Consider the following 456,238-nt stretch of genomic DNA (forward strand, 5'->3'; position numbering starts at 1 on the left):
TGCCATTTGCCCCTGAGATTAGAGTGCTGTAAGCTATCTTTGATACTTTATAATTCTGCAAACCTTGAATAATCGATCGGGCTGTATCAAGATTTGCAGTTTGTTTTGGAATAATGTTGTTAAGAACCAATACACGGTGACTAGCAGATATAGTTGAAGAACTAAGGTGAATTAAAATGGGGTTATTTTCAACAGAGCGAGTTCTCGTTCCATTTGATTTTTCCGACGAAGCATCCAAGGCACTGACCAACGCAGTAGAGTTTGTCGGCGATGCATCTCGTCTCTACGTTTTGCATGTTTTGCATCGGTTGGAGTCAACTGAACCCAGTATTGTCTGGCAAACCATCGATGACAATACTCGTCGCCAAAATGTAGAAAAGGCATTCAGTGAGAAGTTTGATCCGGCCCTCGGCATTCACTTCAACGTTGCGATTGGAGATCCCGGTTCAGAGATTTTGGACTTCGCCGAGAAGAATGACATTACTTTAATTGTGATTCCCTCCCACGGTCGGACGGGTCTGGGCCGATTTTTCCTGGGTTCCGTTGCCGAACGAGTGATGCGGTATGCCCATTGCCCCGTTCTGGTTCTCCGGCGATAAATTTCCGGTGATCAAATCCGCAAGATCGGTCAGGTTGCATTGGGTGGGGTTGCTCCCACCCTTCTTTTTGGGAATTCTATCCAGGAGATGGGCAGGCGCAAAGGAGCAATTTCTAGACGATGATGCAGCCATCCAATACAGTTTGCTGCGATCGCCACCATAACAGTTTTACATAATCCAACTGTACCCATAACAATTGAGCGGAATTGCCTCTGTTCTGTCCGGGAAATGGGTAGGAAAATTGTAGGTAGATCAAACAAGCGTAGATGCATCCCTGTCGGCCCATAGTCGTAGAACCGGGTAGGAAGACCCCCCAGTTCTATGAATCTTTTTCATGGATGACATCTAGCCAAATTTTTGAATCGCCAGACAGGCATCCCTAAACTAAACCTATTCAGTTCGCTGTGGAGGAAACCATGATTTGGTCAACTGTTCGCACTAACACCGAAAACTTTAGCCATCTAGAACCGATCGCCCACTTAAGCAATGCAGCAAAGTGGCTCTGGCGATTTAGCAATTTCTATGGTGAATATACATCCCTCCCCCCTCAAGACAGGCGAAGAATGGTGAACGAACGCATTACAGAGTCCAGGAGGCAAAGAATTTCCAGATACTAACTCGACCGATCGCCCCTGACGCTATAAACCTTCTGTTGATATTAAAGGAAATCTGAGCGGGAAATCAATTCCTTTCAGATTACCTTAATAATTTGAAAAATTTAAAGGCTGCGGGATGATCCTGTGGCCATTTTTCCGTGGGAAATGACGGGTTGAGAAGGGTTTGACCCATACCCGACAAAAAAAGTCGGATATGTTTGACGACGTTTTGTTAACCGTGTTACTATCCGATCCATTGTTTGGAAATAGGCAATCCAACCTACTTCTGACTTGATTTTGCTGTGTTGTGCATGCTGTAGAGACTAAAGGTATTTAAATTCACCCATGACCCAGGCGACTCAAACCCTCACCCAATCCTCATCGAGTGCTACCTTTACTGGCTTGAAATGTAAAGAATGTGGTGCTGAGTACGAAGCAAAGGCGATTCATGTTTGCGAATTTTGTTTCGGGCCCCTGGAAGTCATGTACGACTACAGTGCCTTAGCTCGCACCGTCACCCGCGAAACCATTCAGGCTGGCCCCAACTCCATCTGGCGGTATCGGCCTTTCCTACCCGTCACCACCGATACACCGATCGATGTTGGTACGGGCATGACTCCCCTGTTGAAAGCCAATCGTCTGGCTCGTCGTCTGGGGCTAAAGCGGCTGTACATCAAGAATGATGCCGTGAATATGCCGACCCTCAGCTTTAAGGATCGGGTGGTATCTGTGGCACTCACTCGCGCCCGTGAGTTAGGTTTCACCACCGTCTCCTGCGCCAGCACTGGCAACCTGGCCAACTCAACCGCTGCGATCGCGGCCCATGCCGGGTTAGATTGTTGCGTATTTATCCCCTCTGACCTGGAGGCGGGTAAGGTGTTGGGTACTTTAATCTACGGCCCAACGGTGATGGCAGTTCAGGGCAATTACGATCAGGTGAATCGGCTCTGCTCCGAAGTTGCCAACACCCACGGCTGGGGCTTTGTCAACATCAACCTGCGGCCCTATTACTCCGAAGGCTCAAAAACCCTGGGCTATGAAGTGGCAGAACAACTCGGCTGGGAATTGCCCGATCATATTGTGGCTCCCCTGGCTTCTGGTTCTTTGTTCACCAAGATCTATAAAGGCTTCCAGGAATTTGCTAAGGTTGGGCTGATTGAAGAAAAAGCAGTTCGGTTCAGCGGTGCCCAGGCAGAGGGCTGTTCTCCCATCGCTCAAGCCTTCCGGGAAGGACGGGACTTCATTACACCTGTCAAACCCAGCACGGTTGCCAAGTCGATCGCCATCGGAAATCCAGCAGACGGTGTCTATGCCGTTGACATCGCTCGCAAGACCAACGGCAACATTGAATCTGTCACTGATCAAGAAATCATTGAAGGCATGAAGCTACTGGCCGAGACCGAAGGCATCTTCACGGAAACGGCCGGGGGAACGACGATCGCTACCCTGAAGAAATTAGTAGAAGCCGGTAAGATTGATCCAGAGGAAACCACCGTTGCATACATCACCGGAAACGGACTGAAGACCCAGGAAGCTGTGCAAGGCTGCATTGGGCAACCTCTGACGATCGAACCCAAACTCGACAGCTTCGAGCGGGCCCTGGAACGCTCCAGAACCCTCGATCGCCTGGAATGGCAGGAAGTTTTGGTGTAAAACAGTTTCATCAAGGGTGAAGAAAAACCGTAGGGCAGTTGAAACGACCAACCATGCAGGCAAGATGCCTGCGCTACAGTAGGTTAAACCTGCTCCACCAAGTTTCTTCTCTTCATCCTTTACGAAATAGCATCACCAAAGAAGAGACTGCCTCGTCCCCACTTCCCATTCCCCACTCCCCACTTTTTTCTTATTCAATCCAGACCTATGTCCGTCAAAGTTCTAATCCCTACACCACTGCAAAAATTTACCCGCGATCAGGCCACCATTGAATGTGAAGGTGGGTCGATCGCAGAATTGTTGGACTCTTTAGAAAGCAGTTTCCCTGGCATCAAGGCGCGGCTATGTGATGAACAGGGAGAACTGCGACGGTTTATCAATTTCTACGTCAATAGTGAAGACATCCGGTTCTTGGATGGCAAAAATACATCGCTGAACGCAGGCGATGAGGTGAGTATTGTCCCAGCCGTTGCCGGCGGCTAATAGGATCCTGAGCTACCGTAGCTCGTAGCTTTCCTGATATTCCACTAACTCAATCTCATTACCATCCGGATCATTCACATAAATCCGAAACTTGGTTTCCGGAGCATTCATCGTGTAATACTCAATGCCGTTCCCATCCAGGACGGCTTTCATTTTTTCACCATCATCAATCACAAATCCAACGTGATTAATGCCGATCCCCTCATAGGGCTGATTGATCCGTTCAGCATCAGGAGCTTCATTCAACGCCAAGTAAAACTGCTGATTCCCAAAGTGCATCCAGCGTTCACCCTGCCATTCTCCCTCCGCCCGAACAAACCAATCTGAAAACAAGGTTTGATAAAACCGTTTGGCTGCCTCAAGGTTCTGGCAGGACAGATTAATATGCTCAAATCGTAAAAGTTTCATGACGGCATCCTCAATCTGAGTGCGATCGTTTTAATAACTAAATCATACTCGTTATGAGTTCGTCTTACCATGAGTAGTTGTGCTCAGGATCGTGAATTGAATAACTTGCCAGTCCTTCTGCCTTGCTGACTGGGCGGGCAAGATGCCCACCCCACAAGAAGTTCAGGTTATTTAATTTGCATTCCTCAGTGAGTTCTCCAGTATTGGCTGGGCAAGCAATTCTCCAGCATTGGCTGGGCAGACAAGATGCTTGCCCTACAAGAGCTTCACCTAATGCGCTTGCGACTCTCCTCACCCCTCACTCCTCACCCCTCACTCCTCACTGCTGATCCTCACTCCTCACTCCCTCAAACTGAATTGGCTTTTCCCAAATGATCAACACAATGCAACCTTCAGGACTGGTGACTTGGTGGCAAGTGTCAGGTGGATTGATCACCAGTGTTCCTGTGGTATAGGTGCCCCGATCGTCTGATTGAGAACCCGCCAGCACCCAGATATGCTCATAGCCCAGATGCCGATGCCAGGGGACGATCGCCCCCGGTTCGTAACGCAGGAGGGCCGCTGCCGAACCGGGGGGAGTAGAGGAATATAGTCGGTGAATCGCAATGCCTGGGCGGAAGGGTTCCCAGGGGAGGGCATCGGGATGAGTCAGGAGTTGGGGTAAGTTGGGTAAAACGATGGGTAGTGCAGCTTGAGTTTGATTCATCTTAGATTCCTAATGCCCTGCCATCCGCTGTCCGATCGTCGTTAGATCAGCCGTTTCCACAGGACTTTCGTAAACCAGTTCGCCTTCACTCATGACAAAAATCCGATCGGAGAGTTTCAGCAATTCATCCAGATCTTCGCTAACCAGCAGAACTGCAACCCCCCGGTTCCGAGCCGCAACAATTTGGCTGTGAATATAGTCAACGGCAGCAAAGTCCAGTCCAAAACAGGGGTTCGCTGCAATTAAAAGCTGAATTCGATCGGAGGATAGCTCCCTTGCCAGAACCGTACGCTGCACATTCCCCCCAGAAAGATTACCAACGGGGGTTTCCACCGAAGGCGTTTTAACGGCAAAGGTTTGTACCAGCCTTTGAGCCATTTCCCGAATCGCACGAGGAATCAGTAACCAGCGAGCTTTCGCCTGGGGCGGTTCATCAAACGTTCGCAGGGCCATATTTTCTGCCACGCTCATGTGAGGCACGCAGGCATTACGCAGCGGTTCTTCGGGCAGGGTGTAAACGCCGTGTTCTGCCATTTGACTCCGTCGAGCCTGGTAGGGAGTTTCATTCACCTGTACCTCTCCTGCTGTGGGCGATCGCTGGCCTGAGAGCACTTCCACCAATTCTCGCTGCCCATTCCCTGAAACACCCGCAATTCCCACAATCTCGCCTGCATGAACCGTCAGGTTAACCGTTTTAACCGCAGGCAGCCCATTGTCCTTATTGGCGCAAAGATTTTGTAAATGCAGCACCGACCGCGGCTCAGGCACGATCGCCTTTTCCACTGGAGTCGAAACTTGCCGCTCCCCCAGCATCATCTGCGCCATGTCTTCAATCGTCAGATCCTGAACCAGCCCTGAGCCAGCCAACTGACCCCGACGCAGCACCGTTACCTCATCGGCAAAGGCCATCACCTCCCGAAACTTGTGGGAAATCATCAGCACACTCAAGCGACCAGCCGTTACCTCCTGCCGCAGCAACCCCAGGACTTCATCGGCTTCCACGGGAGTCAGTACTGAAGTCGGCTCATCCAGAATCAACACTCGACTTTTCAGGTAAAGCTGTTTCAGAATTTCTAGCTTCTGCTTTTGTCCGGCTGCCAGTTGGGCGATCGGCGTGTGTAAATCAACCTGAAAAGGCGATTGGCTCATAAAGGCTTCCAGGGACTCCAGTTCTGCCTTCCAGTTAATCAACTGGGGACTGTCATAGCGGGAAAGCACCAGATTTTCCGCCACCGTCATTGCTGGAACTGAAGTAAAGTGCTGATAAACCATCCCAATCCCAAAATGATGAGCATCTTTCGGGTTGGCGATCGTCCGCGATTGTTTACCGATCAGCACATCCCCGGAAGTCGGCGTATAGAAACCCATAATGCACTTGACCAGGGTACTTTTTCCGGCTCCATTTTCCCCCAACAGGGCATGGAACCGACCCGGAGCCACCTTCATCGAAACGCGATCGAGGGCAGTAAACGTTCCAAACCGCTTCGTCAGGTTGATGACTTCTAGTTCCGGGGGAGCGATCAGGGTTTCGGCAGTAGAGATGGGTGTTGTAGTTGTCATGGGAGTGAGGGAGTGGGGAGTAGGGAGTAGGGAGTGGGGAGTAGTAGGGTGGGCACTGCCCACCAGAGTAGGGACTGCTCATCAGGTAGGAGCAAAACCCAAAATCAGATCGGTGAATTGATTACTTGCCGCTCCAGTGAATGAATCGTTTCTCGAACGTTAGAAATAACATATTTAACACATACCCAAGAATGCCTGTAATCAGGATAGAGGCATACATATCCTTCACATTCAACACCTGCTGGGCATCAATGATTCGTTTGCCGAGTCCATGCTGGGTGCCGATGAACATTTCTGCCACAATAACGATCACCAGGGCAATGCTAATCCCACTGCGTAAACCAATAAAGGTCTGGGGCATACTTTCCCACAGCAAAACATCTTTAAAGGTTTGCCATTGATTCGCCCCCATCACCCTGGCAGCTAAAATCCGCGATCGCTTTGCGTTAATCACGCCGTAAGCACTATTAAACAAAATCAGGAGCAGGGCACTGAAAGCAGCAATGATCACTTTAGAGATATCTGAAATGCCAAAAAACAGAATGAACATCGGAATCAAAGCACTGGCAGGAGTCGATCGAAAAAAGTCAATTAAAAACTCAACGCTGCGATAGACCCGTTCTGAACTGCCCAACGCCACACCCAACGGTACTCCGATCAATGCTGCCAGCAAAAAGGATTGAAATGTGCGGAGAACAGTCGCATTAAAATCCACCATCATGGTTCCAGCAAAGATTGCTGAAAAGAGATGTCCGATCGTAGCAAAGGGAGTCGGTAAAAGCACTGGATTCACCCAGCCCGAAACCGAAATCAACCACCAGGCGAGGAACAGTAAGAGCACACCAAATAGGGGAAGCAGGCGATCGATCCAGACTCCCATTGCAGCTGTACGAGGCACTGAAGATACTCTGGTTTGTGTGATCATTTCCGCATTTCCTCCTGAAAAATATCGAGACAATGACGGCTCACCTGAACGAACTCTGGGGATGATAGAGTGTCTGGCGTACGGGGACGCGGGGCGTTAAACGGCACCTTTGCCACCAGATGAGTCGGACGCTTACTGAGCAGCAGTACGGTATCCGCCAGATACACCGCTTCCTCCAGGTTGTGAACCACCATCAGCATCGGTAACTGAGCGGTCATGAAAATTTCCTGCAGCTTGTCCCGCACAAACAGCGTCGTTTCAAAATCCAGAGCAGAAAAAGGTTCATCGAGAAACAGCACTTCCGGATCGGCAACCAACGCCCGCAAGATCGAGATCAACTGCTGTTGTCCCCCGGAAAAACTGTAGGGATACCGCTTTAGATCCAGCCGAATGTTGAAAGTAGCGATCAGTTGCTCCACCCGATCGCGGCATTCTCGCTCCTTCATGCCTTTCACCTTCAGTGGGTAAGCAATATTATCAAAGGCACTCATCCAGGGGAACAGAGAATCTCGATAATTTTGGAACACATAGCCAATCCGCGATCGACGAATCGGTTTACCGTTAATGGAAATCCGACCTGAATCGATCGGGATCAATCCGCTAATCATGTTGATTAACGTAGACTTACCACAGCCATTTGGCCCAAAGATAGAAATAAACTGTCCACTGGGTAATGATAGATCAAAGTTATCGTACAGGGTTTGTCCAGCAAATGACTTAGATAAACCCTGAATTTCGATGCAGGTTTCAGGGGGAGCAATACTGGGTTGGGAATCTAGTTGAAACATAAGTCTTCTGAACGACGGATAGTGATTTGAACAATTGAACGATGAGTCTCATCACACTGGGCTGTAAATCAATGGTGCAACGTCTACCCGTTTTGAAAACACATCCGACTCCGTCATAAAGTCGAAAAATGCCTGGAAATACTCTATGTCTTCAGGCGTAAACTCATCAAACATGGTGTAACCCACCAGCGGCACCCGTTCCACCAGTTCCCCTTCAATGGCGGTGTACCCCACTAGATATTGCCGAACATCATCAGGATTGGTGCGAATCTCTTCGATCGCCCGTCGATAGGCTTCTGCATAGGTTGCGGCGGCTTCTGGATACTCTTCAATAAACTGAGTCGATAGGGTTGCCGAGCCACCAAACCAGGGGGCTTTGGGATTGCCCAGAATATAGGTTGACACCACTCCGTTCTCTAAAATGCGAGTCAAGCCATTCATTTCGCCGACTGTGCCCGTTGGTTCCAGGGTGTAAGCGGCATCAATTTGCCCAGACTCCAGAGCAGCAACGTGCTGCCGAATTTCCAGTTGCAGGACTTCAGTGTCTTCAATGCCATTTGCCTTGAGTACCGCCTCTGCAATCACTTTATTTTGAGCCCCAGGGCCACTGGCAACTCGCTTGCCTGCCAGATCGGCGATCGACTGAACCGGGCTATCTTTAGCCACAATAAACTGTTCTAGCTTCAAATCTTCATTACTGGGATTAGATGCCAGAATCTTGAACAGACCAGGGGAAGCAATCTCCGCCAGACCTAATGCCCCCGATGCCGTCCCATTTCCCGATCCCTGTAAACGTCCCGCAATAATCCCCTCCGCCACCTGCTGCGCTGAGGCAAACTGCACCGCTTCCACATCCAGCCCCACTTCTCTGAAATACCCCTTCTCTACCGCCAGAAACAACGGCAATCCCGCCGCCACAGGCCAAAAGCCGATCGAAATTTTGCCTGGATCTGCACCACCGGAACCGGAGTCTGGGCTGGCAGCCACTTCTGCTTGCGTTGTAGACTGTCCCGAATTGGCACAGGCGTGCAAGGCCGTTGAAAGGGCTGCTCCGGCACCGAGTTGTAAAAAGAAGCGACGACGAATGTTCATGGTAAAGTTCCTAGGGTAGATTGAGTATAGATAAAGGAGAAAAATCAGAACAATAAATAGAAGTAGGGTGGGCAGTGCCCACCAATCGAAATCGCAGCAGGATGGAGTAAGCACTGCCCCGCAAAACGATCGCCTATCCCGTGATCAGAGCCTCAATCAAAGCATGGGAATCTGCCACCGCGCCAAAGACTCCACCCTGCATTTTGATCATTTTCAGAGCCGCGAGATAATTCCCATAATCCGTAGCTCCGGTACAGTCTGACAACAACAAACATTCATAACCGCGATCATTAGCATCCCGCATGGTAGTATGAACACAAACATCAGTTGTGATGCCAGTCAGGATAATATTTTGAATGTTTTTGCGCTTCAAAATCAGATCCAGATCGGTGGCGTAGAAAGAACCTTTACCTGGTTTGTCGATCACCACTTCACCAGGGAGTGGCTGAAGCTCAGGAATGATTTCCCAACCCGGTTCACCCCGCACCAGAATCCGACCACAGGGGCCCAAATCACCAATCCCTGCGCCAATTTGTTGCGATCGCCACTGCTTGTTTTCCGGGAGATCAGACAAATCGGGGCGATGGCCTTCACGGGTATGGATGATGTGAAACCCGCGATCGCGCATTAAACTCAGCACTTTCTGAATCGGGTCGATCGGGGCCCGGGTCAGGCTCAGGTCATAGCCCATTTTGTCCACATAGCCACCCATGCCGCAGAAATCGGTTTGCATATCAATAATGATCAGGGCCGTGTTGGCTGGACGCAGATCGCCGTTGTAGGGATAGGGATAGGGGTCGGCTTCAATAAAACATCCCATAGGTTACCTCCATGAGGGGATAGGGGGACTGGGCGGGCAAGATGCCCACCCCACAAGAAGTACAGACTAGGATTGTTTGGTTGTTTGGGAAGAGGGTAAGATGGGTAATTCTTCGCCGCGATAAAGGCGAGTAGGAGAGGGAAACCCGCAGGAGGTGCCATCAGTGTGGATGACTTCTGCTTCCCAGGGCAGGTGATAGTGACCGTTGACCAGATCTTGCATATAGGTGTAGGGACAATCCTGCGCGCCCCCTTTTACCGCGACATAGCCCCGATGCCCAAACTGGTAAGGATTATTTTCAACGCCCCAGTGACGACGGGCTTCCCGGACTAAATCAGGACGCAATTCAGCCGTAATAATTTCATCAGGACGGTGACTGCCCATCGCTATTGGTGTACCATCAAATCGAACAAACATCCCTTCACCCATCGAATCAAACGTGCCATCACTGCCGCAGAGACAGACGGAAGCGGTGTCCATTAAATTACAGAAAGCATTCGCTTGATTGGTAATCTGCCAGGCATGACGAATCGGTGCGGTATAGCCTGCGGTACGAATCATGATTTCCGCTCCTTTGTAGGCGCATTCCCTCGCCATTTCAGGAAACATTCCATCGTGGCAAATAATCAGGGCGATCGTGCTGCCATTGGGCCCTTCACAGACAGGGATACCCAAATTACCCGGCTCCCAAGGTTCGACCGGAACCCAGGGATGGAGTTTGCGATAGTAAAGCTTCAACTCACCGTGATCATCGATAATCAGCCCACTGTTGTAAGGATTGCCGTGGAAGTTGTACTCCATGATCGAAAAGCAACCCCAGATTTGATTATCCCGACAGGCAGTTTGAAAAGCAATCACCTCCGGCCCATCTAACCGACACATAATTTCGGGATTGGTATCCATCGACAACCCATGCAGGGCATATTCAGGAAACACCACCAGATCCATAGTGGGTAAATTGCGCCGCGCCTTACCAACCAACTCAACAACCCGTCGAGTCTGAGCTGCAAGGTCATCAGGTGTCACAACAATCGGATTTTGCAATTGCACCAATCCGAGGACAACACCCTGAGGAGATTTATTTAATCCACCAAGTCCTGACATAGGAATTTTTTAAGTAAACGACAGAGATTGACAATAGGCCCGCCATCCCCCCCACTGGGTAATTTCCTGCCCGCTTTCACAGCAGTAAGGCTCGCCGAGCACACCGAGCACCTGCTCACCATTTTCTAATTCAACTTTGCCAATACACAGACCAGGCGGTTCCTGGAGCAATAAAGCCCCTAACCCGATCGCGGGAACCGCCCAAATTTCTAAATCGATCGCAGCTCCCCCTTCCGCCACTCGTAGCATTGCTGGATAGCAGTCTTGAATAGACCAGAGCCGATATTCAGGAGCCGTTTTCGCCTCCCGCAGATAGGTGGCTCCGATCGCTTGCAGATTGCCATTCAGGGCAAGGCCGCGCATCAGGGTGCCATTCACAGCTAAATGTAAATGGGTGGGCAAACTTTGGGCCGATCGGGTTTGAGAGGATGGGGTTTGAGAAGATAGATTTTGAGAGGAAATAGGTTGAATCACCGTCTTTGCTTGGCTCACAGCTTAGGATGATGGAATTCGATCGTCTGAACAGGATGAAGCTGGATGGACTGGGCGGGCAAGACTTCGGCTTGAGCCCTTCGGCTTGAGCTCAGGTCGAAAGCTCAGTCGAAACGCTGCCCACCCCACAAGAGTGGTTTGCCCTACAAGTCCCGGACTGGGCGGGCAAGATGCCTACTCTACAAGAGTGGTTTGCTCTACAAGTCTCGGACTGGGCGGGCAAGACTTCGGCTTGAGCCCTTCGGCTTGAGCTCAGGAGTTCGGCGAGGCTCACTCGAGCCGTCGAAAGCTTAGTCGAAACGCTGCCCACCCTACAAGAGTTTTGGAATGTTCTGATGAATCACTACTCCTGGGTTTGCCCCAAGGCACCAGGCACTCCGGTTAGGGTGCGTTTGGGTGAGCAGGTGATAATCATGATCAGCAGGGTCAGGATGTAGGGTGAAGCATTGAACAGGTAGTAGTAAGCATCTACCCCAACAGATTGCAACGCAGGGCCGATCGCCTGGGCACCACCAAACAGCAGGGAAGCATAAAGACACTGCATCGGATTCCATCGGGCGAAAATCACCAGGGCTACCGCCATCAAACCCTGTCCGCTAGAAATCCGCTCTGTCCAACTGCCGGGATAATACAGCGACAGAAACGCTCCACCCACTCCCGCTAGCGCACTGCCGACCATAATGCTGAACAGTCGCACCTTGAAGATGGAAATGCCCATTGCTCTGGCCGCATCCGGACTATCTCCCACAGCCCGAATAAGCAAACCCCAGCGAGTGGAACGGAAAAACCACTGCATTAAGGGCGCAATCAGGACTCCCAGAATGAACAATGGCGACACGCGCAAAGCCGCCTCAAGCTGGGGACTGCTGCTCCAACTGCCAAAGGCGATCGAGGAAAGTTGGGGAGCTACAGGTTGAATGAACGGTTTACCCAGGAAAAAGGCGAGGCCGCTGCCAAAAATGATCATGGCAATGCCAACCGCCACATCGTTGACGCGAGGTTGTTGAGCCAACCAGCCGTGGATGCCCCCCAAGGCCATTCCAGCCATTCCCGCAACAATTACCCCTGTCCAGGGAGAACCCGTCAAATAGGAAATGGCATAGGCACTCATGGCTCCCATTAGCAGCGAGCCTTCTAAGCCCAGGTTGATTTTGCCGCTCTTTTCCGTCAAACATTCGCCCAAACTGACAAATAGAAACGGAGCACTGCCGCGTAAGGTTCCGGCCAGAATGGCGAGGGGAACGCCCCACCAACCCAAATCTGCACTCATCGCAATTCTCCATGAAAACTTTTTAATGCGGTGAACGACACTCAGTTAACACTGACTGAATTTTGGTGGGCAGTGCCCACCCGACTGGCTACTAGAACTCTTGTGGGATGGGCAGCGTTTCGACTGAGCTTTCGACGGCTCGAGTGAGCCTCGCCGAACTCCTGAGCTCAAGCCGAAGTCTTGCCTGTCCTTCTGGCTCTTGGAGGTTTGGTGGGCAGTGTCCACCCTACTGGCTACTTGTGGGATGGGCATCTTGCCCGTCCTTCTCTTGTGGGATGGGTATCTTGCCCGTCCTGTCCTAAACGCTGGAAGTAGCAGCAGCAGGAGGCAAAGCAACCGATCGCGCTTGAAAAATGGATAGCTTGCCGTAGAGAGAATCGCTAAACAGCACCACCAAAAAGACAATGCCTTGAAACACCAGAACCGTTGCATCCGGTAAGTTATGCGATCGCTGGAGAATGCCGCCACTGGCCAGAATGCCACCCAACAGCAACGAGACGAAGATGGCTGCCAGCGGATTTTGCCGCGCAATAAAGGCAACCAGAACCCCACCATAGCCATAGTTCGCATTCAGGGACTCATTAGCCCGGCCGTGAACCGCCGCCACTTCCACCATACCCGCTAACCCCGCACAGGAACCCGCCAGGAAGCAAATCGCCATAGTTAACTTGCCGACGGGTAATCCCGCCAACCGGGCAGCCCGAATATTGCCTCCCGCTGTACGAGCTGCAAAGCCAAAGGTAGTGCGCTGAATCAAGAAATAGGCGATCGCGCAGGCAATGATGCCATAGAGCAATCCATAATGGACTCGCGTACCGGGTAAATTCCCCAACATATGTACATCGGGAATCGGGAAACTGGACGGTTTATTCAGTGAACTGGGATCGCGCATTGGCCCATTCACCAGATGATTCATCAAGGCGATCGCAATATAGTTCAGCAACAAACTGCTAATCGTTTCGTTTACCGCTCGATAATGGCGTAATGCCCCAACAGCGCCAATCCACAATCCACCGATCACCATTCCAGCCAGGGCCATACCCAGTTGAATCATCAGAGTGGGCAAACCAAAATCGGTCAGGGTTAATCCCGCCGCCACAGCCGCCACACCGCCAATCACGATCGCCCCTTCATTGCCAATAATCACCAGTCCCAACCGGGCAGGCAGCAGGGTACAGAGGGAACTTAACATCAGCGGAGCCGCTCGAATCAGCGTATTTTGAAACGACCCCCAAGTGCCAAAAGCCGCCCGGTAGATTGAATGGTACACCCCAAACGGATTGGCTCCCGCAAAGGCACAAAACACTCCGAAGATGATCAGCGACACCAGAAGCGCGCCGATCGGGATACAAACTTTTTCTAATTGACTGCGCCAGGAAATTGTCATTGTAATTTATCCAGTAATTGACCCAGTATTTCACCCGCGTTTTACTCCAGTCACTTACCCGACATTCCCCGAAACCCCTTCCACCAGCCAATTCATCTGCTCCAGTTCCATGGCCGTCTGCTCCAGTTTTTTCCCGGTTTCAATCACCACATTGCCCCGGTTGTCTTTGATCTCACCGTTGTAGATCACCAATTCACCCGACACAATCTGCGCCTTTGCTGTATCTGCTGCTTTTTTCGCCTCTTCACTCACCGCAGGGCCATAGGGCGACAGCTTGAGAAACTCTTCCTGGAGTCCGCCCCGCACCAGATGGGGAATGCCTCCATTCATCAGGGTCTTGCCCTCCTGAATCATCTGGACATACTGCTCGTACACCCCAGCCCAGTTCCACTCTGCTCCAGTCAGGTATCCAGTCGGAGCCAGATCCACCTGATTCGCGTGGTATCCCGATGAGAAAATGCCTCGACGTTCTGCGGTTTCAACGATTACCTTGGGACTGTCCACATGGCAGGTCAAAACATCCACTCCTTGATCCGCCATACTGTTGGCAGCTTCTGCTTCCCGCACGGGCAACGACCAGTCGCCTGTGAAAATTACCTGAGTTGTGACGCTGGGATCAATGCTGCGGGCCCCCAACGTGAAGCTATTAATATTGCGGAGTACCTGGGGAATCGGTTTAGCGGCAATAAAACCCAGTCGCTTGCTATTAGAAGCATGGGCCGCCACAACGCCAGCCACGTATTGCGCTTCGTCAATGTAGCCAAAGTAGCTGCCCACATTTTCAGGATGAACTCCCTCCTGATACAGTCCGCCACAGTGGAAGAACTGCACATCGGGGTATTCCGCAGCCAGTGCCAGCACGTGGGGGTCAAAGTAGCCAAAGGAGGTGGCAAAAATGACCGACGCTCCATCCAGGTCAATCATGCTGCGAATCGATTCCTGAACGGCAGTCGTTTCCGGTACGTTCGCTTCTTCAACGGTGGTGACTCCCGCCAGGGTCGAGGCATGATCATGACCTTCAGCATGGGCCTGGTTATACCCATAATCATCACGGGGGCCAACGTAGACAAAACCCATAACTAAATTATCGGCACTGCCTCCTCCGCCAGCCGAGGAATCAGCACAGGCTCCGAGTTTCACGGTCAACCCAAAGGCACTGGTGGCCAGCAGACCGCGTAAGACTTGACGACGAGAAAGCGAAAATGGTTGGCGTGTCCTCACAGGAACAACCTCCTTGGCAACGGATAGATAAGTGATGACGGTTCAAGGTTGATGCGTTCGATCGAACGGATGGGGCTGGAGATCCGGCACCCGATTTAAGCGGCAGGATGGGCATTGCCCACCTGTCAATGCTTTGAGTTTGATTAATGTTCAGAGTAATGGGATTGCCCCTGCCCCAAGGTGCGATCGAGGTGCGATCGAGGTGCGAAATTCGGTGTTACTCTTCGAGAAATTGTTGTGTTGGCTACAAAGTTGCGTTGCATCGATCGCTAGAATCCACGCAATGAGTTACTTTGTTCAACCCCTCACCGAACAGTTTTCCTTGGATGCCCAGGCTGCTTTGCGCTTTGTGGAGCAAATTCTTGCGAGTCGCCTCAGCTCGCTTCAGATCCTTGTGTTTGAGCAGTCCTGGAGCGATCGTTCCTACCAGGAGATTGCCAAAACGGCCGGGTATGAGGTGAGCTATGTGAAGCAAACGGGGTCGGGGCTGTGGCAGCAGCTTTCGGAGGCATTGGGGCAAAAGGTCACAAAACGCAATTTGCACACCGTCCTGGAACAGCACTATCAACAGCATTATCAGCAGCGAGTTCGTTCGTCCCCTGCCAGTCCGAATGACCCGCCTGCCATCGTGCCAGTACCGTTTAGCAATCCGGTTGATTGGGGGGAAGCACCCGACGTTTCAGTGTTCTATGGTCGCAGCGAAGAGTTGCAAGTTTTGAATCATTGGGTTTTGATCGATCGCTGTCGGCTGGTCGGCATCTTTGCGATGGGGGGAATGGGGAAAACGACGCTGGCGGTGAAGCTGGCCCAGCAGTTACAACCTCAGTTTGAGGGGGTGATCTGGCGATCGGTTCGTCATGCCCCACCCCCAGATGCTTTTTTGGCGGAAGTTCTTCAGGTGTTACAGCCCCAATCCCATCAACGGTTGACCTTTACAGAACAACTGCGCTGCCTCCTGAAGCACCTGCGGCAACGACGGTTATTGCTAATCTGGGACAACCTGGAATCCATTCTGCAAGCAGGCGATCGGGCGGGACAGTACCTGGCCGGTTATGAAGCCTATGGGCAATTATTCCAACACCTGGGTGCAACCTCCCATCAAAGCACAATTATTCTGACCAGCCGCGAGAAGCCCAGGGAGTTCGTTGCCCAGGAAGGGGTTTTGTTACCCGTGCGATCGCTGCGGTTAAGTGGGTTAGACCCTGATGCCGGACAAGCCCTCTGCCATGCTAAAGGCACTTTCACGGGGTTGCATGATGACTGGGCAGAACTAGTGGCTCACTATGCCGGCAATCCTCTGGCCTTAAAACTGGTAGCTCCTGTGATTCAGGATTGCTTTGAAGGACATATTGCCCCCTTCCTGGAGGTTTTGCAGCAGGGAAACTCAATTTTTGGTGATATTCAAGATCTGCTAGCAGTCCAGTTCGATCGCCTCTCGCCCCTGGAACAGCAGGTCATGACCTGGTTAGCCATCCATCGAGAGCCGATTTCGCTGAATCAACTGCGGGCTGCCCTACTGCCACCTTTACCCCTGGGACATTTGCTGGAAGCCCTCTCCTCGCTGGAACGCCGATCGCTGATCGAAAAACATCGGGGCCGGTTTACGCTTCAGCCTGCGGTGATGGAGTATGTCACCGATCGGCTGGTGGCTCAGGTTAGCCAGGAATTGAGCCAGTGGATTCACCAGACCGTCGCTTCTACCCATCAACTGGTCTGGCCGCCTGCCGTTTCTGCCCCAGCCTTCACGCCCGAACCCTCCCTGACCTTACCTTCTAGCCTGCACCACTATGGGCTAATTCAAACCCAAACGAAAGACTACCTCTGCCACAGCCAGAAACGGCTGATCCTGCAACCGATCGCCCAACGACTTTTGCAACAGCATCGTCCCGCAGCGATTGCCTCTGGATGCCGACACCTGCTCACCGCCTGGCAACAGCAGCCCCTCAACGAACAGGGTTACGGAGGTGGCAATGTCATTAACCTTTTGCAGCAGATCCCGACTGACCTTCAGGGCTGGGACTTTTCAGAACTCCGCATTTGGCAGGCAGATCTTCGTCATGCTTCATTTCAGGGGGTGAACTTTAGCGGTTCTGACCTTAATCGATCGGTCTTTAAGCAAACCTTCAGCCAAATTCTCTCAGTTGCCTTTAGTCCAGATGGGGAATATCTAGCTGCGAGTGATATCAGTTACGACATCCATGTCTGGCGTGGAGCCGAAACCCAACCGTTCCGCACATTTAATGCAGAAGATGGCTGGTGTTGGGCGATCGCCATTAGCCCCAACAATCGTACCTTGGCGGGCAGTGCCAACGGGGTGATTCACCTGTGGGATCTGGTGACGGGCGAACCAGAGGCAGAACTGCGGGGTTCAGAAGGACGGGTGTTTTCCCTATCCTTCAGTCCAGATGGTCGTTACTTAGCCAGCGGCAGCGAAGATCATCAGGTGCGCGTTTGGGATGTTCGCACGGGAACCCTGGTCTGGCAACTGGCAGGGCATACGGATGCCGTCCGCACGATCGCCTTTGCCCCCCAGCATTATCAAACCCCCCGACTGTTTCCGCCATCCTTCCCCCCGGCTCCCAGCGATGGTCATCAACTGGTGAGCGGCAGCCAGGATGGCAGTCTCAAACTCTGGGATCTCAATACGGGAACTTGTCTGGATACCTGGACGGCCGGCCCATCTCCTGTGTTGTCGATCGCCTTTAGCCCCGATGGACAAACCCTGGCCAGCGGCAGCCGCGATCGGACAGTTCGCCTCTGGGAGATGACAACCCGCAAATGTCGCCACGTTCTGACCGGACATCAGCAGCAAGTTCGCACCGTTGCCTTTAGCCCCAATGGCCGTACCCTGGCCAGCGGCAGCGATGATCCAATGATTTGCCTCTGGGATGCAGCGTCTGGTCAACTCATCAGTACCCTCACCGGACACAGCAGTTGGATTTCCAGTTTGGCCTTCAGTCCCGATGGTCAAACTCTGGCTAGCGGCAGCGAAGATCAGTCTGTCCGCCTCTGGGATAGCCAAACCCAGCAAGTGTTGAAGGTCTTACAGGGACACAATAATGGTGTGTGGTCGGTGGCACTCAGTCCCGATGGTCGAACTCTGGTCAGCGGTGGGCAAGATCGCTGTTTGCGGTTTTGGGATTTGTCAACCGGGAGTTTGCAAAACGCGCTACCAGGGCACGACGGCTGGGTGTTATCGGTGGCATACAGTGCCGACGGTCGCTGGTTGGTGAGCGGCAGTGAAGACCGCACCGTGCGACTGTGGGATGGCCAAACGGGAAGCCTGCAACGAATTTGGGATGAGCATCAGCATGAAGTCTGGTCGGTGGCGATCGATCCCCAGGGAGAATGGGTGGCGAGTGGCAGCCTGGATGGCACCGTTAAGTTTTGGGATTTTACAACCGATCACAGTTTCCGATCACTAACGGGACACACTCGCGGCATCTGGGCGATCGCCGTTAGTCCCGATGGCAGTCTCCTCGCCAGCGGTAGCCAGGATCGCACCATTCGCCTCTGGGATGTAGCAACGGGAGAATGTCAACAAGTGCTAACCGGGCATAACTGCTGGATTCGTAGCCTAGCCTTCAGCCCCAATGGACGCTATCTGGCCAGCGGTGGCTCCAATGGACAGGTTAAACTCTGGAATCTGCAACAGCAAACCCATCAATCCTGGGAAGCACACAATAGCTTACTACTGGCTGTATCCTTTAGCCCCGATGGACAAACCCTGGCCACCTGCGGCGGCGATCGCACAGTCAAGCTCTGGGACTTCAAAACATTCACCTGCCGTCAGACCCTGATGGGCCATCAAAAGTGGGTGCGGGCCCTGGTCTTTCATCCTCAAGCCCAACCTTTGATTAGCTGTAGCCAGGATGCCACCATTCGCCTCTGGAACCTGGAGTCCGATACAATCCATTCCCAATGCCAAACCCTGAGAATTCCTCGCCCCTACGAGGGAATGTGCATTGCCAATACGATCGGGCTATCTGAGGCGCAAACCCTAGCCCTTCAGTCCCTTGGAGCGCACACAGAAGTCGGTCGCAGGAGATAGTCGGACTTCTGACTCCCTTTAAAGGGTTACTGAACAGACACCAGGAACTATTAGTTGAGAGAACCGTGGGGTTGTTGCCATTCCGCTTCAGCCGATAGTTCAACGTTCCCTTCAGTGATTTCAGGAGGAGCAGCATAGTCTCGGGCTGAAGAATGATAGCCGCGCTGCCCGTTAGCAATGACCCCTAAAACTGGAACCTGGAATGACTTTAAGTCATCAAGAACCTTTTGCAGCACAGAGCGATCGGTTTTATCCAGCCCCACCACCAGAACTAACCCATCCGCATGGCGGGCTAACAGGCTGGCATCTGCCAACCCCAAAAGCGGTGGCGTGTCGTAAATAATCAAATCAAACCGTTCGCTGGCTTTTTCGATTAATAACCGGGTGCGATGGGCAGATAGCAAACTGGCTGGATCGGGGGGAATCCGTCCGGAGGTCATGACGTACAGTTCTTCGCCCGGTTTCACCCGTCGGATCACACTACGGGAATCCATGTTTTTGACAATCAGATTACTCAAGCCATAATCATTATTCAGGTTGAGCTGGGCATGGATCTGAGGCCGACGCAAATCCGCATCCACCACTAACACCCGCTGTCCCATCGCCACTGCTGCCCTGGCCCAGTGCAACGCCACCGTTGATTTGCCATCTCCCGCCATTGCCGAACTGATCACGATCGATCGCAACGGTCGATCGGCACTGCTCAACATCTGAAAGTTGGCATTCAGAACCCGCAGGGCTTCCATGAAGAGGGAGTGACTATCGTAATCATCGATCGGCAGGGACAGAAAATTCATCGATCGAGAAGCTTTGGCCATCGATCGCATCATTCTCCGCGTCGTGCGTCTGAAAGTTCCTTTCCGTCGCTTCCGGCGGACTGAACCCTGCCCATTCTCTTCATACACAGCCGCCGCAAGCTGGGAATCGTAGGGCAACACACCCAGAATTGGCAGCCGCATTTTTTCGCGGAGTTCATCTGCGGTGTGGAACGTACTATCCAGTTTTTCCAATAGAAAAGCCGCTCCCACCCCCAAAGCCAGACTGCCCAGAATTCCCACCATCAAATCTCGATTGGAGGTGTTGGGTAAAGGAGCAGGTTGAGAGACTTCCTGAATCACCTGCCAGGGAATTTCCCGTTGGGCCGCTTCTACCTGCAAGTTTTGTCGAGTTGCCAGAAAGCGAGTTAAGCTTTCCGTCGCAATTTGCAGTTCTCGTTGTAGGTTGGCATATTCTCGAATCAAAACTGGCAGCGTTTGTACTTGCTGCTGTAATTGTGTTTGCGCTTCAAGAATTGCCTGCCGCTGAATTTCCAACGTTTGAATCTGGGTTACGGCATCAGCAACACTAGCATCTAATACTCTTGAAGCTTCTCTTAGTAAAAGGGGCATAAGGTTATCTTGCTGACGACGGAGCACCTGAATATTGACGTTACCTTCCCGAAATCGGGTACGCTCAATCGCGATTTTAGTTTCAATTTGTTGAATTTGACTCAATAGCTGTTGATAGGTAGGTGATTGACTAAGAGTTGCCAATGCACCATCATCTCGTTGCAATGTTTCCAAATATGATCGAGCCTGCGATAGTTTTTGTTCAACTTCCGCTTGCTGTTGATCCAGCGTAGAGCCTTGGCTAGAAATTCTTGTGGTTTGGGAATCTGGATCGATGAAACCATTACTCTGCCGAAAGGTCTGTAGCTGATCTTGTAGCGAATCAACCTGCTCCTGCAACGCAGGCAACTGATTATCAACAAACTGAATGCCCTGCCGCAAATAGGTCTGTCGCTCATTCAAACTATATTGCAAATAGGCTTGAGATAATTGTTCTAGAATTGCCTGGATTTGAGCTGGATCTTCCCCTTGGTAGCGAACATCTAAAATTTTAGTTTCACGAATTCGCATAACAGACAGGTCGTTGATGATAGAAGCGTAACTAATGTTAGGATAAACAGGCTGCAATTCTGTAACGACCTCTCCCAGCAGTTCTGGACTTTTTAAGACTGAAATTTGCGTGTCATAATCTAGACCGGATTGACTTGCAGCCCCACCAGAGGTCAGATTTGTCAAATCGTTCTCTGCATTGACTGGCTCCACCAAAATTTGGAACCCTCCCTGATAAAGAGTTTCTTGGTTGAGAGCAGACCATATGGAGTAAGAAATTCCGATCGCTGCCAAGCTAATAACGATCAAAGCTCGCCGTTGCAGAACGCCTAAAAAGCGACGAACATCCCACTCCTCAGATGGGGGAGTAGACATAGGAACTGGCATCGGTGGCATTGATGCAATCGGCATCGACACGATCTTCCCATTAGGTGAATAAGTCGAGGGTTGGCTAGGCGGCTGATACATGGCGGTAGTCCTGAGAGATGAATAAGTTGGGAAGAGAGAATACCGTAGAACCGCATCAGAACGGCAACGCTCGCAAGGGAGAGAGCAACTGGAATACTCCCAGGATGGTAGATAGGGTATCGGTAATGCGTGCCCCCGTCGATCGCCCGACCAGAATCACATCGTTATTGCGGAGGAGCGGATTGTTTTCTGGATTCAGATCATTAGAAAAATCGAGTTCCAGTTCTTGTTCGGTAATCGTGCCGTTGGGATTAAATCGAATCAGGGTAATATCCTTGCGGTTTGCCCGGCCATTGAATCCGCCCGCCGCCAGCACCGCTTGATTGAGGGTGGAATTCGCCCGGAGTTCTAGCTGCCCTGCGGATCGCACCTCACCAATAATATTGACCTGAATTCCCCCGGTGGATAAGGTCGAGGAAGCCAGAGCAAAGGCCTCTTCAGAAGCCAGTTCGGATGCCTCTGGAACAGTAATGCGATCGCCCTGTTGCAACACAACATCCTGATTCAGATCGCCAGATTGTAGCACATCCCAAAGGTTGACCGTCAGCAGTTGTTCTGCTCCCTGGCGAGTTTGCCGACGCACCTCAATCTGGCGCAGATCAGCCGTTGGAGAAAATCCACCTGCCTGTTGAATGGTCTGAATCAGAGTGGGCTGTCCTCCTTCACCACCCAGGCGATAGGGCCCGGTTGCGCGACTTCCCCGACGATCGCAACGGTGACAGGTTGATTCGTGCTGGTTCGCAAGTTGGATGCAGCTAGTTGGCTACTATCCGCTAAGTTAATTTCGGCGGTTGCTGGAATAAAGACCGTATCACCATCGCGGAGGGAGGTATTTTGCAAGACATCCCCCGACTGGAGCAACTCCTGTAGATTGACATCGAAGGTGCGGACTATACCTGATGGATCGCGTCTACGCACCTGAACCTGACGGAGATCAGCAGCCTGAGTCGTACCCCCCGCAGTCTGAATCGCCTGAACAACGCTAGGAAACTGTCCCCCTTCACTGGAGGGGAGGGTATAGAGTCCGGGTTGGGCAATTTCACCCGCCAAGGCCACCCGCAGGGCCCGAGGTTGCAGCAAACTGACCGTGGCGATCGAATATTCTAGTTCAGAAGCATACCGGGCACTGATCGTTTCTTCCGCCTGACTGATGGTTAATCCTGCCAGGGGCAACCGACCAACCAAAGGCAAGTTCACGGTGCCATCCACCAGGATTTGCTGCTGTCCGCTATATTCCGGCACATTAAATAGATTAATTTGAATACTGTCCCCCGGCCCCAGCACATAGGTTTCACCAATATTCTCAAATCCGGCAGGGGCAATTGGTGCAGTTGGCGCGGGAGGAGAAGCTTGGGCGATCGCAAACTCAGGGGTTGGATTGCTTTCTGGAGCAATAAAGCTTACAGGTTGTGCCGAGAAGTTTGAGTTTTGTACTTCTGGGTTCTGTACTTCTGGATTCTGTACTTCTGGATTCTGTACTTCTGGGTTCTGTACTTCTGGATTCTGTACTTCTGGATTCTGTACTTCTGTATTTTGTCCGGTTGGCGTTAGATCATCCCCATTAAAAATGAATACATCTGATCCAATCTCGTTTCCTTCGATCGGAACTTCTGGGTTCACTAATTCCGGGTTTACTGCTTCTACAGTTGCAGTTTCTACAGTTGCAGTTTCTATGATTTCAGGTGTGGCAGCGATCGTTGGTTCAGCTTGATTGGATTCAGTTTGATTGGATTCAGTTTGACTGACCTCATGGGCGGCATCCGCAGATTCACGATCGCCTGAAGGGGAGAAAAAATTCGCATCAATGAAGGGAATTAGCCCATCTGGATCGGCGGTCGCAACTTGGACAGTCGCTTGAGAGGGAGCTTCAGATTCAGCCCCATCAGCCACGTTAGCCACATTTGAATCGACTGGCTCAACCGCACCGACTGGCTCAACTGTATCAGCGATATCAGCAACATTGGCGGCAGCTAAATTCAGGTTGGGGAGTCCGCTTGGCTGAAGGGACTGGGTGGTTTCCATTTCCGGTGTGTTCGCCGCAGCTTGAACCGTATCACCTGCAAAGTTCTGAGCCACAGGAAAGACGGCGGGCTGGACGGCAATTTGTTCGGCTGGGGCGATCTGCGATGCCTGGGACGGATCAATCAGGGGATTTGCCGAGGATTGAGCTGGCTCAATGGTTTCACCCGCTCTAGAAATCGATCGATTCACAATCCGATTAATTAGATCTGTACTGACCTCTGGGGGACTGGTGGGCGGGCTGGTGGGCGGGCTGGTGGGCGTACTGGGGGATGTTGCGGGGGAAACGGGGAGCCTGGAAACAGGGAGCCTGGCAAATAGATTGAGGGAAAACTCTGGGGCTGGCGCAATTTCTACTGGGCCAGGAGCAGGAGGATCCTCGGCAATCACCTGGTCGATCGCATCCAGCCTGGGATCAGATTCCGCCACAGGCAGGGTCGGTTCTGCCGGACTAGCCGAACCAGGTTGTTCTCCGCTGCTGAATCCTTGTGCAGCCAGAAGTCCTAAGGGCCCTAGGGAGAGAGTAATAATCGGTATCACGCGCATTAGAAACCACCTTCAGACCAGGAAAAACTGAATAGGATAGAAAACTCTGTGAGCCGGAGATAGCATCACTTTTCGCTTGGACGATACGCTGAGACGATCGGAATGTTCAATCAAACCGGCAGGACAGGAGCAGGACGGGGTAGGGTTAAAGCGGGGTGGGGTTAAAGCAGGTGAATTGCCAGCGATAAAAAGACTCAATCTCCATTTAGGATTACATCCCTCTGGCAGGGTCATCAGGAAAACTGTCTGGTCAAATTCAGGGATCCACCCATTGGGATGAGTTGTCGCAGGTTGAGTGCTAGTTGCCTGACGCTGGTTTGGGTAAAAAGTTCTGGCTAGGATTGGGGATTTAATTACCTGTTCACCGTTCTGCTGCTTTGACTGGGCGGGCAAGATGCCCACCCCACAAGAGTTTCAGGTTATTAAGCTTACGTTTCTCAGGTTGAAAAATAGCCTCTGGGCGGGCAAGATGCCCACCCCACAAGAATTGCAGGTTATTAAGTTTGCATTCCTTCGGTTGCAAAATAGCCTCTGTAACAGAAGGTTTTCGTCAGTTAAATAAAGGCTTCATGAACAGAAAGGGCGAGATTTCCGGATTATCGGCGTGATTTTAAAGTTTCCGTTAGGCTCAAGAACTATCTCCGGGTACATACAGAGGAGCGGAGTAGAGGGTGGAGTACCTTGGCAGCTTCGCAGGGTTACGGTGTTGTGGGTGGGTGCGTCTGAATATCTTGAAGTGTTTCCAGGCTAGAGCATGGAGAACCTAAAACGATGTCCTATGCATCCGATTTTGTTACTGAAATTCCGGTTTGGGGCTATGGGTTAGTATTCCTGATTGCCCTCTCGATCGTGTTAATCAGCATTCCGATCGTCAAACGGTTTGCGCTGCAATGGGGATTCATTGATCAACCGTCTGCCCGCAAGGTTCATCAACAACCGATTCCCCGTGTGGGCGGAATTTCTATCTTTTTGGGCACAACGATCGCGTTGTGCGCTATCTTCCTGTTAAATCTATTCAATGTATTATCAATCGAATTACACTCTGCAATCTGGAGTGTTGTCCTTGGTAGTATTTGTTTTTTTCTGATTGGATTTGTTGATGATTCAGTCGGACTATCGCCCATATCACGCTTGCTGGTGCAACTTTCGGTATCCAGCTATGTGTGGCTTGCGGATGTGCGGATTGAATTTGTGACTATTCCAGGATTAGGACTAACCCACTTAGGCTGGCTCAGTCTTCCGGTGACGGTGATCTGGTTAGTTGGTGTCGTCAACGCCATTAACTGGATTGATGGATTGGATGGGTTAGCATCAGGGGTATCGGGAATTGCAGCTACGGCCAGTTTCATCATTTGTGTCTATACGGGGCAATATACAGCCGCTTTGCTCGTGGTCGCGTTATCGGGCAGTTTGTTGGGGTTCCTGTACTACAACTTCAACCCTGCTCAGATTTTTATGGGCGATGGTGGGTCATACTTTATTGGCTTTCTCCTGGCAGGTGTGGCAGTCATTGGGTTAGTCAAGGGAGCCACTGTCACCGCGATCTTTCTACCCTTTCTGATTTTGGCTGTGCCCATTTTTGATATGTCAGCCGTCATTGTGGCCCGGCTCAGGCAGGGCTGCTCACCGTTCCTGGCAGATAAACGCCATTTGCATCATCGCCTTTTACAGGCAGGACTATCCCATCGATCGACGGTACTGGTGATCTACGCGATCGCCCTGTGGGTGGGAAGTTTGGCAATTACTTTTGTCGGAATGCCCAATAGCCTGGTCATTTTGGGGGGCGCAACGGGGCTATTGGGATATATGTCCTGGAAAGCCTGGCAGTCGGCTCGCTGATTTTTTATCCCTGTTTTTAGCTTGGTTGTGACTTTGGCTTTATTAGTTGAGACCGCTACAGGTGCATAGCGGCAACGGTACATCTACCAACCTTAAGGACTCTTGTGGCTAACAAAAGCAAGAGATCCGTGTTCCTCAAGTCAGATAAAAGGTTGGAGAGGATTGTGAAATCACCAAAACACTTACCTAATTTCAATGAATCGAGTCGTGTTGTTTCCCAGAAAAACTCAGCTGTTGAAATTCCATCTTCGCTACTTAAATTATCAGTTGTTACTCAGTTTTATCCGCCAGATTTTGCAGCAACCGGGCAACTGATTGAGGAATTAGTCCATCAATTAGGACGGCAAGGGGTGGATATTAAAGTTTTTACAGGTCAACCCGCCTATGCCTTTCAGTCTGCTAAAGCACCGGGATACGAACGGGCTGGACTCGTGCAGGTGAAGCGATCGCGCTCTACCCAGGTTGGAACCAAACGGATTCGCGGTAAGGCAGTCAGTGGCGTTCTGTTTATGGTGCGAACTGCTCTCCACTTAATTAAAAATTGCCGTCGTCGTGATTTACTTTTAGTCACAACGGCTCCTCCGTTTCTACCAGTTTTGGGCTACCTGGCTAGCTGGTTATTGGGCTTTCCCTACGTTTGTTTGTTGTATGATTTGTATCCCGATATTGCTGTTGAACTCGGTGTGGTTGCTCAGGAACACTGGATGGCCCGATTCTGGCGATCGGTCAATCGATTGGTATGGCGTAAGGCGGAAGCCGTGATTGTTCTGAGTCCTGATATGCGGCAGCGGGTGCTTGAGCATTGTCCGGATCTGACGGAGAAAGTGTTTGTGATTCATAGTTGGGCTGATCCCAAACGAATTACACCTCGTTCTAAGCAGGACAATTGGTTTGCTCAACAGAACGATCTGGTTGATCAGTTTACGGTGCTCTATTCCGGCAATCTGGGTCGGTGTCACGACATGGATACGATTCTGGATGCAGCCATTCAATTACAAAATGCACCCATTCAGTTTGTCTTTATTGGCAACGGAGCCAAACGCGAAATTTTGCAGCGAGAAATTCAGCGGTTAGGATTAACCAATATCCGATTCTTGCCGTACCAGGATAAGGACGTGCTGCCCTATTCCCTCACGGCTGGCGATCTGTCGCTGGTGAGTGTGATTCCAGGCATGGAAAATTTAGTTGCCCCCAGCAAACTCTATTCCGCTCTGGCCAGCGGTAAACCGATCGCAGTGGTTTGCCCTCAGCAATGCTATTTGCGTTCACTGATTCAGAAAGCTGGTTGTGGTAAAGTTTTCCAGAATGGGGACAGCAACGGGTTAGCTGCATTCATTCGACAGTTGAGCCAGGATCAGCAGCGCACTGAGCAACTGGGGCAGGCGGGACGGCAATACATGGAAACCCATTTCACGCCAGAAATCATTGCCCGGCAATACTACAATGTGCTGCACTGGGCGTTGGAACCGGAGCGATCGGTTGTGCCGGATGAGGAGCTGGAGGTGGTTCCAGAGATTGTGTCCGCTCGGCGGATTTAAGGGTCACAACATTTCAATTTTGCGGGATAGGGGAACAGTGATGCTGTTCTCCTTTTTTATGCGTCAACCCACATCTTGCACCTTGTCCAATCCCTGCCCTCGAATCAATTCGGGGCTAAGAACTGAAGTTCGTTGAAACGGACTATAACCTTTGATACAGACAGGTTTCAACCCATTTCAATGGGTTTGAGCCATTAGCCCGCAATTAATTGCAGAGCGGGTTGAATAATCTGCTGCAAGATGTGAGTCAACCCGCTTCCATACCCGATCGATCGCTAAGTTTTGTAAACAATTTACGGGGCGATGACTAAACCTGAGGATTAGGTGAAATCACGCGATCGAGCTAATCTTGAAATATCTGTAGAACATATAGGAGCAAACGGAATTGATGAAATTCCGATTAACTCTAAGGTTAAACATTGCCGCTACTCAGTAGTCTTACATAAGATAGGAGCATGAAGGCAAGGAACTCTATAGCTCAAGTCTTCGATCGAGCGTATCAGGGTTTTGCCGCTCTACCAAGGTGCAACTGCCAGGTTATCGAAATCGGAATTCGATCGGTTTTGATAACTTTTTGGTTTTGGACAATCTGGAAACTTTTGCATTACACCGAGGTAGATTCTGATTATGAAATTAAAAACAGTTGGTCTTAGCATTGCTGCTACTGCTGCAATGGGAGTAGGAACCTTCATGGGTGCCTCACCAGCAAATGCTTTGTCCTTTGGAGAAACATTGACTTTCTTTGGTGGAACCGCACAACTTTCAAATGTCAATGTTGGACAAAATGCAACTCTTACGTTTGCCGGTACACCTATCAACTTTTCAACCTCCTCTTCTTTTGTAGGTCGCACCATCGATTTCACTGACAGTCTTCTTCTGAGAAGAGATACTTTGACAACTTGGAGCTTAGTTAATCCTGAATCTGTTCTACTATCACTTAGTGGCTCACCTGAAAGGAATTTTAAGCTAACGTCGTTCAACCTGAGAAAAACGGATGACTTTGCTGCTGATTTCACAGGTTTCTTCGATCCTCCGGGTACTCCTGGTATCGGGCAGGTTTCTAGTCCAATACTTGGTGGTATTGCTTGGGACACCACCACAGGTAATGTGTTCACAGGTAATATCCAAGTTGTCCCAACTCCCGCACTCCTCCCCGGACTTCTCGGCATGGGTGTAGCCGCCGCTCGCAAGAAGCGCAAGGGTGAAGCTTCCGAAGCAACGCCTGAAACGGTTGAAGCCAACGTATAGTGCAAGCGGTGTTCCTGTACGATGACGCATCTCCACGATCGGTTAAGGTTGAGAGTCAGAGCATTTATACAAACTCCTAAATAAAGTTTGGATTTGTTGGGTTCCCCAGGTTCTCACCCTGACTCATCAATCGATTGCCTCATGAGTAGTTACGCTGGTTTGCATGAGTGAGCGGAAATGGACGATCGATGATTGCTAAAAACAATGGTGCGATCGTCCGTTATCTGCTTGCTGGCGTGATGAAATTCGATTTTCGTTTCTCCACTATTCACTTAATTTTCTTAAATTTGGTTTCCTGATTATGGCATCTATTTCCTCTTCCACTCCCATTCCCAACTCTGGCTCCTACGGGGGAAAGGGAATTTGTCAGATTGTGGGCTATGTTTGTTTGTTTGGTTTTATCATTGATATGCTAATCCTGGCATTGCCTCCCCAACTGGGCAGCAGCGAATGGCGGCTAGGGTTCGTGCAGCAATTTTCCGATCGTAGTATCATTCTGCTGTTTGGTTCTGCCCTGATTCTGGTTGGTAGCTTAGAGAAGCGAAAATTATTGCGGCAGTTTTCCACCTTTTGTTTATTAGCTGGTGTACTATTCTTCCTGTTATGTATCCTGGCGGTTGCTGATAGTGTTGCGCTTCAACGTCAAGCCGTGACCACCATCAGCACTCAAGAATCGGAACTCCAAACTCAGATTCGGGATGCCCAAAGTAATCCCAGTGCCATCCGGGAAGATCTGACCGCAGAAGACCTAACTAGGGCCTCCCAACTGCTGACCCAGCAAGCAGACACCCTGAAGCAGAATGCCAAAACGACCGTATTCAAAACGGCGGCTTCCAGCGTGGGTAATCTCCTGGTGATGGGTGTTGGTCTGGTTGGAATTGGACGGTATGGATTAGCATCTCGGAGAAGATAGAGGATGCTGAATCAGCAGAAAGTAAAGCAACTCTCAACCCATTTGCTGCGTAAAAGATTGAAAACTCCTCATGACTGGATTATTGCTTCTGGTTTCTTAGTCGGATTTATTTATTCCCCCTTTTGGATCTACAGAATTCTTGTTCAAACCTTCAATGGTTCTGTTTCCTCAGTTATGCTTGCTGTGGGTGCTTTAGGGGTTTACTTTATCTGGCAAGATAGGCGGCAGTTAGCCAAACTGAAAGCATCTGAAGAAGATCGCTTGCTTGGGCACATAATTGTCATCAGTGGAATCATGTTGTCTCCCTTGTGTACTTTTGCAGAGTGGTCACAACGACTCATCTGGATATATATTCTGATAGGGATTGCATTCAGTTCTTGGGGGTTCAGATTTTTCAAACTACACCCAATTTCCATCTTTTTGATAGTAATGGGATTATTTCCTAACCTAGGAATATTTGCAGGAACTCTGTGGCGTATCTTTACGCCTTATGAAATCCTAGAACGGTTTATGGCATGGGCAGGTTCAGTTGGATTAAGAGCGATCGGACAACCAGCTGTTGTAGAAGGTAAAGTAATCGCATTACCAGGCGGCGCAGTCGAAATTGATTGGGGTTGTAGCGGGTTTAGTATGGCAACCATTATTGCTGCGGTAAGCGTCTTATTAGGACTGTTCTACAGACAGCGACTCTCAAAAGTGGCAGGCTTAGTTATAATCGGCATCATCCTAGCTTTGCTTGGGAATGTTCCTCGAATCATGTTGATGGCAGTAGCAGTAGCCTACTGGGGTGATGAATCTTTTAGATTCTGGCATGGTTTCTGGGGTGGACAGATCTTTACCAGTATTCTGATAACAATTTACTACTACATCGCTATGGCGATCGTCAAAGGGCGATCGACGAAGGTGAAGGCTTGAAGTCAGGCGTTGGAATGGGCAGGCAGGATACCCACCCCACAAAAAGGATCAATAGTTGAATGGGCGGGCAAGATGCCCACCCCACAAGAGTAGGGGCGATTCGTGAATCGCCCTTGTTTTGTTGGAATAGAGATGATCGCAGGAAATTACCGCACCAAAACCGTCATGTATTTCCCAGCCGCAAAGGGAGCCGGAATAATCGGGGTGAATTGGACTCGATCGGTTGCCAGCTTTCTGACATAGCACTCGTTCATGGTGAAGATCACCTGATCCCTTGTACCAATAATCCAAATTTGCACCCGATCGTCTTGCGCTACGGGCAGCAGTTCATTGAACTCTGAAGACATATTCTGTTCCTCGCTGATGTTTTTAGGAAGAAAGGCTCAAGGTGTGGGAAAGCATTTACGAGAAACCATCCCCAAGCTCCGTCATGCATCAGCGAGACTGTCGATCGCAGACCCATCACAAACAGGAATGATCTACAATCAAACAGCCTTGCACTCTGGTGGATTCAGAGAGCTAGGTTAGCTGGTTAGGGTTGCTGGATACTTCCCTAATCAGCGTCACACCTCACCTTAAGCGCGGTTTAGCAGACTGGCTCGTTCTGGGAGAAAAAACCAGCATCGCAACAGCATAAGGGATACGCCTGGGAAAGATCAAGCGTATGCCATCACTTTTTATGGGATTGCCCAAAGGTTTCCCATTTGATACTCAATTCTCTATGTAGAATTCTTGTGGGGTGGGCATCTTGCCCGCCCAGTCAACGAAGTGGAATGCAGATTAACTAGATAGAATTCTTGTGGGGTGGGCATCTTGCCCGCCCAGTCAACAAAGTGGAACCAATGCATTAAGCACTTCCGATCGCCTTCTCCCTACCCATCAAACTCAATCAATGACCGATCGCCAAACACTTGATCAATGGTTGGATCTAGCAGTCGATCGCCTGGAACAGGCAATTGCGCCAGAGCAAATCTTGCTATTTGGTTCCTGGGCACGGGGAACCGCCAGCCGCCATTCTGATATTGATCTCTTTATTGTTTGGAATACCGCCATTCCCCCCCTAGAAAGAATCGGTCAGGTTTTGTCGCTTTTACAAGATTCACCCCTGCCGATCGAAGTTATCGTTTATACCCTTGATGAGTTAGAGCAACGGTGCTATTCTCCATTCATTCGGCGGGTGCTGTCTGAAGGCAAGGTGTTATATGAGCGAGGACAAACTTAGGCTAGAAGCAGAGCGATGGTATCGTCAGGCAGTCGATGATCTGGATGCAGCAGAGGCACTGCGACTGGCCAAAAAGTATGCCCAGGCTTGTTTTTATGCCCAACAAGCTGCCGAAAAAGGGCTGAAAGCGGTATGGATTCAGCTTGATCTTGACCCGTGGGGACATTCTGTAGCACGGCTGGTGAGAGAATTGCCAGACACCATCAAACCAAACTTCATCTCGCTGTTGGATGATGCCCTGGCTCTAGATAAGCTGTACATTCCAACCCGCTATCCCGATGCTCTGCCCGATTTGACTCCAGCCGAAGCCTATACCCAACGAGAAGCAGAAGCGGCAACTCAGATAGCCCAGACTTTTTTAGAAGCAGTTCAAACCTGGCGATCGTCCTGATGTCCTGATCGTCCTGATGTCCTGATCTGCAAGGCTGATCCTTTAGAATTGTAGAAACATCTGTTCTACTAATTCTTCCTGCCTACCGGAGGAGCCAACGATGACCAATCCTGCAACGTCGAACCCGGCGATCGGTGAACCAGAGGCGATCGAGGAACAAGAGATTCTGGAAGAGATTGTGGCTCCAACCCAGGACGATCTCCCCTCTGATGATGGCATCCCGATGGAAACGCAACGTCACAAGCTGCAAATGGATCTGCTGGTTTACCCGTTGAATACCTGGCTCACTCAGGAACAGCGCAGTGGCTTTGTCAATGGCAATATGTTTGTCTACTTCAGCCCATCGCAAGTTCGCAACCAGGATTACCGAGGGCCGGATGTATTTGTCGTGTTAGACGTGCCTCCCGGTGAGCGTAAAAGCTGGGTCGTCTGGCAGGAGGGCAAAGGGCCAGATGTGGTGATTGAACTGCTCTCAGATAGCACGCGGGAGCGAGACAAAACGGAGAAAAAACGGGTTTATCAACAGCAATTGCGAGTACCGGAATACTTCTGGTATGACCCCTTCAACCCCGATGATTTCGCTGGATTCAGTCTACAGCGCGGCCTGTATGAACCATTAACACTGAACGAACAAAACGGATTGGTCAGTCAGTCCCTTGGGTTATCCCTGGTGCGCTGGCAGGGCGAGTATGCCGGGGTAGAAGCGGTATGGTTGCGGTGGGCTAGCCTGGATGGAACGGTGTTGCCTACGGTTCAGGAGATTGCTCTGGCTGAACATCAGAGGGCTGAAGAGGAACGCCAGAGGGCTGAAGAGGAACGCCAGAGGGCTGAAGCAGCATCCCAACGGGCAGAGCAAGAACGCCAACGAGCCGATCGCCTGGCCGCCCGACTACGAGAATTAGGGATCGATCCAGAGCAACTGACTTGAACCCAAACCCCGTAGCGCAGGCATCTTGCCTGCCCGTGAAACAACCTGTAACAGTAAAATTGGGACGTACCCTGATCCCGAAAATCGTTCGATCGTTTGTATTCAGGCGGGTTGGACTGGGCAGGCAAGATGCCCACCCCACAAGAGTGGGGGTTGGACTGGGCGGGCAAGATGCCCACCCCACAAGAGTGGGGAGAGTTTTATCCTGACTCCCAATGGAGCATAGGCGGAAGATAGCGATGGAAGTGGAAGACAAATACCTGCAATATTGGCGCGATCGACGGCGACGACAGCAGGAGATGAATCATCAGTGTGCTCAGAAGTCCCGGCAGGAAGCCCAGCAAATGGCGGAGGTTTTGGTGCAGCAGTTTGGCGCAACTCAGGTAATTCTGTTTGGCTCGCTGGCAAGGGGACGATTTACCGCAGAATCAGATATCGATCTGGCAGTAGCAGGGATTGCCCCATCTGAATTTTTTACGGCTCTGGCAGCAGCCAATCGGTTAACGAACCGTTGGGTAGACTTGAAACCGCTGGAGGCGTTGGAACCGCATTTTTACCAGCGGGTAATGGAAACGGGGGAGGTGCTTTATGCGCGAAATGTCCCCCATTGAAATGCAAACCCTGGTATCTGATCTGGAAATAGAACTCGATTTGCCCCCGATGCTACATTAAAGAAAACTGCGACCAATTAACCCCGTCATGGGAACACCAACCCAATTTCCGACCCCACTAATGGATGCAAAGCTAGCTCAACTGCGCCAGCATAATGAAGCAGCGCGACAACGGCTGTTACAGGAAGCCCTGGAGTGGTTATCGCACCATGCGGCTACGTTTGATATTCAGCAAGGTTATTTGTTTGGTTCGGTGACTCAATCGGGGAAGTTTTCCCAGGATTCCGATCTCGATCTGGCGGTTGATAGCCTGGGGAATGGCGATCCGTTTGGATTGGTTAGCGACTTGTCCATCCACCTTAACCGGGATGTGGATTTGGTTCCTCTCGATCAATGCCATTTTGCCGATAAGATTTGCCGAACTGGGGTAGTATGGAACGCGAACAAATCGCTGGATTGACGGCTGAACTGAATGCCCAGCTGCGATTGGTTGAACGGGTGCATCAACGGTTGAGCGATCGCGTTAGTTTGGGATTGGATACTCCACCCCAGTTGGACAGCGTGGCTTATCAAATCCACAATTTGTATTGTGCGGCTGAGGACTTGCTTAAGCTGATAGCTCACGCTTTTGAGAATCGGATCGGCGCAGGAAGTGAGTGGCATCGGACGTTATTGCTGAGGTTAAGCCAACCGATTCTGGGGGTTCGTCCAGCTCTTTTAACTGAGGAAACCTTTGATTTGATGAAACGCTTAAGAAGCTTTCGTCACTTTATCCGGCATGGGTACGGAGCCGAGATTCAATTCACTCAACTCAAACCCAATCTTGATTTAGCAATGTCTCTACCCGATCGGTTGAGTCAGGATGTTCAGCACTTTCTTGCTCAACTTGGCGCAGAGAGTGATCCTTTGTAGGAATAGAGCCTTTTGGATGGGCTCAACCGTTCGAGGATGGTGAATTGAATCGTTGTGCGGTGTTCTGCTTGGTGGACTGGGCGGGCAAGATGCCCACCCCACAAGAGGAGGAGTTGGACTGAGTGGACAAGATGCCCAGCCCACAAGAGTTGGGTTGATTGCATCTTTATTCCTTAATACTGATGGCAACTGTATGAAGACGTTGTTAAGAGCCAAGCCCCCAACCGAGTTTTTCCGGGTCAGTGATTAAGCCATCTGTAACAGGTAATGAAAGTCAATCAACAATCAAGCAGTACGCTGCTGGAGTGGGCTTCGATGGTCGTTTGATCTCAGTCCCTCCCCCGTAACCTTCATGGATGTTTGGTGTCTACCAATGGGAGGTCGAATTGCAGAGAAGGTGTGACCGAAATCGGAAACGTTCCAGGCGACGGGCGATCGTTTGCCCAGATCACGGCTGCTATCTCGATAGCGTCAGTCAAAAGTATCCCTTGTTTGCCGATCGGGCGGGACAGCTCCAGCAGCGCGGCGTGAACCGGAAAAATGCCTTGATGTTAATGGCGCATCAAACAGCGGTTCCTTTGGAAGGGGAATGGTTAGAAGCCTTTTGGTGTAAAGAATGCCAGGAGACGAAGTGGTATCACGTCTGCAAAACGGGAGAACGAACCTATGAGGTGCGGCTGGCTCCGGTGGAGTTGTGGCAGCAGGTGCATGGGGTGATTCAGCCGAAGGGGAATCCCTCGGTGGGTGAGTTTACCCGACGGCATTCTCGGATGGTGGGTTTTAATGGCGTGAAAGACTTCCGGTTTATGGGTTGATCGAGCCTATTGGACTGGGCGGGCAAGATGCCCACCCCACAAGAGTTTCTGGCAGGTTGAATTGAGGGGCTGCTATTTGTGAGTGGGATCTGGTACTTCCGCAGGATGGAGCGGACGTTTGCGGATGATTTAGACAGGCTTGCTACAATGGCAATCAACCCCTAGAGAGAGATTGGTGATGGCTGCCGCAAATCAAAGGAGGTCGGACGTATTGCTACTGGAAAACGGCGATCGCCTGACGCGCAGTGAGTTTGAGCGGCGCTATGCAGCGATGCCGGAGCTAAAAAAGGCGGAGTTGATTGAGGGGGTGGTTTACGTGCCAGCGGCGTTGAGATATCGACAACATGGCAAACCCCATAGCAATATTATGACTTGGCTAGGAGTGTATGAAGCGGCAACACCAGGAGTCGAGGCTGCTGACAACACGACTGTTCGCTTGGATTTGGACAATGAGCCGCAACCGGACGCGCTCCTGCGAATTGACGAAGCCTGTGGGGGACAATCTTGTATTAGTGAAGATGATTATGTGGAAGGCGCACCAGAGCTGATTGTGGAGATTGCGGCGAGTAGTGCTTCGTATGATCTGTATGACAAGAAGAGAGCCTATCGACGCAATGGAGTGCAGGAATATTTAGTTTGGTTAGTGGCAGAACAGACGATTCGTTGGTTCCATTTGCAGGGCAGTGAGTATGTCAGCTTAGAACCGAACCAGGACGGAGTAATTGAGAGCCAGCAGTTTCCAGGGTTGAATCTCTCCGTTGAGGCCCTACTGGTAGGGGATCTGGCAAGGGTTTTAGCAGTGGTGCAGGCTGGAGTTGCAACTGAGAAGCATCAAGTGTTTGTGGCACAGTTAGCAGAGCGATCGTGATCCAATAAGGGATGTTGGCGATAGGGCGAAAGGCAGAGGCGATCGGCTTCGGAGTATGATAAAGGCGTGATGTAGTATGTCGGCGGTTGATTAAAAATGAGTCGTACTGACCAACCAGATCTCGCGCTTTATCGAGAAACGCTGAAGCAGCGGCAGTTGTCAGAACAGCACCAATTGGCTCAGCGGTTTGAGCGGGCCGAGCGGGTAGCAGAGCAGGCAGCCCGTTGGCTGAAACAGGAGTTTGGGGCTGAGCGAGTGATGGTGTTTGGCTCTTTGGCACACCGTGAATGGTTTTCAAACACGTCAGATATTGATTTGGCAGTTTGGGGGTTGTCGCCTGAGGTTTATTTAGTGGCAGTGGCTCAATTGCAAGATCTTGCCCCAGAGTTTAAGGTGGACTTAATTCAAATGGAACGATGTTGTCCGGAGTTGAGACAAACTGTTCTCAATGAGGGCAAGGAACTGTGAAAGCGGTTTACCTGGCTGTAGCCGGTCGAATTCGCCGTGTATTCCCAGTGTGAGGCCGGCTGTGCTAAGTTTCGAGACGCGCGATCGATTAGACCGATATCGTGGTTTCCGCCATGTTGTGAGAAATGTTTATACCTTTAATCTTGACCCTGAACAAATTGGGTTATTGATCTAACAGTTGCAGCCAACGTTAGTTCAGGTATCTCAGGAGCTGTTGGATTTTGCAGATTGTTTAGAACAGGTTGCGAACGCCAAGGATTAGGCGAGAGATGAGTTGTGTAGATAAAGTTTGTTCTTTAAGCGATCGATTCCTACAGGGCGATCGCTTCTCGGTTTAACGTTCTGTAGGGGCGCACGGCTGTACGTTCGTTTATGGAAATGGTGGGCGAGATCGTTCTCTGAGGAGGGCGATCGCTCAGTTTAAGAGTACACAGGTCATGCCATTGACCTCCTTTTGCTGTGGTTTTTTTGATAAAACATATGTCTGATATGGTAATTCGGGTTGAGAATCTGGGTAAGAAGTTGCATGGCAATTGCAGCTACTGCAATTTTGAGCTAGTGTAGGGAACCTGGGAATGGGAAAATCAAGAAGTCAACAATTAAAACGATCGCAAACAGAAAACCGGGAGCTAACTAAATTTATTTATACGCCTACGAGTCCGGTTCGGCATCCGCTTCAATTGTTAAAGCACATGGGGCGAGATTTGTTAGCTGCTCGAGAGTTAGCTTGGCGATTGCTGGTGCGGGATATTAATGCGCAGTATCGCCAATCGATGATGGGAATTATCTGGGCACTGATTCCACCAATCTTCACAGCAGCAAGCTTGGTATTTGCAAAGAATGCCAATATTCTCAATATTGGAGAAACTGATTTACCTTATCCGGCTTATGTAATGTTTAGCATGACGTTATGGCAAACGTTTACAGAAGCGATGAATGGACAGATTCAAGCCGTAGACTCTGCTAGAGCCATGGTGGTAAGAATCAATTTCCCCAGAGAGGCGTTGATTTTAGCAAAGTTGGGTGAAGTATTTTTCAACTTTGGGATTAAGTTGATTCTAATTGTAGCTTTGTTCCTTTGGTTTCGGATGCCAGTGACTTGGAGCGTTTTTCTAGCACCCGTTGCACTCATTCATCTAGTAATGCTGGGAACAGGCATCGGTATGCTGTTAGCTCCAATGAATGCACTTTATTCAGATGTTGGAAGGGCATTGAGTATTGTCACTAGTTTTTGGCTACTGTTAACCCCAGTTATCTATCCACCACCTCAAAGCGGGGTATTTGCAACACTAGTGCGATGGAATCCAGTTACTCCTTTGTTGGTAACTACGCGAGAATTAGCCACAACCGGAGTAATTTCTAATCCTGAAGGATTCTGGGTCGCTAGTTCAATTGCTCTGCTAGGGCTCCTAATCGCTTGGATAGTTTATCGGCTAGCCCTACCTTTTGTAGTTGAAAGAATCAGTTCTTAATTATGACCAAACTCAGTGGGCAAGAAGCGTTGACAAAAAGAGAAGAGGGAAAAGGCGAAGTTGTTCTCTCAGTCAATGGAGTCTCTAAAAAGTTTTGCCGCAGCCTAAAACGATCTTTGTTTTATGGTGTTCAAGATATTACGAGTGAATTGGTGGGTCAGCAGAGGCAGAGCCAGGGCTTACGCCCTGGAGAGTTCTGGGCGCTGAAAGATGTCAGCTTTGAGCTACGGCGTGGAGAAGCTCTTGGTTTGGTGGGAGCCAATGGTGCTGGTAAATCTACGTTGCTCAGGATTATTAGTGGTTTGATTAAGCCTGATACAGGCTTTGTAGAGGGTAAGGGACGATTGGCACCACTGATTGCTTTAGGAGCAGGATTCAATCCAATCTTGACAGGACGAGAAAACATCTATGCTAATATGTCCATTTTGGGGTTATCGAAGAAAGAAATTGATCAGCGATTTGATGAAGTTGTAGAGTTTGCAGAAATTGGGGATGCGATCGATGCACCAGTCCAGACATACAGTTCTGGTATGGCTGCTCGATTGGGTTTTGCTAGTGCAATTTATACAGAACCAGATATTCTGCTGATTGATGAAGTGTTGGCTGTAGGTGATATGAGATTTAGGGTTAAATGCTTTCACCGTTTAGCTAAACTACGTAAGAATGGCACAACTTTACTACTAGTTTCTCATGATCCAAATGTGATTTTAACGGCATGTAATTCGGCAGTTTACTTTTCAAAGGGTAATGTCATGGCGACCGGAGAACCTCATGCGATTATGAGTCAATACGAAGCAGAGCTCTTTTTAAAGGAACAAGCGAAGTATTCTACAGGAATACTATTTTTGCCGGAGAAATGCCAAAATGAAAGCTTGGGCCTTGATATTACTTACTTATGCTTTCGAGATCACGAGGAAGAAATTGTTCAATCTCCTGCATGCGGTAAACCTACTATTTTCTGTATTGGATATAAAGCACGCAAAGGAATTGAAAATGTAGGAGTAATTATTCAAATTGGAGAGAAATTTGGAGAAGAGGGGCTCATCTTACGTTTGAGCAGCTTCAGCGATAAGACAACGTTTAATCTCATCCCAGAACAACAAGAAATTCAAATCTCTATGCCATTTCTATGCCTAAAACCTAATATTTATGTCATGAAAGTTTTGATAGGTCAGCCTGGGCACAATTACTTGGATGCTGTCGAAACTTTTGAATTTAGAGTTGATGAATCTGTCAACATGAGTCAGTGTTTATTCTATCAACCCCGTTCGTGGCAGAAAGTAAAAAGTGCAGCAATAAAGTAGAAGAGTTGATCGAATCGGAAATAATCTTCTAGCGTGCTATTGTAATAATTTTTTATTTTGGAATGCCTAAGCTTTTATTTTTTATTCAAGGCCCCTTTTACCCTGACGTATCAGGAGGTAGCGAGCTTTCACATCTATACCTATTCAACAGTTTGTGCAAGCTAGGTTGGCAAGTGGAAGTAATATGTGCACGTGATTTCTCCCTATCTCGTACCCAAAAGCTGGGATCGATGGAAATATGGCAATCATATTTGCAATCTTTGGCTTCTCTACGTATGCCATTCCCTGTGTCTATGGATAAAGCACTCGGGTATCCATGTTGGCGAGTGATTCGACCGAGTCGATTTATAAATGAGCATACATGGCTTAAGTTTTTTGATAAGCGTTTAAACACTTATCAACCAGATGTTATCTTTAGTCATGATTGGATTGGATGCCCGTTGCTTAAATATGCTGCCAGTCACGGTTACCTAACTATTTTTTTTGCAAGACATCTAGGTGATTTTGAGAATGGAAATAATCCAGCTATCCCAGAGGGATTGCAATTTCTCGCGAATTCCCCATATACAGCCTCAATTATTGCTAAATCTACTGGCTATGAACCTGAGGTCATTCTACCCTTTTTTGAATTAGAGAACTATCGTACCAGTAATCGGCAACGTAAATACATCACATTTATTAATCTTGTTCGTGAGAAGGGGGCCAGTATAGCTATCGAAGTAGCTCGTCAACTGCCTCAAGAAAAATTTCTATTTATTAAAGGCAAATGGATTTATTCTGATGCCATACAAAACTCATTTCTAAAACAAGCTGCTGAACTTCCTAATGTAACTATTTGGGAACATCAGAATGATATGCGTAAGGTATATGCAGTAACTGATATCCTGCTTGTTCCTTCTCAATATGAGGAAACATTTGGTCGTGTCATTGTTGAGGCTCAAGTCAATGAAATTCCTGTTATTGCTGCTAACGTTGCTGGCATTCCCTATACTATTGGGAAGGGTGGAATTTTGATTGAGCCTATTGATAAACCTCAATTTTATGTGGATGCCATAAAATCATTACGCTCTAGCGAAGCATTTTACTCGGAAATATCAGAATTAGCTTTTAGGAATAGTCAAAGACAAGAGTTTAATCCTCAATATCAAGTAGAAAAATTTGTTCATTTTGCTGAAAACTATATGCCCAAATATCTTGGGTAACTAAAATTATCAAGACAAGATGTGCTAAAAAATATCTTTGCCAGAGCTGAGAAATAAACTGCCTTGGAATTCAAGAATGAATATTGAATCTAATAATTCTTCTAAGCTTAATTCAGTAGAGCCTTCTGTCAAATCTACTATCGCTTTATTAATTTGGGGTGAGGTGATTGAAGACTTTCTAGATAGCCTTGAAATGTCATTGGAAATTTTTTGCAAAGAGCTTCCATTCGGATGGCTCATTGGTTACATTCAATCTTTAAAATTAGTAGGAGTACAAACAGTATTATTCGTAACTTCGGATCGAATAACTGCCCCTCTACGCTTCACTCATACATCAACTGGTACGATAATTTCTGTATTGCCTGTTCCAAGAAGTTATCGAAGTATTCGTAGCCAAATGGTTCATCCTTATCCTACCCTTGCTAACTTTGGTAGTTTAGAGGAATTGTTTGGTAGCGTTCGCGGTACGCACCGCTTCCTGTTCAAAGCACTAAAACATCTAGCTCCTTATCTATCTATTCCAGTGAGACTATTAGCGAAAGAAGTTCAGCGGGAGGGTTGTAGTGCAATCCTTTGTGCAGAATATGAGTATTCTCGCTTTGATACCTGCATCATATTAGGAAAATTCTTGAGAATACCAGTATTCGCGACTTTTCAAGGAGGGAACTACGACTGGAATAGTATTGGTCATTTTCTGCGGCCCATGACTATACAAGCCTGTTCTGGTTTAGTGATTGGATCTCAAACAGAAATCCAACGGGTATATGATTGCTATCATATACCATCAAATAAGATTGCTAAAATTTTTAATCCTATTGATCTGAGATTTTGGAATGCTATTGACCGATGCCAAGCACGAACAACGTTAAATCTCCCTACTAATGCTCAGATAGTTGTGTGGCATGGTCGAGTTAATATTTATAATAAAGGATTAGACATACTACTAAATGCTTGGTCAAAAATTTGCAATGAGCGACCGGATAGACAGTTGTATCTGCTACTGATAGGAACGGGCCTAGATAACGAAAAACTACGCCAGCAAATTGCGGTTCTATCTATCCAAAATCTGCTGTGGATAGATAAATATGTCAGTGACCGTGCCGAGATTCAGTGCTTTCTTTCTGCTAGTGATATTTATGCCTTTCCATCACGCCATGAAGGCTTTGCTGTAGCACCAGTTGAGGCAATGGCTTGTGGTTTACCTGTAGTGGCAGCAAGAGCATCAGGAGTACCTGATGTTTTTGAAGATGGTGAAGAGTCTGGTGGCTTAGTAGTGCCGTGTGGTGATCCAACCGCTTTTGCCATGGCACTTGGTCGCCTTCTTGATAATGAGCAATTGCGACAGGAATTAGGAAGGAATGCTAGATGTAGAGTTGAGAAAGCATTCTCACTGGACGCAGTTGGCAAACAGTTACAAGGTTTTCTATTCCAACCCTAATGTAGCAAGCAGCAAAACAAAACTGATTGGTAATCAAAAATGACAGATCACAATTACTATAACAAGTCGTTCTATACAGCAATTCAGAATGATTCTCGGAAATCCGCAGAAGTTATTGTTCCTATAATCTTAGAGCTAATTTCTTGCAGCCGAGTGATTGATGTTGGGTGTGGCAATGGAACATGGTTAAAAGTTTTTCAAGAATGCGGCGTTGAGGAAATATTTGGAATCGATGGTAGCTATGCAAAAAACAGTTTGGTAATTTCTCAGCAGGAATTCATGGCTTATGATCTGAAAAATAGATTAAGCATTGGCAAAAAATACGATTTATCGCTTTCGTTAGAGGTTGCAGAACATTTACCCGCCAATTGTGCCGAATCATTTGTTGACTCTTTAACAAGTCTTAGCTCTGTTGTTTTATTCTCGGCTGCAATTCCTTATCAAGGCGGGGAAAATCATGTTAATGAGCAATGGCAGGAATATTGGGCAGAAAAATTTCATCAGAGAAATTATCTGGTTGTTGACTATATTAGACCAAAGATTTGGGGAAATCCTCAAGTAGCTTATTGGTATAGACAAAATATGTTACTTTTTGTCGATAAGAATTACCTGGACAAAAATCATTTACTACAGGAGAAAATCAAAGATTATGTTAAGACAGATTTTTCTTTGCTTTCTATTGTTCATCCAATTCTATTCTTGGTTCAAATAGGTGCAGTAGAAGAGCTGGACGAGAACCTGAACTTATTCAGGCTAGGCATTCCCACTTGGGAAGATATTTCTTTCTTAAAGAAGAAATCAATTCAAAGGTATGAACCCACGGGGCAAGCCCCGGCAGATATTTCGCCCCAAGGGGCGGGGAATGAACCCAAAGAGATTCAAAATCAGAGCGGAACAGAAATTACTTGCGTCCTCAAATTTAGGAGAGTCAGTCAGACTATTTCATGGATACAAAAGCAAATCAGGAAGATCAAAACCCATTAGTTTCTTGCATCATCATCTTCTTTGATGCTGAAGAGTTCTTTGAGGAGGCAATTGAGAGCGTATTTGCTCAAACTTATACTAATTGGGAGTTAATATTAGTGGATGACGGTTCCACTGATGGAAGCACAGCCATTGCTCAAAAATATGCTTGGAATTACCCGAACAAAGTACGTTATTTAGAGCATAAAGGTCACCAGAATTGTGGCATGAGTGCGACCCGTAACTTGGGTATCCGCCATGCGAGAGGGGAATATATTGCTTTACTAGATGCAGATGATGTTTGGTTGCCACATAAGCTAAAAGAGCAAGTAGCAATACTAAACTGCCATTCCGATGCTGTTATGGTTTATGGCCCTGCTTTGAATTGGTTCAGTTGGTCGGGAATCGAAAATGCACACAAAGACTTTCTTGACTCCGTGAGATACCCTAACCAGTTAATGCAACCACCAAATTTAATTGCTCTATTTTTAACAGGCGGGGATTTTATACCTGAACCTTCCTGTATATTAGTGAGGCATAGTTTTGCAGAGAAAATAGGAGGATTTGAAGAAATTTTTCGAGGTATGTATGAAGACCAAGCATTCTATGCCAAGCTATGTCTCACAGCTCCCGTTTTTGTAGCTAGTGAATGCTGGTTTAAGTATCGGCAGCATGAAAATTCCTGCTGTAGCATTGCATTGAGGAAAGGACAGGAGCATCAAGCCAGAAAGTTTTTTTTGCGTTGGCTAGATAGTTTTCTATATGAGAAAAATGTTACTGATGCCGAACTTTTATATATTCTTAAGTCCGAGCTGTGGCGTTGTCAATATCCGATTCTACATGAAACACAAAGCCACATCCAAAGTTTTATGAGAAATGCAAAAGTAAACATGAGATCAATTTATAAAACCACATTTTTTAAATATTGGTTGAACCCACTAAAAAAATCTCATAAAAATTCCCCTCCATTAGGCAGAGTAAACCTAGGTGACATGAAACGCCTAACACCAATCTGCAAAGATTTTGGTTTAGAGCGGGGTTTACCAATTGACCGCTATTATATCGAAAAATTTCTTGCCGGTCATATTCCAGATATTCAAGGCCATGTACTAGAGATTCAAGAGCCTTTGTATACCTACAAGTTTGGTGGAAATCGCATTACTAAAAGTGATGTACTTCATATAGAAACAGGCAATCCAAGAGCTACTATCGTGGCAGATTTAACAAGAGCTCATCATCTGCCGTCGAATACTTTTGACTGTATTATCCTAACTCAAACTTTGCAATTTCTTTATGATATATCTGCTGCAACAAAAACCCTCTATCGTATTCTTAAACCAGGTGGGATTTTACTAGTTACGGTTTCAGGCATTAGTCAAATTAGCAGAGGAGACATGGAACGTTCTGGGCACTACTGGAGTTTCACCACTCTCTCAGTTCAACGACTATTCGAAGAGTGTTTTGATCACACCAAAATAGAAGTTACAGCCTATGGAAACGTACTGAGTGCGATCGCATTGTTACATGGTATTGTCACCGAAGAAATTGAGCAATCAAAGTTAGATTATCATGACCCTGATTACCAGGTCTTAATTACAGCTAGATGTGTAAAGCAATAAATCAATAGAATTACGTTCAGAGATGAAACACCTAGGACTTAATGATATAAAGAACGCGTCCCAATTTTATGATAATCGCTATGAAGGCGATTACATGGATGAATGGCCGCTTCGAAAAAAGCAACGTGTTTATAAACTACTTCAGGAACTGGATCTGCCTGAAGTGGGAGTAGCTCTTGACTTTGGTTGTGGAACTGGGGTTTTTACATCCGTCATTAAACAGGCTTTACCAAAGTGGCAGATATACGGGATGGATTTGAGCGCCATTGCGTTAAAAAAGGCTAAGGCAAGAAATCCAAATTGTGATTTCTTCAGTCTTGATTACCTCACTTCAACTTCCCGTAAGTTTGACTTCATTTTCAGCCATCATGTTCTTGAACATGTATCTGATATTGATGAGATCTGGATACAGTTTTCTCAACTAAGTAAGCCAGGAACAAGAATGCTTCACATTTGCCCATGCGGTAATCAAGGCAGCTTTGAATATAATCTTTGTCAATTGAGAAAAGGAGGGTTGAGGCAGCATCCTAAAAACACCTTTTTTTATGAAGAACCAGGGCATTTAAGAAAACTCGATAGTCAGCAAATGCGATCCCTTGCTGGAAAATATGGTTTTGAGGTGTCCTTAGAATATTATGCATGGCATCACTACGAGGCGATCGAAGGAATCACAGCAGAGGGGCGCAATCATGTTCGCTACCTAGCCGATCCGACTAAAGCTGTCAATGATTTAGCGTCAAACAAATTAGAGCGCCTAAGGAAGCAACTCCAAATAATCGCGATACTTCGCGCACCTGTAATCATTATTAAACAGCGACAGCAGAAACAGAAAAAGACTTGGAAAGACCGCGCTATAATCACCACTTTAAAGCCTCTAACGCCAATTTCATGGCTGACAAATCGCATCCTGGAACAGTTGGCAGATAATGAGTGGCACCAGAGACGCAAGGATCCTAAAGGTGCAGAGATGTATTTTCTCTTCAAACTCCTTGAACACTGAGCGACACTGCACTATTAGGCAATCCTAGGAACATGAGTAAAACGAAACAATGAGTATGATTGTTAATAAAGTGCACCAAGCTGTCTCGCATTTGAAAAATCGAATGTTTCCTGGTGCGCTTATCCTCATGTATCACCGCATCGCTGAAGCAAATTCAGATCCTTGGTCATTGTGTGTAACGCCAAAACACTTCGCTGAGCACTTAGAAATTTTACGAGACTATGGTAGTCTACTGCACTTAAAGGAATTGACTAGAAAACTCGACGATCGTAAGTCAATACATCGATCGATTGTAGTCACATTTGATGATGGTTATGCTGACAATTTCTATTATGCCAAACCCTTACTAGAAAAGTATGATGTCCCAGCAACAGTTTTTGTGACTACTGGCAGTATCGATCAAAAACATGAATTTTGGTGGGATGAGTTAGACAGACTACTATTGCAGCCCGGTACATTACCAGAATCACTTCAGTTGGATACTGGTGACAGAACCTACCAATGGGAATTAGGAGAAGCAGTAAATTACAGTCAAGCAGATTCTCAACGCGATCGCCATTGGAGAATGGAAGCGGGAAAAGATCCTACTCCACGCCATGCTCTATATCGATCGCTTTATCATTTATTTCAATTCTTGCCCGCACATGAACAAAGGCAACTGTTAGATGAAGTACGTAGTTGGGCAAATATTGAGCCAGTAAGTCGATCAACCCATCGCTCCCTTTCTAGTGAGGAACTGGTTGCATTAGGAGGGGAATTAGTTGAAATTGGTGCTCATACGGTATCACATCCATTTCTCGCCAAACTTCCAATAGCTTCGCAACTGAATGAAATTCAGCAAAGCAAAAATCATTTGGAAGAAATTCTAGGATATTCTGTTACAAGTTTTTCCTACCCCAATGGTAGTTATGTTTCTGAAACGATACCAATTGTCCAAGAAGCTGGATTTGAGTGTGCCTGCTGCAGTATAGCTGACCGAGTTCAGCCAAATGGCAATCACTTTTTGCTGCCTCGTGTTGTGGTTGAAGATTGGGACAGCGAGGCCTTTTCACGTTGGTTATCAAAATGTTTTAGCGTATGACTAGCAAACCACTGATTTCCTGCATCATTATCTTCTTTAATGCTGGCACTGAATTCTTTACAGAAGCTATAGAAAGCGTATTTAGCCAAACTTATAACAATTGGGAGATATTGCTAGTAGATGATGGCTCTACTGATAGCAGTACAGAAGTAGCCTTGCGTTATGCACAAAAGTATCCTGATAAAGTTCACTATTTGGAACATGAAAACCATCAGAATCGTGGCATGAGTGCTGCTCGAAATTTAGGTATTCGTCATGCCCGAGGTGAATATATTACTTTTTTAGATGCTGATGATATCTGGTTACCAAATACCTTAACGAAACAAGCAGCTATTTTAGATTCCTATCCTGACGCTGCTATGGTTTACGGACCAATTCAATGGTGGTACAGCTGGACAGGAGAGCCTGACGATATAGGGCGCGACTTTGTAGATACTCCTGGTGTGTTTCTGGAAAACTCTAGAACCTATCTCGATACTTTAGTTCCACCGCCAACGCTATTTCTACTTCTATTACAACGTCGAATCTCCATAGCAGGCATGTTAGTACGGCATCAAATAATAGAAAGAGTTGGCGGCTTTGAAGATAAGTTTCGAGGTCTTTATGAAGACCAAGTCTTTTGTTCAAAAGTTTGTCTGCAATTTCCTGTATTCGTGACTAGTCAGTGGTTATACAAGTATCGGCAGCATCCAGCCAGCTGTTGTGCGATCGCAGAAAAGACCCAAAAAGAATACTGGCACTTGCAACGTACGGTTTTTCTAAATTGGTTAGAACAGTATCTATCCGAGCAGGGATTCATAAAAACGGAAGCTTGGGAAGTACTCCAAAAGGAGCTGTGGCCATATCGGCATCCAATCCTAAACTCATTACTAAATCGTACTCACAATACGACGAGTTGGATTAAGCGATCAGTAAAGTTAACAATAAAGCGAGTGTTACCTTTTAGAGTAAGAAAGGTCAAAATATAGGAATTTTTTCAATGAGTAAACAAGCCTTGATCTCTTGCGTCATCATCTTTTTTAATGCTAATGAAGCATTCTTTATAGAAGCGATAGAAAGTATCTTTGCCCAGACCTATGATAACTGGGAGCTTCTGCTAGCAGATGACGGCTCAACTAACGAAAGCACATCTATTGCGTTGCAGTATGCCCAACGGTATTCAGAAAAAGTACGCTATATCGAGCATGAAGGTCACGAAAATCGTGGGATGAGTGCAACGCGCAATTTGGGTATTCGTCACGCTAAAGGAGACTATATTGCATTCCTAGATGCTGATGATGTTTGGTTACCTCAAAAACTAGAACAGCAAGTTGCTATCTTAGACCGCCATCCAGAAGCAGCAATGCTATATGGAAGAACCCAATATTGGTTCTCTTGGACGGACAATAACCCTTGCATGTGGACATTTAATTCTGAAGATCCTCCAGGTGATTTTCTGACTATAACTAGTACTGAATTTGATACTCTTATTAAGCCTTCAACACAATTGTGTTTGTTTTTAGAAAACAAACACATTTATCCATGTACATGTAGCATATTAATACGACGACAGGTATTTGAGGATATAGGGGGATTTGAAGAAAGTTTTCGCAACGCTCATGAAGATATGGTTTTCCATTCAAAGGTGTTCCTTAAAAGCCCTGTATATGTATCCAGCCAATGCTGGGATCGTTACCGGATGCACCCAGATAGTTATTGGCGAACAGCCGATAGACAAGGAAAAGGGGAGGAAGTCCGTTATATTGGACGGTTCAAATATTTAATTTGGCTAGAACAGTATTTATCTGAACAAAAAATTAAAGACCCTGAAGTTTGGAAAGCACTCAAAAAGGCTATTTGGCCCTATCGGCATCCAAGGATAGTTCGCCTATTAGCAACGTTGAAGCATCTGACAGAAAGGCTTCAGCGGCCTATCAAATCGACCAAAAATCTCCTGCGTAAGATTGAAAAGAGATTATGGTCTTCAGCTTCTACTTCCATCTGAGAACTCAAAGACAAAATTGTTAATTTGAAGAGTTAGAGCTTATGCACTTCATTGTCACTGGAGGGGCAGGTTTTATCGGCTCCCATCTTGTCGAGCAGCTTTTACTGGAGGATCACAGCGTCACTGTTGTGGATAATCTTACAACAGGTAAGCATCAAAACTTGCCTGATCATCCTAATATCAACTTCATTCAGAAAGACATCATAGCTTGCCAACCAGAAGATTTTATTCAACCGATCGATGGCATTGCTCATCTTGCCGCAACCCCATCCGTTGGAGAATCCTGGTCAAATCCCCTGGAAGCACATCATAATAATCTCTCTGCTATGATTGCTGTGCTCCTACTCTGTGAAGCCCTCAAAATTCCTAAACTTGTATTTGCCAGTTCCGCAGCCGTGTATGGCAACACAAGTCAGTTACCTGTTCTAGAAGAACACCCCACGCTCCCCATCTCTCCCTATGGGCTACAAAAGCTTGTGAGTGAGCAGTATGCTAACTTGTTTGCTCCGCAGCTAAGGTTAGCATTTGTTGCACTACGGATGTTCAATGTTTTTGGTCCCCGGCAGCGCCCTGACTCACCCTACTCAGGTGTGATTTCTATTTTCACGAACGCAATGCAGCAAGGGCTACCCATCACCATTTATGGAGACGGTACACAAACTCGGGATTTTGTTTATGTCAAAGATGTTGCCGTTGCTTTTACAAAAGCTCTGACAACGCCTCTTCCTGCTGGATCATGTTTAACTTGCAATGTAGGCACGGGCAAAGGAACTTCACTGCTACAAGTTGTAAATATTTTCAAAACCTACTTTCCCCAATGGAATTCAAAAATTAACTTTACTGCTGCCCGACTGGGAGACATTCAACATTCCTACGCAGATATATCAAAAGCATCCTCTTCTCTAGATTTTGCCCCTCAATGGTTAGTTGCTTCTGGCATTGGGCGATTGGTTGAATCATTAACGAACTGCATGAGCGCGTTATGACAAATAATTCGCATCCCTATCGAGCAACAATTTTGCCTGTAGCAGATAGCACTATCCGGCCCCTCTGGTCAGTAATGATTCCAACCTACAATTGTGCTCACTATCTGCGCGAGACTCTAGCTAGTGTGTTAGCCCAAGACCCAGGCTCTGACGTGATGCAGATTGAAGTGGTTGATGATCACTCCACTAAAGACGATCCCCAAGCAGTAGTTGAAGAACTGGGGCGTGGTCGGGTTGGATTTTACCGTCAGCCCCAAAACATGGGTTATATCAAAAATTTTGAGACTTGTTTGCAGCGTTCTTGTGGAAGACTAGTCCATTTATTGCACGGTGACGACTGTGTCAGGCATGGGTTTTACCAGAAGTTACAGCAAGCTTTTGAGAAAAACCCTGAGGTTGGTGCTGCCTTCTGTCGCTACATATTGATGGATGAGTATGACCATTGGCAAGTCATTTCTCCATTAGAGCAGCCAGAAAGCGGTATTTTGAATAATTGGTTGGAGCGAATGGCCATCCGGCAAATTATTCAAACACCTTCAATTGTAGTACGAAGAGAAATCTATGAAAAACTGGGTGGATTCGATCGTCGGATTAGCTGCAACGGCGAGGATTGGGAAATGTGGGTGCGCATTGCTTCTCGGCACCCTATCTGGTATGAAGTAGAACCCTTAGCATTGTATCGTTTGAGTTCAACTTCATTAAGCGGTAAAGCAAGACGAACTGGTGAAAATATTCGTGATCTTCGCACGGTAATTCGCTTAAATAAACAACACCTACCAGAAGAACAGGCAAATCACATTTCAGCTAAAGCTCTCAGGTTTTACGCCTTTGAAGCCATTGATGACGCAAAACGGTTTATTGCCAGAGGCGAAGTAAGCGCAACGATTGCACAAATTCTAGAAGCAATACGTTGCCACCCTTCACTGGAAGTTATTCGACCCTCTACAAAGCTATTTCTGCAATTAATGCTTAAAGCTTTAGTATCGAAAATCAACTTAGGCTTTCTCTCGCTCTAATAAAGCATAATGTTTATGCAACCTTACTTGAGTGTTATCATTTGTTCTCACAATCCCAGAGTTCATTACTACGAAAGGGTTCTCAAAGCACTTGAATTCCAAACATTAACTGATGAACGGTGGGAACTTCTACTAGTTGACAATGCCAGCGATAAAGTTTTGGCCTCAGAGATTGATTTAAACTGGCATCCCTATGCTCGTCATATTCGAGAAGAGCAATTAGGACTAACGCATGCCCGATTAAGAGGAATCAAAGAAGCGCAATCAGATATCTTGGTCTTTGTAGACGATGATAATGTTCTTGATCCCGATTATTTAGAAATTGTTTTTAAAATTGCTAAGAATTGGCCAATTATAGGAGCTTGGGGTGGACAGCTTCGTCCTAAATTTGAAATACCTCCACCAGCCTGGACAGAAGAATATCTGGATATGCTAGCTATCCGAGAGTTTGGCAGGAATAAATGGTCAAACCTGACCTCAATTCTTCAAAATGGAGCAATTCCTGTTGGTGCTGGTCTTTGCGTTCGTAAAGTCGTAGCTGAGAAATATGCAGATTTAATTCTAAAAGATCCTAAACGAAGCACCTTAGATCGGAAAGGACAGCGATTAACCTCCTGTGGAGATCTAGATCTGGCTCTTACTGCCTGCGACTTGGGTTTGGGTACAGGTCAGTTTACAGAACTCGGTTTAACCCATCTCATTCCAGCGTTCAGACTTCAGGAAGATTACCTGCTGAAACTTGTTAAAAGTACCGCGTATTCTTTCACAGTTTTACGGGCATTGCGTGGAGAGGCTCCAACACTACCCTGCTATAGTGCAAGGCTCTATCAAAAGTATGCATATTGGCGCATGAATTCCAGACAACGACGATTTGAAAAAGCTCGTCAAGATGGTTTTACCTTAGCCTATCAGGAAATCTCAACTTGGTAAGTCAGGCATGAAAATTGCGTTCATCAGTTACGAGTTCCCTCCAGACACAGCCTATGGTGGCATAGCCACTTATGTGGATCAATCTTCTAGACTGCTCCGCCAGAGAGGACATCATGTAGAAGTGTTCACTAGCAGCCCCTACCAGGATGGAACTCAAACTCAGGATGGGATCATTATTCATCGGGCTCAGGAAAAAAGTCGCGAAGCTTTTCCAAAACTGATTGGGCCAATTTTTGCAGAACGACATCAGACTGTGAAGTTTGATGTTGTTGAAGGTCCAGATTACTGCGCTGATGCGATGGAAGCTGTTCGTTTATGCCCTGATATTCCACTTGCCATCAGATTTCATAGCCCCCGGTTCTTAATTGATGAGTTGAATAACGCTGAACCATCGTTTCTGCAGAAGCTGCGAGTATATCTTGGTGCCTTGCGGAGAGGGCAAAAGCCAATACGGCACTGGCAGTACAATCTAAACGAAGATATTGAGCGGATTCATGCCCTGGATGCAGATGAACTGGTTGTGCCTTCAAGCGCAATGGCTGAAAAAGTAATTGTGCCTTGGGGTTTAGATCCTGAGAAGGTATCACAGATTGCAAATCCATGTATTCCATCAGAGGCATTACTCAAAATTCCGGTTGATACCTGTACCCAGGTTGTGACATTCGTCGGTAGATTGGAGGTTAGAAAAGGGGTTATTGATTTAGCAAGAGCCATTCCACAAATATTAAAAGTATACCCGCAGGCTAAATTTCGTTTTGTTGGCCGCTCCTGGAATTCACCCCGACCACAACTGAATATGCAACAATACTTGGAGCAAATGCTCAAGCCCTACCTAAACTCCGTTGAATTCACTGGCCACATCGCTTCGGACAAACTTCCTGAAATATTTACTGAGACAGATATTTGCGTCTTCCCAAGCTTGTGGGAGCCTTTTGGGCTAGTTTGTACAGAGGCAATGGCAGCAGCGCGTGGGGTAGTAGCTAGTAACGCTGGTGGCATGGCTGAGTTGCTTGCCCAGGGTGAAGTAGGCCGATTGGTTCCTCCTCAAGCTCCGCAGGCGATTGCCGAGTCCATCATTGAACTATTAAAATATCCAACACTGCGCATGCATCTTGGGAAAAGCGCCCGCGCCCGCGTGTTGGCAGAATATAGCGCTGAGCGAATTGGTCAGCTACAAGAAGACAGCTACATACGTGCAATTCAAAGAAGAAAATCTCTTGGATTAAGGTATTAATTTCCTTATGTCATTTCTTTCATCTCTTAAAAACCTAACCTCAGAATCGGTAATTTGGCCATCGATAGATTATGAACTAAAAGAGTTTAGGGAAAAGGGACTTTTGAACGGTATAATTTTAAATGCTGGTGCAGGATGGAGAAATATAACCCACCTAATCGATGGCACATTGATCAATCAAGATATAAGTTGGGAAGGAGATACCCGAACTCATATTGATATTTACTCTCCTATCCATCAGATCCCTAAGCCTGACAATTTTTTTGATTGCATTCTATGTATTGCAGTTCTTGAACACGTTATCAACCCAGAAGAAATTATTCCTGAATTTTTTAGAGTCTGCAAACCCGGTGGGCATCTCATTGCGTCCGTTCCATTTCTCCAACCCGAACACAAAGTACCTACCGACTATCAGAGATATACTCAAGATGGATTAAGCGAACTAATGTCTCGTCATGGGTTTGAAGTAATTGAGGTAAAACCGATTTTCAGTATTTATCACACTCTGTATTGGATAGTATATGAGTGGCTGAATATAAAGCAAACAATTATATATAAAATACTGAAATTTGCTTTACTGCCTTCCCTGGCTCTTTTAGCAAAAAACTCAACTTTGCAATCACCTAAAATTGCAACTGCATTTCAGGTATTAGCTAAAAAGCCAGTAAAATAAGTTAAGTAAGTTTTTAGAATAATAAACTTTGAAGGAACATTAATAAAATAGACAAAAATATTATTTCTATGAATGTAGAAGAATCTAAATTCAAGCCAGTCATGAGTGTACTTATTTGCACTCATAATCCACGAGAAGATTATATTGCCAGAGTCCTACAGGCATTAGCCGAACAGACGTTATCTAAAAGTGTGTGGGAACTGATACTCATTGATAATGCCAGTCATCAACCCCTTTCCTCCATCATTAATTTGGGTTGGCATCCCCTAGCCCGTTACGTGCGCGAAGAAAAATTGGGTTTAACACCGGCTCGTTTAAGAGGAATTGAGGAAGCACGCAGTGATCTTTTAGTTTTTGTTGATGACGACAATGTTTTAAAAACAGGCTACCTAGAAATCACTTTAGAAATCAGCAAAGAATTTTCGATGCTTGGGGCGTGGGGTGGACAGATTATCCCTGAATTTGAAGCAAGCCCACCAGATTGGCTGAAGACTAACCAAGAGATTCTCGGCTATCTAGCTTGCAGAATTTTTGATGAAAACAAGTGGTCAAATTTAGTTCATGAATACCGAACCACACCTTGCGGAGCTGGACTTTGTGTTCGTCGAGCTGTTGCCAGAAAATATGCTGAGCTTGTTTTGCAAGATTCTCAACGCAGCAGTTTGGATCGTAAAGGTAAGGATTTAAGCTCTTGTGGAGATTACGATTTAGCATTTACAGCCTGTGATGTAGGTTTGGGTGTAGGCAAATTCGCTTCCCTAAAACTAACCCACTTAATACCACCAGAACGTCTTCAAGAAAACTATTTATTACAATTAGTCGAGCGAGTAGATTACTCAATTATTATGCTGGAGTTTTTACGAGAGAGAAAAATACCCAGGCTTAATTGGAGATCTTCAAAAATCTATTCTTTTTACATAGGTTTACGGTATGGCTTTAGAGAATCTCGCTTCTACGAAGCCTCCCAAAGGGGCAAAAAGCTCGCAATCAAGGAACTTAGCCGACTATTATCATAAGTAATACTTCATCTTCCCCTAGAACGTTGAAGTTCTATACAAAAGAGACAAAGAAAAAGTTCATAATTGAAGTTATGTCAGAAAAGTCGGAATATCTTGAATCTCATCCAAAAATCTCCATTATTATTCCCTGTTACAATGCTGAGTCTTTTTTAAGAGAAACGCTTGAAAGTATCTTCGTTCAAACATTTAGGGATTACGAAGTCATTTTAATTGATGATGGGTCTACGGATAATACGGCAAAAATTATTCAATCTTTTGGCTCTCAGGTGAGGGCAAAATTTGGTCTTAATCAGGGAGCAAGTAGTGCTCGAAATCAAGGAACCCAACTTGCATCTGGTCAATATATTCAGTATCTTGATGCCGATGATGTGCTGCATCCTGATGCTTTAGAGAAACGTTTTCTTGCACTTGAAACTGGCTTAGCAGATGTTGCCTACTCGAATTGGCAGTATTTAGAAGAAAATGAGGCAGGTGACTTCTGCCCTGGTAAAATTATTTCCCGGAAGATTGAGGACTTTCATGTTGATCCTCAGATCGCTTTATTTACAAATTTTTGGGCTCCTCCCGCAGCTATTTTATATCGCCGGGAAATTGTTGATGCTATTGGTGGTTGGAGTGGCTCATTGCCAGTCATTCAGGATGCACGGTTTCTAATGGATGCAGCCTTCGTAGGAGCCAGGTTTGTCCATGTCTCTAAAGTTGGAGCTAGTTATCGAGTTCACCGGGGCAGTTTATCGCGTCGTAATCATCAGACTTTCATGCAAGATTGCCTTCAGAATGCTATTGAAGTGGAAGAGAAATGGCATAGACAGGGCAAGTTATCTCAAGAGCAGCAAGCAGCTCTTGAGAATGTTTATGGTTATGTTACCCGGTACTTCTTCGAGCACGATCGCCTCAAATTCTACGAAGTGCTCGATAGGATTCACAGCTTGAATCCAAACTATCTCCCTTCCGGCCCAGCATCCTTACGCCAGCTTTCAAAATGGTTTGGCTATGAAAGGGCAGAAGCGATCGCTCTTAATTATCGTCGCTTCAAAAAATTGTTCAGAGCCTAACTTTACCACCTACGCTCGCCTCTCCCTAACGTGAAAGTTATCCAGGTTCCCTTCGGTTTTTACCCCGATCCGGTTGGTGGCACCGAAGTTTATGTTAAAGCCCTATCTCGCCATTTGCAAGAACAAGGCATTGAAGTTCTCATTGCAGCACCTGCAGAAACCAATCAAACCTACCACTACAATCAACTGCCCGTTCAACGGTTTGCAACTAGCCAGACGACCAATATACGAGAACTTTACGGGTTGGGCGACGAGTTAGCCGCTTTGGAGTTCGATCGCATCCTGGAGCAGGAGCAGCCCGATATCGTTCATCTTCATGCCTTTACCCGCGCTGTTTCCCTCCGTTTAGTGCAAGCTGCCAAACAACGGCACATCCCTGTCGTGTTTACCTATCACACCCCAACCGTGAGCTGCCAACGAGGGACATTATTGCAATGGGGAACCCAAGTTTGTGATGGCAAGATAAATGTAAACACCTGCGCTCGCTGTACTTTGCAGGGGCTTGGCATGAAGCCTATTGCTGCTAACGTGATGGGTAGCTTGCCGCTCTGGGTCGGGCAAACCTTGGGAGCCCTCAATCTTCAGGGAGGAATTTGGACAGCCGCCCAAATGACCGAGTTAATGAGCGATCGCCAAACGACTTTTCATACCCTGATGGAAACAGTCAATCACATTGTAGCGGTGTGCAACTGGGTGAAAGATGTTTTAGTTCGTAACCAGGTTCCTCCAGAGAAAATCACCGTTATTCGCCAGGGACTATGCCATGATTCATCACCCCAAGCTCTCAACTTAACCCCAAAGCAGCCAGACACAAACCTGAAACTTGTTTTCTTAGGCCGTCTTGATCCAACTAAAGGCATTCATATTCTGATTCAGGCTATCCGGTCTGATCCTCAATTAGCCGTCAGTCTAGATATTTATGGTGTTTCTCAAGGAGGAAACGCTTATCAAAACGAATTGCTGGCACTGGTCAATGACGACCCTCGCATTACATTCAAATCTCCCTTACCCTCTGAGCAGGTGATTTCAACCTTAGCAGAATACGATCTTCTAGCGGTGCCTTCTCAATGGTTAGAAACGGGACCAATGGTGATTCTGGAAGCGTTTGCGGCTGGAATACCGGTGATTGGTTCCAATTTAGGGGGTATTGCAGAATTAGTTCAGCATAAGATAAATGGTATTTTGGTAGAACCTGAATCAGTTGCAGCTTGGTATCAAGAACTTAATAAGCTAAGCCAAAAGGTTCAATTAGCACAATTGCAAATAGGCATTAATTCACCTTTGAGTATGCATGCCATCGCCACTCAGATGCTACTCATTTACTCTTCTATCAGGAATGCGAAAACATTGGATTCAGCTAATTCTTCAACTTCTCTAAAAGGCTATTTATGAGCAAATCCACTCAACAATCATATTACAATCAGCACTACAGTATCTCTGATAGCACAGCCTGGAAGACATGGGTTCCTAAAGCAAATTTTGTAGAAAAGCAGAACCTTTCTGAATTCAAGAATAGTTTTTGGCAAGCAGATGCTCAAGAAAGTGTTTTGGCTGCACTCGCTGAATTTGCGCCCTTTGACGCTGTTTTAGATATTGGTTGTAGTGCTGGAGATTTTTTGATTCCCCTTAGTAGAGCATCTACTCGCGTCTATGGAGTCGATATTGTTGATTTTTCGGTTGCTTGGAAATTGTTGAGACATGAATATGGAATTTGTTGCCAGCAACTCAATCTAGATTACGCTAATTTACCATTTGATAATTCAAGTTTCGATGTTGTAACCATGTTAATGGTGCTAGAACATGTCTTTGATGTGCATCATGCCGTTCGAGAAATTGCCCGGGTCTTAAAGAAAGGCGGAGTCGTAGCCATTCAAGTTCCTAATATTGCTTATTTAAAGCACAGAATAGATTTGCTGAAGGGCAAACTGCCATGTACATCTGATACTACGAAAAGCGACAATCAAACAGAATGGGATGGTCAACATCTGCATTACTTTACTCTTGCCTCCCTAGATAGTTTGCTGAAGCAGTATGGTCTGCACAGGCAAAAAGTGCAGTGCTCAGGCAAACTAGTTGGACTGCGCCAGCTACGCCCATCTTTTCTAGGGGCAGATTTGACAGTATTTGCAAGAAAACTAGCAGAATAGTCTTGATATGACTCTAAAAGATACGACTAATTTCATAAAAGATATGTGCGGAAAGCAAGTATGAGACGGATTTTGTACATTCAATACACTAATCCAGCAGCATACCCACCTTTAGAGCACAGCTCTCGCATCCTAGCACAAGAAGGTTGGCAGGTATTATTTCTGGGCACGGATGCATTAGGAGTCAATATTTTAAGCTTTCCTCCACGTCCAAAAATTACTGTCTGGCAAATGCCCTTTTGTCTTCCAGGATGGCGGCAAAAACTACACTACATCCAGTACTGTCTTTGGATTTTAGTCTGGACATTACGATGGAAACCAAACTGGATATACGCCTCTGATCTTTTCGCTTGCCCGATCGCCCTTGTTTTGAGCTTCCTACCTGGTGTTAAAGTGCTCTATCATGAGCACGATTCACCCAATGCCACTCCTGAAAGTGCTTTTCTAAGATTCTGTCTTACGACTCGTAGGCAGCTAGCTCAAAGAGCAAATCATTGTATTTTCCCGAATCAGCAAAGAGCAGATCATTTTGATAAAGCTGTTACTGCTCGCAAGCACTCGCTTTGCGTTTGGAATTGCCCTGCTCAAGAAGAGGTTGTCTCTCAGCGATCGCCCTGGAATCATCAGACTCTTTGGGTTCTCTATCACGGGTCAATTGTACCCGATCGGCTTCCTCTGGCTGTGCTTCAAGCGCTAGCTACCTTACCAGACACGGTGAAGTTAAGAGTGATTGGTTATGAAACTACAGGGCATGCTACCTATGTACAAACTCTAAGCAATGTTGCAGCTAAGTTAGGGCTGAGTCAACGAATTGAATTTTTGGGTGCGATGCCCAGGAAGGAGCTTTTGAAGTGGTGTCAGCAGAGCGATGTTGGTCTTGCCTTCATGCCGATAACTACCCAAGATGTTAATTTATCCTGGATGACAGGCGCATCGAATAAGCCTTTTGACTACCTGTCCTGTGGTTTGCCGCTTGTTGTTTCCAACCTTCCTGATTGGCAGGATCTGTATGTTAAACCGGGATATGGATTGGCTTGCAATCCTGATGATCCTGACAGCATTGCTGAAGTATTGCGCTGGTATTTAGAGCATCCGGTTGAGATGAGAGAGATGGGCGATCGGGGGAGAAGGCGGATTTTAAATGAATGGAATTATGAAATTCAGTTTTCCCCTGTATTAAAAAGGCTATCAGAGGTACAGTAATGTCTCTTGTATATCACCGAAGCTTTTCTAATGGTTTAGAAGGCAAATATGCCAAAGTTGCTGAGAAATTGTCACCTGGAAGCCGCATATTAGAAATTGGCTGTCATACTGGATACTTTAGCCGTTATTTACTCAGCCAAGGCTATCAAGTAGTAGGTATAGAAACGTATCCGTACACAGGGTAAAGCAGAAAGAGTGAGCGATGTGAGGGTAAGTCTGCTAGGCTAAAACGCATGGAATCCCCGAATGCCTTTTTAAGCGAAATTTCAGCAGAGGACTGGGCCAACACACCGGAGAGTGTCAAGCAGTTGGTGCAGCGTCTATTGGAGCGTATTGAGGCATTAGAGGCAGGCCAGCAAGCGTTACAAGAGCAAATTCAGCGCAATTCCAAAAACTCCTCGCAACCGCCTTCGCAAGACCCTCCGAAGGGATTCAAGGCTACCCCGAAAAGAAAAGTGGGAAAGCGCGAGGCGGACAACCGGGACATCCGGGACATTCGCAGGAACTTTACCCGCCGGAACAATGTACGCGCATTGAGGATCACTACCCTGAGGTGTGTTGCGAATGTGGACATCGCTTGAGAGGGAAAGATGCCAATCCGCAACGGTGTCAGATCGTAGATTTGCCACCGTTACAACCGATTGTTTTGGAACATCGCTTTCATGCGTTGGAGTGCCCCCAGTGTGGGGTAAGCAGCCGTGCCTATGATGGCGAGATTGTGGATGGTTGTCGCTATGGGGAAAGGCTGTGTGCATTAGTCGCACTGTTGAGTGGAGAGTATCGTCAAAGTCACCGGATGGTGGTGCGGCTGTTGAGTGAATTGTTTGAGATTCCCATCTCCGTGGGCAGTGTCGGACGCTTGCGGCAACAGATGAGTGAAGCGATTGAGCAACCCGTCGAAGCGGTTCATCGCTATGTGCAGCAGCAACCCGTTGTTGGGATAGATGAAACGAGTTTGCCTCAGGGTAACGCCGATGGGAACAATGGCAAGGGGAAGCGAGGCTGGTTGTGGGTGATGGTAACCCCGTTGGTGTGCTATTTCCAGGTGGCGTTAAGCCGCTCTCAAGCCACCGCTCAAAGCATCTTAGGAACTGATTTTGCTGGGATTGTCAACAGCGACCGCTACAGTGCTTACAACTGGTTAAACTTGCAATGGCGACAATTGTGTTGGGCGCATCTGAAACGCGATTTCACCAAAATTGCCGAACGGGGTGGGGTGAGCCAGACCTTGGGAGAGCAACTTCTCCAACAGCAAGAGAAATTATTTGAGTTATGGCATCGGGTGCGAGATGGAACCTTAGCACGCCCCCAATGGATAGAAGCCGTAGCACCCATTCGACAACGGGTGAAAGCACTGTTGGAAGAAGGAGCGGCTTACCCAATTGGAACCAAAGAAAAGACACCTTTGGCAAAGACGGTGCGAACCTGTCAGCAGTTACTCAAAGTAGAACCTGCTTTATGGTTATTCGTCACAACCGTTGGAGTAGAGCCAACCAATAATGCAGCAGAACAGGCGATTCGTCCAGCAGTGTTGTGGCGACGCTGTAGCTATGGCTCCCAAAGTGAGGCAGGCAGTTTGTTTGTCGGACGAATGATGACGGTTGTAGCAACGCTGCGGCGGCAAAATCGCCATGTCCTCGATTATCTCACCGATGCTTGCTATGCCAAGCGTCGGGGCTTGCCTGCCCCTTCTTTACTTCCGCTTCCCGACCTACAGCGATCCTCCTGACTACCTTGCTAACCCTGTGTACGGATACATAGAAACTAATCCTAAAGCTGCTCAAGTGGCAACCGAGGAAGGCGTGAATGTAATTTGTGGTGATATTGAAGAACCCTTACTCCTATTTTCTATTCATGAGAAGTTTGATGTAATTTTGCTCATGGATGTTGTTGAACATTTAACGAAACCTGTAAATACGCTTATCCAGTTGAAACAACGCGTTAACCCTGGCGGCAAAATTATAACTACTGATCCTAATGTGGCTTATTGGGCGATCCGTAAAAATTTGTTGTTTGGACAATGGAACTATGCGGATAGTGGGATTATGGATAAAACACATCTTCACTTCTACACAGCATCTACTTGGAAAGCTCTAATGGAGGAAGCTGGTTATAGAGTAACCTCGTTAAAACCAGTTGAAGGAATGGTTCCTTTCGAAAATTTTCTGTTTAAGTCTGAACTCTTAAAAGAATCAGTAGGCTGGCTACGTCACTTAGCAATTACAGCAGCACCCGAACTTTTCACAATTGTCTATCTATTAGAAGCCATCCCTACATAAAATGAAATTGGAAAGAAATATCACCATTGTCATGCCCGTTTACAATGGGGAGGATTATCTGAGTGAAGCCATCCAGAGCGTTATTAACCAAACCTATAGCGAATGGAAGTTACTATTGATTGATGATTGCAGTACAGACAGATCGAGAGACATTATAGAGCAGTTTTCAGGAGATTCTAGAATCTCGAAACTCTATCATGCTAACAATTGCGGTTTGTATGGAAGTTTGGTAAAAGCAGTATCCCATATTAACTCTGAATGGATTGTTATCCTGATGCAGGATGACCGCTTGAAACCTGGATATTTAGAAGAAATGTTCTCTATTGTAAAGCATTATCCTGAGTCAAAAGCATTTTGGGCTACTGAAGATTTAATTGATCGCGACGGTCAGATGTTAAGAAAAGGCTCAGAAACATCAAGAATTGAAGTTATTAACCCTGGTATATCTCCCTGGCTTAGCATTTTGAGACGAGGCTGTATCTGGACAATCAGTGGCTCTCTAACACATCGAAGCTTATTTTTATCTGATCCATTTAGAATAGATTTGCCACACTGCGGTGATTACGATTGGTTGCTTCGTACAATTCGAAGAGAAATCTTTGTATATTATGAAAAGGCCCTGACTGAGATTCGCATTCACGAAAAGCAAGCCAGTACGTCAAATCTCAAGTCCGGTCAAGATATCAAAGAGTATCACAGCATTATAAACAACAATTTGTGTAACTACTCACAAGAAATATCTCAGCTGAAAACACTTCATATTAGCCTTCAATGGGCTAAAGCCATGAGTCTTAGAATGATAAGTTCTTTTCTAAAAGGAAATCTTTACTACGCAGCTTTTTTGGGTTGGTACACTTTAAAGTTCTTATCCTTGCCTTTTACCTACAAGAGAATGAATAATGCCACGAATACTTAATCAACATTCTTGTAGATTTTATTTGTAGATTTTATGTTAGCTATTATTGAGACCCATCCGGTTCAATATCGTGCCCCAGTTTACCGAATGCTGCAACAGCAATTTGGTATCCCGCTAACCGTTATCTACGGCTCAGATTATAGTGTAGCTGGGTATAGAGATCAAGAATTTAATTCAGCATTTGCCTGGGATATTGATTTGGTATCAGGCTATTCATCAAAATTTCTATCTCAAGTTCAAACAGGCGGTGCGCGATCGTTTGAGGCGATTTCATCTCAAGGATTAGGAAAAGCCTTACAGGAAGTAGCTCCAGACGTTGTGCTAATTACAGGATATCAGCACCGCCTCTATCAAGCTGCTTTCTATCAAGCACTGAAACAAAACTATCCAATCCTATTCCGAGCTGAAACCACAGATCACGCTCTAGCAAGAAACCCACTTAAAATCTGGCTACGAGACACGACACTGCACTGGGCTTATCAACGATGTGCTAAATTGCTATACATTGGTCAGCATTCCAAAAAACACCATCAGAGATTGGGTGGTACAGAGCAACAGCTCATTTCATCCCCCTATTGTGTAGATACATCTCCATTTCAGCTTGATGAAGCTGCTCGAATAGAGTTTCGTGAACTGACTCGTCAGAGCCTGGGGATTGCCAACACTCAGATAGTATTAATTTTTTCTGGAAAGCTCAGTCCCCGAAAACGGCCTGATCTAATTTTGCAGGCTATTAAGCAACTTCCCTCAGCTCTCCGTGAGCAAATTACCGTCCTCTTTATGGGAAACGGAGAATTGAAATTAGACCTGCAAAGCCAAGCTGCCAGTGCACCATCTGTAACGACCCATTTTGTGGGTTTTCAAAATCAAACCCAGCTCAGCCGTTATTATCACGCTGCCGATTTACTCATCCTCCCCAGCCAATATTCTGAAACCTGGGGGCTAGTTGTGAATGAAGGACTACATCATGGATTGCCTGCTATTGTCTCTCAGGCAGTTGGCTGTGCCCCAGATTTAGTGAGCCCTGGTATAACAGGGGAGGTGTTTGAAACAGGTTCCGCCCAAAGTTTAGCCCAGGCCATTGAACGATCTGTCAGCTTAATAAATCGTCCTGAAACTCGGCAACAATGCCACGATCGTGTCAGCCACTATACCGTTGAGCAAGCGGCTCAAGGCATCGCTGCCGCCTACAGCCACGTAGCGGTAGAGGAGAGAAAAAACAATGTTCGGACTGTATTGTCGAAGGATAACAAAAGGTGAGTATCCTGATTGCCGGTATCCCCGGAGGAACCCATGTCGGACATGCTTTTTTTCAAGCAGCTCAAGAGATTGAGCTATCTCCTCATTTCTTCAACTGTGAGCTTGCCTATGAAGCTCCTTACTGGCTCAGACAACTCAATTGGCGATTGCGAGGCAAATATCCATCTAAACTAAGAGACTTCAGTGAGGAAATTGTCCAAACCTGTCTCTGCACTTCCCCTAAATGGCTACTGACTACAGGAATTGCACCGGTAAGCCACAGAGCTTTGCAGCAAATTGGCGCGATGGGAATTCAACGAATTAACTTTTCAACCGATGATCCCTGGAATGCGGCTCATTATGCACCCTGGTTTTTCCAAGCTCTGCCTCATTACGACATTGTATTTTCTCCCCGCCGTGCGACCGTAGATGATTTATTGAAATTGGGGTGCAGCCGGGTAGAATATTTACCCTTTGGTTATGATCCAGAGCTATTTTACCCAGAGCCAGACCCTACCCAGAAAAATGGCAATATCCCCGATGTGATATTTGCCGGAGGAGCCGATCGCAACCGAGTTCCTTATATGCACGCCCTGATTCAGGCTGGAATGAGTGTAGATTTATATGGTGGCTATTGGGAACGATATTCCGAAACCAGATTCAATAGTCGGGGTAAAGCCAATATTCAAACCTTGCGCTCTGTGCTTCGTCAAGCCAAAATAGCGCTTTGCCTAGTCCGCCGAGCCAATCGAGATGGTCACTGTATGCGTACCTTTGAGGTTCCCGCCGTTGGTGGCTGTATGTTAACCGAAGATACTCAGGAACATCGAGAAATTTTTGGAGCAGAAGGCGAAGCCGTTATCTACTTTTCAACCATTCCAGAAATGATCGAAAAAGCTCGATGGCTTCTAGTCCATGATGCAGAACGCCAGCGTTTATCACATAATGCCCATCAGCTGATTACTCAGGGGGCAAATACTTATCGCGATCGCCTCAAGACTATGATTTTTTAACTGGCAAAGCTTGACAAGTAGGGTTACAGCAATCCTATAAAGGATTGCTGTATTTGTAACCATGTTAAGTTGATTTATCAAAAACCTCAGAATTACCATCTAAATACTCTAGATCTAAATCATGAAGACAAATATTCTTGTTGGTGGCTCATTCCATGCTTCATTTTTAGCTCAAGCATTGCTTAATATTCATGAGGACTTCGTTATTTATACGTCAGCCCCTAGAAATAAATTTGGTAAAAATTCAAATCAATACGAAATAAAATTTGTACCACTCGTTGCCTCTATCATTCAGAGAATTACCAAATTTAACCTTGTCAAACTATCTGAGCAAGAAACTATCCTTTTCGATAAAATGGCATCTATATTAATGAGAAATTGTGATGTTTTATATGGCTGGGCTGGTTTTTCTCTAATTTCAGCGGAGAAAGTTAAGAAGAATGGCGGAAAGTTTATATTGGAACGTTCTTGTCCCCATGTTTTATTTCAAGAAGAACTTCTGTCTATTGAGGCGGAGAAGTTAAAAATTGGATGTACTCTAAGAAGTAGATCTTGGGTGCAACGGAGTATTGATGAGTATACATTGGCAGACTTTATTGTTGTGCCCTCCTCATATACCTACAACTCATTCATTGAAAGGGGGATCCCCTCGAAGAAACTATGTTTAGTTGAACTTGATAGAAAAGTAACTCTTCCGCCCCAAAAGTACTGGCAACCTGAAAAAAAAGAATTTGTAGTTGGAATGCTAGGTGGTTCTCTGTTGAGAAAAGGATTTGTCTATCTATTGGAAGCATGGAACCAGTTAAACTTGCCTAATTCTAGGCTTATTCTAAAAGCTTCTGAGAAAGAGTTAAGAGCTTCCCCTATTGTCTCTAACTATCTCAACAAAATTAAAAACCTAGAAATAATTTCATATATCAAAAATATTAATGAGTTTTACCAGAGGTGCGATGTATTTTGTCTGCCCTCCGTTGACGAAGGCTTCGGTATGGCAGCTATGGAGGCTTTAGCAAATTCGCTACCTGTTATTATTACAAAGAACGTAGGAGCTAGGGATCTAATAGAAAGCCAGGATGTAGGATTTATTGTTGAACCATTTAATAGTGAGGAAATCGCAGAAAAAATCAATTTATTTTATGAAAACAGAGAAATCATAGAGATTATGGGAAGAAAAGCATATCAATTTACATTAGATAGAGAAGCTCAAAAACTTAAAGATGGAGGAACCTACAACAGAAAGATTGCAAAACTTTATTCCTCCATAATCTAAGATTGATAGCAAGCTCTTTGGATAAGAGCAGTAATTTTGATTGCATTCCGGATTCCTCTATATAGCTATTGAATAGCTTTATGGGCATTGTCAAGTTAGCTGAGCTAGCAAGGCAAATCTATGCTAGCTTTCGAGCTAGGTAGACATTGTTAGAGGTTTCGCAGTTATGTGTACAAAGATACTAACCAAACCTAACGGAAAGGAGTATGGAAGATCGGTCAGAATTGATTAAGTGGGTGGTGATCTGGGTTGTGGTTTGTGCTGTTGTAATTCGCAACCAATGGAACCCAAAAACTCCTAGTGCTGGTTTACCATTTGCCTACTTACTTAACTTGACAATGATTCATTGGGCTGGAGGGTTAATCTATACGTTTCCCTGGTATAACCCAGAAAGTGCTTATTTAATTCACTCAGGCGTTTCCTACGCTAACGTCGCTGCTGGGTTTAAACAAAGCGTGTATGGCGTAATTGGGTTTGGCTTAGGTAGTGCAATTCTTGCTCCCTGGCTATTAAGAAGTTTACAACCTTCCTGGTTACAAGATATACCACGGCAACCCGATCTCAAGGTTCCTAAAACTTATCTTTCAGTTGGTTTATTTTTCTTTTCTGTACTTACACCTATTTTATCTAAAATTCCTGGACTAACTGCCGTCTCAACCTCTGGTGTTGCTCTTGTCATGGTGGGGCTATGTCTTACCTGCTGGAAGGCATGGTTGCTGAGAGATACAAAAACATTTCTCCTCTGGATAGGGTTTACCTGCATTATTCCACTTATTACAGTTGTCACAATGGGCTTCATTGGTTACGGTGCAGCCGCAACAACCGTTGTTCTGATTTTCGTGTTTAGCTTTTATCGTCCCCGCTGGAAAGTGATAGTAATAGGGCTGTTAGTATTTATTCTGGGTCTTTCTGTGTTTGTCACCTATTTTCGCGATCGTAATGATATTCGAGATAGCGTTTGGGGTGGAGATGAATTTGACTCAAAAATTGAGCAGGCGTTGGGAACGTTTCGCAGTTTTGAGATTATTGATCCCTTCAAACAGGAGCATTTAGAAGCTATTGATATCCGGCTGAACCAAAACACACTGGTGGGTCAAGCAGTCCATTACATGCAAGACAACAAGGTAAACTATGCCATGGGTGAAACGTTGTGGTTTGCAGCAGCAGCGGTCATACCACGAGTTTTATGGCCTGGTAAACCCGCAGTTGCCGGTAGTGGAAATCTAGTTTCCCAGTACACAGGGGTTAAGTTTGCTCAGGGCACAAGTGTTGGGATTGGGCAAGTCATGGAGTTCTATATTAATTTCGGGGCAATGGGAGTAATTTTGGGGTTTTTAGTATTTGGTATGGCCGTCCGCATCTTCGATATGACAGCAGGATACAAACTGCTGTGCGGTAATTGGACTGGGTTTGCAACCTGGTTTTTACCTGGTTTGGGAATGCTGCAACCCGGAGGGGCATTATCTGAGGTTGCGGCTTCCGTTGCGGCCTCAATTGTGTTTGTCAATTTCATCAACAGAGTACTTTTCAAAGAAAAGTCCCAACAATCGCCCTCCTATCCTGACAACGCCTTCGACTCCTAACCTAAGTCACCTAGTTTAATGCAACATTCTTGCCACCATCACCTCCAGATATGGATGCCGAGTCTCTTTCAAGAAAAAGGAGGGATTCAGCAGTACTCTTCAGCTCTTCTGCAAGCCCTGCTCACCCTCCAACCTGAATGGAGCTACAACATTTTTCTGAAGCACGATCGACATTCAGACTATCAGAATTCTTCAACCTTACATTTCTTTGGAGCAGGGCACTATCCTTTACGGTTCCGCACGCTTGCCTTTGCCACTCAGCTTTTTAGCTACGGGCTATGGCAATCTCCAGAGTTAGTGATTTCCACCCACTTAAATTTCACAACTGTTGCCCATCAACTCAAGCAAATCAAAGGGATTCCGTACTGGATCGTTGCGCATGGAATTGAAGCCTGGAATGTGCAACGTCCTTCCCTTCAATGGTCCTTGCACAACGCCGATCGCATCTTAGCCGTCAGCGAATATACCCGCGATCGTCTACTCAAGGAACAAAATCTTGACGCCAACAAAATTCATATCCTGCCCAATACCTTTGATGCCGAGCGGTTCCGCATTACCGCCAAACCAGCTCATTTACTTAAAAAGTACAACTTAAAACCTGATCAACCCATCATCCTAACCATTGCCCGTCTTTCCAGATCAGAGCAATACAAAGGTTATGATCAACTGCTAGCGGCCTTACCCCAAATCCGCCAAGTGCTGCCAAATATCCATTATGTTTTGGCTGGTAAAGGCGACGATCGCCACCGAATAGAGCAGATGATCACCCAACTCAACCTACAAGATTGTGTAACGTTAGTGGGCTACGTGCCAGACGAAGAACTGGTAGATCACTACAACCTTTGCAATGTGTTTGCCATGCCCAGTAAAGGCGAAGGCTTCGGTATTGTTTATTTAGAGGCAATGGCTTGTGGTAAACCTGTCCTGGCTGGAAACCGCGATGGAGCACTTGATGCACTGCGCCACGGCGAATTAGGAGTCCTGGTTGATCCAGATAACGAAAAGGCGATCGCCCAAACCTTAATTCAAATTCTTCAAAAACACCATCCTAACCCGCTACTCTACCAGCCCGAAGCTCTGCGCCAGAAAACGATCGAACACTTTGGCTTTGAACGCTTTCAAGATACGTTAAGTCATTATCTTAAACACTATTTTCTATCAACCCAATGTGTGGCATAGCAGGAATTTTAACGACTCACCCCTATCCAGATCGTCTAAACGTTTTGGCAGATCGGATGCAGCTCGCCTTACAGCATCGAGGACCAGATGATCAAGGAATTTATATCTCTAGTACGTGCGAAAGTGTCCTGGTTCATACACGTCTATCAATTCTGGATCTGAGCGCGGCTGGACATCAACCTATGTCTACTGCCAATCAGCGCTACTGGATCACCTTTAATGGTGAGATCTACAACTTTCAAGAGTTGCGATCGCAATTAGAAGCGCAGGGTGAGCAATTTGCTTCCCGTACTGATACCGAAGTTATCCTAAAGCTATATCAACGCATGGGGACAAGCTGCGTTGAGCAGCTAAGGGGGATGTTTGCCTTTGCCATTTGGGATGATTGGGAAAAAACCTGCTTTATTGCCCGTGATCCATTAGGAATTAAACCCCTGTATTACTGGCAGTCTGGTGCAATGTTCGTGTTTGCCTCCGAGCTTCGAGCCGTTTTAGCTTCAGGACTGCCTGAAAAGCGTTTATCCTCTAGCGGCTTCTATGGATATTTGACGACGGGTTCTGTGCCTGAACCACAAACCTTAATTGAGGGAGTACGCACACTAGAAGCAGGGCATTGGCTACGCTGGCAGGCTGGTGAGGTGAAACAGTCCCAATATTGGCAGATTGAGTTTAAACCTCAGCCAATGGATGCATCTGAGGCAGTTGCAATAGTACGGCAGGCTCTGCTCGACTCAATTCAACATCATTTCGTTAGTGATGTACCCGTTGGCATATTTCTGAGCGGAGGGGTTGACTCTAGTGCTGTCGTTGCCTTGTCGCGTCAAATTCAATCTGGTTTATTAAATACCTACTCTATTGCCTTTGAAGAGGAAGAGTGGAACGAAGGCGATTTGGCGCAGAAAGTCGCTAACCATTTCGGGACGAATCATACTGAATACAAGATTACAGCCGATCTGGGACGATCGCTCCTACCCAAGTTTTTAACAGCCATCGATCAACCCAGTATTGATGGGTTCAATACCTTTTGCGTCTCTCAACTTGCCCGTGAATCAGGTAGTAAAGTGGTGTTATCTGGGTTGGGTGGCGATGAGTTGTTTAGTGGTTATCAGTCCTTTCAAAAGGTGCCTCGAATGGTCAGTTGGGGGCACTCCTTGAAATATTTTCAACCGTTACCAGCTTTAGTAGGCAAAGGGCTAGAAGCCTGGAGCGAATCCAGCCAGATACGACGTTTAGGCGATTTTCTGCAGCAAACCCCTACCACCATGACAGCCTATCGCAGTTTCCGGGGCATATTCTCTCACCAGGAAGCCTGTCAGCTTCTTCACACCTATTTTCCAGACCAGGATCAACCTCGACGTCAGGTTGATGATAGTTGCCGCTATCCGTTCCCCTCACTTGCCGATGAAATCAGCTTTTTAGAAATCAGTCGCTATATGCGCAATCAACTCCTGCGCGACAGTGATGTCATGAGCATGATTTGGGGACTTGAGCTACGGGTACCGCTAGTGGATCGCGCATTGCTGGAAGCGATCGCCAGCATCCCAAGCCAGTTACGGCTTGCTCCTGGAAAACAACTGCTGACTCAAGCTGTTCCAGAACTACCCACCTGGATTATGAATCGCCCAAAGCGGGGCTTCTTCTTTCCCTACGAACAATGGTTACAAAACGAATGGCGAGACTATTTCCAGGAAATAGTTTGTCCCAATAATATTCCCCTCAAGCCCTGGTATCGTCGCTGGAGCCTTGCAATTTTCCAACAATGGTGGAGACAGATTGCTGAATGAAAGTCTTGCATGTTATTCCCTCTGTTGGACCTGTGCGGGGAGGCCCAAGCCAGGCCATTGTGGAAATGGTAAAAGCACTACGTGAGTCTGGTGTTTCTGCAGAAATTGCTGCTACAAATGACAACGGATCAGAATTACTTGATGTCCCCTTGAACCAACTGTCTATTTATCAAGATGTCCCGATTTGGTTCTTTCCGCGTTTTTCACCGACCATTGCATCACTCCGAGAATTTGCCTTTTCTAGCGCCTTCACCGCATGGTTGTGGAACCACATTCAAGACTATGACTTGGTGCATGTCCATGCGATCTTTTCATATCCTTCTACTGTGGCAATGGTTATTGCTCGCCTAAAACAAGTTCCCTATATTGTGCGTCCCATTGGACAGCTCTGTGAATGGTCGCTTCAGCAAGGTGCTTGCAAAAAGCAAATTTATCTCACTCTTATTGAAAGAGCCAATCTGAATCATTGTCAGTTTCTGCATTGCACCTCAGAGCAAGAGCAGCAAGAAATTGCCAACCTGCGGCTGTATGCTTCTAGCTTTGTTTTACCGCTAGGCTTTTCCTTTCCGCCCCCTATCTCAGATGCTCATCAGCGTCTGCGTCGGCATTTCAATCTTCCGATTGATGAACCGATCATTCTTTTTTTGTCGCGCTTTCATCCTAAAAAAGGGCTTGATTATCTCATTCCTGCCCTAGGCAAACTGGTCGATCATCGGTTCACTTTTATATTGGCTGGAAGTGGTGATCCTGACTATGAAGCTCAAGTTGAATCATTGTTAATTTCTAATAGAATTTACGATCGCACCCTCCGTGCAGGTTTTGTAGAAGGGGAATTAAAAAGCTTACTGTTGCAAGGCTCGGATTTGTTTGCTTTAACATCTCACTCAGAGAACTTTGGTATTGCAGTACTTGAAGCACTAGCATCAGGTTTACCTGTTGTGGTTACTCCTGGTGTGGCTTTGTCATCAACCGTACAAAAACACCAACTTGGAACTGTTGCCGATTTGGAAGCATCATCTGTCGCAATTGCTCTTAAACAGTATTTAGCAAACTCTCAAGAAATTAGACAAATTGGCGATCGAGCACGTCAGTTCACACTTGAGTACTACAACTGGAACCGGATTGCCTCTAATCTCGTTCAGGTCTATCAAGCTACCCTTAGTAAAAAGCCCCTCCCAAATTATGCTTGATCAGATTACTCCTCTCATTCTTACCTATAATGAAGCCCCCAACCTCGATCGCACCCTTCAAAAACTCACCTGGGCAAAGCAGATCGTGGTGATCGACAGCTTCAGCACCGATGCTACGCTGGAAATTCTCAAAGCCTATCCTCAGGTTCAACTATTTCAGCACCAGTTTGTTTCCTTTGCCAGCCAATGCAACTACGGATTATCCAAAATTGCAACAGAGTGGGTACTTTCATTAGATGCAGACTATGTGCTGAGTGAAGAACTGATCGCAGAAATCAAAACGCTGCCAGAAAATTCTCAAATCAACGGATACTTTGCACCATTCAAATACTGCGTCTTCGGCAAACCCTTGAGAGGCACCCTACTTCCATCTCGGCAAGTCCTCTATCGACGGGAAAAAGCAACCTATCAAGATGATGGACACGCCCATCGAGTGACTGTCGAAGGAGGCTCCCAGCAGCTATCTGCCTGGATCTACCACGACGATCGCAAACCACTCAGTCGGTGGCTCTGGGCGCAGGATCGGTATATGGTGATTGAGGTGAAGAAGCTACTGGAAACTCCTAACGAGGAGTTAAGTTGGGGCGATCGCATTCGGCGGCAGAAAATTCTGGCTCCGTTTGCAATTTTGTTCTATTGTTTGATTTTAAAAGCTGGTATTTTGGATGGTTGGATTGGCTGGTACTATGCCTTTCAGCGAATGCTGGCAGAGCTGCTTTTGGCGATTCGGTTAATTGAGGCAGAACAGAAGCAGGAAAAAGCGAAAAATGTGCGGATCGATCGATCGTTGGTGGAATACCGGAAATAGATGCAGCAATCGATCGTCGCGGAAACCTCAAGGAGCCTATGGCGAATTCTCAAGCCTTACCAAAGAATAGACACCAGTATGCTGAGCGAATTTATCAAAGATTACTTACGGTCAAAGATCAATTAAGCCAAGAATTTCACTTACCCGATCGGATCAATTGCTGTTATGTAGACAATCTTTTGGATGAATCCGATGCCAGGGCAATCTATGCAGCATTTCCCGCAAAAGCAGAGATGTTGCTCCTGAAAGATTTGCGAGAATACAAGCACGTCACGATGCAAATGAACCAGGTGAATCCCATCCTGGAAGAAATCATTTATGCATTTCAAGATCCCAAAGTTGTTGCGATCGTTTCAGAAATTACAGGGCTACAGGCACTGTTACCCGATGAATACCTGTATGCGGGTGGGATTAGTCTCATGGATGAAGGGTGCTATCTGAATCCCCATCTCGACAACTCCCACAACAAAGATCGAACTCTGTACCGTGCATTAAATTTGTTGTATTATGTGACACCTGACTGGCAAGAATGGTATGGTGGAAACCTGGAGCTTTGGGATCAGGGATTGCAGCATACCTGTCGAACCATCCATAGTCGGTTTAATCGGTTGGTGATTATGATTACAAACCGATCATCCTGGCATTCGGTGAGTCCAATTCAATATCAGGGACAGCGTTGCTGCATTAATAACTATTATTTCTCTTCTATCCCTCCAGACGCGCAGCACTACTCTCACGTCACGTCCTTCCGGGGGAGACCCAATGAACGCTTCAATGATTTAGTCCTGCAAGCAGATACTTTCTTGCGGAATCGTGTTCCTCGATCGTTCAAGAACTTCATTCGGAAGCCCCAATACTATAAAAAGTAAACACTGTCGTATCTAAATCAATTGCTATAGTTCCCAATGGTGAGCGGCTAGAGGATTAGGAAAAGTGGGTGGTTCACCACCAATCCAGCGATTAAGGTAATACTCTGATGCTGACTCAAATGACAGATGTTCTGTCTCAATATGTTTCGCCTGAATCTACACAATTCAGCCATTGGAATGGCACAATTCTCACGTTTCAATACTCACGACAAACACAATTTTTGCAAGCCAATCGTTACTACTTTGGACATCCAGAGTGGAGCCGCAATTACCTGTCCGCCTGTCATCAAGATGAAGCCTTTCAGGATCGATGGCAAGCGGTGATTGGCAGTTGGCAAGACAAAATTGTAGTAGACATTGGATGCGGGCCAGGTAATGTCTATCGAGCTTTGCACGATCGCTGTGGGGTTCCCTATTCCCTGATCGGGGTGGACGTATCCCAGGGTGGATTGCAGATCGCTCAGGAATTAGGTTACACGGCTGTTTTAGCGGATGCTCAACAGCTACCCTTTATCGATGGGTTTGCCGATATTGTGACATTGAATGCAACCCTGCATCACTGTGATGATATGGAAGCGGCATTGCGTGAAGGGGCGCGGCTGGTTCGTCCGGGTGGACTGTTGGTGATCGATCATGATCCGCAGCGTACGATGTGGGGAGATAATCCGATCGCCGATCTGATCTGGAAGGTTCGCTTACCCCTCTATCGCATGTTAAAACGGGGCGGACATTCCACCACTGAGGAGCAGTTTTGGAGCACGGCAACGGAAGCCCATCACAGACCAGGAGATGGCGTAACGCCGGAGCTGTTTCAGCGTGTCCTGACTCCCCTGGGTTTTACAGTGCATCTTTATCCCCACAACCGCACAGTTGGTCGAGAAACCTTACTGGGGGAACGAGGGCAAGCGGAGTGGAAGATTCGGTTTGCTCAGCGTCTCAGTGGTGTTGATCCCGATTCAGCAGAGGGCGCACTGGTTTTAATGTGTGTAGCACGGCGATCGAATTAGACTTGAGGAAGCGAAAGGCAAAAGGATGAAGGCTCGATAAAGGATGTGAGAATTTTGATTCTGTCTTCCGCCTTTTGCCTGCGTGTTCCGTCAGGTTCGGGCTAGGCTAGTCATTGAGTCGGTCAGGTAATCAATGACGATTGAGTGTTGATCCTATGAAGCTGAAGCGGTTCTGGCGAGTTGGGACGATCGGTGTCATTAGCATTCTGCTGATCGGGCTGAGTGTGATTCCGTTGCGGTTATCCATTGCCGTGCGGCAGGCTCCTCAACCGGAGGCGATCCTGGTGCTGGGGGGAGATGCCCACCGGGAGGAAATTGGGGCGCATTTGGCCCAACACAATCCAGATTTACAGGTTTGGGTGTCTACAGGTGAGGCACCCAAAATTTCGCGTGCCATTTTTCGATCGGCGGGAATCGCGGACGATCGCGTGCATTTGGATTATCGCGCCAGTGATACGGTGACAAATTTTACGTCTCTGGTGGCGGATTTCAGGCGGCAGGGAATTCAGCATTTGTATGTGGTGACTTCTGATTTCCATATGCCCCGTGCCAGGGTGATTGGAACGATCGTCCTGGGTTCCAATGGGATTGCGTTTACTCCAGTTACTGTTCCCACAGGCTCACCAAGGGAATCCTGGATACGAATTGTGCGGGATGGAGGGCGATCGGTGCTGTGGTTGGCGACGGGGCGGACAGGGGCGAGTTTCCGAGAGGTGATTGAGGCTCACTCGGCAATGCAGTAGAGGCGAAGTATTTGCGTAGAAAACTTTTGTTTCAAGCAATGCATCTTGCCGCAAATGCTTCGCCCCTACCCGTCGAACCACCATTCCTGGATTAGAGGCATTATAGATTCGTCGATTCAATGTCCTGAGCGATCGGTTTACCTGGTTGACTGGGCGGGCAAGATGCCCACCCCACAAGAATTTGGCTGGCTGGGCGGGCAAGATGCCCACCCCACAGGAATTTGAGAAATTTGTCCTACAGGAGTTTTAGGGTTGCCAATCCTGGCTGGTGTCGCACAGGAATGGGTCGGTGAGTAGATTCTCGATGGGGTAGGGACACCGATCGGGGAAGGTTCGTAGGGGAAGGTTGGTTTCTCGGAGGGCCAAATCGACTCCTGCTTCGTATCCGTCGGTGGTGGCTGCGATGAGTCGAGCAGTTAAACTGGGATTTTGCTGGAGATGTCGCCGGATCGCTCGTCGTTGTTCTCGAATGGTTAAAAACCAACTGCGCGATCGCTGTTCGGGTTGATATTCCCATTTCAGGAGATGGCCAATTAATACGGCCAGGCGGCTGACGAGTTCTCGATATTCCTGCCGTCCCAATGCTTGAATTTCCTCTTCTAGATGTTGCCAATCCAGGAGTGAGAGTTGACGTTGGTGGAGTGCCTGGGACTGTTGCTGGGTCCAGGCGTAGAAGTCTTGCTCGTAGAGGGAGGGGTTTGGGTTTGGCTCTGGCATGGGCAGTGGAGGAAGCTGGAGGGCGATCGTCTGTTCCTGGGGTAGATGATGTCTGAATGGCTACCATTGGTTCCGATCGGGGGCATGATCTTGCACCAAGTTTGTGGTGTTTTAGTGTAACAAAACAAGAACGGTAGGACAATGGATAATCTGGTAGGGGCGATTCACGAATCGCCCTTATTTTTCGTGAATCGCCCTTGCTGTTTGAAGATTTTCCAGTGAGAATTTTCCAGGAATAGAGATTATCGCAGCAGGACGGTCATGTATTTCCCAGCCGCAAAGGGAGCGGGAATGATTGGGGTGAATTGAACTCGATCGGTTGCTATCCGCCGCACATAGAATTCGTTCATGGTGAAAATCACCTGATCGCGTGTACCGATAATCCAAATTTGCACCCGCTCATCTTGCGCCACGGGCAGTAGTTCGTTGAACTCTGAAGACATATTCTGTTCCTCGCTGATCAATGTAGGAAGAAAGGCTTAAGGTGTGGGAAAGCGTTTACAAGAAACTATCCCCAAGCTCCGTCATGCATCAGCGAGACTGCCGATCGCAGACCCATCACAAACAGGAATGATCTACAATCAAACAGCCTTGCACTCTGGTGGATTCAGAGAGTTAGGTTAGCTGGTTAGGGTTGCTTGCTACTTCCCTAATCAGCGTCACACCTCACCTTAAGCGGGGTTTGGCAAACTGGCTCGTTCTGGGAGAAAAAACCAGCATCGCAACAGCATAAGGGATACGCCTGGGAAAGATCAAGCGTATTCAGCCACTTTTTATGGAGATTGCCGAAAGGTTCCCCATTCGTTAGATCAATTCGATGCGTAATCGTTTGCCGAGAACCAGGGCAGCGCGTTCCAGGGTTTGCAGGGTAGCTGAGTTGTTGTCTGGATCAAGCAGGCGATCGAGGGCGATATTTCCATGGGTAGTAGGGGCGAAGCATTTGCATAAAAATTATTATCTTGAGCAATACATCTCAGTGCAAATGCTTCGCCCTTACAAACGGTTGCCGTCGCTACCAATATTTAAGTTTCGGTGAATTCCCGTATCACCCTATACCCGATCGCCGATCCTGTGGATTATACTCAGGTGAAGTCTCGGAAATAGGGATTAAAACAGCTAGACGGTTCACTATCGACTATTTCTATTAGATTCTCTTAAGAAATCGCATAGGAACGGCTAGAGGCAACGGGGCCGCATCACCACTTCAATTCCCTGATACTCGATCGAACCCTCAAATCCGAGACGATACACGATTGATTTGACCGTGTAAGGTGCATTACCTGACTTTGATTTCAATGAAATTAAACAACATCACGTGATCTGTTCCCTAACCTCGCTTGTCTTCCTCACACTCAACGGGAAGGACGGCACGGAATGTTGTGTGTTCACTTTGTTGAGGCATAGTTGAAGCAGATGTGGCAACGGATGGATTAATCAGGATAATCAAGGTTGCTGAGTCCGAAGAACGGATGAGGTTGAAGGCTGATTATTCTGGTTTGGACGTTCGTTGCTATGGCTCAAACCATCCGCTCTCAGATTGCCCCTCTGCTGAAGGATGTTTGCAAAGTGGTCTATGGTGATTCTAAGCACCTGTTGATCCCCCCTAGCCCCCTTCAAAAGCAGGGTTGTTTCATTGTCAAAGAAGAAAATCTGAAAGTACCAAAACCTCGTTTGTCACTCACAAAGCGTTAATCAAATGGAAGCGAAGGAATCAGCCTTTCAGAATTGCTCTGATGAAAATGAAACAACCCTGCCTAGCCCCCCTTCAAAAGGGTAGGGTTGATTTGTTAGATAGAGAAAAAACTCAAGACCCGCATTTTTACGTTGCGCCTACTCTGATGCCTAACGGTGTTACAGGATTCAAGCAGTTTTTCTCTTCTTAAAGAATCTTCCCTACCCTTCAAAGGGGGGAACTAAACTCAAAGTCCCTCTTTTGGGGATGCGAATTCAAAGTCCCCCTTTTGAAGGACGTTCGGCGACGCTCAGTCGAGCCGGGGATTTAGGGGGATCTATACTGTTTTGTTACTCACCACAAGGCTTTTAAAACACTCTCTCAGAACGATCGGGTTGATTTGTTTCGATCAAACCTTTGCCTGAGATATTCGATCGCATGGAAGAGATTCTGTGCGATCTTTTTTAGTGAGGAGAGAGGGGTGAGGAGTGAGGAGGAGCCAGGAGTCAGGAGTCAGGAGAAGAGAAGTGAACGGGGGTTGCTGGTTGTTGGGATGTGGGTAACTTTTGAGGGGATGAGGCGATCAGATTTTGCATGGAGGTGGGAATGGGTGGGGGCGATCGATTGTTTGGATTTTGGAATGAGTTTGGAGGGGCGATCGATTGAGTTTGGGATATGGGATGAGATTGTAAATTTCACTGGTTTGGTTTGCCCGATGCATCACTGACCCACCCCTAACCCCTCCCAAGAGGGGAACATCGGTTCAACCACTCATGATGCCAAAGCAGTTCCTCTTCAAATCCCCTCCTGGGAGGGGCTGGGGTGGGTAGAATTCGCCATTGTAAGCAACTGTGTATCCCTTTCTGAGCGGTCTAACCCGGAGATGACCGATCATTGCGGCTAATTGGATCAGCAAAAACACGGCGATCGCAGTATTTTCCCCCGACTCCGGCGGCGTATCCGTACACAGGGTAAAGCAGAAAGAGTGAGCGATGTGAGGGTAAGTCTGCTAGGCTAAAACGCATGGAATCCCCGAATGCCTTTTTAAGCGAAATTTCAGCAGAGGACTGGGCCAACACACCGGAGAGTGTCAAGCAGTTGGTGCAGCGTCTATTGGAGCGTATTGAGGCATTAGAGGCAGGCCAGCAAGCGTTACAAGAGCAAATTCAGCGCAATTCCAAAAACTCCTCGCAACCGCCTTCGCAAGACCCTCCGAAGGGATTCAAGGCTACCCCGAAAAGAAAAGTGGGAAAGCGCGAGGCGGACAACCGGGACATCCGGGACATTCGCAGGAACTTTACCCGCCGGAACAATGTACGCGCATTGAGGATCACTACCCTGAGGTGTGTTGCGAATGTGGACATCGCTTGAGAGGGAAAGATGCCAATCCGCAACGGTGTCAGATCGTAGATTTGCCACCGTTACAACCGATTGTTTTGGAACATCGCTTTCATGCGTTGGAGTGCCCCCAGTGTGGGGTAAGCAGCCGTGCCTATGATGGCGAGATTGTGGATGGTTGTCGCTATGGGGAAAGGCTGTGTGCATTAGTCGCACTGTTGAGTGGAGAGTATCGTCAAAGTCACCGGATGGTGGTGCGGCTGTTGAGTGAATTGTTTGAGATTCCCATCTCCGTGGGCAGTGTCGGACGCTTGCGGCAACAGATGAGTGAAGCGATTGAGCAACCCGTCGAAGCGGTTCATCGCTATGTGCAGCAGCAACCCGTTGTTGGGATAGATGAAACGAGTTTGCCTCAGGGTAACGCCGATGGGAACAATGGCAAGGGGAAGCGAGGCTGGTTGTGGGTGATGGTAACCCCGTTGGTGTGCTATTTCCAGGTGGCGTTAAGCCGCTCTCAAGCCACCGCTCAAAGCATCTTAGGAACTGATTTTGCTGGGATTGTCAACAGCGACCGCTACAGTGCTTACAACTGGTTAAACTTGCAATGGCGACAATTGTGTTGGGCGCATCTGAAACGCGATTTCACCAAAATTGCCGAACGGGGTGGGGTGAGCCAGACCTTGGGAGAGCAACTTCTCCAACAGCAAGAGAAATTATTTGAGTTATGGCATCGGGTGCGAGATGGAACCTTAGCACGCCCCCAATGGATAGAAGCCGTAGCACCCATTCGACAACGGGTGAAAGCACTGTTGGAAGAAGGAGCGGCTTACCCAATTGGGACCAGAGAAAAGACACCTTTGGCAAAGACGGTGCGAACCTGTCAGCAGTTACTCAAAGTAGAACCTGCTTTATGGTTATTCGTCACAACCGTTGGAGTAGAGCCAACCAATAATGCAGCAGAACAGGCGATTCGTCCAGCAGTGTTGTGGCGACGCTGTAGCTATGGCTCCCAAAGTGAGGCAGGCAGTTTGTTTGTCGGACGAATGATGACGGTTGTAGCAACGCTGCGGCGGCAAAATCGCCATGTCCTCGATTATCTCACCGATGCTTGCTATGCCAAGCGTCGGGGCTTGCCTGCCCCTTCTTTACTTCCGCTTCCCGACCTACAGCGATCCTCCTGACTACCTTGCTAACCCTGTGTACGGATACCCGGCGGCACTTCAATCAATTCTCCATTAAATAATTCATAGCGTTTTTCAGTACCATCGTCATAGACCAGGTACTCCTCAAAGCTGTTGAATCTTGGCTTTGTTTGAGTCATCGCCCGGACTAAAATCCCTTGACTGTACGTTTATTTTATCGCTTAATTCCCCATGCAACTCGATCGCTATACGCCTACCAACTACACCCCCAGCGCACCCTACTGGAAGCAACTACTGTGGTATTTTATCGGCTCTCCCCTGGTGCAGAGCTATGGGTTGCCGATGTCGGGCTTCAAGGTGTGGGTGTTGCGATCCTTTGGAGCCACGATCGGCCAGAGTGTGCGAATTAAGCCAGGGGTGCGAGTGAAGTTTCCCTGGCGGTTAATCATTGGGGATTACGTCTGGCTGGGAGAAGATGCCTGGATTGATAATCTCGCTACCGTGACGATCGAGAGTCATGTTTGCATCTCTCAGGGAGTCTATCTATGTACTGGAAACCATGACTGGAGCGATCCGAATTTTAGTCTGATCATCGCTCCGATTCATATTGAAACTGGCAGTTGGTTAGCCGCCCGATCGGTAGTCGGGCAGGAGTTACGATCGGTTCAGGTGCTGTGTTAGGCTTGGGTAGCGTCACTGGGCGATCGCTCCAGCCCATGATGATCTACGCTGGAAATCCAGCCCAACCCCTTAAACCGCGATCGGTGAAATCTAATCCAATCCAATCCCAAACCAATTAACCTACACCTCTTGTGGGGTGGGCATCTTGCCCTCCGCCTTCCCTCTTCTCCTGTGGGGTGGGCATCTTGCCCGCCCAGTCCTAAAAAATTATTGCGGCCAATTCACTGGTTCCTCGAAGATCGCTGGCTCAGAAAAAGGACAAGATGAAGGCAGTTGCTTCGGATCGAGGGGCGTTTCTCGGTTGACTAAATCCAGCCCATCTTCATACCCTATATCGATCGCCTCATGTAGATAGGGCTTGAAGCTGGGATTTTCCTTCAGGTGACGTTGAATTTTTCGACGTTGCTCTTGAATGGTTGCCGCCCAACTTTTAGAGCGGGCTTCGGGTTGATAGTGCCACTTGAGCAGATGTCCCAGTAATACCCCCAAGCGATGGCAAAGCTCCCGTCGTTCTTGCCGCCCCAAAGACTCAATCTCCTCGACCAGGTTTTCGATATCCAGTTCCCGAAACCGACCAGTACGCAGCAACTCAACCTGATGCTGAGTCCAGGCGTAAAAATCTTGATCGTAGAGAGTGGTCGTTTGCATGGGAAACGCTATCCTGGTTCCACTTCCTTAATCCTACAATTCCTCTAAACCGATCGGCAATTCCAGGGGAATCGCTCCCAGCAAGCCCTTACGAAAATCATTCAAAAGCTGACGGGCCGATCGCTCCTTGTCGCCCTGATGTTTTTGTTCTGCCAGTGCTTCCACATAACTTTCCCCAGTCAGGGACATCGGATCCAGTTCATAGCGATGCTGTAGGGGAGAGTCTGGCAGCATTTCGGGTGCGGTGGATTGAATGTGTTTCAGGCGATCGACTAGGGCAGCGGCCACTCGCTGATTATCGTAGGCGGCTTCTCCAATGTCATCGCAGATGGCTAACAGTAAGGCAGCCTCTTGATCTTCCAGTCGAGACGGCAAAACACCGGGTGCATCCAGCAATTCAATCTGATCCGAAATCCGAATCCATCGCAGTTGCCGGGTCACCCCCGGACGACGGGCACTCTCCACCACCCGCCGTTTCACCAGACGATTAATCAACGCCGACTTCCCCACATTGGGAAAACCAATCACCACTGCCCGCACCGGCCGGGGTAGCATCCCTCGATCGCGGCGACGCTGGTTCATTTTATTGCCTGCATCTTTCGTTGCTTGGGAAACGATCGAGACTCCTTTTCCCTGGTTGGCATCGGTGAAGTAGGGCTGTTCTCCCTGGGTTCTGAACCAGTCCACCCAGGCTTGCTGGGCGGCAGGCGGGATCATGTCCACTCGATTCAATACCAGCACTCGTCCCTTTGAGCCAATCCACTGCTCCACCTGGGGATGGCAGGTCGCCAGGGGAATCCGGGCATCCCGCACTTCCAGCACCACATCCACCTTTTTAAGTTGTTCCAGCAGTTGCTTTTCGGCTTTAGCGATGTGTCCGGGATACCACTGAATCGGAGGAGAAGTCATAGGTTCTAAGGCGTTGGGGCAACATACAGCGACGGTAGATCTCGCCAAGCTTCGATCGCTTCCTGAGCCTCTGGATAAACCGGCGCATCGGAAGGAATCAGTTCAGCCACATAAACCGCTACATCATATTTTCCCTCGATCGCCCGATCATTGGCCAACTCAAATAAACGCTGACTCCATTGGGCAATGGCCGCCTGCCCTTGATTATAGACGGGAGCATCTGGCGGAATCAGCCGAACGGTGCGAATGGCAGTCCGGTAATTATCGGCAGCCACCGTAGAAGAAGAGTCATTGCGGCGATCGGCTCTGCCCTGGGCCATGTCAAATATCACCCGACTCCAGCGATCGACATATTCTTGCGCCTCGTCATAGTGGGGTTCGCCCGGTTGAATCAGCCGCGCCATCTCCAGTGCCGCCACAAAATCACTGGCCTGGTTTTCATCGGTTAACTCACGGGTTTGGGTTAAAGTCACCTTGGCATCACTCAGCAATCCTTTATTGGTTTCATCCAGAACTTTCTGATAGTCCCCCCGCCGCTGGAGTCGAGGGACTTGCTCCAGGTATTGCTTGGCATCCTGAAATCGCCGCGATCGGGTCGCAATGTAAGCCGTTTCCAGGGGGGAACCGGGTTCCGCTTGAATGGCAGGTTGAGACGGTGCAGCAGATGGGGCTTCGGATTCTGTAGAACCTGCATCCTGACGGGCGGGGTTCAGCAGCAAAGCCGTATTAGCAGCAGGATCGGATTGATTGGCATTGCGAATGATGACCCCGATCAGCAACACCGCTGCGATTATTCCACCCCAGGTCAGCAACCGTCGCCAAAATAGCCGATCGGAGATTTCCGGCTGTTCCTCTGGCGGGATGGGTTCAATACTGGGGGTCTGTACCGTCTCCTCTGGAAAAGGGTCTGCAAAAGAACTCAGCCTATTCCAGTCCGGCGATCGCTGGGGAGAAGGCAGGGATTCCCCTGGCTCAGGTCGATCGGGGGCAAGCAGACTGTCTGAAGGGAAATCATCGAACTGGGTCGTGCGATCGGCAGAGAAAGATGGCATTGAGGGCAGCGGATCGGCTTCGGCAACCGACCGACGATCGGCCCGAGGATAGCCATACACCGGAATGAAGCGATCGGGGGTTTCGGCAAAGGTTTCTTCCCGTTCAACCGGGGGATTCATCTGACCCGCCGCAACAGGCAACGGTTCGGGCAGCATCAGTTGATGCTTTTTCTGGACAGGGAGAATCGCCACGGGATTCTGCGGAGGCCGCCAGTGGTGTTCACTCAGTTGGGGCAGGCGATCGTCCAGATATTGGGCGATTTGTTCCAGCGTACGGCACTGCTCATAGCGCAACCCTTCCAGCAGGGCAGTGGTAAACAACCCTTGCCGCAGGGCCAGCGTTTCATGGGAAAACTGATCCGATCGACAGGATAGGATTACGGGAACCCGGTGTTCTCTGGCTAACTGAGCCGTTTGGTTGCCCATGCCTGCCCCTGCCATTCCCTGACTGCGATTCACATCCAGCAGCAGCACAACATTATCTGTTTTGGCCAAGCTCAAGGTGCTGAGAAGCCATTCCATCGAAATGCCAGAGGTCTCCACCGAGTTGGGATCGCCATCGATCGGCATCAGGTAATCCTTCCCATCCACGCAGACCCCATAGCCGCTAAAGAAACACCACAGCACATCCCCCGGATGCAGCCTTTGACGGCAGGTGTGGGCAATACAAGCCTGAATACTATTGCGTTGGGGCAGGGTTTCAGTGCGGTTCATGCCAGCCCCAGAATCGGTCAGCAAAAAGCACTGTTGCGCTGGAAAGTCCGCATTTTTGATCAGCGTGTCTCGGAACACCTGGGCATCCCGTTGGGCATACATGAGCGGTTGAAAATGTTGATATTGATTTACGCCAATGGCGATCGCCCAGTAGTTTGCCATGACAAGTACCGTTTGAGAAACTGATAGGGGTCTATTAACAATAACGTAGAACCAGAAGGGGACAACTCATTTTTTCGTGAAAACATAAAATTCATCATTCAATTCAAATCTACTCGACTTGAAGGTCGATCCCCACGATAGAATTGCTGTATTCTTCTCCTCAGTAATCTGGCCTAAATTTGGCCTCAATATTTTGGCTGCTCTTAAGTTTGCAAGGTAGGTTTGATGATGAATCGATCGATCGTCCCCTGGAAAATGGCTCTCTCTCAGATTTTGCCAATTCTGGGAATCACCTTCAGCATTGTGGCGATCGATGCAGTCACGTCGAATTCGATCGGGCAAGCCCATACCGATGAGCAAACGGTTTCCGTTCAGTGGGATGCAGATGAAACCTACGAAGGGCTAACTCGGCGGGCTGAAATGGCGGCCCGTACCGCAGCCCAGCAAAGCTTTGAACGCGATATTTTGATCACGAATGTGGCGATTCTGGTTCTGGGTGAAAATGGTTCGTCCGTCGTACCGATTTTAAGATTGCAGGTCAACCGCACCGACTGGCGGAGCCGTCCCGATCCCCAGATCTGGTCTACTTACTTTGGCAGTTCCAGAATGTTACTGGAGCTAGGTGGAATGCAGGAATAGGGCTGGTTTCGCCTGCTTTCTGCTGGAATTCCCGATTTCTGAATTGATCGATTTCCGTAACGCAGGCATCTTGCCTGCCAGTGAACAAGCCGTCATGCAAATGCAAAAGTGGGATACACTTTCTGGTTGAGCCACCCGCTTGCTGGTCTGTAATGGCGACTGCTCAGGGATGGTTGTGGGTAACGATGGGCAGAAAAGGAATTAATCACGCAGGTGTCAGCAATTTATGCAAGCCCTCAATACGCCCCCGATCGCCGGATGAGAATCATCAGCGTTTTCCAGAGAATCACCAGATCATAGAACGGAGTCCAGCGATGCTGATAGCGCAGATCCAGATTCACGATCTCCTCAAAGTCTTTAACAGACGATCGCCCATTCACCTGCCATTCTCCGGTCATTCCAGGTTTAACGTTCAGCCGCTTCCAGTGGTGTTGCTGATACTGACAAACCTCATCGTGAGTCGGCGGGCGCGTTCCCACCAGGCTCATATCTCCCCGCAGCACATTCCAGAATTGGGGAAATTCATCCAGGCTGGTCTTCCGCAGGAATCGCCCGATCTGCGTCACCCTCGGATCATTTTGGTTTTTAAACACCAACCCCTTTGATTCATTGGGAATTAAAGCCTTCAGTTCATCAGCATTCTGTACCATTGAGCGAAACTTTCGCATGGTGAACTGCCGTCCGCGCAAGCCGTAGCGTTCCTGGGCATAGAGAATCGGCCCAGGACTATCTAACCGAATCAAAATGGCGATCGGGATGAAAATAATTGAGAGTATCAGCAGCCCCACAATAGCTCCCAAAATATCAATGCACCGTTTGAACACGGACATCGTAGATGGGTGCGGAGCTTCGGCAATTGCAGGAGAGGAGGTAGTCTCTGAACTCATTGGCTCAGTAATAAAATAATTAAGCATTGTACTGAAAGCTACACGATATGACAGGGATACACTTAAGTGGTAATACTGAAGCTCTCTCTTGAGACTATAAACCGTCCCAGTCAAAGAGCACTAAGGGGATCAGATAAGGTTTGCAAAAACTTCGCAATTCAGGCGAAACCGCCCTGCAACTTCATCATTTCTTTAACAAAACGGTGAATGCGTAGTTCAATGATCCGGGATAGGCAGAAGGGAATACATCTACCTTCCGTAAGCTTTTGGTTAGATGCTAACGAATATCAGGCAGAATCATGGTTCCAATAGAGACAGTGAAGGTTCTATTGGGTACAGATCTGAATCAGAATCGGATGCCCTAAACAGGGGAACGTGGCGAGAAATGGGTTGTTTCGCAGCGATGCAACAAACTCACTACAGCAAACTCACTACAGATGCAGCATACTTCCATATTGTTAAATTCGCTCCTTCGCTCCGGAAAAATTTGCACGCCAATCTTTAAAATTTCCTTTAGTGTGGATTGAATTAGATCAGCCATTTAACCGGACTCCCTTAACCCCAAACCTAGAGAGGCAGACCGATCGCAGTCCCTAGAGCTGGAAAATACCAGTTCCAGCTACGCAATTTCTGGAGTAACCCAGCTAACATACAGGAGTTTTTCCCTAAATCCCTCTCAAGGAGGAGGCATTCAAAACCCTTTGGCTATCCTTTATACCAGCCATACCGATCGCAGGAAAAGCAGATGGGCGGATTGTAGCGATCGATTCGGATCATGCCAGAGCAGCGTTGAGATGCCAGAAAGCATGGCAGGATAGAAAAGCTGAAAGCCCCTGTCCAGCAGGTTCACTATGCATCGATTAGCCACTCTTCCCGGCGGATGGACTCCGGACACCGAAGGCGTAATTTTCATCCAGCAGCGTCCAGCTCCTCTAGTATTTCTGACTGCTGCCGATACAGATATTCAACTGCTTGCTGCCGCTACTTCCCGCCTGCCGACTGGATTTCCAGCCCTGCGAGGAGTCAATTTGCTTCAGCTTCAGCAGCACCTCACGATCGACACCTACGCTGAAGAGGTTTTGTCCCAGGCTCAGGGGATTGTGCTACGGCTGCTGGGCGGGCGGGCTTACTGGGCCTACGGCTTGGAAGTCCTGAAGGAAACGGTGCAGCGTACCGGAGCCACCCTATTCGTTTTGCCAGGAGACGATCGCCCCGATCCTGATTTAATCAGCCACTCAACGGTTCCCCTAGCTCAGGTCGATCGGCTGTGGCGGTATCTCACCGAGGGAGGGATAGATAATACAGTCAATGCCCTGAAACTGCTTGCCAATTGCAGCTTGAAAACAGACTATCCCCTGATCCCGCCTCAAGCGATCCCCAGGGTGGGGCAGTATGAATGGCCAGTCCAACGCTGTGAGGAGCAAATCCTGCCAGGGAAACCAGTCCAGAACTCTGCGAAAGTTGGCATTAAAGTCGGCATCTTATTCTACCGGGCCCATTATCTAGCAGGCAATACCGCCCCGATCGATGCCCTCTGTCAGGCGTTAGTCGATCGCCAGCTCCATCCCGTACCGATCTACGCTTCATCCCTGCGAGATGCCGATGTTCAGGCAGAAGTTCTGCAATGGTTTCAGGGGGATTCAACTCCAGGTGATCTAGATCAGGGTGATCCAACTCAGGAAGATACCGCGATCCAGGTTTTACTCAACACCACCAGCTTTTCCCTGGCCAAGCTGGACACTGAAACCCCCAATGTCGATCTCTGGAAGCAGCTAGATGTTCCCGTAATCCAGGTGATTTTGAGTGGAGGCACGATCGAACAGTGGCAAAACCAAACTCAGGGACTCACTCCCCGCGATGTGGCGATGAATGTGGCCCTGCCGGAGGTGGATGGCCGAATTATTAGCCGTGCGGTGTCCTTCAAATCTGTTCAAACCCGCCATGAAGCCCTGGAAGTAGAGGTGGTTGGCTATGAACCAGTTGCCGATCGCATTCAGTTGGTTACTGATCTGGCCGCCCATTGGGTACGCCTGCGCCAGACTCCGCCCGCCGATCGCAAAATTGCCCTGATTCTGGCTAACTATCCCACCCGCGACGGTCGCCTGGCCAATGGTGTGGGACTGGATACCCCCGCAAGCTGTGTGGAGATCCTGAAAGCCCTTCAGCAGCAAGGGTATCAACTGTCTAACATTCCCCTAACCGGAGATGACCTGATCCAGCAACTCACGGCTGGCATGACTAACGATCCCGAAGGACAGGGGCGATCGATCCACCAATCCCTGGATGCAGAGGACTACAGCACCTACTTCACCTCCCTGCCGCAATCTGTCCAGGATGGTATTCAATCCCGTTGGGGAACACCTGCCTCCGCCAAGGGCGAATCACGATTCGCCCCTACGTCATTTCCCATTCCTGGTATTCAACTCGGCAATATCTTTATCGGTATCCAGCCCGCACGGGGATACGATCGAGATCCCAGTCTGAATTACCATGCACCGGATTTAGAACCCACCCACGAATACCTGGCGTTTTACTACTGGGTGCGGGAACGATTTGGGGCCCAGGCAATCGTCCATTTGGGCAAACACGGCAACTTAGAATGGCTTCCCGGCAAAGGTGTGGCTCTGGCTGCATCCTGCTATCCCGAAGTGGCGATCGGTGCATTGCCCCATCTCTATCCCTTTATCGTCAATGATCCCGGCGAAGGTTCCCAGGCAAAACGGCGATCGCAGGCAGTCATCATCGATCATCTGACTCCCCCCATGACCCGCGCCGAACTCTATGGGCCCTTGCAGCAGCTTGAAGGATTGATTGATGAATACTACGAAGCCCAAAGCCTTGATCCCTCTCGGTTGTCCGTGATCCGCGATCGGATTTTGGAGTTGGTGCAGCGGGAAGGGTTGGAGGGGGAGGTGGGGAGAGGAAGTGAGGGGAGAGGGGAGAGGAGAGAGGAGAGAGGAGAGAGGAGAGAGGAGTGGGAAGTCGGGAGTCAGGAGTCGGGAGTCGGAAGTCGGAAGTCGGGAGATGGAAAGGATGAGAGGGCGATCGAGTCGGCGGTTGCAATCCAAAAGCCAAAAGCCAAAAGCCAAAATCTTGAGTCTCGCTGGACAGAATTTCTGGCTCGTACTGATGGTTATTTATGTGAACTAAAGGAGTCACAAATTCGGGATGGACTCCATATTTTTGGGCAATGTCCCCAGGGACGGCAGTTGCGGGATTTGATTGTGGCGATCGCTCGGCATCCAGGGGCAGGTCGATTGGGACTGACGCGGGCTATTGCCAGGGATTGGGGCTGGATATTGATCCATTAACGGCTGATCTGGCTGCTCCCTTTACAGCAGGCGATCGTTTTGACCATCAACCGCAAGATCAAACGCCATTCCCCCTACCCGACGCAATACAATCCTGTCGGACGACTGGAGATGTGGTTGAACTGCTTGAACAAACTGCGAATAGCCTTGTGGACTCTATCGTTGCCAACTCCCTGACGCTGCAACGGGCAGGCAAGATGCCTGAGCTACCGATTTCTCCTCACTCCTCACTCCTCACTCCTCACTCCTCACCCCAAGGGCTACGCCCACGCTCCGCGAACACTCCTCACTCTCCTGCCGAACTGAACTGGATTCACGATCGCCTCCTTCCGGCCCTGCACCAAACCCAACAGGAAATCACCTATCTCCTTCACGGTTTAGACGGTCGCTATGTCCCCAGCGGTGCATCCGGCGCACCCACGCGAGGTCGCCCAGAGGTGTTGCCGACTGGACGAAATTTTTACTCGGTCGATATTCGGGCAATTCCCACCGAAAGTGCCTGGGATGTGGGGCGTAAAGCGGCTGAAACCGTGATTGAACAATATGCTCAGGAACAGGGGGAGTATCCCAAAACCCTGGCTCTCTCCATCTGGGGCACTTCTACGATGCGAACGGGGGGAGATGATCTGGCTGAGGCTCTGGCTCTGTTGGGAGTCCGGCCCGTGTGGGATGGGTCTTCCCGTCGGGTGGTTGACTTTGAAATTTTGCCGCTTTCCATCCTGGGCCGACCGCGAGTGGATGTCACCCTGCGAATTTCGGGATTTTTCCGAGATGCTTTTCCCAATCTGATTGATTTATTCCATCAGGCCGTGGAGGCAGTGGCCGCCCTCAATGAACCCCCTGAGCAAAATCCGCTTGCGGCTCAGGTGAACCAGGAAATCTATACCTGGCAGACAGCAGGCTTGACGATCGAACAGGCCGCACAACGATCGAACTATCGGATTTTTGGCTCGAAGCCCGGAGCTTATGGGGCTGGACTGCAAGGGTTAATTGAATCCCAAAACTGGACGGACGATCAAGACCTGGCGCGGGCCTACATGAACTGGAGCAGCTACGCCTACACCGGACAGGGAGAAGCGCACTCTGCCCCTGATGCCTTTGCCGATCGCCTGCGCCAACTGCAAATTGTTTTGCATAATCAGGATAACCGGGAACATGACTTACTCGATTCCGATGATTATTATCAGTTTCAGGGCGGCTTAACGGCTTCTGTACGATCGCTAACCGGAAAGAATCCTGAAACCTATTTTGGTGATCATTCCCGTCCCGAAAATCCGCGAGTCCGAACGCTGAAAGCCGAAATTGCTAAGGTCTATCGTTCCCGTGTGGTGAATCCTAAGTGGATTGCTGGAGTGATGCGCCACGGATATAAAGGAGCCTTTGAAATGGCCGCCACCGTAGACTATCTTTTCGCCTACGATGCCACGACTCACTGCGTCGAAGATTATATGTACCAGGGGATTGCCCAGGCCTACCTTTTCGACTCCACTGTGCAGGTATTTATCCAACAGAAAAACCCCTGGGCCCTGCGCGACATGGCAGAACGATTACTGGAAGCCCATCAGCGTCAACTCTGGAAAACTGTAGATCTTAAAACCCTGGATCAACTACGGGCGATCGTCCATCAGGCAGAGGGGATAATTGAAGGTCAAGCCAATGGATAAGAGGGATGTGGCAAAGTAACATACCCGATAGGGGCGCACTGCTGTGCGCCCTTACAGTGGGCAGTACCCGCCCTTAGGAGAAGGATTTGGAATCAGAACGCCCGGATTGGGCCAGCCATTCGTCAATGCTGATCGCACCTGCACCGTATGCCAAAACCATGAGCAATCCACCCATCAAAGTCAGATTTCTGACAAACGAGCTGAGTTCATCCGGATTAGCGATCGGATTATGGAAAACAATCGTGGCAGGAATGAGGAATGCGAGCAGTAGGATAGAACCAATGCGGGCTTTAAACCCAAAAATGACCATCAAAGAACCAACAATTAAGAAGGCGATCGTAAATACCAGAGTGACAGAGGCTAGCGGAATTCCAGCTCCTGCCATAAATTGACGAGTCCCCTCAAAATCCAGTACTTTGCTGATACCCGATTGCAGAAACATTAATGTCACCAGGGTACGGGCAACGACCGGAACATATCGTTGAACAAACATTTTAAAGAACTCCTTGGCTTCAGGTAGACCAATCAACAGCTAGACCAATAAACCACTAGACTAATAAACCACAAATGCAACAGGATAGTTTGCGTTGCTGAGTGCATTTGACAAACTCATCAGGTGAATCAATGCAGTAAAGCTTGAGTTGAACCGTTCAGGTGGTGCGGCAATGTAGAACTTAGGCGGCTTCCAGGGTTTTCAATCTTTATATTTCCCAGCCTGGCAACTTAATGCTCTTCTGAGTGGTACCGGGAAGATGAACTCGCCTGTAGTATGGCCGGCTTAGTAGACGATCGCACCCTGGACTGAGTGCTATGTCTGTAAAGCTTTGGAGCCGAAATCCGCCGACTGATTCGATCGCCGAGTAAATAACTATGTAACCAGGTTAACAGTACGAGCAGTCGATTACGAAATCCGGGCAAATACACCAGATGAACGCCTAACCACATCAACCAGGGTAAAAATCCGGTCAGCGCAAACTTGCCAATCTGACCCACGCCAGAGTAGCAGCCAATGATGGCTAGCCGCCCCTTATTGAAATAGCTGAAGGACTGAGGGGCTTTACCCTGAAGCTGACGGGCGATATTCTTTGCCACTGCCACCCCCTGCTGTAAGGCCTCCGGAGCCACACCTGCTAACGGCTTACCGTTTTGCTCCACATACGCCATATCACCGATCGCATAGACCTCTGGATAGTCTACGGTCTGAAGGGTCGATCGCACAGCTAACTTACCCTTAGCTTTAGCTGGCAAATCAGTTGAAGTGTCGGGTACGGTGGCTTCCAGCCCGGCGGTCCAAATCACGGTCGCTGCCAGAAGCGTTGTTCCATCCTCCAGGTGAACGGTTCCCTCCGTCACCTGGCTCACCTTTGTGTCCAGATAAATTTCTATCCCCACCTGCCACAGCCGCTTGTAGGTGTAATGTCCCAACTTCGGCGGTAGCTCCGGCAGCAATCGATCGCCCGACTGCACCAGTAAAATGCGGATTTCCTGAGGATCAATGGTGGGATAGTCCCGAACGATCGCCGTTTTGACCAGTTCTGTGATTGCCCCAGCGACTTCCACCCCCGTTGCGCCACCCCCCACAATGGCAAAGGTCAACAGTTGCCGACGAAGCTCCGTATCAGAGGTGTGGGCAGCCTGTTCAAAACAGGCAAGGATTTGATTTCGCAGGGCAATGGCTTCCTCCAGGGTTCGCAGAGGCAAAGCATATTCAGATGCACCCTCAACCCCTAGATACTTCGTCTGACTGCCTGTTGCCAGTACCAGATAATCGTAGGGAATCACATCACCATCTGCCCGGAGCCATTTCTGATCCAGGTTGATCTCCTCAACCTCCGCCATCAAGAACCGCAGGCGGTAGGGCGATCGCCGCAGTAAGTTGCGGATGGGAAAAGTAACCTGCTCCGGTTCCAGTTGGGCGGCCGCCACCTGATACAGCAATGGCACAAACGTATGATAGTTGTTGCGATCGATCAGCAACACTTCAACTCCATGCTGGGCAAGCGACTGAGCCGCCTGCATGCCACCAAATCCAGCCCCGACGACAACAACGCGAGGGTATCTTTGCACCGTTGTCCTCCAAAATGCTACGTGAAACTTAAGGGGTATTTTACGAAATGTAAACGTTATTCACTATTGAGGGGTTTTTAAATCAGTTTTGTCTCTCTCCTAAGATAGAGTTTTGCGATTTGTTACGCTGTAATTCCGGGAGTCATTACAAAATTTTTACAAGTTGATGAAGTAAATATACTGCTGCCGATCGGACTCGACTCAGGAGGGGTATGGTTTTGAGCGATCGTTTACGATAGATTCAGGGCTGAGTTGAGGCGATCGGCCTGTCCGGCGTAGACTAAAGGGACAGGATGGGTGTTCCTAATCGGAGGCGTTCAAGTATGGTGGCAACCAATGACATTAGTGGACTGCTGAGTGAGCGGTTTGTTAAGAACCTGTTTCCGATCCCACCCACCAATCAGTTTCCGATGGCAATGCTTGCCCCTCCCTTTGAGTTAGTTAATGTCCAGACTGGGCAATTCGTGAAGCTATCAGACTATGTTGGCCCACTGTCTGCTGGGATTGCCAGTGCTGGGATTGCCATCGATCGCCGCCCGGTGGTGCTGGCTTTCACCCGGATTTTTACCGATCGCCATTACTGTCCGCTCTGCCATCCGCATATTGTGGCCATGAATCAGTCCTACGAAAAGTTTGTGCAGCGTGGCGCGGAAGTGTTGATGATCACCAGCACAGATAAGTCCCAGAGCGAAATCGTTGCCCGTGATTTGGGGCTGAAAATGCCCTTACTCAGCGATCCAACCTGTCAGGTGTTTCGAATGTATCGCCTCGGACAGGCTCTCGGTGCACCTCTACCCGCCCAATTTATCCTCGATCGCACGGGACAAATTCGCTTCCGCCATCTGTTCTCTTTTCTGGAACCCAATGCCAGTGTCGATCGGTTGTTGTCTGTCCTGGATGCAATTTAGCTGCTTGATAGGGAAACGTTTGAAATCCTTGAAATCACAGCATTGTGACTCTGCAAACCTGGGCAACGAATCGCTAACCAAACTGTAACAATTTTAACTTGATTTGCTCGATCGATTAATGCTACGCTCATCAGCTATAGCTATCTTTTGGGTTGCATAGACCTGGGGGTAGCTGGACGACCTGGAGACGAACTTCTCTAGCGGAGGTCAAGCGCGCCTGGCAAGCAAAACGCTTAACCTCCTGACCCAGACTACTCAAGCTAGTCCAGGCTAGGGTGTATGATACCACCCGATGCCTGTCGCTTGCCCTGTCTGATATTGAGGGCTAGTCTCTGGGGTTTCTTCAAACCCTGGAACACAAGGAGATTCATGAACTATGTCTGACAAACTGTTCGATCAGCCCCCCTCTGGCGATCGGCTGATTTCCCCTGCCCGGCGATCGGTCAAAATTCTGATGATCGGTCAACCCAATGATGTGGAAATCACGATTGCTCGTCTGTACCAGTGCGATTTCTGTCGCGCCGAGGATTGGTCAAGACCTTTACCCTTCTCGCAAATCCAGCAGGCGACAACAAAAGAACCCGGAGAAATTATGCGGATCTATGTTCGTTCAATGACCCTCTAACTTCATCTTCTTTTTCTTGTGGGGTGGGCATCTTGCCCGCCCAATCTATGAAGTCGGCGATCGCACCAATGATTCAATCTACAATCCTGAAGTTATCCTGTTTGTGTTCTTAGGGGCGATCGGATTTTGGGTAATTGGTAATGGGTGATAGGGAATGGAGGGAAGGGGACGATCGGGTTTAGACATCGAGGGGACTGCGAACACCCTTGCCACCTCGATTCAACACGTGGGTATAAATCATCGTGGTTTCCACATCCTTGTGGCCCAGCAACTCTTGCACCGTGCGGATGTCGTAGCCGTTCTGGAGTAAATGCGTCGCAAAGCTGTGGCGAAAGGTGTGACAGGTGACTCGTTTCTCTATCCCTGTTCGTTTCACTGCTTCCCTTACTGCCCGTTGGATTCCCGTTTCATGCAGATGATGTCGTCGGGTTACACCACTGCGCGGATCTTGCGACAGACGATCGGCAGGAAACACATACTGCCATATCCAACTGCGATCGGCATGGGGATATTTGCGCTCCAGGGCGAAGGGTAAGTAGACCGAGCCATAACCGCGCTCCAGGTCTTGATGGTGCAACTGTCGCACCGTTTGCAGATGCGCTTGCAGGGGTTCAACCACACAAGCAGGCAACATCGTGACTCGGCTCTCTTTGCCTTTGGCCTCTCGAATCACCAATTGCTGTTGAGCAAAATCCACATCTTTCACCCGCAATGCCAATCCCTCACTCAAGCGTAGTCCGCTACCATGTAGCAATTGAATCACCAACTTGTACATGCCATACAAGTGAGAAATGACTTGCTGCACTTCCTCTGGCGTTAAGACAGTGGGGAGGTAGCGCGATTTCTTTGCCCGCACGGCATTAATGCCAACTAGCTCTTGTTGCAAGACGACACGATAAAGGAAAATAATGGCATTAAGTGCCTGATTCTGAGTGCTGGCTGCGACCTGTTCGGTTACAGCTAAATGGGTGAGAAACTGCGTGACCTCTGGTGCGCCCATCTCGTTAGGATGGCGTTTGTTGTGAAACAGGATGAAGCGACGAATCCAGGAGACGTAAGTTTTCTCCGTGCTATATGAATAATGCTTGACCCGTATAGCATCACGCACTTGGTCAAGTAGCTTTCGAGGACGAGGTTCCAGCATCGGATCGTGCAACACTCTTGTATAAAATACATCTTGTAGTATAGGTATTTTACTGAGATTGTCTGGTCGGATCTACGGAATTTCGCTGTAGATCCACCCTAATTCAAGTAGATGTACAGTAGGATTGTTGTAAATCCAGCTATTTGAGGCAGATATACAGCAGGGAGTTTGTTCATTCACCTCGGATGAAAGGATATGTAGAGCTACTCTGTACAATAAATAGTTGGGCTGCTTTATATCTTGGTAAGGGCGGTACTCCAGTTTCACTGTTGGGGCAGTGAGGCTTTAAAATCAAGCAAGTATTCTATACGGTGTCATTAGCTGAGAGGCGCAGTAGTGAGCCGAATTGTTTTAACCACCATGGGGTCTTTTGGTGATTTGCACCCTAAAATTGCGATCGCGCTTGAGTTACGAAAGCGTGGTCATGATGTCGTGTTTGCAACTCACAAGGAATATCAGGATAAAGTTGAGGCTCTCGGTTTCGCGTTTCGTCGAATGCGTCCTGACAACACTGCGCTTCATGATCCTCAAGAAATGGCGCGGATGATGGATCTGAAAACGGGCACTGAGTACGTCATCAAAAATTGGGTTTGTGCGAATTTACGTGAAACCTACACCGATTTAATGGCTAGTGCTGAAGATGCAGACTTCATCATTACAGGTGAAGGAGTTGTAGCGGCTCGATTGGTCGCAGAAAAGTTAGGAATTCCGTGGGCGTTCGCTGTCCTACAGCCTGCCTCATTTCTTTCGGTTTATGATCCATCCGTCTTGCCTATACTGCCGTTTCTTGCCAAGTTACGGGGGCTAGGTTCGCTTGCTAACCGAGGCATCATTCAATTATCAAAAGTGTTGTCTAAATCCTGGGCAGAGCCGATCCATGAATTACGACGCGAGCTTGGCTTGCCACCTTTGAAGGGAAATCCATTCATTGATGATAAATATTCACCTTACCTTGTACTAGCATTATTCTCTTCAGTATTCGCAAAGCCTCAACCTGATTGGGCAAGAAATACGGTACTCACTGGGTTTGCATTTTATGATGGCAACGAAGGTGAGACAGAACTTGCACCGGAACTTCAACAGTTTTTGGATAAGGGCGATCCCCCAATTGTTTTTACTTTAGGTTCAGCCGCAGTGATGGCTCCTGGTCGTTTTTACCAGGAAAGTATTGAAGCTGCAATGCAACTGAATTGCCGTGCTGTTTTGCTAATGGGTAAAAATGCTCCTCCAAAGGATCTGCCAGAGAACATTTTTTCCATAACTTATGTTCCCTACTCTCAAGTTTTTCCGCGTGCTTGTGCGATCGTGCATCAAGGTGGCATTGGCACAACAGCTCAGGCATTACGGGCAGGTCGCCCAACTCTTGTCATGCCTTATAGCCATGATCAACCGGATAATGCAGCCAGAGTTGAACGCTTGGGAACATCACGGACAATTCTTCGAAATCAGTACACAGCCGACCGAGTAGTCAAGCAATTACGTCAGTTGTTAGAAAATCCAAGTTATGCAACTAAAGCTTCAGAAGTTAGCGGTATCATCCAATCAGAAAATGGGGTTGGTGTAGCCTGTGATGCGATTGAAAAACAACTTCAAACTGCTTCAACTAGGTCATAAGCACCAGCACCCCAACACTTCAAGGCAGCGGACAGATGAAAGCCGCTTGTGGGGTTGCCGAGGTTATTTGCCGCCGCTGCTTTTTGCCGTTAGCCTTCTAGTTGGTGCTGGTGGCGGTACTTGAAGCGTATCTGTTGATTAACTTAACCTGTCGAAAACGCAAGTCAATCTTCACAATCCGCGTGATTCAATTTATGTCGAATTTTAAATATGCCGAAAAAATTCTTTGCATTGGTGGCTCAACGCTAAATTCAGGGACGCTTGAAAATCTTAGAAATAGTTTAATCCAAACAAATTTTTTAGAAGATTGGGCAATCATTTTTGCAAATCATTGCTATTTCAATCTGCAATCCGCAGAGAGATATATAGAGAAAATAAATTCGGATTTTGAAGGACTGGAACTTGTTTTTGTGTAAGGATTCAGGTGCTTGACCAGGGAATGAGAGTAGGCATCGGATGAGCGGCATCGATTTGAGTTGCCGCAATCAAGACCTGTCGTAAGAATTGCAAAGCAGAACGCCCTTGTGCGCGACAAGTCTGAATCACAGACGGATATGTCAAACAGATTGTGTCAGGGAGCAAAGTTAAAGCGGAAACCTATCTTCAAACTCGATGGCAAAACGGTTGAGTGCCGCCTTCCAATCTTTGATAGGCATCGTCCACTTTTTAGCAATGTTAGCAATTGCCAGGTAAACGACTTTGAGCGCAGAATCATCGGTTGGGAAAGCTCGATGATTTTTGAGGACTTTCCTGAGGGTCATGTTGAGGGATTCGATGGCGTTGGTGGTGTAGATAGCTTTGCGAATTTCAGCTGGAAAGGCAAAGAATGGGATGATGCGTCCCCAGTGATTCATCCAGGACTTGCTGATGGTCGGGTATTGTTTATCCCAAGCCTCTGCAAACTCAACTAGCCGCTGTTCTGCCTGGTTTTCAGTGCTAGAGGTGTAGATCAATCGCAGGTCAGCAGCAACTGCTTTGCAATCTTTGTAGGAGACATAGCTTAGGGAATTCCTCACCATATGGACAATGCACAACTGCACCGTCGTTTTGGGAAAGACCGTCTCAATGGCATCGGCAAAGCCTGTCAGTCCATCGACACAAGCGATGAAGATGTCCTTGAGTCCTCGATTCTGTAACTCTGTCAGAATCGCTAACCAGAATTTGGCAGATTCATTCTGAGTCATCCACATCCCCAGTAATTCCTTGGTACCGGACAAGGTCACCCCCAGAGCCAGGTGGATCGCTTTGTTGACCACTCGTCCGTCTTGGCGAACTTTGACCACAATCGCATCAAAGTAGACAATCGGGTAGAGCGCATCAAGCGGTCGATTTTGCCAGAGTTTGCGTTCCGCTTCGACCGCATCAGTGATGTTGGAAATCAGTCCAGCCGATACCTCCACTCCATAGAGGTCTTGCAATTGAGCTTGAATATCACGAGGACTCATGCCTCGGGCATACAGGCTGAGAATCTTGTCATCAAACCCGTTAAAGCGAGTTTGTCCCTTCTTGACGATGATGGGCTCAAATTCACTGTGACGGTCACGGGGAACCGCGATCTCAGCTTGTCCAAACTCGCCCTTGATTGTCTTCTTGCTGTGCCCGTTGCGACGATTGCGAGCCGTTTTGCCCTCACTGGCTGGTTCAGAGGATTGTTCCTCCAGATGCGTTTTCATCTCTGCATTCAAACACCGCTCTACCAAGGCTGCCGTCAATTGTTTGACAATGCCCTCGTTGCCTAGGAGGTCTTCCGGGTTCTCGTAGCCTTGGAGCAGTTCATCGAGTAATTCAGGTCGAAAAGTCATAGGGTTGTGTCTCAAGTTCTATAGTTCATTAGATCTTGTTTTATTCTCTGACACAATCTAATTTACAATCCCTCAAGCGGTTTTATCTTCTATCTTCTCCTGTTCATACACCTGATCAGGAGTACGGTAATTTAATGCTTGATGCGGACGCTCTTGATTAGTATCCGTACACAGGGTAAAGCAGAAAGAGTGAGCGATGTGAGGGTAAGTCTGCTAGGCTAAAACGCATGGAATCCCCGAATGCCTTTTTAAGCGAAATTTCAGCAGAGGACTGGGCCAACACACCGGAGAGTGTCAAGCAGTTGGTGCAGCGTCTATTGGAGCGTATTGAGGCATTAGAGGCAGGCCAGCAAGCGTTACAAGAGCAAATTCAGCGCAATTCCAAAAACTCCTCGCAACCGCCTTCGCAAGACCCTCCGAAGGGATTCAAGGCTACCCCGAAAAAGAAAAGTGGGAAAGCGCGAGGCGGACAACCGGGACATCCGGGACATTCGCAGGAACTTTACCCGCCGGAACAATGTACGCGCATTGAGGATCACTACCCTGAGGTGTGTTGCGAATGTGGACATCGCTTGAGAGGGAAAGATGCCAATCCGCAACGGTGTCAGATCGTAGATTTGCCACCGTTACAACCGATTGTTTTGGAACATCGCTTTCATGCGTTGGAGTGCCCCCAGTGTGGGGTAAGCAGCCGTGCCTATGATGGCGAGATTGTGGATGGTTGTCGCTATGGGGAAAGGCTGTGTGCATTAGTCGCACTGTTGAGTGGAGAGTATCGTCAAAGTCACCGGATGGTGGTGCGGCTGTTGAGTGAATTGTTTGAGATTCCCATCTCCGTGGGCAGTGTCGGACGCTTGCGGCAACAGATGAGTGAAGCGATTGAGCAACCCGTCGAAGCGGTTCATCGCTATGTGCAGCAGCAACCCGTTGTTGGGATAGATGAAACGAGTTTGCCTCAGGGTAACGCCGATGGGAACAATGGCAAGGGGAAGCGAGGCTGGTTGTGGGTGATGGTAACCCCGTTGGTGTGCTATTTCCAGGTGGCGTTAAGCCGCTCTCAAGCCACCGCTCAAAGCATCTTAGGAACTGATTTTGCTGGGATTGTCAACAGCGACCGCTACAGTGCTTACAACTGGTTAAACTTGCAATGGCGACAATTGTGTTGGGCGCATCTGAAACGCGATTTCACCAAAATTGCCGAACGGGGTGGGGTGAGCCAGACCTTGGGAGAGCAACTTCTCCAACAGCAAGAGAAATTATTTGAGTTATGGCATCGGGTGCGAGATGGAACCTTAGCACGCCCCCAATGGATAGAAGCCGTAGCACCCATTCGACAACGGGTGAAAGCACTGTTGGAAGAAGGAGCGGCTTACCCAATTGGGACCAGAGAAAAGACACCTTTGGCAAAGACGGTGCGAACCTGTCAGCAGTTACTCAAAGTAGAACCTGCTTTATGGTTATTCGTCACAACCGTTGGAGTAGAGCCAACCAATAATGCAGCAGAACAGGCGATTCGTCCAGCAGTGTTGTGGCGACGCTGTAGCTATGGCTCCCAAAGTGAGGCAGGCAGTTTGTTTGTCGGACGAATGATGACGGTTGTAGCAACGCTGCGGCGGCAAAATCGCCATGTCCTCGATTATCTCACCGATGCTTGCTATGCCAAGCGTCGGGGCTTGCCTGCCCCTTCTTTACTTCCGCTTCCCGACCTACAGCGATCCTCCTGACTACCTTGCTAACCCTGTGTACGGATACAGAAAATTGACTATGCTCAGTTAGGCATTCTCTACTACGCGATTTATGTTCCCACTCGTCGCAACCGCTGCAAGCGTCAACCATTGGAAGTCTACCGACTGGAAAATCGTGAATACGTTCTGCAATCGGATATGCCTCTGGGCGATCGGGTTTGGCTGCCGGAGGTTGGGCTGGCCCTGGGACGAGAGCGGGGAATTCACCTGGGACGAGAGCGGGAATGGCTGTACTGGTACACTCAGGAGGGACAACGCTTGCCAACTCCTGAAGAATTGGCCCAGCGAGAACAGCAGCGGGCCGATCGCCTGGCTGCACGACTGCGGGAGTTGGGGATTGATCCGGCGGAGCTGGAATAGCTGAAAGTGAAGGTTTGAATAAAGGAGAGCAAATGGCTGAATTTAATTGGATTACTGCCCTGGTGGGCGGAATGTTGATTGGCACCAGTGCGACTCTGTTACTTGCCTTTAACGGGCGGATTGCGGGGATTAGTGGCATGGTGAATGGGGCGATCACCTTTGCTGCCAGTGAAGCCTGGCGTTGGCTGTTTATTGTCGGCATGATAGGGGGAGCAGCCCTGTATGAGTATGGCTTTGCACCTGAACCCACTCCCACGTCTACCTTTGCCCCGGTTGCCATGATTGTAGGTGGATTTTTAGTCGGATTTGGCACACGGATGGGCAATGGTTGTACCAGTGGTCACGGGGTCTGTGGGCTGGGGCGATTGTCCGGTCGATCGCTGGTGGCTGTGCTGACTTTCTTAGCAACTGCCTTTATTACAGTCTTTCTAACTCGCCATGTTTTTGTGATTTAGTTCCCGTTTACATCTACTCTTAAGTATTCGCGCATTTCACCATGAAACAAAATATTATTGTTCTAATCTCCGGCATCCTGTTCGGTTTTGGTCTTGGTTTATCGCAAATGATCGATCGCGATCGGGTTCTTGGATTCTTAGACGCGGCAGGAACCTGGGATCCCACATTACTATTCGTATTGGGTGGAGCCGTAGGAGTCACGGCCATTACCTTTCGGTTTGTCTTAAACCGTCCTCATCCCCTGTTTGGCGATCGATTTTATTTACCCACCGTACAGTCGATCGATCCAATTTTAGTGGGGGGAGCGGCGATCTTTGGGATTGGTTGGGGGGTTTCAGGCTATTGTCCTGGGCCAGGTATTACCGCGTTGATTTTAGGCATCTGGAATCCGGTCTTGTTCTTAATCGCAATGGTATTGGGTTCCCTGGCATACAAGTGGTTTTCCACCGCATCTCAGCCCCGGCGAGAAGTCCAACAGTAGGTCTTGCGATCCAAAATCAGAATACGTAGGGTGGGCGGTGCCCACCATCAGGTAGGTTTGTGGCTCAAACAACCTGCACCACCGTTCTGCTTCTCCAACTGGACTACTGTTCTGCCTTTTTGACTGGGCGGGCAAGACTTCGGCTTGAGCTCAGTCGAAACGCTGCCCACCCCACAAGAGTTTTGGTGATTAAGTTTATATTCCTCAGATCAGCAGGGGGCTGGAACTAACGACTGCGGCGAACGGGATAGGTGACGAAGATACTGCGCTGCGATCGCACCTCGGCAGGAGCCAATGAATCGTAGTAGGACGGGCTGGGGAAGGAAGTACCAAAAATGGAACCGCTGGCGGTTTCAGCATCACAGTAGGAGGTTGTACCACCAAAGAACCCAGCCGCGCTGCCAAAGATTCCCGATAGGGATAAGGCGGAATCGGCCACGGAGGGCACGTCGCCAATTTCTACTCCCAGGGCTTCTGCTACAACAGCCGCTCGACTGCGGGCATTGGCTACGGCATCCCGGTAGGCATCCCGTTCCAGAGCCTGACAGCCTGCGGTGCTGAGGGTGTATTGCACGTATCGATCCTGGAGATAAAGGGATTCGTGATTTGCCACCGAGTTCTCCACTGCGGTGACTAATTCCTGCACTTGCTGCCGGGTTGGATTGGCTACTGTCAGAGACAAGCTCGCACTGTTGGGATAGTAGAGGGTAGCGAAGTCATTGTCTGGTGCTGGATCAGAGGGCAATCGCAACCGAATGTCGTTACGCACAATGCCACCGTTGACCAGGGCATCGATCGCAGGCTGGAGGCTGGTTCGACCGAGGGAGAGGGGTTCGGGTGGAGCGGGGCAAGGCTCAATTCGGGAGAGATCGATCGTTTCTGGTAATAATCCCGACTCGTCATAGTAGCAGGCGTAGGGATCGTAGTAAGGGTCGTAGTTGACGAACACGAGTTCAATCTCAGCGGTTTCAGCCGCCGCACTGGCAACGCCCTGCCCCTGTACCATCACCGTTTGCTCGTCAATATTGGCGTAGGGAAAAAATTGGGCGATTTGCTCGGATTCAGTGGGTGAGGGGAGCACCTGAGCATCAGCCGGACTGGGATCGATCGCCTCCTCATCGGGAAGGGCTGCTAGGGCGATCGTGCGTCCTCCAATTCCAGCCAGTGCTGCAACGATTCCGATACTTACCTGAATAACAGTTTTTCTAATCAGCACACAATAACTCCTCAAAATAATATCCTCCTAAGTTAACCCGCAGGAGATGAAAATCTAGCGTTTGCAACTAAAACTTAAAACTCTTGAAAGGGTTGTGAGTCGGTCAATCGCGGCGATCGAGTTCAGCAGAATTCAACTGGGCTGTTTACTGTTCAACGTAGTTTTGTAAGATCAGGATGACTTGCCGATCCAAAGTCCGATTCTTGAGTCCGATTCTTGATGAGGTGAACCCATGCAAAAGTACGAATGCACGGTCTGTGGCTATGTTTACGATCCAGAGATCGGCGATCCGGATTCTGGGATTGAACCGGGTACGCCCTTTGAAGAGATTCCGGAGGATTGGGTTTGTCCAACCTGCGGAGCAATGAAGGATCAGTTTGAGGCGATCGATTGATTGAGTTGATCACCAAAGGATGAAACCTATGCTGCGTGCAAAGGATTGTATCGAGGTTGTTCATAGGTCAGTGATAATCCACAATCTCTACGTTGTAAGCATCTCCGTCTTGCCATTGGTGCGATCGGTGAGTTTCTGAGACAGATAGAATTGGAAGTGGCTGAATTCTGGAATGACGGGAATGTTGAGCAAATATATTCAGGCTGCCATGTATTGCGCGACCTATGAAATTCTGGAGGACGATCGGAGTTTCTATGGTGAAATTCCAGAATTGCCAGGGGTGTATGCCACGGCTGAAACGTTGAGGCAGTGCCGCGATCGGCTTCAAGAGGTGTTGGAAGGTTGGATATTGCTGGGCTTGCATTTGCAGCATCCAGAGGCAGCGTAATGTCAAACTTTGGAGCCACCAAGCGTTCATCTCGCTCGAAAGGGAACTGCAAATTTTATTGTGTCAGCTTACTGATAAATCGCTCACAATGAATTGCGGACTATGAGATCAAGTTCAGAAGAATCAGGGTTCTAGCACTCATCTCGTACTTTTCAAACAGGTTTTGAGAAACGAAGCTCAATCTACTAACCTACTTTGTCAGACATTGTTCATTTCAATAATCCGGACAATTTTAAGACGCCAACGGTAGAATACGGGTTTTAACCTCTACTGCGAAAACTGTCTGGATTATTACCATTATAAAATGGACTTTATAAGTCATTCTAAATCTTGAATTCTCACTCGGTGCCAGAAAAATAGTCATTTTCAGCCTTCTTCGTAAGCTTATAAACTCTTCGTGTTCCCTCACCTTCTCGGATAAGCAAACCTAAGTTTTCATCCAATCTCTTTGCTCTCCGACCTATTAGCTGATGTGAGCAGTCAAGTTCTTCAGCAATTTCCTTTGGTTTAAGGGATTTCTCTGCTTTATGAATTTCATAAATCATTCCACGTTCTATATCTGGCAAAAGCTTGTTTCTGTCTATTCTTTTGAGCTCTGCCTCTATAGTTTCAGAATTAGAGATAACATTCAAAGGGCTTTGGCAAAGCGGACACTTCATATTAGTAACTTCCTCAAGAAATTGAAGTTGCTCGAAAGGAAAGTTCTTATTGCAGTCCAGGTTACAACAAATAATTCGCTTCGAGTTCCTCAAGAATTCCTCGATTTTATTGTTGAAATTAAAAGGCCTTGCAACAAAATACGCTCTGTATTCACGCCCTTTTGGTTTCCCCCAGCGTAAATTTTGCCTAACACATAAACCATAGTTCAAACAATACACAGATTGTTTGCCACCGTCACGGCTACTTAGTTCACTATATTTGCTGACAAAGAAATTTAGTTCAAGTGTTTTCAAGAACTGCTCATGAATCGGATTAAAATGAAAATGACTAGTTTGCGGATTGTATCCGTACACAGGGTTAGCAAGGTAGTCAGGAGGATCGCTGTAGGTCGGGAAGCGGAAGTAAAGAAGGGGCAGGCAAGCCCCGACGCTTGGCATAGCAAGCATCGGTGAGATAATCGAGGACATGGCGATTTTGCCGCCGCAGCGTTGCTACAACCGTCATCATTCGTCCGACAAACAAACTGCCTGCCTCACTTTGGGAGCCATAGCTACAGCGTCGCCACAACACTGCTGGACGAATCGCCTGTTCTGCTGCATTATTGGTTGGCTCTACTCCAACGGTTGTGACGAATAACCATAAAGCAGGTTCTACTTTGAGTAACTGCTGACAGGTTCGCACCGTCTTTGCCAAAGGTGTCTTTTCTCTGGTCCCAATTGGGTAAGCCGCTCCTTCTTCCAACAGTGCTTTCACCCGTTGTCGAATGGGTGCTACGGCTTCTATCCATTGGGGGCGTGCTAAGGTTCCATCTCGCACCCGATGCCATAACTCAAATAATTTCTCTTGCTGTTGGAGAAGTTGCTCTCCCAAGGTCTGGCTCACCCCACCCCGTTCGGCAATTTTGGTGAAATCGCGTTTCAGATGCGCCCAACACAATTGTCGCCATTGCAAGTTTAACCAGTTGTAAGCACTGTAGCGGTCGCTGTTGACAATCCCAGCAAAATCAGTTCCTAAGATGCTTTGAGCGGTGGCTTGAGAGCGGCTTAACGCCACCTGGAAATAGCACACCAACGGGGTTACCATCACCCACAACCAGCCTCGCTTCCCCTTGCCATTGTTCCCATCGGCGTTACCCTGAGGCAAACTCGTTTCATCTATCCCAACAACGGGTTGCTGCTGCACATAGCGATGAACCGCTTCGACGGGTTGCTCAATCGCTTCACTCATCTGTTGCCGCAAGCGTCCGACACTGCCCACGGAGATGGGAATCTCAAACAATTCACTCAACAGCCGCACCACCATCCGGTGACTTTGACGATACTCTCCACTCAACAGTGCGACTAATGCACACAGCCTTTCCCCATAGCGACAACCATCCACAATCTCGCCATCATAGGCACGGCTGCTTACCCCACACTGGGGGCACTCCAACGCATGAAAGCGATGTTCCAAAACAATCGGTTGTAACGGTGGCAAATCTACGATCTGACACCGTTGCGGATTGGCATCTTTCCCTCTCAAGCGATGTCCACATTCGCAACACACCTCAGGGTAGTGATCCTCAATGCGCGTACATTGTTCCGGCGGGTAAAGTTCCTGCGAATGTCCCGGATGTCCCGGTTGTCCGCCTCGCGCTTTCCCACTTTTCTTTTTCGGGGTAGCCTTGAATCCCTTCGGAGGGTCTTGCGAAGGCGGTTGCGAGGAGTTTTTGGAATTGCGCTGAATTTGCTCTTGTAACGCTTGCTGGCCTGCCTCTAATGCCTCAATACGCTCCAATAGACGCTGCACCAACTGCTTGACACTCTCCGGTGTGTTGGCCCAGTCCTCTGCTGAAATTTCGCTTAAAAAGGCATTCGGGGATTCCATGCGTTTTAGCCTAGCAGACTTACCCTCACATCGCTCACTCTTTCTGCTTTACCCTGTGTACGGATACTGCGGATTTGACTTGATATCGGCATAGATGCTTCCGGATAGATCTCCAGTTATAATCCTTTTTCTAATGCTGATCATTTCATCGACGAAAACATTAGGGAACCTCGATTAATTCATTTTGAGGTAAGATTGGGTCTCAAATGAGACAAAGAACAACGTTGTGCTGATAGTCATGCAATCAATTCTTCATTCCATGCAGCCAACAGAACACTCCAATGCACCCCTACGCTTCAATTTTCTGCCTCAGCAAGGACATTGAGTCTGTAAAAACGTGTAGCGTACAAAGTTGTAGGTCAAGTTTTTCAACCCTAGCGTTGCCTTCGCTCTCACTAGACCAATCGAACGGATGAGCTTGCCTCCCATCTGCATCGTCCACCGACCAAACACATGCTCGACTCTGGCACGAGTTTTGGATTTGTCACGATTGGATTGCTTTTGCGCCTCACTGAGGGGACGATTGCGATAAGCCCGTTCATGAATTTGGCTCTCAAAGCCCATTAGTTCTAAAGTCTCCTCAATGGCAGCACTGCGATAAGCACTGTCTGCCCAAATTTCATCACTCTGGTTGTCTTCATCGAGTAATGCTCCTAACACTTGAGAGTCATGCACTGAGGCATCTGTAACCGCATAACGACGAATCAAACCGTACGCTGCATCGATGCCAATGTGGTCTTTATAGCCGAAGTAACTCTTATCCCCCTTTTCGTCCAGCGCGCATCGGTGTCTTTTTGAGCGCGGCGATGCGGTTGATCTTGCCACTGTTGGGGGGTCTTGCCCTGCTTGATCTGCTCGTTTTCTTTGTCGCTGTTGTGTTGTTTGGGGACGGGAATCAGCGTCGCATCGACGATTTGTCCACCTTTAGCTGCATAGCCTTGCTCAACGAGATAGCCATCAAACTGCTCAAACACTGCTTCAATCAATCCTTGTTCACTCAGTTGTTTGCGAAACAGCCATACCGTTGTGGCATCGGGAACTTCATCGGCTAAGCCAAAGCCCATGAATTGCATGAACGATAGTCGGTCGCTCACCTGATACTCTAATTCTTCGTCGCTAATGTTGTACAACTGTTGCAGCACCAACAACTTAAACATGACGACGACATCCATTGCTTTACGACCCGCGTTGCTCTTGCGAGGTTTATTATGAATTTTCTCTAGAGTCGGGCGGAACTCCTGCCAGGGAATAATTTGATCGAGCCTCATCAGTAAATCTTTTTTCTGGTTCAATTTGCTCTGACGTTTTTCCCACTCCCAAACTCCAGTTTGGCTCATTGTTCCCTGCTCCGTTCTAACCTAATGTTATGATCTCATAGTAGTCTCAATTTAAGACGCTCCTGAAACAATTTTTCGAGGTTCCCATTAAGAAGTTCCCTCATTTGAAGAATAGATATTTTTTCATCAATTGATTTAAGGGAATAAGTTGTGCTTTGAAAAAAAGGTTCAATCGCAAGTTCGTAGTATTTCTCAGCAGCGTCGGTTAGAGCAGCTCTATTGATGGAATTTCCGTAAGCAATTTTACTCTCATAGCAGTAGTAGAGAATGTAACCAATGATGCGAGGTACATTCATTGATATTTGAAATATTAGTTCATAGTATTCTTCGATGGATTCTTTCCTAATATCGAAGAACAGCTCAACTGGTTGATTCGTGAAATATTTTACCCGCTTCTCAATCAACCTTTTTGTGAAATTGAGTGCCTTATCTTCCATGACACTTCTATCAACCCTAGTAGAGTAAAGATTGTAAAAGTCAAGATTAATTTTGTCAATTTTCCCCTGGTCAATTTTCCCATAATAAATTCTATTTGGATATGCGGCAACCTTGAATTTAATAAAGTCTTGCGACCAGTTGTTTAAGGGGGATAAGATTACATCAACAAAGATCCTCATTGAGTGATCAGGTATCTCTGAGAAATCATCAAGTAAAACCACTAAGCTTCTAATTCTAAGAGTTGACAATACTTCCCTTAGCTGAGAAATAAAGTTTTTTATTTGAAAAACCTTTAAAAATACATTAGAGAACTGCTCTTCTAATTCAGATATATTTTTTCTAGAAGATTTGTTCATTTTATTAGAAGATAAAGAAGCTTCCATTTCTACTTCTGCTCTTTGTACTTTTCCTCCAATACTATCATTTTCATTTAGAGCAGTTTCGTTGCTTCTCTCCGTAAAGGACTTTCTAGCAACAGTAATTTGCTGAAGAGAAGGGATTTCAATCTTCTTTAAAAGCTCATTATTATTTATGCTACTAGTTAATTCCCGCAGCTTTTCCTTCACAATTTGCGCTTCACCTATTCCTAGAAAATTCTTTATTTTTCCAAGTAAGCCCTCAGATCTTTCTTGAATCTCCTCAGTTAACGAGCGCAAAATACTCTGTAAAAAGCTTCTTTCAAGAATATACTGCTTTAAAGCTTCATTAGGCATCACTTCACCAAAATGTTCAATGCCAAGAAATTCTGTTTGTGAAGACTCAAATATTGTTTTTGTATCTATGTAGCAAGATAGTACGTCATTTCGCTTTCTGTACTCCCGTTGAAGTTTTAGAAAGATTGTCGATTTACCAGTCCCTTTGCGTCCAATCAAGAATGTCGTGTTGTCAGTCAGACATGTTTTCAGAATTTGCTCGTTAGGTAGCAAATCAGTATATAAAGCATCAACGAGATCCTTCCCTGATTCGTCAACTATCTCAGCTCTACGATACTTCTTTAATGAGTCTACCGCTTCAAAAAACTTATCTTTTTCGTTTTGAGAATAAGACATGTCTATCTAAATTAATTGACTTCTAATAAACCTTATAGCATTTGAATTCCAGTTTCGCTACTTACGAGAAATGTAGATCTAGCACCAGTAGGTTGGGTTTCGTGCCTCAACCCAACAATTCCCTATGTTCATTTCCAAGCTGCACAACCCACTCTAGAACAAAAGAATGGGATTCAACCAATGCAGTACCGCCGTGTCATAACACCAGGAGCCACCTACTTCTTTACCCTTGTCACCCATCAACGACAAAGCATCTTTCATCAGCCAGAGCCGATCGCCCTACTCCGCCAAGCGTTTCATCATGTCAAACAATCCCATCCCTTCACCATTGAGGCGATCGTGATCTTGCCCGATCATCTTCACTGTATCTGGACATTACCTGCTGAAGATGCCGATTTTTCCCTGCGCTGGCGATTGATCAAAAGTTACTTCAGCCGTTGTTGTCCCACTCAATACAAACAGCAGCGATCGAATTCGCGCCTTCGGAAAGGGGAGCAAGCGGTGTGGCAGCGACGATTTTGGGAACACCAAATTCGGGATGAAGCGGATTTTGCCCATCATGTGGATTATATTCACTACAATCCTGTGAAACATCAGTTAGTCGAAGCTCCAAAAGACTGGGCATATTCTAGCTTTCATCGATATGTCATGGCTGGAGCTTATGCTGAGGGGTGGGGGATGGAGGGTGGAATCAAGTTTGCTGACAGTGTGGGTCAGGAGTGAGGCATTAAGTGTTGGGTTTCGTGCCTCAACCCAACCTACTACTTTAATCCATCTCATCTAGATTGTGCTTATCTCTGAGGCGCAGGTTTTCAGCCTCATTAACCCACTTTTCTAAACTTTCCTCTACAACTGACGACAAGGTTTCATCCCTGAGCATTGCCAGCGATCGAACTAGCTTGTCTAGCTCTTTAGGGATGTAAGCCCTCATTTCAACCTTGTTCCGTTTTTTCTGTGCCATAGATTTGATCTTGTCATACTCGCAAGTTTAAGGACGCAAATACTTGCGAGTTTGCGCGTCACTATGGCATGATTTGAATCAAGTTTTTTGTGGAGACCCAACTTATGATCACCCTTACCGATGACGAGGTGGCTTTACTGCGAGCCATCCTCACTGCTCTGCGATCGATCAAAGTCCGAGACATTGATAAAGCCCTGGTCATTCTCTCCAAAGGAGAACGCCAACCATGATTGTGTTAACCGACCAACAAGCCCTTACCCTGCATCATCTGCTCACCGCCATCCTGCTCAACGAAACCTACCGCATCTCTGAACTCGAAGATGCCATTGTCTGGACAGCTCCCGAAAACCGACAGATTCTCTGCCCCTTCGACTCCCTCTGGTCAAAAAACCTGGCACAAGAAATTGTCAGACTGATGAACCAGCCAGGCTAGGAAGGCAAATTGAATCATCTGTAACTCTTGTGGGGTGGGCATCTTGCCCGCCCAGTCCTCTAAAACTCTTGTGGGGTGGGCATCTTGCCCGCCCAGTCCTCTAAAACTCTTGTGGGGTGGGCATCTTGCCTGCCCAGGCATCACAGCAAGGCTACTCTTTTGAGATCATTTTATAGCGATCGAAAGAGTAGCTTTTCTGTTAGCCATTGATTTCATCGACCACTCCTGATACTGAAACCTATCACGGTACTTTTTGAAATCCTGCTTGAACAAAATGGCGATCGAGCGTCAAGGCAGTTTGAATTCTTTCCTGTTCTATTACCAAAAATGAAATGCAGTCTGTCAATGAGTAGGACTTGTCTGTGTGAGTTTTGAAGAACTGCCAACCTCTCAAAAACAGAAATTCATCTACCTGAATTAACCTTACAAGGGTGCTTTCTATTAATCGGTTTCCAACTGAAACAGCTCTATCATGGCGGTGGCGGCTGTTGAAAAAGGTGACAATTTCATCGAATACATAGGAAGTTGTAACAAACTGAGGTTGCATTTGGCTTAACGTCTGCCAATAGCGAAATGTCGCAGGGTGATCCTGTTCATCTGCCAGTTCCAAAGCAACGATAAAGCTAGTATCTAAGAAAAGAAGCGTCATGAATCTAAACCATAAAGGTAGGCATCATGATTTTGAGCGGCATCTGTAATGCCTAAACGGATGGGATCAGAGCCTAAACCCCAAATCGGATCACGTTCTTCTTCTGAAGTCGGGATTAAAACAATACGATCGGCTTCTTTATAAACTTCAACTGTGCTAATCCCTTCTAAGAATTCTTTTGGGATGACAATCCCCTGTTCAGTTACTTTTACTTTCATCGGTTTTGCTCAATCAGGAGTAAGTATACCTATCCTAATTCCTAAAAATAAATTCCGAGAAGAAGTGCGCTGCCTTTTTCCCTACCACCCCCACGTCCCCGTGCCACCCTTAAACGGGCCAATAATATCCTTAGTAATCCAACCCCCATAAAAATCGCCCGGTTGGGCTGTCACCTTCTCACCATCTACATAGCAGGCATCCATGCGGCTGGGGTAGAGGGCAATGTAGTCTTTCAGTCCAGCAAAAGCAGGAACCGGATTCGGGTAAAACCAGGCCACGTTGGATTCCGTGCGATCGCCCACCGTCAGGGTGTAATAAGCCGCCTGTCCTTTCCACTCACAGAAAGTCGATCGACTGGTGCGGGTGAAGTACTGCATTTGCACATCCTCTGGGGGAATGTAATAAACCGGGGGATGGCTGGTTTCTAATACACGCTTGGCTTGATGGGTATCGGCAATCACCACATCATTAAAAATGATCTGAATGTGCCTGAGGGAATCCTCCAACCGGGGCGGGCGGGGATAATCCCACACTGATTCTTGTCCTGGGCCGGGTTCAATCCGTTGACGATTCATATATTTCTCCCTTTTGCTGATTCTTTGTTGGGTGGGGGTCTGAGTGGGTGGGGATCTGAGTTGGACTGGCAGGCAAGACTTCGGCTTGAGCTCAGTCGAAACGCTGCCTGCGCTACGAAAGATTAACCTCTGCCGTATTTTCTGAGTCCCGATCGCCGATCGGTTCGCTTCTCCGAGATAGCTTTTCCGAGCATCACCCCCCGCTCACTCTCCTGAAGGAGATTACTCTTCTGGTTTAGCTCCCGAATTCGTCGAGACATCAAGCGAATGATATTGACTGCAATACCCGGAGTTTCCTCGATCGCCTCGTATAGCTGCTGTTGGGTCAGCATCAAGCATTCGCAGGCTTCCAGGGTAGTGACCGAAGCCGATCGCGGTTCCGCATCAAAAACAGCCATTTCACCAAAGCAAGTGCCCTGTTCGAGCTGAGCGAGTTCCTGGTTGCCAATGTGAACCCGAACCCGTCCTGATACCAGAATATAGAGTGATTGACCTTCTTCCCCCTGGGTAAAGATCGTATGCTTGCTGGGAAAGCTCAACTCCTCCATGATGGAGGCTAACCGCACCAAAAAATCGTCCCGCAACTCCGCAAAGACGGGAACCTTCCGAACAAACAGCAGGCGATCGACGGTGAACATAATTTAACCCAGCTAGCTTTTTAATTCTGCCATCATCTGCTCCACTTGCAGGGCTACCAGGCGATCGGGATCATGGCGGAGACGGGGCAACACCTCGCGCAGGGTTTTGGGAGAGGCCACCCGCAGGTAGGCAAGGACAGCTTCTCGAACAAAGCCCGTCGGGTAGCGGAGGCACACCAGAATTTGTTCAGCCGTCAGACTCCAGCGCATGCTCCGGGCCAGGTGGAAACAGCAGGCCAATGTCCAGGCAGGCAGAAAATGCCGCAAATCCAGCAAATAGCGTAACCGCTGATTGGGGGACATGGGATGATACTCAACCAGATCGGACAAATTCTGCACCTTTTCAGCGATCGGCTGGCGATCGAGAATATTCAAAATCACTGCCTTGCTGGACAAATCGATCGTATTATCCAGAATTTCCAGCCCCCTGGCCACGCTGTCCCGCGATTCAGCCTGAAGGCTAAACACAGCCGCCTGAATTTTGTTGGAATCATACAAAAAGCGCATTAGCAGAAACAGCCGTTCGATCGCATCTGCTTCAGCATCGTGCAGGGAACGGCGCAGCAAATCCGCCTCTTCATTAGGTTCATTCCTGCCATCATCCATCCGCAAATCCAGCAAACTGGCGTAGAGATGAGCCAAAAACTGAAGTTCCTGAGCAATCAACGACTCAATGCCTCGCCGCCCCAACGTTTCTAAAACCGCTTCAATCCCCGCTTCCCTGGGTACGCGCAACAGCACCCGCAGTAACGTTCGACGGGTTGTGCCCCAGGCAGTTAACAGACGAGACACCAGCAGATCCACTGCATCCGGAGAGGCAATTTGCCCGATCGTCAACCAGGCCTGCGCCCGAATTCCATCAGGCTTGTAGGGATCTTCAGCAAATTCAATCAGCAACGGAATTGCTTCACTACCCAACCGCACCAGCGCCTGACCTGCCGCCTCCCGCGTAGATTTGTAGTGCAACCCCCGCAGCAAGGCAGAATAGTACTCTTCTAAATGGGTCGCTGCAATCACATCCAGCATGGCACACCGCACCCGCAGGGACTCATCCTGTAAGAGGGGGTGAATGTACAGCCGCAGAGACTGTAAGTACACTGCATCGCTCAGGGCCCGACAGCCCATCAACCGCTCCCGTTCCTGCTTGCTCGTCAACATTCGCCGCAATAGATCCGTTGCTTCTGCCTTCTGACGCGGATTACCCCGCCGGAGCATCAGAGCCGCCGCTGTACCCCGCACCTCTGGATCAACCTCTGGCAGTAAATAGGGGGTGAGTTGGTGATGATCCGGTTCAGCCGCCGTCAGCCAGACATAGCGCAGCACCTTGGCCAGCAGATCGGGAGGCAGCGAGGAATCCAGTAACGATCGCACCTGATCGAGATAGGCTGGATCAGGATAGTTCAGCATTGCTTCCAGGCTTTGACGCTGCAAGGGGGTGGACATCGTGGACAACAGGGGAGATAGGATCTCGCTGGTGCGGGTCGGATCCACTTCCGTCAGTAGTTCAATGCAGGAAGACTTTTCCTCATCGGTCGCAGCTCGGCTCAATGCTTCAACTAAATTGCGCCGCAGCACCGTCAAATCCACCTGGGAAAGGCTCAACTGCCCGCGATCGCTACCGAGTACCAGCACCTCCAGGTATTTCGATCGCAGTTTCAGCACCGTCAGGAGCCAGAGCAGGGAAAAGATCGCTGTGTATAGCAAAAAGATCAATCCCTGGATGCGGACAAAGGTAGGGTCTGGGCCAGTCAGATCAGGACTGGTAAACCGTTGAAACAGCCAGATGGTTCCCAGCAAAGCGGCTCCCGTCAATCCCGCCGAGAGGGGTTCTGCAATCCCACGCACCATCGATTGAATCCGGTTGCGGCTGGTTTCCGGGATCGGTTGAAACAGTACGGGCGCAGTACTGGCCACCAGGGTATACCGCAACAGTTCATCGACAAACTTCAGTCCAATCACGCCTACAAACAGGCTCAACACCCCCGTCAGGGTTAAGGCACTTAAGCCCGCCAGCAGCAGGGGAGGCAGGGCAGTAATCACAAACACGCCCAGTCGTTCGATCGCCCGTCCAGAGACAAACCATTGAGTGATTAACTCAAACACGCCCAAAATTGCGCTAAACAGAGCCAGAAAATCAGCAATATTTTCAACGCTCAACCCCTGCTCCAACTGACTTAAATACTGAAAATCCAGCAGCAGCGACAGGATTTGCACCATGCAGAAGAAGGCAAACACCAGGATGACATACTGCTGATGGGTGCCCCTGAGGCGACGAGTGGAAAAATCCTTTTCCCCTTCTCCAGCCGTCGTCGAGAAAAATCTGGAAAAAATGGACGGTAGGTTTTGGTCAAATACAGCAGAATCGCTGCTCCCAGCAGCAGCATGACGCAGGCCAGCAGGATGACATTGGGCAAACCCACCAGTCCCCGCAGGAAGGGGAGGGACAGACCACTCAACACATCGGCAGCCAGAATCCCACTACTGATCAGGGGATAGGTGCGCTTAATTTCCCGAATCGTGAACAGTTGATTGGCCGTGATGGAGGTATTTAGCTCATTGATGACGTAAATCGCTTCCATCCACAATCGCATCAGAAAGACGGTGTAGCCGCCCATCAATGCCGGATGCATTCCCACCCGAAAGAGCAGCAACGGAACTGCCATCAAAATAGCAGTCAAGACCAGAACGCGATGTAAGGGCAATACACGCTGCATCCAGGAATAGACCACGCCAATCCCGGTACCAATTCCAGCACTGGCCATATAGATCCAGGGAAGCGATCGCGCCCCATACTCTCCCAGGAATAGGGCTGCAACGCTCACTTCCAACCACAAAATCCCGACTGAGGACAGTGTGTAGAAAGCAAACATCAGAAACGTTCGCTCACTTTCCTCAGGCCGCAGATTCAACCATCGCAGCCATTGCCGTCCTGCCGGATCGATCGGACTCTGGCTTTCAGGCGTTCTTTTACTCTCAGATACTCCAGTCGTAGTCGTAAATATCTCCCTATCCGTCATGCACTCTGCTTGCTTTGTAGCCGTTTTGACTGCCTACCATCTAAACATGCCCGCAGCATTTCAGAACTCATCGCTTGCTACATTTCGTTACTAAAATTGCGTCCTATCAGATATCCAGTCCAGTGTTGTTACGCACACTACAAATCCAGTACAAAAGTTCGGTTTTTTTCAAAGATCATCAGAACTTCACACTTTGGGGGTTAGCTATCTCACAAATTCTTTGCCAGATTAGAAACGCCCCCGATATAAACAGTGCAAAGAGGATATGAACATAAAAATCTCTGCCCGAGTTTTGGCGTTAAAGTACTTACCCTTACTCCCAAAGGTACGAAAAACTTATCAAGTGAACCATATTAAAAAATGCTACGAACTGAACGAGCCGTCTCACCTCAAATTCTAGAGCGGTGTGATACTCCAGGTTTTGATTTCCTAATTCATATATTTCACCTTCGATCGTCTCTCCTGTTTGGGCAGAGGCGATTTTTTTGAGGGTTGTTACAGCATAAGGGCGGGCAAGACTTCGGCTTGAGCTCAGTCGAAACGCTGCCCACCCCACAAGATCAGGAAGATGCGGCAAAATCCCATATCCCATATCCCATATCCCATATCCGGTAGGGGCGCACATATCCGGTAGGGGCGCACATATCCGGTAGGGGCGCACATATCCGGTAGGGGCGCACAGCAGTGCGCCCCTACTGAGATTAAACCAGAGCCGGCACCGGAATTACCAGATGGGGATAGAGGGGGAAACTTGAACAGAGTTTTGCCACCCGCTGACGGCAATCCTGCGCCACTGCCTCATCTTCCGGACTGAGCAGGCGATCGGCGATGATGTTGGCGATCTCCGTAAACTCTTCTGTGCCCATGCCGCGAGTGGTCATGGCAGGAGAGCCTAACCGTAATCCGCTGGTCACGAAGGGGGATTCTGGGTCGAAGGGAACGGTGTTCTTGTTCGCCGTGATATTCACCCCACTCACCAGTTGATCCGCCACCTTACCCGTCATGCTGACCGATCGCAAATCCACCAGCATCAGGTGGTTCTCAGTACCGTTAGAAACAATCTTCAAACCACGATTTTGCAATTGAGCGGCCATGGCCTGGGCGTTGGCGATCACCTGTCCAGAATAGGTCTTGAATTCCGGTTGCAGCGCTTCACCGAAGGCCACCGCCTTTGCCGCAATCACGTGTTCCAGGGGGCCCCTTGAGTGCCAGGGAAGACGGACTTGTCGAACTTCTTGCCCAACTCAGCATCACGGGTCAGGATCAGACCCCCACGAGGGCCGCGCAGGGTTTTGTGGGTGGTTGTCGTCACCACATCACAGTAGGGAATCGGGTTCGGGTGATGCCCGGATGCCACCAATCCAGCGATATGGGCGATATCCGCCATCAGGTATGCACCGACCTCATCGGCAATTTCGCGGAACTTGTCGAATTGAATGATGCGAGGATAGGCAGAGTAACCACAAATAATCAACTTCGGGCGATGCTGTTTTGCCAGCTCTCGGATTTCGTCGTAGTCGAGCTGTTCCGTCTCTTTGTTCACGCCATAGTGGCAGGCTTTGAACCATTTTCCAGACACGTTGACCGGGGAACCGTGGGTCAGGTGTCCACCGTGGGACAAGTCCATTCCCATGAAAGTGTCCCCTGGCTCCAGCAAAGTCAGAAATACAGCAAAGTTTGCCTGGGCTCCAGAGTGGGGTTGCACATTGGCATGGGCCGCGCCGAACAGCTCCTTCGCCCGATCGATCGCCACTTGCTCTGCCTGATCGATGAATTCACACCCGCCGTAATACCGCTTCTTGGGGAGTCCTTCGGCATACTTGTTGGTTAAGACGGAACCCTGGGCCGCCAGTACCGCCGCCGAGGTAAAGTTTTCACTGGCAATCAGCTCCAGGTGATCGCGCTGACGCTGAAGCTCTTTTTGAATAATGCCTGCGATGAGCGGGTCTGTTTTTGCCAAAAAATCCAAGTTTGTTTGAGTCACGAGACAACTCCGATGTTAGGGACGAGGCGAGAGATGAGGGGAGTCTCCCAAGTAATTTATGATAACGCCGATGCCCCCTGATCCCGAAGGTTCAATTTGGATCTTCAGCGTGTTCTCACCACACGATTGCTAAATCCAGGCAAAATCCTGGCAGAACTGCTTCTCCAGAAAGGCGGCTGGGTGAGTTTAGAACCTCAACGGGAGAACTGGCTCGATAAATTTCCACCCGTCGAGTTTTGCGATTGCCGATGGCAGGTCGTAGACCATCGATTAACCATCCCAACTGCACCCCACTTTGCCGATACTCCTGCATCTTGGACTGGGTATCTGGGAGGCGATCGGATGGGGACATCAGTTCCAACACAAAATCCGGTGCGATCGGTGGGAATGATTCCTTTTCGGCTGGAGTGAGGGTATCCCAGCGGTCTTGCCGAATCCAGGCAACATCAGGAGAGCGATCGCCGCCGTTGGGGAGCCGAAAGCAAGTTGATGAATCAAACAGTTTGCCAAGCTGGTGTTGCCGATTCCAGAAGACAAATTCTCCAGCGATTTCAATATTGCGATTGCCCGTTTCGCCCCCCGTTGGCGACATAATAATCAGCTCCCCCTGAGGACTGCGTTCAAACTTCAGCTCTGGATTGGTCTGACAGAGTTGATAGAACTGCTGATCTGTCATGTCAATCACCGGTTTGAGGTTGATCGTGTAGGCAGTCATAGAAAGTACTGAAACGGGATACTTCCTATTTTAGGCAGGAATCATCGCTACCTTCACCACCTTACGATCGCGCATATCAAAAAACACCTGCTCCAGATTCTTCAAGGGCTGATGATCGCTGATCAGCAACTCAAACGGGAGCGACCGACTGGCCAACAACTCAAGCGCCGATCGCACGTAATGGGGCGTACTGTGGAACACGCCTTTCAGGGTCAGTTCGCAGTAGTGAAGCTGTTCCGTACTCACTGTAATCGTGGTATCGCGGGGACAGCCCCCAAACAAATTGACCGTCGCCCCTGGTCGGGCAGATGCGATCGCCATTTCCCATACAGCCGGAGATCCCGTCGCTTCCACCACCACATCCGCGCCCCAGCCCTCGGTGAAGGATTTGACCGTCCCCGGAATATCGGTCTGCTGGTGATGGTTAAAGGTTTTCGCCACGCCAAACTGTTCGCCAATCTGCAACCGCTGCTCATTACCGCCAAATAAAAATACCTCCGCCCCCAGCCGCACCAACTCACCCGCAAACATCAGACCGATCGCCCCATCCCCTAAGACCACCACCCGATCGCCCGGTTTGACATTCGAGCGAGCTGCACCATGCAGGACACAGGCCAGGGGTTCCGTCATGGCGGCAATGGCATCCGGTAATCCCTCCGGAATGGGGTACAGATTATGTTTGACAATTTGGGCAGGAATTTTCAGGTATTCAGCGAACGTACCGTTATTGAAGCTGAGATCGGTACAGAGGGAATATTCCTGTTTCTGGCAGAAAAAACAGGTCATGCAGGGAGCCGAATTATTCGCCACCACCCGATCGCCCACCTGCCAACCCGTCACCCCAGCACCGATCGCCACAATTTGCCCAGCGGCCTCATGCCCAAACAACGTTGGCGGTTTCAACATTCGGGCATGACCACCCCTACGCCATACTTTGAGATCTGTACCGCAGGTCGTCGCCGCGCCTACCCGGATCACCACCTCGCCTGGCTCCGGCGTTGGATCAGCTACCTCTTCAAGCTGTAAATGTTCCTGACCATACAAAACTGCTGCTAACACGGCGATCGTTCTCTTACTTCTGGATTTTTTGATTTTACGATGTTGCAAATACGAGTCAGAGATTGATCATTACCAAATTTTGCCCAAATCTAATACAAAACCGGGAAGCACAGGATCATCGCTAAGGGTTAAAGGAGCATTGAGTTGTTGCACAGAACCATCAGACGGGTACACATAAACCTGCTTTTCGAGCGGATCAATTAACCAGCCCAAAGCTGCCCCATTGTTAATATATTCCTGCATCTTCACCTGCAACATTGCCAAGTCATCCGTTTCAGACCGCAACTCCACGACAAAATCAGGACAAATTGGGGCAAATTTCTTACGCTGTTCCGGTGGAATCGCATCCCAGCGCGATTTCCGAATCCATGCCAGATCAGGCGATCGTACTGCCCCATTTGGCAACGTAAATCCAGTGCTAGAGTCAAAAATCAACCCTGTTCCATCGCGCTCCGCCCAGATTCCTACCTGCACAGTTAAATTAGCATTCCGATTTCCAGACTCTGAACCTGTTGGTGACAAGATAACAATCTCCCCATGAGCTGTACGCTCAAACCGATAGTCAGCGTTCGCCTGACAAAATTCAAAAAACTGCTGATCGCTCATTGGAGTGGCTGGATGCAGTTTGATAATCGTTGGACGTGTTCTGGGCGTGTAAACAATTTGCGCCTTCATACAACCTCTCCATTCTTCCCTTCCACTGTTCTCGAATTTCTCTCGAATTTCTGAACTCAGACTCCAGTTTTATACTGGAACTGAGCAGCTTGGCAAAGTCTTAACTTAAAAGTCTTAACTTAAAGATGAGATGCATCAGACGCTCCGCATTATCAGCCAACGGTTTTCTTGGAGGATGTTAGATGACGGCTCTTACCCCAGCAAACCAGACAACTGAGCCTTTCTACCCCAGCGGGGACGGTGAACCAGTGGCAGAAACGTTTGACCATTTGTACGCATTACTGATCACGCTGGAAGTCCTGCGGCAATACCTGGCTGGACAGCGAGCCACCGTTTTAGGAAACCAATTTTTATACTACGCCCAGGGCTTTCCCCGCCTGCGGTTAGCTCCCGATATCATGGTGATTTTTAACGTTGAACCAGGGGGACGGGATAACTACAAAATTTGGGAAGAAGGACAAGTTCCCAGCGTTATTTTTGAAATCACCTCCGAAAGTACCCGCGAGAAGGACGAAACGTTTAAAAAGACCCTGTATGCCCAGTTAGGTGTCCAGGAATACTGGCAATTTGATCCCAAGGGAGAGTGGATTCCTGGTCAACTGCGCGGCCATACCCTGCATGAGTTCATTAACTCCGATGGGGAACCGGAATTTGTCTATGAGTCCATCGAAGACGGGAAAAGTCAGGTGTTGCAACTGCAACTGGTGGTAGAAGGACGCTTAATCGGATTCTATCGACTTGATACGGGGGAGAAACTGCTAGTTCCCGATGAGTTAGCAGAAGCCTTACAGCAGGAAACCCAGGCAAGGCAGCAAGAAGCTCAGGCAAGGCAGCAAGCTGAAACACGCGCCGCAGAGTTGGAAGCAAGACTGGCGCAATATCGGGAACAGTTTGGAGAGCTTCCCGAAGGGTAACTCACAGCCACTCCCCACGCCCCATTCCCTACTCCCCACTCCTCACCCCTCACTCTTCCCCCGACACAACCCCTCAAACGAGCTAAAGCAACTCAGTAGTAAATCTTGATTCAGAGAATTAAACTTTGTCTGACCATCGCGGCGAATTTGCAGGAGTCCAGCTTCCGCCAGGGTTTTGGAGTGGTGACAGAACAGGGCAAGGCTGATGCCGAGTTGAGTAGAAATTTCAGAACCGCTGAGTTCTCCCTGAGTGGCGAGTAGCTCCACAATCCGAAGCCGCGTCGGATCGGAGAGGGCGGCAAATAGTTTGGCCCGTTGCTCAGTATTGGTTTCAGGAACAGGGGCGATCGTTTCAGTCAGGGGAGTAGAGGAGTCTGCCATGATGCTTTTTAAGTTGAGTGTTTAAAAACGAAAGTTTGAAATAAATTAGCTTACCTATTTTCTCCAGCTTACGCCGATCGGCAGCAAACTGAAATAGTTAAACAACTACTTGACTATTTTAGAAACTCTGATTACTATTTTAGTTAAATGGTTGTTTAACTACTAAACCAGATTGATCCGCGATCGAGTCAGTCTGGTCAAGCGGCAACCGATCGATTGTTTGACTTCACCCTAAACCCTCTACAGCGCAAATCTTTATCCTTCTTTATCCTTCAAGGAGTTGGCTATGACGACTCATCCTGTCATTACATTGACCGATCAAACGTTTGAGCAGGAAGTTCTCAACAGCGAAGTTCCGGTGCTGGTGGACTTCTGGGCAGCTTGGTGTGGCCCCTGTCGCCTGATGAGTCCGATCGTGGAGTCCCTGGGAACCCAGTTTGCAGGGCAGGCTAAGGTCGCCAAGCTGAATGTGGATCAGTACGATGAATTTGCCTCGCAGTATGGCATCAGTGCCATTCCGACCCTCCTGATTTTTCAGAATGGCCAGGTGGTGGATCAGTTGGTCGGTATCGTATCGCAGCGGGAACTGGACGCTCGATTAAATGCAGTTTTGACCATGCAACAATCGGGCGATCGGAACTTAACGCAAGCGGCTTAATGATGGAATCATCGTAACGACTTGCTGACTGGGCGGGCAAGATGCCCAGCCCACAAGAATTCCACAAGAATTGGGAATTGATTGGGACTTGTTTTTTCAAAAATTTTGTAGCGATTTGAGGAATTTTATGACACCGAACGCTTTGCTTTCATCTGTTCAAGTGGGCCGTTACACCTTACCCAATCGTTTAGTTATGGCTCCTTTAACCCGGAATCGGGCTGGAGCAGGCAATACGCCCAGAGAACTGAATGCCACTTATTACGCGCAACGGGCATCCGCAGGATTAATTATTACGGAAGCAACTCAGATTTCCCCCCAGGGTGTCGGATATCCCGCTACACCAGGGATTCACTCTGCTGAACAGGTGGAAGGCTGGAAGTTAGTCACGCAAGCCGTTCACGATCGCGGTGGCCATATTTTCCTGCAATTGTGGCACGTCGGACGGATTTCCCATCCCGATCTCCAGCCAGATGGCGCGTTACCTGTAGCTCCCAGTGCGATCGCCCCTCAGGGAGAAGCGTCTACCTATGAAGGACAAAAACCGTTCGTTACGCCTCGTGCATTAGAGACAGAAGAAATTCCTGGAATTGTTGAACAGTATCGCCAAGCCGCAAAGAACGCACTGGAAGCTGGATTTGATGGCGTAGAAGTTCATGGGGCAAATGGGTATTTGCTGGATCAATTCCTGCGGGATGGTTCCAATCAGCGTACCGATCAATACGGTGGTTCGATCGAAAATCGGGCCCGGCTGCTGCTAGAAGTCATTGATGCCGTCGTAGCAGTATGGGGTTCCGATCGCGTCGGTCTGCGCCTCTCTCCTAGCGGAACGTTCAACAGTATGTCTGATTCCAACCCTCAAGCATTGTTTACCTACGTCGCTAAAGAACTGAATCAACGTAACCTGGCATACCTACATTTGATTGAACCCAGGGAAGACAACGGCGCACCGGAAGGACAGGATCTTTCCTCTCACTTTTTCCGATCGATTTACAATGGCACGATTATTGGTGCGGGAGGATACGATCGGGAACTCGCAGAAGAAACGATCGCCCAGGGAGATGCGGATCTGATTGCCTTTGGTCGCTGGTATATTTCTAATCCCGACTTAGCTGAACGCTTTGCTAAGAATGCACCCCTGAATGAATACGATCGATCGACTTTCTATGGTGGAGATGAAACAGGATATACCGACTATCCCACCTTAGAACTACAGTCTGCCTAGAAGAAGGAATGATGAATGCGGAAGGAGGAACATAGAGAACGACCAAGATCCTAATTTCTCCCTTTCCCTTGTGGGGTAAGCATCTTGCTTGCCCAATCCTTCTCTTGTGGGGTGGGCATCTTGCCCGCCCAGTCCTTTACTCGCAGGCAAGATGCCTGCGCTACGTTTTTTATTTCAAGCTTTGAACAGCAGAACCATACCAACCGCGATCATGATGCAACCTGCAATTTGATTGATTGTAGTTTTAAGGTTGAAATTAAGGCATGTGCGGACTCGATCTGCCAACAATGCATAAACAAGCTTGACTCCGCCCACAGCCGCTACAGCCGTTGCAATCACAATTCCCGTATCTCCATAGGAGATTTCAGAAACATCTATAAAAGCAGGAAAGAACCCCAGATAAAACAGGGTTGCTTTTTGGTCAGCGATGGTGATTAAAAAACCCGTTAACAAACTCGACAGCAGCGAAGTCTGAACCCCATTTTCGATTTCCTTAATCTGCGATTTCGATCGCCACAGACTCATCCCCAGCCCGATCAAATAAGCACCGCTCAAGTATTTGATCAAGAAAAACCATTCCCCCATCGTTTCCGACAGGAACGCCAGACCCCAGAGGGCAATCAGGATAAAAATAATGTCACCCAACACAATCCCGATCGCGGTGAACACACCATGCAGAAACCCAGAGGTGGCTGCGTTCATTGCCACGGTGAGGACGCTAATGCTGGGAATGGCAGCTAAGACCACCATTGCACCGAATAATGCTAGAACGCTGCTAAACGTCATATTGTGCGATTAGTCCAGTCCGATGATGCAGTAGAGGGACAGTTCCCATCGTACCCTAGCCCTGCTGTGACGGATTACCCACTTCCTCCATTCACTTCCTATACTGGAAAAGAAGCTCTCACAGTCAACTGGAGCGAGGTATGATACCCAACCCCTCCGTGATGAAAGCGGTGGAAAAATTGAATTATCGAGTCACGATCGGCGATGTCGCAGCTCAGGCAGGGCTGGATATCCAGGTGGCCGAACGTGATTTGCTGGCACTGGCATCAGAGGCTGGCGGCCATCTGCAAGTAGCGGAATCCGGCGATATTGCCTACTTATTTCCCCGCAACTTTCGAGGTGTTTTACAAAGTAAATATTTTCGGCTACGGCTTCAGAACTGGTGGAATAAAGTCTGGGAAACCCTGTTTTATATTATTCGGGTGTCCTTCGGCATCTTGCTGATTGTCTCGATCGTCCTGATTTTTGTGACGATCCTGGTGATTATCATGTCGATGAACTCCCGCAACGACAGCGGCCGTGGTTATGGCGGTGGACGATCCCGGGGGGGCGGTGGAGCCTTCATCCCCTATTTCTGGATTAGCCCCAACTGGTTCTACGTCTTTCGCCCAGACTATTACCGCCGCAGGAGCTACTATCGCCAACAAAGCCGTCGTTCCTACAACACGCGCAACACTTCATCCTCCGGCAGCGAGTCGGACATGAACTTTCTGGAAGCGGTTTTCTCCTTCCTGTTTGGTGATGGCAATCCCAATGCCAACCTGGAGGAAACTCGGTGGCAGACGATCGGCACCGTCATCCGCAACAGCAATGGAGCTATCATTGCCGAGCAGGTCGCCCCCTATTTGGACAACGTAGGTAGGGACTGGCGTGAGAATGAAGACTATATGCTGCCCGTGCTGACCCGCTTCAATGGGCGACCAGAAGTGAGTCCCGATGGACAAATCATCTACCATTTTCCAGAATTGCAGGTGACTGCCAAAAATCAGCGCAGTCCCCAACCGGCCTCGGCCTATCTGCGAGAACTTCCCTGGAAATTCAGTCAAGCCAGCAGTGGGCAAATCATCGGCGCGGCTGGATTAGGGGGATTGAACCTGGTGGGCGCACTGGTGCTGGGCAATTTGCTTCAGCAAGGACTGGAGTTGGGGGGGTTGGTGGCCTTCGTCGGCAGCATTTACTGGTTGCTCCTTGCCTACGGCATTGGCTTTTTGACCATTCCCCTGCTCCGCTACTTCTGGATTCAGTGGCGCAATCGAAAAGTGGAAGCCCGCAATGAAGCACGACAGGAGCGAGCAGTGGCTTTAATCCATGCGGATGATGAAGTTCGACAAAAACTCACCTTTGCTGAACAATTTGCGACCCGAACTATAGTGAATGAGTCCGATTTGGCCTACACGACAGAGCAAGATCTGACGGAACAGGAATACCTGCGATCGGACAAAATTGACGAGGAGTGGAACCGGCGGCTGGGACAATCAGAAACCTGAGCTGTTTAGAATATTCATCTATCCTTTGGCGTAGATTTTCTGCGCCATTTTTTGTCAATTCTTGCTTAATCTAAAATCTACAATCCAAAGATTGCAGAAGTGGGATCAGCCCTACCAAATCGTGGGTAATCCACACCAGATATTTTGATGGGAATCTGTCACCATAATCGTAGATGAGCAGGGGATAAAGACCACAACCTGCAACCTACTAAGGACAACGCCATGAAGTTTCTTGCCAAGCTACTGATTAAACCACTCTACAGACCACTGCAAAACCTGTTCCGCTTCACGTTGCGCCATCCCAAATATCGCTGGTTGATTATCCTGGGCAGTCTGCTTTATGTCGTCAGCCCGATCGACATTGCACCCGATGCAATTCCAGTTTTAGGATGGTTGGACGATGGACTGGTGACTACACTTCTGGTGACGGAAGTTTCTCAAATATTAATGACTCACCTGAAGTCTAAGCGGAAAGATGATGACACAGAAGTAGAACTAGCTTCAGAAGCCACTGTGGAAGCTAAAGTTGCATAGATCAACTACTTCAAAACACACAAACAAAATACAAGTTTTTTACAACTAAATATTTTTACAACTGAATATTTTGTTTGTTGAACGAAAACTGTTCATTGAATCACAATTCAATCCAGAATAATGGGCTATGCCCATCCTACACACACTTTTTTCAGGAGAAAGATAATGTCTACCAGCGTCAAGGATCGCATTTCTGAGGATCTTCAGAAAGCAAAAGTAGAAGGCGGCTTGAGAGCGGGTCGAATTCGAGAAATCGTTAGAGTGGCTGTTGCTCAAACCATTCAGGAACTCAAGAGCGGGTCGGGTGAAATCGGTACCATCGTTAAAGATGCGATCGGCACAATCGCCGAGCAAACCGACACTAGCACAACTGAAGCTCAAGAAAATATTGCGGCATCGGTCGAAGGTGCGATCGATGGCGTGCGGCAGTCTCAGCAAGAAGCCATTAATGTGGCCCATGAAACCGTCGATCATTTGCAGGCTGAAATTGCCGTTGGGGAACAGCAACTAGAGGCAGAGGTCGATCGGGCACTGGTTGAGCTAGAAACCAGCAAGGATGAGACCACAGCTCAGTTTAAGTCCATCATTGATGCAGCGATTCGTGCCATCCGCGATCGAGAAGGCTTTTCCTTCCTGGAGCAGCAGTATGTTCGTCTCAAGGAGCAACTGGCTGTTTTGGATTCTAAGCTTGCCGATCGCTACGGTGAGAACTACGATCAGGTCAAGCAGCGGTTGGAGAATGCCAGGGTTTGGTATGAAGAAACCCGCGTCAGGGCTGAAGCCAGCAACGAACCCCTCCCAGTGGATCAGAAGCAAATAGAATTAGAGGCAAGAGCCAGCCAAGCTGGAGCTGCGATCGCTCAGAAAGAACAGCAGATTAAGCAGCGGGTGAAAGCTTACCTGCAATCTGTCCTGAATCGACTGTGAGGATCCGGTTAGCGCAGTCCCTAACCCTAAGTGGTAGAAACAAAATCAAAAAGACTAGATCAACCCTTCGATCTAGTCTTTTATTTGTGCTGTGTTCCTTAACATTGCATACGCTTATGCTGTTCTCTGACGCGATTAGCAGCAGACCTGTGGATTCAACTAGCTTCAGCATTCCTCCATTTACCCGTTGCCCGGTTTCTAGATTTCAGTCAGCTTACACTGTTTTAATCTTTTCATCTGCTGCTATCAGAAGCTTCCAACTCGATTAGTTTACAGTTGACGATTCGCAGCTGTTTTTTCTGCTTGCTTTGTAATTGCCCAAACTGCATGGATACTTCCTGGAAGCCAACCCAAAACAGTTAACAGAATGTTAATCAGTAACGTTGTACCTACCCCATAGGATAGAAATACGCCTACAGGAGGTAGCAGAATTGCCAAAAGAATCTTAAGTAGCATATGGTTGTATCCTCTTTAGTTTGTAATCCCTCAATTGCATTAAGGCAAAGGGTGATTAACCCTGGAAATGCTTTTAGTATATCGTCTGGTTAAAGCGTCGTGGCAAGATGCAATCAAAAATCTGACAAGAGATAGGGAACAAGATAATTGGTAATACGATATTCTATGGACATAGGCTCAGAAACTTAGTCATTAGATTCTTCTTAAGATAGGGGTAAATACATGATTGGATATCTTCTCACAACACTAATTACAGCACTGTCCTTGCTGATCGTTGACATCATTTTTCCAGGTGTTAACATCGCATCCTTCCCTGTGGCAATCCTTGCTGGGGTTGCGATCGGCTTAGTCAACTCCGTCATTAGACCTGTTTTGTCGTTTGTTTCTATACCTGTCAATTTCCTGACCTTGGGTCTGTTTTCGTTCGTGCTAAATGGTGTGTGTTTCTGGCTCGCTTCTGCCCTGGTTCCAGGATTTGCAGTTCGCGGTTTGCTAGCATTCTTCCTCGCACCCGTAGTTCTGTCTTTAGGTACAACTTTACTCAATAACTACTTTGTATCGAAAGGCACACTTCCTGGACGAACCACATCTAATCCTGCGATTGGCAGCGATGCGAATTCGTAGTTTCCAGGTAGATTGGGCATGATCCTGGACAACATAAGCTGTTTGATCTGGGGTCAATACTTGTATCAATCATTCAATAAAGATAGGAGTCAGGGTTACTGGTGTGAGTTCCTGGCTCCTATTTTTGTTTATGAATTTAATGAAGAGCGAACGATGAATTTACCTCTTTCGATAGATGCCATCTGGAAACTTTTTGTTCTCCTACGATCGAATCTGTACCGGCATCACCAGATACGTCATCTTCACTCCGCCCAACGGTGTCAAAATCGAGGGACTGGTAGACGTATTAAACTGCATCTGAATTTCCGCTGTTGTTAGCACCTTTAGCCCTTCCAGCAAGTATTTCACATTGAAGGCAATATCCAGATCCTCTCCAGAAATTTGTGCCTGTACCGCCTCTCTGGCACTACCCACATCCTGCGCATCCACCGAGACCACCACTTCCTGCTCAACGCTATTCATACTCAACTTCACAATGCTGTTGCGCTGATCCGCTAACACCGCAACCCGTTCCAGCGCACTGATGAACAGCCGCCGATCGATCGTCATCTGGCGAGAAAATTGGCGCGGGATCAACTGTCGATAGTTGGGATACTGTCCTTCTAGCAACCGACTGGTTAAACGCTGATTTTCCCATTCAAACACCAACTGTCCCTGGTCAAACCGAACTGCAACCGCATCCGCCGCATTCATTTGCAGCATTCGCTCCAGCTCCCGGAGGGCTTTTGCCGGAATTGTGACATCAAACTCGGCAATCCTCGCCCCGTTTTCCGACTCAGCTTCCGCACTCAATGCCTGCACCACAGACAACCGATGTCCATCCGTTGCAGCAAACTCCAGACTATCTGTGTCAGAAACAATGTGTACTCCGGTCAGAACCTGCTTGGACTCATCCGAGCTGGTGGCAAACAACGACCCTCGCAGTCCCTCACTCAGCAATTCGATCGGCAAATGAGTGATATCACTTTCATCCACCGTTGGCAATTCGGGGAATTCATCGGCTCCCATCCCCCGCACCTGATACCGTCCAGAGGCGCAAGTTAGCGTCACGAGTAGCGCACCCGACTCTTCATCCAGGGTTACTTCACCATCGGGCAAGCGCGACACAATATCACTAAACAGCTTCGCAGGCAGGGTTAACGTGCCACCTTCCTCCACCTGAGCTGGGAAACTGGTCTGAACCCCCAGGCTCAGATCAAAGCCGGTTAGCTTGACCTGTTGGGTTTCTGCATCAGCAATCACCAGCACGTTCGCCAGAATAGGATGACTGGGACGGGACGAAACGGCACGGCTAACCAGGGACAAATGGGTATTAAGTTCGTTCTGAGAGCAAATCAGTTTCATAGGAATGGGCAGTGAGATGAAGCTGGAAGACCAGTTTAGAACAGGATTGTGCAGTTCGTTTAGAAGATTAACTATTGGTTAGAAAGGGGGCAGCGCAAGGAGGGACAGCGATCGCAAAGGCAGCATAAGTTGATTCAATTCAGCAGTCTTTTGGGGGTAGAACGTTTGATCTTAACGGTTGTTAGCGGGCAGCATGGACAAGATCATAGGGCATTTGTAAAAAAACGATCCGTTGAAATGCTTAAAACTGATCGCTTTCCCATCAATTCATTGATCCTGAATTCGATCGGACTCGGAGCGTGATCGTAACACCGTTGCTGAAAAGCTTCAATTCTCTGGTTACTATTTATTCAGGTTTATTTTTGATCCTCTGCTTTCTATATCTAAATGACTTTAAAGAGATCGATCGGTAGTAGTAGGGCCTGTGGAAAAAGTGGAAAACTTGTGAAATGTTTGCTGAATAAGGCGATCGAACCTCAAAGCCTGTGGAAAACCTGTGGGAAAAAGTTTGAGTTTTCCACAACTGGAAAAGGATCCTGATGTTTTCCTCCGAAGAAAGAAAGTTTCTCCAGGGTTTTCCCCAGAGATTTCCACAGAAAGGGATGAGTTTTCCACAGGGGGCGATCGGTTTTACAAAAGTTAATATTTGGTGGATATGGAAGGTTGGAATCAAAATAGAACGCGGACTGATGAACCATGAAGTTTTTTATCTCTGCCCTTGCTCTGAGAGTGATTGCAGATAAGGTCGAGCATGGAGAATTGACCTCAGTGCTATCCAGCTTGACGTTTGTTGCTGCATAGGGTGAAGCGATGCCTCAATGGTCAGCAACGAAAGCGCGAAAAGTTTTGGCAGCATTGGAGCGCGTTGATGCTGTCTTGGTTTAGCCTCTCCAACTCTAGAAAAGCTACCCTTTCGATCGCCTCGATTACCTTCAAAAGAGTAGCCTTTGTCATATTTGAACGCGACCATCGTTTCTAACTTTGCTGGCTCATCAGTCTGACTATTTCCTCCGCCAGGTTTTTCGACCAGAGGGAGTCGAAGGGGCAAAGAATCTGTCGGTTTTCGGGAGCTGTCCAGACGATCGCATCTTCGAGTTCAGAGATGCGGTAGGTTTCGTTGAGCAGGATGGCGGTGAGCAGATGATGCAGGGTGAGGGCTTGTTGATCGGTTAACACGATCATGGTTGGCGTTCTCCTTTGGAGAGGATGACCAGGGCTTTATCAATGTCTCGGACTTTGATCGATCGCAGGCGGGTGAGGATGGCTCGCAGTAAAGCCACCTCGTCATCGGTGAGGGTGATCATGGATTTAACCTTAATGACGTTGAAAGCAACTATAGCTGATTTTGGATATATCCTCAATAGCGTACTCGTATCTCTCCATACGAGACAATGAAGTCATGGCTAAAAAACGTGACAAAAGAGAAATTAGAGCCTATGCGGACATTGAACTAGCAAAATTGCTAGCGACGATCGCCTCTTTGCAAGATATCTCCCTCTCGCAGTTAATCAATGATGCCTTAGAGCTTTATTTGCAGCAGGACAAGATTCAGGCGTTGATTCAGAAACATAGCCTGGATGAAATTAACGGGTATGATGAGGAAAAGTAGATTGGGTTTGTGTCTCAACCCGGTCTAGTCCTGATTTCATATCATGGGTTGAGAGTTAGGTTCTGATTGTCAAGACGCTTGTGATGAGTGTATTTCTTTGTGCAGATGGGGGGCGATCGCCCGATAAAAGCGAGGCATCATCCTTATTGCCCAATCTTGCAGTTCCGTCAGTTCTTCTGGCGAATTTGTAATTGATGCTTCCTCATGATACAAAGCAACACGAGAAGCTTGCTTGTGATCCATCCGTTCCCAACTTAAGGATTCTCCAAGTGCTGCCTCAATTTCTGTTTTGCGGGCATAGAGACTGTCGAATATACGTTTGTTCTGACTTTGATCACCAGTGTAGATATAGCACTCGACCCGGAATCGAGACTTGCGAGCGAATGAAAAGGACAGCCACGTTGTGTCAGGAATTTCTGATGATGTGATTTGAACAACCAACCAAGACCGTCCTTGGAGATTCATCGCTGGTTTAATCGTTAATTCCTCAATGCTATTTAGCTTAGGCTGTAAATCGTTGAAAAATTTAATGTATGCACTTTGTCGATCGCTCATCAGTGAAAACACAACCCTTTCTTGAGCCATGTTGACGTTTGATACGCGCCAACCTACATCAAGCCACTGCTGCGATTGGGCATGGCTGACCGTATCATTTGCCCACCAGTTTCGATGTTGTCTGGCAGAAGCAGGGAGTTTGTCATCAATGATTTTTTCAATTTGCTCAAAAGTGAGTGAAATTTTTTCGTTTCCTTCTCCGATTTGACCTTGAAGCCAGATTGCTAGAGGAGCGTATCGGCTTTCATTTAAGCCAAGTTCTTCATCAATCGGATCAAACTCTCCCCCACTCCGTTCAGCAGGTTCAAGAGGAACATCAAATTTATCAGAGAAGATTTGATTGTCTTCGATAACAGCTGTGATGGGTTCGTTCGGTGATTTTACTTCTTCAGGTGCGGGACGGTGTCGATCGAGTAGGCTGGCGCAAAACTTGAGTTGCTTACGCTGGTTGGGCATGACTTCACGAAAATGAGCGATTGCATTCCGCGTCTGACGAACTTCGCTTAATAATGTGTCAATCGAACCCCAGTCAAGATATTTGAAATCTGCTTCATATTTGTTCCAAAGGTTCTTAAAGAGTTGAATATATTCAAATAGGGTTAAATCTTCAAAAGACTTAATCTCAATTGGCTGGTGCAGATACTGCATGAACATTTCATCGATCAATTTCTGATCCGGCTGTGGAGGAATTTGCTTTGAACGCCCAAGATAGCTGCATAAAGCTTGCTTGAATTTGTTTTTGAAGTCTTTTCCAGATGGAGTAATGCCCTCAATTGCTTTCCGTAGGGCATCGCTATCGATATTCCCGTCGTTGCTTTTATAGGCAGTCTCAATGTAGTCTCGCAGGGTTGTTTCGATATCTTCAGCGAGCATAATGTCTTCAGCACGCTGTCGATAGTATTCAGCCGTATCGTAGTTTGTGACAATTGCGATCAATTTTCCGGTTTTATCAACAATGGGAATGGCACTTGCATCCCTCAGCCCATTGAGCAGTTCTGAGATGTCATCATCTGGACGACAGGTTTTCACATCAAGGCTCGCATGAGAAACCTTGATTTTATCAAGTGGGCTTCTAAAGTATCTGACTGCCCTAAGAATTGAATCACTGGTGATTAAACCTTTCAACTTACGATCGTGGTCGTTATCGACAATAGGCAGTTGGCTGAAGTCGTGTTCAATCATTCGTTCAACTGCGTCTTGAATAGTCATTTCCTCTGTAGCAATAACGAGGGTGACGGGAGTCTGAGAGTCTGGAATAAGGTGTTGAACAATGTAAGCCATTGAACTGTATGTTGATAAAGGATGATCAGGTTTGTTTTAACTGTTATCAATAGATATCTCAGGCGTTGCATACCATCACTTAGAATTTAAAAACCATTTTTTATCTTTGCCTACTTTTTCAATTCTCGTTTGATATTAATGGCTCAATATAGTTAAGTAATTGGGGTAAATTCTCATTAATTACTGTCCATACTTCGTCTAGATCAACTTCGTCATAATCATGGGTAAGAACATCGCGCATCCCTGCAATTTGTTTCCAAGGAATGGATGGATGTTTTTCTCTAAAGTCCAGCGATAGTCTTTTCGTTGCTTCACCGATAATTGTGATACGACGTAGGATTGCATCTTGTTTCTCGGTATTTGCTGCTAAGGCATTTATATCAACCCCTTCAGCATATTGGAGAATTAATTTGATCGCTTCTATGATGTCAACCAAGGCTTCTTGATTACGCGACATAGATGATCTCTGCTGAATTAAGAATATTGTCACGTCGAATCCGGTTTCGGCTCTGCTCGATCGCCTTTTTGCTCACCAGATCGACTTGACGATGCAATAGTTGTTGTAATTCTTCTTGCATTGCCATTTTTTCAAACAAACCTCGCTTTGAGGCTGGCTGATACGCAATTAATACATCAACATCGCTGTCAGGGCGAAAGTCATCACGGAGGATAGAGCCAAAGAGAGCCAGTTCAGCAACGTGCCAACGCTGGCAAAATTCAGCTAATTGGGTAGGGGTAATCCCCAGGCGATCGTAGAGTCGAGACAGGGAGATTTGTTGGTTCATGATATACGTTGGTACAGCTTTTGCCTCAGGGCTGCCGAGGAAGATTCCCAGACAAAGCCTCTAGCAATCGAGCCTGATCGGGCAAAGAGAGGCGTTTTCTAAATCTAAAACTTCTTTATAGGTGGGCATCATTCTGACCCAAATCATTAACTCTGTACCCAGTATAAAAACAAACTTTTGTAATTGGTAGCCTGCTGCGCTCAACAATGGTGTCGTAGGTACTGAATCCTTGTTGGAACCCAAAAACTCAACGATCGCCCCAATTACACCGATTGAGATGACCCGATCGCCTACTCACCTCATTGGCTGGCTATAGTAAATCTAACCCTCATCGCTTCCCATCCCATGCCCAAAAAACTCCCGATCGCCCAGGCACAACAACTTCGCCAGTTAAAGCGATACGATTTCTTGGGAAAATACCAAAGCAACCTTTAACGCTGGATGAGGCAGACCAATGACAGAAATCATTTTCCTCGTCGAAGAAGATCCCGAAGGGGGATATACAGCCAAGGCGATCGGAGAATCCATTTTTACCCAAGGAGAAACGATCGAAGAACTCCGCGAGATGGTGCGAGATGCTGTGCAATGCCACTTCGAAGAGGATCAACGTCCCAAGCTGATTCGACTGCACATTGTTCGAGATGAGGTCATCGCCTCATGAAGCTGCCGCGAGATTTGACCGGGCAGAACCTCGCAAAATCTCTGGAAAGGTTTGGTTACAGCATCGATCGCCAAACAGGTAGCCATATTCGATTAACGACCCAGGAAAATGGAGAACATCACGTCACCGTTCCCAATCACAGCCCAATTAAGCTGGGGACGCTAAATGCAATTTTGAAAGACATTGCCCAGCATTTTGGCATCGATCGGGATGAACTCATCAGAAAGCTGTTTTGAAACCCGTGAGATCACCCGATCGCCCACTCACCTCAATCGCCGCTTATAGTGAACCTAACCCTGATTGCTGCCCATCTCAAAACACTCACTCCTACGGGCTTACTGCCTTCGGCAACGTTAAACGAACGCTCACGCTCCGCGAACACTCCTCACTCCTCACTTCAAAGCCCTTGCATAAGCTTGATACAGCCGTTGGGTGTAGTTATCCAAACTAAAATTCTCTGCGGTTTGGTGTCCAGTTTTAATCATTTGCTCCCGTAAGGTGGTATCACCCATGACCATCTCCAGTTTCTCCTGGATATCTTTGAAATCGTAGGGGTCAACGTAGAGGGCCGCATCGCCACAGATTTCGGGGAGACAAGACACATTGGAGGTGATCACCGGGCAACCATAGTGCATCGCTTCTACCGGGGGCAGACCAAAGCCTTCGTAAAGGGAGGGGAAGGCGAGGCAGAAGGCTCCTTTGTAGAGGTAGCGCAGTAAGTCCATCGAGACATACTCAAACAGCTTCACCTTCTTTTTGGAGTCTTTATTGTCAAAAAACAGGGAGGCTTTACCTAATTCTTCTTCCCAGAGCCAGCCCTTTTTACCCACAATCACCAGCGGCATATCAGTATCGATGCTGGAGTAGGCATCCAGTAAGCGACCGAGGTTCTTCTTCGGTTCGATCGCCCCCACAAACATCAGGTAGTTCTGGGGTTTGAGTCCGTACCGTCCCAGAACCGTGGCGATCCCCTCTTCGGTGTCTTCCAGGGGTTTGAGGGCGATCGGTTGGTAGGTGACGAAGATTTTATCGGGATCGACATCAAAATAGCGGAGGATGTCCTGCTTGGAGTTTTCGGAAACCGTGATGATCACCTCAGAATCCTTTAGGGCATCGCGGATTTTCAGGTAGAACACCTTTTTGTCGTCCAGGGTGGCGTAGGGCAGCCGCAGGGGGATTAAATCGTGAATCGTAGTGATCTTCCTGGCTCCGCGTACCTGCATCGGTAGGGGATAGGTGGCGTGCCAGAGGTCTATTTTTTCAGAAACATTAATTTTGGTGGTGAGTTGGAATTTTTGATACAGTCCGTTTGCCAGGTCGTAGCACTGGGGCAGGTTGAATGACTCGGCATAGCGGAGAAAATCATCGCTGTACTTGCCGCGCTTCACCACCAATCCAGCAAACGGCTTGCGGCGTTTGGCCCGATAAAACGGTGAGAGGGATTTGATCACCCATTTGCTCAGGTTAATCCAGTTCTGGTTGCCAGACTGGTTATCAAAAAAGATGATTTCATCCAATACTTCGTTGGCTTTGTAGCCATTCCGGCTGAGGAGGACATCCACCTTTGCCCCCATGCGATCGAGGGCCTGAATCAAGCTCAGCCCATAGGTTTTGATCCCCGTCCCCTTTGTCAATTGCAGGTTATAGCCATCCACCAGGACTTTCACCCCTTCTAGACTGAGGGATTCTGCCTCATCCGTACTGCTGGCAAAGCCGCTAATATTGCCCCAGGTAGACTCATCGGCGGCAGGCTGAAAAGTACGAACAAGGTTGGGAATACAAACTACATAACGTCCCTGTTTGGCGATCGACTGGGGTGCCCAGGCGGTGATCCACCAATCCTCATCGGCTCCCTGTCCGGGTTTGCCCTTGTCCTGTTTGGGTGCGCCCAGGTAGGGGGTGGGGATGGGCAGAATCGCTCTCCAATAATCCCGGTGGGCATGGAGGTGCTGACCGGGCATGGAGCGTTTCAGCAGAACGGAGTATCCGGCAATTTCAGTGGTCTCAACGATCGGGTGTTCCGGGGCTTCCTGTCCGGCTAAGATTGGACGTTCCTGGGGATGCTGAATTGCAGTCAGGACTCGCAGCGTGTTGGAGCTGACATCGACATCATCCTGGAAGTAGGAAATCCATTGAATGTTGGGATCGGCTAACCAATACTCGACCCCGACGTTGATCGCATTCGGCAAGCCGCGATTGGTGGGAATCCGAATCAGCGGCACGTTGTATTCATTGGCAATGCTCTGGTTCGCCCGATGCAGTCCCGGTGCAGACCCGTCATCAATAATCACGATCGGCAGTCCCAGCTTCACAATTTGCGGCAGCGATCGCCTCAGGGCATTGGGGCGGTTGTAGGTGGTGATGACGGCAGCGCAGGCAGGTGGTTTGGGGGAGGAAGTGGTATCAGCCTGGGCTTCTAGTTCGGGCTGAAGCTGGTTGATCAGGGGTTGGATGTGGATTGCTTCAGGGCTGGGAAGATCGGCGATCGGCTCTTTGGCGTAGACCACAAAAACATCGTTCGCCAGCACGGGATGAAAGTGTTCGATCGCATTTAAAAGCAATGGCGTTTTAATGTCTGCCACCATGCCTTTATGGACAACAATGAAGTCAAATTGCTCCACTGGAAACAGGTAGGAAACGTTGTAGTGATAGGTTCCGGGGAGGAATTCCAGGAATTCGTTGGGCGCGAGGATGTTCGCAGCAGGGGCGTACTGCTGAAGAAAGTCGCGGGTTCCTGTCCAGTGGGGGTCTTGGGTGGGGAAGGGCATGGTTTGAGGACTGAGTGCTGAGGGTGAAGGAAACTTCTCTAGGTTAGGATGCCATAAAGTTGGATCGCTATCTTGAGGTGAATGATTTTAACTTTGCCGAGTTTGCCGATGTTTGACGATTGCAGCGGTTTTGTTGAGTGGCTCGATCGAAAAAAAGCCCACCGGGGGTGGACTGGGGTGGGGTGATTTCTCACCAATGGATTGCTGTAACGCATCCTTATAGGGCACTGCCCACCAAATCTAGCATTTTGAGCTTGCTGCACTAGTGGTGGGGACATTCTGACCTGCAAGGGTTGCTTGCACCCCTAGTTCCGGGTTAAAAGACCGATCGGCGGCATGACAACCCGTTTGGCTAATCCCAAAGTTTTTAAGGCTTGGATTGCCCACCAGGTCATATCAAGTTCCCACCATTGCCAACCCGCTTTTGCCACATTGGGATGCGCATGATGGTTATTGTGCCAGCCTTCGCCATAGGTGAGGAGGGCGGCCCACCAGAGGTTGCGAGAGCCGTCGGCCACGTGGAAAGAGCGATAGCCAACGAGGTGAGTGGCGGAGTTGATTAACCAGGTACTATGCCAGAGCAGGACGGTTCGCAGGAACAAACCGTAGACGACGAATGACCAGCCGCCCAGGGCATACAGCAATAATCCCAGGGGAATTTGTAGCAGCAGGAAGTATTGATTCAGCCAGCGGTAGTAGGGGTCACGAGCCAGATCGGGGGCATAGGACTGGTAGCGGGTGCGGTCAAAAAATTCAGGGCGATAGTAGAACAACCAGAGCATATGGCTCCACCAAAAGCCGCGACGGGCAGAGTAGGGGTCTTTCTCTTCGTCTTCGGTGTAAAGATGGTGGGCCCGGTGTCCAGCAACCCAGAAGATAGGCCCCCCTTGCAGGGCAAGCGCGCCGATCGTGGCGATGATGTACTCCAGGAATTTAGGAACCTGGAAGCTGCGGTGGGTCAGGAGGCGATGATAGCCCATACAGATGCCGATGCTGCCCAACAGCCAGTGCAAACCCAGGGTGACGCCGATCGCCGACCAGGAAAAAGTCCAGAAGGCAAGGAGGGCGAGGAGGTGAATAGTGGCGAAAAAAATGATGCTGACCCAATTGGGTTGTAGCTCATTAGGCTGTGGATGATCCGGCTGTAGAGAATTGGGCTGCAAAAACTGACTGCCCTTTGAGGCAGCTTGAGCCGATTGAGATGTCATAAATACTTCCTTGGGAGAATGGGTTGTGCAGGGGGTGTGCCTGCGATCGCCTACCGGATAGCCTGATGCCAGTTAAGGGGATGCGGCAAATATCGTACCCGGTAGGGGGCGCACTGCTGTGCGCCCTTACAGCAGATTTCTTCTGCTACAGTAGAAAATGCAAGTATTACTTACATTGCAATTTTAACAGCAGTTGCCGAAAATGTGCAAGTGCTACTTACATTTTGTGCTTGATCTATGAGTCCTCAGCAAAATTCCACCCGCCAGCGTTTGATCCAGGCAGCTCTGCAACTCTTTGCCGCTCAGGGGATCACCGAAACTACTACTCGGCAGATTGCGGATCTGGCAGAGGTGAATGAAGTAACGCTGTTTCGGAAGTTTGGGAACAAGCACAATTTGCTGTTAGCCACGATCGAAGATGCTGAGGTGTTTAATCGCTTGGGGGAATCCCTGGGACAGCAGGCGAATCATTTGGATAACGTCCCTGAAGCCTTGAGGGAGTATGCCGCCACCTGTCTGCAACTGCTGGATCAATCGCCAGAATTTGTTCGATCGCTGATTGGTGAAGCGGGAAAGTACCCCCCAGAGAGCCGTCAAGCGATCGGTCGGGGTATTTATCAGGTGAATCAGGGAACGGCGCAGTACTTCGCTACCGTGTTTAACCGTCCTGGGTTAAAGGGTGAAGATGATGCAGTCCGCATTTCCCCGACTACGTTAGCCAGCTTGCTCAATGTCCTGCTGTTGGGCTATGCGGTACTGGAACTGACGAGTGAAGCGGCGGATCTTTGGCGCGATCGAGATGAGTTTTTGCATGATTTAGTTGAACTGCTGCTTTGGGGGATGGCTTTGCCCACACCAGAATCTTCAGACTCTCCTCAACATCGATCGCCTGGAGTTGGTCGGGTTGAATTAACCGAGCGTTCTGCTCCCTCTGAAGTCATTGCCGATTTGCCTGCTACCCTGGTGCATCAAATCTTACGCCGCGCCCGAAAACTAGGCTTACAGGAGTATGCCCTGGTCTACGTGCTGTTTGCATCGGGATTAAACCCAGCAGAAATCGTTGGATTACAACGATCGCACCTGATCAGCGATGGACAGCAAAACCTGTTGCAGGTGAACCGGGGCACCATCCAGCAGGTTCCCTTAAACCAGTGGATTCTGGGAAAACGCTATGGTTCTCGGAATCAACATCCCCTACTGCAATGGCTCAAAAGCCGGAAAGATGATCAATCTGCGCTATTCCTTAACGATGCGGGGCATCCCCGTTCAGAAGTCGAAATTCGCTTACAGTGGCAGACGATCGCCGATGAGTTTCTTACTGCCGCTGGACATCCCCCGACGATCGAGCAGGCCCAGCAAACCTGGTGTATTGAAATGCTGATGCGGGGAGTCACCGCTGAAAACTTGAGTCTCCTAACGGGCTGGGATCTGCCCCGGTTGCAACCCTATCTGCAACGAGCCAGGGAAAAGGCTGCCCTGGAGCAGTTCCATCGGTTGGATCAAAAGTCCAATCAACAATTTGCCAACCCAACTACCCCCTCAGAGTAGCTGAATTCAGATCTGCTGACTGGGCGGGCAAGATGCCCACCCCACAAGAGTTTAAGAATCAAATTTGCATTTCTGAATCAGACTAACTAAATCAGAATGTCGATGAAATTGCTGTGTCCTGGAGATTCTACCCTGACCGTCCAGCGTCCTCGCTTCGAGAGATCCGGCGTGAACCGATAGTTGCCCTGGGCATCACACTGTCCGGTTCTCCAGGGGGCAGAGCGATCGTCTGGAGCAAAGACCTGTACCTGGCAGTCGGACATGGGTTCCCCGGTGCTGTAGTAGGCGACGATCTCAACGGCAGTCACCTGGGCACCCGTCGGTAGGTTGTCGGATGAGTAGGTGACGGTTTCTCCGCTGGAGGACTGCACCCGCACATTGCCCGGAGTCCAACATCATGGGCGAATCCGGCACTGGCAAAACCGATCGCCATCAGCGATGCTAGAAAGATTTGCTGCAAACGACTCATCAATCTGCCCTCTTAAATTCACCAATCTATTCCTTTCGATGGATTTAACCGATCGCAAATGGGTATGTCCATCGATCTGTCTGAACTTCAAACCCTAGTCGCAAGCCGTGACTCCCTCCGCACAGTATAAACTCCACCAGGGGTTCAGTTCGATCTCGCCAGACGCTTCTTCTAGACTCATGGCCAGGAGAGATTCAAAGCTGGCATCCTGCCCTCCGTAGCGAAAATGCATATGAATTGGGTCGCCGTGGGGAGCGCGGAGAATCACGTATTGGAAGCCGCTACAGGCATCGTTGCCAGGATTTAGCTCAAACAAATCCCAGATGGAGGACTGGAATTCAGGATAGTAAAACGGGTCAGGAGCCGATCCCTGATAAGTGTATTCACAGTTTTCAGCGATCGGTTGCTGTCCCTCGAAGTCACGATAGAAGGAGAATCGCTCCATTTCTTCAAATTCAATCCGAGCCGGATTCCGGGGATCGTGTAGCGATGCTGGCTCACTGATATCTAGCGTAAAGACCCCATCGACTCCCAAAAAAGGGACATCTGCATTCGGTGATGTGAATTCAGTTTGGGCGTTGGCGATCCCGATTCCGCCTGCAAACAGAAGGCTGACTGCAATCCCTGAGACTAAAACTTTCATGATTTATCGCTCCTCAAACACATTAAAAATCACCGATCGACTGAATCAGCGATCGATTCATGACTGACACAAACTGAGCTTACAAGAGTGCTTTTAGACTGGCTATGCCCCCCTCCAGGATAATAATTCACGGCACTGAAGTGGCTGAGATCAAAGCTGGATGCCATCTTCCCTGTAAACTCGATCGCGCCTGTAGGGTTTTAATCGATTCAAATCTATCTTGAGATTTGCAGTTGTCTATCCTTTGGTAGAACCGATTGATTGTCAGGAAAAATACATTGGATGAAGTCGCATCTACTGAAGTTGCAATTGCTAGTTGGGTCTAAATGGAGACAGTTTTGACATTGCAATGTTGAAGCGTGCAATGTTGAAGCGTGCAATGTTGAAGCGTGCAATGTTGAAGCGATCGAGCTGATCGGGGATTGAAAAGTAACTTTTAGATGAGGTTTAGCCAGAACAATGGATAGAAGAACTGAACGAGAACTGTATGAACGTGAACTGCGCCGTGATGCTGAAATTTCCCGGAATACGGCCAGTACCAACACAGCATTGATAATTGTGTTATTTCTTGCCGCAATTACTGCGATCGGTGCAGTCTTTTTCGTTACAAACCGCCAGAGCGAACCGCAAGCTCCCCAACCCCAATCGCCCAACATCAACATTGAAGTGCCCGAACCGCAAGCTCCTCAGGTTCAGCCTCCCGAAGTGAATATTAATGTCCCCGAAGTGAATATTCCCGAAGTGAATGCACCCGGCTCAGGTGCTTCCTCAGAAGCAGAGAATTCTCAGCCCGCTCCCACCTCAGAATCGCCTCAGCAGTAGAACGTGATTGTTTCTGGATCGCATCCTGGGTAGATCCCGATTGAATCCGATCGGTTCTTGATCGAGTCCTGATTGAGTCCTGATCGCATCCTGGATGAATCCTGATTGTTTCTGTACGACTCCTAATCGATGTTCATCGATTCCGAACGCCTGACTCAGGGTAAATCTACGGGTTTGCCCTGAGATTTCTGTTTTAAACCTGTGCTTTAAACTTGTTTTCTGGCAAAGTGTTCCATGAGCAACCGATGTACAAAAATGTAGCCACCCCCCACTTTTTGTAAAAACGTGAGTTGGGTTGCATGATCTAGGAACCTGGCATCATTCCAGGGCATCCGGCGATCGAGCCAGAAGGTGAGCCGCAGGGACGCATGAACCACACAGGCAGACCCACCCAGGTTCAGGCTAATTAACACGCCATAGATAATTGCAATATAAAGCGGGACAGACAGGACAATAGCGGACAGCATCAGGGCAGGAGTTGTCATACAAGCAATCAACAGGCAATTTTTAGCGGATTGCCGAATCCCTTGATTGGGTCTGGTTTTGGTTTCAATTTCCGAACTGGCATCCAGTCCAGTGGCCACCCCTGCAACCGCTCCAGTGACGGCTCCGCTGATCAAACTAATGATCCAATTCTGATTCAAGAGTCCCAGCCCGTGAAACGCCAGTCCGGTTGTAATGCCGATCGGTAGCCAAAACACTAGATTCCTCCTGATCCGCGGCCACGACCATTTCAGAGTTTCAGTCAATCCCAGGGCATTCCGGGTAAACCTGCTGCCTGTAAACCAATCGGCAACTCCTCCAATCACACCACTCACCCAACCAACGGCAATTCCCAGGAGAACCCCTCGATCGATCACCACAATCATGCCCGTACTGATGCCCAGGATAATGCCCGCTCCAACGCTGTAGGCAAACCTTTGCAGGACACTTTGCCTGGCACTCACTGGCATCCGCTCGACCTCCACCACAAACCAGACTACGATCGCCTGGAGGATATTGCTGGCAGCCCAGGTTAGCAGTCCGATCGCCATACCCCGCTGGATGCCAAAGGAAACCGCTGTTGCAATTCCGTAGATTAATCCCAGGATGAGGCTAATGATTGATGTGCTGATCAGGGTATAGAACAATCGCTGTCTGAAGGTTTGTAACCAACTGCGTTGTAGCCGTTCAATCAAAACGATCGTTTGGGAATGGCAAATCATCTGTCGGGCCAGCCAGTTTAGCCAGTGAAGGGTCTGCGGCCGCGAATAGGGATGGGCGTTGCCCCGCCGTTGAAACATGCGATCGATGTAGGCATCAAATACCTGGCTGCGGCGTTCGGCTAATACCTCAGTTTGGGGTAAATCCTCTACAGCAATGCCCTGATAGGCTAACACCATCAGGTTCAATAAAAGGGGTGACTGGGCAAGTTCCAGCAGAATTTGATCCTGAAGTAATTGCTTCAGTCCCGATAGATTGGTACTGAGGCTGTCCAGATAATAGTGAATTTGCTCGGAGGTGAGCGATCGCAGACAAACCGCAACCTGCACCTTCAGACGATGGGATAAAGCCTCATAGTCTCGGCTCCGGCTGCATACGACCAGCTCGGTGCTGTATTCTTGCTGAAACTGATTGATGGCGACGACACAAGCCTCTCGATAGTCCGATCGCACTTCATCTAACCCATCCAGCAGCAATAGCAACTGTTGCTGTTCCACCCATGCCTGACCCACGCGCCTGGGAACTTGATATTTGATATTTAATTCTTCCACCACCCAATGGGCGATGGGTTGATGGGAACCTATCCAGGATGAGAGGTTTAGAACTACTGGAATCAGGTGAGTCACATCCTGCTCCGCCCGCGCAATCAAATCTCGCGCCAGTTGCAAAAGAGTTGTGGTCTTACCTGCACCGGGTTCTCCCAAAATCAGGAGCGATCGCCCCGTTCCCATCTGGTCAAAAATTGAGCTGATGCGTGTTCCCGGAGATAGCTCATTCAGGGGAGGATTCGCTGCAATTGCTACATTCCAGGGGGGAGAAATGGCATTCGATTGCGCTTCCAGTCCCAATACAATCAACACCTGATCCTGCAAGGAGGCTTCCAGAACTCCCTTCACCCAAAAATTTTTTACCTTGTTCAGCAAAGCCTGACGGTTGCGATATTCCTGGCTGGAGAGGTCGGAGCGAGACGTTGCAGGAAAGTAAGGTCTGCGGGAGTCGGAGGAGAGGGGAGATTGGGATAACCGCTGGATCAAAGTGGGATGGGCAACAGGAGGCAGAGTTTCAGCTTGAAGAGTTTTGGGAACGGTGGGCGTTGGGGCTAAATCAACCAACCGATCGAGACTCTCAGATCCAGCGATCGGATAGAGGGATTGGCAGTCTGCCAGGGCATGGGCCGCGGTGGGATAGCGATGGCGGTAGTCATAACGCACCAGGGTATCCAGAAAGGTAGCCAGATCCGGGGAAATCGATAACCGATCGCCCAAGGCCGCACAGCAAATTTCCCCTGTTTCTAAATCTCTGGGCAATTCGATCGCCGGAATGCCACTCAAGGACTGGAGAGCAACTATTCCCAGAGCGTACAAATCACTGCTAAAGTGTGGCCGCGAAGCAAGCTGTTCGGGAGGGATATATCCTGGAGAACCGACCACCACAGTCAGGGATGTTTGTCCAACCGCTCCCGTATGGGCAGTGACTTGTTTAACGGCTCCAAAATCAATCAGCACAAAGCGGCGATCGGACTGGCGATGGATGATGTTGGAGGGTTTGATATCCCGATGAATCACGTTCTGCTGATGCACAAAAGTCAGAACTTCCAGTAGATCCCGCACCAGGGAGACGACTTCTGGTTCCTTCAAATGCCCCCGTCGTGCCAGTTCCTCCTGCAAAGACGCACCTTCAACATGATCCTGAACTAAATAAAACTCCCCTGCTTGCTCAAAATGGGCTAACAGTCGCGGAATCTGGTCATGATTTCCCAATCGATAGAGCGTGGCTGCTTCCTGGTCAAACAGCCGTTTCGCAATTTTTAGAGTATCTCCAGCCTTCGATCGCGGTTTCAATTGTTTCACAACGCAAATGGGCTGTCCCGGCAAGTGGCGATCGGTTGCCAGGAACGTTTGCCCAAACCCCCCACCGCCCAGTGGCCTGATGAAGGAATATCGACCAGCCAGTACAGTTTCCATGTCTATCAAGCTACCAAATCACTGGGGTTTGAAGTGGGGATGTTAGTAAAGTTTCATCAGCCCCGCTTGCCAAGAAGTTAATTGATCCGGCGTGGTTCGGTGAATTCGCTTCTGGGTACGATCGAATTACTACGGTCGTCTCATGATGGTCGTTCAGCAACACCGGACTGGCGGAACTCCTATGGATATTGAGCAAATACTGAGTCATCGGCTCTTGCAGCAACTCATGAATTCGGTGACAGCCCCCATTCAAGACTGGCTGTTCGCGCATCCAATCTGGAACTGGCTATTGACCCATCCAGTTGTACTGTTGGGACTGGTGATATTGTCGCTCCTGTTGTTCCTGGGACTGATTTCAGCCGTCGCGCATCTGACGGAGGCAATTTGGCTAACCATTCTGCGGCTGCCGCTGAAGTTTGTGCAATGGACGTTCATGGGTTTAGTGGCCCTATTCAAGCTACCCTTTAATCCCAAATTTACGATCGCCCCTATCCCCCAACCGGACAGTTCAGCGGAACGGCTTGCCATCATCCTGAGTCGGATTGAATCTATTCACCAGGAGGAAAATAGTTTATTAGAAGAAGCGCGATCGATTTTGGCGACGCAATCAATCTCAGCAGCGCAATCAATCTCAGCAGCGCAATCGGACTCTAAGCTCAACCCACCTCAACCCTAGTTCATCCGAATTTGAGATGCTAAATCCTGCAAGAAAGGGGAGGATTGAATCCTTGACGGCTTAATCGAAGGATCAAAATATGGACTGGTTCACACGACTTGTGGGAACAGTACTGGTACTTCTCAGCATTAGCGACATTTACTTAACCGTATTGTTTCTCAGAGGAGATCAAAGGAACTTACTGAGTGTTCCTCTGAGCCGGGGGTTGTGGTGGTTCTTTAAGACGATCGTTCGCTACCTTCCTCCTGGACGGAAGTTATACGCTTTTATGGGCCCTACGTTGCTTGTAGCGATCGTTGCCACCTGGATCATCTTAATGCTGACGGGCTTCGCGCTCATCTATTGGCCCGCTTTGGGGCCGGAATCCAAATGGAAACCGGAGCAACGCCCACCGATTTTATTACAGCCCTTTACTACAGCGGGTTTTCCCTATCTACCTTAGGCACAGGAGACATTGTTCCCCAAACGGGTGTTTACCGGCTGTTGATGATTCTACAGGCAATTCTAGGTTTTTCCGTTGTCACCATGACGCTGACCTTCTTTATGTCTGTCTATAGCCAACTGATTCAGCGCAACAGTTTTGCTTCGAGCTTACACTATCGGACTGCCGCAACAGCGGATGCAACGGAACTCTTGATTGGATTAAGTTCAGGAGGTCAGTTTGGGAGCAGTGCCGAACAAACGATTAGCAATACGGCTCAACAAGTCTTAACCCTGATCGAGGCACAGCATAATTACGCGGCTTTGGGCTATTTCCGGTTTCAAGAATCCCATTATGCTCTGGGTCGAATCCTGTTTCTAGTCATGGACACGGCGACGCTGATTCACTCTGCTTTGGCCAGAAAGCTACGCTTCCTTCGTCCATTCTGCATCCGTCAGGGAACTAGCAATGGGCGGAAAACAATGTATTTCAGATCTGGAGTCCTCGTTCGTACCTGAGTGTTTTTCGACTGTTTTTCAACCTTCAAAACAGATGTGGCGGAAACGTTTTTATCAAGCTATGGAAAAGCTGAAAGCGGCAGGCATTGAGACAAGTTCCGATATCGAGCAGGCGGCGGATCAATATGTTTTGCAACGAGAAACCTGGAACTCTGCGGTGTTGAGATTAGCTGAGTATCTGGATTATCGATGGAGCGAAATTGCTCCTGTGGATGGGGCTGAGGATTGGGGCTAGCGGGGTTTTACCGGGAGCATGTCACTTTTGCAAGTCTAACCCTCATCCCCTAACCCCTTCTCCCAAGCGGGGAGAAGGGGAACCGGATCGAAGTCCCTCGCCCTTTGGGAGAGGGATTTAGGGTGAGGGCGACAAAAGTGATATGCTCCCGATTTTGCCTCTGTCCTTATCGCGCTTCCAAAATTTTTCTGATGTTGGGCAGGGCTGCCTGAATCTGTTTTGGAGTGGGTGCGGTTTGTTGAAAACTATCCCGCTGCGACAGGCGTTCCAGCCAGGGATTCAGCCTCGGATAAGCATCCAGTGCGATGCCAAACATTGCCACTGAAGGAACGAGGGTTCCCGCTACGATATCCGCCAGGGAAAATGCGCCTGCGAAATAGGGGCGATCGACCAGTAACGTTTCAAAAAATTGCAACACGGTGATGATGCGTTGCTCCGCCTTTTCCAGGGTTTCAGCAGCGACGGTTAATCCGACCAGTTGTTTGATCAGGGGCAGGGTGGCAGGCTGCAACTCTGTTAGCGAAATCATGGCAACCATCCGGGCGATCGCCAGTGCTTCGAGGTCTTGGGGCAACAGGGCAGGTAGTGGATATTTGGCTTCCAGGTAATCCAGGATAGCGAACGACTCTACGATCCGCAGTCCATCGTCAACGATCGCAGGAACCCGTTGCAGTGGATTAATGGCAGTAAATTCAGCCGAGAATTGATCCCCGTCTAAGTTGAGCTGGATCGGTTCAAATGGAATTTGTTTTTCCAAGAGTGCCATCCAAACTCGCCGGGCATTGACCGACAGCGGCGCATAGTAAAACTGCAACATGGGTTGATGACTCCTCTGATTTGACTGGGACGGATGCTCTCCTATTTTCCGCCATCCCGCCTGCGCCAACCCTGAGGAGATTATTTATACTCAATCAGTTGATTGGTTTTGCCACGCCAGCGGTTCCAGTAAAACTTGATTTGTCCCAAAACATTCGGAAATTTGCCGATCACGCAGGAAAGGGCATAAAGTCCGGCATCTTTGGGTTTCAAGCCGCGTTGGGAACCATACTGATAGACCCGGTAAGTAGTCAGGGGATAAGCCGCCAGGATCAGTAAACTCCAGCCGTGAGTGAATCCACTTAAGCCGATCGCCCCCAAAGGAATCAACAACCCCCAGAGCCAGATGCTACGACTTTCCTTAACCCAGTGCTGTTCTGGACTGCGGCCGTGCAAATAAGCCCCCTCTGCATAGGCATGACCCGCCCGTAGAAATCGTTTCCACCACTGGCTAAAGTGCATCATCTGGGCATCATGCAGGGTCATCTCCGCATCAATCCGCCAAATTTTCCATCCCTGCTGCCGAATTCGCACACAGAGTTCGGGTTCTTCGCCCGCAATCAGCGTTGGGTTAAAGCCCCCTACTTGCTGCACTACCGCCACCCGCATCAGGGCATCCCCCCCGCAAGCCTTGGCTGCTCCGATCGGTGTATCCCATTCCAGATCGCAGAGTCGGTTGTAGATGGATTGCTCAGGATACCGTTCCCGTCGCCGACCGCAAACGACCGCCACTTCTGGGTGGGCATCTAACTCTTGCTGAGCGCGATCGAGCCATCCTGCCACCAGTTCACAGTCTCCATCGACAAACTGCACGAATTCCAGCGTGGGATTCAGCTCCATCAACCGGGCGAATCCAGCATTGCGGGCCCGAGCAGCCGTAAAGGGAATCGTCAGATCCAGTTCTATGACCTCTACCCCCAGGGAGCGAGCCATTACGCCACTGCCATCCGTGGAACCGGAGTCCACATACACCACCTGAGCCGCCTGCTGGGCGATCGCAGAGGTCAGGCATTGACGTAACCGCTCTCCCTCATTCCGTCCGATGGCAACCACACCGACTCGACTCATGGTTAACCTCCCAGCCCATTGCGTTCAATAAAGTCAGTGATTGCATCGAATTTTGGCGAACGTTCCTGCTCGACGTATTCCAAAGCGCCCCAACTGCCCCAACGGCTTGGCTGGGAAATGTCCGAAAAATGCATAAACAGCGTTCCCTCTTCCTGCTTCCAACGTTCCAGCATATCCATGTAAACGTCGTACATGGCGGGTTGTCGATTCAGTTCGATGAAGAATTCGGTGATCCGATCATCGTCTGACTGTACCAGGTGTTGTCCGCCTTCGTAGGCCACTAATTTTAAGCCCTTGTCTTGAGCTACTTTTTGATGATACTGGAAGGAGGTGCTCAATCCCAGCAGCGTATCGTCATGGGGATCGGTATCCAGGACACTCCCCTGCTTAATTTGGGTGATGGCCTGATTAAACCCACCATCGCTGTTAGCCATCCAGGATTCGATCGCACTCTTCGATTCACTGGATGAGAGTCTTCCTGAAAAATAGCCCGTAATCGCGTAGGCATCAATGCCGTGTTGATAGCAGGGTCGATTGCCTTCTGCCACCCACAGGGAGCAATCCAGAGCACTGGTTTCTAACCCCAGCCATCCCGTTTGTGTAGAGATGATGGAAACCACGCGATCGGGTTGATCTGCGAAGACCTGCTTCCAGATATCCGACATTTGGGCTGTCCGCATCCCATACCACTGCATATACGCATCCCCTTTATCCTCTCCCCAGCGGGCTTTTCCTTGTTCCAGGGCGTAGTGGGCTTGCTGGAATTGCCAGTTCCAAACTTCGTTGGAAAACTCGACGTAGGCTTTGAGCTGAGGGTTGAGACAGGTCTTCACCTGATGGGCAAAGTTGGCCATGTATTCATCGGTTGCCTGGTGGGGCATGGTAAACCAGGGGTTGGCTCCCAGGCGATTGGCCAGGGCCACCATGACTTCAACGGGAACACCTTTACCACGGGCATAGCTGGCATCATCCACCCTGGCGCGATTGGCCCACTCCCCTTGTTCAGAATTATTGGTACTCATCCAGTCCATAAACCGGAGGGCAGTGAATTGCCGGGTGCGATCGAGGAAAACGGGATTGAAGATTTCCGTCTGGAAAGTCGTTTCGTATTCCACTGGGACGACGTGGATATTCCGAATGTAATTCCCTGTACGATTTGGATCAGTTGCCGTGATTTGGAGCAGAATCCCATTGTCGGAGGGAGAGACATTGATAATATCCCGACCCGGACGGGAAGCGGCTGAGTCCTTCTGGGCATCAAGACTATACTCGATCGTGCCCTCACCGTCGTACAGTACCACATACTGTCCGCCGGGATACTGTCCCTGAATTTCCCGGAACATCAACGTCCCGACGCGGGTGTATTCCACTGGATCACTCGCCGCTGGCAAAGACTTCACCCATCCCCGTTCATCCAGATCCAGCCGATCGTATTCATCCGTTGACCAGCCGCTGTTACAACCTGGCTCACCGGCAACGCACTGGGGAATCCAGGAGCGGGATGACTTAAAGGCATCCAGAAAGGGCTGCTGGGTAGACCAATCAGCAATGCCGGACAGGTTCGTTCCCAGGGCTAAGGCATCCAGAGAGAGGGGGCGCGCTGGGGCATTGGTGGAACTTTCTAAACAGTCAACGGGCACATTGGAAGCAATTAGCTCGGTGGGATTTTGCCCACTGGAAGAGGTAGAGGGTTCCATCGCATTTTGCGGCTCAGATGGTCTAGACAAACCGATCGCCAGTAGTAAAGCCACTCCAAAGAGGGCAATAAAGCCAATGATACGGCGTGTACCTTGTAGTCGGAGCATTTGCAAACTCATATCTCTCTCCCAGTATCGTGCTTACGTCAGTCCCTCAGGCATAAACCTTGCGGTAGTAGTCCTGATATTCTTGAGACAATAAAGGCTGCCACCAGTCTTGATGGGAAAGGAACCATTCCACCGTAAGGCGCAGACCCTCTTCCACGGTGACAGAAGGAGTCCAGCCCAACTCTGTGCGAATTTTAGTTGCATCGATCGCATAGCGGCGATCGTGTCCAGGACGATCTTTGACAAAGGTGATCAAACTTTCCGCTGGACGCACGGGTAATTCAGGAGCCAGTTCATCCATCAACGTACACAGTTGATGCACCAGATCGATGTTTTTGACCTCGTTATTCCCGCCAATATTATAGGTTTCGCCAGGCGTACCCCGATGAATCACGACATCCAGCGCACTACAGTGATCGCCCACATACAGCCAATCCCGAACATTCTGGCCATCGCCATATACCGGCAAGGGTTTGCCCAGCAGAATGTTGATGCACATCAAGGGAATCAGCTTTTCGGGGAAGTGGTACGGCCCGTAGTTGTTGGAGCAGTTAGTGATCAGCGTTGGTAAGCCGTAGGTGTGATGGTAGGCTCGCACCAGATGATCACTGCCTGCTTTAGATGCGGAGTAGGGACTGTTGGGGGCGTAGGGTGTCGTTTCTGAAAAACCGGGATCCGTTTCATCCAGACTGCCATAGACCTCATCGGTGGAAACATGGTGGAAGCGATAATCCATCGGCTGTCCATTGTTTAACCAGTGCTGCCGAAATGCTTCCAACAGCGTAAATGTACCAACCACGTTAGTTCGGACAAACTCACCAGGGCCCAAAATCGATCGATCGACATGGGACTCAGCTGCAAAGTGGGCGATCGTGTCAATCTGCTCTTCCTGAAGCAACCGATCAATCAGGGGACGATCGCAGATATCCCCCTGGACAAAGCGTAAGTTGGCCCGTCCTTCCAGGTCAGCTAAATTATTGCGATTGCCCGCATAGGTCAGTGCATCTAAAACGACCACGCGATCGCCAGGGTAGGTGGCACACCAATGATGGACAAAGTTTGAGCCAATAAATCCAGCTCCCCCAGTAATGATAATTTTTCGGGGTGTTCTTGATAGAGAGGTTTGTTCGACGGTCATAGGTGATGTACTGGTTTTAGTATTTGGGATTGATGATTTTGGGTTGAGCAAGCCTATGTTTCAGGGATCAGAGTCCTGTAGCCGCCTCCGATTTGGCACTCAGCACTGCTTCTAAGCCAATTCAATCTGACAATCATCCCCCACCATAAAGCGGAGGGCTTTCGGTCGTTTGGGAGCTTCCTTTAACTGGGCGCGTTGACCAATCAAACTATCGACAATCCGGTGATGGATGCCCTCGACCGTTGCCCCTTGCAGCAGGACACTGTGTTCCAGATCGACATCGACCATCTTCACCTGATCGGCAATACTGGTGTACGGCCCAATGAAGCAGTTTTCGATGTGGCAATTATCACCAATCACCACCGGGCCACGAATGGTTGAATTCACCACCTTTGTTCCCGCGCCGAGCTGAACTCGCCCAATGATTTTGCTATCGGCATCCATCTCACCCTGGTTTTTAGGTTCCATACAGCAGGTGTCCAGAATCACCCGGTTGGCTTCCAACAGGTCGTCCTTCTTCCCGGTATCCAGCCACCAGCCGCGAATCTGCTTTGCTTCGACCGCCTTTTGCTGTTCAATTAAGGTCTGAATGGCATCGGTAATTTCCAGTTCACCTCTCGCAGAAGGCTGAATCGCGGCGATCGCCCCATGAATGGCATTGGAGAAAATGTAGATCCCAACCAGAGCCAGATTAGAAGGGGGAACTTTGGGTTTTTCCACCAGCCGCAGCAAACGTCCCTTTTCATCGACTTCCGCCACCCCAAAGGCACTGGGGTTTTCCACCGGACAGAGCATGGTCAGGGCATCCAGTTGATGGCTGTGGAAGTGTTCCAGAAACAGACCCAGTTCACTTTGCACCAGGTTATCTCCCAGGTACATGACGAAGGGCGAATCTCCTAAGAACGGTTGGGCGATCTTAACTGCGTGGGCCAGTCCGGCGGGCTGATCTTGCAGGATGTAGGTAATTTTTGCCCCAAACCGATCGCCATTTCCGGTTTTCGCCTTCACCTCTTCCCCTGTTTCCGGGCTGATGATGATGCCAATTTCCGTAATGCCTGCCTCCACGATCGACTCAATGCCATACCAGAGGATCGGTTTATTGGCGACGGGAACCAGTTGTTTAGCCCCGGTATAGGTGAGAGGACGCAGGCGAGTCCCTTTACCGCCGGAGAGAATAATTGCTTTCATAGGTTAGTTTGTAAAGTTCAGTGAGCATTTGGCGTAAGCCCTGCCGCCAGTGGGGCGGATAGGATGGGAGCAGCGCAGCAATCTTCTGCCAGGCCAGGGCAGAATAGGCCGCCGCTTGGTGGGGGTGGGATACTCTGGAGTGGTGATGGGAACAACTCGCTGAAGCTGAATCGGAAATCCGATCGCCTGAGCCTCTTCAAAAATGGCGACCGCGAAATCGTACCAGCTTGTGATACCACTGTTGGTAAAGTGGTAAATGCCGTTGGGAGAGTCTGAGGAATTGGATAAGAAGTGCGTTGATAGCGTCGTGAGGGTTGTTGCAATATCCCCTGCCCAGGTGGGGGTTCCAACCTGATCGGTGACAACCCTAACCTCGTCTCGCTCTGCCCCTAACCGCAGCATGGTTTTAACGAAGTTCCCTTTACCCAACGCGCCATAGACCCAGGCGGTTCTGATAATGGCATAGCGAAACTCTGGAGAATTTTCATAAACCTGCTGAATCCCCTGTTCACCCAGGAGCTTCGATCGGCCATAGGCTCCGATCGGATTAGGGGTATCTGTTTCGGTATAGGGCGTGTTCAGATTGCCGTCAAACACATAGTCTGTAGAAATATGAATTAGGGTGGCTCCGATCGCCTGGGATGCTTCCGCCATCACCGTTGGCGCAGATCCATTGATCAGATTAGCTAATTCTGGTTCTGCTTCTGCTTTATCAACCGCAGTATAAGCCGCTGCATTCACAACTAAATCAGGTTTAGTTTCCTGAATCAGTTCACGAAGCTGTTCTAGTTGAGTCAGATCAAGTTCTTGACGACTGATGCAAGTGATTGTTCCGATCGCAGGTAAGGTTTTCTGTAATTCTTGTCCAACTTGACCACCACTGCCAATCAGTAAGATATGTGTCATGGATACACCTCAGCCGTTCTCAAGGTCTGTCCGATTTGATCCTTGGCGGAGAGAATTGGGTCTTCGGTCAGTCCCCAGTCGATTGCCAGGTCGGGATCATTCCACAAAATACAGCGTTCATGGGCTGGCGCGTAATAATCAGTGGTCTTATACAAAACCTCCGTTCCCTCCTCCAGGGCAACAAAGCCGTGAGCAAAGCCAGCCGGAACCCAAAGCTGCCGCTTGTTGGCTGCACTTAACTCGCAACTAACCCAAAGCCCAAAGGTCGGTGAGCTTTTGCGAATATCGACTGCAATATCGAAAATCGCTCCAGCAACTACCCGCACTAACTTTCCCTGCACCTGCTCAATCTGGTAGTGCAACCCTCGCAGCACGTTTTTGGCAGAACGAGAATGATTGTCTTGAACAAACCGGACATTGGCTCCAGTTTTTTCGTTAAAGGTTTTTTCATTAAAACTCTCGAAGAAAAATCCTCGATCGTCTCCAAAGACACGGGGTTCAATAACTAGAACGTCTGGAATTTCAGTCGGAATTACGTGCATGAAATCTCTCTGCTATCACCAACAACAACTGAGACTCAGATGGTTGAAAAAACAATTAGAACTGTAGCCATCTGTTGATTAACTCGCCCACTGAATTTATAAATTAGTGGATTTACACACACGATTAACTGGGATTGCAATGCAAGTCTCAAACATCGTAGCGAATTCCCCTAGTCGAATCGTAGCGATCGCCATCCTCCTTTACTTTCTCTTTATGAATGCTTTTGAGTTGTTGTAGAGGGGATAAAGAAGGGGGAATGGGGAGTGGGGAATAGGGAATAGGGACAAATTGTAGGGTGGGCACTGCCCACCGCAGGCGAGTTTCGGAAATTGTAGGGTAGGAGCGATCGTTTTCTGGCAGAGGCGATCGTTTTCTGGCAGGCAAGATGCCTGCGCTATGGATGATGGGTAGAAGTTTCCTATCCTACTCCCCACTCCCTACTCCCCACTCCCTACTCAACCGCATCTCGATCGGTGCGAACCCACTCGGTTTGTGGCTTAAACAGAAATGCCAGGTAGAGAGGAATTTTCCAGAGGAGATACAAGGGGATGGATAGTAAGGTTTGAGCGGGTAAGACAGTTCGCCCAAAGCGGAACCAGCCTGCTAACACCGCTACAATCATCATGCCCCCGGCAAGGCTGAGGAGGAGGGTTGGGAGCCAGGAGGCTCCGAGGAGTCCGGCAATCACCGCTAAGCCAGTGAGCGCGATCCAGCCCATGACCAGGAGGGATAGGGGAGGCACCGAGAGTTCCAGGGCGAGGGCCAGCAAATCCAATCGACGTTGGATCAGGGCAGCTTTGAGTAGTTTGGGAACTTGAGTGACGATCGTTTGTAAATGACCATGTTCCCAACGAGTCCGCTGGCTTTTGGCGGCGTGTTGCTGCTGAGGCAGAAGTCCGGTCACTCTGGCCGTACCGCAGAACTGAGCTGGGTAGCCGTCGATCGCCAGATCAACACCCAACTGCATATCCTCTACAATATTTCCACTGGCCAAAGCTGCCTTCTGGAGTACGGGCCAGGGAAAGGCCATGCCGGTTCCAGTCAGCAAACAGGGTAAATTAAGCTGGGTCAACCCTGTCGGGCGCACCTGATTTTTCACCAGAAAGGCCAGGGCTGAGACGGCATCCTTGGGTTTGGGGTCAGCCGGTTGCTCCATCAAGTACAGAGCTTGTACAGGACGGTTTGTGGCGATTGCCTGCTGGGCGATCTGCGCGAGTGCTCCGGGCTGTGCGAGGCAGTCTGCATCCATGAGGATGACCACATCGGGCGGGTTAGCAGAGAGAAACTGCATCCCATAATCCAGGGCATAGCCTTTGCCGCGACGGGTTTCATCCTGCCGTTCAATCACCGTTGCGCCAGTCGATCGCGCCACTTCTGCGGTTTCATCTGTGCAGTTATCCGCAATTACCACTAGCTGATCGTCGTTGCTTAACTGAGCCAACAAACCCTGGAGGACAGGACGGATCCCCGTGGCTTCGTTATGGGCTGGAACCAGTACAGCAATCCTGGGTTTATCTGCGGAGGAGACCCGGTCAGGTTTTGTCCGGGAAAAAACGGATACACCGCATTCTATCCATAGAACTGCGATCGGAATGAGCAAAATCAGGGCGGCGATGAGGAGACCCGCTTCAGCGACCACCACCAGCATAGGAAAAACTGACAAGGTTATAGCCCCCTTTGCAACTCAAACGACTCAAACAGACTGTTCAAACAGACTGTTTCAATCTACCATTCCCAACTGAGGGTCTCCAGTCAAACGAAGGATGAATCCTGTGAAGACTTACCGAATCTTGCATGAAGTTTTGCTGAATAGTTTCCCTGATGACTGTAAAGTTCCCTCTGGGTCTATATCCTTGTGTTAAAGCACCCGTTGAAGCCCTTTGATCCGGAGACTTGATACCGGACAAACAGCTTTTAAAGAGAAAAACCCAGCAGCCCCCCTGCCGGGTTAATTCCATGAACGTCACTTATCTTTTATTACTGTAATGGGCAGCAATGGCGATCGCCTTCATCTGGCTGGATCGCCTGACTGGGTGATTGCTTAAGTAAGTCATTTGCGGGAGGCTGAGGGACTAGTAGAAGCGAGCGTGAATTGAGCAACCGTAGAGCGGGCAAAATGCCCGCGCAGGCTGGAAGCCTGCACTACGAAAGGTGGGTATATTGCTGCCGAGGTCTACTAGCTGATTTCAGAGGAATCACTCCCACTTAAGTTGAAAATCTGATCTGGCGTAGATGGGCGATTGCTGGAGGGCAGGTGGCGGGGCAACTCTACCCGAAACGTGGTTCCCTGATGCAGTTGGCTTTCAACCGCAATCTTACCTTGCATCATCTGCACGAGTGAATCCGTGATCGCTAACCCCAATCCCGTACCTGCATGCTTGCGGGTGGTAGTTTGATCAATTTGGCGGAACGGTTCAAAAATTTGCTTGAGTTGGTCTTGGGCAATGCCGATTCCTGTGTCTCTCACTGCAATAATGATTCGATCGGACTGGCTCTTTGAAAGATGGCTGACGTTCACCCAAACTCCCCCGGATTCCGTAAATTTGATTGCGTTGGAGAGGAGGTTCACCAAAACCTGGCGCAGTCGGCTGGGATCGGTAAAAATCTCTGCTTCTGGGAGGTCAATATTAACCTGAAGTGATAAGTGCTTTTCTTCAGCCAGCGATCGCAATTCTTCAACTGTAGTATTCACGACCTGGAGCAAATTAAAGCATTCTGGCTTCAACTCCAGGCGACCCGCTTCAATTTTGGATAAATCTAAAATATCGTTGAGCAGTTCTAATAAGTGTTTGCCATTATTGAGAATTCGTTCCACCATATCAGTCTGGCTGGCAGTCAGGCTTCCTTTACTGCGGCGGAGTAATAGCTGGGAGAAGCCAATGATGGCATTGAGCGGTGTGCGCAACTCGTGGGACATGGTAGCCAAAAACTGAGATTTGAGCTGGGATGCCTCAATCAGCTTCAAGTTTTGCAGTTGAATTTGCTGCCGTTGTAACTCCAGCTCCTGATTCTGGCGTTTCAATAATTCGTTACTTTCGCGCAGTTGCTGGTTGGCGATCGCAGCCTTCATCTCAGCCCGGTAGACCCGAATCGCATTTCGCAACACCTGCTCCAACCGCTCTGGTGTGATCCTGGATTTGGAAAGGTAATCCGTCGCGCCTGCCTTCATCAGTTCTACGGCAATTTGTTCATCCCCTTGTCCAGTCAGCACCACCAGCGGCACGATTAGCCCCAATTGTCGAGCATTCCGTACCAGGGTCAATCCATCCTGGTCGGGCAGTTGATAGTCCAAAAAAACACAGTCGAACGGCGTGTCCTTCAGGAGGTCGATCGACTCTGCATAGTTTACTGATTCAAATAATTCCATCGACAAACTTGCCTTTTTCAAGGCCCGACGCACCGCCATGCGATCGACTTCATCATCATCAACAATCAGAACCCTTAAAGTGTCTTCCATAAAATTAGGTTCAACCCAATTAGGGGCGACTTCATCCTATCGTTAATTTCAACCGCTTCAAATCGCCCCTCCGAACTCATGGTATGTCGGCTCTTATGAGAGAGAATAAGCGGGATACAGAATTCAACCCTATATCTAACGTTAGATCTTTTTATAACGATTATTAATTTATTATTAACTCGAAAGAGGGTTGCCCGATCGCCTTATCGGTCTATCTCCAGGGATGGACTTTGTATGGAGACAAAAATACACCGTTGGAGGAATGTCCTCAAAGCCTGCCAACCGCTAGCTTTAGACAGTGTACAACTCAAACGAATTGATTCATTTGAGGAATGCACCGCTGTTACCAACCTGAGCGTATGCTGACTCAGTCCGTCGTTAACCCCTACAGCCTGGCAGCTTGGGGTGTATCCAGTCAGCTGGATCCAGTTCGTCAAGTTCATCGAGGGGAACCTCAATTTGAGCGGCAATACTTCAGCTTGTTAAGGGCGGTCTGTTTTTCATGGAGGATTTAAAGATATGACGGCATCCCTGCCCACGCGAGGACAGTTAGAACGAGCCCTTTCTCAACGCATTCAAGCTCTCTATCGAGAGCAGCTCGGTCACCGCACTGGAAAAGTGACCTGCCAGATTTTTGGCGAGCAACTGGCGATCGTCATTGAGAACTCAATTACCCAACCGGAGCAAATGCTGGCTCAGGCAGAACAAAACGACCTGGCGAGCGAAGTTCGATCGGGTTTGGATAATGCCATTCAGCCCCAGCTCATCCGCTTGATTGAGGAAATTGCTGGAGTCACCGTTGTAGACTTGTTGAGCGATGCCACGCTGGAAAGTGGACGAACGGGAATTATCGCCATACTGGACAATATGCCAACGGTTCGCTGCTCCAATTCCAGGAAATCCCAGGATTCCTCGCTAGATCCAGATAGTGATGGCGCAAATCCTGACAGTGATGGAGCGCAAAACGCTGAAATGCAGAACGCTGGACAGCAATAGTTTGATACGCCAAGTTTCATGAACCACTCAATCGATGCCCATCAGCAGCTACTCCATCTGATAGAAGCGGACTTTCAAACCTTCTATCAAATTCAGCTTGGTCACCACCCCAATAAAATTGTTTGCCAGTTTTTTCAGAACACCCTGGCGATCGTTGTCAAAGGTTCAGTGACAAAACCTGAGAAATTACTGCTGAAGCATGGTCAGCAAAACTTGGCGCAACGAGTTCGTCTCAACCTGGAACAGTTGATGCGACCGCAACTTAAATCGCTCATCGAAGGCTTAACCCAGGCAGACGTAGAGGATCTACTGATTGATACCCATCTGCGGACTGATCAGACCAGTGTGATTGCGATTCTGTCCCATCCCCCCTCCCTGGCTTGCCAAACAGCTTCACACGCTTCCTCCGGCATGGAGCCCTGACCCCTCCATCCGAACCATCCGCCCTTACATCCAGCTAAATATCTAATATCTAACGAAGATGGCGACGAATCGCAGCTTCCAAATCCTCTAGCATATAGGGTTTGCTGATGTAGTCTGCAAAACCAGCAAGTAGTAGACTTTCTCGGTCTTCCGTTTTTGCAAGTGCGGTCACTGCAATCACCGGAATTTGCTCTGTTATTTCGTCTTGCTTGAGATGTTTCACCAGTTGGATGCCGTCAACATCCGGTAGAAGCACATCCATAAGAATCAGGTCAGGTTGGTACTCTTTAACCGTAGCCAAGGCTTTACGGCTATCTTTTTGCCCAACAAAGCGGTACCCAAAAGACTCCAGCACATAGCGAATGAGCAGCAAATTGTCGTCATCGTCTTCTACAACCAGGATCAAGGGATAAGTAGAGCTAGAGACTGACTGGCTGACGCAACAAGAATCAGACTGATGTACGTAGTATGGCAATGGGAGTGCCGAGTCCATATGTCCCAGAGACTCCGTATTACAAGTTGTTGGCAATTTACGAGAGACGCGAGGCATTCTTGAAGCGGTATAAGCGCTAGGAGCAGACTGGCTCGATCCTACTGCATCCAGGTGGTTTAGCTCTGTCCGCGCAGCAGCCGGAGAGAGGCTAAATCAAGTTGGAAGGGGCAAATTCAGTTAACTGATTATACAAAAAAAGGAAAGAAATTAATATTGGCTTAATATTTCCGAACACTTCCAGTTTACTGAATTTCACACAAAGTGCAAGTTCAACGGAAATGTTTCTGGCAATACAGCTCGATTTGCTCTGGTTTGATCGCTTCATAGAAGCAATTGTGTTTCACCCTCATTGTATAGGATTTACATCGGTCTGTACTGAGGACAACACCCTGATTCTTCGCCTTGCAGGGAATGCCTCTTTGTGCTCGATCGCGTACGGGAACGCAATCCGCAGGGAGTAATACACAACTTAACGCTTTAACCAGATCCGATCGCTTCACCCGCAATCCCCAATTCCCTACAATAAACACAAGCGTTTGTTGATTTTTATTCAATTCTTAGCGACTTCCTATACCTATGCCCTCAACAGTTGCCGATATTATGACCCCCGATCCAGTCGTGGTGTCTCCCGAAACTTCCCTCAATGAAGCAATAAAAATTTTGGCAGAGCGACGCATTAGCGGTTTGCCTGTAGTGGATGCTGACGGTAAACTAACCGGAGTCATTTCTGAGACAGACTTAATGTGGCAGGAAACTGGAGTCACTCCACCCGCGCATTTCATGATTCTGGACAGCGTGATTTATCTAGAAAATCCTGCCCGGTACGAACGTGAGTTGCATAAGGCTCTGGGTCAAACCGTCGGTGAAGTGATGACGAAAAAGAACATTATCACCGTTACCCCTGATCAGCCGATTCGGAGTGCTGCCCAACTCATGAACGATCGCAAAGTGCACCGCTTGATCGTGGTGGACGAATCCAAACAGGTGGTGGGGGTATTGACTCGGGGCGATGTGGTGCGCTTCATGGCGACCCATCAGGAATGAGTTGATTTTCTTGATTCAAAACACTTTTCAAAATCACAGTCTAAACCTTTGTAGAAGACGAGATACTTAGAATGAGCATTACGCCTGAATCAGTGCAAGAATTATTGAGTTCAGATGATTTTGGTCAACGATTGAGTGCAGTCAACCAACTGCGGCAGCTTGATCCCCAAGTTGCATTTGAGATGATTCAATCTGCGATCGTTGATTCGAGTGTTCGAGTCCGGTATGCGGCGGTTAGCCAAATGTCAACCCTGGGGCATCAGAATCCAGCATTGTCCCTGGAGGTGCTACGGCGATGTTTGCTAGAAGATCCAGAAACCGATGTTCAGGCCGCAGCCGCAGATTCTTTGGGGGCACTCAAACTGACCGAAGCCTACGATGATCTGGCCATGCTTTATCATCAAACTTCTGAATGGTTGGTCAAGTTCAGTATTGTCGCTGCGTTAGGCGAGATGGGTGATCCGCGATCGTTTGATCTGTTATCGACTGCCCTACAATCCGATAATGAACTGGTTCAAACTGCTGCGATCGGTTCCCTGGGAGAACTCGGTGATCACCGTGCCCTACCCCTACTGTTGCCGTTTGTAGATAATCCAGATTGGCAAATTCGCCACCGAGTTGCCCAGGCTCTCAGTCATTTTGACAGCCCAGATGCCCGGTCTGCCCTGGAGCGGATGGCGCAGGATGAGGTCGATCTGGTTGCCCACGGGGCAAAAGCTTATTTGAATTCTTGATCACCCATTAGAACCAATTAGACATTAGAACCCATTAGATATTGGGATTGTATCTATCGCCTGATCTGGATAGAGCTTGAATCAAGATAAAAGGAAGGGGCTTCGCACTGCAAAGCCCCTTTTTGTCATCCGTTTAGAGGACGCAAATGAATGCTGCGATGGATAGCCCTATTCAGCCGCACTGCTCCGTTTCCGACCCCGTCCAGACGGGCGTGAAGTCGTCGTTTTCGATCGAGAGGTTGGCTTGGCTTTAGCCGCCGTTTTTGTTTTCGCAGCCGATCGAGTTCTAGATGCTGTCGTCGATGAGCTTTTAGCACGACTTGTGGTTCTGCGCTTTTTCGTCGGTTCCGCTACTTCAGAAGCGGCTTCCGCTGCATCAGGGGATGGGGGTGCTTCATCGGGAGATGCAGCATCGGAAAGATCGGCGGACTGTTTCGCTAGCTGTGTTTTGCGAGAGCGATTGGAGGTTCGACGAGTCCGTTTGGGTTTGTCAGAGACTTCCTTTCTAGCTGCTGCCAGGTAGCGTTTTAAGGATGCAACGGTGATGGTTACCCCTTGAGTCGCCAAAATCTCAACGACTTCCTCATAGCTGTATCCCCGATTCAGTGCATCTGTGATCGATTCATGTAGCTCCCCAATCGCTTCCCGCAACGAGAGATTTTCCTTGGGTTTCGTTTCTAGTTCGTTCAAAGTTGAACGAGTGGTTTCGATCGCAGATTGTGAAACGGATGCAGAAGCAGACGAACGCTTTCTCGTTCTAGCCATATTAGATGTTCCTACAAGTACAAGATATCCTGAGTTTCTGAATGAACAGACAGGGTGTGCTTAGTGTGCATTTGACATTCAGAACACAGCGTTCGGCATCTTTATAGTCATGTGTACTCTCAGTCATTTTTGAGAGCTAACCCATCATGTTGCTGCGGCTGATATCTGTTAGAAAAATGCATACTTTCTATTACATTACCAATTTATCTTTCCCATGTAGCAATTCATTTAACCAGTTAGGACAAAAATACAAAATTGCTGTGGAAATATAGCAATCAATGATACAAAATAGTGTTCATTCTTCCCTGGCAGGGTTGCCTCGTTTGGTTCAGAATGTTCATCACTGGGTATCTTGGCTCGTTTCAAATTCTTCTGGAATGGACAAAGCAAGTTGATATACCTGTCGGCGTGAGAGAGAAGTCTTTTGAGCCAGGTGACGGCTGGCCTGCGAGCGAGATAACCCCTGTTGAAGAAGTTGCTGAAGTTCTGCTTTCAGGGCGGCCTCAGAAAGGACGGGTTCGCTTAACTCAGCTCCGGCTAACACTAATGTAAATTCACCCTGAGGATCGCTGGTTTGGTAATGTTCGATCGCCGCTTGAATGGAACCTCGCCAAAATTCCTCGTGCAGTTTGGTAAGTTCACGCCCCAGGACGATCGCCCTTTCTCCACCTAAAATTTCACTCAACTCCTGTAGAGTTTGTCGCAACCGATGGGGGGATTCATAGAGGATGAGAGTGCGCGTTTCGGCCCGGAGTGCTTCCAGTCGATCGGTACGTTCCTGTCCTTTCGCAGGTAAAAAACCTTCAAATGAAAAGCGATCGGTGGGCAATCCGGATGCACTGATTGCTGTAATCACTGCGCTCACGCCTGGGATGGGAACCACTAAAATATTCTGTTCGACGCAGGCTTTGACTAATTCATAACCGGGATCAGAAATGCCTGGCATTCCTGCATCTGTCACCAGGGCGATCGCATCTCCCCGCTGTAACCGCTGGAGTAATTCCGGATGCCGACTGCGGCGGTTATGGTCGTGGTAGCTGACCTGGGGCGTAGTGATTTGAAAATGCTGGAGCAGTTTGCCGGTGTGGCGCGTGTCTTCCGCTGCGATAACCTGTACTTTTTGCAAGGTGTCGATAGCTCGGAAGGTCATGTCTTCCAAGTTTCCGATTGGGGTTCCAACAATATAAAGTGTCCCAGCTTGTATTTCCATATAGGCATATTACCTGGAGTGGTAGCAGTTAGTGAATTTTCTGATGGAGGGAGGAGTGTTACCTGTATTATTTCTGCCTTGCTAAGCCGTGATATTGCGGATGATAAATTTACAGAGAGCGTACTGAGTAAAGACTTTATAAAGCCCTAATAATACTGTGGGTTTGTCTGATTGGGTTGTTCATACTGCTCGATAGGGAAACCCAGTCATTCGTAACCGCGTCCTTCCTATGAGTTCAATTCTTCAGATGCGTCTATCTTATTCTGCTACCGCATCCCAACCTGGGGAAAACCAGGATCATGGTATTTCAAATGGGCATTCTTCCAAAAATCATTCCCAAGTCCACCCTTCTGTCGCCAGTTGGATGAAACGATCGGTTGATATTACTGGGGCGATCGTGGGCTTGTTTCTGACTGCCCTGGTATTGATTCCTATTGCTTTCGCCATTTACTGGGATAATCCTGGCCCCATTCTTTATAGTCAAACTCGCTGTGGCTTTCGGGGAAAACCTTTCCGCATCTGGAAGTTTCGATCCATGGTGAGGAATGCGGAACAACTGAAACATACCGTGACTAATCAGGCGAAAGGGAATATATTTAAGAATGATAATGATCCCCGTATTACTCGTGTGGGACGCTTTCTCCGCCGAACTAGCCTGGATGAATTACCACAGTTCTGGAATGTATTGCGGGGTGATATGAGTTTGGTTGGTACTCGTCCTCCCACGCCAGATGAAGTAAAAAGCTACACCGATTACCATTGGAAACGGCTAGAAGTGAAGCCTGGCATGACGGGTGAATGGCAGGTGAATGGTCGCTCCACCGTATCAAACTTTGAACAAATTGTGAAACTCGATCTCCGCTATATGCGTCGCTGGTCGATCGCCTACGATTGGCACTTGATTCTCAAAACTCTCCTGGTTGTCGTGAAGCGTAAGGGAGCCTGCTAGCAGTTGTAGAATGCAGATTGCACATCTAGATTGAGGACTGGGGTAAATCTAGATTGCACTGAAGTATCAGGAGTTTGCAATGAATCTGGCAGCAGAACTGTGGCAAGACAATCAGGATTTGGCCATTGCCTGTTTAGAAAATGCCTTTGTTCAGGGAATTGGGAATGGCACACTGCCTGAATCTCGGTTTTCCTACTACGTGGGGCAGGATGCCTTTTTTCTGGAAGCCTTTGCCCGAGCCTATAGTATTGCAGCCGCTAAAGCTCCAGACTGGCAAGGATTTAGCGTGTTTCATCATCTGGCAGATGGGGTGTTGCAAGAGCTGAAACTGCATCAGAGTTATGCAGCGCAATGGGGCGTCGATCTTCAGGCAGTCCAACCGGGAACTGCAACCCGTCGCTATACGGATTTTCTACTGGCAACCGCCTGGAGTCAGGAAGCAGGCGTAACGACAGCCGCGATGCTGCCCTGCATGAAGCTATATGCCTTTCTAGGGCAAGCACTGGCTCAACCTGAAATTCCCCAGCATACTTATACAGACTGGATTCGCACCTACAGCAGCGATGACTTTCAACCCCTGGCCGATCAGCTAGCTGAATTAGCCAATCAGTACGCAACCCTAACGCCGATCGTCCGATCGACTTACCGCTATGCGATGCAGTGTGAACTCGATTTCTTTGAAGCAGCCTGGAGTGAAGGGAGGGGCGATCGGGCTCAGTAGCGTCGGCGACTGCCAATCAGGGCGCGGTTAATCAGACCCAGGATGGCAGAAAAAACGGCTGAACCAATGACTGACCAGACCAATGGAAAGGTTGTATCCCCAATTGCAATGGGGAGAAAGATGGGTAAGCCAAACTGACGAGCGACCCATACTCCAATATAGGCACCAACAATTCCGACAAAGATAGAAACCAGACAACCGCCAGCCGTGTAACCGACCAGAGCTTGTCCAATCCCGCCGCAGAGGGCTGCGACCAGTAGTAGAAGCAAAAGTTCAATCAGCGACATTTGGGGGGGAGAAGATTTCAGATAGTGTGGGTTAGAGAGTCATTCAGAAAACAGCAAAGTTATGATGGATCCGATCGACGGGGTCAAGAGGTGGGTTATAGACCGAATGGGAATGGCAAGCAAAGCGGGCTAAATGGGTTTTACAACGCTTAAATTGCCGTAGTATAGCCATAGAGCATAACAGATTTAATTTGGTTCTGTCTCTAATGAAAGAGGTAATCTGATCGAACAGCGGAGAGAATGGAGATAAAGCTGTTTCCCCAGTCATAAATGCCTACTTTAGAGATGAATGCCCTGTTTTTAAACCCAGATTCTATGATGGATCGGATTTTGGTCGTCGATGACATTCCTGATAATTCTTTCCTCCTTCAAACCATTTTGGAGTCTGAGGGTTACGAAGTCGATGTCGTGGATAGCGAACCAGCCGCCCTGGAAAAAATGGAAGCGGAACCTCCCGATTTAGTCCTATTAGATGTGATGATGCCGGATATGAATGGCTATGAAGTCATTCAGCGGATGCGCCGTAACCCCCGACTCCCTTTTATTCCGGTGGTATTGGTGACAGGGCATGATCAACCAACTGCAGCCGAGGGATTTGATGTTGGTGCAGATGGATTTATTCGTAAACCTGTTGATTTTAATCAATTACTGGATCGGGTGCGATCGATTTTGCCGAATAAAGACTAGAGGCTTGAGGCTTGAGTCCTGAGCTTGATTTAGCCTAGATTGGCTAACCCAACTTCATTGGTTGTGAAATCCCTGCCTGCTCCTCGGCTTTAGTAGAAGTGAGTCTGTTGATAATGGGAATGTATGCCCAACGGAGAGCTTTCCTTTTGACGACTGCAATCCCAACTGCCCAACCATTCCTTCCCTCTCTCTCATCTTCCTCAACCCATTCATCCAGCTCGAAGCTTTGGATGCCCGATCGGGTTCTCTTCACCCCTGCGGCATTCGATGAATCCTGGGGACAGCAAATCTATTCTCGTGTTCAGGCACTAGACTTGCCAATTGAAGTGTTGCCCCACAACCGCTTGACGGGTTTGCGGGGAGAGGATGAGCGAGAAACCTATAGACTTGCAAAACGGACTCTGGCAGTGGTGACGGCTCCCCCCAGCCGCCTGAAGCTCAGTCCGATTCCCCCCTCTGCGGACTGGCAATTTCATCTGGCGGAGGGTTGCCCTGCCCATTGTCAATACTGCTACTTAGCGGGAAGTTTGCCAGGGCCGCCCGTGATTCGGGTGTTCGCTAACCTGCCGGAAATTCTGTCCCAGTTGCCATCCTATGAAAAACCGGGCACGCAAACCAGTTTTGAGGTAAGTTGCTATACCGATCCGCTGGGCATTGAGCATTTAACCGGCAGCCTGGCAGAATGCATTCGCTATTTTGGTTCGCGGGAGCAGGGTTATCTCCGCTGGGTATCCAAGTTTGATGAAGTGGATCACTTACTGGATTTGCCCCATAAGGGTCATACCCGCTGCCGGGTTAGTGTCAATGCAGCTCCCATTGCTACCCGAATGGAAGGGGGAACTGCCTCTGTGCCAGCCCGCTTGCAAGCGTTACGACGATTGGCTCTGCCCAAGCAGGAGGGGGGCGGCAACTATCCGATCGGCTTAGTCATTGCTCCGATCATGGCGATCGAAGACTGGCAGCACCATTACACGAAACTATTTGAATCTATCAGTAAGGCGATCGACTTTGACTGTGATCTGACCTTTGAGTTGATTTCCCACCGCTTTACGCCTAAATCAAAGCAAGTCCTGGCGAATTGGTATCCTCGTAGTCCGCTTGAGATGGATGAAGCCACGCGACAGGTGAAGCGCAATAAGTTTGGCGGTACGAAGTACGTTTATGAGCCTGCGACCATGAAAGCTTTGCGCCAGTGGTTTGAGCAGGAAATTGCGAAACGATTTCCCAAGGCTCAGGTTTTGTACTGGACTTAGGATTAGGGTTAAATAACCTCAGTAGATCACAAACCTTGTTTAGATCCCCCCTAGCCCCCTTGAAAAAGGGGGAACCGAGCCGAAAAAGGTTTGAAGTTCCCCTTTTTAAGGGGGATTTAGGGGGATCAACAGCAGGCGTTGCCGTGAATGCAATCCATTTTCGATCTACTGAACCTGTAAAGCGTTTTACTTTGCTGACTGGGCGGGCAAGACTTCAGCTTGAGCTCAGACGTTCGGCGAAGCTCAGTCGAGCCGTCGCAACGCTGCCCACCCCACAAGAAGTCTAGATTGTTCGGTTTTTGCTGACTGAGCGGGCAAGATGCCCACCCCACAAGAGATCCAGATTATTCAGTTCGCATTACTTGGATGCGGACTGGACTGAAATTTGCCGTGAACTAATGCAGTTCAGAGCCGGAAATTCGCTCCAGGTTGGTTTTATCCACAGGTGATAGGGATTCTCCATCCGATCGCTTGGCTTCGCGGGTTTTTTCTGCAAGGGACAGCCATTTCTCGCTGGCGTGTTCTCTCGCTTCTTCAATCACCTGATTGCGTGGCTCGGTCTTACCTACGACCGCTTTCGTCCGATCGAGTCCTTCATAGATGCGATCGGAGGCTTCTTCTGCTTTGTTGGCCGCATGGTCTAGATCCGGGATATCAGGAGCCTGCGCCACAGTTACGGTCGATACTGGGAGAGGAGTTGCTGCCGCTGTAGGGGTTAGAAGCCCGAATCCGCCTGCCCCTCCCCCAATTAGCAGTAGAATCGCCAAACTCAGTGCAGCCGATCGAACTACTAAACGGACGGTTCTGAGCTGAATTGATTTGAATATCAGGATCGGTTGAAACTTTGCCATGATTTGAGCCACTGATGCTGGCATAACGAGTGCTTGCGTACTTAGTACAATAGTGGCTGTCCGGCTTCACCGTATCTATCACTCGAACGATATCCGCTGGCTGGCTGGGATTCTAAGGTTCAATAAGGCTGGGAGGAGTCAAAAATTTGAATTCACTGAAGGATTCCTCGGCTCCGGTCGCCTTACGCTCACTATAGCGATCGGTTAAGTAATCTGAGTATCCCCGCAGGAGCAGCGTGAATTTGTAGAGTTCTTCCATAACATCAACCACCCGATCGCGGTAGGGAGACTGCTTCATCGTGCCGTCTTCGTTAAATTCCTGATAGGCCTTTGCCACAGAGGATTGGTTGGGAATCGTGAACATCCGCATCCAGCGTCCGAGTAATCGCATGGTGTTGACTGCATTGAAGGATTGCGAACCACCGCTGACCTGCATCACAGCCAATGTTCTTCCCTGAGTGGGTCTGACCGCACCGATACTTAACGGAATCCAATCAATCTGGTTCTTCAAAATGCCCGTAATTTGACCATGCATCTCCGGGCTAGACCAGACCTGCCCTTCCGACCACAGGCTTAACGATCGCAATTCCTGGACTTTGGGATGGGTGTCGGGTACGCTGCCGTAGATGGGAAGCTCCCTGGGATCAAAAAACTTTACCTCTGCGCCAAATGCCTCAATGATTCGGGCTGCTTCTTCGGCCAGCAACCGACTGTAGGAACGTTCTCGCAAAGAGCCATACAGAAACAAAATTCGCGGCGGATGATTCCAGCCATTCATCGATTCATTCATGCTCGTGTTGTCCTGCACTATGGTTCTGTTCTGCTGCCAGGTTCTGAAGAAAAGTGGTTTGGGCTTCCCGCAGTTCCACCTGTGGATTGGCACTCAAGATTTGCTGAACCGCATCCTCGTAGGATGACCCGGTCGCGATCAGATAGGAGGCGATCAGCGTTCCTGTTCGACGACGACCACTGGTACAATGCACCGCGATCGCATGACCGGAACCTATCTGCTGTTCGGCAAACACTCGAAAGTCCCGAACTTGTTCTGACGTTGGGGCAGTGCCGCCCTGAGTGGGCAACCAGCGGTAGGGGAAATTTGCGGCTTGATAAAGATCTAAATTACCGGGATCATCCATCACAGAGACGATCGCCCCGATTCCCATGGCCCGAAGTTGGGAGAGTTCTGCCTCAGTGGGTTTGCGAACTCCGGCCAGTTTGCCAGGAATCACCCACCAGAGATTTTCGGCGATCGGTTGGAGGGGGTTAGATTGAGTTTGTGGCTGTTTCATTCACCTAATTTGTTACTGTTCGGATCAATCCAATTCAGCGTATGGTTGAGCTACGATCATTGCTCAATTATCATAACAAAAAAAATTGATGCATTTTTCCTATCCATTTCCTATTATTCCGAGCTAGCGTGTACACACAAGCCTGACTGTATCTGGACAGAAAACTGGGCAATGCAAAATGTAGCGATCAAAATGTAGCGATCGGGGTTTCGCCTACCCCAATTCCCTCCCAGAAGTTTTACCTATCCCTATCCCCTCCCAGGAAGGGAAAATGGAGCTGTGGATTGACAAAATTCTCTGGGGCGTTTGTCCTGCTTTGACTCAAGCAGCCTTAGTCCATCACAAATCATACTAAGAACCCCCTTTCTTTCCTTAAGAAAAGGGGAACCGAGCTGAAAAAGGTTTGAAGTTCCCTGACAAGGGAGATTTATTCTGCCTTTGGTTTTACTGGTTATGTTCGCCAGCCATTGACTTCCACATTGCTTGCCCTGATTCACGTCCGACCTGAATCAGTTTTGCAGCGTATGCACTCCGGCCAAATTGAACCAATAGATAGATACCAGTGCATCCCATCACTACAGGAGAAAGCCACTCCAACCAGGAAATGTGGCAGCCCAGCCGGGAGAGCAGCACGACCAACAGGTCATCCAGGAGGCTAAAGCAGAACACAGCCGATTGACGCACGATGTTTGGGAAGGGATCCTCTATGTCGATTGCTAAAGGTTTCATACGGTTAAATTCAAGTTCTGCACTTTAGAGACCGGAAAAGTTATGAATCTTAGTGGAGTCATATACTTGCGTCTCGTTTCAACGTGAGGATCTCGATATACTGGCGATATATTGGCGATCGCTACACTTTGACCAAGCAATTCCACCGTAACAATTACAGCCCTGATCCTAGAAGATGCTTGAGGCAGACCTGCTCCCATCCCAATGACCGAACTTGTGCCAGAACACCCTCTATCTACAGCCATACCCCCTTCCTGGAGTTCAGCCCCAGAGTTAGCCCCAGAGTTTAGCCCCAGAGTTAGCCCCAGAGTTTAGCCCTCAAAGTTCAGCTTCAAAGGCAAATCGGGAATTCTTATGAGTAGGATGTCTTAAGTGACTTTGATCATTTCACTCAAGCCCGATTGGTATCAAACTATAGAGTTTTTCCTGAACGCACTTCCCGTATGAATCCTACTGAGTCTCTAGTTGCAACACCATACGCAGCGTTTGATCTTTTACACACGTCAATTTGGATTTGTGATCTGCAAACCTTACAGATTCAGTGGGTCAACCAGGCTGTTTTAGAGCTTTGGCAAACCCAGAGTTTAGACCAATTATGCAGTCGGGATCTGAGTGTGATTACTAATTTTGATCCGCTGCGCTTATCTGAATATATGGCTCAGTTTCAGCAGGGCAAAACAGTGCAGGAACGCTGGCGATTTTATCCTCCTGAACAGCCGATCGATCTGGAGTGCTACTGTTCGAGCATTCCGTCTGCAGAAGGTCAGAGCGTCATGCTGATCGAAGGCAGAATCATTGACCGGGTTCAGGAAGATCTGCTGCGGCTGCAAAGTGCAACCCTGGAAGCCTGTGCCAATAGCATTGTGATTACCAATCGGCAGGGAATTATTCAATGGGTGAATCCTGCCTATGAAAAGCTGACTGGGTATACCTATGCAGAGTCGATCGGCAAAACGCCCGGTGAACTGGTTCAGTCTGGCGCGCACCCCCAGGAATTCTATCGAGACCTATGGCGTACCATTCTGGCGGGTCAGGTCTGGCACGGTGAGGTGATTAATCGTCGTCGAGATAATAGCCTCTACATCGAAGAGATGACGATTACGCCCGTTTACGATCGCCATCACGAAATCAGTCACTTCATTGCCATCAAGCAAGATATTAGTGAACGAAAGCTGATGGAGGAGAGGCGGGCCCAGGCAGAAGCAGCCCTGCGCCAAAGTGAGGTTCGCTTTCGAGGCATATTTGAGACTGCGGCGATCGGCATTGGGCTAACCACTCTGGAGGGAGACTTACTGGATTGCAACAGTGCCACCCTCCAAATGCTGGGCTATTCCAGGGAGGAATTGCAGCATCTCAACTTTAGACAGTACTCCCATCCAGATGATTTAGAGGAAGATCTGAGGCTTTATGAAGAATTGCTGGCTGGCAGATGCGATTCTTACCAGATGGAAAAACGCTACATTCGCAAAAATGGGCAAGTGTTTTGGGCCGGCTCACGGTGGCAGTCATCCGGGATGAACAGGGAGAACCGCTCTACACCTTTGGAATGTTAGAGGATATTAACAACCACAAGCTGGTTGAACAGACGTTGCTAGAAGAACGCCAACTGTTTATGGCTGGCCCAACCGTGGTCTTCCAGTGGCGTGCCGTGGATGGATGGATGGTGGAGTACGTCTCGCAAAATGTTTACGAACAACTAGGGTATACCGCAGAGTCCTTTATTGAGCAAATTTCCTACGGGAGTTTGATCCATCCAGATGATGTGGAACGAGTTGTGCAAGAAGTTCAGGCTCATACCCAGGCAGGGCTTGCTTTTTTTGAACAGGAATATCGCTTGCGCCACGCGAATGGAGACTATCGCTGGTTCTACGACTTCACTACGGTTGTGCGCGGAGTGGAGGGTGAAGTGGTGCGCTACTTGGGGTATGTCCAGGATATTACTGAGCGCAAGCAAACGGAAGCGGCTCTGCGAGAAAGTCAGGCTCTATGGCAATACGCTTTGGAAGGCAGTGGTGATGGGGTTTGGGATTGGAATCTGCAGACTGATCAAATTTTCTTCTCTCCGCGCTGGCAGGAAATGTTGGGATTTGAACAGGACGAGGTTGAACCGTCCCTGAATCAATGGCTCCAACTACTTCACCCAGACGATCGCGCCAGCGCCCAGGAAGCGATCGATCGGTATCTGCGGGGGGAAACTATGCAATATGCGATGGAGTACCGCATTCAGTCTAAGAATGGAACCTATCGGTGGCATTTCGATCGAGGGCGGGTGGTGCAATGGACAGAGGATCATCGTCCGCTGCGCATGATCGGAACCAACGTGGATATTACGAAACAGAAGCAAACTGAAGAAACCCTGCGATCGGTGAGCGATCGGCTGCAAATGGTTCTCTCCACCAGTCCTGCGGTGATCTATACCCTACGCCCCGGCAATATTGCCCACATCATGTTTATCAGTGAGAATCTCATGGCCATTACGGGGCATCACCCTGACAGGGCGGTGAATAATCCAGATTGGTTTATTAATGGGGTTCATCCTGACGATTGGGAGCACCTGATCAGCCAATCCGATCAATGGTTTGCTGAGGGATCTAACGATCGGTTAAGTCTTCAGTATCGCTTCAGAAAGGCAGATGGTGCCTGGGTTTGGTTGGATGACCAACTAACCGCCGTTCGAGATCCGGATGGAACGGTCGTGGAATTAGTAGGAGCCTTCGTAGACATCACCGCTCAGATTGAATCCGATCGCCGTCTGGAAAGAATTTCGCGTCATGTCCCTGGCGTGATTTACCAGTATCGCCTCAGACCGGATGGCAGTTCCCATTTTCCCTATGCCAGTCAGGGGATTCAGGATTTTGCTGGCGTGTCCCCGGAAGGGGTGCGAGTTGATGCAGCTCCAGCCCTGGCAGCCGTGCATCCAGACGATCGAGAACGGGTCAGCCAGTCCATGCAGGAGTCTGCTCAAACCTTAACCCTGTGGCAGTGTGAGTACCGGGTGCGTCATCCCAATGGGCAGGTGATCTGGCTATCGGGACAGGCAACGCCGGAACGAGAACTGGATGGCAGCACTCTCTGGCACGGCTACATCATGGATGTCACCGATCGCAAACAGGCGGAGGAGAGGCTGCGTCAAAGTGAAGCGACCAAGCAGGCGATGCTGGAGGCCATTCCAGATTTACTGATTCGGATTAATCGAGATGGAATTCGGCTTGACTTTATTTCAGGTGGAGAAATCCAGATTCTTCCAACAGTGGATCCAACTCTGCAGCAATCTATCTATGAAACGCTCCCTCAAACGGTGGCTGACTTGAGAATGCATTTCATTCATCGGGCCTTGGAAACCCAGAAACGACAGATTTATCAACACGAAATCGACATTAATGGTGAACTGCATCACGAAGAAATTCGGATTGTACCGATCAATGCAGATGAAGTATTGGTGATGGTGCGAGATATCACCGATCGCGTCATGGCTGAAACTGCCCTGCGGGAAAGTGAAGCCCGGTGGCAGTTTGCCCTGGAAGGATCGGGAGATGGGGTTTGGGATTGGAATGTGCAAACCAGTGAGGTCTTTATCTCGCGGCAGTGGAAAAGGATTCTAGGCTATGACGAACAGGATGCAGTGGGTTATTCATTGGATGAGTGGGAGACACGACTTCACCCAGAAGATAAGGCGAAATGTTATGAAGCCCTCGACCAACACTTTAACGGTGAAACACCCGTTTACCAGCATGAATATCGGCTGCGCTGCAAAGATGGTACCTATAAATGGATTCTCGATCGCGGTAAGGTGATTCAATGGACGGAAGATGGCAAACCGTTGCGGGTGATTGGGACTCACTCCGATATTTCCGATCGCCGAAACATGGAGGAAGCCTTACGCGAGAGCGAGTCTCGTTTTCGCAGTGCGTTTGACCATGTGGCAGTCGGGATGGCACTGGTCGCTCCTTCGGGACAGTGGTTGCAAGTGAATCCGGCTGTATGTCAGATGCTGGGCTATTCGCAAGCGGAAATGCTGTCCTTAAACTTTCAGAGCCTCACCCACCCTGATGATCTGGCAGTTGATCTCGTCCATGTGGAGCAGATGCTGCGGGGTAAAATTCAGGTCTGCCAGCTCGAAAAACGCTACATTCACAAGCAAGGGTATGTCGTTTGGACGATTTTGAGCGTCTCTTTAGTGCGGGATGGTACTGGGCAGCCCCTATATTTTGTCAGCCAGATTCAAAATATTAGTGATCGCAAACAGGCAGAACTGGCTCTAAAAAAGCAGAAGGAATTTCTACAGGCCATGTTCGATTACATTCCAATTCTGCTGGTCTTTTTTAATCCGCAGGGACAAGTTGAACTAATCAACCGAGAAATGGAGCAGGTTTTAGGATGGAATTTGGCTGACTGGCAACAGCGGGACATTCTAGCTGAATGCTATCCTGATAAGTCCGATTATGATGCGGTCACGTCCGCTATGAAGCTAGCAACGAAACAGTGGAATGATTTTAAAACGCATACGGCTGACGGAAGGATCTTAGTCATTGCCTGGACAACGGTGCGATTGTCTGGTGGTAGTCAGATTAGCATTGGGCAAGACATTACAAGCCGCAAATATATTGAGGAACGATTACGGGAACGGGCGAAACGCGATCGCTTGATGTCGATCATTATCCAGCGCATTCGTCAGTCCCTTAACCTGAATGAAATCCTGAACACAACGGTTTCGGAAATTCGCCAAATCTTACAAACCGATCGTGTTTTGGTCTATCGGTTTGAAGATTGCAGTGGTGTAGTTATTGCTGAATCGGTGGGTGAAAAGTGTATTGCATTGCTGGGAGAAAGAATATGTGATGAGGTGTTAACTACATCTACTCGGTTTCAGGCCTACCAGCAGGGACAAATTCAGAACACCACCGACATTTATGATTCGGAATTACCAGAATGCTATATTGAAATGCTGGCTCGGTTTCAAGTGCGGGCAACGCTGGTTTTACCCATTCTCCACAGCAGAACGGTGTGGGGCTTGTTGGCAGTACAACATTGTTCAGAGCCACGAGTCTGGCAGTCCACGGAAATTGAACTGCTCACCCAACTGTCCAATCAAGTGGCGATCGGCATTCAGCAATCGGAACTTTACCAGCAATTGCAGCAGGCGAATCAGGAACTCCAGCATCTAGCCACCCATGATCAGCTGACCCAACTGGCGAATCGGCGCTACTTCGATGACTATTTCTATCAAGAATGGCACCGTGCTTTCAGGGAGAAAATCCCCCTAACGGTTATCCTCTGCGATATTGATCACTTCAAAATCTACAACGATACCTATGGACATCTGGCGGGCGATCAGTGTTTAGCAAGGGTCGCAGAGACGATCAGGAAAACAATCAAGCGTCCCTCTGATCTGGCGGCTCGGTACGGTGGAGAAGAATTTGCAGTTATTCTGCCGAATACCGATAGGCATGGAGCGGTTCAAGTGGCTGAGGCCATTCTTCAGGAAATTGAACAGCTAAAAATCCCCCATTCTGCGATCGTGGATCATCCCTGGCTGACGATGAGTGTGGGAATTGCCTGCAAAGTGCCCACAGTCGATACCACCCCGCAGCAGTTGCTCAATCAGGCTGATCAATCGCTCTATAAAGCGAAAGAAGCCGGGCGCGATCGATATTGCATCACTTGACTCCTGCCAGAATCAGGTGTTGCCAGGTTGAGACAATTCATTCCCGTTCAAAATTCGGGTTGCGTTCAGCATCCCGGTTCAGCTTATACATTTCCCAGGTCGTGTAAGTGCCGATCGGACTCCAAATTAAATAGGGAAGCAGCAATGCTGCCGCCCAGCCCGAAATGGGCAACACCACGATCGCCAGAATCAACCCTAACACTGTACCCATTCCGCCAACCAACGTGCCAAGCTTCAGACTCCGCGACCAGAGCATCACAGGAGAATAGGCAACAATAGCGATTTCTACCAGCAAATAGAACACCATCAGTCCCCAACTTTGAGTGCGTTCCCAAACAATGTAGGCAGACCAAGCTCCACAAACAAAAACTACTGTCCAAATCAGTGGGATCAACTTTTCAAAGGTCAGCCAGCGAGGACGACGCAACCGAAAGAACCACTTCACATCCTTCGGCCTGAGGATGTTGGCTGCCAGTGCTACCAACAGCGTGACACCCCCAATCACCATCCAAGACCTGATCATACTTCCTGCCTCATTCTGAAAAGCCGACTATCCCTCATGGCGATCGAGATAGTCCCAAAGATTTATTGTGATCGATGCTGACCCCGGTGCAATCACTCCTAAGAGCGATCGTTAACGCCTCCAGGGTTAGGGGTTGGGTGAGTGCAGTCATGGCATTTCCTCAGCAAATTTTTTTGCAATAAGTTTGAAGGAATTCCTGAAAGCCCTATTCTTTTGATTTTCAAGCCATAAGCGGATGATGGGACTCGAACCCACGACATTCAGCTTGGGAAGCTAAAACTAAGCATTGATTTACAAGGCTTTCAGGCTTTGAGATCAGTTTTTACCCCAAACTTACCCCAATCCTGAGCAGTTCATAAGAGCTTCACATTACGATCGCCCTACTCCTCATCCTTCAAAACGAATAAATCGCCTACTTCGATACTAAAGTAGTCGCAAAGCTTCTCAATCGTTTCTCGGTCAACGCGATCAAACCGATTGTTATACAACTTCGATATGGTGTGGCTACCCAGACCAAGGGACTCCCTCAACTGAGTCTGGGTAATCTCTCTTTCAGCCATTAGAACTCGTAATCGACATCTCATCCGCTTCATGCTCCTAAAGATACGCCCCTAGCGGCATTCTAGCAATTCCAATGCTTTTAGCTGCATTCTGATTGCCGCATACTTGATAAATATTGTCGCTTCCGACATAATCAAATCAGCCTAAAACCCAGTCCTTAGATGTGGAAGTCGAGGGGACTGGGTTCAACCCCTATTAGGAGTTAAATCTTATGATGCCAGAAGCAAATCAGATTGCGATACGTCGCCAGATTGCTAAAGATGCCGCAAGCGAAGCGATCAAGGCTCTGTTTTCCAAATACTGGGCAGACAGCTTTGAATTGAATCGACTTGAGGAACGTCTTACTGAGGATATTTTCTTCTTTACTCGTAATGCCCTACTGCTTGAGGAATGCTCCGCTAACCTTAACCCGTTGAGCCAGGGGGAGGACGCTTCGATCGCTCCTTCTCAGGAGATTTCTGACCATCCCAACCATGAAGCTTAATGCTCATGTCGCTGATGTCCTGATAATTCTGAATTAATAAGGAGCTTGAAGTGTCATTTAGAGAACCTGATCAACCGTTTATCGATTTGCGCGATCGTCCTTCTCCTGATGTGTTGCGAGTGTTGGCGATCGGGAGTCCTCAAGTGGTGGATTCGTTTGTAATGACCCTATTCCACTGGGGTTATGCCAGACCAGAGGATTGGTCTAGACCACTTCCAACCATTAACCCTGGTGAAGTGATGCGAATTTTGACCAAACGAATCAGCTCGATATAAAGCTGATTAGGCTTATGTGGAACGAACCCGGTAGGTTCTACCGGGTTTTCTGTTGAAGAGGGTAAATCGCCTTAGCCCTTATCAAACTCTTTCATCGTGTAATAATCAGCTTTCCTTGTGCGGTGGCTTGCTGTATCACCAAGCCGTTGTTGGTAAAGACTTGAATGCCTGGAACAACTGCGTAATCCATATCATCGGTAATTACTTTGATTTGACCTGCTCCAGCTAGACCGATAGCTTCAAGAATTAGGAGATCGTAACCATCGAGTGCTTGGGTCTTGAATCGGGCTAGAGAGGCATTGGTAATCTTCTCGTTGACAGTCAAATCAACTGTCACAGCCAATCCTTCCACTTGCTTCCAAGCTGATTCAACCTCTGCAACAACATTTGCCCGTTCCGCTAAGTTGTTGTGACGATATTCTTTGGCATTTAGAGAATTGCCTGTTCGCTTATTGTAGATCTCACGTTCCGTCTTCTCAATAACGTGGGCAAGTTCAGCTAGAATCAAGCCTGAGTAGGCTAGGGTCGCTCCGGCTACACGAGCTTTTTTAAGATAGGAAGTATAAGTGCTAATTTTTGCCCGAACTCTTGGATCAGAAGGAATAGAGCTATTGTACGTTTGCCAAAGCCAGACATTAGTATCGACAAGAAAAATATCATCTTGACGTGGAACATCATTGCAAATGTCAATGACTTCCGCTTGAATAGTGAGACGAATAGGCATGGTCTAGAAGCTGGCAGCATACTCTTCCAGAACTATGTCTACTGCCTTCTGGTATTGAACATCGGAGTAGTAGTGCTTAGCGTTATCAACAACACGCTTGAGAATACTGTAGCCGTTCGGGGTCAGATTTGTAATCTTGAGAAGTTCGTTGAGCCTATCGGAAGGCAGATCTTTCAGGAGTTGACCGATTGCAAAGTTGAAAAAGGCAGAAGCAAACACACTGACTCCACTGAAGTCTAACTCTACAGACTGATCAGATAGGAGTTGAGAATGAATAAGGTCATAGACCTGCTGACCACTGTCGGCATCAGTAGCATATTCTCCGGTGATTTCATGAATTTTATAAATCATGCTTGATTCTCCCTCGACTAAAACAACGGTTCCTCGCTCATTGGAACCTCAGATGCTAGGCAGTAATAACGCTCATCACATCGAAGTGCAATGTTGACCAATGTTCCAGAGAAATTCGTATATATGCTTTCATATCTGACTCCATTATCGTCCACCATGACACAGCCGTCATGAGTATAAAGTGAAAGATTTCCACGATTGGTTACTACCTGGAGTTTAGACTAATCACAGCAGAAATAGCCCAACCCCTTATCTGGATTGAGCGAGACTGAAGATTGGGAAAAATTTAGTGGTTAAGCGGTCTTGTTCGCCACCTTCTTGGGTCTGGTGAAGCGCTTTTTGACCGTTGGATAGCGAATACGGCGGGAACGGGGTTGCCCTGGAGTCCACCCCGGTGACTTTCCGCGTGGTTTGGGCGGGGGGGCAGGTGTGCCAATCAACGCTAAAACAGAGGCAAAGGCATTTGCGGTTCGTCCCGGAGATAGCTTAGCAGATGACTTTTGCCAGGGCAGGGGGGAGTCCTGGACGTGGCAACGAGCCAACCACAACTGCCAGGTGAGCAAGGGCATCAGATCGCTCCAGCGTTCGGATTGTTCGGGCGTTGCCAACTGGGGTAACGTCCAGTGCAATCGTTGCTTAGCGAAGCGATACCAGTGGTCAATGGCAAAGCGACGGAAATACTGTTGCCACACCGTCTCTAAGTCGGGTGGTGCTTGTCCCACCCAAATTAGCCACAAAGGTTTGGCGGGGTGGAGGGCAGAGTCATGGAGGCGTTGCAGTTGAATTAACCAGATCGTCTGGTTGGCAACGCGTCGCAGTCGCATTGATGACCACATCCGCACGTGTAATCGTCCCCACCGGGACTCTTCTACCTGGAGTTCGGCATCAGATGACCACCAGGTGGTGGCATCGTTAAGTTTGAACTTCTCCCCATACTGCCGAGGACGACCCGTTCCGCTATAAACAGGCGGTGGTCCATACAGTACTCGATTGGAACGCAACCGAATCAACTTGTCACAAGCAATATCCGCCGTACCATTGAGGAATGGGGCACAGCCATATTCGGCATCCCACAAAGATAAGGGACGAACCTGGAACTGCTCACACACCTGACGCAATTGCACTATTGCCTTGCTAATGGGGCTCTCTGCGCTAGTGATGCGTTCATGCAGCAACGGTAATGCCCAACTGCCCTGCTCCTCTGGAATCCACGCAATCGTACTATATCCTTGTCCCAACGTCACCGGTTTGGCTCCACTCATCGGAGTTGCTTGATGTTCATACGTCCGTTCTCGCAGGGTTTGTGCCTGTAACCTTGACCATGCCGTGTGGTCTCCCGCTAAGACAACCCGTTCGTCCTGGGGCATTTGCTCCAGGTACAACCCCATCCACTCCAGTCGAGGCGGGTTGCTATCCTGTAGGGCTTCATACAAACTCGGCCATTGGCGTCGAAAGACAGGGGCAACCGACAGTTCGGCAAAGGAGTACACACTGCGGCTCACTAGCACGGCATCCATCAGGTCGAAGAGAGCATCCTTGCCGTTGCCAATCAGCATGTAGGATTTATGTCGAAACGCCCTCAAGCGGTCAAAATTAGTCATGGTCAATCATTATTGATGCAACATGACCATTAAGCAGCCAAACCGTCGGGTTTGGCTGCTTTTCTTTCCCAATTAGTCTAAACTCCAGTTACTACAAAATCTTCCAGAAGGCTTAACCCCATTCCGCTACAAATCCCTTGTTTACTGCTATTCCCTAAGGTGAATGCCCATTGCAAGGCTTCACAGGTCGATAATTCTGAGTTTTGAGGTAATGCACGAACTGTAGTAGGGATGCCAAGCCCAAAGTCTATAACGGTTAGCTGAAGTAAGCCTGTCTCACTGTAATGTTGACCACAACTGAAAACCCCTATTGGGGATTGACTGTGTTCAAAAGCGTTGAGATAAATTTCTGAGACTTGTCCTGCAATCGCGTCCCTCAACCCTTCACTAACATTAACCCAACCTTTACCTAGCCACTTATATCTTAAATACTCACCAACTATCGTTGAATCGTGCTGACAATTGCCCCAATAAGGCACTGAGTTACCGTCCCAAGGAAGGTGATCACAGCCAAAGTCAAAGAGAAATCCATTTTGAGCCAAATTCATATGAATCGCTTTTGGTAAGGTTTCCCAATCAAAAACTACCCGACCATCACGGGATTGAATCAATCGAGCCAACCCTCCTAAGCATGCAACTGCGGTATGGTTCAAAAACTTGCAGTAGTGAAAATTGATAGTGATATCAAGTACAGAGTTGGGGATCTGAGCGATCGCCTCTAAATCGTCAAATAAGCGGCGAAGTTGATAAATGTCAGGTTCTACCACGCCTGAAGATAGGTAGAGAATGTATTTATGATTACCGTTGGTAGGCACTAGCATTTATATAATTTGCTCTCTCCTCTAACCTCTGTCATTCATCAACCTTAAGCGCCGAGTAAATCATCAAGTTGTTGGGAATTGGTTTGAGATAGAAGCCTCATAATGCTGGCATCAAATGCACGTTTGAATTCAGGATCAGAGGCGTAGCGTTTATAGAGATCCAACTCGCGACGGCGTTCCTGGTTGATTGCTTGCTGGATTAGTTGCTCTAAGGCAATGCGGCGGTTTTGTTCGTCCTGGTTGTCAACGACTTGGTTTTGGAAATTGGGGTTTTGGACGACGTGACGGGCAATGTTGAGGAACTTGACCCGCTGTTCCTGGGGGGTGGCATCCCAACCGGAGAAGAAGCGATCGTTGAAGGCGGTGATGATTTGGTCGAGAGGGTCTTGTTGAGGTTCGTCACCTCTATAGCCTCGTGGGTTGGGGTTTTGGGGGTCTAGTTCGGAAGCGGAATCTTCGAGGGCGATCGCATAATTCAACTGCACCCGCTCTAGCCCGTAGGTAGAGAGATCCACGCTGTTGAGCAGTTCATCGAGTTGGTCTTGCTCTGGATCTCTGACGGTGAGTTTGGGGATGAGGAACTTCAGGAACCAATACAGCTTTTCCCAGTGGATGTTGTTGTAGGGGATGATGCAAGCAACCTGACCGTAGATTTTGACAAACTGTTTGGCTTTGATCTTGAAGTCGATCTTGGCTTCTTCTTCCAGTCCCAGGTCTTCGTTGAATTGAGCGGCGGCGGTATCGATCAGGGGGCTGAGTTGGTCGGCATCGGCGTTGCTGAAGAAGCGATCGTTGAACTGCTCTACCTCATGCCACTCGTAGACAGCTACATCATCTAGGTCTTCTTTCAGGTCGTGCAGGACGTTGACATCAGTGGGTTGGTTCAGGGATGTGGAGGTATAGAAGGGGTCGAAGGCGTTTTTAATCTCATCAACAGTGTTGAAGAAATCTAGGACGAAGGTATCGGTTTTACCCATTTTGTCGTTGCAGCGGTTGAGCCGGGATAGGGTCTGAACAGCTAAGACCGATTGCAGTTTTTTGTCCACATACATGGTGTGGAGGAGTGGTTCATCGAATCCGGTGAGAAATTTGTTGGCAACAATCAGGATCTTGTAGTCATCCTCTTTGAATTTTGCGGGAATGTCGTTACTGGGGAAGCCGTTGAGGATGTCTTCTGTGTATTCAATTTTGTCTACGCTTTTTTTGCCAGAGAAGGCAACGATCGCCTTGAAAGGTGCATTTTCTCGTTTCAGAATTTCTCGAACAGCGAAGAAGTAGCGAATAGCGGTTTCAATATTGCGGGTGACGACCATTGCTTTGGCTTGCCCTTTGAGCTTCTTGGGTTTCCAAACCTGCTCAATAAAGTGGCTCATCATAATGTCCGCTTTCGTGGCGATCGTCTCCTTATGTCCTTCCACAAAAGCTCGAAGCTTCTTTTGAGCTTTGGCAGTATCGAATAGTGGATTGCCTTGAATGGATTTTTGGATCTCGTAGTAGCTGCGATAGGTCGTGTAATTTGCCAGCACATCAAGGATGAAGCCTTCTTCGATCGCCTGTTTCATCGAGTACAGGTGGAAGGGGACAAACTTCCCATCAGCAGCTCTCTGTCCAAATTTCTCCAGGGTAGAGTTTTTGGGGGTTGCGGTAAAGGCGAAGTAAGAAGCATTCTTACCTAGCTTTCGCCCTTCCATTGCCTTGAGGATTTTGTCTTGCAGGTCTTCGGGTTCTTCGTCGTCGCTACCCAGTGCCATGTTCATTTTGTCGGCAGCTTGCCCGCTTTGGGAGGAATGGGCTTCATCAATGATGATGGCGAAGTTGCGTTGGCGTAGCCCCCCGGAACGGGGTTCGCTCAAATCCTCCACTCCTTCCACGATGAAGGGGAATTTCTGGATGGTGGTGATGATGATCCGCTTGCCCGTCTCTAGAGCGGTTTTGAGTTCTGAGGAGCTGGTCGCGGCGGCGATGATGTTGCCCACCTGGGAGAAGTTCTTGATGTTGTCGCGGATCTGCTTGTCGAGAACCCGGCGATCGGTGACGACGACAACCGAATCGAACATCGGCAGATCAGAGCCAGGGGCATATAGTTCGATGAGTTGGTAGGCTGTCCAGGTGATGGAGTTGGATTTGCCCGATCCGGCGGAGTGTTGGATCAGGTAGGTGTGCCCAACGCCGTTGGTTCTGGCATGGGTGAGCAGTTGGCGCACGACATCAAGCTGGTGATAGCGGGGGAAGTAGAGGGATTTTTGCGGAAGGGGGGTCTGGTTGCCGCCGGGAATGATGGCGAAGTGTTCGATGATGTTGGTGAGGCTTTGGCGGGTGAGCAGGTCTTCCCAAAGGTAGGCAGATTTGTGCCCATTCGGGTTGGGTGGGTTGCCTTTGCCGAAGTTGTAGCCTTTGTTGAGGGGAAGGAAGTAGGTATTGGCGCGATCGAGTTTGGTGGTCATCCAAACTTCATCGGTATCGACAGCCAGGTGAACGATACACCGGGCAAACTGAAACAGCGGTTCTCGCGGATCACGATCGCTCTTATATTGCTTCTTCGCGTGGTAAACCGTCTGGTTTGTCCAGGGGTTTTTTAGTTCCAGAGTGGCGATCGCCATGCCATTGAGGAACAGCACCATATCAGTGGAAAGCCCCGGATCGCTTTCGGAGTAATGCACCTGACGGGTTACGGAGAAGATATTTTTCTCGAAGTTTGCCAGGATAGCGGGGTTGGCATTGTTGTAAGGCAAGCTGTAGAGCAAGGTGAGGTGGGCATCGTCGATGGATAGTCCTTTCTTTAGTACAGAGAGGATGCCGTCTTTTTTGATCTTGCGATCGAGCCGTTCCAGGATGAGCCGTTGCCAGTTGGGGCGATCCTTTAGCTTCTCCAGTTCTTTGGGTTGGGTTGTTTCCAGGAAGTGCCAAAACTTCTCGCGATCGAGGGCAAACTCTCGGTCAAAGTCAGCCGGGTTGCCTTTTTCGTAGCGGGAACCCTCTATCAACGATCGCTCGATGCAGTCTTCTAAGGCTTGTTCGTTGGTTTGGCTGACCATAAGGGTTCTCTACTCGTCTAATGCTTGTTTGATAGCGGTTTCAATTTCTTCTAAGCTGACATCTGCCTGATCAGACTTGGCATAAATCAGCAGAAGCAACACGTTTTCTGGTGAAAGCACTTGATAGATGACCCGATAGCCGCCGCTTTTGCCTGTTGGGATGTCGCTATTTTTGGCGCGAATTTTGAAGACCGTTGCCTCTGTACCGGAGATCTGATCGCCAACAAAGTTTCCGGCTTGTAGCTGTTCAATAATGGGCTGAATATCAGTTTGTATCTGGCGATAGCGTTTTGCCAGGGCTTTGAGACGACGCTTGAAAGGCAGCGTAAACCGAACGTCTGTCATAGGGTTAGGTTTCGATATCGTCCCAAAGTTGAGACACGGGAAACGTTTGCCCAGCAGCGGCTTGTTTGAGTGAAGCTTGCAGGTCAGCGAGGATTTGAGCATTGGGTTCATGCTCATCAACCCAGGCTAATCCACTGGCAGGATCTTGCAAGGCATTAATTAACTGCTGCCACAGATCTAAGGGAATCAATACATCGGTGGTTTCTCCAGCAGCATTGGTCACATACCGCACCCGGTTTTCAATCGATGAATTCACCATTGGCTTGTCTCTCCTACAGTGTCTCTATTTTAGTTGGATCGTTCAATGCAGTTTTCGAGCGCTTGTTCGTTGGTTTGACTAACCATACCTTTACCCTCAGACTTTTATTTTTCCGGTAACAGCATTTGCTACAAAAGTTTGCTTAAGCAGATGTAACGATTCAATTATTTGTTCTTGCTTGGAAATACTTAGGTCAAAATCGATTAATTTTCTATCTAGAAAATCCGAAACTTCCTTTTGTTCTGTATCACTTGGAACCAGAATCTTAATTTTGCTGATTAGACCAGAACTCAAATTCATTTGACTTGTTTCATTGCCAAAGTCTCGAACAAAACTATAGGCACTTCGTAAGTAGTAATAAAGATATTTCGTTTGCAATCTCTCAAAAGGCATTATTGCTAGACACGCTTGGTTGAAAGCTGCTTCTATGCCCAAGATAGCTACTCTTCCTCTTGTTACACCTTGCCCATACATAGCCATCAGGATGGTTCCTGGAGGTGCAAGCTTTGCTGCTGAATTTCGCAACCCTTGCTCAGTAATGCACTCTTCAGCAGTTGTGATCTCGCTGTAATTGATTTCACCCGTTTTCAACCAAGGTATGTTGCCATTCCAGTATTGAGATTTTGGGCGTTGCATAATTGAAAGATGATTTAGGGTAATCTGCAATGCAATGTCCAGAGTGTGGGGCTACTCATATCCGTAAAAACGGTAAGAGGAAAGGTAAGCAAAATCACATTTGTGTCGCTTGTGGTCGTCAGTTCATTGATACCTACGACCCGCATCGAGGGTACTCAGACGAGTTCAGACGCGAATGCATCAAGATGTATCTCAACGGCTCTGGGTTTCGAGCGATCGAACGGGTCAAAGGAGTACACCATACCACGGTCATTACCTGGGTGCAGCAGGTCGCAACGCGCCTGCCGGACGCCTATGCACCGGAAACGCCCCCCGAAGTTGGAGAACTCGACGAATTGGAAACCTTTGTCGGCTCAAAAAAAACAAGATTTGGCTATGGACAGCCGTTGACCACTTCAAAAAGGGAATTTTAGGCTGGGTTCTGGGTGACCATAGTGCTGAAACCTTTGTCCCGCTCTGGCAGACTGTGGCGGACTGGAACTGCTATTTCTACGTCACTGATGGGTGGTCGGTGTATCCCGGCTTCATTCCCGATGGCGATCAGATTGTCAGCAAAACGTATATGACTCGAGTTGAAAGTGAGAACACTCGCTTGCGGCACTATCTGGCTCGACTGCATCGCAAAACGCTGTGCTACTCCAAAGCCGTAGAAATGCTGGCTCACTCTATTCGGTTGTTACTTCACTACCTCAGGTTTGACGATGTTCCAGTTCCTCCGAGGTTCATCTCTTGATTCAGCAACGCCTAAACTTGCAATGGCGACAATTGTGTTGGGCGCATCTGAAACGCGATTTCACCAAAATTGCCGAACGGGGTGGGGTGAGCCAGACCTTGGGAGAGCAACTTCTCCAACAGCAAGAGAAATTATTTGAGTTATGGCATCGGGTGCGAGATGGAACCTTAGCACGCCCCCAATGGATAGAAGCCGTAGCACCCATTCGACAACGGGTGAAAGCACTGTTGGAAGAAGGAGCGGCTTACCCAATTGGGACCAGAGAAAAGACACCTTTGGCAAAGACGGTGCGAACCTGTCAGCAGTTACTCAAAGTAGAACCTGCTTTATGGTTATTTGTCACAACCGTTGGAGTAGAGCCAACCAATAATGCAGCAGAACAGGCGATTCGTCCAGCAGTGTTGTGGCGACGGTGTAGCTATGGCTCCCAAAGTGAGGCAGGCAGTTTGTTTGTCGGACGAATGATGACGGTTGTAGCAACGCTGCGGCGGCAAAATCGCCATGTCCTCAATTATCTCGCCGATGCTTGCTATGCCAAGCGTCGGGGCTTGCCTGCCCCTTCTTTACTTCCGCTTCCCGACCTACAGCAATCCTCCTGACTACCTTGCTAACCCTGTGTACGGATACGGTTAATCTTCTTTGAGGTTATCTGTGTGGCGTTGCTTTGAGATGTGGGTAAGGCGATCGCACAAATAGGGATTACGGCATAAAATCAAGGCATGGTCTCATGCAACAGATATGCTAAAAACGCTTTGGGCTACGGTTCGGCAAGGGAAAATTGAGCTACTGGAATCAGCAGAACTTCCTGAAGGGGTAAGAGTGCTGGTAACAGTTTTACCTGACGATGAGGCTCAATTTTGGCTACAGGCAAGCCAAACATCCCTTGATGCCGTTTGGGACAATGCTGAGGACGATGTGTATGCCCAGCTACTCCAAGCATGATGTGATCTTGGTGCGTTATCCCTTCTCAGACTTGTCGAGTTCAAAGGTAAGACCTGCTGTTGTGGTTAGCGCATCACATCCGTCTCAAGACATTCTCATTACTCCTTTGACAAGTAAAACAGGTTCACTAATGGCAGGTGAGTTTGTGTTGTCTGAGTGGGCAGCAGCAGGATTGAACGTATTAACCGCAGTCAAAAGAGGCGTGTATACAGTACATGAAAGTTTGGTGATCAAAGTGATTGGTCAGTTGGCTAAAGTTGATGCTGACCAACTTGAGCAATCTTTGCGGGATTGGTTAGGTTTTTAGAGTGATTTAGCAGCCACAGCCCAACAATTCGGGTGCAGCGGATTGACCGAAGCCGCTTGGGTTGGATGCAAAAGTATCGGCAACCGCTGACCAGAACCGTTAGGTCGCAGAATTTTATATGGCTTGAAAGAAACGGTACTTGCTTCCCTCTAGATAGGATTCTGTATTATCAATCGCAATCCAAAGCCGTTGAAGTTTCTCAGCTACTGCTCCTGTCGTATTAGATCCTGCAAATGGATCTAGCACGACATCTCCTTCATCTGTAAGTAGTTTGATGAAAAACTCTGGCAATGCAGCCGGAAAGCGCGCTGGATGACGCTTTACGCCAGCTTGCTTACAACCTTGAGCATAAGAATCATTAGCAGCGTTATTTCCAAATATCAACATATTTTCAGCTAACTCATTCTCCTCAATTACGTTTGATGGAATTGATCCTCCTGCATCCATTTGACTAAAACTGGGCTTGATATTATGCCCTGAAGGTCGAACAGTTTTCTTCAACCCACGCTGATTTAGGCGAAGCATATCTTGACTGTATGGATTGAGAACCTTTAAGTTTGAAGCCTTGGGATTGGGAGTTTTTGAGAGCCACCAAAGATACTCAACGGAATCTTTCACACGAATACGCCGAACATTCACCCATTCAGCAGACATAGGCATCTTTGCTGGGTTATACCAAAAACACTCTTGTGCAAGGTAAAAACCTAATTCCTCTACCAATGCTATTAATAGCTTGAAGTGGTAAAGCGATCTGGTGGGCTGCCCAGCATTATAGCTACCACCAATGTTAAGCACAAAACTACCATCGTCTGGCAAGATCCTGAAGATGTGCTCGGCAAAACCCATAAACCAGTCTAAATACTCCTTTTTCTCAACATTTCCATATTCCTTACGGTCGGGTGCAAGCAGGTTGTTGTGCCGCTCAGTCCTCAGTCGTGACAGTACCGGAAGCGCATCTGTTTGTAATGAAGGTTGAAAGCTACACTAGAATTGGCGATCGCTTCTGACAGTCGTTTTGAGCAGAAGTCGTAGGCTAGGATCAAAGAGATTTCTGCGAGTGGATGGCTGATATGACAACCGTAGCGCGTGTTATTCATAGTGACCCTAATATTCTGGGAGGAACTCCTGTTTTCGTTGGAACTCGTGTGTCCATGACAACTTTGCTCGATTATCTCGAAGCGGGTGATCCACTGGATGAATTCTTGGATCACTTTCCGAGTGTTAGGCGTGAACAAGCAGTCGCAGCTCTAGAATTAGCAAAGGAAATGCTAACAGCTTATGCGAATCCTGCTTGATGAATGCGCCCCACGTCCCCTCAAGCGTGAACTGGCTGATTACGAGATACGCACAGTTGTTGAGATGGGATGGTCAGGAAAAAGAATGGTGAGTTGTTGAGACTCATGAGTCAGGAAGGCTTGACGGTTCTACTTACTACAGATCAAAATTTGCAGTATCAGCAGAACTTAGAGCAAGCTGGAGTGGCAATCATTGTTCTTGTAGCACGCAGTAATCGATTACCAGATTTAGTACCTTTGATACCTGATGTTTGTAATGTGTTGAACACAATTGTACCAGGGCAAGTAATCGAAGTCGGACATCCTTAATGATCGTGCAAGCGGCGCAGCACAACAACCCCAATGCACCCAACCCTTGAAAGGGTATCTGCTGAGTTTTCGAGGTTATCTGCGGCGGGTTATTGGAAACGTTATCTCGACAGTCAGCAGATCGGCGGATTTGTCAATGCGAGCAGACGATCGAAGCATCGCTAGAGATTTAAGGTTAAATATCCAGATCCATCAGATTCAGCTTCGGCCCATAGGTTTCAATAAACTCCCGGCGGGGAGCCACTCGATCGCCCATCAACACCGTAAAGATCCGATCGGCTTCGGCTGCATCTTCAATTTCGACTCGTTTCAGGGTTCGCGTTTCCGGGTTCATGGTCGTATCCCAGAGCTGTTGGGGCATCATTTCCCCCAAACCTTTGAATCGCTGGATCTCGTACTTCGCGTTATCCGGGAAACCTGCAATGATCTGATCTCGCTCTCGATCGCTGTAGCAGTAATAATGCTGCCGACCCCGTTCCACCTTATAGAGGGGAGGGCAGGCAATGTAGACGTAGCCCTGATCCACCATCGCGCGCTGATAGCGGTAGAAGAAGGTGAGTAACAGCGTCCGAATGTGAGCCCCATCCACGTCTGCATCCGTCATGATCACAATCCGGTGATAGCGCAACTGAGACGCATCAAACTCTTCGCCCTTGATACCTAACCCCAGGGCTGTAATCAGGGCTTGAATCTCAGTGTTTTTGTAAATCTTGGCATCGTCCGTTTTCTCAATGTTGAGAATTTTACCCCGCAGGGGCAGAATCGCCTGAAACCGTCGATCGCGTCCCTGTTTTGCCGAACCGCCTGCTGAATCCCCTTCCACAATGAAGATTTCCGATTCGGCTGGATCACGAGAACTACAGTCTGCCAGCTTTCCAGGGAGCGTGGAGGATTCCAGAACCGACTTCCGCCGCACCAGTTCCCGCGCTTTCCGGGCGGCCTCTGCGGCCTTAAAGGCTTCGATCGCCTTTTCCAGGATGGCATCGGCAACGCTAGGGCGAAACTCCAGATACTCCGTCAATGCTTCACCCACCAGGGAATCGACAATCCCCCGGACTTCCGTATTGCCCAGTTTCGTCTTCGTTTGTCCTTCAAACTCTGGATCCGGCACCTTGACTGAGATTACCCCAGTCAGACCCTCCCGCACGTTTTCCCCCGCCAGATTTGGCTCATTATCCTTGAGCTTGTTGCGCTTGCGAGCCAGGGCATTCATACTGCGAGTGAGGACAGCCTTCAAGCCTTCTAAGTGGGTGCCGCCATCGATCGTCCGGATGTTATTCGCAAAGCCAAGCAGGTTATCAGAATAGGCATCCACACACCATTGCAGAGCCACTTCCACCTGAACGTTGTTACGCTCCCCCTGCACATAGACAATTTCTTCATGCAGCGGCTGCTTATCGTTGTTCATGTAGGCAATATATTCACGGATACCGCCTTCATAATGATAGGTTTCAACCTTTGGCTCTCCGCTCTTCAGCAGCTCCAGCCGCTCATCGGTGAAAATGATCTCCACCCCAGCATTCAGGTAAGCCAGCTCCCGCAATCGACCTGCCAGGGTAACAAAGTCAAACTCAGTTCCCGTCGTGAAAATATCGGCATCGGGCTTAAAGGCAACGGAGGTTCCCGTGCGCTTCTCCTTGGAAGGCTGGGTCTGCAATTCACCCTGGGGAATTCCCCGTTCGTAGCGTTGGGTATGCACCTGACCATCCCGCCAGACATTAACCTCCACCCACTCCGACAGGGCATTGACCACCGAGATCCCTACGCCATGCAGCCCCCCCGATACCTTATAGCCGCCGCCACCAAACTTACCGCCTGCGTGCAGTACCGTCATCACCGTTTCCAGGGCAGACTTCCCAGTGCGGGGGTGAATATCGGTGGGAATCCCCCGTCCGTCATCTGCAACGTGGACGGAGCCATCGGGTTTCAGCGTGATTTGAATATGGCTACAATAGCCAGCGAGTGCTTCATCAACGGAGTTATCCACAACCTCGTAGACTAGGTGATGAAGTCCGCGCGGCCCGGTACTGCCAATATACATTCCCGGACGCTTCCGAACTGGCTCCAGACCTTCCAGGACTTGAATCTGGTCAGCACCGTAGTTGGTCGTCGTCATTTACGAAGTACTCCTAATATCTGTTTTGAAGCCGTCTCGGACTTCAGAATAACGAAACACATCAAAATTGTAACACAAAAGGGTCTGAGCGGGTTTTAGGGCAAATTGGGAAGAGATTCGTCGAGGGGGTGGATTGAAAAGATGTTAGTGTCCCTTAACATGAATAAATCTTTGGATAACACCACGATCGCAGTGCCATCTATCAATACATATGTACCAAATTCTACTCTTCCTATTCTAATCGTTATTTGCGGTGCCACGGCAACTGGAAAATCAGGGTTGGCCATTCACCTGGCCCAAAAGCTAAACAGCATCATTCTCAGTGCCGACTCTCGCCAAGTTTACCGTGACTTTAATATTGGCACAGCCAAGCCGACCTGGATCGATCAACAGCAAGTTCCCCACTATTTGATTGATATTTGCGATCCAACTCAGACGTTGACCCTGGCAGATTATCAGGCGCAGGCGCAGGGGTTGATTGGGGAGGTGGGGAGGCGGGAGTGGGGAGGCGGAGGTCGGAAGGCGGAAGGCGGAAGGCGGGAGGCGGAAGGCGGAAGGCGGGAGGCGGAAGGCGGAAGGCGGGAGGTGGGAGTGCTGCTGCTGGTTGGTGGGACTGGACTGTACATCAAATCGATCGTCCGGGGGTTGCTTATTCCTAGAGTGGCTCCGCAGCCGGAATTGCGATCGCAGCTCCAGTGCCTGGGACAGCCCTATTGTTATCAGGTGTTGCAGCAGGTGGATCCGATCGCAGCAGCGAAAATTCACCCTAACGATCAGGTGCGAACCTTACGGGCGTTGGAGGTGTTTTATGTGACGGGTCGGCCCATTTCTCAGCAGCAGGGGGAACGTCCTCCTCAATATCCAATTCTTCAAATTGGCTTGGATTGCGAACCGGAGGCTTTGGCGCGGCGGATTGAACAACGGACGGCCCAGATGATCGCGGATGGATTGGTGGAGGAGGTGGAGCAGTTGGAGCAAAAATATGGTGCCGATCTGCCCTTGCTGAAAACGTTGGGCTATCAGGAAATCCAGCAATATCTGTCGGGTCAATGTTCCCTACAGGAGGCGGAGGCGGCGATCGTTTTGCATACGCGCCAGTTTGCCAAACAGCAGCGCACCTGGTTTCGGGCTGATCCAACGATCGAATGGTTTGATGCGATGGCTCCAGATCTGGTTGAACAAGTCTGGAAGCAGGTTCAAGCCTGGATCAATCGCTATACTCAGAACAACCCCGCTTAAAAGTTTAATCAGCCTTCAACCGCACTATGGAACTGATTTGGTGGATTCAGACCCTCTTGCCGCCGTCTTTGATTGTTGGCGTTTTTCCGCTGATTATCATCGGCTGCTGGCTGCTGGCATTTGGGGAGTGGCTTTATCCCAGGTGGCGATCGGCTGGGTTAACCTATGCACTTTCGCTCTTAACGGTTCCTTTCAGTCATCGGGTGGCAAATCTAGATTTACCGGAATCGGCAATCATTGGTGGGATTGTGGTTCCAGCGATTTGCGGTTTGTTGCTGGTGGTGAGTGGCAGCCTGAGAACGCTCAATTCTCCCAGCCACTTTGCCGGATCACGACGATCGGTTCGGTTCCATGCCTATTCAACAACTTGGTTGGGGCGAGGGCTACTGGGGATCGGTATCGGCGGAGTGTTGGGGCTATCGTTAGGACTATTGTTCAGCTTGCTTGTGCTGGCTTTACTGTCATTGCTGAATGTGTTGGCCATTTATCCAACTGCTGATGGCGCAAATGATTCATTAATCACAGCGGTTCTGGACGGTGGCATCTATACCTTTGGTATTTTAGGGGTCGTTTTGGGAGGATGCATTGGCCTCGATTGGCTCAACTTGCCGCAGATTCATCAGCGTCTTTTAATTAGTGCGGTGATTTGTAGTGCGTTAATGATGAGAACGGCGCGGCGGCTATTCCAGATTCCATATTTAGCTGATTCAATGCGCTTACAGGTGATTGAGCGTCCCCACACGCTGACCCTGCGCTGCCGGGTTTATCGATCGTCGGATTGGGTGTGGATGGGTTTCAACAGTTTGTATGATGCTTTAACAATCTGTATTATAGTTGTCGCCCTATTGCGGGGAACCTGGGCAATGTTGAGCTTAGGCCTTGGACTGATCACGGTAATTGCCCTGATCTGGACCTGGCACAGCCTGACCCGCCTATTCAATCACACAACGATTATTCTGGAACCAACGGCTCTCCATCGCTGGGATGAACCCCTCTTCTCCTTTAAACTACCTGTACGACTTGCAGTGCAGGAGATTATGGCAGTGACTGCCAGTACCGCTTCCCAGCGATCGAAGTTAAAATCGCCATTTGCATCGACTGAGTATCAAATTTGTGCCATATTAGTGAATGGCAAACGGATTCCTCTAATTCAACGTATAGATCGATGGGAAGAGGCTCTTTGGGTGGAAGAAGCGATCGAACAATTTCTTGCCAGTTCTGTAATTCGAGAGTAAGAGCTACAGAGTATGCGGAAGGATAACCTACCCGGTAGGGGGCGCAATGCTGTACGCTCTTACAGCAGTTCTCTACAGCGGATTTGCCATACTCTGCAACAACGCTAACCCCATCCAGTCCAGGGAATCATCTTCCATCAGCCAGTCACTGTAATTGGAGAGGAGAATGACTCCCGTTTGATGTTCCAGATCAATGCCCATAAAGCTGGCGTAGCCACCCGTACCGCCATTGTGCCAATACACCGTTAACGCATCTGGGAACGACGAAATTTGCCACGCTAAACCGATCTCATCTTCACCATTATCCCACTGCGGCTCCTGGGAACGAGCGATCGCCTGGGAGACGGGAGTATCCCTTTCAGTCAGGCTAGCCTGGATGAAGCGTAGCATATCGTTGGCAGTGGAGTGAAAGGCTCCAGCCGGAGCAAGCACATCAAAGTCCCAGCTGGAAGTGATCTCGCCGTTCGGGAGATGACCGGGAAGTCGGCGTTGCTGCTGTTCTGGGGAAAGGGCGATCGTCGTATCAGACATTTCCAGGGGAGAGAGTAGCAAATCCTGCACTAAAGTTTCATAAGGTTGATTCGTTCTCCGTTCTAGCAGATGGCCTAATAGCCCCATGCCCAAATTCGAGTAGGCAACGACCCTGCCGGGTAGATGGATCAGAGTCATATGCTCAAGGGCTAAATACAGGTCCCTGGCGGTATAGTCCCGATAAGGATTGGCTTCATCCGTCGCTTCGGTGAACAAGTTATCCGGCAAGACAGGTAAACCAGAGGTGTGCGTTGCCAGCTGGCGCAGGGTAATGGCTGCCACGTCTGGTGCGAGCTGGAGGGTTGGGGGAAGATAGTCGGCGATCGGATCATCCAGCGTCACCTGTCCCTGTTGCTCCAGAGCGGCCAGCGTAATTCCAGTAAACACCTTAGTAATGGAACCAATTTCGTATACAGAATTCCCATCAGGTGGAACATTTTGCTCTTGACCCTGACCAAAACCGTGAACTCGTATTTGACCATCCTGATACAGTCCCACGATCAGTCCAACCCTTTCCCGTTGCATCACATAATCCGCTGCCAGTTGCTCGATCTGGGTTGCCATATCCAATCTCTCAACGCTCGGTTGAGACTGAATTCGGGAAGGGTGGAGCAGCAGTGCGATCGTAATGCTGATTATCCACAAGCCAAGGTACAAGAGTCGTCGCATGATTGACCTTTCAGGAAGACGGCAGGGCAGGTTAACTGAATTGAGTTCGGAAGAACTTAGATCTCAATCTGGCTGGTTAGGATTGCACTCAACCACCTGGGATAGCTAAAGGATTGCTCGATCGGCAAAGACAGAAAATTTAACCGAGCCAGCGCGTATTGCACCACCCGATCGAACACTTCTGTCCGGCGATCGCATTCACCAAAGGCTTCAAACCCCAGACTAAACCAGGTTTGATTCTGAATCTCCAGGGTGGCCACTTCCAGGGTGCAACCAGATGCAATTCCCGCCGGATCAATCACCTCCGTGACTTTCCCAGACAGCATTTGATAGGTCTTCTGCCGCCGCGTTTTTTGAACCGCCATCCACTCCTCCATCGCCTCCTCCAGAAATGCCTGAACCTCTACCTCGCTGCTAAAGCTCCATTTCACCCAGTCCTCAACCCGACCCGCCACCTGGTCTGAGAGTTGGCAGAATCCGCGATCGCCCACCCGTTTTTTAATTTCAACTTTGCCTTCCCGCAGCTTAATCCCCAGATCATCCTGTTGCGTCAACCGCAGATACCAATCCTGCCGCGCCTCGACCGTTGGAACGATCGCCCCTGGCTGAGGCCCTTGCTGAAAATACTGTTCGAGTCCCTCTGGAATCGGCTCCCTCAGAAACCATCGAACTTCTAAGGTCGGATATACCATGTCTAACTCATTTCACTCATCTAGATCGTTTTACCCTTCTAGATCGATCGTTTCGCTTCTCGTTACACTGATGAGATAAAGTGTTCTCAATGTAGTTTTGTTAAGAAATGTTTGGTCATGCTGTCTATATCATCGACATCCATCCCCACTCCCCAGGCCATGACCGCATCTCCTACGGTGGCTCCGGGAAAATCCAGCCAAACCATCAGTAAAACCTACCCAAATTATAAAGTGATCGTCCTGAACGACGATTTCAACACCTTTCAGCACGTGGCCGAATGCCTGATGAAATACATTCCTGGAATGACCAGCGATCGGGCATGGGAGTTGACCAATCAAGTGCACTACGAAGGGCAGGCAACGGTATGGGTCGGGCCGCAGGAACCCGCAGAACTCTATCATCAACAACTCAGCCGCGCCGGATTGACGATGGCTCCCCTGGAAAAAGCCTAGTTGACACCCACTCCGATCGGGGCACAATAGGGGTGGCACTCCCCTTTTTTATTTCTTAACAATTATGAGCGGCTCCTCCAAAGGCAGAGTAGTTTGGAATCATTCGACCCATCTCCCTGGACTCATTCCCATCCTGGAGCAACTCACTCGGATAGACGGGATTCAAACCATCACTCCGGCAGTCATTGGTCGAGCGCGATCGAATGCCCCTAAGATGCAGATTAAGGTCTCTGTGCCAGTGCGAGGCGGATTTAAGCTGATTGCGCGCAAGGGCAAAACCTTTCAGGAGGTGTTCGTGATTACAAGTTTGAGCCAGGAGGAACTGACTGACGCGATCCACCAAACCTTAAAATCCTAGCCAGTGGAAATGTTTGCCGGATTAAGGATTGCCTCACTCCATCGCATTGTTGTTGCGGAATAATAATCTAGAAACAACTCGCCTCAAGCATCTCTCAACCTTGAAACATAATTTAGAACGTAATAATAGAATTGGCTTTGATGAAAAGATTGATATTGATATGGCTTCTGCATCCAATAGGCTAGCTGCGATCGTTCGTACTGAGCGAGGATTAACCATTTCAGGGACTCGCATCACTCTCTACGATGTGATGGATTATGTAGTGGCCCAATATCCCCCTAAGTTTATTCGCGGTTTGCTGAACCTTACTGATGGGCAAATCACCGCAGCCTTGGACTACATTGAGGCAAACCATGATGAAGTTGAGGCTGAATATCAGACTGTGCTGAGAGAAACTGAACAACTTCGGCAGTACTATGAAGACCGAAATCGGGATCTGATTGCTCGCATCGCGGCAAAACCACCCAAACCAGGGATGGAAGCTGTCTGGGAAAAGCTTCAAGCGCAGAAGGCAAAACATCAAGCACAGCTTGAGTCTCATAAATGATTTTTCTGGTCGATCACAATCTAGAAGGGCATGCTCTACTGTTAGCAGGTAACATTGCTCGTTTCGGCTGGCTAGACTTACTACCCATTCGATTTGTGACCTTTGAAGATGTCGAACTATCGATCGCTAGCAACGACCGATCGGTTTGGCGGTTTGCGCAGGCAAATCAGATGATTCTACTCACAGCCAACCGTAGTATGAAGGGCGAAGATTCTTTGGAGCAAGTTATTCGGGAAGAAAATACAGCGACTTCACTCCCAGTTATCACGATCGGCGATGCTGATCGCATTTTGACCGATACTGGCTATCGTGATCGCTGCGCTGATCGGCTGATTGAAATTGCTTTTGACATTGAAGACTACAAAGGTTCCAGAAGGCTTTTTATTCCTTAAACTTTTCTCCAATAGGAACTTAAGGTTAGTTATCTGCACAGGAGTTTAAACCCAGCTTCCCGACAGCGATACAATGGTGAAGTTGCAAATTGTTTCAACTCCGATCGTTTATTAACCTGAAAGGACAGACAGGCGGGCAATGCGGATCTCTTTGAACTGGCTCAAGGAACTTGTCGATATCACCATGACCCCCGAAGCGTTAGCCGATATGCTGACGATGGCAGGGTTTGAGGTCGAAGAGATTGAAGACCGTCGGGCATGGGCAGATGGCGTGGTAATTGGCAAAGTGCTGAAGCGGGAACCCCATCCCAATGCCGATAAGTTAAGCGTGTGTACGGTGGATATTGGGGCAAAGCAACCCTCCACGATCGTCTGTGGTGCGGCCAATGTCCGAGCCGATATTTACGTTCCCGTGGCAACCCTGGGAACCTACCTGCCCAAAATTGACCTGAAGATTAAAGCCCGAAAGCTGCGAGATGTTCCTTCTGAAGGGATGATTTGCTCCCTGGCAGAAGTGGGCTTAACCAAAGAATCGGAAGGGATTCACATTTTTCCCCAGGCAGATCTACCCGTCGGCAGTGATGCCCGTCCCTATTTAGGCTTGGATGACGTGGTGCTGGATCTAACCTCCACGGCGAACCGTGCCGATGCCCTCAGTATGGTCGGGATTGCGCGAGAAGTGGCTGCCCTAACCGGAGCCAAGCTGAAACTGCCAGAAATTCCAGAGATTCCAGTGAAGACGGGTGGCAAAGACCTGACGCTGAAAATTTCTGAGCCGCAAGCCTGCCCGATTTACATCGGCACCCTGATTGCAGGCGTAAAAATTGGCCCTTCTCCAGACTGGCTGCAACGTCGGCTTCAGGCAGCAGGAACTCGCCCGATTAACAACGTAGTAGACATTACCAACTACGTGCTGCTGGAATGGGGGCAACCGCTCCATGCCTTCGACCGCGATCGGCTTCAGTCAGTGGCAGGGGGCAAGAACCTGGCGATCGGGGTGCGATTTGCGCAATCGGGAGAAACCTTCACCACCCTGGACAGTCAGAACCGCAAGCTAACGGAACAGACCTTATTAATTACGGCAGGCGATCGGCCCGTGGCACTGGCTGGTGTGATGGGGGGTGAAAATACGGAAGTCCATGACGGGACGCAAAACCTGATGCTGGAGGCAGCCATCTTTGATACGGTGGCAACCCGGCGATCGGCCCGTTCCCAGGGATTGCGTACCGAATCTTCCACGCGCTATGAGCGGGGAGTCAACCAGGCGGAGTTAGAAGTGGCCTGTCGCCGGGCAATTCAACTGATCACCGAACTGGCAGGCGGAACCGTTGGCACGCAGGTCACGGCAGATAGCCGTCCAGGAAAAACGATCATCAGCCGGGCGATCGAGTTGCGGATGGAGCGGATTAATCAGGTTTTGGGGCCCGTGTTCCTGAATCCAGAAGCGGTAAACAGTGACACCCTCTCTGACGAGGACATCGGTGAGTTGCGACCAGAGGATATCGATCGGATCCTAACTGCTCTGGGCTGTGAGATGCTCCCGTCTGAACAGGAAGGCGTTTGGACGGTGACGGTTCCCCCCTATCGCTACCGGGATCTGGAGCGGGAGATTGACCTGATTGAAGAGGTGGCACGGCTCTACGGCTATAACAACTTCTGTGATACGCTACCCAGCAAAACCGAAGCGGGCTACCTGCCAGACGAATATCAGGCTCTCCGCCAGATTCATGCGGCTTTCCGGGCCGTGGGACTGACGGAGGTGATTCACTACTCTCTGGTCAAACCCGATCACGAAACCCAGATCGCCCTATCTAATCCACTTTTAGCCGAATATTCTGCCCTCCGGACTGAAATGCTGTCTGCCCTGATTGATGCCTTCCAGTACAACCTGGAACAGGGCAATGGGGCGTTGAATGCCTTTGAAGTGGGGCGGGTTTTCTGGCGGGAAGAAAATGGCTTCTATGAAACCGATCGCCTGTCTGGAGTGATCGGGGGTGATCCGTCCCAGGGTCGCTGGGTACAGCGGGGGCAGGAACGACCGCTGGAGTGGTTTGAAGCGAAAGGGATTCTGGAAAGCGTGTTTCAGCAACTGGGACTAACGGTGGAATACCAGCCCGATCGCCGCAATCCGATTCTGCATCCCGGACGAACCGCTTCCCTGTGGGTAACTGGCGATCGATTAGGCACCTTTGGGCAACTGCATCCGCAAACCCGACAAGAGCGCGGTCTACCGGATGCGGTTTACGTGTTTGAGCTGGATCTGGAGGTGATGCTGAATCATCTGGTACAGGAAGATCATCAAGCCCTCATCTTCCAGCCCTACTCTACATTCCCCGCTTCCGATCGAGATATTGCCTTCATTGTTTCCAATCAGTTCTCAGTAGCAGAAATTGCCCGATCGATGCGTCAGGCGGGCGGCAAGCTCCTGGAATCTCTGGAGTTGTTTGATGATTACCGGGGAACAATTCCAGTTCCGGGAACCGAAACGAAGCGAGATCTGGTGGCTGAAAAGAAACGCAGCCTCGCATTTCGGTTAGTTTACCGAGCCGACGATCGAACTCTGACGGAGGAAGATGTGGAACCGGCCCATCAAAAGGTACGGACTGCCCTGGAGGAGAAGTTTCAGGCAGAGTTGAGGAGTTAGGCATGCAAATACAACCTGAAATTCTTGTGGGGTGGGTATCTTGCCTGCCCAGTCAGGACTGAGGACTGAGGACTGAGGACTGAGGACTGAGGACTGAGGACTGAGGACTGAGAATTACCTTAAAACTCTTGTGGGGTGGGTATCTTGCCTGCCCAGTCCGCAAAGTAAAGCATTGTAAAGGTTATTTAAGCCACGAAATAGCGAACTAAAATTCAGTGATTTAGAACTAGCTAAAAATACATTAATCCTTAATAAACACCTCTGTAATGGGGCTGAGATTGACCGATCGAAGACACACCTACAGAACGAGGTGAAGATAAATAGAGGAATCTACGATTCTCTTAGAACATCAACCAACTCTAGGAAAATGACATGGCTAAGATAAATCCGATCGAACTACAAAAATACCTCAAAGGCGTTGATTATCCTGCCAGCAAACAAGACTTGATTCAAACTGCTGAAAAGCATGGTGCAACTGATAATATTCGTTCCGCGTTGGAGCAGCTTCCCGATGAACAATTTGAGAAACCAACGGATGTGAATGCAGCGATCGGTGACATGAACTAGCAACCGCTTGTAATCGTAGGGGTGGGCATTGCCCACCGCGAACTCACCCACCGCAAACCAAAAATTCCTAATGATACAGCGTTCTCTCTCTAGCCTCGATCGCTAAAATAATATTGATTAATTGCCGTAGCGCAGGCATCTTGCCTGCCAATCAAATATTTGTCATGTCAATACAAAATTGGCATACACCCAGCCTCTGTGGGTCGTTTTTTAATATCGTATATTTAAGTCGTATCGTTAAATCGCCATACAGCAAGCTCCAGAATCAGCCATGACTCCCAACGTCACGATCGCCAAATGGACTTTAGAACAATATCATCGGATGATTGCGGCTGGCATTCTCACTGATCAGCGAGTAGAGCTACTGAATGGAGAAATTATCGAGATGTCGCCAGAGGGAGAGTCTCATGCCTTTTACACCAGTACCATCGGAGATTATCTCCGATCACGGCTAGGCAACCGCGCTCAAATCCGAGAGAGTCATCCGATTACGATTCCAGCAACGCAGTCCGAACCCAAACCTGACCTTGCGATCGTCCAACCCCTTGGTAGAGAATACTTGCAGCATCATCCCTATCCAGAAAACATCTTTTGGCTGATCGAGTTTTCCCATACCAGCCTGAGAAAAGATTTAGATCCGAAAGCGAAAGCCTACGCAACCGCCGGAATTCCTGAGTATTGGGTGGTAAATTTGCAAGTCATGGAACTGATCGTGATGCGCGAGGTAGCAAACGGTGAGTATCAATCCCAGACACCCTTAACCGATGGGATCATCCACCCGATCGCCTTTCCCGATGTCGCTATTTCAGTGCAGCAACTGCTGGATTAAAAAACAAAAACTGTAGTTTGCTTTGATGAAAGTGGAGATTGCAACCCAAAGGATGATATGGTTTGGAAATCTGCGAAGGCGGATGGGTAAGTCATGCAAATCCTTGAATCCCTGCCGTTCAGCCAACCCCTCACTCCAAACCAGATTCGCCAGCTCCACCAACTGCTGCGACAAATGGCTAATGAGATAGGGGCATCGGTATTGACGGAAGCATCTTTGCCAACTCCGCCAGGTTCCATGCTGGAGGTGGTTCAGTTTATGCTAATCGCATCCAGCGAGTTCAGTGTATTGCTAGCAAACTGGTCAGAATCGCCTGCCCTGGAAACCTGCCAAACTGTACTGACCTTTGAACCCGCAACGATCGCCACCTTTTTGAACCAATTAGGGGAATTTTACCCAGCACATCCAGAGTTCTGCCAGACGATCGCCGATCTTCAAGCCTTACCCCAAATCAATAATGCCCAGCGGCAAAGCGAGTTTACGCTGAAGCTGATCGCCATTCTGACTACACCGCCAGAAGCCCACTCCATTTCGATGTCGGCTGCAAGAGTCAAATACTCTGAGCAACTGCTGCGCCAGCAGGTCGAACAGGAACGGTTGCTGAATCAGGTGACAACGCAAATTCGCCAGAGTTTGGAGCTACCTGTGATTCTCCAAACGGCGGTAGAGCAGGTGCGGCAATGTTTGCAGGTCGATCGCCTCGTCATTTATCGTCTGGATTTAAGCGACTCAGACATGCCGACTGTCTTACAGCCCAATAGTTTCCTATCCCATGCAGCCTGGGAGAACCTGGAGGGCAATGGTTCGGTGATTTATGAGTCGAGGGTAGCAGACTCCATTCCTTCAGTTTTAAATTTTTCTGAAGCTCACTGCTTTGTCAGTACCCCCAACCCTGAAAGTTTATCGGAGCAAGATCTGGCGATTGCGGTGGAAGACGTGGAAATTCGGTATGCTGAGGCTCCCTGTTTACTGGATTTTTTGCAGCAAGCGCAGGTACGGGCCAAGCTAGTCGCTCCGATTTCAATCGGTCGGCAATTGTGGGGATTGTTGATTGCCCACCAGTGTTTTGAACCACGAGATTGGCAGTTTCACGAACGTCGCTTTTTACAAAAAATTGCCGAACATTTAGCCATCGCCATCAGCCAGGCCCAACTGTATACCCAGCTTCAGCAGCAAAAGCGAACGTTAGAGCAGCGGGTCATTGAACGGACGCAAGAACTCCACGATGTGATGCAGGCAGCTCAAGCGGCAAACCGAGCCAAGAGCGAATTTTTGGCGGTCGTCAGCCACGAACTGCGCACCCCTTTGACCTGCATCATTGGCATGTCTGCCACCCTCCAGCGCTGGGCCAGCGACAGCCTCACCGATCGCCAGCGCAATTTTTTGCAAACCATTCAGGACAGCGGCGAATATTTACTGACCTTAATCAATGACATTTTGGATCTCTCCCAGGTAGAGGCAGGCAAGATGCTGCTGGATCTCAGCGAATTTTCCCTGTCTCGATTGGCGCAACAAACCCTGAAAGCCTTTGAAGGTCAGGCAACGTTGAGTGAGGTGAATTTAGAGTTAGACCTGCGGCTATCTCCCCAACACGATCGCTTTATTGCCGATCCGCGTCGTCTCCAGCAAATTTTGTTTAACTTGCTTGATAATGCCATTAAATTTACTCCCCAGGGGGGGAAGGTGATGCTGCGGGTACTGGCAGAAGAAAGTTTAGCCGTATTTCAGGTCAAGGATCAGGGCATTGGAATTCCAGAGGAACAACTGCCGCTACTCTTCCAAAAATTTCGGCAGCTCAATTCCGGCTATCACCGTCAGTATCGGGGAACGGGGTTGGGATTGGCGTTGACCAAGCAGCTCGTAGAATTGCATGGCGGTTGGATCGATGTGGAATCCACAGAAGGGGTTGGCTCCATCTTCACGGTGCGTCTGCCCATGCCGCAGGATGCACTGCCCCAATCTATTCTCAAGACGAGAAATGTCACAGTGTCTAATTCTGCCAAAGGACGGATTGTTTTGATTGAACATCAAGAGGAAAATGCAGATCTGATCTGTGATGTGTTGACGGCAGCGGGTTATCAAATCGTTTGGATGCTAGAAGGATCGGCAGCGGTAAATCAGATTGAGATTCTACAACCGATCGCCGTGATCGCTAATACGCAACTACCCGATATTGACAGTGTGCACCTCATTCATTGCCTGCGCAAAAACCCAGCGACCAAACACTTAAAAATCATCACGATCGTTCCTTCCTCGACCGTCGGTGCTGAGATTTCTCTTCAGCAATCCGATGGAGCGGATGACTATTTGGTGCAGCCCATTCGCCCTGATTTTCTATTGCAGAAAGTGATGGCATTAACTGAACAAACGGATATCTCTACGTGAAGATTATCGGGCTTTTAGTTCGAGCGAGCCAGTGAGTGATTGCAGGCGATCGGACTAAGAAATTTAGCTGATTGCCTTCTATTTTTCAATAGCTTGAATTTTTCTTTCAATCTTCTGAGATTAACAAACAAACGCATCTGGTTAATCCAATTTGATTGGCTTTCAAGTTTTTCAAAATCTAAACTTTCTTGAATTTATCCGTCATCTTCCTCATACTTTGGCGTAAGCTGTAAAGATAGAAACATCCTAAACGCAAAGCTTGTCGAGGTTTATAAACCTTAGATTTTGTGATGAAGGGACTCATGCTGTTTTAGATTTGGTCTGGTCTAGATACAGCTCAGATCCAATCTCGGATGCAGTTAAAGACAGTTCAAAGACAGTCAAATGCAGCTAAATACAGTCAAAATACAGTCAAAGATCACATTCATCTTTGTAGCCCTCTATCAACATTGGTTGAACGATAGCAGCGATCGGATATAGCGATTAGAGACCGCAAAAATTGGAAAAGATTGAAAAAAGTTTGAAAAAATAGGTTCCAAAATGCATTCTAGCCTTCTGGTTTTAGTCATTAAAACCGCTATCTTTTTTCAATTAACTTAACTCCTTTATGATGTTCACACTGATACTACCCACACTGGGATTGCTTATATCTCATGAATAGTAGTCAACCTATCTATCAACTCAAACAATTTCTGGCAAAATGGCTGTCGTACCGCAGAAATTTAGTCGGGATGGCGATTACGATAGCGCTCGGCATTCTTTTCAGTGCCAAAATTGCTTTGACTCAGCAGCCTGTTCAACTGAACGTGATGATGTCTGCCCTGGATGCAGCTCAAGCCCAGTCAGTCGTGCAGCGATTTGAAGAACAAAACCCCAACATCCAGGTCAACCTGATCGAAGGGCCCAACGCCACAAACCTGGTTGAGGATTTGTATACCTCATCCTTTTTGCTGGGCGACTCTCCCTACGACCTGATTGCAATGGATGTCGTCTGGTTGCCCAAGTTTGCCGCCGCGAACTGGTTAATTGATTTAACCGATCGCATTCCTGAAGAGGAACTGGCGGATTTCCTGCCTGCCGACCTGGAGGGCGGACGCTATGAAGGACGGCTCTACCGCTTACCCTACCGGACGGATGCCGGAATGCTCTACTACCGGACAGATCTCCTGGAGGCAGCGGGGTTAGAACCGCCAGAAACGTTTGAAGACCTTTTAACCGCCTCTCGCACGGTTCAGGAAGCGGGGGGAGCAACCTGGGGTTATGTTTGGCAGGGGCGGCAGTATGAAGGACTGGCCGCCATGTTTGTGGAGGTGCTGGCCGGGGCAGGCGGTTTTTGGATTAACCCAGACACTCTGGAAGTTGGCTTAGACCAACCAGAGGCGATCGAAGCGATCAACTTCCTCCGCAGCACCATTGGGGAAGGAGTTTCCCCTCCAGGGGTGACGACCTATCAAGAAGAAGAAGCTCGCCGGTTGTTCCAGGGTGGTAATTCCGTGTTCATGCGGAACTGGCCCTATGCCTTCCCCCTGGGGAACAGCGAAGACTCCCCCATTCAAGGGCTATTTGATATCAGACCGATGGTTCACGCCCCAGGGCAAACCAGTGCAGGGGCGATCGGCGGTTGGGGGTTAGGGATTTCCAACACCACGGCTCACCCGGATGAAGCCCTGGAGGTGGTGCGGTTCTTTGCCAGTGAAGAGGCGCAGAAGTTGATGGCGCTGGAAAATGGTTATCTTCCGACCCGCGAATCCCTTTACAGTGATCCAGATATTCTGGCCCAGTATCCCTACTATTCCGGTCTGCTCGAAGTGGTGCAAAACGGAGTCCTGCGGCCGCCGGTCGCTCAGTACGCTCAAGCCTCCGACATCCTCCAGCGATACCTCAGTGCCGCCCTCACCGGACGCACCAGCCCTGAAAACGCGATGCAAGCCGCCGCCAACGAAACCCGCACCTTGCTGGGCAGAGGCTAAGACCATACGAAAGCAAAGGATGAACGAACCAAAATGACTACAACGATTCGTGATCGAGAACGACGGACGGGTTGGCTGCTCATCATCCCTGCAATGCTCGTCTTAGCATTTGTCTATGCCTACCCCATCCTGCGATCGTTCTGGCTCAGTTTATTTACAGAAAACCTGGGAACCCAACTCCAGCCAGTCTTTACCGGGCTGAGTAACTATGGGCGGATGATTCAAGACGGTCGCTTCTGGCAGACGATCGCCAACACGATGGTTTTTACCATTTCCACCCTGGTGCTGGAGTTAATCCTGGGGATGGGGATTGCCCTGGTCTTAAATCAAGCCTTTCGCGGTCGAGGTGCGGTACGGACAATTTCCATTCTGCCCTGGGCCCTGCCAACTGCCCTGATTGCCACCACCTGGGCCTGGATTTTTAACGATCAGTTTGGGGTGGTGAATGACATTCTGCTCCGCCTCGGCATTATCCAGACCGGAATTAACTGGCTGGGAAATCCAACCCCCGCCATGATTTCAGTCATTATTGCTGATGTTTGGAAAACCACCTCCTTTGTGGCCATTCTGCTGCTGGCAGGCCTACAGTCAATTTCCAATGACCTGTACGAAGCCCACGCCCTGGAAGGAGCCACCCCCTGGCAAAGTTTCCGCCAGATTACCCTGCCCCTGTTAATGCCGCAGATTTTGATTGCGTCCCTGTTCCGGTTTGCCCAGGCCTTCGGCATCTTCGACTTGATCCAGGTGATGACCGGGGGTGAGCCTGGTGGCGCGACGGAGACAGTTTCGATTTACATCTACGCGACGGTGATGCGGTATCTGGACTTTGGCTATGGGGCTGCCCTGGTGGTCGTAACCTTTGTATTGCTGATTGCCGTCGTTGCCCTGGCCGCCTTCTTCCTGTCCAAACTTCGTTCTGCTACTGTTGGAGATCTGTAAGCCATGTCTACTACCCAACTCCCTGCTGAACCGAAAACCCGTCCAGAACAGTCCAGTATTTCCTGGCGCAGAATTCTCTGGATTGTGGCGATCGCCCTCACAGTGATTTTTAGCCTTGCGCCGATCCTCTGGCAGGTGTTGACTTCGTTTAAGACCAATGCCGACATTGAAGCGGTGCCCACGGTCTATATTCCCACCCAGTTTACGCTGCAACACTATATTGAAATCTTTGCCCGTCGTCCCTTTGTCAACTATATGTTCAATAGTGGGTTTGTAGCGGTTACTTCAACCCTACTCTGCCTGCTGCTGGGAACCCCTGCCGCCTATGCCCTGGCCCGGTTACGTCTGCCCGGAGAGCGGATCATTCTGGCGATCGTCTTAGTTGTGACGCTATTTCCCTACATCCTGCTGTTCCTGGGCTTGCTGGAAATTGTTCGGGCCACCGGACTGGCGAATAACTATCTCGCCTTGATTATTCCGTACACCGCGATGAATATTCCGCTGACGATCCTGGTGATGCGAAGTTTCTTCCAGCAGTTACCCCGTGACCTGGAGGATTCCGCCAAGGTAGATGGTTATAGCACCTGGCAAATGCTGCTGCAAATTCTCCTACCCATGACGGTTCCCGCCCTCGTAACGACAGGGATTCTCACCTTCATCGCCTCCTGGAACGAATTCCTGTTTGCCCTCACCTTCATCACCCGTGAATCGATGAAAACGATCCCGGTTGCCGTTGCCCAGTTAAGCGGTACGACTGTCTTTGAGATTCCCTACGGGGCACAGGCAGCGGCTACGGTTGTTGGAACTATCCCGCTGGTGATTCTGGTGCTCCTGTTCCAGCGGCGGATTGTTCAAGGGCTGACCTCTGGTGCGGTAAAAGGTTGAGGATTGCTGACTGGACGGGCAAGATGCCCATCCCACAAGAGAAGTGCTGACTGGACAGGCAAGATGCCCATCCCACAAGAGAAGTGCTGACTGGACAGGCAAGATGCCCATCCTACAAGAATTTCAGCCACTCCCGATTCCCCACTCCCGGCTCCCCACTCCCTTATTCCCTATTCCCTACTCCCTTACTAAAACCAATGGCTAAACTCGAACTAATTCATCTCAACAAAACTTACTCTCCTAAAATTATTCCTGTTAAAGATGTCAGCCTGGATGTAGCTGATGGTGAGTTCCTGACGCTTCTAGGCCCATCGGGGTGCGGTAAGTCTACAATTCTGCGGTTAATTGCGGGATTGGAACAGCCGACTCGTGGCGAAGTGCGGATTGCGGGAAAGGATGTCACCCAACATTCCCCTGGCGATCGCAATATTGCAATGGTGTTCCAAAGTTATGCCCTTTATCCGCACATGACGGTCTATGACAACATTGCCTCTGGACTAAAGCTGCAACGGATTCCCTCGGAAGAAATTCGCCGCCGGATTGAGCAGGTTAGCCTGTTTTTGGGACTGGGCAACCTGATGCAGCGGAAGCCAGGGCAGCTCTCTGGGGGACAACGGCAACGGGTGGCGTTAGGTCGGGCGTTGGTGCGTCAACCGGATGTCTTCCTGTTGGATGAACCGCTGAGTAACCTGGATGCGTTGCTGCGGGAGCAAGTGCGAGCGGAATTAAAGCAAATTTTTGAAGCCCAAAATACGCCGGTGGTTTATGTGACCCACGATCAGACGGAGGCAATGACCCTGTCAACTAAGGTAGCGGTACTGTCGAATGGCGATCTTCAGCAACTTGATCCGCCGCGCCGAATCTATACCCATCCGGCAAACCGCTTTGTGGCAGGTTTCGTCGGTAGTCCCCAGATGAATTTGCTGGATTTGAAGTGTGAAGGGAAGTTTGCTGTGTTGGGGGGGTACAAGATTCCCCTGGACGGTAGCATTTCGCCGCCTCCAGAGATCACCCTGGGAGTTCGACCGGAGCACGTTCGTCTGGCCCAACCCAACGATACTCATACGCTGCAAGGAAAGGTGGTGCTCAAGGAAAACCTGGGCATGAGCGATCTCCTGAGTGTGAAGGTGAAGGGGGCTGACAACCTGACGATTCGGGCTTTGTTACCCAGCGATCAACCCTGGAGTCAGGAGGAAATTACCCTGGCCTTCCCGCCTGACCTGATCCACTGGTTCGATGTGGAAACGGGCGATCGGCTGACGAATGATAATCTGCAACCAGCTCCGCAGCAGGTTTCCAGGACAATCAACTGATTCTTAACTCCCGTAGCGCAGGTATCTTGCCTGCCAGTGAGATTATTTGTCCAACGATGCAACTGACATACAGCGTTTGGGTGGGCATTGCCTATCTACAGGAATGCCTGCCCAAATCTTGCTGGAGTAATAGGATTGGCGATCGTGTTTATGGCTCAGAAGCAGAGAGTGATTTGAATGAAAGGAAAAGTTGGGTTGATTGGAACTGGCTTGATGGGTCTACCGATGGCGCAGCGTTTGATTGCAGCAGAAATTCCGCTGGTGGTCTACAATCGCACCCCGGAAAAACTGGAACCATTGCGATCGACGGGAGCCATTATTACTGATACTGTGGTTGATTTTGTCCAGCAGAGCCATCCAGTGATTACCATGCTGACGAATGGTGATGCGATTCAAGCCACCCTATTATCTGATGCCGTGCGACCCCACCTGAGCGATCGCACCGTGATTCAAATGGGAACGATCGCACCCAGCGAAAGCCGACAGATTCAGGATGCCGTTCGGCAAGCAGGGGGAGACTATTTGGAAGCTCCGGTGTTAGGCAGTATTCCCGAAGTCGAGGCAGGTAAATTACAGGTGATGGTGGGGGCAACGTCTGAGCAGTTTCAGCAGTGGCTCCCCCTGTTGCAGCACTTTGGCAAACCAATGCACATTGGCGAAGTGGGTGCAGCTTCTGCCCTGAAATTATCTTTGAATCAACTGATTGGTTCGCTGACGACGGCCTTTGCCCTCAGCCTCAGCTTTCTCCAGTCCCAGGGAGGGGATGTGGATACCTTTATGGAAATTCTGCGGGACAGTGCCCTCTACGCGCCCACGTTCGACAAAAAACTTCAGCGGATGCTGGATCACCACTACGCCAACCCGAATTTTCCCACCAAGCACCTGCTCAAGGATATGAATCTGTTTCTCCAGGAAGCCACTGCCGCTGGGTTACGGGCAGATAGCCTGGAGGGAGTGCGGCAAATTTTGGAAGCAGCCTGTGCAACGGAACTGGCAGAAGAGGATTATTCAGCCTTGTTTGAAGCGGTGCGGGGTCAATCTGTCCAATGATTCATTACCGTGAGTTCGGGATCAGAGAGGAGCAAAAATAGGCTAAAAGTACTGAATTCGCATCCCTCGAACTGTTCTCTCAGGAACTTAGGGAATTTCGAGGACGGGGAATTGGGAAAGCTGCAAGATGTAAGATTGGTGACTTGATTTGCCCGATCGATTAATGCTACGCTCTTCAGCTATAGCTATCTTTTGAGTTGTCTAGACCCACGAGGTGGCTACTCTACCTAGAGGCGAATTCTCTAGCGGAGGTCAAGCGCGCCTGACAAGCAATACGCTTAACCTCCTGACCCAGACTACAGCAGCTAGTCCAGGCTAGGGTGTATGATACCACCCGATGCCTACCGCTTGCCCTGTCTGAATGAGGGCTAGTCTCTAGGGTTTCTTCAAACCCTGGAACACAAGGAGATTCACAAATCATGTCCGACAAACTTTTCGGTCTGCCTCCCAGTGGCGATCGGCTGATTTCCCCTGCCCGTCGATCGGTCAAAATCCTGATGATCGGTCAACCTGATGATGTGGAATTGACGATCGCCCGTCTGTACCAGTGCAACTTCTGCCGCGTCGAAGATTGGTCACGTCCCCTACCCTTCTCGCAAATCCAGCAAGCCACTACTAAAGAACCTGGTGAGATTATGAGGATTTATGTACGATCGATGACGCTCTAAGTCAGGGCGCACACCGGTGCAGCCCCTACCATTTACCATTTTTATTGTCCTCTTGTGGGGTGGGCATCTTGCCCGCCCATTCAACTCAGTGAAATGATGACATCAATGCTCGATCGACCATCCCCAAACTATCCTGTTTCCGTTTCTAAATGCGATCGGGTTCAGGTAATTGGTTCCCCCGTCTTGAAGTATGTTTGCAAATAAACATTAATGTATTTCAGGCGCATAGTTTCTCTGTTACACCTGTGCTATCACGGCATTGAGCAGGGTGGTTTGTTTGCTGATGGCAGCATCGATCTGTTGGTCTAAATGATCGCAAAGAGCCATGAGGCGATCGATTTTGGTGACTATGCGATGCTGTTCAGCAAGAGGCGGTAGGAGGATAGGACATCCTCTTAGCTGAGTCTTATTGATAGAGGCTAAATTCGTCGTTTGTTTGGATGCATTTGCAAAATAAGCTTTGGCTACACTTGAGTTTAGATACTTTTCGAGCCATTGCTCATTTTGCTTGACAAGCCAACATCTTGCTCTAAAAACATGGTTTTGGTGTATGCAAGGAGAGATTTCAGCCTTCCAAATAGCAGTTCTGCCAACTTTATCCCAGTCTCCACCTTCGGTAATTAATAAGTCTCGCTCTTTCAGTTCAAATCTTTGTATTTCATCCTTTGCGATCTCGATTTCTTTAATTACTTCCAAATCAAGATAACCGCGTTGGACATTTGCAACACGTAAATACGGTAAGGTCACTATCTCCTTTCCATTTAGTTTTCGACCTTTCGTAACACCGCTGTTGATCTGAACAATGTCTTCAAATCTCACCCATATCCATCCCTTAGGTGCTTGGTAGGGAATCTCTTCAACTTTGAGCTTCGGCAATGGCTGTGGCTCTTTCATCTTCCCTTCCTTCACCAGCCTTTGCTTCTCAAGCTCGATCGCCCTCAACAACTCACTAGCAGGCTCATCAGTTGGGTCTTGTGGCACCAGCTTACCCATGACAGCCAGTTGCAGGATTGCCTTACGCAGTTCAGCCACATTCTCTCTGACTGAGTAGAGTTCGCCAAAGTGTTGGGTGATAAAGCGCCAAGCGGTGCTGAAGTCGTCGCTCTCTTTAGCGGTTAGCAAGCGATTAATGACAGCAGTGTGGATGGTGATTCGTTTTTGGTCGCGTTCTGCCCGTAGCTTTTCCAGTTCATCACAACGAGCCATGAGGCGATCGATTTTGGCGACAATGCGGTGTTGTTCGGCAAGAGGTGGAAGGGGAATTTGAAACTGTTCTAAAACCTTTTTACTTAAACCTTCACGAGACATTCCGACTTGCCTTGTCCATATTAAGGATTGTCCATAAGGGGACAAAAGCAAATAATGAATAAATCTTCTTATCTCAGGATTGATACAGCGAATTATTGTGACATGCTGACTAACATTTGCTTCTCCAAAGTCATCTGGAACAAGTGCACACCGCCCTATCGAAGCTCCAGTGATGTTTAGGAGAAGATCCATTGGCATAACTGTTGTTGCAGCCATCTTCTTATGGGTTTCTTCAGAAATGAAAGCAACATCATCAGCACGAAGTCCATTATTCCAAATATTTTGGGAGCGTAGAAAAGGTATTCCCTCTATTACATATGCATCCTTGCCTCCACGGGGCGTACTACCTGATCCGATTTTTGATACAAGCCGATCTAAGATTACCCACTCCCATCCCTTCGGCAATTCATAAGGTAATTCTTCCGTATTGATTTCGCGCAGTTGATAGGGCTTTCCAATTCTTTTCTCTTTCACGAGCCGTTGCTTCTCAGTCTCGATCGCCTTCAACAATTCACTAGCGGGTTGATCATCTGGGTCTTGCGACACCAACTTACCCTGCATCGCCAGCGTCAAAATCAGTTCGCGCAATTTCTGAACGCCATCCGGTGCAGCAAAGGCGAGGTCAAAATGGCGTTCTAGCAGCAAAGCAGTGTCGTCAGGCATGGGGAGAGTGTAGGGGGAAATATCCGATGGACGATGTCTGATAGGCGATGCATTATTCCGCATTCAAACTTTTAAGGAGCTTCTTAGCAAGCAACTCCTTGATTTCTGCATGGCGTGGAACGGCTTCAACGACACCCGTTTGAGGGTTTATCCAAAGAGAATGAGAAGCACCTTCCCGTTTGAGATAGCATCCGGCTTTACGCAACTTCTTTTCTAATTCCTTTCGTTTCATGGAATCGAGATAGTTTCCTCGATCACATCTTGAGGTAGCCCTCTTCTAATATCCTCTAATCGATCTTCCAGGATTAGTTGAATCGCGTTTTTGAGGCTTTCTTTGACTTCTTCTATGGTTTCTCCTTGTCCATTCGCCCCAGGTATTTCAGGACAGATTGCCCAATATCCGCCCTCCTCAGCCGCTTCAATGATGGCTGTCAGTTCTGCCTTCATCATTTAATCTCCCACAACGTTTGGCACTACTTGATCATAACGAATCATGACATTGGCCCACCCCTCAACGACTCCATCAGAGCCTGTTTCAGAGCAGTTTGCGCCGCTTCCATCTGACACACAATAGACTCATACTCGACCATCAGTTCATCCGGTTCGCCATGATTCACCTCAACTTCGTGCGGGTTCTTGCAGTCGAGGTTATAGTTCCGTGCCGCGATCTCCTTAGCAGACACCTTCCAGGCATATTCATTAACCTTCCGCCCCTTCCGCGCTGCACCGCCCCACCATGCTTTCTCCCGGTCAAACTCCTGAATCGTCAGTGGCTTTGAGCGTGAATAGGATTTGTACCCTTCCGGATAAGGATGCTCGAAAAACCAGACATCTTTGGTTGGGCCACCTTTTTCAAAGAAAAGAATATTGGTATTGATGCTTGTGTAGGGGCTAAACACACCCTTGGGCAACCGGACGATCGTGTGCAGGTTAAACTCCTCCAGCAGTTCACGCTTCAGGTTTGTTTTAGTGCCTTCACCAAACAGAAAGCCATCGGGCAACACCACCGCCGCACGTCCAGTATCAGGCTTAAGCAAGTGCATGATCAACGCCATAAACAGGTCAGCCGTTTCGCGGGTCTGATACTTTCGGGGGAAGTTGTTTTCAATCCCGTCCTCCTCCATGCCCCCAAACGGCGGATTGGTGATGACAATATCCACTCGATCTTTTGGTCCGTAGTCTCGCAGCGGACGGCTCAAGGTGTTGTCGTGACGGATATTGGTGGGCACATCAATGCCGTGCAGCATCACGTTGGTCATGGCGAGCATATGCGGCAACGGTTTCTTTTCTACCCCAGTGATCGTGTCTTGCAGAGTTTTCAAATCCTCAGCCGCTTTGATCTGCGGTTTCAGATGCTCGATCGTATTCGTCAAAAAACCACCCGTACCACAGGCAGGGTCAAGCACCGTTTCTCCCAATTTCGGGTTGATGATATCCACCATGAACTGAGTCACAGCACGAGGCGTATAATATTCGCCCGCATTACCCGCCGATTGCAAATCCGCCAGAATCTTTTCGTAGATGTCGTTAAACAGGTGGCGATCGCTAGACGAATTAAAATCCACATCGCTTTCGATGCAATTAATCACCTGACGCAATAGAGTGCCCGATTTCATGTAGTTATAGGCATCCTCAAACACCGCACCCACAACTCTGCCGTGAGGCGAAACCCCAGCCGCATTCGCCAGCTTTTTCAGCGAGGGAAACAGCTCATTGTTGACAAAATCAATCAACTCCTCACCCGTCATCCCCTCTGGATTTTTTGCCCAGCTTGACCAGCGAAACTGGCTCTGTAACGGCGATTTATACCCCTTAACAGTAAACTCCCACTCCTGCTCCTTATCATCAAAAATCTTGAGAAAGAGTAGCCAAACAATCTGACTGATGCGCTGAGCGTCACCATCGACACCCACATCCTTACGCATGATGTCTTGAATTGTTTTGATCAGAGTTGCGATCGCCATGCTGCTGTATCTAAGGTTTCCTGGTTATGCGCTGTAGAGATTATGCACTGTAAAGTGACTCTTTTAAGCCGTTGACCGCCCGCTGGTAGTTATCTAGCCCACCAAAAGCACGGATAATTTCGATCGGGGTACCAAATTCAGTAAAGGGCGCGACTGTAAGAATTTGCGTTTCCTCAATCTGCCCCACACCTCCATCAGCATATTTATCCAACAGGGCTTCCAGCACTCGCCTCGCCTGATCGCCGTACTGGATAAAGTAATTGCGCTTCTTAACCTGCTCAGCCCGTTCCTGCCGGGTCAGCGGGGGCATATCCCAGGCAACATGGCAAAGCAGGTCGAAGGGGTCGCAATCTTTCCCGATCTCTTCAGCCAGCGCCTCAAAGAATACACCTTCGTTAGCCAACTCATCAACGATCGCCTGTTTCTTCTCGGCACTGCTCCAACGCCGGAGAAAGTCGTCCAGCGAGGCAAATTCTTTAGTTAACGCCTTGCGGGTATAGTCCTTAAGCGATTCGGTGATCAGTTTGCCATTCCCATCAAAATACTGAACCCGTTCAGCCACCACCTTGACCTCCACATTGGCGACAACATAGCGTCGCACATTCGGCTCATACACAGAATCAGTCAATTCGGCCACACCAGTCCATGCATTGCTTTGAGCGGGTTCAGGGTATTGATAGCTGTCTTCAGGTTCTCCGCCCTCCGGCATCTCTGGTGGCACTGGCGAGTCATCAAGAGACATTGGCTCGTAGATCTGCACTGGGTCGCCATCAAAATCAGAGTCAGCAAATAGCTCCGTAGCTTTTTTAAAGTCGATGATCGTGAAATAAAACTTGCCATAATCCTCATTGATGCGAGTGCCCCGACCAATGATTTGCTTAAACTCGGTCATCGACTGAATCCGCTGATCGAGCACAATCAACTTGCAGGTCTGAGCATCAACCCCGGTAGACATCAATTTAGAAGTGGTCGCAATCACCGGATATTTAGATTCTGGGAAAATAAAATTGTCCAGTTCTGCCTTACCTTCTTCGTTGTCGCCCGTAATCCGCATCACGTAACGAGAATTTTCGGTAGCCAAGTCACCGTTCTCGTTAACCAACGCCTGCCGCATCCGCTCTGCGTGGTCAATGTTCTCGCAAAAGACAATCGTTTTATCAAAGCGGTTCGTCTGCTTTAGAAACTCACTGATTTTTCGAGCCACCAGTTGAGTGCGCCGTTCTAATACCAGATTTCTGTCAAAATCCTTCTGGTTGTAAATCCGATCCTCGATCTCGTGACCGTATTTATCGACCATCCCCTTTTCGGTCGCCAACCCTCTAAATCCTTATCAATGTCGATGCGGACTACCTTGTAGGGGGCAAGAAAACCGTCATCAATACCCTGCCGTAGAGAGTAAGTGTAGATGGGTTCGCCAAAGTAATCGATATTGGAAACGTCTCTCGTCTCTTTTGGGGTAGCCGTCAAGCCAATCTGAGTGGCAGAGGAAAAGTAGTCTAGAATTTGCCGCCATGCCGAGTCTTCCGCCGCACTTCCCCGATGGCACTCATCCACCACAATCAAATCGAAAAAGTCACGGCTAAATTGCTTATAGATATTTTGCTCCTCTTCCGTGCCAGAAACCGCCTGATACAGGGAGAGATAAATCTCATAAGCTTTGTTTGCCTGCCGCTTCTGGATCTTGGTCATCGCCGAGCCAAAGGGCTTGAAGTCATTGGTCATGGTCTGATCGACTAAAATATTGCGATCGGCGAGAAACAGAATGCGTTTCTTGGTCTTCGATTTCCACAGCCGCCAAATAATCTGAAAAGCGGTGAAAGTCTTGCCTGTACCAGTCGCCATGACCAACAAGATCCGATTCTGACCTTTGGCGATCGCTTCAATCGTTTTGTTGATGGCTAGCAATTGATAGTAGCGCGGGGTCTTATTACTGCCATCACTGTAGTAATCCTGTGTCACCAGATTCTCCTGCTGCTCAGACAGCCCCCGATGAACAGACCACCATTGCCAAAGCATATCAGCCGATGGAAACTCGTCTAGCCCAAGTTCACGCTCGATGATGCCATCCGTAGCAATCTTGTTGTGAAACAAAAACCCATCGCCATTGGAACTAAAAACAAAAGGCACCTGGAGCATTTCAGCATAACTTAGCCCCTGCTGCATGCCATCTCCCAGGGAATGATTATTGTCCTTTGCCTCAATGATGGCGATCGGAATATTGGGTTTGTAAAAAAGCACATAGTCCGCCCGTTTATTGCGGGCACGAGTGTGTAGCTTACCCCGAACCAAAATTCGCCCATTGGTTAGCGGAAATTCTTCCCGAATCTGCGTCAGAATATCCCAACCTGCCCGCTCTAAGGCAGGGGTAATCCATTTTGTGCAAATATCCCGTTCACTCAGGGAGCGTTTATCAAAATCTTCTGACATGGATGAGCGTATGGATGAAGAACGAATCGTTTTGATTAGTGCCTATGACACTTCATACGGCAAGCAATCTGCACCCTATCTACAATTAAGAAACCGTTTGGTGCCCCTGGGCTTAAGATGGGTCTATTTCAGAGTTCCCATTTTCTCAACCCAACTGACGACTGGACAGTGTAACTGAGCTTCTAATCAATTGAAGCCTTTTTTCAAACCATTTGCCCAGTTTTCCTATCTACATCATTATGAGCAAGGCAATTGTTATTTACCCCGACGCTGCTGATCCCCTCTGGCTCTCCAGCCCAGGAATAAAGATGCCACGTCAGGTGTGTTCCACTTTGCATTTGCATGACGGATCGTTCAATGGCAGGCAAGACTTTGGCGTGAGTCAGCCGAACGCTGCCTGCCCTACAGAAATCGATCCATTGTAAAGTCACTGTACAAGAGGGGATGGACACAACTGGACTCGAACCAGTGACCCCTACGATGTCAACGTAGTGCTCTAACCAACTGAGCTATGCGTCCAGACAATTACTGAGAATAGCACAATGCTAGAAAGATGACAAATGGATTTTGCGGTAAAAATTGCCCCACCCCCGATTTCAACGATACAGATTTGGGAAGCCTGAGAGTATGAGGGTCGAGCGCAGGCAACTTCAGCACCAAACACACAACCACTCAGAAAACCCGATCGCCCATTGAATCAGTCAAACTCTATATCTACTCCCCCACTCATTCAATACTTCCGTTTGGTGAGATTTAATCAACTGCGCCCATTCAATGTGCTTTTCAGGGGCATCAATTTAAATAAACACCTCCCAAAGACCCAGTTTGAGTCAAAAACAGATTAATAAATTACTTTGCACACAGTCAGGACAGGTTAATTTTGAAAAAGATTTCCTACCGTGAGCATCTGCTTCACCAAATCACCAATCGAATTCGGCAATCCCTGGAACTGTCAGAAATTTTGAACACGGCAGTCGAGGAAATTCAAGCTTTTTTAGGAGTCGATCGCGTCAAAGTGTATCGGTTCGATGCCGATGGTTGTGGTGAAGTCATTGCCGAGTCGATCGCCACAGGCAACTTACCCTCGTTGCTCAATCTCCGGTTTCCCGCAGCAGATATACCGCCCCAAGCCCGCGAGATGTTTGTCAAAGTGCGGCAACGGGTGATTGTGGATGTGGCCACTCAGCGCAAAACCCTCCAGCAACTCGATGCCTTCGATACGGGAGAAAATCTACCTGTCCAGGATATTCGTCACGCTATTGTCGATCCATGCCATGTGCGCTACCTGACAACGATGGGAGTCATGTCCTCTGTGGTCATGCCGATTCTCCATCAACGCCATCTGTGGGGACTGCTGGCGATTCACCATGCCACCTCCCGTCTGTATACTGAACGCGAACTGGAAATCATTCAGCTTCTGGTTGACCAACTGTCGATCGCCATCGCCCAATCCAATCTGCTAAATCAGGCCCGTCAGCAGGCCGAATTCGAGGCTGCGATCAACCGGGTCAGTCATTTACTCCACTGTCCTATGAAGCTGGCGGATATTCGTCAGGGTGTTTTAGAATCTGCCGTTGAAGCCCTGAATGGATCGGGGGGACGGCTCTATATTATGGCCGAACCCACAGGGGAACCCGCCCAGCTCTACACCACAGGCAACCAACCCCGCTCTCCCCAGATTGAAAGCCATCCAGTCTGGCAAATGCTCATGTGCCAGTGTTCGCTGGATTCTGCCGATCGCAATTGCGGGAACAGTCCTGCCGTCCCGAACTGGCAACCCTATTCGCGTCATCTCTCTGAGCGTCTCTTTCACGAAGTCTATCCCGGCTCCCGATCCCAATCCTGTAGTATTCCGGGGGCTTACCTGATCTCTGAACTGCGCCAAACTCCGGCCTATGCGACCCTGTCCCAGGAGTTTGAGCAAACCGGAATTCGATCGATTTTGTTGATTCCCCTGCAATTTCATCAACAGCATGTAGGCTATCTCAGCATTTTTCGAGATGGCTATGATATTGAAATTCATTGGGCTGGACGGCAGGATAAAGATACCCGCAACCGGATGCCGCGCTCGTCCTTTGAACTGTGGCGAGAATTGAAGGTTGATCAGGCTCCAGAGTGGACTGCCGAGGAAATGAAATTGGCTCAGTCGATTGGGCTGCACCTGTATATGGCGATCGTGCAAAAACGGGTAGAGGCGATGATCCGCTATCAAGCCTCCCATGATGGGTTGACTCGCTTACCCAATCGGCTGTTATTCAATGAGCAGTTATCCCTGGCCCTGGTTCAAGCTCAGCAACAGGATGAAATGTTGGGTGTGGCCTTTTTAGATTTAGACCGATTCAAAACCATTAACGATTCCCTGGGGCATGCAGTCGGGGATCAGCTATTGCAGCAAGTCGCCAGTGCCCTGCGGGAGTGCTTGCGGGATTATGATGCCATTGCTCGTTGGGGAGGAGATGAATTCACGCTGTTGTTACCCCACCTCACCTCAGCTGAAGACATCACTCAGCTGGCCCAACAGATTTTAGAAAGGCTTTCCCTGCCGTTCCACACCGAGCAACAAGAGCTGTATGTCACTGCCAGTCTGGGCATTGCGCTGTATCCCTATGATGGTGAAGATGTGGAAACACTGCTCAAAAATGCTGATGCGGCGATGTATCAGGCGAAACAGTTAGGGAAAAACAACTATCAACTTTACACCGAAGAGATGAACACCAAAGCTGTCCAGCTCCTGTCTCTAGAAGCCGATCTGAGACGAGCACTCAGCAACCAGGAATTGACCTTACACTACCAGCCCCAGGTTAATTTGCAAACTGGACAAATGGTGGGTGTGGAGGCCTTGCTGCGATGGTATCATCCGAAACTAGGATTTGTTTCTCCGGCTGAATTCATTCCACTGGCCGAAGAAATGGGGCTGATCTGCACGATTGGGAACTGGGTGTTGCAAACCGCTTGTGAACAGCATCAAGCCTGGTGCTCAATGGGCTTACCTCCGATTCGGATTGCGATTAATCTATCGGCGCAACAATTCCAGCAACCGGATCTGGTCAATACCATTATTCAGATCTTAAATACCACCGGAGTAGATCCGCAATACCTGGAATTTGAACTGACTGAAAGCGCAGCGATGCGAGATGTCAACTTTACGATCGCCGTTCTCAAGCAACTGCAATCCCTGGGGATCACCATTGCCATTGATGATTTCGGCACTGGCTATTCTTCACTGAATGCCATTAAGCACTTTCCGCTCCATATTCTCAAAATCGATCGCTCTTTTGTTCAGGATGCCATGCAAAATCAGAGTGATGCTGCCATCGCTAAGACGGTTGTTGCACTAGGGAAAGGATTAGGACTCAACATTCTGGCAGAAGGTGTAGAAACTCAGGAACAGCTTAATTTTCTGCGATCGATTCAGTGTGACAGTGCTCAGGGATACTTCTTCAGCAAGCCCCTACCCGCCACAGAAATTATTACTTTCTTAAGAAAATCTCAGAAGCAAAGCACTCGATCCTAGTAGACCTTGGCGTAAGTTTAGACCGTAGAGCGGGCATCCTGCCCGCGCAGGCTAGAAGCCTGCCCTACAGATGGTAGGCATATTCAAGCCGCAGTGTACTAGGAACCCGATTGCAAGAACCCGATCCCAGGCACTCGAACCCAGGCACTCATTGGGTTACAAATCCTGTGGAGCGAAAATCCACTATACCTGCGATGAAACCTAAAAAGAAACCAAATGAAGGTAGGATAAAAGCATTTATCTGATTGGATGGTTAGTAATTCTGCCACTCATTTGAAGGAGCGTGGTTATGGTAACGATCGCATCCATTACGGCGAGAGAAATTCTTGATTCTCGCGGGAATCCGACCGTTGAAGTTGATGTTGTACTTGATGATGGCAGTAAAGGGCGAGCCGCTGTCCCTTCTGGAGCGTCTACCGGGATTCGGGAGGCTCTGGAACTGCGTGATGGTGATGCGGGTCGCTATGGGGGAAAAGGAGTTCTGAAGGCAGTCGAAAATGTCAAGACGAAGATTGCCCCTGCTCTGCAAGGTGCTGATCCCTTTGAGCAAGCGGCGATCGACAAGGCCATGCTCGATCTGGATGGCACAGAGAACAAAGGGACGCTAGGTGCTAACGCGATTCTAGGCGTATCGATGGCGGTAGCCCGGGCAGCGGCCCTATCGAAAAATCTGCCGTTGTATCGGTATCTGGGGGGGGATGAAGCGATCCTGCTGCCCGTTCCCTGCTTCAACATTCTCAACGGTGGAGCCCATGCCGACAACAGTGTGGACTTCCAGGAATTTATGATCGCGCCAGTGGGTGCCCCCAGCTTCAGCGAGTCTCTGCGGATGGGAGCCGAGGTCTATCACGCTCTGAAATCGATCCTCAAATCCAAAGGCTACAGTACTGGCGTGGGGGATGAAGGCGGGTTCGCGCCGGATCTGAAGGCGAATGTGGAAGCGGTGGAACTGATTCTGGAAGGGATTCAGAAGGCAGGCCTGAAACCTGGAGAAGAAATTGCGATCGCCCTGGATCCAGCCACCAGTGAACTATACCGGGATGACGGCAGCTACGAGTTTTTCAAGTCGGACAAGAGCCGCAAATCGGCCACCGACATGATTGATCTCTGGGAAAGCTGGGTGAATCAGTATCCGATCATCTCCATTGAAGACGGACTGGGAGAGCAAGATTGGAGTGGCTGGCAACAACTAACCCAACGCCTGGGCAGCCGGATTCAGCTGGTTGGCGATGATGCCTTTGTCACCAATCCCAGCATTATCAAAAAGGCGATCGAAGATGGAGTAGGCAATAGTTCCCTGATCAAAGTCAACCAGATCGGCTCTGTCACCGAAACGCTGGAAGCCATCCAAATCTCCCTGGATGCTGGATACACCTGTATGGTCAGCCATCGATCGGGAGAAACCCCAGATGATTTCATTGCCGACCTGGCCGTGGCGACTCAGACGGGACAGATTAAAACAGGGGCACCCTGTCGCGGCGAGCGGTTGTCTAAGTACAATCAACTTCTTCGGATTGAAGATGAACTGGGGAGTAGAGCCAAATACGCCGGCTGGTCAACTTTCAAGAAATAGTGTTGAAGTTTTGATCATCCAGCTATAACGCTTGTGGGGCGGGCATCTTGCCTGCCCAGTTTGCCTGAGGGGTAAAATTATGCGACTCCAACATCACGACATTCAATCGTTTTACGATCGCACCCAGGACTACCTGCTGCAACACGAGGCAGAGCATAACCTGCTGCTGAATTTGAGCCATACACTGCTGCATCGACCCGATCGCTATCCCAATCCCCCCTACCTGGTGACGGTAGAACAAGGGAATGAACTAACCGCCGTTGCCCTTCGCACCCCTCCCCATGACTTAGTGCTGTCCAAAGTCAGAAACCTTTCCGCCCTGACGTTAATTGCGGAGGATGTCCAGCAGACGCAGAAAGACCTGCCGGGTGTGAGTGGATTAGTCGAAGAAAGCCGCGTATTTATGAACATATGGCAGACCCTCACCGGACAGTCCTTTAGGTTAAATATGGATATGCGAATTCACCAACTCACAACCGTTAATCCTGTCACCCATGTGAACGGTCATCTGCGCCTGGCAACTCCATCGGATCGATCGCTACTGATTCAGTGGAATGAAGCCTTTCAGAAAGAAGTCAGCTTACTGTTGAAAGAAGATACGGAACGAGTGGTTGATGGTGCGCTGGAACGACAAACGGCTTATGTGTGGGAAGATTCCCATCCGGTTTCCTTCGCCTTTGGGGGTCGATCGCGTCCGACGATGGGCAGAATCGGCCCCGTGTATACACCCCCTGAATATCGCCGCAACGGTTATGCAATGGCTTGTGTGGCTCACCTCAGCCAAAGATTGCTGGATCAGGGCTGTCAGCACTGTTATTTATTCACCGATATTGCCAACCCCACCTCTAATCATATTTATCAGACGATCGGCTATCGCCCGGTCTGTGACTGGAGTGATTACACGCTAATCGATCGCGCAACTTCATAGCGGAATGACGATCGTAGCGGTTTGTGAACAATCATCCATCCAGAAAGTCATCGGGTGAGATGTTTGCTTGCTTCAAAATGGCTCTCAGTGTTCCTTCGGGCATATCTCCTGGATGGTTGGGGATGGTAGTGTATTGCTGTGTGTTTGGGTTGTACCAAATCTCGTGGCTTCCTGCGGCTTGGCGATCGAAGACGAAGCCCAGTTGTTTCAATCGTTTAACGATCTGACGATATTTAAATCCAGCAAGTCGCCCCATTAGATCCCCACAATGAGAGGGTAGTCAAAGACATCTTCAATTTCGTTAAGTTGAATGGGAGTTTGCCTTTCTTCTCGGGCTTCTAAAAGCTTTTTGGCAACATCACGGGCAATTTCTAGCGTTTCTGCGATCGTACGTCCTTGAGCAACAAGTCCTGGAATATCATTGGAGGTGGCGAGATAGAAGCCTTCAGGAAGTTTTTCGATGTGAAGGGTGGCAATGTGTTCCATAGTTACTCTGGTTTTCTGGTGAGTCAGGCCCATTTTATCGCGGACTCCTGAAGAGTTGTAGTTGTTGCGAATGCTGCGCAATTAATTTCTCTAATTCATAAGAATAGAAGCGATCGCTCTTTTATTCTGGTTGAAGATTTGCAGCAACGATTCAGCATTCCCTCAGCAAATTCTCAGAAACGGTCTTTACGATAAGTTGAAATCATTTGATTGTGATTCATTTCGGTATCGCAATTGATGCTGTAGTGCGATGGAGTAAGCCGACATGAGCCGCTTATCTGCCCGTTCCTTTGTCCAAGCCCCGACCAAGCTCAAAGAGATGACTCGGCTGTTTCGATCGCCCCTTTCCCTGCGAATCGTGTCTAGCATTTTTGCCAGCTTAGTGGTCATTGAAGGAGTTTTGCTGATTCCATCCGTGAACCGGCGGAAGCAAGAAATCTTGTCCCAACTTGAAGAAGTCTCTGCTGGTAAGGTGGGATGGATTATTATGACCTACCCATCGGCCGCTGGAGAAGAATTATTATTCCACCTGCGGCAGTTAAAGCAAGACCCGATGCTGCAAGTCATTCTAGGGGGGGCAGTCTATCGCTCAGACGGCACCCTCATTGGGCAGTTTGGCGAACCGCCCGTCATGGCCTTTGCAGAAGCCCGTCAAACCAGTCAGCTCTATCTGTCCACGGATCAGGGTAGTCGCTATGATGTGTCCTGGGTAGCTGAACAATCCAATGGGGATGAGTATGTGCTGCTCCTGCGTCATAATGCTGACGGTACACAAGCGGCTCTGATATGGTACATCCTGCGGATTGCTGGTTTAGTTCTGGTGATCTCTGCATTCATTACACTGGTCATGATGATCTTCCTGAGCCGTCAATTGATTACGCCGATTCTGACCCTGCGCCGTGATTTAGCGAACGCTGGGGAATCGATTCTTATGGATCAACCCGTACCTCGATTTGATTCCTGTGCAACTCCCCGACGAGATGAGCTGGGGGAAGTGGCAGGCACCTTTGAGCAAATGTATGAGCAAATCTGGCAGGCAATTTACGCGCGGAAGCAGGCAGAAGCCGATTTGCGGCAACATAATGAACAAATGCAGCTTTATTTGCAACAAGTCGATCGCGTTACGGCTGCTGCCACAGAAGTGGATCGCGGCACCTTTGAACCAGACAGTTTAGATGAGGTAGCCGCCCGTCCGGATGAATTGGGACAACTCGCCCGTATGTTTCAGACGATGGCAACCCATGTGAAACAGCGAGAAGGAGCCTTGAAGCAACAGTTAATGGAATTGAGCATTGAAATTGATCAGACAAAACGACAGCAGCAAGTGGCTCAAATTACCAAAAGCGATTACTTTCAAGAATTACAATCTGAATTGGAATTTTATCAGCCTGATCAATTTTGGAACCAGGATTGAATAACCATCAATCACCCCTATCTGGATCCGTGCCAACGGTCTAGGATTCAATTTCAGAAGAATGGGATCGGTTCCGGTGAACTGCATGTACAGTCGTGATCAGTAGAATGATGACTGTCAAAGGAATGACCACCTTTAACATCAGAGACTCAAAACCTGGGAGAGTCTGGGAATTCATTGCTTTGAGCAGGAGGTACACCACATAGCTCACGTAGTAGAACAAAAACAGAAAGCCCTCCCAACGGCTCACCATGTACCCCGTGAAGGCGATCGGTAAGCAAAAAATTTCTACTGCCACAGCAAAGGGAATATTCAGTTGCAGTGCATCGGGTGCCACCGCCACCGCATCCGATGAAATGAGGGCAGGCAGACCCAGCACAATGACCACATTGCAAATATTGCTGCCAATCACATTACCGATCGCAATATCCCGTTCTCCCTCGATCGTTGCCACCACAGAAGCCGCCAGCTCTGGTAGTGACGTTCCCACTGCAACCACCGTTAAGCCAATGATTAATTCATCCACCCCTAAAGCCGTAGCGATCGCAACTGCCCCCTCCACCAACCAGCGAGATCCAAGCACCAACATTCCCGTTCCCAGCCCGACCTGGATCAGGGAGACAACGATTCTGGGAAAATGAAGCACAAGGGGCAGGGGAGGATCAGTCGGGACAGGGGGATTGGCTCGTTCCGGGAAATTCGGTCGATCCAGCCGATCGGATGCCGTTAAATCCAATGGCGCAATCGGGGACTCCTGCAACTCATCAGTAGACTCACGGTTGGCAACCGATATCGTATACACCACCGCAATCAGGAACAAAATTACCCCATCAATCCGATCAATAAATCCATCCAGACACAGGGGCAGTAGTAATCCAGTCGTCAAAATCATGACCGGAATATCAATCTGTACCACTTGCTTTAACACCATAATGGGCGCAATTACGGCACAGATTCCCAGAATCAGCAAAATATTGGTGATGTTACTGCCGATCGCATTACCCACCGCTAAACTGGCGCGATCGCTGATGATTGAAGTCAAACTGACCGACAATTCTGGGGCACTGGTGCCATAGGCCACAATTGTTAACCCCACAACCAGGGGAGACAGTCCTACGGTAACGGCCAATTTCGATGCACCGCGTACTAGAGCTTCTGCCCCTTGCACCAACAGTACAAATCCGAAAGCAAATAAGATGAAGTTCCAAATTGTCATGGATTGTGACAGGACAAATTCTCCTCTGCTGGTAACCCAACCTCGGAGGCAGCTTTAACTGGCAATGTCCGTTCCATCGATCTATCTCGTACCAAGCATCTTACCAGGGAGCAGAGTGCAGACAAAATCTTCTTTGGATAGATAGGGAATTATTCGGCGCATTCCAGGCAAATCCGTTCAAAAATTCCACAGGTTATCTGCATTCCCTGCCCAGGAATGCCCTGCGCCCCATCTACCCACGCCTGCTGTACAGAGAGTCCATGAACCTGCAATTGCACCGAGGCATAGGCAAATGCATAATCCCCTTCCTTATCCCAGTACAGTTCTAAGATTTGATCCCGCCGGCTGAAGGAAAAGCGATCGATCCGAAATTCCCCCTCTCCATCCCCAGCATCGCTATAGAGGTAGCCCTGTCCTTCACCCGATGAGGACGGATAGAGATGGAGGGTTAACTGCTGTTGCTCCAGATCCTCCATCGGCAATACACTGCCTGCTTTCACCAACACGGGCATCTGTTCCAGGGGCGCATCTACCTCAATCGTCCTGCCGCCCGAAATCCTGTGATCATTCCAAAAGTTGTACCATTCTCCATCTGGCAAAGTCACCGATCGGTTCCGGTGTCCTTCTCCCAATACGGGACACACCAACAACGCATCCCCTAAACAAAATGCATCATCAATGTCTCGCAGGGTGCGATCGCCCCAATCCAACCAGAACAGGGATCGCACCGGAGGATACCCCTTCTGACTGGCTTCCCAGGCCAGGGTATAAAGATAGGGCATTAGTTGATAACGAAGTTGGAGATAAGAGCGGATAATGCTCAGGTATGGCTCTCCGTAAGCCCAGGGGGTACGGGGCTGAACGCTAGTGGAACTGTGGGTACGATAGAACATTAAAAACGTTGCCATCTGAAACCAGCGTAGATACAGCTCTGGCGATGGATTGCCCTGAAACCCACCAATATCTGGCCCAGTGAAGGGAATCCCCGATAAGCCCAGGCCAATCACCGTGGCGATCGTCTGCCGCATGGCTGCCCAGGTGCAGATGGTATCTCCCGTCCACGTCCAGGCATAGCGTTGGAGTCCAGCCCAACCCGATCGAGACACAATAAACGGTCGCTGGTTCGGACGATAGCGACGCAAACTTTCATAGCCTGCCCTGGCTTCCAGGAAACCGTACACATTATGCGCTTCTCGATGATCGCCCCTTCGCCCTTCCAGACAGTGCTGGGCCACACTGGGCAGAGTATGATCGCCCCACAGGACAAACGCCGCCGGTTCGTTCATATCGTGCCAAAATCCCGTAATCCCCACATCCAGCAGATAGGCATACTGACGGCTCCACCAGTCCCTGACCTTAGGATTGGTAAAGTCGGGAAACACCATTCGTCCCGCCCACACGGGAGCCACCACTAACGCTCCATCAGGATAGGTGCAGAACGCTTCCAGCACGCATCCCTCCAGAAACAAATTACTCTGGCGACTGTATTTAATGCCCGGATTGTTAATCGCAATGCAGCGAACCCCCTGTTTGATGAGTTCCTGAGTAAACCGACTGACCTGGGGAAAGCGTTGGGGATCCAGGGTAAAGGGTCGGTGATCCGCCTGACAGTCAATATCAAAGTGAATTGCGCTCAGGGGCAGATCGTGCGCTTGAAATTCCTCCACTTCTTGCCGAATGGCCGCTTCAGTCCGATAGCCCCAGCGAGACTGGTGATAGCCCAGGGCCCAGCGGGCAGGCATGGGGGGTCGTCCGGTCAACTGAGTGTAACGCTCCAGCAAATGCGCCGGTTCACCCGTTGTCAGGTAATACCGCAGGGAACCTCCCTCAAAGTCAGCCGTCGCCCGCTCGGCAAAGGTAAACTCGGCCCGAAAGGAGTTTTCATAGAAAACAAGGTAGCTACCTGCCTGATGGAATCCCAGGTAGACCGGGATGCAGATGTACATCGGATCGGTTCCAGGTGGATAGCGTCCCCCCGGATCATAGTTCCACATTCGGTAAGTTTTGACCGATCGAGTGGCATCCTGAACCGTTCGTAAATTCAGCGAACTCGCCCGCTCGCCTAACCCATAGATTTGCTCATCGGGCATTAAGTCAGCCTGATGAATCCATCGTTCCCCCTGACGTTGCGGCGATCGCTCCTTTCTGAGCATCTTTCCAGCCGCATCAACCACCGTCAGCCCCCCTTCAGGACTCACCGTCATCTGCATCGCTTCACTGGCGATCGTCCAACCCTCCGACGTTTGCTTCAGCGTGGTTTCAACAGGTTCCCATTCCTGTTCCACCAGGGCATAGGGGATAGGGGGCAAGCCAGGTCGCCAGTTAATTCGCACCAGATCGGCCAGCAGAAAATCGATTTCCAGTTCGGCCTGTTCAAAGCGAAACTGTCCCCCCTGCTCGGTTGCCACCGCTTCCAGTAACCTTCCAGGAGAAATTAAGGAGCCAGATTTAGCTCGATCGCGGAAGTTCGATTCAGCTCGATCGCGCCTCAGGGAGTACAAAAATGAATCGGGAATGTAGCGTAAAAAAAAGACAGATTTGAACAAAAAATTAATCCATAGCAAGAATGATCTGATGAATTTCATGGGATACAGCTTGTCCAATCTATCTACATTTCTTTCCCACATCTCGAACCGATCGCTCTTGATGCAGTAAGGATTTTGATAGGATCTCCCTATCATGGGATCCTGGTTAACTGACAGATGCGTTCAGATGCTTTTGACCAACAGGTTAGCGAGGCACTTAACTTCCTGCGTCCCCTAAAAGAAGGACACTTTTAGCGTGTGCCAGCGAATGAAACCAGAAAACTCAGCCATTGACCGCAGCAAGCCACTCCTGAAACCTTTCTGAATGCCTCTCTAGGTTGATTTGTTCTTCACTAAAAATCGGTATTTTAGGAATAAAGGTATTTGAGATCACGTTAATCGATCAAGATAATCAATGCAGTTATAAGACTTTGCCTGCGCAGAAACCTTGTCTTTACAGGAACTTATCCTTAGCCGAGCTCATGCAATCTCTTCCGATTTCTCTCACCATAACGGACATCCTGGCAGCATTTGGCCGAATGCCCCGTTACATCACTGCGCTAGACTCTGCCACCGTTGCCCTCAAATCCCTCGCTAAATCTCTGCATGGTAAAGATCTGCCTCCGGAAGGTGCCCCTCCCCAGGCTAAAGCTCTTGCAGGAGAAGCCCTCAGCCATCTGCCTGAACCCATTATTGAACCCTTATCGACCTGGGCGGGTTGGTTCAATGCTTCGCCCCCTAACATTGTCGATGATGTGCGATCGGAAACCATGTCCCGCTGGGTGTTGAGCCAATATCCCCGTCGCCGCTACCCTGCCGCTATGATTGGATCTTGCAATGGAGCAGCCGTCCATCTGGGGACAGCCCTGGGGATTCCCTGGTTGCCGCAAACGCTCCTGGTCTGCCTGCAACACGCTGGCGATCCTGATGACCCAATTCAGGCAATGGAATGGGCAGGGAACCCGTTCAACGCTTACTGAGGAATAATCCTGATCTCGCTGTGTACCAGTTGCATGACCCAAATCAGGATCGGCTCAAGGTGCCCCGCGTGATTTATTTTCGATTGAAGCGGACTCGTCTGGGTGCTACCTACCGACAGTTTCTCAGAGAGAATTTGGAACCGGGCGCGACCCTGTTTGTGCTGGACTGTCAGTATCAGTGGTTGTCTACTCAAGTGAGCGATCGCCACATTTTCCAGTTTGGCGGAACCGGACACCTGACCCCCGAAGAGTATTTTCAGGACAGCCCGCAGATCCACGAGTTTTTGCAGCGCAACGGCTCCTCCCATCAAACCTGGAATCCCCCGGCTCCCGATGGTTGGTTCTCGGAATCAGAATGGGGATTTGATCCCGCCTTAGGGGAAGACATAGAAGCCTTTGCCGAGGAATCCGGCTTTAAAGTGCAGCGCATCACCTTTGATCATCCCCAGGATTTGAGTCCCATGGTGGCAAACCTGTACCGATGGTGGTATCAACAGCGCAACTTGCCCAGCGATCGGCTGTTTGTCGAGTCGTTTGTCTACCTGCAACCCTGGTGGGCATTGCGTTTAGGGTTTGTTCCCTTTTGGACGGTCTTTAACGATCAAACCTCCGCTACCAAGCTGGATCGCTACCTGAGCGGGGTCAAACCCTATCAGGAAATCTATGCCAATTTGTTCTCCAACGGGCTGAAATCCCTGGGATTGGCTCCGATCGAACAGTGGCGATCGATTCTCGATCGAGCAGAGCAACGCGGAGAATTTCTGGGCGTAAATCAGCAAACCTACCCCGGTGATCTGGCTTCGTTCTCTAGCCACTATACTGCCCTGAAACAGTTTGAGGGCAAGCGATACGAGATTCCGGCACCGCTCACCCTCGATCAATTCAACACCTTTCTGGCTCAACATGCTGAAACCCATGAAGCCGTTCAGCTTTTGACCTAACTCCCGATCGACTCTGGCACAGTTAACAACGAGCGATCGTGTTTAAGTTGCTCCTGGGTCAGGCTGTGGCCACTGGCTCCAACCCTAACTTAGTCAGTAGCCGATCGATATTAAAACCGTTGGCCATCATTTGGTTCATCGTCTGTACCTTAATTGGTTCATGGACGCGAACCTGTCCAAACGTACGATCGATAATTTCCACCGTCGTTAAGGTATCCAGATCAACGGAAAGAATCGGGATCTCCAGATCCTCCGCTCGGCTCAATACAGCCGGACTGGGCGGCATATGTCCGGTCAAAATCAGGCACTGGGTCGAAGTCTCCAACGCTGCTAGCTGAATATCGGTTCGATCGCCTCCAGTGACAACAGCCATGTTATGCCCCTTCCGGAAATATTCCAGGGCAGAATTCACATTCATCGCCCCAATTTTCAGGCTTTCCACCATCAATTCCATCCGATCGGGACGACAGAGAATTTCCGCATTCAACTGATGCACCAGCTCCCCAACGCTGACGCTGCGCAGAATATCGCTTCGCGGCAAAATTCCTAAAACTTCAATTCCCCGCTGCTCCAAAAAGGGCTTCACCTGAGTTTCCACCGTTTCCATATGTTCCGGTGCCACATCGTTGATCAAAACCCCGATCAGACAATCGCCTAGTTTTTGCCGGGCAGCAACCAACCCATCCACCGCTAATCCGGAATGATATCGGCTGACCAGCACCACCGAGGCGGACGTTGCCTGGGCCATCAGAGGTAAGGACAGATCAAACAGGAGTCCTTCATCTAAGGTGCCAGTTCCCTCCAGCAGGATTAAATCTCCCCTGGAGACTTGCAGATGTTCTTGCAGTTTCTCAACATAGTTTGTTTGATCAACCCCACAAATTCGATCGGTAATAGTGGATTCATCCAGGGATAACAGGGTCGGCAGCAGCCAGTTCTCATTCAAGTCCAGAGTACGGGCAATAAACCGGACATCTTCATCCAGGTTGTCCGCAGTCGATTCACTCAGACAAGTGCCGAGCGGCTTGCCATAGGACAGCTCAACGCCTTTCTCCTTGAGTTGATGCGCCATGCCCAAGATCACGGCGGATTTACCACTGTAGGCTTCCGATGAACCAATTAACAAACACTTTGCGGACTTTGGCACGCCCTCACTCCTGAACTCAATATTAGGTAAGCGTCTTTTTCATTTTATTGATCTTGTTTCACTTATCTTCACCGATAGGTCATAAGATTTTGCAAAATTTATTCTAAAAATCAGTGTTTAGAGGGGAACTGCCAACAAGTATTACGGGGCCCCGCCTTAACTTGCGGCATTCAGAAAAATCTTAGTCAAAACGTTAGCAAACCCGTTGTACCTAAATTTTTTGTCGATCGTCTGTCTCAAAGGACACCATCTTTATCCTGTGGGAGTATCCCAATATTGCATTTCCATAAGCAATATCTCCCTGGCGGGCAAAAGGACTGCACGACGGCAATGGCTGAATGGACATTATCTGAATGGACATCATTATGGCTACTCTCCGATAGCGAGCAGGGGAATCTCAAACAAATTTGTCCAGAAACCCGATCGATCGTCTATATTCAATCAGTTAGATTCGGCGCATAGATTCAGCTTAATCAATTCGGTTTATAAGATCCGGTGGATCTGGTAGATCTGGGCCATCGATCCAGCTATATTATTCAGCGTTATCGCAACCGCACCGCAACCGATCGCACCTATGGAGCGTTAACCCATGAAAGCAACGTGGAAGAAACAATCGACCCTGATCGCCGCTGGCACTGCGGTCGGTTTGATGGCAGGTGGAGCCGCGGCATGGTGGCTCTTGGGGCAACATACGCCCATTGCCGAATTACCCAGTGGAGCAGATGTATTACCGGAAAACACCGCAGTGAGTTTGTCGGTTTCAACCGATGCTGGGCAGTGGCGACGGTTACGGCAGTATGGCTCTGATCAGGCGCAGGGAACCTTTGATCAACAGCTTGTCACTTGGCGCGATCGGCTATTTTACGAGAACGGACTGGATTATCGGCAGCATATTCAGCCCTGGGTTGGGGAAGAAATTACCGTTGCATTTCTCAATCCCGACTTTTCAGAGAATGCGGATCAGGAAATCCTGCCCTATCGTCTGCCCAATGCGGCCGAGTACGATCGCGCTGCGGTGATGATCATGCCGATCGCCAATACCAACCGGGCCCAAGCCTTCTGGAGTCAGCCAACGGTGCGGGAAGGGCAGGACTGGGCCAATCGGGAGTACAAAGGCATCAAAATCCGTGAGGTGCATGGACAGGAACGGCTGGACTATGCCCTGGCCAAGCTGGACGATCGCTTTCTGGTGGCTTCTGGAGATCCGCGCTCGGTCGAACAGGTGATTGAAACCTTCCGGGGAGAAACAGCCGTCGCGCGCAATGCTGACTATGGCAAGGCATTTAGCCAACTGCGGGAAACGGTGAGCAATCCGTTCATGCGTCTCTATATCAACGTCCCTGCTGCTAGGGAATTTACCGCCACGAACACCAACCAGCCCATTCCCCCCCAGCTGTTGACCCTGCTGCAAAATAATCAGGGATTGGCCTCCGCCATGACCCTGGAGGCAGATGGCCTGCGCTTTCGAGGCGTAAGCTGGCTGGCGGCCAATAGTCGGACTCGCCTCAAGGTGGCCAATGCAGCCGATCGCATGCCCGTTTTACTGCCCCAGGAGTCCGTATTCATGACCTCAGGGGATGACTTTCAGCAGTTCTGGCAAACCTATAGCCAATCCGCCGAGGAGCAAGCCCAGCAGGTATCCCAGGTTGCCCTTCGCAATCAAGCCTTCAGCCCGGATACGATCCAGCGCACCTTTAATAACCTGACAGGATTGGATTGGGAGCAGGACATTATTCCCTGGACGGGCGGCGAGTATGCCCTATCCCTCCTGTCTGCCCCTGCAACGGATGGAACCAGCCCCACCTCAGGGCTACTATTCCTGCTTCAGGTGAGCGATCGATCCAAGGCAGAGACCGCACTGGAGCAGCTCGATCTGGCGATGCAGGAGCGAAATGGCTGGCAGGTGCAGGAAACAGAGGTGGAGGGACAATCCGTAACCCGATGGACTTCTCCTCCCTTCGGGGCATTCACCCTGACTCGCGGTTGGCTGGAGGGAGATGTGATGTTTCTCGCGTTAGGAACAGGTGACAATTTCAGTGCGGTAGAAGCCATTCTTCCTGCCCCCGCCCTTTCATTAACGAATAACGATTTGTTCCGCACGGCCACCACCACCGATCTCAGACCCAACAGCGGTCACGTCTTCCTGGCGATCGACTCTCTACTGAACCCCGATATCAACCTGCCTGTTCCCGTCTTTTCTCCTAGCCGGGGAACATTAGGCAACCTACAGGCGATCGGCTTGACTACAGCAGTTCAGGACAATCGCACCACTCGTCATGATGCCCGCATTCTGTTACCTCGCGGCAATACCTCCCCCGGAACCCTGCCCCCGCCAGGTACACCCCTCTCCCCCCCGCAGCCAATCCAGCCTCCCCATCCGAGGCACCTGAAGACGGGGCTGAGTAGGAAATGCTGCTCAACTAAAACTCTTGTAGGGTAGGACTGAAACTCTTGTGGGGTGGGACTGAGACTCTTGTGGGGTGGGCATCTTGCCCGCCCAGTCACCCCAGCAGACTGATTGACAGGTGAGTTTAATTCACGATCGTATCCGTTACCCCATCCGTTGCCACCTATTCAGCCTCATTGATCATAATTTCACCATCATTGCCAATTAACAGCGGCGTGACCGGAAAATCACTTTCGATCAGGTTGCGAATCAGGCTCACGCTGCGAAAATTGTCATCCACAAAGGGAACGCCGCGATTGTCTAACCGAACGGGAATAATCTTGCCGGAAATGAACCGACCATCGGCCGCGAGTTCCGTTTCCAGGATCAGCGAATCCCCCAGCACGCCATCCGTGGAAAGGGTACGGTAGCCCATGAAGTTGCCCAGGGAGTAGGCAATCAGGCGGCTTTTGTACAATTCGATCGCTCTGGGAACGTGGGGGCCATCGCCCAACACCAGATCGGCTCCCTGATCAATTACGGCGCGGGAAAACTCCACCATGTTGCCGCGATTTTCGCCAAAGAAAAACTCAGTTTCGTTGCGTGTGCGAATGGCATCACTGCCCTCTGCCCCAGCATGGACTGAAATCACGACGATACTCGCCTGCTGTTTGGCTTCATCGACCAACGCTCTGGCCAGATCCAGTTCGTGGACTGAATTGTGATCAGAAAAATAGCTGAAGCCAATGAACGCCACCGTTACGTCATTGACAGTGCGATAAACAATTTGCCCGCGCCGACCGACAGCCTGCATTCCTGCCTTTTCAATATGGGCGATCGTATCTTCAAAGCCCTGATCATCAAAATCAAAGGAGTGATTATTGGCCACGCTCAACACATCAAACCCGACGGATTTGAGCAGATCGGCGTAGTGGGGCGGAGTCCGAAAGGCAAAGGTCTGCCCCCGGCTGGTGTCCTTTGGGGTATAAGCATAGTCGGTCAACGTACTTTCAAAGTTGCCAAACAGAATATCGGTCTCACCAAAAAAGTCCTTCACACCATCAAACAGCCAGTTGCCGTCCTGGTCGGGCAGGCGATCGCTGGGATAATTGGTTCCCGGAATGATATCACCAACGGATTTGATCGTGATCGTCGTTTCAGCGATCGGCGCAACTTCGGAAACGGTTTGCGCTGGTTCAGAAACCGGAATGGCGGGGGACGTTGCATCAGAAATTGGCTCAACTCCAGCTTCTGTTCCCTCCGATTCAACACTTGCAGGGTCAGAGGCGGATGAACTGGGGGTGAGGGCGATCGTCTGTTCAGGAGGGGATCCGATTCCGTTCTGGGAAGAGCCTGCAACCGAATCAGCTGACCACAACTGGGTGAAGGAATTGGCGAGCAGATGCCAGTTCATACCCAGGATCAGTCCAGCGAGGAAGGCGATGGGGGTAGTGAAGCGGCGACGATGGGTTGGGGGAGTCGGGAGTGGGGAATGGGGAGTCGGGAGTCGGGAGTTCTCCTGCGGAGACACTCCGCGAACGGGAGTGGGGGGTTGGGGGTCGGGAGGGAGGGGGTCAGGAGGGAGGGGAGGGGAGGAAGGGGTTGGGAAGACAGGATGAGCGCGCGCGCGGGAGGGAGGGGTAAGCGTTATTTTTTTAGTCCAGGTGGGAAGGGATTGTCCGGCTTTGCGGCCGTAGATCTGGATGGTGTGGATAGAATCAGGATTGAGCCGCGCGACTCCGGCTTGCACGATCGCAACGAGTTGACGATCGGGAACTGGCTCGGCTTGTAGCAGCACATGCAGACAGTCTGCTTCACGAATGGCCTGAACCTTTACACCTTTGGGTTCAAATGCCTGATGCAGTAGATGGGCGATCGCCTGGGCATCTCCTTGACGGGCAGCCTCCAACACAGTCAGACTCATCGGTTAAACCTCCCCTAAACCTCACACCATCGGTCGAACTGACTCAATAATAGACCTGATTCAAAAATTTCTCACTGATGAGAGAAAATTGGTCATCTAACTTCTACAATTGAACCTCCCAGGACAGTGCATCAGGAAGCCTGCCTGCCAGGGATATTACACTGGTGATGTGACTCAAGTGTCCATGCAGCGATCGCTGAAGACGATTCCCGCCTTTTGTAATAGTAATCACTTCAGTGGGCTGAAGGTGCTCTAGAGGATGAAGTAGCATGAGTGAAATCAAACGAGTGTTAATTGTGGGTGGAACGCACGGGAATGAATTAATTGGGGTTTACACCAATAGACGGTTTGAACAAAATCCCGATTTAATTCGTAGACCCCACCTGGAAGTGCTGACATTGTTTGGGAATCCTCAGGCGATCGCCGCAAATACACGCTATATCGACGAAGATTTGAATCGTTGTTTTGCCGCTCCAATCGCAGAACCCTCAACTCATTTGAACTATGAAATGCAGCGAGTTGCAGCCATTCGCAATGAATTTGGGCCATCAGGACGAACGCCGGTAGACTTTATTATCGACCAGCATGGCACTACCTCAAATGCTGGCTTGATGCTCATTCTGGATCAGCTTGATGCTTTTACCCTTAACCTGGCTGCCTATTTGAGCACGCTTCAACCTGAAATTAAAGTCTACAGCTCTACGAATTCGGGGCGAAAGCAAGATTCGCTGCGATCGATCGCCCCCTATCGAATTGGCATTGAAGTCGGCCCGGTGGCCCACGGAACGCTTCATGCAGAGTTATTTCAAAATAATCAAGCATTAATCTACGCGATTTTAGATTATTTAGAACAGTACAACTGCGACAACGGTACTGTTCATCAATCCGCGTTAACGCTTTATCAATACGTTGGCAAAGTAGACTATCCCAAAGATGAAACGGGTGCAGTTTTAGCGATGATTCATCCTCACCTTCAGTTCAAAGATTATCAGCCATTGAATCCAGGGGATCCGATGCTTCTCACCTTTGATGGAGAAACGATCGCATACCAGGGAGACTCAACGGTTTACCCCGTTTTTATCAATGAAGCAGCCTATTACGAGAAAGGGATTGCCATGTGTTTGACTCAAAAACAGCACATTCATCTGGATGCCCCTTTGCCCTAAATACCCTTGGTACGGCTTGTTACAAGTGCTTTGCAGATGGCGATAGATGCGCTATCCTTGGATACACCATGAGGTAAGTTTGCATTTGTGCGGGTGTAGTTCAGTGGTAGAACGTCAGCTTCCCAAGCTGAATGTCGTGGGTTCGAGTCCCATCATCCGCTTTGATTCTAAAACCCTTGAAATTATTAGGTTCCAAGGGTTTCGCCGTTTCTGAAAAGCAAGCCGGATGGTAAAAATTCAGTACGCTTGATCTAAAGTTTAGGTATCTTTGGGGTAATTTTGGTGCTTTATTGGGGTAAGATTGGGGTAGAAATAAAGCGTTTACCCCAAGGGATCTTCAATGTACTCCAAGCAGAATCAAAGCAAGGCTTCTAAGGGATCTGTTCAAATTAAAACTTCTAATGGTCGCTTACAGTTAGTCTTCAGCTATGGGGGAAAGCGACACTACCTTTCGATGGGCTTAGACGATAACCCTCAGAACCGAAAACTGGCAGAAATGAAGGCTCGGACGATCGAGCTAGATATCCTTTCTGGTCATTTTGAAGGGGTAGAGAAATATAAGCCTAAGTCAACACTGAGTACAGTTGAGGCAGTTACCCCAATCTCTACCCCAAAACCGAATTTGGCTGAATTGTGGGAGAAGTTTGTGGAATACAAGCGTCCTCAGTGTTCTCCAAACACGATGAAGTATATGTATGGGGTCTATACTAACTATCTTCAGAAATTGCCAACTCATGAACTAGACCATGCAAATGAGATTAGGGATTATATTTTGCAAAATATTCCGCTTGATTCAGGAAAACGCTTTATTACTCGTTTGTCTGCCTGTTGTGATTGGTCAATGAAAGCCGGGATGATATCCGAGAATCCATTTAACGGAATGGCAGCAGAAATTAAACTCCCTAAGTCTCGTAACGCAGATGATGATATCAATCCTTTTACTAAAGAAGAAAAGGATGCCATTGTTCAAGCACTTGAAACGGATCAATTTTGCCCCAAAGCATCAGGGTTTAAGCACAGCCGCTATGCTCCGCTAATCAAGTTTCTTTTTAATACTGGTTGTAGACCGTCTGAAGCGATCGCTCTTCAATGGAAGCACATTTCCAATGACTTTAGGCAAATTGCATTTGAGCAGGTGATGATTGCAACGGATAGCGGCAAGAAAATTAGACCAGGCTTGAAAACCCAGGAACGTAGAAAATTTCCCTGTAATGACTCTCTTCAAGATCTACTCCGGTTCATTAAGCCAGAGGGTTGTTTGCCAGAGTTATTGGTATTTCCGTCCCCTGAAGGTGGCTATATTGATCTCAACAATTTTCGTAATCGTACCTGGAAAACAGTTCTAAAAGGATTAGGGATTGAGTATCGCAAGCTGTACCAGACTCGTCATACCTTCATTACTCTTGCATTAGAAACTGGCAAACTAGATGCTAAAGACGTAGCCCGATTAGTAGGAAACTCTCCAGAGGTGATCTATCGTCACTATGCAGGAAATAAACGAGAGTTATTTGTTCCTGAGTTCTAGAACAGTAGGAACATATGTACTTAACTCAAAACCTTAGTTTGTTATTCAGACAAACCAAGGTTTTTTAGTTTGCTTGGCGTGAGGCGTACGCCAAAAGCCAATGGCAAACATGGAATTTTCCTTAACAATGTGTGTTGAATGTGCAAAACTCTAATCTAACTAAACAACTGAAGCTTAAAACATAGCAGCACTGGGCAGGTTTTAATCTCAGAAAACATACGTTTCGCTTTACGTTTCGCGTTTGGCATCCCTAACTGCCACAAAACTTACTCAAAAATAGCCAAAATCTCTTCCTTTTTCTGAGAGTTGGTCTACGATAAATACCAAGAAACAGGGATGCAAAGAAATTAGTTTTCATTGCCCTGGCTATCTCAAGACTAAAACCTCTGCAAGTAGCTAAATTTCGCCGTTTAGCTACCTGTACAAGAGGTTCTTGTTTCATCTAACTTGCTTGACGGCTAAGTTTCTCAGGCTCTCCGTCAGCAAACCGATACCCCCACAGGAGGAATATCAAATCAGTGAATATGACTGAAACGAATCAGAGTATATCTGCAAATTGCCTACTCGAACAGGGTAATTGCCCAGAAAAGTTGCTACATCTTCTAGGAGAGGTAGCAAGTATGAGGGTTGCAGACTTGTAAATAAACATGACGCGGCTGCAATCTTGGGAGTGAGTCCTGAAACCCTGAAGAAGTATCGGTTGCAAAAAAATTCAACTTTGGTTGAAGGTATCCACTACCACATCTGGAATAGTCGAACAATCCGCTATAACCCAGATCTGATTGCTGATTGGGGATTGAACCGCAAAACTCCAGAGAGGCATCAACATGCAATCGAAGTCTACCTAGTGTGACTTCACCGAAGCTGTTGTGCAATTGGTGAGAGCAGAAGTTACGCTAGTAGATTGTCAGCCTTGATTTGAAGGGTAAATGGATTGATAATTTGAGCTATCTCCAATCAGTCAAACCATTATGGCGCGAAAAAAATACATCGTTTCTCTAACTGCTGAAGAACGAAAAGAGTTGGAGCAACTCACTACAACTGGCAAAGTTGCTGCTTACAAAATGAACCATGCACGGATTTTGCTCAAAGCCGACACCAACCAAGAAGATGGAGGATGGACGGATCAAGCAATTAGCCAAGCACTCGACATCAGTGTAGCGACGATTGAACGGGTGCGGCAACGCTTTGTTGAAACAGGTCTAGAGAGTGCCTTGAGTCGGCAAGTGCAGCAACAACGCAAACCGCGCCGCCTCGATGGATCCCAAGAAGCACATCTGATTGCGATGACCTGTAGTGAGCCTCCCGAAGGACAAGCCCGTTGGAGTCTGCGCTTGTTAGCTGAGCGAATGGTGGAATTAGAGGTGGTCGAAAGCATCTGCCATGAAACCGTTCGACAAACGCTGAAAAAAACGACCTCAAGCCCTGGTTGAAAGAATGCTGGGTGATTCCTCCCGAGTCCAATGCGACGTTTGTCTACTACATGGAAGATATCTTAAGTGTCTACACCCGCTCTTACGACTCACGCTATCCCGTAGTTTGTTTTGACGAAACCAGCAAACAGTTAGTCAAGGAAACCCAAGTCCCTTTACCGATTGAACCGGGTCAACCGCCGCGCTATGACTACGAGTATGAACGAAACGGGGTCAACAATCTGTTCATGTTCGTTGAGCCCTTAGCGGGTTGGAGACATGTCCAAGTCACAGACCGGCGCACCAAGCACGATTATGCCCAGCAAATGAAATACTTGGTCGACGAGCGTTATCCGGATGCGGAGTGGGTCACGGTTGTCCAAGACCAACTCAACACTCATGACCCTTCGGCATTGTATGCCACCTTTGAACCCCAAGAAGCCAAGCGGATCCTCGATAAGTTGGAATTTCATTACACCCCGGTTCACGGCAGTTGGCTCAATATGGCTGAAACTGAACTCAGTGTTTTAGCCCGCCAATGTCTAGATCGCCGCATTCCAGATCAACCGTCATTGCAACAAGAAACACTAGCGTGGGAGCAGCGCAGGAATGCTCAACTGCGAACCATCGATTGGCAATTTACCACGGAAGATGCACGGGTTAAACTCAAACGACTTTACCCTTCATTTCAACCTTGACAGACCACTAGTTCAGAAAGATTATTAATAGGTTCTTCTACTGCAATCTTAAGTTCCTCTCTTGAAAATGGTGTTAACCCAATTGCTCTAATAAGCTCCTCTTGATTATCTCGAAGAACTCGAAAAAAATTTACGACTTCTCCATCAATATCGTTATACAGCACTTTCGAGGTATATGAGGTACACTTAAAAGGAGATTAGAGGTATCAAGAATCCCGATGAAAGCCTACTCCGTTGATTTGAGAGAAAAAATAGTTAATGCTTATGAGAGAGGCGATACTTCAATTAGAAAAGTAGCCACTCAGTTTGGCGTTGCGAAAAGCTACAGCACTTTCGAGGTATATGAGGTACACTTAAAAGGAGATTAGAGGTATCAAGAATCCCGATGAAAGCCTACTCCGTTGATTTGAGAGAAAAAATAGTTAATGCTTATGAGAGAGGCGATACTTCAATTAGAAAAGTAGCCACTCAGTTTGGCGTTGCGAAAAGCTATGTCCAAAAGCTGCTCCTCCTTAAGAAAACTCAGGGACACTTGGCACCCAAGAAGCAAGGTGGAACAATGAAGGGACAGTTAGATGAGTACGGTAGCGAATTAACTGCAATGGTACAAAGCCATCCTGACGCAACTTTAGCAGAATATTGCGAGTATTTTGGAGAGCAATACAACGTTTGGGTCTGTCGCAGTGTCATGTGCTGTGCCTTGCAAAAACAACAACTCACGCGAAAAAAAAGACCTTACGCAGCACTCAAGCGAACACAGAGCGGGTGCAAAAGCTGAGAGTAGAGTATTGGGAGAAGGTCAAACCCATCGAGGTAGAGAACCTGGTGTTTCTAGACGAGATGGGAGTTCTACTCGGGTTGACCCGTACCCATGCTAGAAGCAATCGAGGCGATAGAGCGTATGACTTTAAGCCCTACTATCGAGGTGAAAAGGTGAGTGTGATTGGGGGCATCAGTTGCAAGCAGGTGTTGGCTCTCATGACACTAGATGGTTCAGTCAATGGCGATGCCTTCAAAGTTTTTATCGAGCATTTCCTGCTGCCGCAGTTATGGGAGGGTGCAGTAGTGGTGATGGATAATTTGCCTGCTCATAAAGTTGAAGCAATCGAGCCTTTAATTGAATCAGTAGGTGCCAGTGTTTTGTATTTGTCGCCCTATTCTCCTGAATTTAATCCCATTGAGCATTGGTGGTCACAATTGAAAGCATTCCTGAGACTATTTTCTCCAACTACTGCATCTGGTGTGGATGGTTTAATCGGAATAGCACTTGAGTTAATGAATCCTGAACACCTCAAAAATTGGTTTACACATTGCTGCTACTGTACCTCATAAACCCCGAATCCGCTGTAGGTTTCAACTGGTGACGGCTTTCTGTTCAATAAGACAGCTGCTGAACCGCCAAACGGGTCACAGTAATGAGTTGCATCTGGCAGTAAAGGCAGAAGCCAGTTCAAATGATTAAATTTTCCACCATACCAACCAAAAGCAATGACTTTGCCCATTTGCCTGTCCATACTGACCCTGGACGAATAGTATACACGAACCAGTGCCTTTGGGATTGGAAAGAGCTAACAACTTTACTAGAGAGGGTGACCATATGCTATCGATGCAAATTAGCCTTTCGATCTGACGAGTAACATTAAACTCATAAGTAAGTGTGTCATGCGGGAAAGTGGAATGAGTACAGCCCAAACTGGACAGTGGCAATTTTGGATCGATCGCGGCGGTACCTTTACCGACATTGTGGCGCAGCGACCGGATGGCCAGTTGGTGCTGCATAAGTTGCTGTCTGAAAATCCAGAACGGTATCAGGATGCGCCATTGCAGGGGATTCGAGATTTGCTGGGTGTTGCGACGGATGAGCCGATTCCCGCCGAACAGATTGCAGTGGTCAAAATGGGAACGACGGTGGCGACGAATGCCCTACTGGAACGCAAAGGCGATCGCACTGTCCTCGTCATTACAAAAGGCTTTCGGGATGCCCTCCGCATCGGCTATCAGAACCGTCCCGATATTTTTGCGCGACACATCATCCTGCCGGAGATGCTCTATGAGCAGGTGATTGAGGTAGAAGAACGCTACAGTGCCCAGGGAGAGGAATTGTCGCCCCTGGCAGAAGCTCCCCTCCAGGAATCCCTGCAAGCCGCCTACGATGCCGGAATTCGATCCTGTGCGATCGTTTTCCTGCACGGCTATCGCTATCACCACCACGAACAGCAGGCTGCGGAACTGGCAAAGGCGATCGGCTTTACTCAAATCTCCGTATCCCATCAAGTCAGCCCCCTGATGAAGCTAATCAGCCGAGGCGATACCACCGTCGTCGATGCCTACCTCTCCCCCATCCTGCGGCGATACGTCGATCGGATTGCCTCTGAATTAGGTATTGCATCTCCCTCCCCCCAACCTCTAAGGGCTACGCCCACGCTCCAAGAACTCTCCTCTCCTCTCTCCTCTCTCCTCTCTCCTCTCTCTCCCACCCTCCTGTTCATGCAGTCCAACGGCGGACTCACCGATGCTCACCTGTTCCAGGGAAAGGACAGTATCCTGTCGGGGCCGGCGGGGGGTGTGGTTGGAGCTGTGCAAGCCAGTGCCAGGGCTGGATTTGATAAAATTATCGGTTTTGATATGGGGGGGACTTCCACCGATGTCTCCCACTTTAACGGCACCTACGAACGCACCTTTGAAACCGAAGTGGCTGGGGTGCGGCTGCGGGCCCCGATGATGGCGATTCATACCGTCGCGGCGGGAGGAGGGTCAATTCTGGTGTTTGATGGATCCCGGTATCGAGTGGGGCAGAGTCAGCCGGAGCCAATCCAGGGCCAGCCTGCTACCGACGGGGTGGGCCGCTGACGGTGACGGATTGTAATGTCATGGTGGGAAAACTGCATCCGGAATTCTTCCCCCAGGTGTTTGGACTGGACGGGAATTTGCCCTTAGATGCGGAGGTCGTGAGGCAAAAATTTGCCGAATTGGCAGCAGAAATTCAGGCAAAAACCAGGGATGCTCGATCGCCGGAACAGGTTGCTGCTGGTTTTTTAGCCATCGCAGTGGATAACATGGCGAATGCGATTAAGAAAATTTCAGTTCAGCAGGGGCACGACGTTTCAGAATATACCCTGTGCTGCTTTGGGGGAGCTGGGGGACAACACGCCTGTTTAATTGCTGAATCCTTAGGGATCAAACAAATTTTCCTCCATCCCTATGCTGGTGTGCTGTCTGCCTACGGAATGGGTTTAGCCGATCTGCGATCGCTGCGAGAATTGGCGATCGAAATGCAATTATCCAGCGAAGCGATACCCGAATTACAAACAAAATTGAATCAACTCAGTACAGAAGCCAAACAGGAAATCCAACAGCAGGGACTCTCAGATTCACAAGTTGAAGTTCAACAGAGCGTATACCTGCGTTACCAGGGAACCGATTCATCGCTGTTAGTCAATGCGAACACGCCAGCAGCAATGAAAGCCGAGTTTGAACACCTGCACGAACAACGATACGGCTTCACCATGCCCGGCAAGCCCCTGATCATTGAAGCCATTGCCGTAGAAGCGATCGGCAAAATGTCCATTCCTGAAGAACCCACTCTCCAGCGGCAAACTAATCACCCCCCCGAACCGATCGCCACCGTATCAATGTACACCCACGACTCCTGGCATTCCACCCCCGTCTACCAGCGCACCGATCTCCAACCCGGAGACACGATCCCCGGCCCCGCGATCTTAGTTGAACCCACCGGAACCAACATCATCGAACCTGGATGGATGGCAGAACTGAGCGATCGAGATCATCTGGTGTTAAGCAAGGGAGTCAGGAGTCAAAGTGACGCACCCACTCACCCATCCACTCACCCATCCACTGACTCAGTCCTCAGTCCTCAGTCCTCAGTCCTCCCTTCTCCCTCCTCCCCCGATCCCGTCCTCCTGGAAATCTTCAACAACCTGTTCATGGCGATCGCCGAGCAGATGGGGTTCACGCTGCAAAACACCAGTTACTCCGTCAACATTAAGGAACGGTTAGACTTCTCCTGCGCCATTTTCGATCGGCAGGGTCAACTGGTCGCCAACGCCCCCCACATTCCCGTTCACCTCGGCTCCATGAGTGAAAGCGTCCAAAGCCTGATCTCAGCTAAAGGGGACACCTTGAAACCGGGGGATGTCTACGTCCTCAATAATCCCTACAATGGCGGCACTCACTTGCCGGATGTCACGGTGATTACGCCTGTGTTTGTTGAGGTGGGCATTGCCCACCCTACTTCTACTCTCAGTCCTCAGTCCTCAGTCCTCAGTCCTCACCAGTCCTCACCCCTCTTCTACGTCGCCTCTCGCGGCCACCACGCCGACATTGGTGGAATTACCCCCGGTTCCATGCCGCCCAATAGCACCTCGATCGAGCAGGAAGGCGTATTGATTGATCATTTTCAACTGGTGGATCAGGGTGAGTTTCGGGAAGCAGAACTGCTGGAATTGCTGACTTCTGCCCCTTACCCGGTACGAAATCCCACTCAGAATATTGCTGACCTGCAAGCGCAGATTGCGGCCAACGAAAAGGGCGTACAGGAGTTGCAAAAAATGGTGGCACACTACGGCTTGGAAAGGGTGCAAGCCTATATGCAGCATGTTCAGGATAATGCGGAAGAGTCGGTGCGGCGGGTGATTGATGTCTTGAAAGATGGTCAGTTTACCTATCCTGCTGATGATGGCAGCCAAATTCAGGTGAAGATTACCATCGATCGCCTCAATCGCAGGGCCACGATCGACTTTACGGGAACCTCTCCCCAGCAGGCGACGAACTTTAATGCCCCCTCTGCGGTGTGTAAAGCGGCAGTCCTCTACGTGTTCCGAACTCTGGTAGATGATGCGATTCCGCTGAATGCAGGCTGTCTGAAGCCGTTGAATATTCTGATTCCAGAGGGCTGTATGCTGAATCCCCGCTATCCGGCAGCAGTGGTTGCAGGCAATGTGGAGGTGTCGCAGGCGGTGACGGATACGCTGTATGGTGCATTGGGCGTACTGGCAGGTTCCCAGGGTACGATGAATAACTTCACCTTTGGCAACGACCGCCACCAGTATTATGAAACGATTTGCGGTGGGTCGGGGGCAGGGGCAGAATTTGATGGAACGGATGCGGTACAGACCCATATGACGAATTCTCGCCTCACTGATCCAGAGGTGCTGGAATGGCGATTTCCAGTGCAGTTAGAGAGTTTTGAGATGCGAGCCAACAGCGGTGGATGGGGCAGGCATCGAGGCGGAAATGGCGTAATTCGGCGGATCAAATTCCTGGAACCGATGACGGCAGCAATCCTTTCCAGCCATCGTCAAGTCCCCCCCTTTGGCTTGGAGGGAGGAGAACCGGGAGCCGTCGGGCGGAACTATGTGGAGCGATCGCATGGGGCAGTTGAGCCGTTGGCAGGTAGGGCAGAGGTAGCGGTGAATCCGGAGGATGTGTTTGTGATCGAAACGCCAGGTGGGGGTGGATTTGGCCCCGGATCAGTTCAGACCTGAATCGGACTGGGGTATTTTCTCGATAAAAGCCAGAACCTCGTCGCACCAATCCAGCCAGGCAGTTTCATAGCGAATTCCGCGCCGCAGGGTGAGATAGCGAAACTGTTCTGCCAATTCAGGTTCCGGCAGGGATTGATATAGGGCTTCCCTTTCCTGATAAGCCGTCAGTTGATCCAGGTGCCTCTGGCGACGATAGTGGATTTCTTTGAGCAATTGCTGACGAGGGATATAAGGGCCCGCCAGCACCTTCACCAGCAAGTCTTCCCGAATTGGCGTTGGCTCGGTGGGGATTGTGAACCACTGCATCAACTCCTGCTGCCCTTGTTCAGTCAGGTGATAAATCTTTTTGTCGGGCTTACCCACCTGGGGCACGGTTTCAAACTGCACCCATCCCTGCTGCTCCATCTTGGCGAGTTCTCGATAGACCTGCTGCTGGCTCGCTGTCCAAAAACACCCAATTCCCTCATCAAACACCTTGCTCACGTCATAGCCGCTCCGGGGTTCGGAGGCCAGGATAACCAGAATGGTGTGAGCGATCGCCATAGCCGTAAAAATTTTTCCAAAAGAATTGACATACCCAATAAGTTGAGTATAGGCTATGAATCGATACACAACAAGTTGAATAAAATATTGTTGAATATAGATTTGTTGTATATCGCATTGTTTGATATCAACTCGATGGATATTGAGAGGATTTGCGATCATGAACTCCGATCCGGTTTCGCCTGAACAGTTCGCTCAACGTCCAGATCCGATTCCCACCGTTCCGCCCGCTCCACCTAAAGCCTTACCGCCTTCCCATTCCGCCCAAAGCCATCGCTGGAAGTTCTTTGGCATTGCCCTATTGTTAGGAGTGTCAGGCATCACGATCGCCCAGACTCAGTTCGCAACCACTGCCTCCGAGCCATCTGCTACGGTTCAGCCGTTATCTGTAGAGACGGTGCAACTGGAACCCGCCAGCAGCTACGAGGTAAGGCGCACCTATACCGGAGAAATTGTCGCTCGGCGCAGCAGTGATTTAGGGTTTGAGCAGTCTGGCACAGTGATTGAACTTTTGGTGAATGAGGGAGATCCGGTTGCAGCCAACCAGCCCCTCGCTCGGTTAGATACCCGCAGTTTGCAAGCCCAACGGCAACAGTTAATCGCCCAACGGGATCAGGCATTGGCACAGCTTCAGGAACTTCAGGTTGGGGCCCGTCCAGAAACGATCGCCGCTGCCCGGGCTGCCGTCGCCGATTTAGAACAGCAGGTTGCCCTGGCCCAATTGCAGAAAGCCCGCCGGGAAGGACTGTATCAGGAAGGCGCGATCGCCCGTGAAGATCTGGATCAGCAAACCTTTAACCTGGGTTCCCTACAAAATCGGCTGAACCAGGCGCAGAGCCAGTTGGATGAGTTATTAGCCGGAACGCGGCAGGAACAGGTGATGTCTCAGCAGGCAAACGTGAGACAGTTAGATGCCAGCCTCCAGGCGATCGAGATTGAGTTAGAAAAAAGCGTGTTGCGATCGCCCTTTAGCGGCAGAGTGAGCCAACGGTTAGTGGATGAAGGCGTGGTGGTCAGTGGGGGGCAGTCGGTGCTGCGGCTGGTGGAAGGGGGAGAACTGGAAGCCCGGATCGGAGTACCCGTAGATATGGCTAATCGTTTGACAATCGGCAGTCCGCAATCCGTTCAGGTCGGAAATCAATCCTATTCTGCTCAGATCACGGCTCTGCTCCCAGAGTTGGATACCAACACGCGCACGGTGACGATCGTTTTACAGTTCAATCCTGAATCGAATATTGCGATCGGCCAAACCGCTCAACTTCTCATTTCAGACACCCAACCGGAGGACGGATACTGGCTTCCGGCAACCGCACTAGTTCCCGGCGATCGGGGCTTGTGGTCAGTGTATGTGGTGAATGAAAACGATGCAGACGAAGCCGAAGGCAGCTATGTCGTAGCACGTCGGGATGTGGAAGTGCTCCACACTGAAGCCGAAGCTTCCCCTTCCCAAGAACAGCGGGTCTTTGTCCGAGGACTCCTACAACCCGGAGAAAGGGCGATCGTCAATGGCACCCACCGCATCGTCTCTGGTCAAACCGTCACCGTTTCCCCTTAAACCCTCTTGTAGGGTGGGTCTGGACTGCCCAGCCAGCAAAACCACCGATCGCACATTCTTGCTTCAGAAAAAATCGGCTGTAAGGGCGCACAGCAGTGCGCCCCTACCGGTTATCCTTCACCATTCGTTGCCATGAATCTTTTTTATCGGAATCGCCAGCTTCTGATCCTGACCCTGACCCTGATTGTGGTGTGGGGACTGTCTGCGTTTTTCACCTTGCCGCGGATGGAAGATCCAGAAATTACCCAGCGGTTTGCTAGCGTTGTCACCTTCTTCCCCGGAGCCACACCTGAGCGGGTGGAATCCCTGGTGACGGAAAAGGTGGAGCAAAAGCTGTTTGAACTAGAAGAAATTGAATCACTGCGATCGACCTCCAGTTCGGGCTTTTCTTCGGTGGTGGTGGAACTGAAGGAATCGATTCAAAATGTTGATCCGGTCTGGTCGAAGGTTCGCAATAAAATCAGCGATGCGGTGCCGGAACTGCCTCCAGGAGCCTCTGAACCAGAATTTCGGGATGAGTCCACTTCGGCTAGTGCCCTAATTGTGGGATTGACCTGGGAACTGAATACCCCACCGAATTACACCATTCTGCGGCGATTAGCCAAAGGATTGGAAACTGAACTGCGATCGATTCCGGGCACGGACAGGTTGGAGTTGTTTGGTGAACCGGAGGAAGAGATTCAGGTGAGAATTTCTCCGGCGGAGTTAGCGCGGCTGGGTTTGACGGCTCAGGCATTAGCCCAACAAATTCAAAACAGTGATGCCAAATTAGCGGCAGGACAGTTGCGGAGTTCTAGCAGCGAGTTTTTGCTGGAAATCAATAGTGCCCTGGATTCATTGGAGCGGATTCGGCAAATTCCGATTCAGGTCGGCGATCGCGGACAGGTGGCCCGATTGGGTGAGATTGCGGTTGTGACAAAAGGGGTACAGGAACCGCCAGATAGTTTGGCGATCGTGGAGGGATATCCGGCCGTTGTGTTGTCTGCCACAGTGGAATCCCAGGAGCGAGTTGATTTGTGGGCAGCGCGATCGCGCCAGGTATTGCAGCAGTTTGAAGCCGATCTTTCTGATGGGATTGGACTGCATCTGGTACTGGATCAGAGCCAGTATGTGCAGCAACGGCTGAATGGGGTAATTACTAACTTAGTGATGGGTTCTGGATTCGTAATCGCCATTTCTTTGCTGATGCTGGGCTGGAAGTCTGCCCTGATTGTGGGTTCTGCCCTACCCCTGGCCAGTTTGATGGTGTTTGGCTGTATGAAGGTTTTGGATGTTCCCCTGCATCAAATGTCGGTGACAGGCATCATTATTGCCCTGGGCTTATTAATTGACAATGCGATCGTCGTGGTGGATGAGGTGCAAACCCGGTTGCAGCAGGGAATTCATCCATCGGATGCCGTTCGTTCAGCAGTGAGTCATTTAGCGGTTCCCCTGTTCGCCTCTACGTTAACCACCGTGTTTGCTTTTATTCCGATCGCGGCATCCCCTGGAAGTACGGGGGAATTTATTGGCACGATCGGTTTAACGGTAATTCTGGCGTTACTCAGTTCGCTTTTTCTTTCCCTCACCGTGATTCCGGCCCTGGCTGGACGGTTCGCCCAGTGGGAACCCTTGCGATTTCGGCAAAGCTGGTGGCAGCATGGAGTTAGTAATGCCCAACTGGCGGATGCCTATCGCTGGAGTCTGCGGGCCACCTTGCGGCGACCCTGGTTGGGGGTAGGACTTTCCCTGGTGCTGCCGGTGATTGGCTTTATCCAGTTTGGAGCACTGGAACAACAGTTCTTCCCACCGACCAACCGCGATCAGTTTCAGATTGAATTGACTTTGCCGACCCAAACGGCGATCGCCCAAACCCAGGTTCAGGTATTGCAAGCCCGCGACCTGATTCGCCAGCATCCTGAGGTTGATGATGTGCATTGGTTCCTCGGCAAGAGTGCGCCCTCCTTCTTTTACAACGTCTCAGGACGACGGGAAAATGCAGCCAACTATGCCCAGGCGATCGTGCAACTGCATTCTACAGACCGCCTGCGAGACACGATTCAAACCCTCCAGCAAGAGCTAGATACTGCCTTCCCCCAGGCGCAGGTTCTGGTCAAACAGCTGGAACAGGGCCCGCCCTTTGACGCTCCGATCGAACTGCGGATCTACGGTTCAGAGATGGAGCAACTGCGGCAATTAGGGAATCAGCTTCGAGGGGAACTGGCCCAGGTGGATCAGGTCATCCACACTCAAACCACCTTAACGGAAGCCCTGCCCAAGCTGGCTCTAAATGTTGATGAAGTTCAGGGACAGAGAGCCGGACTCGACAACAGCACGATCGCCCGTCAGCTTGATGCTGCATTGGAAGGAGCGATGGGGGGTTCTATCCTGGAAGGAACGGAAGACATTCCAGTGCGAGTTCGTTTAAGCGATCCGCAACGTAGTGATTTAGAGCAGATTACATCGCTGGATCTGGTCGCAAGCAATGCAAATTCAGGTTCCGATCGGGTTCCTTTAGATGCGATCGCCAATGTAGAACTCGTTCCCGATCTTGCTTCCATTTCTCGTCGCAATGGTCAGCGGGTCAATACCGTTCAGGGTTACATTATGGCAGGGGCTTTGCCGGACACTGTGCTTTCCCGCTTCCAACAACAGCTTCAGTCCAATAATTTCACCCTGCCCTCCGGATATCGATTGGAGTATGGCGGAGAAGCCGATGCCAGAGGGACTGCGATCGCCAATCTGCTCTCCACCATCGGTGTCTTACTGCTGTTAATGACTGCGACGTTAGTTCTCTCATTCAACTCTTTCGGGTTAGCCGGACTGATTGCAACGGTTGCCGTCTGCGCGATCGGGTTAGCTGCCTTAGCCCTGTGGCTGTTTAATTCCCTGTTTGGCTTCACGGCAATTTTGGGAACGTTGGGATTAGTCGGTTTAGCCATCAATGATTCGATCGTGGTGCTGGCTGCATTACGGGATGATCCCCGTGCCCGTGAGGGAGATGTCTACGCGACTCAAGTGGTGGTTTTCAAATCGACTCGCCACGTTTTAGCAACCACCTTCACCACGATCGTTGGTTTTATTCCCCTCTTGCTGGATGAAACGGGCTTCTGGCCACCCCTGGCCATTGCGATCGCGGGTGGTTTAGGGGGCGCAACGATTCTGGCTCTGTTCTACATTCCATCGGCCCACCTGTTGCTGGCTCGACGCAGCCGCACCCGTCGCCCCATCGGTTCTCAACTCGACCATGTGAGGGCGTAGTAATGGGATGAGTTCGACGCAACCGACAAAATTACAGCATTTTGGTGGGCATTGCCCACCCTACAGGAATACCTTCTCAAATACTGCCGGAGTAATAATTACTCGTCACAATTCCAGTCCAGCATTTCTCCCTTGGGGCTGATCGTATGGCACAGCTTGAGGAACACCGGATCAATGCCGTCTACTTTCGCGCCTTCTAAGTTTGCGCCCGTCAGGTCAACCACAAACGCCTGGGCATTGGTCAGGTCTGCTCCCTGGAGATTGGCTTCAGTTAAATTAACTGCCATCATCTGGGCTTCACTCAAGTTGGCATTGCGTAAATCTGCACGAGTTAAGTCCACGCCTCGCAAATCCGCCTGTTTGAGGTCAGCCCCTTGCAGGTCGCATTCCACACAAGCACGGCTTTCCAACAATTGAGTCACCTGCTCTGAGTTGGCCGCAAAGGCTGGAGACACCCAACAGCAAAAGCTCCACAGAACTGTAATCAACAGCATGGAAATTCGCATTTTTACCTCCGTTCGATCGATTGATCTCGTGATCTCGTGTTGCTATTCAAGTTTCCCCTGAAACTGCGATTTCTTAACAGGGGAAACAAGGGAGATCAATTAGGGTGTGTCCCACTTTTGCATTTGCATGACGGATCGTTCACTGGCAGGCAAGATGCTTGCGCTACGGCAATCGATCCATCTGCATCAATGGGATGCTCCCGATCAACGACCTATTAATGACCTAATTTAATGACCTATCAATTATCCATCTATCCATCTTCGGCACTGATTCTTTGTAATGCTGCATAGAATTCACCCCACCACCTGAAGTTCTTCCCCTGGGTGAGGAGAAGTTGGCAGAGGTCGGTATCATGTGCAACCTTGTAAAGAATTGGTAGGAGATAAAATCAACGTAGGATCAAAACGGGGATCAAATAGGGATCGCTAAAAGCTCCGCAATGTTTTTAAATCATCTTCAATATTCGATCGAATCCAGCGGGAGGTGAGATCTTCCACAATGATTTCCTGGCTATCCATCACGCTACTTGCTAATCGGACTTTGAGGGTTTGCAGGTAGTTTCCATCGACTAACCGCTGCCCGTATCCTGTCACCGTTCCAGAATACCGAAATCTTCTGTGCAGCACGTAGTCTTCTGTTTTGAACATGGTTGTAGCTCCCACTTGGCTATGATTATTCACTTGTGTTGTATTCATTTGGGCAAATTCGACTTGCACCGTTTGGACGTTTCCAGGCTGCGCTTGTGCGATACTGACTGCTCACCGCTCGATTGCAGAGAGAATTTACCCTCTCCACCGGAAATATTGCCTTACAATCCGAGCTTTAACCGTGTTGCTCACTACATTAACATCATCTGTCTGAAATGAGTTGGTACTGACTTCTGATTCAGCGCAACAGTCCATCGGATTACATCAAGGAATTGCATTGAAAATTGCATCAGTGAGATGATCCCAGTTTTCCGATTATTGTTCTGCGGACTGATCTCTTTTTTGAGAACGACGCACTTCAAACAACAACATCAACCCGATCGCCACAAACAGCGGCAAAAAGTAGTAGATGCAGCGAAAGGTGAGTAAGGCTCCCAGCACATCGTTTGCGGGCATATTGGCAGGACGAAGCAGGAGGATCACGGTTTCAAACACGCCCAACCCGCCAGGAACGGTACTCACAATTCCAGCAACCATCGCTAAGACATACAGCCCGAAAAACTTGAGATAGCTTAACGGCATGTCTGGCAACAATGCATATAAAACGCCTGAAGCTGCGCCCCAATCCACGATCGTGACTCCGATTAACCCCAGGAAAAGAGGAACCGATGGCAGGACAAATTCTTCACCTCGAATCCGTAACGGCTTTCTGATCCAAAAGCTGAGGAGCAGGTATACCCCCACAGTCAGCAGAAACCCTACGCCCAGGGGGGAAGTGTTGTGGAGCGGTAGATTCAATAACTGCGGGATCGATTGGGGTTCTACTAAAAAGACGAGGCCACCAATGGAAAACATCCCCAACCAGAAGCTGAGATGGGTGAAGGCGATGACTTTGGCAATGTCAACGGGGGGAACGCCCCAGGGTGAATAGAACCGATAGCGAATGGCGGTTCCAGATAGGAGGGTGAAGCCGACGGTGTTGCCAATGGCGTAGCTCAGGAAGGCGGTGAAGCCAATTTTGAGGGGAGAGAGTTGCCGACGAATGTAGCGAAAGCCCAGCAAATCGTAGGCTGTAATGGTGATGTAGCCCAATCCGGTGAGAGCCAGGGCAGTCAAAAGGCGCGGTTTAGGAATCGCGGTAATACTCTGCCAGATGTCTTGCAGGCTATATTCCTGGAGTTCATTCCGAATCGCTAGAGCCGCCACAGTTAGCATCAGAATGATAAACAGGATGGGAAGTAGTTGCCGGATTCGTCGCATGATTAAAGCTAGAGATCAGTCCTTTGTCACCATTGGTTTACCAAAAATCTTGTCCCCCTGGAAATGCCCCTGGGCTGATTTGCGGGACTTAACCCCAGTCATGCAGCCTGAACAGCAACCGTGCGATCGCTATAAAATGATCTCAAAAGAGTAGCCTGACTGGGCGGGCAAGATGCCCACCCCACAAGAGTTACAGCCCACATTCCGCAGGTTGAGTTTTCTTATTGAGAATTGCCAATATGCCTTGGGCATTTGCGATGATCTTATTGAAAACGCTGTCAACAAGCTAAGCTTATTGAGTCTTAATGTGAGTCTCAATTTTATGCACTGTTTTGAAAGCGTTCTAAGACAAGTGCTTCAATAAGCGATCAGTCTCAAATAAGACCTGCGGAATGTGGGTTACAGATGATTCAATTTGCAGTCCTAGCCTGGCTGATTCATCAGCCTGACAATTTCCTGCGCCAGGTTTTTTGACCAGAGGGAGTCAAAGGGGCAGAGAATCTGTCGGTTTTCGGGGGCTGTCCAGACAATGGCATCTTCGAGTTCAGAGATGCGGTAGGTTTCGTTGAGCAGGATGGCGGTGAGCAGATGATGCAGGGTAAGGGCTTGTTGGTCGGTTAACACAATCATGGTTGGCGATCTCCTTTGGACAGGATGACCAGGGCTTTGTCGATATCGCGGACTTTGATCGATCGGAGGTGGGTGAGAATGGCTCGCAGTAAAGCCACCTCGTCATCGGTGAGGGTGATCATGCTTGAAATTCCTCGATAGGTTTTGCTTAGTATAGGTTCATTTGTCGCAGTAGGTCAATAAACCTACTAAGCCTAAACAGCGTGAGACAATACCTCATTCAAAGACGAGGTGGGGCAGTGGCAGCAAAAAGACCGGATCAGAAAGCAATCAGAGTCTATGTAGAGTCTGATACCTACAGTCTGTTGAAACGGCTTGCAGGCATCCGAGAGCAGTCATTGAACGGACTCATGAATGACATGATTGAAGACTGGCTTGCTTTATCTGAGCAACAAGAAACGATCGATCGGCATCGGTTAGATGAGTTTGAGGAGGATTGAGCCTTGAGGATTGGGGATTGGGTAACTGGTGTAGGGTGGGTCGGCTCAGTTGACTGGGCAGGCAAGATGCCCACCCCACAAGAGAAGAGGGATTTGTAGTAGTAGGTTACGTTTGGGCTGAATAATTTATGATGAGCTTAGACTCAGCGTGTATATAAGCAGCTACTATGCCCGAATCATGTTCCATTTTAATTGACTTCAGCGAAGCGGGTCTGGATTTGGATCGCGCTGATCTGGAGAGCTTTATGCAAACCATCGCCGATGAAATGGAGTCTGGCGACCTGGTGCAATCTGCCCGTCTGGCTCGGGATGAGGATATCCCAGAGGCGGCTAAATCTGGGGTAGCGGCCTTTCTCGTCGGGATTCTGACCGCTGAGATCAACCGTGAGAACCTGGGCAAGGTGATGGACTACCTGGGGAACCTGCGCTATGGCAAGACGCTGACCCTGTCCGGCGACATCGATGGCATGACCTACAACATTGAGTATCGCAATAAACAGGAGCTAGATCAGGCGGCGGATACCATCGAGCGGTTAGCCAATCTGCGGGTTAAGATACGGGAACAGCAAACCGAACCTGGAAATCAGCCTTAGCCATCCATATCCAACTCAATGGGAAAGTATGCACTCTTAATTGGCGTTGACACCTACGGGGAGGGGTTGCAACCGCTACCCGCCGCCCCTAAGGATGTGGCCGCGCTGCGGGAGGTGTTGCTGAACCCTGAAATGGGCGGTTTCGACGAAGCCAAGCCGCTGATTAACCCCACTCAGCCTGAGATGGCACGGGAAATTGAACTATGGTTCCAGGAGCGACATCCGGAGGATTTGGTGCTGCTGTTCTTTTCGGGGCACGGGGTGAAGGACGATCGCCGCGACCTCTATTTTGCTGCCACCAATACCGAAAAGCAGCGCGATCGACTCGTGCGGTCTACTGCAATTCCGGCTCGGTTTCTCCATGATTGCATTGGGGGTTGCAAAGCCAAATACCAGGTACTCATCCTCGACTGTTGCTTTAGCGGCGCTTTTGGTGACCTAGTTGGCAAGGATGATGGTGAAATTCCGCTGAAGGAACAACTGGGAGCGGAGGGGCGAGTGATCCTGACCTCCACCAGTGCGGTGGATTATTCCTTTGAAGAAAAGGGTGCGGATCTGTCCATCTATACCCGCTATCTCGTAGAGGGCATTGCCAGTGGTGCTGCTGATGAGGATGGCGATGGGGTGATCACGGCGGAAGACCTCCATCGGTATGCGGGGCGAAAGGTGGAGGAAACCTCCCCGGCCATGAGTCCCAAGATTTTCATTCCCCAGGGGCAAGGGTATCGGATTCGGCTGGCCCGCTCTCCCCAGGATGACCCCAAGCTGAAATATCGCAAGGAAGCCGAGTGCCGAGCCACAGCAACAGAGTTTACAATCCCAGCCAAGCGGTTGCTGATCCGGCTCCGAGCAGAACTGGGCTTGTCGGATGCCGAGGCAGAGGCCATTGAAGCGGAGGTGCTGAAGCCCCATCGGGAGTATCAGCGCAAGCGCCAGGAGTACCAAGAGACTCTAGACCAGTGCCTGGAGCGGGAAACGCCCCTGAGCCAGCGCACAATTCAGGATTTGAGGGACTATCGGGCACACTTACGGCTGAAGCCTGAGGATGTGGCGACCATTGAGCGATCGGCGTTGAATGGTCAAGATTTAGAGGGGTATATTACAGACCTAGAACGCCAGCAGCATGCTGAAGCCCAACGTATAGAGCAGGAACGGGCAGAAGCCGAACGGCGGCAGCGGGAATTGAAATTGAGAATGGAAAGGCAACGACAGGCGGCAGCCCAACGTATACAACAAGTACAGGCAGAAGTCGAACGGCAGCATCAGGAAGCCGAAGCAGAGCGTAAACGGCAAGCCGAAACCCAACGCCAGCGAGAGGAGGCTGAACGGCAAAAGCCAGCCGCTGCCAATCAACCAAAACTACCCACAACTCCGCCTCAGCCTGCATATCCGCGACCTACTGCAACGACCTGGACAAGGCAAAAGTTCTTGAAGGTTGGGATTCCCCTGGGCATTGGCGTAATTGGTGTCAGTGTAATTGGTGTGTTGAGTCAGAATGAAGCTTCACCACCGGATTATTCCACGCTAGAATCGCTTTTGCAGGCAAACGATTGGCGTGGAGCAGATGACGAAACAAGGCAGTTAGTGTTACAAATAGCAAATCGGCAACAAAAAGGTTGGCTCGATGAAGCAAGTCTTGAAAATTTTCCCTGCGAGGATTTGCAGTGGCTCGACGACCTATGGGTACAGCATAGCGACGGCAAGTTTGGTTTCAGTGTGCAAGCGAGAATTTGGCAGGAAGTGGGAAGTCCAACGGAATACAATGAGGAATGGGAAGAGTTTGGCGATCGCGTTGGCTGGCGTAAGGATGGCCAGTGGTTAAGCTATGACTCACTAGCAGCAGACCTTGACTTATCTCCAGCGGGAGAATTTCCGGGTGGTGATTGGTTGGGTGGGTGTGGGTTGGGTGGGGGGTTGGGTGCGGTGCGGTGCGGTTGGGGCGGTGGTTCTTCTCTCGTGCTGCGGCTTGTAAACTGTAGCAGACAAGTGCTTCAGTCCGATCCAAAAGAATTATTTCAGACCCCCTCCCCACGGGAAGTCAGGTGGTTTGGCGATCCGCTACCTGGCCCTGGGAATTTTGGATTTTAGATTGCTTGTTTTTTGAGATCTGGCGCGGAGAGTTTTGATCGATTGCACGGTCATAGCAACGATTTCATTTACCTCTGCAATCAAGCTTTTGAGCTTTGCTTCAGGCACTAAACCCGGCTCCACCAACAGTTCCATCCAGTAGAGGCATTCATCCGCTTCCTCCTCCACAATGCTCAGCTTGGCAATGATATCGGCAGTAGATTTACGTCTAATGTGAATTGGACAAAAAGGTGGGAGAGGTTGAGAATCGAAGTACCACCTTTGAAGCTCACCTCTCCCATGACTAGCATAGACTTTCCCAGCCTGATGACCACCATTTTTGTTCTGGTAGACGATTGGTATCGCCAGCAGATTGCACCGTTAGACTGCCCCCGACCAGGAGTACAAGCGCAATTGAGTGATAGCGAAATGCTGACCTTAGCACTGCTGATGGACTATCTGCCCTTTCCGGGTGAAACCCAGTTTCTCGGCTTTATGCGTGCCAACTATCTCTGCTGGTTTCCACAGTTGTTGGATCAGAGTCAATTCAATCGGCGCTTACGCCAATTAGATGGGATGCTGGAATCACTGCGACGCAGTTGGGTCGTGGCATTAGGAGCGACCCAGCAAACGCATCTGCTGGTGGACACCAAACCGATTCCCGTACTGGGACTCAAGCGGGACAAGACACGCAGTGATTTTTCTGGCAATGCAACCCCTGGCTATTGTGCGTCGCGCCAGATGTATTACTTCGGCTACAAACTCGCCTTACTCAGTACCTGGAACGGGATTCCGATTGCCTATGATTTAGTCCCAGCCAACACCGATGAGCGGGTTGCCATTGAGTCGCTCTTAGCGGTCGCCCGAGGGTGCACCATCTACGGTGACAAGGGGTTTATCGACCAGGACTGGCAACTCCAAGTGCAGCAGCGCACCGGCAATCAGATTTGGACTGTCTTGCGCAAAAATCAGAAACAGCAGCATCCCCCATCCCTCAATCGCTTCATCTCCAAAGTGCGTCAGCGCATTGAAGGGGTGTTTCATGAAATTCAAAACACTGGACGTAACCCCGAACGCTTGCTCAACAAGACCGTAGAGGGCTTTTGTGTCCACATTGCAGCTAAACTGGCAAGCCATACCCTGCGGTTATTGCTCAAACAGCAGTTTGGCATCCATGTGTTAACCTTCCAACAGTCTTAAACTGCTCTGTCTAATTCACATTAGGCGTGATTTGGCACGACAAGCAGCCCGATAATTTGCACCTACCGAAGTCGCCGATCGCAACAACTGTTTCCCAATCACACCCGATGCTCCCCCCGACGGTAACACCTCCACCAACCGAATCACCCGCAACGCCACCCCTTTCGTCCGCCGCTTAAATTCTGCCTCATTCACAATCCAAAATCCAAAATCCAAAATCTAAAATCTAAAATTCCCAAATTCCTGGTGCTGACCTCCATTCCAGATCGCACACCAAACAATTTAGGAAAAGCAACTCAATCAACTAAACCTCTTGTGGGGTGGGCATCTTGCCCGCCCAGTCACACAACCTTCACTTCTCCCAGAACTTACAGATGCAGGAGATAATGAGCGAAAGTTTCACACCGATCGCTACCCTTTATGCAAAGCATCAAAATCATTGTTGAAAAACATCCAGATGGAATGGAAGTAGAACACCTCTGACGCTTCCCAACCACAAACAAATCAAAAGTTCAACGCTGCGAACAATTTGTACTCAAGCCAGGATCACCCGCGAGGAGTTTTTAAAAGCGTATGAGAAAGTCTCGTAGCGATCGCCCCATTGCATCGGTTACATAACCCGATCGCCCACCCACCTCATTTGCTGGTTATAGTGAATCTAACCCTAATCGCTTCTCATCCCATGCCCAAAAAACTCACGATCGCCCAGGCGCAACAACAACTCCCCATCCTGCCTGACGAACTAACCGACGAACCCATCATCATTACCCAAGACGGCGTTCCCGTCATCGCTGCCCTCAGCTATACCCAACTCACTGAACTGCTCGAAACCCTCGACATCCTCACCGATACCGAATTTGTCACCAAACTACGCCAAAGCATTGTCCAGGCAGAACAAGGCAACACCATTTCCTGGGAAGATGCCAAAGCACAGCTAGGACTATGAGCGACGAGAGCATCACCGGGTATGCCATTCAACTGACCCATCTTGCCCTGCAAATGTTAGCCACAGTTAAAGATAGACGGGAACAAGAGAAACTGCGCGATCGGATTGAGCAACTCAAAATTGAGCCTGAAAAACAAGGTAAAGCACTGGTAGATAATCTTTGGCGATAAGTGCTTCGCCCTCGCTAAAGCGACCAGGAGAATCCATCTTTACTCAAGGCGAGACGATCGAAGAGATCCACGAGATGGTGCGAGATGCCGTGCAACGCCATTTTGAAGCGGAACAACGTCCCAAGCTAATTCGACTGCACATTGTTCGAGATATCGAAATAAGCTCATCCCCCACCCCCCGATCGCCCGATCGAGGAACTTAGGCTAAAATAGGGGCACGGTCGTTGATTAACCTTTGCATGGGAGAAAACCCTGGAGTATTGCGCCAACACGTTCTAGACTGGCTTGCTGATAACGTTCCTGAGTCTCGCATCAGTCACATCCTGAGGGTGGAGCAGATGGCAGTGACCCTGGCCCAGCAGCATGGGCTGGATGAAGCAAAGGCGGCACAAGCAGGGTTAATGCATGACCTGGCCAAGTATTTCAAACCGCAAAGACTGCTGGAGATGGCCCAAAAGGAAGGGTTAGCGATCGATCCGGTGGATGAAGCCAATCCGCATCTGCTCCATGCCGATGTCAGCGCGATCGTCGCCAGAAATGTCTTCGGTGTGGTAGATGAAGAAATATTAGCAGCGATCGCAAATCATACCCTGGGTAGACCCGGAATGTCTGCCATTAGCTGTGTAGTATTCCTATCCGACAGCTTAGAACCGGGGCGAGGAGACACCCCAGAATTAAATACCCTGCGCCAAACCAGCCAGCATCACCTGCACCAAGCCGTTTGGATGACCTGTGATTATACACTGCAACACTTGATGGAAAAACGTCGCCTGATTCATCCACGGGCGATCGCCACCCGCAATTGGTTCTTGCAATCCGCTCAGCATTCATTCACCCACCCCTCGCCTGAACCAGTCTCTGCTTCCCATTTACGCCCATGAAGATTTTGCTGTTTTGCACAAAACTTCTCCATTCCGGTTCCGCCGGATTTTACCCCACCCGCGTTGGGCGACGACGATGTGGCTTAACGCGAAACCGATCGATCAGGCGAACAAATGCAAATTGAATCATCTCAATTCTTGTGGGGTGGGCATCTTGCCCGCTCAGTCAACCCACCAGCCAACCCACCAGCCAACCCACCAGAACGATCGCACAAATTGTTCAATCCGCGATCCTGAACTGTACCAATGTTCTAACCTGTCATCTAATGTCCAAAAATGTCCAAATTAGTATCCAATTAGATCCAATCAGATTCAACTAGATCCATGTTCATGTTCAAACCCCAAACCATGTTGCACAAATTAGGAGTATTGAATTTTTGATGATAGATTCCTCATCCCCTCGGCCCATGCCTCAGTCTGCCTCAGACACCACTGGTTTTGCGTCCCACGTCAGCCGTTCTGACGACCCCAGCTACACACTGGCCCTAACCATTGCCCAGGCAGCAGACGATCGGAAAGGAGCCGACATTCTTCTTCTCAACGTGACCGATGTATCCTACCTGGCAGATTACTTTGTAGTGATCACCGGATTCTCCAACGTGCAGGTACGGGCGATCGCCAACTCCATTGAGGAAAAAGTAGCAGAAGAATGGCAGCGGAGTCCTTTGCGGAAGGAAGGACAGGCAGAGGGAAACTGGGTGTTGATGGATTACGGCGATGTGATTGTCCACATTTTTCAGCCCAAAGAGCGAACCTTCTACAACCTGGAAGCCTTCTGGGGTCATGCTGAACAAATTCCGTTTACCCCCCTGGCAAATCCCTCTATTCAGCCCGTCCCAGATTCGTTAAAGTAAAAAGCATCTGGCTTCTGGAATTCACTTAAAGACCCAGCTAGGTGTGTTATGCCTTCTTCCGCCCCTGTTTGCCCCGTCCCTCTAGAACAGCAGCCCATGCATGAGTACCAGGAACTCCGAGAATCCTGGTTTTTCCGATGGGCCACACTGGATGTGTGGGGATACCTCAAACCCACCCTTATCCTCTGGAGCTTGAGCTGGCTGATTTCCTTCCCGGTGGCTGCCACCAGCTTCTCACCCAGTAAGCATCCAGTCCACTTTTTCCTGTTTGGGGCAGCAGGGGCGATGATTTTACCTACCCTGGCCCTGGTGCGCCTGTACCTGGGCTGGTGGTATGTTCGCAATCGGTTGGCCCAACCGCTGGTCGTTTATGAAGAGTCAGGCTGGTATGATGGGCAAGTCTGGGAAAAGCCGGATGATATCTTGCAGCGCGATCGGCTGATTGTCACTTACCAGATCCAGTCCATTCTCAAACGCCTCAAGATTACCTTTGGGGTGATTGCGGGACTATTTGGGGTGGGGGTTGTCGTGTGGCAAATTTTTTAAGGAGTAGGGCGTAGGCTACGCATGACAAGGGGAAAACGAGTAATACAGACCGCAGAACTTCAGGTGCGGCTCCTGCGGGAAGGGATCACTGAATCGACCCATCGGGTTCAGGCGGTTGTGGCAGACAATCGGGGACGGGCCCTTTCCGTGGCCGGCAGTCCAGAAACCGCTACGTTTATTCGGTCTGCCCTGAAGCCATTTCAAGCATTGACCGTGGCCACGACTGGGGCCCTGGAACGATTTAATTTAACCGATCGAGATCTGGCGGTGATGTGTGGCTCCCACCAGGGAACGGTAGAGCAAGCCCGACAAGTCTTTAATATTTTGTGGCGATGTGATGTTGATCCCTCTGCGCTCCAGTGTCCGATTCCCCCTGGCAAACGCAGTCGGCTAGAACACAATTGTTCTGGCAAACACGCCGGAATGCTGGCCGTTTGTCGGCAGCTGAACTACCCGCTTTCCAACTACCCCCAGCGCAATCATCCTGTACAAAAGCTGATGATTGGCAAAATCGCCGAACAGCTTCGGATGCCGCCGGATGAACTGATTCACGCCCACGATGACTGCGGTGTGCCGACTTATTTTATGCAGCTTGTCCAGATGGCTACCCTCTACGCCCTGCTAGCTTCTGGAGATAGCTTAGACATGGAGCGGATTGTGCGGGCCATGACCCACCATCCCACAATGGTGTCCGGGGAAGGTCAGTTTGATACGGAATTGATGCGCCTGTCCGGTGGAGAATTGGTCAGCAAATCGGGAGCGGAAGGGATTCAGTGCGTCGGTCGTGTCGGCGAAGGGCTGGGTCTGACGATCAAGGCAATGGATGGTGCGAAACGGGCCAAGTATGCAGTGGCGATTCACCTGCTGAAACAAATGGGCTGGATCAGTCCCACGATCGCCGAAACCCTGATGGAAACCTTCATGACGCTAGGCAACTTTAAGCGATTGGAAGTGATCGGGGAGTTGGTTTTGCCGTGAGAGGAGTGAGGAGTGAGGAGTGAGGAGTGAGGAGTGAGGACTGAGGACTGAGGACTGAGGACTGAGGTCACAAAAGTAGAAAGAAGAAAGTAGAAAATAGAAAGAAGAAAGAAGAAAGTAGAAAGTAGAAAGAAGAAAGTAGGAGGTTCTTCCCTCTTGTGCCTTCCTTCTTGTGGGGTGGGCATCTGGTCTGCCCAGCTTTCCCAGTTTTTTCACCCTGCCGGGCATATTTCAGGTTTTCTTAATCTGCGATCGACTTCAGCCTTGATGGTTGGAGGGGATGGGGCGATCGCTTAAATTCCTGACATAAAGCAATTTCGCTGGTTTTTGAATTTGTAGCTCAAACTAAAGCTGGAATTTTTGTCGGTAAACATATCAGATTTTTTTGATGTAATTGCCTTTTCCGCCTAAGATAAACATGGAAGCGATGTAACGAAATCTGTGTGTCGTGGTATGTAAGGAAGGCAATGAGTACTCACAACTCTGAGATCAGCAGGAAAAAAGCAGTTCAGGCCGGTGGAAAACTGAGCTTCTTTGAACGGTATTTAACGGTTTGGGTGTTTCTGTGCATTATTGCAGGCATTTTGGTGGGGCGATTGTTTCCAGGAGTAGCAACGACGCTGGATGCCATGAGCATTTACCAGGTGTCGATTCCGATCGCCATCTGCCTGTTTTTCATGATGTACCCCATCATGGTCAAGATCGACTTTACGCAGGCGGCCCAAGCGGCCCGAACTCCGAAACCAGTGATGCTGACCCTGGTGGTAAACTGGCTGGTCAAACCATTTACGATGGTGGTCTTCGCCCAGTTTTTCCTGGGCTGGTTATTCCGGCCGCTGATTACTGGAACGGAACTGGTGCGGGGTGCAGAAATTACGCTGGCCAACTCCTACATTGCTGGCGCGATCCTGCTGGGGATTGCCCCCTGTACTGCAATGGTGTTGATGTGGGGGTATCTGTCCTATAGTAATCAGGGCCACACGCTGGTGATGGTGGCGATTAATTCCCTGGCAATGCTGTTCCTCTACGCACCGTTGGGACGATGGCTTTTGGCGGCAAATGATCTGGTTGTACCCTGGCAAACGATCGTCCTTTCCGTTCTAGTTTACGTGGGTTTGCCTTTAGCGGCCGGCATGTATTCCCGCTACTGGATTTTCAAGCACAAAGGGCGGGAATGGTTCGAGCGACAATTCCTGAAATATCTTTCCCCAGTGGCGATCGCAGCCTTGTTAATTACGTTGATCCTGCTGTTTGCCTTTAAGGGGGATCTGATCATCGAAAATCCGTTCCATATTTTGTTGATTGCTGTTCCGCTATTCATTCAAACCAACTTCATTTTCCTGATCAGCTATGTCGCAGCCCAGAAGTTGGGGATGACTTACGAGGATGCAGCTCCGGCAGCCCTGATTGGAGCCAGCAATCACTTTGAAGTGGCCATTGCCACGGCGATTACCTTGTTTGGACTGGACTCTGGTGCGGCTCTGGCAACAGTTGTGGGCGTGTTAATCGAGGTTCCCGTGATGCTGATGCTGGTGAAATTCTGCAAGCGGACGGCCTTCTGGTTTCCCCGTGAGCCAGAGAAGGCATCGCTCCCGGATCCCCGTTGCCTACAGCCTTACAGTATTCGGGAGTAAAGGCGAGAGCAACGGCAACATCACAATTTTTGAACCACTTTATTTTCTTTAACGAGATTCATCATGAAAAAAGTCATGTTCGTTTGCAAAAAGAACTCTGCCCGTTCCCAGATGGCAGAAGGGTTTGCGAAGACGATCGGTAAGGACAGAATTGAGGTGGTGAGTTCGGGGTTAGAAGCCAGTCAGGTGCGCCCAGAGGCGATCGCTGCCATGAAGGATATCGGGATTGATATTACCGATCAGCACTCCAAACCCCTGAGTGACTTCAAAGCAGAGGATTTTGATGTGGTGATTTCCCTGTGCGGCTGCGGAGTCAATCTACCGCCGGAATGGGTGACTCGTGAGGTATTTCAGGATTGGCAGCTAGACGATCCGGCAGAACAACCGGAAATTTTCCCCAGAGTCCGGGATGAAATCAAGGAACGGGTGACGCAGTTGGTGGAAATGGTAGGGGCAGAAGCGGTCTCGCCATAGGATGAGCCACGGTAGGGGTTTGGCAGGGCTAAATCCGTACAGAGTCACACCCTCCCAAATTGAATGAAATGGCTGGTATGAAAGGGCGATCGTCCGATTCTGCCAGTCATTTTGCTGTGTTGTTCGCTAAATAGCTGAATTTTGCCGTCCGTTATCCGATCATGCTGTTATCTGATCATGCTGTTATCCGATCATTCCGTTGTCCGATTGTATCGATCGCAGGTTCAGTGCCGATCGAGTGCTGCGCCGGGTAGCGATGGAGGTGGAATCTATCGGGGGTGGGAATGCTGAAATTCAGGCAAATGGGCAGTGTCGCCGTATAGTGATGAGCAGGCTTATTGAAGATTAGGGGAGCGATGACGGCCAACCAGCGGATGCGGACCAATCATTCAAGAGTGAATCATCAAAATCAGTTAAAGCTATCCCAACTGCGGGTTTTAGTTGCGGCGGCAGCCTGTGAGAACTTTAGTGAAGCAGCCTTGCAGTTGGAAATGTCGCAACCGGCAGTGAGTCATGCGATCGCAGCCCTGGAGGAACATTTGGGAGTGGTCTTGTTCTTGCGAGGGCGGCGGGGAGCACGGTTAACGCCGATCGGGGAACGGATCGTGGTACGGGCACGGGAAATAGTGCAGCAGGCGGATGAGATTGAGAAAGAAGCTTTGTTATCCAGGGGATTGGAAGGTGGGCAGGTGCGGCTGGTTGCCTTTCGCAGTGTGGCGACCCACGTACTGCCTTCAGTCATTGCCAGCTTTCATCAACGATTTCCAGCGATCGGGGTGAGCCTGACTGAGTACGAAGACTACTTGCATGTCGAGCAAGCATTGCGGGACGGGGCAGCCGATGTGGGGTTTACCTTCCTGCCCGCCAGCGATGATTTACAGACCTGGAAAATGGTTCAGGATGAGTTTGTTGCGCTTTTTCCTGCTGACTTCAAAGCAGACAGGGCTGAAATCACCTGGGAAGAACTGATGGCCCAACCCCTGATTATGCCACCGAATCATTCCATCATGATGGAGCAGGTCTATGCCCATGCAGAGGCGCACGGCTATCAGCTCACTACTGCCTATGAAGTCAAAATGGATTCCACGATCGTTAGCCTAGTTGCCCAGGGATTAGGAACCGCAATTTTACCCCGGCTGGCCGCAGAACCGATTCCACCCAAAGTGCAGATTTATTCATTGCCCGTTCCCCTTTACCGCATCATTGGGGCAGCCGTTTTAGCCGATGCCCTACAAACCCCGGCCATCTACGCATTTTTAGAGGTGCTGCAATCCTTGAACAAAGGTAGCCCGCACACCCCATCCTCGCGTTAGCAGGTGGGGTTCGGGCGAGGCAAAGGAGCGAAGCGGAGTTGCCAGTCCAGGTTAATCCTCATAACCCTGATTTTCAATGTACCGTTTCAGTACATCCAGACTTGCCCCACCACTAGAAACGAATCCATATCCACGCTTCCAGAACACGGGCTTCCAGTAATAAGGTTTCAGAAACTCCCGATACTCTTTGCGGATTTCCCGACTGGTAATTGTTTTAAGGATGTTGACCAATCTGGACAGCGCAATATCAGGAGCCATCTCTACCAACAGATGAATGTGGTCGTTACTTCCCAGGTCTGCCTTGCATTCAAGTAATGTGCATTTCTGCGTTTGGCAAAGCTTAGACATCATTGATTGGAGTCGAGCCTCCACCTCGGTTGTAATGACAGGATGACGATATTTTGTCACGAACACGATATGCACAATAAGAGAGCCAAGGCAGTGACCATAGGGTTTTAGCCGCATAGACAAAACTAACACTATAGTAGTACAATTGCTTCATGATAAAACGAAAGCCCATCATTAGAACAGACAAATGGAGCCTGAAGCCGACTGGTGAGCAGCGGTTGTTGTTTGCCGAAACGGTTAAGGTTTATCGCCGTTTGTGTCGTCATTTGGTGGGCATCGTTTTCACCCATTGGGCGCAATTAGGAGGACTGTCGAACCAGCAAGTTGTACCTGCTGTAGAACGGCTAATCCATGCGACAAGTCAAAACCCAAATGTAAAATATCCTTGCATTGACAAGGTGTTTCACAAGTTCCCCAGTTATTACCGCAGAGCCGCAATTCTTTTTGCTGTTGGGCAAGTTAGTAGCTTTGTCACCCGTTATCAGGAATGGCAATCAGGAACTCGCAAGCGACGAGATGCTAAACCTCCTGCCCTGAATGCAAATACTGGATGCTACCCGGTGTTGTACAAAGGGCAGTGCTACAAGCTACACGGACTGGAGCAGGTAGAAATCAAGGTATTTACTGGAACAGACTGGGTTTGGACAACGGTTCAAATATCAGGACTGAGAGAGCGGCACACAGTAAATAGCAATAAGTTGCTGTCTCCATCGTTGATTTTCAATCAACAGGCGTGTCATCTCTCTGTTCCGTTTGAGTGTCACCCCGAAAAGCGGCAACCCGACCAAAATGTGGTTGCTGTAGATTTGGGGATTAACACGACAGCAACGGTTTCAGTCGTGACGGTTTGCGGTACTGTAATCCATCGTGAATTCATTCACCCTGGAAGAGACATAGACCGCAGAGATCAACGCCTGAAGTCGGTTTCAGTCAGAGCAAGTCAGACGATGGGCAAAGGGGGCAAGCTGCAAAAAGGGTTTTGCTCCAACACCTATCGCAAGTGCCGTCACATCAACCAGCAAATTGCCCACCTCGTCTCGAAGCGGATTGTGCAAATTGCCAAAGCGTTCAACACTCAAGCGATTGTGTTTGAGAACCTGAAAGGGTGGAAGGCAACGGGGGGACGGAAACGTTCTACCTTGCGACAACGCTTTCATGGTTGGCTCAAGGCAATGATTCGCCAACACAGCGAAATGAAGTGGCAAGAGGTGGGTGGCAAGACAATAGATGTGATTGCTGCTTATACCTCGAAGTTGGCGTATGACGGGTCTGGTGTTGTGCGGCGCGACTCTAAAAACTATGCTCTGGCTAAATTCTCTTCTGGCAAGCGATATTCAGCAGACCTGAACGGCTCTCACAATATCGCTGCCAGAGGGATTCTTAAGCTCACTTGCCGAAAGGACAGTGAGGGGTGTTCGGGCAAAAGTTCCCGACACTCGCCTAGAAGCTGGGCTTGTTTGTGTGACCTGTGGACTAATCAGATAGTTACAGGTTAGCACCGACACCACCACCTCGCGTTAGCAGGTGGTGTGAGCTTCATGTCCGACCACACCGTGACGTGGTAATCAAGCCGCAAACAAAACATTCAGAACTTGTTTAGAAAAATCGGAAGCAGATTGGGGGGAGGTCGGTTTGCTAATCATCAAACTCACACCCAGATACGTAGCCTGTTCCAGGTCGCTCGGCTCCAGTTCTGAATCCGGTGCATGCATCAAAATAACAGGTATCTCCTGGAATTGGGGCTGACGTTTGAGCCAGGCTAGCAACTCCAGTCCGCTCATACCCGTGAGATTCACCTGAAATAGCACCAGATCCGGCAAGGGATACTGCCCCCGATCGGCATATTCCATTTCGCCTCTCAGGTAGTTCATGGCTTCTGCACCGTTCAGGGCAATTTGAAAAGCGATGGCGGTGCTGGTTGTTGCTCGAATAGCATCCATTGCCATGATCAAAAAACTGAAGTCATCGTCTACTAGCAAGATGCTTTTCGTTGGGGGCTTGCTCATGCTTGGTAGCGTTGGGGGAATGGGGAAGAAGGGCAAAGTTTACCCTGACATAGCGGCTGGGCTGTGATGCAACTCACTGAACTGTGATGCAACTCATTGTAATCGTGATTTCGCGTTCATTCTCTGACGATCGTAAAATTACGTCAGGTTTTCCTGATTTCTGAACGCAGTGTGTCCCTCCATGAACAGCATGACCGTTGGGAGTGTGTCAATATGTAGGAGATAGTCTGCCCCAAATAATTGGGATCTCTTAGCCGTGAGTAGCATTGGTCGTCCCTCCAGTCGCTCCGTTCGTTCATCCCGCGATCGGACTGCATCCCGTAGAAGTCGCTTTTTCCCACCGATTCAGCGACTTTTATCCGTCGAAGTCCTGGCTCCTGTAATGGTAGGACTGCTGGTATTAGCCCTTTGGGAAGTGGGAGTCCGCCTGACTAATACTCCCCCCTATCTGCTGCCAGGGCCGATTTTGGTTTGCCAGACGCTGATTCGGGATTGGGGGGTTCTCTTTCCTGCCCTGCTGGTGACGCTCAAAATTACGATCGTTGCCTTTGTTGCCGCAATCGTTTCAGGGTTATCCATTGCGGTTCTCTTCACTCAAAGTAAGTGGGTTGAACGCAGTTTCTTTCCCTATGCTGTGATTCTGCAAACGACACCGATTGTGGCGATCGCCCCTTTGATTATTCTCTGGGTCAGGCAAGTATTTCCAGGACAACACTCCACCTTTATCTCGCTGGTCATTTGCGCCTGGATTGTTGCCTTCTTTCCCATCCTGTCGAACACCACCCTGGGGCTAAACAGTGCCGACCATAACCTGATCAATCTCTTTCAGCTTTATCGCGCTTCCCGCTGGCAAACCCTGCTTTATCTGCGGCTTCCCAGTGCGCTGCCCTACTTTCTAGGCGGATTGCGAATTAGTGGCGGTCTGGCATTAATTGGCGCAGTAGTGGCAGAATTCGTGGCAGGAACAGGCGGCACGCGATCGGGGATTGCTTACCAGATCCTGATGTCCAGCTTTAATTTACAAATTCCCCGCATGTTCGCGGCCCTACTGCTCACCTCGGTTCTGGGCGTAACCATCTTCGTATCCCTGACCCTGTTCTCAGATTTCCTGCTCCGAGACTGGCACGAAAGCGCAGTCCGCCGCGAGAATTAACGGACTTACCTTAAACGGGTTTGCCTCTGGCAGGCAAGATGCCTGCGCTACTGTTCTATCTTCGCCTGCCTCAGGGCTGCAAATTTGACACCTGAAACTCTTGTGGGGTGGGCATCTTGCCCGCCCAGCCCAAAAGGCAGCCCGATCGCACCGGTGCATTCACCATCCTAAGAAGCATCCACATCCAGCCCGATCGCCCGGCTGTTGTAGAGGCTCATCGCTTTGGGAATGCCCTGCTTCAGGCTCATTTCGATCGCATCGATCACCATTTGCAGCACCTCATCCATCGTGCGCCGTTCAGCCACAGAAAATCGTCCCAGCACATGGGAAATCACTTCGCCCTTAACGCTAGCGGGCTGGTTTTTCGGGCTACCAATCCCGATTCTTAAGCGGGGAAAATTTTGACTATTGAGATGGGCGATCGTGGATTTGATGCCATTGTGGCCACCGGCTGACCCCGATTGCCGCAGCCGAATTTTACCGATCGGCAAATCCATATCATCATAGATGACCAGAACCGCTTCCGGCGGAATTTTGTACCAGTCTGCGACGGCTCGAATGGACTGTCCCGACAGGTTCATATAGGTCAGGGGTTTCAGCAGGCGCATTTTATCGCGGTGATTGGCCCAGCCCTCGCCAAACTTACCTTGAAACTTCCGGTGTTCTGAGAGGCTAATTTGCCAACGACGCGCCAAGGCATCGATCGCCTCAAAGCCGATATTATGGCGGGTTTGATCGTATTTGGAGCCAGGATTCCCCAGGCCAACGATGAGCTGGGGAAACACTAGTTCAGGAGAAGAATTGGAGTCAGTCATGGCAACCGTTTGCTAATGCTGGGCAGCCTAACTTTGCCGGGCTGAATCAGCCGTGACCTCGGAAACCTCTGCCGCCGCTTCCTCCGCGGGCTGCGCAGACTCCTTCGCTTCCGGTGCCGATGCCAGTGCTTTGGGCGGTTTGGGTTCCAGCGTTGCCTTCATCGGTTCTTTCACAACTTTCTCAATGCGATCGGCTTCTTTCTTAAATTCTGTCTCAAATTCCTTTGAAGCCTCCTGGAACCCGCGAATCGCTTTCCCCAAACTCCGACCAATTTCCGGTAATTTCTTTGCCCAAAAACCAGCAGTGCCAGGGTGAAGATCAACGCCATTTCCGGCAAGCCAATTCCGAAAATATTCACAAACTCTGCCTCCTGATTGCGATCGTTATTCTTTCCCCTCTAGTTTAGGGGATGAATGAGGGGGGAATGGGTGCTCAGTCAAAACCTGGGCAAAAATCTGGAAAATAAAAACCCCGGAAAGTCCGGGGAGCCTGAATTGCGTTTTTTTATTCAGAGCGATGCTCTAATTAACAAACTAGCTACCGAGACTGCTCCAATCTACACCGACACCTTCCAAGATCAAAGATGAGTTGTAGATTTGCAGAATAATGAGCAGGAAAACAAAAAACAGCCCCATGAAGACTGCCATGAGCGGCGTGGTTCCCCAACCAGGAGCCACTTTACCGTATTCAGAGTTAAGGGGTCTAAGAATTTCTCCCAACCGAGTCCGCTGTGCCATGAGTGACCTTTATATCTTTACTAAGATTTTAACGATCCGTAATAGTATAAGAATAATACGATATCAAGCTCTTTCAGCACATGGAATCTGCAACAGTTCTTATCATCACCATCTGCGCCTTCTTAATTGTCATTACTGGATTTTCCGTCTACACCTCCTTTGGCCCGCCCTCCAAGGAATTGAGCGATCCGTTTGAGGATCATGAAGATTAGGGCATCTCTGGCAGATTGTCTGGCAGATTGACATGTGAAATCTGGCAGTGAAATTTGACAGTGAAACCTGAGCGGCGAAAACTGCGATCGAAGTGAGTGTGCCGGAATTGTGCGGGCGATATATATTAGATGAACGTTGAATTAGCAACGCTATATCAAGGGCTTGCATAAAAAGTTTTTTCTCAAGCCTGCTCTATATATAGAGAAAAAACGGTATAGAAGCTATTCTGGCTTGTTTATATTCATCTGAATTATCGTCTTGTGCTTGAAGGTAGGTGGAGGTTCCACGCTATGGAAACCAATGGAATCGGTTCTCAAAATCGCAGTCCACGGTACGTCCGATCGATCGCTGTTCTCAGTCTGGGGCTTTCGCTGTTGTCGGGTTGCTCCTTTGCATCCAACAACCTGAGTGGATCGGGTGAATCGCAGGATTCTTTGCTCTACAACTCAGAACAGTCCCTGGATCTCAATTTTCCCCAGCCCACCTGTGGCGAATCGTCCTCTGAACCCAGAGAAACCTGGTACGTGGTGTACATCGATCGGGCAAATCCAGATGAAGTTCGTCGCCAGTACTGTAATGATGCGATCGGCACAGTCCGTCGAGAAACGGGGGTTCCTACGGTTCAGGTAGCCAGCTTTACGGATTACAGCCGGGCCTTAAGGTTTGCAGCAGCAGTTGAGGGCGAAGTGGAGGTGATGACCGGTGAGCAAGCCGCCGCCGGGGCAACCGATGAACGAGCCAGACAGGCACGGGATGCTGAAGCTGGAATCGCTTATCTCACTTCCTCTGAGCCAGGTTCATTGATCAATATTCGCGAACGGGCTACTACTTCTTCCCCCATAAAGCAAACTGGGCGGACGGGGGATCAAATTCAAATTGCTGATCAAACTCAGGGAGAAGATGGTCAGACCTGGTACAAAATCACGTTGAATTCATCAGATGAGGGGTGGGTTCGCAGCGATTTTGTCACACAGAATCGTTCCGGGGAATCTGAGCGCTTTACAAGCAATGTTCAACCCGGAGTCATTCAGCCTGGCAGCGATTCTACAATTCGTCCCTCTTCTTCGCCGGGAGCCGGAACGGATCGCCCCAATCCCTACGGTTCCACCTCAACCGATTCTCCCAATCCGTACGCCAGCTCCACGGGCGATCGCTCTGGCACCAGTTCTTCTGGCACCAGCTCAAGCACCAGCTCGTATAGTCCTGATCAATCCAGGGAAGCTTCCTATGCCGATCGAACGTCTACCGATGCTGACTACACCACATCGGAGCAATCAAGCCACGACGGTTCCGTTCTAACGGCAAACGATCCCGGTGCGGTGATTAACGTCCGGGATGATGCCAGCACCACTGCCTCCGTCCGCCATACTGGGTATGCAGGCGACCCCATTCACATTGCGGATGTGACTCAAGGGGAAGACGGTTACACCTGGTACTACGTCGAGTTTTCTTCCGGCGTAGCAGGTTGGGTGCGGGGAGACTTTGTGGATTAGGGATGCAAATTAAATCATCTGAAATTCTTGCAACTTTTGTGGGGTGGGCATCTTGCCCGCCCAGTCAACCAGGCAGAATGATTAACAGATGATTCAAGTCACAATCCTTCGGGAGCTTGTATATTAGTTCAAAGGAATGGATAGCTTGCCTTAATAGCTATCTTCCCCTGGAACCGGATCTTGCTTTGGATCAGTGTTGGCCTGGCCAGGGCAGAATTGCGGATTGCTTCCCAGAGGGCAAACAGCGTATTGCCGTTCCACTCACCAGCCCGATACCGTTGAATCGCCTGCTCTAGTTCCTGGGGCGTTTTGAGGGTAGGAATGTTCAGTTCCATCGGAGCAACCTCTCGTGATGTTGGCAAGGCGTTGTCTAGACAGATACGAAACAAATCTCTGGCTGGACTTCGCCTGATTTGTCTACATCCTAATCATTTTTTCCAGGGACTGCTGTATGTCTTGTGTCAAATTCGCCACCGCCTGGCGACGATTTTCCTTGTAGGACTGCCATCGATCGCTCACCGAGAGAGGATCGCCGATCGTCATCTGAACTCGCTGTGCCCCCAGTCTTGGCCGGGAAAAAGAGTGGGTTCCCTTCAGCCGCGCCACCATATCCCACAGCAGCAACAGGGTTTCCGAAAAGCGTTCAACGGTCGGTTTCTCAATCACGTATTGTCCGGTAACGCTGACAAAGGATTCTACCAGGCGCATATGCCACAGTCGCAGATTGGCTTCTTCAGCAATCCGATCGGCCAGACCTCGCGCCACGGGGGACAATGCTTCAATTTGCTTTAAATCTTCCCGGTAGATTCTGTCCCATCCTGCCTGCTCCAGACGACGACAGCGTTCGTTGAAGTCCCCTTTGGATTGGATGTCGAAATAGGTTTCGGCGACTCGCAGGGCTGCATTCATCAAGGATTGTAAGCGTTGGGCAATGTGGTGATTGGTTGGCAGTGCGCCAACGGCATCCGCTTGAACCGCTTCTGGATTCGCTGCTTGCTCCTGCTGAACGGCACTGAATGTCTGACGATAGAACTTACGATAAAAGTCTTCCATTAACGTCAGCAGATGCTCGGCGAGTTGAATCAAGCGGCGGTAGATCTGGGCGTGGTAGCGATCGGTCAGGGCAGTGTGGGATTGAATCCATGCCAGATCCGCTTCCGGAACGTTGGGGCTAAGGCCGGCATCCTGTTCCAACTCACTGAGAAGCTTTTCCAGAGCTGTCCAGGGGGTTGAAATGTATTGGTACTGAATGCCGATCGGCACAATCAGCACCTTTTCCGATCGTCCTGCCTTGACCAGATCCTCCGCACACCAGAATCCAAGCTGGACAATTCCGGGTTCCACTGAGCTGACAATTTCGCTATGGCCGTTCGTCGCTCCTTCTGGGGCGGCCGCCAGGGGAAATTGTCCGTCGGTGAACAGATTTCTGGCCGATCGCAGTCCTACCGTATCCAGCTTGCCGCGACGGATGGGGGTACTGCCCAACCGGGAAAAAAACCAGCCAATATGCTTCCCAGCCCAGAGAGGAATGCCGCGATCGTAGATAAAGTGTGCATGGATCGGGGATTTTAGCTCAATTCCCTGCTGCCTGGCTACGCTGGGGAGATACCGAGACAGCAAATAATACATACAGTAAGGATCAGTCGTACTGGGATGGCGAAAGGCCAGCATAAACCGCGTCTGTCCTGCTTGAAACTGCTCATAGAGCTTCAACAGGGTTTCAGGTTGATCGACGGCAATCTCTCGTAAATTTAATCGCCACTGCATCCAGAGGGGCAAGGCGAAGGAAGCGACCTGACGGACGATCGGGTTGTAGGTAGGTGGAATAAATTTCAGGGGTGGTTGTGCCTGAGTGATGGAATTAGGCATGGGTTCAGATCCGGACGGCTATACCCTTATACTTATACGTTTATACTTATACGTTTGACAGTACAGATCTCCACCGTTCAGACAGATTTCTCAATCAATGAGGCCATCCACCCATGCTGCTTTGTATTGATCAGGTGCTCACGCCCCAGGAACTTAAATTGATTACCGAAAAACTGTCCAACGCTGAGTTTGTTGATGGTAAAACGACAGCCGGATGGTATGCCCAGCAGGTGAAAAACAATCTTCAGGTGAAGGCGGAGTCTGAACCGATTCAGGAGCTAAACGCGATCGTCTTTCAGGCTCTTTTGCGCAATCCTTTATTTCAAATGGCGGTACGTCCTAAGGTGATGCGTCCAGTTCTATTCAGCAAGTATGAACCTGGAATGTCCTACGGCCTTCATGTGGATAATGCCATCATGGGCGATCGGTCTCCCAATCGATCGGATGTGTCCCTGACGCTGTTTCTCAACTCAGCTTCCTCCTATGAGGGCGGAGAGTTGGTGATTGATACGTCGATTGGCGAGAAAGCATTCAAGCTGGAGGCAGGGGCGATGGTAATTTATCCGTCTTCTTCCCTGCATCAGGTGAAACCCGTGACCAAAGGGGTGCGTTTCGCTGCGATTACCTGGATTCAAAGTATCGTCCGCAGTGCCGAACAGCGAGAGCTTTTGTTTGATCTGGATACCGTGCGGCAGTTGCTATTCAAAAAACACGGCAAAACGCCAGAGTTCGACATTCTCAGCAAAACCCATGCTAATTTACTCCGCATGTGGGCAGAGGTTTAAACTTTTTTTTCCATCTTTTCCGGTTGAGGCACTGTAGCCGTGAATACTGAATTGGTAGATGCACCCTGATTCAAATCCCTGGCTTCGTGTTGGGGATTTTTTATTTTTAAACTTACAGTAGACCACACAAAATCTGTAAGGGCAGTTCGCGAACTGCCTCTACGGGTGGCTTACTCATCCAATTGCTGTAATGGGCTGAATCGACTTAATGGGCTGAATCGACGATCGCCATTAACTCAGCATCTCCTCGCCGTTGTGCCGCTTCCCGCACCCGTTCCCACAAGGCCATATCCTGACGGTATAGCTCCAGTGCCGCAACGGCATCATGGGCATCCAGATTTCTGCCGCTGGCAACCAGGGAAAGCAAAAAGTCCAGGGGTTGATCCTGCCGCAACATGGCGATCGCCAGTAGTGCCGTCCGACGTAAATCCGGCTCTGGGTTAAACTTCCACCAGTTTCGTAATGGCTCAAAGGCTCCGAGATGGCGCGATTCCCCCAGGGCCAGGGCCACTAACTCCTGGGTTTGGGGCTGGGGAGCATGTAAAAAGCTGGCGGCAAAGGGCAGCGATCGATCGGCATCCAGTTTTAACAGGGCGATGACACACTCTGCCAGCACTGGCGGCTCATCCCCAATCTTTGCCCGCAACCGCAGCAGGGGAATCCCCTGAGAATTTTCGCTATAGGCGATCGCTCTGGCAGCCCCAATCCGGGCAGGGGGTTCAGGATCGGCTAACAAATCGGCTAACTCGGTCATCACCTCTGAATAATTCATCCGCACCAATCCCATCGCGCAGATTTCCCGCAGCCCCGGAGCCGTATCCACCTGCCCACCCCAAACGGGTTCCATTTGTACATGGCGAATCCCGGCTAAAAACACAGCCTCAGCCCGCTGCTCCAGACGATACAGTGCATCGGCAATTCCCGCCTTGGCATGGCAGTTGGGATCGGTTTTGGCAGGATTGGTCATAAAGCGATCGAAGGCAGCCATTAAGTCTGGAACCAGTTCTGTAATTTCATGGCGGCTGACCAGTTTGGCAGTTCGCGCCACTGCCACGGCATATTTACTCTGGAGGATTTGGCGTAACTCGGCGATCGATGGTTCTGAGGGTGGGAATTCTGAGGAGAATTGCGCCTGAATTTGGTTGAGCTGTTCGAGCAGGGCATCCAGTTTGCGGGATGTTGCGTTGCTTGAGTTGCTTGATTTTTTGGGCATTTTTCAAAATTGGAACTTTACTGGAGATCGTTCTCTGAGAGACCAGCCTGTTTCATAAAGTGTCTGAGTAAACCAATTTTCAGATCCTTGTTGCCATGAATGGGAACAGAAATTCGAGTCACCTCACCCGGTTTCCCGTAAATATGGTGGCTACCCTGAATACGAATCAACTGCCATCCTCTACGCTCTAAAATCTTGGCAAACGTTTTGCCAGAAACTGACTTCATATTGCAATTTCCATAATCCGGCTTTTGCTATCTGCATCAAGTGGCTCCACATCAACTGATAAACAACCCTCAATAGCTTCGTATAGGTTCTCTAGTAGTTCCTCAAAACTATCTCCCTGAGTTGCACAACCTGGAATCGCGGGAACTTCAGCCCAAAATCCACCCTCTTCCGCTTCATGAATTATTACTTTTAATTTCATGATGCTTTCTCCTTGTGCCTGCTTTTCAATTGTATGCGGCTATGGGTATCGTCCAGTACGTTTCAATTTGATGAGAGATTCAGGTTCAGGCAATAGCTTGACTAAATCTGCTCGCAGAGTGTTAGTAATAGTCCAAGCTACGTTTTTGTTGAAGTAGATAGTGATCAGATTAAGAATCTAATTAATCAAAACGATCGCCATCAATAGGAATGCCACGATGATTGGTTTGCGATCAGATTATTTACGTATTGCTGTATCAATGAAATAACGAAGTAAACCGGGGATTGAGAAATTTTAAACCAATGCGGCTGCGTCGAAGAATCGCCAGCTAAAAGATGCGATCGTGCTGTGGTCGAAGATAGGTGACAAGGAGAAGCCTGTACTGCTTCAAAGGGATTCTAGACATATTTCAATTTCATCCCCTTGATTTTAGATGAATGGGTTAGAAAATCTTAGAATTGATAGAAACCACCTGGGTTGACACATTTTAGATCGGACGATTGGGAGGTTAGGAATGAGTCGCAGCTCAAGTATGCAGATTCCAGCGAGTACCTGGGTTACAGCAACCTGGGATGAGTATCTGCGGGTGTTAGAAGATCCTGTTTATGAAACTGCTAAGAGTTACTACTACAACCACCAGATGAGGATTGAGATGTCGCCCGTTGGAAATGACCACTCACGAGATCACTCGATCATTATCCATGCAGTTCATTTGGTTGCGGGAATTAGAGGTATCGATTTAAACGGTCACGATAACTGCACCTACCGAAGATCGGGGGTGGAGGCTCAGCCTGATGTATCCTTCTACATTGGGGAAACGGCAGAAGCAGTTCCCTGGGGAACGGGAATCGTTGACCTGGAGCAATATCCCCCGCCTACACTGGTGATTGAAGTAGCAAACACCTCTCTGCTGGATGATAAGGGCAATAAACGCTTACTGTATGAAGAGTTAGGGGTGAGTGAGTACTGGATTGTTGATGTACAGAATGTCGAGGTCATTGCATTTGCCGTAGAAAACAATGGCAGCCGCAGGGTTCGGCAATCTCAAGTGTTACCTGGCTTGGAAATCTCGTTGCTAGAAGAGGCGTTTCAACGGACGCGTCAAATGAATCATGGCAAGGTGAGTGCCTGGTTGTTGGCTCAGTTGCAAGGATAAGTTCGATTTCAGTACGCATCAAAAAAAAGTGCCCCTTGCGGGACACCTTCTCAGCAACAGTTCTGCACTCATTGAATTCGGTTGACCACTACCGTTCAGATTTGGAACTGCGACTGAAACTTGTTAAACCTGGATTAGCCGTGAATGCTGGGAGCCTGCAACGCAACGGGAATTGCTTCACCCGAAGCCAGATCCATCGGGAAGTTGTGGGCATTGCGTTCGTGCATCACTTCCATTCCCAGATTGGCGCGGTTGAGAATATCCGCCCACGTACTCACGACATGCCCCTGAGTATCTAATACGGATTGATTAAAGTTGAAGCCATTTAAGTTAAACGCCATTGTGCTGATACCCAGTGCCGTAAACCAGATGCCCACGACGGGCCAGGCTGCCAGCAAAAAGTGGAGCGTGCGGCTATTAGCTCGGACTCCCAAAATTGCTTCGTTGGTACGCCCGACCAATCGGCTGAAGTAGCCATGCGCTGCCACAATGTTGTAGGTTTCTTCTTCCTGCCCAAACTTGTAGCCGTAGTTTTGCGATTCTGACTCAGTCGTTTCCCGTACCAAGGATGACGTGACGAGGGAACCGTGCATGGCAGAGAACAAAGCTCCACCAAATACGCCTGCTACTCCCAGCATATGAAACGGATGCATCAGGATATTGTGTTCTGCCTGAAAGACGAACATAAAGTTGAACGTGCCGCTGATGCCCAATGGCATTCCATCAGAAAAAGACCCTTGCCCGATCGGGTAAATCAGAAATACAGCAGTTGCGGCTGCCACGGGAGCGGAATACGCCACACAGATCCAGGGACGCATGCCCAGACGGTAGGACAATTCCCACTCTCGCCCCATGTAGGCGAACACGCCAATCAGAAAGTGAAACACAACAAGTTGATACGGCCCGCCATTGTAGAGCCATTCATCCAGGGAAGCTGCTTCCCAGATTGGGTAAAAGTGTAAGCCGATCGCATTCGAGGAAGGAACAACCGCACCGGAAATAATATTGTTGCCGTAGAGCAAAGAACCCGCCACAGGCTCCCGAATCCCGTCAATATCCACAGGTGGAGCTGCGACAAAGGCAATGATGAAGCAGGTGGTGGCAGCCAGCAGGGTGGGAATCATCAGCACGCCAAACCAGCCGATGTAAAGCCGGTTTTCAATGCTGACAACCCAGTTGCAAAACTGCTCCCACAGAGTAGCGCGATCGCGCCGTTGGAGAGTTGTTGTCATAATTCAGAATGATGAAATGATTGTAATTTTGAACAATTACCTGATTCAAATTAGGCGAATCAGGATGGTTGAATGCATGGCGATCGGAATTGATTGGGCAATCAAAGGAGTTCGATCGCACAGATGAGATCAGTTCAGAGTTTTAGTTAATCAATTGCCATTGCAGACCATTAACTAACTTGTTAGTTAGTATAAGCACGCTTTTCTGGGATGTCAATAACCTACTAACTTTTTAGTTAAATCCCGCTGACGTTCTCTAAAATAGATCTGAGTGGTATCATAGTCGCCGTGATACTGAGTTAGCATGATCGTTTCGTTCAAGGATGAGGCAACGGCAGATATTTTCAATGGCATTGCTTCCAAAAAAGCACTTAAGGCTTGTCCTCAGTCACTGTGGGCTAACGCTAGACGAAAACTGGATCAGCTTAACTTTGCAGCAAACCTGGAGGATTTGCGGGTTCCTCCTGGTAATAATCTTGAAGCACTCAAAGGCGATCGCACAGGGCAATTTAGCATCAGAATCAATCAACAATACCGCATTTGTTTTATCTGGATGTCAGAAGGTGCTGCCCAAGTAGAGATAGTGGATTACCACTAAGGAGGTTCTATGATACGCATTCCCACTCATCGCCCTCCCACTCATCCTGGGGAAATGCTCTTAGAAGAATTCTTAAAACCGATGGGACTGACTCAGCAGCAACTAGCAGAGGCAGTCCATCTTCCCTATCAACAGATCAATGAAATTATCAACGGTGACAGAGCCATTAGCCCCAGCACGGCCTTGAGGTTAGCCAAGTATTTTAAGATGTCTCCAGATTTTTGGTTAAACAATCAGCAGGGTTGGGATTTATACCACGCTCAGTTGACTGAAGCAGATGTGCTAGAGCGCATTCAGCCGATCGAGTCATAGAGACAAAATCATAAGAACACAGAGGCAGGCTTTCCCCGAATCGTAATTCAGCCTGAGAACTGGTTGCTTCGAGAAGGGCATTAACTTGGACTCAATCATCGGGAGTGTTGGTTTGAGCGTACCGCAACAGGAGCATGGCACAATTAAGTGACTGAATAGTGCGATCCATGAGTGCAGTGATCTTAAACCTCGCTCCCATTACCCAACTGACCCGCGAGCAGTTTTATGCCCTGTGTCAGGCAAATCCTGATGTAGCTCTGGAACGGACGGCAAAAGGAGAGTTAATCATTGTGTCACCCGTAGGCGGAGTGGGCGGCAGCCAGGGAGCTGATTTGATCACTGATTTGAGTATTTGGAATCGTCAAATGCAGATGGGTAAGGTGTTCAGTTCCTCTACCATCTTTAGCCTGCCTAATGGCGGCGATCGCTCTCCTGATGCAGCCTGGGTTAGCCTGGAGCGATGGAATGAACTTACGCCCGCCCAACAGCAGGGGTTTCCGCCTCTCTGTCCAGATTTTGTGATTGAACTTCGTTCTCCCAGCGACAGACTGAGACCGCTTCAGGAAAAGATGCAAGAATATTTGGCAAATGGTCTGCGGCTGGGCTGGCTGATCGATCCCCAGGGTAGGCAGGTGGAAATTTATCGCCCTCAGCAAACTGTAGAGGGTGTCTCTTTGCCAACTTCTCTATTAGGTGAGGATGTCCTGCCTAATTTCACACTGCACCTGGAATAGTCGATCGCCCAAGGCAACGACTAGGGAAATTGATCGTCTTACCAAACTGCTATGCTAGCGGAGTAGGTCAGTTCAGAGTTCGTATTCCTGTGGGTCGTTCAACAAAAGCCGATCGCTCATCCACGCCAGCCAAACAAACCCGTGATCCAGAAGCCACCAAAGCCCAAATTTTGGATGCGGCGGAGGAAGAGTTTGCTCGTTTTGGCTTAAATGGGGCACGTACCGAGGCGATCGCCGCCAAAACGGGTGTCACTAAAGCCATGATTTACTATTACTTCGGCAGTAAGGAAAACCTGTATGAGGCGGTTTTAAAGAGTTATCCTGACAATTTCCTGGATGTCGTTAAACGGTTGAACGTAGAAGATCTTTCGCCTGAAGATGCGCTAACGGCGATGGTTCGAGCGGGTATTGCCCATGAAATTTCCCATCCTCATCAAGGGAAAGTTTTACTTCATGAAGCGATGCAGAACGGGGGTAAATATTTCAAGCTAACCGGAGGCTGGGAAGAGGCGATCGGACATGGGATGGAAATTCTGAACCGAGGGGTAGCTGAAGGCTATTTTCGTCCCCTGGATTCATTCCTAACGATGATTCACATTATGGGTGTCATCACGTTCTACTTCAACGCAGAAAACAACCTCAAGAATATTGATACAGAACGGGAATGGCTGAGTCCATCGGCGATCGAACAGTTGACAGAATCTGCCATAGCTTTCATTCTGGCAGGGGTTAAAGCAACGAGTGAAAAGCAGAGCTAGATTGAGAAGTATAGTGTTAATAAACAGCAATTCTTAAAGATGGCAAGTTATGCTTTACAAAGTCCCGTTACTGCTCTCTCCACAGACTGAAGGTGGCTTTACAGTGACATCACCGCTATTGCCAGAGTTGCTCACCGAAGGAGATACGGTTGAGGAAGCCCTAACGAATGTTCAGGATGCTTTGGCTGCGGTTGTTGAAGCGTATGAAGACTTGGGGCGAGAGTTACCTGTCCATCTGCGCGTTTCTGACACTGATAATACGCTGTGGCTGGAAACTGTAGTGACAACTCCATGACTTAATTCTCATCAATCCACAACTCGGTCAGCAACACACTATGCAACAAAAGCGACAATTCACTGCGATTATTGAACGTGAGGACAATGGGTACGTTTCCTTGTGTCCAGAGTTAGACATTGCCAGCCAGGGAGACACCGTTGAAGAAGCCAGAAACAATTTAATTGAAGCATTAGAGCTTTTCTTTGAAACTGCCGATCCCTCGGAAATTGCCAGTCGATTACATATTGACACATTGCAATCCATCATCCGGCAATCAGGACTACCCCGATCGCTATTCGAGTCGCTTTGAAAAATTCAGTAGATCGCAAATTCTCTAGGAAAGGGGTAGGGTCAGGCTAAACGCATTAAAACAAAGCCATGACGATCTACCCAAGTTCATTATCGCCTGCTCCAGCTTTGACGGATGAAGCGACGTTGGAGGTAGCCCTCGACTGCCTATTGGAACACTTATCCCTGGACATGCAAGGTGGATACACACTCCAAGATCTGTTTGAGATTTTGCTACGGGCCGCCAGTCGCAGCGATAGCATTGAACACACAACACAACGATTGGAGGGCGTACCCAGTGGCAATGGCATTCGCTATCATCTCGATAAGTTAGACGATATCACAACTCTGGAATCTCAACTCAATGCCGCTCTGCAAAGCCGCATCCCCCCAAAAATTCGTAAGGGCAAGCATCGTATTGCCATTGACCTCCATCTGATTCCCTATTACGGCAGTGTGAACGTCGCCACTGAGCCTTACATCTACCGCTCTCAAGCTAAGGCAGGCACGACTTCGTTCTTTGCCTATGCCACCGTCTATGTGATTTGTCGTAACAAACGGGTTACTTTGGGTATTCATGCCGTGCATCGGCATGAAACATTGGTTGCAACCATCACTTATTTATTAGCCATGCTGACTCCCTTACGAGTCCGCGTCAAACGGCTTTATCTTGACCGTGGGTTCTATAGTGTACCAGTCATTCGTTGGCTCAAAGCTCTCAATATTCCGTTTCTCATGCCTGCGGTAATTCGAGGCAAACGTGGAGGTACTCGCCAGTTGTTGATTGGGCGCAAAAGTTATGCCACCCGTTATACCCTCAACAGCCCTCAATATGGTTCAGTTACCTGTCAGATGCGGGTGATTTGCAGCTATTACAAAGGGTTCAAAGGGAAACATGGTATCCAATACACCCTATACGTGCTGCATCGTGTGAGGGTTGCTTTGGAGCAGATGCATCAGCATTACAAAGACCGTTTCGGTATCGAGACCAGCTACAGGATGAAAAATGGGTGCCGTATCCGCACCACGAGCAAGAATCCAGTCACCCGTTTGCTGTTTGTGGCTCTGGCGTTTATTTTGGTCAATCTCTGGGTGTATTTGCTCTGGTTCTTTGTGAGCCGTACTCAACGAGGAGGACGGGTCGTTTACCGAGAACTCTTTAGTCTCAAGACCATGTTGGAGTTTCTCTCTCAGGCTGTCGAGCGACATTTCCCAGTCATCACAGCCATCTATTTACCCTCTCTAGAATGAATTTGCGATCTACTGAAATTGAATAAGAAAATTGCTTTGGGTTTATTGGGAGACCATCATGGTGAAAGAGATCAATACCAGCATTGAGATTGATGCACCCACAACTGCTGTATGGCAAGTGTTCATTGACTTTAGCCGCTACAGCCAGTGGAATCCCTTTATTCGCTCTATCACTGGGAAACCCAATCAAGGTGAGCAGCTAGAGGTCTTCATTCAACCGCCGGGTGGAAGCGGCATGAAATTTCGTCCGGTTATTCTCAACCTGCAACCTGAACGGGAACTGCGTTGGCGCGGGCGACTCCTGCTCCCCGGTGTTTTTGATGGAGAGCATCAGTTTCAGCTTGAGCCGATCGGAGAGAACCGAACTCGATTCATTCATTCTGAAGTTTTTGCGGGGCTACTTGTCCCTTTTCTGTGGCGGGATTTAGATACGAAGGTCAGGCAAGGATTTGAGGAGATGAATCAGGCTTTAAAAAATGTCGTAGAGCAAAATGAACGGGTTGCATAGTCAGGAGCTATATTTGCTTGATCAACACACTGACCACTTCACCCGATCGCCCCAAATCTCCTGCGGGGACAGGCTTAGACCAGAACCAAACTTCTGAATAGCCCTGCACATGCAAAATCTGAATGGTTCGTTTAACCGCTTGAGGGGAGCCAATCAGCAGATGCTTGATTTGTTCTCTGGCGGGCTGTATCTTGCTGCCACCTTCTGCGATCGCCAAAAATTCTTCTGCCATTGCTCAAGTTCACCCATAACTCTACTAAAAAGTACTGTAGAGCTAAAGTTGCCCTGAGTGCAATCAAATAATGCACAGATGACAACTATTCATCTCGCTTTCTTCTGCGCTTTCTCTCCCAAATTTCCCTCAAATGGGTCGGCTCGTTTTCAAACTGGCTCCAAAGTGCATGAATTTCCGCCAGCCTGCGCTTGTCCGCTTCCGTTGGCTCTCTTCGATGTTCACCTTTAGAAAACCAATGGGCGATCGTGCTTTTAGACCTACCGCACAGTTCAGCTAATTCTTCATAACTCACAGCCCAATGCCTGAGGAACTCTTCTGGCTCCATTTGCCTCGTAATCCTAGCTTTATAAGCCTCGAACAGTTCCCAGTGTCTTCTAGTAGGGGTTTTAGCTGCAATCATGACAGATTTTCTTTAATGCACGGATGACAACATTTATCCTAACGAAAAAGCAACGCATCCTCATTGTTCTTGATAGCACTGGCAGTTTCCATCACGTTAAAATCTAAAGCGAGATGCATAGGGGATTGGGTATGAAAATCAAAGCGATCGTCTGGCAAGAAGATGATGTATGGTGCGCTTCTGTACCCGCTTTGCCAGGATGCCATACTTGGGGAGAGAGCTATGAGCATTTACTGGAAATGTTAGAAGATGCCATCCAAGGTTGGTTGAAAGTAGCTAGCCAGCAATAGGAAACCATGATGAAACGAGAAATTGTTGAGTTTGAAACCGAAATCAGGAATGGGGTAATTGAGATCCCAGAGCAGTATAAGCAAGAACTGAGCGATGGACACAAGATCAAGGTTTCTATCGCTACAGAGGAACCACGCCAACGCCCCTGGAGCATGATGGATGAATTAGCTCAGCAGCCGATTAGTGTGAAAGGTTTAGGCAAGTTAACCAGGGATGAAATATACGATCGCTGGGTAGAGCGTGTTTAGGTTTTTGTGCCAAATCCCCCGATCGGCTTCGTTACGCCAACACCCGCAGATGAATCGCGGGCTACTTGTATAAAGTCTGATCAATCAGACTGGCAGAGGGTTGAGTCCATTTGAATGGACTTCATCGAATAGCCCGCCATTGATTCGCGGGCGGTTGATCGAGACAGCCAACACCGTGATTTTACAGTTTCCGATCGCCACTAAAGCTAAGATTCAGTCCCTTCAGAATCTTCTATTTGATCAAGGCTGTGTCTTTCAATGAGCTTTTCTTGTTCAAGCAAATCCAGCCATACCTCGATCGCCTCGTTAATCAAAGCATTAACACTAGAATCTTTCAGACCAGCGACGGCTTTGAGTAGCCTGACTGTCTGATCATTGACATAAATCTAAGCGGTTGATTCTGGGATTTAAGCATAGTAAGTCTATTATTCCCAGTTTGCAGATTTTTTGTAGATGATGTTCAAGTTTTGATTATTGCTAGCCAGTCGTAATATCCATTGCGGAAAGACAGGCTATATTTGCTTGATCAACACACTGACCACTTCACCCGATCGCCCCAAATCTCCGGCTGGAACGGGCTTAGACCAGAACCCAACTTCTGAATAGCCCTGCACATGCAAAATCTGAATGGTTCGTTATCTTCCCCTCATACTATTTTTGTCCTTCAGCAGAGATATCCGTTCGGTTTTCAGGCAAAGTAATGTTTAACATATCTTCTGGTCTTATGTTCGAGGGAATTCCTAGTTCATTCGAGAAATCCGGAGCATAGAGGGCTTTATCCCAGTTTTTAGCTTTTTTGACTTGTTCAGGAGTTAACCCTTCAGCAAGTCGAAAATCAGTTCTGTAGAGGTCAGCATTGTATAGGAGAGCTTGACTAAGGTTTGTTTCTATGAAAACAACTTCTCTGAGATTAGCAGCTTGAAAATTTGCATACTGTAGATCAGTGTCCACAAAAAAAGATCCACGTAGGTCAGAATTCCGGAAACAGATACTTCTCAACGTGCATCCTGTAAAGAATGTATTGTATAGAAAGCTGGAGGACAAATCTGCTGACGTGTAGTTGCTCCCCAATATCAGGGATTGGCTCATACAAACTCCTGAAAAATTAGCTGCAGCAAAGTTGACTTTGAAAAGTTTTGCTGTAGTCAAGTCGGTTTTACTACAGTCAAGTCTTTGATATGTTTGATACTCTGGATCATTCTTCACCTCCCTTTTACCAAGAATCGTAAGCGCGACCTGAACATCTTTAGGGATTGTAGAACGAGTTTCTAGAAACTGTTGAATACTTGTAATAGCTTTAAGAGAATTTAAACCTCCTGTTCCTTCTTTATAGAGGACTTGAGGCGATTTTGCGATGAGAGTTCTCTGCTGAATGAAAGAAGTTAAAACTTGTACGATCGTCCAATAATCTCTAGGGGAGTCCTTTGCAATCCGTTCTAAAGCATAAATTCCCCCTAGCCGAACTTCTAACCTTTTCTTGTCGGCAAGCATTTCAACTGCTTTCACAAAACGCTCAGCAATTTGCTCATCTTCAGCAATTTTGCGATTTTTCTCTGTCTCTCGCAGGTTAAGCAAAGCAACAATTGCAGCAGTGGAAAGTCCTAAACCGCTTAAGCCCTGAAGAATAGTAGAACGCGCTTTATTCTCAATCTCAAAAATGACTTCTGGAGTTCCAGGCATTAAACTTTGGGCTACCTGCCTAGCTTGCCATACAGGAACCCATACGACGATCGCAATTAAAAACAAAACAACCAATGTTCCTCCGACAAACCACCAAACGAGGAATGGAATTTTTCTGAAGAACGCAGCAATTTTGCCTTTGGTTTGATTTAAAAGGTCAAAGGGCATTGACGGATATGGTACTAAGTTTCAGCTATCTTAACTCCAGAAAAATTGTAGTTGCCAGCTTTTCTCCCATGTAAAGCCAGATCGAATTTGAACCCCAATCAATTTTTTAATCTGGCGATAATCGATCGCAGAGTAGTTCCATCCGCCCTCCAGTCTATTGCTTTACCCTCAATATCTCCAATACTGGATTGCAGTTCCTCAGCCTTACGTACACACATCTGAGCCAGCATCGCCACAACAACCTTCAACCCCAGTTGTTCAACTAGAGTTTCTAAATTTCTTTGCGTCATTTTTAGTTGCCCTACAGTTGCCTAACTAAGATAACATAGTTAGGCGTAAGATAGTTATAAGTTAGGCAACTATTATGTAAGGTGGACAGTCAACTCCTGTCTGGGAGCCATCGATCGATCGCGGTAGTCAGTAACAGGGCCGATAAAGAGATGCCGCGTTTTTTGGCAATTTCTTTGAGTTGGGCATGGACTTCTCTGGGCATTGAAACCCTGACTTGGATGGTTGTCTCCTTATTAATAGCCATTTGGTTGGTCAACTGTAGGGCATCTTTTATCCTAACGGAAAGGCAACGCATACTTGCTGCGTAGGGAGTAAACTGAGAGTGTGGCTTCTTGCATCACGGGAACATTGATATGACATTAGCTGAGGTGCTTTCCGCAGTACGACAACTATCCGCCTAGAAAAGCTCAAGCTGATTCGGATTCTGGCAGAAGATTTGGATGTCGCTGAGGATATCTCGCCACTAAAACCCTTCAAAACCTGTGATTTGCTAACCCCATATGACAATTTTGGGGCTGGTGCAGTTTTGATAGAAGCTCTCAAACCGTCGAATACAGAGCATCAATGAAAGTTGCGATCGATCGAGCAAGTGCAGCCATCCCCTCAAACAGAAGCGATCGATATTGAGGTAGAAGCAACTGAACCTGAGCGATCGTAATTCCTCTTTCGCAAAGGTTTTTGTTTTTGCCAGCGTTCTTGCATCAACTCAGACTCATCCTGCTACGGAGAACGATCGCTACAAGCAAGATTTGTCAGTCAGGTTAGTCTGCGTTTTGAGCAAAATCACACCTTTAGCTTTCATCAAATAAACAATGCGTCCGTTGGTAGATGCTAAGACAGTAGTTTGTAACGGTAGGATGTCGTTGCCATTACTGAGAAGCGATCTATGTTAGACCTCTGGTATAAAGGTGCGATTATCTACTGCCTGGATGTCGAAGTGTACATGGATGGGAATGGAGACGGGGTAGGGGATTTTGTAGGGTTAATCGATCGCCTCGATTACATTGCCGGTTTGGGAATTAACTGCATCTGGCTCATGCCGTTTTATCCCACACCCAACCGAGACAATGGTTATGACATCACGGATTATTACAACGTTGATCCGCGCTTAGGAACGCTGGGGGATTTTGTTGAATTCACTCGCCAGGCAGAGCATCGGGGATTGCGAGTGATTGTAGACCTGGTGGTGAACCACACTTCAACCGATCATCCCTGGTTTCAAGCTTCCTGCAAAGACAAAAATTCTAAGTACCGGGACTACTACGTTTGGGCAGAGGAGAAGCCAGAAAACGCAGAGGAAGGGGTCATCTTTCCAGGCTATCAAGACAGCACCTGGACGTATAACGAGGAAGCTGGAGCCTATTATTTCCATCGCTTCTATGATCATCAAGCAGATTTGAATGTGGCAAACCCTCAGGTGCGAGAGGAAATCTACAAAATCATGGGGTTCTGGCTGCAACTGGGGGTGTCTGGCTTCCGGGTGGATGCAGTGCCGTTTTTAATTGAGCTGGAAGGCATTAAGGACACGGCACAAGCCAAAGATCCGCTGCTTTTCCTGAAGGAGATTCGCAATTTCCTCTCCTGGCGACGTGGAGATGCGATCGTCCTGGCAGAAGTGAATGAGTCGATGGACAAAATTGCTGATTACTTTGGCGATGGCGATCGGATGCAGTTGTTGTTTAGCTTTATGGGCAATCAATCACTGACACTGGCTCTGGCTAGAGAAGAGGCAGCCCCCCTGGTTAATGGCTTAAAGGCACAACCCCAACCGCCGGATATGGGACAATGGGCATACTTTGTCCGGAATCATGATGAACTGACCCTGGATAAACTTTCGGATGAAGAACAGAACGAAGTTTTGCAGCGTTTTAACCAGGATAAAGAACAGGTTTGGCTCTACGATCGCGGTATTCGTCGCCGTTTTCCACCCCTGGTCGATAACGATCCCCGTCGGATTCGCCTGGCCTACAGCCTGATGCTAACCTTACCTGGAACACCAGTCCTGTTTTACGGTGAAGAGATTGGCATGGGGGATGATCTATCGCTTGAAGAACGCCATGCCATTCGCACACCGATGCAGTGGTCAAATCAGCAGAATGGAGGGTTTTCCACAGCTTCATCGGACGAGTTAGTGCGATCGGTGATTGATGAAGAACCCTATGGCTATCAAACGCTCAATGTCATTGCCCAGCGACGTGATCCTGAATCCTTGCTCAACTGGATAGAACGAGCCATTCGGATGCGAAAAGAATGTCCTGAGTTTGGCTGGGGCAGTTGCGAATTTATTGATACCGACAATCCCTCCGTCTTTGCCCATTGCTGCCAGTGGAAGGACGGCACGGTGATCGCCATTCACAATTTATCTGGAAAATCCTGTGTGGTGCAGTTAGACCTGAAGGATAGACACGTCAAATGCCTCACTGACATTCTGGAAGATCAGCCCTATGAAGCGATTCAGGAAGGTTCCCATGAAATTGAGTTAGAGGGGTATGGCTATCGCTGGTTCCGGGTCGGCGGCATTCATCTTTAGGTAAGTTGCGATCGGTTCTTTATCTTCAATAGATTCATTGTTGATTCTTTTTTATTCTTTTCGGAATTATTCCTCCCGGTGCCGTGCCTGAGCTACTGCCTGTCGCCAGGCCGATCGCCATTCCTGCCGTTGGACATCACTAATCCTGGGTTCAAACCGTTGATCCACCTGCCAGAGCTGCGCAATTTCGGCCACACTGCTCCAGTAACCCACCGCCAAACCCGCCAGGTAAGCTGCTCCCAAAGCCGTCGTTTCTGTCACCTTTGGGCGCACGACCGGAACCCCCAACAAATCTGCCTGCAACTGCATCAACAGGTCATTACTGGACGCTCCCCCATCCACCCGCAATTCTGCTAGGGGCAACGCCGCATCCTGACGCATTGCATCCATCACATCAGCACTTTGATGGGCAATACTTTCCAGGGCTGCACGGGCAATATGGGCACTGGTGGAACCTCGCGTCAGACCCACGATCGCCCCCCTGGCGTAGCTATCCCAGTAGGGCGCACCCAGACCCACGAACGCCGGAACGAAATACACCCCACCGTTGTCCGGCACACTTTGAGCCAGCGACTCAACCTCATGGCTATGGCGAATCACCCCCAAACCATCCCGCAGCCACTGCACCGCTGCCCCCGCAATAAATACACTGCCCTCCAGGGCGTAATCCGTGCGATCGTTTAACCGCCAGGCGATCGTGGTTAGCAGTTTGTGTTGAGATGCGATCGGCTGAGATCCCGTATTCAAGACAATAAAACAGCCCGTTCCATAGGTGTTCTTCGCAATTCCCGGTTGCAGAGAAGCCTGCCCAAAGGAGGCAGCCTGTTGATCCCCTGCAATCCCCGCGATCGGAATCCGAGTTCCGAACAATCCCTCCGCCGTGTAACCATACACCTCTGAAGAACTCCGCACCTCTGGCAGAATCGATCGCGGAATATTCAAAATCTTGAGTAATTCTTCATCCCATTCTTGAGTGTGAATATTGAATAGCAGCGTCCGACTGGCATTCGTCACATCGGTAAGGTGCAGTTCCCCATCCGTCAGTTTCCAGATCAACCAGCTATCCACCGTTCCAAAGGCCAGTTCCCCCCGATCGGCCATTGCCCTCGCTCCTTCCACCTGATCCAGCAACCACTTCAGCTTTGTGCCACTAAAGTAGGGGTCAATCACCAGCCCCGTTTTACTTTGAAAGAACGATTCGTATCCCGCAGCCTTGAGTTGATCACAATCCGCTGCCGTGCGCCGATCCTGCCAGACGATCGCATGATGGATCGGCTGCCCCGTCGTCCGATCCCAGACAATGACCGTTTCTCGCTGATTCGTAATGCCGATCGCCGCCAGATCACGGGTGCGCAGATTGATTCGAGCCAGAGCCTCATTGGCCACACTGATTTGAGATGACCAGATTTCGTCCGGGTCATGCTCCACCCAGCCGGGCTGCGGAAAGATTTGGGTAAATTCCTTTTGGGCGATCGATCGCTGCTCTCCCTGATGGTTGAACACAATGGCGCGGGAACTGGTGGTTCCCTGATCTAATGCAAGAATGAACTGTGACACAACGCTCTCCCGATACATCCTTTGACCCATCCCATTTGAACCAGCGATAGATATCTCCAATGAATGACCCAGACAAGACCCAATCAACCCGGCCTTGCAACAATCCTTGAAGTTATGTAAAATTTAGTTACACAAGGTTGATTTAGTAGAGGTCTTAGTCATGGAAGCTCAAGAAAACAAGTTCGGTTTCACTCAGTTCGCTGAGACTTGGAATGGTCGTTTGGCAATGTTGGGTTTCGTAATCGGTCTGGCGACTGAGTTCCTGACTGGTCAGGGCATCTTGTCTCAACTGGGTTTGATGTAATCTCGACAGGTGCAATTTTGGTTCGTTAAGTTCACTTGCATTGAACATTGTCGATACAAATTGAACAATTGCACTTTGGGATACCCTTTGGGTGTCCCAATTTTTTATGCGTCTATATTTACGCGTCTATATTTATGCATCTATCTCGACTTCATCTTCAAACTCATTTTCTGGACTCTCATCGATCGCCTCCCAGGTTCCCACAATCCGGAACACCTCCGGAATCATATCCTGTTCCGGCGGGAATTCTAAGGTGGTTTCCCGCAAGCCTAAATAGCCTGACTCGGTAAAAAACAGCAAAATCCGCCGTAGAGCCATCCAAACCTCTGACTCGTACTCCCAGTCCTGGTTGAAATTTGCTCTGCCCGCGATCGATCTCAAAGTCCAAAAGTAATTGTTGCGAACGATCGACCCTTTTTTCTTGTACTGGGGCACATCATCCTGGTGCAGATACAGCACCTCGTTCTCAATTCTGGCTCTCATCCGTGTTCCTGTTCTCTATCTTCCTACCATGTTAGACACTCCATGAGGTCATCGCATGAAGCCATTTCCCTGCTGCCGGATCGGTCTGACTGGATAGGAACAGGTGGGCAGGGCCCACCCAGAATTTCTCAACCCGCTGCCCTTACTCTGCCAGCCACCGCTTCGCCAAAGCCTGATACCCAATCAGTTTGTAAACCAATTTAGCTGCCGTAAATTCAGACACAACGGAATCGGACACGGGAGCCAGTTCCATCACATCACAGCCTATTACATCGCGGGTTTCAAACACTTGCTTCAGGAAAGTGGTGAGGGCGTACCAGTTCAGTCCACCCGGTTCAGGTGTACCCACACCAGGAATTAGCGTTGGATCAATCCCATCCAGGTCGATCGTGAAGAACACCTTAGAGGTGGGAATGCTGGCCACTGCCCGTTCAATCCAGTCCGGCTGCATGGCAATTTCCCTAGCCCGAAACACCCTGAGCTGCTTCTCTTTGATCAACTCCGCTTCTTCCTTACAAATGCTGCGGATGCCAATCTGCACGGTAGGTAGGCCCATATCCACGACTCGGCGCATAATGCAGGCGTGATTGTGGATTGAACCTTCATACTCATGGCGCAAATCTCCGTGGGCATCGATCTGCACCACCGTAAAGGACTCTTCAGGATTAGCCTGGCGATAAGCTTCCACAATCCCCGTCGTGATGCTATGTTCACCACCCAGGGCAATCACAAACTTGTGGTCAGCAATTAAACTCTGCACCGTTTGCGCTGCAACGGACAACATGGTTTCAGAGGGAACGGGTTCCGAGCCTCGCGTATCAGCGATCGGTTGATGGGTATAGATACCCACGGGCCATAGTTCTTGCTCCAGTTCTTCATCGTAGTATTCCACCTGCTGGGACGCTTCCAGGATGGCATCGGGGCCATTTTCGCAGCCCCGTCGATAGGTGGTCGTCGCCTCGAAGGGAATGGGCAAAATCACAACCTTGGCCGCATCGTATTCGGCCGCAACTTCAGCTCCTAAGAAAGGAACCGTTTCAATCCGGGTTTGTGTCAACATAGCGCGAGGGCAGGCTGGGGATCAACCTTCAATTACAGCAATTTCAATTACAGCAGATTTTACAGAACCGTGCTGTGGGTTCAGAAATCACAGAATATCAGTCACGCTCTACTCCTCGGCATCCCTGGTTCTTGGCAATAGTTGGGTCGGTGATTGTAAAAGTTGCTCGTAGCTCGCTGAGGAGAAATGGGCAATTGCAAAAATTGGCACCGTCAGGGTAATTAATGCAATCAGGGTTCCGACCAGATTTGCTAACCGTTGAGACGATCGACCCGGAGGTTCGTTGACTTGACTACCAGATTCCATAACAAAAGGTTTGAAAAAAATAACTCGCTTTAAACTGCTAACTTAGCCCAGGTTCATCAATAAAACCTTGACTCCTGATACCATTCTAAAAATTCTTCAAATTTTCATCACTCGAATAAACTCCAGGGGCAATCCATCTGCATCAGCAATGAATGTTACCTCATACACCCGATCGCCGATCATTTGCTGTATTGGTTCTAACAGAATTTTGAGTGGTGCAATTTGATCTGAGTCACTAGCAGCATGACTGAACTGCTTTTTCAGAGCATCTACCCAACGTGGTAGATCGTCCACGGTATCCGTCAGATCAAAGGACAAATGGTAATAGCCCGTATACCCCTCATCGTGGAAGGCATCAGCCGCAGGACGGGGTTCAGGGACTTGCAGCAGTTCAATCCGTCCCCCCAACCCTTCCATCCAGCAAGCAAGCGTCATTCCAGCGGTAAACCGTTCGCAGACCTGAAAGCCCAATTGCTCATAGAAAGCGATCGCGCGATGGATATCAGCAGTGCGGATGGAGGCGTGGTGCATACCTGAGGGATCAGGGAGTGGGGAATGGGGAGTAGAGAGTGGGAAATGGGGAATAGGAGAGAACTACAGTTACCCTACTCGAACAGGCGGAAGTAGGGATAGCGGACGGGGGCCCGGGTTCTTTCTCCAAATCAAAATTGATCACTTCCCAGCAGGGATCGTCCGAGGGATCAGGGCTGAATTCGACGGGAAGTCCGTAGAGACGGGGCGGGGAGACTCGGGCTGTCCTCGCCACGGGCTGCTGCGCTCCAGGTAGGTGCTGATCAAGTCCTTGTAACGGCTGGCGATAATCACGCGGGTTGCCCGATAGCCCTGGGTGTATAAGCGATCGAGGGCTTCATGGATTTCAAACCGAATGCCATCGGGATGGGTATGCTGGCGATACCATTCATTGTTCCACCGTCGCCAGTGCCGCCCGGACTGAAGGTGGATCAATTCGGACGTTTTGGGGTTCGCTTCAAACGCCCCATGCCGTTGACATAAGTAAGTATCGGTCAGAGTCAGGGCTGGAATTACCTGACGACAGTGAGGACACTGAATCTCTGGCCCAAAAATTGGATATTGTAACGCTGGATTCATCATGCAATTACGATCCGCATAGGCAACCTGTGCCAATCCCGGTGGCTCTATTATAACTGGGGGAACCTGCTTCTCAGGGGAATTCTATAGCGATTGTGTTGTTTATCTCGTAGATTATGAGCAATTCTCAAGATTTAACCCATGATTCTCATGCTGATTGGCCCCTGAATTGGCCACTACCCGATCTCTCGAAAGCGGCTTTTGTGGCAGCTAATGCGACTGTGGTTGGGCAAGTGAATCTGGCGGAGGGCACAAGTATCTGGTACGGGGCAGTCCTTCGGGGGGATGTCGAAAAAATTCAGGTGGGCAAAAGCACCAATATTCAGGATGGCGCGATTTTGCATGGCGATCCGGGAGAGCCAACGATTTTAGGCGATGATGTCACGATCGGGCATCGGGCCGTCGTTCACAGCGCCCAGATTGGTGACGGGAGCCTGGTCGGGATTGGGGCGATCGTGCTGAATGGGGTTCGCGTCGGTACGGGCTGCATCATTGGGGCTGGATCGGTTGTCACCAAAGATGTCCCCGATCGATCGCTGGTGATGGGAGTTCCGGGCAAGGTGATACGGACGGTGTCTGAGGCAGAGGCGATCGGCTTGATTGAGCACGCCCAGCAATATAAAAAACTAGCCCTTGTCCACGCAGGTAAGGGCTAGGAGATTTAGAATGCCATTTTGTTGCAGGCTCCTTGGTGCACCGACCACCCAGTTAGGTTCAGGCCGTCCTGGCAGCTAACTGTTCCTTCTCAGGGACAGGGGTGTAGCGGGAAACGATCGTCCGAAATTCGTCGCCTTCAATTGTTTCTTGCTCAATCAATAAGTCAACCAGTTGATCGAGTAAATCCCGGTTTTCACGCATGATCCGCTGAGCTTCTGCATGGCAGTAGGTCACAATCGAACGAATCTGGCGATCGATCTGAGTTGCCATTTTTTCGGAGTATTCCGGTGCCTGGTTCACCAGATCGCGGCCCAAAAATACTTCGTTACCTGAAGTTTCCAGAGCAAAGTTTCCGAGGCTGGACATCCCGTAACGAGTCACCATATGGCGGGCATAGAAAGCAACGGCGCGAATGTCCTGCTGGGCCCCTTGAGTCACCTCATCCTGGCCAAACACTTCTTCCTCCGCAGCCCGTCCCCCCAGATAGACAGTGATCATGTCCATCAACTCAGCGCGGCTTTCCAGTCTGAGATCCTCCTCGCTGGGAATTGGTTTGGCAAAACCGCCAATCCCCCCCGATCGGGGAATTATTGTCACCTTGTCTAAGGGATCAGCATGGGGCAACAGGGTCATCAGCAGCGCATGCCCGACTTCGTGGTAAGCAATAATTCGCTTACCCTTACTATCCAGTAAAGGAGACAGGGTTGCGCCAATGGACACCCGATCGATCGCATCATCAATTTCCAGGACTGAGATCGCATCCTTGCGCCGCCGGGCCGTCAGAATCGCCGCTTCATTCAGCATATTGGCCAGTTCTGCCCCAGAAAAACCGGGGGTACGACGGGCGATCGCCTCCAGTGAGATGTCCGGCTCTAGCTTCTTATTGCGGGCGTGAACCTCCAGGATGCCCAAACGTCCTTTGAAGCTGGGCAAATCCACCATCACCTGGCGATCGAATCGACCGGGGCGCAGTAATGCCTGATCCAGCACATCCGGACGGTTCGTAGCGGCAATGATAATGACTCCGGCATTGCCCTCAAAGCCATCCATTTCAGTCAGCAACTGATTCAGGGTTTGTTCGCGCTCATCGTTACCGCCGCCGATGCCAGTCCCACGCTGCCGTCCCACCGCATCAATTTCATCAATGAACACAATACAGGGCGCATTTTCCTTGGCTTTTTTGAACAAATCCCGCACGCGGGAAGCCCCAACTCCCACAAACATCTCCACAAACTCTGAACCCGAGATGCTGAAGAAGGGCACCCCTGCCTCACCGGCGATCGCCTTAGCCAGGAGGGTTTTACCTGTTCCCGGTGGCCCAACGAGCAACACCCCTCTGGGAATTCTGGCCCCGACTGCCGTGAATCGTTCTGGCTTTTTGAGGAAAGTGACGACTTCCTGAAGTTCTTCCTTCGCCTCTTCGATGCCCGCGACATCATCAAACAGTACGCCCGTCTTGGCTTCCATCTGGAATCGAGCCTTGGACTTACCGAAGTTCATGGCCTGACCTGAGGCGTTGCTGGTCCGACGCAAAAACATCAGCAAGATCATGATGGCAATGAAGGCCAGCAGAACGTGGAACACTAACCCAGCCAGGGCACTTCCATCCGCCGATCGCTGCACATCCAGGGCCACATCGTTGCGTCGCACCGCTGCATATAGCTCTGGATTATCATCGGCGAATAACACTACTTCCCGGGCCGCTGTATCCGGTTGTCCTCTCAAGAAAACCCTGGCTACGCCGCGACCTTCATCCAGCTCAACCCGATCGACTCGACCCGATTCAATGCTTTGAAGCATTTCACTATAGCTGTATTGGTTTTCAGCCTCTTCCTGGGTTTGAGTCGCCAGGCTCGGTGGACTGCCGATCGCCCCTAGAGCCAGCCAAACTGCTGTGATTGCCCCAGTTACAACGGAGTGAGCCAATCCTTGTTGACGCTTCTTGCGGTGCTGAAACGATGGTTGAATTGACACGATTGACACGTTGTTCTCAGCCTGCTTCATAACTTTCGTCGCCTTTTGCCCTCTGCCACAGTCAACTTTTATTCACTTTCAGTTCAATCATTCTTTAACAGTCATCAAATCCCAGGTCGTTCAAGTACGGAATGTTCCGACCCAATCCGTCCCGCCAGGACATCAATTCACCGGAGTGCACCTGCCAACCTCTTACCTTCCCAGTCCTGAAGAACCAATGCCCTTAAGAACCAGTTTAGTCAAGAACTGGTGTATTTAAGAACTAGTGTAACCTTCCCCATCCTAACGACTGCATCAGCAAGCGACCAGCTTAATCATACAAACCGGATCAATCCAGGCTTCCGCCCTAAACCATAGTCATATCGAGTTCGTTTTAGCTATGATGAAGTTAGCTGAAGATTTGCAGCAGATTGTAATACTCAATCTAAATTCATCTGAATATAAGGATTTCTCGCTATGGTCAAAATTGTTGGCATCTCAGGCAGTCGCAGACCTGGCTCCTATAGTTACAAGGCTCTGAACCACGTATCTCAACGGGTTGCTGCCTTTGGAGCAGAGATGGAAATTCTGGATTTGAGAACTATGAATTTGCCGTTCTGTGATGGCGGTAAGGACTACAGCGATTATCCCGATGTGGCGAAGTTGCAGGAAACGGTGAAAGCGGCGGATGGGCTGATTCTGGCGACTCCAGAGTATCACGGTGGGGTTAGTGGCGTTTTAAAAAACGCGCTGGATTTAATGAGCTTTGATCATTTATCGGGGAAAGTGACTGGATTGATTAGCGTTTTGGGCGGACAGTCCAACAGCAATGCCCTGAACGATCTCCGCATCATTATGCGCTGGGTTCACAGTTGGGTGATTCCAGAGCAGGTGGCGATCGGCCAGGCCTGGAATGCCTTTGGAGAAGATGACAAGCTTTTGGATGAGAAATTGGCTCAACGCTTTGATGCCTTTGCCCAGAGCCTGGTGGAACATGCTCAGTTGCTGGGAGGGAGGGCTGAGGCGTAAGCAGGATTGGCGGAGTGTGAGCGCATCCGGGAAGGGGAAGGAGTGGACGGAAGGATGTTGATGACTGCAGCCCTCAGCTCATCCCCTGTCCTTCCCTGAATCCTCCACTTCGCTAGTCCGGATGAGATGTTTCTAACCCTTCAGAGGATAGGAGTTCACTGACGGTTAGCATCTCATCTGCCTGGTCAGACCCCTGCACTAAATGATCATTGGTTTCAGCCTCAGGTTTCTGGGGGGCGGTGTGATGTCCGTGAAACCGAATCCCTAGAAATACATCGTAGAGGAAGCTCCAAAAGTCCCTTCCCTTGAGTAATCCTAGAGTCTGATGGCACTCTTTAGCATCTAAAAGGGGTCGAGTTTCTCGGTAAGCTCGCTCGTAGTAGTACCAGGGGATAGATGGCCAGAGGTGGTGAATCAAGTGATAATTCTGCCCCATGATCAACAGGTTTAAAATCCGGCTGGGGTACACCCTGGCATTTTTCCAGCGATCGCGCTCGGCAAAGGGGCGGTGGGGCAGATAATCGAAGAACAGTCCCAGGGCCAGCCCTACGACTAGAGCAGGGGAAAACCAGAAGTTAAAGATGTAGTCGAGGAATCCGTACTGAATGGACAGGACGACGATCGTAACGAAGATTAACCGCGCCAGGAACCATTCCAGCAGTTCATACTTGCGCCATAGCTTGCGCTTGAAGAAAAACACCTCGTGGTAGAAAAACCGGGGTGCAATCAGCCAGAGCGGCCCCCTGTCGAGACGAAGTGATCTGGATCATTGTTTGGATCGTTTACGTTGGCATGATGCTGCATATGCACTCGCGTAAACACGGGAAACGAGAACCCCAGCATTAGCGCACTCCCATGCCCTAGCACGGCGTTCATCACCCGATCGCGATGCGCTACGTTATGGGATGCATCATGAATCACTGTACCTACCAGATGTAGGGCAACCACATTGCTAACAAAGCAAAACCAGTCTGGAAATTCCCATAGCCAATATCCCATCGTCGATGTCACAACTAGACCAACGGCGGCAAAGAACATCAACAGGGTAGGATTTACATCACCGGGCGGACCCAACAACTCCCTTGGCACGGTCAGGGGCTTCACTGCCTCCGACATCGCTTCACACTCCTTACACTAGCTGTCCTGGCGTATCCGAATTCTGATATGGATTCAGACTTTGGAAATACATCACTGAGAGTAAACCTTATCATTTTGTAAAGCTTCTCACCAACTCCTTATAAAGCATTCTGGTGAATTAGTTGTCTGTCGCTTTGATTCGCTTATCAAGACTGGTCGTTCAAGCAGGCTAAATACCGTATGAGATAACGTTAAGTTTTTTGAAGTAAATCTGATTTTTTAAATGCAAAACACAAATTTGATAAGCTTTGCCTATGTTAAATCCGCGATATCGGTGAAAAACTGGGCGAAATCTTTATCAATTCGGTAGAGCGATCGGAATGAGGAAGCGTCCTGGTATGATGCTTGCCTGATTCACCGTACGGATTGTCCCACTAGCAATTCAAAAAAATTCATCGCACATTTATATGTAAGCCCCCTTTTGTTCCAAGAATTTCACGAAACTCTCAGTTTTTTTCCGCGATACTACGGATAGCGATCGGGACTCACTTTATCAGAAAAATCGGACTGTAATACTGATGATTACTGCTTTTACAACGGTTTATCCCTAGCTTTGACCCAAATATTATTTCCGTACTTTCAACCTTACTTTGCCCCCGTAAACGTCTTATTAAGTGTCTACAGAGGGATAATTCACCGTCCAGGCTGACCCGTCTATCCAGCACCGGACATTCCGCCCCTCAAGTTTACGAGCCACTGAACGACGTAAAACCTACAAGCTTCTACCAAGCTGTACATACCCCTTGAGGACAGCATGAATACAAATCGGTTCACCCATCGAAATTCTTACTCTGGAAGTAATCCCCACCCTGCCCAGACGGCGTTGACCAAACTTGCAAATGCGGTTCACCCATACAAATGGCAGTCGAAGAAACGGCAGTCCAGAGAGAATTCCCTGTCTGGAGCAAATGCTGAACCAGGGAGCACCCGTTCAGAACCAACGGCTTTAGTTCGTCAAAAGGCTCTGGCTGAAGCCCGCCAGGGTAACTATGCCCTGTCGATCGCCCTCTTTAGCCACTTAATTGAGCGGGAGCCAGGCAGCGCAAACGACTACAGCAACCGAGGTTTGGTGTACTTTCAGGACGGGCAGTCCGAAGCAGCACTAGCCGATTATAATCGCGCGATCGAATTAAATCCTCAGTTGGACAGTGCTTACAACAACCGGGCAAACTATTTCGCTGCGCAGGGGCAGTTTCTGGAAGCCGTTCTGGATTACGATGTCGCTCTAGATCTCAACCCGACTAACATTCGTGCCTGGATCAATCAAGGTATTACCTTCCGAGAGTTGGAGATGTATGAGCGGGCGATCGAAAGCTTTGAACTGGCTCTTTGCCTGGGTCGCTTAGAGGGGCATATCTATGCCGAGCGAGGACGAACCTATCACCTGCGGGGCGACTGGAACTGTGCCGTAGCAGACTACTACCGAGCATTGACTGAACTGCCAACCGTGAGTGTTTATGCATCCGATCCATCCGTCCACCTGCGGCTTCAGGTTGAATCCTGGCTGGATGAGCTGATGAGTCCGCTCCGTTAATTATTGACCCGGATCTTAAACCTACTCAATTGAGATGGATTGGGGCCCACTGTTCTTACCATTTGTAGTGGATGCGGTGGATGGATAAGAAGCGACGCCCCCCTGCTGATCGAGCCAGCTTTTGACCGGATCATCCGCGAGATTCAGCCGTAAAACACCAGAAACGAGGCCGCCCAGAAAGGCGATCGGATGACCTGCCAATTCTCTAAACACAGGGGTTAACTCATCAAAGAACATACTTAAACTCTCTACGATGTACTGATTCGGTTGAGAATAAACTGCCGAAACAATTTCAGCTTAACAAGGCTAACTTAACTATACGGGTTTGACCGTGCCAGGCTCCTAGTAGAAGCGAGCGTGAATTGAGCAACCGTAGAGCGGGCATCTTGCCCGCGCAGGCTGGAAGCCTGCACTACGAAAGGTGGGTGTATTGCTGCCGAGGTCTACTAGCTTCCAATCATTTTATCTGCGACTCCTTCAGGTCAGCAACCCAATTCTTTAGAATTATTTAACCTGGAGAATCACCTTTTGTGCGGGTCTAGGAGAAAGGCAGGAATAAGATTATTCTGTGAGAGCGAACTCAGCTGCTGGTTGAAGCTGTGGTAAAAACTGGCGAATCAGTCCGATCGTCACCGCCGGTAATTCCAGTTGCGGGGTCAGTCCAACATCATCAAACTGATAGAAGATGCGAATCGCCTGGAGATTCATTTCAGCCAACCGCCGACCAATCTCCGGCCCGGTAAACTCAGCTTGCCGTCCCCAGATTAAGGCAGTGGGAATGGTCAACTGCATAATGTATTGAGATAAATCAAAGGACAAATCACCCCGCACAAATGAGAGTGCTGCATACTCTGCGTTGGGTTGTTGAGCCGATTCTAAGTAGGCTTTGACAATTTCTGGATAGATGCGCTCTGGTTTGGCAAATTGACGTTGTTCTAAAAAGCTGCGAATGCCAAACTCGTTGGCCACCCCTGCGCTGTAGAGCAGTCGGTCTAAGAAGGGAATCGTGACAACGGTGGCAGCAATACTGCTCCGGTAATCCTGGCCAAAGTCAGACAAACCCGCTGCGGTTGTGAGAATCAGTGATTTAAACAATTCGGGACGCTTGATTGCAGCTCGGATGGTAAATGCTGCGGTCAGTGCAGAAGCAATCACAGTCGTTGGGCCGGTGCAGGTCTGCTCCATAAACTCCGTGATGGTTGCAATATAGTCTTCTACTGTATAGTTGCGAGCTGGATGAGCAGAACGTCCCCAGCCAATTAAATCTGGAGCCAGGACACGATACTCAGCAGCGAAGGCGGGATATACCTTAGACCACTCGTAGGCAGAAGAGCCACCCCCAAACCCATGCAGAAATACCAGTGTTTCTTGTGCGTCGTTCTGCCTTTCCCACAGTTCTCCCTGCGCTGTGTAGTAAACCATTCTGCCCAATTTGGTTTGGATGGAGCGTTCACCGAAGCCAGGAGGTAGAAACATCATCAATCTCCAAATGCTGTAAGTCTTTTATCCTGCTTCGATCGTGCCGACAGAATGCAAAATTTGCATCACCCTGGAGTTCAGTACTCTGAAGCAGAGGATCAATGTACCAGTGACATCGTAAAAAATGCTCACTCCTGGATTCAGCGTAAACTCATGGACAATGAGCGATCGCTCACTGGAGTCGATCGGCTGCAATCACTGTCTTTAGCAGGAGGGCAGTTTTATGCTTTGCTACCTAAATTTTAATCTGAAGCATGTTCAAAGCTATGCTGAATTTGATAAACCAGACGTAACGTGAATTTGACTCTCCTTGCTGAAAACTTCCTCTTCTTTGCGATCGCCACAACATTCTTTGTGCTGGTGGGTTGGGCGTGGCGTAATGCTAAACCCTACGACTTGCCACAGCCGTTACCCGACTGGTTTAAGATCTGGTTCTTAACGGTGCAAATTGGGGGAGGTGTAGTCCCGTTAGTTGCCTTGATCTGGGCCCTTTGGCAGGGGTATTCCGCGGCCATGATGGTACTTGTGTCCTACTTTATCATGCTGGTATTGCAGATCGTATCCGAAAGTGTTTCCCTGCGTCGGTTTCGTTCTGTGGTGTTTGTCATGGTGCCCTATTTGTATTTACCCTATCGCATCTGGCAGCTATATCAGGGGATGCTGCTGAATCCGACGGATGAGCTATTTCGGAATTTTTTGCTAGCCGAGATTGTGCTATGGACGCTCAACTATGCTCTGGATCTGTCGCAGTTACCAAGGCTCCTGCGATGGGATATGAAAGAGGAAGTGAATTAGACGCGATCGACAAAAGGAACTTTATAGGCTGAACCCCAACATTTACCCCTAAAAAATGGGCACAGGTAAGGGCGATCGGTTATCCACCTGCGCCCTATCACCCGTCACCCCTTACCCATCACCCCTTATCGACTGCCCAACCTACTGACGCTCCGGCAATAAGCACTTATCGCTATCGCACCCAGCCGCCCCGCTTCCACCATTTCACCCAGGTCATAACGGCTCAACGCCTGATGAAAGTCGGTGGTCTTACGCCGATCGCAGACTTCCTGCATCAGCCGATTGTATTCTGATTTAGAAATCGGCTCAAAGGGGAGCCGGGGGAAGGTTTGGAGGTCATCAAATCGGCCAGCAGGGCAGCAGAAATGTAGCCTTCGTTGTCCTGAATGGCGGCATGAATCCGCTGTCCCAATGCCTCCACTTCATGTTCCCGCAGTTCGATCGTGGCGGATGTATTGTGGGCAGTGTAGTACTTCTGGACTTGCAGGTAGAAGTCCATTTGCGCCAGGGCAGAAAATTGGGAGATGTCGATCGCATCTGCTCCTGGTAGATTCGCCCAAGACACTTCCACGGGAATTTCCACCAGCCATTCCGTACAGCGCGGATCAAAGGCATCATCCAGCAACCGTCCGTTCTCGTCCTTATCCGATTGGGAAGGGACAATCCTGTAACCGTAGTCCATGCAGGCTAACGCCACTGGATCATTCTTGCGGAAGGTAATGCGCCGCAGGAACCGTTGCGCTTTAGGGGGATGCCATCCGGGGCTGGCTCCTGTCAGCAAGGATTTTGTGCCCGCTGGCTGAACGGTGGTACAGCGATTGGGCCGCTTGATCTGGTGGCGATCGCAGTAGTCCCACACAACGTGATGGACGATGTCTTTCCAGCGGCTGAGGTATTCCCGCTCTCGCTGCTTGAATTGCAGTCCTGCCACCGTATCGGGGCGACCCTGTTCCCACCAGTTGAGCCACTCCGTTCCAAAGGCGTGAACGAAGAAGTCAAATAGTCCAGTGAACGAAACACCGACGATCGGATCGAGTTCGCGGGAGTGCTGGTATCGAGGTTCGTTAAATTGGTGATTCAGCAGCACCGCAACGGACAATGCCCCTGCGGTAAAAGCATCTTCCTGTTCCTTAAGATTCGATGGATCGAGCTGATTGAGATGAATTTCCGCCAAATTACAGTGGAAATTTTCACCTAAAATTTCTCCGCACGGGTTCAGGCCATATCGTCCTAAACGATGCTCAATTTCATTCGCAGGCATATCTGGATAGTGGGTTTCTAACCATGCTTTTGCCTGTCCTCTTTCATACGCCGTTAGAAACGCAGCTTTCAACTCTGGCGTAGTTAGTATATCGCCACTGGAACGGGCGATCGCCTCTCCAGCCCACTGAATCGCACCTTCTCCAGAGTAAAACTGCTTACGGACTGCCGCAATGCATTCATCCAGAGTCGGCTTGTAATGATAAACACGGGTATGGTTAGCCATCCGCAGGGCATCCCGTTCTGGATCGATTCGCCAGTTGCCTTCTGAGTCTTGCTGCCAGAGGTTTTCCTTAGCGGTGGAGAACCCTTCATCATGGCTGACTCCCTGACGCATCCCAGCACTTCGCCGAATGTTTCCGGCTACGATCGTCACTGCTGCCTCATCGATCAGCAAACAGCACTCCACAGAAGTCAACTGACGGCCGATCGCCTGATTAATAATGTTTGCACAGCGATTGTAAAGACCCGGCAAGCGAATTGGGTTTGCCACCCCGCCAAAGCCCTTCAGAGTCTCCCCAGCCGGACGAACATCACTCAGATCAATGGTGATCTGCACCTCCCCCGTGAATTGCTCATCACTGGACAACTCCAACAGCGTTTGGTAGGACTTCACCCAGCCATGACGGCTATCTCCAACATAGATTTTGACCTGATTGCCGTCGATCTGCACCTCCGTTTCCTGGCGACGCTGCTCCACTGGCGTTGCACCAATATCGGCAATCACCTCTACTGTCAGAGAGTTCCGGATGACTGGAAGCTGTTGAATGTACTTCGGTTCTAAGACCGCTCCCGTGCCGCAGCCCATCATCGCCAGATCCATCATCAGCCCAAAGGCCCGCCAATCGACGACATTCGTGCTGGTGCAGTTGTACGCTCCCGAAAAGTTTTCTGGCTTCTCAATCCATTCCGTGCCCCCCACCCAGAGCCAGCGTCCAGACGGTAGGCTTTTAACTTGCGACTGCATTCGGGCGATTAGCGCGGCTTCCTCTGGGGTCAAATTCCCCAGCTTAATTAAACCCTGGAGGGTGCGATCGCAGACCTCATCCCAGGTTTCTCGGACGCTTCCAGCTTTCTCAACCCGACGACTATAGGTTCTGAAGAATACCGGATAGGCGGCAGGGGCAGTTTCAGGAAATTGTGCAGTTTGGCGGGTACGTTCCAGGTCTTGAACCATGAGCGAGTCCTCAATAGGTACAGTGGAGAGTGTATAGCTCTACAGCTAGTGGTGATCATCATTCAGAGACATGATCGTACTCCATCCATAGAGATTTGCCCACTTTCTTCAAGAGGAAATTGACTGCAAAAAAAGGAACTAGAACGGGATGTCATCATAATCCGGTTCCGAGGTTGGAGCCGCCGAGTATGCCGGAGTTCTAGCCGGTTCGGAAGCTTCCCGCTTAGCAGGAGGAGCCTTGGGTGTGGAGGGAGCAGAAGGAGCAGAACTCGCACTGGTATTGCTGCCACTGGCTACCGTACTGGTGGGCACGGAGGAAATCGTCGAAAGGGTGGTTCCCGCTGCCAACAAGTGAATCCGCTGGGCCGTTAGCTCAGCCCGTTTTTCCTTAAAACCCTCTGGACGATCGACCGTGTTCATGTGCAGCCGCCCTTCGATAATCACCCGATCGCCTGGATGATACTTTTCTTGAATTTCCTGAGCCAGATTGCCCCATCCGACTACTTTGAGTTGAGTGGGGGGATCATCATCTCGCAAACCAGGAAGCTCGACGGTCATTTCAGCCACAGCAAGCTGACTGTCGGGGGTATAGCGAATTTGCGGCTCTTGAATCACTTCTGCCATCAAAATGCAACTGTTCATACTCAATTTTCTCCTGGTCGTATAAATACAAATGTATTCCTCCCTAATCCTTCAACTTTAGATCAAAGTTGGGGACGATCGCCATTCAGAACGAGAGATCGGCAGGCAGGGGGCAGGGTTGCTTTGATTGTACTGATGCTGGGACAAATGCGGAAATCTGAGGGATAATTCAAGTTTTGTAAAAATTATGAGAAAAATAGGAAATTTTTCTAGCTATTACCAGGCAATTAGTTGATCAGAAGGTGTGGCAACTTGAAGTTATTTCAAGTAGGGGTGGGAATTACGCCTCTTTTATGAGGGTTCTCTAGACTGTGGACAAGCTGAGAGCGTTCTATATTAAATCTGCTGGTTTGTTAAGGGTTTTGTCAGATAACAATCCTATCGTTGGCAGTGGAATAACGGTTCGGAATTGGGTGTCGCTCCTCTGTATTTACTTCAAACTGAAGGTGATACGATCGCTCAAACCATAATCCTACTCAGGTTTTGAGGGCTGAACCGATCCCACAGTCGCTAAAACCCTTTACCCATTTGTTAGTTAACTCAAGGTGATAATTATGTTCACTCCTACCCACTATTTAGTCTCTCGTTCCAGAAAAACTCCTGTACAGCTCATTCCCTCCGCCAATGGTTTCCACGTCCTGACGGAACCGGAATGGCAGCAGGGCAAAGAAGCTGCGTTTGAAATGCGGGCCAGACAGGGATTCTTCTGTCAGGGAATTCCCGTGGTTGGATATCATCTTCAACCGATCGAGCTTGCAGCAACGACTGAAACGGCTAAACCCACTGAAGTTGCTGAAACCCACAATGGATAAGGAGTGAAATGGGGTAAGGAGTGAAATGGCGTTTCTTGAAGGTCTACTAGTCAAATTTCGGCTTGGGATACAAGACCATCCAGGCGATCGGGTAATTGCGCGTCCCGACTCCCTTCGTCTGAATTCGAGCCATGTTCTGCTGGGGATGCACCTCAACCACTTCCCAGATTGCTGCCAATTCAGCCATTGTTAACCTGGAATTTGCCTGAAGTACGACCCAATCTCCAACGGTTAAAGTCGGTTGATGGGTTGAGTAACCCGTCTCTACAGGATAAGAATCTGACTCGATCGCCGAATCCTCTTGCCACGCTTCAGAATACGCCAACTCTTCCAGCTCACGCAGGTCTTGCTCCTCAGCCTCCTCAAGCTCTGGCTCAGCTGACAATTGCTGCGATCGCGTTAGATCGGGCGTAGATGAAGCCGCTAGTGGTGCTGTCTCTGCTCTGACGGGAGAATTTGTTTTGGATGGAGCATTCTTGGCAGACAGACGTAACTGCTTTAACCTGGTTTTAACCGCCTCCGGGGTGACATCCCAAACCTGCCGCTTTTGAGTATCGGTTAACAGTTCCAGCAAGGCTAACTCCTCAACGGTGTCAATCACTCCCAGCATATCCAGCACCGTGTTCAAGCTAGACTCATCCAGGCGATCGTCTGAAGAACGGTTATCTGAAGAACGGTTATCTGAAGAACCCTGAGATGACGTTGGAGCAGAATGATGTTCTGGATCAGGCTGCCTTGCTGGCTGAAGGGATGGATGAATGGATTCATGGACAAACTGACTCGCATCGTCTGGCGATCGACTCGCATCGCTCATCTCTGAATCGGGAGAAAGATTATTCTCAGGTGATAGTTTATTTAGGGTCGGGGAGGGCTGAGGGGATGAAGGGGTGACACTGAACAGGGGTGGCTGGACGAACCGTGGCTCTAGCATAGTCCAGGCATAAAAAGAGGGAAGAGGTAGGGTTGAGGAAAATCAATTATTCTATCTACAGCCTAACAATGGATCGCGGAGATTGCTTGATCATATTTCAATCGAGCTTCCCAGTTTAGGAGCATGTCACCTTTGAAAGTTTACCCTCATCCCCCAACCCCTTCTCCCTAGGGAGAAGGGATCGGAAGTCCCTCTCCCAAAGGGCGAGGGATTTAGGGTGAGGGCTGCAAAAGTGACATGCTCCCCCCAGTTTTGCTAGCCGATCGCATTCAACTGCTGTAAGAAGGGATGAACGATCAACAGCCGATTCTCTTGTTATGCAATTTCCTGATCGCCTCATTGTTGCTATGGTCGGGGAACGGGAAAACGGGTTAAACACAAACTAAAGTAGAACCAGAAACGTTGGATAGGTTATCCACCATAATCCAAAGGATTTGCGGCAAAACCGATGGATGGAAATAAAAGTTGTCTACCCTTTGATATTGATACCGTCATGGTCGCCCTCCGGGAAGCCGTGCGTCCCTTCCCCAAAGCGGCCATGTTTGAACTGGCGGAACAGGGATATCGATCGCCCTTTGAGCAGTTGATTGCCTGTATCCTTTCCATTCGCACCTACGATGAAGTCAGTCTTCCCGTTTCCATTCGGCTGTTTGAACGGGCACGCACTCCTGAAGCGATGATAAAACTCACCCCGGAGGAAATCGCCTCCCTGATTCAGGAATCCACCTTTGCCGAAGCCAAAGCCCAGCAAATTTGGGACATTGCCGATCGCCTGCTGACTGAATTGGGCGGAGAACTCCCCTGCGACTACGACACCATGACCTCCTTCAAGGGCGTTGGGGCAAAGTGCGCAAATTTAGCCCTGGGAATTGCCTGCGGTGTTCCCAGCATCAGTGTCGATGTCCATGTCCATCGCGTGACCAACCGCTGGGGCTATGTTCAAACCCGGACTCCAGAGAAAACCCTGGCCGCTCTACAGGCAAAACTACCCCAGGCGTACTGGATTGAAATCAACGAACTCCTCGTCCCCTTCGGCAAACACATCTGCACGGGCAACCGTCCCAAGTGTCCAACCTGTCCAGTGTTAGAAATGTGTCAGCAAGTGGGTGTCTAATCGAGCAACACCCTGGAGGCTCACTCCTCATTCAGCATTGCGATCGACTGTCGTTTCATTTCCGGTAAGGGTTTTTCAGGAGCAGAATCAAGCCGTCGTCCTTCGTATCCACCATTGGTTGGGGTCGGCAGGGAACCTGGACTGACAATTCCGCCAGAAATCAACACCTTAAAGGCATCCTCGATCGACATTGATAGATTAACCACCTCACTTTCCGGCACGATCGCATACCAGCCAGACGTTGGATTCGGCGTGGTCGGGACAAAAATGCTTAACATTGGTTCCGACATTTGGGTTTGAATGTGGGGGCTGATCACCCCCGTCACAAAGGCGATCGCCCAAATATTCTTGCGGGGATACTCCACCAACACCACCCGCCGAAACTTACTACTGGAGTCCTTCAAAACGGTTTCCAGCAATTGTTTTAATGTCTTATAGATTGATCCAGCCAGGGGAATCGCTTGCAGCGATCGTTCACCAAAGTCCAACAGCCAACGCCCGACGATATTGCGGGCCATCAGACCAATCAACAGAATGCTGAGGAGCGGCACTGCAAATCCCACCGCCAGATTCAACAAGTTACCGAGGAGGGGGTTCAGGTCGTTGAAGGGATTGAGCTGCTTGGGAATGCGGGTTAAAAAGTCGATCACCCAACTGGCGATCGTAATGGAGAGCCAGATGGTAGTGGCTAGCGGAATCACCACCAGCAAACCCGCAATCAGGTCGTTCTTAAGATCCTGTTTTAAGCGTTGAAGTATGGTCAACTTTTTCTCCTCTAGACTCTGCTAGGTTGACCCAATGGTCGAAAGGGATGCGCCTTCTTTAATATTAATATATGTAAACTGTGTGAAGAATTATTCTGATTTTCTTTCAGTTTTGTTTAACTCAAAGCGTGGTTCCAGTGGACGGCGATGGATGGGTGGATCTCAATCCAGGTGTCCTATGATTTTGTATCTTACTTTACAAGAACCCCTTTCTAGCAGGCAAGAGCGGCAAGTCGGAAAAGCAAAAAAGCAGGAGGTCAAGTCGTGCCTTATCGCTCCTGCTTCCCTATACTGAGTGATGCAAATCTGGATGATGAATGGCGTAAATGCCGATCGCAGTACCTTTTCTCCCTAGTCGGCGTTAGATTCGGGATATCGATCGCGGATGCGTTCTGCTTCAGGACAATCTTCAGAGACGAGCGGCTCCACATCTCCACGGGGTACAGTAGCCAACCGCTGCATCACGGAACCAATACTTTCCAGGCGAATCATTTCTTCCCAGGAGCAAATTTCTTCATCTTCCTCCGTTTCGTAGCGAACGGTAACTAAATCTCCCTCAATGTCGAGAATGCGAGCGCGTTCAATCCAGCGTTGCTGATCCCGCAGAAAGATCCAAACCTCACGACCATCACAACAGAGTTGATAGATCTTGCGGTGTAACATGTATCGCTTCTCCTGAACAAAACTTCAAAAATCGAGCAAATCATCGAGTGTCGAGTCACAGCCTTCGTCTAACTCTGCATCCCATCAAGCCAAAGTATGACAGAATGCTAACCGCCAATGCTGAAAAAGCGCAGACCGGGTTATGGAAAACCCTTCATCGTGCTGGTGGTTCATAAGCTTGAATCTGCAAAAATTCTGTGAACATCAAAAACATCAGACCCGCTTGACCCATTTGGTCTTCTGTTTGATCTAGAGTGAAAAAGTGTGAAGCGGTTTCTGGGGTGGGATGCGATTCTTGAATTCATCATCACAACAGATTGTTAAAAGATTGGTTAGGGAAACGGCTCAAGCGATCGCGTGTGCGTTTAAGGCAATTAAAACTTGAGTTGAGCCAATTTGTGAAGGGGGATAGCCGCTCAAACAGCCAATCTTTATAAAAGTATTTCCCCAAGGTTTGATCCAAGTCCCTTCGCTCAACATTTCGGTATAAAGAAGCTTGCCTTCCATTCTAACGAGATTCAGTTAAATTTGGGGATCAGGAATTACAGAAATGCTACTTCATTTAAGCACTTGGCCCGAGGTTGAAACCTACTTATCCCATTCTCAGGGCATCATTTTGCCGATCGGTTCCACCGAACAACATGGCCCCACCGGGTTAATCGGTACGGATGCGATTTGTGCAGAGCGCATTGCCCACGGGGTCGGAGAAGTAACGCAGGCATTAGTTGCACCCACGATCAATGTAGGTATGGCCCTGCATCACACTGCCTTCCCTGGGAGTATGAGCCTCCGTCCCAGTACCTTAATTTTGGTCATCCGGGATTACATCACCAGCCTGGCGAAAGCTGGATTCACCCAATTCTTCTTCATCAACGGCCATGGCGGCAACATGGCCACCCTGAAGGCGGCCTTCGCCGAAACCTACGCGATCCTGGCGGATTTGAATTTACCCAATGCCGATCGGGTTCAGTGTCGTCTGGCCAACTGGTTCATGTGTCACTCTGTCTATACCCTGGCCAAACAACTTTATGGCAATCAGGAAGGTTCCCACGCCACCCCCAGCGAAGTGGCCCTGACCCAGTACGCCTATCCCGATGCCATCAAACAGGCTCCCCTCAGCCCAGAGGTTGCTTCCGGTCATCCCATTTACGGGGCGATCGACTTTCGCCGCAATTACCCCGACGGCCGCATGGGTTCCAATCCTGCCCTGGCCACTCCAGAACACGGTCAGCAGCTTTATGAAGCTGCGGTAAAGGAGTTGGCGAATCAGTATTTGGGGTTTGTTGGGAGGAGTGAGGGTTGAGGAGTGAGGAGTGAGGAGTGAGGAGTGAGGGTTGAGGAGTGAGGAGTGAGGGTTGAGGAGTGAGGAGTGAGGAGTGAGGAGTGAGGAGTGAGGAGTGAGGAGCAAAAGAGTTATAGGGGTAAGTGTGGAACTGCCCCTGGTTTAAGGTATTGAAGCTGATTGGCTGACAAAAGTTGTGTGCCCTCACCCCCAACCCCTCTCCCAGAGGGCGATGGGAGCCAATCCACTTCTTCAGTTCCCTCTCCTCTCGGGAGAGGGCTAGGGTGAGGGCTTCCAGGGTTCTGGCTGAGAAGTTTTGTCAGTCAACTAGGTATTGAAGAGCCTGACAAGACTTTAAAGTTTCATCTACTCCTCACTCCTCACTCCTCACCCCTCACTCCTCACTTAATCCAACTTCAAGGCATTCACCGGAACCTCATCCCAGGATTCAACCGTGCGAAGGCGAGCGACCCAGCCTTCCTGTTTTTGCAGGGTGGTGAGATTGGTTTCAAACGACTCATGGCATTCCTGAGCCTGAGTTTCATCTCGACAGGCGATACAGGCTCGGATAATGCCACAGGGGTCTATTTGCTCATTTACCCAAATTTTCACAGAATGCCTCCGACGTTTAAGACTCAGTATGACTCAGCAAACCTCAGATGGATAGGCTTCAGCCAGTTGGGCGATCGACTCCCCAGCAACACGACATATCCGCCAATCCGGCAACACAGCCGCTCCCATCCGCTGGTAAAAACCGATCGCAGGTTCATTCCAGTCTAAAACGCTCCACTCCAGTCGCCCACAATCCCGCTCCAGTGCCAGCCGCGCCAGATAAGACAGCAATGCCTTACCCATTCCCTGACCGCGATAGGCCGGCAGCACAAACAGATCTTCCAAATAGATGCCGGGTTTTGTCAAAAAAGTGGAGTAGCTGGTGAAAAACAGGGCAAAACCTGCTGGTTCTCCCTCTATCTCCGCCAAAACCGACTCAATACAGGGGCGATCGCCAAACAAATGTGCTTCTAACGCCGCCACCGTTCCTGTCACCGTATGGGACAGTTTTTCATATTCCGCCAGAGCCTGAATCAGCTCAAAAATTGTCGGTACATCCTCAACCTGAGCCGCCCGAATCCTAAAACCCACCTGTCTCTACTCCCTACTCCCTACTCCCCACTCCCTACTCTTATCGCAGCCAACTCTTCAACCGAGCCGCCACCTGGGGCCGCCGTAGTTTCCGCATCGCCTTCGTCTGAATTTGCCGCACCCGCTCACGGGAGAGGTTGAAAATACCGCCAACTTCTTCCAGTGTGTGGGTTTCTCCAGTGGTCAATCCATAGCGCAGGGCAATGATGTCCCGTTCCCGCTCCGTCAGGACTTCCCCCAACACATTGTAAATTTCCTGGCGCATCATCGATTCACTCATCTGCGCCTCTGGAGACTGGGTGCTGCTGTCTTCCAGGAGTTCCATCAGCTCTGTATCTTCCCCTTTACCCACCCGATGGTTGAGGGAAAGGGAACGCCGTCGGACTTGTTGCAAATTGCGAAGTTGTTCTGCGGTCATGTCCAGCGATGCTGCCAGTTCCGCTTCCGTTGGGTTGCGGTTTAGCTCTTTCCGCAGTTCCCGGTGGGCTTTCTTCAGCTTGTTCAGCTTTTCAACAATGTGAATGGGTAGCCGAATCGTTCGGGCATCATTGGCGATCGTTCGGGTAATGCCCTGACGAATCCACCAGTAGGCGTAAGTTGAGAACTTGTAGCCCTTATCGGGATCAAACTTTTCAGTCGCCCGGTTTAAGCCCAGTGCTCCCTCTTGAATCAGATCCAGGAACGGTACACCCCGATTCAAATAGCGTTTGGCGATCGATACCACCAGCCGCAGATTCGATCGAATCATTTTGCGCTTGGCAACCCGACTGAGATAAAGCCGATGTTCGAGTTGTCGTTCCGTCAGTTCCAACGTAGCCGCAACTTCCGCTTTGGTGGGCGGGCGATCGAGATCCTGTTTCAGGCGATGACGCAAGTCTTCTACTTCATTCAAAAACTTGACTCGCCGTGCCAGCTCAATTTCCTCGTTTGGCTTGAGCAACGGATATCGGGCCATCTCCTTAAAGAAAGCTCCTACCGCATCATCAGAAACCGTTTTTCGGTAGCCAGAAGCCCGACTAGCCAGTAAATCTCCTAACTCTTCATCGCCATCAAAATCAACCACAACCCCGGTTTCCCCGGTTTCCCCGGTTTCTCGCTCCTCATCGGAAGCAGCAAAGGTCATGTCCTGTAAGTCTGAATCGGCAGAGAGAAACTCACCTTCAGAAAGATTCATTAAGCCGATGAGGTCGGTTGAGTCTTCGATGGAGTTATTCATTCTTTGTTGGGCGTTATGATTGAATACTGCGGTCATAATTTTTACTTCACTTAATGCGTCAAGATTTTAGATTGATGGGGTTCAGTAAAGTTGAGTAAAGATGTTAATCAAATCGTCAGCGTTACCAGAATTAAGTAAAATTTAAAGAATCTACCGTAAATTTCCAACGTCACTCCTGAACTTAGAAATTTTTGCTTCTAAAGTTTTATGGAAAGATGCAGAAATCATTCGAGCTATCGGTAAATCTGCCAATTCTCGACTAACTAAAACGATTCATCGATTGGACGAACCCGCGTACAGGTGAGCTGCCCGTTAAGGAAATGGTTAGCTTTGAATGGAATCTATACTCCGCTCGGAGGCGATAGCTATCAAAGACGAGAGGGCTTAACCTCTTGTGTCACCCTACCTGAAATAGCGGAACAAGCTGTCTGTCTGACTACACTTTATTTAACAAGGCTAACTTAAGGAACTTCACTCCCGAACCCAACAAGCCCAAATTAAACAAGGACTCTGAAAGAAACTTCAGTTTTGCTATTAGCTTTGGAATTGCCATTTCTCCGTAATCCAGCTACAGGGTAATGGATTCTTTCTCCAAATGCAATCTAATCCGCTTGTTTTCATTTAGCCCGCCTGTCTCGTAAGCAAAATCACTTCTTTGAACAACAATTTGCTCGTTTCACCGATGCAATAAAGGGGTAGCGGGAAGAAGTCTAGCCTCATCTCTGTGAATCGTCTATCTAACTTAACTTAACTTAATTCCTTCGCCACCCATTTCAGGTAAATTCTTGAGCGGACGGTAGAGGGTGGGCTGGGGGAAAACAGAGCTAATCCAGAGCTGGACTGGGATTGCTGGGATGATGTTGCTAGATGACGTTGCTCAATGCGATCGCAAAAACGATCCAATCGATCCAATCGAACCGATCGAACCGATCGACCATTGAAATCGAACTATTGAAATTGATGTGGGCAAACCCAGGAGATTCCGTTAGACTTGGGGCGATCGAATCTGAGAGGAGACGATCGTGATTTAAAATACCTGTACGTCGATCAGGGATGGCAGGCATCTGTACGGCCCTACGGTTTGTTACGCCTCGTTCTATAACTGGGTTTTCCTGTTTGCTGGGATCTTCAGTGAGCTGGGATCTTCAGTGAGCTGATTAGGGATCTGCAATAATCTGCAATAAAATGGCATCCCAATCCTGGAAGCAATCTACTGTAAGGGCGCACTGCTGCCTGTCCCCACTGGGTCGTTATTTTCCTGCATACCCTTGAGCTGGTATGATTGCCGTCCTGATGGACTAGCTCCCCTTAGTTCGCTTCAGCATAATCAGCATTAGTTGAATACAATGTATCGATTCGCGCCTGAACCTCCTGTGAAACTCCCTGGCTCTGTCTCTGCAATGCCTTTAACCTCCGGCTTTCCGGTGTCGGGAAAAGTTGCTGAAGCTAAACGGAATGATAGGCCAACCCCCGCCGATCGCCGTGATGCCGATGAGCGGGAGGATGGCGATCGACATCGGGAGGGTGAGGTGAATGCCAGTCTGAGTGCCAGTCTGAGTGCGCAAGACACAGTCGATCCGTCCTCGCCTCAGTGGGTTGAGGTTTTGGTTGATTGTCCGGGCACCCAAGGGCTTTACACCTATCGCATTCCAGCCGACCTCGTGCTGCAACCTGGAGATATTTTGAGCGTACCGTTTGGCTCCCAGCAGATTGGGGCAATTGCCATTCAGTTGCGTACCCATCTGCCGCCAGACCTGGAATCCACATCGGTTCGATGCGTTGAAGATGTGGTGAGTCGGGGGTTCTTTCCTCAATCCTATTGGGCTTTGCTACAGCAGGTGGCAGACTACTACTGCACTCCTTTAATGCAAGTGGTGCGAACCGCATTACCTCCCGGACTGTTGGTTCGATCGCAGCGACGGATTCGGCTCATAGCTTCCCCTTCCTCCTCGGATGCCCAGCTACTCCTACACCCTCCTGCCCAACGCCTCCTGGAACTCCTGCAAGCTCAGAAACAGGGGGATTATTCCTGGCACTATCTGCAACGGCAAGTTCGGGGAGCCAGCCGTGGGTTGCGAGAATTGATGCAGCAGGGATGGGTGGAAAGTTATCTGGAACCCCCTGCCCCCGTACGTCCTAAACGGCAGCAAGCGGTCTCGTTGACTGAATCCTACAACCTTGTCGATCTCAGCCCCCGCCAGCGCGAAATACTTGAGGTGCTAAAGCGACGAGGCGGAGAACTCTGGCTGCAAGATTTGCTGCGAACCTGTCAGGTCAGTTCCTCTGTATTGAAAACCCTGGAGCACAAGGGTTGCGTGGTGATTCAACGACAGGAAGTGCTGCGCCTGGAAGCAGATTCAACGGTTCAATCCGATCGCCCCAAGTCACTGACGGCAGACCAATCCAGGGCAGTCCAGACCATTACTGAATTGAATCACTGCACTTCCATCCTGCTCCATGGGGTTACCGGCTCAGGCAAAACCGAAGTCTACCTCCAGTCCATTGCGCCCCTCCTGCAGCAGGGCAAATCCGCCCTCGTCCTCGTCCCCGAAATTGGTCTGACTCCCCAACTGACCGATCGCTTTCGATCGCGGTTTGGCAAAGCTGTCCACGTTTACCACAGTGCCCTCTCTCAGGGAGAACGCTACGACACCTGGCGGCAAATGCTGCTCGGTACTCCGCAGGTCATTATTGGTACTCGCTCCGCCGTCTTTGCCCCGCTTGCTAACCTGGGGCTGATCATCCTGGATGAAGAACACGATGATAGCTTCAAGCAAGATCAACCCACGCCTTGCTACCATGCCCGCACCGTTGCCCATTGGAAAGCCGAACTGGCCAACTGTCCGATCGTTTTAGGGTCGGCTACGCCTTCGTTGGAGAGCTGGGTACAGTGTGGGGGAGTGGGGAGTGGGGAGTGGGGAATCGGGAATCGGGAATCGGGAATCGGGAGTTCTCCTGTGGAGATACGCGGAAATCAGGATGAATCAGCCATAGAGTCTCCCCCCTCACTCCTCCCCCCTCACTCCTCACTCCTCACCCTCCCCCATCGCATTCAATCCCGGCCCATGCCACCGATCGATGTGGTGGATATGCGGCAGGAACTTCGGCAGAATAACCGATCAATTTTTAGCCGATCGCTGCAAACTGCGCTTCAGCAGATGAAGGAACAGGGACAGCAGGGATTATTGTTTATCCATCGTCGGGGACACAGTACCTTTGTCTCCTGTCGGAGTTGTGGGCACGTGCTGGAATGTCCGCATTGTGATGTTTCATTGACCTATCACCAGACTCAAACAGGGGGGTATGAATCTTTGCGGTGTCATTACTGCGGCTATGGGCAGACTCATCCGACCCGATGTCCAGTGTGTGACTCGCCCTTCCTGAAGCATTTTGGTAGTGGCACTCAGCGGGTGATGCAGGAGCTAGCCAGACAGTTCCCAGATCTGCGCTGCTTGCGGTTTGACAGTGATACTACCCGCACTAAGGGGGCGCATCGAACCTTGCTAACACAGTTTGCTCAGGGGGAAGCCGATCTGCTGGTGGGGACGCAGATGTTAACCAAAGGGATTGACCTACCCCAGGTCACGTTAGTAGGAATTGTGGCAGCAGATGGCTTGCTACATCTGTCAGACTTTCGAGCCAGTGAACGGGCCTTTCAAACCTTAATTCAAGTGGCCGGACGATCGGGACGAGGCGAAGATCCAGGACGGGTCATCCTCCAGACCTATTCACCCGATCACCCCGTCGTTCAGGCAGTGGTTCGTCAGCAGTATGCCGACTTTGTGGAAACTGAACTCAGCTATCGCCAGGCCCTCAGCTATCCTCCCTTTGGTAAATTGATTGCCCTGCGGCTCAGCGGCATGGAATCAACCCCGGTGCAACAAACCGCCGAAACGATCGCCCAACGACTGCGATCGTCCCTCTTACCCTCTACCTTACCAGACGACCCCAATCCCCCTTCCCCTCAGCCTTCCTACGAAATTCTGGCCCTGCCCCAGCTACGATTGTCCGCGTTTCCCGCCGATACCGCTGGCAAATTCTGATCAAGTGCCTATCTGATACCACGCTCCCTCAATCCTTCTGGGACGAACTCCGCACCCTTTGTCCTGCCCACGTCGGGCTGACGATCGACATCGATCCTCTGCACCTGCTTTAACTCCCTCTATTCCAGGAGCCAATTAACCTGAATCATGCTAAGGAATCGAAATTGAATAACTTGAAATTCTTGTGGGGTGGGCATCTTGCCCGCCCAGTCAACAAAGTAGAATGATTGTGCAAGTTATTTAATTCACGATCCTAACAGGCTCAACCGTTATCAGATTTACGCTTTCCCCGTCGCTTTGATGAGGTAGACATCACAGGCAGTCCGATCGGCTGAATCACCTGATACTTCCGCTCCTCCTCCAGGGTACGGAGTTCAGTGTAATCAACCCAGTGGATACAGTCCACGGGACAAGTATCGATCGCTTCCTGAATCACCTCCTCCGGATCACCGTCCTGGCGAATCACACGAGAGCGACCGTAATCTGGCTCAATGTAAAAGGTGTTGCGGGCGACATGGGCACAGTGTTTACAGCCAATACAGGTAATTTCATCAACATAAACTCCCGTTTGGCGAACCACTCCCCCTAATTCTGGTTCTAACCCGGTACGCTCCGGGGCATCTCGCCAGTGCCCCCCTAATTCTGGCTCTAGACCAGAGGGAGTGTCAGACTGAGATCCAGACTGAGGAGATGATGCCTGAGTCAGGGGCGGTTCGGAAGATTCAAAGGGCTGAAATGGGTTAAATTCGCTCATTGCACTATGCCCATAGCTGCGATCGACAAAAACGAAATTCTAAAAGCTGGTCTTGAAAGACTTGTTCTGAAACACTTATTTAGACACTAAAGTTTGAAACACTGGAGTTTGAAATACTAAAGACTGAGATTTGAGTCACGCTCCCTTCGACTCAGCCCTCAGTCCTCAGTTGCAAGCTTTCACTTCGAGAATTTACGCACTCCAGCGTTGCAGGACGAGACGAATCGAGCCATCCTGCTGTTGCTGCTGCTCAGATAACTGAAAGCCTTGCCGCTCAGTTTCTTGCAGTACGGTGTGATAAGCGTAGCGTTGCGTCACGCGCTTGATGAACCCTTCAACGGAAAGCGGCTGCTGCCAGTATTGCAAATCGGCAACCAGCTCGTACTGTTCCTGATTGCGGCTAAACCCGACATCGTAACCATTGTCTTGCTGAATCACAATCTCTGCATCAACAGTTTGGCCCCGATAGCCCCGAATAGGCTGAGGGCCGGACTTCCAACTGATGCCTAAATCAGTCAGGGCTGATTGCAGAGCGGTGAGATCACGGATTTGAGTTTTAATCTGACTAAAGTGTGACATGGGAGGCTTTTGATAAATCTTGTTTGGACAGGACGGAAAGATAGTGTGCGAAATCTACCACTCGCTGTGAGTGGTTTGGGTGGGATTTGAAACCGATTGCTGAACAGGTTGAGTGTAATACTCGGAGGTTGTTTCCTGGTTCACCACTCGACCCAGTTTGGCTTCGATCGCGGCAGTCACTTCAGCACAGGATCGACCGACGATGCCTGTCACCTTTTCCTGCACTCGACCATCTGGATAAATGATGAACTCCAGTGTTTCCATGTTCACGAACGATCCTCAAGCAAGGGACTAGGTCAAGTCAGCGAGCCTGCAAACTGACTCCTCAGCTAACGATGGTTCAGTTGGCAACAGTCCACTGCATCCTGCATATCGGCTCTTCAAAATCAGGCTTTCGGGGAGAGGATAAGCTAGGGTTAGCTTAATTGATCCCAATAAGGCGAATCATTTCGAGTCAAGATGCAACAAAAATTAGCAGACCAATGAGGCTTCGCTTATTAAGTTAGTTTCGCTTAACTCCTGAATCCAGTCAAGAATCATACCAGCGAGAAAGCAGGTTTTAAGCGACTTAAATCTCCAAGAGAAAACATAAATATTTCTCTATTTGACCTTAGGATAAGATGTTTATCCTTTTGCTTAATATTTCACAACAACAACTATCCGCCCTCCCTCCCAGGGCTTATCTGGGTAGTGATGCCAGATCTGGCTTCAGTCTTTTGTAAGGGCGCACTGCTGTACGCCCCCTGCCAGACCCGTTCGTTTTTCCGCATATCCCTTAATCTGCTTCGTCCAGTTCATCGTCCTCTTCTTCCTCAAAGGGGGCGACAGAATTGGCAGACACCACTGCTCCCATTTCCAGTTTTTCCCGCACCAATTTTTCCACTTCTTTGGCGACGTTCGGGTTCTCCTCCAGGTACTTGATCGCATTATCTCGACCCTGACTGATATTCTCACCGTTGTAGCTGTACCAGGCTCCGCGCCGAGTGACGACTCCCGTTTCCTCGGCCAGGTCGATCAAACAGCCCAGGGTGGAAATGCCCTTGCCAAAAATGACATCAAACTCAGCGATGCGGAAGGGGGGAGCGACCTTGTTTTTGGCTACCTTGACCTTGGCGCGAATACCGTATTCTTCATTTCCTTTCTTTAAGGTTTGGATTCGACGAATATCGAGCCGGAGGGAGGCATAAAACTTCAGGGCATTACCGCCTGTGGTTGTTTCAGGATTCCCGTAGGTAACACCGATTTTTTGGCGAAGCTGGTTGAGAAAAATTACGCTACAGCCGGTTTTCCCAATATTTCCGGTGATTTTCCGCAGAGCCTGGCTCATCAAGCGGGCCTGTAAGCCCACATGGGTATCGCCCATTTCTCCTTCAATTTCTGCTCTGGGAACCAGGGCGGCAACTGAGTCCACCACGACTAGATCGATCGCCGTCGATCGCACGAGTTGATCGACAATTTCCAGGGCCGCTTCTCCCGTATCCGGTTGGGAAACCAGGAGATTGGCAATATCAACCCCCAGGGCTCCGGCATAGGACGGGTCAAGGGCGTGTTCCGCATCTACGAATGCAGCAACGCCTCCCGCCTTTTGCACTTCTGCGATCGCATGGAGGGCCAGGGTGGTTTTCCCCGAACTTTCTGGGCCATAAATTTCAATGACTCGTCCCTTCGGAATGCCGCCGCCCAGGGCCAAATCAAGCGTCAATGCGCCACTTGAGATGGTTTCTACCTTCATCCGGGATGCATCTCCCAGACGCATAATCGTGCCCTTGCCAAAAGAGCGGTCAATCTGGGTCAACACCAGATTCAGGGCCTTCTCGCGTTCCGAGTTCTCATTACTGGTCTTAGCCATTCGCACCTCAAGCAAGACTTGCGAAATCAATAAAAAGTGACAACCAAATGCCAAACAGCAAAATCTAAGGAGTCGCCTTTAAGTCTAACCTCAGACTTTCTATTGCAAACTAAATATTGCAAACCAACCTTAACAAACCAACCTGTCTACTTCAGTTCGCCCTGAAACGGGCACAAACAGTAATTCTTATTGACCAGAATCCAGCCAACTTGAGTGCAAGTTGGTATGTTTAACTCTAGAGGCAGTGCTCCTAAAAATAGTGCTGTTGCATCTTCTATCCTAATATGATTTTTGGTTTTACTATACAAATGTACTAAATTCAAGCAGATTTAGCCACTCCTTCCATCTCATCTGATTTCAGCACTCCATGACACCCAAATTTTCCCAGCTACTCGTTCCCGATACCGCGCTCTCTGTCGCCGGATTGACTGGCTACATTCAAGCCCTGTTGGAGCAGGACGAACAACTTCAGCAGGTGTGGGTAACCGGGGAAGTATCCAGTGCCAATCGCTATCGCAGTGGTTTGTTTTTTACGCTGCAAGACCCGGATGCTCAGGCGGCAATTAACTGTGTGGTGTGGAATAACCAACTGAATCGGTTGGCGACCCTTCCCGAACCTGGAGAACAGCTCATCATTCTGGGGCGAGTCCAGGTTTATCCTCAGCGCGGCAACTATCAATTGATTGTGTGGCAGGCTCTCCCTGGGGGAGAGGGGTTGCGGGCCCTGCGCTATCGCCAATTGCGAAATCGTCTGGAAGCGGAGGGATTGTTTGATGCGGCTCGCAAACAGCCATTACCCCCCTATCCTCAGACGATCGCCGTAGTTACCTCTCCCCAGGCTGCGGCCTGGGGGATATTAAGCGGACTTTAAAGCGACGATATCCTGGCCTGCACGTCCTGTTTTCCCCAGCATTGGTACAGGGTGAGCAGGCTCCAGCTTCCATTGTTCGGGCGATCGAACGAGTGGAGCGAGATGGGCGGGCGGATGTGTTGATTGTGTCGCGGGGCGGTGGGGCAACCGAAGATATGGCCTGCTTTAACGATGAGCGGGTGGTGCGAGCCATTGCGGAATGTTCCATTCCCGTCGTTGCTGGGATTGGGCATCAGCGAGATGAGTCTCTGGCTGATTTGGTGGCAGATGTCTATGCTCACACGCCAACGGCCGCAGCGGAACAGGCGGTGCCCTTTTTAGCCGATCTGCAAACCGAGCATCAGGAACGGATTGTCGCGCTGAAGCGAGTGGTAACAGCCGATTTGGATATTGCCCTGGAACAGCTTTCCAGGGTGCGGGGACGGCTCCGACGGCTCCACCTCGATCGCCAGATTCGTCAGGAAACGCAGACGGTAACATGGATGCAGCAGCGGCTGGTTCAGGGCACAACCCAACGCCTACAATTTGCGACGCAACACTGTCAGTTGCTCAAGCAAAAACTGGTGACGCTTGATCCAGAAGCCGTGTTGAAGCGAGGCTATGCATTGGTGCGTCAAATGGATGGTGCAGTGGCTCGATCGACGGCGGATCTGGCGATCGGGCAAGAATTGAACATCCAGCTCTCCCAGGGTCATATGACGGTTACCGTGAATGACCTGAACCCATCTCCTAATCCTAAATCCAGTGAACCCCAACATCACCTATGAATGATTACTCTGACGCTTCTGATGTGCAGTCCATCTCAGCTGAGGCGATCGCAAAAGACCCTGATACTCAGAATGACAGGGATTCCAGCCAGGATTTCAGCGTACAACTGCCCCCCAATTGGACCTATGAGGCAACGGTCGCTGAGATTGAAATTATTATCAATCAGATTGAACGAGGTGAACTGGATCTGGCCGATGTGTTTGATCAGTTCGCCAGAGCGGTGGAACGCCTGCGCCAGTGCGAAACGTTTTTAACGCGACAGCAGCAGCAAGTTGATTTACTCATTGAAACGCTGCTGGATGAACCGGAGCCATTCTAAGCGGGTGAGCTAGAACCAAAAATAGGGCAGGCCTTAGCCTACCCTGAGATTAATGATGAAACTAATCAGAATCTACAATTTCGATCGCTCAATCAACTAGGCAGAAGCCAAGTTACTAGCTACAAAGTCCCAGTTCACCAGGTTGTCCAGGAAGTTAGCGATGAAATCTGGACGACGATTTTGGAAATCCAGATAGTAAGCATGTTCCCATACATCCAGGGTGAGCAAAGGCACCTGATCCATGATTAAAGGATTCTCAGCATTCGCTGTTTTTGTCACCTTCAGCGTGCCGCTGTCAGAAACGAGCCATGCCCAACCGCTGCCGAATTGCGTTGCAGCCGCAGTCTTAAATTCCTCTTTGAACTTGTCATAGCTACCGAAGTCTTTGTCGATCTTGGCAGCCAGATCACCACTCGGTTTTCCGCCTCCCCCGGCTTTCAGGCACTTCCAGAAGAAGTCATGGTTCCAGGCTTGAGCAGCATTGTTGAAAATGCCAGTCTTGCCTTCTTTATAGGAGGTTTTGATGACTTCTTCCAGGGATTTGTCCGCTAAGTCCGTACCGGCTACCATGTCATTCAGCTTATTGACATAGGCGGCATGGTGCTTGCCGTAGTGAAATTCAAAGGTTTTGGCAGACATTCCCGATGACTCTAATGCACTGTCATCAAAGGGTAGGGGATCTTGTTTAAATGCCATGTGTTCAATCCTCTCTCGGTTTGCAACTGCACTAGTCTTTGCATGAACTAGCTTTGTGTCCCTGTCCAAAATCTCGGTAGAAGCTCTGGATTCCAAAAGCTCCGTGAGGTTTCAGGCGGGGACTGAGACGCGCTTGTCTCGCAACCAAAACTGAACGCACTCTCAGGGAACCTGGTCTGTTCGGCAATGATAGGCAGTCCTCGGTTCCCATAGCTCAGTTTTGTAAACTATCGATAGCATTTTATATCAAAAATCCGCAGGACACGAGTTTTCTGTCCTACCTCCCTGGTTAGAATTTTGCATTGAGAACTACGATCGGGGGTGATCGAGGGTGTTCAGGCAGGGGTTGAACGCCCGATCGCCGTTTTTAGCCTGGAAAGGGAAAAAGGAGGCCGCCCTTTCTAGAAGCACGACCTCCCTGATTAGCTATCCCTCTATCCCTCGATCGAGGATTACAGCCGAGGGCCAACGTTGGACAAGTTCAAGCTGTTGTAAAAGATGTCTTCGGCAATCTTAACGCCTAGGGGTACACCGCCAATATTGCATTGAAGATTGATATTTTTGTTTTCATCTTCGACAAATGCATCAAACAACCAATGCACCCCCAAGTAGACGCGACTGACTCCATTTTCACGAATCATTTCCCATAAACCGCCTGGAAAACTGCGATCGTGCTTTGGACGTACCGTTCCCTGATTATCCTGATTCACACCATTGAATTCCTCGGAGACAAAGGTGAGATTCTTAAATAAATCATCATTGCAATGACCTTTGACACCATAGAACAGCCGAGTGATATGCAACGCAGCGGCACCGAAGGTTGCATGACCAGAGGGATATGCTGGAAAGTTTGGGGTAAAGTTATTTTTCCCTCCAGAATTTGTGTTGGGAGCACCCAACGGTAGCCAGGACGGATCAGCATCCTCGCTAATCCTATTGGTTACACTATTGCCCATTCCGGCAGGGCCTAAGGAGGGATCAGCTTCCCGAATCCCCACGACGGGCCGCCAGAAATCATGAATGTATTTTTGATCCCAGGATAGAATGCCAGCATCCCCCATGGCAGCGTTGACCAAGGCAAACAGCCGAGCATTTTGGGCAATATCGTTGCACTGTTGGATTGCAACTGCGCGAACAATTTGGTTATATAACCGAGGTGGAGTGCCTAGCCCAGCCGCACCATCGTAACCCCAGTAAATCCCCACTACCGTTTCATTTGGAGTCCGGCGATCGAAATCGGCTGGGAGTGTCCCCATTAAAGCGGGCGCAATCCCTTTACCCCGGACTTGCCGCAGGGCATCAATATATTCCTGGCTTTGCAGAGCAGGCGGAGGAGCTAATTCATGACGTTCAGTGACTGCAAAACACCGCGATTTTGCCCCATAAAAGGGAGCGTGAAATCCCTGCTCAGGATTATCTGGATCAGGACGGTGGGCACCCGGAGCCAAAGATGCCACATAACCCACATCGCTGGCACCTGGGTCAGCCTGCCGCTTTTCCAACAGCTTTTGAGCGACTAAAAGACCATAATTACGACCCGCTTGTAAACCGTCTCCAGACAAATCTGCCTGGGCATATTTCGTGTCGAAAAGGCTTTCTGACTGGGAAATAAGCTGGTTAAAGTGGTGTAAGCTGCTGCTGCGATCGCTGCCTCAGGAGATGCACCCGGTTGAGGAGCCGGTAAGTTTGGCAAGTATGGAGATAGGTTAACAGGATGAACTGGATTTCCTACTGCTCCTGCGTAGGCATCATACATTGCTAAGTGAACGATGGCTAAGGCCCGAGAACTTAAAGTGGGCCCCGTTTGCTCTCGCATACCATTTGTATGGCTGATGCGATTTGCTTCCAGAGCAACCTCGTTCCAATACAGAATTGCATCCATTTGAGTTTCCTTCAATTGCACTATATATTGTTTTTTCTGAACATCGACACGTTGGCTCACAAACACAAGAGCTTTGATGAGATGAGTCCATACAAATTTCAGACTAAAAGCATCTTGAACCCGAGTAGATATGAAGCCAAATTGCGGGTAGGAGTGTTCCATTGACTCAATTGCTAGGCACAAAAGCGAACCACAAGCACCTTGCCTCTTTCAATATGCAATTCGGCCAGGGCGATCGGCAGTACCCCGAAGGGTACTCTTGGGAAAATGAAGGTTATTTGAACTGATTTGATCTTTGAAGAAGCGTCAGTTTTGGGATTGGCTGGGGGATTGGCTGGGTAAGGGAAGCATGACGGTGAAGGTTGTACCCTGACCTAAGGTGCTGTTCACCTTAATTTGTCCCTGCTGTAGATCAACAAACCGTTTGACAATGTTCAACCCCAATCCTGTTCCAGGAATATTACTAACGTTTTTGCCCCGGTGGAACGGTTCAAACAGGTAGGGTTGATCCTCCAATGGAATCCCAATTCCCTGGTCTTGCACTTGAAAAATAATATGCTTCTGCTGCCGAGAAACTTTAAGCTGAACCAGGCTTTTCTCAGGTGAATATCGCAGGGCATTTAATAAAATATTACTCAGAATCGATCGCAGCAATTTTTCATCGGCATCAACCCATAGGGACTGACTGCGCCTTTTAAAAACAATTCGATCGCTGCCCGTATTCATCTGAATTTCTTGAATGAGCTGTTGGCAAAACTGCACTAAATCCAGCGAAACCGGATGAACTGAAAGCTGTTTGGCTTCTAGTTTTCCAATCACCAAAACATCATCAATCATCTGCGTCATTCGTTCTACATTGGCTTTAATTCCCTCCAGGTAAGCCGTTTTTTGCTCAATGGGTAAATGGGCATCGTACCTTTCCAGCGATGACACGGACAGCAGAATGTTGTTGAGGGGATTACGAAATTCGTGGCACACCATCGATACAACACGCGATCGAATCTCGCTCAGTTCCTTAAGTTGCTCATTGGCCTGACGGAGTTCAGCAGTACGTTCTCGCACTTTTTGATCTAACTCTTCGTTGGCTCGTTGCAAAACGGTTTCTGCCCACTTCCGCTTCGTAATATCTCGAAAGGCAACCACTGCCCCAATCAGCTTTCCCTGCTCATCGCGCATGGGAGTGCTAATGTATTCCACTGGAAAGCTTGTACCATCCTTGCGCCAAAACACCTCATTGGCCACCTGATGCACAATGCCATCCTGAAATGCTGCATAAATTGGGCAATGTTCACGGGGGTAGGGAGCCCCATCAGGATGAGAATGATGTAGAACTGCATGCATCGATCGCCCGATCAGATCCTGGATTTCCCAACCAATCATTTGAGCTGCGGCTGGATTAATAAAGGTGGCATTACCTTGCAAATCTACACCATATACTCCTTCCCCAACTGCATTAAGAATTAGCTGCTGCTGCCGCTGCAAACTCTTTAAATCGGTTTCAAGCCAATCGTACTGCTGCATTGAGAAACACTGAAAGAAAAATACTGAAGAAATACTGTATAGCAGTACACCACACGACATACTGCTAAACCCTTACTAAAGGAATAGGTGTAATCCTACCAAATGCAGAGGCATCATGAAGAAGATCTTAGTGATCGAGGATGAAGCTCAGACGCGCGACATTTTTCTGCGATGTTTGTCCTTTGAAGGGTTCTGGTCTTTGGGAGCAGAAAACGGCTCAATTGGCATTACGTTGGCGAAAATGCATCACCCTGATTTGATCGTTTGTGACATCATGATGCCCGATGTAGATGGTTACGGTGTCCTGAACGCACTTCGGCAAGAACCCGCAACCGCAGCGGTGCCCTTTGTCTTTTTGACGGCTAAGGTAACGATGGCGGATTTACGCCAGGGAATGGAACTGGGAGCAGATGATTACCTCACGAAGCCCTGCACGGTAGAGCAGTTTTTGTCTGCTGTTACGACTCGTTTGGAGCGGCAAGCAGCGTTGGAGCACTGGTATACCCATCGTTCTGAACTCCCAGAACCGGATGATTCCTTTCCTAACTTAAAATTGATCTTTCCGCAATGTCCTAAGCTGAATCATGTGTTTCGCTTCATTGAATCCCATTACCATCAGTCGATCGGACTCAGTGATGTTGCACAAGCGGTGGGTTACTCTCCAGCTTATTTAACCAACCTGGTGCAGGCTCAAACCGGACGCACAGTCAAACGCTGGATTATTGAACGACGCATGGCACAAGCTCGCACGTTGTTAACCACTACAGCTCAATCGGTTCGCCAGGTTGCTGAGTCTGTTGGCTACTCAGACACGAGCTATTTTGTCCGGCAGTTCCGCCAGATGCACGGCACCTCTCCCCACGCCTGGCGATCGTCTGATGATCGGATTGAGGAGCGATCGATTTCTGCTCAGGCAGGTTAACTGGATTACGTTAACGCTTTCTGGTGTTATGGCAACAAAAAGGATGACTGGGAGATGCAAGTGATGAATTCGATCGGATGGAAATTAGGAACGTGAATTAAATCGCCTGTTCACCGTTTTGCTTCTTTGGCTGGGCGGGCAGGATGCCCACCCCACAAGGTTTTCAGGCTATTAAGTTTGCATTCTTTGGGAATTTAATCGAGTCATCCGCAGGCTGTCTGCAAGTTCATGCGGTAGTCGTCATAACCGAGCTTCCAGGATCAGGTTAAAGGGGGTTTCAGTGGCTCTTCGGAAGGTTTTGAATCCAGCCTCCCTAAAGATCTGTGCCAGTCGTTCCTCGCCTGCTTGTGCGCCCAGGGCAGCTCCCACCTCTTCAGAAAGTGAATGGGCACAACAAATCGTTGTGGATGCAGCATAGTACATACGGCCAACGGTGTTTAGATTATCCTCCACTCGATCGTGGGCAAACGGTTCAACCAGCATAACCGTGCCACCCGCAGCCAGAGATTGAGCTGCATATTTCGCCGTTCCCACCGGATCGCCCATGTCATGCAAGCAATCAAAAAAGCAGATCAGGTCGAAGCCTTCCTGGGGGTATGCCTTTGCAGTGGACACTTGAAAGGACACTCGATCGGTTAAACCAGCTTGTTGAGCCAGGGCTTGGGCAGCCTGGATGGATTCAGCATGGTAATCAAATCCCCAAAAGCGCGATCGAGGATAGGCTTTTGCCATTAGCAGCGTGGAATGACCATGACCACAGCCCACATCAGCAACCCTTGCCCCTGCCTTCAGTTGGGCTTCCACACCCGTTAGGGCGGGCAACCACTGCGAAACTAAGCTGCTTTGATAACCATTGCGGTAAAATGCTGCCACCCCACAAAACAAGCGATCGTGGTGCTCATCCCAGCTAACACCAGTGCCGGTTTTGAAGGCATGAAGAGTCTTCTCCTCATCCAGCCACATAGAAGCCGGAACTTCCCAGGCTGGTGGCATGAAAACTGGGCTATCCGTTTGAGCCAATACCATTGCCTGCTCAGGAGACAGTTCATAGGTGCGGCTGGTTGGATGATACAGAACATATCCTCCAGCAGCCTGACTATTGAGCCATTCCCGCACGTAACGTTCAGCACAGTTCGATCGATGGGCGAGTTCTACGGAACTCAAGGGCCCTGCCCCAGCCATTGCTTGATAAAGCCCCAACTTATGGCCCAGGCTAACCATCACACCACCATATCCAGATGCGAGATCACCCACCACGCGATCGAGAAATTGATACAGTTTTTGTTCGTCCAGTCGTTGTTCAGAGACAGTCATATTCATATTCTCCAGAAGTAAGATTTAAGTTTCATCATGCGGTTCGTGATGCTTTAAGTTTGCTGCTTGTAAAGCCCTAAATCGAGTGGCAAAATAGCCATATCCGGTTCATTTATGCCAGGGTCATAGATGCCAGGGTCATAGATGTCAGGGTCATAGATGTTAGGGTCATAAATGTCAGGGTCATAAATGCCATTGGAGCAAAGTCCATGAGCAGCATTCATGTCAGCATTGTTGCGATTCCCGATGCCATGTTTTCTACCTTAAGCGGCATTTATGAGGTACTGAATGCCTTTTCGATGCTGAGTACCTATAACGACGCACTCCCCAAGGACTCTCCCTTTCAAGTTGAGATTGTGGCACCAACGCGAGAAGCCATGAGTACTGCCAGTGGTTTGCCACTCAATGCGCAACGGGCGATCGCAGAGGTTGATTCCACCAACATTGTGATTGTCCCGTCTGTCATGGTGCAACACGGGGTATGGAAAACGGGACGCTATCCTGAGGTGGTTCAGTGGTTACAGGATATGCATTCCCAGGGTGCAACCTTGTGTTCGGCTTGTTCCGGTGCATTGCTATTAGCCGAAACTGGATTGCTGAATGGTAAAGAGGCGACGATGCATTGGGCCTATGCGGCTACATTCAGGCAAAATTTTCCGCAGGTGCATCTACGCCTTGAGAAAGTTCTAGTCATTACGGGAGAGCATGAGCAGTTTGTCATGTCAGGCATGTCTGCATCATGGCATGACCTGGTACTCTATCTGGTGGCGCGACAGGTGGGCCCGATGGCCGCCCAAGCCATGTCTAAGTTCTTTGCCCTGCAATGGCATCATGATGGACAGGCTCCTTATCTAGTGTTCGATCTGCCCATTGATCATGAAGATGCCATCGTTCGAGACGCACAAGTCTGGCTGTCTGAGCATTTTTCAGTTGCCGCTCCTATCACGGAAGTGGTCAAACAGTCCGGTATTCCAGAACGGAGCTTCAAACGCCGCTTTAGTAAAGCAACAGGATATGCTCCGATCGCTTACGTCCAACATCTGAGAATTGAGGATGCAAAACGCCGACTAGAACGAACGAATGCATCAATTGATCAGATCAGTTGGAGCGTTGGTTATGAAGATCCAGCTTCGTTCCGACGATTGTTTAAACGAATCACCGGAATCACGCCAGGAGATTACCGACGGAAGTTTAGTGTGCCTCACTTTGCTCAACCGTATCCATAAGTGCTTATTGGCTGCCTATCCGTATACCTCACTCAATCGCTCCGATCGCGCCTGACAAATCTAAAGAAAATCCTACTTTTCCAAAAATTGTTCCAATGGCAACGGATCACTGCTCTGATACCTTACGTACAAGACTTTGAACTCCCGATGAATCCCGATCGGGCTTGTCATTCGCGTTCAATATTTGACGTTGATTTGAGTTCTCCTATGGCATTTCCAACGAAAGCGTCCTTATCCTATTCTTCATCGGGTTTATTGAACCGATCGCTGTGTCCCTGTGGTGGAAATCATCTGCCGCAGGGTCATTTGCAGGATCAAATGACCTATGACCACTGGCAATTTGCCGAGAGTATGCCGCAAAGCCCCACGGATTTGATTGATGATTTGATCAAAATGGGTGTGTACAAACCTCAGGTCTTGCAACTCGCGGATACTTTAACGCAGGTCGAATTCAAAGAGGCATTACTGCTGCGGCAGATCAGCGGCGGCAATCCAGCGCGAGAAAAGTTATGCCGGGCACTCATTAAAGAAGCGGGCGGCTTGGATCAGGCGATGACAGCAGCCTTTGGGGTTCATGCCACCGAATTTTTCAGCAACACGATTCGCAATAGCGATTTTAGTCGGCGGGATTTTCTGAAAAAGGTTGCCGTTGCTGGAGCGTTGATTGCCATGAGTAGTTGCGCTCAAGGGAATCAAACTTCGACAACCCAGGCAGTGGCAGATGATGCGCCTGAAGTCGATGGTCTGGAAAAAACTGACTTGCGAATTGGGTTTATTCCCATTACCTGTGCAACGCCGATCGTCATGTCAGAACCCTTAGGGTTTTATGAAAAGTATGGGTTGAATGCATCGGTGGTGAAGATGCCGAACTGGGCGGCAGTACGAGATTCGGCTATTGCCGGTGAACTGGATGCTTACCACATGCTTTCCCCCATGCCGATCGCTATCACATTAGGACTCGGCTCAACGGCATTTCCAATTCAGCTTGCCAGTATTGAAAACATCAACGGGCAGGCAATTACCGTTGCAATGCAGCACCGCGATCGCGTTCAAGGGCCGGAAGATTTCCGGGGATTTCAGATTGGCGTTCCATTTCCCTATTCCATGCACAACCTGTTAATTCGGTATTACCTGGCAACGGGTGGATTAAATCCGGATACCGATGTCCAGATTAGTGCAGTTCCGCCGCCAGATAGCGTAGCCAGAATGACGGCCGGTGATTTGGATGCCATGTTAATGCCGGATCCATTTAACCAGCGGGCAGTGTACGAAGGGGTTGGCTACATTCACTTACTAAGCAAGGAACTGTGGGCAGGACATCCGTGCTGTGCCTTTGCAGCGAGCCAAGCCTGGATTGATGAAAATCCAAATACTTTTCAGGCAGTCAACAAGGCCATTATTGATGCCTGTGCCTATGCCAACGACAGTGCTAACCGAGAAACCGTTGCTGAAGCATTGATCGATCGCCAGTATCTCAACCAGCCGTTGGAGGTAGTGCAGGCGGTGCTGACGGGTAACTTTGAAGATGGACTCGGCAATACCTTCAATGAACCCGATCGAATTGGTTTTGATCCCTACCCCTGGAAGAGTTTTGCCAAGTGGATTTCCTCTCAGTTAGTACGCTGGGATTTAATGCCGGAAGCTCAGGCAGATTACGCCAGCATTGCTGATGATATCTTCATGACGGATCTGGCGCGAGAACTGTCTGAATCTCTCGGGCAGAATCCCCCGTCTGAAGAAAACCGGGTTGAACAATTGAAGTTCGATACCTTTGATCCAGCCAATCCCGATGCCTACGTCGAAGAACAAATTGAAAAGTTCAACGTTTAGGAGGCAGCCCAATGCAAAACAGCATGATTCAAGGTACCCAGTCTGCTACTAAGCGGATCACTTTAACCACCAATCAAAAAGCCTTTCTGCTGTTCCTTCTCATCCTGGCAGTGGTCTTAGGACTGTGGGAAATGGGGGCGCGGTTAGGTATCTTTTCCCAACTGATGCCAACGGCTAGTGCAACGATCGTCAACTTCTGGAGCTGGATTTCTGATCCATTTTTCGATTACGGCCCGAATGACAAAGGCATTGGTTGGCATTTACTCGTTAGCTTACGGCGAGTTGCGATCGGGTTTGCGCTTGGTTCGCTCGTTGCCATTCCCCTTGGTATTCTCATTGGCTTGTCCGAAGTGACCTCCAAAGCAGTCGATCCGTTTATCCAAATTCTGAAACCTGTTTCTCCTCTGGCCTGGTTGCCTTTGGGTTTAGGGCTGCTCAAAAGTTCTGAAAATACGGCTCTATTTGTCATCGCCATTACCAGTATCTGGCCCACTCTGATCAACACCCGATTTGGGGTCAGCAATGTCGATCCGTCCTACCTGGATGTGGCAAAGACCCTGGGGGCTTCCCGGTGGCGGACACTGTTCAAAGTCATTCTTCCGGCGGCGGCACCCTATATTGTGTCAGGACTGCGGATCAGTATCGGCATTGCCTGGCTGGTAATTGTCGCGGCTGAAATTTTGGTGGGCGGCACCGGATTGGGTTACTTTGTCTGGAACGAGTGGAACAACCTTCAGATCAGCAGTATTATCACTGCCATTATCGTGATTGGTCTGGTGGGTTTAATTCTCGATCGCCTGTTTGGTTTATTGCAGAGTTGGGTTGCGTTTGGACGACGAGTATGATGATTTCTTCACAATCCACGGCCCATTCTTCCACGAACTCTACGGTTCATCTGTCCATCCAGAATGTTTCTAAAGTCTTTCCGGGTCAGCGGGATTGGATGAGCAAGCTGCGAGGACGTTCCTCAGCGGATTTTGTCGCTCTAGAGGACATCAATCTGGAGATTGAGCCGAATACCTTTGTTTCGATTATTGGCCCGTCTGGATGCGGTAAATCGACACTCCTCAATATCCTGGCTGGTTTGTCTCAACCGACGACTGGATCAGTGGCGATGAACGGTGTGCCGATTACCAAACCCGGCCCCGATCGCGGTGTCGTGTTCCAAAACTACGGCTTAATGCCCTGGATGACGGTACTGGAAAATATCCGATTTGCGATCGAAACCGTGAATCCGAAATTGCCGCTTTCACGACAGAAAACGATCGCCCAGGAATATATCGAATTAGTTGGACTGCACGGAGCGGAAGGTAAACATCCCCATGAACTATCGGGCGGTATGCGGCAGCGGGTAGGGATCGCTCGTGCCCTGGCAATTAATCCGCAAATCTTGCTGATGGATGAACCCTTTGGGGCGCTGGATGCCCTGACGCGAGGCTTCTTGCAGGATGAGGTGGAGCGGATTTGGGAACAGCAGCGGAAAACGGTGGTTTTGATCACCCACAGCATTGAGGAAGCTCTCTTGCTGTCCGACAAAATTGTGATGATGACCCGTGGTCCGGCGGCTCGCATTGCCAAAATTTTGGATGTTCCCTTTGCCCGTCCTCGCCATCGAGAAACGCTGGATCAGCATCCTGCCTATCACGAGCTAAAAGCAGAAATGGAATTGCACTTGACCAAGGAAACGCGCGCCGTTGAAGAAGCCCGGATCAAGTAGGGGTAGGCGAGTCACTCTGGGCGGGCAAGATGCCCACTCCACAAGAAATTCAGTTAGGGGTAGGCGAGTCACTCTGGGCGGGCAGGATGCCTACCTCACAAGAGATTCAGCAAAAGTAGGGTGGGCACTGCCCACCAAAAGTGGAATTTGTACTTTAGAAGGAGAGAATCATGCCAGGAATTGAACTTCCAGAAATTACCAAAAAGCTGCTAGCTGCCAAAGAAGCCAAGGGCGTGAGCTTTTCTGACCTGGAAGCTGCCGTTGGACGCGACGAGGTGTGGATTGCAGCCGTGATTTACCGTCAGGCCAGCGCATCCGAGGAAGAAGCCACCAAAATTGTGAATGCTTTGGGCTTGGGAGGAGACATTGCCTCAGAACTCATGGCTTGTCCAGTGAAAGGTTTAGGGCCACTCGTTCCCACGGATCCCTTGATCTATCGCTTCTACGAAATCATGCAGGTGTATGGCATGCCGATCAAAGACGTGGTTCACGAAAAGTTTGGCGATGGCATCATGAGCGCGATCGACTTCACTATCGACGTTGAGAAAGAAGAAGATCCCAAGGGCGATCGGGTCAAAATCATCATGAGCGGCAAATTCCTACCCTACAAAAAATGGTAAGCTCCGCCCCTGCCATTGCCATTAAGCATCCTTAATCCATTAACCTCTTGTGGGGTGGGCATCTTGCCCGCCCAGTCAGCAAGGTAGATTAATTGGCAAGTTATCTAATTCACGATCCTAAGCATCCTTAATCCATTAACCTCTTGTGGGGTGGGCATCTTGCCCGCCCCTTCCCTCAACCCTCAAACAACCTTTTTGTGGGGTGGGCATCTCGCCTGCCCCTTCCCCAAACCATAATACTCATCAGCCCTCCCCAAGTACCATGAAACGATCGCTTCCTCTCACCCCAAAACAGAAAGCAGAGATTGTAAGCTGGATTCAGTACATCACTGTGGTGCTAGCTTTTATCGGATTGTGGCAACTACTGTCCGGTGGATTAACCGCGATCGATCGTTGGCTATAGACCCTTTAGACCAAACGCAGTCAGGGCGCACTGCTGTGCGCCCCGATCAGGAATGTTATTTTTCCGCATACCCCAAAGCTGTAACTAAACCATTATCTTCCCTGAGTGGGACACTTCGCCCAACCGTGCAACTCAGCATTGACGCAGCCGATCTTGCCTGATGCTGGGTTAGTCTCCCGATCCAAAGGGATCCGCATCTCCCATATCAAAGCTAATGGAAGTAGAGCCTCGGATGCTGGATTCTAGTTCCATGCGTTGCTCCATCCGCCGCAGGAAATACCCCGTCATCATTGCGGAAGCCAACAAACCCGCTAGGTTTTCTCGATCGGTTGTCACCTGGACATTGAAGGCTTCTGAAGGCAACACGCCAACCAATCCTTGAACGTTTTGAGAGATAATCTGTTTGATCTCAGGGCTAACAGATTTAGCAACTCTTGCCAAAACTTCAGGAGATTGGTGCTGAAGATACTTCAACAACTGATTCGCCTGACCCTCTTCGATCTCACCACCGAAGAATTCAAAATTGTCAGGGTTAAAAACCATAGTCGCTTTGGATTCCTAAAAAATATTACAGATATCTTAGTCTATTGTGACATTGATACTGACTGGTGTAACCAGGTATTCCTAACTTAGCATCCCGACCCAACAATCGCACACCCCATAAGTACGGAAGTGACAGTAGGTTAATTCTGCTGAACGGAAGGAACAGAGGGGCTGGGTAGCTGATCCACCTGGAAGTATTGGTAAAACTTATCTGTTACCTGAACCCAGGAGGATCGCCCATCGGATTGTCTACGTTTCTTAATAAAACCCAGACTGACTAATTCCTGAACGTGCTGATACGCTCCCGATCCTCGTAGTTCAACCAGAGCGGTCTGGGTGATGGGGCCCTTCAGGGCGATCGCTGCCAGGGTGCGCAAAGCCCCTACCCCCAGATCGACGGGAACCAGGGTTTGCACCAGGTCTTGATAGGGTTCCCGAAGCTGCAAGCAATAGCCATCACGGGTTTCCACCACTTCCAGCGCACTATCTCGATGGGCATAGTCGGCCATTAGTTCAATCAGCCCTTCTTCAATCAAGTCTCGATCGCACCGAGCATACTCCGCTAACTTGGCGATCGTCAGAGGTTGCGCTTTCAGGTAAAGAATGGCTTCAATTCGACTGGCAATACGCGACATTACAGCAGATACCATCGGTTGACCTCTATGACCTCTATTCTCTCAATCTGACGTGGATCTGTAAGCAGACTATGGAAGCAGGGTATGGCAGAATGCCTCTGAGTGTACTGTATGTTGCTTTAAACAGCACACTTGATTCAGAAGGACGGGCAAGATGCCTATCCCACAAGAAACAACTCGCGGGCAGGTAAGATGCCTGCGCTCAGGACGGGCAGGATGCCCATCCCACAAGAAACAACTCGCGGGCAGGTAAGATGCCTGCGCTACGGTTATTTCACTCCCAACTCCCGACTCCCGACTCCCCCTCGCCAAGCAAGAGCCTGCGCTACGGAAATGCGGTTTTAATCAGGCAGTTTTAATCTAAATTCCGTCCGGTCAATTCTACGAAAATGTCTTCCAGATTGGATGGACGAATCATCATTCCGGTTTTGTCGGGTTGCTGTTCTAAGTAAGCACTGGCATCCTGCATCGTCGGGAAAAAGTGATAGTCCCAGCGATCGCCATCTTGCTTCATCAGTAAACCCTCACCGTGCCGCTGGCGCAGTTCGTCCAAAGTGCCCAATTCGATCAGCTTGCCACTGTCCATGATGCCGATGCGATGGCACAGGTACTCCACCTCTTCCATGTAGTGGGTGGTCAATAAAATCGTCATTCCCTGCTGATTCAAACCCTTGATAATCTCCCAGAGGCGACGACGGGTTTGAGGATCTAGCCCGACCGTTGGTTCATCTAAAAACAAAATTTGCGGCTGATGCAGCAGGGCCCGGGCAATCTGCAACCGTCGTTTCATACCGCCGGAGAGGGTTTTCACCAGATCATCGCGGCGATCGAGCAGTTCCACATACTCTAGCCAGCGAATAATTTCTTTTTTCCGCCGGTCTTTGGGAATATGGTGCATGCGCCCATGAAATTCCATATTTTCCCAGACGGTGAGATCCATATCTACACTGGTCTGTTGCAGCACGACCCCAATTTGCTTTTTGACCCCAAAGGGTTGACGAATCACATCATACCCAGCCACTACAATTTCTCCCTGAGTCGGCTGAGTCAGCGTCGTGAGCATCCGAATCGTCGTCGATTTGCCCGCTCCATTGGGCCCCAGTAAGCCAAAGACTTCTCCGGGTTCAATGGTGAGGGAGAGGTCATTCACCACATGAACATTGCTATAGACCTTATGAACACTTTCAATCGCAACGGCGGCAGTCATACTTACCAGGTAAATAATATCGAGAGAACCTTGATCTCAAGTTACAATAGCCCGATCGTTTCTGCATAGCTATCTGCATAGCTAGTGGGCCCAGCCAGAAAGGATCGCAATTGGGCCAAAGCTCCATTTGTCCATTAAAGATTTTTTCACTATCTTGCGTTAGATTAAATCTTTCCGGAGCCGCCAAAGTAACCCTTAGTTCAGGCGGTATAAGAAAGAAAGCAGTTTCTGTAACAAGGTCATGGTTCGCTGGCTTGCCGTTCATGCAACGGTCATATTTCACGCAATTGCCCTCACGGTTGCGATCGCCCTGGTTTCCCAGTTGAAGTCCGATCAGCCCATGCTGCGTCTCAGCTTCAATCGGCGACCGCTCCTCCAAATTCCGCCTGCTCCTCCATCTCAAAATCCTGCTTCAAACGAGCCGGGACTGTAACGAACCGAGAGGGTAAGGCAGATGGGGCTGGCGGGTCTGGCCACCACTGGTATTTGCGTAAATCGATTTTTCCCTTTTTGCTAAATAAAATATTTTCCTGCTCCAATAGCGATCGCTGTAAGTCATCGCTGCCCTGTCGGAAGGGAGATTGGGAAATTTCTCCTTTGGCATTAATGACCCGATGCCAGGGAACGTCTGAATGGCTCATGTCAACCCGGTAAAGGGCGTATCCCACCAGCCTGGCCCGGCGCGGTAAGTTCGCTAACTCTGCCACCTGACCATAGGTTGCTACTTTGCCGTAGGGAATCTGCCGCACCACTTCATAGATCGCCTCATACACAGACACAGACTGCTCCTATGCCCTCATCGCCTAAACTGAACGGTATCTCTGGCTAAACTTAACGTGACTTCATATCCTCCTATGCACTAGGATAATTAACCTTGGTATGCTCAAGGTAGCTTTGGTAAATCAGTATTGTGGCACAGGCTTCTCCCCCCCTTCGGCAATTCATTCATCGGCTCTGGCAATTCCTCGACTCTTTGCTGGACTCTTCCGCCTATCGAATAGTGGCGCGGCGGCTAGAGGCATCCAGGGGTTGGCTGTTGGCTCTGGCAGTGCTGCTGCTGCTGTACCTGTGGAATTGGCCGCTGGTGGTATCCGGGGGAGTGGGTCTGGGAATAATGCTGGCGGTTTATCTGGTGCAGCAAGGCCAGTGGCAATTGCCGTCCGTGGAGTGGCATCGATTCTGGAGCCGATCGAACCGACCCTTCACTCTATCGGTAATCAGTGGCGTGGTGGGCTGCTTCAGCACCTATGTGTCGATCGCCATCTGGCAGGAGGCAGGGGGTTCCTGGGTGGCGAAGGGGATGATTCTGGAAGGAATAGGGATTTTGCTAATCCTGGGTTTGCTGGTCTGGCAAATGGTGATCAAACCGCTGATCGATCGTCCTGATCTGAAGCCAGAACCTGCTTCCAATTCCCTCTTGACTGAGTTAGCAAATCCTGACCCACTGCTGCGGTTGATTGCGATTCGGCGGATCACTCAACAAATTATCGCTTCCCCTCACTCCACGGTTCACCCGAATGCATCACCGGATCAGTTGACTCCTACCCAGACTGCGGACTGCTTTCGGCTGATGCTGAACCGCGAAACAGAGCCGATCGTCTGTCGCGCCTTAGTCGAGAGTTTACAACTTTTAAAGCAATCTTCTCCCCAAGCCTCCAGTTCAGCTTCCTCAACTGCTAAAACTACTCGATCGCCCCAACTCCAGGGCAGTTCGACCCAGCCCTTTGCACCCAAAATCAGCGAAAAGGCTCAAGTCGATCCAACCTGAATTCTGGGTGTTACTCTCAATCTGAACTGGCTTGCCGATTGGAAGACAGGGCATCCTGGGCAGAAAGTCCATTTCCCTGGGAGCCAAAGAACCACAGAGCGGCAGCCGCTTCGGCGCGGGAAACCGATCGCTGCGGCTGGAACAGGGTGGTGTAGCCAAAGGCGCGACGGATGTTGGACAGATCCCCGTTCTGGTAATCCGCAAGTACGGCGCGGAGGGCTTCTGGGCTAATGCGGGGGGCATCTTGAAAGCCCCAGGTTTGCTGGACTGCGTCGATCGAGGCATTGGGTAAAGCCTGTCGGGAGTCGATCGGGGCTTTCCAGAGCACCATATCCTCACGGGTCAGGGGGGCATCGGGACGGAAGGTGACGGCAGTGGTATTGCCGGAGAGAGAACTGGGAATTAAGCCAGCATTGGCTAACCCCTGGATCGCCCCAAAATCTGGATCATCCGTTGAAACATCCTGAAAGGCGGGTTGATCCGTCGAACTGCCCAACCGGATCTTGCGGGAAGGCTGATTGGCGTAAATCAAGTTATTGGACTCTACTAACCAGCGGGCATATTCCCGACGGGTAATCTCCTGATTCGGGTTAAACTCATTCCCCTCCACCGACAAAGCACCCAATTGCCGCAAATCGGTAATGTAAGGCTGAAGTTCTGCGGGGGCTTGCTCTAGATCCGCCAAGTTCGGTGCAGCTGATTCAGGGGCAGGGGTGGCTGGATTCGTTGCCGCATCGCTGGTAGCCGGACGATCGGTGAACTGGTAATTGATCGTAAATTCGGTCGCCTCCAGGTTATTTTCTGATGCTCTGGAGGGTGCGATCGCCACCGTCACGCGCAAATTGTCTCTGGTTGCCGATACGACTGATGCGGAGTTGGCTGACTCATTGGATGACTCAACAAGCTGCCAGCCCTCTTCCTGAAATTGCGACTGGTAAAACTGCTCCACCTGACCACGATCGTCTGTTGTACGCCAGCGGGTTTGCCCGATCGAGGCTGAATGGCCCGGCTCTGAGCCACCCGGTTGGGGGAAGGATGCGATCAGTGCTGCGTTCGGGTAAGCCGGAATTTCACCCGGAAAACTTCCCGGCAACTGCACACTGTCCGGACTGGGGCGATCGGCCGGGGTTGGAGTCGCCTCGGTATCAGTCGTTTCTCCGTCCCCTGGCTCTCTGCCGCCCAACAAAGTCGGGTTATTGTTCAGAGCTGGATCTGCTTCAAGCGATCGCTCCAGATTGGTTGTCCAGGCTCCATTGGCGCAAGACGTTAGGGCAAAACTAACCGCAACCCCAGTCAATAAAGAAATTTTCTTCCGAGGAACTAACACAGGCAACTCACAGCGCGAGATCAAAACTATCTACATCTCTACGCTAGCGCACGGAAAGAACATTGTTTTATGCTCTCAGTTTTATGCTTTCAGGCGCGGATCATCATCAGGGTTGATATAGTTCACTTCCCACGGCCCAACGGAGGTTAGTTGAATCACCGTGTCCCCTTCTGCGATCGCATAGTGGCGAAATTCTGGCGGCATCGATACATAGCTGCCCGGTTCCAGGGTTTCTGTAGTGGCTCGATTCAGTTCATCTCCGGTTCCCAGTTGAAATAAACCAGAGATGGCCGTAACGCGCTCCACTCCCGGATGCCAGTGGGGAGAGATGTAGAAATCATCCGGCATCCGAATTCGCATGGTAAAGACTCCCAGTTCGCTGGGACTTCCCTCTAGTAGGGCAACTTCTGCACCGGGTTCCAGGGAAGGGGGAGCGGCTTGCCATTCAACGGTTTCTGGGAAATAAAGCAGCCGTTGCTCGGGGCCACGGTCAACAATTCCGGCGGCTAAGTTGTCCTGGGCTTGCAATAGACCTGGAATCAGTAGGGCGAATAGTAATGCACCAATGAATAGAAGTGACGATAAGGCTTTCATGGGAATTCTCCTTAGTGACGTTTCAAAAGAGTCAGCCCGTCTCAATTCATCTCTAGCGACGGCTAAATGGAATCAGCATCGGAACCTGATGGCGATAGTCTGCATAGTCTTGACCGTGAATCCTGACGAGATCCCGTTCTTCCAGTTGAATGGCGGTCAAAATATACAGGGTTGTGACAATGGCAAACACTAGATGAGCAGCCGTCATGGTGGCGGTTGCCCAGAATGCAATCAGGAACCCAACATAGAGCGGATGACGAACGTATTTGTAAGGGCCGGGTGTGACAAATTTGGGCGGTGTGTATTCCTTGTTCCGTAGATAGCAGTAGACCTGACGTAAGCCAAACAAATCAAAATGATTGATTAAGAAAGTGCTAATTAACACAGTCAACCAACCCACTCCAAATAACCCGTAGAGCAACTGGCGGATCAGCGGATTTTCCACATTCCAGATTGTGATGCCGAGCGGTTGCCAGAAGTAGAAAAGGGTGAGCAAACAAAGGCTAGAAAACAAAACATAGGTGCTACGTTCAATCGATTTGGGAATGATTTGAGTCCACCGGGCTTTGAATTCTTGCCGAGCCATGCCGCTGTGTTGTAAGCCAAACAAACCGAGCAGTCCAATATTTACCAGCAGTGCTTGCCCCAGGGGAATGATGGGGGCAGAGTCAATGGATTTAGGCACAACCAGATTGCCAACAAATCCGATCGCGTACAGAAATGTGGCAAAAAAGATGACATAACAAACCAGTCCGTAGATGAATGCAGACACTCTAGACCATTTGTTTTGAGCTGCTGTTTCAGGTGTTTGAGTAACCATTTTTCCTCCCTGAATTGTTCAATAACGGCTGATCATCCTTGTGGAAAGAATCGATCGAAAATCTTGAAGTTGTTCTGGAAATAATTGTTCTGGAAATAATTGTTCTGGCAACCATGAATCCAGAATGTGGAACAAATCTCGCTACGATCAGCTCACTACGCCTGATGTTCTGGCTTTTTACCTTCAACAATACTGGTGCCAAAATTGTCCTGAAGCGGCGTGATCGCAATTAGCTCGAAGCCTGCCGTTGCGTACAGTTCTCGCCACTGTTCCTCCGTCCGTTCTTTGCCGCCGCCGAAGACAATCATATCTACATCCAGAAACTTGGCGGGTGTCCCCTGGGTATTGCCCATCGGTGGCAGCACCGCATCGACACACAGCAAACGGCCATCACCCGTCATGCTTTGCCGACAGTTTTTAAGAATCTGAAGGCATTGTGCATCATCCCAATCGTGCATGATGTGCTTGAGGATGTAGACATCGGCTTCGGGCACGGCCTGAAACATATCTCCACCGACAAGCTTCAGCCTTTGGGTAATATTCTCGTCCTCCCCCTGAATCTGTTGCTGGGCGATCGGCATCAGCTCCGGTAAGTCCAGAACCACCGCTTGCAGGTGTGGGTATTGCTTCACAAGGGCGATCGCCAGATGCCCCGCACCCCCTCCCACATCCACCACTTTTTTAATCTGGGAAAAGTCACAATGCTCCAGCACTCCCCGCATTGAGTTCAGGCTGTTGGCTTTCATGGCTGCTGCGAAATCTGCCATCTCCTTAGGGTTGGACAGGCAATACTCCCAGTAGTTCATGCCAAACAGGGCGATCGGCTGAGATTGTCCCGTTCTCAGGGCATCTTCCAGTCCCCCCCAAAGCTGCCACCAACTGGCTCCAAACACCTCGGTCAGTTTCTTAAGGGATACCGGGGAATCGCTGGTCAATACCTCCGATAGGGGAGTGATACCAAACCGACCATCTGCCCCCTCGTTGAACAGTCCGATGCTGGAACAAGCCCGCAGCAACCGTTCTAGAAATTCCGGTTTGGCATCAACGCTCAGGGTTTGGGTCAATTCTTCAACTGATTGAGGGCCATGGTCTTTTAGACGATCGGGTACGTCCAGCCGCGTCAGGGTCGAGATCGACTGGGACACCCAGGCACCCATCACCATTTGCATGACAACATCTGTGGGTTGGGGTGCTTTAGTTGTGGTTGGTTGAGTGCGATCGTTCATAGTTCCTCCTTGAGATATTGGTCCTGTCAACGACAAATTGGGGTGCAGTTGCAATACCTTTTGCTTTCACAGCCGACCATATGGGATGAGATGAACCCTGTTTAAGATTTTTTGTTCATATTGATATCTACTCCGACCCCAACAAAAAGCGAGATACAGACTCCGCATTCAGATCGGGTGCTGTATTCATGCCCTCGTGGGTCTGATCTGGTAGTACCTCCACATGGGCCTTAGGCTCGAGTGGCCACCGTCAACAGGTAAGTGTTTTCCAGAATGGCTGTGCCGTCGGAGGCGACGTTATACCGACTGAACATCGCTTTCAGATCCTCCCGCAGGTTCTCACCATGCCCCTGTTCCGCCGCTCGTAGGGCTGAACCAAAATAGGTCATAAACACTTCGGTCGCGTGCTCAATTGACCGAAAGTATTGCAAGGTTGTGCGCTGTTCACTGCTGATCGAACGGGTGCCAGATCCGAGCAGATCCTCCAGTCCGGCATCCGTTCCCCAATGTAGAGGTGACTGAAGGCCGGATGGTCGGGGCACATAGGTGCCCAAAATGGCAAAAAACTCGCCACTCCAGCCTGTCGGCATCGGACTGGCCAACGCAATCGTCCCGCCTGGGCGGCAGACCCGGAGCATCTCGTGGGCGGCCTTAGCCTGGTCAGGGGCGAAGTGAACCCCATACACCGAAAGCACCACATCAAAGCTGGCATCCACAAAGGGTAGATTTTGAGCATCCTCAACCCTGAAGGACACCTCTAGCCCCTCAGCCATAGCCCGCATCTTGGCTCTTTCGATCAAGGCTGGTACGTAGTCGATTCCAGTGACATCGCAGTATCGTCGGGCTGCTATCAGGGCGGCATTTCCACTCCCACAGGCTACATCCAACACCCGAGTCCCCGCGTGGGGGTCAACCTGTTGCACCAGGGCTTCGGCCATCCGCACATTCTGGCGAACACCGATCTGATTAAAGTCGCCTGTGGCCCATATTTTCTGCTGGTCTGCGGTGATGGCGCGGTAATCAATGGGAAGATCTAGCATAGGACAGGTTCTCCACAGAATTCAGAAGTTAGAGAAAAGTTGTTTTTTCCTGTACAGGGTTATGGGGAAGCCGCGAAAGATCTCCAGTCTCTTCTGGGTATCTGGTGACAAGTACTGATATCTACGCCGACCTCAGCAAAAAGCGAGATACAGACTCCACATACAGATCGGGGGCTGTATTCATGCCCTCATGGGCTTGACCCGGTAGTGCCTCAATGCGAACCTGAGGTAGGACAGATGCCAGGGCATCGGTGACATAGAGATCCCGACGGCTTTCGGTGCCAATCTGAAGCCGCACTGGGAATTGCAGATCACGTAAGCGATCGAGGTCAAAGTCATAACGGCTCAGAGCGCGGATATCCCCCAGCGACACTTTTGCATCAGCGAGCATATCCGACCAGAACTGGGTGCGCCGCAGGTCATTAAGTTCGTCTACGGGCATGGCTATGACTTCGCGACAAAATGTTGTCACCAGTGCATCCCAGTTTCCAGACTGGGCTAGTTCCTGCAGGCGGTTGAGCGTGTCTCTGCGAATAATGTGCGGCCACGGGGGTTCGTAGAGTACCAGCTTGCGAATGGCACCCGGCACCAACGCCGCCGCACCGAGCGCAACTTGCCCGCCATAGGAGTGTCCGAGGAGAAAGACCGCTTCGTCGAGGGATTTGACCAGGGCAGCCACATCCTGGCTTTCATCCTCTACACTGTGATTCTGGGTGGCATCGGTTTTTCCCCGACCGCGCCGGGCGATCGCATAGACGGTAAACTGCGGTTCAATCAACGGTTTGATCAATGCCCAGTTGGTTTCGTGGTCTGAGAAGCTGCCATGCACCAGCACTAAAGCAGAACCACTGCCGTACTGCTCGTAGGAAACGGTGGTTTGAGTTGGTGTGGTGATCTGTCGCATTGCTTTAAATTCAAATATCAAGTTTGCTCTCACTGCTCAACTGGAATGGCATCGATCGGCAATTCAAACGCGATGAATAGCACACAGGGATCGCCTTCTGTACAGAAGCCTTCGTGGGGCAATTCTGCCGGGCCATAAATGTAGTTACCCGGTGCAATCTGCAAGGGTTCCTGCTCCGCAAAGGTCAGTTGCAGATTTCCCGATACCAGGGTCATGCGTTCGGCTGAGGTGTGATAGTGGGGAGGTAAGGCAGAATTGGGCGGCACCCTGAAAAAGATATCTGAGTTGTTCTCAGCCGGATCACCCTGAAGTACTGCCAGCTCACAGCCCGCCGGAAAGAAATCGGGACAGGCTCCCCACTCCAACTGCGGATCGTTCACGGCTGAAACGATCGCCCTTTCCGGTGCAACGGCCAAAGCGCATGAACCAACAATCGCCAAAGTTACGAACGCCAAGACCACTGCCTTAACCCATCGTTTGACATTAAAAAGTACTGATGGCATGGTTCTATATCCAAAATTATCAAGATGGTACAATCAGCATCAATTACCTGGAATCAATTCCGGTTTGGCAGCAGGCTGCACAGCTCACTCCGCCGTGGTTGGGTCGATTGGTTTCACTCACCGATCGAACCCACTTGCGCCCTTCAACGCATCAATTCACGCATGGGTTAAGTCCACTGAAAATCTTTATGGATGGTCACGAAGAAGAGCGTATCTTCCAGGGCGACCAACTCATGGTTTTCGTCCTTTTCCATCAGGACGTAATCGCCAGCTTGGGCAACGTTGCCATTACCGACATCAATTTTGCCCTGAATAATATAGCTTTCCTCATCGCCAAAATGGCTGTGAGAAGGCACTTTTGAGCCTTGCTTCACTCTCACCAGGGCAGCCAGTCCGTTGTTTTCATATTCCCGGATTAAGCACAATTCCGTTCCTTCAGAATTTTCTAGTGTGGTAAATTTACGTTCATCAACTGTTAATATCTTCATGACATCATCTCCCGATTCAGTCGAAATTCAACAAAATCCAATTCCTGGAGCGCGCGCATTTGGTTCGCCCAGTTCACCCAGCAGAGCCATTGCCCAGTTGATTGAATGCCTAATTCTGGGTGATGGAAAGTCCAAGTTCATTGCCAAATTTCGAGTGCCGACTGGGAACCCGATCGCGCCTCCCAAATCCTGGCTTCCAGCTATACTTGCGATTAAAACCCTTACGATTAAAATCAAAGACTCAGGATTGGTTGAACGGTGTTTCAGATATCGTAGATCAACCGGGTCAGCGCGGTCTTGAAAAAAAATGACCTACTCATCAATATCTCTAACCATCTCTCCTGGAACACCAGGCTCTCCGGGCAGTCCAGGGAAGTCAGCCACCGCAGCTTTAGCTTTCTGAAAGGTATTGGGCGCACAGCCACAGAAAGCATGAAACTCCCGCGTGAAGTGGCTCTGGTCACTGTAACCGCAATCTAGCGCAATCTCGCTGAGGGTATGGTTATTGGAAGTCCTAAGCAGTCGGTAGGCCTGGGCAAATCGCATCTGGCGGGCCGCCGCTTTCGGGGTGACTCCCGTTTGCTCCTGAAACTGCCTGGCAAAGTACCGATTGCTCCAGCCAATGGTGCGGGCCAACTGCCGAATTAAGATACACCCCCCCTGAGCTTCCAGTTGATTCCACGCCCAGCGAATTTCTGGACGAACGAGGTGCTGAGAGGCAAACAGTTTTTCTTTCAGGAGGCGATCGACCAGGGCAAATCGTTGTGTCCAGGACGATTGTTCACTCAGTTGTTCCACAAGCCGATCGGCATCATCCCAAATATCCTCCAGGGCAACGACTTCTTGAACAAACTCAGTTGCAGCACCCTGAAACAGCCGATAGGCAACCCAGGGAGGCAGAGCGATCGCAATACAATATCGCTCTCCATCGTGCTCCCGCAGCAACGGTTGCGCTTCCAGTCCAGCGACAAAGGACTGGTTCACCCCAGAGTTGATACCAGAGTCCACCCCAGAGCCAATCTGACGAATCTTCATGTCACTGCCAAACCCCAAAACCAGCATCACATGACCACTGGGAGCTTGCAAACGACACACAGGTTGTTCTGTGTTTTGGTAGTAGCCACTGTAAAGACGAATCGAAGACCGCAAGGCAAAAGTTGGCACCCTGGACACATATTCCCAACCAGGAACATTTGAATGGGTCAATACTGTTGGTTCTTTAATTTCAAGCATCGGTCAAGGAAGTGCCGAGTGCATCTTCAAGTTCAGCGAACCGTCTGATATGGCCACCCTACCGTTTTTGAAAGGAAAGGAGCAACGGATGAAAACACTCTTAATGGTTTAGGGAATCATCCGTTGGCTAAAAACACGCTTAATCATCCAGTCGCAGCAGCTTACGATAAAAGCCCTGGGAAAAATCAGCCACGCGATTCGCTTTGAAGTAGAACAAGACTTCAATCAAAAAATCTACAAATTCAAAGTTGGCCAGCATCACTTCATAGCTCAACTCGGCATTGCCATCAAACTGCAAGCGGCAGCGAGTCAGATCGGCCGGCAAGGATGAAACATTCCAACTGGCGACAAAGGGAATGCTCTCACCCCCTTCGATCTTCCGAATTCCCTCTAAACTGCCCACCTGATACAGGGTAATGGCTAACGGTAAGGCACTCCGTTTGCGCCCCTGGTAATAAGGCGCGTAGACATTGACTTCACGCGGATTGGCTGGCTGGAGTTTTTCCAAAGACATGAACCTTCCTCAACTTTGCACTGCAATGCTGCACCCAATGGGGCACCAAACGACACCAGACGAAGAACCAGGGTACAAGGTCTAGTATGGAACCAGGGAAATGATCAAGAACAAAGTACCGGGAGGGTATGCTTGATTCCCTAACCTATAGTATTCCCGGAGAGAGTGGGTAGGTTTCACCTGCGGATAAAATTCTGCGAAGATTTGGACAGCATTGGGTGGAGGGCAACGAGACGAAGGTGGCAAAACTCAGGGTTGTGGTTGTGGGAGGTGGGGCGGCGGGCTTTTTTGGGGCGATCGCCTGTGCCGAAGCCAATCCGGATGCGGAGGTGGTCTTGTTGGAGGCAGGGCAACAAGTCCTTTCCAAGGTGAGAATTTCGGGTGGGGGACGCTGTAATGTCACCCACGCTTGTTTTGAGCCAGCCTCATTAGTGCAACACTATCCCAGGGGCGGTAAGGCACTGCGGGGAGCCTTTACCCGGTTTCAACCTCGGAATACGGTGGACTGGTTCACCCAACGGGGCGTGAAGCTGAAAACGGAAGCGGATGGGCGAATGTTCCCGGTGACAGATGATTCGGAAACGATCGTCCACTGTTTAATTCAAGCGGCAAAGACCGCAGGGGTGCAGATTCAATCGGGTACGCCCGTCGTTAAAGTGGTGCAATCTGAAAATAGGTTTACCCTGACCCTGAAATCGGGAGAGTCCATCACCGCCGATCGCCTCCTCTTAGCCACAGGCAGCAGTCCCCAGGGGCATCGGTTCGCTAAAACCCTCGGCCATTCGATCGTTCCGCCTGTTCCCTCTCTGTTTACCTTCACGGTTCCTGATGCCCAACTCCGCGAATTAGCAGGGATTGCGATCGAACCGGCTCAGGCTAAACTCATCGTGCCGAATGAAAAGCCTCTGGAGCAGACGGGCGCGATTCTCATCACCCATTGGGGTCTCAGTGGCCCTGCGATTCTGAAGCTATCCGCCTGGGGGGCACGGTTACTGCACGATCGCCGCTACCAGGCAACCCTACAGGTGAACTGGCTGCCCCAAAAAAACGCGGAACAGGTTCGCCAAACCTTACACCAGATGAAAACGGATCACGGCAAGCGATCGATCGCCTCGGATATTGGGTTTGCGTTACCCCGACGGCTCTGGCAGTATATGGTGGCGCGATCGGGTATTGCTGAGGGCGATCGGTGGGCGGGTTTATCCAAGTCGGCCATGAACCGCTTGATCCAGGAGCTGACCCAGGGGCAATTCACGATTCAGGGGAAAGGGGTATTCAAGGATGAATTTGTGACCTGCGGTGGGGTGAGTTTGAAGGAAGTGGACTTTAAGACGATGGCCAGTCGGCACTGTCCGGGGCTATATTTTGCCGGGGAAATTCTGGATATCGATGGGGTGACGGGCGGGTTTAATTTTCAGAGTGCCTGGACGACGGGATGGTTGGCGGGACAGGCAATGGCAACGAATTCGTTGGGTTGACTGGGTATGCCTGCACGCAAGTCCTGGCAGGATTAAAGTTTAGTCAACAGCAGATTCAACAAATCTTCAGGAGTCGATCGATGCGGGAATCAATTGTTTATCAGGAAATTTTGCAGGAAGGACGAGAAGAAGGGCGGGAAGAAGGGCGACAGGAAGGAGAGGTTGCCATTATCCTGCGGCTACTGAACCGTCGGGTAGGAGCAATTCCGGCGGAGGTACAGGAGCAAATTCAGCGTTTGGCGATTCCGCAGCTAGAGGCGTTGGGAGAGGCGTTGCTGGATTTTGCTACGGCAGAGGATTTGCTGCATTGGCTGGAGTTTGCCGATCGGTAGACTGGTATACGCTCATGATCAGAAGGCGATCGTCCAGTGGCGCAGAATGCAAGGCGATCGAGGAAACACCTTCAGCAGCAAAATACTGAAAACGAGTAAAGAGATTTAAACTGGAGATCAAGATTGAGGACTCACTGATGCAGCAATCCTATCAGGTGAATGCGTTTTGGGATACAGATGTTGGCGTTTGGGTGGCAATCAGCGATGACATTCCGGGGTTGGCAACAGAGGCAGACACGATCGAAACATTGAGTCAAAAACTGCGAACCTTAATTCCAGAATTGCTGTTTTTGAATGGGGTCATTTCGCAAAATTATGCAGGGTCGATCGCGTTTGTTGTGGACAATGCGAAAAAATCTTCGCCAAAAAGATTGACGGAACCCTCAGAATTCACTACGCTATTCGATTAAGGCGATGAAATCCCCTGGTGTGGTAAAAAACGTCGCCAATCCTCAGGAATCTGGCGTGACCGAGCGGTGATGACAACACCACTCAGCCACTAACCCGACAGACAAGTTACCAGCGAGTCTGTACAGGCTGGGGTCTATTTTAGCTAAGGTTATAACCAAGGGTTTAGATCAAGGCTAGGAGTGATTCTGGTTTGGTGGGGAAAACTGGGTTCCTGAGTTTCTTCCCCTAAACAAAGGAATTCTTTTCATGACAGGCGAAAACTTCATATTCAACTCCGGCAGCGAATTCGACTCGTTGCCGAATCAAGGGTTGCCCAACCGGGAATCGATCAAATTAGTGGCGATCGGTTCCCATGAAGGCGTGAATGAGATCATCCATCAACTGCACGTCCTCAACGTCCGGGATGCCACCACCTGGAGCCGCTTTCTCCCAACTCCCAACCCGAATGAAGTGATGAAAATCAATACCCACTACCGCATCCGGAGGTAAGGATAGAAACCAAATAAGCTGAAACTCTTGTGGGGTGGGCATCTTGCCCGCCCAGTGAACGAGGCAAAACGATCGCTCAGGTTGTTTAATCCACAATCGTTAATTGTATTTGTCCTCTCTCACCACGCTAATAGAGAGACGATCGCAGGCAATAATTTACTACAAGCCTCCGCCAGTTTGGCAGCATCGGGGAGAGCGGCGACGGTTCCTTTGAGGATCTTCACGGACGTATTGGCGAGTTTCTTGAGGGTGCTGTCCTGGGGATTTTGTCCGGCTTTGGCCAGGGTGTTAACCTGTTCTAATGCCTCGGACTTGTCCGTATCTGGTAGATTGGGGTCTTGCTCAATCGCCTGCTGCAACTGAGTTAAGAGATCCGCTAACTGGGCCGCTTCGGGGCGGGTAGTTTTCAGTTGGTGGATAGTATTGCTGACGTTGCCGCTAATTTCGCCCAAATTGAGGGTGCTGCCCGTGAGGTTGATGTCTCGTCCTGCGTTGATATTGCGGCTTTGGTCGGTGCTGTCGTTCATGGCTTTACTCTCGGCGGATGCCTTTACTTCAACGGTAACAGGTCGGTTTGCCATCATTTGCACAATTTTTGTCATCTCGGCACTTTGCTGGCGGTAGATAATAATTTGATCGTCTTTGGCTTGCAGTTCGGCATGGTACTTGGCTTCGAGGGCCTGCAATGCCAGTTCATAGATTTGGTTAAATTCGCTGTGGATCTTTTCTTTGTTGGCATCGGGGGGAACGTTGACCCGGGCGACGACCACGCCATCCCCTTTGTTTTCGATACTCTGGATTGCTAATTCAGTGCCTTCGTTTTCCACCTGCACCTGCTGGAAGGCAGCGACAAACGCTTTCCAGTCCACGCCATTCCGAAAGATCAAATCAACAGTACTCAGCACCTCCTGGAAAAGTTTGGTAAATTCTCCGGGGGCAAAGTTTCCACTGCTGGGGCGGCGTTCTTGCTGTTGTCGCATCAGGTAAAGGTATTGGCAGTCTACCGCTTCTAAAACAGTGGTGTGATCAATGTTCCAGGCTTCGATGCAGGCTCCGGTAAGGTGCGCTCTAGTCAGGTCGGTTCCCAGCAACAGGGCTTCCCGGAGGTTGGCTTCTCGCAAGTCTGCTTGCTGCAAGTTGGCTTCACTCAGGTCTGCCCATTGCAAATTCGCCTGATTCAGGTTCGCCCCAGATAGGTTCGCTCCTCGGAAATCGGCTTTCACGTAGGATTTTTTGTACCCATTACGGCTGACAAGCAGATCCCGAACGGCAGCATTTGCCAGGATGGAATTGCCTACTCTGGCCCGATCGAGCTTGTTCACCTCCTGCCAGCACACCTGATCGAGAATGGTTTGTTTCTGGCGGGAAGCCTGGAAGTTCGTACTTTTCAGTTTTGCTCCGGTAAAGTTTGCCCCGGTTAGATCGGCTCCACAGAAGCTGGTTCCGCCCATTGCGCCAAAGGCAATCCCAAAGAGACGCACCAGGGCAAATTTTTCATCCCCCTTGAGGGCCCGGCGTGCCATGTACAGGCTAAACAGCACCGTCAAGACTGTGCCTGCAATTGCGACTGCGACTGCGCTGGCACCTATCACTATGCCTGCGACTGCGACTGCGACTGCAAATGAAATCATGACTACTACTGAAAATGAGCGCGCGCCTACGCCTGCGACTACGGATGAAAATGCGAATGCGAACGAGGCTGCCCCTCCGACCACGGATGCAACTGTAAATGTGATCGTGCCTGCAAATGAGGATGTGACTGCGCCTCCGACTACGAATGCAACCGTAAACGAGATCATGCCTGCAAATGAGAACGCGACTGCGATCGTCATTATTGCTTTGGTTGTCAAACCTTGACGGGCAATTATCCAGAAAGTGGCAGCAATGACAAAAAGCATTGCCAAGGCAGGGATTATTGTGAAATCTCTAACTATACTCGGCTCGAAAAGAACAAATAAAAAAACAGCGTTGAACAACACTGCTACAAAGTTGAAAACAACCGACAAAACGAATGACAGGATGAGTTGCACCCCCCACCATCGCTTTTGCACCCCCGCTTTCGCCCCTGAAAAGTTCGCCCCCTGCAAATTAGCATCAGTAAAATTCGTCCCGCGAATATCCGCCTCGCTGAAGTCTGCCCCTGCCAGATCTTTACCCTTAAAGGATTTTCCCCGCAGGTCAAGTCTGCGGAAATCTCGGTTTCCGGCAGCATAGCGGTTTAATACCTCTTTGGCATTCATGGCATAGACTTTGGGGAGAACCGCAAGGGGGCATTTTTATCTATTTCAATATAATTACCGCAGTGAGGCAAGAAATTCCGCAAAAAGGTAAATTAATCCTCAAATCTTGCACCTTTTCTAACCCCCTGCCCTCGAATCATTTTGGAACTGCTCGCTGAAGTCCGTTCAAACAAAATGACTTTTTCGTCAGGAAAGGCTTTTAATCCATTTATGCAGGTAGGGGCGATTCGTGAATTGCCCCCACTCAGAATCAGGGCAGGCTAGATGCCTACCCCACAAGAAATCTGCTGAAGCAAAACGATCGCCCTTTGCAGTTGATCCTGGCAAGGACAGGTACTCTACTTGAGATGTAAAACCTTTCGTATAGCTATTTCCGCCCCAAAGCCTGCTGAATTTTACTAATCTGAGCCTCTGCATCTCCACCTTGCTCAAAGGCTTTCCAGGCATCGGCAATTAGGGCGTTCAGAGATTGCATTTGATCAGGCGGTAAATAGTCGAAGTCACCAACATCAAAAGCTTGAGCGATCGAAGCGAGATATTCTTCCTGCTGTGCGCGACTAGCCATGCTCTGATCTTCCAAAACATTAAACCAACTTTACCACCTTGCGAATCAAGCTACCTACCCCCAATTGTCTATTCATCTAAAAGCCGATCAGTTTCAATGCACTTTCAATGCACTCAAAGATTGGGAACACACACCCACATATCGGGTGCTTTTACCTGCATTTTCAGGCAAACCCGACTTAAACCAACCTCTACTGCTTGTAAACCTCCCTTTCGTTACAGTAGCAATATAGCGCGTTTACCAGGAGTGCCCCCTCTATGTCCGATCGCCCCTATGATGTTGTCCTCTATGGTGCCAGTGGTTTTGTCGGGAAACAAACCGTCCAATACTTTGCCCGCCATCCGGGTTCTGAATCACTGCATTGGGCGATCGCCGGACGTAACCGCCAGAAGCTAGAAGCCGTCAGAGATGAGGTGGGTGTCACCGTAGATGTATTAGTTGCCGACAGCCAGGATCAACCGGCGATCGACAACATCGTGTCTCAAACACGGGTACTCCTGACCACAGCCGGGCCCTTTGCCCTCTACGGCAATACCCTGGTTGATGCCTGTGTCCGCTTCAAAACCCATTATGTCGATATCACCGGAGAAACGCCCTGGGTTAGAACCCTGATCGATCGCTATCATGCTCAGGCCGCAGTAGATGGTACTCGTATCATTCCCTGTTGTGGTTTTGATTCTATTCCGTCCGACCTCGGCACCTATCTGGTTGTTCGTCACCTACAAGAGCAATTGAATCTGTCTTGCAAGCAGGTACAGGGCTATTTTCAGGCCTATGGCGGGTTTAATGGCGGCACCTTAGCCTCTGCTTTCAATCTCTATGACTCAGCAGGAATTACACAGATAAATGATCCCTTTCTGCTGAATCCGTCTACATCACACACCCAAGCTGAAGTTGAACAGAACCGCGACCCGAAAGCCCCATCCTTTGATCCAGACCTCCAGACCTGGGTGGCTCCCTTCTTCATGGGAGCTGTAAATACCCGCGTTGTTCGCCGCAGCAGTGCTCTATATGATCAGTGGCAAGAGCCTTATGGTTCAGACTTTAGCTATCAGGAGTATCTCAAGTTTGATCAACCACTGGCATGGCTGAAAGCAACTGGGGTCACCGCAGGTCTTGCCCTGTTTGCCGGTGCGCTACAACAACCTCAACTGCGATCGCTCTTTCAACCCATCCTGCCCCAACCGGGAAGCGGCCCTTCAGAACAAAAAATGGATGAGGGCTGGTTCTCCTGTGAATTAGTGGGCACTGCCACAGATGGCCGCAAGCTGCGGGGACTGATTCAGGATCAGGGAGATCCTGGCAATCGAGCAACCGTTAAATTCGTTTGTGAATCAGCATTAAGCCTGGCACTCGCAACGGATGAGCTGCCAGGGGGGCAGGCAAGGGGCGGCATTCTGACCCCAGCAACAGGGTTGGGTCAGGTTCTGGCAAAACGGTTACGTCAGGCAGGAATGACCGTCAGCATAGATTTGTTTTGATCAGATCCAGGGTTCATCATCGTCCTCTTCATCATCCTCATCATTTAGATCTTCTGCGTCATTCTGATTCTTAGATTGATCTAAATTGTTCTCTCGATCGCTCTCAAAATTACTATCTGATTCATTCTCAAACTCATCCTCAAACTCATCCTCAAACTCGTCTTTAAGCTCATCAGACAACCGATCGCCTGCCATCTCCGAATCGATCGAATCATCAGTAACCCTCGCCCCCGACCTTGAAGCAGCTTGGCGATCGGATTTCTCATCCAGCGTCAATTCACCCCAAACATCATCCCACTCATCGTCATCCCATACATCTGGCTCACCCTTTACGTCTTCATGCTTCACGTCTTCAGGCTTCACCTCCTCACCCTTCACCGCTTCACCCGTCCCAACCTCCTGCCCATCAACCTCCTCACTCCTCACTCCCTCACTCCTCACTCCCTCACTCCCCGCTCCCTCACTCCTCACTCCCTCACTCCCCACTCCCTCACTCCTCACTCCCTCACTCCCCACTCCCTCACTCCTCACTCCCTCAACCCAATCCCCCGTCTGCTCCAAAACCACCCCAATTCCCTCTTCCACCTGCTGACTCAAACCCTGCGTCCGTTGCTTCACCTGCTCCGCCACCGTCTGACTCTTACTGCGGAGGCGATCGACCCAATCCTGCGGGAATTCCTGAAGCCGTTCATCCAGAACTTTCACCTTTTGCTTCGCCTCTTGCGTGAATTGCTGCGATCGTTCCTTGGCTTCCTGAGTGAATTGCTGCGATCGTTCCTGAGTTTGCTGCGTGAACTCCTGGGTTTGTTGAGTGATTTCCTGGAAGCGTTCTTTGGTGCCAGATGTGATTCGGTTGGCCCGTCGAGTGATCGATCGCCACTCAAAAGCAGCCTCCTCCCGGACAAATTCCCTGACATCCGTTAACTTTTGGACAATCCCCTCTCGATCGAGGTGCAACGTCGGGACGACTGAAGCTGCTACCAGCACCCGGTTCTCGTTAATGTTGAGAATTTTGGCCGGCGGAAGCTGATAAATATCCCCCAAAATTCCCGATAGTCCGTTCGAGACAAACAGGTAGTGAACAATCTTGCCATTCTTCAGCTTAAACAGACAGTCGTTAATTTTGCCAATCCGCTCCTGAGGGGCAGCCTCCGGTGTATCCCCATCCGCCCGCCAGACCTCATACTGAAGCAACGATTCCAGCACCCGCACCCGCTCCGCATCCGTGGCATCTGGTGGAGAATGCACCAGAATACTGTTGTCCTGAAACTCCGCAACTTGGGCCAGACGATAGGCAAATTTTTTATTGCCCAAAAAGCCAGACTTACAAACAAACCCCAACACCCGATGGATCGGTGGATACATCCACAGCACCTCCACCCGCCCCATCTCCACCCGCGAATCTCGATCGATCACCAGCCGATTCATCAGATCGCTCTGCCGCATTGTCTTAATTGGGTCTGTCATATGCCCTTTTTTCGCCTCAGTCCTCATCCCATCTTATTTTGGATTTTAGATTGGCGATTTTGGATTGAAAAAACCTGACCTTTAAAGGGTGCACCAGATTTTCCCCTGTCGCTTGCCCTGCTTCCAACACTATTGTTGAGAACTGCACCTACATCTGAGGGACGCACAGCAGTGCGCCCCTACCAGGGACTCCTGACTCCTGACTCCTGACCTCCTCACTCCTCACCCCTCACCCCTCACTCCTCACTCCCCATTCCCCATTCCCCATTCCCCACTCCTCGCTCCATCCACCCCCACCAACACCATCCAATTCAACGCATTCACCCGCGCATCGTAGAGGGTGACATCAAACAGGGCAAAGGCAATACAGCTAGTGAACGCCAGCAGATACGCCAGGAGGAGAGCCTTATGAGTCGGAATCAGGGCTTTGGAGCTAAACGATCGCACGCCGCAAAAGCAAACATAACCCACCCAAACCGTAAAACCGATCGCCACGAAGATTCCGCCATCTGCCAGCATCATCAGCCAAAAGTTATGGGGATGCACCACATCAGCACATTCCACCGGAATTACAGGGAGAGTTCGTTGGGCTAAACAATCTGGATAGGCACTCAGCAACCGTTCGGGAAACTGAAACTTATAGTTCCCCAGCCCCCAGCCAAACCAGGGTCGATCGCGCCACAAATCCAGAGCAATGCCCCATAGCCGCAGTCGAGGATCATCAGCCCAGGTCGTGGGCAGGAGCGATCGTCCGCCAATGCCAAATACGGCTGCACCCGTCAAAATGCTGATGACTCCGGCTGTAACCGCCAGCCAAACCCGCCGACTGACACGCAGGAACCGGCCCCAGCACAGCCCAAACCCCATCAGTTGCAGCACTGCGACCACCAAGCCATTCCGAGAACCAGAGCAGAACACTCCAATCAGGCTGGAGTAGGTTCCCAGGTAAAGTAGCTTTGTCAGGTGGGGGGATTGAACAAAGGGCGGCGATCGATCGAACCGTTGACAGGTCGCTTGATACAGGATCAGTCCCAACCCCAAGCCCAGGATAATCACCAAATAACTGGCCAGGGCATTGGGATGATTAAACATGACCGTAGCCCGCCCAAAATGAGGACGATCGCGCACCCAGTCCACAAAGGGAATCCGCCGCATCGGTCGAGGAATCCAGTTCGATCGCAGAATGTATTCCCCCAGGGCAATCAGATTAATTGGAATGGCCGTAATCACCAGATCCAGAGCAATCTGCGCCAATCGCTCTACAGGCTTCAGGATCGATAGAACCACTGCAAAGAAGAGAAAAAACGGCAGAAAGTTGGTGAGTTGCAAAAATGCTTCCCCCCGATCCTCTGCCCCAATGCAGCTAATCAGCAAAAGTCCGGTTAGTAGCCATAAACCATTACTGGCGATCGGATCAAGACTCGATCGCTTAACAGGTGGTGTGGTTCGACGAAAAGAACCCGTCAGCCACCGTCCGGCCAGCGTCAGCGTAATCACCCCCAATCCGACCAACCCCAGGTAGGAAAGATAGGGCAAAGTAATAAGGCTGCCCCGCAAAAGGTTGTAAAGAGATGGGATCGATCGCATACCTCCTCACTCCTCACTCCTCACTCTAATACGCTCCCTCCGCCGTAATCACCACCCAGAGCGTCCGCAGCAAAATATAGACATCCAGCCAGACCGACCAGTTCCTCACATAATACGCATCCAGATTCACCCGCTCCTCATAGGTAATATTATTTCGTCCAGAAATTTGCCATAGTCCAGTTAGCCCTGGAATCACCTTTTTGTATAACTCAAACTTACTACCGTATCGCTCCACCTCTTCATCCACGATCGGCCGTGGCCCCACCAGGCTCATCTCACCCCGCAGAATATTCCAGAGCTGAGGCAGTTCATCCAGACTAGTTCGCCGCAAGAAACGACCGACACGAGTGACGCGGGGGTCATAGCGCAATTTGCGATCGCGGATCCAGGCATCCTTCAGTTCAGGGTGTTTATCTAAATAATCCTGAAGGGACTGCTCCGCATCTCTCACCATCGTCCGAAACTTCCAGGCTTTGAAGTGGTGTCCGCCTTGTCCGATGCGAATTTGGCTATAGAAAATTGGCCCAGACGAATCCAATCTCACCAAAATCGCAATCATCACGATGAGTGGCAGCAAGATCAAGCCGCCAATCAGGGTCGCCGCTAAATCAATCAAAAACTTAGTCAACCGGGGCCGGGTAACAGCAATCGTTGCCGAACCTCTAACCCCAGAACACCACCCATATCCTTTGCCGACACCCACAGGCTGGAAAACTCGAACAGATCCGGAATAATCAGCAAATGGGGAAAGGCCGTCGCATATCGCTCCAGCAAACTCAACAGCCGATCGCGGGGAACCCCAGGCATGGCAACGATCGCATAGGGAATGTGCCGTCGTCGAGCCAGTTCGGGAGCCAGAGCTACTCCCCCCACCACCGGAACCCCTTCCAACCAACCATGCTTCTCCGGGTCGTCATCCAACACCAGGACAGGCTTCAAGCCAATGCTGGGTCGCTGATGCAGCGTATGAATCACCATTTCCCCGGTCTTACCGGCCCCCAACAGAATCACCGGATAGCCCCACCAGCGTCGCCGGGCAAACATCGATCGCACTAAGGCGCGGGAAATCAACACCAGCACAATGGATAGGATCCACGCCAGCAAAAATACGCCGCGATCGTACACTTCCCCTTCCCGCCGAAACAGCAGCGTTGCCGTCAGCACAAAGTAGATGAGCGTTGTGGACAGACTGGTCCAGCGCAATTCGTCGATCGGGCTAATAGCCACCCCTGGATAAAGCCCCACGACTGCATAGGCCACCACAAATAGCCCCAGGACAGGAGCCAGTTGCCAATACAGCAGGGGATTGAATTGTTCCTCAAAAAAGACTTGTCGGATGTAGACGCTGATCACCCCGGAAAGACTCAAACCCACCAGATCTGCCATAACCATGAAGATAAACGTGGGGGATGAGCGTGTGGAGATACTCAAAGCGGAAAGCGCGGGCTGTAACGTTCGGTTCAGTTGCATTGCAATACATTTCTCCTCACGCTAATACTCTATGCCATTCCCCTGCAAAAAACAGTCCATTTCTGCTCAATAAATTGAAAAAGTTTTTTTCGGAAGTGTTCTGGGGCAAATTTCTCTGCGTTGTGGCGCAAATATTCCGGATCAAAGCAATAGCTTCCCGATTCAAATAACTTTACCGCCTCTACCAAACTTTCTACGGTTTGCTCTGGGAAAAGGATGCCCGTCTTCTCGTGAATCACTGATTCAGTGGCTCCCCCTTTTCCGTAGGCAATCACAGGAGCACCCGCCGCCTGGGCTTCCACCAGGGTAATGCCAAAATCCTCAGCCGCTGCATAGACAAAGGCTTTACAGCGTTGCATATAGTCCACCACCACCACATCCGGTTGATGTCCCAGGAATTGAATATTGGATTTGGCCATCGACTTCACCCGTTTCCCCTCAGACCCATCCCCAATCACCACCAGCGGCAACCCCAGCCGATTGAAGGCCGACACAATCAAGTCCACGCGCTTATAGGGCACAAACCGCGACAGCACAAAGTAGAATTCTTCCCGCTGGGCACAGGGCTGGAAGCGATCGACATCCACGGGAGGGTAAATCACATGGGCCGATCGCCGGTAGGTTTTCCAGACGCGCCGTGCTACGTAATGGGAATTGGCAATAAAGTGATCAACCCGGTTCGCTGTGGATAAATCCCATAGCCGCAGGTAATGCAAAACTGCATGGGTCAAAAACCCGCGTATTCCCCGGTTTAGCTTTGCCCCCTGAAGATAGGCTTGCTGCAAATCCCAGGCGTAGCGGATCGGTGTATGAATGTAGCAAATATGAAGCTGGTCTGCGCGGGTTAGAACCCCTTTAGCCACCGCATGATTGCTGGATATCACCAGGTCATAGTCAGATAAATCAAACTGCTCGATCGCCAATGGCATCAGAGGGAGGTACTGGCGAAATCGCGGATTGGCGAAGGGAAAATGCTGCAAAAAAGAGGTTTTAGCAGGCTTATGCTGGATGAATCCCTTCAAAGCATCCGGAAGGAATTCCACCAGACTAAACAAGTCTGCCTCTGGATAAAGGTTCAGAATTTGTTCAACCACTCGTTCAGACCCGGCATAGGTGACCAGCCACTCATGAATCACCGCTGTCTTCATCACACGCTACCCCCTCCACTCCCAACACCAACACGCCCCTACTATTTATACGGATAGCGATCGGTTCATCCAGAGACTTGCATCAACAGAATAGCAGGAGATCTCAAAATCAAGACATCACTCGATCGTTCTGCCAGAAAGATTTCATGCCCCATAAATCTCGATATCGCCAGGAAAGCATGAGGCGATCGACTGACAGGAGTAACCTTGGTTAACGACGTTTAACGACTTCGGACTCAAACCAATTAAACTAAGGATCGTAAATTTGTTGGGAAAGGGATCTGCAATAAAACGGCATCCTAATTTTGGAAGAAATCTGCTGTAGGGGTGCACTGCTGTGCGCCCCCCAGGTACGTTATTTTTCCACCACTCCCCATACGGGCGAACGCAATTCGCCCCTACCCTACTTCCCACACGGGCGAACGCAATTCGCCCCTACCCCCTACTCCCCTATGGCTGCTGACTGCGATACCTCCGCTCCCCATTCCCTCACTGCCTGCGCTCGAACGCTGGGGCTACCCCAAATTCAACGGCATCTCTTCATCTGTGCCGACCAAACTGTGCCAAAATGCTGCGACAAGGCAGAAAGTTTAACCGCCTGGAACTACCTCAAACAGCGGCTGAAGGAACTGAAGCTCGATCAGCCAACGGACGATCGCCCCAGTTGCATATTTCGGACGAAGGCGAACTGCTTGCGCGTTTGTCAGCAAGGGCCCATTTTAGTGGTTTATCCGGATGGGGTTTGGTATCACAGCGTGACACCAGAGGTTATCGAACGCATTATTCAGGAGCATCTCATCGGCAATCAAATCGTCCAGGAATACGCTTTTCTGGTTCACCCTTTGCCTGAATCAACCGCCAATGATGCTTGAGGCATGGGAATGAGAAATGAAAATTGCACTTATAGGAATTCCTATGTAGCGGATACCCTGTTTGGTTTGCCCACTCGGCAGAATTGCACCAATTCTTGAAGAATACGAACCAAACAAACTGAACTTCTTGTGGGGTGGGCATCTTGCCCGTCCCGTCAGTGAGGTAGAACAATTAACAGATGATTGGATTCCCGATCCTTGGGTTCCCAGTCTACTTGGGTTGCCAGAGTTCTCAATCCAAGAGATTGTTGCGAAGTGATAAATCTTGTCAACTGTAGTTCCGAAGTCCCCAGTGACCGTAGTTCAATCTCAGAAAAGAAAATTATAATAGCACCGTGTGTAGAAATGCGCACTCAAGCGTTTAACTGTGTCCAACCGCAATTTAACAGTTATCCTAGAAGACAGGATTAAAGCGAGGGCAGCTTAATCCAGTACATTCAGCGATCTCCTGGCCTGGTCTGGTTCTTCGCTGCTAAATGGAGACCTTCGCTTTGGTTTGAAAATTGTCAGCCATGACCGATCCAGTGAAACCTTTGGCACTATGTAAAAATACTGGGTGACAAAATGCTGGCTATCGTTAGATAACTGGATATCATAGATTGGCAGGACTCTATTCATCCTAAGCATGGTGAGTAATGGAGCATGAGTAAGGATACTGGCGTGGGAGAGCATAAACGGCTGCTTTTAATTGACGATGACCCCAACCTAATTTTGTTAGTCAAAGACTATCTAGAGTTTCGGGGCTATGAGGTCATCACGGCAGAAAATGGTCAGGAAGCTCTGGAGGTATTGGATCAAGATACTCCAGACATGATCATTTGCGATGTAATGATGCCTCAGATGGATGGCTATTCTCTGGTGGAACACGTCCGCAAAAATCCCCGCACAAGCTGGATTCCGGTGCTGTTCCTCTCGGCGAAGGGGCAAAGCCAGGATCGGGTGAAGGGATTGAACACCGGTGCTGATGTCTACATGGTGAAGCCTTTCGAGCCAGAGGAGTTGGTGGCTCAGGTTGAATCGTCCCTGAAGCAGGCTTCCCGCTTGATCCAACGTCAGGAGAAATCCAGCGACTCAGCTCCTCGCATTCAGGTTCCCTTTGATGTGGAATTGACCCCCACTGAGCTACGGGTAGTGCAGTATGTGGCGCGGGGGATGGCGAATCGAGAAATTGCTGAAGAACTCAACGTCAGCCAACGGACGATCGAAAGCCATGTCAGCAATATGCTGGGCAAAACAGGGCTGCATAACCGTACAGAATTAGCTCGCTGGGCGATCGAGAACAGTATGGCCTAATAGTTTGATAGTTTGGCGGTTACCTGGGCGGGAAGGGCGATTTGCTGATCGCCCTCGCTTTAGATGGTCATAATGTCGGTTTCCTTCTCGGAAAGGATTTGATCAATTTTACCCACGTATTTATCTGTGAGTTTTTGGATGTTGTCTTGCAGATCGCGGGATTCATCCTCAGAGATATCACTCGCTTTTTCTTGCTTCCGCACCGAATCGATCGCATCCCGACGGATATTGCGAATTGAAACCTTGCCTTCCTCTGCCATTTTCGCGGCTTGTTTAACCAACTCCTTCCGGCGATCGCTGGTTAGAGGGGGAATATTCAAGCGAATAATCGACCCATCGTTACTGGGGTTGATGCCCACATCTGACATCTGGATCGCCTTCTCAATCAAGTTCAGCGAACCGCGATCGTACGGTTGAATCGTAATGGTTGAAGCATCAGGGGTGCTGATTCCAGCCAGCGACTTTAGCGGTGTAGGAGAGCCGTAGTATTCCACCATCACCCGATCCAGGATGGCTGCATTTGCCCGTCCCGTCCGAATCGTATTAAATGAGCGTTGAGTGGCCTCAACGGCCTTTTGCATATGATCTTCAACTTCAGGTAATTTCACAGGAGCCTCCTACAATCGTTCCAATTGATTCTCCCATAACCGCCCGGCGAATGTTACCCGCAACGGATAGATTAAACACAATGATCGGGATATTGTTATCTTTACACAGAGCAATTGCGGTGGTATCCATCACTCTAAGGTCGTTGTTTAGGACGTAAGAATAGGTCAGGCTTTGATACTGACGGGCATCCGGTTTGAGCTTTGGATCCGCATCATATACACCATCTACCTTGGTTGCCTTAAAGACAACTTCCGCATTAATTTCAGCCGCTCGCAGGGCTGCCGTTGTATCGGTGGTGAAGAAGGGATTTCCAGAACCTGCCCCAAAAATAACCACCCGACCCTTTTCCAGGTGACGGATGGCCCGACGACGAATATAGGGTTCAGCGACTTCCTGCATTTCGATCGCCGTCAAGACCCGGGTTTGGACACCGCCTTGCTCCAGGGCATCTTGCAGGGTCATCGCATTCATTACCGTCGCAATCATGCCAATGTAATCTGCCGTAGCCCGATCCATGCCTGCGGCGGCTCCGCTAATGCCACGAAAAATATTGCCGCCTCCCACAACGATCGCCACTTCCACGCCCTCTGCCACAATGTCAGAGATTTCTTGAGCGATACTTTGAACGACCTTGGAGTCAATTCCGTAGGCGAGATCGCCCATGAGAGCCTCGCCGCTTAATTTCAGCAAAACGCGCTGGTAGGTTAGTCCCATGAAATGATAGTTTTTAAGTCCTAAGTGCTTGCAACATAACAATAGCAGTAGAAGAATGACCTATTGTTCAGGAGCTCACCGGAATTCGGCTCCAGACCTTAGATCAGCTCTACTGTTGCTGGGGCTGCCGCCATTTAACGGGACATCCCACAGCGGTTGTAGATCCGACCTCTCCCCTTCCCGCAAGAAGTTGTTCGATCGCATCTCGTAAGTAGCGCACCGTGACTGCATCTGGCGTTTGTGGGCTATCATCGATTGCCCCGCCATAACGAATTAACCCTGCCTGGTCAATCAAAAACACCTCTGGAGTCCATTTTGCTCCAAAGCCTTGAGCAACATCCTGAGTTACATCCCTGAGATAGGGGAAGTTCAGTTGGTGCTCTATCACAAATGACTTCATCGCGTCAAAGCTGTCTTCCGGACACTGGTTGTCATCGTTTGGATTAATGCCAATCAGCGTCACTCCCTGATGGAAAAATTCAGTCTGAATGCACTTCAGGCGATCGAGGTAGCTCTGAACATAGGGACAATGGTTCCCCATGATGACTACACCGATCGCCCGAAAGGTCTGCAAATACTTGGCCAAATGATGCACCGAACCATCCGTTCCAGGCAACTCAAAATCAGGTGCATAGTGACCGATCACAGCAGAAGTCATACAGTTTCAGAGTAGGGACAAAGCATCTAGTGAATAAATCCTACACCTAGATGCAGTATTACTTCACAGATTGTACCCTTGCTAACCAGCATTGAGACGGCCTTGCCCCTCTTAGAACCTATCCAGAAAACCCCGTCAGGGGTTTTGGATACCAAAAACTCTAGTAGACCTTAGCGTGAGTTTAGCGACCGTAGAGCGGGCATCCTGCCCGCGCAGGCTAGAAGCCTGCCCTACAGATGGTAGGCCTATTCAAGCCGCAGTGTACTAGCAAGTTTTCGGTTAGGCACTAATAACTCTACTTATCCTCTGAGAACTCTGCGTCGATTACATCATCAGCACCATCGGAGGGAGGAGTACCACCACCAACATCTTCACCGCCTCCTGGAGGAGGAGTAGCTCCTTCTGCACCTTGATAGATGCTGCTGCCGATCGTATACAGAACTTGCTGAAGTTCAGTCGTCAGAGACTTCATCTGATCTGCATTTTCCTGCTGAATCGCTTCCCGCAAAGCCTTCACCAGTCCTTCGACCTTGGTTTTGTCATCCGCAGAAACCTTATCGCCCAGTTCGCTCATCTGCTTCTCTGCCTGGTATGCCAGAGAGTCAGCCTGGTTCTTCAGGTCAATCTTCTCGCGCCGCTCCTTATCGGTTGAGGCATTGCGCTCGGCTTCATTCACCATGCGTTCTACTTCATCCTGAGGCAGGGTTGATGCGCCAGTGATGCTGATGGACTGGGCTTTACCCGTTCCCTTATCCTTCGCAGTAACGTTCAAGATCCCGTTTGCATCAATATCGAAGGTGACTTCAATTTGCGGTACACCACGAGGTGCTGGCGGAATGCCATCCAGACGGAAGGTTCCCAGACTCTTGTTGTCGTTTGCCATTTCCCGCTCACCTTGCAGGACGTGGATCTCCACGTTGCTCTGCCCATCAGCAGCGGTAGAGAAAGTCTCAGACTTTTTCGTAGGAATAGTGGTATTGCGAGGAATGATCTTGGTCATAACTCCGCCCAGGGTTTCTACACCCAGAGACAGGGGAGACACATCCAACAGCAGAATGTCCTTGACTTCCCCAGCCAATACACCCGCTTGAATCGCGGCACCCACTGCTACAACCTCATCCGGGTTCACCGTTTGGTTGGGATCTCTGCCCAGGACGCGCTTCACCAGATCCTGGATTGCCGGTATCCGAGTGGAACCGCCTACCAGTACGACTTCATCAATCCCGCCTTTGTCTTTCTTAGCATCGCGCAGGGCATTCTCAACCGGAATCCGGCAGCGATCGATCAAGTCAGAACAAAGTTCTTCAAACTTAGCCCGCGTCAGGGTTTCATCTAAATGCTTCGGCCCATCTTGGGTCGCCGTGATGAAGGGCAGGTTAATTTCAGTCTGAGTGACACTGGAAAGCTCAATCTTGGCTTTTTCGGCTGCTTCGGTTAGTCGTTGCAGAGCTTGCTTATCCTTGCGGAGGTCAATGCCTTCCGAAGCTTTGAATCGTTCCGCCAGGAAGTCTACGATTTTCTTATCAAAGTCATCTCCTCCCAAGTGAGTGTCACCGGAGGTCGCCAGCACTTCAAATACGCCATCGCCCACTTCCAGGATTGACACATCGAAGGTACCGCCCCCAAGGTCAAACACCAGAACGGTTTCGTTGCTCTTCTTGTCTAATCCATAAGCTAGCGATGCAGCGGTCGGCTCGTTAATAATCCGCAGTACTTCCAATCCTGCAATCCGCCCTGCGTCCTTCGTAGCTTGACGCTGAGAGTCATTAAAGTAGGCAGGAACGGTGATTACCGCTTGGGTAACGTCTTCACCCAGGTACTTACTGGCATCTTCCTTCAGCTTGCGCAGGACTTCAGCAGAAATCTGCTCTGGTGCAAACTGCTCACCCTTGGCAGAAGAATCAAGCTTGACATTACCGTTAACGTTCAGCACCTTGTAGGATACTTCTGTTAACTCGTTGGACACTTCGTCATAGCGACGACCAATGAACCGCTTCACCGAATAAAAGGTGTTCTCTGGGTTCATTACGGCTTGACGTTTGGCAATCTGTCCAACCAGACGATCGCCATTCTTTGAAAAGGCTACGACCGAGGGAGTTGTCCGAAACCCTTCTGCATTAGCGATAACAGTGGGCTTCCCCCCCTCCATAACTGCGACGCACGAGTTGGTTGTTCCTAAGTCTATTCCAACAACTTTTGCCATAAAACAAATACTCCGGTTCTAGTACTTCTAGCTCCTAACTGAGAAATTCATCTGGGGGCTTGTATCCCTCGGCTGTAGGTGGGTCACTCCCGATCGCCCTGAATCCTCGTAATCTTCTGATGTATCTGACACAGTAATCCAGGGCAGGACTGAACTGTGCAGCAGAGACGCGGCACTACTTATATACTGTGTGCCATTGCCCATTCGATGAAGGCGGGTTTACCGAACACCAACTGGGGCGGTTAAGAATTCTGGATTTTCATGATTCAAGAGCCACAAGATCCAAAATTCCTCAACGCTTCCAGTGTAGGAACTTTGCACAGTCTACGGATTGGGGTGAACCGTAATGATGCTGTTGTATTTGCCGCCAAGGGGACGATCGCAGGACGCAGAGCAAGCATCCTGTCTGTAAAGGAACAATCGCTCGATCGCAGTTGTCCAATTTAACTTTGCAAGGGAGCATCCTAACTGATGCCAGTTGATCAATCGACGATTGCTCCATTTCCGTAGCACAGGCATCTTGCTTGCGAATGAAATATTTGCCATGCAAATAAACTCATGCAACTTGAAGAACAACCGCTCGGAGTTTTAACTTGCCAGATTAGAGACTGTGAAATAGAAAGGCATAAAAAAAGGGCGAGTCCGTTGAAAGACCCGCTCCTAAAGCATCATAAATTGCCCCACTTTCTACGGTTTTCCGCTGATCCTTGGTAGAAAGGTTAATATTAATGTAACGTATTCGATCGATTTTGGGAAGGGATTTATGCAACTTTTTGATTAATTTAAATTCCAAATATTTGAGCCTGAAAAAGAGGAAATTTATCCTACTTTTCCAACTAAAGCTGTTAGTTTCAAAGTGAATGTATTTCATCTTTCCTACTTCTTAAGTTTCTCGAAATGCGATCGAGGTTCCAGCGGCAGATCCTGGACACAAATTTCACCCACTTTTCCTACTTTTCCTGCTTATAGCGTTTGACCTGTAGGGCTTCCCTCCTGCACCGAGGGCATTCAAGCGGGTGTACGACTCAAGGGAAAGGGCGTGTCGGGATGGTTCCCTTCCCCACTCCCCGCCTTCTATTCCCCTAACAACAGCCTGGGTGGAGTCAGCCAAAACAACTCGCTTCGCCCGACGGGATTTCCTGTTTGCGGGATGAGAATCCCCATCACTCCAGCTTTTTTCACCACCAGCCGCTGCTTGGGTTCGCCCCAGACCAACTGCTCCGCCCATTCCCCCAGATCCGGTTCATGCCCCACGATCGCCAATTGAGTCCCCCCGTTCGATCGCCAGGATTCTAGCCAATTCAGCCAGTCCGTGAAGGAGCCAGCCGGTGCAAGATAGGGAGATGGTTCAAGATGTTTAGATAGCCCGAGCGTTTGCAGAATTTCGGCGGTTTGCCGGGCCCGAACCAAAGGACTGGTCAGGATCAAATCAAACCGAATATCTAGCTCATACAGTCGTTTGGCGACTCGTTTGGTTTTGCGAATTCCAGCATCGGTCAGCGGTCGTTCATCATCATTGGCATAGGTGCCTCGTTCCGTTGCAATTCCGTGTCGAATTAAATAAAGTTCCATTGGTCAATTCTTTAAACTTAGAGTTTAAGCTTTACAGCATACGAGGACACGGTAGGGTGAGTCTAGGACGGGGGAGTATGTCACGTTTGCAAGTCTGACCCTCATCCCCCAACCCCTTCTCCTACAGGGAGAAGGGGAGCCGGATCGAAGTCCCTCGCCCTTTGGGAGAGGGATTTAGGGTGAGGGCGACAAAAGTGAATGCTCCTTAGGACGGTATATCTTTAAGTTCACATTAAGTCCACTTTAAGTTCAATACAGGATCGGAAATCGTGATGCGGTGGTTGCTCGTGCTGGTGGTCATGTTGGGTCTACTGTTGGGAGGATTCAGTGCGCTGCCGATCGGCATTATTAGCGACACGGGAGTCTATCAAGCGCGATCGATTCACCATCCCGATGGCATCGGCAAGTTTTATATGGGGCGAGAAATTGCCCAGGTAATGGGACATCAAGGCGCGGCCTGGTTGGAGCGATCGAGCCGCGAACTGGAAGAACGTCCTAATTTGTTGCTGACTGCTCTGGAATTGCAGCCGACGGATGTGGTTGCTGATATCGGAGCCGGGACAGGATACTTCAGCTTTCGTCTCAGCCGTTTCGTTCCCGAAGGTCAGGTATTGGCGGTAGACATTCAGACGGAAATGTTGGAGATTCTGGATTTCCTGATGCGGGAAAACCAGATCGAGAACGTTGAACCCATTCTGGGGGCGGAGGATGATCCCCATTTGCCGTCAAATCAAGTCGATCTGGCTTTGATGGTTGATGCCTATCACGAATTTGCCTATCCCAGAGAAATGATGGAAGGCATAGTCCAGGCATTGAAACCCAACGGACGAGTGGTATTAGCTGAATATCGCGGCGAGAATCCGTTAATCCCCATCAAGGGACTGCACAAAATGACCCAACGCCAGGTGAAACGAGAGCTGCGATCGGTGGGATTGGAGTGGGAAAAAACGGAGGAGATCTTACCGCAACAGCATTTAATGTTTTTCAGAAAACCAGTTTGAAGGGCTGGGGAGGGTGAGTTCGATCGCAGGTAAAAGGTTTGGGTAGGGTTGCTGAGCAAGCAAGATGCCTGCGCCACGGTTTGGTTAGGGTTGTTTGAGCAAGCAAGATGCCTGCGCTACGGATTCACTCCTCACTCCTCACTCCTCACTCCTCACTCCTCACTCCTCACTCTTCTCCCAGCCTCAATCTGCCTTACCACCGTCAACGCCGAATAGCTTACCCCTGCCGTACCCTCACCGGGATGGGTAGAATCGCCCACCAACCACAAATCCTGAATCGGAGTCCGGTTAGCAAATCCAAAGGGGCCAAAGGTTCTGACCCGCTGACCAATACCGCCCACAACCCCTCGATCGCGCTGGGTATATCGGGCAAAGGTACGAGGAGTGGCGGCTTCACGGTGAACGATCGTCTCATCATTCAAGTTAAAAAACTGAGCCAGGCGATCGATCGCCTCATCAGCATATTGCTGTTTGAGGGACTGGTAAGCTGCATCCCGCTGTCCTGCTCCCTGTTGCCACCAGATGGACGGATCGGTAAAGGAAGATGCGATCACCGTGGCATGGCCCGCCGGGCCCGACCATCCCCCGGACGACTCACCGATACAAACAGGGAATTATTTTCGGCGATCGGGGCTTCGTAGTCATAAAGAAATTGCAGATGGGGTGGGCAGTCGGGAGGCAGGGCAGATTGTTTGACTCCCAGGTAGATCACAAATGCACCAGAGGCAGGCGGTAACTTGTCCACGCGCTGCTGATAGCCCCGTGGCATGGCATCTCCCAGGAGTTGCACCAAATTCTGAACGGTGACGTTGGCCACCACCTGATCCGCAGGCGCAATCCAGACCTGACCGGACTTCTGATCCCGAATTTCTACTCCTTTAACTTGATTCCCTTCCGTCAAAATCCGCTGCACCGTATGGCGCATTAGCAGTGTACCGCCATCCCGCTCCAGGGATTCCACAAGGCGATCGCTCAGGGTTTGCATACTGCCGTGCAAGTGGTACAGCCCACGAGGTGACTGGGAAACGCCCAGAGCCGTTGCCGCGTAGAGTAAAGCCGTTTCTTCGGCATCCACCTGGGAGTAGAGTTTAAGCTGTAGATCCAGAAAAGTTTTCAGTCGGATATCCTCCCCCAATCCATACCAGCGGAGAACCTGACCAACGGTGGAAAAGGTGTGGGGTAAGGTCAACACCGTATCGGGACGGACGGCTTTCACCATCTGCCATAGATCCCACAGATTTCGGGGAGGTAACACCGGATCTCGCGCCTGAAATGCCCAACTGTAGCGGAACAGGTCAGCCATCAGTTGCCAGAAGGGTTCACTGCCCGGAAACTGTCGTTGTCGTTCTGCTCGCCATTGGTCTGGATCTCGCCAGACATTGATCGGTTCCTTCTCCCCAGGTAAATAAACCGCGCAGGCTGGATCACAGGGAGATGCAGCCGGTAAATTAATCCCTAACTCTGAAAAAATCCGGTGATGAATCCCACCCGGTTCCAGCCCAGCCACCTGGGTTGCCCCCACATCAAAGGTAAATCCCTTACGCTTAAACGTAGATGCACATCCTCCAGGGACGATCGCCTGATCCAGCACTAAAACCGAGTCCCCTCGATGGGCCAGTAACGCCGCTGCGGTTAACCCGCCAATGCCTGCCCCAATCACCACGATTCTGGCAGCCGCTGGGTTGGTAGAAGTTAGAGTCCGATCGAAAGCCTGCCGATTTGCCGCAACATTCATTCAGATTTTTTACATTTCTTAATACTCGTAATTCTATTTTAGAGCATCAAGCTTGTGGCGCAGGGTTTCTGCCTGAGTCAGTAGCTCCGCCTGCGGGAGGGATTCCTGTTCACCGGAAGCCAGCCACTTGAGCTGTACAGTTTCACTTTCTGCCTCAGCATCGCCCAAAATCAGGCAGGCAATAGCCCCACTGCGATCGGCCCGCTTAAACTGTTTGCCAAAGGCACTACCGCTCAGATCCAGTTCTACCGAAAAGCCCAACCGCCGCAGGATTTGAGCTAATTTCATGGACTGCGCTTCGGCTCGATCGCCCCTTGATACCAGGTAGAAATCCAAATTTGCGGGGTGAGGCGGTTGGAGTTGTTGCAGGAGTAAAATTAATCGCTCTAGCCCACTGGCCCAACCAACTGCCGAGGTTTCCGGGCCACCCAGTTCCGATACCAAGCCGTCATAGCGTCCGCCTGCACAGACCGTTGCCTGGGAACCCAGGTCATCCGACTGAATTTCAAAGACGGTGTGGGTGTAGTAGTCCAATCCGCGCACCAGTCGGGAGTTGATGTTAAACGGAATGTTCAGATCAGCCAGTAATTGCTGAACCTGCTCAAATCGGCGTTGGGAATCGGGACTGAGGAAGTCAAGGATGCTGGGAGCGTCCTGGAGAATTGTCTGGGTTTTCTGATCTTTACTGTCTAAGATTCGCAGGGGATTGCGGGTCAAACGATCCTGGGAATCTGCATCCAGATCGGCTTTGTGGGGCGTTAAGTAATGAATGAGAGCTTCCCGGTACTGCTGGCGATCGCTTTGATCCCCAATCGAGTTAAACTCCAACCGCAAGTTCTTCAAACCCAACTCGGTCAACAAATCAGAGGCAATGGCAATCACCTCCGCATCGGCACGGGGATCGGCACTGCCCAACACCTCCACTCCGACCTGATGGAACTGTCGCTGTCGTCCAGCCTGGGGCCGCTCATAGCGAAACATAGGGCCGAGATACCACAACCGTTGCACCCCTCCCTGGGCATGGAGGTGATGTTCGATATAGGCGCGTACCACTCCTGCCGTTCCTTCGGGACGTAAAGTCAGGGATCGATCGCCGCGATCGCGGAAGGTATACATTTCCTTGCTGACGATATCCGTCGCTTCGCCCACTCCCCGCTCAAACAGCTCCGTTTGCTCAAAGGTGGGAGTCCGAATTTCCTGGTAGGCTGCCCGTCCCAGTACTTCCCTGGACACAGCCTCTACTTGCTGCCAGTACTTCACTTCCTCTGGCAGAATATCCCGTGTACCTCGAATTGCTTGAACTGTACTCATACCCTAATGACTTACCTTATTGAACCGCTTCCCAGTCCCCATAGCGATCAGCATAATACGCCAAAATCTGTTCAATCCGCTGCTGAGATGCACTATCGGCTTCAGGAGTATAGCGAATCCACAGCCCACCCACCTGACTTTGGGTATAGTCAAACTGAGTCGATCGCTGAGGCAACAGTCCAACTTCTACGCCTGTAACCTGACGTAAATGAGCTGCCACTTCTCGATATGTGGTTAGAGGCAAGTGGGGGCAATAAAGTTGATATTGCGCTTCGGTAGAGGATTCAGGCATGGAAAGGGGAACGGAGAAAGTTAGAGGAATTTTAGGGAATTGCTCAAGACGGTTGGGGAGAGTTCGAGTCGATCGCGGAGTTTGGTAGAGGTAGGGTACAACAATTGACTTCATCAATACAAACTTTGCCCCATTGCAAAGCCCAGCGAACCAGAGCCACTCGGTTTCCTGTTGCTGTCTTGGTCAAAATATTGCTGATGTGGTTGTCAACTGTGCGTTTGCTGATTTCTAACTTTTCTGCGATTTCCTGGTTCGTCAAGCCCGCAGCCACCAATTCAACAATTTGTAGTTCCCGCTCTGAGAGGGAACTAGAGGTCTGAGACTCGCTACCATTCATAAAGCTGTATTCTCATCCAGTGTGTATATGTACTTACTGTACTTTTCATTCTAAAGGGTTATCGCTAAGGATGAGGGGGGAACGAGATAAAAAAAGACCCGCTGGCCAGGGGATCGCCTAACAGCTCCTGGCATAAGTTCGACCATCGATCGTACTATAGCGTTCACAAATTGTTTGTGAACAAGGGGGTAGGGGCAACGCCCCCACGCCAGGGTTTTACCCCTGCACCCCGTTCAAATCCTACGGAGGATAGCTATATTTCGTAAAGGATGAAGAAAAATTCGATGCAGCAGGTTGAATCACCGTAGCGCAGGCATCTTGCCTGCATGGGCTAGCAGGCGAAACGAAGATCCTACGGTTGTTCTCTACCCTTTATTTCTCTATCCTTTATAAAATTAGGACTATCCGCAACTTTAGGACTATCCGCAACTTTAGTAAGTTGGAGCGGCAAACCACGACACCAACACCCCCAAAATCGAGCCAGCAATCACCTGAACGGGTGTATGCCCCAACAGTTCCTTCAGTCGCTCCTCGTTGAACTTGGCGTGATCCCCACTGAACAACTCATCGACAATTTGATTCAGAATTCGGGCTTGCTTGCCTGCCGCCTGTCGTACCCCTGCCGCATCGTACATCACGATAATGGCAAACACGAAGGCGATCGCAAATTCCCCACTTTCCCATCCCGCCGTTTGACCCACTCCCGCTGCCAGGGAAGTCACCAGAGCAGAATGGGCACTGGGCATTCCTCCGGTTGTCACCAACGTCCGGAAGGTAACTTTGCCGTGCCGAATCAGCTCAATTAACAGCTTCAAGGCTTGAGCCAACAAACAGGTCAGCAAGGAGATCAGCAGAATGTGATTGTCCAGAATTTGAGAAAAGTCCTGCATGGTGGGTTGGAAGAGGGGGAGTAGGGAATGGGGAGTAGGGAGTGGGGAGTGGGAAGGAAAATAGGGGAGATGAATGCAGTTGAAATCGCTTCTTTATAGGTTTGTTAAGTTCTGGATCAAAGTATCGAGCCAATCAGTGCTTTTGTCGTAAGTTTCGACTCCCGACTCCCGACTCCCTCAAATCTAATGCGTTCGAGCAGTAATAAACTCAGCGATCGACTTTAGGGGTTGAGCCGCATCTCCATAGGGATCCAGTTCAGCCTTCGCTTCAGCAATCAATTGTTCAGCCTGACGTTTAGACTCATCAATGCCCCAAAAACTCGGATAGGTGGCTTTTTGAGCCTGTAGATCCTTTCCTGCGGTTTTGCCAAGCTGTTCTTGGGTCGCGGTAATATCCAGGACATCATCCACGATTTGAAACGCCAGCCCAATATTTTCAGCATAGCGAGTTAGATGATGCACATCGTTCTCGGAGGCACCGGCCAGGATTGCCCCAGAAACGACCGATGCTTCCAGTAACGCTCCGGTTTTATGACGGTGAATAAAAGTGAGGGTTTCCAAAGTGACATCAGTTTTGCCTTCCGATTCCAGATCGACCACCTGTCCCCCCACTAGCCCAGCGGCTCCCACCGCTCGACCCACGCGAGCCACCACTTGCAGCAGGCGATCGGCAGGTACGTTTTTGGTTTCTACAGCAATGTGCTCAAAGGCGTAAGCCAGCAATCCATCCCCTGCCAGAATGGCAATATCTTCACCGTAGACTTTGTGATTAGTCAGCTTGCCGCGTCGGTAATCATCATTGTCCATTGCAGGCAGGTCGTCGTGAATCAGGGACATCGTGTGGATCATCTCCAGGGCACAGGCCGTAGGCAGAGCCATGGCGATCGTTCCCCCCACCAGTTCACAGGTTGCCAAACAGAGAATCGGACGCAGCCGCTTGCCACCCGCCATCAGGGAATAGCGCATGGATTCATAAATCGTTTCAGGATAGGTGACTCCGATCGCCTGACTTAGAGCTGTCTCCATGATTGCCTGCCGCTCAGACAAATAGTGTTTCAGGTTAAAGGCTGGAGGCGGCTCAGGGGGTTGATTTTCTGCGATGACGATTCCTTGATTCACTGAACGTGTCATTTTTTCTTATCTCCCTACGGAGCTATATTCAAACGCTGACAATAACTCCATACTGTATTGTGCAACAGCATGGTAACAGTCATCGGCCCAATTCCACCTGGAACGGGCGTAATCCACGAAGCAATCTCTTTGACCGCTTCAAACTGCACATCTCCCACTAACCGGGCTTTCCCCGTTTCATCTTCAATCCGGTTGATCCCTACATCTACAACGATCGCTCCTGGCTTCACCATTTCTGGCGTGATTAACTCCGTTCGACCGATCGCTGTCACCAGCACATCGGCAGTCCGGGTCATGGCTGCCAGATCCGGTGTGCGAGAATGGGCGATCGTCACGGTGGCATCGGCCGCCAACAGCATCAAGGACAGGGGTTTGCCCACTAAGATACTGCGCCCCACCATCACCGCCTGTTTGCCCCTTAGATTAATCTCATACTCCTGCAACAAGCGCATTACTCCGGCAGGGGTGCAGCTTTGCAAGCCAGGCTCTCCCCGTACCAACCGTCCCAGGTTCATTGGATGCAGTCCATCCACATCTTTATCCGGATCAATTTGATTTAACAGAGCCACTGAATCCAGGTGATCCGGCAGGGGAAGCTGCACCAGAATGCCGTCCACCTGCTCATCCTGATTCAACTCCTGAATCACCTGCTCCAGTTCAGCCTGGGTCGTTTCAGTTGGAAAATGCTTGCCAAAGGAAGCGATCCCTACTTTCGCGCAGGCTCGCTCCTTACCCCGGACATAGGCAGCACTGGCCGGATTATCCCCTACCATCAGCACCGCTAAACCGGGTGGTCTGCCAGCTTGTTCCTGGAGCATCTTTACCTGTTGGGCAAGGTCGGCCTGCATCCGAGTTGCCAACGCCTTACCGTCTAATACACCAGCCATATACGGGTTCAAGTTAAGGGTTCAAAAATTGGGTAGATTAAGGGGCGGGCAGTCATGGAGTCGCAGAAAGAAAGGATGAAGAAGAAAAATTCGCACTCTATCTAGTGTCTCAGATTGGGAACCCCCTGGGGAAGAGGGAAGGCAGGATTTGGTAGGGAATGGGGAATGGGGAATGGGGAATGGGGTAGGGGCGCACAGCAGTGCGCCCGCACAAGAAATGGAAGGTCAGGAAATCCGTAGTGCAGGCATCTTAACCTGCGATCGACTGGGGATGTTTGTGGGGTGGAATCTTGCCTGCGATCGTCAAAATCAGGGAGGGAGTTGGGTTTTGTGAGAAACGCTGGATTATGGATAGCTTTAATTGGGTTTGGGCTAGGGGGGTGTAGCGGAGTAACAACGGTGCGACGGGTACAGAACAACCCCCATCGTTCCTGGTTCAACCAGACGGTACAACTCCAGGGAACCGTAGTCGATCGCGCACCGATGATTGATGCAGTAGTGTATCAGCTTCAGGATGGGACGGGGGAAATTTGGGTGCTGTCTGCCGATCCAGAGGTTGAGCCGGGCGATCGAGTGCGGGTACAGGGCACAGTACGGTTTGAACAGATTGCGATCGAGGACTTGGAACTGGGAGAGGCGTATATCGAAGAAATTGAGCGTCAGAGGGAGGAGACGAATCAACCGAGTGACTGAGGAATGCGAATTTAATCATCTGAAATTCTTGTGGGGTGGGCATCTTGCCCGCCCAGTCAACAAAGAAAAACGTTGCAGGTTATTCAATTCATGATCCTGAGTGGCTGAGTGACCCGTGCGAATTTTGGGGAGGCAGAGGATAATAGGTAACGGTGATTTGATCAACCTATGAGCTACAGCACTGGATCGCCGACTCAACTCGCTACCTCTGACCGTCCTCAAGTGGCCCTTGCCATCCTGTATCAGAACGAACGGTGTCTGCTTCAACTGCGGGACGATATCCCCACGATCGCCCATCCCGGTAAGTGGGCTTTTTTTGGTGGACATCTGGATCCAGGAGAAACCCCTGAAGCAGGACTTCAGCGAGAACTGATCGAAGAAATTGGCTACACTCCTCCCTCGGTAACGCTATTCAGCTCCTACCAGAACGATGCCCCGGTCGATCGCCATGTGTTCTACGCGCCACTGATTGTTGAGATAAATTCCCTCAGCCTGAATGAAGGCATGGACATGGGATTGGCGAGTTATTCAGAAATTCAGGCAGGTTACTGCTACTCGCCTCACCTCCGGGAACACCGTCCGATCGCCTACCCCCATCAACAAATTTTGCTGGAGTTTTACCAATCCCGCGATCGGTTGAAATTGTACGATTGATAGTAACTTTGCACTGAATTTAGCCATTGAAATTTTCACTCATCGCAGATAACCGACGATGAAAGGCTTACAGTGAAATATAGAGCAATCATCTAGAGCAAGTATCAGAGCGGGCAACTGATGGCGAAGGCGAAATCCTCTCATACAAAACCGTACCGTGTTCGAGAAAGCACGAGGGCAAAGCACGTTAGCATCAAAGTGTCTCACCTGGGTGAGGTTGAGGTGGTGATCCCCCAAGGCTTCGATCGTCGGAAAATTCCAGAAATTCTGGAACGACGGAAAGACTGGATTGCCAAAACCACTCAACGGATCGCCGCAGAACGGCAGTTGATGGCGGTCAAAACTCCTGAACCGGCGCAAAAACTCCCTTCCCATCTGGAACTGCGATCGATCGCTCAAACCTGGTCTGTTAAATATTACCAGGGGGGTGGAAATCAGTTGATTGCCAATGTTTCAGGGACAAACCAACTGGCAGTTCATGCTTCCTTAGACCAACCCCAGGCTTGCTACCGCGTTTTAAGGCATTGGCTGATGCGCAAGGCAGAAGCTGAATTATTGCCCTGGTTACAGCAAGTCAGTCAAGAAATGAACCTTCCCTACCACCAGGCTGCCGTTCGAGGTCAGAAAACCATTTGGGCAAGCTGTTCGGGCAAGAAAAACATCAGCCTGAACTATAAACTCCTGTTTTTGCCGTCCTATCTGGTTCGCTATGTCTTTATCCACGAGCTGTGCCACACGGTTCACCTGAATCATTCGGTTCAATTCTGGAATTTGGTGGCTGAAAAAGAACCAGACTACAGGCTGTATGATTCTGAGCTAAACAAAGGCTGGTGCTATATTCCTGAGTGGGTTGAGCGATCGATCGACTAACGAAATTGCCGTAGCCAATTCGCAAACCGACACACTTGTGCTTGTGTAAAGTATAAGATTCAATACGATTAAGAACAGTCTTTAAGATAGAATACCTGTGTGGTGTGAATAGGTAATAATGACTAGTCGGACTCTAATGCCAAATTTTGTCTCCGAATCACCTAGGGTTAATGCAGACTGTCTTGAGCAGGGATCTACCCAGTCTGTTCAGGTCAGTGCTCCAGATTCAGCAAACCTCATAAAGCTGAACAAGCTCCCTTACCAGGCAAATCATAAAGCTGAATTGATTCATCTTCAGGAAGATATTGATGCATTGCTTCAACAGCTTCAAACTTTGAAGCAGCAGCGTCTTGCCTCTGTTCCATCCTCATTAGATACGTCCGCAGACTTGCCGGTGCTGGTTTAGTCTAGGGTTCAGGTTTTTGCGGGTTGGAAATCTGTTTTAATCCACCTACAGTCATCGATCTCGCCCGTCTCCGTGGCTACAATAGGGTACTCACTCAATCCTTTCATAGTCCATTTCGGTGCAATGATTGACGATAAGTCACCCGTCAAAGACCAAATTTTGCATCTTCTGAAGATGCAAGGGGCGCAGACAGCCACCCGACTGGCGGAACAAATCCACGTTTCTCCCATGGCAATTCGTCAGCATTTGCAGACTTTGAAGGCAAAAAGCTGGGTAACGTATCAAGAGGAACACCGTGCCTTAGGTCGTCCGGTCAAGCTCTGGCAATTGACCCCCCAATCTAACGATCGCTTTCCCGATCGCCATGTGGATCTGAGCCTGGATCTGCTGAGAAGCACTGAGTCTGCCTTTGGCCCGAAAGGTCTGGAACAGCTCATGGCAGAACGCAGACATCGCCAAATTCAAACTTATCGTCACCAATTGGCTGAGGGGTCTGCTTCAGGAAACTGGCAGCAGCGGGTTTGGGCAATGGCGCATCTGCGATCGCAGGAAGGCTATATGGCGGAAGTGATTGAGCAAGCCGATCAAACTCTCCTGCTCGTTGAAAACCACTGCCCCATCTGCATCGCAGCGCAAGCCTGTCAAAAGCTTTGCACAACAGAGTTAGAAGTCTTTCGTTCTGTTTTGGGAAAAACCGTGACCGTAGAGCGCATCGAGCATATCCTGCAAGGCGATCGACGTTGTGCCTATCGGATTACAGGGTAGAGCAAGTCTCCTTACTCCCCACTCCCCACCCCCACTCCTCACTCCCCACAGATAAATCCCGATCGCACGGTCAGAATTTGCGACGATTTGAGCCACTGAGCATCAAAGGAACCCAGGTGAGTGGTGGTGATTAATGTTTGAAAACGATCTTGAATTGTTTCCAGAAGCTTGTTTTGACGGTTGAGATCCAACTCTGCCAGGACATCATCCAGGAGCAGCAGGGGCGGTTCGCCAACGACGGATTCGATCAGCTTGAGTTCTGCCAGTTTCAGGGCTAAAACCAGAGTGCGTTGCTGTCCCTGGGAACCATATTGCCGCGCTGGCGTTTGGTTGATGGTGAATTCCACTTCATCTCGATGGGGCCCCACTAATGTTGTGCCCTGGTGCTGTTCGGCGATCGTCCGTTGTGCCAACTTATCTAAAAAGGCTTGCTGTACGGCTAAGGGTTCATCTTGTTCAGCGGGGACATTGGGGGCGTAGCGAATCTCTAACATTTCTGTACTGCTGCTGATAGCCTGATGCCAGGTTTGCGCCAGTGGGCCGAACCGATCGAGAACTCTGGCTCGTCGCCGAATCACCCGCGAACCGATCGCCGCTAACTGGGCATCCCAAATGGCAAGCTGTTCTAATTCAGGGAGGGGTTCCCCTGCTTCTTGCTGCCGCCGCCGCTGCTTCAGGAGGGCGTTTCGTTGACGGAGCACTGTATTGTACTGCTGCAAAATATAGGCATAAACGGGTTCCAGTTGAATCAGCAATGTATCTAACCAACTGCGCCGCTCTCCGGGGCCGCCTCGAACGAGATCGAGATCCAGGCTGGAAAACTGCACAGCATTCATTACGCCCAAAAAGTCCAATTGTCGCCGCAAGGTTTCGCCGTTTAAACTCACCGTCCGCCGACCGTTATTGCGGAAGATGATCGCCAGATCTGCCGTTCCTGTCTCCCGCTCTAGCGTGGCTGTAATTTGCCCGATCGGTTCTCCATCCAGCACCAGTTCTCGATCGCGGAGGGCCCGATGCGATCGCAGGGTGGCTAACAGTTCTACGGCTTCCAGTAGATTGGATTTGCCCTGCGCATTATCTCCCAGCAAAATCGTTTTCGGGGCGGAAAACTCAATGTGCTGTTCTCGATAGTTGCGGAACTGTCTCAGGTGCAGAGTCTTCAAATACATGAACGGCAAGTTTCTTTAAGATCCAGCTTTTAAGATCCAGCTTTAAGATCCAGAATGCCATCTTCTGAGGTGCTGGATTGGACGAGGTGCCCCCATCATGTCTAAACTTTTTAGTACGATGTAGAGGTCTATCATCCATGCTATAAGTTTTGTAACAGTGCACGCCCTGATCGCCGTCTGCGTCATGTTCTGAGCTGCAAAAGTCAATGGAGGAGTCAACATCATGGACGATATGTTAATCGATCGCCTGCTGGAGGATCTGAAGCAACCTGATGAAGACATTCGGGAGCAGGCAACCACTGAATTGTGGCAGCTTTGGTTCAGGCAAAAAGGAGAGTACGGTCTGGAAATCCTGAAGGAGAGTCAGGAGCACCTGGAAAATGGTGACTTTTCTGGTGCAGAGGCGATTCTGACTGATCTGATTGCTGATCAGCCAGATTTTGCGGAAGCCTGGAATCGCCGTGCTGTTCTCCGCTACATTCTGGGAGATTACAAAAAATCGCTGGTAGATTGCCAGCGAACCGTTGAATTGAATCCTCTTCACTTTGGGGCGTTTCACGGCATGGGGCTGTGTCACGCGGCTCTGGGTAACTACCGGGAAGCCATTAAAGCGTTTCGTCGGACTCTGGACATTCAGCCGCACGATCTTTTGAATCAGCGATTGATTCTAGAATGCACTGCAAGACTCAGCTAAGGATCGTAAACTAAATAACCTGTAAATTGTTTACTTTGGTGACTGGTGTTCTACTTTGGTTGACTGGGCAGGCAAGACTTCGGATCTCGGCGTGAGCTCGATCGAACGCTTGAACTCAGGTATTCGGCGAGAACTTCGGCGTGAGCCCTTCGGCTTGAGCTCAGGTCGAACGCTCAGTCGAGCCGTCGAAACGCTGCCCACCCCCACAAGAATTCCAGATTATTCAGTCCGCCTTTCTAATTCACTCAGGATTATCGTTCTGCGTGAATGGGCTGGCTCTGCAAATTGATTCTGCAACTCTGGGTTTAAAATCCCCTTACCCCGATACCCGTGCGCCGATCGTCTTCTGGAATGCAGGACGCTCCATCAAACGTTTCAGATAGGACGAAATCGCAGCATAGTCATCAAAGCCAATTTTGAGCATGATGGGCATATAAGCCAGGAAAGAGCCAACTGCCACATCTGCAATACTGAACCGATCGCCCAGAATAAACGATCGGGTTTCCAAATGCTGATTTAGCATCGTTAGCAATCGCGGCATTTCCCGTTCCCGGCTGGCCTCTACAAACACTCCAGGGCCAAAGGTCGCATTGGCAAATAGCACCCATTGAGCTAACTCGGCCCGTTGCGCCGGAGTTTCAACCGTTTCATCGTATTGATCGGCCAGATAGAGCAAGATTGCTCCCGACTCCCACAGCTTTAAGTCCCCCTCGACGATCGCAGGCACTTTACCGACGGGATTAATCTCCAGAAAGGCAGGCTGACGATGTTCTCCAGCCTGGAGATCCAGTGAAATATATTCGTAGGGCAAGCCCAATTCTTCCAGATACCACTGAACGATCGACGCTCTGGTTCTGGCTCCACCATAAAGAGAAATCATTGGCGAATGCACCTGGGGCTAAAGTACCTGATGGGTGTAGGAATGCTGTTTCACGTTGTCTTCCGTTTTGACAATGCGCTCTGAGTTTAGCACTCGCTTACGATCGGTGGAAAAGTTGAAATCTGCTTTGGTAGAACCGATCGGGATAATCTCCTGGGCGGACGGACGTTTTTTGTAGGTGCGAGCAGCAGCCGTCAACCGTTCAGCAAAGTCATCACAAAACTGGGTTTCGGGGGGAAAGCCTGCGGGAAGCTGCGGGCTTTCGTTGGGCAAAACGGCTCCCAAAGTCGTACCGTAAGCCAGTTCGTAGGAGGTTGCAATGCCTTTGGTAATGGCTTCCAGAGCCGCAGAAGGAATCGGTTCAGCAATCCTGACCTGATGCACTTCACCATCGTCTTTGATGAAGCAGGTCGCTAAACCGATCGCAATATAATCATCGGCTGTCAAATCAGCGGCGTTGGGGTACACGATCGCAGTGGTCATAAGAATTTAAGTTCAGAACATCTTGCGTGAATGAACCGATCCTATCCTGTTTCGATCGTCTCGTTCTTGAAGCTCTGTTGCGAGCAGTCGCTTGACGAAGCGCGCGCGACCTCCGATTACCCTGTCAGATCTAAAGGTTTATCCCCATTCTTTGTAATGCTGCATAGAATTTGCCCCACCGCCTGCGGTTCCTCCCCTTAGCCTACCGTGTACACAGATCTTGACTGGGAGGCTCAAACCCTGATAGATCCCCCTAAATCCCCCTTAAAAAGGGGACTTCTAATCCGGTTCCCTCCTGTTTAAGGAGGGTTAGGGAGGATCAAACCCAGTCGTGGCTAGAGCAGATGACTTGTGTGTACACCTTAGCCCCTTAGCAAGGAGAGGTTGGGAGGGGTCGTCCTAATGTGCGACTGTATAGAGAATTAGTATTCGATCTGAACGCTTAAGGAGCTTTGCAACAATCTGTTTTAAGGGCGCACTACTGTGCACCCCTACCGGGGCTGCTATTTTCCCGCATACCCCTTAGACCCGCGTACCCCTTAGATATGAATACCGCACTCCGTCTTACCTGATCCCCGCCAGCGTCCAGCGCGCTCATCTTCACCATCTGCCACAGGAGTTGTGATCGGTTCATCGCCAATACTGGGATAGCCCTGATCGTGCAGCGGATTGTAAATCATCTTGTGCTTTGCCACATAGTCCCAGGTTTGCTTCCGCGTCCAGGCTGCCAGGGGGTTCACCTTGAGCCGTTGCTGTTTATCTAGCTCAAAAACGGGCATATTTGCCCGAGTCACTGCCTGATCGCGACGACGACCCGTAATCCAGGCAACGGTATTCAGTTCATCCAATCCCCGGTTGAGCGGTTCAATCTTGGTCAGGTGGTGGAATTGTTCAATGTCTTTGTCCCACAGAGCTTCACCGTAGCGATCGGCAAACGCTTCACGGGTATTGACTTCTGGCGTTTTGTATACCCGCAGATCGAGGTTGTATAGCTCCTTAGCTTTAGCAACCAATTCCAAGGTTTGGGGGAAATGGTAAAGGGTATCCAGAAAAATCACTGGAACGGGTTGGGCGGGTTGAAGCTGACGATATAAAATGTCGGTAATCATTACATCGTCAACGTTGAACGCACTGGTCTGGACAAAGCCAGTGGGAATATTTTCAACGCACCACGCCAAAATTTCTTGAGGATGAGCCGTTTCAAATCGTTGGTTTAGCTCATCTAAATTAAAATTCACCGCATTACCTGCTTGGGGTTCTGTAGAAGTCGTCATGCCCCTTCCTGTTGTTCACATCTTTAACTTCAGTAAAAATTCTATCGTGTTATGTCACCTAACACGATCGGAAATCCGATCATTACAGCCTGGATCCAGTCCAGATTAAAGATGAGCCATTCCAGCGATCGTAGTCTGCAGCAGCGGTTATAAAGATAAAACGGGGGCAGTTGCCAGGTTCAGAGCCAGAAGCCAAAGGATAGAAAGACCACAAGCTGCTCTCCTCTCCCTTGTCTCCTGGCTCTTGTTGATTATTGCGCCATAATGGCTCGAACAGCCCGAACCTACTAAGAGGCCACCTTAGCAGACGATCGCCGTCGGGTGCCGACGCTGGGACTCGCCACAGGTAGCTCCAGGGGAGTCTGAAGTAAAAACACCAGAGTGGGATTGCTCTGAAGTTCCCGGCGGATTAACCGTCGCAGTTCCGTTTCAATGTCTCCTTGTAATCGCTTCCAGTCTAGTTCCGCTAAATTATCCAGGCTGCGAGTCAGTTCTGCCCATCGATCGGTCACAGCCAGTCCAATCGTTTGGGCGATCGCCTTCTCTAACCGCTCCCGATCAACGGAAGTGGCGACACCCCGTAAATGAATTTCCGGTTTGGCGATCAATTCACCCGTCCAGCTTAACGCTGCTGCAATGGTGACAATGCCATCCTCTGCTAACTGCTGCCGCTCCTTCAGAACGCGATCGTGAACAATACCAGAATGGGAGGAGTCTACTAACTCAATACCAGAAGGTACTTTGTCAATAATCCGAATGCTGTCGCGGGTGAGTTCTACCACGTCACCATTGTCAACGATCACCATGTTTTCGGCTGGAACTCCCATGCTTTGAGCCGTCTCCGAGTGCTTCACCAGCATCCGGTGTTCTCCATGCACGGGTAGGAAAAACTGCGGACGGGTCAGGGCTAGCATCAACTTCTGATCTTCCTGGGAACCGTGACCGGAAACATGAATGCCTTTGTCACGTCCATAGATCACCTTTGCTCCCTGCATCATCAGCTTGTCAATTGTGTTGACAACTGCGATCGTGTTGCCAGGGATTGGGTTAGCCGAAAAGACAACCGTATCCCCAGCTCGAATCTTGATCTGGCGATGCTGCTGATTGGCAATACGGGTCATGGCTGCCATCGGCTCTCCCTGGGAACCCGTCGAGAGCACCAGGACTTTTTCGTCGGGTAGCTTGTTGGCCATGTTGAGTGGCACAAACAGATCATCCTCACAGTGGATGTATCCCAGCTTCCGCGCATGGGCAATCACGTTCAGCATTGAGCGACCTAATATCGCTACCGATCGCCCGTGTTTCTTTGCCAGTTGCAGAATGATGTTCACTCGATGCACGGAGGAGGCAAAGGTGGTTACCAGTAATCGTCCTTGTGCTCCAGCAAAAACGCGATCGAGATTCGGCAAAACCGACTTCTCAGACGGAGTAAACCCAGGTACTTCTGAGTTGGTTGAATCGCTAATCAGGCACAGCACGCCCTTTTCGCCATGATCTGCCAATCGTTGGAAATCTACCGTTTCCCCATCCACAGGGGTGTGGTCGATCTTGAAATCTCCCGTGTGGATAATGACACCGAGGGGAGTATGAATCGCCACAGAATAGCTATCGGCCATGGAGTGGGTATTGCGGATATATTCCACTAAAAAGGATGATCCAACCCGCACCATATCACGGGGTTGCACCGTCCGGAGTTCTGTGCGATCGGAAACGCCTGCCTCTTCCAGCTTGTCCTGTAGCAGTGACATTGCCAAACGAGGGCCATAGATAACGGGAATATCAAACTGCTTCAGGTGGAAAGCAATTCCGCCGATGTGGTCTTCATGCCCGTGGGTGACGATCATCCCCTTAATCTTGTGGCGATTTTCACGCAAATAGGTCGTGTCTGGCAGAACAATTTGAATGCCATGCATCCCATTGGTGGGGAACCCCAAGCCTGCATCCAGCAGAATGATCTCGTCGTTGTATTCAAAGACGCAGGTGTTCTTGCCAATTTCGTGCAATCCACCGAGGGGAATGATTTTGATGGAATTTGAGGAACCGTTTTGACTCATGTGTTTCCTTTGTGTGTCCTTCAATGTGTAGGGTTAAGTCTGAGTTGTTGCTAAATGAACAAGAGATAAATTGAGTAACCAGGCAGATGTTAGGGAATTGAGGTTGTAGTGTGAATCGATGGCGGGGTGATGAGCGGTCAGGGTAACAACGATGAAAGTCAAAATTAAGAAAAACGAGATCTAAGCTTGACCGTTAAACCTGGAACCGTTAATGAAGCAAGCCTACGCGTGTTGATCCGATCGCTGCGGCTTAATCCTCTGCTGGGTTTAACTGACATCCTTTAACTGACATCCAATGGACTGCATCCAGATCCATCGTTCCTAAACTCACCTTTCCATATTCAGTTGTCTAAAACTCGTCAAATAGATCAAATAGAAATTGGTGATGACACGCGCTTCAATAATGCTGATCGAATTCTCTGGCTGACGGTATCTGCGAACCGCTCACCCTATCACCCTATGAGTTGTTCCAGATCAGTGAGGGCAGCTTCCAGAGTTGGGAGTAGCGTTGCAGAGGAATCTTCTAACGGCGATCGGGTTGAACCCACTTGCCATCCTCGCAACCTCAGGGCTGCTTTCACTGGAATGGGATTAGTCGTGATAAACAGGGCTTTGAATAGCGGAAAAAGCGAGAGGTGAATCTGTGTTGCTGTTTGTACCTGTCCTTGCTCGAATGCTTGGATCATACGCTGTAACGTTTCACCGACAAGATGACTGGCAACACTCACCACACCTTTTGCTCCAACGGCTAACATCGGCAGAGTCAGAGAATCATCTCCTGAATAAATTGCAAATTCTGGAGGGGTCGATCGTCGAATTTGACTCACCTGATCAAGATTGCCACTTGCCTCCTTAACGGCAACGATATTTGGAATCTCAGCTAAACGAGCGATCGTCTCCGGCAAAAGGTTCTGCCCTGTTCGTCCTGGGATGTTATACAGCATGATAGGAAGGTCAGGGGTCGCTTCAGCGATTTGCCGAAAATGCTGATACAAACCAGCCTGGGGTGGCTTGTTGTAGTAGGGAACCACTTGTAAGGTTCCATCTAATCCTAACTTATCTGCCTTCTGCGTGGCCGAAATTGCTTCATGAGTAGAATTTGATCCAGTTCCAGCCATCACTTTTGCTTTGCCAGCAACCGATTGCTGCACCACTTGAAACAGTTCATACTCTTCATTCCAGCTTAACGTTGGAGACTCTCCCGTTGTTCCACAAACCACCAGAGTATCCGTTCCGTGTTGAACCAGGTGAGCTGCCAATGCTTCTGCCACTGAGAAGTTCACGCTACCGTCTTCCTTAAACGGCGTGATCATCGCGGTGAGAACACGTCCAAACTGAGTCACACTCAAACTACTCCTCTCTTGCACATTTACCCTTTCGTGCCAACCGCTGCGCGTTCAGGAACTCGGATCAAACCCTGAGCGGCCAGGAGTTCTGCAATCTGAACGGCATTCAGGGCAGCTCCTTTGCGAATTTGATCGCCACTTAGCCATAGCTCAAGCCCATTGGGATGAGAAAGATCCTGACGGATGCGACCCACCAGCACTGCATCCTGACCACTTGCTTCGATCGGCATCGGAAAATAGTTACTTTGCCAATCTTCCACGAGCTTAACTCCAGGAGCCTGACTCAGAATTTCTCTAGCTTGGGCGACGCTGAAGGGGGTGGCAAACTCTAAGTTAATCGCCTCCGAGTGGGCACGAAGTACGGGAACCCGAACACAGGTCGCCGTGACTCGCAGATCGGGTACGCCGAAAATCTTGCGAGTTTCATTGACCATTTTCATTTCTTCCTCACAATACCCTGCTTCATTAAGGGGCGAATTGTGGGGAAAGAGGTTGAAGGCTAGAGGGTAAGGAAAGACTTCTGGCTGAGGGGCTTCCCCTGCCAAAATCGCCTTCGACTGCTGCTTGACTTCTTCCATTGCCCTGGCTCCGGCACCGCTGGCCGACTGGTAGGTCGCGGCCACAATTCGCTGAATGGGCTGCACCTGATGCAGGGGATAGATGGCAACGGCCATCAGAATAGTCGTGCAGTTGGGATTGGCAATAATGCCTTGATGGGTAGCTACAGCGTCAGGATTGACCTCTGGCACCACCAGGGGAACCTGGGCATCCATACGGAAGGCACTGGAGTTATCGATCATTACCGCCCCAGCCTCAACAATTTTACTGGCCCAGGCTTTGGAGGTGGAGCCACCTGCGGAAGCTAATACCAGGTCAATGTCATCGAACGATCGCTCGTTGACTTCCTCAACTACTAATTCCTCTCCCTGAAATGGCACCCGCTGTCCCGCCGATCGGGAAGAGGCCAGCAGCTTCAAGCGTTTGACTGGAAACTGACGCTCTGCCAAAAGATCCAGCAACTCTGCCCCAACGGCTCCAGTTGCTCCTAGAATGGCGATTCGATACGACTGAGGCAAACTCATATCCTCCAATGACAACTTTGATGTTGATGTTGATGTTGATTCAAGAGATTTAAGCTCATGATGGAATAATTCGCATTAATAGCGGACAGCTTAATAGGAGTGGGACAGGGACTTAATAGAGAGTAATGAAGCTGAATAGTAATAAATGTAGATTTAAGCAGAATTTCTGAGTCTAGTGATGGAATGCTGAAAGTTTTAGTTCCTTTCTGGTCTAGTTTTCCCGGTTTTTGCTGGGGGTTTTACTGGTATCTTAAATTTCTTCGGAAAATATTTCTTTGGAAGATGCTTTCTGTTTAGTTTTTAGTTTAATGCGGTGGCCAGGGTCAATCCAGGGTCAAGCTCCGCCATCTAAATCTAATCCTTATCTAATCCTTCCAGTTCAGTCCTCGCTCAATCCTGAAATTCCCATCTCCTGCGATTCAACACCCGATCGCTCCCCATCCTAACCGCTGCCCATTCAGTCCTTTCCTGACGTGATTGCTGGTTTGTTGCGCTGCATACGCTTAATTATGGCATTGATTATGGCACTGATATATTGATATGGCACTGATTATGGCATTGATTACGGGTGCATTTACCCACCATCTACCAAAATATATCTGCTGACTACCGCCCAGAGATTCTGCAAATTTGCTGAATCCCACCCAAGGTTTTGCCAGGATCAGTTACCATAGCTAATTGCGGCTAACGCGGAACCAACCCATTAATTCAGGAACTTTGGAACGAGAGGCACGATGAAAGTTACCCAGGAAAAACTACCTGCCAGCCAAATTGGCTTAGAAATCGAGGTTACGCCAGAGATGTCTCGGCAAGCCTACGAAAAGACTCTACAAGAGTTTACGCGCCATGCCAATATCCCTGGGTTTAGAAAAGGTAAAGTTCCTCGGCAGGTTTTGATTCAGCGATTTGGTTCAACCCGGATCAAGGCGGCTGTTTTAGAAGATTTGATTCAGGATAGCCTGCAGCAAGCTCTGGAGCAGGAGAAGATTGATGCGATTGGCAATTTTGAACTGCGATCGTCCCTGGAGGAATTGGTGCAGCAGTTTGAACCCGGTGCCGGAGTTACTTTTCTGCGGTGGTGGATGTTCAGCCAGAGGTGAGCCTGAAGCAGTATACGGGGCTGACGGTGCAGGCAGAGGAAGTCAAGTACGATCCAGCACGGGTAGATCAGGTTCTGGAGGATTATCGGAAGCGATTGGCGACCCTCGTTCCAGTGGAAGGGCGTTCAGCTCAGGCGGATGATGTGGTTACGGTCGATTTCTCTGGCCGCATTGATGAGGAAGTCGCAGAGGGGGAGGAACCCCAGGAAATTCCAGGTGGCAGTGCCCAGGATTTTGAGTTAGAGCTATCTGAAGGGCGGTTTATTCCTGGCTTTATCGATGGCATTATCGGCATGGCAGTGGGTGAAACCAAAGAGGTGTCCGCAACTTTTCCAGAGGAATATCCCCAGGCAGAGTTATCTGGGAAACCGGCTGTTTTCACCGTTACCCTGAAGGAATTGAAGGAGCGAGAACTGCCGGATATGGATGATGACTTTGCCCAGGAAGTCAGTGATTTTGAAACGATCGCTGAACTCCGAGAGTCCCTGGAGTCGCGCTATCAGGAAGAGGCAGAGCAGAAGACCAAAGTAAACAAACAAGAAGCACTGCTCAATGAACTGGTGAAGCACCTGGAGGCCGAACTGCCCGAAACTTTGATCAAGCGGGAGGCGGATTTTTCTATCACCCAGACAGCAATGCGTTTGAGTGAGCAAGGTTTAGACATCAGGAAGGCCTTCACGAGCGAAGTGGTATCTGCCCTGCGTCAACAGGCTCGTCCTGAAGCCATTTCTCGCTTGCAGCGCACCTATGCTCTGGGGGAAGTGGCCAAGCAAGAATCAATTAAGGTGGAAGCGGACGAGATTCAGGCAAAGATGCAGGAGTTTCTGCAAGATTATCCAGGTGAAGATGTGGATCTCGATCGCTTGCGTCAGGTGGTTGAAGAAGATCTACTCAAAGATAAGATTCTGGACTGGCTGGAGGGGCAGAGCACGATCGAACTGGTGCCTGAAGGGACGCTGACGGTGGAAACCCCAGAAGCCGAGGCAGATGCCTTGAGCGAAGGGGCAGATGAGGTTACGGCTGACACGGTAACGGTTGCGCCATCAGAAGCTTCTCCTGAGGAGTCAACGGTTGATGCCGCGACGACGACCGTTGAAGTGGAAGCGACCGAGGTGGAAGCGACTGAAGTGGAAGCGACCGAGGTGGAAGCGACTGCCGAAGTTGAGGAGGCAAACGCAGAAGAAGAGGTACCTGCCTCAAAGCCAAAATCGAAAAAGAAGAAGTAGCTGCGTCTTGAGATGGACGGTTGGCTCCGGGTCTTCGCCCTGGCTGGGGATTCAGTGTTGATAGAATGTGCTCAAATCAACTGAGAGCGATCGCAGGACTAAATAACTCTGAGCAAACAAAATATGTTCATCTCAAGTCTTCCAGCGATTTCCAGTCGGACTGGATTGAATGAGGCATAATGATTGGATAGAACCCTTGTAATTGTGAGTGCAGTCTTCCCCAGGATTTAGCTAGCAAGGTTTACTGGTGCAAATCGATCTAATGAACGGAGCTAACTGCCTCCACAATGACTTCAACCTTTTCGCTCATACTATGGTTTTTCCCAACTCGCCTGACCATCCTATTTACAGTATTGGCTCCGTCGATCCCCGTTACGGATTCGATTGCCTTGACGCAGCTTCGCCCTCCGCTAACGGTGTGCCCATGGTCGTGGAGCAATCTGGCAGAGGGGAACGGGCCCTGGATATTTACTCGCGGCTGTTGCGAGAGCGGATCATTTTCCTGGGAACGGAAATTGATGAAAATATTGCAGATTCCATCGTTGCCCAGCTTTTGTTTCTAGATGCTGAAGATCCAGAGCGAGACATTCAGCTTTATATCAATTCCTATGGTGGGTCGCCCCAAGCCGGATTAATGGCGGTTTATGCGGGCATGGCAATTTACGATGCGATGCAGCAGGTACGCCCTGATATTGTTACGATTTGCTACGGCATGGCGGCGGGAATTTCCTCGCTGTTCCTAGCCGCAGGTGCTCCTGGAAAGCGGCTGTCCTTGCCCAGTGCGCGGGTGATGGTCGAACAGCCGATCGGTGGAGCCCAGGGTCAGGCGGTCGATATCGATATTCAAGCCAAAGAAATTCTGTATCATAAGCGCACTCTCAACGAATTGTTGGCTTATCATACAGGTCAGCCACTCGAAAAAGTTGAGGCTGATACTGAGCGTGACTTCTATATGTCAGCAGAGGAAGCGAAAGCCTACGGTCTGATTGATCAGGTGATTTTGCAACAGCCTTTGCCATCGCCAGGACAGTCTGTTACCGCAGTGAAGTAAGGGGCAAATATGTCTAAGTATGACTCCCATCTCAAGTGTTCATTCTGTGGTAAATCGCAGGAGCAGGTTCGCAAACTGATTGCTGGGCCAGGTGTTTATATTTGCGATGAATGTGTCGATTTATGTAATGAAATCTTAGATGAGGAGTTATTCGACTCTACTTCATCGGTTCCGCAACCTTCAGCCCGACGAGAACACCAACCGGAAAAACGACAGGTGCGATCGCCTGCCCTTTCCCTCAATCAGATTCCCAAACCCAGGGAAATTAAGAAGCATTTAGATGAGCACGTCATCGGGCAGAATGAAGCAAAGAAAATTCTGTCGGTGGCGGTGTACAACCACTACAAGCGGCTGGCCTATGTGCAATCTAAGGGCACGGGTCGCAACGATGATGCCGTTGAATTGCAAAAGTCCAACATTCTGCTGATTGGGCCGACGGGTTGCGGTAAGACCCTCCTGACCCAAACCCTGGCGGATATGCTGGATGTTCCCTTTGCGGTTGCCGATGCCACCACGTTGACCGAGGCCGGTTATGTCGGAGAAGATGTCGAGAACATCCTCCTGCGGCTGCTGCAAGTGGCGGATTTAGATGTGGATGTGGCCCAACGCGGCATTATCTACATTGACGAAATTGACAAAATTGCCCGTAAGAGCGAGAACCCATCGATCACTCGCGATGTATCTGGGGAAGGGGTACAGCAGGCTCTACTGAAAATGCTGGAGGGCACAGTGGCCAATGTTCCGCCTCAGGGCGGCCGCAAGCATCCCTACCAGGACTGCATTCAGATTGACACCAGCAATATTCTGTTTATCTGCGGTGGTGCCTTTGTGGGTCTGGATAAGGTGGTCGAACAGCGAGTCGGCAAGCGGAATCCGATGGGGTTTGAGTTAGCTGCGGAAACGCCTGTGAGCGATATTTATCAGCCCCGTGAAAAGCGACTTGCTGATGTGCTGAAGCATATTGAACCGGATGATCTGGTGAAATTTGGGATGATTCCTGAATTTATCGGGCGGATTCCGGTGATGGCAGTGGTTGAGTCCCTAGATGAAGATGCCCTGACCGAGATCTTGACTGAGCCGCGCAATGCGTTGGTGAAGCAGTACCAGAAGCTGATGCGGATGGACAATGTGCAGCTAGAGTTTCGGCAGGATGCTGTGCGAGCGATCGCTCAGGAAGCTTACCGCCGGAAGACGGGTGCCAGGGCCCTGCGCAGCATTGTTGAAGAGCTAATGCTGGATGTGATGTATGAACTGCCATCCCGCAAGGATGTGACTCGCTGTACCATCACCCGCGAAATGGTTGAGAAGCGATCGACAGCTGAACTGCTGCTGCATCCCTCTTCGCTACCCAAGCCGGAGTCTGCCTGAAGGTAAGGTCGTGGTTTGAGTCAGTTAAGATGCCGTACATTCAAATTCGTGGCGTTCAACACTATTACGAGTGGATTACCACTGCAAAGGATGCTGCGCCCGACCACAATCCATTAACCAACAAGCCAATTTTGGTGTTTGTTCACGGTTGGGCTGGGTCAACCCGCTATTGGGCGACTACAGCTCAAGCTCTGTCTGAACAGTTTGATTGTTTGCTGTACGATTTACGCGGCTTTGGTCGATCGCTGTTGCCCCGTCCGATTCCGGCAGATGTAACTGAATTGGGCTACGAACTGGAGAGCTATGCGGACGATCTGGCAGAACTGTTAAACATCCTGGGATTGCAGCGAGTTTACTTAAACGCTCATTCCACTGGGGCTTCGATCGCAGTCCTCTTCCTTAACCGCTATCCTGAACGGGTAGAGCAGGCGATTCTGACCTGTAGTGGTGTTTTTGAATATGACGAACGAGCCTTTCGAGTGTTCCATAAGGCGAGTGGTTATGTGGTTGGCTTTCGACCTAATTGGCTGCTGAAGCTTCCTTTTGTCGATCGGATGTTCATGGCCCGGTTCCTGTATCGTCCCCTAACCCAGGCAATCAATCGAGTCTTTCTGGAGGATTTTCTGATTGCGGATTCCGAAGCGGCGATCGGCACAGTCTACACCGCAGTCAGTCTTAGAGCAGCTGAGGAGATGCCCCAGGAATTTGCCCGGTTAACGGTGCCTACCCTGCTAATCTCAGGGCAGTATGACAAGATTATTCCGGCGGAATTGGGGCGGAAAGCCGCAGCATTGAGCGATCAGGTGGAGCACGTTATTATTCCTGAAACCGCTCATTTCCCCATGTTGGAAGATCCTGACACCTATCTGGATCAGGTGAGACGGTTTCTTAGGGTTTCTCCTCTGTTTCCACACAGCTAGTTGCTGGCTTCGATCGTTTCTGGGTTCTCCTGCGTTTCGACCGTGAGCACCTGCGGCGGTGTAGCGTCGGGGGGATAAATGAACTGTACCTCCACTAACCGACGGCTGCCACTCCGCATGGTCATGCGCAGGAGGGGTTCACCCTGCTGACCTCGACGCTGCACTAGATGAAGGTAGCGTGTTTGCGGAATACCCAAATCATCAGTGAAGCGAAGACGAACTGTGCCTCGGAAGAAAATCTGGTTATCTGGCGGATCACGGAATCGTAAACCGTTCTCTAAATTCTCATCCTGGAGTGGGGTTTGAAAACGGATTGTGACCCGTTGAGTTGCATCAGTGTCGTTATATAACGGCAAGGAAATATCGTATTTGATGCCGTAGTTTCCGTGGGCACGGTAGGCCGTATCAGCATAGCGAACCAGCATTGGAGCACTCTGAATTTGCCCCGTACCAAACGTGTTGTGATCAACCGTACTGAGGACATAGGAGAATGCATCACCTGGACGGGGAATTGTCAGATGGTCTACCTCTGGGCCATCGGTTGCAAGGGCAGTCCACTGAGAGCCTCTGGCAACTCCCGCCACTCGACCGTAGAAGAACCGGAGAAACGCTCTGGCATCGGGCGAGGTGGGAATTCGATCGCGCGGACTGGACAACTCTCCTGTCCTCAGCAGGCTTTCCCATTCTCGTAAGGTTGGAACCCGCTCTGCTCCTGTCGGGGTACCGGGGGCATACATCGCTAGACTGGCCAGGTAGACCGGGCCGTCGCTGGACAAATGCATGAGTACCGATCGGCCATTCGTTGCAACGGGACGATTGCTGGGACGAAGATTGGGAGGCGTAGGCGGCTCGATTGCGCCAGTTTGAGGATTCGGATTGGGGGTAGGAGATGCTCCAACGGTAGAGGCGGTGGCGGTTGCAGCAATGGGAGGGGTAGGGGGAGGAATTAGAGCACCAGGCGGGAGAGAGCCATCCGTTGCTACGGTGAGGCGGCGCAGGGGGATTGGAGCATTGATAATGAGCTGACTGCCGCCGGGGGGAATCGTAATCTGGGCGGGCCAATGGGATTGTCGTTGTCCTCGCAATACATCATTGGTGGTTCGGCTGCCCGGGCCAGCATAAACGGTTCCCATCGGATTAGCGACGTAGGATGGCAAATCCAAAAATGGTGCGTCCTGGCTTAAATAGCTGACCGCCTGCAAGACATCGATCGTCACGGGTACATTACCGGGATTATGGGCGATCACGCCTAAGAATAAAGTGCGAACATCATCTCCATCGATTCCCCGCGCAATATGATGGGCAAAGAGATCAAACCGTCCTTGCAGCGGGTAGTTGAGATGAGCCGACGGGTTTCGCATGCCATCGCCTGGAAAGGTAGACAGCAAGATGCCGTCTTTTTGAACCAGTTCAGGACTATTACTATTGAAAACTGGAATTTCATCAAGCTGACCTGGCAAGGCCCGAACCGCTTGAGGACGAACCAGTTCAACTTGCTGAATGGGAGGCACCTGAGCGGGAGAAGGTGCTAAAGGTGGAGTCAAGGGTTCTGTCCTTAGAGCAGGAGGAGCTGGCAGTGTTGCGTCCGATGGAGCGGGAAGTTCAGGCGGTTGAGGTGATGGGGAAGGCTCTACCTCAGATGAAGCGGGGGTAGAGGGCGCAGGTGATGAGGGTGGAATGGGCGCAACGATCTGTGCCAGAGATAGAAATGCTAGAACCGTTAACATGAGCAAACTTGTCAGACCCTAAGCGTGAGTAGGTTGGAACGATACCAGAAGGAGCCGCACCCGATGCCCTCCTAAAACAACTTCTCGTACATACAGCGAGTTGAGTTCAGGCGCGCGAAAAATACACTGTTCTTTACAGTACACCAACACGGCAAAAAACTATCATAGTTTGCAGTGAAAAGAATTACCAGGTCAAACTTCGGGACATTTTCGCGGAAATTAGCCAACGGACGTTTCCGGTGAATATGCCTGTCAGCTTTAATTGTGTAGTTCCTTATACAAAAAGGTGAGGTTGCAGGGAGAAGGTTTACCGCTTCTTTATCAAAACTTGATCTCTTGGCTAAGGAGCATATTATCCCTTCAACCGATCGCCACTTTATGGCATTCCGCAGGAACCTGATGGCGCGGTCAGGCAGTGCGCCTGGAGATTGCATCTATAAAATTGCCTCAATGAAATTGCATCTAATGAAGTTGCATCTAATGAAGTTGCATCAAGAATCTGAGTTTAGACAGACGATCGTTTAGCTCAAAAGCTTTACAATTTCTCTAGTCAGTTGCGAACGCAGACTGTTTCTGCCCTCTGTGTGTTTTTGAACCATGACATCGCCTTCTCACCCTTCCAGCCCCGCAGACCTGCTGCGATCGGTTTTGACGCTTGCTGCCATTGTGGGCACCATTGCGGTTAACGCCTGGACAAACATTGAGCCGATCGGCGGGCAGAATATCGGTGAGATTGCTAACACGGTTTTTGCAGATGTCTTGATTATTCCCGCCAGCTATGCCTTTGCCATTTGGGGAGTTATTTATTTGGGGCTTGTCGCCTTTGGGATCTGGCAGTTGCTCCCAGCCCAGCGAACCAATCCGACTATCCGCAAGGTGGATTACCTGGTGATTTTTGCCTCCATTGCCCAGGCAATCTGGGTATTTTTGTTTTTGCTGCGAGAATTTTGGGGGTCTGTGGTGGCAATGCTGGCTATTTTGCTGTCCCTTATCGCCATTTACCGACTCCTGGGGATTGGGCTGCGGCGAATATCCCGTCAGGAGAAATGGTTTGCCCATATTCCCTTCAGTATTTACCTGGGTTGGATCAGTGTCGCCACGATCGTCAATGTGGCCTCTGCACTGTTTTATAACAATTGGGATGGCTGGGGTCTGGCACCCGAAATCTGGACGGTTCTGGTGATGAGCATTGCAACGGCGATCGGCGCAATTCTGACCCTACAACGGCGCGAGCTGGCTTATCCACTGGTAATAGTTTGGGCTTTGGTGGCGGTGGCAATTCGGCAATCGGATTTTGCGATCGTTTCTATTACTGCTATTGTGCTGGCGATCGGATTAGCAATTTTGACTCTGGTTAATCACCTGGGATGGGGGCGAAAACGCCCGTGGGTGGAATAATCGAATCTGGCTCGATCGATTTATTATTTGATACATTAAAATTAATACATTCGTACCCATTTTTAGACTGGGCGGGTAAGACTTCGGCTTGAGTTCAGTTGTTCGGCGAAGCTCAGTCGAGCCGTCAAAACGCTGCCTACCCCTACAAGAGTTGGGATTGTTGGGTTCTGCTTTTGTGGGAGAGTGGCGAGGTTGGGTAAAATTGCTCCTTGGTTTAAGGAACAATCGACTTTTATAGCGATCGGCTTGCCTCCAGCAATGGGGTTTTTTGCATATAAATTCTTAAAAACCTCTAGATATAGCGTTCAGGATCGAGTACCCTAAATCTCAACCTTACGATCGGGTCTGAGAAGATATGTCCTTTGTTGGTCTACACACCCACAGTGATTACAGTTTGCTAGACGGAGCCAGTCAATTGCCGGAACTGGTCGATCGCGTGGTGGAGTTGGGAATGCCTGCGATTGCCCTGACGGATCATGGGGTGATGTATGGGGCGATCGAGCTGCTGAAGGTGTGTAAGGCCAAAGGGGTCAAACCAATCATCGGCAATGAGATGTATGTGATCAATGGGGACATCTCGAAGCAGGAACGTCGTCCCCGCTATCACCAGGTGGTTCTAGCAAAAAACACTCAAGGATATAAAAATCTCGTTAAGCTAACCACCATTTCCCATCTGCAAGGGACTCAGGGCAAGGGGATTTTTTCTCGTCCCTGTATCAATAAGGATTACATCGAGCAATATCGTGAGGGGCTCATTGTGACCAGCGGTTGCCGGGCAGGGGAAGTGCCCCAGGCGATTCTGCAAGGAAAACCGGAGATTGCCCGACGGGTGGCAAAGTGGTATCAGGATCTATTTGGCGAGGATTATTATCTGGAAATTCAGGATCATGGCTATCTTGAAGACCGGATTGTTAACGTAGAGCTGGTCAACATTGCCCGCGAATTAGATATTCAAATTATTGCTACCAACGATTCTCATTTTACGGGCTGTAGCGATGTAGAGGCTCACGATGCTTTATTGTGCATCCAGACGGGCAAGCTGATTACGGAAGAAAAACGCCTGCGCTATAGCGGCACGGAGTATCTAAAGTCGGCGGAGGAAATGCGCTATCTCTTCCGCGATCATTTGCCTGATGCAGTGATTGCAGAGGCGATCGCCACAACGCTACAGGTTGCTGAAAAAGTAGAGAGCTACGACATTCTGGGCGCACCCCGGATTCCTGATTATCCTGTTCCTGAGGGGCATACGGTCGCCACCTATTTAGAAGCAAAGACGCAGGAAGGACTACTGGAACGCTTCAACCTCCAGTCCTATGATGAGCTAGACGACACCTACAAAGAACGGCTGGACTACGAACTCCAGATGATGCACCAGATGGGCTTTGATGCCTACTTCCTGGTGGTGTGGGATTACATTAAATTTGCCAGGGACAATGGGATTCCGGTAGGGCCAGGTCGGGGGTCGGCGGCGGGTTCGCTGGTCGCCTATGCATTGCGGATTACCAATATTGACCCGGTGCATCACGGACTGCTGTTTGAGCGGTTCCTCAACCCAGAACGGAAGTCCATGCCGGATATTGATACCGACTTCTGCATCGATCGCCGCGATGAGGTGATCCAGTACGTTACCCACAAGTACGGACCAGAACGAGTCGCCCAAATCATTACCTACAACCGCATGACCTCTAAGGCGGTACTTAAGGATGTGGCGCGGGTGCTGGATATTCCCTATGCGGAGTCCGATCGGATGGCGAAAATGATTCCGGTGGTGCGGGGTAAGCCAACCAAGCTGAAGGTGATGATTTCGGATGCAACGCCTGCCCCAGAGTTTAAGGAAAAGTATGAGAATGATCCGAAGGTGCGCCACTGGCTGGATATGGCGATGCGGATTGAGGGTACGAACAAAAGTGTGGGGATTCATGCCGCAGGGGTGGTGATTTCAGCGCAGCCATTGGATGAAGTGGTTCCTCTGCAACGCAACGCGGATGGCTCGGTCTTCACTCAATACTACATGGAGGATATTGAGTCCCTTGGTTTGCTGAAAATGGACTTTCTGGGTCTAAAAAACCTGACGATGATCCAGAAGACGATCGATCTGATCCAACAAACTCATCAGGTGAATGTAGACCTCGATCGGTTGCCCCTGGATGATCCAAAATCCTATCAACTATTGGCAAGAGGCGAACTCGAAGGAATTTTCCAGTTGGAATCCTCCGGGATGCGCCAGATTGTTCGTGACTTAAAACCGTCTGGACTAGAAGACATCTCTTCAGTGTTGGCTTTGTATCGCCCTGGGCCATTAGATGCAGGATTAATTCCTAAGTTTATTAACCGCAAGCATGGGGTTGAAAAAATCGATTATGAGCATGATCTTTTGAAACCCATTCTGAGTGAAACCTATGGAATTATGGTTTATCAGGAGCAAATTATGAAGATTGCTCAAGACATGGGTGGTTATTCTTTAGGACAAGCTGATCTCCTCCGGCGGGCAATGGGTAAAAAGAAAAAAGAGGAGATGGAAAAGCACCAAACGATTTTTGTAGAAGGAGCCAAAAAAAGCGGCGTTGATGCCAAAATCGCAGTAAATTTGTTTGATCAGATGGTGAAGTTTGCTGAATACTGTTTGAGCTATGAGACGGAAATTCTGACGGTTGAGTATGGCGCATTACCGATCGGCAAAATTGTAGGACAACAAATCAAATGCTCCGTCTACAGCGTTGATGCAAATGGCTATATCTACAGCCAACCGATCGTCCAATGGCACGATCGCGGAGAACAAGAACTATTTGAATATGAGTTAGAAGATGGCTCAGTTATTCGCGCCACAAATGATCATAAATTCATGACAACTGGAGGAAAGATGATGGCGATCGATGACATTTTTGAGCGGGGATTAGAGTTGGCACAGATGAAGGTTCCGGCGATCGTGGGTTAGATATTTCTGTTTCTTTAAGATTGAAATGAGAGTTATTTGTTGATCCAACTATGCCTCCACTCAGAAGTCCGCTCCGCTATCCTGGTGGAAAATCGAAAGCTTTAGAGCAGATCATTCCAGCAGTTCCATCAAGCATGACTGAATATCGAGAGCCTTTTTTGGGTGGAGGCTCAGTGTTTCTGGCTGTAAAACAACTGTTTGGTGATCAAATCAAAAAATATTGGATCAATGACCTAAATTTTGATTTGTTTTGCTTCTGGACATACGCAAAAACTGAAATTGAATCCCTGGCAAACGAAGTAGATACAATTAAGAGAAAATACGCCAACGGTAGAGAGTTGTTTGCACATTATACCCATCAAGATCTCAAACTGAGTGAATTTGAGCGAGCCGTTCGGTTTTTTGTCTTGAACCGCATCACCTTTTCAGGAACCGTCGATTCAGGTGGCTATTCCCAACAGGCGTTTGAGCGACGCTTTACTGATTCTTCGATCGATCGCCTGCGAAAACTTGCTGATTACCTATCATCGGTTCACATCACGAATAGCGACTATGAAAGCTTGCTATTTCAGGAGGGAGAAGACGTTTTCATTTTTCTTGATCCTCCCTATTTAAGCGCAACAAAATCCAGGCTCTATGGCACAAAAGGAAATTTACATACTGCGTTTGATCACGATCGATTTGCCAAAAATATGCGCCAATGTTCCCACAAGTGGTTAATCACCTATGATGACTCCCCAGAAGTGAGAAAGCTATTTGATTTTGCTAAAATTACTGAGTGGTCACTGCAATACGGCATGAATAATTACAAGCAGGAATGTGCCGCCCGCGGTCGGGAGTTATTTATTCAAAACTATTAAGTAAAATCATTAAGCAAAATCAATTAAAACAATTAGAGATTCCCTGATCCATTCACCCCCAGCAACGCAGTAATAGAGGTAAACGTTATGGTCAAAATTGTTAGCCGCAAATCCCTTGGAGTACAACCTGTTTTTGATATTGGTGTGGCATCGATCGACCATAACTTTGTTCTGGCAAATGGCCTTATCGCCTCCAACTGCTTCAACAAATCCCACTCCACCGCCTACGGGTATGTCACCTACCAAACCGCTTACCTGAAAGCTAACTATCCCGTTGAGTACATGGCAGCCCTCCTCACCGCCAACAGTGGTGATCAGGATAAAGTGCAGCGATATATTGCCACCTGTATCAACATGGGAATTACCGTAGAACCGCCCGACATCAACCGATCGGGTGTGGACTTTACCCCCTTGCAGGACAGCATTTTGTTTGGCTTATCGGCTGTGCGAAATGTGGGAGAAGGGGCGATCGAAAACATCTTAATTGCCCGTGAGGAAGGCGGGAAGTTTAAATCTTTGGCGGATTTGTGCGATCGAATTGACCCGCGCACCGTAAACCGGCGAGCCTTGGAAGCCCTGGTTCAGTGTGGCGCAATGGATGTGTTTGAGCCAAATCGCAATCAGCTCATTCATGATTTGGAACTCGTGCTGGAGTGGGCTCAGTCTCGCGCCAGGGATCGAGCCGTCGGGCAGGGCAATTTGTTTGATATGTTGGGCGGAGATGGCGGATTGAGTAATGGTTCCAATGGCTTCGAGAGTGCCCCCAAAGCAACTCCCGTTGCCGACTTTCCACCCCAGGAAAAGCTGAAGCTGGAAAAAGATCTATTGGGATTCTACATTTCCGATCATCCCCTCAAATCGATTCAGCAAGCTGCGAAAGTGCTGGCTCCAATTAATCTGGGAGATTTGGCGGATCAGTCCGACAGTACCCTCCTCAGCGCGATCGTCATGATCAATGGCATGAAACCCATCATTACCAAGAAAGGCGATCGGATGGCGATTCTACAGTTGGAGGATTTGACTGGACAGGCGGAAGCCGTGGTCTTTCCCAAGTCCTACGAGCGCATTCATCAGCATCTTCAGGTGGATCAACGCCTGATGTTGTGGGGAAAAGTCGATCGCCGGGACGATCGGGTGCAGTTCATTGTTGAAGATGCGGAGCCGATCGAAGCGGTGCGGATGGTGATGGTGGAACTGGAGGCCCATACCGCCAGAGACATTACCAAACAGCACTTCTTACGCACCGTTTTGCTGGAGCAGCGGGGTGAGGATGAAAGCGGCAAAATTCCAGTAGTAGCGGTGGTTTCGGGACGCGATCGCCGGGAGATGGTACGGCTGGGCCCACAGTTCCGAGTGCAGGATGACAAAACGGCGGTAAATGCGCTCGTCCAGGCTGGATTTCAGGCCAGAGCTTCCCTGCTGGCGGCAAATTGAGAGGGATGCCCCAAACAAAAAAATCCCCGGCTTTTCAACGAAGTCGAGGATCTTGAGTAGAAATTTGACCGTGAATCTGAGAACAAAGGAGCCGATCGCTGAGTGGTTCGATGAGCCAGCTAACGGGTGTCGGATAATCTGCTGCTATGCCGCCAAAAATCTGAAATCGTCTTGCTGCTCCACCCTGCGATCGAGTTGCTGCGTGGGCACAACCTTGGCACTATTAAATCTCGTTTTATAGTTCCGATAAATGTAAGCAATGTAGCCGATCGCCTCGTTTTTAGTGTTGAAGGGAACTGCAATCTGCTTGCTGTGGGTAGTAACTAGAACTGAATAACCTTCCATGATCGTCATCCTGCAAAACTAGGGACAGAAGATCTTCTTTTCTTCCATAGTATGCCCCTGTTGCTTTAGATACATGACTTTAGGGATGGAATTCATTCTATCTTTATCAACTTCAAGCTTGTATTTAGTTCCTGCAACGATTCACTTCATAATCTGGAATCGGTCAAAACCTACTCTACATAAGCCTTAATCTCGATCGCCTCTTTCTTTTGATTGGACTGCGGCATCAGCCGTCCTATTCCCTGTTTAACTAAACTCTGTAAAAATACGGATCGCTGGTTGTCTTGTAATACCTGCTTCACCTTCTGTACCAGGCGATCGATTTGCAAAGATGAACTACTGGAACCATCCAGACTCATGCTGCACTCTTCAAAGTATTCCACCAAACTCAATCCCGCAATCCGAGTTAAATAGGCAGCACTGAGGCCTTGAATCGTTCCCCCAGCCACATAGGTCAGCGCGTGACTTTTCAGAACCGGCGAAATCGCCTGGGTGGCAACCTCAACCAGTCCCAACTGCACCATCTGCGTCGCCAAATTGCCCATGACCGTCTTCGCCTGATCCAGGGAAAAAGACTGCTGATAAATTTTGCCTAAATCTACTACCAGTTGCGCTGTCACCGATGCCGTTGCCACCAGATCCAGGCTGGGTACCGGATTCGCAAAGGCCGCCGCTGCTGCGATCCACTGATATTGCTCAATCACAGGTAATGCTTTGAGCCGCTTGAGCTGATTTAGCTCAATTTGTACGCCCACATTCAGTGCAGAGACTTGTCGTAGGAGTGTTGCCATCACCAACTGCTGTCCCTGCGTAGACAAAATGGCTTCCACTCGCTGTTGCAGTGCAGTAATGTCCGGTTCGGGTTGTTCCGTCCGTTCCTGAAGGCTGCCGTCGGCTTGCTGATGGCGAACTATCACCGGGGCCGGTTTCGCCGAAATGGCAATCACATCCTCCGGAGACAGTAAGCCTTTGATCCGATCGCGGACTTGTTGCAAAATCAGGGGACGTTCCTCCGGCAAGTATCGATCCTGTTTGTTCAAAACCAGGAGAACGCGATGCTTTTGCCGTACCAACTGTTCGATCGCTTTGAATTCAGAATCCGTTAGATCTCCGGCGATCAAAAACAGAATTAAGTCTGCCGTTTCAATATCTTCTGAGGAGTTATTGAGTTTTCGTACTTCTGGATCAGTTTCTGGCTCGGCTTCCGGATCAATTTCCGGATCAGTGACTTCAGAAACAAGGGACTGAGTCGGTAGTAAGAAAGTTGTAGAAGCCGTGCTGGAAAGGATTCCGGATTTGAGTAATTTTGTCAGGGTCGTTTTACCTGCCGCTTTGCGCCCTGCCACTGCCAGTCCAATATTTCTCCGATCCATCCCCGATCGCAGTTCTTGCAGTCGTGACTGTAACTGAACAACGACCGAGGCGATCGTTTCTGCATTTGCTGGATCGGTAATGGATTGACTTTCAGCAATAAGCTGATCGATGCGAGCATTCACCTGATTAATGGCTTGTTCCACTGCCGTTCGATCAACCGGAGGAACCATGGTCAAATCCAACGTGCCCTGACGACGCTGCTTCAGTAGCCACATTCCCGGCCCCAATAATGCCAGCCCCCACACCGCTGTATCTGCCAAATTGAGAAACGACGGATCGATCGCATTTAGGGCCCAGGCTCCAGCGGTTAAGCCCAGTCCACCCACTAAAATAGGTCGTCGCAACGGAAAAGCCATAGGGGATACAAAGGGTGCAGGGTAATCAGGGGGCAGACTTCAGGAGAATAAGATGGCTGCCAATGGTTCAACCGTAACATAGCAGGTTCAGGATTGAGCCAATTTTGTCCGGTGGAAAGCCGATGCGATCGATGGTGAAAACCCGCTCTAAAAGTGCCAATGATTTGCAGGCAAGATGCCTGCGCTACGGAGTAACCCTCACTCCTCACTCCTCACTCCCCCAGCCACCATCGCCACCGCGATCGCATCCACCACCCGCGAAACCGGAATAATTTCCAACTCAGAGCTAGAAACCGCCTGGCTGGAGGGAATAATCGCCCGTTTGAAGCCCAACTTTGCTGCCTCTTTCAAGCGCAATTCCATCTGAGACACAGGACGCACCTGCCCCCCTAATCCGACTTCTCCAATTAATACTGTGGTTGGATCAACAATTCGATCGCGGAAACTGGCTGCAACCGCAATGGCGACTCCCAAATCGGCAGCGGGTTCTCCAACGTTCAGACCTCCCGACGCAGCAACGTAGGCATCTAATTTAGATAGGGGAACTCCCACCCGTTTTTCTAATACCGCCAGAATTTGTAGCAGCCGATTGTATTCAATTCCTGTCGTCGATCGTCGAGGAGAGGCATAGCTGGTTGGACTGACCAACGCCTGAAGTTCCACCACCAGAGGACGAGTCCCTTCACAAGCCACGATCGTTGCAGTGCCTGGAGTCTGTTCATCCCGATTGCCCAGAAACAATTCCGAAGGATTTTTCACCTCCTCTAAGCCCACATCCGCCATTTCAAACACGCCCAGTTCATGGGTCGCGCCAAAGCGGTTTTTCACCGATCGCAACAACCGATGACTGGCAAAGCGATCGCCCTCAAAGTACAGTACTGTATCCACCAAATGTTCCAGCACCTTCGGCCCGGCGATCGCTCCTTCCTTAGTGACATGACCGACAATAAACAGCGTAATGTTGTTTCGCTTGGCCACCTGCATCAGGGCAGACGTACACTCCCGCACCTGGGCCACTGACCCTGGAGCCGAGTTCAACGAGGCAAAGTAAAGGGCTTGAATACTATCAATCACGGCCACCTGAGGGCGCAGGGATTCCAGTTCTCGGATGACGGTTTCCAGGTCGGTTTCGGGGAGAAGGTAGAGGTCAGGAGTGAGGAGTGAGGAGTCAGGAGTGTTCGCGGAGCGCGAGCGTAGCCCTTGAAGTGAGGAGCCAGGGGAGTCAGGGGAGGTTTCGGATGAGGTGGATTTGCGTTTGGGGCTTCGCTTGCTGTTTGCCGCTGTAGGTTCGGACTCCCAACGTTCAACCTCCGTTCCCTCATTCTCTTCCGCCTTCCGCCTTCCCTCTTCCGCCTTTCTTTCCCCAATCCTCAACCGCTGCGATCGCAACTTCACCTGCTGTCCCGACTCCTCAGCGCAGACATAGAGAATCGGGTATTGCTGGGCGAGTTGATTGGCCACCTGGAGCAGGAGGGTGGATTTGCCAATGCCTGGATCGCCACCAATCAGCACCAGGGAACCGGGGACGATGCCACCCCCTAGAACCCGATCGAGTTCTGTGTAGCCAGAGGTGAGGCGCGACTGGGGATAGTCAGAAATTTCTGCCAGGGTGAGGGCCGCGAGGGGTCTGGAAGACTGGGGGGGACGAGATTTGCTGGCAGAACGAGGCGTGGCAAGGGTAGTCGCTCGACCGGGTGCTGGAGCGGTGACGACTTGCTCTACCAAAGAATTCCACTCACCACAGGCTGGACATTTCCCAAAATACTGAGGAAATTCTCCGCCACATTGATGACAAACATATTGCGATCGGGATTTAGGCATTGCTGAAAATGGGCCAGAGACAAGAGTTTACGGAAGTTCAGAAATGTTGAACTCTGATAGGATCTAGATAAATCTTAAGAAACGTTGAAATGTAGAAATAATCGGAAGTTCAGCGTTCTAAGTTCGATCGCATAAGCTAATATCTTAATGATAAAGTGATGAAAATTAACGATGAAAAAGCTGAATTAAGGAGCGTTAAGTAAGTTGGAAAACCACAAAGAAAAAATTCTTGTAGTAGATGACGAAGCGAGTATTCGCCGCATTCTAGAAACTCGTCTTTCGATGATTGGATATGACGTGGTCACGGCCGCGGATGGCGAAGAGGCACTGGAAACCTTTCGCAATGCCAATCCGGATCTCGTGGTTCTGGATGTGATGATGCCCAAACTGGATGGCTACGGGGTGTGTCAGGAGCTTCGCAAGGAATCCGATGTCCCTATCATTATGCTAACGGCTCTGGGGGATGTTGCCGATCGCATCACGGGTCTGGAGTTGGGGGCTGATGACTATGTGGTGAAGCCTTTCTCGCCAAAGGAACTGGAAGCTCGAATTCGATCGGTGCTACGGCGGGTAGAGAAGGTGGGAACCTCTGGGATTCCCAGTTCTGGAGTGATCCAGATCAACAACATTCGGATCGACACCAATAAACGCCAGGTTTATAAAGGCGATGAGCGAATTCGGCTCACTGGCATGGAATTTAGCCTGCTGGAGTTGCTGGTGGGGCGATCGGGTGAACCCTTCTCCCGGTCGGAAATTCTACAAGAGGTTTGGGGCTATACACCTGAGCGTCACGTAGACACACGGGTCGTCGATGTCCACATCTCTCGCCTGCGGGCCAAACTGGAAGATGATCCCAGCAATCCTGAACTAATTTTGACTGCAAGAGGCACAGGCTATTTGTTTCAACGGATTGTTCCGCCGGGTGAAGAAGGAAATAAGTAGGATTTCGATCGGTTTTCCGTTAATTCCCTACCCCACTGGGGAGAGTCCATCTGATAAAATTTGTGAGGTTTCTACAAACTATTGATCAATGGGATCGACTCAGGCACGGATCGCAATTGACGCGATGGGGGGGATCATGCCCCCGATGAAATAGTTGCTGGCGCAATCCGGGCGCAAGCGGAGTTGGGGGTGAAAGTCTTACTGGTAGGCGAACCCCAGAAAATTGAAGCTCTATTAAAGCCACACGGTTCTTCTCTTCAGATGGAGATCGTCCCGGCGGAGGGCTTGATTGAGATGCATGAAGAACCGTTAAGCTCTTTGCGTCGTAAGCCCAAGGCTTCCATTAACGTGGCAATGGATTTGGTGAAGCAAGGACGGGCTGATGCGGTCGTGTCTGCGGGGCATTCGGGTGCAGCGATGGCGGCAGCTTTACTGCGGTTGGGTCGTTTGCCAGGAATCGATCGTCCGGCTATCGGAACGGTTCTACCCACAATCATGGCAGGGAAATCCGTACTGATTTTAGATGTGGGGGCAAATGTGGATTGCCGACCCAAATTTTTAGAGCAGTTTGCCGTCATGGGGACGGTGTACTCTCGCTATGTCCTGGGAATTGACGATCCAAAAGTCGGTTTGCTTAATATTGGTGAGGAATCTTCCAAGGGCAATGAGTTAGCCCTGAAAACCTACGAACTGCTTGAACAAAACCGTAATCTGACGTTTGTTGGAAATGCCGAAGGGCGCGACGTGTTGACGGGGCAGTTCGATGTCGTGGTCTGCGATGGATTTGTTGGCAACGTCCTGCTGAAGTTTGCCGAAGCCATTGGTGAGGTACTGCTGCAAATTCTGCGGGAGGAATTGCCTCAGGGTTGGCGCGGTCGGCTTGGTTCGTTACTCCTTAAGCCCAACCTTAGAAGGATTAAGCAGCGCATCGATCACGCTGAACACGGGGGCGGTTTGCTACTTGGCGTGGATGGGATCTGTATCATCAGTCATGGTAGTTCCCAGGCTCCATCGATCTTCAATGCGGTACGCCTCGCTAAGGAAGCGGTGGATCATCAAGTACTAGACCGTATGCAATTTCAACCTCGAAAAACGAAAGCGACCGCCACAGACGGAGAATAATGCTGCATCAATCAGGAATTGGCGTTGCCATTACGGGGTGTGGTTCATCTGCCCCATTGGCCGCTCTGGATAATGATGGATTGAGTCGGATTGTGGATACTTCGGATGAGTGGATCAGCACTCGCACAGGGATTCAGCAACGACGGTTAGCGAAACCGAATGAATCACTGAAATCGATCGCATCTGAGGCCGCTCGTCATGCGCTGGATATGGCGGGTGTGGCAGCGACAGAGGTGGATCTGATCATTCTGGCTACCTCCACGCCAGATGATTTGTTTGGGACAGCAAGCCAAATCCAGGCAGAACTGGGGGCAGTCAAAGCCGCAGCTTTTGATTTGACAGCAGCTTGTTCGGGCTTTGTGTTTGGTATGGTCACGGCAGCTCAGTTTATTCAGGCGGGAACCTATCAGACTGTGCTGCTGATTGGGGGCGATGTGCTGTCTCGCTGGACGGATTGGAGCGATCGCCGTACTTGTGTCCTGTTTGGTGATGGGGCGGGGGCCGTAGTGATGCAGGCAAATCCCGATCGGAATGGGCTGCTGGGATTTGAATTGTGCAGTGATGGTCGCCAAAACGAGTGCCTGACGTTAGCGTTTCAACCCCAACCGAACGAGTTGATTGAGGATATTACCATCGGGCAGGGCACCTTCCAGCCGATCGCCATGAACGGTCAGGAGGTGTATCGCTTTGCTGTGAAGCGAGTGCCAGAAGTCATCGAAAAATCCCTTTATCGGGCTAATCTCAGTGTGGATCAAGTGGACTGGCTATTACTGCATCAGGCAAACCAGCGGATTCTGGATGCAGTGGCCCAGCGTTTAGGGATTCCCAGCCACAAGGTGATCAGCAACATGGCCCGGTACGGCAACACCTCGGCGGCTTCGATTCCGATCGCCCTGGATGAGGTGGTGCGCGAGGGTAAGGTAAAACCGGGAGATGTGATCGCAGCATCGGGTTTTGGAGCCGGACTCACCTGGGGCGCAACCATTTTTCGCTGGGGAAAGGCATAAGAAATGCAATGCTCTACTCATCCATGCCCTGCTTAACGACGATCGTCTGGGTTCACGAGGGAGGGCTACGTCCCGATATTTGCCCTCCCAATGTCATGGCATAAGGAAACACCGCCGTTCCCTTAACACCGTAAAATGTAAGTCTGGTTACAAACTGGTATAGACATTTTTCAATTGCTATGACTAAGACTGCATGGGTGTTTCCGGGGCAAGGCTCCCAATCGATGGGCATGGGGGCTGATTTGTATGAGCTACCCGCCGCAAAAGGGAAGTTTGCCCAGGCGGAACAGATTCTCGGCTGGTCAGTTCCAGAGATTTGCCGGAGTGAAGATGATAAGGTTTCCAATACTCTCTACACTCAGCCCTGTCTGTACACGATCGAAAGCATTCTGGTGGACTTGCTGCACGATCGCGGTCAGCAGCCCGACCTGGTAGCAGGGCACAGCCTGGGAGAATATGTTGCCCTCTATGCAGCCGGAGTATTGGAGTTTGAAGCGGGATTGCGTCTGGTGAAGCGGCGAGCCGAACTGATGGAACAGGCTTCTGAAGGGATTATGGCAGCCTTGCTGGGGTTCGATCGCGCTCAGTTGGAACAGCAAATTGCCGAAACGCCGGATGTGGTTCTGGCGAATGACAACAACGCGGGGCAGGTCGTGATTTCGGGAACCGTTGCAGCGGTGGAGTCCGTTATGGCCAACGTGAAGTCCAAGCGTGCCGTTAAGCTCAATGTAAGTGGAGCCTTTCACTCTCCCCTGATGGCAGAAGCGGCCGCAGAATTTCAGCAGGTTTTGAGCGCAGTAGAATTTCAGCCTGCCAGGATTCCCGTCTTGTCCAACGTTGAACCGACTCCAGCAACAGATGCCGATATCCTTAAGGCGCGACTGGCCCAACAGATGACGGGTTCAGTTCGCTGGCGAGAAATTACCCTGGCCCTGCCAGAAGCAGGAATCGATCGAGTGGTCGAAGTGGGGCCCGGTAAAGTTTTGACGGGAATTATGAAGCGGACTTGCTCTGATTTGCGATTGGAGAATGTAGGGGGATTGGCAGATTTAGGTGAGGAGTGAGGAGTCAGGAGTCAGGAGTCAGGAGTCAGGAGTCAGGAGTCAGGAGTCAGGAGTCAGGAGTCAGGAGTCAGGAGTCAGGAGTCAGGAGTCAGGAGTCAGGAGTCAGGAGTCAGGAGTCAGGAGTCAGGAGTCAGGAGTCAGGAGGTTAGTAAAAAGGGATGACGGTTCATCGCCACCCCTTAAAGCGGTTTAATTTGCTGACTGGGCGGGCAAGATGCCCACCCCACAAGAATTCTAGATTCGGGCAAGGTGCCCACCCCACAAGAATTCCAGATTATTTAGTTTGCATTCCTAAGGCAAGCGAATATTCTGCTCTTGCAAATACTGCTGAGTTTCAGTGGTCGGCGTATAGCGATAGCCAAACGTCGCAGTATCCGAGTCATCAATAATATGGGGAGTCACCAGGACGATCACCTCTCGCCGCTCATTTTCCCGGCGTGTACTCCGGAACAATGCACCCAGAATCGGAATATCACCCAGAATCGGAACTTTGGTGACATCCACTCGATCGCGGTCTTCGATGATGCCCGACAAAATTAGCGTTTGTCCATCCCGAATTCGGACTAACCCAGAGGATAATCGGCGTTCGGAAAGGAGCGTAATCTGGTTTGACTGTCCTGCCAACTGCACGGTGATATTTTCGACGGGTGCGGAAATTGAAGGCGCAACCGACATGGAGATGAAGCCGTTGTCATCAATGCGATTCACCTGAACCTGAAGAATTAAGCCAGCGGGTTCAGTTTCGGCTTCTAGCGTCACCGTAGAGGTTTGATCCGTTGTTGTAATCTGCTGACTGAAGTTCGTGACCACATCGCGGGTTAGCTGCACTTCAGCGGTTTGTCCCTCTTGCACCACTAGAGTTGGATCGGTCAAGATCTTAGCGTTGCCGCTGGTCACAGCTACTTGCAACTGAGCCAGGAAGCTCCGAATAAAGTCAAAGCCCTGTGGGGGAATTGGGGAAACCAGTGTTCCTCCCACAATTCCGTCTGCATCCCCTGTGATTTGGGCGGGTGTACTCACACTTTGGCGAGTCCCAAAGTTGATAATGCCAACCCCACCATCCTGAATCACCCGGGTATCATCAATACCAAAGGAGAAACTGGTGGAAACGCGATCGATACCCAGCAAATTGACATCAATCACGCGGACATTCACAGCGGTTTGCCGACGGCGGACATCTAACTGGGCTAATTGGGCGGCTGCCACCTCAATCTGCCTGGGATTACCAATCAGCGTCACCGAGTTGGTGCGTTCATCTCCAGTCACCTGCAATCCGCGCAAGAGGGGAGTAGAGTCCTGATAGTCTACCCGCTGCACTTCGATCCGTTGCTCAGTGGTGGTCTGAGTTTGGGTAATTGCAGATGCTTGCCCTTCAGCTGCCGCCGCAACCGGAACGGCACTAACACTGGTCACTAATCGCTCACGGCTGACGGAGGTTTCTGCTCCCAAGCCAACCAGGAAATTCAGGGCAGAGGGGACATCGGTTTGGTTGAGCCGGAGCGTCCGGGCAATCACCTGGCGAGCTGTGTTCGGTAAGCGTGGCCCCACAAAAATGGTTCGTCCGACCCGATTCACATCTAAACCCGCGATCCGCACCACATAGTTGAAGACGTTTTGGACTGGCTCATTTTCAATGTCCAATGAGATTCTGACATCAGGAACTTCTTCTGCCCCTGGCTGGGTGGGTGTGTCCTGCTGAGTGTCACCAATGTAGGCCACGTTTAGCCCGGCGGCCCGGCCAGGAGAGAGAGCACATCTCGGACAGGCGCATCCCGCAGCACCAACCGGGGTACCACTTCCGTTGTCCCTAAGTTAACCTCTGGCGGAGAGGTATCCAGGCTAGAGGTGGCAATATCGCCGATCGGTGGAGGAACCGGAGCGGGTAGGGTGGGTGGCACATAGCCCCGACTCGGCTGGAGAACCGGCACACCATCGATCGTGATACCGGGATCTGGAACCAGCACATCCGAAGGGGAAGGCGGGGGGAGCGATGGATCGGGGGCTTGCGCGGTTTGAGTCTCCGGTGCAGCAGGGGCAGGAGGTGGAGCGGCAGAAACCGGAGGGGCGATCGCAGTTTCTTCCGAAGAGAGGGGAGGTGCGGTTGCCACCCCACCCGTTGGGCTAACACTCAGCACAACGCCGTTGGCACGAGTCAAAATTTCACCGCTGGGCGGATCGCCATCCCCGGTGACAATGACCCGAACGCTATTGGCATCCAGTTGAGTGACGCTAACTGAAGCAATCCCAGAAGCAGGTGCATTTTGCAGGAAGCCATTCCCCTCCGGTAGTTGCAACTGAGTATTGATAATGTCAGCAACCAGCGCATTGCCACGATTAACCGTGAACACCTGCGGTCGATCGCCATTCCGCATTTCCAGGACGACATTGGTTCCTTCCTGGGTTTGATTCACCTGTACGTTTGTAATTCGGGCAGGAGATGCATGGGCAGGTTGGGCAATCATAACGATCGCGGCTGCTCCCCCAAGAATCCCACTGAGTCCAAGATCGCGTTTCACAGTTCACTCCTCCTTATCACACATCCTTGTCACACAAATGCTCACCGAAATCGATTGATCAAACTTTGGGCTTAATGATTGAATGAGCCAGGACTGGGACAATCATCAGGCTACCTATTGAGCGGTTTCTGCCTCCTCAGTCTCCTCTGTTGCGTCAGTTTGCTCGGTAGGTTGGGGAGCGGTTTGTTCAACGGGCACTAAAGCGGCCAGTTGAAACGCGGCATTGATTCTGGGTTCGGGTTGTCCAGCGGCCACCTGTCCATCCGGATTTAAAACCAGGCGTTGAGTCGTTGTATCCAACTGCGAGGTCAGATCACCCACCACCAACAGGGGCTGTAACCGTTCAATACTCCGAACGATCGAAACCACCTGGGGAAAAGTGCCTTCAATTTCCACGTCATATACCTGCCGTCGGAGCCGACCATCCACTGTACTGCCGTAGGAACCATCGGTAACAACCCCCGATTCACTACTGTTGAGATCAAACCGCACCAGATTCGCCCGCCGCGCCGGATCTTGAATCCCCGCGTTCGCTGACTGCACTCGCTCATTCACATCCAGCAACAGCGTGTCCAAACTCCGTTGAGTCGCAAATAGTCCCAAGACATCGGACTGTAGCTGTTCAGCCTCCGTCAACCGATTTTGGGCTTCTTGAATCTGACGCTGCGTTTCTTCCTGATCGATTAACTGCTGCCGCTTGGTGGCCACGTCGGTGCGTAGCTCTTGATTGCGCTGTAGGGAAGGTTGCACCACCGCCGACCAGAGCCAAATCGCGGCACCTAACCCCAGCAGAGCCAGCAAAATACCGCTAACGGTGGGGGTCAGGCTCAGTCCAAATAGCTTTGGATAGCTCGGCTCTTCAAATTCGTTGGGATCTCCCGTTGGGATAAAGTCTCCACCAGCCGTCATGGTTGAATTACTCCTCTGTCACGAAGGGCTTGAATTCGAGTGGCGAACCCAACCGATAGGGTTCGCTCTAGATCTTGCAGCAGGGCTGAAGCAGGAAGATTGGTGAGATCGCCTTCAATGGTGTACTCCACGACTCTGGGCAGTTCAACTTCGATCTCTCGATCGGTTTGATCTCCAGAGATTTCAACCTCTGTGGGGTTATTCACCAGACGCGAACCCACCATCCGCACTGTGCCAGCGTTGAGAAAGGGCGATCGTTGTAAGGTCAATACAAAGTCATTGACATCATTAAACGACTGAGCGTAGCCAATAATCCGAACCCCCGATTGGGGCGGTGGAGCTTCAGGGGTTGTTGCTGTTCCATCGTCCGCAGTCGCAGGAGCGGCTGTGGGTTGAGCCTCGGTCTCTACCTGTTCAATCTGCCGAATCTGGACATTACTGGGCACTCTCCCCCGCACATCCTGCAAAACGGCAGACCAGGGTTTGATCCGATCGAACACCGTTGCCAGGGCCCGATTTTCTTGATCAATCTGGCTGATTTGAGTGTTGATGTCGTTGATGACGCTCAGTTGAGCATTTAAGGCCGTGAGCTGATTATCCAGTTCGGCTTGCTCCTGGGCAAGTTGTTGATTTTGGTTTTGCAGAAACAGCCAGAACCCTCCCACCAGGGCAGGCAAAGCAATCATGGTTGCCAAACCCAGGTAAAGCGGCAGGGGGCTAGACCTGACGGTACGAACCCGACTTAAGCCTGCCTCCGTAGGGCGATCCTGACGATCGTTGAGAAAATTGACATCTAGACTGTACATGGGTCGTTCTCCCTACCAAGCCTCCCGTAAACCTAACCCCAACACCACACCTAAACCCGCTCGCTGAATCGGTGGAATCTCTTGCTCCACCTCTAACGATAGGGCTGCGATCGGATCAACCTGACTGGCAGGTAGACTTAATCGCTGCGAGAAAAATTCATCGAGTTGTCCAATTGCGCCACCGGGGCCAGCCAGCAATAATTGCGCGACCTCCGTGTTCTCACCCTGATTGTGGTAAAAGTCAATCGAACGACGCAGTTCATCGGCAAGTTCGCCCAAAATCCGCAGCATGGCAGCCGTTCCAGGGTTCGTGCCACCTGGTCTGGGAGCCGCTGTACTCATACTGTCAATCGGGGTAACGGGAACCGTCATCCCCTGGAGCAGTTCTGTATTGCGGGTAGGAGGCAAGTTCATGGCTCGGCTGAGGGCACTTTGCACCTGATAGGTTCCGATGGGAACCGTCCGCGAGAACTGGGGCACCCCATCTACGACAATGGAAATTTCAGTACTTTCAAACTGAATATCAACGATCGCCGCTGCCTCCTGGGGAGTAAATTGGCGGAGTTGCTGCCGAATCGTTCGAATGAGGGAAAAACTGCTGATTTCTAAAACATCTACAACCAGCCCTGCCTGCCGGAACGTTTCCAGGTAAGAATCGGTAACTTCCTTTCGCGTTGCTACAAGCAAGACCTGAACTTTCTCAATCCCGTCTTCATCGACAAAGAACCCTAACTTCTGGTAATCCACATCGGCCTCTTCACGGGGAAAAGGAAGATACAGACCTGCTTCCTGGTTCAAAACCATTTCCCGCAGTTCTCGATCGTCCAATTCAGCCGGAACAGGAATAATCCGGGTCACGGTATCTCGACTTCCGGGGATAGCTGTGGCAGCGTGTTTCACCTTGAGCTTTGCTTCAGCCAGTACGGACTGAATGATCTCTGCCATTCCCGCAGAGTCTAAAATTTGCCCCTCTTCAAAGATGCCATCAGGAACCTCAGCAGAAGCCAGGCTGGTCAGTTGAAAACCCTGACCTTTTTTCTTGAGACGAGAAACGTTGACACGATCGGGAGCCAGTTCTACACCGATCCCTTTTGTCTTTCTTGAGAATAGATTCTTGAGACCACTAGTCACAGTTTTTGCCCATCAATTCGGGGGTAAGGAAGATTAAGACAACGCGAGAAGAATCTTGATGCTGCTGCCTTTTGGAAAAGGAGTACCAAGCTTCCTGCTAATACAATAGCTAATCCAAATTAATTGGGATCATTATTGCTTAATCTAATTAATTTAATTGCGTCCTTCCCCTCCTTCCCAATCTAGTCACAAACCTTAAAGTAGAGCAACGCTGATTTAAATTCTCAACGACTCAAATTTCCTAGTCCGTAGAAGACTTGCTCAACAACCTGAGCGAGTTCAAAACTCAGCTTGATCAGAATACCTGCTTAACATTCTAATCAAATCTATTGAAGTTGTATCAGCAAGATTACGTATAACCCTGAGTTAACAGTACGACTGTAGAAATTCTAGACTAAAACAGAGCCATCCGAGCAGCCGATCGCTCCTGGATTGCCGATCGCTCCTAGGGCAGTAGATGGTTTTTCCGCTACAAGTAGGGTGATTTTAGCTGCCAAGCCTCTAAATCTGGAGTGCCATCAAGCATACGAACATTTGTCCCAATCTAAGGGAGAGCGCAGTTTTTCCTGATTTGCTGAGTTTTCAGATGAGTTCAAAAATAGTACAAGTGATGGGAAATCAAAATCTTCGTGAACAAAGAAAAATCGTTCATGGGGCGATCGACGGCTGGATTTTTCTCTATTGAGTTCCCATATCCACTACCCATTCTGAAGCAAGGAATTTCATCGATCGCTGATCCTAATAGAAATAGTTTGTCACTCGTTGCTGATATGGAAAGTGCATCCCTTGGACTCAGCCCTGATTGGATAGCCAGAGTCCAGATGAGTGTATCCCACTTTGGCATTTGTGCAATGGATAGTTTACTGGCAGGCAAGACTTCGAACCTCGGCGTGAGCCCTTCGGCGTGAGCTCAGGTCGAAAGCTCGGTCGAACGCTTGAGCCCTTCGGACCTCGGCGTGAGCTCAGTCGAACGCTCAGTCGAGCCGTCGAAACACTGCCTGCGCTACGGTTGCCAACGCAATTCTAAGGAATGCGGATTAAATAAAATCGAAAATTTAATCTCCGGAAGGGGCGCACTGCTGTGCGCCCGTACAGAAAAAATCGGAGTTATTTAATTTGTGTCCCTAAGGGAACTTATTCGATCGGGGCTGTTTTCTCAAAAAAATCCAAAAAAAAGGACGCTTTTACAAACGTCCCCCTCCCTATTCCCTATTCCCTATTCCCTATTCCCTATTCCCTATTCCCTATTCCCTATTCCCTATTCCCTATTCCCTATTCCCTATTCCCTATTCCCTATTCCCTATTCCCTATTCCCTATTCCCTATTCCCTATTCCCTATTCCCTATTCCCGACTCCCCTGCGACCCAGATACTGAAGTCGGAACCGGACTCACTGGCGGAGTTACTTTGGTGTAATCCACCGCAGGACAAAGATCGAACAGGAGACACCGATCGCAGGCAGGATTGCGGGCGGTACAGACCGCGCGACCATGATAGATCAGTCGAATTGACCAGTTTTCCCAATCGGGTTGCGGTAGAAGGCGCATCAAATCTCGCTCAATCCGAATGGGATCTGTGTATTGCGTCAGCCCCAATCGTTGGCTTAATCGTTTGACGTGGGTATCTACCGTTACGCCAGCGTTCACCCCATAGGCATGGGCCAACACCACATTGGCCGTTTTGCGGGCAACTCCTGGCAGTTGCAGCAGTTCTTCCATGCGCTGTGGGACTTGCCCCTGGTATTGGGAGTCCAGGATGCGGCAGCTAGCCTGAATGTTTTTTGCTTTATTGCGATAAAAGCCCGTCGATCGAACCAATTGTTCAATCTCATCCAAATCTGCCCTGGCCATGGCAGCCGCATCTGGAAAGCGGCGAAACAGTTCTGGCGTGACCAGATTCACCCGCTCATCAGTGCATTGGGCAGACAAAATTGTGGCAACCAGAAGTTGGACTGGCGTTTCGTAGTTCAGGGTGCAGGTGGCATCTGGATACAACCGCTTGAGGCGCACCAGAATTTCCAGGGCCGCTGTTTTTTGGGAGCAACTTTACGACGGGGAGACACAGGGTATGGGTTGATATTTGCTGGAACAGGTTACTGGAGCGGTTTACTGGAACAGGTTTTGAAACACTTCCAGTTGAGTGGTGTCGCGGACGATCAGGAAGATGCCCAGACCCAGTAGCAGCATCAGCCCCGTCTGCATCACGTTTTCCTGAATCCGATTGGGCAACGGTTTGCCCCGTAAGGCTTCTATCAACAGGAAGGCTAATTGTCCACCATCCAGGGCCGGGAGCGGCAGGATATTGATGATCGCCAGGTTAATGCTGATCAAAGCAGCGAAGTCAAACAGCCGCGTGGCATCCGATGCGGCAAAACTGGCTCCTTGCTCCACAATTTTGACCGGGCCGCCCACCTGACTGGCGACGGAGGAAAAGTTTGTCACCAGGGAGATAAACCCCTGGGCGACTGCCAGGAAGGCATTTTGGAAGACTCTGGCCGCCTCCGATAGCACTTCTACCACACCACTGGGCGGACGATAGCCTGTAACCCGGCGGTTGGGCAAGAGTTGTACCCCAATCCGCGCAATGCCATCTTCCTCAGAGCGGGGAGTCACGGTGAGATCCAACTGCTGCTCTCCACGTTGCACCGTCAGGTCGATCGGTTGATCGGCGTGTTCCTGAATCTGCTGCATCAACAAGATCCGCGCCTCATTCCCATCTCCCAGGGACTGATCATTCACCGCCAGAATTACATCTTCTGCCCGCAGTCCAGCCTGGGCCGCGGGAGCTTCCACAGAAATAACATCTGCAACGAGAACCCCAGATTGATCGCTGAATTGAGGAATCCCAACGGCAACAAACTGTGTTGCAAATACAAAATAGGCAAAGATTAAGTTCGCAATGACCCCTGCACTGATGACGATCGCCCGATCGAGAATCGGACGATTGCGTAACAAATCAGGATCATTCGGGGGAATGTCACTATCAGGATCATCATCAGGAAATCCCACAAACCCGCCCAGGGGAATGGCCCGAACCGCATATTCCGTTCTGCGGCCCTGATATTTCCATAGGATGGGCCCAAACCCCAGGGAGAACCGATTCACATGAATTCCCTGAAGGCGAGCAGCCAGGAAGTGTCCCAGCTCATGAACCACAATTAAAAGTGCAAGCACTCCGATCGCCGCTAAAACTGACATAACCCCCAACCAGTCCAAACTGTTGTGTACATATCTTTACTATTCTAGATGCCCTGACCAATTCACCGTCCTGCGGGTAGGAATTTATTCTCGAAATAAGGTGCCAATTTCTGCATCGGTAAGGTGATAGAGCTGGCAAACTAACCGATCGATCGCCTGATCGATTGTTTGATTAGTTATCTGAGCATCAGTCATCTGAGCATCAGTTATTTGATCAGTGGTTTGATGAGTCGCCGGATGAGTCGCTGGATGGATGGTTTGATCGATCGTTGGATGGCTCGTCAAAGGGATCGGCTGATCAGGGATTTGCCCCATTGCCTGATCAACGGACTGATTGATTGCAGCATTGGGAAACTGCCTTTGGGATTCCAGTTCTAACTGTTGGTCAACCCAGGCAATGATTTGTTCGTAGGCTCCTCGTTCCGATGGATTATTTAGATTGGGGATGCAGATCGGTAACTGCCGTAGTTGGGGTGGGCCAACCCGAAAGTAGCCCCCCTGAAGCCGATTTCCGGCAAACCAGTGATTGAAGTAAACGCTCAGAAGTTGGCTATTCAGTAATCCCAACAGATATCGTAAGTCGATCGCCGCTGCCAAAATCACCGATGTGGACTTGCCTGCCAGGATGATCCCTTCCTGATCCAGGGCACACTCCAGCCGTCGTGTCATGCCTGCAATGATCACCTTGGGTTGGGTGGCTTGCTGGTAGCGTTTGGGAGGTAGTCGGGCGAGATCCTCGGATAAAATCACTGGATGCAGGTAGGTTTGACCCAGATAGCGCAACCGTTTTTTTCCCCATTGCACGCCATACCGATCGATCGTCCCACTATTCACCAGGCGCAAATCCGCTGGGCTTGGTGCTGGATGATCGCAGATCAGGGGCTGAATGCGATAGGCCTCCTCCACCGTTGCCGCGCCAGTGACCTGAGCGATCGTGCTTAGGGCGGGAAAGGTTTGTTGCAGGCGAAGCAGCAGGTTGGATTGGTAAGATGTGGGGGTCAATAACCAGGGAGCCTCTGGTGGTGCAGTATGGAGGGACAGCGATCGAACCGCCTTGACCTGGTGTAAATCCTGCATGATTTCACAGCGAACGGTCTGATCGGGAGTGGGTAAAGTTTTTTGGGCGACATAAACCAGGGGGTACACTGAAGCCGCAAACACGGGAACCTGGGAATAGTCCCGCAGGAGCAGGAGTTGGTTTTCCTGGCTCAAAATTTGTCGGGCTGGGCGGGCATAGCGGGCGGAGGCCAGCTTATTGGGCACGATCAGACTGGTGATGCCTCCGGGACGACAAAGTGCGATCGCCTTTTCAATGAAGAGGCAAAATAAGTCCCAGTTGCCCTGTGCCGTGCGGTAATGCTGTCCACAATAGGCTCGCCATTCTGCCAGATGGAGCGTCATGGTTTCAGAATCAATGTAGGGCGGATTGCCCAACACCAGGTCAAACCCACCCTTTGAAATGATGGCTGGAAAAGCTTTCTCCCAGTCCAGGGGGCAAAGATCTGCGAGCTGGGATTCTACCTCTGAGCCAATCAGTGCATTTCCCTGCTGAATGTTGTGCCCCAAACAGGGCAACGATCGCGGCATTGAGTCGGGCAAATCCTCCATTAGAGTCAACCAGAGGCAGAGTTGCGTCACTACCACCGCCTGTGGATCAAGATCTACCCCGAACAGATGGGTCAGTAAAATTCGTTCTCGTTCTGCCTGGGTCAATCGCCACTGACCATCGCTATCTCTCTGTAGTGCTGGTTGGTCAGACAGAGGATTTTGATCTTGCAGGTATTGCTGTAAATACCAGTCCAGCAAATATTGATAGGCGGCTACTAAAAACGCACCACTACCGCAGGCGGGATCAAGCAATCGCAGGCAAGGTGGCGGATCGGTTGGAGATAGTGTACCTGGGAGCAGTCGGGGCAGGGTGGATTGGAGGATAGATTGAACGATCGCAGGAGGTGTATAGTAAATCCCGGCTGATTTTTTGCGGCTTGCAGCGACAGGACGTTGTGCAGATGAATCGATCGATCGTCCTAGCATCTGTTCATAGACCTGTCCCAATATCGTGCAGGCGATCGGGTTGGCCAATTCAAGCTGATTCAAATCAGCTACTACACCCCGCAGCACCGGATCGTCTAACTCGAACTGAGTGAGCCGGGGGAAGGGGTTGGCCAGCCCCAGCCTGGTATGCAGCACCGTGAGCGATCGCAGGAATTTGGCATAGATTCGATCGCCCTGTAAGGACTGAAGGGGAGGAGCAACCCCACCCCGCTGTTCCCACAAATACAGCCAGAGCAGAGCCAGAATGAGTTGACAGGTGGCGCGATCGGCTTCAGTCGGAGAGAATTGCTGGCGCAGAAGATGGGTTGCGATCGTTGCCTGCCACGATTCAATCTTCCAGGGGATGGATGCACTCTGGGCGGTCATGGCGCGGATTGTTCACGGTGGAGCTAACAGGATAGCGAACCATCGCATCGTCCGCATAGGGCCGGAGCAGGGTAGGCAAATCTTGATGGGTTTCAACCGTGGGATCGAGCCAGAGATCATATCCATCTGGACTGAGAATCACCGGCATCCGATCGTGGACTGGCGTGAGGACATCATTCGCAGTGGTCGTGAGGATGGTACAGGACTCAATCACATCCCCGTTGCCATTTTCCCAGTGTTCCCAGAGTCCGCCAAAGGCAAAGGGTTCGTGATGGTTCAGATGAAAGTAATAGGGCTGTTTTCCCTCTGGCGATCGCTGCCATTCATAAAAACCATCTGCCAGAATCAGGCACCGTCGCCGCTTGAACGCTGCCCGAAAGGACGGTTTTTCCGCTACGGTTTCTGCCCTGGCATTAATCATCCGCGCGCCAATGCCTGGATCCTTTGCCCAGGAAGGCACCAGCCCCCAGGTGAGATAGGTGAACTCCCGCTCCGGTTGCTGTGTTCCAGGAGGCGTTGAACTACGAATCACTGCGATCGGCTGGGTCGGTGCAATGTTGTAGCGAGGCGGGATGGTGGGAACCTCCTCCAGGTCAAACATTCTGGCAATGGTTTCACCAGATTGGGTAAGGGTAAATCGTCCGCACATGCGCCTGCTCCTGCATAAAGGTACACCAGATTAACTAAAATTCTTGTGGGATAAGCATCTTCGCCCAGCCAACCCGCAGATCCCCTGTGCAGCTCTCCTGTATAAACCTGTATCAATAATTTAACTGCCAGGGGGGATTGTGCGATGCACAGGCTGCGCGAACGAACGCAGGTGAATGCGAATTCATTTTCGATCTTTCGATCTACTGAAGTTAGATCGACCCCGTTTACAGAGCTTAATAAAATTATTCCGCTGTGCGGAATACCTAAAGGGAGACTTTTGAGGGTTGAGATTTATACTCCTTTGGGGTAGAAAAGTGAGCCGCACAAAACGCTAGAATTCCTGTAGTATAGTGATAATTTCTGGTAAGTATTTGTGATCACGGATTCCTTGAGAATCGCTCAGGCGACCCACTTTGCCAGTCTAGGATTTCTTTCGATCGCCCCTTCTTAGCTGAGTGCAGTGCACTGGGATTTCAGCATTCTCCCGGTTTTGATCACGTTTGATTGACTGTCCAATTGCCCCTACTGCCCTACTGATTGTTGTTTTGGCTCCATCCTACTACCCGTGCTGTTTGCATTAAATGATAGATCCGCGTGTTCCTATTGCAGCCAAAGTCCAAATGAATACGGAAACCTATCTCAACCATCCGACATTTGGACTACTATTTAGAATCTGTCTGGTTGAAGAAAACCGAGAACTGTTTGCCACGCTGTATGCTCAACGGCTGTTTTTTATCGTGACAACAGGAACCAAAGGGGTTCAGTTTGAGCCAATTAGCCGGGGTGAGGCCCGCATCATGGTTGAGAGCCGCTTACGGGAGCTGCGTCGCTCTGGGCAACAGCAATTGTATGATGATCTCCAGGCGACCCATAAGCGTACCTTTCAATGACCCGTTTCTTTTCTGCGGAAACGATTACCCAACGGCTGGAGCAGGTTTACCAAACGCTGCCCGATTCCGTGCGGTTAATTGCTGTCACCAAGCAAGTTCCAGTTGAGTTAATGCGAGTCGCCTATGAATTCGGCATTCGTGATTTTGGCGAAAGTCGAATTCAGGAAGCGGCGCAGAAGCAGATGCAATTGCAAGACTTGCCCGATATTACCTGGCATTTGATTGGGCATTTGCAAAGTAACAAGGCAGCCAAGGCGATCGAATTATTCCAGTGGATTCATTCGGTGGATAGCCTGAAGCTGGCGCAACGGCTCGATCAATTGGCAGAAAATCAGTCCGTCAATTTGCGAACCTGCCTTCAGGTGAAGGTTCTGCCTGATCCCAATAAGTACGGCTGGTCAGTTTCGGAATTATTAACCGATTTACCGTTGCTGGATCAATGCAAACACCTGGGAATTTCTGGTCTGATGACGATTCTTCCCTATGGGCTGGATACGTCTGAATCGCTGAATGCCTTCACGCAAACCCGTGCCCTGGCGAATCAGATTCAGCAGCAAAACTGGCCGCATCTCCAGATGGAGCAGCTTTCCATGGGCATGTCGGAGGATTATCCCCTGGCGATCGAGGCTGGATCAACGATGATTCGCTTGGGGCGAACCCTATTTGGCGAACGGTAAGGGATCTGCGCCCTACGAAACAGTTGCTACGGTGGGCCGCAACTCCAGAATTTTTTCAATCACCTGAGCTACCACACGATCGGGGGTAGAGGCTCCAGAGGTTACACCCACTACGATTTTTCCTTCTGGTAGCCAATTCTCCTGAATTTCTAAGCCTTGATGCAACGGCTTATGTTCGATGCAGTTGCCCATGATGCGCTCGGCACTGTCGATGTGGTAGGACGGAATGCTGCGATCGATGGCAATTTCCTGAAGGTGGGTGGTGTTAGATGAGTTAAAGCCACCAATCACAACCATGAGATCCAGCGGTTCATCCACCAGGGTCAGCATGGCATCCTGTCGTTCCTGAGTGGCATCACAAATCGTGTTAAAGCTGAGGAAATGATCGTTCAGCTTGTTGGGGCCATACTTTTTCATCATCGTATGCTCAAACAGCTTCCCGATCTGCTCGGTTTCTCCCTTGAGCATGGTGGTTTGATTGGCAATGCCGACGCGCTCCAGGTCTCGATCGGGGTCAAATCCGGCGGAACAGGCGCGGCTAAACTTAGCCATGAACTCATGGCGATCGCCCCCATGCAGGATGTAATCACAAACGTACTGCGCCTCTGCCATATTTAGCACGATCAAATAGGTGGCAGCGAAGGAGCTAGTGGCGATCGTTTCTTCGTGGTTGTATTTGCCGTGAATGATGGAGGTGTGCTGGGTTTTCTTGTGCTTTTCTACCGTATTCCACACTTTAGATACCCAGGGGCAGGTGGTATCGACGATCGTGCAGCCCTTATCGTTGAGGAGCTGCATTTCTTGAACGCTGGCTCCAAAGGCCGGCAGAATCACCACATCTCCCTGCTCAATGCTAGAAAAATCCTTGCTTCCCTGCTCCACCGGAATGAAGCTGACATTCATCTCCCGCAATCGCTGATTGACAGACGGGTTATGAATAATTTCATTGGTAATCCAGATGCGCTCTGTGGGAAAGTGCTGCCGCGTTTCGTAGGCCATGGCCACCGCCCTTTCTACCCCCCAACAAAAGCCAAAGGCCTCTGCTAAACGAATGGTGACATCCCCGCGCTGGAGGGTGTAGTTGTTTTCCCGAATTTGCTGGATTAAATGACTCTGGTACTCCGTCTGCATTTGTCCAGAGACTTCAGCATCATGACCAAACCCCTTGCGGTGGTAATTGGCGGAACTGTTGAGCGATCGCTTAAACGCTTTGGTATCCATGCGGGGAATTGCTTCAGTTACATATTGTGTCACACCTGTACTCAGCCTATCAAATTGAGGTCAAAGGCTGAAGTCTGTCAGCATCAATTCTCATCATAGGAATTCAGCGATCCCCAGTGATGATCCGTAGCGATGGCAGCATACCATGCCACAAATTCACCCTAATATCGAGCAAGCTCTATTCTTCTCTTAAGAAAAACTCTATCTATCAGTAGATCTCATGCCCCTGTAAATACTGTTAAGAAACGCAAAGACCAAGTTCCGTCTTCTGGGGCTAGGCAGTCTGTTCAAGATTTTCTCTACTTATGCACCAACTTCAACCCGCTCAGGTACAGCAGCACCTAGACCGTTGGATCAAGGACTTCCTCAGTGTCCCCCAATCTGAATTTTCCAATCTGCCTCCCTGTCCTTACTGTCGTCAGGCCTGGTTGGATCGCCGAGTTACGGTTCACTGTTGTCACTCTCTGGTGGAAACCTGCCAAACCCTCCTGACAATGCCCCATGTTTGGGATGAGTCCTGGGAAGTGGCAATCGTAGCCACCCATCCTGCCCTGGTGGACGGTCATGAATTGATTGCCCAGGTGCAGCAGTTGAATGCAGAGTTCGCTCAGCATAATCTGGTGGCACTGGTCGATCATCCAGGCAATCCAGAAACAACCCTCAGCCATATCAATACCAGTAATGGTCAGTATTTGCTAGTCCTGGTTCAACCGTTACAGTCCCTCCAGGCTGCCAGTGCCCAGCTCCAAAAAACGGGATACTATCACCATTGGTCTGCCCAGGATTTGAACAATATTGTGGATTGGCGATCGCAACTGGAAGCTGAGGCGAATCTATAGCGATTCCCAGATGAGTCAGCCACCGTAGGGGCAGTTCGCGAACTGCCCTTACAAATGTTGTGTGGTCTACGCAAGTGCAAACCGCTATCAGTTCATAGATGAAGCTCGTAGGATTAGGCCCATAGGATTAAGCCCGATAGCTCAATGCCTGATGCAGAAGATAGCAGGAGCCTGGTTCAGGATTCTGAGGTGCGATCGGGGGCTTTGCGAACAAATTGCTTCAAAATTTCAGTCGGTTTGCGATCCCAAATGTCCTGGTGCTCATAGATTTTGCGATCGGCGTTGAGCCTGTAGGTTGATGTACCGTTAAACAACACTTGGGCTTTCCAGGGAACGCGCAATGTCCCTCGTACCGTCCAGTTAGCCAAAATCACATCTTCCGAGGACTGGGTAATGTCGTGAAGGTCAAAAAAGATTTGGGTGAAGAAAAGGCGGGCGTGGAAGCGCAATGTCCAAAAGATGATGCGGTAGTTCAGTTTTCCCTTGAAAGTGTTGACCGGATCGTGAAAGTAAATATCCTGGGAATAAATATCGTAGGAAATATCGCGCTGAAATAGATGGGGTAGATCCGCCTTCAGCGTTTGGAGGATAGATTGAATGCGATTGTCGTCCGTCATTGCAAAACCAGTCATTTCAGAAATCAGTCCCTCCAGATATCGCCTCATCTGTCTATCAATCATAAAACTCCAGGGAAGATCCAGGTTTCCCTGAACTCCCCTGGAGTAGCCTCAATTAATGATGAAGTTGGCTCACTCTCCAAGAGCTAGCCGAATCCTAAACCAACAACACTATACAGCCGCGAAGTAGTCCTTAGACTTCACTGGATCAGGGTTCATCGTCTTCTGACCCGGCTGCCAGTTTGCTGGGCAGACTTCGTCAGGGTGAGACTGAACGTACTGAATCGCTTGCAGCGTCCGCAGGGTTTCCTCTACACTGCGACCAAACGCCAGGTTGTTGATCGTTGCGTGCTGGATAATGCCATCTTTATCAATGATGAACAATCCGCGTAGCGCAACGCCTGCTTCCGGATCGAGCACATTGTAAGCGGTGCTGATCTCTTTCTTGATATCCGACACCAGAGGATAGCTCAGATCACCGACACCGCCAGACTTACGATCGGTCTGAATCCAGGCGAGGTGAGAGAATTCGCTATCTACAGACACCCCTAAGACTTCGGTATTGAGGGCTTTGAACTCTTCGAAGCGATCGCTGAATGCTGTAATTTCAGTCGGGCAAACGAAGGTGAAGTCTAATGGGTAGAAAAACAGAACGACATATTTGCCACGATAGTCGGATAATTTGATCGTTTTGAATTCCTGATCGTACACAGCGGTTGCTGTGAAGTCGGGCGCGGATTGACCCACTCTGATACAACCTTCGGCATGCTCTGTCATGAATTATGCTCCTTCAATAGCAACTTGCGATGACCTTAAAGTATTGTTTGAGGACACTCTGGCTTGCAAACCAGAGGCTCATTGACTCGCAATTTACGAACTGTTACGACTATATCATAGTCATAACGATTTTGAGTAGAAGGTGAGGGAATTGGGAGTGGGGAGTGGGAGTGGGGAGTGGGGAGTGGGTTGGGTACCGCCTATCCAGGGGGGATGCGACAAAATAACATACCCGTTAGGGGCGCACAGCAGTACGCCCTTACAGCCGATTTTTTCAAAAATTGGGATGCCATTTAATTGCAGATCCCCCGGTTGAGAGCAGGGTTTTGCCAAGGGCTGGGTTGAGTGCGCGATCGCCTGGATGCTTATTTCTTTTAGAGGTATTTTCATTTCAAAGGTATTTTTCATTAAAGTTTGGTTTGAGGAGTTTGTCGAATCGGTGCAGTAGTGGCTCATGGATGAATTAGATAGTCGGGAATGGTTACTGACGAATGGATTGGGGAGCTTTGCCAGTGGTACGGTCTGTGATGCCCATACGCGCACTTATCACGGTTGGCTGATTGCAGCATTGGAACCGCCTGGACAGCGAACGTTGTTACTGTCTCGGATTGATGCCAGTCTGGAGATTGGCGGTCAGGTGTTTGATCTGGGCACCAACTTTTGGACGAGTGGGGCGATCGCACCGATGGGCTACAAGCTGTTGCAGAAATTTCAGGTTGACCCGGTTCCGACATGGATCTGGGGATGGAATAACTGGCAACTGCGGCGGCGGTTAGTGATGCCCTATGGCTTATCTACTCCTAATCTGTCTGGTGATGTGTGGTTTCAGAATTCGGTTTTAATCGACTATCACTATGAAGGGATAGAATCCGCTACGTTGAGTTTGCGTCCGTTAGTGGGCGATCGCATTTTTCACTATCAGCAACACGCCGACTCCGACCTGGAGTTTGTTCAACTGGTCGAAGCCCAGAGCATTCTGCTGCAAGCGAGAAGTCCGGCCTGGGTGGGGACATCCTGGCAGTTGAGTTGGAGCCAGGGACGCTATCAGCCAGATGGAATGTGGTATTGGGGCTATCGTTATCCAGAAGAAACTGCTCGTGGCTTATCCGATCGAGAAGATCTCTACACTCCCGGTGCTTTGACGGTGACCCTAAATCCAGGCGACACGATCACCCTGGAAGCCAGAGTCCGTTCTGCTGATGGGTGCGATTTTCCCCTGGATGCGCAAACGGTCGATCGTGCCATTGCGGAGGAACACCAGCGATTAAGGACGGTTTTTGCAGGGCTGGGGATTGAGGCACAGGGGACAGGGAGTGAGGATGCAGATTCAGGGTCCCAGGATTCAGTTCTTTCCCCCTCTTCTTCCCCCCTCCCCTGGCCTTCTCTCTCCTCAAATCCGGCGATCAATTTATTGTCTATCGCGCTTCAACCAATGGGCCGTCTGTGATTGCAGGGTATCCCTGGTTTAACGATTGGGGACGGGATACCTTGATTGCTTTGCCAGGATTGGCCTTAACTCCTAAACGCTACGACCTGGCGAAAGGATTACTGAAAACCTTTGGGCAGTACTGTCAGCAGGGGTTGATTCCGAATGCATTTCCTGATGCTGGCACGCAACCCTTCTACAACAGTATTGATGCAGCCTTATGGTGGATTGAAACCTTGGGGCTTTACCTGGAAGCGACGCAGGATTGGGACTTTTTGGTGGAGCAGTACCCGATCGTTGGTCGAATCTATAAGGGACTGATGGCGGGAACCTGGTACAACATTCGCGTTGATGCCGTTGATGGACTGGTGACCTGGGATGCGCCCAATGTTGCCCTGACCTGGATGGATGCGGTGGTGAAGCAGGAACCCGTAACCCCTCGTCGCGGTAAGGCAGTAGAAATCAATGCCCTATGGTATTCGGCTCTGTGTTGGGCAGAGAAGTGGGCGATTCACCTTCAGCAACAGCCAGATGTGGACACTACAGCCTTTACCAATCAAGCTCGTCGCTACCGAACCCAGATTGAACAGGTGAAAGTCTCGCTGCAAAAATTCTGGAATCCGGCGCAGTCCTATCTATATGACGCGATCGCCCCAGATGATTACCCGGATGGCAGCATTCGCCCCAATGCGGTGATTGCCCTCTCCCTCTATCACTGCGGTTTTTCAGATCAGATGGGTCAACCGGCTTTACAGGTTGCCCACGATCGGCTGTTGACTCCCTACGGATTGCGTTCTCTGGATCCGGCTGATCCCAAATATGTGGGGCAATATGTCGGGGGAATTTGGCAGCGCGATCGAGCCTACCACCAGGGAAGTGTCTGGAGCTGGCTCCTCGGCCCGTTCATTCGAGCCTGGCAACGGTTTTATCCCCATCAGCCTGTGCCCTACGACTGGCAGCCCTTGATCGAACATTTTGAGCAGCAAGCCTGCTTTCATTCCATGTCTGAAATTTTTGATGGCGATCCACCTCATTTACCCAGAGGCGCGATCGCCCAGGCCTGGTCAGTGGCGGAGATGATTCGGCACTGGCGGTAATACCAGAACAAGCTAGGAGAAAATCGCGTTGGGTTCTGGTTCAAAAATGTAGTCGTAATCGAAGCTGAGGGAATTAGGGTGCCGAATAATGGTGAAGCCGAAATTTGCGGTGGCTTCAGTGGTGAAGGTCGCCATTACCAGTTCAACCAGCTTCTTGACTGAAATGTCGGGGGTTTGCACAAAGTAGTTGCGCTTGGCAAAAAACACGCCTTCATCTCTGGGCACAATAATGCCATTGATGCGATGCGCATGCTGAATCGGCTTAATGTAGGTATTAATAAACTCTTCCTGATTACGCTGGATTCGGTACAGTTTTTCGTGCTGAAACCAGCTCATTTGAAACATCATTTTCAGCAGTTCAAACCCCAGAATATAGCTAAATACGTTGTTGCGTTCCTCTGTACTAAACACAAGCTTTAAGGCAGATTGCAAGTACAAGTCTGGTTGGCGACGGGTATCCTGGGCAGAGTGGGTATAAAACTGACGAATGTAGTCTCGCAGGACGGACTCAGTTAGTTCAGTTTCAATGTGAAAATCCTTGAGATATTGCTTGACGCGCAGCTTTGTTTCTTGATCCTCCAGCTTTCGCGTCACAAGACCATCGGCAGTATAATCGTCCAGGAATTCAGCCTGGACTTCGGCAGGAGCTGCACAGATGAGATGACAGAGGGACAGCATATAACGACGTTGCTGCCAGGATAGACTTTCTACCCAGGTGCGGGCTGAAGGGGGAAGCTTGCCCAGAATATTGTCTACACTGCCCATACTGACGGCCCATTCTTTACTGTTAGAGCGTTCACTTGTCATCAAATCGCTGGGAAAAGGTAGAGAGGCGGGAGAGAATTCCATAGGAGGGGAGATAGATGCAGAACAGCTACTAGCTACTGTTGGAGCAGAACAAGATCCTGCTAGATGCTCCAATATATTGAATTCTCAAGGACAATGCTTGACGGATTTTCAGTAAAATTGCGATGCAGGTTGGATGAAAAATTCCGTACTTCTACTTATGCATTTCGATCGTTCTACTGTTTACGCCAATTGAGCCAATGAATCGAGCTGGCAGGAGTTCTAAACTTTGGGTATATGCTGGAGGCGAGTCATCACCTGAAGCAACAGTTTACCTGGGTATACTTCAAGGGCTTGAAGCTGAAGGGAATTACCGCCAAGCTTAAGATTCCGCAGGTCGAGCAGTTCAACCACCTGATTAAATAACACCACCAGAAAATCCAGGGAAAATCCCTCTCCCTGAGCAGATACAAACTTCATGTCAATGCGATAACCGTCCTCACTGGCGGAGGGAATGGCAATCGCAGAAAGGCTTTTGCACTCACCGGAGTCCGGTAAAAAGATTTGGGTCTCTACTGCCATTTGCCCAGCCTCTTGCAAACGAACGATCGCCTGTTCCACATTGAAGGTGATGACCTGACCTTCGTGCTCAATCTGTAGTCCCTGAACTTTGCGGCGAATATATTCAGAAGCTAACGCTTGATTGAGGTCGGCTTCAGTGAGTGATAGCTTCACCTGAGCATTGAGCGGTTGAATCAGTTCCAGTTCGCCCGTTATGGCTTTTAGGGGATCGATCGTGACTGCGTCAGTACTAACATCGATCGCCTCAATTCGGATAGCCTGTTTGAAGGTCATCCCTTTACCGGAGATGTCTACAGAATCAAACTGGCCTTGAACTAACTTCGTCGGCTCAGTACGAATATCAACCTCAACCTGTTTCGCTTCATCTAACTGACTGGAAAGGGCCAATTCAAAGAGTTTATTGATCGCTTGCTCAGTTAAATCAGGTTCATCTGCCATAAATGATTGCTCCACTTTTGGGCTTACACTACTTTTGCTTGATCTCCAATTATCAATCACCAGATTACAAAGCCCCTAATTTCCCACTACTAAATTACCAAACTAAATTCTCAAATTATATTGGGATAAGCATTGCCTATTCCACTAGCATTGCTTATCCCAAAGGTGATTTTATATTGTTGTTAGATCCTGCTAAACAGATCAAACAGCAATTCAGGATTGTTAATTACATTTTTCCTTTCTGCATCACTTCCTGAAGATGACGACGCACTTCCTGAACCTGCTCTCTATCCTCCTGTTGAAGCTTTTTGAGCAGTTCAGCACAGGGCTGCGAGTTAGCATTCTGGGCATCCTGAATATAGCGATCGTACATTTGTACGGCTTCAGCTTTGTTTTGTAAAACCGTTAGAAGATCATATTCCAGATCACTAATTGCTTGTGAATTTGTTTGAGTTGTAGCCATAAAGTAGATCTCCACTCTTTATCTATTATTAATACAGAGTGACCGATCGAGCTGATTTAAGTCATCGTCCAAAGAGCATAAAGTTGAAATGTATTCTTAAAAACATTGATTTTGTTCATGATTTGCATTGGCAATTCTTATGTCTGGTTTCAGTTAATTTTTGCCTGTAAATTTCAATTTCAATTGAATCTAATGATGTTGATATAGATAGGTAAGCTGCTTTCGTTCTCTAGGAAGAGGTTTATTGTTTTTGGTTTTGATAGGGTTGGGAAAGTGTAGCTAAAGGGATATTCACACTCATGGAAAATAATCTTCAAGATGCCGTTGTGGCAGCTAAGGATAAAATGCCTGAGATCACCCCCGTCCCACCTGAATTTCATAGTCAGGCGACTGCTTACGAGCTTAAGTCGCGTCTAAATTGGGGAGAGCCAGGGCTGACCATTGTAGACATTCGGGATCACGATACGTTCAACGAATGTCGCATTATGGGAGCGATCACCTTACCTTTACCTGATGCGCTCGAAATGGCGAAGCAAGCCTTGCTGCCAGGGCGGGATATTTACGTTTACGGTAATTCCGATGAACTGGAGTTTAGACTAATTGGGAAAGAAAAGCAGCCAAACCCGACGGTTTGGCTGCTTAATGGTCATGTTGCATCAATAATGATTGACCATGACTAATTTTGACCGCTTGAGGGCGTTTCGACATAAATCCTACATGCTGATTGGCAACGGCAAGGATGCTCTCTTCGACCTGATGGATGCCGTGCTAGTGAGCCGCAGTGTGTACTCCTTTGCCGAACTGTCGGTTGCCCCTGTCTTTCGACGCCAATGGCCGAGTTTGTATGAAGCCCTACAGGATAGCAACCCGCCTCGACTGGAGTGGATGGGGTTGTACCTGGAGCAAATGCCCCAGGACGAACGGGTTGTCTTAGCGGGAGACCACACGGCATGGTCAAGGTTACAGGCACAAACCCTGCGAGAACGGACGTATGAACATCAAGCAACTCCGATGAGTGGAGCCAAACCGGTGACGTTGGGACAAGGATATAGTACGATTGCGTGGATTCCAGAGGAGCAGGGCAGTTGGGCATTACCGTTGCTGCATGAACGCATCACTAGCGCAGAGAGCCCCATTAGCAAGGCAATAGTGCAATTGCGTCAGGTGTGTGAGCAGTTCCAGGTTCGTCCCTTATCTTTGTGGGATGCCGAATATGGCTGTGCCCCATTCCTCAATGGTACGGCGGATATTGCTTGTGACAAGTTGATTCGGTTGCGTTCCAATCGAGTACTGTATGGACCACCGCCTGTTTATAGCGGAACGGGTCGTCCTCGGCAGTATGGGGAGAAGTTCAAACTTAACGATGCCACCACCTGGTGGTCATCTGATGCCGAACTCCAGGTAGAAGAGTCCCGGTGGGGACGATTACACGTGCGGATGTGGTCATCAATGCGACTGCGACGCGTTGCCAACCAGACGATCTGGTTAATTCAACTGCAACGCCTCCATGACTCTGCCCTCCACCCCGCCAAACCTTTGTGGCTAATTTGGGTGGGACAAGCACCACCCGACTTAGAGACGGTGTGGCAACAGTATTTCCGTCGCTTTGCCATTGACCACTGGTATCGCTTCGCTAAGCAACGATTGCACTGGACGTTACCCCAGTTGGCAACGCCCGAACAATCCGAACGCTGGAGCGATCTGATGCCCTTGCTCACCTGGCAGTTGTGGTTGGCTCGTTGCCACGTCCAGGACTCCCCCCTGCCCTGGCAAAAGTCATCTGCTAAGCTATCTCCGGGACGAACCGCAAATGCCTTTGCCTCTGTTTTAGCGTTGATTGGCACACCTGCCCCCCCGCCCAAACCACGCGGAAAGTCACCGGGGTGGACTCCAGGGCAACCCCGTTCCCGCCGTATTCGCTATCCAACGGTCAAAAAGCGCTTCACCAGACCCAAGAAGGTGGCGAACAAGACCGCTTAACCACTAAATTTTTCCCAATCTTCAGTCTCGCTCAATCCAGATAAGGGGGTTGGGCTATTTCTGCTGTGATTAGTCTAAACTCCAGGATGAAGAAACGGCTGCGGGTGCGAATCAGTTAAGAGAAGCTGGTTTTACTCGTATTGCTGAACTTAAGGGTGGCTTAAAAGATTGGCGAGAAATCGGTGGCCCAGTTGAAGGGGCTGCAACCAATACATTGCCCAGTGAAGGCGCAACAAATGTAGCCTCCCGATTAAAGGAATTTGCTCAAGTCAAAGCAAATGAAAAGAAAATGAAATAGGTTTTAAGTCTGGCTCTGATCTGTGCTTTGATCTGTCATAACTCTGATCTGAGCCATCAAACCAATATCAGTAGATCAAAAACCTTGTTTAGATTCCCCCTAGCTCTCCTTGAAAAAGGCTACGGTGTACACACAAGTCATCTGCTCTAGCCACGACTGGGTTTGATCCTCCCTAACCCTCCTTAAACAGGAGGGAACCGGATTAGAAGTCCCCCTTTTTAAGGGGGATTTAGGGGGATCTATCAGGGTTTGAGCCTCTCAGCCAAGATCTGTGTACACGGTAGCTTGAAAAGGGGGGAACCGTTCGCGGAGCATGTGCGTAGCACAAACCGAAGCGGGGTTGAAGTCCCCCTTTTTAAGGACGTTCGGCGATGACTTCGGCGTGAGCTCAGTCGAACGTTCAGTCGAGCCGGGGATTTAGGGGGATCAACCCCAGGATTCACTGTGAAATGAACCCATTTTAGATCTACTGAATATATCAATAGAGGTGGGGATGAGCGATCGTCCCCACCTTGAGTCAGTTTAGTATTCATTAGGATCCACTGGGTAGGAGCAAAGAACGCAGTCAAGGCCATGTCATGACCCCCTGATGGATAGTCAATCCTTCTGAAACCTTTGTAAATGCCAGGTTGGTTGGAGGAACTGATTGGCCCGTAAAAGGTAGGCCGGAGCAGGCTCCTGTCATCCCAATCTGGTTCAGGTCGCTGCCCCCAGACATGACTATGCGAAAGTCCTATCTCTGAGCTAACATAAAAGCTGAGATTTCATATTCGGTTTTAAGTTGTACCTGTACATCCTTGACAGTCAACTCTCCGATTATTCATTCTCTGTGCTGTTTTAATGGAGTAGTTATGTCAATCTATGTGGGAAATCTGTCCTATCAGGTAACTGAAACCGAGATTAATGAGGTTTTCTCAGAATACGGTGAAGTGAAGCGCATCCAGATTCCGACTGACCGAGAAACCGGGCGTATGCGTGGCTTCGCATTTGTAGAAATGGCTTCAGAATCGGAAGAGTTGGCAGCGATCGATGCTCTGGACGGTGCAGAATGGATGGGGCGAGATCTAAAGGTCAACAAGGCCAGACCCCGTGAAGAACGTCCTGCCAGAGGGGGCGGTGGAGGTTGGGATAACCGCAAACGGAATAATCGCCGCTACTAGCGAAATTCTCAGAAAGCTAAAATCTGAAAAGCTAAAAAGGCTTAAGACTTGGAGGGTTTGGGCGGGTTTGAAAACCAAGTTCGCTCTCCCTCTGCTGGCTCTCCCGCTTGTTGATAAAGGAAGTTCGTACAAAATTCTTTTGTCTTGCCTCTGAAACACCCACTGATGACGGTACAAAGTGTTGGAGAGCCATTTTTTACTGTTGACACCTAGGAGGTCTATAGGGATGGCTCAAGTAATTCTGGGCGAAAATGAAGGAATTGAGTCTGCATTGCGTCGCTTCAAGCGTCAAGTGTCCAAGGCAGACATTTTCGCAGATATGAAGAAAAATCGACATTTTGAAACGCCGCTACAGAAAGCCAAGCGTAAGGCGATCGCCCGACGTAAGAAGCGGCGGTTCCGTTCCAAAGCTTAATCACACCAGATCCTCCGCAGCCCTCACTCTGAATTCTGCCCTTTGAATCACTGCTCTTAAACCCTCAGATCTCCTAAACTAGAAACTGTCGTCTGAAGAGGGATCTAGATGGCTGAGCAAATGGACGCTCGCAAATTGATGCAATCTGCCTACGAAAATCGATATACCTGGGACAAAAATTTTCCTGGCTACACGGCAGATGTTACGTTAAAGCGTGGTGATGAAGCCTATACAGGCAAGGTACGCGTGGATTCAAACCTCAGTGTTGAGGTTGCGGATGTGGCTGACGAAACAGCCAAGGATGAAATCATTGGCCAACTGCGGGAGATCGCAATTCACCGGGTTCGGCGCACCTTTGAGGAAACCCACGGGAAAAATACTTTTCTCTGGGTGAAAAAGATGAAACTGGGGCGATCGAAATTATAGTTGGCGGTAAAGCGGAAGGCGATCGTTACAAAGTTCGCAATAACGAAGTCTGCATGGTACATCGCCATATTCACGGCATCGTCGTGACGATCAACACCTTCAGCAGCCATAACACGGGCGAAGGTTATCTGTCCCACCGCTATGATTCGGTTTATCACGACCCTAAAACAGGCGAGCAGAAGGCTCCTCAAACGGACTTTGAGGACAATTATGAAAAGGTTGGCAATTATTTCATCCTGACTCAGCGCATTATCGTCTCAGCCGAAGATGAAGATGCTCCGGTCACAGAATTTAGTTTCTCCAACGTGAAGTTATTGCAACCTGCGGTTGTTTAGGGAGTGCGACGGTTAATAATCTAAAACTCCTGCGGGGTGGGCATCTTGCCTGCCCTTTGCCGTCTTTCTGGAAGCCCGCTCCTGGGATCTAACTCCTGACGTTTAATGCCTGTCTCCCGATCGCTGAATCTTAGATTTCCGCAGGTGCACCCCGGATTGGTATCTGCATCGCAAGGATCTTTCGCGCTCTTTCCAGCAGGCAAAATGCCTACCCTGCGGTAATCAATTGGCATAAAATCAAATTGGCATTAGCGGAATGCTCCTGATCCTCATTCACTCCTAACAGCTTTGTCCCTGCAGGGCGAACTGTCGTTCAGTTGGCATCATTCTCAGTCCTCCTCTTGATTACAATGGAGAGTAGCAACGCTGGGATTATTGCAACCGATCGCAAGGTGAATTATGCAAACTATGGAATTAACCTCGGAAAACGTAGAAAGAGTCTTAGATGAACTGCGTCCCTATCTGATGTCGGATGGTGGCAACGTAGAATTGGTAGAACTGGATGGGCCGATCGTGCGACTGCGGCTCCAAGGGGCGTGTGGTTCCTGCCCCAGCTCAGCGATGACCCTGAAGATGGGAATTGAGCGCAAATTGCGGGAAACGATTCCTGAAATTGCTGAGGTCGAGCAAGTTCTATAGGGACTGCCTCAACCCATTTTGAAAATTTTTCTTGGGTTCAGGGATTGGTAATCTTCGCTGAAACCGATAGAGTTTAGAGCAGGGAAATGAAGTTGAGTTTTCCTGCTTTTTGCTCTTTGATATTCGGTTTCTCACGCCGCCATGACTCATCCTCTCTACGTTGCGTTCATCTGGCATCAGCATCAACCGCTCTATAAGAGCAATCTGGATGGTGAATATCGATTGCCCTGGGTGCGGTTGCATGGCACGAAGGATTATCTGGATCTGGTGCTAATGCTGGAACGGTTTCCCAAACTGCATCAGACGGTGAATTTGGTGCCTTCTCTGATCCTGCAAATCGAAGACTACATTGCGGGAACAGCGTTTGATCCCTATCTTGCCCTATTGCTGTCTCCTGTAGAAACGCTCCGCCCAGAGCAACAGCAGTTCATCATTGAGCATTTTTTTGATGCTCAGCACCATACGATGATTGATCCTCATCCACGCTATGGGGAACTGTATGGACAACGACAGGACAAGGGACGAGACTGGTGTTTGAATCACTGGACTGCCCAGGACTATAGCGATTTATTGGCGTGGCATAACCTGGCCTGGTTTGATCCCTTGTTTTGGGAGGATCTGGAGATTGCGAACTGGCTGGAGCGGGGAAAGGGCTATACCTTGAGCGATCGCCAGCGTATTTACTCTAAGCAACGAGAAATTCTGAGCCGGATTATTCCCCAGCACCGTCGGATGCAGGAAGCAGGACAGCTAGAAATTACCACTACACCCTATACCCATCCGATTCTGCCGTTATTAGCCGACACGAATGCAGGACGGGTTGCCCTGCCTGAGATGCCGCTGCCCAAATATCGCTTCCGCTGGGCAGAGGATATTCCGCGCCATTTGCGCCGAGCGAAGCAGATGTACCGCGATCGGTTTGGCTGTAACCCCCGAGGGCTATGGCCGTCGGAACAGTCGGTAAGCCCGGCCATTTTGCCCTACATTACGGAGCAGGGCTTCCAGTGGATTTGTGCTGATGAAGCCGTGCTGGGCTGGACGCTGCATCACTTTTTCCATCGGGATGGATCGGGAACGCTCACTGAACCGGAGTTGCTCTATCGTCCCTATCGGCTAGAAACTCCCCACGGCGATCTGGCGATCGTATTTCGGGATCATCGCCTATCAGATTTGATTGGTTTCACCTATGGCAACATGGAACCTCAGCGAGCCGCCATTGACTTAATTGGGCATTTGGAGGCGATCGGGCGCACGTTGAAATCCCATCAGCAGCAGGGGGGAACTGCCCTGGAACACCCCTGGCTGGTAACGATCGCCCTGGATGGGGAGAACTGCTGGGAGTTTTATCAGGAAGACGGCAAGCCCTTCCTGGAATCGCTATACCAGATTTTGAGTGAACATCCGGCGATCGAGCTGGTGACCGTATCGGAATTTCTCGATCGGTTTCCGCCTACGGTGCCATTGCCTGCCCATCAGCTTCATAGTGGATCCTGGGTGGATGGCAGCTTTAGCACCTGGATTGGCGACTCAGCGAAAAATCGCGCCTGGGATTTGCTGATCCAGGCCCGGCAAACTCTGGCAAATCAACCAGAAGCCACAGAAGAAAACAATCCGGAAGCCTGGGAAGCTCTCTATGCGGCTGAAGGATCTGATTGGTTTTGGTGGTTCGGTGAAGGGCATTCCTCCAATCAGGATGCCATGTTTGATCAACTGTTTCGGGAGCACCTGACGACGTTGTATCAAGCTTTGAATCAACCGGTGCCGGTCGAAGTGCGTCAACCTGTGGAACCCCATCTGCCGCGAGGGGATCACCGTCCCGATGGCTTTATTCACCCTGTCATTGATGGCATTGGCGATGAACAGGATTGGAACCGGGCAGGACGGATTGAAATTGGGGGAGCGCGGGGAACTATGCATCAGAGTACTCTGGTGCAGCGGCTGTGGTATGGAGTCGATCACCTGAATCTCTATCTCAGGGTAGATTTTAAAACGGGAGCCAAGCCTGGTGTTGAGTTACCCTCGGAAGCGCACCTGCTCTGGTTTTACCCCGATCGCCCCATGCCTGTGAGTCCTGCCCCGATTGCGGAATTGCCCGATCAGCCACCGCTCAATTATCTCTTCCGGCATCATTTAGGGATCAATCTACTGACCCAGACCACCTGGTTTCAGGAGGCGATCGGCTACTATCAGTGGCATTCCCGCGTCAGTCGCGCCCAGGCTGCCTTTGACACCTGCCTGGAAGTAGCCATTCCCTGGGCTGATTTGCCCGCCGTTGAGCCAGATTGGACACTTCGTCTGGTGGTTATCCTGGCGGACGAGGGCCGCTACTGTAGTTATTTACCAGAAAACAAATTTATTCCCGTAGATGTGCCATAGTAATCACGGGTGCATTGTATCGGCTGATCCAAAACTGCCTGTGAAACTTCAACAGAATTTTGGGATGCCAGACTCCCTACGGGATTTTCAGGTAGCATCTTAATGGGGTGCGGTTCGATCCAGGCTGCCTGATCTGCAACAGTCTGGGGATTCCGAGGTTCAAAAGTCTGTCATCTTGAAAGCAACCATCCTGAAAATCCACGATTTAAAAGCCTACATCTTGAAAGCCCACTGTTCATAAAGATCTGGTCATCTATACGGGGCATCTTTATAATCTAGTTGCTAACCCTACTCGTTGCTTTTGATCTGGATATCTTTAATGTCTAGATATCTTTAATACAGAGCATCAAAGCTGCTTCTGATACTGTTTGGGCTAATCTGAGGAATTTTTCCCAGATCTTTCGTCACCCTCCAGAAGCTTGCCCCAAGGCCAACAGGGCTTTGAATGCCAAAAGCTCGATCGAGTGTTGGGTGGGCATCCGGTAGGGGGCACTAGGTAAATGTTGGGCTGTGCCGTAATATTTATCAGGGCATCATTTTATTCGTGTGTTTATGAGAGTTAAGCGCTTTAAGAGAAGGAGCTAGACAGTGACGAAAGGCTCAGAGTTATCCCCTGGAACATTTGTCGATCGCCGCTATCAAGTAAAACGGATATTAGGGCGAGGCGGGTTTGGTAGAACCTACTTAGCCGCTGACGATCGGCGGTTTGGCGAACTCTGCGTGTTGAAAGAGTTTGTGCCCAGACACCAGGGAGACTCGGTAATTGCCCAAAAACTTCATGAACTCTTCCACCGCGAAGCCCAGATTTTACATCAGCTCAATCATCCGCAGATCCCCAAATTTTTTGCTGTCTTTGAAGAAAATCATCGCCTGTTCATTGCCCAGGAGTACATCGACGGCAAGACCTATTGGCGACTGCTTCAGGAACGGCAAAAGCGCGGCAGAGCCTTTAGCCAGCTAGAAGTGTTTCAGTGGTTGTGCCACTTGCTGCCGGTCTTGAGCTATCTGCATCACCAAAATATTGTTCACCGCGATATTTCACCGGATAACATCATGCTGCCCAGGGATGGGGGTCTGCCGGTACTGATTGATTTTGGAGTGGTCAAGCAGGCGGCTCCCCACTGGTACGAAATCAGCTCAATTAATCCAGATGGTTCGGTTGAAGCGTCGGTATCGGTTGGCAAACTGGGGTATGCCCCCTATGAGCAAATTCGGATTGGTCAATGCTCCCCCCGTAGCGATCTCTATGCTTTAGCAGTTACGGCTGCGGTATTGCTGACGGCTAAGTCGCCCAATCATTTGATTGATCCGAAGTCGCTGGAGTGGAAATGGCGATCGCTGGTCAGAGTCCAGCCAGAGTTTGCTCAAATTCTGGAAACGATGATGGCAGAGCGGCCCCAGGATCGCTATGCTTCAGCCGATCAGGTGCTTAATGATCTGGTAGCCATTCAAGATCTAATGCATGCAACCGCCGCCACAACAACGGTGATCCGGTCAGCGGGTCTCGATCAGGCTCCAGTTTCTCCCCATGCAGTGACGGCCATCTTTTCTCAAGGGAACAAGTCCGCTCCTCTGAGCCTGGATTCAACCCTGCTGGAAGCGACAAACCGTTCAACCCGTAGTTTGGAGCAGTCGGTGGCTGGACTGGCGGCTGGACTGGCGGCTGGACAATTGGCGGCGGCTGGACAAGGAGTCGCTAGAGGATCGGCGGCTGGGCAATTGGCGGTTCCATCTTCTAAATCACGATCGGCTACTACGGACTCTAAGAGGATGTCATCCAGGGGTCGTGCTTTCCACAGCGGTACTGCCTCCAACGATGATTTCCCTGCACGGGTTCGATCGAATGCCATCTCTCGTTCCCCCGGAGGAGCTGGCACAAAGGCTAACCGTCCCTCTTCTCCAGAACCAGCGGTTCCTCTGGCTGATCTGTCTACGCTTTATCCGATCACAGCACCGCAGCAAAGTACCTCCATCACGCGGTTGACGGTCTTAGTGGATAAATCCCCTAAACAGCGGAGGACGAAACAGCTAGCCCTGCTGAGTTTGCTGGGGGTGTTGTCCATGAGTGGATTGGCGGTTGGAGTACAATCTCCCCATATCGCTATGTTGTGTCGATCGCTGAATAACTGTGCCGATGGTCAGTGGGTCGAGCGAGAATATCAACAGGCGACCCATCAGGCAGAAACGGCAAAGTCTCTGTCGGACAATGCCAGCCAGATTGATGACCTGCAACAGGCCCGCGATCGCATTCGTCAGGCGATTAGCAAACTCCGGATTTTGCCCTCTTCTAGCGATTATGCTGATCCCGTTCAGCAGGTGCTTCCCAATTACGACGATCTTCTGGCCCAAATCGAATCGCGCTTAGAAAAAGAAGAGCGATCGGCCAAGCTGCTCAGTCGGGCTGAAGTGGAGGCTCGCATGGCCACAGAGCACACTCAGGCAGCCAGAACCCGGCAAGATTATGAAAATGCTCGATCGCTCTGGCGCAAGGCTTTAGCCACCATCGGGGCGATTTCCAGTACTTCCTTTGTGGCAGAGGAAGCAGCAACGCGATCGCAGGATTACACCGCTCAGTTGAATCAGGTTGAACAGCAGATTGCAGCCGCTCCTCCCGTTGCCTCCCCAAGTCCCACCGATACCCCCAGCTTGCGAATTACCCGTCGCTCATCAGGTAGCTCTTCGCCTGCGGACGTAGTGGTATCCAGTAGTGTGTCCCAAGGGTCAGCCTCTCCTGCGCCCCAGTCCACTGCTCCCACCCCTCAGTCTTCCTCAACGGCAAAACCTCCTCAGTCCACTCCATCAGCTAGTGGAGCAGCATCCCAACCCACCTCCCGCACCAGCCGCAGTATTCCATCCATCAGTCTGGCTCCCGGTGGCGATGCCCCCGCGCCAACCTCACCTTCTCCGGTGACAGCCGCGCCCCTGCCGGCTCCCCAGCCTGCGCCCGCTAGCCCATCTCCTTCAAACCGCCTGGCGTTGAGTCGAACCAGTAGCCCTGTGCCGCCCGGAAATGTGCCCCTCTCAGTGACGCAAACCCTCAATGAAGTGTCGGTGCGCCTGAGTGGGGCCCGAGTTAATCCGCGCGGTACCTTTGTCGCAACGATCCTGGTGGAAAACGATAGCGAGCGAACCTTTGGCTTTGTGCCGCTCTTTGCTGAGGTTCGGGATGCGGATGGGCAAACGGTAAGCTCCAGGGTGACGTTTAATGGATCCCCAGATGCCATGATTGCTCCAGGGGGACGACTGCAAGGTGAGGTATACTTGCTCGATCGCGTCTGGAAGGAAACCGGATCTCAAGATCTAACCCTTGTGATCCGCGAAGGCACAACAGGGAGCCGCCGATTTTACGTCTCGTTTTAGTCAAGGCAGCAGGATGCAGGCGGAGCGTAAACCTACAAACTGCCTGGCTCCTTCTTCCCCTTGAGGATTGTGAATTTAAACTGTGTGATTATTTTGCTTTGTTGACTGGGCGGGCAAGACTTCGGCTTGAGCTCAGTCGAAACGCTGCCCACCCCACAAGAATTCAGATTATTAAATTCGGATTTCTAACTAACTCTCTGACTCATCCAATAGTTGGTTCACCGTTTCGCGGGTGACGATTTTCTGGCTCACGCGATCGGTGTGGCTTCGCAGGATATTGACGGTTTGACTCAGCCAGTTGGGTTCCACCAGTACAATTAATGCAGAGTGATCAGGAGCCACGTCGTAATGTTGCTTCTCTAATAGCTTTTCAATCAGTTCAGTTGCGGGGCCGGGGAAGTCATGGCCCCGATCGCGCCGCCGCCCGCCGCGCCCAGAACTGCCGTAACGGGCCCTAAGATTGACCCCAATACTGCCCCCAGAGTTGCGCCAATCACGCTACTCATGATCGTGTCAGAATCAACTTCTGTGGCCTTGATTTCGGCAATACCATCCACCGTATTTTCCAGGACGGCAATACCGAGGACTTCTAAATCGCTATGTTTCAGCAGTTTCAGAGATGCTAATACTTCATTCGCTGTATTGGTTCCCTGAAAAACGGCGATCGCCATCCCGACCTCCCCAATTTCATGCTTGGGAAGCTGGTAAAGTCGAGTAATCGGTGCAGTCGGTAAGACTTCCACCGCTTGGGTATCTAACTTCAAATAAATTGTGTGTTGCTCCATCCGATCGATCGCAGCCACGGGTAAGGTCAGTTCAGCCCGATTCCAGAGTCGTCCCCGACGCACCACGATGTGAGTGACGCGATCGTCGGGATCAACAATCAATTTTTCAACGGCTCCTACTGTGCCATCCGTGGCTTCAACGGTGGCATCTCGATAGGGTTCAAATTGCTCCTTTGTGACCCATTCGGCGGCAAACTGAGATGTGTTGCTTGGATTCATAACGCTCCCGTGGCTGATGAATAGGTTTGCTCTGATGAATGCTTTAATGTGTCGCTCAGTACATCACCCTACTCTTCAGGGTGACAGCATTACACCGGAAGCTCATCTCTCAAAGGGTTGAATCAACCAGGGAGAATGGAGTGCATCTCTCTCAGGAGAGCTTGATTCTTATGCCTGGAGGAGAGTGCTGGGCCAGATCATCTCGTCGTGCGCGTTGCGGTGGGAGGGATTGAGGCAATTCTTTGGACTGGAAGTTCTAATCCGCCGGAGGCTGATCGATCCATGGATTGGAACTCAGGGGATTTGGCTCTGATGGCGGTATGGTGGGGGAGGCGAGATCGGATGCAGGGGAATCCAGGGTCGATCGCTCCGATGAAGGCATTAAGACACCGCGATCGGCTGCGGGTGCCAATTCTTCAGGTGAAGCCAGCTTTTTACCCTGCCATTGATCCAAAACATCTTTGACCCAGGCCTCATCAATCCAGGTTTTAGCAACGACGGTCAGGGGCAATGCCAGAACTAACCCCAGGGGGCCCAGTATCGTGGTAAAGAAAATTTGCGAAATCAGCGTCATGGCTGGCAGGATGGAAACCTGTTTTTGCATCACCATCGGGCTGAACCAGTAGCTCTCAACGTTTTGAATGACGACGTAGAGAATGATGACTGCAACCGCCTTCCCGAATGAATCTAACAACGCGACGGAGACAGGAAAGACCACACTCAGGAACGGCCCAATATTAGGAATGAAGTTAAAAATTCCGGCAATCAGCGCATGGGAAAAGACAAAGGGCACACCCAGAATCATCAAGCCGATCGCACTGGCAAAGGAAACGAAAATGGAATTAATAAAAACGCCTCTGAGCCAATTGATTAATGAGCTTTCACACTTTGAAAAGATGTAATCAGCACGACGACGATAAAAGGAAGGAAATAACAGAATTAATAAATTTCGATAGGGTATCGGATTGGCCGTCATCATCAGTGTCAGGACTAACACAAACACTGCTTGTAGAACGATCGCCAGGGAGCCTGAAAAGAAGATCAAGAAGTTGCCGAAGATTTGCCTGAATAAACTTAACCCCTGCTGAAGCAGCTCGGAGAAGGGCGGAAGTAGCTCAATGTTTAGCTCAGGAAACCAGGGCGGAGGCTGTAGGACAATTTGGTTTGCCCAGTTAATCAGTTGTTGTACGCCTTGAGGAACCAGAAGCAGCAACTGTTGAAACTGCCCGATGAATAGGGGCATGACGAATCCAACAAAGGCACTCATCCCCACAACGACCAGGGCTAATACCGTTGGAACGGCTAACCGTCTGGAGATGCCCAGTCGTCTTGAAACGTAACGCGCCAATCGGTTAAGGGCGATCGCCAGCACCGCAGCCGCAAACACGAGCATCAAAATTTCTCGAAATTGCCAGAGAATGACGATCGCCGCAATCAGACCAATGAGAATTGCCCATTCGCTGAGTTTCACAGTTGATATTTAGCCCTTTGGTTCATTTTGTCCTAGCCTTCAGCTTACCGCTTCGTCTCCTTCTAGATCATCCGCATCACCACCAGGTTTGTATACGGTCAGCACTGAACAGGGGGCATGATGCACGACGTAGTTACTGACGCTACCCATGAACATTTCCTTCAAACCCTTGTAGCCCCGTCGCCCCATCATAATTAAATCCGCCTCCCAGGTTGCAGCCAGGTCACAAATTGCCCGACCCGGATCGCCAAAGGACTGGGTAAACTCTGTGGCAATTCCCCGTGCCGTCAGGGTTTCTGTAAGCTGCTTCAGCATTTCCAGCCCCTGTTGTTCAAACTCTTGCCACCGTTCGGTATAGATGCCGATCGCCTCCATCTGGTTCATTCCTGCCATCATTCGACTCTGGGCCGGAACCACCAGATCTGGATAGCCGTCGGTAAAGCGAGTTAAAACGTGAAGCAGCATCAGTGTGGCCTGGGTGGCTTCTGCCAGGGTGACGGCTTCATCCAGGGCATAGGTGCTGGTCGCGGAGGTGTCAATTGCAACGATGATTTTTTTAAACATAGGACTTCCTCTATCGCCTCATTCTGTATCGCTCAATGTCACTCAATCATTCCCGTTCAGTCATTGGAGAAATCAGCCGATCGCTTGCCTGATCTTGCTTTCATCATATTTCGCCTGGTTTAAGTTTGGATTTAGAAGCGGCTATCCTGTTGCAAAAATTCAACTCGCGGTAGGAGTGGATCCTGAACAATGCCGACTCCCGCAAACCCCCAGCGTTTCAGAATGCTGCCCACTTGATCTCTCGGAATCGACTCCACTGCAAATCGGGGTGCAACATCGGAACCGTGAGTATTGAGATAACTTAAGGCATCAAAATGCTCTTTAAACAAAAGTAAAAATCCTGGATTGGCTTCTCCTTCCTGTGCATCAGCCACTCGCGGACGAGCGACCAGATATTGACCATCAGCTTTGGAGCGAATCAGGTAGAAGATTTCGGACATGGGAGGTGGGGAGTAGGGAGTAGGGAGTGGGGAGTAGGGAGTGGGGATTAAGGGATACATGGCAAACATACCCCGCAGGGGCGCACAGCAGTGCGCCCTTACAACAGATTCCTGCCAAGATTGTTCTGATAACAGACTAGCAGCTACAGCGATCGCCCCAGTTGAACCAAGCCAATTTGCTCAGTGTATCGGTTTTCGGCTATAACCCCTGAGTTTTCAAACCCACAGCTCATCCGCTGCCATTCTTAAAGGAGTGTGAGGAGTTGCGCTCTATCCCTGGAATCAGAGGGATGATAGAAAGAGTCGATCGCCCGCGAAACGCTAAATCATGACATTGAAATATGCTTACTTCCCAGGCTGTGTGGCGCAGGGAGCCTGCCGGGAACTGTATCAGTCCACTCGTGCATTGACGCAAGCTCTAGGGATTGAATTAATTGAGCTTAAAAAAGCATCCTGCTGTGGGTCTGGAACTTTTAAGGAAGATTCTCAACTCTTAGAAGATACGGTCAACGCTCGCAATATTGCATTGGCGGAGTCGCTGAATTTGCCCCTGTTGACCCATTGCAGTACCTGTCAGGGGGTAATCGGTCGGGTGGATGAGCGGCTGAAAAAAGCGGGTGAACAGCGACCGGAGTATGTGGATCAAGTTAATGGCTTGTTACAGAAAGAGGGTTGCTCTCCCTACAAAGGCAGCACGACTGTTTTGCACTTGCTGTGGGCCCTGGTGGGGGATGTGGGGCTGGAGAACCTTCAGGCTAAGGTGACGCGGAAATTATCGGGGCTGAAGTGTGCAGCGTTCTACGGCTGTTATTTGCTGCGAACCCAGGAGCATTTACCCTACGATGATCCCTACGATCCACAGTCAATGGAGAATGTATTCCGTGTGGTCGGAGCAACTCCCGTGATGTATCGGGGACGAACCCAATGCTGTGGCTGGCCCCTCTCCAGCTATGCAACAGATCAGTCGTTCCATATGGCAGGGGGGCACATTCAGGAGGCGATCGCCGCTGGAGCAGACTGCATGGTTACGCCGTGCCCCCTGTGCCATCTCAATCTGGACTCTCGCCAGCCGGAAGTGGAGCGGGTTATGGGTCAAAAATTGGGTCTGCCGGTGCTACACCTGCCCCAGTTAGTTGCGTTAGCTCTGGGAGTTCCTCCGAAAGAGCTGGGACTGGATCGACACATCGTTTCAACCCGTCCGGTACTGGAGAAGCTGGGACTATGAAAAGATCTCATTCAGCGGGATAGGATGATAGCAACATTTGCGGGGGAAAGCCGATGACCCAAGCCAAAGTGACGTTTGCCTCCTTTGAGGAGTATCTGGACTACAGCGATCGCACCCCGTTGGCAGGGCGGTATGAGTGGGTGCAGGGGGAGTTGGTCGCATTGCCACCAGAGTCAGAGTTCAATGATTGGCTGGCGAATTATTTGCAATTTCTCCTGGTGTCTGCCAGGGTTGTGCCGCTACGCCTGATCAAAATCCATACGCTAGAGTTGCAAGTGCCCGTTCTACAGCCCAATGATGCGGCTAATCGTTACCCCGATCTGGTGGTGCTGCGTCCGGAGCATCTGGAGTTGACCCAGCGACGATTAACTATCACCCTGGAGATGCCGCCTCCTCGCCTGGTGGTAGAAGTCGTGAGTCCAGGGAAACCCAACCGCGATCGAGATTATGTTGACAAACGGAATCAGTATGCGGCGATCGGGGTACCGGAGTATTGGTTGATGGATCCAGCAGCTCAAACAGTGATGGTGCTGTCGTTGGCTGGGGAGGGGTATCAAGAAGTTGGAGTATTCGGAACGCCGGAAAGGATTGATTCGATCGAATTTCCCGACCTGGAGTTGATGGTCGAGCAGATTTTTACTGCTGAAAATCAGCCAGAGCCTTACGATTCCTGACGCAGGAACAACTTTCCCATCCTCTAGCACGAATTTTGCTTGAAAAACGTATTGGAACCGATTGCAGCCCCGATCGCTCTTATGCTTTCCTAAAAAGATCGCTACATCACTCTGGCAAAGAGGTCAGGACAGCGTGATGTGCTGCTGAAATGAGTTGAGTTTGAGGAAAGAAGGAGCCTATGTGCGGCATTGGCGGCGTAATGCACCATGATCCGTCCCGTCCGATCGACCCTAATGTGCTGGTGGGGATGGCGGCGATTCAGAACCATCGTGGGCCCGACGGTTGCGGAGTCAAGATCATGGGCGATCGCGGGGTTGGGTTTACCCATGCTCGGTTAGCAATTATTGACCTGAACCCAGAGCGAGGACGGCAACCCTTTGTCTCAGCCAATGGTCAGTACATGGTGGCTCAAAATGGTGAGTTGTATGACTATAAGCGGATTCGAGCTGATCTGACTTCCAGGGGCTATCAATTCCGCACTAAAAGTGATACTGAATTGGTGATGCACTTAACCGATCGGTTTGGACTGGAGGCAGCCATGCCCCATCTGCGGGGAGAGTTTGCCCTGGCTCTCTACGAGCGATCGACGGATCGGTTGTTCCTGGTGCGCGATCGGTTTGGCATTAAGCCCCTGTACTGGACGATGACCCCAGACGGGCTGGTGTTTGGTTCAGAAATTAAGGTGCTGTTTGCCCATCCCTCGGTGCAGCGACGGATCTCATCGGAGGGGTTATTTCATCAACTGATGCAGCTCATGGTTCCAGGCACAACCGCCTTTGCCGGAATTCATGCCGTACTACCCGGACAAATGGTGATCGTCGATCGCCAGGAGGGTCGCTTGCGGGTGAGAACGCAGCAATACTGGGACTTGAACTTTCCGCGTCAGGGGGAACGGGGCGATCGGCAGACTGACGAAGCCTACATGGAAGCCCTGCGCCATCACTTCATTGAAGCCACGCAACTCCGCCTGGAAGCCGATGTGCCCGTCGCCTGCTATCTGTCAGGAGGGATCGATTCCTGCACCATCATGGGTGTAGCCGCTGCCTGTCAGCAGTCTCCGGTCAAGGCGTTCACCGTTGGATTTGATGATCAGGATTATGATGAAACGGCGATCTCGCGGGAAATGGCCGCCGCCGTGGGAGCCGATCAGGATATTGTCATGATCAAAGGGGGGCAGCTCTACGATCACTTTGCCCGCACCCTCTGGCATACGGAACGCAGCATTTACAACACCTTTACCATCGCCAAACTGCTGTTGAGTGAACACGTCCACCAGGCGGGCTATCGGGTGGTGATGACGGGGGAAGGCTCCGATGAACTGTTTGCTGGATACCCTCAACTGCGGCTGGATATGATCCTGCACGGCATGGAGGATGCTTCCCCAGGGGAACGGGCGGATCTGGAAGCCTGGCTGGCAGAAAGCAATCGCCTATTTAAGGGGAATTTGCTGGCAGAAAATCCCCTCAATGATCCCGCCCTAACCGATCGCGTTGGGTTTACGCCAAGCTGTCTGCAATCCTGGCTCTCGGCCGCCGATCTGGTTTCAGGACTGATTCACCCCGATCGCCATCCCGACCTTCAGGGCTATTCCCCCGGCACAGCGATCGCCCAAACCCTCGATCGTTCCCAACTGGAGGGACGGCATCCTTTGGATAAGGCTCAGTACGTCTGGATTAAGACCCAGTTTGAATCCCAGGTGTTGGGCTGGGCTGGCGATCGGGTGGATATGGCCAATTCAATGGAAGCCCGTCCGCCCTTTCTGGATCACCATCTAGTGGAATTTGCCGTCACCCTTCCGCCCAATATGCGACTGCGGGGCTACCAGGACAAGTACATCCTGCGGGAAACCATGCGCCCCCTCCTGCCCAAAGCCCTTTACGAACGCCAGAAGTTTGCCTTCATGGCTCCCCCCTCCCACACCGATCCAGTTAAGGAAAAGGCAATGCGGGGTCTGGCCGAAACCTATTTATCAAAGCAGGCGATCGAGGCTTCCGGGTTACTGGATTACGCCGGAGTCCAGCAGGTATTGCAACGGCATGGGAACCATCAAACGCCTGTGTCTGAACGAGTCCAACTGGATGCTGTGATCAATCACCTACTGAGTGTGCAAATGCTCCATGAACATTTCATTGCGAACGACGTTCCCCAATCTGCCCGGATGGTGGTGAAGAATTTGGGGTGGCAGGAGGTGCGGAAGCCGTTTGTGGGTGAGGACTGAGGACTGAGGACTGAGGACTGAGGACTGAGGAGTGAGGAGTGGGGAGTGAGGAGTGGGGAGTGAGGAGTGGGGAGTGGGGAGTGGGGAGTGGGGAGTGGGGAGTGGGGAGTGAGGACTAAGTGACAACTCTTATGGGGTGGGCATCTTGCCTGCCCAGTCAACCGAGTAACCTGTCCGGTCAACCCAATCAACCGATCGCATAGGGTGTTTAATCTACAATCCAAGGAAAATATTACCCCACCCAGCAGATAGGATGAGATTAGCGTCGGCGGGGAAAAGCCCATGACCCAGGCCAGGGTGAAGTTTAATTCTTTTGCAGAGTATCTGGACTACAGTGATGCGATGTCGCTGGTAGGGCGGTATGAGTTAGTACGGGGAGAGTTAGTTGAGTTGCCTCCGGAATCCCGGTTGAATAGCACGATCGCAATCTGTGTCCTGTTGGCCCTCATAACAAAGAATTGGTATCAGGACGGGCAACCCATTAAAAAGGGGAGGCAAGATGCCTACCCCACAAGAATTTTGAGCTATTGTCCTGATCCTGGAGTTAGATCCTAGGATCTATGCTGCCTTTGCTTCTGCTTGTTTCTGCAACAGCTTAATCACCGATGCTTTTTCTAACAGACCCAGGAGCATACCGCTTTCCTGGAGAACCACCAGATTCGGCAGTTGCTTCCGTTCCAGCAGGTTGACGACTTCCAGCAGGGGTTCGTCTGAATCAACGGTTTCCAGAGCTTCGACGGGTTGCATCAGCTCTTGAACTTGAATATCCCACCAGTCGTTAGTTGGAATTGTTTTCAGAGCTTCGACGGCAACCTCGCCAATAAGCTGACCGTTTTCATCCGTAACCAGATACTTCCGCCAGTTCGCTGAGTTGCCAATGATGTGATTATTAGCAAACTCCCGTAGCGAAATGTTCGCAGAGACGATCGGGCTGTTGGGAATTACCGCATCCGCAGCCGTCAGACCATTCAACTGTTCCTGAATCGTTGCGGATTGAGCATATCGGGTCGCATTTTGCAGCAGGAAGAAGCCGATCAACAGCGTCCAGATGCTACCAAAGGGAGTTACGCCCAACAGATTCAAGAATCCCAGCGTGATGCCCGTCCATCCTAAAAACTGTCCAGCCCGGCTAGCAAAAGCCACTCCTTTGTAGGATTTGCCTGTTACTTTCCAGACGATCGCCTTCAGGACGTTTCCACCATCTAGAGGCAAGCCAGGGAGCAAGTTGAACACCGCCAGAATCAAGTTGATGTAGGCTAACAAATTAATGATCGCAGCGAGGGGCCCACTGATGCCCGTAAAGACATTAATCGCAGTGAACACACCGAATAGGACAACGCTGACCAAGGGCCCTGCGATCGCCACCCAAAATGCCTCTGCTGGAGTTTTAGACTCTTCTTCTAAACTTGCCAACCCGCCGAAGAGAAATAGCGTAATTGAGTTGACAGGAATACCTTGTCGGATTGCAACAAAGCTGTGACCTAATTCGTGCGCCAGCACTGAAGCAAACAACAGTAAAGCTGCAACCAGACCAAAAATCCAGGCTGCACCGCCCAACTGAGGAAACGCATATCCCAACTCACTACCGTAGTTCCAGACCACCAGACCCAGAACCAAGAACCATGACAGGTTCACATAAAATGGAATACCGAATAAGCTGCCGACGCGCAGGTTGCCGTTCATGCTTTCGACCTCCCTGGCTATAACCTTTTTATTCTACTGTATTCATCGTAACGAAATGTTAATGATTTATTAATCTGTCAGATGAAGTAATATCCGGGCCATCTGGTACGGGATTTGCCTATTGGAGTAGGCAATGATTCAGACGTGGGGCGATTTACCAATCACCCCGATCGAGATTTGCCTAAACCATCCTGACTGGGCGGACAAGATGCCCACCCCACAAGAATTTCAGGTTATTAAATTGGCATTCCTTAGGGTGAACCTGGACTTGGCGTTCCAGGAAAGGGCGTTAGATTTGGGGAAGGCGCGATCGGTTGCTCTGGTACACCAGGATTGGGATCAGACAATCCACCGGGCAACTCGAACAGATCCAGGGAACCGTCGGGGTTATCCAGGTTGGGAATTGTTTCGGGTGAGGGTAGGGGTTGATTGCCCCCAGAGCTATCCGGTAAAGTTGCCAGAGCGACTCGTCCACCCGTTTCCCGAATTCGATCGAGCACTTCAATTACATCGCTGTAATTTGACAGGCGAGAGGCATACAGCACGACTAAACCACTGGGGCTTAATTGTCGGAAGTTGAGCAACGCTTGAGTCAACTGTTCTTCCGTAACTCGCTGTTGTTCGATGTAGGTTTGCCCAACGGGATCAACGCTGACGATCAACAACTCGCGCAGTTGAGTCGTTCCAGTTCTGGCACTGGGCAAATCAACGTTGATGGCCATCTGACGGGTGAGGGTAACGGCCGCCAGAATGAAAAACGTCAGAATACAAAAAATGACATCAATCAGGGGGATCAGCTCGATCCGCACCTCCTGTTCCGGGTTCTCGTAATTCAGCTTCATAATCTAGTTGAGGAGACTTGAAAAGGTGCTGTGTGGCAAGCTGCAAGCTAAGGATCGGTTTCAAGTAGGGTCTGGGGCGGCTCTTGAACGGGGATCGCATCAGAGTGATTCGATCGGGTTTTGCGATACATCAATTCCAGATCGTTTCCAGATTGGCGAAAGAGTTTAGCCTGCCCAGCCACCAGACTGTTAAAAATCCGGTAGAAGACGAGGGCCATGATGGCGATGATCAAGCCCGTTGCCGTACTGATCAACCCTTCCGAAATCCCTGTGGTGACACCCGCCGTTGCATCGGTGCCAATATCCCCAATCCGCACATTTCCCAAAGACTGAATCAGTCCTAAAACGGTGCCCAACAATCCCAATAGAGGCGCGATCGCAATAATGGCCTCCAGCAGCTTTTCGCCGCGACGCATCAGAGCCAGTTCCTCATCGGCAGAGGCTTGAAGGGCGAGCTGAAAGACTTCTGGATCGGGGTTGTAGAGTTCCAAGGCAGAGTAGAGAAACCGTCCGATCGGCTGATCACCAGATTTGCGCGCAATTTCGGCGGCTGCCTGCCAATCTCGTCGCGCTGCTTCCAGTACCCGTCCTGCGACTTCACGTTCACGAGAGAGAATCTTTGACCAAAACCACGATCGCTCAAAAATGATCGCAAGTGCCAAAAATGAAAGGAGCAGCAGCGGCCACATTACCGGGCCACCTCTGGCAAATACTTCAAACACATTCACTGTTTTCTACGACCTCCTTGAAATGTTAGTGCCAGATTCAGTGCTAAATTCAGGTGGGAATGCAACCAGTAAGGGATGAATGCAGGGATACAGGCATTAGACAAGGCGTTACAGCAAGCACTTCTTACAGTACTTGATCGAAAGCACGACTTCACAGAACTCGATGAAAGCACGCTTTAAATTCAAAGCATTTTAATTCTACGAGCTTTCTTGAAGCATGATGATGTCACCCCTTGCCCTATAGTTTTAACTCAATCCCGAACCAACGGATTTTCTGTGATACCTGATGTGGGTAAAGCAATAAGGGGTATTGTGATGGACAAACTACAACGAATCTACTGATCCAGATCACATTCAACCCCCGGTAGTCAGGATAGTTCTAATTCAAATTGCCAAATCAAATTGCCAAATCAAATTGCCAAATCAAATTTCTGCACAAACAAATCCCCTGCTTGCGATCGAGGCAAACAGGGGAAAGGAACGGTGACTGAACCTCTTCAGGTCAAAAATCGTTCAGATCAGCCCTTGGTTCGGTTAACGTGATCCATAATGCGTTGCTTGCGTTCTGGGGAGGAGGTGGAGGCGGATGGTTTGATGAAGTCTCCTGTACTCCGTGCCAGATGTTCCATGATGCGTTTCTTGCGATCGTCCATAGCTGCCATGAATTGTACCTGCTTAACCGTTTTTAACTTATATTAATCTAATTGTAAAAAAATGTTTCGATAAAGTGTAGCCTTTTGGGGTTTTTGGGTTCAGTTCCGGGTGGAGTGGACTGGATGGATGGGCAAATGTTACCGATTGGCGGTGTTTGTTACCTTTTGCTCCACAGATCTTCACCTCAGCTCATCGTTCAGTCGTCGCTACTCTTGTTTGATGCGGGCATTCTAAGGCGGTCGTGTCTGGTTGATACCGAAGGTTGACGCATATGGATGTAGAGCAACTGCTAAGGTGTTATGCCCTTGGAGAGTGGGATTTCCAAGGGATTCATCTGACTGAAGCAAGACTCGAACGGATCGATCTGTCGGGGGTAAATTTGGCGAAGGCTGGACTGGGATCAGCCCAAATGAACCGGATTAAATTGATCCACACAAACCTTGCTGAGGCATTTTTGTACGGAGCAGACCTCAGCTTTGCGCGGCTTGATGAAGCCAATTTGACCAATGCAGACCTGACGAAAGCCAATCTGAGGGGGGCATCGTTGGTGAAGGCGAATTTAAGCGAGGCAAAACTCAGTGGCGCAGTGTTAAGCGGGGTCAATCTGCGAGGCGCGAATTTGCAGGGGGTGAATCTCTGT

General features: G+C 49.8%; 448 protein-coding genes, 2 tRNA genes and 28 pseudogenes (1 of these 478 only partly in view). 245 read left to right on the forward strand and 233 right to left on the reverse strand.

The window, feature by feature from the left end:
- Window positions 1-176: 176 nt before the first annotated feature.
- The 4 genes from ACM1PF_RS02960 to ACM1PF_RS02975 all read left to right on the forward strand — a co-directional run bounded on the left by ACM1PF_RS02960 (window position 177) and on the right by ACM1PF_RS02975 (window position 3,331).
- Window positions 177-599, forward strand: coding sequence for a universal stress protein (locus ACM1PF_RS02960; RefSeq protein ID WP_416672192.1), 423 nt, complete (start codon window positions 177-179; stop codon window positions 597-599).
- Between the two features lie 416 nt (window positions 600-1,015).
- Complete coding sequence (locus ACM1PF_RS02965; protein WP_416672194.1) at window positions 1,016-1,216, forward strand: hypothetical protein; 201 nt, start codon at window positions 1,016-1,018, stop codon at window positions 1,214-1,216.
- Window positions 1,217-1,540: 324 nt separating this feature from the next.
- The gene (gene thrC / locus ACM1PF_RS02970; protein WP_416672195.1) at window positions 1,541-2,848 is read left to right on the forward strand and encodes a threonine synthase; all 1,308 of its coding nucleotides are present in this window, start codon (window positions 1,541-1,543) and stop codon (window positions 2,846-2,848) included.
- Window positions 2,849-3,055: 207 nt separating this feature from the next.
- Window positions 3,056-3,331, forward strand: coding sequence for a MoaD/ThiS family protein (locus tag ACM1PF_RS02975; protein ID WP_416672197.1), 276 nt, complete (start codon window positions 3,056-3,058; stop codon window positions 3,329-3,331).
- Window positions 3,332-3,343: 12 nt separating this feature from the next.
- On the opposite strand, the gene ACM1PF_RS02980 is transcribed toward ACM1PF_RS02975, so the two are convergent.
- The 12 genes from ACM1PF_RS02980 to ACM1PF_RS03035 all read right to left on the reverse strand — a co-directional run bounded on the left by ACM1PF_RS02980 (window position 3,344) and on the right by ACM1PF_RS03035 (window position 15,104).
- Window positions 3,344-3,739 (reverse strand): VOC family protein, encoded by a 396-nt coding sequence (locus tag ACM1PF_RS02980; RefSeq protein WP_416672198.1) that lies wholly within the window; start codon window positions 3,737-3,739, stop codon window positions 3,344-3,346.
- Window positions 3,740-4,058: 319 nt separating this feature from the next.
- A complete protein-coding gene (locus tag ACM1PF_RS02985) occupies window positions 4,059-4,445 on the reverse strand; it encodes a cupin domain-containing protein (RefSeq protein WP_416672199.1) in 387 nt (128 codons plus the stop codon).
- A gap of 9 nt (window positions 4,446-4,454) precedes the next feature.
- Window positions 4,455-6,005, reverse strand: coding sequence for an ABC transporter ATP-binding protein (locus tag ACM1PF_RS02990; RefSeq protein WP_416672200.1), 1,551 nt, complete (start codon window positions 6,003-6,005; stop codon window positions 4,455-4,457).
- A gap of 121 nt (window positions 6,006-6,126) precedes the next feature.
- Window positions 6,127-6,885, reverse strand: coding sequence for an ABC transporter permease (locus ACM1PF_RS02995; RefSeq protein ID WP_416676544.1), 759 nt, complete (start codon window positions 6,883-6,885; stop codon window positions 6,127-6,129).
- 41 nt (window positions 6,886-6,926) lie between these two features.
- Entirely contained in the window at window positions 6,927-7,718 is a 792-nt protein-coding gene (locus tag ACM1PF_RS03000) for an ABC transporter ATP-binding protein (protein ID WP_416672201.1), read from the reverse strand.
- A gap of 51 nt (window positions 7,719-7,769) precedes the next feature.
- Window positions 7,770-8,810: an ABC transporter substrate-binding protein gene (locus ACM1PF_RS03005; protein WP_416672203.1), complete on the reverse strand. Its 1,041-nt coding sequence runs from the start codon at window positions 8,808-8,810 to the stop codon at window positions 7,770-7,772.
- A 133-nt stretch (window positions 8,811-8,943) separates the two neighbouring features.
- On the reverse strand, window positions 8,944-9,630 hold the full coding sequence (locus ACM1PF_RS03010) for a biuret amidohydrolase (RefSeq protein WP_416672205.1): 687 nt from the start codon (window positions 9,628-9,630) through the stop codon (window positions 8,944-8,946).
- Between the two features lie 66 nt (window positions 9,631-9,696).
- Window positions 9,697-10,734: a formamidase gene (locus tag ACM1PF_RS03015; RefSeq protein WP_416672207.1), complete on the reverse strand. Its 1,038-nt coding sequence runs from the start codon at window positions 10,732-10,734 to the stop codon at window positions 9,697-9,699.
- A gap of 9 nt (window positions 10,735-10,743) precedes the next feature.
- On the reverse strand, window positions 10,744-11,136 hold the full coding sequence (locus ACM1PF_RS03020; protein ID WP_416676545.1) for an allophanate hydrolase-related protein: 393 nt from the start codon (window positions 11,134-11,136) through the stop codon (window positions 10,744-10,746).
- A gap of 433 nt (window positions 11,137-11,569) precedes the next feature.
- Window positions 11,570-12,496 (reverse strand): ABC transporter permease, encoded by a 927-nt coding sequence (locus tag ACM1PF_RS03025; RefSeq protein ID WP_416672209.1) that lies wholly within the window; start codon window positions 12,494-12,496, stop codon window positions 11,570-11,572.
- Between the two features lie 298 nt (window positions 12,497-12,794).
- The gene (locus tag ACM1PF_RS03030; protein ID WP_416672211.1) at window positions 12,795-13,883 is read right to left on the reverse strand and encodes an ABC transporter permease; all 1,089 of its coding nucleotides are present in this window, start codon (window positions 13,881-13,883) and stop codon (window positions 12,795-12,797) included.
- Between the two features lie 54 nt (window positions 13,884-13,937).
- Complete coding sequence (locus ACM1PF_RS03035) at window positions 13,938-15,104, reverse strand: BMP family ABC transporter substrate-binding protein (RefSeq protein WP_416672212.1); 1,167 nt, start codon at window positions 15,102-15,104, stop codon at window positions 13,938-13,940.
- A gap of 283 nt (window positions 15,105-15,387) precedes the next feature.
- Between ACM1PF_RS03035 and ACM1PF_RS03040 the strand changes: the two genes are divergently transcribed.
- Window positions 15,388-19,155 (forward strand): WD40 domain-containing protein, encoded by a 3,768-nt coding sequence (locus ACM1PF_RS03040; RefSeq protein WP_416672213.1) that lies wholly within the window; start codon window positions 15,388-15,390, stop codon window positions 19,153-19,155.
- Window positions 19,156-19,205: 50 nt separating this feature from the next.
- Here the strand turns inward: ACM1PF_RS03040 and ACM1PF_RS03045 are convergent, their stop codons facing one another.
- The 3 genes from ACM1PF_RS03045 to ACM1PF_RS03055 form a co-directional block, all read right to left on the reverse strand.
- On the reverse strand, window positions 19,206-21,443 hold the full coding sequence (locus tag ACM1PF_RS03045) for a GumC family protein (protein WP_416672215.1): 2,238 nt from the start codon (window positions 21,441-21,443) through the stop codon (window positions 19,206-19,208).
- Window positions 21,444-21,555: 112 nt separating this feature from the next.
- Entirely contained in the window at window positions 21,556-22,251 is a 696-nt protein-coding gene (locus tag ACM1PF_RS03050) for a polysaccharide biosynthesis/export family protein (protein ID WP_416676546.1), read from the reverse strand.
- On the reverse strand, window positions 22,143-24,065 hold the full coding sequence (locus ACM1PF_RS03055) for a polysaccharide biosynthesis/export family protein (RefSeq protein ID WP_416672217.1): 1,923 nt from the start codon (window positions 24,063-24,065) through the stop codon (window positions 22,143-22,145). Before ACM1PF_RS03055 ends, ACM1PF_RS03050 begins: the two co-directional genes overlap by 109 nt.
- A 771-nt stretch (window positions 24,066-24,836) precedes the next feature.
- On the opposite strand from ACM1PF_RS03055, the gene ACM1PF_RS03060 reads away from it, so the two are divergent.
- The 5 genes from ACM1PF_RS03060 to crtC all read left to right on the forward strand — a co-directional run bounded on the left by ACM1PF_RS03060 (window position 24,837) and on the right by crtC (window position 30,518).
- Window positions 24,837-25,904: a glycosyltransferase family 4 protein gene (locus tag ACM1PF_RS03060; RefSeq protein ID WP_416672219.1), complete on the forward strand. Its 1,068-nt coding sequence runs from the start codon at window positions 24,837-24,839 to the stop codon at window positions 25,902-25,904.
- A gap of 164 nt (window positions 25,905-26,068) precedes the next feature.
- Complete coding sequence (locus tag ACM1PF_RS03065) at window positions 26,069-27,442, forward strand: glycosyltransferase family 4 protein (protein ID WP_416672220.1); 1,374 nt, start codon at window positions 26,069-26,071, stop codon at window positions 27,440-27,442.
- Window positions 27,443-28,069: 627 nt separating this feature from the next.
- The gene (locus ACM1PF_RS03070; RefSeq protein ID WP_416672222.1) at window positions 28,070-28,690 is read left to right on the forward strand and encodes a PTPA-CTERM sorting domain-containing protein; all 621 of its coding nucleotides are present in this window, start codon (window positions 28,070-28,072) and stop codon (window positions 28,688-28,690) included.
- Window positions 28,691-28,991: 301 nt separating this feature from the next.
- Window positions 28,992-29,603, forward strand: coding sequence for an HpsJ-like protein, cyanoexosortase C-associated (locus tag ACM1PF_RS03075; RefSeq protein ID WP_416672223.1), 612 nt, complete (start codon window positions 28,992-28,994; stop codon window positions 29,601-29,603).
- A 3-nt stretch (window positions 29,604-29,606) separates the two neighbouring features.
- Complete coding sequence (gene crtC, locus ACM1PF_RS03080; RefSeq protein ID WP_416672225.1) at window positions 29,607-30,518, forward strand: cyanoexosortase C; 912 nt, start codon at window positions 29,607-29,609, stop codon at window positions 30,516-30,518.
- A gap of 146 nt (window positions 30,519-30,664) precedes the next feature.
- On the opposite strand, the gene ACM1PF_RS03085 is transcribed toward crtC, so the two are convergent.
- Window positions 30,665-30,865 (reverse strand): hypothetical protein, encoded by a 201-nt coding sequence (locus ACM1PF_RS03085; protein WP_416672226.1) that lies wholly within the window; start codon window positions 30,863-30,865, stop codon window positions 30,665-30,667.
- A 452-nt stretch (window positions 30,866-31,317) separates the two neighbouring features.
- On the opposite strand from ACM1PF_RS03085, the gene ACM1PF_RS03090 reads away from it, so the two are divergent.
- The 47 genes and pseudogenes from ACM1PF_RS03090 (at window position 31,318) to ACM1PF_RS03320 (ending at window position 75,164) form a co-directional block, all read left to right on the forward strand.
- A complete protein-coding gene (locus ACM1PF_RS03090; protein ID WP_416672227.1) occupies window positions 31,318-31,740 on the forward strand; it encodes a nucleotidyltransferase domain-containing protein in 423 nt (140 codons plus the stop codon).
- Window positions 31,721-32,131 carry a HEPN domain-containing protein gene (locus ACM1PF_RS03095; protein ID WP_416672229.1) on the forward strand — a complete coding sequence of 137 codons (411 nt, stop codon included), beginning with the start codon at window positions 31,721-31,723 and terminating at the stop codon, window positions 32,129-32,131. Before ACM1PF_RS03090 ends, ACM1PF_RS03095 begins: the two co-directional genes overlap by 20 nt.
- 100 nt (window positions 32,132-32,231) lie before the next feature.
- Window positions 32,232-33,059 carry a Uma2 family endonuclease gene (locus ACM1PF_RS03100; protein ID WP_416672230.1) on the forward strand — a complete coding sequence of 276 codons (828 nt, stop codon included), beginning with the start codon at window positions 32,232-32,234 and terminating at the stop codon, window positions 33,057-33,059.
- A 25-nt stretch (window positions 33,060-33,084) separates the two neighbouring features.
- A complete protein-coding gene (locus tag ACM1PF_RS03105) occupies window positions 33,085-33,285 on the forward strand; it encodes a hypothetical protein (RefSeq protein WP_416672231.1) in 201 nt (66 codons plus the stop codon).
- A 13-nt stretch (window positions 33,286-33,298) separates the two neighbouring features.
- A complete protein-coding gene (locus tag ACM1PF_RS03110) occupies window positions 33,299-33,670 on the forward strand; it encodes a nucleotidyltransferase family protein (protein WP_416672233.1) in 372 nt (123 codons plus the stop codon).
- A gap of 121 nt (window positions 33,671-33,791) precedes the next feature.
- Window positions 33,792-34,130: a nucleotidyltransferase family protein gene (locus ACM1PF_RS03115; RefSeq protein WP_416672235.1), complete on the forward strand. Its 339-nt coding sequence runs from the start codon at window positions 33,792-33,794 to the stop codon at window positions 34,128-34,130.
- Complete coding sequence (locus tag ACM1PF_RS03120) at window positions 34,103-34,582, forward strand: ribonuclease toxin HepT-like protein (RefSeq protein WP_416672237.1); 480 nt, start codon at window positions 34,103-34,105, stop codon at window positions 34,580-34,582. Before ACM1PF_RS03115 ends, ACM1PF_RS03120 begins: the two co-directional genes overlap by 28 nt.
- Before the next feature lie 386 nt (window positions 34,583-34,968).
- On the forward strand, window positions 34,969-35,397 hold the full coding sequence (locus tag ACM1PF_RS03125) for a hypothetical protein (RefSeq protein WP_416672238.1): 429 nt from the start codon (window positions 34,969-34,971) through the stop codon (window positions 35,395-35,397).
- A 178-nt stretch (window positions 35,398-35,575) separates the two neighbouring features.
- A complete protein-coding gene (locus tag ACM1PF_RS03130; protein ID WP_416672240.1) occupies window positions 35,576-36,265 on the forward strand; it encodes a Uma2 family endonuclease in 690 nt (229 codons plus the stop codon).
- A gap of 96 nt (window positions 36,266-36,361) precedes the next feature.
- A complete protein-coding gene (locus tag ACM1PF_RS03135; protein ID WP_416672241.1) occupies window positions 36,362-36,733 on the forward strand; it encodes a nucleotidyltransferase family protein in 372 nt (123 codons plus the stop codon).
- On the forward strand, window positions 36,714-36,908 hold the full coding sequence (locus ACM1PF_RS03140) for a ribonuclease toxin HepT-like protein (RefSeq protein ID WP_416672242.1): 195 nt from the start codon (window positions 36,714-36,716) through the stop codon (window positions 36,906-36,908). Before ACM1PF_RS03135 ends, ACM1PF_RS03140 begins: the two co-directional genes overlap by 20 nt.
- A 400-nt stretch (window positions 36,909-37,308) precedes the next feature.
- Window positions 37,309-38,205 (forward strand): ABC transporter permease, encoded by an 897-nt coding sequence (locus tag ACM1PF_RS03145; protein WP_416672243.1) that lies wholly within the window; start codon window positions 37,309-37,311, stop codon window positions 38,203-38,205.
- Between the two features lie 2 nt (window positions 38,206-38,207).
- The gene (locus tag ACM1PF_RS03150; RefSeq protein WP_416672245.1) at window positions 38,208-39,509 is read left to right on the forward strand and encodes an ABC transporter ATP-binding protein; all 1,302 of its coding nucleotides are present in this window, start codon (window positions 38,208-38,210) and stop codon (window positions 39,507-39,509) included.
- A gap of 62 nt (window positions 39,510-39,571) precedes the next feature.
- Window positions 39,572-40,711 carry a glycosyltransferase family 4 protein gene (locus tag ACM1PF_RS03155; RefSeq protein ID WP_416672246.1) on the forward strand — a complete coding sequence of 380 codons (1,140 nt, stop codon included), beginning with the start codon at window positions 39,572-39,574 and terminating at the stop codon, window positions 40,709-40,711.
- A gap of 76 nt (window positions 40,712-40,787) precedes the next feature.
- Window positions 40,788-42,149 (forward strand): glycosyltransferase family 4 protein, encoded by a 1,362-nt coding sequence (locus ACM1PF_RS03160; protein ID WP_416672248.1) that lies wholly within the window; start codon window positions 40,788-40,790, stop codon window positions 42,147-42,149.
- Between the two features lie 39 nt (window positions 42,150-42,188).
- Window positions 42,189-43,133 carry a methyltransferase domain-containing protein gene (locus ACM1PF_RS03165; protein ID WP_416672249.1) on the forward strand — a complete coding sequence of 315 codons (945 nt, stop codon included), beginning with the start codon at window positions 42,189-42,191 and terminating at the stop codon, window positions 43,131-43,133.
- Window positions 43,094-44,731, forward strand: a complete 1,638-nt coding sequence (locus ACM1PF_RS03170) for a glycosyltransferase (protein ID WP_416672250.1) — start codon at window positions 43,094-43,096, stop codon at window positions 44,729-44,731. Before ACM1PF_RS03165 ends, ACM1PF_RS03170 begins: the two co-directional genes overlap by 40 nt.
- Window positions 44,732-44,753: 22 nt before the next feature.
- Window positions 44,754-45,731 (forward strand): methyltransferase domain-containing protein, encoded by a 978-nt coding sequence (locus ACM1PF_RS03175; RefSeq protein ID WP_416672251.1) that lies wholly within the window; start codon window positions 44,754-44,756, stop codon window positions 45,729-45,731.
- 49 nt (window positions 45,732-45,780) lie between these two features.
- A complete protein-coding gene (locus tag ACM1PF_RS03180; RefSeq protein WP_416672252.1) occupies window positions 45,781-46,812 on the forward strand; it encodes a polysaccharide deacetylase family protein in 1,032 nt (343 codons plus the stop codon).
- Window positions 46,809-47,780, forward strand: coding sequence for a glycosyltransferase family 2 protein (locus ACM1PF_RS03185; RefSeq protein WP_416672254.1), 972 nt, complete (start codon window positions 46,809-46,811; stop codon window positions 47,778-47,780). The genes ACM1PF_RS03180 and ACM1PF_RS03185 overlap by 4 nt, the downstream gene beginning before the upstream one ends.
- Window positions 47,781-47,791: 11 nt before the next feature.
- Entirely contained in the window at window positions 47,792-48,796 is a 1,005-nt protein-coding gene (locus ACM1PF_RS03190; RefSeq protein ID WP_416672255.1) for a glycosyltransferase family 2 protein, read from the forward strand.
- Window positions 48,797-48,837: 41 nt separating this feature from the next.
- Window positions 48,838-49,782 carry an NAD-dependent epimerase/dehydratase family protein gene (locus ACM1PF_RS03195; protein WP_416672257.1) on the forward strand — a complete coding sequence of 315 codons (945 nt, stop codon included), beginning with the start codon at window positions 48,838-48,840 and terminating at the stop codon, window positions 49,780-49,782.
- Window positions 49,779-50,798 carry a glycosyltransferase family 2 protein gene (locus ACM1PF_RS03200; RefSeq protein ID WP_416672259.1) on the forward strand — a complete coding sequence of 340 codons (1,020 nt, stop codon included), beginning with the start codon at window positions 49,779-49,781 and terminating at the stop codon, window positions 50,796-50,798. Before ACM1PF_RS03195 ends, ACM1PF_RS03200 begins: the two co-directional genes overlap by 4 nt.
- A 9-nt stretch (window positions 50,799-50,807) precedes the next feature.
- The gene (locus ACM1PF_RS03205; RefSeq protein ID WP_416672261.1) at window positions 50,808-51,728 is read left to right on the forward strand and encodes a glycosyltransferase; all 921 of its coding nucleotides are present in this window, start codon (window positions 50,808-50,810) and stop codon (window positions 51,726-51,728) included.
- Window positions 51,729-51,735: 7 nt separating this feature from the next.
- Window positions 51,736-52,962 (forward strand): glycosyltransferase family 4 protein, encoded by a 1,227-nt coding sequence (locus ACM1PF_RS03210; RefSeq protein ID WP_416672262.1) that lies wholly within the window; start codon window positions 51,736-51,738, stop codon window positions 52,960-52,962.
- Between the two features lie 7 nt (window positions 52,963-52,969).
- A complete protein-coding gene (locus ACM1PF_RS03215) occupies window positions 52,970-53,635 on the forward strand; it encodes a class I SAM-dependent methyltransferase (protein ID WP_416672264.1) in 666 nt (221 codons plus the stop codon).
- Between the two features lie 68 nt (window positions 53,636-53,703).
- Window positions 53,704-54,651: a glycosyltransferase gene (locus ACM1PF_RS03220; RefSeq protein WP_416672266.1), complete on the forward strand. Its 948-nt coding sequence runs from the start codon at window positions 53,704-53,706 to the stop codon at window positions 54,649-54,651.
- A 26-nt stretch (window positions 54,652-54,677) separates the two neighbouring features.
- Window positions 54,678-55,709, forward strand: a complete 1,032-nt coding sequence (locus ACM1PF_RS03225) for a glycosyltransferase family 2 protein (RefSeq protein WP_416672268.1) — start codon at window positions 54,678-54,680, stop codon at window positions 55,707-55,709.
- A 30-nt stretch (window positions 55,710-55,739) separates the two neighbouring features.
- Window positions 55,740-57,101 carry a glycosyltransferase gene (locus ACM1PF_RS03230; protein ID WP_416672270.1) on the forward strand — a complete coding sequence of 454 codons (1,362 nt, stop codon included), beginning with the start codon at window positions 55,740-55,742 and terminating at the stop codon, window positions 57,099-57,101.
- Window positions 57,098-57,856, forward strand: coding sequence for a class I SAM-dependent methyltransferase (locus ACM1PF_RS03235; protein WP_416672271.1), 759 nt, complete (start codon window positions 57,098-57,100; stop codon window positions 57,854-57,856). The genes ACM1PF_RS03230 and ACM1PF_RS03235 overlap by 4 nt, the downstream gene beginning before the upstream one ends.
- Window positions 57,857-57,928: 72 nt before the next feature.
- Complete coding sequence (locus ACM1PF_RS03240; protein ID WP_416672272.1) at window positions 57,929-59,059, forward strand: glycosyltransferase; 1,131 nt, start codon at window positions 57,929-57,931, stop codon at window positions 59,057-59,059.
- On the forward strand, window positions 59,059-59,244 hold the full coding sequence (locus ACM1PF_RS03245; protein ID WP_416672274.1) for a class I SAM-dependent methyltransferase: 186 nt from the start codon (window positions 59,059-59,061) through the stop codon (window positions 59,242-59,244). The genes ACM1PF_RS03240 and ACM1PF_RS03245 overlap by 1 nt, the downstream gene beginning before the upstream one ends.
- Window positions 59,245-59,292: 48 nt before the next feature.
- A pseudogene (tnpC, locus tag ACM1PF_RS03250) lies at window positions 59,293-60,788 on the forward strand (IS66 family transposase).
- Window positions 60,789-60,804: 16 nt separating this feature from the next.
- Window positions 60,805-61,338 carry a methyltransferase domain-containing protein gene (locus ACM1PF_RS03255; protein WP_416672275.1) on the forward strand — a complete coding sequence of 178 codons (534 nt, stop codon included), beginning with the start codon at window positions 60,805-60,807 and terminating at the stop codon, window positions 61,336-61,338.
- A gap of 31 nt (window positions 61,339-61,369) precedes the next feature.
- The gene (locus ACM1PF_RS03260; RefSeq protein WP_416672276.1) at window positions 61,370-62,254 is read left to right on the forward strand and encodes a glycosyltransferase; all 885 of its coding nucleotides are present in this window, start codon (window positions 61,370-61,372) and stop codon (window positions 62,252-62,254) included.
- A gap of 33 nt (window positions 62,255-62,287) precedes the next feature.
- Entirely contained in the window at window positions 62,288-63,514 is a 1,227-nt protein-coding gene (locus ACM1PF_RS03265; RefSeq protein ID WP_416672278.1) for a glycosyltransferase family 4 protein, read from the forward strand.
- Window positions 63,511-64,506: a CgeB family protein gene (locus tag ACM1PF_RS03270; protein ID WP_416672280.1), complete on the forward strand. Its 996-nt coding sequence runs from the start codon at window positions 63,511-63,513 to the stop codon at window positions 64,504-64,506. Before ACM1PF_RS03265 ends, ACM1PF_RS03270 begins: the two co-directional genes overlap by 4 nt.
- Window positions 64,507-64,627: 121 nt before the next feature.
- Window positions 64,628-65,776: a glycosyltransferase family 4 protein gene (locus ACM1PF_RS03275; protein ID WP_416672282.1), complete on the forward strand. Its 1,149-nt coding sequence runs from the start codon at window positions 64,628-64,630 to the stop codon at window positions 65,774-65,776.
- A gap of 206 nt (window positions 65,777-65,982) precedes the next feature.
- On the forward strand, window positions 65,983-67,359 hold the full coding sequence (locus ACM1PF_RS03280; RefSeq protein ID WP_416672284.1) for a hypothetical protein: 1,377 nt from the start codon (window positions 65,983-65,985) through the stop codon (window positions 67,357-67,359).
- A 54-nt stretch (window positions 67,360-67,413) separates the two neighbouring features.
- On the forward strand, window positions 67,414-68,538 hold the full coding sequence (locus ACM1PF_RS03285; protein WP_416672286.1) for a glycosyltransferase: 1,125 nt from the start codon (window positions 67,414-67,416) through the stop codon (window positions 68,536-68,538).
- Window positions 68,526-70,322: an asparagine synthase (glutamine-hydrolyzing) gene (asnB, locus tag ACM1PF_RS03290; protein ID WP_416672288.1), complete on the forward strand. Its 1,797-nt coding sequence runs from the start codon at window positions 68,526-68,528 to the stop codon at window positions 70,320-70,322. Before ACM1PF_RS03285 ends, asnB (ACM1PF_RS03290) begins: the two co-directional genes overlap by 13 nt.
- Complete coding sequence (locus ACM1PF_RS03295) at window positions 70,319-71,512, forward strand: glycosyltransferase (protein ID WP_416672290.1); 1,194 nt, start codon at window positions 70,319-70,321, stop codon at window positions 71,510-71,512. The genes asnB (ACM1PF_RS03290) and ACM1PF_RS03295 overlap by 4 nt, the downstream gene beginning before the upstream one ends.
- Complete coding sequence (locus ACM1PF_RS03300; protein WP_416672291.1) at window positions 71,505-72,320, forward strand: glycosyltransferase family 2 protein; 816 nt, start codon at window positions 71,505-71,507, stop codon at window positions 72,318-72,320. The genes ACM1PF_RS03295 and ACM1PF_RS03300 overlap by 8 nt, the downstream gene beginning before the upstream one ends.
- A gap of 38 nt (window positions 72,321-72,358) precedes the next feature.
- On the forward strand, window positions 72,359-73,189 hold the full coding sequence (locus ACM1PF_RS03305) for a 2OG-Fe(II) oxygenase (protein ID WP_416672292.1): 831 nt from the start codon (window positions 72,359-72,361) through the stop codon (window positions 73,187-73,189).
- 107 nt (window positions 73,190-73,296) lie between these two features.
- Window positions 73,297-74,196: a class I SAM-dependent methyltransferase gene (locus ACM1PF_RS03310; RefSeq protein ID WP_416672294.1), complete on the forward strand. Its 900-nt coding sequence runs from the start codon at window positions 73,297-73,299 to the stop codon at window positions 74,194-74,196.
- Between the two features lie 155 nt (window positions 74,197-74,351).
- Window positions 74,352-74,939 carry a YdcF family protein gene (locus tag ACM1PF_RS03315; RefSeq protein ID WP_416672296.1) on the forward strand — a complete coding sequence of 196 codons (588 nt, stop codon included), beginning with the start codon at window positions 74,352-74,354 and terminating at the stop codon, window positions 74,937-74,939.
- 45 nt (window positions 74,940-74,984) lie between these two features.
- Entirely contained in the window at window positions 74,985-75,164 is a 180-nt protein-coding gene (locus tag ACM1PF_RS03320; protein WP_416672297.1) for a hypothetical protein, read from the forward strand.
- Between the two features lie 21 nt (window positions 75,165-75,185).
- Here ACM1PF_RS03320 and ACM1PF_RS03325 read toward each other — a convergent pair whose 3' ends face one another.
- The 3 genes and pseudogenes from ACM1PF_RS03325 to ACM1PF_RS03335 all read right to left on the reverse strand — a co-directional run.
- Entirely contained in the window at window positions 75,186-75,656 is a 471-nt protein-coding gene (locus tag ACM1PF_RS03325) for a DUF29 domain-containing protein (RefSeq protein ID WP_416672299.1), read from the reverse strand.
- 242 nt (window positions 75,657-75,898) lie between these two features.
- Complete coding sequence (locus ACM1PF_RS03330; protein WP_416672300.1) at window positions 75,899-76,099, reverse strand: hypothetical protein; 201 nt, start codon at window positions 76,097-76,099, stop codon at window positions 75,899-75,901.
- A gap of 361 nt (window positions 76,100-76,460) precedes the next feature.
- Window positions 76,461-76,565 (reverse strand): annotated as a pseudogene (locus tag ACM1PF_RS03335) (Fis family transcriptional regulator); the annotation flags it as partial.
- A gap of 1,786 nt (window positions 76,566-78,351) precedes the next feature.
- On the opposite strand from ACM1PF_RS03335, the pseudogene tnpC (ACM1PF_RS03340) reads away from it, so the two are divergent.
- A pseudogene (gene tnpC, locus ACM1PF_RS03340) lies at window positions 78,352-79,847 on the forward strand (IS66 family transposase).
- A gap of 29 nt (window positions 79,848-79,876) precedes the next feature.
- Here the strand turns inward: tnpC (ACM1PF_RS03340) and ACM1PF_RS03345 are convergent.
- Window positions 79,877-79,987, reverse strand: a pseudogene (locus tag ACM1PF_RS03345) (Uma2 family endonuclease); the annotation flags it as partial.
- A 52-nt stretch (window positions 79,988-80,039) separates the two neighbouring features.
- Here ACM1PF_RS03345 and ACM1PF_RS03350 point away from each other — a divergent pair.
- Window positions 80,040-80,608 (forward strand): annotated as a pseudogene (locus ACM1PF_RS03350) (WcaF family extracellular polysaccharide biosynthesis acetyltransferase).
- Between the two features lie 88 nt (window positions 80,609-80,696).
- Here ACM1PF_RS03350 and ACM1PF_RS03355 read toward each other — a convergent pair.
- The 3 genes from ACM1PF_RS03355 to ACM1PF_RS03365 are packed head-to-tail and all read right to left on the reverse strand — an operon-like array spanning window position 80,697 to window position 83,974.
- Window positions 80,697-81,137, reverse strand: coding sequence for a DUF29 domain-containing protein (locus ACM1PF_RS03355; RefSeq protein ID WP_416672302.1), 441 nt, complete (start codon window positions 81,135-81,137; stop codon window positions 80,697-80,699).
- Window positions 81,138-81,170: 33 nt separating this feature from the next.
- Window positions 81,171-82,046, reverse strand: a complete 876-nt coding sequence (gene ylqF / locus ACM1PF_RS03360; RefSeq protein WP_416672303.1) for a ribosome biogenesis GTPase YlqF — start codon at window positions 82,044-82,046, stop codon at window positions 81,171-81,173.
- Window positions 82,047-82,051: 5 nt separating this feature from the next.
- Window positions 82,052-83,974, reverse strand: a complete 1,923-nt coding sequence (locus ACM1PF_RS03365; protein ID WP_416672305.1) for a caspase family protein — start codon at window positions 83,972-83,974, stop codon at window positions 82,052-82,054.
- 225 nt (window positions 83,975-84,199) lie between these two features.
- On the opposite strand from ACM1PF_RS03365, the gene ACM1PF_RS03370 reads away from it, so the two are divergent.
- Window positions 84,200-84,613, forward strand: coding sequence for a hypothetical protein (locus ACM1PF_RS03370; protein WP_416672307.1), 414 nt, complete (start codon window positions 84,200-84,202; stop codon window positions 84,611-84,613).
- A gap of 236 nt (window positions 84,614-84,849) precedes the next feature.
- On the opposite strand, the gene ACM1PF_RS03375 is transcribed toward ACM1PF_RS03370, so the two are convergent.
- Window positions 84,850-85,500 carry a sugar transferase gene (locus tag ACM1PF_RS03375; RefSeq protein WP_416672308.1) on the reverse strand — a complete coding sequence of 217 codons (651 nt, stop codon included), beginning with the start codon at window positions 85,498-85,500 and terminating at the stop codon, window positions 84,850-84,852.
- A 712-nt stretch (window positions 85,501-86,212) separates the two neighbouring features.
- Window positions 86,213-86,350: a hypothetical protein gene (locus ACM1PF_RS03380; RefSeq protein WP_416672310.1), complete on the reverse strand. Its 138-nt coding sequence runs from the start codon at window positions 86,348-86,350 to the stop codon at window positions 86,213-86,215.
- Window position 86,351: 1 nt separating this feature from the next.
- On the opposite strand from ACM1PF_RS03380, the gene ACM1PF_RS03385 reads away from it, so the two are divergent.
- Together ACM1PF_RS03385 and ACM1PF_RS03390 are read left to right on the forward strand one after the other, a co-directional pair.
- Entirely contained in the window at window positions 86,352-88,811 is a 2,460-nt protein-coding gene (locus tag ACM1PF_RS03385) for a cobaltochelatase subunit CobN (protein WP_416672311.1), read from the forward strand.
- A gap of 113 nt (window positions 88,812-88,924) precedes the next feature.
- Window positions 88,925-90,475, forward strand: a complete 1,551-nt coding sequence (locus ACM1PF_RS03390) for a cobaltochelatase subunit CobN (protein WP_416676547.1) — start codon at window positions 88,925-88,927, stop codon at window positions 90,473-90,475.
- Window positions 90,476-90,548: 73 nt separating this feature from the next.
- On the opposite strand, the gene ACM1PF_RS03395 is transcribed toward ACM1PF_RS03390, so the two are convergent.
- Window positions 90,549-90,968 carry a DoxX family protein gene (locus ACM1PF_RS03395; protein WP_416672312.1) on the reverse strand — a complete coding sequence of 140 codons (420 nt, stop codon included), beginning with the start codon at window positions 90,966-90,968 and terminating at the stop codon, window positions 90,549-90,551.
- A gap of 230 nt (window positions 90,969-91,198) precedes the next feature.
- Entirely contained in the window at window positions 91,199-92,542 is a 1,344-nt protein-coding gene (locus ACM1PF_RS03400) for an NAD(P)/FAD-dependent oxidoreductase (RefSeq protein WP_416672314.1), read from the reverse strand.
- A gap of 323 nt (window positions 92,543-92,865) precedes the next feature.
- Here ACM1PF_RS03400 and ACM1PF_RS03405 point away from each other — a divergent pair, with 323 nt between their 5' ends.
- On the forward strand, window positions 92,866-93,450 hold the full coding sequence (locus ACM1PF_RS03405) for a peroxiredoxin family protein (RefSeq protein ID WP_416672316.1): 585 nt from the start codon (window positions 92,866-92,868) through the stop codon (window positions 93,448-93,450).
- Between the two features lie 376 nt (window positions 93,451-93,826).
- On the forward strand, window positions 93,827-94,075 hold the full coding sequence (locus ACM1PF_RS03410; protein ID WP_416672317.1) for a hypothetical protein: 249 nt from the start codon (window positions 93,827-93,829) through the stop codon (window positions 94,073-94,075).
- A gap of 178 nt (window positions 94,076-94,253) precedes the next feature.
- Here the strand turns inward: ACM1PF_RS03410 and ACM1PF_RS03415 are convergent, their stop codons facing one another.
- Complete coding sequence (locus ACM1PF_RS03415) at window positions 94,254-95,219, reverse strand: integron integrase (RefSeq protein WP_416676548.1); 966 nt, start codon at window positions 95,217-95,219, stop codon at window positions 94,254-94,256.
- Between the two features lie 336 nt (window positions 95,220-95,555).
- Between ACM1PF_RS03415 and ACM1PF_RS03420 the strand changes: the two genes are divergently transcribed.
- Together ACM1PF_RS03420 and ACM1PF_RS03425 are read left to right on the forward strand one after the other, a co-directional pair.
- Window positions 95,556-96,833, forward strand: coding sequence for a glycosyltransferase (locus ACM1PF_RS03420; RefSeq protein WP_416672319.1), 1,278 nt, complete (start codon window positions 95,556-95,558; stop codon window positions 96,831-96,833).
- Window positions 96,834-96,943: 110 nt separating this feature from the next.
- On the forward strand, window positions 96,944-97,249 hold the full coding sequence (locus ACM1PF_RS03425) for a hypothetical protein (RefSeq protein WP_416672321.1): 306 nt from the start codon (window positions 96,944-96,946) through the stop codon (window positions 97,247-97,249).
- A gap of 168 nt (window positions 97,250-97,417) precedes the next feature.
- Here ACM1PF_RS03425 and ACM1PF_RS03430 read toward each other — a convergent pair whose 3' ends face one another.
- Window positions 97,418-98,635, reverse strand: coding sequence for an IS256 family transposase (locus ACM1PF_RS03430; RefSeq protein WP_416672322.1), 1,218 nt, complete (start codon window positions 98,633-98,635; stop codon window positions 97,418-97,420).
- A gap of 227 nt (window positions 98,636-98,862) precedes the next feature.
- On the opposite strand from ACM1PF_RS03430, the gene tnpC (ACM1PF_RS03435) reads away from it, so the two are divergent.
- From tnpC (ACM1PF_RS03435) to ACM1PF_RS03450, 4 genes and pseudogenes are all read left to right on the forward strand, one after another.
- Window positions 98,863-100,359, forward strand: coding sequence for an IS66 family transposase (gene tnpC, locus ACM1PF_RS03435; protein ID WP_416672324.1), 1,497 nt, complete (start codon window positions 98,863-98,865; stop codon window positions 100,357-100,359).
- Window positions 100,360-100,386: 27 nt separating this feature from the next.
- Window positions 100,387-100,740: pseudogene (locus ACM1PF_RS03440) on the forward strand (Uma2 family endonuclease); the annotation flags it as partial.
- Window positions 100,741-100,772: 32 nt separating this feature from the next.
- Window positions 100,773-101,195, forward strand: coding sequence for a YeeE/YedE family protein (locus ACM1PF_RS03445; protein ID WP_416672325.1), 423 nt, complete (start codon window positions 100,773-100,775; stop codon window positions 101,193-101,195).
- A 41-nt stretch (window positions 101,196-101,236) separates the two neighbouring features.
- The gene (locus ACM1PF_RS03450; RefSeq protein WP_416672326.1) at window positions 101,237-101,677 is read left to right on the forward strand and encodes a DUF6691 family protein; all 441 of its coding nucleotides are present in this window, start codon (window positions 101,237-101,239) and stop codon (window positions 101,675-101,677) included.
- 226 nt (window positions 101,678-101,903) lie between these two features.
- Here ACM1PF_RS03450 and ACM1PF_RS03455 read toward each other — a convergent pair whose 3' ends face one another.
- Window positions 101,904-102,893, reverse strand: a complete 990-nt coding sequence (locus ACM1PF_RS03455) for an SIMPL domain-containing protein (protein ID WP_416672327.1) — start codon at window positions 102,891-102,893, stop codon at window positions 101,904-101,906.
- Window positions 102,894-103,125: 232 nt separating this feature from the next.
- Between ACM1PF_RS03455 and rd the strand changes: the two genes are divergently transcribed.
- Together rd and ACM1PF_RS03465 are read left to right on the forward strand one after the other, a co-directional pair.
- Window positions 103,126-103,287 (forward strand): rubredoxin, encoded by a 162-nt coding sequence (gene rd, locus ACM1PF_RS03460; RefSeq protein WP_416672328.1) that lies wholly within the window; start codon window positions 103,126-103,128, stop codon window positions 103,285-103,287.
- Between the two features lie 181 nt (window positions 103,288-103,468).
- Window positions 103,469-103,675 carry a type II toxin-antitoxin system HicB family antitoxin gene (locus tag ACM1PF_RS03465; RefSeq protein ID WP_416672330.1) on the forward strand — a complete coding sequence of 69 codons (207 nt, stop codon included), beginning with the start codon at window positions 103,469-103,471 and terminating at the stop codon, window positions 103,673-103,675.
- 338 nt (window positions 103,676-104,013) lie between these two features.
- On the opposite strand, the gene ACM1PF_RS03470 is transcribed toward ACM1PF_RS03465, so the two are convergent.
- From ACM1PF_RS03470 to ACM1PF_RS03485, 4 genes and pseudogenes are all read right to left on the reverse strand, one after another.
- A complete protein-coding gene (locus tag ACM1PF_RS03470; RefSeq protein WP_416676951.1) occupies window positions 104,014-104,802 on the reverse strand; it encodes a winged helix-turn-helix domain-containing protein in 789 nt (262 codons plus the stop codon).
- Entirely contained in the window at window positions 104,705-106,201 is a 1,497-nt protein-coding gene (tnpC, locus tag ACM1PF_RS03475; RefSeq protein WP_416672324.1) for an IS66 family transposase, read from the reverse strand. Before tnpC (ACM1PF_RS03475) ends, ACM1PF_RS03470 begins: the two co-directional genes overlap by 98 nt.
- A gap of 309 nt (window positions 106,202-106,510) precedes the next feature.
- Window positions 106,511-107,538 (reverse strand): annotated as a pseudogene (locus tag ACM1PF_RS03480) (IS5 family transposase).
- A gap of 35 nt (window positions 107,539-107,573) precedes the next feature.
- Window positions 107,574-109,025 carry a hypothetical protein gene (locus tag ACM1PF_RS03485; RefSeq protein ID WP_416672332.1) on the reverse strand — a complete coding sequence of 484 codons (1,452 nt, stop codon included), beginning with the start codon at window positions 109,023-109,025 and terminating at the stop codon, window positions 107,574-107,576.
- 180 nt (window positions 109,026-109,205) lie between these two features.
- Here ACM1PF_RS03485 and ACM1PF_RS03490 point away from each other — a divergent pair, with 180 nt between their 5' ends.
- Complete coding sequence (locus tag ACM1PF_RS03490) at window positions 109,206-109,748, forward strand: REP-associated tyrosine transposase (RefSeq protein WP_416672333.1); 543 nt, start codon at window positions 109,206-109,208, stop codon at window positions 109,746-109,748.
- A 43-nt stretch (window positions 109,749-109,791) separates the two neighbouring features.
- Here the strand turns inward: ACM1PF_RS03490 and ACM1PF_RS03495 are convergent, their stop codons facing one another.
- A complete protein-coding gene (locus tag ACM1PF_RS03495; protein ID WP_416672335.1) occupies window positions 109,792-109,986 on the reverse strand; it encodes a hypothetical protein in 195 nt (64 codons plus the stop codon).
- 104 nt (window positions 109,987-110,090) lie between these two features.
- Between ACM1PF_RS03495 and ACM1PF_RS03500 the strand changes: the two genes are divergently transcribed.
- Together ACM1PF_RS03500 and ACM1PF_RS03505 are read left to right on the forward strand one after the other, a co-directional pair.
- The gene (locus tag ACM1PF_RS03500; RefSeq protein WP_416672337.1) at window positions 110,091-110,216 is read left to right on the forward strand and encodes a hypothetical protein; all 126 of its coding nucleotides are present in this window, start codon (window positions 110,091-110,093) and stop codon (window positions 110,214-110,216) included.
- Window positions 110,213-110,419, forward strand: coding sequence for a hypothetical protein (locus ACM1PF_RS03505; protein WP_106175589.1), 207 nt, complete (start codon window positions 110,213-110,215; stop codon window positions 110,417-110,419). The genes ACM1PF_RS03500 and ACM1PF_RS03505 overlap by 4 nt, the downstream gene beginning before the upstream one ends.
- Window positions 110,420-110,660: 241 nt before the next feature.
- Here the strand turns inward: ACM1PF_RS03505 and ACM1PF_RS03510 are convergent, their stop codons facing one another.
- From ACM1PF_RS03510 to ACM1PF_RS03555, 10 genes and pseudogenes are all read right to left on the reverse strand, one after another.
- Window positions 110,661-111,068: a type II toxin-antitoxin system VapC family toxin gene (locus tag ACM1PF_RS03510; protein WP_416672338.1), complete on the reverse strand. Its 408-nt coding sequence runs from the start codon at window positions 111,066-111,068 to the stop codon at window positions 110,661-110,663.
- Entirely contained in the window at window positions 111,065-111,286 is a 222-nt protein-coding gene (locus tag ACM1PF_RS03515) for an AbrB/MazE/SpoVT family DNA-binding domain-containing protein (protein WP_416672340.1), read from the reverse strand. Before ACM1PF_RS03515 ends, ACM1PF_RS03510 begins: the two co-directional genes overlap by 4 nt.
- Before the next feature lie 81 nt (window positions 111,287-111,367).
- Entirely contained in the window at window positions 111,368-111,862 is a 495-nt protein-coding gene (locus tag ACM1PF_RS03520) for a DUF427 domain-containing protein (RefSeq protein ID WP_416672342.1), read from the reverse strand.
- Between the two features lie 122 nt (window positions 111,863-111,984).
- Window positions 111,985-112,500 (reverse strand): Crp/Fnr family transcriptional regulator, encoded by a 516-nt coding sequence (locus ACM1PF_RS03525; RefSeq protein WP_416672343.1) that lies wholly within the window; start codon window positions 112,498-112,500, stop codon window positions 111,985-111,987.
- 12 nt (window positions 112,501-112,512) lie between these two features.
- Complete coding sequence (locus ACM1PF_RS03530; protein WP_416672344.1) at window positions 112,513-114,717, reverse strand: HEAT repeat domain-containing protein; 2,205 nt, start codon at window positions 114,715-114,717, stop codon at window positions 112,513-112,515.
- On the reverse strand, window positions 114,675-115,517 hold the full coding sequence (locus ACM1PF_RS03535) for a hypothetical protein (protein WP_416672346.1): 843 nt from the start codon (window positions 115,515-115,517) through the stop codon (window positions 114,675-114,677). The genes ACM1PF_RS03530 and ACM1PF_RS03535 overlap by 43 nt, the downstream gene beginning before the upstream one ends.
- A 701-nt stretch (window positions 115,518-116,218) precedes the next feature.
- Window positions 116,219-117,501, reverse strand: a pseudogene (glyA, locus tag ACM1PF_RS03540) (serine hydroxymethyltransferase).
- 115 nt (window positions 117,502-117,616) lie between these two features.
- On the reverse strand, window positions 117,617-118,216 hold the full coding sequence (locus ACM1PF_RS03545; RefSeq protein WP_416672348.1) for a Uma2 family endonuclease: 600 nt from the start codon (window positions 118,214-118,216) through the stop codon (window positions 117,617-117,619).
- A gap of 30 nt (window positions 118,217-118,246) precedes the next feature.
- Window positions 118,247-119,275, reverse strand: coding sequence for a zinc-dependent alcohol dehydrogenase (locus ACM1PF_RS03550; RefSeq protein WP_416672350.1), 1,029 nt, complete (start codon window positions 119,273-119,275; stop codon window positions 118,247-118,249).
- Between the two features lie 69 nt (window positions 119,276-119,344).
- Entirely contained in the window at window positions 119,345-119,950 is a 606-nt protein-coding gene (locus ACM1PF_RS03555) for a Uma2 family endonuclease (RefSeq protein WP_416672351.1), read from the reverse strand.
- 182 nt (window positions 119,951-120,132) lie between these two features.
- On the opposite strand from ACM1PF_RS03555, the gene ACM1PF_RS03560 reads away from it, so the two are divergent.
- Entirely contained in the window at window positions 120,133-120,864 is a 732-nt protein-coding gene (locus ACM1PF_RS03560) for a Uma2 family endonuclease (protein ID WP_416672353.1), read from the forward strand.
- Between the two features lie 42 nt (window positions 120,865-120,906).
- Here ACM1PF_RS03560 and ACM1PF_RS03565 read toward each other — a convergent pair whose 3' ends face one another.
- Window positions 120,907-121,245, reverse strand: a complete 339-nt coding sequence (locus tag ACM1PF_RS03565; RefSeq protein WP_416672354.1) for an ArsR/SmtB family transcription factor — start codon at window positions 121,243-121,245, stop codon at window positions 120,907-120,909.
- Window positions 121,246-121,531: 286 nt separating this feature from the next.
- On the opposite strand from ACM1PF_RS03565, the gene trxA reads away from it, so the two are divergent.
- Together trxA and ACM1PF_RS03575 are read left to right on the forward strand one after the other, a co-directional pair.
- A complete protein-coding gene (gene trxA, locus ACM1PF_RS03570) occupies window positions 121,532-121,903 on the forward strand; it encodes a thioredoxin (protein ID WP_416672356.1) in 372 nt (123 codons plus the stop codon).
- 127 nt (window positions 121,904-122,030) lie between these two features.
- Window positions 122,031-123,125 carry an alkene reductase gene (locus tag ACM1PF_RS03575; protein ID WP_416672357.1) on the forward strand — a complete coding sequence of 365 codons (1,095 nt, stop codon included), beginning with the start codon at window positions 122,031-122,033 and terminating at the stop codon, window positions 123,123-123,125.
- A gap of 174 nt (window positions 123,126-123,299) precedes the next feature.
- Here ACM1PF_RS03575 and ACM1PF_RS03580 read toward each other — a convergent pair whose 3' ends face one another.
- Window positions 123,300-123,911, reverse strand: a complete 612-nt coding sequence (locus ACM1PF_RS03580) for a LysE family translocator (RefSeq protein WP_416672358.1) — start codon at window positions 123,909-123,911, stop codon at window positions 123,300-123,302.
- Window positions 123,912-124,051: 140 nt separating this feature from the next.
- Between ACM1PF_RS03580 and ACM1PF_RS03585 the strand changes: the two genes are divergently transcribed.
- The 3 genes from ACM1PF_RS03585 (at window position 124,052) to ACM1PF_RS03595 (ending at window position 126,859) form a co-directional block, all read left to right on the forward strand.
- Window positions 124,052-125,398 (forward strand): hypothetical protein, encoded by a 1,347-nt coding sequence (locus ACM1PF_RS03585; RefSeq protein WP_416672360.1) that lies wholly within the window; start codon window positions 124,052-124,054, stop codon window positions 125,396-125,398.
- A gap of 222 nt (window positions 125,399-125,620) precedes the next feature.
- Window positions 125,621-125,932 (forward strand): YkvA family protein, encoded by a 312-nt coding sequence (locus tag ACM1PF_RS03590; RefSeq protein WP_416672362.1) that lies wholly within the window; start codon window positions 125,621-125,623, stop codon window positions 125,930-125,932.
- A 165-nt stretch (window positions 125,933-126,097) separates the two neighbouring features.
- On the forward strand, window positions 126,098-126,859 hold the full coding sequence (locus ACM1PF_RS03595; protein ID WP_416672363.1) for a histidine kinase: 762 nt from the start codon (window positions 126,098-126,100) through the stop codon (window positions 126,857-126,859).
- Between the two features lie 270 nt (window positions 126,860-127,129).
- On the opposite strand, the gene ACM1PF_RS03600 is transcribed toward ACM1PF_RS03595, so the two are convergent.
- Window positions 127,130-127,315 carry a YqaE/Pmp3 family membrane protein gene (locus tag ACM1PF_RS03600; RefSeq protein ID WP_416672364.1) on the reverse strand — a complete coding sequence of 62 codons (186 nt, stop codon included), beginning with the start codon at window positions 127,313-127,315 and terminating at the stop codon, window positions 127,130-127,132.
- Between the two features lie 222 nt (window positions 127,316-127,537).
- Between ACM1PF_RS03600 and ACM1PF_RS03605 the strand changes: the two genes are divergently transcribed.
- Complete coding sequence (locus ACM1PF_RS03605; protein ID WP_416672366.1) at window positions 127,538-127,939, forward strand: phage holin family protein; 402 nt, start codon at window positions 127,538-127,540, stop codon at window positions 127,937-127,939.
- Window positions 127,940-128,140: 201 nt separating this feature from the next.
- Here ACM1PF_RS03605 and dnaN read toward each other — a convergent pair whose 3' ends face one another.
- The 3 genes from dnaN to ACM1PF_RS03620 form a co-directional block, all read right to left on the reverse strand.
- Window positions 128,141-129,283 (reverse strand): DNA polymerase III subunit beta, encoded by a 1,143-nt coding sequence (dnaN, locus tag ACM1PF_RS03610; protein ID WP_416672367.1) that lies wholly within the window; start codon window positions 129,281-129,283, stop codon window positions 128,141-128,143.
- Between the two features lie 975 nt (window positions 129,284-130,258).
- Entirely contained in the window at window positions 130,259-130,465 is a 207-nt protein-coding gene (locus ACM1PF_RS03615; protein ID WP_416672369.1) for a hypothetical protein, read from the reverse strand.
- Window positions 130,462-130,587: a hypothetical protein gene (locus ACM1PF_RS03620; protein WP_416672370.1), complete on the reverse strand. Its 126-nt coding sequence runs from the start codon at window positions 130,585-130,587 to the stop codon at window positions 130,462-130,464. Before ACM1PF_RS03620 ends, ACM1PF_RS03615 begins: the two co-directional genes overlap by 4 nt.
- Window positions 130,588-130,682: 95 nt before the next feature.
- Here ACM1PF_RS03620 and ACM1PF_RS03625 point away from each other — a divergent pair, with 95 nt between their 5' ends.
- Window positions 130,683-130,892, forward strand: a complete 210-nt coding sequence (locus tag ACM1PF_RS03625) for a hypothetical protein (protein ID WP_416672372.1) — start codon at window positions 130,683-130,685, stop codon at window positions 130,890-130,892.
- 69 nt (window positions 130,893-130,961) lie between these two features.
- Here ACM1PF_RS03625 and ACM1PF_RS03630 read toward each other — a convergent pair whose 3' ends face one another.
- The 3 genes from ACM1PF_RS03630 to ACM1PF_RS03640 form a co-directional block, all read right to left on the reverse strand.
- The gene (locus tag ACM1PF_RS03630) at window positions 130,962-132,728 is read right to left on the reverse strand and encodes a DUF4268 domain-containing protein (protein WP_416672373.1); all 1,767 of its coding nucleotides are present in this window, start codon (window positions 132,726-132,728) and stop codon (window positions 130,962-130,964) included.
- 118 nt (window positions 132,729-132,846) lie between these two features.
- Window positions 132,847-133,185 carry a HepT-like ribonuclease domain-containing protein gene (locus ACM1PF_RS03635; RefSeq protein ID WP_416672374.1) on the reverse strand — a complete coding sequence of 113 codons (339 nt, stop codon included), beginning with the start codon at window positions 133,183-133,185 and terminating at the stop codon, window positions 132,847-132,849.
- Window positions 133,175-133,513, reverse strand: coding sequence for a nucleotidyltransferase family protein (locus ACM1PF_RS03640; RefSeq protein ID WP_416672376.1), 339 nt, complete (start codon window positions 133,511-133,513; stop codon window positions 133,175-133,177). The genes ACM1PF_RS03635 and ACM1PF_RS03640 overlap by 11 nt, the downstream gene beginning before the upstream one ends.
- 454 nt (window positions 133,514-133,967) lie before the next feature.
- Between ACM1PF_RS03640 and ACM1PF_RS03645 the strand changes: the two genes are divergently transcribed.
- Both ACM1PF_RS03645 and ACM1PF_RS03650 read left to right on the forward strand, forming a co-directional pair.
- A complete protein-coding gene (locus tag ACM1PF_RS03645) occupies window positions 133,968-134,174 on the forward strand; it encodes a type II toxin-antitoxin system HicB family antitoxin (RefSeq protein ID WP_416672378.1) in 207 nt (68 codons plus the stop codon).
- Window positions 134,171-134,410 (forward strand): type II toxin-antitoxin system HicA family toxin, encoded by a 240-nt coding sequence (locus tag ACM1PF_RS03650; protein ID WP_416672380.1) that lies wholly within the window; start codon window positions 134,171-134,173, stop codon window positions 134,408-134,410. Before ACM1PF_RS03645 ends, ACM1PF_RS03650 begins: the two co-directional genes overlap by 4 nt.
- Before the next feature lie 156 nt (window positions 134,411-134,566).
- Here ACM1PF_RS03650 and ACM1PF_RS03655 read toward each other — a convergent pair whose 3' ends face one another.
- The 3 genes from ACM1PF_RS03655 to ACM1PF_RS03665 form a co-directional block, all read right to left on the reverse strand.
- The gene (locus tag ACM1PF_RS03655) at window positions 134,567-136,942 is read right to left on the reverse strand and encodes a glycosyltransferase (protein ID WP_416672381.1); all 2,376 of its coding nucleotides are present in this window, start codon (window positions 136,940-136,942) and stop codon (window positions 134,567-134,569) included.
- An 87-nt stretch (window positions 136,943-137,029) separates the two neighbouring features.
- A complete protein-coding gene (locus ACM1PF_RS03660) occupies window positions 137,030-137,170 on the reverse strand; it encodes a hypothetical protein (RefSeq protein WP_416672383.1) in 141 nt (46 codons plus the stop codon).
- A gap of 77 nt (window positions 137,171-137,247) precedes the next feature.
- On the reverse strand, window positions 137,248-138,150 hold the full coding sequence (locus ACM1PF_RS03665; protein ID WP_416672384.1) for an acyl-CoA desaturase: 903 nt from the start codon (window positions 138,148-138,150) through the stop codon (window positions 137,248-137,250).
- Between the two features lie 237 nt (window positions 138,151-138,387).
- Between ACM1PF_RS03665 and ACM1PF_RS03670 the strand changes: the two genes are divergently transcribed.
- Window positions 138,388-139,698, forward strand: coding sequence for a TetR family transcriptional regulator (locus ACM1PF_RS03670; RefSeq protein WP_416672385.1), 1,311 nt, complete (start codon window positions 138,388-138,390; stop codon window positions 139,696-139,698).
- Window positions 139,699-139,784: 86 nt separating this feature from the next.
- Here the strand turns inward: ACM1PF_RS03670 and ACM1PF_RS03675 are convergent, their stop codons facing one another.
- The 3 genes from ACM1PF_RS03675 to ACM1PF_RS03685 all read right to left on the reverse strand — a co-directional run bounded on the left by ACM1PF_RS03675 (window position 139,785) and on the right by ACM1PF_RS03685 (window position 140,810).
- A complete protein-coding gene (locus tag ACM1PF_RS03675) occupies window positions 139,785-140,006 on the reverse strand; it encodes a hypothetical protein (RefSeq protein ID WP_416672387.1) in 222 nt (73 codons plus the stop codon).
- Window positions 140,003-140,167 carry a hypothetical protein gene (locus tag ACM1PF_RS03680; RefSeq protein ID WP_416672389.1) on the reverse strand — a complete coding sequence of 55 codons (165 nt, stop codon included), beginning with the start codon at window positions 140,165-140,167 and terminating at the stop codon, window positions 140,003-140,005. The genes ACM1PF_RS03675 and ACM1PF_RS03680 overlap by 4 nt, the downstream gene beginning before the upstream one ends.
- A 94-nt stretch (window positions 140,168-140,261) precedes the next feature.
- Entirely contained in the window at window positions 140,262-140,810 is a 549-nt protein-coding gene (locus tag ACM1PF_RS03685) for a hypothetical protein (RefSeq protein WP_416672391.1), read from the reverse strand.
- 459 nt (window positions 140,811-141,269) lie between these two features.
- Between ACM1PF_RS03685 and ACM1PF_RS03690 the strand changes: the two genes are divergently transcribed.
- Window positions 141,270-141,632, forward strand: a complete 363-nt coding sequence (locus tag ACM1PF_RS03690) for a hypothetical protein (RefSeq protein ID WP_416672393.1) — start codon at window positions 141,270-141,272, stop codon at window positions 141,630-141,632.
- A gap of 206 nt (window positions 141,633-141,838) precedes the next feature.
- Here the strand turns inward: ACM1PF_RS03690 and ACM1PF_RS03695 are convergent, their stop codons facing one another.
- Entirely contained in the window at window positions 141,839-144,799 is a 2,961-nt protein-coding gene (locus ACM1PF_RS03695) for a protein kinase domain-containing protein (protein WP_416672395.1), read from the reverse strand.
- Between the two features lie 142 nt (window positions 144,800-144,941).
- Between ACM1PF_RS03695 and ACM1PF_RS03700 the strand changes: the two genes are divergently transcribed.
- The 4 genes from ACM1PF_RS03700 (at window position 144,942) to ACM1PF_RS03715 (ending at window position 146,649) form a co-directional block, all read left to right on the forward strand.
- Window positions 144,942-145,475 carry a hypothetical protein gene (locus ACM1PF_RS03700; RefSeq protein ID WP_416672397.1) on the forward strand — a complete coding sequence of 178 codons (534 nt, stop codon included), beginning with the start codon at window positions 144,942-144,944 and terminating at the stop codon, window positions 145,473-145,475.
- A 79-nt stretch (window positions 145,476-145,554) separates the two neighbouring features.
- Window positions 145,555-145,917 (forward strand): hypothetical protein, encoded by a 363-nt coding sequence (locus ACM1PF_RS03705; protein ID WP_416672398.1) that lies wholly within the window; start codon window positions 145,555-145,557, stop codon window positions 145,915-145,917.
- Window positions 145,845-146,414 carry a potassium channel family protein gene (locus ACM1PF_RS03710; protein ID WP_416672399.1) on the forward strand — a complete coding sequence of 190 codons (570 nt, stop codon included), beginning with the start codon at window positions 145,845-145,847 and terminating at the stop codon, window positions 146,412-146,414. Before ACM1PF_RS03705 ends, ACM1PF_RS03710 begins: the two co-directional genes overlap by 73 nt.
- A 61-nt stretch (window positions 146,415-146,475) precedes the next feature.
- A complete protein-coding gene (locus ACM1PF_RS03715) occupies window positions 146,476-146,649 on the forward strand; it encodes a hypothetical protein (protein WP_416672400.1) in 174 nt (57 codons plus the stop codon).
- A 166-nt stretch (window positions 146,650-146,815) separates the two neighbouring features.
- Here the strand turns inward: ACM1PF_RS03715 and ACM1PF_RS03720 are convergent, their stop codons facing one another.
- From ACM1PF_RS03720 to ACM1PF_RS03765, 10 genes and pseudogenes are all read right to left on the reverse strand, one after another.
- Window positions 146,816-147,466 carry a glutathione S-transferase family protein gene (locus tag ACM1PF_RS03720; protein WP_416672401.1) on the reverse strand — a complete coding sequence of 217 codons (651 nt, stop codon included), beginning with the start codon at window positions 147,464-147,466 and terminating at the stop codon, window positions 146,816-146,818.
- An 80-nt stretch (window positions 147,467-147,546) separates the two neighbouring features.
- Window positions 147,547-148,533 (reverse strand): glycosyltransferase family 2 protein, encoded by a 987-nt coding sequence (locus ACM1PF_RS03725; protein ID WP_416672403.1) that lies wholly within the window; start codon window positions 148,531-148,533, stop codon window positions 147,547-147,549.
- 2 nt (window positions 148,534-148,535) lie between these two features.
- Window positions 148,536-150,338 (reverse strand): cellulose-binding protein, encoded by a 1,803-nt coding sequence (locus ACM1PF_RS03730; RefSeq protein WP_416672405.1) that lies wholly within the window; start codon window positions 150,336-150,338, stop codon window positions 148,536-148,538.
- Between the two features lie 46 nt (window positions 150,339-150,384).
- Complete coding sequence (gene rfbB / locus ACM1PF_RS03735) at window positions 150,385-151,476, reverse strand: dTDP-glucose 4,6-dehydratase (protein WP_416672406.1); 1,092 nt, start codon at window positions 151,474-151,476, stop codon at window positions 150,385-150,387.
- Between the two features lie 111 nt (window positions 151,477-151,587).
- Window positions 151,588-152,664, reverse strand: coding sequence for a glucose-1-phosphate thymidylyltransferase (locus ACM1PF_RS03740; protein WP_416672408.1), 1,077 nt, complete (start codon window positions 152,662-152,664; stop codon window positions 151,588-151,590).
- Window positions 152,636-153,570: pseudogene (rfbD, locus tag ACM1PF_RS03745) on the reverse strand (dTDP-4-dehydrorhamnose reductase). The gene ACM1PF_RS03740 and the pseudogene rfbD overlap by 29 nt, the downstream one beginning before the upstream one ends.
- Window positions 153,567-154,112: a dTDP-4-dehydrorhamnose 3,5-epimerase gene (rfbC, locus tag ACM1PF_RS03750; RefSeq protein WP_416672410.1), complete on the reverse strand. Its 546-nt coding sequence runs from the start codon at window positions 154,110-154,112 to the stop codon at window positions 153,567-153,569. The pseudogene rfbD and the gene rfbC overlap by 4 nt, the downstream one beginning before the upstream one ends.
- 148 nt (window positions 154,113-154,260) lie before the next feature.
- Window positions 154,261-154,497 carry a hypothetical protein gene (locus ACM1PF_RS03755; RefSeq protein WP_416672411.1) on the reverse strand — a complete coding sequence of 79 codons (237 nt, stop codon included), beginning with the start codon at window positions 154,495-154,497 and terminating at the stop codon, window positions 154,261-154,263.
- 67 nt (window positions 154,498-154,564) lie between these two features.
- Window positions 154,565-155,776 (reverse strand): glycosyltransferase family 2 protein, encoded by a 1,212-nt coding sequence (locus ACM1PF_RS03760; protein WP_416672412.1) that lies wholly within the window; start codon window positions 155,774-155,776, stop codon window positions 154,565-154,567.
- Between the two features lie 513 nt (window positions 155,777-156,289).
- On the reverse strand, window positions 156,290-157,570 hold the full coding sequence (locus ACM1PF_RS03765; protein ID WP_416672413.1) for an ATP-binding response regulator: 1,281 nt from the start codon (window positions 157,568-157,570) through the stop codon (window positions 156,290-156,292).
- A gap of 519 nt (window positions 157,571-158,089) precedes the next feature.
- Here ACM1PF_RS03765 and ACM1PF_RS03770 point away from each other — a divergent pair.
- Entirely contained in the window at window positions 158,090-158,566 is a 477-nt protein-coding gene (locus ACM1PF_RS03770) for a DUF2294 domain-containing protein (RefSeq protein WP_416672415.1), read from the forward strand.
- Window positions 158,567-158,584: 18 nt separating this feature from the next.
- Window positions 158,585-158,989 carry a DUF2294 domain-containing protein gene (locus ACM1PF_RS03775; RefSeq protein ID WP_416672416.1) on the forward strand — a complete coding sequence of 135 codons (405 nt, stop codon included), beginning with the start codon at window positions 158,585-158,587 and terminating at the stop codon, window positions 158,987-158,989.
- Between the two features lie 49 nt (window positions 158,990-159,038).
- Here the strand turns inward: ACM1PF_RS03775 and ACM1PF_RS03780 are convergent, their stop codons facing one another.
- Both ACM1PF_RS03780 and ACM1PF_RS03785 read right to left on the reverse strand, forming a co-directional pair.
- Complete coding sequence (locus tag ACM1PF_RS03780; protein ID WP_416672418.1) at window positions 159,039-159,464, reverse strand: response regulator; 426 nt, start codon at window positions 159,462-159,464, stop codon at window positions 159,039-159,041.
- A gap of 287 nt (window positions 159,465-159,751) precedes the next feature.
- Entirely contained in the window at window positions 159,752-160,036 is a 285-nt protein-coding gene (locus ACM1PF_RS03785; protein WP_416672419.1) for a hypothetical protein, read from the reverse strand.
- Window positions 160,037-160,058: 22 nt separating this feature from the next.
- Between ACM1PF_RS03785 and ACM1PF_RS03790 the strand changes: the two genes are divergently transcribed.
- Window positions 160,059-160,526, forward strand: a complete 468-nt coding sequence (locus tag ACM1PF_RS03790; protein ID WP_416672420.1) for a CBS domain-containing protein — start codon at window positions 160,059-160,061, stop codon at window positions 160,524-160,526.
- 71 nt (window positions 160,527-160,597) lie between these two features.
- Window positions 160,598-161,260 carry a phycobilisome degradation protein NblB gene (nblB, locus tag ACM1PF_RS03795; RefSeq protein ID WP_416672422.1) on the forward strand — a complete coding sequence of 221 codons (663 nt, stop codon included), beginning with the start codon at window positions 160,598-160,600 and terminating at the stop codon, window positions 161,258-161,260.
- A 168-nt stretch (window positions 161,261-161,428) separates the two neighbouring features.
- Here nblB and ACM1PF_RS03800 read toward each other — a convergent pair whose 3' ends face one another.
- Together ACM1PF_RS03800 and rsmI are read right to left on the reverse strand one after the other, a co-directional pair.
- Window positions 161,429-162,025, reverse strand: coding sequence for a hypothetical protein (locus tag ACM1PF_RS03800; protein WP_416672423.1), 597 nt, complete (start codon window positions 162,023-162,025; stop codon window positions 161,429-161,431).
- Between the two features lie 340 nt (window positions 162,026-162,365).
- Entirely contained in the window at window positions 162,366-163,235 is an 870-nt protein-coding gene (rsmI, locus tag ACM1PF_RS03805) for a 16S rRNA (cytidine(1402)-2'-O)-methyltransferase (protein WP_416672425.1), read from the reverse strand.
- A gap of 229 nt (window positions 163,236-163,464) precedes the next feature.
- Between rsmI and ACM1PF_RS03810 the strand changes: the two genes are divergently transcribed.
- A complete protein-coding gene (locus tag ACM1PF_RS03810; protein WP_416672427.1) occupies window positions 163,465-164,184 on the forward strand; it encodes a sugar transferase in 720 nt (239 codons plus the stop codon).
- A 79-nt stretch (window positions 164,185-164,263) separates the two neighbouring features.
- On the forward strand, window positions 164,264-164,905 hold the full coding sequence (locus ACM1PF_RS03815; protein ID WP_416672429.1) for a TenA family protein: 642 nt from the start codon (window positions 164,264-164,266) through the stop codon (window positions 164,903-164,905).
- Here ACM1PF_RS03815 and ACM1PF_RS03820 read toward each other — a convergent pair.
- Window positions 164,899-165,192: a GlsB/YeaQ/YmgE family stress response membrane protein gene (locus ACM1PF_RS03820; protein WP_416672430.1), complete on the reverse strand. Its 294-nt coding sequence runs from the start codon at window positions 165,190-165,192 to the stop codon at window positions 164,899-164,901. The two genes, ACM1PF_RS03815 and ACM1PF_RS03820, sit on opposite strands and share 7 nt — an antisense overlap.
- 315 nt (window positions 165,193-165,507) lie before the next feature.
- Here ACM1PF_RS03820 and ACM1PF_RS03825 point away from each other — a divergent pair, with 315 nt between their 5' ends.
- Both ACM1PF_RS03825 and ACM1PF_RS03830 read left to right on the forward strand, forming a co-directional pair.
- Window positions 165,508-165,879 carry a response regulator gene (locus ACM1PF_RS03825; protein WP_416672432.1) on the forward strand — a complete coding sequence of 124 codons (372 nt, stop codon included), beginning with the start codon at window positions 165,508-165,510 and terminating at the stop codon, window positions 165,877-165,879.
- Window positions 165,880-166,109: 230 nt separating this feature from the next.
- Window positions 166,110-167,132 (forward strand): spore photoproduct lyase family protein, encoded by a 1,023-nt coding sequence (locus ACM1PF_RS03830; RefSeq protein WP_416676550.1) that lies wholly within the window; start codon window positions 166,110-166,112, stop codon window positions 167,130-167,132.
- Between the two features lie 395 nt (window positions 167,133-167,527).
- On the opposite strand, the gene ACM1PF_RS03835 is transcribed toward ACM1PF_RS03830, so the two are convergent.
- The 4 genes from ACM1PF_RS03835 to ACM1PF_RS03850 all read right to left on the reverse strand — a co-directional run bounded on the left by ACM1PF_RS03835 (window position 167,528) and on the right by ACM1PF_RS03850 (window position 170,001).
- The gene (locus ACM1PF_RS03835) at window positions 167,528-168,007 is read right to left on the reverse strand and encodes a hypothetical protein (RefSeq protein ID WP_416672433.1); all 480 of its coding nucleotides are present in this window, start codon (window positions 168,005-168,007) and stop codon (window positions 167,528-167,530) included.
- An 88-nt stretch (window positions 168,008-168,095) separates the two neighbouring features.
- Window positions 168,096-168,761: an arsenical resistance protein ArsH gene (gene arsH / locus ACM1PF_RS03840; protein WP_416676551.1), complete on the reverse strand. Its 666-nt coding sequence runs from the start codon at window positions 168,759-168,761 to the stop codon at window positions 168,096-168,098.
- 4 nt (window positions 168,762-168,765) lie between these two features.
- On the reverse strand, window positions 168,766-169,272 hold the full coding sequence (locus ACM1PF_RS03845; RefSeq protein WP_416672435.1) for a phosphatase domain-containing putative toxin: 507 nt from the start codon (window positions 169,270-169,272) through the stop codon (window positions 168,766-168,768).
- 444 nt (window positions 169,273-169,716) lie between these two features.
- On the reverse strand, window positions 169,717-170,001 hold the full coding sequence (locus tag ACM1PF_RS03850) for a hypothetical protein (RefSeq protein WP_416672437.1): 285 nt from the start codon (window positions 169,999-170,001) through the stop codon (window positions 169,717-169,719).
- A gap of 443 nt (window positions 170,002-170,444) precedes the next feature.
- Here ACM1PF_RS03850 and ACM1PF_RS03855 point away from each other — a divergent pair, with 443 nt between their 5' ends.
- On the forward strand, window positions 170,445-171,554 hold the full coding sequence (locus tag ACM1PF_RS03855) for a PAS domain S-box protein (RefSeq protein WP_416672439.1): 1,110 nt from the start codon (window positions 170,445-170,447) through the stop codon (window positions 171,552-171,554).
- On the forward strand, window positions 171,485-175,666 hold the full coding sequence (locus ACM1PF_RS03860; RefSeq protein ID WP_416672441.1) for a PAS domain-containing protein: 4,182 nt from the start codon (window positions 171,485-171,487) through the stop codon (window positions 175,664-175,666). Before ACM1PF_RS03855 ends, ACM1PF_RS03860 begins: the two co-directional genes overlap by 70 nt.
- A gap of 37 nt (window positions 175,667-175,703) precedes the next feature.
- On the opposite strand, the gene ACM1PF_RS03865 is transcribed toward ACM1PF_RS03860, so the two are convergent.
- Together ACM1PF_RS03865 and ACM1PF_RS03870 are read right to left on the reverse strand one after the other, a co-directional pair.
- A complete protein-coding gene (locus ACM1PF_RS03865) occupies window positions 175,704-176,189 on the reverse strand; it encodes a TspO/MBR family protein (protein ID WP_416672443.1) in 486 nt (161 codons plus the stop codon).
- A gap of 380 nt (window positions 176,190-176,569) precedes the next feature.
- On the reverse strand, window positions 176,570-176,782 hold the full coding sequence (locus ACM1PF_RS03870; protein WP_416672445.1) for a helix-turn-helix domain-containing protein: 213 nt from the start codon (window positions 176,780-176,782) through the stop codon (window positions 176,570-176,572).
- A gap of 179 nt (window positions 176,783-176,961) precedes the next feature.
- On the opposite strand from ACM1PF_RS03870, the gene ACM1PF_RS03875 reads away from it, so the two are divergent.
- Both ACM1PF_RS03875 and ACM1PF_RS03880 read left to right on the forward strand, forming a co-directional pair.
- Window positions 176,962-177,234, forward strand: a complete 273-nt coding sequence (locus ACM1PF_RS03875) for a hypothetical protein (protein ID WP_416672447.1) — start codon at window positions 176,962-176,964, stop codon at window positions 177,232-177,234.
- A gap of 50 nt (window positions 177,235-177,284) precedes the next feature.
- On the forward strand, window positions 177,285-177,509 hold the full coding sequence (locus ACM1PF_RS03880; protein ID WP_416672448.1) for a hypothetical protein: 225 nt from the start codon (window positions 177,285-177,287) through the stop codon (window positions 177,507-177,509).
- Window positions 177,510-177,600: 91 nt separating this feature from the next.
- Here the strand turns inward: ACM1PF_RS03880 and ACM1PF_RS03885 are convergent, their stop codons facing one another.
- From ACM1PF_RS03885 to ACM1PF_RS03920, 8 genes are all read right to left on the reverse strand, one after another.
- Entirely contained in the window at window positions 177,601-178,233 is a 633-nt protein-coding gene (locus ACM1PF_RS03885; RefSeq protein ID WP_416672450.1) for a hypothetical protein, read from the reverse strand.
- A 3-nt stretch (window positions 178,234-178,236) separates the two neighbouring features.
- A complete protein-coding gene (locus ACM1PF_RS03890; RefSeq protein WP_416672452.1) occupies window positions 178,237-178,584 on the reverse strand; it encodes an STAS-like domain-containing protein in 348 nt (115 codons plus the stop codon).
- Between the two features lie 293 nt (window positions 178,585-178,877).
- Window positions 178,878-180,185 carry an NF041680 family putative transposase gene (locus tag ACM1PF_RS03895; protein WP_416666339.1) on the reverse strand — a complete coding sequence of 436 codons (1,308 nt, stop codon included), beginning with the start codon at window positions 180,183-180,185 and terminating at the stop codon, window positions 178,878-178,880.
- Between the two features lie 77 nt (window positions 180,186-180,262).
- Window positions 180,263-181,006: an ATP-binding protein gene (locus ACM1PF_RS03900; RefSeq protein WP_416672454.1), complete on the reverse strand. Its 744-nt coding sequence runs from the start codon at window positions 181,004-181,006 to the stop codon at window positions 180,263-180,265.
- Window positions 181,007-181,050: 44 nt separating this feature from the next.
- Window positions 181,051-184,041: a type I restriction endonuclease subunit R gene (locus ACM1PF_RS03905; protein ID WP_416672456.1), complete on the reverse strand. Its 2,991-nt coding sequence runs from the start codon at window positions 184,039-184,041 to the stop codon at window positions 181,051-181,053.
- Window positions 184,042-184,050: 9 nt separating this feature from the next.
- Window positions 184,051-184,386 carry a type II toxin-antitoxin system RelE family toxin gene (locus ACM1PF_RS03910; protein WP_416672458.1) on the reverse strand — a complete coding sequence of 112 codons (336 nt, stop codon included), beginning with the start codon at window positions 184,384-184,386 and terminating at the stop codon, window positions 184,051-184,053.
- Window positions 184,387-184,390: 4 nt separating this feature from the next.
- Window positions 184,391-184,645, reverse strand: coding sequence for a hypothetical protein (locus ACM1PF_RS03915; RefSeq protein WP_416672460.1), 255 nt, complete (start codon window positions 184,643-184,645; stop codon window positions 184,391-184,393).
- A gap of 96 nt (window positions 184,646-184,741) precedes the next feature.
- The gene (locus ACM1PF_RS03920) at window positions 184,742-185,281 is read right to left on the reverse strand and encodes a restriction endonuclease subunit S (protein WP_416672462.1); all 540 of its coding nucleotides are present in this window, start codon (window positions 185,279-185,281) and stop codon (window positions 184,742-184,744) included.
- Between the two features lie 29 nt (window positions 185,282-185,310).
- On the opposite strand from ACM1PF_RS03920, the gene ACM1PF_RS03925 reads away from it, so the two are divergent.
- The 4 genes and pseudogenes from ACM1PF_RS03925 (at window position 185,311) to ACM1PF_RS03940 (ending at window position 187,263) form a co-directional block, all read left to right on the forward strand.
- Window positions 185,311-186,014, forward strand: a protein-coding gene (locus tag ACM1PF_RS03925; protein ID WP_416665731.1) for an IS1 family transposase whose coding sequence is annotated in 2 segments (ribosomal slippage) — window positions 185,311-185,646 and window positions 185,649-186,014 — 702 coding nt in all. Because the reading frame shifts where the segments join, the coding sequence is not laid out codon by codon here.
- A gap of 5 nt (window positions 186,015-186,019) precedes the next feature.
- A pseudogene (locus ACM1PF_RS03930) lies at window positions 186,020-186,613 on the forward strand (IS66 family transposase); the annotation flags it as partial.
- A gap of 139 nt (window positions 186,614-186,752) precedes the next feature.
- Window positions 186,753-186,956, forward strand: a complete 204-nt coding sequence (locus ACM1PF_RS03935; protein ID WP_416672463.1) for a hypothetical protein — start codon at window positions 186,753-186,755, stop codon at window positions 186,954-186,956.
- Window positions 186,934-187,263, forward strand: coding sequence for a type II toxin-antitoxin system PemK/MazF family toxin (locus tag ACM1PF_RS03940; protein ID WP_416672465.1), 330 nt, complete (start codon window positions 186,934-186,936; stop codon window positions 187,261-187,263). The genes ACM1PF_RS03935 and ACM1PF_RS03940 overlap by 23 nt, the downstream gene beginning before the upstream one ends.
- A 114-nt stretch (window positions 187,264-187,377) precedes the next feature.
- Here the strand turns inward: ACM1PF_RS03940 and ACM1PF_RS03945 are convergent, their stop codons facing one another.
- Window positions 187,378-188,205: a DNA-methyltransferase gene (locus ACM1PF_RS03945; RefSeq protein ID WP_416676552.1), complete on the reverse strand. Its 828-nt coding sequence runs from the start codon at window positions 188,203-188,205 to the stop codon at window positions 187,378-187,380.
- Between the two features lie 128 nt (window positions 188,206-188,333).
- On the opposite strand from ACM1PF_RS03945, the gene ACM1PF_RS03950 reads away from it, so the two are divergent.
- Together ACM1PF_RS03950 and ACM1PF_RS03955 are read left to right on the forward strand one after the other, a co-directional pair.
- On the forward strand, window positions 188,334-188,558 hold the full coding sequence (locus tag ACM1PF_RS03950; RefSeq protein WP_416672467.1) for a DUF433 domain-containing protein: 225 nt from the start codon (window positions 188,334-188,336) through the stop codon (window positions 188,556-188,558).
- Window positions 188,542-188,867, forward strand: a pseudogene (locus ACM1PF_RS03955) (hypothetical protein). Before ACM1PF_RS03950 ends, ACM1PF_RS03955 begins: the two are co-directional and overlap by 17 nt.
- A gap of 175 nt (window positions 188,868-189,042) precedes the next feature.
- Here ACM1PF_RS03955 and gyrB read toward each other — a convergent pair.
- Window positions 189,043-190,983 carry a DNA topoisomerase (ATP-hydrolyzing) subunit B gene (gene gyrB, locus ACM1PF_RS03960; protein WP_416672468.1) on the reverse strand — a complete coding sequence of 647 codons (1,941 nt, stop codon included), beginning with the start codon at window positions 190,981-190,983 and terminating at the stop codon, window positions 189,043-189,045.
- Between the two features lie 159 nt (window positions 190,984-191,142).
- Between gyrB and miaA the strand changes: the two genes are divergently transcribed.
- Complete coding sequence (miaA, locus tag ACM1PF_RS03965) at window positions 191,143-192,222, forward strand: tRNA (adenosine(37)-N6)-dimethylallyltransferase MiaA (RefSeq protein ID WP_416672470.1); 1,080 nt, start codon at window positions 191,143-191,145, stop codon at window positions 192,220-192,222.
- A 26-nt stretch (window positions 192,223-192,248) separates the two neighbouring features.
- Complete coding sequence (locus ACM1PF_RS03970; protein WP_416672472.1) at window positions 192,249-193,457, forward strand: hypothetical protein; 1,209 nt, start codon at window positions 192,249-192,251, stop codon at window positions 193,455-193,457.
- A gap of 72 nt (window positions 193,458-193,529) precedes the next feature.
- Here the strand turns inward: ACM1PF_RS03970 and ACM1PF_RS03975 are convergent, their stop codons facing one another.
- Together ACM1PF_RS03975 and ACM1PF_RS03980 are read right to left on the reverse strand one after the other, a co-directional pair.
- On the reverse strand, window positions 193,530-194,657 hold the full coding sequence (locus ACM1PF_RS03975) for a serine hydrolase domain-containing protein (protein WP_416672474.1): 1,128 nt from the start codon (window positions 194,655-194,657) through the stop codon (window positions 193,530-193,532).
- Window positions 194,658-194,713: 56 nt separating this feature from the next.
- Window positions 194,714-195,349, reverse strand: coding sequence for a hypothetical protein (locus ACM1PF_RS03980; protein WP_416672476.1), 636 nt, complete (start codon window positions 195,347-195,349; stop codon window positions 194,714-194,716).
- A gap of 159 nt (window positions 195,350-195,508) precedes the next feature.
- Here ACM1PF_RS03980 and clpS point away from each other — a divergent pair, with 159 nt between their 5' ends.
- The 14 genes from clpS (at window position 195,509) to ACM1PF_RS04050 (ending at window position 210,349) form a co-directional block, all read left to right on the forward strand.
- Window positions 195,509-195,802, forward strand: a complete 294-nt coding sequence (gene clpS / locus ACM1PF_RS03985; protein WP_416676553.1) for an ATP-dependent Clp protease adapter ClpS — start codon at window positions 195,509-195,511, stop codon at window positions 195,800-195,802.
- Window positions 195,803-195,866: 64 nt separating this feature from the next.
- Window positions 195,867-196,160 (forward strand): DUF2103 domain-containing protein, encoded by a 294-nt coding sequence (locus ACM1PF_RS03990; RefSeq protein ID WP_416672478.1) that lies wholly within the window; start codon window positions 195,867-195,869, stop codon window positions 196,158-196,160.
- A 160-nt stretch (window positions 196,161-196,320) separates the two neighbouring features.
- Window positions 196,321-196,707, forward strand: a complete 387-nt coding sequence (locus ACM1PF_RS03995) for a DUF433 domain-containing protein (RefSeq protein ID WP_416676554.1) — start codon at window positions 196,321-196,323, stop codon at window positions 196,705-196,707.
- Window positions 196,704-197,099 (forward strand): ACP S-malonyltransferase, encoded by a 396-nt coding sequence (locus ACM1PF_RS04000; RefSeq protein ID WP_416672480.1) that lies wholly within the window; start codon window positions 196,704-196,706, stop codon window positions 197,097-197,099. Before ACM1PF_RS03995 ends, ACM1PF_RS04000 begins: the two co-directional genes overlap by 4 nt.
- Before the next feature lie 139 nt (window positions 197,100-197,238).
- The gene (gene pheT / locus ACM1PF_RS04005) at window positions 197,239-199,743 is read left to right on the forward strand and encodes a phenylalanine--tRNA ligase subunit beta (protein ID WP_416672481.1); all 2,505 of its coding nucleotides are present in this window, start codon (window positions 197,239-197,241) and stop codon (window positions 199,741-199,743) included.
- A gap of 372 nt (window positions 199,744-200,115) precedes the next feature.
- On the forward strand, window positions 200,116-200,310 hold the full coding sequence (locus tag ACM1PF_RS04010) for a DUF2795 domain-containing protein (RefSeq protein WP_416672483.1): 195 nt from the start codon (window positions 200,116-200,118) through the stop codon (window positions 200,308-200,310).
- 271 nt (window positions 200,311-200,581) lie between these two features.
- Window positions 200,582-201,139, forward strand: coding sequence for a Uma2 family endonuclease (locus tag ACM1PF_RS04015; RefSeq protein WP_416672484.1), 558 nt, complete (start codon window positions 200,582-200,584; stop codon window positions 201,137-201,139).
- A gap of 93 nt (window positions 201,140-201,232) precedes the next feature.
- Entirely contained in the window at window positions 201,233-203,524 is a 2,292-nt protein-coding gene (locus ACM1PF_RS04020; protein ID WP_416672485.1) for a hybrid sensor histidine kinase/response regulator, read from the forward strand.
- Between the two features lie 653 nt (window positions 203,525-204,177).
- Complete coding sequence (locus ACM1PF_RS04025; protein ID WP_416672487.1) at window positions 204,178-205,494, forward strand: ABC transporter substrate-binding protein; 1,317 nt, start codon at window positions 204,178-204,180, stop codon at window positions 205,492-205,494.
- A 33-nt stretch (window positions 205,495-205,527) separates the two neighbouring features.
- Window positions 205,528-206,433, forward strand: a complete 906-nt coding sequence (locus ACM1PF_RS04030) for a carbohydrate ABC transporter permease (protein WP_416672489.1) — start codon at window positions 205,528-205,530, stop codon at window positions 206,431-206,433.
- A gap of 3 nt (window positions 206,434-206,436) precedes the next feature.
- Window positions 206,437-207,318, forward strand: a complete 882-nt coding sequence (locus tag ACM1PF_RS04035) for a carbohydrate ABC transporter permease (RefSeq protein ID WP_416672490.1) — start codon at window positions 206,437-206,439, stop codon at window positions 207,316-207,318.
- Between the two features lie 197 nt (window positions 207,319-207,515).
- Window positions 207,516-208,631, forward strand: a complete 1,116-nt coding sequence (locus ACM1PF_RS04040; RefSeq protein ID WP_416672492.1) for an ABC transporter ATP-binding protein — start codon at window positions 207,516-207,518, stop codon at window positions 208,629-208,631.
- A gap of 177 nt (window positions 208,632-208,808) precedes the next feature.
- On the forward strand, window positions 208,809-209,681 hold the full coding sequence (locus ACM1PF_RS04045) for an NAD(P)-dependent oxidoreductase (protein WP_416672493.1): 873 nt from the start codon (window positions 208,809-208,811) through the stop codon (window positions 209,679-209,681).
- A 419-nt stretch (window positions 209,682-210,100) separates the two neighbouring features.
- Entirely contained in the window at window positions 210,101-210,349 is a 249-nt protein-coding gene (locus ACM1PF_RS04050) for a hypothetical protein (RefSeq protein WP_416672495.1), read from the forward strand.
- A 237-nt stretch (window positions 210,350-210,586) separates the two neighbouring features.
- On the opposite strand, the gene ACM1PF_RS04055 is transcribed toward ACM1PF_RS04050, so the two are convergent.
- From ACM1PF_RS04055 to hsdR, 5 genes and pseudogenes are all read right to left on the reverse strand, one after another.
- A complete protein-coding gene (locus ACM1PF_RS04055; protein ID WP_416672497.1) occupies window positions 210,587-212,320 on the reverse strand; it encodes a restriction endonuclease subunit S in 1,734 nt (577 codons plus the stop codon).
- A gap of 52 nt (window positions 212,321-212,372) precedes the next feature.
- Entirely contained in the window at window positions 212,373-212,552 is a 180-nt protein-coding gene (locus ACM1PF_RS04060) for a type II toxin-antitoxin system HicA family toxin (protein ID WP_416672498.1), read from the reverse strand.
- A complete protein-coding gene (locus ACM1PF_RS04065; protein ID WP_416676555.1) occupies window positions 212,549-212,767 on the reverse strand; it encodes a type II toxin-antitoxin system HicB family antitoxin in 219 nt (72 codons plus the stop codon). Before ACM1PF_RS04065 ends, ACM1PF_RS04060 begins: the two co-directional genes overlap by 4 nt.
- Window positions 212,768-212,811: 44 nt before the next feature.
- Window positions 212,812-214,284: a type I restriction-modification system subunit M gene (locus ACM1PF_RS04070; protein WP_416672500.1), complete on the reverse strand. Its 1,473-nt coding sequence runs from the start codon at window positions 214,282-214,284 to the stop codon at window positions 212,812-212,814.
- Window positions 214,285-214,324: 40 nt separating this feature from the next.
- A pseudogene (gene hsdR, locus ACM1PF_RS04075) lies at window positions 214,325-216,711 on the reverse strand (EcoAI/FtnUII family type I restriction enzme subunit R).
- A gap of 239 nt (window positions 216,712-216,950) precedes the next feature.
- Between hsdR and ACM1PF_RS04080 the strand changes: the two are divergent.
- Window positions 216,951-217,136, forward strand: a complete 186-nt coding sequence (locus ACM1PF_RS04080) for a hypothetical protein (protein WP_416672502.1) — start codon at window positions 216,951-216,953, stop codon at window positions 217,134-217,136.
- A gap of 20 nt (window positions 217,137-217,156) precedes the next feature.
- On the opposite strand, the gene ACM1PF_RS04085 is transcribed toward ACM1PF_RS04080, so the two are convergent.
- Window positions 217,157-217,230 (reverse strand) — tRNA-Val (locus ACM1PF_RS04085).
- 361 nt (window positions 217,231-217,591) lie between these two features.
- Between ACM1PF_RS04085 and ACM1PF_RS04090 the strand changes: the two genes are divergently transcribed.
- From ACM1PF_RS04090 to ACM1PF_RS04100, 3 genes are all read left to right on the forward strand, one after another.
- A complete protein-coding gene (locus tag ACM1PF_RS04090; protein WP_416672504.1) occupies window positions 217,592-220,225 on the forward strand; it encodes a bifunctional diguanylate cyclase/phosphodiesterase in 2,634 nt (877 codons plus the stop codon).
- Window positions 220,226-220,514: 289 nt separating this feature from the next.
- Window positions 220,515-221,798, forward strand: a complete 1,284-nt coding sequence (gene eno, locus ACM1PF_RS04095) for a phosphopyruvate hydratase (RefSeq protein WP_416672506.1) — start codon at window positions 220,515-220,517, stop codon at window positions 221,796-221,798.
- Window positions 221,799-221,877: 79 nt separating this feature from the next.
- Window positions 221,878-222,726 (forward strand): GNAT family N-acetyltransferase, encoded by an 849-nt coding sequence (locus ACM1PF_RS04100; protein WP_416672508.1) that lies wholly within the window; start codon window positions 221,878-221,880, stop codon window positions 222,724-222,726.
- A 31-nt stretch (window positions 222,727-222,757) separates the two neighbouring features.
- Here ACM1PF_RS04100 and ACM1PF_RS04105 read toward each other — a convergent pair whose 3' ends face one another.
- Window positions 222,758-222,982 (reverse strand): type II toxin-antitoxin system HicA family toxin, encoded by a 225-nt coding sequence (locus tag ACM1PF_RS04105; protein WP_416672509.1) that lies wholly within the window; start codon window positions 222,980-222,982, stop codon window positions 222,758-222,760.
- Window positions 222,982-223,212 (reverse strand): type II toxin-antitoxin system HicB family antitoxin, encoded by a 231-nt coding sequence (locus ACM1PF_RS04110; RefSeq protein ID WP_416672511.1) that lies wholly within the window; start codon window positions 223,210-223,212, stop codon window positions 222,982-222,984. The genes ACM1PF_RS04105 and ACM1PF_RS04110 overlap by 1 nt, the downstream gene beginning before the upstream one ends.
- A gap of 265 nt (window positions 223,213-223,477) precedes the next feature.
- Between ACM1PF_RS04110 and ACM1PF_RS04115 the strand changes: the two genes are divergently transcribed.
- A complete protein-coding gene (locus ACM1PF_RS04115) occupies window positions 223,478-224,626 on the forward strand; it encodes a HAMP domain-containing protein (protein WP_416672513.1) in 1,149 nt (382 codons plus the stop codon).
- A 40-nt stretch (window positions 224,627-224,666) separates the two neighbouring features.
- Here ACM1PF_RS04115 and ACM1PF_RS04120 read toward each other — a convergent pair whose 3' ends face one another.
- Window positions 224,667-225,842 (reverse strand): calcium/sodium antiporter, encoded by a 1,176-nt coding sequence (locus tag ACM1PF_RS04120; protein WP_416672515.1) that lies wholly within the window; start codon window positions 225,840-225,842, stop codon window positions 224,667-224,669.
- A gap of 149 nt (window positions 225,843-225,991) precedes the next feature.
- Entirely contained in the window at window positions 225,992-228,427 is a 2,436-nt protein-coding gene (locus tag ACM1PF_RS04125; protein WP_416672517.1) for a glycoside hydrolase family 31 protein, read from the reverse strand.
- A gap of 422 nt (window positions 228,428-228,849) precedes the next feature.
- Between ACM1PF_RS04125 and ACM1PF_RS04130 the strand changes: the two genes are divergently transcribed.
- Both ACM1PF_RS04130 and ACM1PF_RS04135 read left to right on the forward strand, forming a co-directional pair.
- Complete coding sequence (locus ACM1PF_RS04130) at window positions 228,850-229,347, forward strand: hypothetical protein (protein ID WP_416672519.1); 498 nt, start codon at window positions 228,850-228,852, stop codon at window positions 229,345-229,347.
- Window positions 229,317-230,288 carry a hypothetical protein gene (locus ACM1PF_RS04135; protein ID WP_416672521.1) on the forward strand — a complete coding sequence of 324 codons (972 nt, stop codon included), beginning with the start codon at window positions 229,317-229,319 and terminating at the stop codon, window positions 230,286-230,288. Before ACM1PF_RS04130 ends, ACM1PF_RS04135 begins: the two co-directional genes overlap by 31 nt.
- Before the next feature lie 58 nt (window positions 230,289-230,346).
- Here ACM1PF_RS04135 and ACM1PF_RS04140 read toward each other — a convergent pair whose 3' ends face one another.
- Window positions 230,347-231,435, reverse strand: coding sequence for a phosphotransacetylase family protein (locus tag ACM1PF_RS04140; RefSeq protein WP_416672522.1), 1,089 nt, complete (start codon window positions 231,433-231,435; stop codon window positions 230,347-230,349).
- A 276-nt stretch (window positions 231,436-231,711) separates the two neighbouring features.
- On the opposite strand from ACM1PF_RS04140, the gene ACM1PF_RS04145 reads away from it, so the two are divergent.
- Window positions 231,712-231,897, forward strand: coding sequence for a hypothetical protein (locus ACM1PF_RS04145; RefSeq protein WP_416672524.1), 186 nt, complete (start codon window positions 231,712-231,714; stop codon window positions 231,895-231,897).
- 127 nt (window positions 231,898-232,024) lie between these two features.
- Window positions 232,025-233,875: a DUF3352 domain-containing protein gene (locus ACM1PF_RS04150; protein WP_416672526.1), complete on the forward strand. Its 1,851-nt coding sequence runs from the start codon at window positions 232,025-232,027 to the stop codon at window positions 233,873-233,875.
- A 130-nt stretch (window positions 233,876-234,005) separates the two neighbouring features.
- Here the strand turns inward: ACM1PF_RS04150 and ACM1PF_RS04155 are convergent, their stop codons facing one another.
- Window positions 234,006-235,745: a CapA family protein gene (locus ACM1PF_RS04155; protein ID WP_416672528.1), complete on the reverse strand. Its 1,740-nt coding sequence runs from the start codon at window positions 235,743-235,745 to the stop codon at window positions 234,006-234,008.
- Window positions 235,746-235,848: 103 nt separating this feature from the next.
- Window positions 235,849-236,016, reverse strand: a complete 168-nt coding sequence (locus ACM1PF_RS04160; RefSeq protein ID WP_416672530.1) for a hypothetical protein — start codon at window positions 236,014-236,016, stop codon at window positions 235,849-235,851.
- On the opposite strand from ACM1PF_RS04160, the gene ACM1PF_RS04165 reads away from it, so the two are divergent.
- The 4 genes from ACM1PF_RS04165 to ACM1PF_RS04180 all read left to right on the forward strand — a co-directional run bounded on the left by ACM1PF_RS04165 (window position 236,015) and on the right by ACM1PF_RS04180 (window position 240,546).
- Window positions 236,015-236,911 (forward strand): aspartoacylase, encoded by an 897-nt coding sequence (locus ACM1PF_RS04165; RefSeq protein ID WP_416672532.1) that lies wholly within the window; start codon window positions 236,015-236,017, stop codon window positions 236,909-236,911. The genes ACM1PF_RS04160 and ACM1PF_RS04165 overlap by 2 nt on opposite strands.
- Window positions 236,912-237,000: 89 nt before the next feature.
- Window positions 237,001-237,072: transfer RNA gene (locus tag ACM1PF_RS04170), tRNA-Gly, on the forward strand.
- 179 nt (window positions 237,073-237,251) lie between these two features.
- Window positions 237,252-238,436, forward strand: a complete 1,185-nt coding sequence (locus ACM1PF_RS04175) for an Arm DNA-binding domain-containing protein (protein WP_416672534.1) — start codon at window positions 237,252-237,254, stop codon at window positions 238,434-238,436.
- 971 nt (window positions 238,437-239,407) lie between these two features.
- Window positions 239,408-240,546 (forward strand): IS630 family transposase gene (locus ACM1PF_RS04180; RefSeq protein ID WP_416668472.1). Its coding sequence is split into 2 segments (ribosomal slippage): window positions 239,408-239,843 and window positions 239,843-240,546, totalling 1,140 coding nucleotides; the frame shifts between segments, so codons are not numbered across the junction.
- An 8-nt stretch (window positions 240,547-240,554) separates the two neighbouring features.
- Here the strand turns inward: ACM1PF_RS04180 and ACM1PF_RS04185 are convergent.
- Window positions 240,555-240,704 (reverse strand): annotated as a pseudogene (locus ACM1PF_RS04185) (DNA adenine methylase); the annotation flags it as partial.
- 227 nt (window positions 240,705-240,931) lie between these two features.
- Here ACM1PF_RS04185 and ACM1PF_RS04190 point away from each other — a divergent pair.
- A complete protein-coding gene (locus ACM1PF_RS04190) occupies window positions 240,932-241,324 on the forward strand; it encodes a helix-turn-helix domain-containing protein (RefSeq protein WP_416666324.1) in 393 nt (130 codons plus the stop codon).
- Window positions 241,312-241,878 (forward strand): IS630 family transposase, encoded by a 567-nt coding sequence (locus tag ACM1PF_RS04195; protein WP_416666323.1) that lies wholly within the window; start codon window positions 241,312-241,314, stop codon window positions 241,876-241,878. Before ACM1PF_RS04190 ends, ACM1PF_RS04195 begins: the two co-directional genes overlap by 13 nt.
- 11 nt (window positions 241,879-241,889) lie before the next feature.
- Here the strand turns inward: ACM1PF_RS04195 and ACM1PF_RS04200 are convergent.
- A pseudogene (locus tag ACM1PF_RS04200) lies at window positions 241,890-242,048 on the reverse strand (DNA adenine methylase); the annotation flags it as partial.
- A gap of 175 nt (window positions 242,049-242,223) precedes the next feature.
- Between ACM1PF_RS04200 and ACM1PF_RS04205 the strand changes: the two are divergent.
- Both ACM1PF_RS04205 and ACM1PF_RS04210 read left to right on the forward strand, forming a co-directional pair.
- Window positions 242,224-243,737, forward strand: a pseudogene (locus tag ACM1PF_RS04205) (hydantoinase/oxoprolinase family protein); the annotation flags it as partial.
- Window positions 243,738-243,818: 81 nt separating this feature from the next.
- Window positions 243,819-246,050, forward strand: a complete 2,232-nt coding sequence (locus ACM1PF_RS04210) for a hydantoinase B/oxoprolinase family protein (protein WP_416676556.1) — start codon at window positions 243,819-243,821, stop codon at window positions 246,048-246,050.
- On the opposite strand, the gene ACM1PF_RS04215 is transcribed toward ACM1PF_RS04210, so the two are convergent.
- The gene (locus tag ACM1PF_RS04215; RefSeq protein ID WP_416672536.1) at window positions 246,036-246,662 is read right to left on the reverse strand and encodes a PadR family transcriptional regulator; all 627 of its coding nucleotides are present in this window, start codon (window positions 246,660-246,662) and stop codon (window positions 246,036-246,038) included. The two genes, ACM1PF_RS04210 and ACM1PF_RS04215, sit on opposite strands and share 15 nt — an antisense overlap.
- Before the next feature lie 91 nt (window positions 246,663-246,753).
- On the opposite strand from ACM1PF_RS04215, the gene ACM1PF_RS04220 reads away from it, so the two are divergent.
- Together ACM1PF_RS04220 and ACM1PF_RS04225 are read left to right on the forward strand one after the other, a co-directional pair.
- The gene (locus ACM1PF_RS04220; RefSeq protein WP_416672537.1) at window positions 246,754-248,148 is read left to right on the forward strand and encodes an efflux RND transporter periplasmic adaptor subunit; all 1,395 of its coding nucleotides are present in this window, start codon (window positions 246,754-246,756) and stop codon (window positions 248,146-248,148) included.
- Between the two features lie 132 nt (window positions 248,149-248,280).
- The gene (locus tag ACM1PF_RS04225) at window positions 248,281-251,388 is read left to right on the forward strand and encodes an efflux RND transporter permease subunit (RefSeq protein ID WP_416672539.1); all 3,108 of its coding nucleotides are present in this window, start codon (window positions 248,281-248,283) and stop codon (window positions 251,386-251,388) included.
- A gap of 98 nt (window positions 251,389-251,486) precedes the next feature.
- On the opposite strand, the gene ACM1PF_RS04230 is transcribed toward ACM1PF_RS04225, so the two are convergent.
- From ACM1PF_RS04230 to ACM1PF_RS04240, 3 genes are all read right to left on the reverse strand, one after another.
- Window positions 251,487-251,894: a pentapeptide repeat-containing protein gene (locus tag ACM1PF_RS04230; protein ID WP_416672541.1), complete on the reverse strand. Its 408-nt coding sequence runs from the start codon at window positions 251,892-251,894 to the stop codon at window positions 251,487-251,489.
- A gap of 426 nt (window positions 251,895-252,320) precedes the next feature.
- Entirely contained in the window at window positions 252,321-252,542 is a 222-nt protein-coding gene (locus tag ACM1PF_RS04235) for a hypothetical protein (protein WP_416672543.1), read from the reverse strand.
- 315 nt (window positions 252,543-252,857) lie between these two features.
- Window positions 252,858-253,802: a lysylphosphatidylglycerol synthase domain-containing protein gene (locus ACM1PF_RS04240; protein ID WP_416672544.1), complete on the reverse strand. Its 945-nt coding sequence runs from the start codon at window positions 253,800-253,802 to the stop codon at window positions 252,858-252,860.
- Here ACM1PF_RS04240 and ACM1PF_RS04245 point away from each other — a divergent pair.
- Window positions 253,801-253,956, forward strand: a complete 156-nt coding sequence (locus ACM1PF_RS04245) for a hypothetical protein (RefSeq protein WP_416672546.1) — start codon at window positions 253,801-253,803, stop codon at window positions 253,954-253,956. The two genes, ACM1PF_RS04240 and ACM1PF_RS04245, sit on opposite strands and share 2 nt — an antisense overlap.
- A 269-nt stretch (window positions 253,957-254,225) precedes the next feature.
- On the opposite strand, the gene ACM1PF_RS04250 is transcribed toward ACM1PF_RS04245, so the two are convergent.
- Together ACM1PF_RS04250 and ACM1PF_RS04255 are read right to left on the reverse strand one after the other, a co-directional pair.
- On the reverse strand, window positions 254,226-254,432 hold the full coding sequence (locus tag ACM1PF_RS04250) for a hypothetical protein (RefSeq protein ID WP_106175589.1): 207 nt from the start codon (window positions 254,430-254,432) through the stop codon (window positions 254,226-254,228).
- Window positions 254,429-254,554, reverse strand: coding sequence for a hypothetical protein (locus ACM1PF_RS04255; protein ID WP_416672548.1), 126 nt, complete (start codon window positions 254,552-254,554; stop codon window positions 254,429-254,431). The genes ACM1PF_RS04250 and ACM1PF_RS04255 overlap by 4 nt, the downstream gene beginning before the upstream one ends.
- 81 nt (window positions 254,555-254,635) lie before the next feature.
- Between ACM1PF_RS04255 and ACM1PF_RS04260 the strand changes: the two genes are divergently transcribed.
- The 3 genes from ACM1PF_RS04260 to ACM1PF_RS04270 all read left to right on the forward strand — a co-directional run bounded on the left by ACM1PF_RS04260 (window position 254,636) and on the right by ACM1PF_RS04270 (window position 257,553).
- Window positions 254,636-254,872: a hypothetical protein gene (locus ACM1PF_RS04260; protein WP_416672550.1), complete on the forward strand. Its 237-nt coding sequence runs from the start codon at window positions 254,636-254,638 to the stop codon at window positions 254,870-254,872.
- Window positions 254,873-255,039: 167 nt separating this feature from the next.
- A complete protein-coding gene (locus tag ACM1PF_RS04265; RefSeq protein WP_416672551.1) occupies window positions 255,040-255,465 on the forward strand; it encodes a hypothetical protein in 426 nt (141 codons plus the stop codon).
- 18 nt (window positions 255,466-255,483) lie between these two features.
- Complete coding sequence (locus tag ACM1PF_RS04270) at window positions 255,484-257,553, forward strand: caspase, EACC1-associated type (protein WP_416672553.1); 2,070 nt, start codon at window positions 255,484-255,486, stop codon at window positions 257,551-257,553.
- Here the strand turns inward: ACM1PF_RS04270 and ACM1PF_RS04275 are convergent.
- Window positions 257,524-257,904, reverse strand: coding sequence for a four helix bundle protein (locus ACM1PF_RS04275; protein WP_416676557.1), 381 nt, complete (start codon window positions 257,902-257,904; stop codon window positions 257,524-257,526). The two genes, ACM1PF_RS04270 and ACM1PF_RS04275, sit on opposite strands and share 30 nt — an antisense overlap.
- Between ACM1PF_RS04275 and ACM1PF_RS04280 the strand changes: the two genes are divergently transcribed.
- Window positions 257,833-258,732, forward strand: a complete 900-nt coding sequence (locus ACM1PF_RS04280) for an IS982 family transposase (RefSeq protein WP_416670324.1) — start codon at window positions 257,833-257,835, stop codon at window positions 258,730-258,732. The genes ACM1PF_RS04275 and ACM1PF_RS04280 overlap by 72 nt on opposite strands.
- Before the next feature lie 27 nt (window positions 258,733-258,759).
- Here ACM1PF_RS04280 and ACM1PF_RS04285 read toward each other — a convergent pair.
- Window positions 258,760-258,927: pseudogene (locus tag ACM1PF_RS04285) on the reverse strand (four helix bundle protein); the annotation flags it as partial.
- Between the two features lie 266 nt (window positions 258,928-259,193).
- Between ACM1PF_RS04285 and ACM1PF_RS04290 the strand changes: the two are divergent.
- The 12 genes and pseudogenes from ACM1PF_RS04290 to ACM1PF_RS04345 all read left to right on the forward strand — a co-directional run.
- A pseudogene (locus ACM1PF_RS04290) lies at window positions 259,194-259,322 on the forward strand (type II toxin-antitoxin system HicA family toxin); the annotation flags it as partial.
- 92 nt (window positions 259,323-259,414) lie between these two features.
- Window positions 259,415-259,678 (forward strand): type II toxin-antitoxin system Phd/YefM family antitoxin, encoded by a 264-nt coding sequence (locus ACM1PF_RS04295; RefSeq protein ID WP_416676558.1) that lies wholly within the window; start codon window positions 259,415-259,417, stop codon window positions 259,676-259,678.
- Window positions 259,675-259,848, forward strand: a complete 174-nt coding sequence (locus tag ACM1PF_RS04300; protein WP_416672555.1) for a hypothetical protein — start codon at window positions 259,675-259,677, stop codon at window positions 259,846-259,848. The genes ACM1PF_RS04295 and ACM1PF_RS04300 overlap by 4 nt, the downstream gene beginning before the upstream one ends.
- The gene (locus ACM1PF_RS04305) at window positions 259,839-260,051 is read left to right on the forward strand and encodes a type II toxin-antitoxin system HicB family antitoxin (protein WP_416672557.1); all 213 of its coding nucleotides are present in this window, start codon (window positions 259,839-259,841) and stop codon (window positions 260,049-260,051) included. Before ACM1PF_RS04300 ends, ACM1PF_RS04305 begins: the two co-directional genes overlap by 10 nt.
- Window positions 260,052-260,108: 57 nt before the next feature.
- Entirely contained in the window at window positions 260,109-260,729 is a 621-nt protein-coding gene (gene yqeK, locus ACM1PF_RS04310) for a bis(5'-nucleosyl)-tetraphosphatase (symmetrical) YqeK (RefSeq protein WP_416676559.1), read from the forward strand.
- A 407-nt stretch (window positions 260,730-261,136) separates the two neighbouring features.
- Entirely contained in the window at window positions 261,137-261,583 is a 447-nt protein-coding gene (gene rsfS, locus ACM1PF_RS04315; protein WP_416672559.1) for a ribosome silencing factor, read from the forward strand.
- Between the two features lie 48 nt (window positions 261,584-261,631).
- The gene (locus tag ACM1PF_RS04320; RefSeq protein WP_416672560.1) at window positions 261,632-262,129 is read left to right on the forward strand and encodes a CGLD27 family protein; all 498 of its coding nucleotides are present in this window, start codon (window positions 261,632-261,634) and stop codon (window positions 262,127-262,129) included.
- A gap of 21 nt (window positions 262,130-262,150) precedes the next feature.
- Entirely contained in the window at window positions 262,151-263,107 is a 957-nt protein-coding gene (locus tag ACM1PF_RS04325) for an asparaginase (RefSeq protein ID WP_416672561.1), read from the forward strand.
- A gap of 156 nt (window positions 263,108-263,263) precedes the next feature.
- Window positions 263,264-263,404, forward strand: a complete 141-nt coding sequence (locus ACM1PF_RS04330; RefSeq protein WP_416672563.1) for a hypothetical protein — start codon at window positions 263,264-263,266, stop codon at window positions 263,402-263,404.
- Window positions 263,405-263,574: 170 nt separating this feature from the next.
- Window positions 263,575-264,741 (forward strand): ACR3 family arsenite efflux transporter, encoded by a 1,167-nt coding sequence (arsB, locus tag ACM1PF_RS04335; RefSeq protein WP_416672564.1) that lies wholly within the window; start codon window positions 263,575-263,577, stop codon window positions 264,739-264,741.
- Window positions 264,742-264,804: 63 nt separating this feature from the next.
- Entirely contained in the window at window positions 264,805-265,215 is a 411-nt protein-coding gene (arsC, locus tag ACM1PF_RS04340; RefSeq protein WP_416672566.1) for an arsenate reductase, glutathione/glutaredoxin type, read from the forward strand.
- A 356-nt stretch (window positions 265,216-265,571) separates the two neighbouring features.
- Entirely contained in the window at window positions 265,572-266,528 is a 957-nt protein-coding gene (locus ACM1PF_RS04345) for a LysR family transcriptional regulator (protein ID WP_416672568.1), read from the forward strand.
- 51 nt (window positions 266,529-266,579) lie between these two features.
- On the opposite strand, the gene tnpA is transcribed toward ACM1PF_RS04345, so the two are convergent.
- Entirely contained in the window at window positions 266,580-266,993 is a 414-nt protein-coding gene (tnpA, locus tag ACM1PF_RS04350) for an IS200/IS605 family transposase (RefSeq protein WP_416669175.1), read from the reverse strand.
- A gap of 35 nt (window positions 266,994-267,028) precedes the next feature.
- On the opposite strand from tnpA, the gene ACM1PF_RS04355 reads away from it, so the two are divergent.
- Window positions 267,029-268,372 carry an IS200/IS605 family accessory protein TnpB-related protein gene (locus tag ACM1PF_RS04355; RefSeq protein ID WP_416669176.1) on the forward strand — a complete coding sequence of 448 codons (1,344 nt, stop codon included), beginning with the start codon at window positions 267,029-267,031 and terminating at the stop codon, window positions 268,370-268,372.
- Between the two features lie 69 nt (window positions 268,373-268,441).
- On the opposite strand, the gene ACM1PF_RS04360 is transcribed toward ACM1PF_RS04355, so the two are convergent.
- Window positions 268,442-268,882 (reverse strand): response regulator, encoded by a 441-nt coding sequence (locus tag ACM1PF_RS04360; RefSeq protein WP_416672569.1) that lies wholly within the window; start codon window positions 268,880-268,882, stop codon window positions 268,442-268,444.
- A 382-nt stretch (window positions 268,883-269,264) separates the two neighbouring features.
- Here ACM1PF_RS04360 and ACM1PF_RS04365 point away from each other — a divergent pair, with 382 nt between their 5' ends.
- Window positions 269,265-270,035 carry an ABC transporter permease gene (locus ACM1PF_RS04365; protein ID WP_416676560.1) on the forward strand — a complete coding sequence of 257 codons (771 nt, stop codon included), beginning with the start codon at window positions 269,265-269,267 and terminating at the stop codon, window positions 270,033-270,035.
- A gap of 167 nt (window positions 270,036-270,202) precedes the next feature.
- On the opposite strand, the gene pth is transcribed toward ACM1PF_RS04365, so the two are convergent.
- From pth to psbH, 3 genes and pseudogenes are all read right to left on the reverse strand, one after another.
- Window positions 270,203-270,850: an aminoacyl-tRNA hydrolase gene (pth, locus tag ACM1PF_RS04370; protein WP_416672570.1), complete on the reverse strand. Its 648-nt coding sequence runs from the start codon at window positions 270,848-270,850 to the stop codon at window positions 270,203-270,205.
- 27 nt (window positions 270,851-270,877) lie between these two features.
- A pseudogene (locus tag ACM1PF_RS04375) lies at window positions 270,878-271,209 on the reverse strand (TatA/E family twin arginine-targeting protein translocase).
- Window positions 271,210-271,384: 175 nt separating this feature from the next.
- Window positions 271,385-271,588 (reverse strand): photosystem II reaction center phosphoprotein PsbH, encoded by a 204-nt coding sequence (psbH, locus tag ACM1PF_RS04380; RefSeq protein WP_416672571.1) that lies wholly within the window; start codon window positions 271,586-271,588, stop codon window positions 271,385-271,387.
- Window positions 271,589-271,668: 80 nt separating this feature from the next.
- Here psbH and psbN point away from each other — a divergent pair, with 80 nt between their 5' ends.
- The gene (gene psbN / locus ACM1PF_RS04385) at window positions 271,669-271,800 is read left to right on the forward strand and encodes a photosystem II reaction center protein PsbN (protein ID WP_416672572.1); all 132 of its coding nucleotides are present in this window, start codon (window positions 271,669-271,671) and stop codon (window positions 271,798-271,800) included.
- 291 nt (window positions 271,801-272,091) lie between these two features.
- Window positions 272,092-273,294 (forward strand): SH3 domain-containing protein, encoded by a 1,203-nt coding sequence (locus tag ACM1PF_RS04390; RefSeq protein ID WP_416672573.1) that lies wholly within the window; start codon window positions 272,092-272,094, stop codon window positions 273,292-273,294.
- Window positions 273,295-273,422: 128 nt separating this feature from the next.
- On the opposite strand, the gene ACM1PF_RS04395 is transcribed toward ACM1PF_RS04390, so the two are convergent.
- Both ACM1PF_RS04395 and ACM1PF_RS04400 read right to left on the reverse strand, forming a co-directional pair.
- Window positions 273,423-273,629, reverse strand: a complete 207-nt coding sequence (locus ACM1PF_RS04395; RefSeq protein ID WP_416672575.1) for a hypothetical protein — start codon at window positions 273,627-273,629, stop codon at window positions 273,423-273,425.
- Between the two features lie 82 nt (window positions 273,630-273,711).
- Entirely contained in the window at window positions 273,712-275,163 is a 1,452-nt protein-coding gene (locus ACM1PF_RS04400; protein ID WP_416672576.1) for a 1-acyl-sn-glycerol-3-phosphate acyltransferase, read from the reverse strand.
- A 113-nt stretch (window positions 275,164-275,276) separates the two neighbouring features.
- Here ACM1PF_RS04400 and ACM1PF_RS04405 point away from each other — a divergent pair, with 113 nt between their 5' ends.
- Window positions 275,277-275,948 (forward strand): Fe2+-dependent dioxygenase, encoded by a 672-nt coding sequence (locus ACM1PF_RS04405; RefSeq protein WP_416672577.1) that lies wholly within the window; start codon window positions 275,277-275,279, stop codon window positions 275,946-275,948.
- A 205-nt stretch (window positions 275,949-276,153) separates the two neighbouring features.
- Here ACM1PF_RS04405 and ACM1PF_RS04410 read toward each other — a convergent pair whose 3' ends face one another.
- The 3 genes from ACM1PF_RS04410 to ACM1PF_RS04420 are packed head-to-tail and all read right to left on the reverse strand — an operon-like array spanning window position 276,154 to window position 277,588.
- Entirely contained in the window at window positions 276,154-277,161 is a 1,008-nt protein-coding gene (locus ACM1PF_RS04410; protein WP_416672579.1) for a HEAT repeat domain-containing protein, read from the reverse strand.
- Window positions 277,162-277,178: 17 nt separating this feature from the next.
- Window positions 277,179-277,388: a type II toxin-antitoxin system HicA family toxin gene (locus ACM1PF_RS04415; protein WP_416672580.1), complete on the reverse strand. Its 210-nt coding sequence runs from the start codon at window positions 277,386-277,388 to the stop codon at window positions 277,179-277,181.
- Window positions 277,385-277,588: a type II toxin-antitoxin system HicB family antitoxin gene (locus tag ACM1PF_RS04420; protein WP_416672582.1), complete on the reverse strand. Its 204-nt coding sequence runs from the start codon at window positions 277,586-277,588 to the stop codon at window positions 277,385-277,387. The genes ACM1PF_RS04415 and ACM1PF_RS04420 overlap by 4 nt, the downstream gene beginning before the upstream one ends.
- A 514-nt stretch (window positions 277,589-278,102) precedes the next feature.
- On the opposite strand from ACM1PF_RS04420, the gene ACM1PF_RS04425 reads away from it, so the two are divergent.
- Entirely contained in the window at window positions 278,103-278,744 is a 642-nt protein-coding gene (locus ACM1PF_RS04425; protein WP_416672584.1) for a Uma2 family endonuclease, read from the forward strand.
- A gap of 134 nt (window positions 278,745-278,878) precedes the next feature.
- On the opposite strand, the gene psbA is transcribed toward ACM1PF_RS04425, so the two are convergent.
- Window positions 278,879-279,976: a photosystem II q(b) protein gene (gene psbA / locus ACM1PF_RS04430; protein ID WP_416672586.1), complete on the reverse strand. Its 1,098-nt coding sequence runs from the start codon at window positions 279,974-279,976 to the stop codon at window positions 278,879-278,881.
- Window positions 279,977-280,280: 304 nt separating this feature from the next.
- Here psbA and ACM1PF_RS04435 point away from each other — a divergent pair, with 304 nt between their 5' ends.
- From ACM1PF_RS04435 to ACM1PF_RS04470, 8 genes are all read left to right on the forward strand, one after another.
- On the forward strand, window positions 280,281-280,574 hold the full coding sequence (locus ACM1PF_RS04435; protein ID WP_416672588.1) for a type II toxin-antitoxin system RelE/ParE family toxin: 294 nt from the start codon (window positions 280,281-280,283) through the stop codon (window positions 280,572-280,574).
- Window positions 280,575-280,583: 9 nt separating this feature from the next.
- Complete coding sequence (locus ACM1PF_RS04440) at window positions 280,584-280,886, forward strand: HigA family addiction module antitoxin (RefSeq protein WP_416672590.1); 303 nt, start codon at window positions 280,584-280,586, stop codon at window positions 280,884-280,886.
- A 167-nt stretch (window positions 280,887-281,053) separates the two neighbouring features.
- The gene (locus ACM1PF_RS04445; protein WP_416672591.1) at window positions 281,054-281,620 is read left to right on the forward strand and encodes a Uma2 family endonuclease; all 567 of its coding nucleotides are present in this window, start codon (window positions 281,054-281,056) and stop codon (window positions 281,618-281,620) included.
- A gap of 89 nt (window positions 281,621-281,709) precedes the next feature.
- Window positions 281,710-282,378 carry a TetR/AcrR family transcriptional regulator gene (locus ACM1PF_RS04450; RefSeq protein ID WP_416672592.1) on the forward strand — a complete coding sequence of 223 codons (669 nt, stop codon included), beginning with the start codon at window positions 281,710-281,712 and terminating at the stop codon, window positions 282,376-282,378.
- Between the two features lie 49 nt (window positions 282,379-282,427).
- Window positions 282,428-282,673: a type II toxin-antitoxin system HicB family antitoxin gene (locus tag ACM1PF_RS04455; RefSeq protein ID WP_416672594.1), complete on the forward strand. Its 246-nt coding sequence runs from the start codon at window positions 282,428-282,430 to the stop codon at window positions 282,671-282,673.
- Between the two features lie 40 nt (window positions 282,674-282,713).
- Window positions 282,714-282,965, forward strand: coding sequence for a type II toxin-antitoxin system HicB family antitoxin (locus ACM1PF_RS04460; protein WP_416672595.1), 252 nt, complete (start codon window positions 282,714-282,716; stop codon window positions 282,963-282,965).
- Between the two features lie 68 nt (window positions 282,966-283,033).
- Window positions 283,034-284,194, forward strand: coding sequence for a transposase (locus ACM1PF_RS04465; RefSeq protein WP_416666136.1), 1,161 nt, complete (start codon window positions 283,034-283,036; stop codon window positions 284,192-284,194).
- 58 nt (window positions 284,195-284,252) lie between these two features.
- Entirely contained in the window at window positions 284,253-284,702 is a 450-nt protein-coding gene (locus ACM1PF_RS04470) for an SRPBCC family protein (protein ID WP_416672597.1), read from the forward strand.
- A 7-nt stretch (window positions 284,703-284,709) separates the two neighbouring features.
- Here ACM1PF_RS04470 and ACM1PF_RS04475 read toward each other — a convergent pair whose 3' ends face one another.
- Complete coding sequence (locus tag ACM1PF_RS04475; protein ID WP_416672599.1) at window positions 284,710-284,934, reverse strand: hypothetical protein; 225 nt, start codon at window positions 284,932-284,934, stop codon at window positions 284,710-284,712.
- Between the two features lie 85 nt (window positions 284,935-285,019).
- Complete coding sequence (locus tag ACM1PF_RS04480; RefSeq protein ID WP_416672601.1) at window positions 285,020-285,337, reverse strand: hypothetical protein; 318 nt, start codon at window positions 285,335-285,337, stop codon at window positions 285,020-285,022.
- 131 nt (window positions 285,338-285,468) lie between these two features.
- Between ACM1PF_RS04480 and ACM1PF_RS04485 the strand changes: the two genes are divergently transcribed.
- Together ACM1PF_RS04485 and ACM1PF_RS04490 are read left to right on the forward strand one after the other, a co-directional pair.
- Window positions 285,469-285,627 (forward strand): type II toxin-antitoxin system HicB family antitoxin, encoded by a 159-nt coding sequence (locus ACM1PF_RS04485; RefSeq protein WP_416672602.1) that lies wholly within the window; start codon window positions 285,469-285,471, stop codon window positions 285,625-285,627.
- Window positions 285,628-285,633: 6 nt separating this feature from the next.
- Entirely contained in the window at window positions 285,634-285,876 is a 243-nt protein-coding gene (locus tag ACM1PF_RS04490) for a hypothetical protein (protein WP_416672604.1), read from the forward strand.
- A gap of 651 nt (window positions 285,877-286,527) precedes the next feature.
- Here ACM1PF_RS04490 and ACM1PF_RS04495 read toward each other — a convergent pair.
- From ACM1PF_RS04495 to ACM1PF_RS04505, 3 genes are all read right to left on the reverse strand, one after another.
- Entirely contained in the window at window positions 286,528-287,724 is a 1,197-nt protein-coding gene (locus ACM1PF_RS04495) for a pentapeptide repeat-containing protein (RefSeq protein ID WP_416672605.1), read from the reverse strand.
- A 98-nt stretch (window positions 287,725-287,822) separates the two neighbouring features.
- On the reverse strand, window positions 287,823-288,014 hold the full coding sequence (locus ACM1PF_RS04500; protein WP_416672607.1) for a hypothetical protein: 192 nt from the start codon (window positions 288,012-288,014) through the stop codon (window positions 287,823-287,825).
- An 89-nt stretch (window positions 288,015-288,103) separates the two neighbouring features.
- The gene (locus tag ACM1PF_RS04505; RefSeq protein WP_416672609.1) at window positions 288,104-288,259 is read right to left on the reverse strand and encodes a hypothetical protein; all 156 of its coding nucleotides are present in this window, start codon (window positions 288,257-288,259) and stop codon (window positions 288,104-288,106) included.
- 642 nt (window positions 288,260-288,901) lie between these two features.
- On the opposite strand from ACM1PF_RS04505, the gene ACM1PF_RS04510 reads away from it, so the two are divergent.
- Window positions 288,902-290,545 (forward strand): alpha-amylase family protein, encoded by a 1,644-nt coding sequence (locus tag ACM1PF_RS04510; protein WP_416672610.1) that lies wholly within the window; start codon window positions 288,902-288,904, stop codon window positions 290,543-290,545.
- 66 nt (window positions 290,546-290,611) lie between these two features.
- Here ACM1PF_RS04510 and glpK read toward each other — a convergent pair whose 3' ends face one another.
- Complete coding sequence (gene glpK, locus ACM1PF_RS04515; protein ID WP_416672612.1) at window positions 290,612-292,102, reverse strand: glycerol kinase GlpK; 1,491 nt, start codon at window positions 292,100-292,102, stop codon at window positions 290,612-290,614.
- A 160-nt stretch (window positions 292,103-292,262) separates the two neighbouring features.
- Here glpK and ACM1PF_RS04520 point away from each other — a divergent pair, with 160 nt between their 5' ends.
- Window positions 292,263-292,406 (forward strand): chlorophyll a/b-binding protein, encoded by a 144-nt coding sequence (locus tag ACM1PF_RS04520; protein ID WP_416672614.1) that lies wholly within the window; start codon window positions 292,263-292,265, stop codon window positions 292,404-292,406.
- A 132-nt stretch (window positions 292,407-292,538) separates the two neighbouring features.
- Here the strand turns inward: ACM1PF_RS04520 and ACM1PF_RS04525 are convergent, their stop codons facing one another.
- The 5 genes and pseudogenes from ACM1PF_RS04525 to ACM1PF_RS04545 all read right to left on the reverse strand — a co-directional run bounded on the left by ACM1PF_RS04525 (window position 292,539) and on the right by ACM1PF_RS04545 (window position 295,368).
- Complete coding sequence (locus ACM1PF_RS04525) at window positions 292,539-292,889, reverse strand: hypothetical protein (protein ID WP_416672615.1); 351 nt, start codon at window positions 292,887-292,889, stop codon at window positions 292,539-292,541.
- 142 nt (window positions 292,890-293,031) lie between these two features.
- A complete protein-coding gene (speB, locus tag ACM1PF_RS04530) occupies window positions 293,032-293,949 on the reverse strand; it encodes an agmatinase (RefSeq protein ID WP_416672616.1) in 918 nt (305 codons plus the stop codon).
- A gap of 108 nt (window positions 293,950-294,057) precedes the next feature.
- Entirely contained in the window at window positions 294,058-294,255 is a 198-nt protein-coding gene (locus ACM1PF_RS04535; RefSeq protein WP_416672617.1) for a hypothetical protein, read from the reverse strand.
- A 96-nt stretch (window positions 294,256-294,351) separates the two neighbouring features.
- A complete protein-coding gene (locus tag ACM1PF_RS04540; RefSeq protein ID WP_416672618.1) occupies window positions 294,352-294,786 on the reverse strand; it encodes a VOC family protein in 435 nt (144 codons plus the stop codon).
- A 74-nt stretch (window positions 294,787-294,860) separates the two neighbouring features.
- A pseudogene (locus ACM1PF_RS04545) lies at window positions 294,861-295,368 on the reverse strand (TIGR02652 family protein).
- Between the two features lie 113 nt (window positions 295,369-295,481).
- Here ACM1PF_RS04545 and ACM1PF_RS04550 point away from each other — a divergent pair.
- Window positions 295,482-296,021 (forward strand): gamma carbonic anhydrase family protein, encoded by a 540-nt coding sequence (locus tag ACM1PF_RS04550; RefSeq protein ID WP_416672619.1) that lies wholly within the window; start codon window positions 295,482-295,484, stop codon window positions 296,019-296,021.
- A 58-nt stretch (window positions 296,022-296,079) separates the two neighbouring features.
- On the opposite strand, the gene ftsH is transcribed toward ACM1PF_RS04550, so the two are convergent.
- A complete protein-coding gene (gene ftsH, locus ACM1PF_RS04555) occupies window positions 296,080-298,026 on the reverse strand; it encodes an ATP-dependent zinc metalloprotease FtsH (protein WP_416672620.1) in 1,947 nt (648 codons plus the stop codon).
- Between the two features lie 426 nt (window positions 298,027-298,452).
- Between ftsH and ACM1PF_RS04560 the strand changes: the two genes are divergently transcribed.
- Window positions 298,453-299,004 carry an NADPH-dependent FMN reductase gene (locus ACM1PF_RS04560; RefSeq protein ID WP_416672621.1) on the forward strand — a complete coding sequence of 184 codons (552 nt, stop codon included), beginning with the start codon at window positions 298,453-298,455 and terminating at the stop codon, window positions 299,002-299,004.
- Between the two features lie 112 nt (window positions 299,005-299,116).
- On the opposite strand, the pseudogene crtR reads toward ACM1PF_RS04560, so the two are convergent.
- Window positions 299,117-300,120: pseudogene (crtR, locus tag ACM1PF_RS04565) on the reverse strand (beta-carotene hydroxylase).
- Window positions 300,121-300,895: 775 nt separating this feature from the next.
- Between crtR and ACM1PF_RS04570 the strand changes: the two are divergent.
- Window positions 300,896-301,675: a tetratricopeptide repeat protein gene (locus ACM1PF_RS04570; protein WP_416672622.1), complete on the forward strand. Its 780-nt coding sequence runs from the start codon at window positions 300,896-300,898 to the stop codon at window positions 301,673-301,675.
- 21 nt (window positions 301,676-301,696) lie between these two features.
- On the opposite strand, the gene ACM1PF_RS04575 is transcribed toward ACM1PF_RS04570, so the two are convergent.
- The 3 genes from ACM1PF_RS04575 to ACM1PF_RS04585 form a co-directional block, all read right to left on the reverse strand.
- Window positions 301,697-301,912 carry a hypothetical protein gene (locus ACM1PF_RS04575; RefSeq protein WP_416672623.1) on the reverse strand — a complete coding sequence of 72 codons (216 nt, stop codon included), beginning with the start codon at window positions 301,910-301,912 and terminating at the stop codon, window positions 301,697-301,699.
- Between the two features lie 324 nt (window positions 301,913-302,236).
- The gene (locus tag ACM1PF_RS04580; RefSeq protein WP_416676561.1) at window positions 302,237-303,151 is read right to left on the reverse strand and encodes an alpha/beta fold hydrolase; all 915 of its coding nucleotides are present in this window, start codon (window positions 303,149-303,151) and stop codon (window positions 302,237-302,239) included.
- A gap of 27 nt (window positions 303,152-303,178) precedes the next feature.
- Window positions 303,179-303,349 carry a hypothetical protein gene (locus tag ACM1PF_RS04585; protein WP_416672625.1) on the reverse strand — a complete coding sequence of 57 codons (171 nt, stop codon included), beginning with the start codon at window positions 303,347-303,349 and terminating at the stop codon, window positions 303,179-303,181.
- Between the two features lie 99 nt (window positions 303,350-303,448).
- Between ACM1PF_RS04585 and ACM1PF_RS04590 the strand changes: the two genes are divergently transcribed.
- Window positions 303,449-303,949, forward strand: coding sequence for a hypothetical protein (locus tag ACM1PF_RS04590; RefSeq protein ID WP_416672627.1), 501 nt, complete (start codon window positions 303,449-303,451; stop codon window positions 303,947-303,949).
- A gap of 125 nt (window positions 303,950-304,074) precedes the next feature.
- Here the strand turns inward: ACM1PF_RS04590 and ACM1PF_RS04595 are convergent, their stop codons facing one another.
- The 3 genes from ACM1PF_RS04595 to ACM1PF_RS04605 form a co-directional block, all read right to left on the reverse strand.
- Window positions 304,075-304,224: a hypothetical protein gene (locus ACM1PF_RS04595; RefSeq protein ID WP_416672629.1), complete on the reverse strand. Its 150-nt coding sequence runs from the start codon at window positions 304,222-304,224 to the stop codon at window positions 304,075-304,077.
- Window positions 304,224-306,386, reverse strand: a complete 2,163-nt coding sequence (nrdJ, locus tag ACM1PF_RS04600; RefSeq protein ID WP_416672631.1) for a ribonucleoside-triphosphate reductase, adenosylcobalamin-dependent — start codon at window positions 306,384-306,386, stop codon at window positions 304,224-304,226. Before nrdJ ends, ACM1PF_RS04595 begins: the two co-directional genes overlap by 1 nt.
- 138 nt (window positions 306,387-306,524) lie before the next feature.
- The gene (locus ACM1PF_RS04605) at window positions 306,525-307,028 is read right to left on the reverse strand and encodes a single-stranded DNA-binding protein (RefSeq protein WP_416672633.1); all 504 of its coding nucleotides are present in this window, start codon (window positions 307,026-307,028) and stop codon (window positions 306,525-306,527) included.
- 554 nt (window positions 307,029-307,582) lie between these two features.
- Between ACM1PF_RS04605 and ACM1PF_RS04610 the strand changes: the two genes are divergently transcribed.
- A complete protein-coding gene (locus tag ACM1PF_RS04610) occupies window positions 307,583-307,840 on the forward strand; it encodes a hypothetical protein (protein WP_416672635.1) in 258 nt (85 codons plus the stop codon).
- A 46-nt stretch (window positions 307,841-307,886) separates the two neighbouring features.
- Here ACM1PF_RS04610 and ACM1PF_RS04615 read toward each other — a convergent pair whose 3' ends face one another.
- Complete coding sequence (locus ACM1PF_RS04615) at window positions 307,887-308,771, reverse strand: hypothetical protein (protein WP_416672636.1); 885 nt, start codon at window positions 308,769-308,771, stop codon at window positions 307,887-307,889.
- Between the two features lie 448 nt (window positions 308,772-309,219).
- On the opposite strand from ACM1PF_RS04615, the gene ACM1PF_RS04620 reads away from it, so the two are divergent.
- A complete protein-coding gene (locus ACM1PF_RS04620) occupies window positions 309,220-309,885 on the forward strand; it encodes an endonuclease III domain-containing protein (RefSeq protein WP_416672638.1) in 666 nt (221 codons plus the stop codon).
- Window positions 309,886-309,905: 20 nt separating this feature from the next.
- Here the strand turns inward: ACM1PF_RS04620 and ACM1PF_RS04625 are convergent, their stop codons facing one another.
- Both ACM1PF_RS04625 and ACM1PF_RS04630 read right to left on the reverse strand, forming a co-directional pair.
- Window positions 309,906-310,643 carry a DUF502 domain-containing protein gene (locus ACM1PF_RS04625; RefSeq protein ID WP_416676562.1) on the reverse strand — a complete coding sequence of 246 codons (738 nt, stop codon included), beginning with the start codon at window positions 310,641-310,643 and terminating at the stop codon, window positions 309,906-309,908.
- 357 nt (window positions 310,644-311,000) lie between these two features.
- Window positions 311,001-311,312: a DUF6679 family protein gene (locus ACM1PF_RS04630; protein ID WP_416672640.1), complete on the reverse strand. Its 312-nt coding sequence runs from the start codon at window positions 311,310-311,312 to the stop codon at window positions 311,001-311,003.
- 550 nt (window positions 311,313-311,862) lie between these two features.
- Between ACM1PF_RS04630 and ACM1PF_RS04635 the strand changes: the two genes are divergently transcribed.
- On the forward strand, window positions 311,863-312,615 hold the full coding sequence (locus ACM1PF_RS04635; protein WP_416672642.1) for a creatininase family protein: 753 nt from the start codon (window positions 311,863-311,865) through the stop codon (window positions 312,613-312,615).
- Between the two features lie 384 nt (window positions 312,616-312,999).
- Here ACM1PF_RS04635 and ACM1PF_RS04640 read toward each other — a convergent pair whose 3' ends face one another.
- The 4 genes from ACM1PF_RS04640 to ACM1PF_RS04655 form a co-directional block, all read right to left on the reverse strand.
- Window positions 313,000-313,206 (reverse strand): glycogen debranching protein, encoded by a 207-nt coding sequence (locus tag ACM1PF_RS04640; protein ID WP_416672643.1) that lies wholly within the window; start codon window positions 313,204-313,206, stop codon window positions 313,000-313,002.
- Window positions 313,207-313,239: 33 nt separating this feature from the next.
- On the reverse strand, window positions 313,240-313,737 hold the full coding sequence (locus tag ACM1PF_RS04645) for a GNAT family N-acetyltransferase (RefSeq protein ID WP_416672645.1): 498 nt from the start codon (window positions 313,735-313,737) through the stop codon (window positions 313,240-313,242).
- Window positions 313,738-313,777: 40 nt separating this feature from the next.
- The gene (locus tag ACM1PF_RS04650; protein ID WP_416676563.1) at window positions 313,778-314,911 is read right to left on the reverse strand and encodes an RNA polymerase sigma factor, RpoD/SigA family; all 1,134 of its coding nucleotides are present in this window, start codon (window positions 314,909-314,911) and stop codon (window positions 313,778-313,780) included.
- Window positions 314,912-315,816: 905 nt separating this feature from the next.
- The gene (locus ACM1PF_RS04655) at window positions 315,817-316,017 is read right to left on the reverse strand and encodes a hypothetical protein (protein ID WP_416672647.1); all 201 of its coding nucleotides are present in this window, start codon (window positions 316,015-316,017) and stop codon (window positions 315,817-315,819) included.
- Window positions 316,018-316,494: 477 nt separating this feature from the next.
- Here ACM1PF_RS04655 and priA point away from each other — a divergent pair.
- Window positions 316,495-319,109: pseudogene (gene priA / locus ACM1PF_RS04660) on the forward strand (primosomal protein N').
- A 149-nt stretch (window positions 319,110-319,258) separates the two neighbouring features.
- Here priA and ACM1PF_RS04665 read toward each other — a convergent pair.
- From ACM1PF_RS04665 to recA, 4 genes are all read right to left on the reverse strand, one after another.
- The gene (locus ACM1PF_RS04665; RefSeq protein WP_416672649.1) at window positions 319,259-319,750 is read right to left on the reverse strand and encodes a ferredoxin; all 492 of its coding nucleotides are present in this window, start codon (window positions 319,748-319,750) and stop codon (window positions 319,259-319,261) included.
- A 192-nt stretch (window positions 319,751-319,942) separates the two neighbouring features.
- Entirely contained in the window at window positions 319,943-320,329 is a 387-nt protein-coding gene (locus tag ACM1PF_RS04670; protein WP_416672650.1) for a DUF1257 domain-containing protein, read from the reverse strand.
- 54 nt (window positions 320,330-320,383) lie between these two features.
- On the reverse strand, window positions 320,384-320,593 hold the full coding sequence (locus tag ACM1PF_RS04675; protein WP_416676564.1) for a DUF2997 domain-containing protein: 210 nt from the start codon (window positions 320,591-320,593) through the stop codon (window positions 320,384-320,386).
- 511 nt (window positions 320,594-321,104) lie between these two features.
- The gene (recA, locus tag ACM1PF_RS04680; RefSeq protein WP_416672652.1) at window positions 321,105-322,178 is read right to left on the reverse strand and encodes a recombinase RecA; all 1,074 of its coding nucleotides are present in this window, start codon (window positions 322,176-322,178) and stop codon (window positions 321,105-321,107) included.
- A gap of 367 nt (window positions 322,179-322,545) precedes the next feature.
- Between recA and xseA the strand changes: the two are divergent.
- Window positions 322,546-323,816: pseudogene (gene xseA, locus ACM1PF_RS04685) on the forward strand (exodeoxyribonuclease VII large subunit).
- A gap of 107 nt (window positions 323,817-323,923) precedes the next feature.
- Entirely contained in the window at window positions 323,924-324,136 is a 213-nt protein-coding gene (xseB, locus tag ACM1PF_RS04690; protein ID WP_416676565.1) for an exodeoxyribonuclease VII small subunit, read from the forward strand.
- Window positions 324,137-324,232: 96 nt separating this feature from the next.
- On the opposite strand, the gene ACM1PF_RS04695 is transcribed toward xseB, so the two are convergent.
- From ACM1PF_RS04695 to ACM1PF_RS04710, 4 genes are all read right to left on the reverse strand, one after another.
- The gene (locus tag ACM1PF_RS04695) at window positions 324,233-324,832 is read right to left on the reverse strand and encodes a superoxide dismutase (protein ID WP_416672654.1); all 600 of its coding nucleotides are present in this window, start codon (window positions 324,830-324,832) and stop codon (window positions 324,233-324,235) included.
- A 452-nt stretch (window positions 324,833-325,284) separates the two neighbouring features.
- Entirely contained in the window at window positions 325,285-326,394 is a 1,110-nt protein-coding gene (locus ACM1PF_RS04700) for a vanadium-dependent haloperoxidase (protein WP_416672656.1), read from the reverse strand.
- Window positions 326,349-326,714 (reverse strand): hypothetical protein, encoded by a 366-nt coding sequence (locus ACM1PF_RS04705; RefSeq protein ID WP_416672658.1) that lies wholly within the window; start codon window positions 326,712-326,714, stop codon window positions 326,349-326,351. Before ACM1PF_RS04705 ends, ACM1PF_RS04700 begins: the two co-directional genes overlap by 46 nt.
- Window positions 326,715-327,020: 306 nt before the next feature.
- The gene (locus tag ACM1PF_RS04710; RefSeq protein ID WP_416672660.1) at window positions 327,021-328,235 is read right to left on the reverse strand and encodes a PAS domain-containing sensor histidine kinase; all 1,215 of its coding nucleotides are present in this window, start codon (window positions 328,233-328,235) and stop codon (window positions 327,021-327,023) included.
- Window positions 328,236-328,350: 115 nt separating this feature from the next.
- Here ACM1PF_RS04710 and ACM1PF_RS04715 point away from each other — a divergent pair, with 115 nt between their 5' ends.
- Window positions 328,351-329,157, forward strand: a complete 807-nt coding sequence (locus ACM1PF_RS04715; RefSeq protein WP_416672662.1) for a response regulator transcription factor — start codon at window positions 328,351-328,353, stop codon at window positions 329,155-329,157.
- Between the two features lie 240 nt (window positions 329,158-329,397).
- Here the strand turns inward: ACM1PF_RS04715 and ACM1PF_RS04720 are convergent, their stop codons facing one another.
- The gene (locus ACM1PF_RS04720; RefSeq protein ID WP_416672664.1) at window positions 329,398-330,471 is read right to left on the reverse strand and encodes a class I SAM-dependent methyltransferase; all 1,074 of its coding nucleotides are present in this window, start codon (window positions 330,469-330,471) and stop codon (window positions 329,398-329,400) included.
- A 53-nt stretch (window positions 330,472-330,524) separates the two neighbouring features.
- A complete protein-coding gene (locus tag ACM1PF_RS04725) occupies window positions 330,525-330,695 on the reverse strand; it encodes a hypothetical protein (RefSeq protein ID WP_416672665.1) in 171 nt (56 codons plus the stop codon).
- On the opposite strand from ACM1PF_RS04725, the gene ACM1PF_RS04730 reads away from it, so the two are divergent.
- The 6 genes from ACM1PF_RS04730 (at window position 330,681) to ACM1PF_RS04755 (ending at window position 336,267) form a co-directional block, all read left to right on the forward strand.
- Window positions 330,681-331,697 carry a GlxA family transcriptional regulator gene (locus ACM1PF_RS04730; protein WP_416672667.1) on the forward strand — a complete coding sequence of 339 codons (1,017 nt, stop codon included), beginning with the start codon at window positions 330,681-330,683 and terminating at the stop codon, window positions 331,695-331,697. The two genes, ACM1PF_RS04725 and ACM1PF_RS04730, sit on opposite strands and share 15 nt — an antisense overlap.
- 207 nt (window positions 331,698-331,904) lie before the next feature.
- A complete protein-coding gene (locus ACM1PF_RS04735) occupies window positions 331,905-333,527 on the forward strand; it encodes an ABC transporter substrate-binding protein (RefSeq protein ID WP_416672669.1) in 1,623 nt (540 codons plus the stop codon).
- A gap of 11 nt (window positions 333,528-333,538) precedes the next feature.
- Entirely contained in the window at window positions 333,539-334,372 is an 834-nt protein-coding gene (ntrB, locus tag ACM1PF_RS04740; protein ID WP_416672671.1) for a nitrate ABC transporter permease, read from the forward strand.
- The gene (locus ACM1PF_RS04745; protein WP_416676566.1) at window positions 334,372-335,244 is read left to right on the forward strand and encodes an ABC transporter ATP-binding protein; all 873 of its coding nucleotides are present in this window, start codon (window positions 334,372-334,374) and stop codon (window positions 335,242-335,244) included. Before ntrB ends, ACM1PF_RS04745 begins: the two co-directional genes overlap by 1 nt.
- A gap of 170 nt (window positions 335,245-335,414) precedes the next feature.
- Window positions 335,415-335,864, forward strand: a complete 450-nt coding sequence (gene cynS / locus ACM1PF_RS04750; RefSeq protein WP_416672672.1) for a cyanase — start codon at window positions 335,415-335,417, stop codon at window positions 335,862-335,864.
- A 262-nt stretch (window positions 335,865-336,126) separates the two neighbouring features.
- Window positions 336,127-336,267 (forward strand): hypothetical protein, encoded by a 141-nt coding sequence (locus ACM1PF_RS04755; protein ID WP_416672674.1) that lies wholly within the window; start codon window positions 336,127-336,129, stop codon window positions 336,265-336,267.
- 168 nt (window positions 336,268-336,435) lie between these two features.
- Here ACM1PF_RS04755 and ACM1PF_RS04760 read toward each other — a convergent pair whose 3' ends face one another.
- Window positions 336,436-336,810 (reverse strand): DUF760 domain-containing protein, encoded by a 375-nt coding sequence (locus tag ACM1PF_RS04760; protein WP_416672676.1) that lies wholly within the window; start codon window positions 336,808-336,810, stop codon window positions 336,436-336,438.
- Between the two features lie 140 nt (window positions 336,811-336,950).
- Window positions 336,951-337,460, reverse strand: a complete 510-nt coding sequence (scpB, locus tag ACM1PF_RS04765) for an SMC-Scp complex subunit ScpB (RefSeq protein ID WP_416672678.1) — start codon at window positions 337,458-337,460, stop codon at window positions 336,951-336,953.
- 201 nt (window positions 337,461-337,661) lie between these two features.
- Between scpB and ACM1PF_RS04770 the strand changes: the two genes are divergently transcribed.
- A complete protein-coding gene (locus tag ACM1PF_RS04770) occupies window positions 337,662-337,790 on the forward strand; it encodes a hypothetical protein (RefSeq protein ID WP_416672680.1) in 129 nt (42 codons plus the stop codon).
- Between the two features lie 10 nt (window positions 337,791-337,800).
- Here ACM1PF_RS04770 and ACM1PF_RS04775 read toward each other — a convergent pair whose 3' ends face one another.
- Together ACM1PF_RS04775 and ACM1PF_RS04780 are read right to left on the reverse strand one after the other, a co-directional pair.
- The gene (locus ACM1PF_RS04775; RefSeq protein WP_416672682.1) at window positions 337,801-338,652 is read right to left on the reverse strand and encodes an ABC transporter ATP-binding protein; all 852 of its coding nucleotides are present in this window, start codon (window positions 338,650-338,652) and stop codon (window positions 337,801-337,803) included.
- Window positions 338,653-339,122: 470 nt separating this feature from the next.
- Window positions 339,123-339,431: pseudogene (locus tag ACM1PF_RS04780) on the reverse strand (MGMT family protein); the annotation flags it as partial.
- Between the two features lie 131 nt (window positions 339,432-339,562).
- Here ACM1PF_RS04780 and ACM1PF_RS04785 point away from each other — a divergent pair.
- Window positions 339,563-340,420: a hypothetical protein gene (locus ACM1PF_RS04785; RefSeq protein WP_416672684.1), complete on the forward strand. Its 858-nt coding sequence runs from the start codon at window positions 339,563-339,565 to the stop codon at window positions 340,418-340,420.
- Between the two features lie 16 nt (window positions 340,421-340,436).
- Here ACM1PF_RS04785 and ACM1PF_RS04790 read toward each other — a convergent pair whose 3' ends face one another.
- The 10 genes from ACM1PF_RS04790 to ebsA form a co-directional block, all read right to left on the reverse strand.
- Window positions 340,437-341,747, reverse strand: a complete 1,311-nt coding sequence (locus ACM1PF_RS04790; protein WP_416672686.1) for an S-layer homology domain-containing protein — start codon at window positions 341,745-341,747, stop codon at window positions 340,437-340,439.
- Window positions 341,748-341,828: 81 nt separating this feature from the next.
- Window positions 341,829-342,341, reverse strand: coding sequence for a cupin domain-containing protein (locus ACM1PF_RS04795; RefSeq protein ID WP_416672688.1), 513 nt, complete (start codon window positions 342,339-342,341; stop codon window positions 341,829-341,831).
- A gap of 52 nt (window positions 342,342-342,393) precedes the next feature.
- Window positions 342,394-343,161 (reverse strand): methanethiol S-methyltransferase, encoded by a 768-nt coding sequence (gene mddA, locus ACM1PF_RS04800; RefSeq protein ID WP_416672690.1) that lies wholly within the window; start codon window positions 343,159-343,161, stop codon window positions 342,394-342,396.
- 155 nt (window positions 343,162-343,316) lie between these two features.
- Window positions 343,317-344,387 (reverse strand): methyltransferase, encoded by a 1,071-nt coding sequence (locus tag ACM1PF_RS04805; protein ID WP_416672691.1) that lies wholly within the window; start codon window positions 344,385-344,387, stop codon window positions 343,317-343,319.
- 230 nt (window positions 344,388-344,617) lie between these two features.
- Window positions 344,618-345,427 (reverse strand): class I SAM-dependent methyltransferase, encoded by an 810-nt coding sequence (locus ACM1PF_RS04810; RefSeq protein ID WP_416672692.1) that lies wholly within the window; start codon window positions 345,425-345,427, stop codon window positions 344,618-344,620.
- Window positions 345,428-345,548: 121 nt separating this feature from the next.
- Window positions 345,549-346,331 carry an alpha/beta fold hydrolase gene (locus ACM1PF_RS04815; RefSeq protein ID WP_416672693.1) on the reverse strand — a complete coding sequence of 261 codons (783 nt, stop codon included), beginning with the start codon at window positions 346,329-346,331 and terminating at the stop codon, window positions 345,549-345,551.
- A 29-nt stretch (window positions 346,332-346,360) separates the two neighbouring features.
- The gene (locus ACM1PF_RS04820) at window positions 346,361-346,834 is read right to left on the reverse strand and encodes a cupin domain-containing protein (protein ID WP_416672694.1); all 474 of its coding nucleotides are present in this window, start codon (window positions 346,832-346,834) and stop codon (window positions 346,361-346,363) included.
- A gap of 167 nt (window positions 346,835-347,001) precedes the next feature.
- Window positions 347,002-347,322, reverse strand: coding sequence for a cupin domain-containing protein (locus ACM1PF_RS04825; protein ID WP_416672696.1), 321 nt, complete (start codon window positions 347,320-347,322; stop codon window positions 347,002-347,004).
- Between the two features lie 312 nt (window positions 347,323-347,634).
- Window positions 347,635-348,555 (reverse strand): helix-turn-helix domain-containing protein, encoded by a 921-nt coding sequence (locus ACM1PF_RS04830; RefSeq protein WP_416672698.1) that lies wholly within the window; start codon window positions 348,553-348,555, stop codon window positions 347,635-347,637.
- Window positions 348,556-348,694: 139 nt separating this feature from the next.
- Complete coding sequence (gene ebsA / locus ACM1PF_RS04835) at window positions 348,695-349,069, reverse strand: type IV pilus biogenesis protein EbsA (RefSeq protein WP_416672700.1); 375 nt, start codon at window positions 349,067-349,069, stop codon at window positions 348,695-348,697.
- 239 nt (window positions 349,070-349,308) lie between these two features.
- Between ebsA and ACM1PF_RS04840 the strand changes: the two genes are divergently transcribed.
- From ACM1PF_RS04840 to ACM1PF_RS04855, 4 genes are all read left to right on the forward strand, one after another.
- Window positions 349,309-350,547 (forward strand): BaiN/RdsA family NAD(P)/FAD-dependent oxidoreductase, encoded by a 1,239-nt coding sequence (locus ACM1PF_RS04840; protein ID WP_416672702.1) that lies wholly within the window; start codon window positions 349,309-349,311, stop codon window positions 350,545-350,547.
- Complete coding sequence (locus tag ACM1PF_RS04845; protein ID WP_416672703.1) at window positions 350,505-350,879, forward strand: DUF4351 domain-containing protein; 375 nt, start codon at window positions 350,505-350,507, stop codon at window positions 350,877-350,879. The genes ACM1PF_RS04840 and ACM1PF_RS04845 overlap by 43 nt, the downstream gene beginning before the upstream one ends.
- Before the next feature lie 137 nt (window positions 350,880-351,016).
- Window positions 351,017-351,289, forward strand: a complete 273-nt coding sequence (locus ACM1PF_RS04850; RefSeq protein ID WP_416672705.1) for a DUF1902 domain-containing protein — start codon at window positions 351,017-351,019, stop codon at window positions 351,287-351,289.
- 247 nt (window positions 351,290-351,536) lie between these two features.
- Entirely contained in the window at window positions 351,537-351,779 is a 243-nt protein-coding gene (locus ACM1PF_RS04855) for a hypothetical protein (RefSeq protein ID WP_416672707.1), read from the forward strand.
- A gap of 119 nt (window positions 351,780-351,898) precedes the next feature.
- Here the strand turns inward: ACM1PF_RS04855 and ACM1PF_RS04860 are convergent, their stop codons facing one another.
- On the reverse strand, window positions 351,899-353,410 hold the full coding sequence (locus ACM1PF_RS04860; protein ID WP_416676567.1) for a pentapeptide repeat-containing protein: 1,512 nt from the start codon (window positions 353,408-353,410) through the stop codon (window positions 351,899-351,901).
- Between ACM1PF_RS04860 and ACM1PF_RS04865 the strand changes: the two genes are divergently transcribed.
- Window positions 353,409-353,636 carry a hypothetical protein gene (locus ACM1PF_RS04865; protein ID WP_416676952.1) on the forward strand — a complete coding sequence of 76 codons (228 nt, stop codon included), beginning with the start codon at window positions 353,409-353,411 and terminating at the stop codon, window positions 353,634-353,636. The two genes, ACM1PF_RS04860 and ACM1PF_RS04865, sit on opposite strands and share 2 nt — an antisense overlap.
- Before the next feature lie 212 nt (window positions 353,637-353,848).
- Here the strand turns inward: ACM1PF_RS04865 and ACM1PF_RS04870 are convergent.
- A pseudogene (locus ACM1PF_RS04870) lies at window positions 353,849-354,019 on the reverse strand (pentapeptide repeat-containing protein); the annotation flags it as partial.
- Window positions 354,020-354,386: 367 nt separating this feature from the next.
- Window positions 354,387-354,584, reverse strand: coding sequence for a hypothetical protein (locus ACM1PF_RS04875; RefSeq protein ID WP_416672709.1), 198 nt, complete (start codon window positions 354,582-354,584; stop codon window positions 354,387-354,389).
- Between the two features lie 257 nt (window positions 354,585-354,841).
- On the opposite strand from ACM1PF_RS04875, the gene ACM1PF_RS04880 reads away from it, so the two are divergent.
- Complete coding sequence (locus ACM1PF_RS04880) at window positions 354,842-356,065, forward strand: saccharopine dehydrogenase family protein (protein ID WP_416672711.1); 1,224 nt, start codon at window positions 354,842-354,844, stop codon at window positions 356,063-356,065.
- Here ACM1PF_RS04880 and ACM1PF_RS04885 read toward each other — a convergent pair whose 3' ends face one another.
- The 5 genes from ACM1PF_RS04885 to ACM1PF_RS04905 form a co-directional block, all read right to left on the reverse strand.
- Window positions 356,066-357,532 carry a hypothetical protein gene (locus ACM1PF_RS04885; RefSeq protein ID WP_416672713.1) on the reverse strand — a complete coding sequence of 489 codons (1,467 nt, stop codon included), beginning with the start codon at window positions 357,530-357,532 and terminating at the stop codon, window positions 356,066-356,068. It abuts the gene before it with no gap.
- 243 nt (window positions 357,533-357,775) lie between these two features.
- The gene (locus ACM1PF_RS04890; RefSeq protein ID WP_416672715.1) at window positions 357,776-359,119 is read right to left on the reverse strand and encodes an O-antigen ligase family protein; all 1,344 of its coding nucleotides are present in this window, start codon (window positions 359,117-359,119) and stop codon (window positions 357,776-357,778) included.
- Between the two features lie 25 nt (window positions 359,120-359,144).
- On the reverse strand, window positions 359,145-359,747 hold the full coding sequence (locus ACM1PF_RS04895) for a sugar transferase (protein WP_416672717.1): 603 nt from the start codon (window positions 359,745-359,747) through the stop codon (window positions 359,145-359,147).
- Window positions 359,744-360,589, reverse strand: a complete 846-nt coding sequence (locus ACM1PF_RS04900) for a hypothetical protein (protein ID WP_416672719.1) — start codon at window positions 360,587-360,589, stop codon at window positions 359,744-359,746. The genes ACM1PF_RS04895 and ACM1PF_RS04900 overlap by 4 nt, the downstream gene beginning before the upstream one ends.
- Before the next feature lie 29 nt (window positions 360,590-360,618).
- On the reverse strand, window positions 360,619-361,737 hold the full coding sequence (locus ACM1PF_RS04905) for a glycosyltransferase family 4 protein (RefSeq protein WP_416676568.1): 1,119 nt from the start codon (window positions 361,735-361,737) through the stop codon (window positions 360,619-360,621).
- A gap of 452 nt (window positions 361,738-362,189) precedes the next feature.
- On the opposite strand from ACM1PF_RS04905, the gene ACM1PF_RS04910 reads away from it, so the two are divergent.
- On the forward strand, window positions 362,190-362,609 hold the full coding sequence (locus tag ACM1PF_RS04910) for a (2Fe-2S) ferredoxin domain-containing protein (RefSeq protein ID WP_416672721.1): 420 nt from the start codon (window positions 362,190-362,192) through the stop codon (window positions 362,607-362,609).
- Window positions 362,610-363,251: 642 nt separating this feature from the next.
- Entirely contained in the window at window positions 363,252-363,902 is a 651-nt protein-coding gene (locus ACM1PF_RS04915; protein ID WP_416672723.1) for a response regulator transcription factor, read from the forward strand.
- Window positions 363,903-363,961: 59 nt separating this feature from the next.
- Here ACM1PF_RS04915 and frr read toward each other — a convergent pair whose 3' ends face one another.
- The 4 genes from frr to dnaK form a co-directional block, all read right to left on the reverse strand.
- Complete coding sequence (gene frr, locus ACM1PF_RS04920) at window positions 363,962-364,510, reverse strand: ribosome recycling factor (protein ID WP_416672724.1); 549 nt, start codon at window positions 364,508-364,510, stop codon at window positions 363,962-363,964.
- A complete protein-coding gene (gene pyrH, locus ACM1PF_RS04925) occupies window positions 364,497-365,225 on the reverse strand; it encodes a UMP kinase (RefSeq protein WP_416672726.1) in 729 nt (242 codons plus the stop codon). Before pyrH ends, frr begins: the two co-directional genes overlap by 14 nt.
- Before the next feature lie 109 nt (window positions 365,226-365,334).
- The gene (locus ACM1PF_RS04930; RefSeq protein WP_416672728.1) at window positions 365,335-365,883 is read right to left on the reverse strand and encodes a thioredoxin family protein; all 549 of its coding nucleotides are present in this window, start codon (window positions 365,881-365,883) and stop codon (window positions 365,335-365,337) included.
- 295 nt (window positions 365,884-366,178) lie between these two features.
- Window positions 366,179-368,086, reverse strand: coding sequence for a molecular chaperone DnaK (dnaK, locus tag ACM1PF_RS04935; RefSeq protein ID WP_416672730.1), 1,908 nt, complete (start codon window positions 368,084-368,086; stop codon window positions 366,179-366,181).
- A gap of 261 nt (window positions 368,087-368,347) precedes the next feature.
- Between dnaK and ACM1PF_RS04940 the strand changes: the two genes are divergently transcribed.
- Window positions 368,348-368,533 carry a hypothetical protein gene (locus ACM1PF_RS04940; RefSeq protein ID WP_416672732.1) on the forward strand — a complete coding sequence of 62 codons (186 nt, stop codon included), beginning with the start codon at window positions 368,348-368,350 and terminating at the stop codon, window positions 368,531-368,533.
- A 627-nt stretch (window positions 368,534-369,160) separates the two neighbouring features.
- Here the strand turns inward: ACM1PF_RS04940 and sixA are convergent.
- Window positions 369,161-369,658, reverse strand: a complete 498-nt coding sequence (sixA, locus tag ACM1PF_RS04945; protein ID WP_416672734.1) for a phosphohistidine phosphatase SixA — start codon at window positions 369,656-369,658, stop codon at window positions 369,161-369,163.
- 272 nt (window positions 369,659-369,930) lie between these two features.
- Between sixA and ACM1PF_RS04950 the strand changes: the two genes are divergently transcribed.
- On the forward strand, window positions 369,931-370,659 hold the full coding sequence (locus tag ACM1PF_RS04950; protein WP_416672735.1) for a class I SAM-dependent methyltransferase: 729 nt from the start codon (window positions 369,931-369,933) through the stop codon (window positions 370,657-370,659).
- 152 nt (window positions 370,660-370,811) lie between these two features.
- Here ACM1PF_RS04950 and crtD read toward each other — a convergent pair.
- The 7 genes and pseudogenes from crtD to folD form a co-directional block, all read right to left on the reverse strand.
- Window positions 370,812-372,394 (reverse strand): annotated as a pseudogene (gene crtD, locus ACM1PF_RS04955) (C-3',4' desaturase CrtD).
- Between the two features lie 33 nt (window positions 372,395-372,427).
- Window positions 372,428-373,705, reverse strand: a complete 1,278-nt coding sequence (gene hisS, locus ACM1PF_RS04960) for a histidine--tRNA ligase (RefSeq protein ID WP_416672737.1) — start codon at window positions 373,703-373,705, stop codon at window positions 372,428-372,430.
- A gap of 16 nt (window positions 373,706-373,721) precedes the next feature.
- Window positions 373,722-373,997, reverse strand: a complete 276-nt coding sequence (locus ACM1PF_RS04965) for a hypothetical protein (RefSeq protein ID WP_416672739.1) — start codon at window positions 373,995-373,997, stop codon at window positions 373,722-373,724.
- 43 nt (window positions 373,998-374,040) lie between these two features.
- Window positions 374,041-374,334 carry a photosynthetic electron transport-dependent transcriptional regulator PedR gene (locus ACM1PF_RS04970; RefSeq protein WP_416672741.1) on the reverse strand — a complete coding sequence of 98 codons (294 nt, stop codon included), beginning with the start codon at window positions 374,332-374,334 and terminating at the stop codon, window positions 374,041-374,043.
- A gap of 431 nt (window positions 374,335-374,765) precedes the next feature.
- Complete coding sequence (locus tag ACM1PF_RS04975; protein WP_416672743.1) at window positions 374,766-375,224, reverse strand: divergent PAP2 family protein; 459 nt, start codon at window positions 375,222-375,224, stop codon at window positions 374,766-374,768.
- A gap of 183 nt (window positions 375,225-375,407) precedes the next feature.
- Window positions 375,408-376,331, reverse strand: a complete 924-nt coding sequence (crtE, locus tag ACM1PF_RS04980) for a geranylgeranyl diphosphate synthase CrtE (protein ID WP_416676569.1) — start codon at window positions 376,329-376,331, stop codon at window positions 375,408-375,410.
- A gap of 38 nt (window positions 376,332-376,369) precedes the next feature.
- A complete protein-coding gene (folD, locus tag ACM1PF_RS04985; RefSeq protein WP_416672745.1) occupies window positions 376,370-377,242 on the reverse strand; it encodes a bifunctional methylenetetrahydrofolate dehydrogenase/methenyltetrahydrofolate cyclohydrolase FolD in 873 nt (290 codons plus the stop codon).
- Between the two features lie 172 nt (window positions 377,243-377,414).
- Between folD and ACM1PF_RS04990 the strand changes: the two genes are divergently transcribed.
- The 6 genes from ACM1PF_RS04990 (at window position 377,415) to ACM1PF_RS05015 (ending at window position 380,630) form a co-directional block, all read left to right on the forward strand.
- A complete protein-coding gene (locus ACM1PF_RS04990; protein ID WP_416672747.1) occupies window positions 377,415-377,576 on the forward strand; it encodes a hypothetical protein in 162 nt (53 codons plus the stop codon).
- On the forward strand, window positions 377,573-377,935 hold the full coding sequence (locus ACM1PF_RS04995; RefSeq protein ID WP_416672748.1) for a hypothetical protein: 363 nt from the start codon (window positions 377,573-377,575) through the stop codon (window positions 377,933-377,935). The genes ACM1PF_RS04990 and ACM1PF_RS04995 overlap by 4 nt, the downstream gene beginning before the upstream one ends.
- A gap of 168 nt (window positions 377,936-378,103) precedes the next feature.
- Window positions 378,104-378,589 (forward strand): NUDIX hydrolase, encoded by a 486-nt coding sequence (locus ACM1PF_RS05000; RefSeq protein ID WP_416672750.1) that lies wholly within the window; start codon window positions 378,104-378,106, stop codon window positions 378,587-378,589.
- Between the two features lie 120 nt (window positions 378,590-378,709).
- Entirely contained in the window at window positions 378,710-379,459 is a 750-nt protein-coding gene (locus ACM1PF_RS05005; RefSeq protein WP_416672751.1) for a M48 family metallopeptidase, read from the forward strand.
- 118 nt (window positions 379,460-379,577) lie between these two features.
- Window positions 379,578-379,865: a hypothetical protein gene (locus tag ACM1PF_RS05010; protein WP_416672752.1), complete on the forward strand. Its 288-nt coding sequence runs from the start codon at window positions 379,578-379,580 to the stop codon at window positions 379,863-379,865.
- A gap of 123 nt (window positions 379,866-379,988) precedes the next feature.
- Window positions 379,989-380,630, forward strand: a complete 642-nt coding sequence (locus tag ACM1PF_RS05015; RefSeq protein WP_416672754.1) for a helix-turn-helix transcriptional regulator — start codon at window positions 379,989-379,991, stop codon at window positions 380,628-380,630.
- A 38-nt stretch (window positions 380,631-380,668) separates the two neighbouring features.
- On the opposite strand, the gene recF is transcribed toward ACM1PF_RS05015, so the two are convergent.
- Window positions 380,669-381,799, reverse strand: a complete 1,131-nt coding sequence (gene recF, locus ACM1PF_RS05020) for a DNA replication/repair protein RecF (RefSeq protein WP_416672756.1) — start codon at window positions 381,797-381,799, stop codon at window positions 380,669-380,671.
- Window positions 381,800-382,022: 223 nt separating this feature from the next.
- Here recF and ACM1PF_RS05025 point away from each other — a divergent pair, with 223 nt between their 5' ends.
- Window positions 382,023-382,493: a tetratricopeptide repeat protein gene (locus ACM1PF_RS05025; protein WP_416672758.1), complete on the forward strand. Its 471-nt coding sequence runs from the start codon at window positions 382,023-382,025 to the stop codon at window positions 382,491-382,493.
- 316 nt (window positions 382,494-382,809) lie between these two features.
- Here the strand turns inward: ACM1PF_RS05025 and ACM1PF_RS05030 are convergent, their stop codons facing one another.
- From ACM1PF_RS05030 to ACM1PF_RS05055, 6 genes are all read right to left on the reverse strand, one after another.
- Window positions 382,810-383,373, reverse strand: a complete 564-nt coding sequence (locus ACM1PF_RS05030) for a glutathione S-transferase family protein (protein WP_416672760.1) — start codon at window positions 383,371-383,373, stop codon at window positions 382,810-382,812.
- Window positions 383,374-383,391: 18 nt separating this feature from the next.
- On the reverse strand, window positions 383,392-383,856 hold the full coding sequence (locus tag ACM1PF_RS05035) for a hypothetical protein (protein WP_416672762.1): 465 nt from the start codon (window positions 383,854-383,856) through the stop codon (window positions 383,392-383,394).
- Between the two features lie 539 nt (window positions 383,857-384,395).
- Window positions 384,396-385,130 (reverse strand): phosphoadenosine phosphosulfate reductase, encoded by a 735-nt coding sequence (gene cysH / locus ACM1PF_RS05040; RefSeq protein WP_416672764.1) that lies wholly within the window; start codon window positions 385,128-385,130, stop codon window positions 384,396-384,398.
- A 287-nt stretch (window positions 385,131-385,417) separates the two neighbouring features.
- Complete coding sequence (locus ACM1PF_RS05045; protein ID WP_416672766.1) at window positions 385,418-387,184, reverse strand: ribonuclease J; 1,767 nt, start codon at window positions 387,182-387,184, stop codon at window positions 385,418-385,420.
- A 452-nt stretch (window positions 387,185-387,636) separates the two neighbouring features.
- Window positions 387,637-388,527: a 4-hydroxy-tetrahydrodipicolinate synthase gene (gene dapA / locus ACM1PF_RS05050; protein ID WP_416672769.1), complete on the reverse strand. Its 891-nt coding sequence runs from the start codon at window positions 388,525-388,527 to the stop codon at window positions 387,637-387,639.
- A 26-nt stretch (window positions 388,528-388,553) separates the two neighbouring features.
- Complete coding sequence (locus ACM1PF_RS05055; RefSeq protein WP_416672771.1) at window positions 388,554-389,612, reverse strand: aspartate-semialdehyde dehydrogenase; 1,059 nt, start codon at window positions 389,610-389,612, stop codon at window positions 388,554-388,556.
- Between the two features lie 734 nt (window positions 389,613-390,346).
- Between ACM1PF_RS05055 and tig the strand changes: the two are divergent.
- From tig to ACM1PF_RS05075, 4 genes and pseudogenes are all read left to right on the forward strand, one after another.
- A pseudogene (tig, locus tag ACM1PF_RS05060) lies at window positions 390,347-391,938 on the forward strand (trigger factor).
- A 313-nt stretch (window positions 391,939-392,251) separates the two neighbouring features.
- Window positions 392,252-392,989 (forward strand): ATP-dependent Clp protease proteolytic subunit, encoded by a 738-nt coding sequence (locus ACM1PF_RS05065; RefSeq protein WP_416672773.1) that lies wholly within the window; start codon window positions 392,252-392,254, stop codon window positions 392,987-392,989.
- Between the two features lie 9 nt (window positions 392,990-392,998).
- The gene (clpX, locus tag ACM1PF_RS05070; RefSeq protein ID WP_416672775.1) at window positions 392,999-394,357 is read left to right on the forward strand and encodes an ATP-dependent protease ATP-binding subunit ClpX; all 1,359 of its coding nucleotides are present in this window, start codon (window positions 392,999-393,001) and stop codon (window positions 394,355-394,357) included.
- Between the two features lie 29 nt (window positions 394,358-394,386).
- Window positions 394,387-395,277 (forward strand): alpha/beta fold hydrolase, encoded by an 891-nt coding sequence (locus ACM1PF_RS05075; protein WP_416672777.1) that lies wholly within the window; start codon window positions 394,387-394,389, stop codon window positions 395,275-395,277.
- Here ACM1PF_RS05075 and ACM1PF_RS05080 read toward each other — a convergent pair.
- Window positions 395,274-397,004 (reverse strand): DUF3370 domain-containing protein, encoded by a 1,731-nt coding sequence (locus tag ACM1PF_RS05080; RefSeq protein ID WP_416672779.1) that lies wholly within the window; start codon window positions 397,002-397,004, stop codon window positions 395,274-395,276. The two genes, ACM1PF_RS05075 and ACM1PF_RS05080, sit on opposite strands and share 4 nt — an antisense overlap.
- Window positions 397,005-397,601: 597 nt before the next feature.
- Here ACM1PF_RS05080 and ACM1PF_RS05085 point away from each other — a divergent pair.
- The 4 genes from ACM1PF_RS05085 to ACM1PF_RS05100 all read left to right on the forward strand — a co-directional run bounded on the left by ACM1PF_RS05085 (window position 397,602) and on the right by ACM1PF_RS05100 (window position 403,631).
- Window positions 397,602-398,402, forward strand: a complete 801-nt coding sequence (locus tag ACM1PF_RS05085; RefSeq protein ID WP_416672782.1) for a tryptophan-rich sensory protein — start codon at window positions 397,602-397,604, stop codon at window positions 398,400-398,402.
- 355 nt (window positions 398,403-398,757) lie between these two features.
- Window positions 398,758-401,337: a DNA polymerase III subunit alpha gene (locus ACM1PF_RS05090; RefSeq protein WP_416672785.1), complete on the forward strand. Its 2,580-nt coding sequence runs from the start codon at window positions 398,758-398,760 to the stop codon at window positions 401,335-401,337.
- A gap of 50 nt (window positions 401,338-401,387) precedes the next feature.
- Window positions 401,388-402,197, forward strand: coding sequence for a DNA adenine methylase (locus tag ACM1PF_RS05095; protein WP_416672786.1), 810 nt, complete (start codon window positions 401,388-401,390; stop codon window positions 402,195-402,197).
- A gap of 87 nt (window positions 402,198-402,284) precedes the next feature.
- Window positions 402,285-403,631, forward strand: a complete 1,347-nt coding sequence (locus ACM1PF_RS05100) for a helix-hairpin-helix domain-containing protein (protein WP_416672788.1) — start codon at window positions 402,285-402,287, stop codon at window positions 403,629-403,631.
- A gap of 144 nt (window positions 403,632-403,775) precedes the next feature.
- Here ACM1PF_RS05100 and ACM1PF_RS05105 read toward each other — a convergent pair whose 3' ends face one another.
- The 3 genes from ACM1PF_RS05105 to radA form a co-directional block, all read right to left on the reverse strand.
- The gene (locus ACM1PF_RS05105; RefSeq protein WP_416672791.1) at window positions 403,776-403,976 is read right to left on the reverse strand and encodes a hypothetical protein; all 201 of its coding nucleotides are present in this window, start codon (window positions 403,974-403,976) and stop codon (window positions 403,776-403,778) included.
- Window positions 403,977-404,146: 170 nt separating this feature from the next.
- Window positions 404,147-405,706: a YcjF family protein gene (locus ACM1PF_RS05110; protein WP_416672794.1), complete on the reverse strand. Its 1,560-nt coding sequence runs from the start codon at window positions 405,704-405,706 to the stop codon at window positions 404,147-404,149.
- 198 nt (window positions 405,707-405,904) lie between these two features.
- Window positions 405,905-407,527 carry a DNA repair protein RadA gene (radA, locus tag ACM1PF_RS05115; RefSeq protein WP_416672796.1) on the reverse strand — a complete coding sequence of 541 codons (1,623 nt, stop codon included), beginning with the start codon at window positions 407,525-407,527 and terminating at the stop codon, window positions 405,905-405,907.
- A 204-nt stretch (window positions 407,528-407,731) separates the two neighbouring features.
- On the opposite strand from radA, the gene rpaB reads away from it, so the two are divergent.
- From rpaB to fabD, 4 genes and pseudogenes are all read left to right on the forward strand, one after another.
- Window positions 407,732-408,469 (forward strand): response regulator transcription factor RpaB, encoded by a 738-nt coding sequence (gene rpaB, locus ACM1PF_RS05120; RefSeq protein WP_416672799.1) that lies wholly within the window; start codon window positions 407,732-407,734, stop codon window positions 408,467-408,469.
- Between the two features lie 88 nt (window positions 408,470-408,557).
- Window positions 408,558-409,591 (forward strand): annotated as a pseudogene (gene plsX / locus ACM1PF_RS05125) (phosphate acyltransferase PlsX).
- Window positions 409,592-409,593: 2 nt separating this feature from the next.
- Window positions 409,594-410,598, forward strand: coding sequence for a beta-ketoacyl-ACP synthase 3 (locus tag ACM1PF_RS05130; protein ID WP_416676570.1), 1,005 nt, complete (start codon window positions 409,594-409,596; stop codon window positions 410,596-410,598).
- A 179-nt stretch (window positions 410,599-410,777) separates the two neighbouring features.
- Window positions 410,778-411,662 (forward strand): ACP S-malonyltransferase, encoded by an 885-nt coding sequence (gene fabD, locus ACM1PF_RS05135; RefSeq protein ID WP_416672801.1) that lies wholly within the window; start codon window positions 410,778-410,780, stop codon window positions 411,660-411,662.
- Between the two features lie 291 nt (window positions 411,663-411,953).
- Here fabD and ACM1PF_RS05140 read toward each other — a convergent pair whose 3' ends face one another.
- The 9 genes from ACM1PF_RS05140 to ACM1PF_RS05180 all read right to left on the reverse strand — a co-directional run bounded on the left by ACM1PF_RS05140 (window position 411,954) and on the right by ACM1PF_RS05180 (window position 423,290).
- Window positions 411,954-413,381, reverse strand: coding sequence for a type II secretion system protein GspD (locus ACM1PF_RS05140; protein WP_416672804.1), 1,428 nt, complete (start codon window positions 413,379-413,381; stop codon window positions 411,954-411,956).
- Window positions 413,382-413,383: 2 nt separating this feature from the next.
- Window positions 413,384-414,178 (reverse strand): AMIN domain-containing protein, encoded by a 795-nt coding sequence (locus tag ACM1PF_RS05145; RefSeq protein ID WP_416672806.1) that lies wholly within the window; start codon window positions 414,176-414,178, stop codon window positions 413,384-413,386.
- A 114-nt stretch (window positions 414,179-414,292) separates the two neighbouring features.
- The gene (locus tag ACM1PF_RS05150) at window positions 414,293-415,087 is read right to left on the reverse strand and encodes a pilus assembly protein PilO (RefSeq protein ID WP_416672808.1); all 795 of its coding nucleotides are present in this window, start codon (window positions 415,085-415,087) and stop codon (window positions 414,293-414,295) included.
- The gene (locus tag ACM1PF_RS05155) at window positions 415,084-415,893 is read right to left on the reverse strand and encodes a PilN domain-containing protein (protein WP_416672811.1); all 810 of its coding nucleotides are present in this window, start codon (window positions 415,891-415,893) and stop codon (window positions 415,084-415,086) included. The genes ACM1PF_RS05150 and ACM1PF_RS05155 overlap by 4 nt, the downstream gene beginning before the upstream one ends.
- Before the next feature lie 12 nt (window positions 415,894-415,905).
- The gene (pilM, locus tag ACM1PF_RS05160) at window positions 415,906-417,024 is read right to left on the reverse strand and encodes a type IV pilus assembly protein PilM (protein WP_416672813.1); all 1,119 of its coding nucleotides are present in this window, start codon (window positions 417,022-417,024) and stop codon (window positions 415,906-415,908) included.
- A gap of 1,342 nt (window positions 417,025-418,366) precedes the next feature.
- Entirely contained in the window at window positions 418,367-419,032 is a 666-nt protein-coding gene (gene nth / locus ACM1PF_RS05165) for an endonuclease III (RefSeq protein ID WP_416672817.1), read from the reverse strand.
- Window positions 419,033-419,128: 96 nt separating this feature from the next.
- A complete protein-coding gene (gene rseP / locus ACM1PF_RS05170) occupies window positions 419,129-420,220 on the reverse strand; it encodes an RIP metalloprotease RseP (RefSeq protein ID WP_416672819.1) in 1,092 nt (363 codons plus the stop codon).
- A gap of 84 nt (window positions 420,221-420,304) precedes the next feature.
- On the reverse strand, window positions 420,305-422,641 hold the full coding sequence (locus ACM1PF_RS05175) for an HsdM family class I SAM-dependent methyltransferase (protein ID WP_416672822.1): 2,337 nt from the start codon (window positions 422,639-422,641) through the stop codon (window positions 420,305-420,307).
- On the reverse strand, window positions 422,604-423,290 hold the full coding sequence (locus ACM1PF_RS05180) for an SOS response-associated peptidase (protein WP_416672825.1): 687 nt from the start codon (window positions 423,288-423,290) through the stop codon (window positions 422,604-422,606). The genes ACM1PF_RS05175 and ACM1PF_RS05180 overlap by 38 nt, the downstream gene beginning before the upstream one ends.
- 622 nt (window positions 423,291-423,912) lie before the next feature.
- Between ACM1PF_RS05180 and pipX the strand changes: the two genes are divergently transcribed.
- Together pipX and ACM1PF_RS05190 are read left to right on the forward strand one after the other, a co-directional pair.
- Window positions 423,913-424,182 (forward strand): transcriptional coactivator PipX, encoded by a 270-nt coding sequence (gene pipX / locus ACM1PF_RS05185; RefSeq protein ID WP_416672828.1) that lies wholly within the window; start codon window positions 423,913-423,915, stop codon window positions 424,180-424,182.
- The gene (locus tag ACM1PF_RS05190) at window positions 424,179-424,859 is read left to right on the forward strand and encodes a YggS family pyridoxal phosphate-dependent enzyme (protein ID WP_416672829.1); all 681 of its coding nucleotides are present in this window, start codon (window positions 424,179-424,181) and stop codon (window positions 424,857-424,859) included. Before pipX ends, ACM1PF_RS05190 begins: the two co-directional genes overlap by 4 nt.
- A gap of 12 nt (window positions 424,860-424,871) precedes the next feature.
- Here the strand turns inward: ACM1PF_RS05190 and ACM1PF_RS05195 are convergent, their stop codons facing one another.
- Window positions 424,872-426,080: a 4-hydroxy-3-methylbut-2-enyl diphosphate reductase gene (locus tag ACM1PF_RS05195; RefSeq protein ID WP_416676571.1), complete on the reverse strand. Its 1,209-nt coding sequence runs from the start codon at window positions 426,078-426,080 to the stop codon at window positions 424,872-424,874.
- A gap of 305 nt (window positions 426,081-426,385) precedes the next feature.
- Here ACM1PF_RS05195 and ACM1PF_RS05200 point away from each other — a divergent pair, with 305 nt between their 5' ends.
- On the forward strand, window positions 426,386-426,919 hold the full coding sequence (locus tag ACM1PF_RS05200; protein ID WP_416672832.1) for a hypothetical protein: 534 nt from the start codon (window positions 426,386-426,388) through the stop codon (window positions 426,917-426,919).
- 176 nt (window positions 426,920-427,095) lie between these two features.
- Here the strand turns inward: ACM1PF_RS05200 and ACM1PF_RS05205 are convergent, their stop codons facing one another.
- Window positions 427,096-427,551 (reverse strand): DUF2358 domain-containing protein, encoded by a 456-nt coding sequence (locus ACM1PF_RS05205; RefSeq protein ID WP_416672833.1) that lies wholly within the window; start codon window positions 427,549-427,551, stop codon window positions 427,096-427,098.
- Between the two features lie 156 nt (window positions 427,552-427,707).
- On the reverse strand, window positions 427,708-428,313 hold the full coding sequence (locus tag ACM1PF_RS05210) for a peroxiredoxin (protein WP_416672836.1): 606 nt from the start codon (window positions 428,311-428,313) through the stop codon (window positions 427,708-427,710).
- A gap of 454 nt (window positions 428,314-428,767) precedes the next feature.
- On the opposite strand from ACM1PF_RS05210, the gene ACM1PF_RS05215 reads away from it, so the two are divergent.
- Complete coding sequence (locus tag ACM1PF_RS05215; protein WP_416672837.1) at window positions 428,768-429,760, forward strand: glycogen debranching enzyme N-terminal domain-containing protein; 993 nt, start codon at window positions 428,768-428,770, stop codon at window positions 429,758-429,760.
- Window positions 429,757-430,836: an amylo-alpha-1,6-glucosidase gene (locus ACM1PF_RS05220; protein ID WP_416672840.1), complete on the forward strand. Its 1,080-nt coding sequence runs from the start codon at window positions 429,757-429,759 to the stop codon at window positions 430,834-430,836. The genes ACM1PF_RS05215 and ACM1PF_RS05220 overlap by 4 nt, the downstream gene beginning before the upstream one ends.
- 12 nt (window positions 430,837-430,848) lie before the next feature.
- Here ACM1PF_RS05220 and ACM1PF_RS05225 read toward each other — a convergent pair whose 3' ends face one another.
- From ACM1PF_RS05225 to ACM1PF_RS05235, 3 genes are all read right to left on the reverse strand, one after another.
- Window positions 430,849-431,601, reverse strand: coding sequence for a cobyrinic acid a,c-diamide synthase (locus ACM1PF_RS05225; RefSeq protein WP_416676572.1), 753 nt, complete (start codon window positions 431,599-431,601; stop codon window positions 430,849-430,851).
- A 303-nt stretch (window positions 431,602-431,904) separates the two neighbouring features.
- The gene (locus ACM1PF_RS05230) at window positions 431,905-432,642 is read right to left on the reverse strand and encodes an LmeA family phospholipid-binding protein (RefSeq protein WP_416672842.1); all 738 of its coding nucleotides are present in this window, start codon (window positions 432,640-432,642) and stop codon (window positions 431,905-431,907) included.
- Window positions 432,643-432,868: 226 nt separating this feature from the next.
- Window positions 432,869-433,105, reverse strand: a complete 237-nt coding sequence (locus ACM1PF_RS05235; protein WP_416672844.1) for a hypothetical protein — start codon at window positions 433,103-433,105, stop codon at window positions 432,869-432,871.
- Between the two features lie 299 nt (window positions 433,106-433,404).
- Between ACM1PF_RS05235 and ACM1PF_RS05240 the strand changes: the two genes are divergently transcribed.
- From ACM1PF_RS05240 to ACM1PF_RS05275, 8 genes and pseudogenes are all read left to right on the forward strand, one after another.
- Window positions 433,405-433,785, forward strand: coding sequence for a rhodanese-like domain-containing protein (locus ACM1PF_RS05240; protein WP_416672845.1), 381 nt, complete (start codon window positions 433,405-433,407; stop codon window positions 433,783-433,785).
- The gene (locus tag ACM1PF_RS05245; protein WP_416666339.1) at window positions 433,778-435,085 is read left to right on the forward strand and encodes an NF041680 family putative transposase; all 1,308 of its coding nucleotides are present in this window, start codon (window positions 433,778-433,780) and stop codon (window positions 435,083-435,085) included. The genes ACM1PF_RS05240 and ACM1PF_RS05245 overlap by 8 nt, the downstream gene beginning before the upstream one ends.
- A gap of 1,149 nt (window positions 435,086-436,234) precedes the next feature.
- On the forward strand, window positions 436,235-436,543 hold the full coding sequence (locus tag ACM1PF_RS05250) for an RNA recognition motif domain-containing protein (RefSeq protein ID WP_416672848.1): 309 nt from the start codon (window positions 436,235-436,237) through the stop codon (window positions 436,541-436,543).
- Window positions 436,544-436,769: 226 nt separating this feature from the next.
- Window positions 436,770-436,958: a 30S ribosomal protein S21 gene (gene rpsU, locus ACM1PF_RS05255; RefSeq protein ID WP_416672850.1), complete on the forward strand. Its 189-nt coding sequence runs from the start codon at window positions 436,770-436,772 to the stop codon at window positions 436,956-436,958.
- A 108-nt stretch (window positions 436,959-437,066) separates the two neighbouring features.
- Window positions 437,067-437,719 (forward strand): annotated as a pseudogene (locus ACM1PF_RS05260) (DUF3386 domain-containing protein).
- Window positions 437,720-438,118: 399 nt separating this feature from the next.
- Entirely contained in the window at window positions 438,119-438,358 is a 240-nt protein-coding gene (locus ACM1PF_RS05265) for a NifU family protein (RefSeq protein WP_106175782.1), read from the forward strand.
- A gap of 141 nt (window positions 438,359-438,499) precedes the next feature.
- The gene (locus ACM1PF_RS05270; protein ID WP_416672853.1) at window positions 438,500-440,734 is read left to right on the forward strand and encodes a glycoside hydrolase; all 2,235 of its coding nucleotides are present in this window, start codon (window positions 438,500-438,502) and stop codon (window positions 440,732-440,734) included.
- Window positions 440,735-441,322: 588 nt separating this feature from the next.
- Complete coding sequence (locus ACM1PF_RS05275) at window positions 441,323-444,094, forward strand: protein kinase domain-containing protein (RefSeq protein ID WP_416672855.1); 2,772 nt, start codon at window positions 441,323-441,325, stop codon at window positions 444,092-444,094.
- A 189-nt stretch (window positions 444,095-444,283) separates the two neighbouring features.
- On the opposite strand, the gene ACM1PF_RS05280 is transcribed toward ACM1PF_RS05275, so the two are convergent.
- The 5 genes from ACM1PF_RS05280 to ACM1PF_RS05300 all read right to left on the reverse strand — a co-directional run bounded on the left by ACM1PF_RS05280 (window position 444,284) and on the right by ACM1PF_RS05300 (window position 447,573).
- Window positions 444,284-444,436 carry a hypothetical protein gene (locus ACM1PF_RS05280; RefSeq protein WP_416672858.1) on the reverse strand — a complete coding sequence of 51 codons (153 nt, stop codon included), beginning with the start codon at window positions 444,434-444,436 and terminating at the stop codon, window positions 444,284-444,286.
- 32 nt (window positions 444,437-444,468) lie between these two features.
- A complete protein-coding gene (locus ACM1PF_RS05285; RefSeq protein ID WP_416672860.1) occupies window positions 444,469-445,098 on the reverse strand; it encodes a hypothetical protein in 630 nt (209 codons plus the stop codon).
- Window positions 445,099-445,354: 256 nt separating this feature from the next.
- Window positions 445,355-446,569: an AI-2E family transporter gene (locus ACM1PF_RS05290; RefSeq protein WP_416672862.1), complete on the reverse strand. Its 1,215-nt coding sequence runs from the start codon at window positions 446,567-446,569 to the stop codon at window positions 445,355-445,357.
- A gap of 39 nt (window positions 446,570-446,608) precedes the next feature.
- Entirely contained in the window at window positions 446,609-447,133 is a 525-nt protein-coding gene (locus ACM1PF_RS05295; RefSeq protein ID WP_416672865.1) for a universal stress protein, read from the reverse strand.
- A gap of 131 nt (window positions 447,134-447,264) precedes the next feature.
- The gene (locus ACM1PF_RS05300; RefSeq protein WP_416676573.1) at window positions 447,265-447,573 is read right to left on the reverse strand and encodes a hypothetical protein; all 309 of its coding nucleotides are present in this window, start codon (window positions 447,571-447,573) and stop codon (window positions 447,265-447,267) included.
- A 328-nt stretch (window positions 447,574-447,901) separates the two neighbouring features.
- Between ACM1PF_RS05300 and ACM1PF_RS05305 the strand changes: the two genes are divergently transcribed.
- The 4 genes from ACM1PF_RS05305 (at window position 447,902) to ACM1PF_RS05320 (ending at window position 452,246) form a co-directional block, all read left to right on the forward strand.
- A complete protein-coding gene (locus ACM1PF_RS05305) occupies window positions 447,902-448,798 on the forward strand; it encodes a CoB--CoM heterodisulfide reductase iron-sulfur subunit B family protein (RefSeq protein WP_416672867.1) in 897 nt (298 codons plus the stop codon).
- A 53-nt stretch (window positions 448,799-448,851) separates the two neighbouring features.
- Complete coding sequence (locus tag ACM1PF_RS05310; RefSeq protein ID WP_416672869.1) at window positions 448,852-449,472, forward strand: Uma2 family endonuclease; 621 nt, start codon at window positions 448,852-448,854, stop codon at window positions 449,470-449,472.
- A 179-nt stretch (window positions 449,473-449,651) separates the two neighbouring features.
- On the forward strand, window positions 449,652-451,691 hold the full coding sequence (gene asnB, locus ACM1PF_RS05315; protein ID WP_416672872.1) for an asparagine synthase (glutamine-hydrolyzing): 2,040 nt from the start codon (window positions 449,652-449,654) through the stop codon (window positions 451,689-451,691).
- A gap of 282 nt (window positions 451,692-451,973) precedes the next feature.
- Complete coding sequence (locus tag ACM1PF_RS05320; RefSeq protein ID WP_416672874.1) at window positions 451,974-452,246, forward strand: hypothetical protein; 273 nt, start codon at window positions 451,974-451,976, stop codon at window positions 452,244-452,246.
- A 3-nt stretch (window positions 452,247-452,249) separates the two neighbouring features.
- On the opposite strand, the gene ACM1PF_RS05325 is transcribed toward ACM1PF_RS05320, so the two are convergent.
- The 4 genes from ACM1PF_RS05325 to ACM1PF_RS05340 all read right to left on the reverse strand — a co-directional run bounded on the left by ACM1PF_RS05325 (window position 452,250) and on the right by ACM1PF_RS05340 (window position 455,606).
- Complete coding sequence (locus ACM1PF_RS05325; protein ID WP_416672877.1) at window positions 452,250-453,374, reverse strand: site-2 protease family protein; 1,125 nt, start codon at window positions 453,372-453,374, stop codon at window positions 452,250-452,252.
- A gap of 251 nt (window positions 453,375-453,625) precedes the next feature.
- Window positions 453,626-454,216: an ExbD/TolR family protein gene (locus tag ACM1PF_RS05330; RefSeq protein WP_416672880.1), complete on the reverse strand. Its 591-nt coding sequence runs from the start codon at window positions 454,214-454,216 to the stop codon at window positions 453,626-453,628.
- Between the two features lie 47 nt (window positions 454,217-454,263).
- Window positions 454,264-454,944: a MotA/TolQ/ExbB proton channel family protein gene (locus ACM1PF_RS05335; RefSeq protein ID WP_416672883.1), complete on the reverse strand. Its 681-nt coding sequence runs from the start codon at window positions 454,942-454,944 to the stop codon at window positions 454,264-454,266.
- A 518-nt stretch (window positions 454,945-455,462) separates the two neighbouring features.
- Window positions 455,463-455,606: a hypothetical protein gene (locus ACM1PF_RS05340; RefSeq protein WP_416672885.1), complete on the reverse strand. Its 144-nt coding sequence runs from the start codon at window positions 455,604-455,606 to the stop codon at window positions 455,463-455,465.
- 263 nt (window positions 455,607-455,869) lie between these two features.
- Here ACM1PF_RS05340 and ACM1PF_RS05345 point away from each other — a divergent pair, with 263 nt between their 5' ends.
- Window positions 455,870-456,238 carry the 5' portion of a pentapeptide repeat-containing protein gene (locus ACM1PF_RS05345; RefSeq protein ID WP_416672886.1) on the forward strand. It continues 357 nt past the right edge of the window, so 369 of the gene's 726 nt are visible here — the first part of the coding sequence; its start codon is at window positions 455,870-455,872; its stop codon lies beyond the right edge, outside the window.

Source organism: Egbenema bharatensis FJBBOT/2019 (assembly GCF_048077055.1).
In the GTDB taxonomy this organism is placed as follows: domain Bacteria; phylum Cyanobacteriota; class Cyanobacteriia; order Elainellales; family Elainellaceae; genus Egbenema; species Egbenema bharatensis.

Bases quoted from the DNA above. Each gene is read 5' to 3' on its own strand.
- rfbB (WP_416672406.1), bottom strand. From the start codon at position 151,476: ATGACCGTCGAACAAACCTCTCTATCAAGAACACCCCGAAAAATTATC.
- asnB (WP_416672872.1), top strand. From the start codon at position 449,652: ATGTGCGGCATTGGCGGCGTAATGCACCATGATCCGTCCCGTCCGATC.
- ACM1PF_RS04230 (WP_416672541.1), bottom strand. From the start codon at position 251,894: ATGCGAATTTCCATGCTGTTGATTACAGTTCTGTGGAGCTTTTGCTGT.
- ACM1PF_RS04420 (WP_416672582.1), bottom strand. From the start codon at position 277,588: ATGAAATTAAAAGTAATAATTCATGAAGCGGAAGAGGGTGGATTTTGG.
- ACM1PF_RS04000 (WP_416672480.1), top strand. From the start codon at position 196,704: ATGATTTTTCTGGTCGATCACAATCTAGAAGGGCATGCTCTACTGTTA.
- ACM1PF_RS04070 (WP_416672500.1), bottom strand. From the start codon at position 214,284: ATGGCGATCGCAACTCTGATCAAAACAATTCAAGACATCATGCGTAAG.
- ACM1PF_RS03900 (WP_416672454.1), bottom strand. From the start codon at position 181,006: ATGCTAGTGCCTACCAACGGTAATCATAAATACATTCTCTACCTATCT.
- ACM1PF_RS03450 (WP_416672326.1), top strand. From the start codon at position 101,237: ATGAAACAAAATATTATTGTTCTAATCTCCGGCATCCTGTTCGGTTTT.
- ACM1PF_RS05055 (WP_416672771.1), bottom strand. From the start codon at position 389,612: ATGAGTTTGCCTCAGTCGTATCGAATCGCCATTCTAGGAGCAACTGGA.
- ACM1PF_RS03295 (WP_416672290.1), top strand. From the start codon at position 70,319: ATGAAAGTCTTGCATGTTATTCCCTCTGTTGGACCTGTGCGGGGAGGC.
- ACM1PF_RS05180 (WP_416672825.1), bottom strand. From the start codon at position 423,290: ATGTGCGGACGATTTACCCTTACCCAATCTGGTGAAACCATTGCCAGA.
- ACM1PF_RS03100 (WP_416672230.1), top strand. From the start codon at position 32,232: ATGACCAATCCTGCAACGTCGAACCCGGCGATCGGTGAACCAGAGGCG.
- ACM1PF_RS02980 (WP_416672198.1), bottom strand. From the start codon at position 3,739: ATGAAACTTTTACGATTTGAGCATATTAATCTGTCCTGCCAGAACCTT.
- rfbC (WP_416672410.1), bottom strand. From the start codon at position 154,112: ATGCACGTAATTCCGACTGAAATTCCAGACGTTCTAGTTATTGAACCC.
- ACM1PF_RS04655 (WP_416672647.1), bottom strand. From the start codon at position 316,017: ATGCCTGCCATCCCTGATCGACGTACAGGTATTTTAAATCACGATCGT.
- ACM1PF_RS03330 (WP_416672300.1), bottom strand. From the start codon at position 76,099: ATGTCTTCAGAGTTCAACGAACTACTGCCCGTGGCGCAAGATGAGCGG.
- ACM1PF_RS05000 (WP_416672750.1), top strand. From the start codon at position 378,104: ATGAGCTACAGCACTGGATCGCCGACTCAACTCGCTACCTCTGACCGT.
- ACM1PF_RS04270 (WP_416672553.1), top strand. From the start codon at position 255,484: ATGGGAAAGTATGCACTCTTAATTGGCGTTGACACCTACGGGGAGGGG.
- ACM1PF_RS05210 (WP_416672836.1), bottom strand. From the start codon at position 428,313: ATGACAGAGCATGCCGAAGGTTGTATCAGAGTGGGTCAATCCGCGCCC.
- rpsU (WP_416672850.1), top strand. From the start codon at position 436,770: ATGGCTCAAGTAATTCTGGGCGAAAATGAAGGAATTGAGTCTGCATTG.
- ACM1PF_RS05110 (WP_416672794.1), bottom strand. From the start codon at position 405,706: ATGGCTTTTCCGTTGCGACGACCTATTTTAGTGGGTGGACTGGGCTTA.
- ACM1PF_RS05295 (WP_416672865.1), bottom strand. From the start codon at position 447,133: ATGTTTAAAAAAATCATCGTTGCAATTGACACCTCCGCGACCAGCACC.
- ACM1PF_RS03375 (WP_416672308.1), bottom strand. From the start codon at position 85,500: ATGAGTTCAGAGACTACCTCCTCTCCTGCAATTGCCGAAGCTCCGCAC.
- ACM1PF_RS04490 (WP_416672604.1), top strand. From the start codon at position 285,634: ATGATGAAACGAGAAATTGTTGAGTTTGAAACCGAAATCAGGAATGGG.
- ACM1PF_RS02960 (WP_416672192.1), top strand. From the start codon at position 177: ATGGGGTTATTTTCAACAGAGCGAGTTCTCGTTCCATTTGATTTTTCC.
- ACM1PF_RS03655 (WP_416672381.1), bottom strand. From the start codon at position 136,942: ATGCCCTTCCCCACCCAAGACCCCCACTGGACAGGAACCCGCGACTTT.
- ACM1PF_RS04540 (WP_416672618.1), bottom strand. From the start codon at position 294,786: ATGCACCACGCCTCCATCCGCACTGCTGATATCCATCGCGCGATCGCT.
- ACM1PF_RS03045 (WP_416672215.1), bottom strand. From the start codon at position 21,443: ATGCCGATTGCATCAATGCCACCGATGCCAGTTCCTATGTCTACTCCC.
- ACM1PF_RS04630 (WP_416672640.1), bottom strand. From the start codon at position 311,312: ATGTTACACCGCAAGATCTATCAACTCTGTTGTGATGGTCGTGAGGTT.
- ACM1PF_RS02985 (WP_416672199.1), bottom strand. From the start codon at position 4,445: ATGAATCAAACTCAAGCTGCACTACCCATCGTTTTACCCAACTTACCC.
- ACM1PF_RS03625 (WP_416672372.1), top strand. From the start codon at position 130,683: ATGGCTAAAAAACGTGACAAAAGAGAAATTAGAGCCTATGCGGACATT.
- ACM1PF_RS03000 (WP_416672201.1), bottom strand. From the start codon at position 7,718: ATGTTTCAACTAGATTCCCAACCCAGTATTGCTCCCCCTGAAACCTGC.
- ACM1PF_RS03195 (WP_416672257.1), top strand. From the start codon at position 48,838: ATGCACTTCATTGTCACTGGAGGGGCAGGTTTTATCGGCTCCCATCTT.
- miaA (WP_416672470.1), top strand. From the start codon at position 191,143: ATGAATAAATCTTTGGATAACACCACGATCGCAGTGCCATCTATCAAT.
- ACM1PF_RS03120 (WP_416672237.1), top strand. From the start codon at position 34,103: ATGGAACGCGAACAAATCGCTGGATTGACGGCTGAACTGAATGCCCAG.
- ACM1PF_RS04865 (WP_416676952.1), top strand. From the start codon at position 353,409: ATGACTACTACTGAAAATGAGCGCGCGCCTACGCCTGCGACTACGGAT.
- ACM1PF_RS03490 (WP_416672333.1), top strand. From the start codon at position 109,206: ATGCAGTACCGCCGTGTCATAACACCAGGAGCCACCTACTTCTTTACC.
- ACM1PF_RS03905 (WP_416672456.1), bottom strand. From the start codon at position 184,041: ATGGTCAGCCAAACCAACGAACAAGCCTTAGAAGACTGCATCGAGCGA.
- ACM1PF_RS03790 (WP_416672420.1), top strand. From the start codon at position 160,059: ATGCCCTCAACAGTTGCCGATATTATGACCCCCGATCCAGTCGTGGTG.
- clpS (WP_416676553.1), top strand. From the start codon at position 195,509: ATGACCGCATCTCCTACGGTGGCTCCGGGAAAATCCAGCCAAACCATC.
- ACM1PF_RS04355 (WP_416669176.1), top strand. From the start codon at position 267,029: ATGATAAAACGAAAGCCCATCATTAGAACAGACAAATGGAGCCTGAAG.
- ACM1PF_RS05270 (WP_416672853.1), top strand. From the start codon at position 438,500: ATGACTCATCCTCTCTACGTTGCGTTCATCTGGCATCAGCATCAACCG.
- ACM1PF_RS04535 (WP_416672617.1), bottom strand. From the start codon at position 294,255: ATGGAATCTGGTAGTCAAGTCAACGAACCTCCGGGTCGATCGTCTCAA.
- ACM1PF_RS04065 (WP_416676555.1), bottom strand. From the start codon at position 212,767: ATGAAGGCAGAACTGACAGCCATCATTGAAGCGGCTGAGGAGGGCGGA.
- ACM1PF_RS03800 (WP_416672423.1), bottom strand. From the start codon at position 162,025: ATGGCTAGAACGAGAAAGCGTTCGTCTGCTTCTGCATCCGTTTCACAA.
- ACM1PF_RS03115 (WP_416672235.1), top strand. From the start codon at position 33,792: ATGGATGCAAAGCTAGCTCAACTGCGCCAGCATAATGAAGCAGCGCGA.
- ACM1PF_RS04650 (WP_416676563.1), bottom strand. From the start codon at position 314,911: ATGAATCTTTCTGAAGGTGAGTTTCTCTCTGCCGATTCAGACTTACAG.
- ACM1PF_RS03810 (WP_416672427.1), top strand. From the start codon at position 163,465: ATGAGTTCAATTCTTCAGATGCGTCTATCTTATTCTGCTACCGCATCC.
- ACM1PF_RS03185 (WP_416672254.1), top strand. From the start codon at position 46,809: ATGACTAGCAAACCACTGATTTCCTGCATCATTATCTTCTTTAATGCT.
- ACM1PF_RS03495 (WP_416672335.1), bottom strand. From the start codon at position 109,986: ATGGCACAGAAAAAACGGAACAAGGTTGAAATGAGGGCTTACATCCCT.
- ACM1PF_RS03515 (WP_416672340.1), bottom strand. From the start codon at position 111,286: ATGAAAGTAAAAGTAACTGAACAGGGGATTGTCATCCCAAAAGAATTC.
- ACM1PF_RS04880 (WP_416672711.1), top strand. From the start codon at position 354,842: ATGTCCGATCGCCCCTATGATGTTGTCCTCTATGGTGCCAGTGGTTTT.
- ACM1PF_RS04715 (WP_416672662.1), top strand. From the start codon at position 328,351: ATGAAGAAGATCTTAGTGATCGAGGATGAAGCTCAGACGCGCGACATT.
- ACM1PF_RS04255 (WP_416672548.1), bottom strand. From the start codon at position 254,554: ATGATCACCCTCACCGATGACGAGGTGGCTTTACTGCGAGCCATTCTC.
- arsC (WP_416672566.1), top strand. From the start codon at position 264,805: ATGAAAAAAGTCATGTTCGTTTGCAAAAAGAACTCTGCCCGTTCCCAG.
- ACM1PF_RS04725 (WP_416672665.1), bottom strand. From the start codon at position 330,695: ATGAATGCTGCTCATGGACTTTGCTCCAATGGCATTTATGACCCTGAC.
- radA (WP_416672796.1), bottom strand. From the start codon at position 407,527: ATGCCTAAATCCCGATCGCAATATGTTTGTCATCAATGTGGCGGAGAA.
- folD (WP_416672745.1), bottom strand. From the start codon at position 377,242: ATGGCTGGTGTATTAGACGGTAAGGCGTTGGCAACTCGGATGCAGGCC.
- ACM1PF_RS03950 (WP_416672467.1), top strand. From the start codon at position 188,334: ATGACAACCGTAGCGCGTGTTATTCATAGTGACCCTAATATTCTGGGA.
- ACM1PF_RS03690 (WP_416672393.1), top strand. From the start codon at position 141,270: ATGGATAGAAGAACTGAACGAGAACTGTATGAACGTGAACTGCGCCGT.
- ACM1PF_RS03645 (WP_416672378.1), top strand. From the start codon at position 133,968: ATGACAGAAATCATTTTCCTCGTCGAAGAAGATCCCGAAGGGGGATAT.
- ACM1PF_RS05100 (WP_416672788.1), top strand. From the start codon at position 402,285: ATGGTCAAAATTGTTAGCCGCAAATCCCTTGGAGTACAACCTGTTTTT.
- ACM1PF_RS04675 (WP_416676564.1), bottom strand. From the start codon at position 320,593: ATGGAAACACTGGAGTTCATCATTTATCCAGATGGTCGAGTGCAGGAA.
- arsB (WP_416672564.1), top strand. From the start codon at position 263,575: ATGAGTACTCACAACTCTGAGATCAGCAGGAAAAAAGCAGTTCAGGCC.
- ACM1PF_RS03395 (WP_416672312.1), bottom strand. From the start codon at position 90,968: ATGTTTGTTCAACGATATGTTCCGGTCGTTGCCCGTACCCTGGTGACA.
- ACM1PF_RS05025 (WP_416672758.1), top strand. From the start codon at position 382,023: ATGGACGATATGTTAATCGATCGCCTGCTGGAGGATCTGAAGCAACCT.
- ACM1PF_RS05065 (WP_416672773.1), top strand. From the start codon at position 392,252: ATGGTTTTTCCCAACTCGCCTGACCATCCTATTTACAGTATTGGCTCC.
- tnpC (WP_416672324.1), bottom strand. From the start codon at position 106,201: ATGGAATCCCCGAATGCCTTTTTAAGCGAAATTTCAGCAGAGGACTGG.
- dnaN (WP_416672367.1), bottom strand. From the start codon at position 129,283: ATGAAACTGATTTGCTCTCAGAACGAACTTAATACCCATTTGTCCCTG.
- ACM1PF_RS04415 (WP_416672580.1), bottom strand. From the start codon at position 277,388: ATGAAGTCAGTTTCTGGCAAAACGTTTGCCAAGATTTTAGAGCGTAGA.
- ACM1PF_RS04825 (WP_416672696.1), bottom strand. From the start codon at position 347,322: ATGAAGATATTAACAGTTGATGAACGTAAATTTACCACACTAGAAAAT.
- ACM1PF_RS05330 (WP_416672880.1), bottom strand. From the start codon at position 454,216: ATGAAGCTGAATTACGAGAACCCGGAACAGGAGGTGCGGATCGAGCTG.
- pth (WP_416672570.1), bottom strand. From the start codon at position 270,850: ATGACTGACTCCAATTCTTCTCCTGAACTAGTGTTTCCCCAGCTCATC.
- ACM1PF_RS03040 (WP_416672213.1), top strand. From the start codon at position 15,388: ATGAGTTACTTTGTTCAACCCCTCACCGAACAGTTTTCCTTGGATGCC.
- ACM1PF_RS05245 (WP_416666339.1), top strand. From the start codon at position 433,778: ATGACTAATTTTGACCGCTTGAGGGCGTTTCGACATAAATCCTACATG.
- ACM1PF_RS04250 (WP_106175589.1), bottom strand. From the start codon at position 254,432: ATGATTGTGTTAACCGACCAACAAGCCCTTACCCTGCATCATCTGCTC.
- tnpA (WP_416669175.1), bottom strand. From the start codon at position 266,993: ATGCGGCTAAAACCCTATGGTCACTGCCTTGGCTCTCTTATTGTGCAT.
- ACM1PF_RS03385 (WP_416672311.1), top strand. From the start codon at position 86,352: ATGCATCGATTAGCCACTCTTCCCGGCGGATGGACTCCGGACACCGAA.
- ACM1PF_RS03975 (WP_416672474.1), bottom strand. From the start codon at position 194,657: ATGCGACGACTCTTGTACCTTGGCTTGTGGATAATCAGCATTACGATC.
- ACM1PF_RS04435 (WP_416672588.1), top strand. From the start codon at position 280,281: ATGATCGTTTCGTTCAAGGATGAGGCAACGGCAGATATTTTCAATGGC.
- ACM1PF_RS04965 (WP_416672739.1), bottom strand. From the start codon at position 373,997: ATGCCTGAATCCTCTACCGAAGCGCAATATCAACTTTATTGCCCCCAC.
- nrdJ (WP_416672631.1), bottom strand. From the start codon at position 306,386: ATGGTTCAAGACCTGGAACGTACCCGCCAAACTGCACAATTTCCTGAA.
- ACM1PF_RS03520 (WP_416672342.1), bottom strand. From the start codon at position 111,862: ATGAATCGTCAACGGATTGAACCCGGCCCAGGACAAGAATCAGTGTGG.
- pipX (WP_416672828.1), top strand. From the start codon at position 423,913: ATGAATACGGAAACCTATCTCAACCATCCGACATTTGGACTACTATTT.
- ACM1PF_RS03265 (WP_416672278.1), top strand. From the start codon at position 62,288: ATGTTAGCTATTATTGAGACCCATCCGGTTCAATATCGTGCCCCAGTT.
- psbH (WP_416672571.1), bottom strand. From the start codon at position 271,588: ATGGCACAGCGGACTCGGTTGGGAGAAATTCTTAGACCCCTTAACTCT.
- ACM1PF_RS04105 (WP_416672509.1), bottom strand. From the start codon at position 222,982: ATGGGGCGACTTGCTGGATTTAAATATCGTCAGATCGTTAAACGATTG.
- ACM1PF_RS04495 (WP_416672605.1), bottom strand. From the start codon at position 287,724: ATGCCCTTTGACCTTTTAAATCAAACCAAAGGCAAAATTGCTGCGTTC.
- ACM1PF_RS03895 (WP_416666339.1), bottom strand. From the start codon at position 180,185: ATGACTAATTTTGACCGCTTGAGGGCGTTTCGACATAAATCCTACATG.
- ACM1PF_RS03970 (WP_416672472.1), top strand. From the start codon at position 192,249: ATGGAACTGATTTGGTGGATTCAGACCCTCTTGCCGCCGTCTTTGATT.
- ACM1PF_RS03235 (WP_416672271.1), top strand. From the start codon at position 57,098: ATGAGCAAATCCACTCAACAATCATATTACAATCAGCACTACAGTATC.
- ACM1PF_RS04900 (WP_416672719.1), bottom strand. From the start codon at position 360,589: ATGCAACTGAACCGAACGTTACAGCCCGCGCTTTCCGCTTTGAGTATC.
- ACM1PF_RS05305 (WP_416672867.1), top strand. From the start codon at position 447,902: ATGACATTGAAATATGCTTACTTCCCAGGCTGTGTGGCGCAGGGAGCC.
- ACM1PF_RS05320 (WP_416672874.1), top strand. From the start codon at position 451,974: ATGACCCAGGCCAGGGTGAAGTTTAATTCTTTTGCAGAGTATCTGGAC.
- ACM1PF_RS03010 (WP_416672205.1), bottom strand. From the start codon at position 9,630: ATGGGATGTTTTATTGAAGCCGACCCCTATCCCTATCCCTACAACGGC.
- ACM1PF_RS03585 (WP_416672360.1), top strand. From the start codon at position 124,052: ATGATACCCAACCCCTCCGTGATGAAAGCGGTGGAAAAATTGAATTAT.
- ACM1PF_RS03605 (WP_416672366.1), top strand. From the start codon at position 127,538: ATGATTGGATATCTTCTCACAACACTAATTACAGCACTGTCCTTGCTG.
- ACM1PF_RS04970 (WP_416672741.1), bottom strand. From the start codon at position 374,334: ATGAATGGTAGCGAGTCTCAGACCTCTAGTTCCCTCTCAGAGCGGGAA.
- ACM1PF_RS04295 (WP_416676558.1), top strand. From the start codon at position 259,415: ATGCCCAAAAAACTCACGATCGCCCAGGCGCAACAACAACTCCCCATC.
- ACM1PF_RS05105 (WP_416672791.1), bottom strand. From the start codon at position 403,976: ATGGAAGGTTATTCAGTTCTAGTTACTACCCACAGCAAGCAGATTGCA.
- ACM1PF_RS03630 (WP_416672373.1), bottom strand. From the start codon at position 132,728: ATGGCTTACATTGTTCAACACCTTATTCCAGACTCTCAGACTCCCGTC.
- ACM1PF_RS05095 (WP_416672786.1), top strand. From the start codon at position 401,388: ATGCCTCCACTCAGAAGTCCGCTCCGCTATCCTGGTGGAAAATCGAAA.
- ACM1PF_RS03995 (WP_416676554.1), top strand. From the start codon at position 196,321: ATGGCTTCTGCATCCAATAGGCTAGCTGCGATCGTTCGTACTGAGCGA.
- ACM1PF_RS03370 (WP_416672307.1), top strand. From the start codon at position 84,200: ATGATGAATCGATCGATCGTCCCCTGGAAAATGGCTCTCTCTCAGATT.
- ACM1PF_RS03590 (WP_416672362.1), top strand. From the start codon at position 125,621: ATGAAGTTTCTTGCCAAGCTACTGATTAAACCACTCTACAGACCACTG.
- ACM1PF_RS04910 (WP_416672721.1), top strand. From the start codon at position 362,190: ATGGCTGCTGACTGCGATACCTCCGCTCCCCATTCCCTCACTGCCTGC.
- ACM1PF_RS03870 (WP_416672445.1), bottom strand. From the start codon at position 176,782: ATGAAGCGGATGAGATGTCGATTACGAGTTCTAATGGCTGAAAGAGAG.
- ACM1PF_RS04325 (WP_416672561.1), top strand. From the start codon at position 262,151: ATGACAAGGGGAAAACGAGTAATACAGACCGCAGAACTTCAGGTGCGG.
- ACM1PF_RS05005 (WP_416672751.1), top strand. From the start codon at position 378,710: ATGGCGAAGGCGAAATCCTCTCATACAAAACCGTACCGTGTTCGAGAA.
- ACM1PF_RS04300 (WP_416672555.1), top strand. From the start codon at position 259,675: ATGAGCGACGAGAGCATCACCGGGTATGCCATTCAACTGACCCATCTT.
- ACM1PF_RS04805 (WP_416672691.1), bottom strand. From the start codon at position 344,387: ATGAACGATCGCACTCAACCAACCACAACTAAAGCACCCCAACCCACA.
- ACM1PF_RS03665 (WP_416672384.1), bottom strand. From the start codon at position 138,150: ATGACATCTCAATCGGCTCAAGCTGCCTCAAAGGGCAGTCAGTTTTTG.
- ACM1PF_RS03850 (WP_416672437.1), bottom strand. From the start codon at position 170,001: ATGAAACCTTTAGCAATCGACATAGAGGATCCCTTCCCAAACATCGTG.
- ACM1PF_RS03085 (WP_416672226.1), bottom strand. From the start codon at position 30,865: ATGTCTTCAGAGTTCAATGAACTGCTGCCCGTAGCGCAAGACGATCGG.
- ACM1PF_RS04975 (WP_416672743.1), bottom strand. From the start codon at position 375,224: ATGCAGGACTTTTCTCAAATTCTGGACAATCACATTCTGCTGATCTCC.
- ACM1PF_RS03845 (WP_416672435.1), bottom strand. From the start codon at position 169,272: ATGAAACAGCCACAAACTCAATCTAACCCCCTCCAACCGATCGCCGAA.
- ACM1PF_RS04875 (WP_416672709.1), bottom strand. From the start codon at position 354,584: ATGGCTAGTCGCGCACAGCAGGAAGAATATCTCGCTTCGATCGCTCAA.
- ACM1PF_RS04040 (WP_416672492.1), top strand. From the start codon at position 207,516: ATGGCTAAACTCGAACTAATTCATCTCAACAAAACTTACTCTCCTAAA.
- eno (WP_416672506.1), top strand. From the start codon at position 220,515: ATGGTAACGATCGCATCCATTACGGCGAGAGAAATTCTTGATTCTCGC.
- ACM1PF_RS04470 (WP_416672597.1), top strand. From the start codon at position 284,253: ATGGTGAAAGAGATCAATACCAGCATTGAGATTGATGCACCCACAACT.
- ACM1PF_RS04550 (WP_416672619.1), top strand. From the start codon at position 295,482: ATGAGCAATTCTCAAGATTTAACCCATGATTCTCATGCTGATTGGCCC.
- ACM1PF_RS03710 (WP_416672399.1), top strand. From the start codon at position 145,845: ATGGAAACCGGAGCAACGCCCACCGATTTTATTACAGCCCTTTACTAC.
- ACM1PF_RS04010 (WP_416672483.1), top strand. From the start codon at position 200,116: ATGGCTAAGATAAATCCGATCGAACTACAAAAATACCTCAAAGGCGTT.
- ACM1PF_RS04775 (WP_416672682.1), bottom strand. From the start codon at position 338,652: ATGACTGCCGCCGTTGCGATTGAAAGTGTTCATAAGGTCTATAGCAAT.
- ACM1PF_RS03775 (WP_416672416.1), top strand. From the start codon at position 158,585: ATGAACCACTCAATCGATGCCCATCAGCAGCTACTCCATCTGATAGAA.
- ACM1PF_RS03560 (WP_416672353.1), top strand. From the start codon at position 120,133: ATGACGGCTCTTACCCCAGCAAACCAGACAACTGAGCCTTTCTACCCC.
- ACM1PF_RS03465 (WP_416672330.1), top strand. From the start codon at position 103,469: ATGTTGAGCAAATATATTCAGGCTGCCATGTATTGCGCGACCTATGAA.
- ACM1PF_RS03890 (WP_416672452.1), bottom strand. From the start codon at position 178,584: ATGATTTATAAAATTCATGAAATCACCGGAGAATATGCTACTGATGCC.
- ACM1PF_RS04175 (WP_416672534.1), top strand. From the start codon at position 237,252: ATGTACTCCAAGCAGAATCAAAGCAAGGCTTCTAAGGGATCTGTTCAA.
- ACM1PF_RS03220 (WP_416672266.1), top strand. From the start codon at position 53,704: ATGAATGTAGAAGAATCTAAATTCAAGCCAGTCATGAGTGTACTTATT.
- ACM1PF_RS04830 (WP_416672698.1), bottom strand. From the start codon at position 348,555: ATGCTTGAAATTAAAGAACCAACAGTATTGACCCATTCAAATGTTCCT.
- ACM1PF_RS04485 (WP_416672602.1), top strand. From the start codon at position 285,469: ATGAAAATCAAAGCGATCGTCTGGCAAGAAGATGATGTATGGTGCGCT.
- ACM1PF_RS03640 (WP_416672376.1), bottom strand. From the start codon at position 133,513: ATGAACCAACAAATCTCCCTGTCTCGACTCTACGATCGCCTGGGGATT.
- ACM1PF_RS04905 (WP_416676568.1), bottom strand. From the start codon at position 361,737: ATGAAGACAGCGGTGATTCATGAGTGGCTGGTCACCTATGCCGGGTCT.
- ACM1PF_RS05235 (WP_416672844.1), bottom strand. From the start codon at position 433,105: ATGGCTACAACTCAAACAAATTCACAAGCAATTAGTGATCTGGAATAT.
- ACM1PF_RS05205 (WP_416672833.1), bottom strand. From the start codon at position 427,551: ATGACTGGTTTTGCAATGACGGACGACAATCGCATTCAATCTATCCTC.
- ACM1PF_RS05080 (WP_416672779.1), bottom strand. From the start codon at position 397,004: ATGTTAACGGTTCTAGCATTTCTATCTCTGGCACAGATCGTTGCGCCC.
- ACM1PF_RS03695 (WP_416672395.1), bottom strand. From the start codon at position 144,799: ATGGAAACTGTACTGGCTGGTCGATATTCCTTCATCAGGCCACTGGGC.
- ACM1PF_RS04240 (WP_416672544.1), bottom strand. From the start codon at position 253,802: ATGCGACGAATCCGGCAACTACTTCCCATCCTGTTTATCATTCTGATG.
- ACM1PF_RS03510 (WP_416672338.1), bottom strand. From the start codon at position 111,068: ATGACGCTTCTTTTCTTAGATACTAGCTTTATCGTTGCTTTGGAACTG.
- ACM1PF_RS05045 (WP_416672766.1), bottom strand. From the start codon at position 387,184: ATGAGTCAAAACGGTTCCTCAAATTCCATCAAAATCATTCCCCTCGGT.
- ACM1PF_RS03305 (WP_416672292.1), top strand. From the start codon at position 72,359: ATGGCGAATTCTCAAGCCTTACCAAAGAATAGACACCAGTATGCTGAG.
- psbN (WP_416672572.1), top strand. From the start codon at position 271,669: ATGGAATCTGCAACAGTTCTTATCATCACCATCTGCGCCTTCTTAATT.
- ACM1PF_RS03365 (WP_416672305.1), bottom strand. From the start codon at position 83,974: ATGGCAAACTACTGGGCGATCGCCATTGGCGTAAATCAATATCAACAT.
- ACM1PF_RS03260 (WP_416672276.1), top strand. From the start codon at position 61,370: ATGCCCGTTTACAATGGGGAGGATTATCTGAGTGAAGCCATCCAGAGC.
- ftsH (WP_416672620.1), bottom strand. From the start codon at position 298,026: ATGAAGCAGGCTGAGAACAACGTGTCAATCGTGTCAATTCAACCATCG.
- ACM1PF_RS04020 (WP_416672485.1), top strand. From the start codon at position 201,233: ATGCAAATCCTTGAATCCCTGCCGTTCAGCCAACCCCTCACTCCAAAC.
- ACM1PF_RS03190 (WP_416672255.1), top strand. From the start codon at position 47,792: ATGAGTAAACAAGCCTTGATCTCTTGCGTCATCATCTTTTTTAATGCT.
- ACM1PF_RS05150 (WP_416672808.1), bottom strand. From the start codon at position 415,087: ATGACGGCTGGTGGAGACTTTATCCCAACGGGAGATCCCAACGAATTT.
- ACM1PF_RS04595 (WP_416672629.1), bottom strand. From the start codon at position 304,224: ATGCAGGAAGTCTGCGATCGGCGTAAGACCACCGACTTTCATCAGGCG.
- ACM1PF_RS04155 (WP_416672528.1), bottom strand. From the start codon at position 235,745: ATGAGTCTGACTGTGTTGGAGGCTGCCCGTCAAGGAGATGCCCAGGCG.
- ACM1PF_RS04570 (WP_416672622.1), top strand. From the start codon at position 300,896: ATGAATACAAATCGGTTCACCCATCGAAATTCTTACTCTGGAAGTAAT.
- ACM1PF_RS03915 (WP_416672460.1), bottom strand. From the start codon at position 184,645: ATGGTGAATTCATCGATTGAAAACCGGGTGCGGTATGTGACCAATGCT.
- rd (WP_416672328.1), top strand. From the start codon at position 103,126: ATGCAAAAGTACGAATGCACGGTCTGTGGCTATGTTTACGATCCAGAG.
- ACM1PF_RS04525 (WP_416672615.1), bottom strand. From the start codon at position 292,889: ATGAGAGCCAGAATTGAGAACGAGGTGCTGTATCTGCACCAGGATGAT.
- speB (WP_416672616.1), bottom strand. From the start codon at position 293,949: ATGTTGACACAAACCCGGATTGAAACGGTTCCTTTCTTAGGAGCTGAA.
- ACM1PF_RS03070 (WP_416672222.1), top strand. From the start codon at position 28,070: ATGAAATTAAAAACAGTTGGTCTTAGCATTGCTGCTACTGCTGCAATG.
- ACM1PF_RS05015 (WP_416672754.1), top strand. From the start codon at position 379,989: ATGATTGACGATAAGTCACCCGTCAAAGACCAAATTTTGCATCTTCTG.
- ACM1PF_RS04395 (WP_416672575.1), bottom strand. From the start codon at position 273,629: ATGGAACTGAACATTCCTACCCTCAAAACGCCCCAGGAACTAGAGCAG.
- ACM1PF_RS04265 (WP_416672551.1), top strand. From the start codon at position 255,040: ATGCCCGAATCATGTTCCATTTTAATTGACTTCAGCGAAGCGGGTCTG.
- ACM1PF_RS04810 (WP_416672692.1), bottom strand. From the start codon at position 345,427: ATGCTAGATCTTCCCATTGATTACCGCGCCATCACCGCAGACCAGCAG.
- ACM1PF_RS04940 (WP_416672732.1), top strand. From the start codon at position 368,348: ATGATTCAAGAGCCACAAGATCCAAAATTCCTCAACGCTTCCAGTGTA.
- ACM1PF_RS04425 (WP_416672584.1), top strand. From the start codon at position 278,103: ATGAGTCGCAGCTCAAGTATGCAGATTCCAGCGAGTACCTGGGTTACA.
- ACM1PF_RS03575 (WP_416672357.1), top strand. From the start codon at position 122,031: ATGACACCGAACGCTTTGCTTTCATCTGTTCAAGTGGGCCGTTACACC.
- ACM1PF_RS03210 (WP_416672262.1), top strand. From the start codon at position 51,736: ATGAAAATTGCGTTCATCAGTTACGAGTTCCCTCCAGACACAGCCTAT.
- ACM1PF_RS03730 (WP_416672405.1), bottom strand. From the start codon at position 150,338: ATGCTCCGACTACAAGGTACACGCCGTATCATTGGCTTTATTGCCCTC.
- ACM1PF_RS05225 (WP_416676572.1), bottom strand. From the start codon at position 431,601: ATGGGCAGTGTAGACAATATTCTGGGCAAGCTTCCCCCTTCAGCCCGC.
- crtC (WP_416672225.1), top strand. From the start codon at position 29,607: ATGCTGAATCAGCAGAAAGTAAAGCAACTCTCAACCCATTTGCTGCGT.
- ACM1PF_RS02995 (WP_416676544.1), bottom strand. From the start codon at position 6,885: ATGGGAGTCTGGATCGATCGCCTGCTTCCCCTATTTGGTGTGCTCTTA.
- ACM1PF_RS04220 (WP_416672537.1), top strand. From the start codon at position 246,754: ATGAACTCCGATCCGGTTTCGCCTGAACAGTTCGCTCAACGTCCAGAT.
- ACM1PF_RS03615 (WP_416672369.1), bottom strand. From the start codon at position 130,465: ATGATCGTGTTAACCGATCAACAAGCCCTCACCCTGCATCATCTGCTC.
- ACM1PF_RS04060 (WP_416672498.1), bottom strand. From the start codon at position 212,552: ATGAAACGAAAGGAATTAGAAAAGAAGTTGCGTAAAGCCGGATGCTAT.
- ACM1PF_RS05075 (WP_416672777.1), top strand. From the start codon at position 394,387: ATGCCGTACATTCAAATTCGTGGCGTTCAACACTATTACGAGTGGATT.
- ACM1PF_RS03910 (WP_416672458.1), bottom strand. From the start codon at position 184,386: ATGACAGACGTTCGGTTTACGCTGCCTTTCAAGCGTCGTCTCAAAGCC.
- cynS (WP_416672672.1), top strand. From the start codon at position 335,415: ATGCCAGGAATTGAACTTCCAGAAATTACCAAAAAGCTGCTAGCTGCC.
- ACM1PF_RS03600 (WP_416672364.1), bottom strand. From the start codon at position 127,315: ATGCTACTTAAGATTCTTTTGGCAATTCTGCTACCTCCTGTAGGCGTA.
- ACM1PF_RS03740 (WP_416672408.1), bottom strand. From the start codon at position 152,664: ATGAAAGCAATTATTCTCTCCGGCGGTAAAGGGACTCGCCTGCGTCCT.
- ACM1PF_RS03315 (WP_416672296.1), top strand. From the start codon at position 74,352: ATGAAGCTGAAGCGGTTCTGGCGAGTTGGGACGATCGGTGTCATTAGC.
- ACM1PF_RS03635 (WP_416672374.1), bottom strand. From the start codon at position 133,185: ATGTCGCGTAATCAAGAAGCCTTGGTTGACATCATAGAAGCGATCAAA.
- ACM1PF_RS03030 (WP_416672211.1), bottom strand. From the start codon at position 13,883: ATGACAATTTCCTGGCGCAGTCAATTAGAAAAAGTTTGTATCCCGATC.
- ACM1PF_RS05090 (WP_416672785.1), top strand. From the start codon at position 398,758: ATGTCCTTTGTTGGTCTACACACCCACAGTGATTACAGTTTGCTAGAC.
- ACM1PF_RS03580 (WP_416672358.1), bottom strand. From the start codon at position 123,911: ATGACGTTTAGCAGCGTTCTAGCATTATTCGGTGCAATGGTGGTCTTA.
- dnaK (WP_416672730.1), bottom strand. From the start codon at position 368,086: ATGGCAAAAGTTGTTGGAATAGACTTAGGAACAACCAACTCGTGCGTC.
- ACM1PF_RS03670 (WP_416672385.1), top strand. From the start codon at position 138,388: ATGAGTCCTCAGCAAAATTCCACCCGCCAGCGTTTGATCCAGGCAGCT.
- ACM1PF_RS03505 (WP_106175589.1), top strand. From the start codon at position 110,213: ATGATTGTGTTAACCGACCAACAAGCCCTTACCCTGCATCATCTGCTC.
- ACM1PF_RS03405 (WP_416672316.1), top strand. From the start codon at position 92,866: ATGGTGGCAACCAATGACATTAGTGGACTGCTGAGTGAGCGGTTTGTT.
- ACM1PF_RS03155 (WP_416672246.1), top strand. From the start codon at position 39,572: ATGCCTAAGCTTTTATTTTTTATTCAAGGCCCCTTTTACCCTGACGTA.
- ACM1PF_RS05175 (WP_416672822.1), bottom strand. From the start codon at position 422,641: ATGACCGCCCAGAGTGCATCCATCCCCTGGAAGATTGAATCGTGGCAG.
- ACM1PF_RS03355 (WP_416672302.1), bottom strand. From the start codon at position 81,137: ATGCAAACGACCACTCTCTACGATCAAGATTTTTACGCCTGGACTCAG.
- ACM1PF_RS05030 (WP_416672760.1), bottom strand. From the start codon at position 383,373: ATGATTTCTCTTTATGGTGGAGCCAGAACCAGAGCGTCGATCGTTCAG.
- ACM1PF_RS03160 (WP_416672248.1), top strand. From the start codon at position 40,788: ATGAATATTGAATCTAATAATTCTTCTAAGCTTAATTCAGTAGAGCCT.
- ACM1PF_RS04345 (WP_416672568.1), top strand. From the start codon at position 265,572: ATGACGGCCAACCAGCGGATGCGGACCAATCATTCAAGAGTGAATCAT.
- ylqF (WP_416672303.1), bottom strand. From the start codon at position 82,046: ATGACTTCTCCTCCGATTCAGTGGTATCCCGGACACATCGCTAAAGCC.
- ACM1PF_RS04990 (WP_416672747.1), top strand. From the start codon at position 377,415: ATGGGGAATGGGGTAGGGGCGCACAGCAGTGCGCCCGCACAAGAAATG.
- ACM1PF_RS05310 (WP_416672869.1), top strand. From the start codon at position 448,852: ATGACCCAAGCCAAAGTGACGTTTGCCTCCTTTGAGGAGTATCTGGAC.
- ACM1PF_RS03470 (WP_416676951.1), bottom strand. From the start codon at position 104,802: ATGTCCTCGATTATCTCACCGATGCTTGCTATGCCAAGCGTCGGGGCT.
- fabD (WP_416672801.1), top strand. From the start codon at position 410,778: ATGACTAAGACTGCATGGGTGTTTCCGGGGCAAGGCTCCCAATCGATG.
- ACM1PF_RS03855 (WP_416672439.1), top strand. From the start codon at position 170,445: ATGAATCCTACTGAGTCTCTAGTTGCAACACCATACGCAGCGTTTGAT.
- ACM1PF_RS05010 (WP_416672752.1), top strand. From the start codon at position 379,578: ATGACTAGTCGGACTCTAATGCCAAATTTTGTCTCCGAATCACCTAGG.
- rseP (WP_416672819.1), bottom strand. From the start codon at position 420,220: ATGTCAGTTTTAGCGGCGATCGGAGTGCTTGCACTTTTAATTGTGGTT.
- pheT (WP_416672481.1), top strand. From the start codon at position 197,239: ATGCGGATCTCTTTGAACTGGCTCAAGGAACTTGTCGATATCACCATG.
- pyrH (WP_416672726.1), bottom strand. From the start codon at position 365,225: ATGGGACTAACCTACCAGCGCGTTTTGCTGAAATTAAGCGGCGAGGCT.
- ACM1PF_RS05265 (WP_106175782.1), top strand. From the start codon at position 438,119: ATGCAAACTATGGAATTAACCTCGGAAAACGTAGAAAGAGTCTTAGAT.
- ACM1PF_RS03705 (WP_416672398.1), top strand. From the start codon at position 145,555: ATGGACTGGTTCACACGACTTGTGGGAACAGTACTGGTACTTCTCAGC.
- ACM1PF_RS04605 (WP_416672633.1), bottom strand. From the start codon at position 307,028: ATGAACAGTTGCATTTTGATGGCAGAAGTGATTCAAGAGCCGCAAATT.
- ACM1PF_RS05190 (WP_416672829.1), top strand. From the start codon at position 424,179: ATGACCCGTTTCTTTTCTGCGGAAACGATTACCCAACGGCTGGAGCAG.
- ACM1PF_RS03130 (WP_416672240.1), top strand. From the start codon at position 35,576: ATGGCTGCCGCAAATCAAAGGAGGTCGGACGTATTGCTACTGGAAAAC.
- ACM1PF_RS04520 (WP_416672614.1), top strand. From the start codon at position 292,263: ATGGAAGCTCAAGAAAACAAGTTCGGTTTCACTCAGTTCGCTGAGACT.
- ACM1PF_RS04280 (WP_416670324.1), top strand. From the start codon at position 257,833: ATGACTAGCATAGACTTTCCCAGCCTGATGACCACCATTTTTGTTCTG.
- ACM1PF_RS05155 (WP_416672811.1), bottom strand. From the start codon at position 415,893: ATGTACAGTCTAGATGTCAATTTTCTCAACGATCGTCAGGATCGCCCT.
- mddA (WP_416672690.1), bottom strand. From the start codon at position 343,161: ATGGTTACTCAAACACCTGAAACAGCAGCTCAAAACAAATGGTCTAGA.
- ACM1PF_RS04405 (WP_416672577.1), top strand. From the start codon at position 275,277: ATGCTGCTTTGTATTGATCAGGTGCTCACGCCCCAGGAACTTAAATTG.
- ACM1PF_RS04455 (WP_416672594.1), top strand. From the start codon at position 282,428: ATGCTTTACAAAGTCCCGTTACTGCTCTCTCCACAGACTGAAGGTGGC.
- ACM1PF_RS04930 (WP_416672728.1), bottom strand. From the start codon at position 365,883: ATGACTTCTGCTGTGATCGGTCACTATGCACCTGATTTTGAGTTGCCT.
- ACM1PF_RS04360 (WP_416672569.1), bottom strand. From the start codon at position 268,882: ATGAGCAAGCCCCCAACGAAAAGCATCTTGCTAGTAGACGATGACTTC.
- ACM1PF_RS03940 (WP_416672465.1), top strand. From the start codon at position 186,934: ATGCCCAGCTACTCCAAGCATGATGTGATCTTGGTGCGTTATCCCTTC.
- ACM1PF_RS03280 (WP_416672284.1), top strand. From the start codon at position 65,983: ATGGAAGATCGGTCAGAATTGATTAAGTGGGTGGTGATCTGGGTTGTG.
- nblB (WP_416672422.1), top strand. From the start codon at position 160,598: ATGAGCATTACGCCTGAATCAGTGCAAGAATTATTGAGTTCAGATGAT.
- thrC (WP_416672195.1), top strand. From the start codon at position 1,541: ATGACCCAGGCGACTCAAACCCTCACCCAATCCTCATCGAGTGCTACC.
- ACM1PF_RS03200 (WP_416672259.1), top strand. From the start codon at position 49,779: ATGACAAATAATTCGCATCCCTATCGAGCAACAATTTTGCCTGTAGCA.
- ACM1PF_RS04035 (WP_416672490.1), top strand. From the start codon at position 206,437: ATGTCTACTACCCAACTCCCTGCTGAACCGAAAACCCGTCCAGAACAG.
- ACM1PF_RS03205 (WP_416672261.1), top strand. From the start codon at position 50,808: ATGTTTATGCAACCTTACTTGAGTGTTATCATTTGTTCTCACAATCCC.
- ACM1PF_RS03525 (WP_416672343.1), bottom strand. From the start codon at position 112,500: ATGTTCACCGTCGATCGCCTGCTGTTTGTTCGGAAGGTTCCCGTCTTT.
- ACM1PF_RS04100 (WP_416672508.1), top strand. From the start codon at position 221,878: ATGCGACTCCAACATCACGACATTCAATCGTTTTACGATCGCACCCAG.
- ACM1PF_RS04015 (WP_416672484.1), top strand. From the start codon at position 200,582: ATGACTCCCAACGTCACGATCGCCAAATGGACTTTAGAACAATATCAT.
- gyrB (WP_416672468.1), bottom strand. From the start codon at position 190,983: ATGACGACGACCAACTACGGTGCTGACCAGATTCAAGTCCTGGAAGGT.
- ACM1PF_RS04460 (WP_416672595.1), top strand. From the start codon at position 282,714: ATGCAACAAAAGCGACAATTCACTGCGATTATTGAACGTGAGGACAAT.
- tnpC (WP_416672324.1), top strand. From the start codon at position 98,863: ATGGAATCCCCGAATGCCTTTTTAAGCGAAATTTCAGCAGAGGACTGG.
- recA (WP_416672652.1), bottom strand. From the start codon at position 322,178: ATGGCTAAGACCAGTAATGAGAACTCGGAACGCGAGAAGGCCCTGAAT.
- ACM1PF_RS05340 (WP_416672885.1), bottom strand. From the start codon at position 455,606: ATGGCAGCTATGGACGATCGCAAGAAACGCATCATGGAACATCTGGCA.
- ACM1PF_RS02990 (WP_416672200.1), bottom strand. From the start codon at position 6,005: ATGACAACTACAACACCCATCTCTACTGCCGAAACCCTGATCGCTCCC.
- ACM1PF_RS05240 (WP_416672845.1), top strand. From the start codon at position 433,405: ATGGAAAATAATCTTCAAGATGCCGTTGTGGCAGCTAAGGATAAAATG.
- ACM1PF_RS03725 (WP_416672403.1), bottom strand. From the start codon at position 148,533: ATGAGTCGAGTCGGTGTGGTTGCCATCGGACGGAATGAGGGAGAGCGG.
- ACM1PF_RS03180 (WP_416672252.1), top strand. From the start codon at position 45,781: ATGAGTATGATTGTTAATAAAGTGCACCAAGCTGTCTCGCATTTGAAA.
- rsmI (WP_416672425.1), bottom strand. From the start codon at position 163,235: ATGGAAATACAAGCTGGGACACTTTATATTGTTGGAACCCCAATCGGA.
- ACM1PF_RS04115 (WP_416672513.1), top strand. From the start codon at position 223,478: ATGAGCCGCTTATCTGCCCGTTCCTTTGTCCAAGCCCCGACCAAGCTC.
- ACM1PF_RS04770 (WP_416672680.1), top strand. From the start codon at position 337,662: ATGCCCATCCCACAAGAAACAACTCGCGGGCAGGTAAGATGCCTGCGC.
- ACM1PF_RS03595 (WP_416672363.1), top strand. From the start codon at position 126,098: ATGTCTACCAGCGTCAAGGATCGCATTTCTGAGGATCTTCAGAAAGCA.
- ACM1PF_RS04050 (WP_416672495.1), top strand. From the start codon at position 210,101: ATGTCCGACAAACTTTTCGGTCTGCCTCCCAGTGGCGATCGGCTGATT.
- ACM1PF_RS05300 (WP_416676573.1), bottom strand. From the start codon at position 447,573: ATGTCCGAAATCTTCTACCTGATTCGCTCCAAAGCTGATGGTCAATAT.
- ACM1PF_RS03310 (WP_416672294.1), top strand. From the start codon at position 73,297: ATGCTGACTCAAATGACAGATGTTCTGTCTCAATATGTTTCGCCTGAA.
- recF (WP_416672756.1), bottom strand. From the start codon at position 381,799: ATGTATTTGAAGACTCTGCACCTGAGACAGTTCCGCAACTATCGAGAA.
- ACM1PF_RS04815 (WP_416672693.1), bottom strand. From the start codon at position 346,331: ATGCGACAGATCACCACACCAACTCAAACCACCGTTTCCTACGAGCAG.
- ACM1PF_RS03680 (WP_416672389.1), bottom strand. From the start codon at position 140,167: ATGAGTCGTTTGCAGCAAATCTTTCTAGCATCGCTGATGGCGATCGGT.
- ACM1PF_RS04025 (WP_416672487.1), top strand. From the start codon at position 204,178: ATGAATAGTAGTCAACCTATCTATCAACTCAAACAATTTCTGGCAAAA.
- ACM1PF_RS03555 (WP_416672351.1), bottom strand. From the start codon at position 119,950: ATGAAGGCGCAAATTGTTTACACGCCCAGAACACGTCCAACGATTATC.
- ACM1PF_RS04030 (WP_416672489.1), top strand. From the start codon at position 205,528: ATGACTACAACGATTCGTGATCGAGAACGACGGACGGGTTGGCTGCTC.
- ACM1PF_RS04730 (WP_416672667.1), top strand. From the start codon at position 330,681: ATGAGCAGCATTCATGTCAGCATTGTTGCGATTCCCGATGCCATGTTT.
- ACM1PF_RS03300 (WP_416672291.1), top strand. From the start codon at position 71,505: ATGCTTGATCAGATTACTCCTCTCATTCTTACCTATAATGAAGCCCCC.
- ACM1PF_RS03060 (WP_416672219.1), top strand. From the start codon at position 24,837: ATGTCCTATGCATCCGATTTTGTTACTGAAATTCCGGTTTGGGGCTAT.
- sixA (WP_416672734.1), bottom strand. From the start codon at position 369,658: ATGGAACTTTATTTAATTCGACACGGAATTGCAACGGAACGAGGCACC.
- ACM1PF_RS04950 (WP_416672735.1), top strand. From the start codon at position 369,931: ATGCGGTGGTTGCTCGTGCTGGTGGTCATGTTGGGTCTACTGTTGGGA.
- ACM1PF_RS04560 (WP_416672621.1), top strand. From the start codon at position 298,453: ATGGTCAAAATTGTTGGCATCTCAGGCAGTCGCAGACCTGGCTCCTAT.
- clpX (WP_416672775.1), top strand. From the start codon at position 392,999: ATGTCTAAGTATGACTCCCATCTCAAGTGTTCATTCTGTGGTAAATCG.
- ACM1PF_RS05285 (WP_416672860.1), bottom strand. From the start codon at position 445,098: ATGAATCCAAGCAACACATCTCAGTTTGCCGCCGAATGGGTCACAAAG.
- ACM1PF_RS03415 (WP_416676548.1), bottom strand. From the start codon at position 95,219: ATGCTGGAACCTCGTCCTCGAAAGCTACTTGACCAAGTGCGTGATGCT.
- ACM1PF_RS04615 (WP_416672636.1), bottom strand. From the start codon at position 308,771: ATGCTAGAGCCACGGTTCGTCCAGCCACCCCTGTTCAGTGTCACCCCT.
- ACM1PF_RS04235 (WP_416672543.1), bottom strand. From the start codon at position 252,542: ATGTTCAAAACAGAAGACTACGTGCTGCACAGAAGATTTCGGTATTCT.
- ACM1PF_RS03410 (WP_416672317.1), top strand. From the start codon at position 93,827: ATGTCTGACAAACTGTTCGATCAGCCCCCCTCTGGCGATCGGCTGATT.
- ACM1PF_RS04045 (WP_416672493.1), top strand. From the start codon at position 208,809: ATGAAAGGAAAAGTTGGGTTGATTGGAACTGGCTTGATGGGTCTACCG.
- ACM1PF_RS03935 (WP_416672463.1), top strand. From the start codon at position 186,753: ATGCTAAAAACGCTTTGGGCTACGGTTCGGCAAGGGAAAATTGAGCTA.
- rsfS (WP_416672559.1), top strand. From the start codon at position 261,137: ATGCCTCAGTCTGCCTCAGACACCACTGGTTTTGCGTCCCACGTCAGC.
- ACM1PF_RS03980 (WP_416672476.1), bottom strand. From the start codon at position 195,349: ATGGTATATCCGACCTTAGAAGTTCGATGGTTTCTGAGGGAGCCGATT.
- ACM1PF_RS05250 (WP_416672848.1), top strand. From the start codon at position 436,235: ATGTCAATCTATGTGGGAAATCTGTCCTATCAGGTAACTGAAACCGAG.
- ACM1PF_RS04475 (WP_416672599.1), bottom strand. From the start codon at position 284,934: ATGGCAGAAGAATTTTTGGCGATCGCAGAAGGTGGCAGCAAGATACAG.
- ACM1PF_RS05215 (WP_416672837.1), top strand. From the start codon at position 428,768: ATGGATGAATTAGATAGTCGGGAATGGTTACTGACGAATGGATTGGGG.
- ACM1PF_RS04165 (WP_416672532.1), top strand. From the start codon at position 236,015: ATGAGTGAAATCAAACGAGTGTTAATTGTGGGTGGAACGCACGGGAAT.
- ACM1PF_RS03830 (WP_416676550.1), top strand. From the start codon at position 166,110: ATGCCCGATCGGGTTCTCTTCACCCCTGCGGCATTCGATGAATCCTGG.
- ACM1PF_RS04505 (WP_416672609.1), bottom strand. From the start codon at position 288,259: ATGGCTATTAATAAGGAGACAACCATCCAAGTCAGGGTTTCAATGCCC.
- ACM1PF_RS04755 (WP_416672674.1), top strand. From the start codon at position 336,127: ATGAAACGATCGCTTCCTCTCACCCCAAAACAGAAAGCAGAGATTGTA.
- ACM1PF_RS04850 (WP_416672705.1), top strand. From the start codon at position 351,017: ATGCAGCAATCCTATCAGGTGAATGCGTTTTGGGATACAGATGTTGGC.
- ACM1PF_RS05085 (WP_416672782.1), top strand. From the start codon at position 397,602: ATGACATCGCCTTCTCACCCTTCCAGCCCCGCAGACCTGCTGCGATCG.
- ACM1PF_RS04500 (WP_416672607.1), bottom strand. From the start codon at position 288,014: ATGACGCAAAGAAATTTAGAAACTCTAGTTGAACAACTGGGGTTGAAG.
- ACM1PF_RS03025 (WP_416672209.1), bottom strand. From the start codon at position 12,496: ATGAGTGCAGATTTGGGTTGGTGGGGCGTTCCCCTCGCCATTCTGGCC.
- ACM1PF_RS03770 (WP_416672415.1), top strand. From the start codon at position 158,090: ATGACGGCATCCCTGCCCACGCGAGGACAGTTAGAACGAGCCCTTTCT.
- ACM1PF_RS04160 (WP_416672530.1), bottom strand. From the start codon at position 236,016: ATGCTACTTCATCCTCTAGAGCACCTTCAGCCCACTGAAGTGATTACT.
- ACM1PF_RS04745 (WP_416676566.1), top strand. From the start codon at position 334,372: ATGATTTCTTCACAATCCACGGCCCATTCTTCCACGAACTCTACGGTT.
- ACM1PF_RS03835 (WP_416672433.1), bottom strand. From the start codon at position 168,007: ATGCCAGCATCAGTGGCTCAAATCATGGCAAAGTTTCAACCGATCCTG.
- ACM1PF_RS04400 (WP_416672576.1), bottom strand. From the start codon at position 275,163: ATGCCTAATTCCATCACTCAGGCACAACCACCCCTGAAATTTATTCCA.
- asnB (WP_416672288.1), top strand. From the start codon at position 68,526: ATGTGTGGCATAGCAGGAATTTTAACGACTCACCCCTATCCAGATCGT.
- ACM1PF_RS04610 (WP_416672635.1), top strand. From the start codon at position 307,583: ATGTTCACTCCTACCCACTATTTAGTCTCTCGTTCCAGAAAAACTCCT.
- ACM1PF_RS04465 (WP_416666136.1), top strand. From the start codon at position 283,034: ATGACGATCTACCCAAGTTCATTATCGCCTGCTCCAGCTTTGACGGAT.
- ACM1PF_RS03720 (WP_416672401.1), bottom strand. From the start codon at position 147,466: ATGTTGCAGTTTTACTATGCGCCGCTGTCGGTCAATGCCCGGCGAGTT.
- ACM1PF_RS03620 (WP_416672370.1), bottom strand. From the start codon at position 130,587: ATGATCACCCTCACCGATGACGAGGTGGCTTTACTGCGAGCCATCCTC.
- ACM1PF_RS04890 (WP_416672715.1), bottom strand. From the start codon at position 359,119: ATGCGATCGATCCCATCTCTTTACAACCTTTTGCGGGGCAGCCTTATT.
- ACM1PF_RS04620 (WP_416672638.1), top strand. From the start codon at position 309,220: ATGGATGGAAATAAAAGTTGTCTACCCTTTGATATTGATACCGTCATG.
- ACM1PF_RS03700 (WP_416672397.1), top strand. From the start codon at position 144,942: ATGATGGTCGTTCAGCAACACCGGACTGGCGGAACTCCTATGGATATT.
- ACM1PF_RS04365 (WP_416676560.1), top strand. From the start codon at position 269,265: ATGGTAGGACTGCTGGTATTAGCCCTTTGGGAAGTGGGAGTCCGCCTG.
- ACM1PF_RS03165 (WP_416672249.1), top strand. From the start codon at position 42,189: ATGACAGATCACAATTACTATAACAAGTCGTTCTATACAGCAATTCAG.
- ACM1PF_RS04885 (WP_416672713.1), bottom strand. From the start codon at position 357,532: ATGACAGACCCAATTAAGACAATGCGGCAGAGCGATCTGATGAATCGG.
- ACM1PF_RS04705 (WP_416672658.1), bottom strand. From the start codon at position 326,714: ATGGATGCAATTCTGTATTGGAACGAGGTTGCTCTGGAAGCAAATCGC.
- ACM1PF_RS03015 (WP_416672207.1), bottom strand. From the start codon at position 10,734: ATGTCAGGACTTGGTGGATTAAATAAATCTCCTCAGGGTGTTGTCCTC.
- ACM1PF_RS04915 (WP_416672723.1), top strand. From the start codon at position 363,252: ATGAGTAAGGATACTGGCGTGGGAGAGCATAAACGGCTGCTTTTAATT.
- ACM1PF_RS04510 (WP_416672610.1), top strand. From the start codon at position 288,902: ATGTTAGACCTCTGGTATAAAGGTGCGATTATCTACTGCCTGGATGTC.
- ACM1PF_RS03055 (WP_416672217.1), bottom strand. From the start codon at position 24,065: ATGCGCGTGATACCGATTATTACTCTCTCCCTAGGGCCCTTAGGACTT.
- ACM1PF_RS04665 (WP_416672649.1), bottom strand. From the start codon at position 319,750: ATGAGCGAATTTAACCCATTTCAGCCCTTTGAATCTTCCGAACCGCCC.
- ACM1PF_RS03215 (WP_416672264.1), top strand. From the start codon at position 52,970: ATGTCATTTCTTTCATCTCTTAAAAACCTAACCTCAGAATCGGTAATT.
- ACM1PF_RS04125 (WP_416672517.1), bottom strand. From the start codon at position 228,427: ATGAAATTCATCAGATCATTCTTGCTATGGATTAATTTTTTGTTCAAA.
- ACM1PF_RS03500 (WP_416672337.1), top strand. From the start codon at position 110,091: ATGATCACCCTTACCGATGACGAGGTGGCTTTACTGCGAGCCATCCTC.
- ACM1PF_RS03875 (WP_416672447.1), top strand. From the start codon at position 176,962: ATGATGCCAGAAGCAAATCAGATTGCGATACGTCGCCAGATTGCTAAA.
- ACM1PF_RS03135 (WP_416672241.1), top strand. From the start codon at position 36,362: ATGAGTCGTACTGACCAACCAGATCTCGCGCTTTATCGAGAAACGCTG.
- ACM1PF_RS03005 (WP_416672203.1), bottom strand. From the start codon at position 8,810: ATGAACATTCGTCGTCGCTTCTTTTTACAACTCGGTGCCGGAGCAGCC.
- ACM1PF_RS03445 (WP_416672325.1), top strand. From the start codon at position 100,773: ATGGCTGAATTTAATTGGATTACTGCCCTGGTGGGCGGAATGTTGATT.
- ACM1PF_RS04695 (WP_416672654.1), bottom strand. From the start codon at position 324,832: ATGGCATTTAAACAAGATCCCCTACCCTTTGATGACAGTGCATTAGAG.
- ACM1PF_RS04135 (WP_416672521.1), top strand. From the start codon at position 229,317: ATGGGCAGGGAACCCGTTCAACGCTTACTGAGGAATAATCCTGATCTC.
- ACM1PF_RS04580 (WP_416676561.1), bottom strand. From the start codon at position 303,151: ATGTTTCTACCTCCTGGCTTCGGTGAACGCTCCATCCAAACCAAATTG.
- ACM1PF_RS04480 (WP_416672601.1), bottom strand. From the start codon at position 285,337: ATGATTGCAGCTAAAACCCCTACTAGAAGACACTGGGAACTGTTCGAG.
- ACM1PF_RS04225 (WP_416672539.1), top strand. From the start codon at position 248,281: ATGAATCTTTTTTATCGGAATCGCCAGCTTCTGATCCTGACCCTGACC.
- trxA (WP_416672356.1), top strand. From the start codon at position 121,532: ATGACGACTCATCCTGTCATTACATTGACCGATCAAACGTTTGAGCAG.
- ACM1PF_RS03765 (WP_416672413.1), bottom strand. From the start codon at position 157,570: ATGGAAGACACTTTAAGGGTTCTGATTGTTGATGATGATGAAGTCGAT.
- ACM1PF_RS04795 (WP_416672688.1), bottom strand. From the start codon at position 342,341: ATGAAAGCCTTATCGTCACTTCTATTCATTGGTGCATTACTATTCGCC.
- ACM1PF_RS05200 (WP_416672832.1), top strand. From the start codon at position 426,386: ATGCACCAACTTCAACCCGCTCAGGTACAGCAGCACCTAGACCGTTGG.
- ACM1PF_RS03075 (WP_416672223.1), top strand. From the start codon at position 28,992: ATGGCATCTATTTCCTCTTCCACTCCCATTCCCAACTCTGGCTCCTAC.
- ACM1PF_RS04575 (WP_416672623.1), bottom strand. From the start codon at position 301,912: ATGTTCTTTGATGAGTTAACCCCTGTGTTTAGAGAATTGGCAGGTCAT.
- ACM1PF_RS04720 (WP_416672664.1), bottom strand. From the start codon at position 330,471: ATGACTGTCTCTGAACAACGACTGGACGAACAAAAACTGTATCAATTT.
- ACM1PF_RS03110 (WP_416672233.1), top strand. From the start codon at position 33,299: ATGGAAGTGGAAGACAAATACCTGCAATATTGGCGCGATCGACGGCGA.
- ACM1PF_RS04130 (WP_416672519.1), top strand. From the start codon at position 228,850: ATGCAATCTCTTCCGATTTCTCTCACCATAACGGACATCCTGGCAGCA.
- ACM1PF_RS03885 (WP_416672450.1), bottom strand. From the start codon at position 178,233: ATGCCTATTCGTCTCACTATTCAAGCGGAAGTCATTGACATTTGCAAT.
- ACM1PF_RS04860 (WP_416676567.1), bottom strand. From the start codon at position 353,410: ATGATTTCATTTGCAGTCGCAGTCGCAGTCGCAGGCATAGTGATAGGT.
- ACM1PF_RS03825 (WP_416672432.1), top strand. From the start codon at position 165,508: ATGATGGATCGGATTTTGGTCGTCGATGACATTCCTGATAATTCTTTC.
- ACM1PF_RS03815 (WP_416672429.1), top strand. From the start codon at position 164,264: ATGAATCTGGCAGCAGAACTGTGGCAAGACAATCAGGATTTGGCCATT.
- ACM1PF_RS05035 (WP_416672762.1), bottom strand. From the start codon at position 383,856: ATGACCACTGCGATCGTGTACCCCAACGCCGCTGATTTGACAGCCGAT.
- ACM1PF_RS04440 (WP_416672590.1), top strand. From the start codon at position 280,584: ATGATACGCATTCCCACTCATCGCCCTCCCACTCATCCTGGGGAAATG.
- ntrB (WP_416672671.1), top strand. From the start codon at position 333,539: ATGCAAAACAGCATGATTCAAGGTACCCAGTCTGCTACTAAGCGGATC.
- ACM1PF_RS03565 (WP_416672354.1), bottom strand. From the start codon at position 121,245: ATGGCAGACTCCTCTACTCCCCTGACTGAAACGATCGCCCCTGTTCCT.
- ACM1PF_RS05230 (WP_416672842.1), bottom strand. From the start codon at position 432,642: ATGGCAGATGAACCTGATTTAACTGAGCAAGCGATCAATAAACTCTTT.
- ACM1PF_RS04445 (WP_416672591.1), top strand. From the start codon at position 281,054: ATGAGTGCAGTGATCTTAAACCTCGCTCCCATTACCCAACTGACCCGC.
- ACM1PF_RS03150 (WP_416672245.1), top strand. From the start codon at position 38,208: ATGACCAAACTCAGTGGGCAAGAAGCGTTGACAAAAAGAGAAGAGGGA.
- ACM1PF_RS03485 (WP_416672332.1), bottom strand. From the start codon at position 109,025: ATGTCTTATTCTCAAAACGAAAAAGATAAGTTTTTTGAAGCGGTAGAC.
- ACM1PF_RS03990 (WP_416672478.1), top strand. From the start codon at position 195,867: ATGAGCGGCTCCTCCAAAGGCAGAGTAGTTTGGAATCATTCGACCCAT.
- ACM1PF_RS02975 (WP_416672197.1), top strand. From the start codon at position 3,056: ATGTCCGTCAAAGTTCTAATCCCTACACCACTGCAAAAATTTACCCGC.
- ACM1PF_RS03325 (WP_416672299.1), bottom strand. From the start codon at position 75,656: ATGCCAGAGCCAAACCCAAACCCCTCCCTCTACGAGCAAGACTTCTAC.
- ACM1PF_RS03920 (WP_416672462.1), bottom strand. From the start codon at position 185,281: ATGCAACGCCCAAAATCTCAATACTGGAATGGCAACATACCTTGGTTG.
- ACM1PF_RS04190 (WP_416666324.1), top strand. From the start codon at position 240,932: ATGAAAGCCTACTCCGTTGATTTGAGAGAAAAAATAGTTAATGCTTAT.
- ACM1PF_RS04320 (WP_416672560.1), top strand. From the start codon at position 261,632: ATGCCTTCTTCCGCCCCTGTTTGCCCCGTCCCTCTAGAACAGCAGCCC.
- ACM1PF_RS03865 (WP_416672443.1), bottom strand. From the start codon at position 176,189: ATGATCAGGTCTTGGATGGTGATTGGGGGTGTCACGCTGTTGGTAGCA.
- ACM1PF_RS04210 (WP_416676556.1), top strand. From the start codon at position 243,819: ATGCAATTATCCAGCGAAGCGATACCCGAATTACAAACAAAATTGAAT.
- ACM1PF_RS03175 (WP_416672251.1), top strand. From the start codon at position 44,754: ATGAAACACCTAGGACTTAATGATATAAAGAACGCGTCCCAATTTTAT.
- ACM1PF_RS04120 (WP_416672515.1), bottom strand. From the start codon at position 225,842: ATGACAATTTGGAACTTCATCTTATTTGCTTTCGGATTTGTACTGTTG.
- ACM1PF_RS03245 (WP_416672274.1), top strand. From the start codon at position 59,059: ATGTCTCTTGTATATCACCGAAGCTTTTCTAATGGTTTAGAAGGCAAA.
- ACM1PF_RS04150 (WP_416672526.1), top strand. From the start codon at position 232,025: ATGAAAGCAACGTGGAAGAAACAATCGACCCTGATCGCCGCTGGCACT.
- ebsA (WP_416672700.1), bottom strand. From the start codon at position 349,069: ATGTCTTTGGAAAAACTCCAGCCAGCCAATCCGCGTGAAGTCAATGTC.
- ACM1PF_RS04635 (WP_416672642.1), top strand. From the start codon at position 311,863: ATGCTACTTCATTTAAGCACTTGGCCCGAGGTTGAAACCTACTTATCC.
- hisS (WP_416672737.1), bottom strand. From the start codon at position 373,705: ATGAGTACAGTTCAAGCAATTCGAGGTACACGGGATATTCTGCCAGAG.
- ACM1PF_RS03140 (WP_416672242.1), top strand. From the start codon at position 36,714: ATGAGGGCAAGGAACTGTGAAAGCGGTTTACCTGGCTGTAGCCGGTCG.
- ACM1PF_RS04735 (WP_416672669.1), top strand. From the start codon at position 331,905: ATGGCATTTCCAACGAAAGCGTCCTTATCCTATTCTTCATCGGGTTTA.
- ACM1PF_RS04055 (WP_416672497.1), bottom strand. From the start codon at position 212,320: ATGCCTGACGACACTGCTTTGCTGCTAGAACGCCATTTTGACCTCGCC.
- scpB (WP_416672678.1), bottom strand. From the start codon at position 337,460: ATGGTATCTGCTGTAATGTCGCGTATTGCCAGTCGAATTGAAGCCATT.
- ACM1PF_RS03285 (WP_416672286.1), top strand. From the start codon at position 67,414: ATGCCGAGTCTCTTTCAAGAAAAAGGAGGGATTCAGCAGTACTCTTCA.
- arsH (WP_416676551.1), bottom strand. From the start codon at position 168,761: ATGAATGGCTGGAATCATCCGCCGCGAATTTTGTTTCTGTATGGCTCT.
- ACM1PF_RS04080 (WP_416672502.1), top strand. From the start codon at position 216,951: ATGAGCAAGGCAATTGTTATTTACCCCGACGCTGCTGATCCCCTCTGG.
- ACM1PF_RS03685 (WP_416672391.1), bottom strand. From the start codon at position 140,810: ATGAAAGTTTTAGTCTCAGGGATTGCAGTCAGCCTTCTGTTTGCAGGC.
- ACM1PF_RS03650 (WP_416672380.1), top strand. From the start codon at position 134,171: ATGAAGCTGCCGCGAGATTTGACCGGGCAGAACCTCGCAAAATCTCTG.
- ACM1PF_RS02965 (WP_416672194.1), top strand. From the start codon at position 1,016: ATGATTTGGTCAACTGTTCGCACTAACACCGAAAACTTTAGCCATCTA.
- ACM1PF_RS04760 (WP_416672676.1), bottom strand. From the start codon at position 336,810: ATGGTTTTTAACCCTGACAATTTTGAATTCTTCGGTGGTGAGATCGAA.
- ACM1PF_RS03095 (WP_416672229.1), top strand. From the start codon at position 31,721: ATGAGCGAGGACAAACTTAGGCTAGAAGCAGAGCGATGGTATCGTCAG.
- ACM1PF_RS03535 (WP_416672346.1), bottom strand. From the start codon at position 115,517: ATGACGGATAGGGAGATATTTACGACTACGACTGGAGTATCTGAGAGT.
- ACM1PF_RS04820 (WP_416672694.1), bottom strand. From the start codon at position 346,834: ATGCCATCAGTACTTTTTAATGTCAAACGATGGGTTAAGGCAGTGGTC.
- ACM1PF_RS03820 (WP_416672430.1), bottom strand. From the start codon at position 165,192: ATGTCGCTGATTGAACTTTTGCTTCTACTACTGGTCGCAGCCCTCTGC.
- ACM1PF_RS04110 (WP_416672511.1), bottom strand. From the start codon at position 223,212: ATGGAACACATTGCCACCCTTCACATCGAAAAACTTCCTGAAGGCTTC.
- psbA (WP_416672586.1), bottom strand. From the start codon at position 279,976: ATGACAACAACTCTCCAACGGCGCGATCGCGCTACTCTGTGGGAGCAG.
- cysH (WP_416672764.1), bottom strand. From the start codon at position 385,130: ATGACGACTTCTACAGAACCCCAAGCAGGTAATGCGGTGAATTTTAAT.
- ACM1PF_RS04845 (WP_416672703.1), top strand. From the start codon at position 350,505: ATGGTTGGCGGGACAGGCAATGGCAACGAATTCGTTGGGTTGACTGGG.
- ACM1PF_RS04855 (WP_416672707.1), top strand. From the start codon at position 351,537: ATGACAGGCGAAAACTTCATATTCAACTCCGGCAGCGAATTCGACTCG.
- ACM1PF_RS03430 (WP_416672322.1), bottom strand. From the start codon at position 98,635: ATGACTTTTCGACCTGAATTACTCGATGAACTGCTCCAAGGCTACGAG.
- ACM1PF_RS04245 (WP_416672546.1), top strand. From the start codon at position 253,801: ATGATTAAAGCTAGAGATCAGTCCTTTGTCACCATTGGTTTACCAAAA.
- ACM1PF_RS05325 (WP_416672877.1), bottom strand. From the start codon at position 453,374: ATGAACGGCAACCTGCGCGTCGGCAGCTTATTCGGTATTCCATTTTAT.
- ACM1PF_RS03275 (WP_416672282.1), top strand. From the start codon at position 64,628: ATGAAGACAAATATTCTTGTTGGTGGCTCATTCCATGCTTCATTTTTA.
- ACM1PF_RS03715 (WP_416672400.1), top strand. From the start codon at position 146,476: ATGGAAAAGCTGAAAGCGGCAGGCATTGAGACAAGTTCCGATATCGAG.
- ACM1PF_RS04670 (WP_416672650.1), bottom strand. From the start codon at position 320,329: ATGTCACACTTTAGTCAGATTAAAACTCAAATCCGTGATCTCACCGCT.
- ACM1PF_RS04710 (WP_416672660.1), bottom strand. From the start codon at position 328,235: ATGCAGCAGTACGATTGGCTTGAAACCGATTTAAAGAGTTTGCAGCGG.
- ACM1PF_RS03530 (WP_416672344.1), bottom strand. From the start codon at position 114,717: ATGGTGCAAATCCTGTCGCTGCTGCTGGATTTTCAGTATTTAAGTCAG.
- ACM1PF_RS03170 (WP_416672250.1), top strand. From the start codon at position 43,094: ATGGATACAAAAGCAAATCAGGAAGATCAAAACCCATTAGTTTCTTGC.
- ACM1PF_RS03145 (WP_416672243.1), top strand. From the start codon at position 37,309: ATGGGAAAATCAAGAAGTCAACAATTAAAACGATCGCAAACAGAAAAC.
- ACM1PF_RS04390 (WP_416672573.1), top strand. From the start codon at position 272,092: ATGGAAACCAATGGAATCGGTTCTCAAAATCGCAGTCCACGGTACGTC.
- ACM1PF_RS04410 (WP_416672579.1), bottom strand. From the start codon at position 277,161: ATGCCCAAAAAATCAAGCAACTCAAGCAACGCAACATCCCGCAAACTG.
- ACM1PF_RS05195 (WP_416676571.1), bottom strand. From the start codon at position 426,080: ATGGATACCAAAGCGTTTAAGCGATCGCTCAACAGTTCCGCCAATTAC.
- ACM1PF_RS03545 (WP_416672348.1), bottom strand. From the start codon at position 118,216: ATGACTGCCTACACGATCAACCTCAAACCGGTGATTGACATGACAGAT.